This window comes from Caulobacter sp. FV2ps19 (genome assembly GCF_058681035.1).
Genome location: NZ_CM178729.1, coordinates 1 through 451,763 on the forward strand (window position 1 = coordinate 1; position 451,763 = coordinate 451,763).

General features: G+C 66.2%; 414 protein-coding genes, 5 tRNA genes and 8 pseudogenes. 181 read left to right on the forward strand and 246 right to left on the reverse strand.

Annotated features, from left to right (window positions below; all coding sequences use genetic code 11):
- Window position 1: 1 nt before the first annotated feature.
- The 4 genes and pseudogenes from ACW18B_RS00005 to rpsL form a co-directional block, all read right to left on the reverse strand.
- A pseudogene (locus tag ACW18B_RS00005) lies at window positions 2–556 on the reverse strand (GTP-binding protein); the annotation flags it as partial.
- 76 nt (window positions 557–632) lie between these two features.
- Window positions 633–2,711 carry an elongation factor G gene (gene fusA / locus ACW18B_RS00010; RefSeq protein ID WP_492048816.1) on the reverse strand — a complete coding sequence of 693 codons (2,079 nt, stop codon included), beginning with the start codon at window positions 2,709–2,711 and terminating at the stop codon, window positions 633–635.
- A 104-nt stretch (window positions 2,712–2,815) separates the two neighbouring features.
- Window positions 2,816–3,289 (reverse strand): 30S ribosomal protein S7, encoded by a 474-nt coding sequence (gene rpsG / locus ACW18B_RS00015; protein WP_035049862.1) that lies wholly within the window; start codon window positions 3,287–3,289, stop codon window positions 2,816–2,818.
- Window positions 3,290–3,301: 12 nt separating this feature from the next.
- Entirely contained in the window at window positions 3,302–3,673 is a 372-nt protein-coding gene (gene rpsL, locus ACW18B_RS00020) for a 30S ribosomal protein S12 (protein WP_007661566.1), read from the reverse strand.
- A 380-nt stretch (window positions 3,674–4,053) separates the two neighbouring features.
- On the opposite strand from rpsL, the gene ACW18B_RS00025 reads away from it, so the two are divergent.
- Window positions 4,054–4,770 carry a hypothetical protein gene (locus ACW18B_RS00025; RefSeq protein WP_492048817.1) on the forward strand — a complete coding sequence of 239 codons (717 nt, stop codon included), beginning with the start codon at window positions 4,054–4,056 and terminating at the stop codon, window positions 4,768–4,770.
- Window positions 4,771–4,880: 110 nt separating this feature from the next.
- Here ACW18B_RS00025 and ACW18B_RS00030 read toward each other — a convergent pair whose 3' ends face one another.
- The 13 genes from ACW18B_RS00030 to ACW18B_RS00090 all read right to left on the reverse strand — a co-directional run bounded on the left by ACW18B_RS00030 (window position 4,881) and on the right by ACW18B_RS00090 (window position 23,528).
- The gene (locus ACW18B_RS00030) at window positions 4,881–6,677 is read right to left on the reverse strand and encodes a methyl-accepting chemotaxis protein (RefSeq protein ID WP_492048818.1); all 1,797 of its coding nucleotides are present in this window, start codon (window positions 6,675–6,677) and stop codon (window positions 4,881–4,883) included.
- Window positions 6,678–6,761: 84 nt separating this feature from the next.
- Complete coding sequence (locus tag ACW18B_RS00035; protein WP_492048819.1) at window positions 6,762–7,577, reverse strand: class I SAM-dependent methyltransferase; 816 nt, start codon at window positions 7,575–7,577, stop codon at window positions 6,762–6,764.
- Between the two features lie 132 nt (window positions 7,578–7,709).
- The gene (rpoC, locus tag ACW18B_RS00040; protein WP_492048820.1) at window positions 7,710–11,900 is read right to left on the reverse strand and encodes a DNA-directed RNA polymerase subunit beta'; all 4,191 of its coding nucleotides are present in this window, start codon (window positions 11,898–11,900) and stop codon (window positions 7,710–7,712) included.
- 99 nt (window positions 11,901–11,999) lie between these two features.
- The gene (gene rpoB, locus ACW18B_RS00045; RefSeq protein ID WP_492048821.1) at window positions 12,000–16,082 is read right to left on the reverse strand and encodes a DNA-directed RNA polymerase subunit beta; all 4,083 of its coding nucleotides are present in this window, start codon (window positions 16,080–16,082) and stop codon (window positions 12,000–12,002) included.
- Between the two features lie 342 nt (window positions 16,083–16,424).
- Entirely contained in the window at window positions 16,425–17,471 is a 1,047-nt protein-coding gene (locus tag ACW18B_RS00050; RefSeq protein WP_492048822.1) for a WD40/YVTN/BNR-like repeat-containing protein, read from the reverse strand.
- A gap of 68 nt (window positions 17,472–17,539) precedes the next feature.
- The gene (locus ACW18B_RS00055) at window positions 17,540–18,220 is read right to left on the reverse strand and encodes a type 1 glutamine amidotransferase domain-containing protein (protein ID WP_492048823.1); all 681 of its coding nucleotides are present in this window, start codon (window positions 18,218–18,220) and stop codon (window positions 17,540–17,542) included.
- 130 nt (window positions 18,221–18,350) lie between these two features.
- Window positions 18,351–18,509, reverse strand: coding sequence for a hypothetical protein (locus tag ACW18B_RS00060; protein ID WP_492048824.1), 159 nt, complete (start codon window positions 18,507–18,509; stop codon window positions 18,351–18,353).
- A 42-nt stretch (window positions 18,510–18,551) separates the two neighbouring features.
- Window positions 18,552–19,715 (reverse strand): GYF domain-containing protein, encoded by a 1,164-nt coding sequence (locus tag ACW18B_RS00065; RefSeq protein ID WP_492048825.1) that lies wholly within the window; start codon window positions 19,713–19,715, stop codon window positions 18,552–18,554.
- Window positions 19,712–20,635, reverse strand: a complete 924-nt coding sequence (locus tag ACW18B_RS00070) for an RDD family protein (protein WP_492048826.1) — start codon at window positions 20,633–20,635, stop codon at window positions 19,712–19,714. Before ACW18B_RS00070 ends, ACW18B_RS00065 begins: the two co-directional genes overlap by 4 nt.
- A gap of 244 nt (window positions 20,636–20,879) precedes the next feature.
- On the reverse strand, window positions 20,880–21,263 hold the full coding sequence (gene rplL, locus ACW18B_RS00075; protein ID WP_492048827.1) for a 50S ribosomal protein L7/L12: 384 nt from the start codon (window positions 21,261–21,263) through the stop codon (window positions 20,880–20,882).
- Between the two features lie 45 nt (window positions 21,264–21,308).
- Entirely contained in the window at window positions 21,309–21,827 is a 519-nt protein-coding gene (rplJ, locus tag ACW18B_RS00080; RefSeq protein ID WP_492048828.1) for a 50S ribosomal protein L10, read from the reverse strand.
- Window positions 21,828–22,182: 355 nt separating this feature from the next.
- Entirely contained in the window at window positions 22,183–22,953 is a 771-nt protein-coding gene (locus ACW18B_RS00085) for an SDR family NAD(P)-dependent oxidoreductase (protein WP_492048829.1), read from the reverse strand.
- Window positions 22,954–23,114: 161 nt separating this feature from the next.
- Window positions 23,115–23,528, reverse strand: a complete 414-nt coding sequence (locus ACW18B_RS00090) for an SRPBCC family protein (protein WP_492048830.1) — start codon at window positions 23,526–23,528, stop codon at window positions 23,115–23,117.
- 133 nt (window positions 23,529–23,661) lie between these two features.
- Between ACW18B_RS00090 and ACW18B_RS00095 the strand changes: the two genes are divergently transcribed.
- A complete protein-coding gene (locus ACW18B_RS00095; protein WP_492048831.1) occupies window positions 23,662–24,264 on the forward strand; it encodes a bifunctional transcriptional activator/DNA repair enzyme AdaA in 603 nt (200 codons plus the stop codon).
- A 20-nt stretch (window positions 24,265–24,284) separates the two neighbouring features.
- On the opposite strand, the gene ACW18B_RS00100 is transcribed toward ACW18B_RS00095, so the two are convergent.
- The 6 genes from ACW18B_RS00100 to rplK form a co-directional block, all read right to left on the reverse strand.
- Window positions 24,285–24,500, reverse strand: a complete 216-nt coding sequence (locus tag ACW18B_RS00100) for a DUF4287 domain-containing protein (RefSeq protein WP_492048832.1) — start codon at window positions 24,498–24,500, stop codon at window positions 24,285–24,287.
- Window positions 24,501–24,568: 68 nt separating this feature from the next.
- Complete coding sequence (locus ACW18B_RS00105) at window positions 24,569–25,783, reverse strand: BaiN/RdsA family NAD(P)/FAD-dependent oxidoreductase (protein WP_492048833.1); 1,215 nt, start codon at window positions 25,781–25,783, stop codon at window positions 24,569–24,571.
- Complete coding sequence (locus ACW18B_RS00110) at window positions 25,780–26,175, reverse strand: type II toxin-antitoxin system VapC family toxin (protein ID WP_492051808.1); 396 nt, start codon at window positions 26,173–26,175, stop codon at window positions 25,780–25,782. Before ACW18B_RS00110 ends, ACW18B_RS00105 begins: the two co-directional genes overlap by 4 nt.
- Window positions 26,175–26,414: a type II toxin-antitoxin system VapB family antitoxin gene (locus tag ACW18B_RS00115; protein WP_492048834.1), complete on the reverse strand. Its 240-nt coding sequence runs from the start codon at window positions 26,412–26,414 to the stop codon at window positions 26,175–26,177. Before ACW18B_RS00115 ends, ACW18B_RS00110 begins: the two co-directional genes overlap by 1 nt.
- Before the next feature lie 138 nt (window positions 26,415–26,552).
- Window positions 26,553–27,239, reverse strand: coding sequence for a 50S ribosomal protein L1 (rplA, locus tag ACW18B_RS00120; RefSeq protein WP_492048835.1), 687 nt, complete (start codon window positions 27,237–27,239; stop codon window positions 26,553–26,555).
- Window positions 27,240–27,242: 3 nt separating this feature from the next.
- The gene (gene rplK, locus ACW18B_RS00125) at window positions 27,243–27,674 is read right to left on the reverse strand and encodes a 50S ribosomal protein L11 (protein WP_492048836.1); all 432 of its coding nucleotides are present in this window, start codon (window positions 27,672–27,674) and stop codon (window positions 27,243–27,245) included.
- Window positions 27,675–27,924: 250 nt separating this feature from the next.
- Here rplK and ACW18B_RS00130 point away from each other — a divergent pair, with 250 nt between their 5' ends.
- From ACW18B_RS00130 to ACW18B_RS00140, 3 genes are all read left to right on the forward strand, one after another.
- Window positions 27,925–28,278 carry a PRC-barrel domain-containing protein gene (locus ACW18B_RS00130; RefSeq protein WP_492048837.1) on the forward strand — a complete coding sequence of 118 codons (354 nt, stop codon included), beginning with the start codon at window positions 27,925–27,927 and terminating at the stop codon, window positions 28,276–28,278.
- 83 nt (window positions 28,279–28,361) lie between these two features.
- On the forward strand, window positions 28,362–28,547 hold the full coding sequence (locus ACW18B_RS00135; protein ID WP_492051810.1) for a hypothetical protein: 186 nt from the start codon (window positions 28,362–28,364) through the stop codon (window positions 28,545–28,547).
- A 423-nt stretch (window positions 28,548–28,970) separates the two neighbouring features.
- Window positions 28,971–30,047: an ISAs1 family transposase gene (locus ACW18B_RS00140; RefSeq protein ID WP_492047290.1), complete on the forward strand. Its 1,077-nt coding sequence runs from the start codon at window positions 28,971–28,973 to the stop codon at window positions 30,045–30,047.
- A gap of 126 nt (window positions 30,048–30,173) precedes the next feature.
- On the opposite strand, the gene nusG is transcribed toward ACW18B_RS00140, so the two are convergent.
- The 3 genes from nusG to ACW18B_RS00155 form a co-directional block, all read right to left on the reverse strand.
- Window positions 30,174–30,731 (reverse strand): transcription termination/antitermination protein NusG, encoded by a 558-nt coding sequence (nusG, locus tag ACW18B_RS00145; protein WP_492048838.1) that lies wholly within the window; start codon window positions 30,729–30,731, stop codon window positions 30,174–30,176.
- A 9-nt stretch (window positions 30,732–30,740) separates the two neighbouring features.
- The gene (gene secE / locus ACW18B_RS00150) at window positions 30,741–31,052 is read right to left on the reverse strand and encodes a preprotein translocase subunit SecE (RefSeq protein WP_492048839.1); all 312 of its coding nucleotides are present in this window, start codon (window positions 31,050–31,052) and stop codon (window positions 30,741–30,743) included.
- Window positions 31,053–31,117: 65 nt separating this feature from the next.
- Window positions 31,118–31,193: transfer RNA gene (locus ACW18B_RS00155), tRNA-Trp, on the reverse strand.
- A 294-nt stretch (window positions 31,194–31,487) separates the two neighbouring features.
- Here ACW18B_RS00155 and ACW18B_RS00160 point away from each other — a divergent pair.
- Window positions 31,488–31,685: a hypothetical protein gene (locus ACW18B_RS00160; RefSeq protein WP_492048840.1), complete on the forward strand. Its 198-nt coding sequence runs from the start codon at window positions 31,488–31,490 to the stop codon at window positions 31,683–31,685.
- A gap of 60 nt (window positions 31,686–31,745) precedes the next feature.
- Here ACW18B_RS00160 and ACW18B_RS00165 read toward each other — a convergent pair whose 3' ends face one another.
- Entirely contained in the window at window positions 31,746–32,144 is a 399-nt protein-coding gene (locus ACW18B_RS00165; RefSeq protein ID WP_492048841.1) for a hypothetical protein, read from the reverse strand.
- Between the two features lie 262 nt (window positions 32,145–32,406).
- Between ACW18B_RS00165 and ACW18B_RS00170 the strand changes: the two genes are divergently transcribed.
- From ACW18B_RS00170 to ACW18B_RS00195, 6 genes are all read left to right on the forward strand, one after another.
- The gene (locus ACW18B_RS00170) at window positions 32,407–33,231 is read left to right on the forward strand and encodes a ferredoxin--NADP reductase (protein WP_492048842.1); all 825 of its coding nucleotides are present in this window, start codon (window positions 32,407–32,409) and stop codon (window positions 33,229–33,231) included.
- 2 nt (window positions 33,232–33,233) lie between these two features.
- On the forward strand, window positions 33,234–34,451 hold the full coding sequence (locus ACW18B_RS00175) for a molybdopterin molybdotransferase MoeA (protein ID WP_492048843.1): 1,218 nt from the start codon (window positions 33,234–33,236) through the stop codon (window positions 34,449–34,451).
- Window positions 34,452–34,534: 83 nt separating this feature from the next.
- Window positions 34,535–36,415 (forward strand): polysaccharide biosynthesis protein, encoded by a 1,881-nt coding sequence (locus ACW18B_RS00180; protein ID WP_492048844.1) that lies wholly within the window; start codon window positions 34,535–34,537, stop codon window positions 36,413–36,415.
- A 970-nt stretch (window positions 36,416–37,385) separates the two neighbouring features.
- Window positions 37,386–39,029, forward strand: a complete 1,644-nt coding sequence (locus tag ACW18B_RS00185) for a phytoene desaturase family protein (protein WP_492048845.1) — start codon at window positions 37,386–37,388, stop codon at window positions 39,027–39,029.
- 130 nt (window positions 39,030–39,159) lie between these two features.
- Window positions 39,160–40,284: an aromatic ring-hydroxylating oxygenase subunit alpha gene (locus ACW18B_RS00190; protein ID WP_492048846.1), complete on the forward strand. Its 1,125-nt coding sequence runs from the start codon at window positions 39,160–39,162 to the stop codon at window positions 40,282–40,284.
- Window positions 40,285–40,410: 126 nt separating this feature from the next.
- Window positions 40,411–40,995, forward strand: a complete 585-nt coding sequence (locus ACW18B_RS00195) for a TetR/AcrR family transcriptional regulator (protein WP_492048847.1) — start codon at window positions 40,411–40,413, stop codon at window positions 40,993–40,995.
- On the opposite strand, the gene ACW18B_RS00200 is transcribed toward ACW18B_RS00195, so the two are convergent.
- The 18 genes from ACW18B_RS00200 to ACW18B_RS00285 all read right to left on the reverse strand — a co-directional run bounded on the left by ACW18B_RS00200 (window position 40,992) and on the right by ACW18B_RS00285 (window position 64,465).
- On the reverse strand, window positions 40,992–41,231 hold the full coding sequence (locus ACW18B_RS00200; protein WP_492048848.1) for a hypothetical protein: 240 nt from the start codon (window positions 41,229–41,231) through the stop codon (window positions 40,992–40,994). The genes ACW18B_RS00195 and ACW18B_RS00200 overlap by 4 nt on opposite strands.
- Before the next feature lie 120 nt (window positions 41,232–41,351).
- Window positions 41,352–42,644, reverse strand: a complete 1,293-nt coding sequence (locus ACW18B_RS00205; protein WP_492048849.1) for a Xaa-Pro dipeptidase — start codon at window positions 42,642–42,644, stop codon at window positions 41,352–41,354.
- Window positions 42,645–42,649: 5 nt separating this feature from the next.
- Complete coding sequence (locus tag ACW18B_RS00210; protein WP_492051812.1) at window positions 42,650–43,930, reverse strand: amino acid permease; 1,281 nt, start codon at window positions 43,928–43,930, stop codon at window positions 42,650–42,652.
- A 121-nt stretch (window positions 43,931–44,051) separates the two neighbouring features.
- Window positions 44,052–46,409 (reverse strand): TonB-dependent receptor, encoded by a 2,358-nt coding sequence (locus tag ACW18B_RS00215; RefSeq protein ID WP_492048850.1) that lies wholly within the window; start codon window positions 46,407–46,409, stop codon window positions 44,052–44,054.
- Between the two features lie 126 nt (window positions 46,410–46,535).
- Entirely contained in the window at window positions 46,536–48,557 is a 2,022-nt protein-coding gene (locus ACW18B_RS00220) for a tetratricopeptide repeat-containing sulfotransferase family protein (RefSeq protein WP_492048851.1), read from the reverse strand.
- A 46-nt stretch (window positions 48,558–48,603) separates the two neighbouring features.
- The gene (locus ACW18B_RS00225) at window positions 48,604–49,875 is read right to left on the reverse strand and encodes an NAD(P)/FAD-dependent oxidoreductase (protein WP_492048852.1); all 1,272 of its coding nucleotides are present in this window, start codon (window positions 49,873–49,875) and stop codon (window positions 48,604–48,606) included.
- A gap of 114 nt (window positions 49,876–49,989) precedes the next feature.
- Window positions 49,990–51,390 (reverse strand): glutamine synthetase family protein, encoded by a 1,401-nt coding sequence (locus tag ACW18B_RS00230; RefSeq protein WP_492048853.1) that lies wholly within the window; start codon window positions 51,388–51,390, stop codon window positions 49,990–49,992.
- A complete protein-coding gene (locus ACW18B_RS00235) occupies window positions 51,387–52,790 on the reverse strand; it encodes an aspartate aminotransferase family protein (protein WP_492048854.1) in 1,404 nt (467 codons plus the stop codon). The genes ACW18B_RS00230 and ACW18B_RS00235 overlap by 4 nt, the downstream gene beginning before the upstream one ends.
- 88 nt (window positions 52,791–52,878) lie before the next feature.
- Window positions 52,879–53,691, reverse strand: a complete 813-nt coding sequence (locus ACW18B_RS00240; protein ID WP_492048855.1) for a gamma-glutamyl-gamma-aminobutyrate hydrolase family protein — start codon at window positions 53,689–53,691, stop codon at window positions 52,879–52,881.
- 136 nt (window positions 53,692–53,827) lie between these two features.
- Complete coding sequence (locus tag ACW18B_RS00245) at window positions 53,828–54,898, reverse strand: ABC transporter ATP-binding protein (RefSeq protein ID WP_492051814.1); 1,071 nt, start codon at window positions 54,896–54,898, stop codon at window positions 53,828–53,830.
- A gap of 47 nt (window positions 54,899–54,945) precedes the next feature.
- A complete protein-coding gene (locus ACW18B_RS00250) occupies window positions 54,946–55,806 on the reverse strand; it encodes an ABC transporter permease (protein WP_492048856.1) in 861 nt (286 codons plus the stop codon).
- On the reverse strand, window positions 55,806–56,711 hold the full coding sequence (locus ACW18B_RS00255) for an ABC transporter permease (protein ID WP_492048857.1): 906 nt from the start codon (window positions 56,709–56,711) through the stop codon (window positions 55,806–55,808). The genes ACW18B_RS00250 and ACW18B_RS00255 overlap by 1 nt, the downstream gene beginning before the upstream one ends.
- Window positions 56,712–56,867: 156 nt before the next feature.
- Window positions 56,868–57,962: an ABC transporter substrate-binding protein gene (locus ACW18B_RS00260; protein ID WP_492048858.1), complete on the reverse strand. Its 1,095-nt coding sequence runs from the start codon at window positions 57,960–57,962 to the stop codon at window positions 56,868–56,870.
- Between the two features lie 80 nt (window positions 57,963–58,042).
- Window positions 58,043–59,416 carry a glutamine synthetase family protein gene (locus ACW18B_RS00265; protein WP_492051816.1) on the reverse strand — a complete coding sequence of 458 codons (1,374 nt, stop codon included), beginning with the start codon at window positions 59,414–59,416 and terminating at the stop codon, window positions 58,043–58,045.
- A gap of 8 nt (window positions 59,417–59,424) precedes the next feature.
- Window positions 59,425–60,792: an aspartate aminotransferase family protein gene (locus ACW18B_RS00270; RefSeq protein WP_492048859.1), complete on the reverse strand. Its 1,368-nt coding sequence runs from the start codon at window positions 60,790–60,792 to the stop codon at window positions 59,425–59,427.
- Window positions 60,789–62,225 (reverse strand): NAD-dependent succinate-semialdehyde dehydrogenase, encoded by a 1,437-nt coding sequence (locus tag ACW18B_RS00275; protein ID WP_492048860.1) that lies wholly within the window; start codon window positions 62,223–62,225, stop codon window positions 60,789–60,791. Before ACW18B_RS00275 ends, ACW18B_RS00270 begins: the two co-directional genes overlap by 4 nt.
- A gap of 4 nt (window positions 62,226–62,229) precedes the next feature.
- Window positions 62,230–63,720: an aldehyde dehydrogenase gene (locus tag ACW18B_RS00280; protein WP_492048861.1), complete on the reverse strand. Its 1,491-nt coding sequence runs from the start codon at window positions 63,718–63,720 to the stop codon at window positions 62,230–62,232.
- A 64-nt stretch (window positions 63,721–63,784) separates the two neighbouring features.
- The gene (locus ACW18B_RS00285) at window positions 63,785–64,465 is read right to left on the reverse strand and encodes a GntR family transcriptional regulator (RefSeq protein ID WP_492048862.1); all 681 of its coding nucleotides are present in this window, start codon (window positions 64,463–64,465) and stop codon (window positions 63,785–63,787) included.
- A 291-nt stretch (window positions 64,466–64,756) separates the two neighbouring features.
- Between ACW18B_RS00285 and rsgA the strand changes: the two genes are divergently transcribed.
- The 7 genes from rsgA (at window position 64,757) to ACW18B_RS00320 (ending at window position 70,404) form a co-directional block, all read left to right on the forward strand.
- The gene (rsgA, locus tag ACW18B_RS00290) at window positions 64,757–65,824 is read left to right on the forward strand and encodes a ribosome small subunit-dependent GTPase A (RefSeq protein WP_492048863.1); all 1,068 of its coding nucleotides are present in this window, start codon (window positions 64,757–64,759) and stop codon (window positions 65,822–65,824) included.
- Window positions 65,825–65,963: 139 nt separating this feature from the next.
- Window positions 65,964–67,340 carry a pectate lyase gene (locus ACW18B_RS00295; RefSeq protein ID WP_492048864.1) on the forward strand — a complete coding sequence of 459 codons (1,377 nt, stop codon included), beginning with the start codon at window positions 65,964–65,966 and terminating at the stop codon, window positions 67,338–67,340.
- A gap of 101 nt (window positions 67,341–67,441) precedes the next feature.
- Window positions 67,442–67,642 carry a hypothetical protein gene (locus tag ACW18B_RS00300; RefSeq protein ID WP_492048865.1) on the forward strand — a complete coding sequence of 67 codons (201 nt, stop codon included), beginning with the start codon at window positions 67,442–67,444 and terminating at the stop codon, window positions 67,640–67,642.
- A gap of 34 nt (window positions 67,643–67,676) precedes the next feature.
- Window positions 67,677–68,240: a hypothetical protein gene (locus ACW18B_RS00305; protein ID WP_492048866.1), complete on the forward strand. Its 564-nt coding sequence runs from the start codon at window positions 67,677–67,679 to the stop codon at window positions 68,238–68,240.
- Window positions 68,241–68,303: 63 nt separating this feature from the next.
- On the forward strand, window positions 68,304–69,425 hold the full coding sequence (gene aroC / locus ACW18B_RS00310; RefSeq protein ID WP_492048867.1) for a chorismate synthase: 1,122 nt from the start codon (window positions 68,304–68,306) through the stop codon (window positions 69,423–69,425).
- Window positions 69,426–69,593: 168 nt separating this feature from the next.
- The gene (locus ACW18B_RS00315) at window positions 69,594–70,088 is read left to right on the forward strand and encodes a response regulator (RefSeq protein WP_492051818.1); all 495 of its coding nucleotides are present in this window, start codon (window positions 69,594–69,596) and stop codon (window positions 70,086–70,088) included.
- 67 nt (window positions 70,089–70,155) lie between these two features.
- Window positions 70,156–70,404 (forward strand): hypothetical protein, encoded by a 249-nt coding sequence (locus ACW18B_RS00320; protein WP_492048868.1) that lies wholly within the window; start codon window positions 70,156–70,158, stop codon window positions 70,402–70,404.
- A gap of 8 nt (window positions 70,405–70,412) precedes the next feature.
- Here the strand turns inward: ACW18B_RS00320 and ACW18B_RS00325 are convergent, their stop codons facing one another.
- The 3 genes from ACW18B_RS00325 to queC all read right to left on the reverse strand — a co-directional run bounded on the left by ACW18B_RS00325 (window position 70,413) and on the right by queC (window position 72,198).
- Window positions 70,413–70,778 (reverse strand): 6-carboxytetrahydropterin synthase, encoded by a 366-nt coding sequence (locus ACW18B_RS00325; protein WP_492048869.1) that lies wholly within the window; start codon window positions 70,776–70,778, stop codon window positions 70,413–70,415.
- A gap of 74 nt (window positions 70,779–70,852) precedes the next feature.
- Window positions 70,853–71,485, reverse strand: coding sequence for a 7-carboxy-7-deazaguanine synthase (queE, locus tag ACW18B_RS00330; RefSeq protein ID WP_492048870.1), 633 nt, complete (start codon window positions 71,483–71,485; stop codon window positions 70,853–70,855).
- The gene (gene queC / locus ACW18B_RS00335; protein ID WP_492048871.1) at window positions 71,482–72,198 is read right to left on the reverse strand and encodes a 7-cyano-7-deazaguanine synthase QueC; all 717 of its coding nucleotides are present in this window, start codon (window positions 72,196–72,198) and stop codon (window positions 71,482–71,484) included. The genes queE and queC overlap by 4 nt, the downstream gene beginning before the upstream one ends.
- Window positions 72,199–72,724: 526 nt before the next feature.
- Between queC and ACW18B_RS00340 the strand changes: the two genes are divergently transcribed.
- The 3 genes from ACW18B_RS00340 (at window position 72,725) to ACW18B_RS00350 (ending at window position 78,002) form a co-directional block, all read left to right on the forward strand.
- Window positions 72,725–75,550 carry a TonB-dependent receptor gene (locus ACW18B_RS00340; RefSeq protein ID WP_492048872.1) on the forward strand — a complete coding sequence of 942 codons (2,826 nt, stop codon included), beginning with the start codon at window positions 72,725–72,727 and terminating at the stop codon, window positions 75,548–75,550.
- A gap of 179 nt (window positions 75,551–75,729) precedes the next feature.
- Window positions 75,730–77,250 carry a response regulator gene (locus ACW18B_RS00345; protein WP_492048873.1) on the forward strand — a complete coding sequence of 507 codons (1,521 nt, stop codon included), beginning with the start codon at window positions 75,730–75,732 and terminating at the stop codon, window positions 77,248–77,250.
- Window positions 77,251–77,564: 314 nt separating this feature from the next.
- On the forward strand, window positions 77,565–78,002 hold the full coding sequence (locus ACW18B_RS00350; protein ID WP_492048874.1) for a helix-turn-helix domain-containing protein: 438 nt from the start codon (window positions 77,565–77,567) through the stop codon (window positions 78,000–78,002).
- A 69-nt stretch (window positions 78,003–78,071) separates the two neighbouring features.
- Here the strand turns inward: ACW18B_RS00350 and ACW18B_RS00355 are convergent, their stop codons facing one another.
- The 6 genes from ACW18B_RS00355 to ACW18B_RS00380 form a co-directional block, all read right to left on the reverse strand.
- Window positions 78,072–78,425: a PilZ domain-containing protein gene (locus ACW18B_RS00355; protein ID WP_492048875.1), complete on the reverse strand. Its 354-nt coding sequence runs from the start codon at window positions 78,423–78,425 to the stop codon at window positions 78,072–78,074.
- A 452-nt stretch (window positions 78,426–78,877) separates the two neighbouring features.
- A tRNA-Met gene (locus ACW18B_RS00360) sits at window positions 78,878–78,954 on the reverse strand.
- Between the two features lie 43 nt (window positions 78,955–78,997).
- Window positions 78,998–80,047, reverse strand: coding sequence for a glycosyltransferase (locus ACW18B_RS00365; RefSeq protein WP_492048876.1), 1,050 nt, complete (start codon window positions 80,045–80,047; stop codon window positions 78,998–79,000).
- A gap of 57 nt (window positions 80,048–80,104) precedes the next feature.
- Window positions 80,105–80,752, reverse strand: a complete 648-nt coding sequence (locus ACW18B_RS00370; RefSeq protein ID WP_492048877.1) for a LysE family translocator — start codon at window positions 80,750–80,752, stop codon at window positions 80,105–80,107.
- 3 nt (window positions 80,753–80,755) lie between these two features.
- Window positions 80,756–81,877: an NAD(P)/FAD-dependent oxidoreductase gene (locus ACW18B_RS00375; RefSeq protein ID WP_492048878.1), complete on the reverse strand. Its 1,122-nt coding sequence runs from the start codon at window positions 81,875–81,877 to the stop codon at window positions 80,756–80,758.
- Window positions 81,874–82,170, reverse strand: coding sequence for a hypothetical protein (locus ACW18B_RS00380; protein ID WP_492048879.1), 297 nt, complete (start codon window positions 82,168–82,170; stop codon window positions 81,874–81,876). Before ACW18B_RS00380 ends, ACW18B_RS00375 begins: the two co-directional genes overlap by 4 nt.
- A gap of 127 nt (window positions 82,171–82,297) precedes the next feature.
- Here ACW18B_RS00380 and ACW18B_RS00385 point away from each other — a divergent pair, with 127 nt between their 5' ends.
- A complete protein-coding gene (locus ACW18B_RS00385) occupies window positions 82,298–83,482 on the forward strand; it encodes a DUF418 domain-containing protein (protein WP_492048880.1) in 1,185 nt (394 codons plus the stop codon).
- A 172-nt stretch (window positions 83,483–83,654) separates the two neighbouring features.
- Here ACW18B_RS00385 and ACW18B_RS00390 read toward each other — a convergent pair whose 3' ends face one another.
- A complete protein-coding gene (locus tag ACW18B_RS00390; protein WP_492048881.1) occupies window positions 83,655–87,095 on the reverse strand; it encodes an indolepyruvate ferredoxin oxidoreductase family protein in 3,441 nt (1,146 codons plus the stop codon).
- A gap of 141 nt (window positions 87,096–87,236) precedes the next feature.
- Between ACW18B_RS00390 and ACW18B_RS00395 the strand changes: the two genes are divergently transcribed.
- Window positions 87,237–87,734: an Lrp/AsnC family transcriptional regulator gene (locus ACW18B_RS00395; RefSeq protein ID WP_492048882.1), complete on the forward strand. Its 498-nt coding sequence runs from the start codon at window positions 87,237–87,239 to the stop codon at window positions 87,732–87,734.
- A gap of 37 nt (window positions 87,735–87,771) precedes the next feature.
- Here ACW18B_RS00395 and ACW18B_RS00400 read toward each other — a convergent pair whose 3' ends face one another.
- Window positions 87,772–88,206, reverse strand: coding sequence for a hypothetical protein (locus ACW18B_RS00400; protein ID WP_492048883.1), 435 nt, complete (start codon window positions 88,204–88,206; stop codon window positions 87,772–87,774).
- Window positions 88,207–88,387: 181 nt separating this feature from the next.
- On the opposite strand from ACW18B_RS00400, the gene ACW18B_RS00405 reads away from it, so the two are divergent.
- A complete protein-coding gene (locus ACW18B_RS00405; protein WP_492048884.1) occupies window positions 88,388–89,284 on the forward strand; it encodes a pirin family protein in 897 nt (298 codons plus the stop codon).
- Window positions 89,285–89,323: 39 nt separating this feature from the next.
- On the opposite strand, the gene ACW18B_RS00410 is transcribed toward ACW18B_RS00405, so the two are convergent.
- On the reverse strand, window positions 89,324–89,686 hold the full coding sequence (locus ACW18B_RS00410; protein ID WP_492048885.1) for an ElaB/YgaM/YqjD family protein: 363 nt from the start codon (window positions 89,684–89,686) through the stop codon (window positions 89,324–89,326).
- A 304-nt stretch (window positions 89,687–89,990) separates the two neighbouring features.
- Here ACW18B_RS00410 and ACW18B_RS00415 point away from each other — a divergent pair, with 304 nt between their 5' ends.
- Both ACW18B_RS00415 and ACW18B_RS00420 read left to right on the forward strand, forming a co-directional pair.
- Window positions 89,991–90,290, forward strand: a complete 300-nt coding sequence (locus ACW18B_RS00415) for a DUF3892 domain-containing protein (RefSeq protein WP_492048886.1) — start codon at window positions 89,991–89,993, stop codon at window positions 90,288–90,290.
- Between the two features lie 87 nt (window positions 90,291–90,377).
- Complete coding sequence (locus tag ACW18B_RS00420; RefSeq protein ID WP_492048887.1) at window positions 90,378–91,397, forward strand: adenosine deaminase; 1,020 nt, start codon at window positions 90,378–90,380, stop codon at window positions 91,395–91,397.
- On the opposite strand, the gene ACW18B_RS00425 is transcribed toward ACW18B_RS00420, so the two are convergent.
- The 4 genes from ACW18B_RS00425 to ACW18B_RS00440 form a co-directional block, all read right to left on the reverse strand.
- On the reverse strand, window positions 91,394–92,380 hold the full coding sequence (locus ACW18B_RS00425) for a DegT/DnrJ/EryC1/StrS family aminotransferase (protein WP_492048888.1): 987 nt from the start codon (window positions 92,378–92,380) through the stop codon (window positions 91,394–91,396). The two genes, ACW18B_RS00420 and ACW18B_RS00425, sit on opposite strands and share 4 nt — an antisense overlap.
- Window positions 92,381–92,495: 115 nt before the next feature.
- Window positions 92,496–94,052 (reverse strand): class I adenylate-forming enzyme family protein, encoded by a 1,557-nt coding sequence (locus ACW18B_RS00430; RefSeq protein WP_492048889.1) that lies wholly within the window; start codon window positions 94,050–94,052, stop codon window positions 92,496–92,498.
- Between the two features lie 150 nt (window positions 94,053–94,202).
- Entirely contained in the window at window positions 94,203–96,293 is a 2,091-nt protein-coding gene (locus ACW18B_RS00435; RefSeq protein ID WP_492048890.1) for a 3-hydroxyacyl-CoA dehydrogenase NAD-binding domain-containing protein, read from the reverse strand.
- Window positions 96,294–96,689: 396 nt separating this feature from the next.
- Entirely contained in the window at window positions 96,690–97,916 is a 1,227-nt protein-coding gene (locus ACW18B_RS00440) for a serine hydrolase domain-containing protein (RefSeq protein WP_492048891.1), read from the reverse strand.
- Window positions 97,917–98,041: 125 nt separating this feature from the next.
- On the opposite strand from ACW18B_RS00440, the gene ACW18B_RS00445 reads away from it, so the two are divergent.
- The 3 genes from ACW18B_RS00445 to ACW18B_RS00455 all read left to right on the forward strand — a co-directional run bounded on the left by ACW18B_RS00445 (window position 98,042) and on the right by ACW18B_RS00455 (window position 102,538).
- Window positions 98,042–99,976, forward strand: coding sequence for an ATP-binding protein (locus ACW18B_RS00445; RefSeq protein WP_492048892.1), 1,935 nt, complete (start codon window positions 98,042–98,044; stop codon window positions 99,974–99,976).
- A 123-nt stretch (window positions 99,977–100,099) separates the two neighbouring features.
- Window positions 100,100–101,329, forward strand: coding sequence for a TetR/AcrR family transcriptional regulator (locus tag ACW18B_RS00450; protein WP_492048893.1), 1,230 nt, complete (start codon window positions 100,100–100,102; stop codon window positions 101,327–101,329).
- 84 nt (window positions 101,330–101,413) lie between these two features.
- Window positions 101,414–102,538 (forward strand): hypothetical protein, encoded by a 1,125-nt coding sequence (locus ACW18B_RS00455; protein WP_492048894.1) that lies wholly within the window; start codon window positions 101,414–101,416, stop codon window positions 102,536–102,538.
- 839 nt (window positions 102,539–103,377) lie between these two features.
- On the opposite strand, the gene ACW18B_RS00460 is transcribed toward ACW18B_RS00455, so the two are convergent.
- The 4 genes from ACW18B_RS00460 to ACW18B_RS00475 all read right to left on the reverse strand — a co-directional run bounded on the left by ACW18B_RS00460 (window position 103,378) and on the right by ACW18B_RS00475 (window position 111,012).
- A complete protein-coding gene (locus ACW18B_RS00460; RefSeq protein WP_492048895.1) occupies window positions 103,378–104,871 on the reverse strand; it encodes a serine hydrolase domain-containing protein in 1,494 nt (497 codons plus the stop codon).
- A gap of 329 nt (window positions 104,872–105,200) precedes the next feature.
- Complete coding sequence (locus tag ACW18B_RS00465) at window positions 105,201–108,545, reverse strand: error-prone DNA polymerase (RefSeq protein ID WP_492048896.1); 3,345 nt, start codon at window positions 108,543–108,545, stop codon at window positions 105,201–105,203.
- A gap of 123 nt (window positions 108,546–108,668) precedes the next feature.
- Window positions 108,669–110,174, reverse strand: a complete 1,506-nt coding sequence (locus tag ACW18B_RS00470) for a DUF6504 family protein (protein WP_492048897.1) — start codon at window positions 110,172–110,174, stop codon at window positions 108,669–108,671.
- A gap of 55 nt (window positions 110,175–110,229) precedes the next feature.
- A complete protein-coding gene (locus ACW18B_RS00475) occupies window positions 110,230–111,012 on the reverse strand; it encodes an ImuA family protein (RefSeq protein WP_492048898.1) in 783 nt (260 codons plus the stop codon).
- Window positions 111,013–111,472: 460 nt separating this feature from the next.
- Between ACW18B_RS00475 and ACW18B_RS00480 the strand changes: the two genes are divergently transcribed.
- Complete coding sequence (locus ACW18B_RS00480; RefSeq protein ID WP_492048899.1) at window positions 111,473–112,750, forward strand: FkbM family methyltransferase; 1,278 nt, start codon at window positions 111,473–111,475, stop codon at window positions 112,748–112,750.
- Window positions 112,751–112,880: 130 nt separating this feature from the next.
- Here ACW18B_RS00480 and ACW18B_RS00485 read toward each other — a convergent pair whose 3' ends face one another.
- The 5 genes from ACW18B_RS00485 to ACW18B_RS00505 all read right to left on the reverse strand — a co-directional run bounded on the left by ACW18B_RS00485 (window position 112,881) and on the right by ACW18B_RS00505 (window position 117,184).
- Entirely contained in the window at window positions 112,881–113,252 is a 372-nt protein-coding gene (locus ACW18B_RS00485; protein ID WP_492048900.1) for a VanZ family protein, read from the reverse strand.
- Window positions 113,253–113,323: 71 nt separating this feature from the next.
- Complete coding sequence (gene serA, locus ACW18B_RS00490; protein WP_492048901.1) at window positions 113,324–114,901, reverse strand: phosphoglycerate dehydrogenase; 1,578 nt, start codon at window positions 114,899–114,901, stop codon at window positions 113,324–113,326.
- Between the two features lie 132 nt (window positions 114,902–115,033).
- Window positions 115,034–116,221, reverse strand: a complete 1,188-nt coding sequence (locus ACW18B_RS00495; protein WP_492048902.1) for a phosphoserine transaminase — start codon at window positions 116,219–116,221, stop codon at window positions 115,034–115,036.
- Window positions 116,222–116,356: 135 nt separating this feature from the next.
- Window positions 116,357–116,782, reverse strand: coding sequence for a hypothetical protein (locus ACW18B_RS00500; RefSeq protein WP_492048903.1), 426 nt, complete (start codon window positions 116,780–116,782; stop codon window positions 116,357–116,359).
- Between the two features lie 57 nt (window positions 116,783–116,839).
- Complete coding sequence (locus ACW18B_RS00505) at window positions 116,840–117,184, reverse strand: hypothetical protein (protein WP_492048904.1); 345 nt, start codon at window positions 117,182–117,184, stop codon at window positions 116,840–116,842.
- Between the two features lie 166 nt (window positions 117,185–117,350).
- Between ACW18B_RS00505 and ACW18B_RS00510 the strand changes: the two genes are divergently transcribed.
- Window positions 117,351–119,243, forward strand: coding sequence for an ATP-binding protein (locus ACW18B_RS00510; protein WP_492048905.1), 1,893 nt, complete (start codon window positions 117,351–117,353; stop codon window positions 119,241–119,243).
- A 125-nt stretch (window positions 119,244–119,368) separates the two neighbouring features.
- Window positions 119,369–119,716 carry a hypothetical protein gene (locus ACW18B_RS00515; protein ID WP_492048906.1) on the forward strand — a complete coding sequence of 116 codons (348 nt, stop codon included), beginning with the start codon at window positions 119,369–119,371 and terminating at the stop codon, window positions 119,714–119,716.
- A 10-nt stretch (window positions 119,717–119,726) separates the two neighbouring features.
- Here the strand turns inward: ACW18B_RS00515 and ACW18B_RS00520 are convergent, their stop codons facing one another.
- The 9 genes from ACW18B_RS00520 to ACW18B_RS00560 all read right to left on the reverse strand — a co-directional run bounded on the left by ACW18B_RS00520 (window position 119,727) and on the right by ACW18B_RS00560 (window position 127,245).
- A complete protein-coding gene (locus tag ACW18B_RS00520; RefSeq protein WP_492048907.1) occupies window positions 119,727–120,548 on the reverse strand; it encodes a PhzF family phenazine biosynthesis protein in 822 nt (273 codons plus the stop codon).
- An 84-nt stretch (window positions 120,549–120,632) separates the two neighbouring features.
- Complete coding sequence (locus ACW18B_RS00525) at window positions 120,633–121,226, reverse strand: nucleotidyltransferase family protein (RefSeq protein WP_492048908.1); 594 nt, start codon at window positions 121,224–121,226, stop codon at window positions 120,633–120,635.
- Window positions 121,223–122,044, reverse strand: a complete 822-nt coding sequence (gene thiD / locus ACW18B_RS00530; RefSeq protein ID WP_492048909.1) for a bifunctional hydroxymethylpyrimidine kinase/phosphomethylpyrimidine kinase — start codon at window positions 122,042–122,044, stop codon at window positions 121,223–121,225. Before thiD ends, ACW18B_RS00525 begins: the two co-directional genes overlap by 4 nt.
- A gap of 10 nt (window positions 122,045–122,054) precedes the next feature.
- Window positions 122,055–122,963 carry a class I SAM-dependent methyltransferase gene (locus ACW18B_RS00535; RefSeq protein ID WP_492048910.1) on the reverse strand — a complete coding sequence of 303 codons (909 nt, stop codon included), beginning with the start codon at window positions 122,961–122,963 and terminating at the stop codon, window positions 122,055–122,057.
- Window positions 122,964–123,102: 139 nt separating this feature from the next.
- Window positions 123,103–124,593 (reverse strand): sensor histidine kinase, encoded by a 1,491-nt coding sequence (locus ACW18B_RS00540; RefSeq protein WP_492048911.1) that lies wholly within the window; start codon window positions 124,591–124,593, stop codon window positions 123,103–123,105.
- A 9-nt stretch (window positions 124,594–124,602) separates the two neighbouring features.
- Complete coding sequence (locus ACW18B_RS00545; RefSeq protein ID WP_492048912.1) at window positions 124,603–125,340, reverse strand: TVP38/TMEM64 family protein; 738 nt, start codon at window positions 125,338–125,340, stop codon at window positions 124,603–124,605.
- On the reverse strand, window positions 125,337–126,395 hold the full coding sequence (locus ACW18B_RS00550; RefSeq protein ID WP_492048913.1) for a quinone-dependent dihydroorotate dehydrogenase: 1,059 nt from the start codon (window positions 126,393–126,395) through the stop codon (window positions 125,337–125,339). Before ACW18B_RS00550 ends, ACW18B_RS00545 begins: the two co-directional genes overlap by 4 nt.
- The gene (locus tag ACW18B_RS00555; RefSeq protein ID WP_492048914.1) at window positions 126,392–126,736 is read right to left on the reverse strand and encodes a DUF952 domain-containing protein; all 345 of its coding nucleotides are present in this window, start codon (window positions 126,734–126,736) and stop codon (window positions 126,392–126,394) included. Before ACW18B_RS00555 ends, ACW18B_RS00550 begins: the two co-directional genes overlap by 4 nt.
- Window positions 126,733–127,245, reverse strand: coding sequence for a SixA phosphatase family protein (locus ACW18B_RS00560; RefSeq protein ID WP_492048915.1), 513 nt, complete (start codon window positions 127,243–127,245; stop codon window positions 126,733–126,735). Before ACW18B_RS00560 ends, ACW18B_RS00555 begins: the two co-directional genes overlap by 4 nt.
- A 77-nt stretch (window positions 127,246–127,322) precedes the next feature.
- On the opposite strand from ACW18B_RS00560, the gene metX reads away from it, so the two are divergent.
- The 3 genes from metX (at window position 127,323) to ACW18B_RS00575 (ending at window position 130,085) form a co-directional block, all read left to right on the forward strand.
- Window positions 127,323–128,477, forward strand: coding sequence for a homoserine O-acetyltransferase MetX (gene metX, locus ACW18B_RS00565; RefSeq protein WP_492048916.1), 1,155 nt, complete (start codon window positions 127,323–127,325; stop codon window positions 128,475–128,477).
- Window positions 128,478–128,613: 136 nt separating this feature from the next.
- Window positions 128,614–129,291, forward strand: coding sequence for a methionine biosynthesis protein MetW (gene metW / locus ACW18B_RS00570; RefSeq protein ID WP_492048917.1), 678 nt, complete (start codon window positions 128,614–128,616; stop codon window positions 129,289–129,291).
- Window positions 129,288–130,085: an endonuclease/exonuclease/phosphatase family protein gene (locus tag ACW18B_RS00575; protein ID WP_492048918.1), complete on the forward strand. Its 798-nt coding sequence runs from the start codon at window positions 129,288–129,290 to the stop codon at window positions 130,083–130,085. The genes metW and ACW18B_RS00575 overlap by 4 nt, the downstream gene beginning before the upstream one ends.
- Here the strand turns inward: ACW18B_RS00575 and ACW18B_RS00580 are convergent.
- The 3 genes from ACW18B_RS00580 to ACW18B_RS00590 all read right to left on the reverse strand — a co-directional run bounded on the left by ACW18B_RS00580 (window position 130,021) and on the right by ACW18B_RS00590 (window position 133,013).
- Entirely contained in the window at window positions 130,021–131,532 is a 1,512-nt protein-coding gene (locus ACW18B_RS00580) for a phospholipase D-like domain-containing protein (RefSeq protein WP_492048919.1), read from the reverse strand. The genes ACW18B_RS00575 and ACW18B_RS00580 overlap by 65 nt on opposite strands.
- A 287-nt stretch (window positions 131,533–131,819) precedes the next feature.
- Entirely contained in the window at window positions 131,820–132,164 is a 345-nt protein-coding gene (locus ACW18B_RS00585) for a P-II family nitrogen regulator (protein ID WP_492048920.1), read from the reverse strand.
- 84 nt (window positions 132,165–132,248) lie between these two features.
- The gene (locus ACW18B_RS00590) at window positions 132,249–133,013 is read right to left on the reverse strand and encodes a class I SAM-dependent methyltransferase (RefSeq protein ID WP_492048921.1); all 765 of its coding nucleotides are present in this window, start codon (window positions 133,011–133,013) and stop codon (window positions 132,249–132,251) included.
- 82 nt (window positions 133,014–133,095) lie between these two features.
- Here ACW18B_RS00590 and gloB point away from each other — a divergent pair, with 82 nt between their 5' ends.
- From gloB to ACW18B_RS00605, 3 genes are all read left to right on the forward strand, one after another.
- The gene (gloB, locus tag ACW18B_RS00595; RefSeq protein ID WP_492048922.1) at window positions 133,096–133,842 is read left to right on the forward strand and encodes a hydroxyacylglutathione hydrolase; all 747 of its coding nucleotides are present in this window, start codon (window positions 133,096–133,098) and stop codon (window positions 133,840–133,842) included.
- A complete protein-coding gene (locus tag ACW18B_RS00600) occupies window positions 133,839–134,303 on the forward strand; it encodes a cupin domain-containing protein (RefSeq protein WP_492048923.1) in 465 nt (154 codons plus the stop codon). Before gloB ends, ACW18B_RS00600 begins: the two co-directional genes overlap by 4 nt.
- Before the next feature lie 133 nt (window positions 134,304–134,436).
- The gene (locus ACW18B_RS00605) at window positions 134,437–134,877 is read left to right on the forward strand and encodes a hypothetical protein (protein ID WP_492048924.1); all 441 of its coding nucleotides are present in this window, start codon (window positions 134,437–134,439) and stop codon (window positions 134,875–134,877) included.
- Between the two features lie 25 nt (window positions 134,878–134,902).
- Here ACW18B_RS00605 and ACW18B_RS00610 read toward each other — a convergent pair whose 3' ends face one another.
- The 3 genes from ACW18B_RS00610 to ACW18B_RS00620 form a co-directional block, all read right to left on the reverse strand.
- Window positions 134,903–135,631, reverse strand: a complete 729-nt coding sequence (locus ACW18B_RS00610) for a DUF4908 domain-containing protein (RefSeq protein ID WP_492048925.1) — start codon at window positions 135,629–135,631, stop codon at window positions 134,903–134,905.
- Between the two features lie 245 nt (window positions 135,632–135,876).
- Window positions 135,877–136,602, reverse strand: coding sequence for a beta-ketoacyl-ACP reductase (locus tag ACW18B_RS00615; RefSeq protein ID WP_492048926.1), 726 nt, complete (start codon window positions 136,600–136,602; stop codon window positions 135,877–135,879).
- 86 nt (window positions 136,603–136,688) lie between these two features.
- Entirely contained in the window at window positions 136,689–137,864 is a 1,176-nt protein-coding gene (locus ACW18B_RS00620; protein ID WP_492048927.1) for an acetyl-CoA C-acetyltransferase, read from the reverse strand.
- 220 nt (window positions 137,865–138,084) lie between these two features.
- Here ACW18B_RS00620 and phaR point away from each other — a divergent pair, with 220 nt between their 5' ends.
- Together phaR and ACW18B_RS00630 are read left to right on the forward strand one after the other, a co-directional pair.
- The gene (gene phaR, locus ACW18B_RS00625; protein WP_492048928.1) at window positions 138,085–138,768 is read left to right on the forward strand and encodes a polyhydroxyalkanoate synthesis repressor PhaR; all 684 of its coding nucleotides are present in this window, start codon (window positions 138,085–138,087) and stop codon (window positions 138,766–138,768) included.
- A gap of 131 nt (window positions 138,769–138,899) precedes the next feature.
- Window positions 138,900–139,169 carry a hypothetical protein gene (locus tag ACW18B_RS00630; protein ID WP_492048929.1) on the forward strand — a complete coding sequence of 90 codons (270 nt, stop codon included), beginning with the start codon at window positions 138,900–138,902 and terminating at the stop codon, window positions 139,167–139,169.
- Here ACW18B_RS00630 and ACW18B_RS00635 read toward each other — a convergent pair.
- Window positions 139,166–139,483: a DNA-binding protein gene (locus ACW18B_RS00635; RefSeq protein ID WP_492051820.1), complete on the reverse strand. Its 318-nt coding sequence runs from the start codon at window positions 139,481–139,483 to the stop codon at window positions 139,166–139,168. The two genes, ACW18B_RS00630 and ACW18B_RS00635, sit on opposite strands and share 4 nt — an antisense overlap.
- A 138-nt stretch (window positions 139,484–139,621) precedes the next feature.
- Window positions 139,622–140,896, reverse strand: coding sequence for an acetyl-CoA C-acyltransferase (locus ACW18B_RS00640; protein WP_492048930.1), 1,275 nt, complete (start codon window positions 140,894–140,896; stop codon window positions 139,622–139,624).
- A gap of 158 nt (window positions 140,897–141,054) precedes the next feature.
- On the opposite strand from ACW18B_RS00640, the gene ACW18B_RS00645 reads away from it, so the two are divergent.
- Complete coding sequence (locus ACW18B_RS00645) at window positions 141,055–141,195, forward strand: hypothetical protein (protein WP_492048931.1); 141 nt, start codon at window positions 141,055–141,057, stop codon at window positions 141,193–141,195.
- Window positions 141,196–141,225: 30 nt separating this feature from the next.
- On the opposite strand, the gene ACW18B_RS00650 is transcribed toward ACW18B_RS00645, so the two are convergent.
- Window positions 141,226–141,648: a hypothetical protein gene (locus ACW18B_RS00650; protein WP_492048932.1), complete on the reverse strand. Its 423-nt coding sequence runs from the start codon at window positions 141,646–141,648 to the stop codon at window positions 141,226–141,228.
- Window positions 141,649–141,756: 108 nt separating this feature from the next.
- Complete coding sequence (locus ACW18B_RS00655) at window positions 141,757–142,494, reverse strand: glycosyltransferase family 2 protein (protein ID WP_492048933.1); 738 nt, start codon at window positions 142,492–142,494, stop codon at window positions 141,757–141,759.
- 56 nt (window positions 142,495–142,550) lie between these two features.
- Between ACW18B_RS00655 and ACW18B_RS00660 the strand changes: the two genes are divergently transcribed.
- Genes ACW18B_RS00660 through ACW18B_RS00670 form a run of 3 tightly spaced genes read left to right on the forward strand, consistent with a single transcriptional unit; the run spans window position 142,551 to window position 145,512 of the window.
- Window positions 142,551–144,251 carry an ArnT family glycosyltransferase gene (locus tag ACW18B_RS00660; protein ID WP_492048934.1) on the forward strand — a complete coding sequence of 567 codons (1,701 nt, stop codon included), beginning with the start codon at window positions 142,551–142,553 and terminating at the stop codon, window positions 144,249–144,251.
- Window positions 144,248–145,147, forward strand: coding sequence for a hydroxymethylglutaryl-CoA lyase (locus tag ACW18B_RS00665; RefSeq protein ID WP_492048935.1), 900 nt, complete (start codon window positions 144,248–144,250; stop codon window positions 145,145–145,147). The genes ACW18B_RS00660 and ACW18B_RS00665 overlap by 4 nt, the downstream gene beginning before the upstream one ends.
- Window positions 145,144–145,512 (forward strand): hypothetical protein, encoded by a 369-nt coding sequence (locus tag ACW18B_RS00670; protein ID WP_492048936.1) that lies wholly within the window; start codon window positions 145,144–145,146, stop codon window positions 145,510–145,512. Before ACW18B_RS00665 ends, ACW18B_RS00670 begins: the two co-directional genes overlap by 4 nt.
- Window positions 145,513–145,542: 30 nt before the next feature.
- Here the strand turns inward: ACW18B_RS00670 and ACW18B_RS00675 are convergent, their stop codons facing one another.
- The 6 genes from ACW18B_RS00675 to cysS are packed head-to-tail and all read right to left on the reverse strand — an operon-like array spanning window position 145,543 to window position 151,087.
- Window positions 145,543–146,469: a glycosyltransferase family 2 protein gene (locus ACW18B_RS00675; RefSeq protein ID WP_492048937.1), complete on the reverse strand. Its 927-nt coding sequence runs from the start codon at window positions 146,467–146,469 to the stop codon at window positions 145,543–145,545.
- Complete coding sequence (thrS, locus tag ACW18B_RS00680; protein ID WP_492048938.1) at window positions 146,469–148,451, reverse strand: threonine--tRNA ligase; 1,983 nt, start codon at window positions 148,449–148,451, stop codon at window positions 146,469–146,471. Before thrS ends, ACW18B_RS00675 begins: the two co-directional genes overlap by 1 nt.
- Window positions 148,448–148,702: a membrane protein insertion efficiency factor YidD gene (yidD, locus tag ACW18B_RS00685; protein WP_492048939.1), complete on the reverse strand. Its 255-nt coding sequence runs from the start codon at window positions 148,700–148,702 to the stop codon at window positions 148,448–148,450. The genes thrS and yidD overlap by 4 nt, the downstream gene beginning before the upstream one ends.
- Before the next feature lie 52 nt (window positions 148,703–148,754).
- Window positions 148,755–149,216, reverse strand: a complete 462-nt coding sequence (locus tag ACW18B_RS00690) for an iron-sulfur cluster assembly scaffold protein (protein ID WP_492048940.1) — start codon at window positions 149,214–149,216, stop codon at window positions 148,755–148,757.
- The gene (locus ACW18B_RS00695; protein ID WP_492048941.1) at window positions 149,213–149,683 is read right to left on the reverse strand and encodes an SRPBCC family protein; all 471 of its coding nucleotides are present in this window, start codon (window positions 149,681–149,683) and stop codon (window positions 149,213–149,215) included. The genes ACW18B_RS00690 and ACW18B_RS00695 overlap by 4 nt, the downstream gene beginning before the upstream one ends.
- 12 nt (window positions 149,684–149,695) lie before the next feature.
- Window positions 149,696–151,087 (reverse strand): cysteine--tRNA ligase, encoded by a 1,392-nt coding sequence (cysS, locus tag ACW18B_RS00700; protein WP_492048942.1) that lies wholly within the window; start codon window positions 151,085–151,087, stop codon window positions 149,696–149,698.
- Between the two features lie 192 nt (window positions 151,088–151,279).
- Between cysS and folE the strand changes: the two genes are divergently transcribed.
- From folE to ACW18B_RS00715, 3 genes are all read left to right on the forward strand, one after another.
- Window positions 151,280–151,936 carry a GTP cyclohydrolase I FolE gene (gene folE / locus ACW18B_RS00705; protein ID WP_492048943.1) on the forward strand — a complete coding sequence of 219 codons (657 nt, stop codon included), beginning with the start codon at window positions 151,280–151,282 and terminating at the stop codon, window positions 151,934–151,936.
- Between the two features lie 65 nt (window positions 151,937–152,001).
- Entirely contained in the window at window positions 152,002–152,415 is a 414-nt protein-coding gene (hisI, locus tag ACW18B_RS00710) for a phosphoribosyl-AMP cyclohydrolase (RefSeq protein WP_492048944.1), read from the forward strand.
- A 1-nt stretch (window position 152,416) separates the two neighbouring features.
- Window positions 152,417–153,043: a LysE family translocator gene (locus ACW18B_RS00715; protein WP_492048945.1), complete on the forward strand. Its 627-nt coding sequence runs from the start codon at window positions 152,417–152,419 to the stop codon at window positions 153,041–153,043.
- On the opposite strand, the gene ACW18B_RS00720 is transcribed toward ACW18B_RS00715, so the two are convergent.
- Entirely contained in the window at window positions 153,040–154,758 is a 1,719-nt protein-coding gene (locus tag ACW18B_RS00720) for an alkaline phosphatase D family protein (RefSeq protein ID WP_492048946.1), read from the reverse strand. The two genes, ACW18B_RS00715 and ACW18B_RS00720, sit on opposite strands and share 4 nt — an antisense overlap.
- 76 nt (window positions 154,759–154,834) lie before the next feature.
- On the opposite strand from ACW18B_RS00720, the gene ACW18B_RS00725 reads away from it, so the two are divergent.
- Window positions 154,835–155,146, forward strand: coding sequence for a ferritin family protein (locus ACW18B_RS00725; RefSeq protein WP_492048947.1), 312 nt, complete (start codon window positions 154,835–154,837; stop codon window positions 155,144–155,146).
- 57 nt (window positions 155,147–155,203) lie between these two features.
- Here ACW18B_RS00725 and ACW18B_RS00730 read toward each other — a convergent pair whose 3' ends face one another.
- Window positions 155,204–157,555 (reverse strand): TonB-dependent receptor, encoded by a 2,352-nt coding sequence (locus ACW18B_RS00730; protein WP_492048948.1) that lies wholly within the window; start codon window positions 157,553–157,555, stop codon window positions 155,204–155,206.
- Window positions 157,556–157,662: 107 nt separating this feature from the next.
- On the opposite strand from ACW18B_RS00730, the gene ACW18B_RS00735 reads away from it, so the two are divergent.
- The 6 genes from ACW18B_RS00735 to ACW18B_RS00760 all read left to right on the forward strand — a co-directional run bounded on the left by ACW18B_RS00735 (window position 157,663) and on the right by ACW18B_RS00760 (window position 162,521).
- Window positions 157,663–158,673, forward strand: coding sequence for an RluA family pseudouridine synthase (locus ACW18B_RS00735; protein ID WP_492051821.1), 1,011 nt, complete (start codon window positions 157,663–157,665; stop codon window positions 158,671–158,673).
- 96 nt (window positions 158,674–158,769) lie between these two features.
- Window positions 158,770–159,471, forward strand: coding sequence for a hypothetical protein (locus tag ACW18B_RS00740; protein ID WP_492048949.1), 702 nt, complete (start codon window positions 158,770–158,772; stop codon window positions 159,469–159,471).
- Between the two features lie 111 nt (window positions 159,472–159,582).
- Window positions 159,583–160,428 (forward strand): MBL fold metallo-hydrolase, encoded by an 846-nt coding sequence (locus tag ACW18B_RS00745; protein ID WP_492048950.1) that lies wholly within the window; start codon window positions 159,583–159,585, stop codon window positions 160,426–160,428.
- Window positions 160,429–160,495: 67 nt separating this feature from the next.
- Complete coding sequence (locus ACW18B_RS00750) at window positions 160,496–160,915, forward strand: PaaI family thioesterase (protein ID WP_492048951.1); 420 nt, start codon at window positions 160,496–160,498, stop codon at window positions 160,913–160,915.
- Window positions 160,916–161,021: 106 nt separating this feature from the next.
- Window positions 161,022–161,111: transfer RNA gene (locus ACW18B_RS00755), tRNA-Ser, on the forward strand.
- Window positions 161,112–161,258: 147 nt separating this feature from the next.
- Entirely contained in the window at window positions 161,259–162,521 is a 1,263-nt protein-coding gene (locus ACW18B_RS00760; protein ID WP_492051823.1) for a tyrosine-type recombinase/integrase, read from the forward strand.
- Here the strand turns inward: ACW18B_RS00760 and ACW18B_RS00765 are convergent.
- From ACW18B_RS00765 to ACW18B_RS00775, 3 genes are all read right to left on the reverse strand, one after another.
- Entirely contained in the window at window positions 162,475–162,765 is a 291-nt protein-coding gene (locus tag ACW18B_RS00765; protein ID WP_492048952.1) for a helix-turn-helix domain-containing protein, read from the reverse strand. The two genes, ACW18B_RS00760 and ACW18B_RS00765, sit on opposite strands and share 47 nt — an antisense overlap.
- 130 nt (window positions 162,766–162,895) lie before the next feature.
- Window positions 162,896–163,486 (reverse strand): hypothetical protein, encoded by a 591-nt coding sequence (locus ACW18B_RS00770; protein ID WP_492048953.1) that lies wholly within the window; start codon window positions 163,484–163,486, stop codon window positions 162,896–162,898.
- 15 nt (window positions 163,487–163,501) lie between these two features.
- On the reverse strand, window positions 163,502–163,720 hold the full coding sequence (locus ACW18B_RS00775) for a helix-turn-helix domain-containing protein (RefSeq protein ID WP_492048954.1): 219 nt from the start codon (window positions 163,718–163,720) through the stop codon (window positions 163,502–163,504).
- A 128-nt stretch (window positions 163,721–163,848) separates the two neighbouring features.
- On the opposite strand from ACW18B_RS00775, the gene ACW18B_RS00780 reads away from it, so the two are divergent.
- Complete coding sequence (locus ACW18B_RS00780) at window positions 163,849–164,283, forward strand: hypothetical protein (protein ID WP_492048955.1); 435 nt, start codon at window positions 163,849–163,851, stop codon at window positions 164,281–164,283.
- 503 nt (window positions 164,284–164,786) lie between these two features.
- Here ACW18B_RS00780 and ACW18B_RS00785 read toward each other — a convergent pair.
- Genes ACW18B_RS00785 through ACW18B_RS00800 form a run of 4 tightly spaced genes read right to left on the reverse strand, consistent with a single transcriptional unit; the run spans window position 164,787 to window position 172,201 of the window.
- Window positions 164,787–166,847, reverse strand: a complete 2,061-nt coding sequence (locus tag ACW18B_RS00785; RefSeq protein ID WP_492048956.1) for an AIPR family protein — start codon at window positions 166,845–166,847, stop codon at window positions 164,787–164,789.
- Window positions 166,840–167,850, reverse strand: a complete 1,011-nt coding sequence (locus ACW18B_RS00790) for a PD-(D/E)XK motif protein (protein ID WP_492048957.1) — start codon at window positions 167,848–167,850, stop codon at window positions 166,840–166,842. Before ACW18B_RS00790 ends, ACW18B_RS00785 begins: the two co-directional genes overlap by 8 nt.
- Window positions 167,847–170,573 (reverse strand): Z1 domain-containing protein, encoded by a 2,727-nt coding sequence (locus tag ACW18B_RS00795; protein ID WP_492048958.1) that lies wholly within the window; start codon window positions 170,571–170,573, stop codon window positions 167,847–167,849. The genes ACW18B_RS00790 and ACW18B_RS00795 overlap by 4 nt, the downstream gene beginning before the upstream one ends.
- A complete protein-coding gene (locus ACW18B_RS00800) occupies window positions 170,570–172,201 on the reverse strand; it encodes an ATP-binding protein (protein WP_492048959.1) in 1,632 nt (543 codons plus the stop codon). The genes ACW18B_RS00795 and ACW18B_RS00800 overlap by 4 nt, the downstream gene beginning before the upstream one ends.
- A gap of 87 nt (window positions 172,202–172,288) precedes the next feature.
- Between ACW18B_RS00800 and ACW18B_RS00805 the strand changes: the two genes are divergently transcribed.
- The gene (locus ACW18B_RS00805) at window positions 172,289–173,605 is read left to right on the forward strand and encodes an McrB family protein (RefSeq protein ID WP_492048960.1); all 1,317 of its coding nucleotides are present in this window, start codon (window positions 172,289–172,291) and stop codon (window positions 173,603–173,605) included.
- Window positions 173,606–173,607: 2 nt separating this feature from the next.
- Window positions 173,608–174,912 (forward strand): McrC family protein, encoded by a 1,305-nt coding sequence (locus ACW18B_RS00810; RefSeq protein WP_492048961.1) that lies wholly within the window; start codon window positions 173,608–173,610, stop codon window positions 174,910–174,912.
- A gap of 2 nt (window positions 174,913–174,914) precedes the next feature.
- Here the strand turns inward: ACW18B_RS00810 and ACW18B_RS00815 are convergent, their stop codons facing one another.
- On the reverse strand, window positions 174,915–177,311 hold the full coding sequence (locus tag ACW18B_RS00815) for a DNA cytosine methyltransferase (RefSeq protein WP_492048962.1): 2,397 nt from the start codon (window positions 177,309–177,311) through the stop codon (window positions 174,915–174,917).
- Window positions 177,304–177,828, reverse strand: coding sequence for a very short patch repair endonuclease (locus ACW18B_RS00820; RefSeq protein ID WP_492048963.1), 525 nt, complete (start codon window positions 177,826–177,828; stop codon window positions 177,304–177,306). Before ACW18B_RS00820 ends, ACW18B_RS00815 begins: the two co-directional genes overlap by 8 nt.
- Before the next feature lie 154 nt (window positions 177,829–177,982).
- Here ACW18B_RS00820 and ACW18B_RS00825 point away from each other — a divergent pair, with 154 nt between their 5' ends.
- Together ACW18B_RS00825 and ACW18B_RS00830 are read left to right on the forward strand one after the other, a co-directional pair.
- On the forward strand, window positions 177,983–178,312 hold the full coding sequence (locus ACW18B_RS00825) for a helix-turn-helix domain-containing protein (RefSeq protein WP_492048964.1): 330 nt from the start codon (window positions 177,983–177,985) through the stop codon (window positions 178,310–178,312).
- A gap of 174 nt (window positions 178,313–178,486) precedes the next feature.
- The gene (locus ACW18B_RS00830) at window positions 178,487–179,350 is read left to right on the forward strand and encodes a hypothetical protein (protein ID WP_492048965.1); all 864 of its coding nucleotides are present in this window, start codon (window positions 178,487–178,489) and stop codon (window positions 179,348–179,350) included.
- 408 nt (window positions 179,351–179,758) lie between these two features.
- Here ACW18B_RS00830 and ACW18B_RS00835 read toward each other — a convergent pair whose 3' ends face one another.
- From ACW18B_RS00835 to ACW18B_RS00945, 23 genes are all read right to left on the reverse strand, one after another.
- On the reverse strand, window positions 179,759–180,793 hold the full coding sequence (locus ACW18B_RS00835; protein ID WP_492048966.1) for a toll/interleukin-1 receptor domain-containing protein: 1,035 nt from the start codon (window positions 180,791–180,793) through the stop codon (window positions 179,759–179,761).
- Window positions 180,794–181,961: 1,168 nt separating this feature from the next.
- Window positions 181,962–184,070, reverse strand: coding sequence for a hypothetical protein (locus ACW18B_RS00840; RefSeq protein ID WP_492048967.1), 2,109 nt, complete (start codon window positions 184,068–184,070; stop codon window positions 181,962–181,964).
- Between the two features lie 148 nt (window positions 184,071–184,218).
- Window positions 184,219–185,100, reverse strand: coding sequence for a PP2C family serine/threonine-protein phosphatase (locus ACW18B_RS00845; protein WP_492048968.1), 882 nt, complete (start codon window positions 185,098–185,100; stop codon window positions 184,219–184,221).
- Between the two features lie 3 nt (window positions 185,101–185,103).
- Window positions 185,104–185,757: a vWA domain-containing protein gene (locus ACW18B_RS00850; protein WP_492048969.1), complete on the reverse strand. Its 654-nt coding sequence runs from the start codon at window positions 185,755–185,757 to the stop codon at window positions 185,104–185,106.
- A gap of 1,205 nt (window positions 185,758–186,962) precedes the next feature.
- The gene (locus tag ACW18B_RS00855) at window positions 186,963–190,136 is read right to left on the reverse strand and encodes a toll/interleukin-1 receptor domain-containing protein (protein ID WP_492048970.1); all 3,174 of its coding nucleotides are present in this window, start codon (window positions 190,134–190,136) and stop codon (window positions 186,963–186,965) included.
- A gap of 245 nt (window positions 190,137–190,381) precedes the next feature.
- Window positions 190,382–191,536, reverse strand: a complete 1,155-nt coding sequence (locus tag ACW18B_RS00860; RefSeq protein WP_492048971.1) for a hypothetical protein — start codon at window positions 191,534–191,536, stop codon at window positions 190,382–190,384.
- A 281-nt stretch (window positions 191,537–191,817) separates the two neighbouring features.
- Complete coding sequence (locus ACW18B_RS00865; protein WP_492048972.1) at window positions 191,818–195,171, reverse strand: peptidoglycan-binding protein; 3,354 nt, start codon at window positions 195,169–195,171, stop codon at window positions 191,818–191,820.
- Window positions 195,168–196,370, reverse strand: a complete 1,203-nt coding sequence (locus tag ACW18B_RS00870; RefSeq protein WP_492048973.1) for an AAA family ATPase — start codon at window positions 196,368–196,370, stop codon at window positions 195,168–195,170. Before ACW18B_RS00870 ends, ACW18B_RS00865 begins: the two co-directional genes overlap by 4 nt.
- The gene (locus ACW18B_RS00875; RefSeq protein ID WP_492048974.1) at window positions 196,367–197,857 is read right to left on the reverse strand and encodes a hypothetical protein; all 1,491 of its coding nucleotides are present in this window, start codon (window positions 197,855–197,857) and stop codon (window positions 196,367–196,369) included. Before ACW18B_RS00875 ends, ACW18B_RS00870 begins: the two co-directional genes overlap by 4 nt.
- A gap of 120 nt (window positions 197,858–197,977) precedes the next feature.
- The gene (locus ACW18B_RS00880; RefSeq protein ID WP_492048975.1) at window positions 197,978–201,319 is read right to left on the reverse strand and encodes a CHAT domain-containing protein; all 3,342 of its coding nucleotides are present in this window, start codon (window positions 201,317–201,319) and stop codon (window positions 197,978–197,980) included.
- A 1,113-nt stretch (window positions 201,320–202,432) separates the two neighbouring features.
- The gene (locus ACW18B_RS00885; protein ID WP_492048976.1) at window positions 202,433–205,444 is read right to left on the reverse strand and encodes a TonB-dependent receptor; all 3,012 of its coding nucleotides are present in this window, start codon (window positions 205,442–205,444) and stop codon (window positions 202,433–202,435) included.
- Window positions 205,445–205,799: 355 nt separating this feature from the next.
- Entirely contained in the window at window positions 205,800–206,201 is a 402-nt protein-coding gene (locus ACW18B_RS00890) for a chemotaxis protein CheE (protein WP_492048977.1), read from the reverse strand.
- Between the two features lie 65 nt (window positions 206,202–206,266).
- Entirely contained in the window at window positions 206,267–206,869 is a 603-nt protein-coding gene (locus ACW18B_RS00895) for a response regulator (RefSeq protein WP_492048978.1), read from the reverse strand.
- Window positions 206,870–206,878: 9 nt separating this feature from the next.
- The gene (locus ACW18B_RS00900) at window positions 206,879–207,265 is read right to left on the reverse strand and encodes a DUF8776 family protein (protein WP_492048979.1); all 387 of its coding nucleotides are present in this window, start codon (window positions 207,263–207,265) and stop codon (window positions 206,879–206,881) included.
- 5 nt (window positions 207,266–207,270) lie between these two features.
- Window positions 207,271–207,834 (reverse strand): chemotaxis protein CheD, encoded by a 564-nt coding sequence (locus ACW18B_RS00905; protein ID WP_492048980.1) that lies wholly within the window; start codon window positions 207,832–207,834, stop codon window positions 207,271–207,273.
- Window positions 207,831–208,220: a response regulator gene (locus tag ACW18B_RS00910; RefSeq protein WP_010918325.1), complete on the reverse strand. Its 390-nt coding sequence runs from the start codon at window positions 208,218–208,220 to the stop codon at window positions 207,831–207,833. The genes ACW18B_RS00905 and ACW18B_RS00910 overlap by 4 nt, the downstream gene beginning before the upstream one ends.
- Before the next feature lie 4 nt (window positions 208,221–208,224).
- Complete coding sequence (locus ACW18B_RS00915; protein ID WP_492048981.1) at window positions 208,225–209,253, reverse strand: protein-glutamate methylesterase/protein-glutamine glutaminase; 1,029 nt, start codon at window positions 209,251–209,253, stop codon at window positions 208,225–208,227.
- Window positions 209,253–210,131, reverse strand: a complete 879-nt coding sequence (locus tag ACW18B_RS00920; protein WP_492048982.1) for a CheR family methyltransferase — start codon at window positions 210,129–210,131, stop codon at window positions 209,253–209,255. The genes ACW18B_RS00915 and ACW18B_RS00920 overlap by 1 nt, the downstream gene beginning before the upstream one ends.
- Complete coding sequence (locus ACW18B_RS00925) at window positions 210,131–210,598, reverse strand: chemotaxis protein CheW (protein ID WP_492048983.1); 468 nt, start codon at window positions 210,596–210,598, stop codon at window positions 210,131–210,133. The genes ACW18B_RS00920 and ACW18B_RS00925 overlap by 1 nt, the downstream gene beginning before the upstream one ends.
- Window positions 210,599–210,601: 3 nt before the next feature.
- Window positions 210,602–212,884, reverse strand: a complete 2,283-nt coding sequence (locus ACW18B_RS00930; protein WP_492048984.1) for a chemotaxis protein CheA — start codon at window positions 212,882–212,884, stop codon at window positions 210,602–210,604.
- Between the two features lie 44 nt (window positions 212,885–212,928).
- Entirely contained in the window at window positions 212,929–213,294 is a 366-nt protein-coding gene (locus ACW18B_RS00935) for a response regulator (RefSeq protein WP_012284373.1), read from the reverse strand.
- On the reverse strand, window positions 213,291–213,575 hold the full coding sequence (locus ACW18B_RS00940; RefSeq protein ID WP_492048985.1) for an STAS domain-containing protein: 285 nt from the start codon (window positions 213,573–213,575) through the stop codon (window positions 213,291–213,293). The genes ACW18B_RS00935 and ACW18B_RS00940 overlap by 4 nt, the downstream gene beginning before the upstream one ends.
- The gene (locus ACW18B_RS00945; protein WP_492048986.1) at window positions 213,575–215,587 is read right to left on the reverse strand and encodes a methyl-accepting chemotaxis protein; all 2,013 of its coding nucleotides are present in this window, start codon (window positions 215,585–215,587) and stop codon (window positions 213,575–213,577) included. The genes ACW18B_RS00940 and ACW18B_RS00945 overlap by 1 nt, the downstream gene beginning before the upstream one ends.
- A 295-nt stretch (window positions 215,588–215,882) precedes the next feature.
- On the opposite strand from ACW18B_RS00945, the gene ACW18B_RS00950 reads away from it, so the two are divergent.
- Window positions 215,883–216,194: an energy transducer TonB gene (locus tag ACW18B_RS00950; protein ID WP_492051825.1), complete on the forward strand. Its 312-nt coding sequence runs from the start codon at window positions 215,883–215,885 to the stop codon at window positions 216,192–216,194.
- Window positions 216,195–216,444: 250 nt separating this feature from the next.
- On the opposite strand, the gene ACW18B_RS00955 is transcribed toward ACW18B_RS00950, so the two are convergent.
- From ACW18B_RS00955 to ACW18B_RS00975, 5 genes are all read right to left on the reverse strand, one after another.
- Window positions 216,445–218,049: a methyl-accepting chemotaxis protein gene (locus tag ACW18B_RS00955; RefSeq protein WP_492048987.1), complete on the reverse strand. Its 1,605-nt coding sequence runs from the start codon at window positions 218,047–218,049 to the stop codon at window positions 216,445–216,447.
- Between the two features lie 134 nt (window positions 218,050–218,183).
- On the reverse strand, window positions 218,184–219,332 hold the full coding sequence (locus ACW18B_RS00960) for an acyl-CoA dehydrogenase family protein (RefSeq protein WP_492048988.1): 1,149 nt from the start codon (window positions 219,330–219,332) through the stop codon (window positions 218,184–218,186).
- A gap of 106 nt (window positions 219,333–219,438) precedes the next feature.
- A complete protein-coding gene (locus tag ACW18B_RS00965; RefSeq protein ID WP_492051827.1) occupies window positions 219,439–220,815 on the reverse strand; it encodes an amino acid permease in 1,377 nt (458 codons plus the stop codon).
- A 190-nt stretch (window positions 220,816–221,005) separates the two neighbouring features.
- Window positions 221,006–222,025, reverse strand: coding sequence for a putative sulfate exporter family transporter (locus tag ACW18B_RS00970; RefSeq protein WP_492048989.1), 1,020 nt, complete (start codon window positions 222,023–222,025; stop codon window positions 221,006–221,008).
- A complete protein-coding gene (locus tag ACW18B_RS00975; protein WP_492048990.1) occupies window positions 222,022–222,273 on the reverse strand; it encodes a DUF6356 family protein in 252 nt (83 codons plus the stop codon). Before ACW18B_RS00975 ends, ACW18B_RS00970 begins: the two co-directional genes overlap by 4 nt.
- A gap of 122 nt (window positions 222,274–222,395) precedes the next feature.
- Here ACW18B_RS00975 and ACW18B_RS00980 point away from each other — a divergent pair, with 122 nt between their 5' ends.
- Window positions 222,396–222,863: an Lrp/AsnC family transcriptional regulator gene (locus tag ACW18B_RS00980; protein WP_492048991.1), complete on the forward strand. Its 468-nt coding sequence runs from the start codon at window positions 222,396–222,398 to the stop codon at window positions 222,861–222,863.
- A 51-nt stretch (window positions 222,864–222,914) separates the two neighbouring features.
- Window positions 222,915–224,024, forward strand: coding sequence for a pyridoxal phosphate-dependent aminotransferase (locus ACW18B_RS00985; protein ID WP_492048992.1), 1,110 nt, complete (start codon window positions 222,915–222,917; stop codon window positions 224,022–224,024).
- Here the strand turns inward: ACW18B_RS00985 and ACW18B_RS00990 are convergent.
- Window positions 224,021–224,650 (reverse strand): TetR/AcrR family transcriptional regulator, encoded by a 630-nt coding sequence (locus tag ACW18B_RS00990; protein ID WP_492048993.1) that lies wholly within the window; start codon window positions 224,648–224,650, stop codon window positions 224,021–224,023. The genes ACW18B_RS00985 and ACW18B_RS00990 overlap by 4 nt on opposite strands.
- 292 nt (window positions 224,651–224,942) lie before the next feature.
- Between ACW18B_RS00990 and ACW18B_RS00995 the strand changes: the two genes are divergently transcribed.
- Together ACW18B_RS00995 and ACW18B_RS01000 are read left to right on the forward strand one after the other, a co-directional pair.
- A complete protein-coding gene (locus ACW18B_RS00995) occupies window positions 224,943–225,767 on the forward strand; it encodes a UDP-2,3-diacylglucosamine diphosphatase (protein WP_492048994.1) in 825 nt (274 codons plus the stop codon).
- Window positions 225,767–226,858: a glycosyltransferase family 4 protein gene (locus tag ACW18B_RS01000; protein ID WP_492048995.1), complete on the forward strand. Its 1,092-nt coding sequence runs from the start codon at window positions 225,767–225,769 to the stop codon at window positions 226,856–226,858. Before ACW18B_RS00995 ends, ACW18B_RS01000 begins: the two co-directional genes overlap by 1 nt.
- A 1,111-nt stretch (window positions 226,859–227,969) precedes the next feature.
- On the opposite strand, the pseudogene ACW18B_RS01005 reads toward ACW18B_RS01000, so the two are convergent.
- The 5 genes and pseudogenes from ACW18B_RS01005 to phnC all read right to left on the reverse strand — a co-directional run.
- Window positions 227,970–228,083: pseudogene (locus tag ACW18B_RS01005) on the reverse strand (hypothetical protein); the annotation flags it as partial.
- A gap of 62 nt (window positions 228,084–228,145) precedes the next feature.
- Window positions 228,146–229,453: a hemolysin family protein gene (locus ACW18B_RS01010; RefSeq protein ID WP_492048996.1), complete on the reverse strand. Its 1,308-nt coding sequence runs from the start codon at window positions 229,451–229,453 to the stop codon at window positions 228,146–228,148.
- Window positions 229,454–229,871: 418 nt separating this feature from the next.
- Window positions 229,872–230,690, reverse strand: coding sequence for a phosphonate ABC transporter, permease protein PhnE (gene phnE / locus ACW18B_RS01015; RefSeq protein ID WP_492048997.1), 819 nt, complete (start codon window positions 230,688–230,690; stop codon window positions 229,872–229,874).
- Between the two features lie 8 nt (window positions 230,691–230,698).
- Complete coding sequence (gene phnD, locus ACW18B_RS01020) at window positions 230,699–231,709, reverse strand: phosphate/phosphite/phosphonate ABC transporter substrate-binding protein (RefSeq protein WP_492048998.1); 1,011 nt, start codon at window positions 231,707–231,709, stop codon at window positions 230,699–230,701.
- Window positions 231,706–232,524, reverse strand: a complete 819-nt coding sequence (gene phnC / locus ACW18B_RS01025) for a phosphonate ABC transporter ATP-binding protein (RefSeq protein ID WP_492048999.1) — start codon at window positions 232,522–232,524, stop codon at window positions 231,706–231,708. The genes phnD and phnC overlap by 4 nt, the downstream gene beginning before the upstream one ends.
- Before the next feature lie 236 nt (window positions 232,525–232,760).
- On the opposite strand from phnC, the gene ACW18B_RS01030 reads away from it, so the two are divergent.
- Together ACW18B_RS01030 and ACW18B_RS01035 are read left to right on the forward strand one after the other, a co-directional pair.
- Window positions 232,761–234,023, forward strand: a complete 1,263-nt coding sequence (locus ACW18B_RS01030; protein WP_492049000.1) for a type III PLP-dependent enzyme — start codon at window positions 232,761–232,763, stop codon at window positions 234,021–234,023.
- A 282-nt stretch (window positions 234,024–234,305) separates the two neighbouring features.
- Entirely contained in the window at window positions 234,306–235,355 is a 1,050-nt protein-coding gene (locus tag ACW18B_RS01035) for a 1,9-bis(guanidino)-5-aza-nonane synthase (RefSeq protein ID WP_492049001.1), read from the forward strand.
- A gap of 113 nt (window positions 235,356–235,468) precedes the next feature.
- On the opposite strand, the gene ACW18B_RS01040 is transcribed toward ACW18B_RS01035, so the two are convergent.
- Entirely contained in the window at window positions 235,469–236,428 is a 960-nt protein-coding gene (locus ACW18B_RS01040; protein WP_492049002.1) for a calcium/sodium antiporter, read from the reverse strand.
- Between the two features lie 159 nt (window positions 236,429–236,587).
- Here ACW18B_RS01040 and ACW18B_RS01045 point away from each other — a divergent pair, with 159 nt between their 5' ends.
- From ACW18B_RS01045 to ACW18B_RS01055, 3 genes are all read left to right on the forward strand, one after another.
- Window positions 236,588–237,376 (forward strand): acid phosphatase, encoded by a 789-nt coding sequence (locus ACW18B_RS01045; protein ID WP_492049003.1) that lies wholly within the window; start codon window positions 236,588–236,590, stop codon window positions 237,374–237,376.
- Between the two features lie 37 nt (window positions 237,377–237,413).
- Entirely contained in the window at window positions 237,414–237,896 is a 483-nt protein-coding gene (locus ACW18B_RS01050; RefSeq protein ID WP_492049004.1) for a transcriptional repressor, read from the forward strand.
- Between the two features lie 267 nt (window positions 237,897–238,163).
- On the forward strand, window positions 238,164–239,111 hold the full coding sequence (locus ACW18B_RS01055) for a thioesterase family protein (protein WP_492049005.1): 948 nt from the start codon (window positions 238,164–238,166) through the stop codon (window positions 239,109–239,111).
- A gap of 118 nt (window positions 239,112–239,229) precedes the next feature.
- Here ACW18B_RS01055 and ACW18B_RS01060 read toward each other — a convergent pair whose 3' ends face one another.
- Complete coding sequence (locus tag ACW18B_RS01060; RefSeq protein ID WP_492049006.1) at window positions 239,230–240,135, reverse strand: alpha/beta fold hydrolase; 906 nt, start codon at window positions 240,133–240,135, stop codon at window positions 239,230–239,232.
- Between the two features lie 97 nt (window positions 240,136–240,232).
- Window positions 240,233–241,021, reverse strand: a complete 789-nt coding sequence (locus ACW18B_RS01065; RefSeq protein WP_492049007.1) for an SH3 domain-containing protein — start codon at window positions 241,019–241,021, stop codon at window positions 240,233–240,235.
- 79 nt (window positions 241,022–241,100) lie between these two features.
- Here ACW18B_RS01065 and ACW18B_RS01070 point away from each other — a divergent pair, with 79 nt between their 5' ends.
- Window positions 241,101–241,961 (forward strand): crotonase/enoyl-CoA hydratase family protein, encoded by an 861-nt coding sequence (locus ACW18B_RS01070; RefSeq protein WP_492049008.1) that lies wholly within the window; start codon window positions 241,101–241,103, stop codon window positions 241,959–241,961.
- On the opposite strand, the gene ACW18B_RS01075 is transcribed toward ACW18B_RS01070, so the two are convergent.
- The 4 genes from ACW18B_RS01075 to ACW18B_RS01090 form a co-directional block, all read right to left on the reverse strand.
- Window positions 241,945–243,180 carry a pentapeptide repeat-containing protein gene (locus ACW18B_RS01075; RefSeq protein ID WP_492049009.1) on the reverse strand — a complete coding sequence of 412 codons (1,236 nt, stop codon included), beginning with the start codon at window positions 243,178–243,180 and terminating at the stop codon, window positions 241,945–241,947. The two genes, ACW18B_RS01070 and ACW18B_RS01075, sit on opposite strands and share 17 nt — an antisense overlap.
- A gap of 139 nt (window positions 243,181–243,319) precedes the next feature.
- The gene (locus tag ACW18B_RS01080) at window positions 243,320–244,279 is read right to left on the reverse strand and encodes a magnesium transporter CorA family protein (RefSeq protein WP_492049010.1); all 960 of its coding nucleotides are present in this window, start codon (window positions 244,277–244,279) and stop codon (window positions 243,320–243,322) included.
- A 76-nt stretch (window positions 244,280–244,355) separates the two neighbouring features.
- On the reverse strand, window positions 244,356–245,084 hold the full coding sequence (locus ACW18B_RS01085) for a CHAP domain-containing protein (protein ID WP_492049011.1): 729 nt from the start codon (window positions 245,082–245,084) through the stop codon (window positions 244,356–244,358).
- 68 nt (window positions 245,085–245,152) lie between these two features.
- Complete coding sequence (locus tag ACW18B_RS01090; RefSeq protein ID WP_492049012.1) at window positions 245,153–246,247, reverse strand: acyltransferase family protein; 1,095 nt, start codon at window positions 246,245–246,247, stop codon at window positions 245,153–245,155.
- Window positions 246,248–246,364: 117 nt separating this feature from the next.
- On the opposite strand from ACW18B_RS01090, the gene ACW18B_RS01095 reads away from it, so the two are divergent.
- Window positions 246,365–247,159 carry a TerC family protein gene (locus ACW18B_RS01095; RefSeq protein ID WP_492049013.1) on the forward strand — a complete coding sequence of 265 codons (795 nt, stop codon included), beginning with the start codon at window positions 246,365–246,367 and terminating at the stop codon, window positions 247,157–247,159.
- Between the two features lie 21 nt (window positions 247,160–247,180).
- A complete protein-coding gene (locus tag ACW18B_RS01100; protein ID WP_492049014.1) occupies window positions 247,181–248,755 on the forward strand; it encodes an MDR family MFS transporter in 1,575 nt (524 codons plus the stop codon).
- Window positions 248,756–248,820: 65 nt separating this feature from the next.
- Here the strand turns inward: ACW18B_RS01100 and pstS are convergent, their stop codons facing one another.
- Entirely contained in the window at window positions 248,821–249,849 is a 1,029-nt protein-coding gene (gene pstS / locus ACW18B_RS01105) for a phosphate ABC transporter substrate-binding protein PstS (protein WP_492049015.1), read from the reverse strand.
- A gap of 161 nt (window positions 249,850–250,010) precedes the next feature.
- Complete coding sequence (locus ACW18B_RS01110; RefSeq protein WP_492049016.1) at window positions 250,011–252,173, reverse strand: primosomal protein N'; 2,163 nt, start codon at window positions 252,171–252,173, stop codon at window positions 250,011–250,013.
- 159 nt (window positions 252,174–252,332) lie between these two features.
- Between ACW18B_RS01110 and ACW18B_RS01115 the strand changes: the two genes are divergently transcribed.
- The 3 genes from ACW18B_RS01115 (at window position 252,333) to ACW18B_RS01125 (ending at window position 256,055) form a co-directional block, all read left to right on the forward strand.
- Entirely contained in the window at window positions 252,333–253,010 is a 678-nt protein-coding gene (locus tag ACW18B_RS01115; RefSeq protein WP_492049017.1) for a DUF484 family protein, read from the forward strand.
- Window positions 253,011–253,021: 11 nt separating this feature from the next.
- Window positions 253,022–253,939, forward strand: a complete 918-nt coding sequence (locus ACW18B_RS01120) for a tyrosine recombinase XerC (protein ID WP_492049018.1) — start codon at window positions 253,022–253,024, stop codon at window positions 253,937–253,939.
- A gap of 136 nt (window positions 253,940–254,075) precedes the next feature.
- Window positions 254,076–256,055 (forward strand): methyl-accepting chemotaxis protein, encoded by a 1,980-nt coding sequence (locus ACW18B_RS01125; protein ID WP_492049019.1) that lies wholly within the window; start codon window positions 254,076–254,078, stop codon window positions 256,053–256,055.
- 353 nt (window positions 256,056–256,408) lie between these two features.
- Here the strand turns inward: ACW18B_RS01125 and lpdA are convergent, their stop codons facing one another.
- Window positions 256,409–257,809 carry a dihydrolipoyl dehydrogenase gene (gene lpdA, locus ACW18B_RS01130; protein ID WP_492049020.1) on the reverse strand — a complete coding sequence of 467 codons (1,401 nt, stop codon included), beginning with the start codon at window positions 257,807–257,809 and terminating at the stop codon, window positions 256,409–256,411.
- Window positions 257,810–258,037: 228 nt separating this feature from the next.
- Here lpdA and ACW18B_RS01135 point away from each other — a divergent pair, with 228 nt between their 5' ends.
- Window positions 258,038–258,877, forward strand: a complete 840-nt coding sequence (locus ACW18B_RS01135) for an alpha/beta hydrolase (RefSeq protein WP_492049021.1) — start codon at window positions 258,038–258,040, stop codon at window positions 258,875–258,877.
- 323 nt (window positions 258,878–259,200) lie between these two features.
- Here ACW18B_RS01135 and ACW18B_RS01140 read toward each other — a convergent pair whose 3' ends face one another.
- The 9 genes from ACW18B_RS01140 to ACW18B_RS01180 all read right to left on the reverse strand — a co-directional run bounded on the left by ACW18B_RS01140 (window position 259,201) and on the right by ACW18B_RS01180 (window position 271,840).
- Window positions 259,201–259,377 carry an antitoxin gene (locus ACW18B_RS01140; RefSeq protein WP_492049022.1) on the reverse strand — a complete coding sequence of 59 codons (177 nt, stop codon included), beginning with the start codon at window positions 259,375–259,377 and terminating at the stop codon, window positions 259,201–259,203.
- Window positions 259,378–259,475: 98 nt separating this feature from the next.
- Window positions 259,476–260,702, reverse strand: coding sequence for a 2-oxoglutarate dehydrogenase complex dihydrolipoyllysine-residue succinyltransferase (odhB, locus tag ACW18B_RS01145; protein WP_492049023.1), 1,227 nt, complete (start codon window positions 260,700–260,702; stop codon window positions 259,476–259,478).
- 68 nt (window positions 260,703–260,770) lie between these two features.
- Window positions 260,771–263,734, reverse strand: coding sequence for a 2-oxoglutarate dehydrogenase E1 component (locus tag ACW18B_RS01150; protein WP_492049024.1), 2,964 nt, complete (start codon window positions 263,732–263,734; stop codon window positions 260,771–260,773).
- 269 nt (window positions 263,735–264,003) lie between these two features.
- Window positions 264,004–264,888 carry a succinate--CoA ligase subunit alpha gene (gene sucD / locus ACW18B_RS01155; protein ID WP_492049025.1) on the reverse strand — a complete coding sequence of 295 codons (885 nt, stop codon included), beginning with the start codon at window positions 264,886–264,888 and terminating at the stop codon, window positions 264,004–264,006.
- Window positions 264,889–266,088 (reverse strand): ADP-forming succinate--CoA ligase subunit beta, encoded by a 1,200-nt coding sequence (gene sucC / locus ACW18B_RS01160; protein WP_492049026.1) that lies wholly within the window; start codon window positions 266,086–266,088, stop codon window positions 264,889–264,891.
- Window positions 266,089–266,299: 211 nt separating this feature from the next.
- Complete coding sequence (locus tag ACW18B_RS01165) at window positions 266,300–266,992, reverse strand: hypothetical protein (protein ID WP_492049027.1); 693 nt, start codon at window positions 266,990–266,992, stop codon at window positions 266,300–266,302.
- Window positions 266,993–267,064: 72 nt separating this feature from the next.
- Window positions 267,065–268,369, reverse strand: a complete 1,305-nt coding sequence (locus ACW18B_RS01170; RefSeq protein WP_492049028.1) for a spinster family MFS transporter — start codon at window positions 268,367–268,369, stop codon at window positions 267,065–267,067.
- 82 nt (window positions 268,370–268,451) lie between these two features.
- Entirely contained in the window at window positions 268,452–270,701 is a 2,250-nt protein-coding gene (locus tag ACW18B_RS01175; protein ID WP_492049029.1) for a TonB-dependent receptor, read from the reverse strand.
- A gap of 428 nt (window positions 270,702–271,129) precedes the next feature.
- A complete protein-coding gene (locus ACW18B_RS01180; protein ID WP_492049030.1) occupies window positions 271,130–271,840 on the reverse strand; it encodes a TetR/AcrR family transcriptional regulator in 711 nt (236 codons plus the stop codon).
- Between the two features lie 168 nt (window positions 271,841–272,008).
- On the opposite strand from ACW18B_RS01180, the pseudogene ACW18B_RS01185 reads away from it, so the two are divergent.
- Window positions 272,009–272,140, forward strand: a pseudogene (locus tag ACW18B_RS01185) (hypothetical protein); the annotation flags it as partial.
- A gap of 864 nt (window positions 272,141–273,004) precedes the next feature.
- Here the strand turns inward: ACW18B_RS01185 and ACW18B_RS01190 are convergent.
- Entirely contained in the window at window positions 273,005–273,556 is a 552-nt protein-coding gene (locus ACW18B_RS01190; RefSeq protein ID WP_492049031.1) for a DUF2306 domain-containing protein, read from the reverse strand.
- A gap of 141 nt (window positions 273,557–273,697) precedes the next feature.
- Between ACW18B_RS01190 and ACW18B_RS01195 the strand changes: the two genes are divergently transcribed.
- Window positions 273,698–274,438 carry a LytTR family DNA-binding domain-containing protein gene (locus tag ACW18B_RS01195; protein WP_492051829.1) on the forward strand — a complete coding sequence of 247 codons (741 nt, stop codon included), beginning with the start codon at window positions 273,698–273,700 and terminating at the stop codon, window positions 274,436–274,438.
- On the opposite strand, the gene ACW18B_RS01200 is transcribed toward ACW18B_RS01195, so the two are convergent.
- Entirely contained in the window at window positions 274,439–274,984 is a 546-nt protein-coding gene (locus tag ACW18B_RS01200) for a GNAT family N-acetyltransferase (protein WP_492049032.1), read from the reverse strand.
- Window positions 274,985–274,996: 12 nt separating this feature from the next.
- On the reverse strand, window positions 274,997–275,671 hold the full coding sequence (gene mtgA, locus ACW18B_RS01205; protein ID WP_492049033.1) for a monofunctional biosynthetic peptidoglycan transglycosylase: 675 nt from the start codon (window positions 275,669–275,671) through the stop codon (window positions 274,997–274,999).
- Window positions 275,672–275,765: 94 nt separating this feature from the next.
- Between mtgA and ACW18B_RS01210 the strand changes: the two genes are divergently transcribed.
- Window positions 275,766–276,428: a nitroreductase gene (locus tag ACW18B_RS01210; protein ID WP_492049034.1), complete on the forward strand. Its 663-nt coding sequence runs from the start codon at window positions 275,766–275,768 to the stop codon at window positions 276,426–276,428.
- 83 nt (window positions 276,429–276,511) lie between these two features.
- Here ACW18B_RS01210 and ACW18B_RS01215 read toward each other — a convergent pair whose 3' ends face one another.
- On the reverse strand, window positions 276,512–277,537 hold the full coding sequence (locus ACW18B_RS01215; RefSeq protein WP_492049035.1) for a WD40 repeat domain-containing protein: 1,026 nt from the start codon (window positions 277,535–277,537) through the stop codon (window positions 276,512–276,514).
- A gap of 212 nt (window positions 277,538–277,749) precedes the next feature.
- On the opposite strand from ACW18B_RS01215, the gene ACW18B_RS01220 reads away from it, so the two are divergent.
- The 3 genes from ACW18B_RS01220 (at window position 277,750) to ACW18B_RS01230 (ending at window position 280,507) form a co-directional block, all read left to right on the forward strand.
- Window positions 277,750–278,199 carry a biopolymer transporter ExbD gene (locus ACW18B_RS01220; RefSeq protein WP_492049036.1) on the forward strand — a complete coding sequence of 150 codons (450 nt, stop codon included), beginning with the start codon at window positions 277,750–277,752 and terminating at the stop codon, window positions 278,197–278,199.
- Window positions 278,200–278,380: 181 nt separating this feature from the next.
- A complete protein-coding gene (locus tag ACW18B_RS01225; RefSeq protein WP_492049037.1) occupies window positions 278,381–279,502 on the forward strand; it encodes an endo-1,4-beta-xylanase in 1,122 nt (373 codons plus the stop codon).
- 117 nt (window positions 279,503–279,619) lie between these two features.
- Window positions 279,620–280,507, forward strand: a complete 888-nt coding sequence (locus tag ACW18B_RS01230) for an EF-hand domain-containing protein (RefSeq protein WP_492049038.1) — start codon at window positions 279,620–279,622, stop codon at window positions 280,505–280,507.
- A gap of 69 nt (window positions 280,508–280,576) precedes the next feature.
- On the opposite strand, the gene ACW18B_RS01235 is transcribed toward ACW18B_RS01230, so the two are convergent.
- Window positions 280,577–281,695, reverse strand: a complete 1,119-nt coding sequence (locus ACW18B_RS01235; protein WP_492049039.1) for a CobW family GTP-binding protein — start codon at window positions 281,693–281,695, stop codon at window positions 280,577–280,579.
- Window positions 281,696–281,750: 55 nt separating this feature from the next.
- On the reverse strand, window positions 281,751–282,380 hold the full coding sequence (locus ACW18B_RS01240) for a hypothetical protein (protein ID WP_492049040.1): 630 nt from the start codon (window positions 282,378–282,380) through the stop codon (window positions 281,751–281,753).
- A 212-nt stretch (window positions 282,381–282,592) separates the two neighbouring features.
- On the opposite strand from ACW18B_RS01240, the gene rplU reads away from it, so the two are divergent.
- The 3 genes from rplU to ACW18B_RS01255 all read left to right on the forward strand — a co-directional run bounded on the left by rplU (window position 282,593) and on the right by ACW18B_RS01255 (window position 284,175).
- Window positions 282,593–283,153: a 50S ribosomal protein L21 gene (gene rplU, locus ACW18B_RS01245; protein ID WP_492049041.1), complete on the forward strand. Its 561-nt coding sequence runs from the start codon at window positions 282,593–282,595 to the stop codon at window positions 283,151–283,153.
- Between the two features lie 31 nt (window positions 283,154–283,184).
- Window positions 283,185–283,454: a 50S ribosomal protein L27 gene (gene rpmA, locus ACW18B_RS01250; protein ID WP_492049042.1), complete on the forward strand. Its 270-nt coding sequence runs from the start codon at window positions 283,185–283,187 to the stop codon at window positions 283,452–283,454.
- A 187-nt stretch (window positions 283,455–283,641) separates the two neighbouring features.
- Complete coding sequence (locus ACW18B_RS01255; RefSeq protein ID WP_492049043.1) at window positions 283,642–284,175, forward strand: GNAT family N-acetyltransferase; 534 nt, start codon at window positions 283,642–283,644, stop codon at window positions 284,173–284,175.
- Between the two features lie 121 nt (window positions 284,176–284,296).
- Here the strand turns inward: ACW18B_RS01255 and ACW18B_RS01260 are convergent, their stop codons facing one another.
- Window positions 284,297–285,232 carry a hypothetical protein gene (locus ACW18B_RS01260; protein WP_492051831.1) on the reverse strand — a complete coding sequence of 312 codons (936 nt, stop codon included), beginning with the start codon at window positions 285,230–285,232 and terminating at the stop codon, window positions 284,297–284,299.
- Between the two features lie 199 nt (window positions 285,233–285,431).
- Here ACW18B_RS01260 and obgE point away from each other — a divergent pair, with 199 nt between their 5' ends.
- The 10 genes from obgE (at window position 285,432) to ACW18B_RS01310 (ending at window position 294,650) form a co-directional block, all read left to right on the forward strand.
- Complete coding sequence (gene obgE / locus ACW18B_RS01265) at window positions 285,432–286,496, forward strand: GTPase ObgE (protein ID WP_492049044.1); 1,065 nt, start codon at window positions 285,432–285,434, stop codon at window positions 286,494–286,496.
- A 32-nt stretch (window positions 286,497–286,528) separates the two neighbouring features.
- Entirely contained in the window at window positions 286,529–287,644 is a 1,116-nt protein-coding gene (proB, locus tag ACW18B_RS01270) for a glutamate 5-kinase (RefSeq protein WP_492051833.1), read from the forward strand.
- A gap of 50 nt (window positions 287,645–287,694) precedes the next feature.
- Window positions 287,695–289,224: a UbiD family decarboxylase gene (locus ACW18B_RS01275; RefSeq protein WP_492049045.1), complete on the forward strand. Its 1,530-nt coding sequence runs from the start codon at window positions 287,695–287,697 to the stop codon at window positions 289,222–289,224.
- Window positions 289,225–289,265: 41 nt separating this feature from the next.
- Window positions 289,266–289,532 carry an AbrB/MazE/SpoVT family DNA-binding domain-containing protein gene (locus tag ACW18B_RS01280; protein ID WP_492049046.1) on the forward strand — a complete coding sequence of 89 codons (267 nt, stop codon included), beginning with the start codon at window positions 289,266–289,268 and terminating at the stop codon, window positions 289,530–289,532.
- Entirely contained in the window at window positions 289,526–289,846 is a 321-nt protein-coding gene (locus ACW18B_RS01285; protein WP_492049047.1) for a type II toxin-antitoxin system PemK/MazF family toxin, read from the forward strand. The genes ACW18B_RS01280 and ACW18B_RS01285 overlap by 7 nt, the downstream gene beginning before the upstream one ends.
- A 46-nt stretch (window positions 289,847–289,892) precedes the next feature.
- The gene (locus ACW18B_RS01290) at window positions 289,893–291,725 is read left to right on the forward strand and encodes a M14 family metallopeptidase (RefSeq protein ID WP_492049048.1); all 1,833 of its coding nucleotides are present in this window, start codon (window positions 289,893–289,895) and stop codon (window positions 291,723–291,725) included.
- Window positions 291,726–291,811: 86 nt separating this feature from the next.
- Window positions 291,812–292,213 (forward strand): MAPEG family protein, encoded by a 402-nt coding sequence (locus ACW18B_RS01295; protein ID WP_492049049.1) that lies wholly within the window; start codon window positions 291,812–291,814, stop codon window positions 292,211–292,213.
- A gap of 75 nt (window positions 292,214–292,288) precedes the next feature.
- A complete protein-coding gene (locus ACW18B_RS01300) occupies window positions 292,289–293,620 on the forward strand; it encodes a TldD/PmbA family protein (protein WP_492049050.1) in 1,332 nt (443 codons plus the stop codon).
- On the forward strand, window positions 293,617–294,396 hold the full coding sequence (locus ACW18B_RS01305) for a 3'(2'),5'-bisphosphate nucleotidase CysQ (protein WP_492049051.1): 780 nt from the start codon (window positions 293,617–293,619) through the stop codon (window positions 294,394–294,396). The genes ACW18B_RS01300 and ACW18B_RS01305 overlap by 4 nt, the downstream gene beginning before the upstream one ends.
- Before the next feature lie 29 nt (window positions 294,397–294,425).
- Window positions 294,426–294,650 carry a DUF4170 domain-containing protein gene (locus ACW18B_RS01310; protein ID WP_492049052.1) on the forward strand — a complete coding sequence of 75 codons (225 nt, stop codon included), beginning with the start codon at window positions 294,426–294,428 and terminating at the stop codon, window positions 294,648–294,650.
- Window positions 294,651–294,783: 133 nt separating this feature from the next.
- Here the strand turns inward: ACW18B_RS01310 and ACW18B_RS01315 are convergent, their stop codons facing one another.
- Complete coding sequence (locus tag ACW18B_RS01315) at window positions 294,784–295,449, reverse strand: fused DSP-PTPase phosphatase/NAD kinase-like protein (RefSeq protein WP_492049053.1); 666 nt, start codon at window positions 295,447–295,449, stop codon at window positions 294,784–294,786.
- Window positions 295,450–295,579: 130 nt separating this feature from the next.
- Here ACW18B_RS01315 and ACW18B_RS01320 point away from each other — a divergent pair, with 130 nt between their 5' ends.
- The 5 genes from ACW18B_RS01320 (at window position 295,580) to lpxK (ending at window position 301,408) form a co-directional block, all read left to right on the forward strand.
- On the forward strand, window positions 295,580–297,358 hold the full coding sequence (locus tag ACW18B_RS01320; protein ID WP_492049054.1) for an ABC transporter ATP-binding protein: 1,779 nt from the start codon (window positions 295,580–295,582) through the stop codon (window positions 297,356–297,358).
- Window positions 297,355–298,080 carry a lysophospholipid acyltransferase family protein gene (locus ACW18B_RS01325; RefSeq protein ID WP_492049055.1) on the forward strand — a complete coding sequence of 242 codons (726 nt, stop codon included), beginning with the start codon at window positions 297,355–297,357 and terminating at the stop codon, window positions 298,078–298,080. The genes ACW18B_RS01320 and ACW18B_RS01325 overlap by 4 nt, the downstream gene beginning before the upstream one ends.
- Before the next feature lie 81 nt (window positions 298,081–298,161).
- Complete coding sequence (locus tag ACW18B_RS01330) at window positions 298,162–299,151, forward strand: cation diffusion facilitator family transporter (RefSeq protein WP_492049056.1); 990 nt, start codon at window positions 298,162–298,164, stop codon at window positions 299,149–299,151.
- A complete protein-coding gene (locus ACW18B_RS01335) occupies window positions 299,148–300,404 on the forward strand; it encodes a 3-deoxy-D-manno-octulosonic acid transferase (RefSeq protein WP_492049057.1) in 1,257 nt (418 codons plus the stop codon). The genes ACW18B_RS01330 and ACW18B_RS01335 overlap by 4 nt, the downstream gene beginning before the upstream one ends.
- A complete protein-coding gene (lpxK, locus tag ACW18B_RS01340; RefSeq protein ID WP_492049058.1) occupies window positions 300,401–301,408 on the forward strand; it encodes a tetraacyldisaccharide 4'-kinase in 1,008 nt (335 codons plus the stop codon). Before ACW18B_RS01335 ends, lpxK begins: the two co-directional genes overlap by 4 nt.
- Before the next feature lie 12 nt (window positions 301,409–301,420).
- On the opposite strand, the gene ACW18B_RS01345 is transcribed toward lpxK, so the two are convergent.
- From ACW18B_RS01345 to ACW18B_RS01355, 3 genes are all read right to left on the reverse strand, one after another.
- On the reverse strand, window positions 301,421–302,503 hold the full coding sequence (locus ACW18B_RS01345) for a phosphotransferase family protein (protein ID WP_492049059.1): 1,083 nt from the start codon (window positions 302,501–302,503) through the stop codon (window positions 301,421–301,423).
- A gap of 453 nt (window positions 302,504–302,956) precedes the next feature.
- Window positions 302,957–304,240 carry a phosphoribosylamine--glycine ligase gene (gene purD, locus ACW18B_RS01350; RefSeq protein ID WP_492049060.1) on the reverse strand — a complete coding sequence of 428 codons (1,284 nt, stop codon included), beginning with the start codon at window positions 304,238–304,240 and terminating at the stop codon, window positions 302,957–302,959.
- A 693-nt stretch (window positions 304,241–304,933) separates the two neighbouring features.
- The gene (locus tag ACW18B_RS01355) at window positions 304,934–305,275 is read right to left on the reverse strand and encodes an endonuclease domain-containing protein (RefSeq protein ID WP_492049061.1); all 342 of its coding nucleotides are present in this window, start codon (window positions 305,273–305,275) and stop codon (window positions 304,934–304,936) included.
- 433 nt (window positions 305,276–305,708) lie between these two features.
- Here ACW18B_RS01355 and ACW18B_RS01360 point away from each other — a divergent pair, with 433 nt between their 5' ends.
- Both ACW18B_RS01360 and ACW18B_RS01365 read left to right on the forward strand, forming a co-directional pair.
- Entirely contained in the window at window positions 305,709–306,488 is a 780-nt protein-coding gene (locus ACW18B_RS01360) for a hypothetical protein (protein ID WP_492049062.1), read from the forward strand.
- Window positions 306,485–306,973 carry a PIN-like domain-containing protein gene (locus tag ACW18B_RS01365; protein ID WP_492049063.1) on the forward strand — a complete coding sequence of 163 codons (489 nt, stop codon included), beginning with the start codon at window positions 306,485–306,487 and terminating at the stop codon, window positions 306,971–306,973. Before ACW18B_RS01360 ends, ACW18B_RS01365 begins: the two co-directional genes overlap by 4 nt.
- A gap of 74 nt (window positions 306,974–307,047) precedes the next feature.
- Here ACW18B_RS01365 and ACW18B_RS01370 read toward each other — a convergent pair whose 3' ends face one another.
- The 7 genes from ACW18B_RS01370 to ACW18B_RS01400 all read right to left on the reverse strand — a co-directional run bounded on the left by ACW18B_RS01370 (window position 307,048) and on the right by ACW18B_RS01400 (window position 315,651).
- The gene (locus ACW18B_RS01370) at window positions 307,048–308,832 is read right to left on the reverse strand and encodes a vWA domain-containing protein (protein WP_492049064.1); all 1,785 of its coding nucleotides are present in this window, start codon (window positions 308,830–308,832) and stop codon (window positions 307,048–307,050) included.
- A gap of 190 nt (window positions 308,833–309,022) precedes the next feature.
- Window positions 309,023–309,715: a phosphate regulon transcriptional regulator PhoB gene (gene phoB / locus ACW18B_RS01375; RefSeq protein ID WP_492049065.1), complete on the reverse strand. Its 693-nt coding sequence runs from the start codon at window positions 309,713–309,715 to the stop codon at window positions 309,023–309,025.
- Window positions 309,716–309,729: 14 nt separating this feature from the next.
- Complete coding sequence (phoU, locus tag ACW18B_RS01380; protein ID WP_492049066.1) at window positions 309,730–310,419, reverse strand: phosphate signaling complex protein PhoU; 690 nt, start codon at window positions 310,417–310,419, stop codon at window positions 309,730–309,732.
- Between the two features lie 20 nt (window positions 310,420–310,439).
- A complete protein-coding gene (pstB, locus tag ACW18B_RS01385) occupies window positions 310,440–311,282 on the reverse strand; it encodes a phosphate ABC transporter ATP-binding protein PstB (RefSeq protein WP_492049067.1) in 843 nt (280 codons plus the stop codon).
- A gap of 54 nt (window positions 311,283–311,336) precedes the next feature.
- Window positions 311,337–312,590, reverse strand: coding sequence for a phosphate ABC transporter permease PstA (gene pstA / locus ACW18B_RS01390; protein ID WP_492049068.1), 1,254 nt, complete (start codon window positions 312,588–312,590; stop codon window positions 311,337–311,339).
- A 67-nt stretch (window positions 312,591–312,657) separates the two neighbouring features.
- Window positions 312,658–314,100, reverse strand: a complete 1,443-nt coding sequence (gene pstC, locus ACW18B_RS01395) for a phosphate ABC transporter permease subunit PstC (RefSeq protein ID WP_492049069.1) — start codon at window positions 314,098–314,100, stop codon at window positions 312,658–312,660.
- Window positions 314,101–314,244: 144 nt separating this feature from the next.
- Window positions 314,245–315,651 (reverse strand): sensor histidine kinase, encoded by a 1,407-nt coding sequence (locus ACW18B_RS01400; RefSeq protein ID WP_492049070.1) that lies wholly within the window; start codon window positions 315,649–315,651, stop codon window positions 314,245–314,247.
- Window positions 315,652–315,828: 177 nt separating this feature from the next.
- On the opposite strand from ACW18B_RS01400, the gene ACW18B_RS01405 reads away from it, so the two are divergent.
- The 9 genes and pseudogenes from ACW18B_RS01405 to dapD all read left to right on the forward strand — a co-directional run bounded on the left by ACW18B_RS01405 (window position 315,829) and on the right by dapD (window position 325,277).
- A complete protein-coding gene (locus tag ACW18B_RS01405; RefSeq protein WP_492049071.1) occupies window positions 315,829–319,077 on the forward strand; it encodes an autotransporter outer membrane beta-barrel domain-containing protein in 3,249 nt (1,082 codons plus the stop codon).
- A gap of 262 nt (window positions 319,078–319,339) precedes the next feature.
- Window positions 319,340–320,800 (forward strand): OprO/OprP family phosphate-selective porin, encoded by a 1,461-nt coding sequence (locus ACW18B_RS01410; RefSeq protein ID WP_492049072.1) that lies wholly within the window; start codon window positions 319,340–319,342, stop codon window positions 320,798–320,800.
- Window positions 320,801–321,177: 377 nt separating this feature from the next.
- Window positions 321,178–321,831 (forward strand): annotated as a pseudogene (gene lovK, locus ACW18B_RS01415) (photosensory histidine protein kinase LovK); the annotation flags it as partial.
- Between the two features lie 19 nt (window positions 321,832–321,850).
- A complete protein-coding gene (locus ACW18B_RS01420) occupies window positions 321,851–322,315 on the forward strand; it encodes a response regulator (protein ID WP_492049073.1) in 465 nt (154 codons plus the stop codon).
- A 2-nt stretch (window positions 322,316–322,317) separates the two neighbouring features.
- On the forward strand, window positions 322,318–322,593 hold the full coding sequence (locus ACW18B_RS01425; RefSeq protein WP_492049074.1) for a SemiSWEET family sugar transporter: 276 nt from the start codon (window positions 322,318–322,320) through the stop codon (window positions 322,591–322,593).
- A 103-nt stretch (window positions 322,594–322,696) separates the two neighbouring features.
- On the forward strand, window positions 322,697–323,611 hold the full coding sequence (gene argB / locus ACW18B_RS01430; protein WP_492049075.1) for an acetylglutamate kinase: 915 nt from the start codon (window positions 322,697–322,699) through the stop codon (window positions 323,609–323,611).
- Window positions 323,608–323,747: pseudogene (locus ACW18B_RS01435) on the forward strand (hypothetical protein); the annotation flags it as partial. The gene argB and the pseudogene ACW18B_RS01435, both read left to right, overlap by 4 nt.
- 6 nt (window positions 323,748–323,753) lie before the next feature.
- Entirely contained in the window at window positions 323,754–324,413 is a 660-nt protein-coding gene (locus ACW18B_RS01440) for a pyrimidine 5'-nucleotidase (protein WP_492051834.1), read from the forward strand.
- A gap of 3 nt (window positions 324,414–324,416) precedes the next feature.
- Window positions 324,417–325,277, forward strand: a complete 861-nt coding sequence (gene dapD, locus ACW18B_RS01445; protein ID WP_492049076.1) for a 2,3,4,5-tetrahydropyridine-2,6-dicarboxylate N-succinyltransferase — start codon at window positions 324,417–324,419, stop codon at window positions 325,275–325,277.
- Between the two features lie 56 nt (window positions 325,278–325,333).
- Here the strand turns inward: dapD and ACW18B_RS01450 are convergent, their stop codons facing one another.
- Together ACW18B_RS01450 and ACW18B_RS01455 are read right to left on the reverse strand one after the other, a co-directional pair.
- Window positions 325,334–325,618 (reverse strand): GIY-YIG nuclease family protein, encoded by a 285-nt coding sequence (locus ACW18B_RS01450; protein WP_492051836.1) that lies wholly within the window; start codon window positions 325,616–325,618, stop codon window positions 325,334–325,336.
- A gap of 208 nt (window positions 325,619–325,826) precedes the next feature.
- Window positions 325,827–326,306: a cupin domain-containing protein gene (locus ACW18B_RS01455; RefSeq protein WP_492049077.1), complete on the reverse strand. Its 480-nt coding sequence runs from the start codon at window positions 326,304–326,306 to the stop codon at window positions 325,827–325,829.
- A 64-nt stretch (window positions 326,307–326,370) separates the two neighbouring features.
- Between ACW18B_RS01455 and dapE the strand changes: the two genes are divergently transcribed.
- Together dapE and ACW18B_RS01465 are read left to right on the forward strand one after the other, a co-directional pair.
- On the forward strand, window positions 326,371–327,534 hold the full coding sequence (gene dapE / locus ACW18B_RS01460) for a succinyl-diaminopimelate desuccinylase (protein ID WP_492049078.1): 1,164 nt from the start codon (window positions 326,371–326,373) through the stop codon (window positions 327,532–327,534).
- Window positions 327,535–327,554: 20 nt separating this feature from the next.
- Window positions 327,555–328,475 (forward strand): glutaminase, encoded by a 921-nt coding sequence (locus tag ACW18B_RS01465; RefSeq protein ID WP_492051838.1) that lies wholly within the window; start codon window positions 327,555–327,557, stop codon window positions 328,473–328,475.
- 117 nt (window positions 328,476–328,592) lie between these two features.
- Here the strand turns inward: ACW18B_RS01465 and truA are convergent, their stop codons facing one another.
- A complete protein-coding gene (gene truA / locus ACW18B_RS01470; protein WP_492049079.1) occupies window positions 328,593–329,336 on the reverse strand; it encodes a tRNA pseudouridine(38-40) synthase TruA in 744 nt (247 codons plus the stop codon).
- Window positions 329,336–330,274: a methionyl-tRNA formyltransferase gene (gene fmt / locus ACW18B_RS01475; RefSeq protein ID WP_492049080.1), complete on the reverse strand. Its 939-nt coding sequence runs from the start codon at window positions 330,272–330,274 to the stop codon at window positions 329,336–329,338. Before fmt ends, truA begins: the two co-directional genes overlap by 1 nt.
- Before the next feature lie 112 nt (window positions 330,275–330,386).
- Between fmt and ACW18B_RS01480 the strand changes: the two genes are divergently transcribed.
- Window positions 330,387–330,743, forward strand: coding sequence for a cell surface protein (locus ACW18B_RS01480; RefSeq protein ID WP_492049081.1), 357 nt, complete (start codon window positions 330,387–330,389; stop codon window positions 330,741–330,743).
- 226 nt (window positions 330,744–330,969) lie between these two features.
- On the opposite strand, the gene def is transcribed toward ACW18B_RS01480, so the two are convergent.
- The 4 genes from def to ACW18B_RS01500 form a co-directional block, all read right to left on the reverse strand.
- Window positions 330,970–331,491 carry a peptide deformylase gene (def, locus tag ACW18B_RS01485; protein WP_492049082.1) on the reverse strand — a complete coding sequence of 174 codons (522 nt, stop codon included), beginning with the start codon at window positions 331,489–331,491 and terminating at the stop codon, window positions 330,970–330,972.
- A gap of 8 nt (window positions 331,492–331,499) precedes the next feature.
- Window positions 331,500–332,810, reverse strand: coding sequence for a DNA recombination protein RmuC (locus tag ACW18B_RS01490; RefSeq protein ID WP_492049083.1), 1,311 nt, complete (start codon window positions 332,808–332,810; stop codon window positions 331,500–331,502).
- Window positions 332,811–332,970: 160 nt separating this feature from the next.
- The gene (locus ACW18B_RS01495; protein ID WP_492049084.1) at window positions 332,971–334,332 is read right to left on the reverse strand and encodes a glutamate--cysteine ligase; all 1,362 of its coding nucleotides are present in this window, start codon (window positions 334,330–334,332) and stop codon (window positions 332,971–332,973) included.
- A gap of 127 nt (window positions 334,333–334,459) precedes the next feature.
- Window positions 334,460–335,182: a 16S rRNA (uracil(1498)-N(3))-methyltransferase gene (locus ACW18B_RS01500; RefSeq protein WP_492049085.1), complete on the reverse strand. Its 723-nt coding sequence runs from the start codon at window positions 335,180–335,182 to the stop codon at window positions 334,460–334,462.
- Between the two features lie 46 nt (window positions 335,183–335,228).
- On the opposite strand from ACW18B_RS01500, the gene ppk2 reads away from it, so the two are divergent.
- On the forward strand, window positions 335,229–335,990 hold the full coding sequence (gene ppk2, locus ACW18B_RS01505) for a polyphosphate kinase 2 (protein WP_492049086.1): 762 nt from the start codon (window positions 335,229–335,231) through the stop codon (window positions 335,988–335,990).
- Between the two features lie 503 nt (window positions 335,991–336,493).
- Here the strand turns inward: ppk2 and ACW18B_RS01510 are convergent.
- Complete coding sequence (locus tag ACW18B_RS01510; protein ID WP_492049087.1) at window positions 336,494–336,877, reverse strand: iron chaperone; 384 nt, start codon at window positions 336,875–336,877, stop codon at window positions 336,494–336,496.
- A gap of 199 nt (window positions 336,878–337,076) precedes the next feature.
- On the opposite strand from ACW18B_RS01510, the gene ACW18B_RS01515 reads away from it, so the two are divergent.
- Window positions 337,077–338,780 (forward strand): DUF4153 domain-containing protein, encoded by a 1,704-nt coding sequence (locus ACW18B_RS01515; protein ID WP_492049088.1) that lies wholly within the window; start codon window positions 337,077–337,079, stop codon window positions 338,778–338,780.
- Window positions 338,781–338,915: 135 nt separating this feature from the next.
- Here the strand turns inward: ACW18B_RS01515 and ACW18B_RS01520 are convergent, their stop codons facing one another.
- Window positions 338,916–340,709 (reverse strand): ABC transporter ATP-binding protein, encoded by a 1,794-nt coding sequence (locus ACW18B_RS01520; protein WP_492049089.1) that lies wholly within the window; start codon window positions 340,707–340,709, stop codon window positions 338,916–338,918.
- 42 nt (window positions 340,710–340,751) lie between these two features.
- Entirely contained in the window at window positions 340,752–341,042 is a 291-nt protein-coding gene (locus ACW18B_RS01525; protein ID WP_492049090.1) for a DUF454 family protein, read from the reverse strand.
- A 258-nt stretch (window positions 341,043–341,300) separates the two neighbouring features.
- Here ACW18B_RS01525 and ACW18B_RS01530 point away from each other — a divergent pair, with 258 nt between their 5' ends.
- Both ACW18B_RS01530 and ACW18B_RS01535 read left to right on the forward strand, forming a co-directional pair.
- Entirely contained in the window at window positions 341,301–341,876 is a 576-nt protein-coding gene (locus ACW18B_RS01530; protein WP_492049091.1) for a TetR/AcrR family transcriptional regulator, read from the forward strand.
- Between the two features lie 31 nt (window positions 341,877–341,907).
- Window positions 341,908–342,198 (forward strand): YciI family protein, encoded by a 291-nt coding sequence (locus ACW18B_RS01535; RefSeq protein WP_492049092.1) that lies wholly within the window; start codon window positions 341,908–341,910, stop codon window positions 342,196–342,198.
- Window positions 342,199–342,348: 150 nt separating this feature from the next.
- Here ACW18B_RS01535 and ACW18B_RS01540 read toward each other — a convergent pair whose 3' ends face one another.
- Window positions 342,349–342,615, reverse strand: coding sequence for a YbaN family protein (locus ACW18B_RS01540; RefSeq protein ID WP_492049093.1), 267 nt, complete (start codon window positions 342,613–342,615; stop codon window positions 342,349–342,351).
- Window positions 342,616–342,698: 83 nt separating this feature from the next.
- A complete protein-coding gene (locus tag ACW18B_RS01545; RefSeq protein WP_492049094.1) occupies window positions 342,699–344,165 on the reverse strand; it encodes a catalase in 1,467 nt (488 codons plus the stop codon).
- Between the two features lie 212 nt (window positions 344,166–344,377).
- Between ACW18B_RS01545 and ubiA the strand changes: the two genes are divergently transcribed.
- Window positions 344,378–345,319, forward strand: coding sequence for a 4-hydroxybenzoate octaprenyltransferase (ubiA, locus tag ACW18B_RS01550; RefSeq protein ID WP_492049095.1), 942 nt, complete (start codon window positions 344,378–344,380; stop codon window positions 345,317–345,319).
- 61 nt (window positions 345,320–345,380) lie between these two features.
- Here the strand turns inward: ubiA and ACW18B_RS01555 are convergent, their stop codons facing one another.
- On the reverse strand, window positions 345,381–345,725 hold the full coding sequence (locus ACW18B_RS01555) for a lysozyme inhibitor LprI family protein (protein WP_492049096.1): 345 nt from the start codon (window positions 345,723–345,725) through the stop codon (window positions 345,381–345,383).
- A 69-nt stretch (window positions 345,726–345,794) separates the two neighbouring features.
- Here ACW18B_RS01555 and ACW18B_RS01560 point away from each other — a divergent pair, with 69 nt between their 5' ends.
- A complete protein-coding gene (locus tag ACW18B_RS01560; RefSeq protein WP_492049097.1) occupies window positions 345,795–346,748 on the forward strand; it encodes a fatty acid desaturase family protein in 954 nt (317 codons plus the stop codon).
- Between the two features lie 255 nt (window positions 346,749–347,003).
- On the opposite strand, the gene ACW18B_RS01565 is transcribed toward ACW18B_RS01560, so the two are convergent.
- Entirely contained in the window at window positions 347,004–347,459 is a 456-nt protein-coding gene (locus tag ACW18B_RS01565; protein WP_492049098.1) for a chemotaxis protein CheW, read from the reverse strand.
- Window positions 347,459–349,255 (reverse strand): methyl-accepting chemotaxis protein, encoded by a 1,797-nt coding sequence (locus ACW18B_RS01570; protein WP_492049099.1) that lies wholly within the window; start codon window positions 349,253–349,255, stop codon window positions 347,459–347,461. The genes ACW18B_RS01565 and ACW18B_RS01570 overlap by 1 nt, the downstream gene beginning before the upstream one ends.
- A 323-nt stretch (window positions 349,256–349,578) precedes the next feature.
- Here ACW18B_RS01570 and ACW18B_RS01575 point away from each other — a divergent pair, with 323 nt between their 5' ends.
- Both ACW18B_RS01575 and ACW18B_RS01580 read left to right on the forward strand, forming a co-directional pair.
- A complete protein-coding gene (locus ACW18B_RS01575) occupies window positions 349,579–350,238 on the forward strand; it encodes a class I SAM-dependent methyltransferase (RefSeq protein WP_492049100.1) in 660 nt (219 codons plus the stop codon).
- A 44-nt stretch (window positions 350,239–350,282) separates the two neighbouring features.
- Window positions 350,283–350,633, forward strand: a complete 351-nt coding sequence (locus ACW18B_RS01580) for a VOC family protein (protein WP_492049101.1) — start codon at window positions 350,283–350,285, stop codon at window positions 350,631–350,633.
- Between the two features lie 235 nt (window positions 350,634–350,868).
- Here the strand turns inward: ACW18B_RS01580 and ACW18B_RS01585 are convergent, their stop codons facing one another.
- Window positions 350,869–351,729 (reverse strand): SDR family oxidoreductase, encoded by an 861-nt coding sequence (locus tag ACW18B_RS01585; RefSeq protein WP_492049102.1) that lies wholly within the window; start codon window positions 351,727–351,729, stop codon window positions 350,869–350,871.
- A gap of 35 nt (window positions 351,730–351,764) precedes the next feature.
- On the opposite strand from ACW18B_RS01585, the gene ACW18B_RS01590 reads away from it, so the two are divergent.
- The 13 genes from ACW18B_RS01590 to ACW18B_RS01650 all read left to right on the forward strand — a co-directional run bounded on the left by ACW18B_RS01590 (window position 351,765) and on the right by ACW18B_RS01650 (window position 363,399).
- Window positions 351,765–352,127, forward strand: coding sequence for an MmcQ/YjbR family DNA-binding protein (locus tag ACW18B_RS01590; RefSeq protein ID WP_492049103.1), 363 nt, complete (start codon window positions 351,765–351,767; stop codon window positions 352,125–352,127).
- Window positions 352,124–352,768, forward strand: coding sequence for a Pr6Pr family membrane protein (locus ACW18B_RS01595; protein ID WP_492049104.1), 645 nt, complete (start codon window positions 352,124–352,126; stop codon window positions 352,766–352,768). Before ACW18B_RS01590 ends, ACW18B_RS01595 begins: the two co-directional genes overlap by 4 nt.
- A 22-nt stretch (window positions 352,769–352,790) precedes the next feature.
- Entirely contained in the window at window positions 352,791–353,630 is an 840-nt protein-coding gene (locus ACW18B_RS01600; RefSeq protein WP_492049105.1) for an aldo/keto reductase, read from the forward strand.
- Window positions 353,631–353,739: 109 nt separating this feature from the next.
- Window positions 353,740–355,014, forward strand: a complete 1,275-nt coding sequence (locus tag ACW18B_RS01605; RefSeq protein WP_492049106.1) for a glutamate-5-semialdehyde dehydrogenase — start codon at window positions 353,740–353,742, stop codon at window positions 355,012–355,014.
- Window positions 354,980–355,636 (forward strand): nicotinate-nucleotide adenylyltransferase, encoded by a 657-nt coding sequence (locus ACW18B_RS01610; RefSeq protein WP_492049107.1) that lies wholly within the window; start codon window positions 354,980–354,982, stop codon window positions 355,634–355,636. The genes ACW18B_RS01605 and ACW18B_RS01610 overlap by 35 nt, the downstream gene beginning before the upstream one ends.
- A gap of 85 nt (window positions 355,637–355,721) precedes the next feature.
- Window positions 355,722–356,153, forward strand: a complete 432-nt coding sequence (gene rsfS / locus ACW18B_RS01615; protein WP_492051839.1) for a ribosome silencing factor — start codon at window positions 355,722–355,724, stop codon at window positions 356,151–356,153.
- Window positions 356,154–356,296: 143 nt separating this feature from the next.
- Window positions 356,297–356,761, forward strand: coding sequence for a 23S rRNA (pseudouridine(1915)-N(3))-methyltransferase RlmH (gene rlmH / locus ACW18B_RS01620; RefSeq protein WP_492049108.1), 465 nt, complete (start codon window positions 356,297–356,299; stop codon window positions 356,759–356,761).
- Between the two features lie 36 nt (window positions 356,762–356,797).
- The gene (locus ACW18B_RS01625; protein WP_492051840.1) at window positions 356,798–357,826 is read left to right on the forward strand and encodes a murein hydrolase activator EnvC family protein; all 1,029 of its coding nucleotides are present in this window, start codon (window positions 356,798–356,800) and stop codon (window positions 357,824–357,826) included.
- 111 nt (window positions 357,827–357,937) lie between these two features.
- Complete coding sequence (locus tag ACW18B_RS01630) at window positions 357,938–359,323, forward strand: S41 family peptidase (protein ID WP_492049109.1); 1,386 nt, start codon at window positions 357,938–357,940, stop codon at window positions 359,321–359,323.
- A gap of 96 nt (window positions 359,324–359,419) precedes the next feature.
- Complete coding sequence (locus ACW18B_RS01635; RefSeq protein ID WP_492049110.1) at window positions 359,420–360,598, forward strand: divergent polysaccharide deacetylase family protein; 1,179 nt, start codon at window positions 359,420–359,422, stop codon at window positions 360,596–360,598.
- Window positions 360,595–361,092 (forward strand): RNA pyrophosphohydrolase, encoded by a 498-nt coding sequence (locus tag ACW18B_RS01640; RefSeq protein WP_492049111.1) that lies wholly within the window; start codon window positions 360,595–360,597, stop codon window positions 361,090–361,092. The genes ACW18B_RS01635 and ACW18B_RS01640 overlap by 4 nt, the downstream gene beginning before the upstream one ends.
- Before the next feature lie 27 nt (window positions 361,093–361,119).
- Window positions 361,120–362,604, forward strand: a complete 1,485-nt coding sequence (locus ACW18B_RS01645) for an alpha/beta hydrolase (RefSeq protein ID WP_492049112.1) — start codon at window positions 361,120–361,122, stop codon at window positions 362,602–362,604.
- A 45-nt stretch (window positions 362,605–362,649) separates the two neighbouring features.
- Entirely contained in the window at window positions 362,650–363,399 is a 750-nt protein-coding gene (locus ACW18B_RS01650; RefSeq protein ID WP_492049113.1) for an alpha/beta hydrolase, read from the forward strand.
- A gap of 4 nt (window positions 363,400–363,403) precedes the next feature.
- Here the strand turns inward: ACW18B_RS01650 and sugE are convergent, their stop codons facing one another.
- From sugE to ACW18B_RS01705, 11 genes are all read right to left on the reverse strand, one after another.
- Window positions 363,404–363,727 carry a quaternary ammonium compound efflux SMR transporter SugE gene (sugE, locus tag ACW18B_RS01655; protein ID WP_492049114.1) on the reverse strand — a complete coding sequence of 108 codons (324 nt, stop codon included), beginning with the start codon at window positions 363,725–363,727 and terminating at the stop codon, window positions 363,404–363,406.
- A 211-nt stretch (window positions 363,728–363,938) separates the two neighbouring features.
- Complete coding sequence (locus tag ACW18B_RS01660; RefSeq protein WP_492049115.1) at window positions 363,939–364,640, reverse strand: hypothetical protein; 702 nt, start codon at window positions 364,638–364,640, stop codon at window positions 363,939–363,941.
- 204 nt (window positions 364,641–364,844) lie between these two features.
- Window positions 364,845–365,105: an ATP synthase F1 subunit epsilon gene (locus ACW18B_RS01665; RefSeq protein ID WP_492049116.1), complete on the reverse strand. Its 261-nt coding sequence runs from the start codon at window positions 365,103–365,105 to the stop codon at window positions 364,845–364,847.
- On the reverse strand, window positions 365,105–365,347 hold the full coding sequence (locus ACW18B_RS01670; protein ID WP_492049117.1) for a hypothetical protein: 243 nt from the start codon (window positions 365,345–365,347) through the stop codon (window positions 365,105–365,107). The genes ACW18B_RS01665 and ACW18B_RS01670 overlap by 1 nt, the downstream gene beginning before the upstream one ends.
- Window positions 365,347–366,969 (reverse strand): F0F1 ATP synthase subunit beta, encoded by a 1,623-nt coding sequence (atpD, locus tag ACW18B_RS01675; RefSeq protein ID WP_492049118.1) that lies wholly within the window; start codon window positions 366,967–366,969, stop codon window positions 365,347–365,349. Before atpD ends, ACW18B_RS01670 begins: the two co-directional genes overlap by 1 nt.
- 82 nt (window positions 366,970–367,051) lie before the next feature.
- Window positions 367,052–367,924: a F0F1 ATP synthase subunit gamma gene (locus tag ACW18B_RS01680; RefSeq protein WP_492049119.1), complete on the reverse strand. Its 873-nt coding sequence runs from the start codon at window positions 367,922–367,924 to the stop codon at window positions 367,052–367,054.
- Between the two features lie 34 nt (window positions 367,925–367,958).
- Window positions 367,959–369,491 (reverse strand): F0F1 ATP synthase subunit alpha, encoded by a 1,533-nt coding sequence (gene atpA / locus ACW18B_RS01685; protein ID WP_492049120.1) that lies wholly within the window; start codon window positions 369,489–369,491, stop codon window positions 367,959–367,961.
- 49 nt (window positions 369,492–369,540) lie between these two features.
- The gene (locus ACW18B_RS01690; protein ID WP_492049121.1) at window positions 369,541–370,095 is read right to left on the reverse strand and encodes a F0F1 ATP synthase subunit delta; all 555 of its coding nucleotides are present in this window, start codon (window positions 370,093–370,095) and stop codon (window positions 369,541–369,543) included.
- Window positions 370,096–370,274: 179 nt separating this feature from the next.
- Window positions 370,275–370,514: a hypothetical protein gene (locus tag ACW18B_RS01695; RefSeq protein ID WP_492049122.1), complete on the reverse strand. Its 240-nt coding sequence runs from the start codon at window positions 370,512–370,514 to the stop codon at window positions 370,275–370,277.
- Window positions 370,515–370,644: 130 nt separating this feature from the next.
- Window positions 370,645–370,965 (reverse strand): DUF8200 family protein, encoded by a 321-nt coding sequence (locus ACW18B_RS01700; RefSeq protein WP_492049123.1) that lies wholly within the window; start codon window positions 370,963–370,965, stop codon window positions 370,645–370,647.
- 222 nt (window positions 370,966–371,187) lie between these two features.
- Complete coding sequence (locus ACW18B_RS01705) at window positions 371,188–371,613, reverse strand: hypothetical protein (protein WP_492049124.1); 426 nt, start codon at window positions 371,611–371,613, stop codon at window positions 371,188–371,190.
- Window positions 371,614–371,742: 129 nt separating this feature from the next.
- On the opposite strand from ACW18B_RS01705, the gene ACW18B_RS01710 reads away from it, so the two are divergent.
- The 8 genes from ACW18B_RS01710 to ACW18B_RS01745 all read left to right on the forward strand — a co-directional run bounded on the left by ACW18B_RS01710 (window position 371,743) and on the right by ACW18B_RS01745 (window position 378,366).
- Window positions 371,743–373,044 carry an acyl-CoA dehydrogenase family protein gene (locus tag ACW18B_RS01710; protein ID WP_492049125.1) on the forward strand — a complete coding sequence of 434 codons (1,302 nt, stop codon included), beginning with the start codon at window positions 371,743–371,745 and terminating at the stop codon, window positions 373,042–373,044.
- Between the two features lie 163 nt (window positions 373,045–373,207).
- Complete coding sequence (locus ACW18B_RS01715) at window positions 373,208–373,855, forward strand: LemA family protein (RefSeq protein WP_492049126.1); 648 nt, start codon at window positions 373,208–373,210, stop codon at window positions 373,853–373,855.
- Between the two features lie 148 nt (window positions 373,856–374,003).
- On the forward strand, window positions 374,004–374,792 hold the full coding sequence (locus ACW18B_RS01720) for a TPM domain-containing protein (RefSeq protein WP_492049127.1): 789 nt from the start codon (window positions 374,004–374,006) through the stop codon (window positions 374,790–374,792).
- Window positions 374,792–375,487 (forward strand): TPM domain-containing protein, encoded by a 696-nt coding sequence (locus ACW18B_RS01725; RefSeq protein WP_492049128.1) that lies wholly within the window; start codon window positions 374,792–374,794, stop codon window positions 375,485–375,487. The genes ACW18B_RS01720 and ACW18B_RS01725 overlap by 1 nt, the downstream gene beginning before the upstream one ends.
- Before the next feature lie 4 nt (window positions 375,488–375,491).
- Window positions 375,492–376,304, forward strand: a complete 813-nt coding sequence (locus ACW18B_RS01730) for a CPBP family intramembrane glutamic endopeptidase (protein WP_492049129.1) — start codon at window positions 375,492–375,494, stop codon at window positions 376,302–376,304.
- Between the two features lie 13 nt (window positions 376,305–376,317).
- Window positions 376,318–376,749: a DUF1330 domain-containing protein gene (locus tag ACW18B_RS01735; protein ID WP_492049130.1), complete on the forward strand. Its 432-nt coding sequence runs from the start codon at window positions 376,318–376,320 to the stop codon at window positions 376,747–376,749.
- A 104-nt stretch (window positions 376,750–376,853) separates the two neighbouring features.
- Window positions 376,854–378,041: an acetyl-CoA C-acyltransferase gene (locus tag ACW18B_RS01740; protein WP_492049131.1), complete on the forward strand. Its 1,188-nt coding sequence runs from the start codon at window positions 376,854–376,856 to the stop codon at window positions 378,039–378,041.
- A 190-nt stretch (window positions 378,042–378,231) separates the two neighbouring features.
- Window positions 378,232–378,366: a hypothetical protein gene (locus ACW18B_RS01745; RefSeq protein WP_492049132.1), complete on the forward strand. Its 135-nt coding sequence runs from the start codon at window positions 378,232–378,234 to the stop codon at window positions 378,364–378,366.
- A gap of 126 nt (window positions 378,367–378,492) precedes the next feature.
- Here the strand turns inward: ACW18B_RS01745 and ACW18B_RS01750 are convergent, their stop codons facing one another.
- Window positions 378,493–378,939: a COG3650 family protein gene (locus ACW18B_RS01750; RefSeq protein WP_492049133.1), complete on the reverse strand. Its 447-nt coding sequence runs from the start codon at window positions 378,937–378,939 to the stop codon at window positions 378,493–378,495.
- Window positions 378,940–378,986: 47 nt separating this feature from the next.
- On the opposite strand from ACW18B_RS01750, the gene ACW18B_RS01755 reads away from it, so the two are divergent.
- The 3 genes from ACW18B_RS01755 (at window position 378,987) to ACW18B_RS01765 (ending at window position 381,687) form a co-directional block, all read left to right on the forward strand.
- Window positions 378,987–380,111, forward strand: coding sequence for a DNA cytosine methyltransferase (locus ACW18B_RS01755; protein WP_492049134.1), 1,125 nt, complete (start codon window positions 378,987–378,989; stop codon window positions 380,109–380,111).
- 78 nt (window positions 380,112–380,189) lie between these two features.
- A complete protein-coding gene (gene cysK / locus ACW18B_RS01760) occupies window positions 380,190–381,176 on the forward strand; it encodes a cysteine synthase A (RefSeq protein ID WP_492049135.1) in 987 nt (328 codons plus the stop codon).
- A 55-nt stretch (window positions 381,177–381,231) separates the two neighbouring features.
- A complete protein-coding gene (locus tag ACW18B_RS01765) occupies window positions 381,232–381,687 on the forward strand; it encodes a very short patch repair endonuclease (protein ID WP_492049136.1) in 456 nt (151 codons plus the stop codon).
- Here ACW18B_RS01765 and ACW18B_RS01770 read toward each other — a convergent pair.
- The 3 genes from ACW18B_RS01770 to ACW18B_RS01780 all read right to left on the reverse strand — a co-directional run bounded on the left by ACW18B_RS01770 (window position 381,636) and on the right by ACW18B_RS01780 (window position 384,186).
- Window positions 381,636–383,372, reverse strand: coding sequence for an ATP-binding protein (locus tag ACW18B_RS01770; protein ID WP_492049137.1), 1,737 nt, complete (start codon window positions 383,370–383,372; stop codon window positions 381,636–381,638). The two genes, ACW18B_RS01765 and ACW18B_RS01770, sit on opposite strands and share 52 nt — an antisense overlap.
- A 218-nt stretch (window positions 383,373–383,590) precedes the next feature.
- Entirely contained in the window at window positions 383,591–383,869 is a 279-nt protein-coding gene (locus ACW18B_RS01775; RefSeq protein WP_492049138.1) for a DUF167 family protein, read from the reverse strand.
- 2 nt (window positions 383,870–383,871) lie between these two features.
- Window positions 383,872–384,186 carry a YggT family protein gene (locus tag ACW18B_RS01780; RefSeq protein WP_492049139.1) on the reverse strand — a complete coding sequence of 105 codons (315 nt, stop codon included), beginning with the start codon at window positions 384,184–384,186 and terminating at the stop codon, window positions 383,872–383,874.
- Between the two features lie 113 nt (window positions 384,187–384,299).
- Here ACW18B_RS01780 and ACW18B_RS01785 point away from each other — a divergent pair.
- Together ACW18B_RS01785 and ACW18B_RS01790 are read left to right on the forward strand one after the other, a co-directional pair.
- Window positions 384,300–384,375: transfer RNA gene (locus ACW18B_RS01785), tRNA-Ala, on the forward strand.
- 132 nt (window positions 384,376–384,507) lie between these two features.
- The gene (locus tag ACW18B_RS01790; RefSeq protein ID WP_492049140.1) at window positions 384,508–384,717 is read left to right on the forward strand and encodes a hypothetical protein; all 210 of its coding nucleotides are present in this window, start codon (window positions 384,508–384,510) and stop codon (window positions 384,715–384,717) included.
- A gap of 47 nt (window positions 384,718–384,764) precedes the next feature.
- On the opposite strand, the gene ACW18B_RS01795 is transcribed toward ACW18B_RS01790, so the two are convergent.
- From ACW18B_RS01795 to ACW18B_RS01815, 5 genes and pseudogenes are all read right to left on the reverse strand, one after another.
- Window positions 384,765–386,693 (reverse strand): methyl-accepting chemotaxis protein, encoded by a 1,929-nt coding sequence (locus tag ACW18B_RS01795; protein WP_492049141.1) that lies wholly within the window; start codon window positions 386,691–386,693, stop codon window positions 384,765–384,767.
- A 182-nt stretch (window positions 386,694–386,875) separates the two neighbouring features.
- A complete protein-coding gene (polA, locus tag ACW18B_RS01800; protein WP_492049142.1) occupies window positions 386,876–389,776 on the reverse strand; it encodes a DNA polymerase I in 2,901 nt (966 codons plus the stop codon).
- Between the two features lie 531 nt (window positions 389,777–390,307).
- Window positions 390,308–390,396, reverse strand: a pseudogene (locus tag ACW18B_RS01805) (hypothetical protein); the annotation flags it as partial.
- A 386-nt stretch (window positions 390,397–390,782) separates the two neighbouring features.
- Window positions 390,783–391,211: an acyl-CoA thioesterase gene (locus ACW18B_RS01810; RefSeq protein ID WP_492049143.1), complete on the reverse strand. Its 429-nt coding sequence runs from the start codon at window positions 391,209–391,211 to the stop codon at window positions 390,783–390,785.
- Window positions 391,212–391,220: 9 nt separating this feature from the next.
- Window positions 391,221–391,505 carry a zinc-finger domain-containing protein gene (locus tag ACW18B_RS01815; protein ID WP_492049144.1) on the reverse strand — a complete coding sequence of 95 codons (285 nt, stop codon included), beginning with the start codon at window positions 391,503–391,505 and terminating at the stop codon, window positions 391,221–391,223.
- 142 nt (window positions 391,506–391,647) lie between these two features.
- On the opposite strand from ACW18B_RS01815, the gene ACW18B_RS01820 reads away from it, so the two are divergent.
- The 3 genes from ACW18B_RS01820 (at window position 391,648) to ACW18B_RS01830 (ending at window position 394,147) form a co-directional block, all read left to right on the forward strand.
- Complete coding sequence (locus ACW18B_RS01820) at window positions 391,648–392,610, forward strand: ABC transporter ATP-binding protein (protein WP_492049145.1); 963 nt, start codon at window positions 391,648–391,650, stop codon at window positions 392,608–392,610.
- A gap of 64 nt (window positions 392,611–392,674) precedes the next feature.
- Window positions 392,675–394,012 carry an NCS2 family permease gene (locus tag ACW18B_RS01825; RefSeq protein WP_492049146.1) on the forward strand — a complete coding sequence of 446 codons (1,338 nt, stop codon included), beginning with the start codon at window positions 392,675–392,677 and terminating at the stop codon, window positions 394,010–394,012.
- A gap of 58 nt (window positions 394,013–394,070) precedes the next feature.
- A tRNA-Arg gene (locus ACW18B_RS01830) sits at window positions 394,071–394,147 on the forward strand.
- 41 nt (window positions 394,148–394,188) lie between these two features.
- On the opposite strand, the gene ACW18B_RS01835 is transcribed toward ACW18B_RS01830, so the two are convergent.
- Window positions 394,189–395,637, reverse strand: coding sequence for a DUF2254 domain-containing protein (locus tag ACW18B_RS01835; RefSeq protein ID WP_492049147.1), 1,449 nt, complete (start codon window positions 395,635–395,637; stop codon window positions 394,189–394,191).
- 450 nt (window positions 395,638–396,087) lie between these two features.
- Between ACW18B_RS01835 and nhaA the strand changes: the two genes are divergently transcribed.
- Window positions 396,088–397,317 (forward strand): Na+/H+ antiporter NhaA, encoded by a 1,230-nt coding sequence (gene nhaA / locus ACW18B_RS01840; RefSeq protein ID WP_492049148.1) that lies wholly within the window; start codon window positions 396,088–396,090, stop codon window positions 397,315–397,317.
- 102 nt (window positions 397,318–397,419) lie between these two features.
- Here the strand turns inward: nhaA and ACW18B_RS01845 are convergent, their stop codons facing one another.
- The 3 genes from ACW18B_RS01845 to recF all read right to left on the reverse strand — a co-directional run bounded on the left by ACW18B_RS01845 (window position 397,420) and on the right by recF (window position 402,357).
- A complete protein-coding gene (locus ACW18B_RS01845; RefSeq protein WP_492051841.1) occupies window positions 397,420–398,556 on the reverse strand; it encodes a cache domain-containing protein in 1,137 nt (378 codons plus the stop codon).
- 136 nt (window positions 398,557–398,692) lie between these two features.
- Window positions 398,693–401,113 carry a DNA topoisomerase (ATP-hydrolyzing) subunit B gene (gene gyrB / locus ACW18B_RS01850; protein ID WP_492051842.1) on the reverse strand — a complete coding sequence of 807 codons (2,421 nt, stop codon included), beginning with the start codon at window positions 401,111–401,113 and terminating at the stop codon, window positions 398,693–398,695.
- Between the two features lie 80 nt (window positions 401,114–401,193).
- Window positions 401,194–402,357 carry a DNA replication/repair protein RecF gene (gene recF, locus ACW18B_RS01855; RefSeq protein ID WP_492049149.1) on the reverse strand — a complete coding sequence of 388 codons (1,164 nt, stop codon included), beginning with the start codon at window positions 402,355–402,357 and terminating at the stop codon, window positions 401,194–401,196.
- Window positions 402,358–402,544: 187 nt separating this feature from the next.
- On the opposite strand from recF, the pseudogene ACW18B_RS01860 reads away from it, so the two are divergent.
- Window positions 402,545–402,644: pseudogene (locus ACW18B_RS01860) on the forward strand (hypothetical protein); the annotation flags it as partial.
- 704 nt (window positions 402,645–403,348) lie between these two features.
- On the opposite strand, the gene ACW18B_RS01865 reads toward ACW18B_RS01860, so the two are convergent.
- The 3 genes from ACW18B_RS01865 to dnaN all read right to left on the reverse strand — a co-directional run bounded on the left by ACW18B_RS01865 (window position 403,349) and on the right by dnaN (window position 405,270).
- Window positions 403,349–403,723, reverse strand: coding sequence for a VOC family protein (locus tag ACW18B_RS01865; RefSeq protein WP_492049150.1), 375 nt, complete (start codon window positions 403,721–403,723; stop codon window positions 403,349–403,351).
- Between the two features lie 70 nt (window positions 403,724–403,793).
- Complete coding sequence (locus ACW18B_RS01870; protein ID WP_492049151.1) at window positions 403,794–404,138, reverse strand: hypothetical protein; 345 nt, start codon at window positions 404,136–404,138, stop codon at window positions 403,794–403,796.
- 13 nt (window positions 404,139–404,151) lie between these two features.
- Entirely contained in the window at window positions 404,152–405,270 is a 1,119-nt protein-coding gene (gene dnaN / locus ACW18B_RS01875; protein ID WP_492049152.1) for a DNA polymerase III subunit beta, read from the reverse strand.
- Window positions 405,271–405,443: 173 nt separating this feature from the next.
- Here dnaN and ACW18B_RS01880 point away from each other — a divergent pair, with 173 nt between their 5' ends.
- Window positions 405,444–405,701: a DUF2061 domain-containing protein gene (locus tag ACW18B_RS01880; RefSeq protein ID WP_492049153.1), complete on the forward strand. Its 258-nt coding sequence runs from the start codon at window positions 405,444–405,446 to the stop codon at window positions 405,699–405,701.
- On the opposite strand, the gene grpE is transcribed toward ACW18B_RS01880, so the two are convergent.
- Window positions 405,641–406,267 carry a nucleotide exchange factor GrpE gene (gene grpE, locus ACW18B_RS01885; RefSeq protein ID WP_492049154.1) on the reverse strand — a complete coding sequence of 209 codons (627 nt, stop codon included), beginning with the start codon at window positions 406,265–406,267 and terminating at the stop codon, window positions 405,641–405,643. The genes ACW18B_RS01880 and grpE overlap by 61 nt on opposite strands.
- Window positions 406,268–406,276: 9 nt before the next feature.
- Window positions 406,277–407,353: a heat-inducible transcriptional repressor HrcA gene (gene hrcA, locus ACW18B_RS01890; protein ID WP_492049155.1), complete on the reverse strand. Its 1,077-nt coding sequence runs from the start codon at window positions 407,351–407,353 to the stop codon at window positions 406,277–406,279.
- A gap of 129 nt (window positions 407,354–407,482) precedes the next feature.
- Here hrcA and rph point away from each other — a divergent pair, with 129 nt between their 5' ends.
- The 3 genes from rph to ACW18B_RS01905 all read left to right on the forward strand — a co-directional run bounded on the left by rph (window position 407,483) and on the right by ACW18B_RS01905 (window position 409,767).
- Window positions 407,483–408,199: a ribonuclease PH gene (rph, locus tag ACW18B_RS01895; protein ID WP_492049156.1), complete on the forward strand. Its 717-nt coding sequence runs from the start codon at window positions 407,483–407,485 to the stop codon at window positions 408,197–408,199.
- 287 nt (window positions 408,200–408,486) lie between these two features.
- Window positions 408,487–409,476 (forward strand): S1C family serine protease, encoded by a 990-nt coding sequence (locus ACW18B_RS01900; RefSeq protein WP_492049157.1) that lies wholly within the window; start codon window positions 408,487–408,489, stop codon window positions 409,474–409,476.
- Between the two features lie 120 nt (window positions 409,477–409,596).
- A complete protein-coding gene (locus ACW18B_RS01905; protein ID WP_492049158.1) occupies window positions 409,597–409,767 on the forward strand; it encodes a hypothetical protein in 171 nt (56 codons plus the stop codon).
- A 23-nt stretch (window positions 409,768–409,790) separates the two neighbouring features.
- Here ACW18B_RS01905 and ACW18B_RS01910 read toward each other — a convergent pair whose 3' ends face one another.
- The 4 genes from ACW18B_RS01910 to ACW18B_RS01925 form a co-directional block, all read right to left on the reverse strand.
- A complete protein-coding gene (locus ACW18B_RS01910; RefSeq protein WP_492049159.1) occupies window positions 409,791–410,030 on the reverse strand; it encodes a helix-turn-helix domain-containing protein in 240 nt (79 codons plus the stop codon).
- 21 nt (window positions 410,031–410,051) lie between these two features.
- Window positions 410,052–410,585: a DUF2975 domain-containing protein gene (locus tag ACW18B_RS01915; protein ID WP_492049160.1), complete on the reverse strand. Its 534-nt coding sequence runs from the start codon at window positions 410,583–410,585 to the stop codon at window positions 410,052–410,054.
- Window positions 410,586–410,658: 73 nt separating this feature from the next.
- On the reverse strand, window positions 410,659–410,775 hold the full coding sequence (locus tag ACW18B_RS01920) for a hypothetical protein (protein WP_492049161.1): 117 nt from the start codon (window positions 410,773–410,775) through the stop codon (window positions 410,659–410,661).
- 141 nt (window positions 410,776–410,916) lie between these two features.
- On the reverse strand, window positions 410,917–411,510 hold the full coding sequence (locus tag ACW18B_RS01925; RefSeq protein ID WP_492049162.1) for a glutathione S-transferase N-terminal domain-containing protein: 594 nt from the start codon (window positions 411,508–411,510) through the stop codon (window positions 410,917–410,919).
- A 24-nt stretch (window positions 411,511–411,534) separates the two neighbouring features.
- On the opposite strand from ACW18B_RS01925, the gene rdgB reads away from it, so the two are divergent.
- The 5 genes from rdgB to ACW18B_RS01950 all read left to right on the forward strand — a co-directional run bounded on the left by rdgB (window position 411,535) and on the right by ACW18B_RS01950 (window position 415,606).
- Complete coding sequence (rdgB, locus tag ACW18B_RS01930) at window positions 411,535–412,137, forward strand: RdgB/HAM1 family non-canonical purine NTP pyrophosphatase (protein WP_492049163.1); 603 nt, start codon at window positions 411,535–411,537, stop codon at window positions 412,135–412,137.
- A 180-nt stretch (window positions 412,138–412,317) separates the two neighbouring features.
- Entirely contained in the window at window positions 412,318–413,475 is a 1,158-nt protein-coding gene (hemW, locus tag ACW18B_RS01935; protein ID WP_492049164.1) for a radical SAM family heme chaperone HemW, read from the forward strand.
- A 54-nt stretch (window positions 413,476–413,529) separates the two neighbouring features.
- Window positions 413,530–414,420 (forward strand): 16S rRNA (cytidine(1402)-2'-O)-methyltransferase, encoded by an 891-nt coding sequence (gene rsmI / locus ACW18B_RS01940; RefSeq protein WP_492049165.1) that lies wholly within the window; start codon window positions 413,530–413,532, stop codon window positions 414,418–414,420.
- Window positions 414,417–414,791 carry a YraN family protein gene (locus ACW18B_RS01945; RefSeq protein WP_492049166.1) on the forward strand — a complete coding sequence of 125 codons (375 nt, stop codon included), beginning with the start codon at window positions 414,417–414,419 and terminating at the stop codon, window positions 414,789–414,791. Before rsmI ends, ACW18B_RS01945 begins: the two co-directional genes overlap by 4 nt.
- Window positions 414,791–415,606 carry a SirB1 family protein gene (locus ACW18B_RS01950; RefSeq protein ID WP_492049167.1) on the forward strand — a complete coding sequence of 272 codons (816 nt, stop codon included), beginning with the start codon at window positions 414,791–414,793 and terminating at the stop codon, window positions 415,604–415,606. Before ACW18B_RS01945 ends, ACW18B_RS01950 begins: the two co-directional genes overlap by 1 nt.
- A gap of 21 nt (window positions 415,607–415,627) precedes the next feature.
- Here the strand turns inward: ACW18B_RS01950 and ACW18B_RS01955 are convergent, their stop codons facing one another.
- Window positions 415,628–416,788: an SGNH/GDSL hydrolase family protein gene (locus ACW18B_RS01955; protein WP_492049168.1), complete on the reverse strand. Its 1,161-nt coding sequence runs from the start codon at window positions 416,786–416,788 to the stop codon at window positions 415,628–415,630.
- A 226-nt stretch (window positions 416,789–417,014) separates the two neighbouring features.
- On the opposite strand from ACW18B_RS01955, the gene ACW18B_RS01960 reads away from it, so the two are divergent.
- From ACW18B_RS01960 to ACW18B_RS01995, 8 genes are all read left to right on the forward strand, one after another.
- Window positions 417,015–417,269: a type II toxin-antitoxin system Phd/YefM family antitoxin gene (locus ACW18B_RS01960; RefSeq protein WP_492049169.1), complete on the forward strand. Its 255-nt coding sequence runs from the start codon at window positions 417,015–417,017 to the stop codon at window positions 417,267–417,269.
- Window positions 417,269–417,706: a type II toxin-antitoxin system VapC family toxin gene (locus ACW18B_RS01965; protein WP_492049170.1), complete on the forward strand. Its 438-nt coding sequence runs from the start codon at window positions 417,269–417,271 to the stop codon at window positions 417,704–417,706. Before ACW18B_RS01960 ends, ACW18B_RS01965 begins: the two co-directional genes overlap by 1 nt.
- 37 nt (window positions 417,707–417,743) lie before the next feature.
- Window positions 417,744–418,034, forward strand: a complete 291-nt coding sequence (locus ACW18B_RS01970) for a DUF1330 domain-containing protein (RefSeq protein WP_492049171.1) — start codon at window positions 417,744–417,746, stop codon at window positions 418,032–418,034.
- A 126-nt stretch (window positions 418,035–418,160) separates the two neighbouring features.
- The gene (gene gshB, locus ACW18B_RS01975) at window positions 418,161–419,111 is read left to right on the forward strand and encodes a glutathione synthase (RefSeq protein WP_492049172.1); all 951 of its coding nucleotides are present in this window, start codon (window positions 418,161–418,163) and stop codon (window positions 419,109–419,111) included.
- Window positions 419,112–419,219: 108 nt separating this feature from the next.
- The gene (locus ACW18B_RS01980; protein WP_492049173.1) at window positions 419,220–420,773 is read left to right on the forward strand and encodes a YifB family Mg chelatase-like AAA ATPase; all 1,554 of its coding nucleotides are present in this window, start codon (window positions 419,220–419,222) and stop codon (window positions 420,771–420,773) included.
- A gap of 311 nt (window positions 420,774–421,084) precedes the next feature.
- The gene (locus tag ACW18B_RS01985) at window positions 421,085–421,408 is read left to right on the forward strand and encodes a hypothetical protein (protein WP_492049174.1); all 324 of its coding nucleotides are present in this window, start codon (window positions 421,085–421,087) and stop codon (window positions 421,406–421,408) included.
- A 1,096-nt stretch (window positions 421,409–422,504) separates the two neighbouring features.
- Complete coding sequence (locus tag ACW18B_RS01990) at window positions 422,505–424,079, forward strand: response regulator (RefSeq protein ID WP_492049175.1); 1,575 nt, start codon at window positions 422,505–422,507, stop codon at window positions 424,077–424,079.
- Between the two features lie 30 nt (window positions 424,080–424,109).
- Window positions 424,110–425,810: an AmpG family muropeptide MFS transporter gene (locus ACW18B_RS01995; protein WP_492049176.1), complete on the forward strand. Its 1,701-nt coding sequence runs from the start codon at window positions 424,110–424,112 to the stop codon at window positions 425,808–425,810.
- Window positions 425,811–425,842: 32 nt separating this feature from the next.
- On the opposite strand, the gene ACW18B_RS02000 is transcribed toward ACW18B_RS01995, so the two are convergent.
- From ACW18B_RS02000 to rlmN, 3 genes are all read right to left on the reverse strand, one after another.
- Window positions 425,843–426,673, reverse strand: a complete 831-nt coding sequence (locus ACW18B_RS02000; RefSeq protein ID WP_492049177.1) for a S1 family peptidase — start codon at window positions 426,671–426,673, stop codon at window positions 425,843–425,845.
- A gap of 25 nt (window positions 426,674–426,698) precedes the next feature.
- Entirely contained in the window at window positions 426,699–427,127 is a 429-nt protein-coding gene (locus tag ACW18B_RS02005) for a DUF350 domain-containing protein (protein ID WP_492049178.1), read from the reverse strand.
- Window positions 427,128–427,391: 264 nt separating this feature from the next.
- Window positions 427,392–428,591, reverse strand: coding sequence for a dual-specificity RNA methyltransferase RlmN (gene rlmN / locus ACW18B_RS02010; RefSeq protein ID WP_492049179.1), 1,200 nt, complete (start codon window positions 428,589–428,591; stop codon window positions 427,392–427,394).
- Between the two features lie 241 nt (window positions 428,592–428,832).
- Here rlmN and ACW18B_RS02015 point away from each other — a divergent pair, with 241 nt between their 5' ends.
- Both ACW18B_RS02015 and ACW18B_RS02020 read left to right on the forward strand, forming a co-directional pair.
- Window positions 428,833–430,083 (forward strand): UbiH/UbiF/VisC/COQ6 family ubiquinone biosynthesis hydroxylase, encoded by a 1,251-nt coding sequence (locus ACW18B_RS02015; RefSeq protein ID WP_492049180.1) that lies wholly within the window; start codon window positions 428,833–428,835, stop codon window positions 430,081–430,083.
- Window positions 430,084–430,117: 34 nt separating this feature from the next.
- Complete coding sequence (locus ACW18B_RS02020) at window positions 430,118–430,744, forward strand: glutathione S-transferase family protein (protein ID WP_492049181.1); 627 nt, start codon at window positions 430,118–430,120, stop codon at window positions 430,742–430,744.
- 72 nt (window positions 430,745–430,816) lie between these two features.
- Here ACW18B_RS02020 and ACW18B_RS02025 read toward each other — a convergent pair whose 3' ends face one another.
- The 4 genes from ACW18B_RS02025 to ACW18B_RS02040 all read right to left on the reverse strand — a co-directional run bounded on the left by ACW18B_RS02025 (window position 430,817) and on the right by ACW18B_RS02040 (window position 433,230).
- Window positions 430,817–431,023, reverse strand: coding sequence for a Trm112 family protein (locus ACW18B_RS02025; protein ID WP_492049182.1), 207 nt, complete (start codon window positions 431,021–431,023; stop codon window positions 430,817–430,819).
- Window positions 431,024–431,049: 26 nt separating this feature from the next.
- On the reverse strand, window positions 431,050–431,727 hold the full coding sequence (locus ACW18B_RS02030; RefSeq protein WP_492049183.1) for an LON peptidase substrate-binding domain-containing protein: 678 nt from the start codon (window positions 431,725–431,727) through the stop codon (window positions 431,050–431,052).
- 8 nt (window positions 431,728–431,735) lie between these two features.
- The gene (locus ACW18B_RS02035; protein WP_492049184.1) at window positions 431,736–432,644 is read right to left on the reverse strand and encodes a tetratricopeptide repeat protein; all 909 of its coding nucleotides are present in this window, start codon (window positions 432,642–432,644) and stop codon (window positions 431,736–431,738) included.
- Window positions 432,645–432,723: 79 nt separating this feature from the next.
- Entirely contained in the window at window positions 432,724–433,230 is a 507-nt protein-coding gene (locus tag ACW18B_RS02040) for a prolyl-tRNA synthetase associated domain-containing protein (protein ID WP_492049185.1), read from the reverse strand.
- 100 nt (window positions 433,231–433,330) lie between these two features.
- Here ACW18B_RS02040 and ACW18B_RS02045 point away from each other — a divergent pair, with 100 nt between their 5' ends.
- From ACW18B_RS02045 to ACW18B_RS02065, 5 genes and pseudogenes are all read left to right on the forward strand, one after another.
- Window positions 433,331–434,074 carry a DUF6065 family protein gene (locus ACW18B_RS02045; RefSeq protein WP_492049186.1) on the forward strand — a complete coding sequence of 248 codons (744 nt, stop codon included), beginning with the start codon at window positions 433,331–433,333 and terminating at the stop codon, window positions 434,072–434,074.
- A gap of 56 nt (window positions 434,075–434,130) precedes the next feature.
- Window positions 434,131–434,432 (forward strand): annotated as a pseudogene (locus ACW18B_RS02050) (IS630 family transposase); the annotation flags it as partial.
- Window positions 434,433–435,174: 742 nt separating this feature from the next.
- Complete coding sequence (locus ACW18B_RS02055; protein ID WP_492049187.1) at window positions 435,175–435,729, forward strand: hypothetical protein; 555 nt, start codon at window positions 435,175–435,177, stop codon at window positions 435,727–435,729.
- A gap of 1 nt (window position 435,730) precedes the next feature.
- Complete coding sequence (locus tag ACW18B_RS02060; RefSeq protein WP_492049188.1) at window positions 435,731–436,036, forward strand: winged helix-turn-helix domain-containing protein; 306 nt, start codon at window positions 435,731–435,733, stop codon at window positions 436,034–436,036.
- A gap of 74 nt (window positions 436,037–436,110) precedes the next feature.
- Entirely contained in the window at window positions 436,111–437,850 is a 1,740-nt protein-coding gene (locus ACW18B_RS02065) for a gamma-glutamyltransferase (protein ID WP_492049189.1), read from the forward strand.
- Here ACW18B_RS02065 and glmM read toward each other — a convergent pair.
- Window positions 437,847–439,196 (reverse strand): phosphoglucosamine mutase, encoded by a 1,350-nt coding sequence (gene glmM / locus ACW18B_RS02070; protein WP_492049190.1) that lies wholly within the window; start codon window positions 439,194–439,196, stop codon window positions 437,847–437,849. The genes ACW18B_RS02065 and glmM overlap by 4 nt on opposite strands.
- Window positions 439,197–439,357: 161 nt before the next feature.
- On the opposite strand from glmM, the gene glmS reads away from it, so the two are divergent.
- Entirely contained in the window at window positions 439,358–441,178 is a 1,821-nt protein-coding gene (gene glmS, locus ACW18B_RS02075) for a glutamine--fructose-6-phosphate transaminase (isomerizing) (protein ID WP_492049191.1), read from the forward strand.
- 127 nt (window positions 441,179–441,305) lie between these two features.
- Here glmS and ACW18B_RS02080 read toward each other — a convergent pair whose 3' ends face one another.
- The 3 genes from ACW18B_RS02080 to ACW18B_RS02090 are packed head-to-tail and all read right to left on the reverse strand — an operon-like array spanning window position 441,306 to window position 443,563.
- Window positions 441,306–442,487 (reverse strand): class I SAM-dependent methyltransferase, encoded by a 1,182-nt coding sequence (locus tag ACW18B_RS02080; protein ID WP_492049192.1) that lies wholly within the window; start codon window positions 442,485–442,487, stop codon window positions 441,306–441,308.
- A gap of 43 nt (window positions 442,488–442,530) precedes the next feature.
- Window positions 442,531–443,166: a lysoplasmalogenase gene (locus ACW18B_RS02085; RefSeq protein ID WP_492049193.1), complete on the reverse strand. Its 636-nt coding sequence runs from the start codon at window positions 443,164–443,166 to the stop codon at window positions 442,531–442,533.
- A complete protein-coding gene (locus ACW18B_RS02090) occupies window positions 443,159–443,563 on the reverse strand; it encodes a YkvA family protein (RefSeq protein ID WP_492049194.1) in 405 nt (134 codons plus the stop codon). The genes ACW18B_RS02085 and ACW18B_RS02090 overlap by 8 nt, the downstream gene beginning before the upstream one ends.
- Before the next feature lie 54 nt (window positions 443,564–443,617).
- On the opposite strand from ACW18B_RS02090, the gene ACW18B_RS02095 reads away from it, so the two are divergent.
- Window positions 443,618–444,400, forward strand: a complete 783-nt coding sequence (locus ACW18B_RS02095; RefSeq protein WP_492049195.1) for an SDR family NAD(P)-dependent oxidoreductase — start codon at window positions 443,618–443,620, stop codon at window positions 444,398–444,400.
- A 101-nt stretch (window positions 444,401–444,501) separates the two neighbouring features.
- Here the strand turns inward: ACW18B_RS02095 and ACW18B_RS02100 are convergent, their stop codons facing one another.
- The 4 genes from ACW18B_RS02100 to ACW18B_RS02115 form a co-directional block, all read right to left on the reverse strand.
- Window positions 444,502–445,578, reverse strand: a complete 1,077-nt coding sequence (locus ACW18B_RS02100; protein WP_492047290.1) for an ISAs1 family transposase — start codon at window positions 445,576–445,578, stop codon at window positions 444,502–444,504.
- Between the two features lie 143 nt (window positions 445,579–445,721).
- The gene (locus ACW18B_RS02105) at window positions 445,722–446,315 is read right to left on the reverse strand and encodes a CC0125/CC1285 family lipoprotein (protein ID WP_492049196.1); all 594 of its coding nucleotides are present in this window, start codon (window positions 446,313–446,315) and stop codon (window positions 445,722–445,724) included.
- Window positions 446,316–446,420: 105 nt separating this feature from the next.
- Window positions 446,421–447,050: a LysE family translocator gene (locus tag ACW18B_RS02110; protein WP_492049197.1), complete on the reverse strand. Its 630-nt coding sequence runs from the start codon at window positions 447,048–447,050 to the stop codon at window positions 446,421–446,423.
- A gap of 42 nt (window positions 447,051–447,092) precedes the next feature.
- Window positions 447,093–447,497, reverse strand: a complete 405-nt coding sequence (locus ACW18B_RS02115) for an MAPEG family protein (RefSeq protein WP_492049198.1) — start codon at window positions 447,495–447,497, stop codon at window positions 447,093–447,095.
- Between the two features lie 184 nt (window positions 447,498–447,681).
- Between ACW18B_RS02115 and ACW18B_RS02120 the strand changes: the two genes are divergently transcribed.
- Window positions 447,682–447,882 (forward strand): KTSC domain-containing protein, encoded by a 201-nt coding sequence (locus ACW18B_RS02120; protein WP_492049199.1) that lies wholly within the window; start codon window positions 447,682–447,684, stop codon window positions 447,880–447,882.
- Window positions 447,883–447,933: 51 nt separating this feature from the next.
- On the opposite strand, the gene ACW18B_RS02125 is transcribed toward ACW18B_RS02120, so the two are convergent.
- From ACW18B_RS02125 to ACW18B_RS02135, 3 genes are all read right to left on the reverse strand, one after another.
- On the reverse strand, window positions 447,934–449,157 hold the full coding sequence (locus tag ACW18B_RS02125) for an argininosuccinate synthase (protein WP_492049200.1): 1,224 nt from the start codon (window positions 449,155–449,157) through the stop codon (window positions 447,934–447,936).
- 86 nt (window positions 449,158–449,243) lie between these two features.
- Window positions 449,244–449,606 carry a hypothetical protein gene (locus ACW18B_RS02130; protein ID WP_492049201.1) on the reverse strand — a complete coding sequence of 121 codons (363 nt, stop codon included), beginning with the start codon at window positions 449,604–449,606 and terminating at the stop codon, window positions 449,244–449,246.
- A 4-nt stretch (window positions 449,607–449,610) separates the two neighbouring features.
- Window positions 449,611–451,569: a potassium transporter Kup gene (locus tag ACW18B_RS02135; protein ID WP_492049202.1), complete on the reverse strand. Its 1,959-nt coding sequence runs from the start codon at window positions 451,567–451,569 to the stop codon at window positions 449,611–449,613.
- Between the last annotated feature and the right edge of the window lie 194 nt (window positions 451,570–451,763).

Consider the following 451,763-nt stretch of genomic DNA (forward strand, 5'->3'; position numbering starts at 1 on the left):
TCTTGGGATCGCCGCCGTCGATGGCGACCTTGGCCGAGCCCTTGGTGATCGGAATGTCGTCGCCCGGGAAGTCATACGAGCTGAGCAGCTCGCGCACTTCCATCTCGACCAGTTCCAGCAGTTCTTCGTCGTCGACCAGGTCGACCTTGTTCATGTAGACGACCAGGGCGGGCACGCCGACCTGACGGGCCAGCAGGATGTGCTCGCGGGTCTGGGGCATCGGGCCGTCAGCGGCCGAAACCACCAGGATCGCGCCGTCCATCTGCGCCGCGCCGGTGATCATGTTCTTCACATAGTCGGCGTGGCCGGGGCAGTCGACGTGGGCGTAGTGACGGTTGGCCGTCTCATATTCCACGTGCGCGGTGTTGATCGTGATGCCGCGGGCCTTTTCTTCCGGCGCGGCGTCGATGTCGGCGTAGTTCATCGCCTTACCGCCGCTGGCCTTGGCCAGCGTGATGGTGATCGCGGCCGTCAGCGTCGTCTTGCCATGGTCAACGTGACCGATGGTGCCGATGTTGCAGTGCGGCTTAGTACGTTCGAACTTTTCCTTGGCCATTTTTCTCTACCTTAGGACCCCAATCCCCTCAAAAAGTGGGGGGGCCTTCAATTAATGGGAAATATCTGGGGTTTGCTTAGGCGTACTTCTTGATCACTTCGTCGGCGACGTGTTGCGGCACCGGCTCGTAGTGGTCGTATTGCATGGTGAACTGGGCGCGGCCCTGGCTCATGCCGCGCAGGGTGTTCACATAGCCGAACATATTGGCCAGCGGCACGAAGGCGTTCACGACGGTGGCGTTGCCGCGCATGTCTTGACCCTGGATCATGCCACGACGGCTGTTCAGGTCGCCGATGACCGAACCCAGATACTCTTCCGGGGTCACGACTTCGACGGCCATGATCGGCTCGAGCAGCTTGGGAGCGCCCTTTTCACGCAGCTCCTTGAAGGCGGCGCGCGACGCGATTTCGAACGCCAGCACGCTGGAGTCGACGTCGTGGTACTTGCCGTCCGTCAGGGTGGCCTTGAAGTCGATCAGCGGGAAGCCGGCCAGCAGGCCGTTGTCCTTGACCGAGTTCAGACCCTTTTCGACGCCCGGGATATATTCCTTGGGCACCGCGCCGCCGACGATGGAGTTTTCGAACACGAAGCCCGAACCCGGCTCGCCCGGTTCAAAGGTGATCATGACGCGGGCGAACTGGCCCGTACCGCCGGTCTGCTTCTTGTGGGTGTAGTCGATGTCGACCGTCTTCCCCAGGCTTTCGCGATAGGCCACCTGCGGCGCGCCGATATTGGCTTCGACCTTGTAGGTCCGCTTCAGGATGTCGATCTTGATGTCCAGGTGCAGCTCGCCCATGCCCTTCAGGATCGTCTGGCCGCTTTCGAAGTCGGTCGAGACGGTGAAGGACGGATCTTCGGCGGCCAGCTTCTGCAGGGCGACGCCCAGCTTCTCCTGGTCGGCCTTCGACTTGGGCTCGACGGCGATCTCGATGACCGGAGCCGGGAAGATCATGCGCTCCAGAATCACCGGCGACTTGGTCGGATCGCACAGGGTGTCACCGGTGCGGGTGTCCTTCAGGCCGGCCAGGGCGACGATGTCGCCGGCATAGGCTTCCTTGATGTCTTCGCGGTTGTTGGAGTGCATCAGCAGCATCCGGCCGACGCGTTCGCGCTTGTCGCGCGAGGCGTTCAGCAGGCCCATGCCGGTTTCCAGCTTGCCCGAATAGATCCGGCAGAAGGTCAGCGAACCGACGAAGGGGTCGTCCATGATCTTGAACGCCAGAACCGACAAGGGCTCTTCGTCCGAGGCGTGACGCACGATCTCTTCTTCGGTCTTGAAGTCGATGCCCTTGGTCGGCGGGATGTCCAGCGGCGACGGCAGGTAGTCGACGACGGCGTCCAGCAGGGTCTGCACGCCCTTGTTCTTGAAGGCCGAGCCGCAGAGGATCGGATAGAAGGCGCCGGTCAGCACGGCCTTGCGGATGCACTTCTTCAGCACGGCTTCCGAGGGCTCTTCGCCGCTCAGATAGGCTTCCATCGCCTCGTCGTCCATTTCGACGGCGGCTTCGACCAGATAGGCGTGGGCCTCGACGGCCTTGGCCATCAGGTCAGCCGGGATTTCTTCGTCGCGGAAGTTGGCGCCCAGGGCGTCATTGTCCCAGACGACGGCCTTCATGCGGACCAGGTCGACCAGGCCGCTGAGGGTGTTTTCCGAACCGATCGGGAACTGGATCGGCACGGCCTTGGCGCCCAGACGATCGCGGATCGACTCGACCGACTTGTCGAAGTCGGCGCCGATCTTGTCCATCTTGTTGACGAACACGATGCGCGGCACGTTGTACTTGTCGGCCTGGCGCCAGACGGTTTCGGTCTGGGGCTCAACGCCGGCGTTGCCGTCGAGAACAGCGACCGCGCCGTCGAGCACGCGCAGCGAACGCTCGACTTCAATCGTGAAGTCGACGTGGCCTGGGGTGTCGATGATGTTGAGGCGCTTGTCTTTCCAGAAAGCGGTCGTCGCGGCCGACGTGATGGTGATGCCGCGCTCTTGTTCCTGGTCCATCCAGTCCATGGTCGCGGCGCCGTCGTGGACTTCGCCGATCTTGTGCGACTTACCTGTGTAATACAGGATCCGCTCCGTCGTCGTCGTCTTTCCGGCGTCGATGTGCGCCATGATTCCGAAGTTACGGTAATCTTCGATTTTATGCTGGCGGGCCATGCTGGAGCTCTGCGTAACTGCCTGGAGGCAAGGTCATATTAAACGTGCGGCGCGGGCGGTTTATCGCAAACCGCCCGCGCCTGAAAGAGTGCTGGTAAGAAAGGTTACCAGCGGTAGTGCGAGAACGCCCGGTTGGCTTCAGCCATCTTGTGGGTGTCTTCGCGCTTCTTCACCGCGGTGCCGCGGTTGTTGGAAGCATCGAGCAGTTCACCGGCCAGCTTCTCGGTCATGGTGTTCTCACCACGCTTGCGCGCAGCGGTCACCAGCCAGCGGATGGCCAGGGCGCGACGACGGTCCGGACGGACTTCCACGGGCACCTGATAGGTGGCGCCGCCGACGCGACGCGACCGGACTTCGATCGCCGGGGCGACATTGTCCAGGGCGGAGTGGAAGGTTTCCAGGGGACCCTGGTCCTTGCGCTTCGACTCGATGATGTCGAAGGCGCCATAGATGATGTTTTCTGCGACGGCTTTTTTGCCCTCGTACATCACGTAGTTCATGAATTTCGTGACAACCAGGTCTCCGAACTTGGGGTCCGGCAGAACTTGGCGTTTCTCGGCGCGACGGCGGCGTGACATGCTTCTTTTTCCTTACTTCGGACGCTTGGCGCCGTAGAGCGAACGACGCTGCTTACGATCCTTGACACCTTGGGTGTCGAGGACGCCGCGCAGGATGTGGTAACGGACGCCGGGCAAATCCTTGACGCGGCCGCCGCGGATGAGCACCACCGAGTGCTCCTGCAGGTTGTGGCCTTCGCCCGGGATGTAGCACACGGCTTCAATGCCGGTGGTCAAACGGACCTTGGCGACCTTACGAAGCGCCGAGTTCGGCTTCTTCGGGGTCGTCGTGTAGACGCGCGTGCAAACGCCGCGACGTTGGGGGCAGCCCTTCAGGGCGGGCACCTTGTTCCGAACCGGCTTAGGTTGGCGCGGTTTACGGATGAGCTGGTTGACGGTAGGCATTCAGTCTCTGCTCTGATGGAAGCGTGTGCCTGTCGGCCGAAGCGCTTCGGGTCCTTGTTGTTTTTATTCCGGCTTGCAAGGCTCCGATTGGAGACCCGATAAACACGAAACTCGCCGGGACGCGGAAAGCGTTCCGGCGGGCTATCCGTCTAGAGGGACGGGCGTTCATCGGACAGGCGCAGGGCCCACCTCGAAAGAGCGCGGTATTTACTCGCGAAGTCGGCCCGCGTCAACGCCAGTGATTGCGTCGGTTAAGAGGACCTTAAAGGCCACGCTTTCGCCACTTCCGGTGGAGAGGGTGACGAACGGATAATCCTTTTGTCGAGTTCCTGGTGACCCTGTCAACGGCGCGCCTTCGCCCCTCGAGACGAACCGCCGTCGTGGCCGGATCGCTGGCCGTTCATGCGGTCGTGCTCGGCTTCCTCGCCCTGCCCCAGATCGAGACCTTTCCCGATCGCTCGAATGACGAGGACGCCCTCACGGTTACGCTGGAGCGGCCAAGACGCCCCCTGATCCGGGCCTCCGCCCCGCTGGCCGCACCCGCTGCGGCCACACCGTCGATGATCCAGCCTCGCGCACCGCGCCTGTCGGCGCCCGCGACGGTCGCGCCGCTACAGGTTGGCCGGTCCGGCGCCGTAGGAACCGGCTCCCATCCCGCGCCCCTGCCCGAAGGCCCCAAGGGCGACCTGCGCGCGGCCCTGAGAGGCAGCGCGATCGGCTGCGCCAACGCGGCAGCCGTGGGCCTGAACCGGCGAGAGACCGAGACGTGCGACGAGCGTCTGGGCGCCGCCGCGCGCAACGCGCCGGTCTACGCCAATGCGCCGCGAAGCGCCGCCACCGCCGCGGAGTTCAGACGACAGGCGCTCACTCAGGAGGCCGAGCGCACCTATAAGGAAAGCCCGATGGGCGTGGGCGTCGATCACCGCAGCCGCGATGGCCCGGGCAAGGCCAAGGACATCCCCTTCGTCGGCGGCCTGGAAATGGACGGTCTGGGCCGTCCGCGCGACGCGCGTGGCCAGGAGCTCTATCTTCTGGACAAGGCCAAGGAAATCGAGGCCAAGCGCGCCAAAGCCCGACGAGACTCAGAGCAGCGTTAATAGCGTTCCTAAAGCGTCGCGCGGAAAAGTGGACGCCGGTTTTCCGCGAAAGCGACGCGAAAGCAAAAATCTAGAGCGCAGCGTGCGATTGCTCTATCGCGCGCGCCGCTCTAGGCGATCCGTCGCTGAGCGGTCGAAGACGACTCGATCTGGAAACGACCGACCAGACCGGCCAGGCCGTCGGCCTGTGAGACCAGATCACGGCTGGCGTCGGCCGAGCGATTGACCATGGCCGCGTTCTGCTGCGTGCCCTGGTCCATCTGGTTGACGGCGGTGTTGACCTCCGACAGGCCAGCCGCCTGCTCCTGGGCGCTGGCGGCGATCTCCGAGACAATCCCGTCGATGGCCTCGACCTGGGCGGCGATCTTCTGCAACGCCTCGCCGGTGCGACCGACCAGGGCCACCCCGGCCTCGACCTGGCGCGTGGAGTCGCTGATGTGGGTCTTGATCTCCTTGGCGGCGTCGGCCGAGCGCTGGGCCAGGGCCCGCACCTCTTGCGCCACGACCGCGAAGCCGCGCCCCGCATCGCCGGCCCGGGCCGCTTCGACGCCGGCGTTCAGGGCCAGCAGATTGGTCTGGAAGGCGATCTCGTCGATAACGCCGATGATCTGGGCCACCTGGGCGGCCGAGGCCTCGACGCCGTTGATCGCGTCGATGGTGTCGCCCACGACCTTCCGCGAACGCGCGGCTTCGGCCTGGGCTTCCCGCACAGCCTCCCGGGCCCCGCGCGCGCCGTCGGCGGTGCGGCGGACGGTGGCGGTGATCTCGTCGAGGGCGGCGGCGGTTTCTTCCAGGCTGGCGGCCTGCTGCTCGGTGCGACGCGACAGATCACCCGCTTCGGCGGCGATGCCGCCCGCGCCGGCGTGAAGCCCCCCCACGGCGTCGATGACGGCGCCCATGGCGTCCTGCAGGCGGGTCACGGTCTGATTGAAGTCGGCGCGCAGCCCTTCGTAGTCGGCCGCAAACGGGGTGTTCAGGCGGACGGTCAGATCACCCTCGGACAGGCGACCAAGACCCTGGGCCAGGCTGGAGACCACCAGGGTCTGGGCGGCGGCCTGACGGGCGTCGCGATCCTGGGCGGCCTGCTGTTCGGATTGAGCGCGGCTATCGCGCGCCTGGGCCTGGGCCTGAATGGTCTGTTTTTCGCGCGCGTCGTCGCGGAAGGCGTGAACCGCATCGGCCATCAGGCCGATGTCGTCACGGCGCCCGGCAAAGGGCAGGTTGACGGTCAGGTCGCCGGTCATCAGCTTGCTCATCGCGTCGCGCAGGGTCGACAACGGCTTCAGCTGGCCACGCGTCATCAGGACCGAAGCGGTCGCGCCGGCCGCGCCCAGCAACAGACAGGCGGCGGCCAGGAAGCTCAGCTGCTTGTAAACCGGCTGGAAATAGTCGGCCTGGGGGATGCCGACGTACAGGATGCCGATCACCTGGCCGGCGGCGTCCTTGATCGGATCATAGGCGACGAAGAACGGGCGCCCCAGGATCTTGGCCTCGCCGCGATAGGGCTCGCCGCGTCCGAGGACAGCGTCATAGACCTTGCCCTTGGCCAGGGGCGTGCCGACCGCGCGACTGCCGTCCGGCTTGGTGACATTGGTGGTGATCCGGGTGTCGCCCCTGAACACCGTGGCGGTGCCGCCGACCAAGCCCTTGACCCGGTCAACGCCGTCAGGGTCGCCATTCAGCGCATGGTCGCCGACCAGAAGCGTATCGCCCTCGAGACGAAAAGCCTGGCCGCGCTGACCGATGACGTCCCACGCCACCCGCATGCTGGCTTCCTGCTGGGCCTTGGCCTGCTGCTTGGCGAAGCCGAGCGAGCCACTCGCGACGATCGCCAGAACCGCGACCGTCATGACCACAAAGGCGGCGGTGATGGTCAGGCTGACCTTGGTGGAGATGTCCGAGCGCATGGCGTCCCTGAGAATACGGAAGACAACCGTTTTCCCAGCAGGACTTGAAGCTATGCTTAATATCTGATGCCCTCGCGGAAACTGCTACCTTTTGTCGCAGGCCGCCTCGGACTTCGGCCTCATGACGAGCCAGGGTGTTGGTCGGGCCCGCCATTCCCAGGCCGCAAGCATCATCTCGAGATGGCTGCTATTGGCCAGTTGAGCGGGCAGGTCGGCGCGCTCGATCCCCTGATCGATCCGGACGATGTCGTGGGTCGACGAAAACCTGTCCATCAACCGTTCGGTGACGCCCGGACGCGCCAAGGGATGGGTTTCGACGATGAGGTTGAAGCCGGCCAGGGCCGGATAGAGATCAGGACGCAGAATGTCGTCCTCAAAGCCCTCTGTGTCGATGAAGACAAGGACGCGCGCGCCCCGGAAGGCCTCAAAATCCTCACCGCGAAATTCGCCGCCGACCAGAACGCGGTCGCCGACATCATTGGCCTTGGCCAGCAGGCCGCAGCGACGACGGGCAGTTTCGTCGATGTCATGAGCCCGGACGATCACATCGGGCATCAAGCGCGCCAGGCCCACGGCGTAGTAGCCCTCGGCGCACCCGATATCGATAACGGTGTCCAGACCCGCCTCGGCCAAATCCCGCAAATGGGGCGCCAGCTCCCGCTCGTAGATGCCGAGCAGACGGGGCAGGAAGGCGCCCTCGGCGGCATTGACCACATAGTCCATGCCTTCAAAGATACCGGACCGGACCTTGAGGCTTTCCTGCGCCAGCGTGTTGACCCACAGCTGGGTTAGCCATTTGACGCTCGCCATCAGGGTGCGATTCATCAGGTCGGTATCGGACAGGCCGCTATCCGCCGCCAGCCGCCGAACCCTCACCGCATAGTCCGCGTTCAGCCCCATAGACGCCTCCCCGATGGTCGCCCCCCGGGGCGTTCGCCACCGGGGAAACGAAGAAGGCCCGGGATCGCTCCCGGGCCTTCGACATTTCTTTCATCCGGGAACGGCGTCAACCGTCCCTGGCGTCGACAGCGCCTATTCGGCGTCCGCGAGGGCGATCGAAGCCGGCAGCGGCTCCATCGCCTCTTCGCGCTGCTGGGCCAGTTGCTCGTCGCGCTTGGCGGCGACGCGCTGCAGGCTGCGCAGATAGGAACCCGTACCGGCGGGGATCAGACGACCCACGATGACGTTTTCCTTCAGGCCTTCCAGGGTGTCGGTCTTGCCGTGCACCGAGGCTTCGGTCAGGACGCGGGTCGTTTCCTGGAACGACGCGGCCGAGATGAAGCTCTTGGTTTGCAGGCTCGCCTTGGTGATGCCGAGCAGCACGGGCTGGGTGGTGGCCGGACGGCCGCCACGCGCAACCGCGCGGTCCTGCTCGATATAGAACTCGGGCTTGTCGAGATGATCGCCCTTGATCAGGCCGGTATCGCCCGGATCGAGGATTTCAACCTTCTGCAGCATCTGACGAACGATCGTCTCGATGTGCTTGTCGTTGATCGGCACGCCCTGCAGTCGATAGACCTCCTGGATTTCGTCCACGAGGAAGTTGGCCAGGGCCTCGACGCCCAGGATGCGCAGGATGTCGTGCGGATCCGGGTTGCCGTCGATGATGTATTCGCCGCGCGCGATGAAATCGCCATCGTGCACCGCGATGTGCTTGCCCTTGGGGATCAGGAACTCGACCGCTTCAGCCTGATTACCGTCGGCGTCAACGTCCGGGGTGATCTTGATGCGGCGCTTGTTCTTGTAATCCTTGCCGAATTCGACACGGCCGTCCATTTCCGCGATGACCGCGCAGTCCTTGGGACGGCGGGCTTCGAAGAGTTCGGCGACGCGCGGCAGACCACCGGTGATGTCCCGGGTCTTGGCGCCTTCGGTGGGGATCCGCGCGATGACCTCGCCCGGCTTCACCGTATCGCCGTCGGCCACCGACAGAATGGCGCCGACCGACATCAGGTAGCGAGCTTCACCGCCGTTGGCGAGGCGAACATAGGAGCCGTCGTCGGCCAGAACGCCCATCGCAGGGCGCAGGTCGGCGGCGCGGGCCGATGTCCGCCAGTCGGCGATCACGCGTTGCGCGATGCCGGTGGCTTCGTCGGTTTCCTCGCGGACGGAGAAGCCGTCCACCAGGTCTTCGGCGCGGATCTTGCCGGCGACTTCGGTGATGATCGGGGTGGTGTAGGGGTCCCAATCGGCCAGGCGCTGACCGCGCTTGACCTTGTCGCCGTCCTTGATCTTCAGGCGCGCGCCGTACGGCGGCTTGTAGTTCTCGCGCTCCTTGCCGTCGACCAGGACGCTGACAGCCGTGTTGCGGCTCATGACGACCAGGAAGCCGTCGGCGCCGGTGACGGTGGCGCCGGTGACGCGGACCGTACCGTCGTTGCTGCTTTCGAAGAACGACTGCTCGGCCACCTGGGCGGTGCCGCCGATGTGGAAGGTCCGCATCGTCAGCTGGGTGCCGGGCTCACCGATGGATTGGGCGGCGATGACGCCGACCGCTTCACCGATGTTCACCGGCGTACCGCGCGCCAGGTCGCGGCCGTAGCAGGCGCCGCAGACGCCGATCTTGGCCTCGCAGGTCAGGACCGAACGCACCTTCACCGACTGCACCGCAGCGGCTTCGATGGCGTCAGCCATGTTCTCGGTCAGATAGGTGTCGGCGGGAACGACCAGTTCGCCGGTCGCCGGATCCTTGACGTCCTCGGCCGTGAAGCGGCCCAGAACGCGCGTGCCCAGCGAGACGAGGACGTCGCCGCCCTCGACCACGGCCCGCAGGGTGATGCCCCGGGTGGTGCCGCAGTCTTCCTCGACGATGATGCAGTCCTGCGCCACGTCGACCAGACGACGGGTCAGATAGCCGGAGTTGGCGGTCTTCAGCGCGGTGTCCGCCAGGCCCTTGCGGGCGCCGTGGGTCGAGTTGAAGTATTCCTGAACGGTCAGGCCTTCCTTGAAGTTCGAGACGATCGGGGTCTCGATGATCTCGCCCGAAGGCTTGGCCATCAGACCGCGCATGCCGCCCAGTTGCTTCATCTGGGCTTGCGAACCACGAGCGCCGGAGTGGGCCATCATGTAGATGGCGTTGATCTCTTTCTCGCGGCCGTTCTCGTCCAGATGCTTCATCTGAAGCTCGGCCATCATCTCGTCGGCGACGCGGTCGGTGGCCTTGGCCCAGGCGTCAACGACCTTGTTGTATTTCTCGCCCTTAGTGATCAGGCCGTCGGCGTACTGTTGCTCGTACTCTTCAGCCAGAGTGCGGGTTTCGGCGACGATCGCTTCCTTCCGCTTGGGGATGATGATGTCGTCCTTGCCGAAGGAGATGCCGGCCTTGGCCGCTTCCTTGAAGCCCAGACCCATGATCTGGTCGGCGAAGATCACCGTCGCCTTCTGACCGCAGTGGCGGTAGACGATGTCGATGAGGTTGCCGATTTCCTTCTTGGTCAGGGCCTTCTCGATCAGGCGGTGACCCACCTGCGGGTGACGCGGCAGCAGGGCGGCGATCTTCATCCGGCCCGGCGTGGTGTCGATCACGCGGCGACGCGCCACGCCATCGGCGTCCACTTCGGTAAAGCGCGACTTGATCTTGGCGTGCAGGCTGACGACGCCAGCGTCCATGGCGGCTTCGATCTCGCCCAGGTCGGCAAAGATCTTGCCTTCGCCCGGCTCACCTTCGCGAGCGACCGACAGGTAGTACAGACCCAGGACGATGTCCTGCGACGGCACGATAATCGGGCGACCGTTGGCGGGCGACAGGATGTTGTTGGTCGACATCATCAGGACGCGCGCTTCGAGTTGCGCCTCCAGCGACAGCGGCACGTGGACAGCCATCTGATCGCCGTCGAAGTCGGCGTTGAAGGCGGCGCAGACCAGCGGGTGCAGCTGGATGGCCTTGCCCTCGATCAGCTTGGGCTCGAACGCCTGGATGCCCAGACGGTGAAGCGTCGGCGCGCGGTTCAGCATCACCGGGTGCTCGCGGATCACCTCTTCGAGGATGTCCCACACCTGGGGCTGTTCGCGCTCGACCATGCGCTTGGACTGTTTGACGGTGCCCGACAGGCCCTTGGCGTCCAGGCGCGCATAGATGAACGGCTTGAACAGCTCCAGAGCCATCTTCTTGGGCAGGCCGCACTCGTGCAGCTTCAGGTCCGGACCCACGACGATGACCGAACGGCCCGAATAGTCGACGCGCTTGCCCAGCAGGTTCTGACGGAAGCGGCCTTGCTTGCCCTTCAGCATGTCGGCCAGCGACTTGAGGGGCCGCTTGTTGGCGCCGGTGATGACGCGACCGCGACGGCCGTTGTCGAACAGGGCGTCGACCGACTCCTGCAGCATCCGCTTTTCGTTGCGGATGATGATGTCGGGCGCGCGCAGCTCGATCAGGCGCTTCAGACGGTTGTTGCGGTTGATGACCCGGCGATAGAGGTCGTTCAGGTCGGAGGTCGCGAAGCGGCCGCCGTCCAGCGGCACCAGCGGGCGCAGTTCCGGCGGGATCACCGGCACGACCGTCAGGACCATCCACTCGGGGCGGTTGCCCGATTCCGAGAAGGCCTCGAGGATCTTCAGGCGCTTGCTGAACTTCTTCTGCTTGATGTCCGACACGGTGCCGGCCAGCTCTTCGCGCAGGCGTTCGGCTTCCTTGTCGAGGTCGATCGCCTTGAGCAGGTTCTGGATGGCTTCAGCGCCGATCTCGGCGGTGAAGCTGTCGTCGCCATACTCTTCCTGAGCGCGCATGTAGTCTTCTTCACTGAGCAGCTGGTGCTGCTTCAGCGGGGTCAGACCCGGCTCGGTGATGATGTAGTATTCGAAGTACAGGACGCGTTCGATGTCCTTCAGGGGCATGTCCAGCATCATGGCGATGCGCGAGGGCAGGCTCTTCAGGAACCAGATGTGGGCGACAGGCGAGGCCAGTTCGATGTGGCCCATGCGCTCGCGACGGACGCGGGCCAGGGTGACTTCAACACCGCACTTTTCGCAGATGATGCCCTTGTACTTCATGCGCTTGTACTTGCCGCACAGGCATTCGTAGTCCTTGGTCGGGCCAAAGATACGGGCGCAGAACAGGCCGTCACGCTCGGGCTTGAACGTGCGGTAGTTGATGGTCTCGGGCTTCTTGATCTCGCCGAACGACCACGAGCGGATCTTTTCCGGCGAGGCCAGCGAAATACGGATCTGGTCGAAGGTCGGAGCGGCCTGGACCGGATTGAAGATGTTCAGGACTTCCTGGTTCATCTTGGTTCCTTCTGCGGGAGCGTCCCGCGAAAATTCAAAGTGGAGATGGGCTGAGCGAAGGCCCCTCCCCCACCGCTAGGTGGAGGAGGGAGGTTCGGATCAGCTGTTCTCCAGCTCGACGTTCAGGCCGAGCGAGCGCATTTCCTTGACCAGCACGTTGAAGCTTTCGGGGATGCCGGCTTCGAACGTGTCGTCGCCGCGGACGATCGACTCGTAGACCTTGGTGCGGCCGGCCACGTCGTCGGACTTCACCGTCAGCATTTCCTGCAGGGTGTAGGCCGCGCCGTAGGCTTCCAGGGCCCACACTTCCATTTCCCCGAAGCGCTGACCGCCGAACTGGGCCTTACCCCCCAGCGGCTGTTGCGTGACGAGGGAGTACGGACCGATCGAACGGGCGTGGATCTTGTCGTCGACCAGGTGGTGCAGCTTCAGCATGTAGATGTAGCCGACCGTGACCGGACGCTTGAACTGGTCGCCCGTCTGACCGTCGAACAGGATCGACTGACCCGACGGATCGACGCCCGCCATGATCAGGTGGTCCTCGATGTCGCTGATCCGGGCGCCGTCGAACACCGGCGTGGCGATCGGAACGCCCTTGCCGAGGTTGCGCGCCAGTTCCAGCAGACCCTCTTCGGTGTCGGGCAGCTCTTCGTCCGGGCCGTAGATCTCGGTCAGGCGCGTAACCAGCGCTTCCTTCTGACCGCCGGCCTGCCAGTCTTCCATCAGAGCCGTGATCTGCTTGCCCAGATTGGCGCAGGCCCAGCCCAGGTGGGTTTCGAAGATCTGGCCGACGTTCATGCGCGACGGCACGCCCAGCGGGTTCAGAACGACGTCCACGTGCGTCCCGTCGGCGAGGAACGGCATGTCCTCGATCGGCAGGATGCGCGAGATGACGCCCTTGTTGCCGTGACGGCCGGCCATCTTGTCGCCGGGCTGAAGCTTGCGCTTCACGGCCACGAAGACCTTGACCATCTTCATCACGCCAGGCGGCAGTTCGTCGCCGCGCTGCAGCTTGTCGACCTTGTCCTCGAAGCGACGGTCCAGACGCTTGCGGTTCTCGTCGAACAGACGACGCAGGCTTTCCAGTTCGCCCATCGCCTTCTCGTCTTCGAGGGCGATCTGCCACCACAGACCCGGCTGGATCTCGTCGAGCTTTTCGGCCGAGATCTCGCCGCGCGACAGGCCCTTGGGACCCGACAGCGCCACATTGCCGATCAGCACGTCGCGCAGACGGCTGGAGATGTTGCGGTTCAGGATCGCGAACTCATCGTCGCGGTCCTTGCCCAGGCGGTCGATTTCCGAGCGTTCGATGGCCAGGGCGCGTTCGTCCTTGTCGACGCCGTGACGGTTGAACACCCGCACGTCGACGATCGTGCCGGCGACGCCCGGGGGCAGGCGCAGGCTGGTGTCGCGGACGTCCGAGGCCTTTTCACCGAAGATGGCGCGCAGGAGCTTTTCTTCCGGCGTCATCGGGCTTTCGCCCTTCGGCGTGACCTTGCCGACCAGGATGTCGCCCGGCTGGACTTCGGCGCCGATCGCCACGATGCCGGCTTCGTCGAGGTTGCGCAGGGCTTCCTCGCCGACGTTCGGGATGTCGCGGGTGATTTCTTCTGGGCCGAGCTTCGTATCGCGGGCCATGACTTCGAATTCCTCGATGTGGATCGAGGTGAAGACGTCGTCGCGGACGATGCGTTCGGAGATCAGGATGGAGTCTTCGAAGTTGTAGCCGTTCCAGGGCATGAACGCGACGAGCGCGTTGCGGCCCAGGGCCAGTTCGCCCAGCTCGGTCGAGGGACCGTCGGCGATGATGTCGCCGGCGCTGATCTTGTCGCCCACCTTCACCAGCGGGCGCTGGTTGATGCAGGTCGACTGGTTCGAACGCTGGAACTTGGAGAGACGGTAGATGTCGACGCCCGAACGGGCGGCGTCGGTCTCTTCGGTGGCGCGGACCACGATCCGCGTACCGTCGATCTGCTCGACGACGCCGGTGCGCTTGGCCACGACCACGGCGCCGGAGTCGCGAGCGACCACGGCTTCCATGCCGGTGCCGACCAGCGGCGCGTCGGACTGCACCAGCGGCACGGCCTGACGTTGCATGTTCGAGCCCATGAGAGCGCGGTTGGCGTCATCGTTTTCGAGGAAGGGGATCAGGGCCGCGGCCACCGACACGACTTGGCGCGGCGACACGTCCATCAGGTCGACCATCTCCTTTTGCAGGAGCGTGGGTTCGCCGTTGATCCGGCCGGGGACCAGGTCGTCGACGATCTCGCCGTTCAACACCTTGATGTTGGACTGGGCGATGACGTGCTTGGACTCTTCCATGGCCGACATGTAGACGACCTCGTCGAGCGGCTTGCCGTCGGCGACGCGACGGTAAGGGCTCTCGATGAAGCCGTACTTGTTGACGCGGGCGTGGGTGGCCAGCGAGTTGATCAGACCGATGTTCGGGCCTTCCGGCGTTTCAATCGGGCAGATGCGGCCGTAGTGGGTCGGGTGAACGTCGCGGACTTCGAAGCCGGCGCGTTCGCGGGTCAGACCGCCCGGGCCGAGGGCCGAGAGGCGACGCTTGTGGGTGATTTCCGACAGCGGATTGGTTTGGTCCATGAACTGCGACAGCTGCGAGGAGCCGAAGAATTCGCGGACCGAGGCGGCGGCCGGCTTGGCGTTGATCAGGTCGTGCGGCATCACGGTGTCGATGTCGACGGACGACATGCGTTCCTTGATGGCGCGTTCCATGCGCAGCAGGCCGACGCGGTACTGGTTTTCCAGCAGTTCGCCGACCGAACGCACCCGGCGGTTGCCGAGGTTGTCGATGTCGTCGATTTCGCCGCGACCATCGCGCAGGCCGACCAGCAGCTTCAGGACGGCCAGCACGTCTTCCTTGCGGAGCACGCGCATCTCGTCCGAAGCGTCCAGCTCCAGGCGCATGTTCATCTTCACCCGGCCCACGGCCGACAGGTCGTAGCGCTCGGCGTCGAAGAACAGCGACTTGAACATCGCTTCGGCGGCTTCGACGGTCGGCGGCTCGCCCGGACGCATGACGCGGTAGATGTCGAACAGGGCGTCTTCGCGGACGGCGTTCTTGTCCACCCGCAGGGTGTTGCGCATGTAGGCGCCGACCGTGACGTGGTCGATGTCCAGCACGTCGATGGTGCTGAAGCCTTGATCGGCCAGGGCCTGGATCGACTCGACGTCCAGCTCGTCGCCGGCTTCGGCGTAGATCTCGCCGTTCTCGTAGTTGACGGCGTCGCGGGCCAGATAACGGCCGGTCAGGGCCTCGGGGGCCAGCAGCAGGGTCTTGAGGCCGCCGTCAGCCAGCTTCTTGGCCTGACGGGCGGTGATCTTCGTGCCGGCCGGAGCCACTTCTTCGCCCGTGTCGGCGTCGATCAGGGCGAATTCCGGCTTCACGCCGCGCCAGCGCTCGGGCTTGTAGGGGGTGGCCCAGCCTTCGGCGCCGGCCGTGGTGCGCTTCTCGAAGGGCACCACGTCATAGAACGTCGTCAGGATTTCTTCGCCGTCCATGCCCAGGGCATAGAGGAAGGTGGTGGCGGGCAGCTTGCGGCGACGGTCGATGCGGACATAGACCACGTCCTTGGCGTCGAACTCGAAGTCCAGCCACGAGCCGCGATAGGGAATGACGCGGGCGGCGAACAGCAGCTTGCCCGAGGCGTGGGTCTTGCCCTTGTCGTGGTCGAAGAACACGCCGGGCGAACGGTGCATCTGCGAGACGATGACCCGCTCGGTGCCGTTGACGATGAAGGTGCCCTTGTCGGTCATGAGCGGGATATCGCCCATGTAGACGTCCTGCTCCTTGATGTCCTTGACGGACCGGGCGCCGGTTTCTTCTTCGGTTTCGAACACGATCAGGCGAAGCTTGACCTTCAGCGGCGCCGCGAAGGTCATGTCGCGCTGGATGCATTCCTCAACGTCGTACTTGGGCTCTTCGAATTCGTACGAGACGTATTCGAGCACCGCGCGCTCGTTGAAGTCCTTGATCGGGAACACCGACTTGAAGACGGCTTCGATGCCTTCTTCCTTGCGCACGCCCGGACGGACTTCGCGCTGCAGGAACTGCTCATAGGACGAGCGCTGAACCTCGATCAGGTTCGGCATTTGCACAGCTTCGGGGATGCGGCCGAAAGACTTCCGGATCCGCTTCTTGCCGGTAAAGGATTGCGCCATGTTTTTCCCTTGGGCGCGGATCGCCGCGCCAATTGTTTCGAAGGGCGCGCGCGGACAGAATCCACGCGTGCGTTCGTTTGATCCTGCGTCCACCCTCGCCGCACCCGCCTAGGCGGGAACGTCGGACGCTGGAATTCCCCTGACAGGCGACCGGGACCGGTAGACCTGTCGGGCGCCCCTTCGCGCGGGTCGGAGGGCGGCTGACCGCGCCTCGGGGCGTAAATACGGACGCGCGCGGACGCGCTCCGACGAATGTCTTCGTGAACGGGCGGATATAGGCCAATGGAACAGCGATGAAAAGGGGCAATCTTAAGAAACCGTGTTCTCCGGTTTCCGCCCCAGCTAGGCCCGCCAGAGCCCGATCGATCCTTTTGGTCCGGCCACGACCCCCGCCCGCGGTCCGCTGAGCCGGGCCACATTGAACGGTTGCCGGGTCAGGCGCTCGAAAGGACCGCCGCCTCGACGGACGACCGTGCCCGCCAGGCCGGTGGCCAGCACGGTCGCTCCCGTGGTGGCGATCCCCGACAGATAGCCGGCGGGCGCGTCGACCGCCTGGAACTCGGAGCCGCCCGGCGCCAGCCAGGCCAGGTTCACACCCCTGGCCATCGGCGCCTTGAAGTCGCCGCCGCAGACCCAAAGCTCTCCGCTCGGACCGAAGGTCAGGGCGAAGGCGCCGCGCGTGGGCCCGTCGGCGGGGATCGGGGTGTTGAGGATCTGGAACCGCTCGCCCCGCCCGTCCCGCGACAGATAGACCCGCGCCCGCCCGGCGCCGCCGGTGCAGAAGGCGATCTGTCCTTTCGGCCCCAGGGCCAGACAGCCATTGCTGGCCGCGAACGCCGCCTCGTCCCGGGCCGCCGCCGGAATGACGCCCTGCGGCGTCCGCGACCAGCTGGCGCCGCCATCCCGCGTCACCAGCAGGGTGAAGGCGCCGGCCGTCGGATCGCCCAGAATGAAGCCCGTGCGCTTGTCCGGCGCAAAGACCATGGCGTCCCAGAAGCCTTCCGGGTCCTCGTTGGTCATGACGACCGACCAGTCGCGACCGCCATTGCGCGTGCGCCACAGCTGAGACGCCCGTCCCGGCCCGGCGCTCATCGCCAGCACGTGGGTCAGGGAGAAGGCGTGCAGACCCCGGAAGTCCAGGGTCTCCGCCCCGCCCGGCCGCGCCACCATCAGCTTGCGACCCTTGCCGCCCTGATAGAGCACGCCCTTGGAGCCCGACGCCCAATAGCCGCCCTTGACGAGCGACAGGCCGCGAAGCTCGCTGTCGGCGCCGGGTTCCAGCATTTCGATATGGCCGGCGCCCAGATCCTGGCCCGCCAGGACCGGTGTGGCGAGGGCCGCGCCGGCGCCGGCCAGGACGTTCCGGCGGGTCAGGTCAGAAAGAATCATGCGTCGCTCCATCGCGACGTGATCCTAGGTCACGGCCGCGCCGTCACAAACAGCGCGGCCGGGCAGGTCTATTTCGCCAGAGCCGCCAGAAGCGCCTCGGCCGCGGGGCGCGAGGAGGCCGGGTTCTGACCGGTGATCAGCAGGCCGTCGGTCACGACGTGCGGACCCCAGTCCGCGCCCTTGGAATAGTCCCCGCCCAGGGCCTTGAGTTCGGCCTCGACCAGGAACGGCGCCACGTCGGTGAGGCCGACGGCCTCCTCCTCGGTGTCGGCGAAGCCGGTGACGCGCTTGCCCTTCACCAGGGCCTCGCCATCGGGGCCCTTCACATGGCGCAGCACGCCCGGCGCGTGGCAGACGGCGGCCACCGGCTTGCCGGCGCCGATCATCGTCTCGATCAGGGCGATGGACTTGGCGTCCTCGGCCAGATCCCACAGCGGACCGTGGCCGCCGGGATAGAAGACCGCGTCAAACTCCTCGGCCTTCACCTCGGCCAGCTTCACCGTGTGGGCCAGGGCGTTCTGGGCGTCAGGGTCGGCCTTGAAGCGGCGGGTGTCGTCGGTCTGGGCGTCGGCGTCGTCGCTCTTGGGATCCAGCGGCGGCTGCCCGCCGGCGGGCGAGGCCAGGACCAGCGTCGCGCCGGCGCCCTTCAGCGCATAGTAGGGCGCGGCGAATTCTTCCAGCCAGAAGCCGGTCTTGCGACCCGTGTCGCCAAGGCGGTCGTGCGAGGTCAGAACCATCAGAATGTGCATGGGGACTCGATGCTTTGCAGAGAGGGAGGGCCGGGAGAGTGTCAAACCCGGCTCCTAAAACCCCCAGGACCGCAGGACGTTGCACCGTTCAGCGTGGAGAAGTTCGGACGCTCGAAGCTCGGCAGGACGCTCAGGTCTTGCGCAGGACCTTGGCGGCCAGGGACACGGCCAGCCCGATCAGGCAGATGAAGAACGCGATCTTGGCCAGGGCCCCCGCCACGTTCACGACGAAGCCGAGAATGCCGAAAACGATCATCAGGACGAGCAGGATGGCGGCGAGCTTGAGCATGCCGAGATAACGCAGTCCGCGCAGGTCGGTTGCGTCCGGCCGTCACCGTGCGGACGACGGGTCCTCTTTGTTGAGATCCAGCGCCTCCAGCGAAAGCGCATAGGGCGCGAGCGCAGCGTCGGGCGCCTGGGCTCTGAGGCGGGCCTGAGCCTCGACCAGCGCCACCGGCGCCCCGTCCCCATCAACCAGACCGGTTAGGACGCCGAGCTCCACCAGGATCACGGCCGGCACACGGTAGATCGTCTTGGGACCAAGCCGGTCGGCCTCGCGAACATAGGCTGCAGGCGCGCCGCGCCGCAGCAGATAGGATCTGGCATCCTGCGCCGCCTTACGCTGGATATAGCGCGAGAAATCAGTGTTGAGCTCGACGCTGGCCGAAGAGGCGTGGAAATCCAGCGTCATGTCGTAGTCGGCCAGTCGCTGCCGGCCGCTCATCAGCACGATGATGCAGGCGCTGGCGCAGAAGGTCCGGGCCGTCACCGTCACGCCCGCCGCTTCCAGGCGACGCGCGGCCCGCAAGGCTTCGTCGGTCAGCCCGCCGGGACTGTTGATCTCTACCCGTTGCACGCGGTGATCCCGCAGACGCTGATCCACGGCCGTGGCGAAGCCGGGCCCGATCTGCCCCCGAATTCGCAGGACCTGGCCCCTTGGGTCGTAGGTGAAAGCGTAGTCCCGCATCGACTCCGTCACCAAGGCGATGCGGCCCACAGCGCTGGCCTGCAAGACCTGCAGACCAGCCAACCCGGCGCCCAGGAGCGCGAAGATGGCGACAAAGATGCGGATCAGGCCGCGCCCCTCGGCGCTGTCCCAACGCCGGCTCGCGCGCCACCAGGCGGTCAGCAGCAAGAAGGCCGCCAAGACCAGGCCGCCGGCCTCGCCGATCCACAAAGCTTCCACCCAGGCGGCCGGCGTAGCCTCCAAGGCGCCAAAGCCCAGAGTCGCAACGCTCAGGGTGAAGGCGGCGAGGAAGAGCAAGGTCGCCAGAAGCAGTCCCAGGGCCCGAAAGATCCGCGCCAGCACACCGTCGGCGCGCGGCCTGCCCGCCCCGCGCGGGAAGTGCGCATCGAGGGGTTCCCAGTCCGTCATCCCCTCGCGCCAGACGAAGCTGTCAGACGCCACCAGGCCCCGCGCGACGGCGTCCCGCAGCCCGTCTTCAGTGAAGGTGGCGATCCGGCCATCGCGGCCGGCGACTCGCCAGACGCTCACGATATCTTCGACAGCATGTAGATGCCGATCCTAGCGGCAATCAGCAGGACAACGGCGACGATCATCAGGAAAATCTGCAGCCCGTTCATCGGCCGGTGCAGCACCACCCTCTTGCGGGATGGATCCCAGGGCGATCGCCCCTCGTCTTTCAGCTTCGAGAACGAGCCGATCAGGGTGAAGAGTGAAATCAGCGGCGTCCCCATCCCCAAGCCCTGGAACCAAACCTGAATCTCACGCCCAAACGCCGCTCCGACGCCGATCGGACGTCCATTGGGACGCACGACCTTGATCCCGCATAGCCACTTGCCGATCGAGAGCCCCGTCAGGCCGATCATCAGCGCATTGCCGGGGATCACCACCACCAGCGTCAGCATGGTGTCCAGAATGCTGCCAATCGGCCCCTCGAAAAGCTTGAAGAACCGTTCGGCCTGGAAAGGCGCGACGAGGAAGAAAACGATGCTGAAAGCGGTCCAGGTCAGGCTCCCCGTCAAGGCGGTGTCGAGCAGCCGGGCGAAATAACGCCGCCAGGGATGGGGCTTGCGGTCGGTCCAGGCCCCCTTGGCCGGCAGCGGCGGAGGCTCGGCGCCGGGGGGCGCAAGCGGGCCAAGCTCATCGAGAAGCACGCGCGGCGGGACGCGCGGCGATACCGGAGGCGACTGCGGCGGCGCAACGGGCGGGGCGACCGGCGCCGGCGGCAGAGGCGGCGGTGGAGCCGGAGGCGGCGGCGGCGGTGGCGCGACGGATGGAGCGGTCGGTGCGGGATCGCGAAGCGGCGGGGGCGACGCCTTGACCGCGAATGGAACCAGCTCCGGCAGCCAGACGGACAACGGCGCCCAGCTCATGGACTCCACCGGGCGCACCGGCGTCTCTGCCGTGAGCATGCGCTCTCTGAGCAGCAGGGCGACCTCGTCGATGGACACGGGACCGCCTTCGCCAAAAGGCCCCGCATAACTCCAGTACCGTTTAGACATCAGCGCCCCCGTCCGCTACCTCTACGCGAACAAGGAACGGCGCCCCACCTGCCTTCTCTCCTGAAGCGAGCCAGTTCAGCTGTCGGGGGAACCGCACAACAAAAACGGCCCCGGCGGTTTCCCGCCAGGGCCGTTTCTTAAATCATCATCCCAGCCGGAGCCGGGAGAATCTCAGTCGCCGAAGCGACCAGGATTACTTGATTTGGATGGTCGCGCCGGCTTCCGTCAGCTTCTTGGCGATTTCTTCGGCCTGGGCCTTGGAAACGTTCTCGACGACGTTCTGCGGAGCGCCTTCGACCAGGTCCTTGGCTTCCTTCAGGCCGAGGTCCGGACGGACGCCGCGGACTTCCTTGATCACGTTGATCTTCTTGTCGCCACCGGCGGTCAGAACAACGGTGAACTCGGTTTGCTCTTCGGCGGCTTCAGCCGGAGCAGCGGCGGCGCCGCCGGCAGCGGCGACGGCGACGGGAGCAGCGGCCGAAACGCCCCACTTTTCTTCCAGCATCTTGGACAGATCAGCGGCTTCGAGGACCGACAGGGTGGAGAGTTCTTCAACCAGCTTTTCGAGCTTGGACATGTTCAGTTTCCTAAAACGAATGAGGGATGTACGCGGAGATGACCGTTAGGCGGCGTCTTTGGTCGCATAAGCGTTGAAGACGCGAGCAAGTTGGCCAGCCGGGGCCTGCAGGACGCCAGCGATCTTGGTCGCCGGAGCCTGGATGAGGCCGATAAGCTTGCCACGGATCTGATCCAGCGACGGCAGCGTGGCGAGCGCCCGCACCGCAGCTTCGTCCAGAACCGTCGTCTGACCCAGGATGCCGCCGACAAGCTTGAGCTTCTCGTTTTCCTTGGCGTACTGGGTGACGATCTTGGCGGCGGAGACCGGGTCCTTGCCGAAGGCGATGGCGACCGGGCCGGTGAACAGGGCGTCGCCCTTTTCGCCGATCGAGCCACCGAGGGCCTTCTGGACCAGGGTGTTCTTCACCACCTGGAACGTGGCGTCTTCCTTGCGGAGACGGGCACGCAGTTCAGTCATTTCCGCAACGGTCATGCCCATATAGTGGGTCACGACGACAGCGCCGGCGTCGGCGAATACGCTTTTCAGCGACTCGATCGACTCCTGCTTTTGAGCGCGGTCCATTGCGGTCTCCTACTCAATGACAGCGGCCGGACTATTCCGGCAGCCAAACATCACAAACGTGCGCGATCGCTCCCGCATGCGAGTGACGTCAGCCTGTTCCAAGGAAAGTCGGCCACGCGTCTCATCCGTAAAGGAAGAATGGCGTTGGCTTCTCTATCCCTGTCTCCCGACGGTGAGGAAGGGCTCTTCCTCGATTATGGCGTTGGTGACCCCACGCCCCGCTGTTCACAAACAGGTCTTCGCCGGGCGAGCCCGACGGAGAAGGAGCGGCGTATAGACGGTTTGGCGGGGGATTTCAACCGGGGGCGACAGGAACCACCCGACGCAGGCTTAAGCCCGCGCCGAGCAGGGTCTGTCAGGTCGCGCTGAGCGCGCCGTCTACGGTGTAGAAGCCGCCGTTGCAGTAGCTCGCATCATCCGAAGCCAGGAAGGCCACCAGGCCCGCAACCTCTTCGGGCGTGCCGTAGCGCTTGGCCGGAACCATGGCGCTGGTCTGGTCGTGGGCGGCCTTGGCGTCAGCCGACTGACCGCCGTTGATCGATTGCATCATGCGGCTCTCGATCGGGCCGGGATTGACGCAGTTGACCCGCACGCCCTTCGGCGCGGCTTCGACGGCCGCCACGCGCGTGACGCCGATCACCGCGTGCTTTGAGGTGTTGTAGCCGGCCATGCCCGGCGAGCCGATCAGCCCCGCGACGCTGGAGGTGTTGATGATGCTGCCGCCGCCCTGGGCGTACATCACCGGCAGGACGTATTTCAGACCCAGGAACACCCCGGCGACATTGACCGTCAGCACCTTCATGAAGGCGTCGAGGGGATAGGCCTCGATAGGCTGGACGGGGCCTTCGATGCCGGCGTTGTTGAAGAAGATGTCGATCCGGCCGCATTCGGCCTTGGCCTTGTCGACATAGGCCTTCACCGACGCCTCGTCGGTGACGTCGGCTTCGGCCGTGACCAGCTTGGCGTCCTTGGGCAGGGCAGCCTTCAGTTTGGACCACTCGGCGCCAGGGATATCGACCGCAAAGATCGTCGCGCCGCGCTCGGCCATCAGCTTAGCGGTCGCGGAGCCGATCGCGCCGGCCGCGCCGGTGATGACGGCGACCTTGCCGTCGAGAACTCGTGTCATGGGAACATCCTTACTAAAAGCGTTTCCCCCCACGGCGCCTTAAACCGCTAGCGCGCCGGCTTCGTTGCATGACGCGGTTCGCTAGGCCTGCAAAAATCAGGCGCGCGGCGACGCGAATTTTTCGCCGGCCCGGCCCAGCAGTCGGCGAAATATCCGCCAATTCACGCCGCCGGCCCCTCGAGATGCCGCTTCATGATCTCCAGCCCCACCCCCATCGCCGGCCCGTAGACCGCCGCCAACGCGTGCGGCAGGACGTCGGCGGTCCAAACCACGCGGGATTGGCCGGCGGCGGCGGCGAAGATCTGCATGACGCCGTTGTGGTGGGTCACGGTCTCGCCCTGGATCGTCCAGACCAGCCGGCGACGAACGTCATCGCGATCGACAATCACCTCCTTGGCCACCGCGCCGTTGGCGAAGGTGACCATCCGAACCACCGGGTCCGCGCTGGCGACCAGTTGGGTGTCGACGACAAAGCCCGGCGCCAGCCGCGTATGCAGCGCGCCGACATCGGCGACCGCCTCCCACACGGTGTCTGGCGTCGCGTCGATGAGGATTTCCTGGTGGATCGAGGCCATGGTGTTCTCCCTCTTTGGCCGCCAAGCCCTAGCAGCGGACCGGTCGGGCGACTGGCAGGAAACGGACCTGGTCAACCGCCCAGGGGGTGCGCCGGGCCGCCCGTGCGCTATTGTGCCGGGAACGGAGATCGCCATGGACGGATCGGACGCCCCGGCCCTGACGCTGGATTTCGCGTTCTGCGAGCGCGTGCGCCATAGCCGTGACGCGGCCTATGACGGCCTGATCTTTATCGGCGTCACCTCGACCCGGATCTATTGCCGGCCCGTCTGCCCGGTGCGCCAGCCTCTGACCAAGAACGTTCGCTACTATCCCAGCGCCTCGGCCGCCGAGGGCGCGGGTTTTCGCCCCTGCCTGCGCTGCCGCCCTGAGACCGCGCCGCTGTCGCCCGCCTGGATGGGCGTGCGCGCCACCGTTGGTCGAGCCCTGCGCCTGATCGAGGAGGGCGCCCTGGACCAGGCCGACGTCACGACCCTGGCCGAACGCCTGGGCATAGGACCGCGCCACCTGTCGCGCCTGTTCCGCGTTCACCTGGGGTCAACGCCGTCGAAAGTGGCCCGCACTGCCCGGGTCCAGCGCGCCAAGCGGCTGATCGACGGCACCGACCTGTCGATGACCGAGATCGCCGGCCAGGCCGGCTTTTCCAGCCTGCGCAGCTTCAATGCGACCTTTCGCGAGATCTATCATCGCGCGCCGACGGACATTCGGCGCGGCAAGGGCCCGAAAGTCCCTGTCTAGCTGTCCATCGGCGGCCTCGCCTACTTCAGGCCGTCCTGGGCCAGCGTATAGGCGACGATCGCATTGGCGTGCCCATGGCCCAGCCCGTGCTCACCCTTCAGCATCGCCACCAGGTCCATGTGTTTGGCGGGATAGCGGTCGCGGACCTGCTGCTGCCATTCCGCAATCGGTCGCCCGTACGTCTTCTCGATCGATGGGAAATAGGACGCCGGTCCTTTCACCTTCTCGTCAGCCATGTCGCCCCCTCGCACACCTCGGGGCAGGCTAGCCAATATGGCGAGGCGCGTGCAACGGTGCGACCGCCCTACCCCAACCGCGCCAGCACCTGCCGCGCCGCCGCCACCCCGGTGGCGAAACAGGCCTGCAGCAGATAGCCGCCGGTCGGCGCTTCCCAGTCCAGCATCTCGCCGGCCACAAACACGCCGGGGGCGGCCTTCAGCTCCAGGCCGTCCAGGGAGTCCAGGGTCAGACCGCCGGCTGATGAGATCGCCCGCTCCAGCGACTGGACGCCGGTCAGGGCGACCGGCGCGGTCTTGATGGCGTCGGCGAGGGCCAGCGGGTCGACTGGCAGGTCCAGGCCATGGGCTTCGCGCAGCAGGTTGACCTCGACCGGCGACAGATGCGCGGCCTTGCGCAGGAAGTTGGCCAGGGACTGACCGTTGCGGGCCTTTGCCAAACGCGCGGCCAGGACCTCCCGCGACAGGTCCGGCCGGAGGTCGATCTCGACCATCGCCCTGCCCGTCGCTGCAATCGCCTCGCGCGGCGCGGCCCCCAGGGCATAGACCGCCCCGCCTTCCAGGCCATAGCCGGCGATCATGGCGTCGCCGCGCGCGGAGACGTCGCCCAGCCTCAGGCCGACATTCTTCAGCGGTTGGCCGGCGAACCGCTCGCGAAACACCGGGCTCCAGGCGACGTCGAAACCACTGTTGGCGGCGACGAACGGCGCCACCCTCGCGCCGCGCGCTTCCAGCAGCGGCGTCCAGGCGCCGTCAGAGCCGAGCCGCGCCCAGCTGGCCCCGCCCAGGGCCAGGATCACCGCGCGGGCCCGCACGGCCTCGGGGCCATCCGGCGTATGGATCACCAGAGCGCCCTCCGCGTCCCAGCCCCGCCATGACGCCCGCGTCCGCAAGATCACGCCCTGGCCTTCCAGCCGCGCCAGCCAGGCCCGCAGCAGCGGCGAGGCCTTCAGAACGGTGGGGAACACCCGACCGCTGGAGCCGACGAAGGTCGCCTGCCCCAGGTCCTGCGCCCAGGCGATCAGGTCGGCGGGCGCAAAGGCCTCCAGCATCGGCCGCAGGGCCGCGTTGGCAGCGCCATAGCGCCCCGCGAACCGGTCGAAGTCTTCCGAATGGGTGAGGTTGAGCCCGCCGCGCCCGGCCATCAGGAACTTGCGCCCGAAGGTCGGCATCTTTTCGAACACCGTCACCGAGCGCCCGGCCGCGCTCAGCACCTGGGCGGCCATCAGCCCGGCCGGCCCGCCGCCGATCACGGCGACGTCGAGGATCGGCGCGTCGCTCACGCGGGCGCGATATCGGTCAGGGAAAAGTCGTCGCCCTTGAACAGCAACGGAACGCCGTTGGTCCGTGCGCAGGCATAGGCGAAGCAGTCGCCCATGTTCAACCTGGCGGGATGAACGCCCTTGCCGAAGCGGGCGTGGGCTTCGAGGGCCAGAGTCTGCTCGTCCGCAGCAATGGGAACCAGCACCGCGCCGAAGATCCATTGCAGATCGTGAAGTCTCTTGGCGGCTTCGCCCTGATCATGGCTGGTTGCACGCGTGACGGCTCGCACGGTCTCCCAACAGGCAATTGCAGATGTCAGGACAATGGGCGCGTCCGCCAACTTGGCCCTGAAAGCTTCGGCCTCGGGCTCTTCCAACAGCATGGCCGTCCAAGCCGAGGCGTCGATAAACATCATTCGTCGTTCAGGCTGTCGAAGAAGGCTTTATCGGCCTTCAACCCGGTGCGCGGCCAACTGGCGACCTCGGCGCAGATCGCCCGGGCCTTGGCAAGCTTCTCCTCCCGCGCCTTCTCGCGCGTGGCCAAAGCTTCGGCCGCCGCCAGCTTCACCGCTTCGGTGATACCGACATGCGCCTTTTCCGCCAGTTCACGCACCAGCGCATCGGTTTCGGGATCTCTTATGTGAAAGGCCATCGGAACCTCCGTCTAGCCGAAACATAACACTGGCTAGCCGGCCAAACAACGCGAGCGCCAAACGCAAAACGAGCGCTGGATTTCTCCAGCGCCCGTTCCGGCAGCCCATGGGGCCGATTAGTCAAAAGCTCGAAAGGCTTAGGCGACCGACGAAGCGTCGACCTTGAAGCCCGGGCCCATCGTCGAGGACAGGCCGATACGCTTCACATAGATGCCCTTGGCGCCCGAGGGCTTGGAGCGGTTGAGCGCTTCGATCATCGCCTTAACGTTGATCAGCAGGGCTTCGTCGGTGAACGAGACCTTGCCGATGCCGGCGTGGATGATACCGGCCTTTTCGACGCGGAATTCGACAGCGCCGCCCTTGGCGTCCTTCACGGCTTGACCGACGTTCGGGGTCACGGTGCCGACCTTCGGGTTCGGCATCAGGCCGCGCGGACCCAGCACCTTACCCAGACGACCCACCAGGGCCATCATGTCCGGCGTCGCGATGACGCGGTCGAAGTCCATGAAGCCGCCGACGATCTTTTCGTACAGATCTTCAGCGCCGACATGTTCAGCGCCGGCCGCGGTGGCTTCAGCCGCCTTGGCGTCCTTGGCGAAGACGGCGACGCGAACGTCGCGGCCGGTGCCCGACGGCAGGTTCACGACGCCGCGGACCTGTTGGTCGGCGTGGCGCGGATCGACGCCGAGGTTGACGCAGATCTCGATCGACTCGTCGAACTTGGCCTTGGCGTTGGCCTTGACCAGGGCGATGGCTTCAGCGGCGGTGTGAACGGCGTCACGATCGCCGGTCCAGGCCTGAATGCGCTTGGCTTGCTTAGCCATGACTTAGGCCTCCACGATCGACAGGCCCATGGCCTTGGCGGAGCCTTCGATGATCTTGGCCGCGGCCTCGATGTCGTTGGCGTTCAGGTCCTTCATCTTCTTTTCAGCGATCTCGCGCAGCTGGGTGCGGGTCACTTCGCCGACGGTCTCGCGACCGGTCAGCTTGGCGCCGGACTTCAGGCCGGTGATCTGCTTGAGATAGTGGGTCGCCGGGGGCGTCTTGGTGACGAAGGTGAACGACTTGTCTTGGTACACCGTGATCACGGTCGGCAGGGGGGTGCCCTTTTCGACGTTCTCGGTGCGCGCGTTGAACTCCTTACAGAAGCCCATGATGTTGACGCCGCGCTGGCCCAGTGCGGGGCCGATAGGCGGTGAAGGCGTGGCGGAGCCGGCCTTCACCTGGAGCTTGATATAGCCCAGGATCTTTTTAGCCATTGTATCCTCTCGTGAAGGCGGTGAGCCCTCGCTGGTGAGCCGTGGTGCGGGCTTGGCGGCCCTTCCACGGATTTGGACCCGTCATAACGACGAGCACGCCCCGGGACGGAGTCCTGGAGCGAGGCGGGGCGTGTAGCAGGCGGGGCGGGGGGAGTCCAGCGGGGCGGGCCGGCCGGGCCGGCGCAAATTCTTCGCCGGCCGCAGCGAACCGCCATCACCGTCGACCGTTCCCCTCCCAAGGAGACGCCCCATGCCCGAACGCGAAGTCGATATGACAGGCCCCGATGCGCCGATCGAGACGATCGGCGACCGAGAGCTGGTGGCCTCCGACCGTGTGGAGGGTACGGCCGTTTACGGGACCGATCACAAGAAGGTCGGCCACGTCCACAACTTCATGGTCAACAAGCGCACCGGCCAGGTGGCGCATGTCATCGTGTCGGACAACGGCTTTTTCGGCCTGGGCGGATCGCGATACATCCTGATCCCCTGGGGCGACCTGTCCTATCGCTCAGACCTGGGCGGCTACGTGTCCCACATCACTCGGGAAACCATGGACGAACGTGGCCGCATGTCGGCCGACGAGGCCGAGATGCAGATCTGGTGACGGGCGAGGCTTAGACGTCGCGGACGAGCCGGCGTTTGGCCAGGCTGCCGGAGCGGGCGGGCGGCTTCGCCGAGAAGCGGACGTTGCCAACGGCGGTATGGGGTGGATCGGACTCCCTCTCCCATAGGGAGAGGGTTGGGGTGAGGGGTTACGGAGTCAGACGGAGTGCCGGCACGCCCTCAAACCTCGTAACCCCTCACCCTCCCACCGCTTCGCGGCGGGTCCCTCCCTCTCCCTCTGGGAGAGGGATCATCGCGCGCGTCCGCTAAGGGTCGAAAGCACGCCTTGGCTTCCGTCCCGCAAGCCGACGCCCCAGCGTCGCGCCAAGCCTTACATCTCTTGGAGGCTGTAGCGTGCCGGTCTGGACAGGTTGGTCAAGGACGGCCCTGCGGGCCGCCGCTCTGCGGCGACGCGAGAGCGTCGTCCTTGAGCAACCTGTCCAGACCGGCGAGCGTCTCGCCGTGAGATGTAAGGAGGGCTCCCTTCGGCGGCGCGGAGGGAGGCGCTTACCCGGCCGACGCCGCCGGCCCCTCCTGACCTGCTTCGCAGGTCGTCCTCCCCCAGAGGGGGAAGATGGATCCGCGCCCTTCATCTTCCCCCTCCGGGCAGGGCTATCGCATATGGATTTGGAGTCGATTTTTTAGGTCGAAGCGGATTCTGAAGGGCGTCTTCTGTTGTGTGGAGACGGCGCGGTGGAGACGTTTTCGAGCTTTTTTTCGGAAGTTGAAGATCCTCGGGCGGGCAATGCCCGGCACGATCTGCTGGAGCTGATGTTCGTGTCGCTGGCGGCGCTGCTGTGCGGAGCCGAGGACTGCACCGACATGGCCTTGTTCGCGCGCGCCAAGCTTGATTGCCTGCGTCAGGTTCTGAAGCTGGAGCATGGTCCGCCCAGCCACGACACCTTCAGTCGGGTGTTCCGCCACCTTGAGCCCGAACCCTTCGAGGCGGCCTTCGCCAAGTTCACGGCCGCCTTCGCCGGGGCTCTGAAGGGCGTGGTGGCCATCGACGGCAAGGCGCTGCGCGGGGCCTATGAGCGCGGGCGCAAGGCCACGCCACTGCATCTGGTCAATGTCTGGGCCGTCGAAGCTCGACTGGTCATCGGCCAGCGCCTGGCGCCGGGCCGTAACGAGGTGCTGGGAGCCCAGCAGGCCCTGGCCCTGTTGGATCTTCAGGGCTGCATCGTCACCGCCGACGCCCTGCATTGCCGCAGGGACACCGCTCAGGCCATCCTCGACGCTGGCGCCGACTATGCCCTGGCGCTGAAGGCCAACCAGCCCAAGCTGCTGGCCCAGGCTCAAGTCCTGACCCAGGCCGCCGACGCCGCTTGCGGCGCCGTCGATGGGCCTGAACGCGCCCACGACCGGCTTGAGGGCCGCACCGCCATCGTCGTTGCGGCGACAGATATGGACTTTCCTGGCCTGGCCGCTGTCGCTCGCGTCGAGACCCGCCGAAAGCCAACTGATCAGCCTCAGGATACCATCGTACGCTGGTTCCTGCTCTCGACTCCACTGTCCCCCCAAAGGGTGCTGCAGGTCGCCCGAGCCCACTGGACCATCGAGAACCAACTCCACTGGGTCCTCGATGTCGCCCTCGATGAAGACGCCTCCCGAAGCCGAAAGGACCATGCCCCCCAGAACCTCGCCCTCCTGCGAAAACTCGCCCTCAACACCCTCAGGCAGCACCCCGACAAGGGCTCCATAAAGGGAAAGATCAAGCGCGCCGGCTGGGACGACACCTTCCTCTTCTCCCTACTCGGCCATATGCGATAGCCCTGCCCCTCCGGGGGAGGAGCGCGTAGCGCGGAGGGGGCGAGTCCGCTGACGCCGGACAGCAAAAACCCCACGCCGTTGCCGGCGCGGGGCTGTTGAAAGCTCAAACCGACGATGACGCCGAAATCAGCTGATCTTTTCGACCTGGGCGTATTCCAGTTCCACCGGGGTGGCGCGGCCGAAGATCGAAACGGTGACGCGCAGGCGGGCCCGCTCTTCGTCGACCTGCTCGACCGAGCCGTTGAAGCTGGCGAACGGACCGTCGGTGACGCGGACGTTCTCGCCGATCTCGAACATGACGACCGTCTTGGGGCGCTCGACGCCCTCTTCGATCGCGCCGACGATGCGCTGAACTTCCTTTTCCGACACCGGCATCGGCTTGGAGCCGCTGCCCAGGAAGCCGGTGACCTTCGGGGTGTTCTTGATCAGGTGGTAGGCTTCGTCCGAGAGGTTCATCTTCACCAGCACATAGCCGGGGAAGAACTTGCGCTCGGCGTTGATCTTGCGGCCGCGGCGAACCTCGACGACGTCCTCGGTCGGAACCAGGATTTCGGAGAAGCTGTCCTCGAGCCCCTGGCTCTTGGCTTGCTCGCGGATGCTCTCGGCCACCTTCTTCTCGAAATTCGAGTAGGCGTGGACGATGTACCACTTGTGGTTCGGGTTGGACGCGGTTTCGGTGTTCATCGTCTTTTCTTATCCCGCGGCGAACTTGAGGAGGGCGTTGGCGCCGAGGCCCAGCAGCCCGTCGACCAGCGAGAAGAACACGGCGGCCATGACCACCATCATGAAGACCATCACCGAGGTGATCCAGGTCTCCTTGCGGGTGGTCCAGGTGATCTTGCGCGCTTCAGCGCGGACTTCCCGGAAGAATTGCACGGGATTCGTGCGCTTCTTCGGCGCAGCCGCCGCCGCAGCGGGGGCGCCGCCGGCAGGCGCGAGCGCCGCCGCCGTCTTGGCGGCTCGGCTCTTGATCGCGGACGGGCTGGAACCCGGTTTCCTGGCCATGCTCTTGAGGCTCACGACTTTCCAAAACGATGGGCCCGGGAACCGGACCTATCGAAAACATATAATGGCAGGAGTGGGGGGACTCGAACCCACGACTTTCGGTTTTGGAGACCGACGCTCTACCAGCTGAGCTACACTCCTGCAGACCATGACCCTCGCGGGTCGCGGTCTCTGGACAAATGGCGGCGCGCCGGAGGCCTTCAAGGCCCGTCGGTGCGCTGGGTCCAATCGCCAGAGCCGCGCCATTTAGCAGGGTCGTCTCCGCCGGGCAAGCCGCCCAAAGGCCTCTTGACGGCGTTCCTGCGCGCGACCGCGGCGACAGAGGCGCCAAACGCCTTAAAGCCGGACCGTCCCTGGGCCCGGATCGCCCCATGAAATCAGAAAGAGATCGCCGCAAACGCGGATCAAACTGCAGCAGGCTCGCGTTGATGCGGTATGACCCAGTCCGCCACGGCCAATGACAATCGCGCCTCCGCGCCCGACCGCCCCTCGAATCATGCGGTCGAGAACGAGAATCTCCGATCACCGCCCCAGGACGGTGAGGCCCCTCGCCCCGCGACCGAGCCTCGCGGCGCCGAGGACAGCACAAAATCGTCCGAGACCGAGACCGATCCCGGCTCCGGCGAGGACTAGAACCGCCGGGCGGTCGCCGCTGCGCCGCCCGTATCGATCCCGCGCGGGCCTGACGTGACGTCAGCCCGCTTTCTTGTCGCCTTTCTCGGCCGAGGCCGAGGTCTCAGGCGCGGCGCACTGGATGCCCAGATAGGACCACCGCACGTCCGTCAGCTGGCGGCCGCATTCGGTGTTTTTCCCCATATCCTTGCCTTGCAGGGAAATGGCGACGCCCCTGGCCGGGTCCGGCGCCGGGCTGGCGCTGCTGATATCGTAATATCCGCCGCCCCGTCCCCGAACCACGAGGCAGGACGTCGTTTCAACCGGCCGAACGCAGCCGCTCGCCGTAACCGACTTGCCTTCAAGAACCACTTGCTGAGCCTGCGCGACTTTTGTGCTCGCGCCTTGATCGCTACAACCAGCCAAACCAAACGCTACCAGACTGGCCGCCGCGGCGGCTCCTGTGAACCATACCCGCATACGTTCCTCCCTGTCGTTGGCTCCGCGAACGAAGCAATCACGACAGTGCGCCCGGTTTTATGGGGCGGCAATCACAATTTTGACGTTATTTGAAAAATCAAAACCCCGTTTTGACGAGTTTGTGAAATATTTTCCCTAAACCCTGAGGGACGAGCAAAGTTGACATCGCCCCCGCTCTTCTCACATGACACGCAGGTCGCTTCAGGGCCGTAGCGACAGTCATAATCATCGCGCGTCAGCCGCGCCCAGGATCGAGACAGAGATGACGGCCACTGCGACCACCTCGCCCGCCAAAGAGTCCGCCCAGTACGTCGAGACCGTCCTGTGGGTGAAACACTGGACCGACCGGCTGTTCAGCTTCGCCATCACCCGTCCGGCCAGCTTCCGCTTCCGGTCGGGCGAGTTCGTGATGATCGGCCTGCCGCCGCGCGAAGAGCTGGGCGAAAAGAAACCGATCCTGCGCGCCTATTCGATCGCCTCGCCCAGCTTCGCCGAGGAACTGGAATTCTTCTCGATCAAGGTTCCCGACGGCCCCCTGACCTCGCGCCTGCAGCAGATCCAGGTCGGCGACCAGATCCTGCTGGGGAAGAAGCCGACCGGCACCCTGGTGCTGGACGCGGTGCGCCCGGGCAAGCGCCTGTTCCTGTTTGGCACCGGCACGGGCTTGGCCCCGTGGCTGTCGGTCGCCCGCGATCCCGACGCCTATAGTCGCTTCGAGAAGGTCATCGTCTGTCACGGCGTGCGCGAAGTGCAGGAGCTGGCCTATCGCGACCTGTTCACCGCCGAGATCTTCGACGATCCGCTGGTCGGCGATGAGGCGCGGACGCAACTGGTCTACTATCCCACCGTCACGCGCGAACCGTTCGAGCGCCAGGGCCGGTTCACCGACCTGATCCAGAGCGGGCAGCTGTTCCGCGACCTGGGGATCGAGGGCGACCGCTTCGATCCCGAGCATGACCGCGCCATGCTGTGCGGCTCGATGGCCATGATCAAGGACACCGCCGCCCTGCTGGAGGCCCACGGCCTCAAGGAAGGCTCGAACGCCGAGCCCGGCGACTTCGTCATCGAACGCGCTTTCGTCGGCTAGGCATGGCCCCGCCCGGCCTGAAAAACCTCTCCGTCGACGACGCCCGCGGGCGGATGCTGGCCGACGCCGTGTTGCTGGGCGTCGAGACCGTGACCCTGGAGGCGGCCCTGGGCCGGGTGCTGGCCCGGGACGTCACCGCGACCCGCGATCAGCCGCCCTTCGCCGCCTCGGCCATGGACGGCTGGGCCATCCGCCGCAGCGACCTGACGCCGGACGCCCGCTTCAGGATCGCCGGGGAGAGCGCCGCCGGGCGCGCCTATGCCGGCCAGGTCGGCGCGGGCGAGGCGGTCCGCATCTTCACCGGCGCGCCAGTCCCCGCCGGGGCCGATCTGGTGATCATCCAGGAAGAGGCCCGGCGCGACGGCGCGAGCGTGGGCTTCACCGCAGGCGAGACCCCGCGCGCTCATATCCGAGCGGCGGGCGGCGACTTCAAAGCCGGCGACCGCCTTCTGAGCGCGGGCGTTCGGCTCGATCCGTGGCGGCTGTCCCTGGCCGCCGCCGCAGGCTGCGCCACGCTGCAGGTCGCCCGCCGCCCCCGCGTTGTTCTGCTGGCCACCGGCGACGAGTTGGTCCAGCCCGGCGCGACGCCCGCCCCCGACCAGATCTTCGAGTCCGGCTCCATCGCCCTGGCGGCCCTGGTCGAGACCTGGGGCGGATCGGCGACCCGCCTGACCGCAGCGGCCGACAACGCCGAGGCTATCGCCGCAGCGGTAAGCGGGGTCGAGGCCGATCTGATCGTCACCATCGGCGGGGCCTCGGTTGGCGACCATGACCTGGTCAAGCCGGCCATGGCGCGCCTGGGCCTGTCGCTGCGGGTCGAAACCATCGCCGTCCGCCCCGGCAAGCCGACCTGGTTTGGCGTCCTGGCCGACGGGCGACGGGTTCTGGGCCTGCCCGGCAACCCGGCTTCGGCCCTGGTCTGCGCCGAGCTTTTCCTGCGTCCGCTTCTGGCGGCCCTGACCGGACGCGACCCCGCTCCTGTCCTGAACGCCGCCGCCCTCGCCCTCCCCCTGCCGGCCAATGGCTCCCGCGAACACTGGCTGCGCGCGGCCCTGACGACCGATCCCCAAGGGCGAATAGTCGCCACGGCATTCCCCGATCAGGATTCCTCGCTGGTCGGCGTGTTCTCCAGGGCCGATGCTTTAATCCGTCGGCCCGCGGATGCGGTCGCTGCTCTCGTCGGCGACATCGTCGAGGTTCTGCCTCTGGCGCGAGGGTGAACGAGGGGACGGCGACGAATTGTCATGCTAAGCCCGCTTAACTCCGGGTTTCGGCCGGGCGTTTTGAGGCAGAGGTTTTATCCATGGGTCGTGCCGGAAAGATCGCAGCGCACACGCTGCTAGCCTTCCTGGCCTTCCTGGCCGGGCGCGTTCTGGCCGGTGTCACCTCGATCGACATGCACGTTCTGCCCCAGGCGGCCCTGTTCGCCGCCTCGGCCCTGCTGGTTGAACTGGCCCTCCAGGTCGAGCGCGTGCCGTGGCGATTCGTGGCGGCCAGTGACATCTTGCGCCTCGCCCGCTCTGCGCTCGTCACCTGCCTGGTCTTCTCGGCGCTGCTCTGGCTGACCACGTCGCGATTCGAAGGCGCGCGCGCCCTGATCGGCGCCTTCGTGATCCAGGTCTTCCTTCTGGCCAGCCTGCGGGTGGTGCGCCGCAGCCTGCACGAGCGGGTGTTGTTCGAATCGGTGCTGGGCCTGCGCCCCGCCTCGACCCATCCGGCCCTGCCACGGCTGCTGATTGTCGGCGCCGCCGCCGAGGCCGAAGAATTCCTGCGCGCCCCGACCGGGCTGAATGAACGCTACGCCCCCGTCGGCGTGGTCTCGCCGCTGGACAAGGAAACCGGCGACGAACTGCGCGGGGTCTGCGTTCTGGGCTCGATCAACGCCTTTGACGCGGTGCTGGCCCAGCTGCGCGATGGCGGCCTGGCCCCCGCCGCCATCCTGTTCCTGGCCGACAGCCCGATGAGCGCCTTCGGGGCCGAGCGTCTGGGCCGCCTGAAGAGCGAAGGCATGCGCCTGCTGCGCCGTCATGGCGTGGTCGAGATGGGCCATACCGCCACCGCCCTGCGCGAAATCAGCCTCGAGGAACTGCTCAGCCGTCCGCCGGTGCGGCTGGATCCGGAACCGGTTCGCGCCCTGGTCTCCGGCCGTCGGGTTCTGGTCACCGGCGCCGGCGGCAGCATCGGCTCGGAACTCTGCCGACAGATCGCCGCCAGCGGCTGCGCGCAACTGACGATGCTGGACGTCTCGGAGGCCAACCTCTTCCACATCGACCGCGAGATCGGCGAGACCTGGCCCACCCTGCCGCGCCGCGAAGTGCTGTGCGACGTCCGTGACGCCTCGCGGCTGGATCGGGTGTTCGCCGCCGAACGTCCCGAGATCGTCTTCCACGCCGCCGCGCTCAAGCATGTGACCATGGTCGAGAACCATCCTTGCGAAGGCGCCCGCACCAATGTGCTGGGCACCCGCAACGTCGCCATGGCCGCCAGGGCCTTCGGCGCGGCGCACATGGCGCTGATCTCGACCGACAAGGCCGTGGCGCCGACCAGCGTGATGGGCGCGACCAAGCGCGTCGCCGAGGCCCTCGCGCGCCAGTATGGTTCCAGCCACGAGACCCGGGTCAGCATCGTGCGGTTCGGCAATGTGCTGGGCTCGGCCGGTTCGGTGGTGCCCCTGTTCCAGCACCAGATCGCCCGCGGTGGCCCGATCACCCTGACCGACGCCGAGGTCGAGCGGTTCTTCATGACCATTCCCGAGGCCGTGCAACTGGTGTTGCGCGCCGTCGCCCTGTCGACCACCTCGCCCGAGCCCCCGGCCGGGGTCCTGACCCTGGAAATGGGCGAGCCGGTCAAGATCATCGACTTGGCGCGCCGGATGATCGCGCTGCAGGGCCTGGCGCCCGACCGCGACATCGAGATCCGCATCACCGGCCTGCGTCCCGGCGAAAAGCTCACCGAGGTGCTGGTCGACGTCAACGAGACCGCCCGCCCCAAGGCCCCGGGCGTGATCGAGGCGGCGCCCATGACCCCCACGCCGATCATCGAGGCCGAACTGTTGTCCGCCCTGGAAGCCGCCGCCATCGCCGGCGATGAGTTTGGCGTTCGCACGCAGCTGTTCGCCATGGTCGAACGCATTCGCGGGACCGAACTGGCTGTGGCGGCCAAAAAGGCCCGCACGCGGGCCTGACACGGCGCCGTTAGCGGACGGTCTCATGGACGGTGTGGGATTAGGGACCAAACCCTTTTCCGTTCTCCCCGGCGAAGGCCGGAGAGAACGGAAAAAAGAGCCATAAGCTGATCTTGCCAGCGTCCGCTCACGCTCGAAAGCACGCCTTGGCTTCCCGCCCAAAAGCCGACGCCCCGCGTCGCGCCAAGCCTTACATCTCTTGGAGGCTGCAACCTGTCGAGACCGGCGATCGTCTCGCCGGGAGATTTCGGGATGGCTCCCTCCGGCGCGGAGGCGGGGCGTTGCGCCCGGTGCAATACCGCCGTCATCCCGCGCATAAAGCGCGGGATGACGGGCTTTGTTGAGCCGAGCACGGGGATAAACGCCCCTCCATCCCGGCAATGGCGAGGCACAGCTCCGCGATTTCAACACCTTACAACTTTCTCGCGCGAACTTATCCCCGGCGTTCAAACCGCCCGCATAATCAATCTCACCTGACAGCACGGGAAGGGCGCACGTACGGCGACCGTTGCGACTGGCAGGGGTGGTCGAGCGGGTCGCGCCCGTCGGCCGTCGTCGAAGGCCCGGCGGGGTCTGGCGGAGCGTGGACACCCCTCGAGGACCGTCCCGCGTCGAGGCCAGGCCCAGACCGCCGGGAACTCCCCTCGCCGACGACCGATGACGCGCAACAGGCATGGGCTGAAATCGCTCATGCGGTCCAGGGTGCGCCAACACCCTGCCCGTCGGGGGCCTAGCTACCGGAGCGGGTTAAAACCCCGCCAATCCCGGCGATGCTCCCGGATAACGGCTGCGCGGAGCGTTCGTCTTCGTCGAAACGGTATTTATCAAACTCACATCCGGGCGAGGCCCGGACGCTCCGCAGCCCTTCCCATCCCTTCAGCGGGTTTCCGCGTGAAGCAGCGAGGCCGCGCGCCCTTGCCTATTATACACTCGTATAGCAACCTCTCCCCTCAACTCGGGGAACCCTCACATGGCCGCTGCCCAAACCCGCGACGCCGTCATCATCGGCGGGGGCCATAACGGCCTCGTCTGCGCCTTCTACCTGGCCAAGGCCGGGCTGAAGGTCACGATCTGCGAGGCGCGAGGCGTGATCGGCGGGGCGGCGGTGACCGAGGCGTTTCATCCCGGGTTCCGCAATTCGGTGGCCAGCTACACGGTCAGCCTGCTGAGCCCCAGGGTCATCGCCGACATGGACCTGCACGGCCAGGGGCTGAAGATCGTGGAACGGCCGATCTCCAACTTCCTGCCGATCAGCGACACCCGGTATCTGAAGCTGGGCGGCGGGCTGGAGCGCACCCAGGAGGCCTTCCGCCAGTTCAGCCGGCGCGACGCCGAGGTGCTGCCGGCCTATTACGCCATGCTGGACGAAATCGGCGACGTGCTGCGCGACCTGGCCGCCGAGACGCCGCCAAACCTCGGCGACGGTCTCCACGGCCTGCTGCGCGGCGCGCGCCAGGGCACGCGGCTGGCCCTGCTGAGCAAAGAGCGCAAACGCGACCTCTTGGACCTGTTCACCAAGAGCGCCCGCGATTTCCTGGACGGCTGGTTCGAGAGCGACGCGGTCAAGGCCAGTTTCGGCTTCGACGCCGTGGTCGGCAATTTCGCCAGCCCCGACAGTCCGGGTTCGGCCTATGTGCTGCTGCACCACACCTTCGGCGAGGTGAACGGCAAGAAGGGCGCCTGGGGCCACGCCATCGGCGGCATGGGCGCGATCACCCAGGCCATGGCCCGGGCCTGCGAGGCGGCCGGGGTCGAGATCCTGCTCAACGCTCCGGTCGAGGCCGTGCATGTCGAGCCCGGCAAGGACGGCGCCCGGGCGGTGGGCGTGCAACTGGTCGACGGTCGCCAGATCATGGCCCCGATCGTCTCGTCCAACCTCAATCCATCCTTGCTGTACGGCAAGCTGATCGCCCCTTCGGCCCTGCCCCCGGCCTTCGCCAAGGCGATCAAGGGCTACAAGAACGGCTCGGGCACCTTCCGGATGAACGTGGCCCTGTCAGAGTTGCCCGACTTTACCTGCCTGCCCGGCAAGGCCGTCGCCGAGCACCACCAGTGCGGCATCGTGATCTCGCCGACCCTGGACTACATGGACGAGGCCTATCGCGACGCCAAGGCGTTCGGGATTTCCAAAAAGCCGATCGTCGAGATGCTGATCCCCTCGACCCTGGACTCCACCCTGGCCCCGCCCGGACAGCACGTGGCCAGCCTGTTCTGCCAGCAGTTCGCCTGGGACCTGCCCGACGGCCGCTCGTGGGACGACGAGCGCGAGGCGGCGGCCGACCTGATCATCGACACCGTCAATGACTGGGCGCCGAACTTCAAGGCCTCGGTCGTGGGCCGGATGATCCTGTCGCCCGTGGATCTCGAACGGAAGTTCGGCCTGGTCAACGGCGACATCATGCACGGCCACATGTCGCTGGATCAGCTGTGGGCGGCGCGGCCGATCCTAGGCCACGCCAGCCACCGCGGGCCGCTGAAGGGCCTCTATATGTGCGGCGCCGGCTGCCATCCGGGCGGCGGGGTCTCGGGCAATCCCGGCCGCAACGCCGCGCGCGAGATCCTGCGCGACAAGGACTTCGTCACGGCGCTGAAGCTGTCGGCGGTGGGGCGATGAGGGCCGTGCGACTGGCCCCCTCCGCGCCTGCGGCGCTCCTCCCCCGGAGGGGGAAGATGAAGGTCGGCGCGTTTCATCTTCCCCCTCCGGGGGAAGACGGCTGCGCAGCAGCCCGTAGGGGGCCCGTGCGATGACCGACCCGCAATCAGACTGGGGCCTGCCCGGCTGGATCTACGGCAATGACCGGTTCTTCAAGGAGGAGCAGGACAGGATCCTGCGGCCCTCGTGGCAGATCGTCTGCCATCTGAATGACATCCCCAAGGCCGGCGATTTCCACACCCTGGACTTCGTCGGCGAAAGCCTCGTGGTCATCCGCGCCCGGGACGGCGGCGTGCGGGCCTTCACCAATGTCTGCCGCCATCGGGGCGCGCGGCTGGTGGACGGGCCCAGCGGCCACTGCGCGCGGCTGATCTGCCCCTATCACGCCTGGACCTATGACCTGGACGGCCGACTGATCGGTGTGCCGTTCCGCGACGAATACCCCGCCCTGGACATGGACAGGCAGGGCCTGGCCAGGGTGGAGGTCGAGGTCTGGCGCGGCTTCGTCTTCACGCGCCTGGAGGGCGAAGGCCCGTCTGTCGCCGAGATGATGGCCCCCTACGACCACGAGGTCGCGCCCTATCGCTTCGAAGACCTGCAGCCCTTCGGCCGGGTCACCCTGCGGCCGCGCGCGGTGAACTGGAAGAACATCAGCGACAACTATTCGGACGGCCTGCACATCCCGATCGCCCATCCGGGACTGACCCGGCTGTTCGGCAAGGGCTATGGCGTCGAGGCCGAAACCTGGGTCGACAAGATGTGGGGGCAACTGATCGACGAGCCGTCGAACAACCCCTCTGAACGGCTCTATCAGGACCTGCTGCCTGACGTGCCGCACCTGCCGCCGGAGCGCAAACGGCTGTGGACCTATTTCAAGCTGTGGCCGAACTTCGCCTTCGACATCTATCCCGACCAGGTGGACTTCATGCAGTTCATCCCGGTCTCGGCCACCCAGACCCTGATCCGCGAGATCGCCTACGCCCTGCCCGACGATCGCCGGGAGATGAGGGCCGCGCGCTATCTCAACTGGCGCATCAATCGTCAGGTCAATACCGAGGACACCGAACTGGTCGCCCGGGTGCAGGCGGGCATGGCCTCGCGCAGCTTCTCGGCCGGGCCGCTGGCCAGCACGGAAGTTTCGCTCCGCAGCTTCGGCCGCAAGATGCGAGCGCTCATTCCAGAAGCGCGGCTGGACCGGCCGCCCACGGGATGGTGATGCGCGCTTTCCTCCCTTCCCCCTCGATGGGGGAAGGGTCGGGGATGGGGGTGACGCGGCGGTGGCGGCTGAACCGCCCTATCACCCCCACCCAACCCTCCCCCATCAAGGGGGAGGGCTAAGATCATGCGCGCCGCCTTCACCCGCGAGACCGCCGATGTCCGCCGTCAAGCCCTGGTGTCGGCCGCCGAGGCGGTCCTGGCCCGGGATGGCGTGGCCGGCGCTTCGGTGCGGAGCATCTGCGCCGAAGCCGGCGTGTCGCCAGGTCTGCTGCGTCACTATTTCGACGGCGTCGACGCCCTGATCGCGGCGGCCTATGAGGCGGTGGGCCAGAGGATCGAGGCGGCGTTGGAGGCGGCGGTCGCGGCGGCGGGTCGCGATCCCAAGACCCGGATCACCGCCTATCTGACCGCCAGTTTCGCGCCGCCGGTGCTGGACCCGCAACTGCTGGCGACCTGGATCGCCTTCTGGAGTCTGGTGAAGACCAGCCCGACGATCGGCGCGATCCACGCTGCGGGCTACGCCGCCTATCGGGCGCGACTGGAGGGTTTGCTGGTCGATTGCGGCGTGGCTCAGACCCGGCTGGCCGCCGTAGCCCTGACCGCCATGGTCGACGGTCTGTGGCTGGAACTGTGTCTGGACGCTACAGCTTTCACGCCCGCCGAAGCGGCCTCGATCGCCGAGACCGTCCTGGCGGGCTGGCTGAACTAAGCTGCCGTCTGATGGCTGACGATGCTGCGACCCCAGCTGGCGCGGCGGGCTTCGGGTTCCGAAACCTGAACCTTGGCCGTCTTGCCCTGGGTGCGCATGTGACGGGCCAGCATCTCGGCGACGGCCTGGGCCTCGGCCTGGCAGGACCAGGAGCCGATCAGGTCGGGCGCGTCGTTCCAGGTCACATGCCAGACGCCGGAAACGGGACGGACGTAATAGGTGTGCTCGGCAGCCATGTGGAACTCCTTGACCCAACCAGGGTATGCTTACCGGGCCGTTATGACAGGTGTCTCATCGCGGCGCCGCAAATTTTCGCTGCAATGCACAATGCATGTCCCGGGCCAGGGATCCGCCGCCTAGTCCTTCACCACCACGCCGCCCTTCATCACCTTGGCCACCGAGGAGAGTGTGGCGATGTCCGCCAGCGGGTCGCCGGCCACGGCGATCAGGTCGGCATAGCACCCCGCGGCCGCGCAGCCGACCTGGCCGGTCTTGCTCATCAGGGCCGCCGCCACCGTGGTCGCCGACTGGATCGCCTGCATCGGCGTCATGCCGTACTTGACCATATAGGGCATCTGCCGGGCGTTATCCCCGTGCGGAAAGACGCCGGCGTCGGTGCCGTAGGCGATCTTGACCCCGGCCTTCACCGCCTTGCGGAAACCCTCGCGCTGGGCGTCGGTGGTCTCGCGGTTCTTGCGCAACATGCCTTCGGGCCAGTGGTGCTCGGTTCCATAGGCGTCGATGAAGTCGCCGTTATAGACATCGGCGACCAGCCAGGCGCCCTTGGCCTTCATCAGGGCGATGCCCTCATCGTCGATCAGCGAGCCGTGCTCGATCGAGCGCACCCCGGCCCGCACCGCGACCTTGATCCCCTCGGCGCCGTGAGCATGGGCGGTGGCGTAGGTCCCGCGCTTGGCGGCTTCCTCGACAGCGGCGCGGATCTCGTCCTCGGAAAGCTCCAGCTGGCCCGGCTCGGTGCCCTCGGTCAGGACCGCGCCGGTGGCGATCAGCTTCAGGAAGTCTGCGCCATGCACCAGGATGTCATGCGCCTTGCGATGGGTGTCGGCGGCGTCCTCGACCACCCCGCGCCGCATCTCGGCCGGAATGCCGACATCGGCGGCGATGCCGGTGATCTCGCCGCCGCCGCCGGGCGCGGTGATATAGGCCCCGGCCACCGACATGCGCGGGCCGGGCACGAAGCCCTTGTCGATCGCGTCGCGCAGGGCGACGTCGCCGAACGCCCGCCACGTGCCGACGTCGCGCACGCTGGTGAAGCCGGCCATCAGGGTCACCCGCGCATGGGCCGCGCCGATATAGGCCTGCTGGGCGGCCGTGGTCAGCAGCGGCTGGGCGATATTGTCGGTCTGCTCCTCATCGACGAGGTGGGTGTGCATGTCGATCAGACCGGGCAGAACGGTCAGACCCGACCAGTCCAGCACCGGTCCGTCGGCGGGCGCCTGACTCCAGGGGCCCACCGCCACGACCCGCTCGCCTTCGATCCGGATCAGCTGATTGGTCAGCACCTTGCCGGCCCCGGTGTCGATCAGCTTGCCGGCATGGACATAGGTCGGCTTCCCCTGGGCCTGAGCCGCCAGCGGCGACAGGATGGCGAGGCCAGCGGCCGCGAACGTGGCAAGACGAGTGAACAAGGCTTCTACTCCGGGGCGTCCAGAACGGCGACGCGCTTCATCAACAGGTGGATGGGCAGGCCCGCCAGCAGCAGGATCACGCCCCACAGAGTGGCCTGGCCGCCGGCGCCATAGAGGGTCCAGCCCGCATAAACCGCCGCGATGATCGCCACCAACGTCAGGGCGACCGAGGCGTCCATGCGTCCGCGCATCTGCAGGCGCAGGGCGGCCAGGGCGCAGAACAGATAGGCAAACAGCGAGGCCGCCGTCGCCAGCAGGGCGATAAAGGTGAAAAGCTCGGCCATGGACTTGGCGTAGTTCAACATCACCAGGCCGGTGAGCAAGGCGCTGGACAGGATGTGGGCCCGCACCGGCGTACCGCGCCTGGACGTCTTGGCCAGGAAGGCTGGAAAGACGCCGCCCCTAGCCATGGCGTAGGGCAGTTCGCCCTGCAGCAGCACCCAGCCATTGAGGGCTCCGAAAGCGCTGATCGCCGCAAAGCCCGCGAGAACGAGGCGCGCATCGCCGCCGCCATGCAGGCCCACAAAGTCGGCGAACGGCGCGTTGGAGCCCTTGAGAACATCGGGCGGGGTCAGCAGCACCACCGCCGAGCAGACGACCAGATAGATCACCCCCGTGAACGCCGTGCCCACCAGGGTGGCGCGGGGAATGGTGCGCTCGGGATCATGGACCTTCTCGGCCGGCACGGTGGCCGATTCCAGGCCCAGCAGGGCCCAGAGGGTCAGGGTGGCGGCCGAGGTGATCCCGACCGGGCTCAAGTCTGAAAGATGCAGCGGCGTCACGGCGCCGCCACCGGTCCGGCCGAGGATCACGAAGGCCAGGACCATCACCACCAGAAGCGGGATGAGTTTGAGAACCGTGGTGACGACCTGCAATCGTCCGGCGGAGCGCGCACCGTAGCAGTTCAGGGCCGTCAGTCCCCAGACCAGGATCACGGTCATGGTGGCATGAAGGCCAGGGATCGTGGCGATCTGCGGAAAGAAGACGGAGAGATAGCTGACCGTGCCCGTGGCGATCGCGGCGTTGCCGACCCACAGAGAGATCCAGTAGCTCCACGCCACCATGAAGCCGGCCGTGGGCCCGAACGCCTCTTGGGTATAGGCATAGGGACCGCCCGCCTTGGGGAAGGTCCTGGCCAGCCGCGCAAAGACGAAGGCCAAACACAGGGCGCCGGTGATCGTGAGAACCCAGCCCACCACGGCATTCCAGCCATAGGGTGCCAGGGAGGCGGGCAGCATATAGACGCCCGACCCGATCATGTTGCCCACAACCAGGGCCACGCACATCCAGAAGCCCAGCGGACGCGCCGTTGCTGTTTTCACCTCGACATCCCCCAAGTCCGATTTCCCCAGCCAGTGGGAGGTCGAAACAGAAAGGGGCGGCTCCGGCGAGCCGCCCCACACCGTTCTAGAACTTGCGGCCGACCTTCAGGCCCACGGTCCGGGGCTGGTTGGGCGTAATGTAGACTTGGGATCCGCAGACGCTTTCGGCGCATTCGGCATAGCGGTTAAGACTGGCCCGCTTGTCGGTGAGGTTCTTGATATAGACCGACATCGACCAGTCATCCCGCGTCACCCCGCCCGACAGGTCCACCAGGGTGTAGCCGGACTGACGGCCGATGATGCTGCGCTCCTCAAGCCGCAGATCTGTCCAGTTGCCGGTCTGATACACAGCCGAGGCCTGCAGATAGGACTCATAGGGACCCAGATCGAATTCGTATCGCGCCGTCAGGTTGGCCTTGAATTTCGGCGTCACCGGCAGGACCGTGCCGTCCGGCGCCTGCGGCGTGGCGCAGGTGGTGATCGGATTGCCCGAAGCGTCCGTGACGCCGCAATAGTTGGCCGTCAGCTTGGCGTCGGTATAGGTCGCTCCGGCGTTGATCGTGAAGCCACGCGCCACCGCCAGGGTGACGTCGCTTTCCAGACCCTTGATGCGCGCCTGGTTGGCGTTCTTGATCTCGGTCAGGCCGTTGGCGCCCAGGATTGAGAACTGGAAGTTCTTCCAGTCCTCAAGGAAGGCCGCGCCGTTCCAGCGGATGCGGTTCTCCATCCAGCTGGTCTTCCAGCCGAACTCGTAGTTCTTCAGATAGTCGGCCTGATAGGGCGGCAGAGTGGATCGGCGATTGATGCCACCCGGCCGGAAGCCCTCGGAATAGGTGACATAGGCCAGCTTGGTGTCGTCGAACTTGTAGGTGACGGTGACCTTGGGCACGTGGCCCGTTTCCTTGACCCGCTTGTCGAGATTGGTGCACGGCGCGCCATTGACGCCGCCTGAGCGGAAGCAGGCGCGCTCGCCCGTGCCGCCATAGCCCGTGCCGTAGCCGTAGAAGCCCTCCAGCGAGTTGTCGGACTTGAAGAACCGCACCCCTGCCATGGCCGTCAGCTTGGGCGTGATGTCGAAGGTCGCCTCGCCGAACGCGGCATAGTCACGGTCGATCCGTTGCTGAGCCGTCAACCAAATGGTGTCGCTGTAGCCCGGCACCTCAATGTCGGCGCTGATGCCGTCGATCTTGTAGCGCTGGGTGATGCCGTGCTGCTGGCGCTGATAGAACAGGCCGCCGATAAAGCGCAGGCGCTTGTCATCCGGTGTCGCGATCCGGAACTCGTGGCTTTCCTTTTTGTAGGCGTCGTGACCGGTGATGTACTGCGACGGGTTGGCCAGACCGCCCGTGTCGTTGGTCCAGTAGAAGCCGTAGCCGACCTGATCGTAGAAGTACGAATAGTCGGAATAATCCTGCCGGGTGTCGACATCGCGCTTCAGGAACGAGCCGGCATAGGTGACGTCGAGATTGGCGATCTGCCCCTCGATGGTCAGGGCCGCTTGGGTCCACTTGTCATCCGAAGCTTCCGGATAGAAGTGGCTGACCTTCAGGTCGCCGATCTTGGGATCATAAGCGAAGATGCCGCTGGTCTTGGTGCGCTGACCCATGACCGAAGGCGTGATCACCCAGTTGTCGCCCAACTCGACCCGCAAGGCCGCGCGACCGCCGCGGGTGCTGGCGCCGTTGTAATTGTCGCTGGCGGTTCCGGCGTTGCTGATCGTCAGATCATCGCTGGGATCATCCGTACCGCGACCATAGGTGCGCGTGCCGACGACATTGTCGATATAGCCGGCGGTTTCCTCGTTCCAGCCGACCAGGCGCACCGCGACGGTGTCCGACAGCGGCAGATTGACGAAGGCTTCCTCGACATGACCCATGTCGTCGCCATCGATCTGATTGACCTCGACATCGACGCCGGCCGAGAAGCCCGCCGTGCTGGGCTTGTTGGTGATGATGCGCAGCGTGCCGGCCTGGGAACTGGCGCCGTACAGCGTGCCTTGCGGGCCCGCCAGGGCCTCGACCCGGGCGATGTCATAGACGTGGATGTCCAGCGCGCCCTGGATGGTGCTGATCGGTTGCTCGTCCAGATAGACGCCGACGCTGGGCAGCGAGCCGGAGTGATTGCCATCGCCGCCGCTGGCCACGCCGCGCATATAGACCTGACCAAAGCCCGGCCCCGCGGTCGTGAACGACACGCTGGGCAGGTATTTCACATAGTCGACGAAGCTGGAGATCTGGAGCTGTTCAAGCTTGGCCTCGCCCAGGGCCTGGATGCTGACCGGCACGTCTTGCAGGTTTTCAGAGCGCTTCTGGGCGGTGACCACCACCTCTTCCAGCGCGACCGCCTGCTGGGCCCGGGCCGCCACGTTGGTCAACATGGTCGAGGCCAGCAAGGCGGCGGAATAAACGCCCGCCCGTCTTAGAGTTTTTGTCGCCGACGCCATGATTGTTCCCCGCACGATTTAAGGGAACGATGTTCAGCCGGGGCAGACGCGGCGGCAAGTTTGAAACGCCTGTTCCGGATCAAATCCGCTGACTGTTGCAGAAATGGCAAGCTTTCATGACGGTGTTCAAATTCTGGGCGCAAGCGGGTAGCTGGCGAGACATTCGCCCAATGCCTGCTTGAGGGGACCCAGGTTCGATTCGAAATTTTGCCAATGCTCGACGGCGTCCTTGAAGATCGGCTGCCGCACCTGCTCTGAACTGGCCGTGCGAACCGCGCGGTCATTTTCGTGAAAGCTCAGACAAGCCGGCTCGAATGACAAACCGCAGTGGTCGAGCAGGGCGCGAATTTCCCGCTCGGGATCGGCGATCATCGCCTCATAGATCACCCGGTGAACCCGTCCTGGCAGCACCGTGTCGAAGTGATCCATCAGGGCGACATAGTCGGCATAATATCGCCCGATGTCGGTCAGGTCATAGCTGAAGGCCTGGCCCCGCGCGAAGTGCTGCTTGAACCCCGAAAAGCAGCAGCCCAGCGGATGGCGCCGAGCATCGATGATCCTGGCCTTGGGCAGGATCAGATGGATCAGGCCCGTATGGGCGAAGTTGTTGGGCATCTTGTCGATGAAGAACGGCCGGTCGGTCTTGCGCTGCACCCGGGTGCGCTCGAGATACTCCTCGCCCAGCTCGCATAGGGCCTCTGGTGACAGTTCGGCGAGGATTTCCGGATAGGTCGAGTCGGCGCGGCGGTTGGCCTTACCGCCCAGGCGTCGGGCCATGACGATCAGGTCGGGCAACTCCATGGTGCCCTCCACCTGACTGTGGCTGGCCAGGATCTGCTCGATCAGGGTCGAGCCCGAACGCGGCAGGCCGACCACGAAGATCGGATCCGGCGCCGGGCAGCCCTGCCCCGCCGTGGCGGCCAACAGGGCCTGCGTGAACACCGCCTTCGAACGCGCCACGTCGACGTGATTTTCCTCAGGATCATAATCCACCTGGGTCCGGCGGATCGCCGCGCCCCTGGCGTAATGATCGAAGGACTCGGCATAGAGCTTGGCGTCCTCCAGCGCCTTGCCCAGGGCGTAGTGCAGGTGCAGTCGGTCATCGTCCGACAGCTCGGGCTGCTCCAGTCCGGCGGCCATGGCGGCGCGGTCGGCGGCGTCGAACTTGACGGTCTTCAGATTGGCCAGGCTCCACCAGGCCTCGCCCAGGCCGGGGGCCAGTTCCAGACATTTGCGATAGGCGGCGATGCAATCGGCCTGGCGGCCCACGGTCTTGAGGGCGTGGCCATAGCTCATCCAGCCCTTGGGCTGATTGGGGTACTCGGCCAGCATCGGCTCATAGAGGCCGATGGCGGTCTCGTATTCGCCCAGCCGCGACAGGATCGCGGCGCGCAGATTGGCGTAACCCGGATGACGCGGATCGCGATCGGTCAGGCGCTCGATCTGGGCCAGGGCCTCGGCGGACTTGTTCTGGCGATACAGCATGGTCGCCAGATTGTGCCGGGCGGCGGCGAAGCCGGGAGCGATCTCCAGACAGCCGACCAACAGCCGCTCGGCGTCTTCATAGCGTCCCAGCCGCGCGCCCGTCTCGGCCAGCATACGCAGGGCGGCGATGTCGGCGGGGTGATCGGCGAGGTGATCACGCAGCAACTGCTCGGCCACGCCCAGCTGGTTGTCGATCAGGGCGGCGGCGGCGGCGATCAGGGCCGGGTCGCGGGTCGAGGCGCGCAGTTGCTGGGCCAGGGCCTTTTCCGCACCCGCCGTGTCGCCCAGCAGATCCAGTCCTTCCGCCAGGCCTCGCCAGGCCTCACCGGCCAGCGGGGCCAGCGTCACCGTCCGCTGGAAGGCGGCGACCGCCTCGACGGTGCGGCCCAGATCGGCCAGGATCAGACCCAGCTCCAGCTGGGCTTCGGCCAGACCGGGCAAGGCCTTGGCCAGCGGCGCGACGACGGCCAGCGCGCGCCCCGGATCGCCATCCAGACGGCAGGCGGCGGCCAGCACCACCGTCGTCTCGGCATGACGAGGGACGGCTTCGAGGATGGCCTCGGCTTGCTGACGCGCCAGAACCGGATCGCGGTCCAGCAGACGCCGGGCATGGTCGAGCGCCGTGGCGAGACCGCCTTGGGCCTGGGTGGTCTGGGAACTCATCGGGCGAGGAGATCGGCGCGCGCGGGGGAAGTCAATTCGAGACGCCTCAAAGCCGGTCCCGCAGCGCATACCAGCTCAAACCCGCCACCGTCAGCGGCCAGCGCAGCAGCCGACCGCCCGGAAACGGCGGCGTCGGCAGGCGCGACAAGAGCTCGACCCCCGCCGTCTGGCCCAGGGCCGCGTCGGCCAACAGCCTGCCGACATAGGGCGCCAGCATCACCCCCTGCCCCGAATAGCCGGCCGCCACCCGCACGCCCGGCGCGACCTCGCCGACAAACGGCACGCGGTTCATCGTGATACCCAGGGTCCCGCCCCAGGCGTGGCTGATCTTCACGCCGGCCAACTGTGGATAGACCTTCAGCATGTGCCGTCGCACGAAGCCGGCGATATCGGACGGAAAGCCCGGGCGGTAGTTCTCGCCGCCCCCGAACAGCAGCCGGCCGTCGGGCGTTTTGCGGAAGTAGTTCACGACAAAGCGGCTGTCGGACACCGCCGCGTCGGAGACGATGATCTGGCCGGCCAGATCGCCCAACGGCTCGGTGGTCAGGATGAAATTGTTGATCGGCATGACCCGCGCCTGGGCCCGGCCCGACATCCGGTCCAGACTGCCGTCGCCGCTGATGATCAGTTGATCGCAGAGCACGCGGCCGCGCGCGGTCTCGACGACGACCTTGCCGCCCGCGCGTCGCCAGGCTGTGGCGCGACTGTGCTGATGGACCACCGCGCCGCCGGCCATCGCCGCTCGGGCCAGACCCAGGGCCAGGTTCAGCGGATGCAGGTGTCCACCACCCTGGTCGACCAGACCGCCGTGATAGACGTCGGCCCCCAGATCCTGGGCCAGGTCTGCGGTCCCGATCAGCGACAGGCCTTCATAGCCATAGCGCCGGACCATGTGCTCGATATGGGCCGCATCCTCGGCCTCGCCGCCCGGGCGGTGGCGGGCGTGGATCATGCCGGGCTTCAGATCGCAGGCGATGGCGTGATCGGCGATCGTCGCATGCAGGTGCGCGCGGGCGTCCTCGGCCAAACGCCAGAGGGCCATGGCGTCGTCGTTGCCCACGGTCTTTTCCAGCCAGGTCTGCTCACGCCGCTGACCGGGGTGGATCTGGCCACCGTTGAGGCCAGAGGCGGCGGACCCGACGGTGTTGGCTTCCAGCACAATCACCGAGACGCCGCGCTGGGCCAACTCGAGCGCCGCGCCCAGACCGGTGTAGCCGGCCCCGATAACGCAGACATCTGCGCAGGCGTCGCCGGCCAGGGGCGGCAGGTCCGGAAAGGGTGTGGCGGTGTCGGCGTACCAAGAGTTCAGCCCGGCCATCACTGGCCCCCTCCGCGCTGACGCGCTCCTCCCCCGGAGGGGGAAGATGACATCATCCGCCCCCTCTGGGGGCGGACGGCTGCGCAGCAGCCCGGTGGGGGCAAGTGATCCCCCTCAAACATTCAGCAGCAGGAACTCCCGCTCCCACGGGCTGATGGTGCGCATGAAGGTCTCGTACTCGTTCCGCTTCACGCCGTCATAGGCCTGACAGAAGACCGGACCCAGGATGTCGACCAGCGGCTGGCAGGCCTCAAGCAGTGCGAGGGATTCCGTGAGACTGCGCGGCAGTTCGACGCCGCGGACGCTGGCGTCGGTGTCGTTGGGCGCGGTCGGCGTCAGCTTGTCGACCATACCCAGATAGCCCGCCGCCAATGTCGCGGCGATGGCGAGATAGGGATTGGCGTCAGAGGAAGGAATACGGTTTTCCAGCCGGCGATTGGCGGGGTTGGAGGGCGGCACGCGCAGGCCGCAGGTGCGGTTGTCATAGCCCCACTGGGTATTGACCGGAGCGCCCGAGCCCTTGGCGATCCGACGGTAGGAATTCACGTAGGGCGCGAGGATCGCCATGATCGCCGGCAGATAGACCTGTTGGCCGGCGATGAAGCCGTGGAACAGTTCCGTCTCCTCGCCGGTCTTGGGATCGGAGAAAAGATTGTTCCCGTCCTTGTCGACGATCGACTGGTGCACATGCATGGCGCTGCCGGGCTCGTTGGCCATCGGTTTGGCCATGAAGGTGGCGTAGATCTCGTGCTCCAGCGCCACCTCGCGGATGGTGCGCTTGAACATGAACACCTGATCGGCCAGTTCCAGCGGATGGCCGTGGCGCAGATTGATCTCCATCTGGGCCACGCCGCTCTCGTGGATCAGGGTGTCGATCTCCAGCCCCTGGCGTTCGGAATATTCGTACATGTCCTCAAACAGCGCATCGAACTCGTTGACCGCGCTGATCGAATAGCCCTGCCGTCCGGTCTCGGGGCGACCGGACCGACCGACGGGCGGCTTCAGCGCATAGTCGGGGTCGGGATTCTTCTCGACGAGATAGAACTCGATCTCCGGCGCGACGATCGGGTTCCAGCCCTTCTCTTCATACAACGCCAGAACCCGGCGCAGCACCTGCCGCGGGCTTTGCTCAACGGGGCGGCCGTCGGGATGGAAAGCGTCGTGGATCACCTGGGCGGTCGGATCCTGGGCCCAGGGCACCGCAGCCAGGGTGGCGAAGTCGGGGGTCAGGACGATGTCGGTGTCGGCCTGCACCGAATTGACCGTGCCCTCGAACTCCGGGAAGTCACCGGTGATGGTCTGGTAGAAGACCGCCAGGGGCAGGTTCATTGACGGCGTGCCCAGGAATTTGCGCACCGGCATGATCTTGCCGCGCGCCACCCCGGCCAGATCGGGCACGACGCACTCGATCTCCTCGATGTTCTGGCGGGCGAACCAGGCCTCGGCCTCCTCCAGCGAGAAGACGCCGCGGTTGACCCGCTGGTCGGGCTTGGCCTTCTTGTGCTTGGGCTTCATGACACGCTCTCGGGCTTCAGGGCCCGCAGCACGGGCTCGGCCTCGTCCAGCGCCTTGCGGATGATCGCCACCAGATCATCGATCTGGGCGTGGGTGATGATTAGCGGCGGGCAGCAGACAATGGTGTCGCGGATGCCACGCACCATCAGGCCGTTGGCGATGCAGCGATCGCGGACGATCGGCCCGGCCTCGCCCTCCTTGTCGAGAAAGCGATGGTTGGTCCCCTTTTCGCGGACGATCTCGACGGCGCCGATCAGGCCCAGGGAGCGGGTCTCGCCGACCAGCGGATGGTCGTTCAGCGTCGCCAGGGCCTTGGCCAGATAGGGGCCGGTGTCCTCGCGCGTGCGCTCGACCAGGCCTTCGCGCTCCATGATCTCGATGTTGTTCAGCGCCACGGCGCAGCAGGTCGGGTGGCCCGAATAGGTGAAGCCGTGGATGAAATCCCCGCCCTTCTCCTTCATCTCGGCGACGATGAAGTCGGCCACGCCCACGGCGCTGATCGGCAGGTAGCCGGACGACAGACCCTTGGCCATGGCGATCATGTCGGGCTTGACGCCATAGTGCTGGTGGCCGAACCACTGGCCCAGGCGCCCAAAGCCGCAGATCACCTCGTCGCAAACAAACAGGATGCCGTACTTGCGGCAGACCGCCTCGACGGCGGGCCAGTAGCCGTCGGGCGGAATGATCACCCCGCCGGCGCCCTGAACCGGCTCGCCGATGAAGGCCGCGACGTTTTCGGGGCCGACCTCGAGGATCCTGTCCTCGATTTCCTTGACCGCCCGATCACGGAAGGCGGCCGGATCCTCGCCGAAGCCCTCGCCGAATTGATAGGGCTGCATGACGTGCTCGACGCCCGGGATCGGCAGGTCGCCCTGGGCATGCATGTGCTTCATGCCGCCCAGCGAGACGCCGGCCACGGTGGAGCCGTGATAGGCGTTCCAGCGGCTGATGAAGATCTTGCGCTGCGGCTGTCCCTTGATCTTCCAGTAATGGCGGGCCAGGCGGAAGACCGTGTCATTGGCCTCGGACCCCGACGAGTTGAAGAACACGTGGGTCAGGTTACCGCCCATCTTCTCGGCGATCTTGGCGGCCAGCTGGATCGGCGGCGGCGAGGCCGTCTTGAAGAAGGTGTTGTAGTAGGGCAGCTCCAGCATCTGGTCATAAGCCGTCTGGGCCAGTTCCTGACGGCCATAGCCGACGTTCACGCACCACAGGCCCGCCATGCCGTCGAGGATCTGGTGGCCTTCGCCGTCGTGGATATAGACCCCGTCAGCCCGGGTGATGATGCGGCTGCCGCCCAGTTCCTGCTGCAGCTTGTAGTCGGTCTGGGCCGGCAGGTGGTGCGCCAGGTCCAGGCGCTTGAGCTCGGCGATGTCGTGGTTGCGGATCGGGACGGTCATTGGGCTTGGTTCCTGGACGATTTCGTTTCTTGCCCCCTTCCCCCTTTGATGGGGGAAGGGCTGGGGATGGGGGTGACAGACGTTCAGGTCATGGCGCGGCCGCGCTGAAGCCCGCCGACGCTGTCACCCCTCCCCCTCCCCCATCAAGGGGGAGGGACGAGATTTGCTCTCCGCGAAGCGCCTGTCCGAAAAGCTGGAAGAAGATCTGCGACTGCGGGTTCTGCTCGGGCCTCCACTCGGGGTGCCATTGCACGGCCAGCAGCGGCGCGCCATTGATCCTGGCCGAGACCGCCTCGACCACGCCATCGGGTGCGCGGGCCTCGACGGTCAGGCCCTCGCCCAGCCGATCGACACCCTGATAGTGGACCGAGTTGACGACGGCGCCGGCTGCGCCAAACGCCGTGGCCAGCACGCCGCCGGGCGTCAGATCGACCGGATGCAGGTGCTCGAACATGCCGTTGAAGTCGACATCATCCGGCGCATGATGGGCCAGCAGATCGGCGCTGGCCGCCATGTCGCGCCTCAGGCTGCCGCCGAACGCGACATTGATCTCCTGAAAGCCCCGACACACCCCGAACACCGGCCGGCCCAGATCCAGCATGGCCTTGATCAGGTCGCTGGTCGTGGTGTCGCGGGCTGGATCGAACGGGCCCGGCGCATCGCCGATCTCCTCGCCATAAAGAACCGGATCCAGGTTCGACGGACTTCCCGTCAGCATCAGCCCGTCGAGCCGCGCGGCGACTTCGGAGGCCTTCATCAGGTCGGGCATGGACGGCACCAGCAGAGCGGCGGCGTCGGCATAGCGCATCGTCGCGGCGACATAGCGGTTCATTACCGCCTGGGCCGCTTCGATCCCGACAGTGCGGGTGCAGCAGATGATGCCTGCGACGGGACGGGTCATGGCTGCCCCCTCCCCTGGCCCCCTCCTGACCGCTTCGCGGTCGTCCTCCCCCATAGGGGGAAGATGAGGTCGGCGCATTTCATCTTCCCCCTATGGGGGAGGAGGGCCGCAGGCCCGGAGGGGGCAAGTGCGAAGGTCACGACAACAGCACCGCCGGCGAACAGGCATGCCAGCACAGCCACACGACTTCGCCCAGCTTGAAGTCCTCCTGATCCCAGCGGGTCAGGTTGGAGCGATGGACCTTGACCCGGCGACCGCCGGCGATCTCGACCTCATAGACCGAAGAGCCGCCCAGATAGGCTTCGTGGCGGATCGTCCCGGCGACGGCGTTGGCGCCCTTGGGCGCATCGCCCAGATTGGGCGGCTCGTCCCCCTCGAGCTTCTTGTGCAGCTCGATCTTCTCGGGCCGGATCGCCGCCCAGACCGTGCCGCCGCGGGGACCGGTGACGCCATGGTCGAGGAAGATGTCGATGGGCAGGTCCGGCGACTTGATCACGGCATGGCTGGGCTCGTCGACCGCCAGCACGCCCTCGAACAGGTTCACGCTGCCGATGAAGTCGGCCACAAAGCGGCTGTTGGGGAATTCGTACAGGTCGCTGGGCGTCGCCACCTGTTTCAGCACGCCCCGGTTCATCACAGCGCAGCGACTGGCCAGGGCCAGCGCCTCGTCCTGATCGTGAGTGACCATGATGAAGGTGATGCCCACCTTCTCCTGCAGGGTGCACAGCTCGGTGCGCATCTGCTCTCGCAGCTTGGCGTCCAGGGCCGACAAGGGCTCGTCCAGCAGCAGCACGCGGGGCCGCTTGATCAGGGCCCGGGCCAGGGCGACGCGCTGGCGCTGACCGCCAGACAGCTGGTCAGGCTTGCGTTCGCCCAGACCGCCCAGTTGCACAAGTTCCAGCGCCTCCTCGACCCGGCGCTTGATCTCGGCGGCGGGCGTGCGGTCGACCTTCAGGCCATAGGCCACATTGTCGGCCACCGTCATGTGCGGGAACACCGCATAGGACTGGAACACCATGTTCACCGGCCGCTTGTTGGGCGGCACGTGCGAGATGTCCTGACCGTCGATCAGGATCCGCCCCTCGGTCGGGGTATCGAAGCCGGCCAGCATCCGCAGCAGGGTGGTCTTGCCGCAACCCGACGGCCCCAGCAGGGAAAAGAACTCGCCCTCCTCGACGCTGAGCGACACGTTGTCGACGGCCACCATCTTGCCGAAGCGCTTGGTGACCTTCTCGAAGGTGATGATGGGTTGGGTCACGACTTGTCTCCCCCATGGCCCGCCGTCGCGGCCGTATTGCCCTGCAGCTTCAGCGCCGCCGCCGTCAGGATCACCGTCAGCACGATCAGGATGGTCGAGGCCGCATTGACCTCGGGCGTCACCGAGAAGCGGACCATCGAATAGACCTTCACCGGGAAGGTCACGGTGTCGGGCCCGGCTGTGAAGAAGGTGATGACGAAGTCGTCCAGGCTGAGCGTGAAGGCCAGCAGGGCGCCGGCAACCAGGGACGGCGCCATGTGCGGCAGGATCACGTCCTTGATCGTCCGCCACTCCCCGGCGCCCAGATCGCGGGCCGCCTCCTCCATCTCGCGATTGAAGCTGGTCATGCGAGCCCGCACCACCACCGCCACGAACGGGAACGAGAACGAGACGTGCGAGATGATGATCGCGCCCAGGTTCAGCGGCCAGACCATGCCCTGCGGCCAGGGCATGACCCGGGCGAAGAACACCAGCATGGCCACGCCCATGCAGATCTCGGGCACCACGATCGGCAGGGCCAGGGCGCCGTCCAGGACCGTCTTTCCCGGAAAGCGGAACCGCCACAGGGCCAGGGCGACCATCGCCCCCAGGGCGACGCTGATCGCCGTCGAGACCGCCGCGATGGTCAGGGAGTTGCTGAAGGCCTCGATCAGGCCGGTGTTGTGGAAAGCCTTGTCGTAATATTTGAGCGTGAAGCCCTTCCAGACGATGTTGCGCCGGCTGTCATTGAAGCTGAAGGCCATCAGGGCGATCAGCGGCGCGTAGAGAAAGATGGCCACGGCCGCCAGCCAGGCCTGCATCTGCCAGCGGCGAAGATATTCCAGTGGACCGGGTGCGTTGCTGCGGAGCTTGGCCATCACTTGGGCTCCGGCGTCTTGCGCGACATCAGCGCCTGGACCGCGATGGCGATGAAGGTCAGGTACATCAACAGGAACGACAGCGCCGCGCCGAACGGCCAGTCATTGGCGCGCTTGAACTGTCGCTCGATGACATTGGCGATCATCTGGCTGTCGGGCCCGCCCAACAGGTCTGGCGTCAGATAGGCGCCCAGCGCCGGGATGAAGGTGATCAGCACGCCCGAGGCGATACCAGGCAGGGCCAGGGGCACGACCACCTTGAACAGGGTGCGCATATGGCCGGCGCCCAGATCCAGACTGGCCTCCAGCAGCGACTTGTCCAGGCGGTCCAGGGCCGAATAGAGCGGCAGCACCATGAACGGCAGGTGGACATAAACCAGGCCCAGCACGACGGCGAAATTGTTGTGCAGCAGTTCCAGCGGCTGGAAGTCGCCGATCGGCTGCAGGCCCAGCAAGGCCCCGACCACGCCGCCGCCCTTCCAGATCCATTCCAGACCCATATTGACGTAGCCCTCGGTCCGCAGGACCGCGATCAGGGCGTAGGTGCGGATCAGCAGATTGGTCCAGAACGGCAGCATGACCAGCAACAGAAGCCAGGTCTTGGCTTTCTCGGACGCGAAGGTGATCGCCAGGGCCACCGGAAAGCCGATCACCAGGCACAGCCCCGTGGTGATCGCCGCCACCCAGGCCGACTTGACGAAGATCTTCAGATACAGCGGCTCGATCGCCCGGGCGTAGTTCTTGAACGTTCCCGTGATGGCGATCTCGGTCAGACCGTCATTGTGGCCAAAGCTGTAGGCCCAGACGATGGCCAGCGGCACGAGGAAGAACAGCACCAGCCAGAACAGCGGCGGGCCGAGCGCGCCCGCGAACACCGCCTTGGCCTGTTTCCAGCTTTGCTCCATCGGTGGTCCTCTGAAGACTCCCTTCCCCCTTGATGGGGGAAGGGTTGGGGATGGGGGTGAAAACGGGTCCGGAAGTGGCGCGGTCGGCGTGTAATCCGCCGACGGTTCACCCCCATCCCCGCCCTTCCCCCATCAAGGGGGAAGGGAGAAGAAAGGCTAGGCCGCGCGAACGCGGGTGATGACTTCCTCGTACAGGCTGGCCTTCTCGGCGCCTTCGAAGGCGCCGTATTCGCACTTGGCCATGATCTCGACGGGCGGGAAGATCACCGGATTGTTCTTGTAGGAGTCCGGCATCAGGGCCTTGGCCGCCGCGTTGGGCGTCGGATAGAGGATGGTCTTGGAGATCTCGGCCCCGGCCTTGGCGTCCAGCAGATAGTTGATGAACTTGTGAGCGTTGCCGGGACGCGGCGCGCCCTTGGGGATGCACAGGGTGTCGGAGTTGATCAACGACCCCTCCTTGGGCACCACGAAACCGACATCGTCGTCCTCGGTCATCAGCTGGGCGATGTCGCCATTGTATTCGAGCACCAGATCCACCTCGCCCGAGGCCAGCATGTCCTGACCGTTGTCGTCGTGGAACGCCTTGATGAAGGGCTTCTGCTTGATCAGCATCGCCTCGATTTCCTGGATCAGCTCGAGCGGGATGTTGTTGACGCTGTGGCCCTTGTACTTGGCGGCCAGGCGGATCAGGTCGGCGCTTTCCGACAGCAGGGCGATCTTGCCTTTGTACTGGCTGCTGTCGAACAGGTATTTCCAGCTGTCGGGAACACCCTTCACCTTGCTCTTGCGATAGCCGATGCCCAGCACCAGCCAAGTATAGGGCATCGAGAACTTCCGACCGGGATCGTAGTCCGGGTTCATGAAAGACGGGTCGATATTGCTGATATTGGGGATCTTGCTGTGGTCCAGGACCTCCAGCATGCCCGCCTGCCCCATCCGGGTGACAAATTCGTTGGACGGCACGACCACGTCAAAGCCCGGATTGCCGGCCTTCAGCTTTGCGAACAGCTCATCATTGGTGGCGAACAGGCTCATGTTCACGTCAACGCCCGTGGCCGCTTTGAAGTCAGCCAGGGTGGTGTCGCCGATATAGGTGTCCCAGTTGTAGAAGTTGAGCTTGGCTTCCTCGACGCCCGACTGCGCCGGAGCCGACTTGGGACCGCAGGCGGTAAAGGTCAGGCCGATGGCGGCCGCGCCGGTGCCCGTCAGCAGTGATCGGCGATTCATGCCCCGTTGGGTGATGGTGCTCATGGTCTCGAAACTCCCCTGTCTGTTTCATTCCATGCCGACAACCGTCGACGACAAAACGCACGTTCCGCTCCACTTCGCCGTCAGGCGTTGCGAAGGTACCAATCGAAATCGAGGCTGGTGACGACCTCGAAGAACCTTGCCTGCTCGGTACGCTTGACCGACACGAACATGTCCACGAACCGGTCGCCCAGATAGTCGCGCAGCACCTTGGACTGGTCGAACAGATCAACCGCGGCGAACCAGTTGGCCGGCAAGCGCGACTTCTCCTTCGCCGCCGCGGCGTAGCCGTCGCCGACCACCGCCGGGCCCGGATCGATCTTGTGGGTCAGGCCGTGGTGGGCGCTGGCCAGCAGCACGGCCATGACCAGATAGGGATTGCCGTCGGCGCCGGCGACGCGATGCTCCACATGCCGGGTCGGCGCGGGGCCGGCCGGAATGCGCAAGGATACGGTGCGGTTGTTGACGCCCCAGGTCGCCGCGACCGGCGCATAGGAATTGGCCTTGAAACGGCGATAGCTGTTGGCGTTGGGGGCCAGGATCGCCATCCCCTCGCCCAGAAGCTGCTTCATGCCGCCGATGGCCTGCCGCAGCATAGCCGAGCCTTCCGGATCCTCGTCGGCGCAGAGGTTGTTTCCGTCCTTGTCATTGAAGCTGACATGGACGTGGAAACCGTTGCCGGCTTTGTCGGCCCACGGCTTGGCCATGAAGGTCGCCTCAGCTCCATGTCGCAAAGCGACGCCTTTGGCCATCCGCTTGTAGAGCAGGGCGTCGTCGCAGGCGCGCAGGGCGTCGGGCTTGTGCTTGAGAGTCAGCTCCACCTGGCTGGGCGCGAACTCCGAGATCGCCCCTTCCAGCGGCACGCCGATGACGTCAGCGGTCTCCCACAGCTCGGTCAGGAACGGGGCGATGGCTTCCAGTTCCGGCAGGCCATAGACCTCGATGCCGTGTGGCCGGCGGCCGGTCAGGGCCGACCTGGGCGGCTGCAGATCACCGTCGGCGGTGCGCTCCAGATCGACCAGATAATATTCCAGCTCGCAGGCCGCGACCGGCGTCAGGCCGTCGGCGGCGTAGCGGTCCAGCACCCGCTGCAGCACGTGGCGGGGATCCAGGTCATTAGGCGTCCCGTCCAGCTCGTACAGCGACAGCATCACCTGGGCGACATCGGGCCCCAGCCAGGGCGCCAGGGTAAGGGTTCCGGGAACCGGACGGGCGCGGCGATCAGCGTCGCCGTCTTCCCAGACCAGGCCCGTGTCTTCGCAATCGGCCCCCGTGGTGTCGACCACCAGGATCGAGCCGGGCAGGAAGCGGCCATAGTCATAGACCGCCTGCAGTTCATGGATCCGCAGCCGCTTGCCGCGCGGCACGCCAGTCATGCTGGTGAAGAACACCTCGACATATTTCACGCCCGGATGAGCGGCGAGGAAATCGCGGCATTCCTGGGGATCGGCGACCATGGGAGACGTCATGCGGCAAGGTCCTTGAGCGCCCCGGCGAACCCGTCGACCGCCGCGACCAAACGATCGATCGACGCGTCTTCCGTTACCGGCGACACCAGCATCATGTTGTGAAAGGGCGCGATCAGCGCGCCCCGATTGATCAGCCACAGATGAAGCGCCGCCACGAGGTCGTGGTCCAGCGCCTTGCGCATCAGGGCGGCGTTTTTCGGCGGCGGATCGGCGAACACCAGCTCGACCCGCGCCCCGACATGAGCGACCGACCACGGCAGGTTGCGCGCCGCGATCACGTCCCGAAGACCCTTCACCAGGCGCTCGGCGCCGGCCAGCATGCGATCATAGGCGGCCGGGGTCATGACCTCGGTCAGCATGGCGCGCATGGCCGCCATGGCCAGGGCGTTGCCCGACAGGGTGGTGCCGATCCCCGACTGGCCGGGTCCGGTTCGGGCCTGGGCCGCATCCATACGCTCGGAGAGTTCGGCCGTGACGCCCCACACCGCAGCTGGCACGCCGCCGGCTATGGCCTTGCCGATCACCAGCATGTCCGGCTCCAGCCCGTGCAGCCCGACATAGCCGCCAGGCCCGCTGGACAGGGTGTGGGTTTCGTCGAGGATCAACAGGGTTCCGGCGTCGCGGGTCAGGCGGCGCAGGGCCTCGTGGAAACCGGGATCGGGGAGGATCATGCCGCAATTGGTCATCACCGGCTCGGCCAGCACGGCGGCCACCTGGTCGGAGGCCAGCGCCGTTTCCAGGGCGGCCAGATCATTGAACGGCACGACGCAGGTGGTGGCGGTCAGGTCGTGAACCTGGCCCAGCAGACCCGGCTTCATCGTCCGGACGCCGTCCTTCAGCACCACAAAGGCGTCCTCGACCATGCCGTGGTAGCAGCCGTCGAACACCAGGATCACCGAGCGCCCCGTCACCGCCCGCGCCCAGCGGAGCGCGGCGCGGTTGGCGTCGCTGGCCGTGGTCGCTGCCTGCCACAACGGCAGACCGAAACGCTCGGCCAGCAGCCGTCCGACGATGATCGCATTGGCGGTCGGCAGCATGAAACCCGCGCCGCGCCGGATCTGGTCCGACACCGCCGAAGCCACCGCCGCGTCGCCATGGCCGAACATCGACGGCGTGTCGCCCAGGCAGAAGTCGTCATACAGCCTGCCGTCGACGTCGGTGATCTGGGCCCCGACGCCCTGGGCGGCGAAGATCGGACTGGGGCAAGCCCAGTCTCCCATCCAGTGCATCGGCACGCCGCCGCGCCAGACCTTGGCCGCCTGCCCCACCATCGCCACGCTGCGCGGATGCTCGGCCGTGAAGCGCGCGGCTTCGGCCTGCATCAGCGTCTCCAGCGAGCGTGACTGGACGGCGGCCTGGCTCATGTCACCCCGCCAAAACAGAGGTACTTGGTCTCCATATAGTCATCGAGCCCCTCGGACGCGCCTTCGCGACCCAAGCCCGATTCCTTGATCCCGCCGAACGGCGCGACCTCGGTGGAGATGATCCCCTCATTGATCCCGACCATGCCCGCCTCAGTGGCCTCGGCCACGCGCCAACAGCGGCCCACATCGCGGCTGTAGAAATAGGCGGCCAGGCCAAAGGGCGTTCCGTTAGCCAGGTCAATGGCCTCGGCCTCGGTCTCGAACTTCACGATCGGCGCGACCGGACCGAAAATCTCTTCCTGGAAAAGCCGCATGTCGGCTGTCGCACCGGTGAGAACGGTAGGCTGGTAGAATAGCCCACCCAGGTCGTGGCGTGCGCCGCCCACGGTGGCCCTGGCGCCCTGCCCGATCGCTTCACCGACCAGAGCCTCGACCTTTTCGATGGCCTTGTCATTGATCAGCGGACCGATGGTCACGCCCTCGCCGGTTCCGGGTCCAACCTTCATCGCGGCGACCTTTTGCGTCAGGCGCTCGACAAAGGCGTCATGGATGCCCGACTGCACGATCAGACGATTGGCGCACACGCAGGTCTGGCCGGTGTTGCGGTACTTGCTGGCGATCGCGCCCTCGACGGCGGCCTCCAAATCGGCGTCGTCGAAGACGATGAAAGGCGCGTTGCCGCCCAGTTCTAGCGACAGCTTCTTCACCGTGCCGGCGCACTGGCCATAGAGGATCTTGCCCACCGGGGTCGATCCCGTGAACGACAGCTTGCGCACCCGGCCGTCCTCGCACAGGGCCTTGCCGATGGCGGCGGCGTCCAGGCCGGTGACGATGTTGAGCACGCCGGCCGGCACACCGGCCTCGACCGCCAGCCGGGCGATGGCCAAGGCGCACAGCGGCGTCTCGGCCGCCGGCTTGACCACCACGGTGCAGCCCGCCGCCAGCGCCGGGCCGACCTTGCGGGTGATCATGGCGATCGGGAAGTTCCACGGCGCGATGGCGGCGCACACCCCGACCGGCTGCTTGATCGACATCAGCCGCTTTTTCGGATCGGGCGTCGGGATCGAATGACCGTGGCCGCGCTTGGCCTCCTCGGCGAACCAGTCGATGAAGCTGGCGCCATAAACGACCTCGCCGCGCGCCTCGGCCAGGGGCTTGCCCTGCTCGGCGGTCATCAGCCTGGCCAGGTCATCGGCGTGGGCCAGCATCAGGTCGCTCCACCGCCGCAGGATCGCTCCGCGATCCTTGGCCGTGCGCGCGGCCCAGGCTGGAAAGGCGCGATGGGCGGCCTCGATGGCGATACGGGTCTCGGCCGCGCCCAGGTCGGCGACCCTGACGATCAGCGCGCCGTCGGCGGGATTGGTGACCTCGAAGGTCGCCTCCGAGGTTATCCACAGGCCGTCAATCAGAGCTTTGGTCTCAAGCAAGTTCATCACATCACCTCAGCGTCACAGATACCGACTTCAGGTCGGCGTATTTGTGCAACGCATGAAGGCTGCGGTCACGGCCAAAGCCGGACTGCTTGAAGCCGCCAAAGGGCATGGTGATGTCGCAGGCGTCCCAGCCATTGACCCAAACGAGGCCCGCCTTCAGCCGGCGCGCCCCGCGCAGGGCCCGGTTGAGATCGGCGGTCCACAGACCTGCCGCCAGGCCGTAGACCGTGTCATTGGCCAGGGCGATCGCCTCGTCCTCGCTGGTGAAACTCATCACCCCCAGGACGGGCCCGAACACTTCCTCCCGGGCCAGGGTGCTGTCGGGCGCCACCTGATCGAAGATCGTCGGCTCGACATAGAAGCCGCCGCTGGCCTGACGCACCCTCTGGCCGCCCAGCACCCGCCGGGCGCCCTGGCTGTCGGCGGTGGCGATATAGTTCAGGGCGGTGTTCATCTGCCGCTCGCTGACCATGGCCCCGAACACCGTGGCCGGGTCCAGCGGATCGCCCGGAACCATGTCGCCGGCGATGGCGGCGACGCGGGCGATGAAGGCGTCCTTGATCGAAGCCTCGACCAGCAGGCGCGAGGCGGCGGTGCAGACCTCGCCCTGATTATAGAACACCCCCCAGGCGGCGGCCTGGGCGGCGGCTTCCAGGTCGGGGCAATCGGCGAAGACGATCTGGGGCGACTTGCCGCCCAGCTCCAGCGACACCCGCTTGAGATTGGAGCGGGCCGAATATTCCATCAGCTTACGCCCCACAGGTCCCGAGCCGGTGAAGGCGATCATGTCGACGTCCATCGACAGGGCCAGGGCCTCCCCGGCGATCGAGCCCAGCCCCGGAACGACGTTCAGCACCCCCGGCGGCAGGCCCGCCTCCAGCGCCAGTTCGCCCAGCTTCAGGGCGGTCAGCGGCGACTGTTCGGCGGGCTTTAGAACCACGCTGTTGCCCATGGCCAGGGCAGGGGCCACTTTCCACATCGCCATGTGCAGCGGGAAGTTCCAGGGCACGATCGCGCCGATCACCCCCAGCGGTTCATGGGTGGCGTAGCTGAGCCGATCGACGGGCGAGGCCCCGACCTCGCCATACACCTTGTCCAGCGCCTCGGCGTACCAACGGCAGGTATTGATCGCCAGCGGGATATCCACGGCCCGCGCGTCGCGGATCGGCTTGCCGACGTCCAGGCTTTCCAGCAGGGCCAGATCCTCGGCGTCGCGCTCCATCAGCTCGGCGAGACGGAACAGAATCTTCTTCTTGTCGCGCGGCCCCAGATCGCGCCAGCGGCCGTCCTCGAAGGCGGCACGGGCCGAGGCCACGGCGCGCTCGACATCGACCGCCTGACAGGCGGCCACCTGATTGATCACCTGGCCGTCACACGGCGAGACATTGTGGAACGTCGCGCCCGACGCCGCCTCGACCAGGGCGCCGTCGATCACGGCGCGACCGGGCAAGACCAGGCGCGAAAGGCTTTCAGTGATGCTGACGGCGAGGGTCACGGGAACGCCTTCTTGAAACTGTGATCACAGTTCTTGGAGCAAGCTCGGCTGTCAAGCCAAGCCGTCATGCGCTCCCCTCCACGGCGGCTCGCATCTTGTCCATGCCTTCGGACAGGTCAGCCGCGATAGCCCGGCGGGCGCCCTCGGCGTCGCGGGCCTTCAGGGCGACGATGGCCTCCGCGTGGCGATCGGCGGGCAGGCCGCCCGTGCCGACCCGGCCAAACACCACCCGCATGAACGGTCCGATCTGCAGCCACAGCCCCCCGGCCATCGACAACAGGACATCGGCGCCCGAGCGCTCATAGATCGCGAAGTGAAAGGCGTGGTTGGCGGTCATGTAGCCGTCGACGTCGCCGGCCGCGAGCGCGGCGTCCAGGCGGCTGTCGATGACCTGCAACCGCTTGATGATCGCCTCGTCGGCCAGGGACGCGGCCCGGGCCGCCAACTCGGGCTCGATCCAGAGGCGGGCCTGCGACAGCTGCTGCAGGCGGGCGGCGGTCAGGGAGGGGACAGAGAGCCGCTTGTTGCTCGGATTGATCGCCAGGGCGCGTTCGGCCACGAGGCGTCTGACCGCATCGCGCACCGGCATCGGGCTAACCCCCAGCTCGGCGGCCAGACTGCGCAAGCTCACCCCGACGCCCGGCGCGATGCGGCCGGTGATCAGGGCCTGACGGATGGCGTCGTACACCTGGTCATGGATGGCCGTGGAGTCGGCCAGAGGGCGGCGCGATTTCGCTTCAGCCATTCAGCCGCTCATCCCCGCGCAAGCGGGAAGCCCGGTTTATGCTCAGCAAAGGGTCTTGCATGGCACATCCTCCGCGCCGGATCTTCCGCTCAGCTTGAGTTGCGGCTTTCGCAAGGACGAGCGGTGTTGGGCTCGCAAGCTAGGCCCAGATTGCGATCACAATGCAAGGGCGGACGCCCCGGGCTCAAGGCCCTGAACTCCGCCGCCGCGCTCCGCAGCTTGTCGAAGCTATGGGTCGGCTTGCCGGCCGGTCGGTGCTAGGCTGACCGTCCGATTTGAAAGATTTTCCCCTTGATCGAACTCTATGGCTGGTCCGATCCGCTGCGACACGCTTTCGAGCCGCATGCGCGCGCTGGCCTCACCCCCGGGCGCATCGTCATCCAGCAACGCGCCGCCTATCAGGTGATCACCGATGAGGGCGAGCTGCGCGCCAAACCTTCCGGCCGCCTGATCCATGAGGCCCGGGAGGCGGGCCATCCGGCGGTCGGCGACTGGGTGGCGCTGTCGGTGAACGCCGCCCAGCGCACCGCCACCATCCAGGCCATCCTGCCACGCCGCACCGCCTTTGTGCGGCGGGCGGCCGACAGCGTGCAGACGCTGCAGGTCATCGCCGCCAATATCGACGTCGCCTTCATCGTCACCTCGATGAACGCCGAGTTCAATCCGCGCCGGATCGAGCGCTATCTCGCCGCCGCCTGGCAGAGCGGCGCGAGGCCGGTGGTGGTGCTGACCAAGTCCGACCTCGGCGTCGACGCCCAAACCTATGCCGACCAGATGGCCGCCCTGGCCGCGGACTGTCCCGTGCTGGTCATTTCCGCGCGGACCGGCCAGGGCCTGGACAGGCTCCTCGAGCATGTCGCCCCGGGCGAGACCTGTGTGCTGATCGGCTCATCGGGCGTGGGCAAGTCCACCTTGGTCAACGCCCTGCTGGGCGAGGACCGGATGGCCACCCAGGCGATCCGGTCAGGGGACGCCCGGGGTCGCCACACCACCAGCCATCGCCAGTTGGTTCTACTACCCGGCGGCGGCCTGATCCTCGACACGCCCGGCATCCGCGAAGTGGGCCTGATCGACGCTGAAGAGGGCCTGGACAAGGTCTTCGACGACATCGAGCGTTTGGCCGAGACCTGCCGGTTTCGCGACTGCGGGCACGCCAACGAGCCGGGCTGCGCCGTTCGGGGCGCGCTGGACGATGGGACCCTCGACGCAGACCGCTGGGCGTCGTTCCAGAAGCTGGGTCTCGAACTCGCCGCGGTGGAGGACAAGGCGGTGCGGGTGGCCAAGGACGCCGAACGCCGCCGTCAGGTCACGACCCAGAAAGCCTATCGAACGACCAAGAAAGATCTGCGGGGCGAGTGACGCCCGGCCGCAGCCGCATGTTGCGTGAGCGCAGCCCGATGGTGACACCGATGGACAAAACGCGCCCCGCCGTTCAATTTCTCAACCGGGCCTGAGGCCATGCGATCAAGACGTCGCCAGACCCGGGGGTGAAATCGCCATGCGCAGCCTTCGAGTCACCGTCGCCCTGGCTGGCTTGATCCTGACCACCGGCGCAGGCGCGCCAAGTCTGGCCGCGCACCCCAGCGCGCCGAAGGCCGTGGTGGCCTTCCCCGGCGCGGAGGGGGCGGGTCGTCTGTCGGTCGGCGGACGCGGCGGAGCGGTGATCCGGGTGACCAATCTGGACGATGACGGCCCCGGCAGCTTGCGCGCCGCCGTCGAGGCCAAGGGCCCGCGCACGGTCGTGTTCGACGTGGCCGGCACGATCGCGCTCAAGAGCGAACTGAAGATCGCCAATGGCCAGATCACCATCGCCGGACAGACGGCCCCGGGCGGCGGCGTCACCCTGCGCGATCACACCCTGGTGGTGGCCGCCGACGACGTGGTCATCCGCTTCATCCGCTCGCGCCTGGGCGCCGAGAGCCGGACCGAGGGCGACGCGATCTGGATCGCCAAGGGCCGCCGCATCATCCTGGATCATGTCTCGGCCAGTTGGTCGGTGGACGAGACCCTGTCGGCCTCGGCCCGGTTCGACAATCCCGACCAGGGCTTTTTTGACCTGACCGTACAGTGGTCGATCATCGCCGAGAGCCTGGCCCATTCGCTCCACGCCAAGGGCGATCACGGCTATGGCAGCCTGGTGCGCGGCGGCAAGGGCTCGAAGATCAGCTTCCACCACAATCTCTGGGCCAACCACATGGCCCGCATGCCGCGCCCCGGCAATTATGACGGGCCCGACAAGGACCCCGTCGGGGCGTTCATCGAGTTCCGCTCCAACGTCTTCTACAACTGGGGCAAGGGCCACGCCGGCTATGACGCCGACAAGGCCGCCCTCGCCGCCTATAATTTCGTCGACAACGCCTATGTCGCCGGACCCAATTCCGAAAGGATGGTGGCCTTCCAGGAGAGCAACAGCCTGGCGAGGGCCCATTTCGCCGGCAACAGCATGAACGGCGAGATCCCGGCCGATCCCTGGAGCCTGGTGACCTTCACGATCCCCGAGCCGGCGGGCTATCGCCAGGCCGCACCGATCGACATCGCGCCAATCGCCCCCGACCCGGCCCCCAGCGCCTATGCCCGCGTACTGGCCGACGCCGGGGCCAGCGTCAGCCGCGACGCCGTCGACCTGCGGGTGATCGAAGGCGTGAAAACCAGGACCGGCAAGGTGATCAACAACGAACAAGAAGTCGGCGGCTGGCCGGCCCTGGCTCCGGGCCAGGCCGCTTCCGATACCGACGGCGACGGCATGCCCGACGCCTGGGAGCGCGCGCACGGCCTCAACCCCGGAAAGGCCGACGGCGCGTCTCTGGCCAGGGACGGCTCGGGGTGGACGAATCTGGAGCTTTACCTTGCCGATGCGGCGAAGGTGCGGGGATAGAATGAGCCAAACCCGTCGATACGATCGGGAAGCCACCGCTTAAATCTTCCCTTTTCAAGTCCGCGCCGTTGGAACAACTTGGAGGGGCATGGAGGGGGGCGATGCAACGGTTTCTTCATCGACCGATAGCGGTGTTCATACTGCTTTTCGCGGTCGCGTGCGGTGGATCCTTCCTTCTGCCGCACACGGTCAGTTCGAAGCTTCTTTTCTTGGCGGCCCTGGTGCTGTTCGTTGCCTATGTCGGCCTCAGCCTGCTGCTCAGAAACAAGCCTCCCGGCAGCGAGGACGCCGCTCATGAATAGGCGCCGTGCCCTTTGGTCCGCACTCGCCGGTCTCATGATCGCGACGCCCTTCTCCGCTCAAGCCCAGCTATCGGACAAGGACGTCACGGCCTACCTGTCCCTGTCGGGCGTCTTCCTCAAGATTCTGGGCGCGTTCAACAGGGTCGGCGACCTGATCGATGCGACCCGCTTTCAGATCGCGCTTGAGGACTGCGGTCGCGACCTGGGCAAGGTGGGCGACGCCAAGCGCGCCGTGCGCCAGCTGCTATTCGCTTCACCCTGCCCGGCGCCCGAACTGTTCGTCGCGCGCGGCCGCGAGTTGAGAGACAGCCTGGATGCATTGAACCGGTCGACGACCAAGGTCCAAGAGCATGTGATCGATGCGGATCTCAAGAAGGACATCGACGCCGCAGCCCGCCAGTTCAAGGCGGTCGAGTGGACCAAAGGCTGGATGTTCGAATTAGCCGGCTACTGCGGCGACAAGCCCGAGGCCAAGGCGGCCGCGAAACGCAGCGTTTCAGCGTCGCTCGCGGCCGTGATTCAATGTCAGGACGATGCGACGGCTATGAAGAAGCAGCTAAAGGCTTATTTGGCCCAGATCGCGCCGCCTCCGAGGTAACATCGCGACACGCTCGGCTTGCCCCGCCTTTGCCCTGCCCGTGCTTTCCGCTAAACCCCGCCCATGTCGCACAACACCTTCGGTCACCTGTTCCGTGTCACCACCTGGGGCGAGAGCCACGGCCCGGCCTTGGGCTGCGTGGTCGACGGCTGCCCTCCCGGCATCGCTCTGACACCAGAGATGATCCAGGGCTTCCTCGACAAGCGCCGCCCCGGTCAGGGCAAGTTCGTCACCCAGCGCCAGGAACCGGACGCGGTGCGCATCCTGTCGGGCGTGTTCGAGGACGCGCGCACGGACGGCCTTCGCACGACCGGTACGCCGATCAGTCTGATGATCGAGAACACCGACCAGCGCTCCAAGGACTATGGCGACATCGCCCAGGCCTTCCGACCGGGCCATGCCGACTATCCCTATTTCGCCAAATATGGCGTGCGCGACTATCGCGGCGGCGGCCGCAGTTCGGCCCGGGAAACGGCGGCGCGCGTCGCCGCGGGGGCCATCGCCCGCCTGGTGATCCCCGGCGTGATCGTGCGGGCGGCCCTGGTGCAGATCGGCCCCTACAAGATCGACCGGGGCAACTGGGACTGGGCCCAGTGCGAACAGAACCCCTACTGGTCGCCGGATGCGGCGATCATCCCGGTCTGGGAAGAGCATCTGGAAAAGATCCGCAAGGCCGGCTCCTCCACCGGAGCCGTGGTCGAGGTCGAGGCCATCGGCGTGCCCGCTGGCTGGGGCGCCCCGCTGTATGGCAAGCTGGACGCCGAACTGGCCGCGGCCCTGATGTCGATCAACGCCGCCAAGGGCGTCGAGATCGGCGACGGCTTCGCCTCCGCCACCCTGACCGGCGAAGACAACGCCGACCAGATGCGCATGGGCGATGACGGCCCAATCTTTACCAGCAACCACGCCGGCGGCGTGCTGGGCGGCCTTTCGACCGGCCAGCCCGTCGTGGCGCGCGTGGCCTTCAAGCCGACCTCCTCGATCCTGATCCCGAGAGAGACCGTCAATGAGGCGGGCGACGAGATCGAGCTGCGCACTAAAGGCCGCCACGATCCGTGCGTCGGCATCCGCGGCGTACCCGTTGTCGAGGCCATGACCGCCTGTGTCCTGGCCGACGCCTTCCTGCGGCACCGGGCGCAGACCGGCGGCGGGGCCTATCACCCCGGCCAGGACGACCGCCTCTGAGGCCAACGGTCGGCGTCTCGCGCTCCTATGGTATGATCACTGAAAACATTCAGGTTTCCGGATTGACCATACGGAGTCCCGCATTGTAAGAATTCGCCAAGTGCGATGGTCGAAACCGATCAATCTCGCATAGGTTGCGCTCATGCGCGTCCACAAGAGCGAGAACGCGTGCGCTTCGATCTGCTGAAAGTCCTGCTCGTCGATGACAATCAGCACATGCGGTTGCTGCTGACGGAAATCCTGCGCGCCCTGGGGGTGCGGCATATTTTCGAGGCTCTGAACGGGATCGAAGCGCTGGACATGATGGGCCGCGTACCGATCGATATCGTCATCACCGATCTGAAAATGGGCGCGCTGGACGGCATTGAATTCGTCAACCAGCTCCGTCGCGCGCCCGACAGCCCCAACCCTTTTGTACCCGTGATCATGATCACCGGACATTCGACCTCGCGACGCGTGAAAGACGCGCGCGACGCGGGCGTGAACGAATTCCTGACCAAACCTGTGACCGCGCGAGGCTTGATCAATCGCCTGACTCTGCTGATCGAGCAGCCTCGCGCCTATGTCCGCTGCGACACCTATTTTGGTCCCGATCGGCGACGCCACGCCCGATCCGACCACAAGGGCCCCTGGCGACGGGCGGAAGACGCCATCGCCGTCTGACGACGCTCACCTCGTCTTAAGGCCTGTTAGTCATGATAGTGCGGTTATCTCTCAGCTGGAGCGCGCCATGACCGTCCAACGTCTGATCATCGCCGCCGTCATCGCCTTGACGAGCCTGAGCTTGCAGGGCTGCATGGCCGCCAGCGCCGTCGGCGCCGTAGCCGGCACGGCCATCGGCGTGACCGGAGCCGTCGTCGGCGGCGCGGCCAAGATCGGCGGCAAGGCCGTGGTCGCCACAGGCAAGGCCGTCATACCGGGCGAAAACCCCGCTGACGCTGACCAGCGCCGATACGAAGAATGGAAACGCTCCCACTAGTTCCGGCGCTAAAGGCTGAGCGCGCAGCTCTCGCCGATCGTCGGGCGCGAAATCACCACGCGCGACAGCCCCGGGAACGCCGGCGTCAGACGCTCGGCGAAATAGAGGCACAGACGCTCCAGGGTCGGACTTTCCAGGCCGGGTCGATCATTGAGCAGGCCATGATCCAGCTCGGCGGCCACGGCCTTGAGCGCGGTGTCCAGGCTTTCCAGGTCAGCGACCCAGCCGGCGTCCTGCATCGCGCCCTTCACGCTGGCTTCCACCTTGAACGAGTGGCCGTGCAGTTTGCGGTAGCGATGGTCGGCGGGACCTTGCTCGATATAGTGAGCCGCGTCGAACGTCGCGGCCTTCGTGATCTCGAAGACGGGCTTCATCGGTTACTTCTTTTTGACAAGGCCTGGGAGGCTCTAGCGCGTCGACCCTGTCACCAAGTCGAGCGCCTTATCCGTCAGGGCAGGCCGAGATATTTGTGTGTTTGGACGCTTAAACGCCATTGAGGGTGGGAAAGGCAATAGGCGACCGCCAATTGCGTGTTCCGATCACGGTCCGGGCCATCCATCGGCTGCAGGTAAAAGCGTTCGAAATCCAGGCTCTCGAAGCGTTCCGGCGGGGCCTTGTCCTGCGGATAGACCAGTTTCAACTCCTGGCCTCGCGTCTGCACGACCGGCGCATCGGCCTTGGGGCTGATGCAAACCCAGTCGATGCCGTCAGGCGCTTCGACGGTGCCGTTGCTCTCCACCGCGATCATGAAACCCCTGGCGTGCAGGGCCGCGATGGCGGGCGGATCCAGCTGCAACAGCGGCTCGCCGCCGGTGCAGACCACGAGCCGATCCTTCGCCCCGCCCGTCCACGCGGCCTCGACCGCTTCGGCCAGGGCCTCGGGCGTGGCGAACTTGCCGCCGCCCTCGCCGTCCGTGCCGACAAAGTCGGTGTCACAGAAGGTGCAGACGGCCTTGGCGCGGTCCTGTTCGCGACCGGTCCACAGGTTGCAGCCCGCGAAGCGGCAGAACACCGCCGCCTTGCCCGCCTGGCCGCCCTCGCCCTGGAGGGTCAGGAAGATTTCCTTGACGCTGTAGGTCACGGGGCCAGGACCTCGCGCCCCGCCGCGTCCCAGTCTTCATAGCCCTTCTGGCGCAGATCACAGGCCGGGCAGTCGCCGCAGCCGTGGCCCCAGGGATGCAGGTCGCCGCGCTCGCCGCGATAGCAGGTATGGCTCTCGACCACGATCAGATCGACCAGATCTTCGCCGCCCAGTGACTTGGCCAGGGCCCACGTCTGGGCCTTGGTCAGGGTCATCAGCGGGGTCTCGATGCGGAAGTCGCGATCCATGCCGAGATTGAGCGTGGTCTGCATGGCGTCCAGGGTATCGCGGCGGCAATCGGGATAGCCCGAAAAATCGGTCTCGCACATGCCGCCGACCAGGGCCGCGATCCCGCGCCGATCGGCCAGGGCCGCTGCATAGATCAGGAACACCAGGTTGCGGCCCGGAACGAAGGTCGAGGGTAACCCCCGATCGGTCATCTCGATCGCCCGATCAGCCGTCAGGGCGGACTCGGCTACGGCGCCGAAGCCTCTGAGATCCAGCACATGGTCCTCCCCTAGGCGATCTGCCCAGTGGGGAAAACGCGCGGCGATCTGATGGCGCACGTCCACGCGCGCCTCCATCTCGATGACATGGCGCTGGCCATAGTCGAAACCCACGGTCTCGACGCGGTCATAGCGTTCAAGGGCCCAGGCCAGACAGACGCTGCTGTCCTGGCCGCCAGAAAACAGCACCAGGGCGGCGTCAGTCATGAACGGATCTCCGGCCCGGCAGGCGCCGGGGTGCGTAAAGGTCAAGGGAAGACACCATGCCCCTCCTCTACACGAGGCGGGGGCGGCTCGAAACGGGCCAGGCGGCATAAGGCCGCAGGACGGCGCAGACCGGTCGTATCAAGACGCGCTGAGCAAGTTGGTGACCAATAATACCTGAACCATGAAGAGAAATAGTCTTTCAACCTCTTCCCACGGTTTAATATCAACTTTCCAAATCCGGATCGCCAAGTTCCGCAACGTAAAGGCCAAACCCATTTTTCTAAAATTGATAAAAACTTGCGACAAAAAGGAGAGCATGGCGTCAGCGAAAGTGAAAAGGCGTAACCTATCGCTGTTCACCTAGAGCGGCGCCAGTTGACAGCCAAACCCCGCAAGTATGCAATCCTCCAATGCTGCGAAGGGCCCGCCGTACACCCGCGCAGCGCTAAGAGTACGGCGCCGAGGAAACAAACGACGCTCGCAGGGTCCGCCATAAGGATCCGCGGTGTTCAGGGAGGGAATTCGAATGTCGCAATCTTCGCGTTTGCGGAGCCTGCTGGCTATGGGCGCTTCGGCGGCCGTGCTCGCAGCCGTCGCCACACCCGTTCTGGCTCAACAGGCCCAGAACCAGCAAAGCAACGTCATCGAGGAACTGGTCGTCACCGCCCAGAAGAAGGAAGAAGCCCTTCAGGACGTACCAATCGCGGTGTCCGCCTTCAGCCAGGACACCCTTGAAGCCCAGAAGATCGACGGGGGTCCAAATCTTCAGCAGGCCATCCCGAACGTCACCTTCGCCAAGAGCAACTTCACCAACAGCTTCAACTTCCAGATCCGCGGCATCGGCGCCAAGGCCGTCGGCGCGTCCGCTGACCAGGGGGTCGGCGTTCACATGAACAACGCCCCGCAACAGTCGGGCACCCTGTTCGAAGCCGAATTCTACGACGTGGAACGCGTCGAAGTGCTGCGCGGCCCGCAAGGCACGCTGTACGGCCGCAACGCCACCGGCGGCGTGGTCAACATCATCACCGCCAAGCCGACGGATACCTTCGAAGCGATGGTCCGCGCCGAAGTCGGCAACTACGGCAGCCAGAAAATCCGCGGGATGGTCAACCTGCCGATCTATGGCGACAAGCTGGCCGTCCGCCTCGCTGGCACAGTGGTGAAGCGCGACGGCTTCGTCACCAACACTTACAACGACCACAAGGTCGACGACCGGGATCTCTATTCGGGTCGCGTCCAGGTAATGTTCAACCCGACCGAGAAGCTGCGCACGAATTTCCTCTGGGAACGCTTCCACGAGGACGACTCCCGCGCCCGCACCGGCAAGCAACTTTGCACCAAGGACAATGGCCCAGCCACAGTCGGCGGCGTCCCGACCGGCGCCTCGCGCGTGTTCCTGACCCAGGGCTGTCTGCCGGCCTCGCTGTACTCGGCATCGGCCTATGGCACCGTCAATTCTTCGGGCACCCTGACCGGCCTGCTGGGTAATATCTTCGGCTTCACCTCAGGCGACGTGAATGCCGGCGGTACAACCTCGACTGATTTGCAAAAAATCGCGACCGCGCTTGATCCGATCTACCAGTCGAAATCAGACACCTACCAGTTCACCTTGAACTATGACTTGACAGATCAACTGTCCCTGACCGCCATGACGTCCTACGGCAAGGGTGACGTCTATACGAAACAGGATTACAACAGGAACGTATCTTCTGTTCCGTTTAACAACACTGCCTTTACGCCGGGCGGATATTTCAATGACCCGCAGATTGGCAACACCAACAAGTTCACGACCATCGATATCTCGTCGGGCCGCTCCGAGCAGTTCAGTCAGGAACTGCGCCTGCAGTCGAACTTCGATGGACCGCTGAACTTTAACGTCGGCGGTATCCACTTCACCTACCGGACGCTGACCGACTACTACGTGATCGGCAACTCGCTGACCCTGTCGTCCCTCGCCCTGAACTATTCCAAGACCGGCAATCCGAACTGCAATCCGGCGACCACCGCCAACTGCATCGGCATCGACACATCGGCCACGCCGACCGGCGACGGTCACAACTATTATGACAATCGCACGCCCTTCACCCTGGTGTCGGACGCCCTGTTCGGCGAACTATACTTCCAGGCCAATGATGATTTGAAATTTACCCTGGGCCTGCGGCAGACCCGCGACAAGAAGGCGGTCAAGAACTACTCAACCGTTTTGCTGGCCCCAGGCAGCGGCCTGACCCTGAACCCGACCAACCCCGACCAACGGGCGCGGTTCAGCGAAATGACCGGTCGTTTCGGCTTCGACTACAAGGCGCACCTGCCCTTCACCGACGACACCCTGCTCTACGCCTTCTACTCGAAGGGCTATAAGGGCGGCGGCATCAATCCTGGCGTCCCGGCCAACTCAGTAGGCATCAGCCAGACCTTCGAGCCTGAGTTCGTCAACGCTATTGAACTGGGCACCAAGAACACCCTGATGGGCGGCAGCCTGCTCTTCAACGCCACCGGTTTCTATTATGACTATCAGGGCTACCAGATCTCGAAGATCGTCAACCGCACCTCGGTCAACGAGAACGTCAACGCCTCAGTCTACGGCCTGGAAATCGAGTCGATCTGGTCACCGGTCTATAATCTGCGCCTGAACACCAACATCGGTTATCTCCACACCAAGATCGGTGACGGCGTCAGCTCAATCGACACCATGAACCGAACCCAGAGCAACCCGGCCTATACGGTCGTGAAGGTCGGCCCGAACGCTTCGTCCGTCGGCGCCAACTGCGTGCTCACCACCGCCGGCGTGGCCACGATCCTTGGCGCCGGGGCGGGGGCCACCCTGCCCTTCGCCTGCACCGGGGCTGCGGCCTATCAGGGCTTCCTCGCCACGCCGGCGGCCCTGGGCGGCGCGGGCCTTCCCGCGGCGACGGCAGCCTTCCTGGCCAACGCCACCGGCCTCTATAACTATGGCGCCGGCTATTCCATCGAAGGAACCTCAGCTGACCTGTCGGGCAATGAACTGCCCAACTCCCCGCATTGGACCGCCTCGGTGGGCGCCCAATATACCTGGGACTTTTCGGGCGGCTGGTCAGCGACCCTGCGCGGCGACTATTACCGCCAGACTGGTCAGTATGCCCGCGTCTATAACACCGACTACGACAAGCTGAAGTCGTGGGAGAACGCCAACATCACCCTGAAGGTCGAAAAGCCCGAATGGGGGCTGTCGGTCGACGCCTATGTGAAGAACCTGACGAACGATACGCCGATCGTCGACGCCTACACAACCGACGACTCGTCGGGCCTGTTCACGAACGTCATCACCCAAGAGCCGCGCCTTTACGGTGTGAGCGTCACCAAGACGTGGTAGCCGATCGTCCCTGACGGGACGGTCCTCTCCAGGGGGCGGCGGAAGTCATTCCGCCGCCCCTTTTTGTGATCGATCACGAACGACAGAAACTACGCCAACGAGAATCCGCCGTGACTTAACGACTCCGCAAGGCCGTAGCGGGCAATGTGCCCGTTCACAGACGCCAGCGAAGCGGCCGCATGGAAACGCTATCTCGTCTCATTGATCGCCGCCTACCGGTCGCCCCGGACACGTCCTGCAAGGACGTTCTGGCGATCTTCACGGCTGATCCCGGCGCGGCTTCGGTCGCCATTGTCAAAGACGGCGCCCCTGTCGGCCTGGCCTATCGCGACGTGCTGATCGGCATGATGGCGGTGGCCGGCGACAGTCTGAAGGACCGTGAGATCAGCACGGTGATGGACGCCGAGCCTCGGCTCGTGAACATTTCGGAAAACCTCAGCGCCTTCTTCAATACGCTCGCCGAGAGCGCGACTCCGCTCTTCCGCACATCCTTCATCGCCATAGACGACAACGGACACTTTGTCGGCGTGGGCGGCCTGGGATCCCTGCTCACCTCCTATCGGCGCCGCCAACACGAGGCCAGGGACGCCATGGCTCTGGTCGAGCGCATGGCCCAGGACATCACCCACCACCTGGATGGCGTGTTGGCGATCACCGAACGTCTGGAACATCAGCACCTGACGCCCGACGCCAGCGCCTTCGTCCGCGCGATCGGCGAGACCAGCCGCGACACCGGCGTGATGCTCAGCCGCGCCATTGATCTCCATCGCTCTTCCCTGGGCCACCTGCCGATGAATCCGGCGCCGGTGCGCCTGCGGGATCTGGCCGATGCTGTCGAAGCCCGCTGGTCGGCCCGCGCCGCCGAGGGGGGCTCCACCCTGCTCTTCTCCTACAACGGCGACCCGGAATGCGGCGTCGAGGTCGATAGCCTCCGCCTGCTGCAGGTGTTCGATGCGTTGATCGAAAGCGCCCTGGCCAGCGGGCGCGGCGTCATCGAGGCCTGCCTGCAGGCGCGCATGGACGCCGAGGGCGTACATCTGGAAGGCAGCGTTCGCGACAACGCGAGCAGTTCGGCCGACGACCGGCTCGAGCGCCTGTTCAGTCCTCTGGGCGCGGCGCGCATTGAAGATCGCACCGAAATGGCGTTGGGGGTGAGCATAGCCCTGGCGCACCGGATCATGCGCGACCTGAACGGCGCGGTGACGGCTGAAGCCAATCGCGGCGCCGGCCTGACCGTCCGCTTCGCCTTCAACGCGCCGTCCGCCATCGTCGGCGCCATCGCCCCCGAAGAGCCCACCGTCGACGCCCCGGCCGCCCATATTCTGATCGTGGACGACAACGCCACCAACCGCATGGTCGCCGAAGCGCTGTGCGACATGTTCGACTGCACCTCCGAGCAGGCCGTCGACGGCGTGGAGGCGGTGGAGATGGCGCGCAGCGGGCGCTTTGACCTGATCTTGATGGATATAAAGATGCCGCGCATGGACGGCGTCACCGCCAGCCGCGCCATCCGCGAGATGCCCGGTTCGCTGGCGACCACCCCGATCGTCGCCCTGACCGCCAATGCCGATCCTGCCGACGTTCAGACCTATCTGGCGGCCGGCATGCAGGACGTGGTCGAGAAGCCTATCAAACCCGAGCGCCTGGCTATGGTCATCAACGCCCTGCTCGGCGACGCCAAGGAAGAGGCCGCCGCCTGACGCGCGCCTGAAATCGGCCAGGTCGAGCGGTCCGTCCTGGCCCCGCGCGAGGGCCCCGAGAGGCTCCCCGCTGACGCGCTTTTCCAACGCCTGCGCCGTCAAGCCTGGCCTGACGAATCAAGGATCGTCGAGACGAGGCGTCGCATCGCCTCTCGACGTAAAACCGGCCCAAAACCCCGACAAATTGCCCATTTTCGCCGTTTCAGACCCATTTTGGGTACGAAACCGTTTCCACCGCGGCCTAATGCCGCGCCGGTCTTTCGCCCCCCTAAAGGTCGTGTCATTCTGAATAGACAACTGTTGGAGGCGAAAACATGAGCGAAGAAACCGAAGGCCGGCGGCCCAATCCGGTCGACCTGCATGTCGGCGGACGCGTTCGCATGCGCAGAAAACTACTGGGCGTCAGCCAGGAGCAACTGGCCGATTCCCTGGGGCTGACGTTTCAGCAGGTCCAGAAATATGAGCGCGGTGCCAACCGCGTCAGCGCCTCGAAACTGTATGAGATCGCCCGCACCTTGCAGGTGCCGGTGTCGTTCTTCTTCGATGGGCTAGCCGACCCGATGTCGGGCTCCGATCCTGATGAAGTGGGACTGCACGCCGAGCGCGTCGTTCAACAATTCCTGACCACGCCGGAAGGCATGGAACTGGCTGAAGTGTTCCCCCGCATCGGGCGCAGCCGCGTTCGCCGCCAGGTTCTCGACTTGGTTCGCGCCATGGCCGACGAAGCCGGTCGCACCGACGCCGCTGCCTGACACAGGGTTTTCTGACGCTGCCTTGAGGACCTCGACAGGACACTGTCGAGGTCTCTGGCGTTTTGGACCTCAGCTCGCCGAAGCCCGCCCCTGAGACGCCGTCCAGATATTCTTGGCGGTGCGGGCGGAGGCGTGGGTCAGGCCGCGTAGATCGTGGGTTTTGAGGATTTTGAAACCGACATCGCGATTCTTCTGCCAGGCCAGTTGAACATCGTGAGCCAAACCGGCCGCCAGATCGACAAGCTGCGCCTTGGCGGGCGGCCCCGCGCCGGCCAACATCTGCACCCGAGCGCCGCCTTCTGACACGTCCCGGATGACGCAATCCCACGCGAAGGCGCCGCACAGCACCTTTCCCGACCTGTTGGTCGCGAGACGAGGCGCGCCTCGTCTATCGCCCTCTCCGCCTGACGCGTACTTCGACATGATCTCATAAACGCATGGCGCGGTTAATCGGCAGTGCAGGGGGCGAATTTTACACGCCCCGGCGACCCATCGGCCCAATTAGCCATCTGAAACATATAAGTTTTGTCACGCACCCGACATAGGATGGCCTCCCGGCGCGCCTATGGCCCGCCCTTAGCCCCTGCCTCTTGTAGCCGGACATGGAAAACCGTGACGGCGCAGGACCACCGCCAACGGCGATCAGGCTTTGGGTCAGGCTAAAGCGCGTATTTTCTGTACCGACACAGAGACTGCGACGCCGCCGCGACATATTGACCAGGGGATTGTCCGACGATCCGACGCACCCCATTTTCGAGTCATCGGCAGGTCCCCACCGTCGATACCCGCTGGCCGAGGATGCTTTGCTTTCCTCGGCCGGCAACTCTCCGGCGGGCGCCGGATCAGCCAAAATGCAAAGGAAACGAAAACCGTCCTGGTGGTTGGAGGCGGGATCGAACCGCCGACCTGTGGGTTATGAATCCACCGCTCTAACCATCTGAGCTACCCAACCGCGCCAGGGCGGAGCGGCGTCATACGCTCTCGCGGCCAGGGCTTCAAGCCTTGGAAAGCATCAAGTCGACCATCGCTTCAAGTCGCCGCGCCAACTGGGCCGGGCCGTAGTCCGACAGCACCAGATTGCGGGCGGCCTCGCCCATCGCCTTGGCGGTGTCGCGGTCGCCGATCATTTCGGCCAGGGCTTCGGCCAGACGATCCGGATCATCATCGGGCGTCAGGCGGCCATTGACACCCGGCTTGATGATCTCGATCGGGCCGTCGATCTCCGAAGACACCACCGGCAGCCCCACCGCCATGGCCTCCAGCAGGGTCAGGGGAAAGCCCTCCTGATGCGACGGAAAGGCGAAGACGTCGCCGGTGGCCAGGAAGGCCGAGACGTCGCTGCGCCAGCCGACCAGCGTCACGCAGTCGGCCAGGTCCAGTTCAGCGATCAACGCTTCCAGATGCGCGCGTTCGGGGCCTTCGCCGGCGATCTCGCAGACCACATCGACTTCCCAGGCGCGCAGGCGCTGGATGGCGCGGATCAGGCCGTCAAAGCCCTTCTTGAGGTGCAGCCGGCCAGCGGCGACGATGCGGACGCGGGCCTCGCCCCGCGAGAACGGCGCGGCCCGGGCGGTCGTCGGCGGCACGGCGTTAGGGACGAAATGGACATGGTCCGCCGGCGCGCCGCGCTCGACGGCAAGGTCAGCCAGGTGCCGGCCGACACAAAGGTAGTGCGCGCCGGGCGTCACATCGAAGACCGGCTTGTGGACACAGACAGCCATCACCGTACCCGGCGCGGCGGCCCTATCGAACAACCGTGCGGGGCGCTGGCCATGGCTGAGGATCAGGCCCGGCCTGACCGTGCGGGTCAGGCGGCGGGCGGCGCTCACCGTCACCGGGTCCCAATCGGTGAAGGCGGGAATTTGGCGCAGCGGCGGCGTCCTCCCGGCCTGGTCGAGGGCCACCTTGCCGCCCTTGCGGACCACGCCGACACAGGTCCCGCCCCGCCGGGCGGCGATCGCTTCCAGGATCGGCTGATAGTCGAGAAACACCTGCTCGAGACCGCCCAGGCCCTTGCCCAGCATGGCGTGCAGGATGTTGGTCAAGGCGTGCTCCGGATCAGGCAGGATGGGCGCGGACCATCCAAGGCTGGGTCTTCAGTGTCAACGCGCGGCGCGAAGATCGCCGGCCAGCAAAAGGCGCAGACCCAAGGTGACCATCACCACACCGGTAAAGCGCTCCTGCCACGCCCTCCGTTCCGGCCGACGCGACAACCAACCGCCGACCGCGCCCGACGCAAGGGCCGTCGCCCCCAAAACGATCAGGCCAGACAGCTTTTGCAGACCGCCCAAGATCAACAGTTGCAACCAAACCGGGCCCCGCGCGGGGTCCACGAATTGCGGCAGGAACGCGAACATGAAGAGCAATGGCTTGGGGTTGGTCAGATTATTGATCGCGCCTTCGCGCACGGCCCGCCAGGCCGAGACAGGAGCGACCTCCCGCGCGGGAACCTGTCCGGCAAAGCTCCCCATGATCAGCTTCGCGCCCAACCAAACCAGATAGGCCGCCCCTGCGCAGCGCAGGACCATCAAGGCCAAGGGCGCGGCCGCCAGCAACGAAGCGACACCCAGGACCAGCAGCGAAACCTGCACGACGCCCGCCACCACGATCATGCCCAACACAGTCAGAAGGGCGACGCGGCGACCCTGGCCGACCCCACGCCCGACAACCAGCATCATGTCCGGCCCGGGGGTAATCTGCAGAACGAAGAGCCCCGCCCCGAAGGTCGCCAGGGTTGTCAGGCTGAACATCGGCTAACGTCTCCCCAGCAACCGCGTCGCGACCTCTTCGCCGATGGCCAGAGAACTGGTCAGGCCCGGACTCTCAATGCCGAACAGCGCCATCAAGCCGTCGAGACCGTGATCATCGGCCCCGCGCAGCTGAAAGTCCGGCTGCGGCTCGCCGGCGCCATGCAGCTTGGGCCGCACGCCGGCATAGTCGGCCGATAGCGCCCCCTCGGGCAGGGCGGGCCAGAACTTGCGGATATAGGCCGCGAACACCTCGGCCTTGGCCGGATCGACCGAATAATCCGGTTGCGGAACAAACTCGAGATCGGGCCCGAACACCGCCTGGCCGCCCAGATCATTGCGATAGTGAGTCCCCAGGGCGCCGTGGATTGGCGGCGGATAGATCAGGCGCTGGAACGGCGCCTTGCCGGTCAGCCGGAAATAGACGCCCTTGCCGAAATAGCCCTTGGGAATGCGATCGGCCGGATAGCCGTCGATCCGCCCCGCCACGGCCTGGGCCGACAGCCCCGGCGCAGTGACCAGCAGTCGGCAGGTCAGGGTGGTCGGCTCGGCCCCGCCGGCCCGAACCGACAAGCCGCCGCCAGGCAGCGCCGCCGCGCCTTCGAACGGCGTGGCGATCACCACCGCGCCGCCGGCCGCCTCGATCTCGCCCTGCAGGGCCAACATGTAGCCATGACTGTCGAACACGCCGCTTTCCGGCGACAGCAGGGCGGCGTGGGCGTTCAGGCCCGGCTCCAGCGCCATGGCCTGCTGGCCGGTCAGTCGCGCCATGCCCTCGACATCGTTTTCCTGGGCCTGGACCAGGATGTCATCGAGGCGCGAGACCTCGGCGTCGCTGGTGGCCACCACCAGCTTGCCGCACTTCTTGTAGGCGACGTTGTGCCGGTCGAGAAAGCCGTACAGCGCCCGCCGCCCCTGCACGCACAGCCGCGCCTTCAGCGATCCCGAAGGATAGTAGAGCCCGCCATGGATCACCTCGGAATTGCGCGACGATACGCCCTGGCCGATGTGACCCTGCTCTTCCAGCACCGCCACCACCAGGCCGCGCTGAGACAGGGCATAGCCGCAAGCCAGGCCGACCGCGCCGGCCCCGACCACGACGGCGTCGAAATCAAAGGCCTGGGTCACGCGTCGGCGGCCCGCGCCTTCAGGTCCGCCAACATTTCGGAAAGCGAGATATTGCCCGCGACCTTCTCGTCCGGCTCGAACTCTTCGGCGACCAGTTCGTCCAGCAGGGCTTCAAGCTCGTCGGAGCCTCCGACAATCTCGGCGGCGCGCCGATAGTTCAGCTCGGCCAGCTCCGCAGCGACGCCCTCTTCGAGCGACGCGAATTCGCCACGCTCCACCCGCGCCAGAAGATCGGCGGCGTCTTCGGCGGTCAGCTGCACCGTGACGGGACTGGGATTGATCGGCTTTTTCATGGCCGCAAGCCTAACACGAACCACTCGCCGCGCCAGTTCCGCCACGATTGACAATCTCCGCGCCGCCGACATGGTCAGTATCGCAGCGCCCGAAGAGCAGGGCGCGCTTTCCGGGGGGAACTCAACCATGGACCGCGTCACGCCCGTCGCGCCCGCGCGCAACGATCTGATCGACACCCTGCGGGCCTTCGCCCTGATCGGCGTGTTCATGGTGCACATGTTCGAGCAGTTCGAGATCTACTGGACCTCGCCGACCCAGAACCTGACCCATCAAATCATTGCCACCTTCGCAATGGGCAAGGCCTTCTCGCTGCTGGCCCTGTGTTTTGGTCTCAGCTTCTTCCTGCTGATGGACCGAGCCGCACGGCGCGGTGAGGACTTCTCGCGACGCTTCGTCTGGCGGATGGTGCTGCTGGCCCTGATCGGCGTAGCGCATGGCCTGATCTATCGCGGCGACATCCTAGTGGTCATGGCCCTGCTGGGCATCCCGCTGATCCCGTTCTATCGCGCGCCAACCAAGGTGCTGGCCGGCGCAGCGGCCCTGTTCCTGCTGCAGCCCTGGATGTGGGCGCAGGTCGCCATTGCCGCCTCGGGCGCGCCCTGGGCCAATACGCCGCCCCACCACTGGACCGATCCGGCCCTGGCGATCTACCAGACCGGCAGCCTCGCGGCGGTGCTGAAGATCAACCTCTATGAAAGCCAACTCACCAAATGGTGGTTCTTCATCGAGACCGGCCGCCTGAGCCAGGTGCTGGGCCTGTTCCTGATCGGCCTGATGCTGGGTCGGAACGGGTTCTTCGACGCGCCGCAACGCTTTGTCACCCAACGCCGCGTGGCCCTGGTCGTGTTGGCGGCAGCCGCCCTGGCGCTGCATCTGGCCAAGCCGCATTTGACCGCCCTGCTGCCCGCGCCCCCCGCGCCCGGCATGGCCCGGGTCGTCGTCGGCAATCTGCTGGGCGGCTGGTTCGACGTGACGGTGATGGGGACCTATGTGCTGCTGATCGTCGAGGCCTCTCAGGGCTTGGCCGGCAAGGCCCTGCGGCTGCTAGCCCCGATGGGCCGCATGACCCTGACCTTCTATGTCACCCAGTCGTTGATCTGGGTCCCGGTGTTCTACGGCTTTGGCCTGGGCGCCTGGAAGACCTTGCCGCAGTCGGCGGCGCTGTGGCTGGGCGTCGGCTATCTGGTCGTCCAGGCGGTGATCGCCCAGCTGTGGTTCCGGCGCTTCGTCTATGGCCCGCTGGAATGGGCTTGGCGCGCGGCGACCTATCGGACGTGGAGCGTGCCGTTCGTGAAGCGGGCGGACGGTTAGGCCGAGCTGTCCCACCGACCTGGGACGCCCCCTCCGTCACGTCGCCTATCGGCGCCGCGCCACCGTCCCCGCTTCGCAGGGTAGGAGAAGAGACAGCTGCACCCTCCTGCCCCGCGAAGCTGGGGAGGTGGCGCGATGCGAATACGCATCGCGACGGAGGGGGCATACGGCCTTAGCCGACCCACTGCCCCCACAGCCTGGCCTCTTCAGCCTTGGCCTTGACCACCGACGCGTCCTTGACGTGGCCGTAGCCGCGGATGGCCTGCGGGATCTCGGCGATCTTCACGGCAAGAGCCGCGTTCTCGGGCCGCAGGCCGGCCGACAGGCGGTCGAGCGTGACCTCGTAGTCCGCCATCAGGCCGCGCTCCATGCGGCGCTCCTCGGTCTGGCCGAAGATGTCGAAGGCGCCGCCGCGCAGGCCCTTCATCCTGGCCATCAGCGGGAAAGCGTAGTCGAGCATCCAGCCGCCGAAGGCGATCTTCTTCGGCTTGCCGTCAGGACCCTTGGCGCCGATGATCGGCGGGGCCAGCCAGACCTTGGCCTTGCCGCCTTTGAACGTGCCGGCCAGTTCGGCCGCGAACCGACCGTCGGTGTAGAGGCGGGCGACCTCGTACTCGTCCTTATAGGCCATCAGCTTGTACAGATTGATCGCCGCCGCCCGGGTCAGGGGTAGGTCGCCGGCCATGCCGCTGACGGTGATCTCGGCGGCGCGCACCTTGGCCACCTTGTCGGCGTAGCGCCGGGCGTAGGCGGCGTTCTGATAGGCGGTCAGCTCGGCCGTGCGTTTGGCGATCAGCTCGTCCAGCGGCAGGGTCTCGGGCGTGGCGACAGCCTCGAGCTTCGGACCGGCCGCCGACGGATCATGCGCGATCCGGCGGCCCAGTTCGAAGGCCTGCAGATTGGCCTCGGCCGCGACGCCGTTCAGCTTGATGGCGCGATAGAGGGCGCGGCTGGACACAGGGATGGCCCCGCGCTGCCAGGCGAAGCCGACCATGATCATGTTGGCGTAGATGGCGTCGCCAAATTCGCGCTCGGCCAGATATTGGGCCGGACAGGCGTCAAAGCTCTTGGTGGCGGCCTTCACCCGACGCGCCATGGCGCCGCTGTCGAACTTGACGTCGCGGCTGGTGACAAAGTCGGCGGTGGGGGCGAAATCGCTGTTGCCGAACGCGGCGGTGCGGTCCTTGGCGTACAGCGAAAGGCCCTCGGGCGAGGCGGCGACCAGCAGGTCGCAGGCGATCAGCACGTCGGTGCTGGCGGCCGGCACCCGGCCGCCGACCACGGTGTCCTCGGTCTCGCCGATCTTCACGTGACTGAACACCGAGCCGCCCTTCTGGGCCAGACCGGTCATGTCGACCACGCTGCCCGAGCGCCCGTCGATATGGGCGGCCATGGCCAGGATCGAGGCCACGGTGGTCACGCCGGTGCCGCCGACGCCGGTGAACAGGATCTTGCGCACGCCCACCAGCGGTTCGAACTGCGGCAGCGGCGTCGAGTCGGCCGTCAGGGCGGCGGGGGCCTTGGCCGATTGGGCGTTCTCCGCGCCTTCCAGCGTAATGAACGACGGGCAGAAGCCTTCGACGCAGCTGTAGTCCTGATTGCAGCTGGACTGGTTGATCTTGCGCTTGCGGCCAAATTCAGTGGCCAGCGGCTCGACCGAGACGCAGTTGGACTTCACCGAACAGTCGCCGCAGCCTTCGCAGACCAACGGATTGATGAACACCCGCTGGGTCGCCTTGGCCATGGTCCCGCGCTTGCGGCGGCGGCGCTTTTCGGTGGCGCAGGTCTGATCATAGAGCAGCACCGTGGTCCCAACCGTGTCGCGCAGCATCTTTTGCACGCTCATCAGCTCCGAGCGCGGAAACACCTCTACGCCGGGGGCCAGGTCCTTAACGTCGGCGTAGCGGTCCAGGTCGTCGACGACGATCACGGTTTTGGTCACGCCCTCGGACGCCAGTTGGCGGGTGATCTGGGCGGGGGTGAAGCCGCTTTCCGCGCGTTGGCCTCCCGTCATGGCGACGGCGTCGTTGAACAACAGCTTGTAGGTGATGTCGGCCTTGGCGGCGATCGCGGCGCGGATGGCCAGCGAACCGGAGTGGTTATAGGTGCCGTCGCCGAGGTTCTGGAAGACGTGCTTTTCGGTGGTGAACGGCGCCGCGCCGACCCAGGTTAGACCCTCGCCGCCCATGTGGGTGTTCAGGTCGGTGGCCGGATCGTTGAAGCCGGCCATGTAGTGGCAGCCGATGCCGGCCAGGGCCCGCGAGCCTTCCGGCAGCTTGGTCGAGGTGTTGTGCGGACAGCCCGAGCAGAAGAACGGCTTGCGGGCCTGGTCGGCGGCCAGGCTGACGGCGGCGACGCCGGCGGCCGAGACGCGGTCCAGATAGGCGCGGGCCCGCTCCATGTGCGGCCCGTCGGGCAGGCGGTCATAGATGGCCAGGGCGATTTCGGCGACCGACAGCGAGCCTAGTTCCGACAGCAGCGGGTGATGGTGCTCGTCGGTCTTGCCGATGATGCGCGGGCGGGCGTGGGCGGGAAGATCATACAGCGCGGCGCGCGCCTGGGGCTCGATCAGGCCGCGCTTGTGCTCGATGACCATCAGGGTCTCGAGACCGGCGGCGAAGGCGCGGACGCCCAAGGGCTCCAGCGGCCAGGGCATGCCGACCTTGTAGATCGAAACACCCAAATCGGCGGCTTCCTGCAAGGTCATGCCCATGGCCGTGAAGGCCTCCAGCACGTCCTTGTAGGCCTGGCCCTGGCAAACGATGCCCAGACGGGCCTTGCCGACCCGAACACCCGAAGCGCCCAGCACCACGCGGTCGATATGGTTGGCCCGGGCGAAGGCGAGCGCCGCAGGGATCTTGTGCAGGCGCAGCCGACGCTCCTTCTCCATCGGCTGATCCTTCAGCCGGATGCCCAGACCGCCGGGCGGCATCGGAAAGTCGGGGAGGATCACCTTGTGGCGGTCCAGCGACACGTCGATGGTCACGCCGGAGTCCATGGTGTCGGCCAGGGCGATCATGCCGGTCCACAGGCCAGTGAACCGCGACATGGCGATGCCCATCAGGCCGTAGTCGAGCACCTCCTGCACATCGGCCGGCGACAGCACCGGGATCTCGAAGTCCTGAAAGGCGAATTCCGATTGTGACGGCAGGGTCGAGGACTTGCAGGCGTGATCGTCGCCGGCCACCGCCAGCACGCCGCCGGTCGGGAAGCTGCCGGCGAAATTGGCGTGCTTGAAGACATCGCCGGTGCGGTCGACGCCGGGCGCCTTGCCGTACCACATGCCGAACACGCCATCATGAGTCGCGCCCGGGAACAGATTTGCCTGCTGGCTGCCCCATACGGCAGTCGCGGCCAGGTCCTCGTTGAGGCCTTCCTTGAACACGACGTCGTGGGCGGTCAGCAGCTTGCTCATCCGCGCCGCCTGTTGATCCAGGCCGCCCAGGGGCGACCCCCGATAACCCGAGAGGAAGCCCGCTGTATTCAACCCAGCCTTGTGATCGAGTCGCTTGCGATCCAGCAAAACCCGGATCAAGGCCTGCACGCCCGTGATGAAGGCGCGACCATCTTCGAGCACATATTTGTCGTCGAGAGTGACTTCTGAGTGCCTCATGGCAAAAAAATTCCTCCCGGGTCTTCTCGCCCGCTCAGCAATATCTTATAGAAGCGGGGAAATTGTTTGCCCAAGGCATGCCCCTCCCATGGCTGCTTTCGGCACGATCGCCGCGCCAAATGACCTCTGGGGGAGGAATTCTTGTCCGAACAACTCGACGCCGTGGATGCCAAGATCCTCGATCTCATCCAACACGACGCCGGACTGTCTGTCGCGGAGATCGCGGAGCGGGTCGGATTGTCGTCCAGCCCCTGCTGGCGGCGGATCAAAAGACTGGAAGACGCGGGCGTCATCCAGCGCCGCGTGACCATTCTTGACCGCGAAAAGCTGGGTCTCGGCTTCGAGGTCTATTGCACCGTCAAGCTGTCCCTGCCGACCAAGGAAAACCTCGAGACGTTCGAGCAAGCCGTGGGCAAGTGGGCCGAGGTCGTGCAGTGCGCCACAGTGACCGGCTCCGCCGACTACGAGATGCGCATCGTCACCCGCGACATGCGCGCCTTCGATGAATTCCTGCGCGACAAGATCCTGTCCCTGGGCCTGGTCTCCAATATCGAGAGCCGCATCGTCATTCGCGGCGTCAAGAACTCCACGGCCGTGCCGCTGGGGTTGGTTAGCCCGTATGTGAGCCCGCTGGGGTAACCGGAGAGCCCCGGCGCGTTGCCGGGGCGCCCATTTCTCAGATCGAGATCGCCCGCTCGAACGCCGCCGGATCGCGCAGCTTCAAGGAGAAGCGGCGCTCATCGAGGTTCTTGCGATAGGTGATCGCCAAGCCGCCGCCGAACAGGCCCTCGCGACGTTCGACACGAACGATGTCACGTCGCTGGAAGTCGTGGTCCAGTCCCCAGATCTGCGTGAGGAAGACGAGGTTGAACGGGAATACCCCGGTCACCCGCACGCGCTCGCCGTCCACGAAGACTAGGAGAGCGTTACGCGCCCCGCCGATTGCGCGGAACCCGCTGGCGTGACCGGACGCGCCGCGTTCAGCAAAGCGGGCCCCCTTCGGCGCGCGGAGAAAGACCGCCTCGCCCTTGCGCTTCAGCACGATGATCGAAGCGACGATCCAGGAGGCGAGCCAGACGATCACAAACACGGCGTAGGCGGGCGAGGCCATGAAATCGAATAAGCGTTCCACCAAGTCCTCGCCCCGTGCGCCACAATCACAGATTACATCCGACAGGCTTGCCCCTCGCGCAAGAGGCGTCGTCGCCTCGGTTGCCTCGTTGCGAAGGATTGTCCAAGACGCTCCCACAACGGCCGGCTAAGCTCCGCGCCAACCCTGGCCGGAGCCTCCCATGATCGACCTCGTTATCGAAGCCCGCCGTCACGACATCGGCAATTTCGAGGTCGGACGGGTCTTGCCGTTCCACGCCAAGCGGATGGTCGGCCCGTTCACCTTCCTGGATCATATGGGCCCCGCCGAGTTCGCACCGGGCTTTCCCAAGAGCGCCGACGTGCGCCCGCATCCGCATATCGGCCTGTCGACCCTGACCTATCTGTTCGAGGGCGAGATCACCCACCGCGACAGCGTCGGCTCCCTGGCGGTGATCAAGCCGGGCGAGGTCAACTGGATGACCGCCGGCAGCGGCATCACCCATTCCGAGCGCTTCGAGACCCTGCGTCGCCAGGGCGGCAAGATGGATGGCATGCAGGCCTGGATCGCCCTGCCGCAGGAATTTGAGGAGGTTGATCCCAGTTTCAGCCACCACGAAGGGCCCGCAGACCTGCCGTCCTATGAGAGCGGCGGCCTCAAGGCGCGGCTGATCGCAGGCGAGGCGTTTGGCGCCAAGACCAATGTGCCGGTGTTCTCGCCGCTATTCTATGTGCACTGGGAGATGGCCGCGGGAACCACCGCCGCCCTGCCCGCCGAATATTCCGAGCGCGCGGCCTATGTGGCCAGTGGGCGGGTCGAGGTCGACGGCCGCGAGGTGTCATCGCTGCAAATGGCCGTGTTCGCGCCCGGCGACACCATCGTCTTCAAGGCGCTCGAGCCGTCGACAGTCATGCTTCTCGGCGGCGAGCCCGTCGGCCCCCGCTTCATGGAGTGGAACTTCGTGTCGTCATCCAAGGACCGGCTGGAGCAGGCCAAGGCCGACTGGAAGGCCGGCCGCATGAAGCTGCCCGACCTCGACCACGACGAGTTCATACCTTTGCCGGAAGCCCCGCCGGCGCCGCCGGCGTCGCCTCTGTAAACAAGGCGGGCCGGCGGTCAGGACGGTCGCAATTGAAGTTTAGGCCTTGCGGCGCACGATCTTGCTGGGGCCGCGCAGGATCATGCCCAGCACAAGACCGATGCCGGCGGCGATCGCCAGGGCGGGGCCGGGCTTGTTCTGAACGAAGGTTTCGACCTCGCCATAGCCCTCGCGCACCTTTTCCCGGCTGCGATCGACGGCCACGTGCATGTTTTCCTTGGTGTGTTCAACGGCCTCCGTGGCCACGTCCTTGATGTGGCCATAGGCCACCTTGGCCGAGCCGGCCGCCTGCTTGAGCTTGCCCTTGGCCTGGGTCGAGGGATCGCCGGCCAGGGCGCCGACGGCGTCCTGCACCCGACCTGAAGCATTTTCGGCGACGCCGATGATCTGTTCGTTGTTCATGGGACGATCTCGCGTTTGAAGGGGGCGCTTGACGCCGTGCCGGGCCGGATCCCGATCACGCCAGCGCGTGACTAGAGAACCCCTTGGGACGCCAACTGTTCCGCGCCACGGACGCGCATTGGGGTCAGGCCGCTCTGCTCTTGCGGCCGCCCCCTGACTTTTTGCGACAAATAGGCTATAGTGCTCAAAGCGTCGGCCTCGGCGCCACGCACACACCAGAAAAGCTGATCGGCGCTCCACGCTCCGCGACCTGTCGCGGGGTCGCGAGCGGCTATTGGCCCACCCTGACGTCTAAGGAAAAACCATGGCAAAACGCGCTGAAATCACCTGGGCCACCCAGAACGGTCGCGTTAGCGCCTATGATCGCATCACCCATGTCGGCGGAACCATGGCTGAGCCCTGGAGCCTGTCGGTCAAGCAGGCAATCAAGCTGATCGACGCCGGGACATGGCGGTTCTTCGTCAAGCGCGGCGACGACGAAGTTTTGGTCGAGGCGCGCACCAGCCGCAGCGGCTGCCGCTATTTGAAGACCATCGAAGAGCGCGACGAGCCCCACCTGCTGCTCAGCCTCCCCGACTGCGACACCGTCGCCAGCGACGCCTGATCGCCACCTCGGACTCTCCTGGCGGCCCAGCCGCCAGGGTCTGTCGTGCGGCTTGACCTTAGGGCGCTCCCGCCCGATGACTCCGACATGACCGACACCGATCTCACAACCTTCGTTCGCGGCCTGCCCAAGGCCGAGTTGCACATGCACATCGAGGGCAGCCTCGAGCCTGAACTGATGTTCGCATTGGCGGCGCGCAACGGCGTCGCCCTGCCCTATGGCTCGGTTGAAGAGATCCGGGCGGCCTACGCCTTCTCCAACCTGCAGGACTTTCTCGACATCTACTATCAGGGCGCCGGCGTCCTGATCACCGAGGATGACTTCCGGGACCTGGCCCTGGCCTATTTCACACGCCTGGCGGCCGACGGCGGCACGCATGCCGAGATCTTTTTCGACCCCCAGACCCATACCGACCGCGGCGTCGCCTTCGACGTGGTGATGCGAGGCCTGCTGGCCGGCATGGACGAGGCGGAAAAGACGCTGGGCGTCACCTCCAAGCTGATCCTGTGCTTCCTGCGCCATCTCGACGAGGACGCCGCCTTCGCCACGCTTGAGCAGGCCAAGCCCTGGCTGTCGAAGATCGCCGGCGTCGGCCTGGACAGCTCTGAAGTCGGCCACCCGCCGGCCAAGTTCGCCCGGGTGTTCAAGGCCGCGCGCGATCTGGGCCTGAAGATCGTCGCCCATGCGGGCGAGGAAGGCCCGCCGGCCTATGTCTGGGAAGCGATCGACCTGGTGAAGGTGGACCGCATCGACCACGGCAACCGCGCGCTGGAAGACGACGCGCTCACGGCGCGACTGGTCAAGGACGGCGTGACCCTGACGGTCTGCCCGCTGTCGAACCTGAAACTGTGCGGCGTGAAGACCCTGGAAGAGCACCCGCTCAAGCGCATGCTGGACCTGGGCCTGAAGGCCACGGTCAATTCCGACGACCCGGCCTATTTCGGCGGCTATCTGCTGGAAAACTACATGGCCACGGCGACGGCGGTCGGCCTGAGCCGCGACGAGCTGGTGACCCTGGCCCGAAACAGCTTTGCGGGCTCGTTCCTCAGCGAGGCGGAAAAGGCGGCGCGGATCGCGGACGTCGAGGCCTACGCCGCGGCGAACTAAGCCGCCACGGCCTCACGGACGGCCGCGGCGATCTCGTCCAGGCCCTCGAGGCCCAGATCCGGATCGATCCGGATCATGATGACGGAGTTCGCAAGGCGGTCGGCGACCGGGGTCTCGTCGGCGTCCAGGCCGTGGTTGTGAAACGCCGCGCCGGAGGCTTCGACGCCGGCCTGCGCCAGCCGGGTCAGGACGCCGGGCGCCGTGTCCTCGGGCAGACTCAGGGCGCAGGTCTCCGACACCCAGCTCATGCCCCAGCCCGGCTGAAAGCCGATCGGGGCGTCCAGCAGCAGCACGCGCAGACGCTGGGCGGCCGTGACGAGGCGCGGACGTTTTTGCGGCCACAGGTCCAGACCCGCCTCGCCGTCGAACAGCGGGGCGTCGATCGCGTTGATCGGGGTGGCGTCCTCGCAGGCGACGAACACGCCCTGGCCGCTGGGCAGGCCGACAATGACCGGCACCGGGGCGCTCTGAATGACGTCGAAGGCCTCGACGGCCTCGACCAGGATCGGCAGGCCGGTCTCGTCACGGAAGGCGGCCCAGGCCCGCAGGTCCGGGGCGCGACCATGGGCGCCGGCCGGCATGATGGCTTCCAGCGGCCCCGGCGCCTCGGGCAGGCGCTCACGCAGGTGCGACGGATCGAACATCCAGCTGAAGGGGTCGACATCGACCAGCCAAGGCTTCAGCCCCACGGCCGCTATGCCGGCCAGGGTCTCGGCGCAGGCCAGGGCCGACACCACGCAATAGCCGCCCGAACGAACGCCCAGAGCCGTCAAGGCCACCGAAACCGCCTCGGCATGGCCCGACAGCACCCGCACGGCGACCGGTCGGCAAAAGCGCGACATCAGGCCGGCCTCCTCGCCAGGCCCGTGACCCGCCGCGCGCAGGGCTTCTGTCACGGCCTCGAAATCGACGGGCAAGGCAGGCGCGCGCGTCTTGGCGCTGGCAGGCTTCGGAACGGAACTGACGGCTGGCGAAGGACGCATGAGGCAGGCGCTTCCACGAGAAACCGGTTACGCCCAATGGCGTCACCTTATGGTTAAGCAACCGTAACGACAGATTCTGCACGCTTCACTGCGGCGCGCCGTCGCGGAAAATGGCTCAGGACTGCGCAGAAGACTGCCATGAGTCGCGCAGTTCACGCTTGAGAACCTTGCCGATGTGGCTGCGCGGCAAAGCCTGGACCAGGTGCAGTTCGGCCAGGCGCTGGGTCTTGCCGACCCGGCCATTGACGAAGGCGCGGATCTCCTCGGGACTGGCGACGGCGCCGGCCTTCAAGGCCACGAAGGCGACCGGGGTTTCGCCCCAGGCGTCGGAGGGAACGCCCACCACCGCCGCCTCGGCCACAGCCGCATGCTTGACGATCTCGGCCTCCAGATCGCTGGGATAGATGTTGAAACCGCCGCTGATGATCATGTCCTTCTTGCGATCCATCAGGGTCAGGAAGCCCTCGTCGTCGAAGCGACCCACATCGCCGGTGCGGATGAAGCGCTCGCCCTGCGGCGAGATCCAGGTCGCCTCGGCGGTCTTGCCGGGCTGACCGTGATAGCCGTTCATCATCCCGGCCGAGCGCCCGACGATCTCGCCGACCACGCCGGGACCGACCTCGACGCCGTCCTCGTCGATCAGGCGGATGTCGTGACCGGGGGCGGGCCGGCCCACCGTGTGCAGCTTGTCGGGGTTCTCGTGGCACATCAGGATGCAGGTGCCGCCACCCTCGGTCATGCCGAAATACTCGACCAGCCCGCCGGGCCAGCGCTTCAGCACATCGGCCTTCAGGTTGGCGGCGAACGGCGCGCTCGTGCAGAATTTGAGATGGGTGGTCGACAGGTCGTGGCTGTCAAAGTCGGGCCGCTCCATCAGACGGCGATACTGCACCGGCACGAGCATGGTGTGGGTCATGCGGTATGTCTGGGCCAGTTCCAGATACCGACCGGCGTCGAACTTCTTCATCAGCACCACCGTGCCGCCGCCGGCCAGGGTCGGGAAGAAGACGACCAGGGTGGTGTTGGAATAGAGCGGCGTCGACAGCAGGGTCACAGCGTCCGGCCCATAGCCAACCGCATCGCCCCGGAACACGTGCTTCCAGCGCATGCCATGCGACTGGACGATGCCCTTGGGCGTGCCGGTGGTGCCGCTGGAATAGATGATGTTGAACGGCGCCTCGGGCGCGATCTCGACCGGATCAGGCTTGGCGCCCTCGGGCGCCAGCCAGGCGTCGAAGGCCTCGCCGGCTGCCGAGCCGTCCAGCGCGACCAGCCGCGCCGCGACCGGCGCGGGCGTCTGGGCCTGGGCTACGCCCGCATCCAGGAAGAACAGTTTGGCGCCGCAGTCGGCGACCATGCCGGCGATAGCCTCAGGCGTCGAGGACGGGGCGATCGGGGCCACCGCCACCCCGGCCCGCAGACCGCCCAGGAACACCGCCGTATAGGGGATGGACGACAGCGCGCAGACCGCGACGGCCTGCCCAGGCTGGATCCCGTCCCGCTGCAGGGCGGCCGCGACGCGGTCGACCAGGGCGTCGAACTGGCCGTAGGTCACCGTCTCGCCGGTCTCCATGATGATGGCCGGGTGGTCGGGGTTCTCCTGCGTCCGCAGCCGCAGGATATCGCCCATCACGCCGTAGTCGTCGGTCATCATGGCGGCGATGGTGGTCATGGGCGGAGGCTCTTCTTCTCCCTTCCCCCTTCAATGGGGGAAGGGTGGGGGGGGGGTGACATCGGATCAGGATGAAGCGCGGCCCAGAAAGCCCAGCCGCCGCATCACCCCCAACCCTGTCCTTCCCCCATCAGGGGGGAAGGGTTCAAATCAGGCGTCCTTGAAGCCCTTGCCCTCGGCGACCAGCCGCTCCAGCAGGGCCGACGGCTTGAAGTCCTCGCCCAGCGTGGCGTGGAATTCCTTCATCTTGGCCAGAACCTTGTCGAGGCCGACCAGTTCACCCCAGAACATCGGACCGCCCGTATAGACCGGCCAGCCATAGCCGTTGATCCACACCGTATCGATGTCGGACGCCCGGATGGCCTTGCCCTCTTCGAGGATCTTGGCGCCCTCATTGACCATCGGATAAAGGCAGCGCTCCAGAATCTCCTGGTCGGTGATGTCGCGGCGCTGGATCTGGCGCTTTTCAGCGAAGTCGAGGATCACCTGCTCGACAATGGCCGAGGGCTTGGCCACGCGGTTCTCGTCGTAGTCATAAAAGCCCTTGCCGTTCTTCTGGCCGCGGCGGTCCATCTCGCACAGCACTTCGCGCACGGTCGAGGACGAGGTCTTGGCCGCATCCCAGCCGATATCGAGGCCGGCCAGATCGCTCATCGCGAAGGGGCCCATCGGCAGGCCGAAGTCGTAGAGCACCCGGTCGACATCCCAGGGCATGGCGCCTTCCAGGATCAGCTTCTGGGCCTCGCGCTGGCGCTGGGCCAGCATGCGGTTGCCGACGAAGCCGTGGCAGTTGCCGACCAGCACCGCGACCTTGCCGATCTTCTTGCCGATCTGCATCGAGGTGGCGATCACCGACTTGTCGGTCTTGGCTCCGCGCACGATCTCCAGCAACCGCATCACATTGGCCGGCGAGAAGAAGTGCAGGCCAATGACGCTTTCCGGCCGGCTGGTGCTGGCGGCGATGACGTCGATGTCGAGATACGAGGTGTTCGAAGCCAGGATCGCGCCGGGCTTGGCGATCTTGTCCAGCTTGCCGAAGACCTCCTTCTTGATCTCCATCAGCTCGAACACGGCCTCGATGATCAGGTCACAGTCGGCCAGGCCTTCCAGAGCCATGGAGGGCGTCAGCAGCGCCATGCGCTTCTCGACGTCGTCCTGGGTGATGCGGCCCTTCTTGGCGGTGTTCTCATAGTTCTTGCGGATGGTGGCGACACCGCGATCCAGGTTTTCCTGCTTCATCTCGATGATCGTCACCGGAATGCCGGCATTGAGGAAGTTCATCGAGATGCCGCCGCCCATGGTGCCGGCCCCGATCACGCCGACCTTCTTGACGGGGATGATCGGGGTGTCGTCCGGCACGTCGGGGATCTTGGCGGCCTGGCGTTCGGCGAAGAACACATAGCGCTGGGCGGCCGACTGGCTGCCGGTCATCAGCTCCATGAACAGCTTGCGCTCGGCCTTCAGCCCTTCCTCAAAGGGCAGGTTCACCGCCGCTTCGATGCACTGGATGTTGTTCTCCGGGGCCTTGAAGCCGCGGAACTTCTTGGCGTTGGCGGCGCGGAAAGCCGCGAAGATCTCGGGCTTGCCGCGCGCGGCCTCGACCTTGGCGTTCAGGTCGCGGACCTTGTTGAGCGGGCGCTTCTCGGCCAGCACGGTCTTGGCGAAGGCGATGGCCCCGGCGCGGAGATTACCCTCCTCCACCAACTCGTCGAACAGACCCATGGCCAGGGCGGCCTTGGCCGGCACGTGCTGGCCGCTGGTGACCATCTCCAGCGCCTTCTCGACGCCGACAATGCGCGGCAGGCGCTGGGTGCCGCCAGCGCCGGGCAAGAGGCCGATGTTCACTTCAGGCAGGCCGCCCTTGGCCGACGGCACGGCGACGCGATAGTGGGCGACCAGCGCAACTTCCAGCCCGCCGCCCAGCACCGTGCCGTGGATCGCGGCGATCACCGGCTTGGGCGAGTTCTCGATGGTGTTCTGCACGTCCTGCAGGGTCGGGCCGGTCATGGCCTTGCCGAACTCGGTGATGTCGGCGCCGGCGATGAAGGTCTTGCCCTCGCAGATCAGCACGATGGCCTTGACCGCCGGCTCGGCGATGGCGGCGTCAAAGGCTCCGGCCAGGCCCTCGCGCACGGCGGCCGACAGCGCATTGACCGGCGGCGAGTTCAGCGTGACGACGCCGATGTCGCCTTCGACAGTGAGATCGGTGACAGCATTGATCGCGGTCATGGCGGTTTCCATCCCTGCTCTTGTGTTTGAACGGTTGTTTGAGACGAAACCTGCACGCTCGTGCGCGGATGTCCAGAGGTCCGTAGCGGCGCCCGGTTTTCAGGCAGCCGGCGTTGACCTCGCCGACGACATACTACAAATTCTAAAATGTGATTTCGGCGGAGATTGTCCGGGACCAGGCCGATAACGCGTTGAACGCGATCAGAGCCTCGTCGCCAGAGAACGATCCGTGCCGGGGGGAGGGCGTACGCGTGAGAGCCGGGGCTTGGGACGCGACTTGCAGGCGTCCCGCCAAGTCCAGGCCGCGGATTTCGCGCGGGCGTGACGCATTGCGAGCAGTGCGTTGAACTGAGGTAAACCTCACTTCGGCGCGGGAGCACGGCTCCCGCGCCGCTTTCTTGCCCGCGTCTAGGCCGCGCTTTCGGTGAACGCCGAATAGACCAGGGTCCTCAGCTCGCGGCGGATCGGATAGGCGCTGGACGGCATCAGCTGGGTCATGAACACCACCGCCAGATCTTCGACCGGATCGATCCAGAAGGCGGTGGACGCCATGCCGCCCCAGAAATATTCGCCGTGTGAACCCGTGTTCTTGGTACGGGCCTGATCGACGGTCATGGCGAAGCCGAGACCGAAACCCAGCCCCTCGAAGACCGCCTCGCTGAACAGCGACTTGGACAGGTCGGTCAGTTCCTTGCCGCCGGGCAGATGGTTCATGGTCATCAGCTTCAGGGTCTTGGGGCTGAGCAGCCGCGCGCCATCCAGCTCGCCGCCGTTCAGCAACATCCGGCAAAAGCGCATATAGTCATCGGCCGTCGAGACCAGACCGCCGCCGCCCGACTTCATCGACGGATCAGACAGGTAACGGCTCTTGGTCGGGTCGTCTTGCAGGACCACCTTGCCCGAGGGCGTCAGGGCGTAGCAGGCGGTAAAGCGCGCCCTCTGGCTTTCCGGCACGAAAAAGCCGGTGTCCGCCATCTTCAGCGGATCAAAGATCCGGGCCTTCAGGAAGGCGTCGAACGGCTGGCCCGAGATCTTCTCCACCAGATAACCCAAGACGTCGGTGGCCACCGAATAGTTCCAGGACTCGCCCGGCGAGAACTCCAGGGGCACGGTTCCCAGGGCGTCGACGAAATCCTGCAGACCGCCGCCGCTGTTGATCCCGTCCAGCTCCAGCTTGCGATAGGCCGCGTCGACATTGGTGCGCTGCTGGAAGCCGTAGGTCAGGCCGGCGGTGTGGCGCAGCAGGTCGATCACCCGCATCGGCGCCGAGACCGGCCGGGTCAGAAAGGCCCCGCTGACGCCGCCATTGAACACGCCCAGATCGCGCCAGGCGGGGATGTAGCGGTGAACCGGATCGTCCAGCGACACCAAGCCTTCCTCGACCAGCATCATGAACGCGACGCTGGTGACCGGCTTGGTCATCGAATAGATGCGAAACAGGCTGTCGGCCTTCAACGGCGCGCCGCGCTCAAGGTCGGCCGAGCCCAGCACCGACTGATAGGCCAGCTGTCCGCGCCGCCAGACCTGGGTCAAAGCGCAAGGCAGCTTTCCGCTGGCGATATATTTGTCCTGGATAAAGGTCTCGATGCGCTTCAGGCGCTCGGACGACAACCCTACGGCTTCCGGCGTACTCAAGATCCGACGTCTCCCTGCATCCGCCCCTATTGGACGGTGTTGTTGTTGGCATTTCGTCGGGACGTTGTGATGCAACGCTCAGTTTACCCGTTTCATGCATGGTTATTGAAAACGAGGGGAAGCCGATGGGCAAGGACTTGCGTGACAAGGCCGCCCCCAGCACCGAGGACGCCGCGGCAGACTGGTTCTTCGAGAACAGCCTCGACATGTTCGTTGTGCTGGAAAATGACGCCATAGCGCGGGTCAATCCCGCCTGGACCGCCCTGACGGGATGGACGCCCGAAGAGAGCCTGGGTCGACCGATCCGAGACTTCTTTCATCTGCATGACGCCGAGGCCTTTGGAGAGCTCGACAAAGCGCTGCGCGCCGACGGGCGGGCCGACGGCGAGCACCGACTGGCCCGCAAGGGCGGCGGCTGGCTTTGGGTGCGCTCGCAGTCCAAGCAGCAGTGCGCCGGCGTGCTTCTGGTGGTCATGCGCGACATCAGCGCCGACCGCGCCAGCGCCGCCGCCCGACACCAGGCCGAGCGCGCCAACGAGATGCTGCGCACCACCGCCGGCGTCTATGTCTGGCGGTTCGATACGCGCAAGGGCGTCTACATCTTCGAGCAGGACGTCCCGACGCCCTCCTCGCCCCTGGGCGGGGCCCGGATGATGACCGTCGAGGAAATGACCCAGTCGATCCATCCCGATGATCGGGCCCGCGTCTGGGATAGCTTCTCCCTGACCCTGAAGACCGGCGACCATAGCGTCCAGGACTACCGCTATCGTGATCCTGAGACGCAGGCCTGGGCGGTGATGCGCGCCGCCTGGCGGGGCGTGCGAGGCAAAAGCCCCCAACTGTGGGACGTCATCGGCATAAGCCAGGACGTCACCGAATTGATCGACGCCCGCGACGCGGCGGTCGGCGCAGCCGAGGCCAAGAGCCGCTTCCTGGCCAATATGAGCCACGAGATTCGCACCCCCATGAACGGCGTCCTGGGCGTCCTGCATCTGCTGAAACAGGAAGCCTTGTCCGACGACAGTCGCCAGATGCTCGACGAGGCGCTGGGCTGCGGGGCGATGCTGGCGGAATTGCTCAACGACATCGTCGACTTCTCCAAGATCGAGGCCGGCAAACTGGAACTGGCTCCCGAAGCGACCGACCCGGCCGCCTTGTTGCGCGGCGTCGCCGATCTGTTGCGTCCACAGACCCGGCAGAAAGGCCTGTATCTTCGCGTCGAGACCCCTCCTGACCTGGGCTGGGTTTCGGTCGATCCGGTTCGCCTGCGTCAGGCGCTGTTCAACCTGCTGGGCAACGCCGCGAAGTTCACGCCTGAGGGCGGTATCGATGTTCGGTTGACGGCGCGGCCGTCTGACGCGGGTCTGCGCCTGCGCTTCGAGATTCAGGACACCGGCGTCGGCATAGATCCGGAAACCGGCGACACCCTGTTCGAGCGCTTCAGCCAAGCTGACAACTCGACCACCCGACGGTTTGGCGGCTCCGGTCTTGGCCTGGCGATCACCCGACGGCTCGCCCAACTGATGGGCGGCGAAATCGGCTTTTCCAGCGCGCTGGGCCAGGGCTCGACCTTCTGGCTGGAGATCGAGGTCGCGCCGGCCGCCGCCGTTCAGCCCCGCGAGGTCATCGATCATCCGCTGTTTTCCGGCCGCCGCTTCCTGCTCGTCGAGGACAACGCCACCAACCGCATGGTCGCCTCGCGCATGCTCGAGGCCCTGGGGGCCAGCGTCGAATGCGCCGAGAACGGCGCGCAGGGCGTCGAGGCCGCGCGACGCGGATTTGATCTGATCCTGATGGATATCCAGATGCCCGACATGGACGGCGTCGAGGCCACGCGTCAGATCCGCGCCCTGGGCGGCGCGGTCGGCGTCACGCCGATCCTGGCCATGACCGCCAACGCCCTGGCTCATCAGCAAGCGGCCTATCTGACCGCTGGAATGAACGGCGTGGTCGCCAAGCCGCTGTCGCCCTCCATGCTGGTGCAGGCGCTCATGACCGCTCTTGAAAACGCGCAAGACGCCCAGATCAGCGAGGATTTGCAAAAACTTGAACCGCGCTGAGGCTCGCGTTCTGATTTCATCGCAACAATCGGACACGCGGCCTTTTCGCCGGCTCGCGGGACGCCTAAATTGGACCCGGAAGTCCAGCGACCAGTATCGCCTGGGGCTTTGGGGACTTGCGTAATGGATGATGGTCGGATCGTGGGCGCCAGCACGGCGCGCTATGCCCGCAAGAAGGAAGCCATCCTGGCCGCCGCGACAACGATCCTGAATCGCCAGGGCGTGCGCGGCATGACCCTTGCCGACGTGGCGGCCAAGGTCGGCCTGATCACGACCAGCGTCACCTATTATTACCGCAAGAAGGACGACCTCGCGGCCGCCTGCTTCATGCGCGGCCTCGAACGCTTCGACGCCATGATCACCCAGGCGGCGGCCCAGCCTGATCCCGCGACGCGCCTGAAGACCTTCCTAGACCTCTATCTGGATCTGAACCGGCGGGTGCGCCTGGGCGAGGATACGCCTCTGACCAGCTTCACCGAGATCCGGGCCCTGAAGGAACCCCTGCGCTCTTCGGTCTCCAATGCATTCAACGACCTCTTCCGGCGGGTGCGGACCTTCTTCGAAAACGAAGACTTCGCGCATCTTGAAAAGCGCCAGCGCAACGCCCGCACCCACCTGCTGCTGGAACAGGTTTTCTGGGCGGGCACCTGGCTGCGGCGCTACGACCTCGACGACTATGACCGCGTGCGCGACAAGCTCTATGACATCCTGGTGGGGGGCTTGGCCGCGCCGGGTCAGGGCTGGACGCCCAGCGCCCTGCCCGACCCCACGCCGCGCTCGGCCGACGGCCTGGAATGGCGCGAGACCTTCCTGGTCGCCGCCACCCGCCTGATCAACCAGCGCGGCTATCGCGGGGCCTCGGTGGAAGACATCTCAGCGGCGCTGAACGTCACCAAGGGCTCGTTCTATCACCACCATGAAGACAAGGACGCCCTGGTGGCGGAGTGCTTCCAGCGCACCTTCGCGGTGACCCGCAAGTCGCAGGCCGACGCTCGCGCCCTCAAGGGCTCGTCCTGGAGCCAGCTCGTCTCGGCCACCGCCACCCTGGTGACCTACCAGCTGTCGGATCACGGCCCGCTGCTGCGCGCCTCGTCCATGGGCGCCCTGCCCCCCGAGATTCGCCACGACATGGCCGAAGGCTATGGCCGGGGCTCGGAGCGGTTCGCGGCGATGATCTCCGACGGCATAGCCGACGGATCGATCCGCCCCGTCGACCCGATGATCGCCGCCCACATGATCAATTCGATGCTGAACGCCGCCGCCGCCCTCGGCGTCTGGGCGCCCAGCGTGGAGCGTGACGAAGCGGCCGCCCTGTTCGCTCGCCCGCTGCTGATGGGCCTGTTCACGCCTTAACCAACCAAACGCTTGGTTTCAAAAGATTTCAAAGCGCGTCGCAGCTGTTACTTTAGGCGCAACTGAGTCGCTCCGAGCGCTGACATGACGATCATTGGATCCCAGCCCTACATCACCGGCTACGGCAATATCGGTGTATCGGCCAACAAGACCACGCCGACGACCGCGGCCGACACCTCGGCCCAGGCCAAGGCCGCCAACACGGCCACCGGCGCCGTCAATGTCACCCTGTCGGCCGAGGCCCAGGCCGCCCTGAAGGCCCAGACCGACACGCGCACCAGCGACGCCGTGGTCAGCCAGGCCCGCGCCGCGCTCGACAGTCTGCTGAAGGCCGCCAAGACCCCGACCGCCTTGAAAGACGGTCAGGCGACCATCGACCTGGGCGATCTGGATCGGCGCGAACTCTATGCCATCGCCAGCGGACGGGGCGGCAAGTTCCCGATCGAGGAGCAGGTGGTCGCCACCCTGGAGTCGAAGTCGCGCAACGCCGACGCCCTGGCCGGCCCGGCCGCCTCGGCCCGGATCACCGGCGACTATGCCGGCCTCTACCAGGCCGCGCTTGACCGGCTGGACGCCGCCGGGCCCGAGGAAAAGGCCACGGGACAGTGGACCCAGGATCGGGCCGCCCTGGTCGAAGGCCGCAAGCAGGCCATCGCCAATCCCGGCGTCGCGCCCAGCGGCATCGAGGGCGATACGGTCGCCGCCTACCTCAAGGAGGTTGGCGGCGTGGTGGCCAGTCCGCGCACGCGAGACTTCGGCAAGGTGGCCACCGACGTGCGCTCGGTGCTGGACAGGCAGTACGCGACCGCGACCGGCGACGGCGCGGCGACCGGCCCCGACAGCGGCGACATCGACTTTTCCCGGTTCGACACCCGCTCCCTGGCGGCGGTTTCGCTCAACCGCGACGGCCAGTTCTCGTCCCATGAAGTGCGTCAGGCGCTCAACGAGATCCGCGTTCGCGACCACCAGTCGGTGATGACCAGCTACCAGGACAGCGCCGGCGGCGGCGCCTCTGACTTCGGAAAGTCGATGATCACCCGCTATGCCGGGATGACGTCTGAAGAGCGCGAGGCCTCGGGCTGGACCCCGGCGCTCTACGACAAGATGATCGCACTGCAGGACACCCGCGAGAAACTCGCCTCGATGTTCAGCGCCGATGGCGGTCTGGCCACGACGGGGGCGATGACGCTGCTGGACTATCTGGGCTAACCTTTCACGGTTCCGGAATGGCGGACACGGGCTCGCAGCCTCGCCGATTTTCACCGGCCAGTGTGGGGAGGCGGCGGAGCGTCCGGGCCAGGCCCGGAGGAGTGTTTAGTGGAGTACCGTTTCGGCCGTGGCCGGAGCGCTCCGCGCGGTCGTTATCCCTCTGGCCGGGGCGCGCGGGTCTCGTTCAACCCTTCACCCCCATCCGGGCTTGTCCCTCCTCGCGACGGACCCAGCCCTGAAGCTGCAAGCCACGCCGATTCCGGAGGACCCGGAACTCACCTTCGGACGGGCGGAGGCTTGGCCTTCCTCCGATGGACAGGTTTACGTCCCCTGTCCTCTTGAACCCGTACAACCGCCCCCATCGCGCGTTTCGGTCGCCAGCTTCGCGCCCTCCCCTGCGACGGGGCGAGAAGAAGAATACGACCGTTCTGGAGGGTGATGCGTCGATTTTGCATCGTGACGCTGGATCGCGGGCTTAGAGCGTTGAAATCGTTGGGGCGGAAGGGCGCCGACGCCCGCCCGGGGACGGGGATAGGCGACTTCCGCGCAGACCTTCGAGAGGGGCGGAGAGCGGCGGGAGGAACATGTCGGAAAGCAGACGTTGCGTACGGCGGTACGGGGTGGATTTCGGTTCCAGGATTTCGGCGCCTAAAGCGGACGTCTGGCCTCAGACTGCAAAGGGGTTTCCATCGACGTCAGCATTGGGCGGGACGAACAGTCGCGAGGCTCCGACCGGAATCGCGCCTGACGAAAGCATGGTCGACGGGCGTACCGCGCCGCCGCAGCCATCTTCGAGGCTGGATTGTTGGTAGAAGTCCGCCTTGGTACGGGCGATCTTTCTATTGACCCCTTGCGCCAGTGTAGACGTTTGCCCCGCGAAACAGGCTGAACCCCGTGACAACGCCTTCATCGCCGCGTTCGAAGCGGATCGACATATCCTGTGCCGTCATGAAGAACGCCGTCTGCGACTCGGCGAACATCTCCATAGGTTTGGCGCCGAACAGATCGCTCTGGAAGTGCAGGCGATCGCCTGCGGCTATGATGTGGACCGGTTGGTCTAGCAGCAGATAATCGCCAGCATACTGGCTGTTCAGTGCCGCATCGCTAGGTACCGCGACCTTCTCGATGGCCTGGAATTCGGGCCACCCGTATTCCTCGGCGATACTGCCGAGGATTTCGGCGATCAAAGCCGCCCCGTTGTCACTATTGGTCATCACAACCACGCCTTGGCCTGATTGCGTGTAGCCGTAGAGTTGAGAACGAAACCCTATTGTGCCGCCGCTGTGACCGAAACTTGTGCGGGTGCCGAGATCTTCAACGTAGAATCCGAGACCGTACTGGCCCAATCCGCGTGTCAGCATCAAAGACGCCAGGCTGTGGGAGAGGATGCTTCCTGAGGCGCCAGCCTCCGCCTGCTGTACGGCGATTACGATGCGCGCGAGATCACTCGGTGTACTCCACAAACCTGCAGCGGCGGATTCCGGATAGACGCGCCACTGACCTGGGACGGCACGACCATCGCTTTCGTAAGCCGTTGCCGCAGAGGCGCGTGAGGCAGGGGGCAACATGGGGGCAAACGTACTTTGGCTCATCCCAAGTCGATCGAGAACTTCGGTTTGCATGTATCGTTCGAAAGGAGACCCGCTGGCTTCTGTCATCATCAGCTGGACGATTTCGTATCCGCCCCCTGAATACCGCCAGGTGCTGCCGGGGGCGAGGTCGACCCGGACGGGTTCGGAGTTCGCCGGCGCGACACCGTCCAGTGTCTGCTCCAGTGTCGGCGCTGCCTCATCCTGCGCATACCCGTTGTAGCCATGCACCGTCATGCCGGCGCTGTCGTTGAGCAGCATGCGCAGGGTGACCGCCTTGGTCTGCGTGAACTCGTTTTCCGGAATTTTCCATGAGACGAGTTGGCTATTGGCGTCTTCATCGAGGATGAGTTTGCCCTGTTCAGCCAAGCGCAAGGCTCCAATGGCAGCAACCGACTTGCTGATCGAACCTGCCTGGAACAAGGTGTTGACCGTCGCCGGGCGGTCGCCTGCGGCGTCGGCCATGCCATAGGCCCGTGCCCACTCGACCTGGCCGTTGTTGATTACCGCGATGCTGACGGCGGGGACCTGATGGAAGGCCATGCGATCCTTCAGCGTCATCTTCTGACCTTGCGCACCCCTTATGACGACAGGCGTGGTGAGCCCTCGCTCGACACGGTTGATCCTTTCATGGATGGCAAGCCGTTCGGCCTCGCTGGAAGGGGGCGGTGAAGTTGATTGAGCCTCTGCGCTCACACTCCAAAGCATCAGCGTCGTGCAAGGCAGCAACAAGTGTTTGAGCATCGAAGTCTCACAAAGACAGCCGGGCAGAATCGGTCTGCGAAGTTGCATAAGCATCGCCCGACGACAAGATTGAGGTCTAGGTTCAACAGCGGACGTTCGGAAAGTCCGCAACGGGGTCGTGAGCGGTCTCAAGCCTGACGCCGAATTGCGGACATTCAAGATGAGCGCTGCAAGCCGGCGCCAGCCGTCTGAAGAGCCGGCCTTCTGAACGTCACCCCTAGAGCGTGATAGCCGAAAGTGTACGCGGTTTCGGCGACTATCACGCTCTAAATGTTTGATTTAGAGCCCTTTTAGACGCCTCACATGATTCCATGTGAGGCTAAAAGGCTCTAGTGAAAATCCCGGCTCCTTTGCAGCCGCCCCGAAACCTTATGCCGCACACGCGGCGCGGGCGCGGCGGGATCCTCCTTCAGCCGGCCCAGTTCCGCCGACAGGTCGGTGAAGCGTTCGGCCACCACATGGATCACCCCTTCGGCCGCCTGCACCTTGCCGTGCACCACCAGGAACGAGGCGGTCATCACCGTGGCGCGATCGGCCTCGAAACAGTCCTTCCAGACCACGGCGTTGGCGACGCCGGTCTCGTCCTCGAGGGTGACGAACACCACGCCCTTGGCGGTGCCGGGCCGCTGGCGGATCAGCACGATCCCGGCCACCGACACCCGCTGGCCGTCCTTGATCCCCGCCAGTTGCGCGGCCGTGACCACGCCCATGCTGTCCAACATCGACCGGTAGAAGGCGCAGGGGTGGGCCTTCAGCGACAGGCTGGTGGTGCGATAGTCCTCGGCCACCGCCTGCGGCAGGGCCATGGCCGGCAGGTCCACCGCCGCCTCGAACAGTGGCAGGCCCACCAGCAGCGGGGCCTGGACGGGGGCCTTGGCCTCGCCCTTGACGCCCTTGACCGCCCACAGGGCCTCGCGCCGGCTCAGGCCCGATGAGGCAAAGGCGTCGGCCTCGGCCAGCAGCTCCAGGGCCCGTTGCGGCACGCCGTACTGGGCGAAGTCGGCCGGCGTCCGCGCGCCCTCGTCGCGCGCCATGGCCAGCAGCCTGGCCTCGGCTTCGCGCACGCCCTTGACCTGACGCAGGCCCAGGCGAACAGCCTTCCAGCGGGGACGGGTCTCGGGATTGAACAGCTTGTTCCCAGAAACGCTGTCATCCCGGACGAGCGCGGAGCGCGAAGATCCGGGACCGCCGGAAGCGCGGCGCTCTGGATCGGTCCCGGATCTTCGCTTCGCTTCGTCCGGGATGACATTAGAGGTTCGTGCGACGCCCGAGGCCGCCTCCAGCGTACAGTCCCAGTCGCTGCTCATCACATCCGGCGGCCGCACCTCGACGCCGTGCTCGCGGGCGTCGCGCACCAGCTGGGCCGGCTGATAAAAGCCCATCGGCTGGGAATTGATCAGCACCGCGCAGAACACGTCGGGCCAGGCCCATTTCATCCAGGCCGAGACATAAACCAGCTTGGCGAAGCTGGCCGCGTGGCTTTCGGGAAAGCCGTAATGGCCAAAGCCCTCGATCTGCTTGAAGCAGCGCTCGGCGAAGTCGCGCTGATAGCCGCGCCCCGCCATGCCCTCGACGAACTTGTCGCGATATTCGGCCGGCGTGCCCAGGTTCTTGAAGGTGGCCATGGCCTTGCGCAGGCCGTCGGCCTCGTCGGGCGTGAACTTGGCGGCCTCGATGGCGAGACTCATGGCCTGTTCCTGGAACAGCGGCACACCAAAGGTCTTGCCCAGTATACCCCTCAGCTCGTCGGCCGGGCCGTGCTCGGGCGACGGCGCGGGCCAGTCCACCGGGTCCTGGCCGTTTCGGCGGCGCAGATAGGGATGGACCATGTCGCCCTGGATCGGGCCGGGCCGGACGATCGCCACCTCGATCACCAGGTCATAGAATTCCGCCGGCCGCAGGCGGGGCAGCATCGACATCTGGGCCCGACTCTCGACCTGGAACACCCCGACCGAGTCGGCCTTGGACAGCATGTCATAGACGCCCTTCACCTCGCGGGGGACATCGGCCAGGTCGGTGATCTGCTGCCCATGCTCGGCGCGCAGCATGCCAAAACCGCGCTGGATGGCGGTCAGCATGCCCAGGGCCAGGATGTCGACCTTCATCAGGCCCAGGCTGTCGATATCGTCCTTGTCCCACTCGATGAAGGTGCGGTCCTTCATCACCGCATTGCCGATCGGCACGGTCTCGTCCAGCCGCCGCTTGGTCAGCACGAAGCCGCCGACGTGCTGCGACAGGTGGCGGGGGAAGCCCAGCAGCTCGGTCGCCAGGGTCACGGCGCGCGCGATCTCCGGCGCCTTGGGATCCAGCCCCACCTTGCGGACGTGCTCTTCCGGCAAGTCCGAACCCCAGCTGCCCCACACCGTGCTGGCCAGCAGGGAGGTGACGTCCTCGGTCAGGCCCAGGGCCTTGCCCACATCGCGGATGGCGCTGCGCGGCCGGTAGTGGATCACCGTGCCGCAGATGGCGGCATAGTCGCGGCCATAGCGGCGATAGACATATTGCATCACCTCCTCGCGCCGCTCGTGCTCGAAATCGACGTCGATATCCGGCGGCTCGCCGCGATTTTCCGAGATGAAGCGGGTGAACAGCAGGCGGTGCTCGGTGGGGTCGATCGAGGTGACGCCCAGGCAGAAACAGACCGAGGAATTGGCCGCCGATCCGCGCCCCTGACACAGGATGCCCATGGCCCGGGCTTCCTTGACGATGTCGTGCACGGTCAGGAAATAGTTGGGATAATTCATCTTGCCGATCAGCCGCAGCTCCTCGGTCAGTTGCGCCACCACCTTGTCCGGAACCCCGCCCGGATAACGCCAGGCCGCGCCGGCGAAGGTCAGGTCGGTCAGGTGCTGCATGGCGGTCTTGCCCGGCGGCACGGGCTCGTCGGGATATTCCTCCTTCAGCTGGCCCAGGTCGAAACCGATGCGCGAGACGATCTCCATCGTCCGCTCGACGGCCCGAGGCCAGCGCTCGAACAGGCGGGCCATCTCTTCGGGCGTCTTCAAGTGCCGCTCGGCATTGGCCTCCAGCCGGAAGCCCGCCTCGTGGATCGTACAGTGCTCGCGCACGCAGGTCATGACGTCCTGCAGGGGCCGCCGTTCGGGGCCGTGATAGAGCACGTCATTGGTGGCCACCATCGGCGCGCCGGCCTCTCGGGCCAGGTCGTCCAGCCGCGCCAGGCGCTGCAGGTCGCGGGCGGCGTAGCCTCGGCTGGCCGCTAGCCAGACCCGGCCGCGCAACTCGCCCGCCATATGGGTCAGATCGGTCGTGAAGGCCTCGTCCAACTGGGCGGGCGGTACGATCAGGGCCAGCTGGCCCTCGGCGTGACCCAGGAAATCCTCCCAGTGCAGTTCGCACTCGCCTTTCGGGCTGCGGCGCTGGCCCACGGTCAGCAGACGGGTCAGGCGCGCGAAGGCCTCTCGGTCGGACGGGTAGCACAGCAGGCTGGGCGTCCCGTCAGCGAAGTCCAGCCGGCAACCGGTCAGGGCGCGCACCTTCAGGGCCTTGGCCGCCGTCCAGGCCCGCACCACCCCCGCCAGGGTGTTGCGATCGACAATCCCCACGGCGGTCAGCCCCAGCCCCTGCGCGGTGGGCATCAGCTCGCGAGCGTGCGAGGCGCCGCGCAGGAACGAGAAGTTGCTGGTGGTTTGCAGCTCGGCATAGGCGGGGGTCATGGGGCAGCCCTTGCCCCCTCCGGGCCTGACGGCCCTCCTCCCCCGGAGGGGGAAGATGAGATCATCCGCCCCCTCCGGGGGCGGACGACCGCGCAAGCGGTCCGGTGGGGGCAAGTGATCCCGCTAACCAAACAGGCCATGAATCCACCACTTCGGCGGGTCGCCGCCGCCGAACAGGCCCTGCCGAAAGATCCAGAACCGGCCGCCGGCCTCGTCCTCCACCCGGTAATAGTCGCGGATCTTGCCCGGGCCGGTCTCGTCGAAATCCCCGCGCCACCACTCCTGGCCGATCCGCTCGGGCCCCTCGGCGCGGCGCACGCGATGGGAGCGGCCACGCCAGGTGAACTGCACCGGCGGGTCATCGGGCAGCTTGGCCAGGGCGGTGATCGGCTCGATACGCTTGAACAGTCGCACCGGCCGGGGCCGCTCGGGATCCCAGATCTGGCCGGACGGCGGAGCCAGGGGCGCGACCCGGATCACCGAACGCTCCGGCACATGGCTCTGATGCGGATCGGCCCGCCAGACGCGGTCCTCGCCCAGACGGTTGATCAGCCGGTCGACCAGCGGGGCCAGGGTCTCGTCCAGCCCGGAGCCCGCTTCAGCATCCAGCCGGGCCTGGACGGCGGTCAGGGGTTCGACATCGCCGGCGAACACCGTGACCACCTCGATCCCGAAGCCGGGATCGATCACATCCAGCTTGGGGACCAGCAGCCGCGTCAGCCGCGCGGCGTCGCGCCCTGGTCGCGCAAGGCCCGCCCGCACCGGCAGGGCCTTGCCGTCCAGGCGGTGAAAGACCACCTCGAACCGCCGCGCGCCCTGGCCCTCGACCTCCAGCCGCTGGCAAATCAGGGCGGTGACGTCGCCGACCACCCGCGCGAGGTCGTCGGGCGCGCTGATCGGTTCGGCGAAGGCCAGGCGGTCGAACCACGGACTGGCGGGGCGGCGGAAGATCAGGGCCTCGCCCGCCGCGCCCAGGGCCTGGTCCAGCCGTTGGGTCAGGTGCAGGCCAAAGCGCTTGGCGAGCTGGGCGCGCGGCAGGCGCAGGATCTGACCGATCCGGAACAGGCCCAGACGCGGCAGCTGGGCGGTGGCCGTCTCGTCCAGCCGCAGGGCCTCCACCGGCAGCTCGGCCAGCAGCGCCCGCTGGCCGTTGGGCGGCGCGATCTGACCCGGCTCGCCGAACCGGGCCAGCGCCCAGGCCGCGCCGGGCGTGTCGGCGATCGCGGCGCGGGCCGGAACGCCCCAGCGGGCCAGCCGCGCCAGCAGGTCGTCCAGCATCGCCGCCTCGCCGCCCCACAGGTGGTCGGTCCCGGTGATGTCGAGCAGCAGGCCGTCCTCGCCGTCGATCGCCACGGCCGGCGAAAACCGCACGCACCAGTCACTAAGGGCCTCCAGGGCGACATGATCCGCCCGCGGATCATGGTCGGCGGTGACCAGGTCCGGACACAGGGCCATGGCGTCGGCCGCCTTCTGGCCGGGCCGCAGGCCCCGGGCCAAGGCGGCGTCGTCGACGGCGGCCAGGCGGCGGGTTCCGGCTTCGGAGACCAGCAGAGCGAAGGGGGACGGGGCGGACTTGCCCCCTCCGGATGCTGCGCATCCTCCTCCCCCGGAGGGGGAAGACGAGATCATCTTCCCCCTCCGGGGGAGGAGCGCGTCAGCGCGGAGGGGGCCAGTGGCGCCGCCCTCACCCCGCCCGTCTGAACTCGGATTCCGCCGCCACCACGTCGTGATCGGCCAGTTGGGACACCAGACGGAAAGGATGCGGGCCATGGTCGGCCTCCGAAGACTCCAAAATCCAGCCGCCGGAACGTCCGCCCCGGCAGCGCTCAAGTTCGACCCGCCAGCGCGGCGGACCCAGGCCGGGAACGTCCGGCGGCGGCTGGCTGGGCGCGCCGGCGATGCGCCAGCGGCTGAAGGACGACGAGCCCGACACCGTCCGCGCTTGGCCAACTGGTCCGCCATAGGGCCGCCGGTGCAGCAGCACGCCGAAACTGCCGCGCTTCTCGCAGGCCAGCTGCAGCCGGCGTCCGGCCTTCAGCTCCGGGGCCTGGGCCTCGCCGATGGCGGCGGCGACCCCGACCGTGGCCAGGGCGTCCTCCAGCACCGACAGAACCTCGGCCTCGTCGCGCGCGCGGACCTGGATCAGCCGCCCGGTCGGCATGTCCAGACCCGCCAGGCCCGGGGCATGCAGGTCGTCGCGCCGCATCACCCACACCACCGCTCCGGTGGTCAGCAGCGGCCGGATCAGCCGGCCGATGAAGGCGGCGGGGGCAGCGGCGGTCTCGTCCTCCAGCCCGGCCCCCATCACCTCGTGCCAGGCTCCCGACGGCAGGCCGCTGGCCGGGAAACAGCCGTCGATGCGGCGATCACCAAAGGCCAGGACCGGAGTCAGAGTCCGAGTCCCTGCTTCCAGAGCAGCGATCTGGCCCTTCAAAGCCGCGAGACGCGCCTGGCGCGATCCGGGCATCCTTCCAATCCTTTTGTTCCACTTTTGTTCTGATCTTGTGGTGTCCCAGAGTCAAGCCGGGGCCGACAAGGCGGCGCAGTCCTGCAACGGGGCGAGGTCCGGACGTCGTCTGGACCACAGGCGAGGACGCAGGGTCCGGCGCCGGCGCCAGGGGCGGATTGCGATGGGGACGAAGCCTTTGAGCCAGCATCCAAATCCGCCGCCCGTAGGGTGCGACGATGAACTTATGACAGACTGAAGGTGTCGGCGATTCGGCAAGCCTTGTATGAAGCCCGTGATCATCTTCCAGCCCAGCCTAGCCGGGGGCCTGTTCTTGGCCCCGAAGACCGCAAAAGCCTGCGCCGCCGATGCTCGCAAGCGGTGCAGCGGCCAGGTGTCGTTGGCCCTCTGCGACAAGATCCAGGTCGCTTAACCGCCCCATCGCCATTCCATCCGAGATCCGGCCAAAACCGAGGAAGACATGAAACCCGACGTTCTAGAAGGCTTGCGATTCCAAGGCTATTCGCCCCGCACCATGCTGGATGTCGGGGCCCATATCGGCACCTTCACCCAGGGCTTCCTCCAGACCTTCCCCGACTGCGTCCCGACGCTGATCGAGCCCAATCCGTTCTGCCAGGACGCACTGGCCCAACTGCCGTTTGAGCGCCTGGCCGTGGCCGCCTCGTCCGAGGCCGGTCAGGCCGAGATGTTCCTGACCAAGGAATGGCTGCAGTCCACCGGCAGCTCGCTGTACCGCGAGGACACCGCCTTCTTCCGCGACGAAGTCGTCATCAAGCAGGTGGTTGACAAGGTGCGGCTCGATGACGTCTTCGCCGGCCGCCGCTTCGATTTCGTCAAGATCGACACCCAGGGCTCCGAACTCGACGTGCTGATGGGTGGCCAGACTGTGCTGCGCCAGGCCGACTACATCCTGATCGAGATCTCGCTGGTTGACTACAATGTCGGGGCCGCCCAGGCCGAGCAGGTCTTCGCCCAACTGGCGGCCATGGGGTTCCGCACCGCCGAAGTCACCGACTTCCATCGCCTGAAGGGCGTCCACAACGGCGGCCTGCTGCAGATGGACTTCCTGTTTGAACGCGCCGTCCGCCGCCCGACCCAGAACTATCGCTACGGCCCGCTGCACGGTCATGACCCGCTGATGGCCTTTCTGCGCGACCAGAAAGCCAGGTGCCCCGACTTCAGCGTCATCGACGTCGGGGCCGCCGCAAATCCGTGGTCGGGCGACGTGCTCGACGCCACGTTCGACATGGGTGACTGCGCCGTCGCGCCATTGCACTTCCGCGGCAATTTCAACGACAGTCGCAGCTGGGACGAGGTGCTGCGCCACGTCGCCAAGCACGGCCGGTTCTCCTACGCCATCTGCTCGCACACCCTTGAAGACCTGGCCTATCCCGCCATGGCCCTGGAGATGCTGCCGCGCATCGCCGAGGCCGGCTATGTCTGCGTACCGTCACGCTATCTGGAATCCCTGCGCCCGGAAGGTCCGTATCGCGGCTTCATCCATCACCGCTGGGTTCTGGACAATGTCGGCCACGACCTTGTCCTGGCCCCGAAGATCCCGCTGGTCGAGTATCTGCAGATGACGGCCGAGCCGAACTGGCCCAGCCAGCCTGACCGCTTCGAGTTCCAGATGCACTGGCGCGGCGCCATCGCCTTCCAGCCGATGAACGGCGACTATCTGGGCCCGAACCGCGACGCGGTGATCGGCATGTACGGTCAGTTCTTCAACCGTCCGTGACACCTAAAGCATCGTGCGGAAAAGTGGACGCCGGTTTTCCACAAAAACGATGCGAAAACAAAAACCTAGAGCAAGGCGCGTGATCCGGTTGGCGGGCTTGCCCCCACCCGGATCGCGCGCCTGACCCATATCAGGCGTCCGAAGGCGCCCTTCGGGTCCAGGCTCGCAGAATGATCGGTCCCAGCATCGCGCACACCCCGCAGGCGTCGGCCAGCAGATCGCCCCATGAGGCGTCTCGCCCCACAAAACCCTGAAGGATCTCGATCGAGGCGCCGAAGGCCACCAGGACCAGGCCGATGCGCCAGAAGCGGCTGGCCGGCAGGGCGGTGATCGCCAGGGCCGTCAGCACATAGAAGACGATGAAATGCTTGGCCTTGTCCCAGGGGATCAGGCCGAGGCCGCCGTCATCGGGCAGAAGGGCCCGCCAAAGAGCGAAGGCGGCCGCCAACACGAAGGTCATGAAGGCGAGGCGATTGATCTTGCGACGATGGAACAACGCCATGACGGCCTCGCGGTGAAGACCCTTCTCTCTTACGGGAGAAGGGTTTCAAGTTTCGGACGCCCAACCCAGCCTTAGAAGGTCAGGGCGCGGGCTTCCTTGACGTGCGGCAGGGCCTGGATCTTGGCCAGCAGCTCAGCGGTCGGGGCTTGGTCAACGCCGACCAGGGCGATGGCGTCTTCGTCAGCCGACAGACGACCCAGGTTGAAGGTGGCGATATTGACGCCCGCCTCGCCCAGCAGCATGCCCAGCGCGCCGATGAAGCCCGGCTTGTCGAGGTTGTTGATGTACAGCATCGCCGGGGCGAAGGCGGCGTCCAGCTCCATGCCCTTGACCTCGACCATGCGCGGGGCGCCGGCGATCACGGTGCCGGCGAAGGCGCGCTTGCCCTTTTCGGTGGTGATGGTGATGCGCATCAGGCTGTCATAGGTGGGGCTGACTTCCTGGCGGCTTTCCGAGACGGTGATGCCGCGTTCCTTGGCCACGGCCGGGGCCGAAACCATGTTGATCTCGGCCAGCATCGGCTTGAGGATCCCGGCCAGGGCGGCCGAGGTCATCGGCTTGACGTTCAGCTTGGAGACCTCGCCCTCGAAGGCGATGTCGATGGCCTTGATGCCGAAATCGACCATCTGGCCGGCCAGGGCGCCGATCTTCTCGGCCAGGGCCACGAAAGGCTTCAGCTTGGGAGCTTCCTCGGCCGTGATCGACGGGCTGTTCAGCGCGTTGGTGACGGCGCCGGTCAGCAGATAGTCGCTCATCTGCTCAGCGACCTGCAGGGCGACATTTTCCTGCGCTTCGTTGGTGCTGGCGCCCAGGTGCGGGGTGGCGACAACGCGGTCCGACCCGAACAGCGGGTTTTCCTTGGCCGGCTCGGTGACGAACACGTCAAAGCCGGCGCCGCCGACATGGCCGCTATCGAGCAGGGCGCGCAGGGCGACTTCATCGACCAGGCCGCCGCGGGCGCAGTTGACGATCAGCACGCCCTTCTTGGTCTTGGCCAGGGCCTCGGCCGACAGGATATTGCGGGTCTTGTCGGTCAGCGGCGTGTGCAGGGTGATGACGTCGGCGCGGGCCAGCAGGTCGTCCAGCTCGACCTTCTCGACGCCCATCTCGATGGCGCGCTCGGGGCTGAGGAAGGGGTCGTAAGCGACGACCTTCATCTTCAGGCCCAGGGCGCGGTCGGCGACGATGCCGCCGATATTGCCGGCCCCGATCAGGCCCAGGGTCTTGGCGTACAGCTCCACGCCCATGAAGCGGTTCTTCTCCCATTTTCCCGCTTGGGTGCTGGCGTCCGCCGCCGGCAGTTGGCGGGCCAGGGCGAACATCATCGCGATGGCGTGCTCGGCCGTGGTGATCGAGTTGCCGAACGGGGTGTTCATCACCACCACCCCCTTGGCGGTGGCGGCGGGGATGTCGACATTGTCGACGCCGATGCCGGCCCGGGCGATGACCTGCAGCTTGTGGGCGGCGGCGATCACGTCCTTGTCGAGCTTGGCGCCCGAGCGGATGGCGATGCCGTCATAGTCGCCGATCACGGCGATCAGTTCGTCCTTGGACAGACCGACCTTGATGTCGAAGTCGACGCCGCGGTTCTTGAAGATGTCGACGGCGGCGGGGCTGAGCTTGTCAGCGATGAGGACGCGAGGAGCCATGGTGGGTTCTCTGACTTTTGGCCCTTCCCGACGGCGGATGGGGGAAGGGTTGGGATGGGGGTGCTTGCTGAGAGGGCGGGGTTCACCCCCACCCTGCCCTCCCCCATCAAGGGGGAGGGTAGGAGCAGTGAGTTAGGCGGCGACCAGCTCGGCCGAGACCGTGGCGAACGCCCAGTCCAGCCACGGGGTCAGGGCCTCGAGATCCGAAGCCTCGACCGTGGCGCCGCACCAGATGCGCAGGCCGGCCGGGGCGTCGCGATAGCCGCCGATGTCGAGGGCGGCGCCCTCCTTCTCGAGCAGGCCGGCCAGCTTCTTGGCGAAGTCGGCCTGGGCGTCGTCCGGCAGAGCGGCGATCTTGGGATCGACGACCTTCAGGCACACCGAGGTGTTGGAGCGGATGTCCGGCGTCGCGGCCAGGAAATCGACCCACGGAGTCTTGGCCACCCAGTCGGCCAGAACAGCAAGGTTCTGGTCGGCGCGGGCCTGCATGCCGTGCAGACCGCCGATGGACGAGGCCCACTTGAGGGCGTCCAGCGCGTCTTCCACGCACAGCATCGACGGCGTGTTGATGGTCGCGCCCTCGAAGATATCGAGGGAAACCTTGTTGCCGCCGTCCTTGTTGGCCTTGGTCATGCGGAACAGCTTGGGCATCGGCCAGGCTGGCGTGTAGCTTTCCAGACGGGCCACAGCGCGCGGCGACAGGATCAGGATCCCGTGCGCGCCTTCGCCGCCCAGGGCCTTCTGCCAGGAGAAGGTCACGACATCCAGCTTAGTCCAGTCCAGGTCCTGGGCGAAGGCGGCGCTGGTGGCGTCGCAGATGGTGATGCCTTCACGGTCGGCCGAGATGAAGTCGGCGTTCGGAACGCGAACGCCCGAGGTGGTGCCGTTCCAGGTGAAGACCAGATCCTTGGCCGGATCGACCTTGGACGTGTCAGACAACTGGCCATAGGGCGCGTCGAGCACTTCGACGTTCGGCAGCATGAGTTGCTTGGTCACGTCGGTGACCCAGTCCTTGCCGAACGATTCGAAGGCCATCAGTTGCACCGGACGAGCGCCCAGCATCGACCACATCGCCATTTCGACGGCGCCGGTGTCCGAACCGGGGACGATGCCGATCAGGAAGTCGGCGGGGACTTCCAGCACGTCGCGCGTCTGGTCAATGGCGGCCTTCAGGCGCGCCTTGCCCAGCTTGGAACGGTGCGAGCGTCCGAGCACGGCATTTCTGAGATTTTCGGGGGTCCAGCCAGGGCGCTTGGCGCAGGGGCCGGAAGAGAACTCGGGGCGAGCCGGGCGTTGCGCCGGCTTGGCGAGGGTATTCATAGCGATGTCTCCCATCCTTACAGATGGACAGCGCCCCGTTGGGGGGGCGTGGCCCGCCGGCGAGAAACCCCGTTTCAGATCGAAAGGCAAGGAGAGTTTTGTCGCGGGTGCGGGAATTTTCGACTGCGGCGGCAATTATTTTGCGGCGCGCGTCCGCTTGCGCCAAGCAAGGACTGCGCCCGTGAGGATGCAGGCCAGAACCCCGAGCGTGTCGATATTGTTGATCAGCCCATAGGTGAAATCGCGGGGCCTTTCTCCAATAAGATAATAGGCGTGCAGGCTCGACTGGATGGCCTGAAAAAGCATCGCTCCACCCAACCAGGGGCTGGCGTGGCGAAGAGCCAGGATCAGAAACGCCAGTCCCATCGCGCCCTCGCCCCCCAGCAGCAACAGGGCCTGCACGGCCGGCGATGCAAACCAGTGAACCGCAAGCGCAAAGGCGCTGCCGGTCAGGAGAATTAGAACGCCCAAACGTTCGGGCCATCCCCCCTTCACCCAAACGAAAGTGACGACCGCAAGGATCAGTATCCAGACCAGGATCGGGGCAATCGAAGTATACATGCAAAAGGCCTCTAATCGAAATTAGAGGCCTCAAGCGTTAAACTATTGCAATGTTTTCTACCCGACGTTGCGGAGGCTGCGGTCCTGAACGGCCGATCCACGCGTGTCCGCCGGCTTGTCTTCGACGCCGATCATCTTGGTGCGCACACCGATGCGAAGCTTCACGTCATTGAGTTCGTTGTGCATTTCGACCATGGCCGAACGGGCCTGGCCCAGGGCGGCAAGGGCTTCGACCAGCTTGGCGCTGGCGCGATCACCGACCACGGCCGACACGCCGATATCCTTGCGAGCCTTCAGCATATCCGCCATCAGCTCGGCGGCTTCGACCATCGCCGCGTCCACGGCGTTTTCCGTCGCGAACAGCTTGGTCGCGACACGTTGTGCAACAAAGACCTTTTCCATGCCCGTACTCCGTTAAGAAACTATTAACGAAGGTAAATCACATCTTAACGAACAGGCAACCGGAAACACGTCCTAACGTTGTTTTAAGAGCTCCAAACCTCGCTTTGGAAGCGAAGCGTTAGGAAAACCCCTGTTAAATGAAGGCTAATGTTCATCGGGACGGCCCATGCCTGAACCGCTCCGTAGCCCAGACGTCCCGACTCACGCGCCTCTTCAGGCGCGGATCGCGGGCGTGGCGCTGATTACGACGGTCATCGCCCTGATCGCCGCCTGCGTCTGCTTTATGCTGCAGCAATGGAGCGTCGCACGGCAGGAAGCCCGCGCCAATCACGAGGTCCTCACCCAGATGGTTGCGGCCGGCGCCGCCGCGCCCCTAGCCGCAGGTGACATGACCGGCGTCCGCAGCGCTCTGGCCGCCCTCGATCAAGCCCCGCACGTGGCGGGCGTCAGGATCACGGATCTTCAAGGCCGAGTGGTCGCCCAGGTCGGGTCCGCGCCCCAGGCCAATGGCGTCGGAAAGTCGACCCAGACCCTGTCTCGAAAGATCCTGCTGGATGGTCGTCAGGTGGGCGCCCTGGCCCTGGTCGCCCGCGAGCCCCGCCTGGAGCAGATCCTGGCTCGCGACCTGGCCCTGACCGGTACGCTGTTCTTCGGTTCGGCAGGCCTGGCGATCCTGCTGGCCAATGGTCTGGCGCGCCGCATGACGCGTCCGATGCAGCGCCTGACCGAAGCGATGCAGAGGGTGGCGGCCGACGGTCACTTTCAGCCCGTCGAGCAAACGAGCGAGGACGACGTCTTTCAGAGCCTGACCGAGAGCTTCAACCAACTGGTGTCTCGGCTGGAACATAATGATCACGATCTGCGCCGCGCCATGGCCGCCCTGGTTCGGGCCCGTGACGAAGCCAATGCCGCCAACGTTCTGAAGTCCCACTTCCTGGCCAATATGAGCCACGAGATCCGCACGCCGCTAAACGGCGTCCTGGCCATGGCCGAGGTCATGGCGATGGATGAGCTCGCCCCTCCCCAGCGCGAGCGTCTCTCGGTGATCCGCGAGTCGGGCGGCCTGCTGCTGGCCGTATTGAACGACGTGCTTGATCTGTCGAAGATCGAGGCCGGTCGACTGGAACTGACGGACAAGGATTTCGACCTGTCGGCGCTCGCGACATCCTTGCGCGACAGCTTCGCCGATCAGGCGCAAAGCCAAGGGCTGGCCTTCGAGGTGGCGGTTGCTCCAGAGGCGCAGGGCGCGTGGCGCGGCGACTCCGATCGCCTGCGACAGATCCTTGGAAATCTGGTCTCCAACGCCCTGAAATTCACCCCGCAAGGCGCTATCGCCGTAAGATTCGCGTCCGCGGAAGACGGTTCGGGTCTCCGGATCGACGTGACGGACACCGGTATCGGCATCTCGGCCGAGATCCAGGCCCGACTGTTCGACAAGTTTGTCCAGGCTGACAGCTCGACGACGCGGCGGTTCGGCGGTTCGGGCCTGGGTCTGGCCATCTGCCGTGAGTTGGCGGCCCTGATGGGCGGCGCCATTTCCGTGCAAAGCCGCGAGGGTCAGGGGTCGACCTTTACAGTCGTGCTGGCCATGCCACGGGGCAAGGAAGACGCTCACGCCGCAGCCCTTCCGGAAACCATCGCGCCAGTGACCACGGCGCGTTCCCGCCCCAAGGTCCTCGCCGCCGACGACAACCCGACCAATCAGAAGGTCATAGCCGCCATCCTGGCCCCGCTGGGGGCCGAGGTGGAACTGGTCGCCGACGGCGCGGCCTGCATCGAGGCGTGGAAGCGTGGCGGTCATGACATCATCCTGATGGACATCCACATGCCGGGCATGGATGGCGTCGAAGCCGCCAGGACGATCCGCGATCTCGAGCGCGCCGAGGGCCGCACCCGCATCCCGATCGTGGCGGTCACCGCCAGCGCCCTGGCCCATCAGGTCGAGGGCTATCTGGCCGCCGGCATGGACGGCCACGTCGCCAAGCCGATCGAGGTCACCAAGCTCTATGCGGCGATCGAAACGGCCATGACCGCCGCACGACTCGCCGCTGCGGCCTGAGCCGCCGCCTCTTCCGAACCTGAACGCCAGACAACGCGCGGCTCAGAACCGCTTCAGGCGGGAGATGGTTTCCTGAGCTCAACGTCGTCCAGCGGGACGACGGACCGTTCAAGAGGAACCGACCGATGAAAAAATTCCTGCTTTCGATCACGGCGGTGTCGGCCCTGGCCGCCGCGACCGTCGTCCCCGCCGTGGCGTCCGCCGCGTCGGTCAATCAGCGTCAGGCCATGCTGGAGCGCCGCATCGAACAGGGTCAGCGCAGCGGCGCCCTGACCCGCAACGAGGCCCACCGCCTCCGCAGCCAACTGCGCGAAACCGCACGTCTGGAAGCGCGCTATCGCCACGGCGGGCTGAGCGGCTGGGAACGGGCGGACCTGGATCGCCGCTTCGACCGGATCAGCGCCCAGATCCGCATCGAGCGCCATGACCGCGACTATGGCGCGGGCTACGGCCACGGCCCCCGCCGCTGGTAGTCGCTGAAGCTCAGGCCGGCTCCAGTCGGAGCCGGCCCTCGATCACCGTAAAGCCGCGGCCGCGCAACAGAACGCGCGCGCCGCGGTCTTCGCACTCCAGATCCCCGCCCCGGCCGGGATAGGCCTGGTGGAAACTTATGACCTCACGCCCGAGGCGCTCCGCGAACAGTGGCGTCAGGATGCAGTGGGCCGAGCCCGTGGCCGGATCCTCGGGGATGCCGAAACCCGGCGCGAAAAACCGGCTGACCACCTGATAGGGCCGGTCCGGATCGGCCAGGGCGACGACCACCACCTGGCCTGGCCCGCCGGTCGCCTCGCCCTCAATCGCCAGCAGCGCCGCCAGAGCCGGCTTGAGCCCGCGCACCGTCGCCTCGTCCTTCAGCACCGCCACCAGATAGGCCCCTGCCCACATCTCGACCGGCTCGACGCCCAGGGCTGCGGCGAGGCCCTCGGGAACCGAGGTCGCGCGCGGCGGATCGGCCGGGAAATCCATCTCCAGACGCTCGCCGTCGCGCCGCACGGTCAGAGGGCCCGACAGGGTGTCGAAGGTCAGCAGCGGAACCTCGACGCCCAACTCGAAAAACAACGCATGGGCCGCCGCCAGGGTGGCGTGGCCGCACAGCGGCGCTTCCAAGGTCGGGGTGAACCAGCGCAGGCCAAAGCGCGCCGGGTCAGCGGTCCTTAGCAGAAAGGCGGTCTCGGCCTGGTTGTTCTCGGCCGCCAGGGCCTGCATCCAGGAGGCCGAGGGCCAAGCGTCAACAGGCTCGACCACGCAGGCGGGATTGCCCCTGAACGGGCCGGAAGCGAAGGCGTCGATGGTCCACTGGCGCATGGCGCGGGTCTCTGAAACGAATGACGCCGACCGTGATATTTCCGATTGATCCACAGATCAAAACTTACATTGTCATGGTGACAATTACCCTTGGTCGCCCTCCACCGTGATCTCCGGCCACCTCGCCTTGGCCGAGGCCGTGGTGCGCGCCCAGCCGCCCGCCCCCTTCACCCGCAAGGGGTTGGGACGCAGATGCAAGGCGAACAGATCCTCGAGTCCGAACGGCGCGAACACGCTGAGGTGGTCATCGGCCTCCATCCGCACGCCGACGCAGAAGGCTGTGGCGACGAAACGCTTCAGCGCCGCGGCGCTGGTCTCCAGCGGCGGATAGGGCTCGTCGGCCCCGAACTTGTCGGCAAACCACAGATGCACGCGGGCCTGGTTGCGCACCTCGACCAGATCGCGCAGCGGCGGCTGGAAGGCGGCGGCCACCCGCTGGATGACGACATCCTCGGCCTCGTAGGAGGTGTCGGACGCATCGTGATAGGCGACGTCGTAGTCCTTGATCCCGTAGTCCGGCGCCCGGCCGGTCAGGTGATTCCAGACCGGCTGATAGATCGCGCCGGAAAACACCATGCCATCGGGCAGGTCCAGATCGCGCACCTTGCGCAGCACCTCCATCGTCGTCGGCACGCCGTGTACGATGTCGATCAGGCGGGCTTCGAGCGCGCCCGTCATGAACGCAGGGTCCAGCCGTGGTCCAGCGGGCCGTGGCCGGCGCCAAAGCCCGGCGCGCGCAGCATCGCCTCATGGACATAGTTCCAGGCCCGGGCCACCGCCTGCTCCAGCGGCAGGCCCCGGGCCAGGCCCGTGGCGCAGGCGCTGGCCAGGGTGCAGCCGGTGCCGTGGGTATGGCGGGTGTCGATCCGCTCGCCCTCGAAGGTCGTCTCGCCGGCCGGCGTCATCAGCACGTCGACGACGCGCTCGCCGCCCACATGACCGCCCTTCATCAACACGGCCCCGGCGCCCAGGGCCAGCAGGGCCTCGCCGGCGCGGCGCAGGTCATCGGTGGTCTCCACCGTCAACCCCGTCAGGGCGGCGGCCTCGGGCGCGTTTGGGGTCAGCAGTGTCGCGCGCGGGATCATCAGGCTTTTCATCGCCCCGATCGCGGCGTCGGCCAGCAGACTGGCCCCGCCCTTGGCGACCATCACCGGATCGACCACCACGGGAACGCCGCCGTCCCGCGTCTTGGCCGCGTAGTCCAGAATCACGGCGACGGTCTCGACCACGCCGACATCGCCCAGCATGCCGGTCTTGATGGCGTCGGCGCCGATATCGTCGAGCACGGCGCGGGCCTGGGCGGCGATGATCTCCAGCGGGATCGGATGTACGCCGGTGACACCCAGGGTGTTCTGCACGGTCACCGCCGTAATGGCGGTGGCCGCATAGCCGCCCAGGGCGGTGATGGTCTTGATATCGGCCTGGATCCCCGCGCCGCCGCCGCTGTCCGATCCGGCGATGACCAGCACGCGGCCGTGAAAGGCGATGGGGGTCATGGCCATGCTCCTAGCCGGTGACCTTGCGGCGGACGCGCGAGATGAAGTCGCGCAACGGCGAACGGCGCTGGATGATCGCCGCGGCCTGCCAGAACCGCGAAGGATCATCGATGAAGGTCACGAGATCGCCGCCCCGCGCCGCCGCCGCCCGGGCCAGGAAGGCGGGGGTGACGGTGGTGTCGCCATAGACATCGACGTCGCGATAGGCCCCGCCGCCCGAGGGCAGATAGGCCACGCCGTCGCGGGCCAGATCCTCGCGCAGGCCGGGGATGCGCCCCTTGTGCGCCGCCAGGGCGGCCAGCCAGGCATTGTCCGAATTGGGGTCAGCGCTTTCCAGGAAATCGAGAAAGCGCGGCGGCTCGACCGTGAACACCAGCAGGCCGCCAGGCTTCAGCACCCGCATCAGCTCTGACAGCCAGGCCTTGAACAGGTGGGGCGGCAAATGGGTGAACACCGAATAGGCGGTGATCAGACGAAACTGGCCGTCGGCGAACGGCAGGGGCTGGCCGTTGGCGATGGTCTCGAACTGACCGGGCAGGTTCGCGCCGCGACAGAAGGCGACCATGTCGGGATCGATATCCACGCCGGCCATCTGGTCGGCCGGGAAATCACGCAGGAAGAACCGGCCGATCCGGCCCCAACCGGCGCCGAAGTCGAGATAGCCGCCGCCGGCGCTGTGGGCGTAGCGTCGACGCGCCATGCCCTCCTGGGCGAATTGATAGAAGCCGGCGGCCTCGTTCAGCGCGTCCTCATAGGCCGAGCCGACGAACTGGCGCTGGATGTCGGCGGATGGAAAGTCAGGAAACCGCAGCCCCTCCTGCTCGGGCTGGGTCACTGACCGTGTCAGGCGTGCAAACCAGGCCTCTGGCGCGTCAGCCTTGATGTCGTCATGCGCCAGGAGTCGCGAGGGGGGGGTCATGCTTATCGGTCTCCGTGGCGATCAGGGCGCTCAAACCGCAACCCTGCCGGGCCCTGTGCGGATAGGACCCGGAGCGGTGTCTGTCCAGCAATCGCGGCGAAGTTTGGACGGTCTTCGCGATGATCCTCGCCCTTCGCCCCTAGGCCTCGGCGCCGTCGCCCGGCGCAGCGGCCTCCGCCACCGGCTCGGGAACCCCCGCCAGGCTCAGATCGAACACCGAGCCGCCCGGCCCCGTCTCGACCAGCACCAGGTCGCCGCCGTGGCCCTGGGCCAGTTCGCGGGCGATGGCCAGGCCCAGCCCCGTGCCGCCGCGGCGCACCGAGCCGACGAAGGGCTGGAAGATATTGGCCTGGGCCCGGGCCGGGACGCCGGGGCCGTCGTCGGACAGCCGCAGGATCGACAGGCCGTCGCCGCGATGCAGTTCGACAAATACCCTGCCCTTGCCGCCGCGATCGGGCGCGCCTTCGATGGCCTCGCGGGCGTTGCGCAGCAGATTGGTCAGGATGCGGTGCAGTTGGTCGGGATCGGCCAGCACCTGGGCGCGCGGATCGATCACCGTCTCCAGGGCCACGCCGCGGGGGGTCAGGCCCGAATCCTCGGCGGCGCTATCGAGCGCGGCGCGCAGCGGGGTCGGACGGGCCACCGGCGGCGGCTCCTTGGACTTGCCATAGGTCATCACGTCGGTGGCCAGGGTGATGGCGCGATCCAAAGCCCTTTCGAGGCGGGGAAGGGCCTGGGCCACCTTGGGATCGCCCAGGGCGGCCAGACGGTCAGAGGCCATCTGGGCGCTGGTCAGCATGTTGCGCAGGTCGTGATTGATCTTGGCCACAGCCTCGCCCAGGGCCGCCAGCCGCGCCTTGGAGGCCAGGGCGGTCAGCAGGTCGGTCTGCATGCGGTCCAGCTCGAGTTCCGCCCGGCCGATCTCGTCGCGACGGGTGGAGACCACGATCCGCGCCGCGGGATCGGATGGGTCGGCGCGGAACTGTTCCATGGCGCGGGTGATCCGCTGCATGGGGCGCACCAGAAAGATGTTGAGGAACAGATAGACCAGCAGACCCGCCAGGCCGGCCACGAATACGGTCATCCCGGCCAGGCGCCAGAAATAGGCGACCAGTTGGGCCTTCAGCGGGGCGTCGGGCAGCACGACCTCGACGAACTCGGCCCGGCGAAAGCGTGGCTCGGCCATCACGCGGACCATGCTGCCCGGCGGACTGGTCAGGGTGAAGAACGGGGCGGCCAGCCACGAGCCCGGGTTCTGGCTGCGCAGGTCGACCAGATAGGGCGTCGCCATCGGCGCTTTGGGCGGCAGGACCAGACGCCGGGCGCCGTCGACCTGCACGGCGACGGTCACGGCCCCGGCTTGGTCGAACATCTGGGCCGCGACCTGGTCGCTGACCCGCAGTTCGGGATCGGATTCGGCGATGGTCGAGGCCAGTTCGCCGGCCCGCACGCGGTCCAGCAACCACTGCTTCTCATAGGCCGCCAGGGTGGGCGGCAGGATCATCAGGCCGGCCGCGGTGACGACGAAGGCGGTGAACAGCAGCAGGCGCGCCGACAGGCCGCGCGGCCACGGGAAGCGCCGTGGAGCTGGCGGGGGCGGGTTATCCGGCGGCGAGACCCTCTCGGTCATGATGCTGGGTTACTTCAGGTCGGGCGTGGGGGCAACGCGCCCACGTCGCCAATGGCGCCACAGCGGCGGCAGAAAGGCCAGCACGCCCATGCCGATGATCGGCAGGTAGATCCTCGGTGTCAGCAGGGTCCCCAGCGAAACCGCGCCGCCCTGGGCGAAGAGATGGCCCAGACCGGCGCCGATGCCGGCATAGACAAACGAGCTAGGCACCATGCCCAGGAAGGACGCCAGCAGGAAGGTGCGCACCGGCACGCCCACCAGCCCCGCCCCGACATTGACCAGCAGCAGGGGAAAGGCCGGGATCAGCCGCAGAGTCAGCAGATAGGAAAAGGCGTCCTGTCGAAACCCGGCTTCGATCGACAACAGCAGCCGGCTGGGCCAGCGGCGCAGGAAGTCGCCAAAGGCGGTGCGGCAGACCAGGAACACCACCGTGGAGCCGCCCGTCGCCCCCGTGACCGCCGCCGCCCCGCCGCCCAGCGGGCCAAACAGAAAGCCGCCGCTCAAGGACAGGATCAGAGCCCCGGGCAGGGAGACCGAGACGGTCGCCACATAGACGCTGACATAGATCAGCACGCTCAGCAGCGGGCGTTCCCGCGCAAAGGTCTGCAGGCTTTCGCCCCGGGCGCGCAGCTCCTCCAGCGACAGATGCTCGGCGACGCCGCTGGCCAGGGCCAGGATCAGCAGCACGACCAGAACCGCCAGGGGTCCGAAGCGCTGCAACAGCATCAGGGCGCGTCCACGGGTCATGCGGCGCCGATCGCATCCTCAACACGGGTAAAGCCGTCGGCGCGCAGCCGCGCGGCCAGGTCGCGCTTGATGCGCACCACCAGGCCCGGCCCGCCATAAACGAGGGCTGAATAGAGCTGCAACGCGCGTGCGCCCGCCCTGATCTTGGCGTAGGCGCCGGCACCGTCAGCGATCCCGCCGGCCCCGACCAGGGCCACACGACCGGCGGCGGCGGCATGGAAGCGGGCCAGCATGGCGGTGGACGGGGCCAACAGGGGCGCGCCCGACAGACCGCCGGTCTCGCCAGCCTGGGGCGACTTCAGGGCCTCGGGACGGGCGATCGTGGTGTTGCTGACGATGATTCCGTCCAGGCCATTGGCGACCACGGTCTCGACGATGGCCTCGACCTCGCCATCCTCCAGATCGGGCGCGACCTTCAGGAAGATCGGATAGTCGCTGGTCGAGCTGGCCTTCAGCATCGCCCGGGTTTCCGCCAGCCGGCCCAGCAGCTCTTCCAGAGCCGCCTTGGTCTGCAAGGCGCGCAGGCCCGGCGTATTGGGCGAGGAGATATTGGCGGTGAAGTAGTCGGGCAAGCCCCACAGCCGGGTCAGGCCGGTGACATAGTCCTCGATCCGGTCGGTCGCGTCCTTGTTGGCGCCGATATTGGCCCCGACGAAGCCGTGGCGACCGGCGCGCTTGGCCAAACGATCAGCGAAGGCTTCGAGCCCTGCATTGTTGAAGCCCATGCGGTTGATCACCGCCTGGTCCTGGGTCAGGCGGAACAGGCGCGGACGCGGATTGCCGGCCTGGGGCAGAGGCGTGACGGTGCCGGCCTCCACGAAGCCGAAGCCGGCGGCCAGCATGGCGTCGGGAACCTCGGCGTTCTTGTCGAAGCCGGCGGCCAGACCCACGCAACTGCTCAGATGCAGGCCGGCCAGGTTGATCGACAGCAGCGGATCGGCCGGCGCGCCGTCGCGGGGGCCAAGGCCCGCCTTCAGCCCCTGGATCGCCAGACCGTGAGCATCTTCAGGATCAAGGACATGCAGGGCGCGGGCGGCGACATCGTGAAAGCTCATGCGAGAAGAACGCCCAGTTGCGGCACGCCGTCGGCGTCGAGGTCCAGATCCCGGCAGGACACGACCTCGGTCGGCAGCAGGGGACGATAGAGATGCGGAAACAGCGCCCCGCCCCGCGAGGCTTCCCACTTCAACGCCTCGCCCAGGGTTTCAGCCTCAACGCCCAGCAAAACCAGGTCGGCCTGGCCGGCGAACCACTTGGCGGCGGTCTCCTGGGCCTGATCGGCGCCCGACAGATGGATGAAGCCGTCCGCCAGATCGACGGCCGAACCGTCGAATCGGCCAAGCGCCTGGGCGGCGTCCCACGCGGCGCGGGACAGGATCTTGTAGATCAGGGTCATTCTCCGCCGTTCCCGCCATGCTCGGCGGCGTAGAACAGATGCTCCAGCACCGGCGGACCGCCCGCGCCGAAGGCGAACACCGCCGCCGTCGCAGTGGGGAAGCGGTTGCGGATCTTGTTGAAGATCAGGGGCTCGGGACCGCCCTGGACGGTCAGGCGCAGGGCCAGTTCGTGCAGACCCGGATTGTGGGCGATCACCATGACGACGCCGGCGCCCTCGCCCTCATCCTCGATCGCCGTCATCACCTCCTCGGGCTCGGCGTGATAGAGATCGCGGCGAAATTCGACCCGAACCGTGGGAAAGGCGGCCGAAGCAGCCTCGAAGGTTTCGCGGGTGCGGCGGGCGCTGGACACCAGCACCAAGTCCGGCGCGGCGCCCTTGGCCGCCAGCAGCCGACCGATCAGGGTCGCGTCTTCGCGGCCCCGCGACGTCAAGCCGCGTTCGAAGTCGCCGCCGGTCGCGGCCTGCCGTTCGGCTTGGCCGTGGCGCATGAGGATCAGACGGTCCATGGCAACTCCATAGCCTTCAGAGCGCTGCGCCGAAAGCGCGCGGTTGACACCTTCTTCTGCAAGCGGTCCAAGGCGGCATGGCTGACTTAGATTTGGTCGCATCCACGACAGTCGACGGCGGTGTCTGGCGGTTTCCGGCCAGCCAGCCGCTGCATCTGGATTCCGGCGGGACCATCGACGGGCTGGAGGTCGCTTACCAGACCTATGGCCGGCTCAACGCCGACCGCTCCAACGCGGTCCTGATTTGCCACGCCCTGACCATGGACCAGTACGTGGCCTCGGCGCACCCCACGACCGGCAAGCCCGGCTGGTGGCCGCGGCTGGTGGGGCCCGGCAAGCCGCTGGATCCCGACCGGCATTTCATCATCTGCAGCAACGTGGTCGGCGGCTGCATGGGCTCGACGGGACCGGCCTCGGTCAATCCGGCCACCGGCAAGCCCTGGGCGCTGTCGTTCCCGATGATCACCATCGCCGACATGGTCCGGGCCCAGGCGATGCTGGTCAAGGCGCTTGGGGTCGAGACCCTGTTCGCCGTGGTCGGCGGCTCGATGGGCGGCATGCAGGTGCAGCAGTGGGCGGTGGACTATCCCGAGCGGCTGGCCAGCGCGGTGATCATCGCCTCGGCCGCCCGCCACTCAGCCCAGAACATCGCCTTCCACGAGGTGGGCCGTCAGGCGATCATGGCCGACCCCGACTGGCGCGGCGGGGCCTATGCCGACCATGGCGTGCGGCCCGAAAAGGGCCTGGCCGTGGCGCGGATGGCCGCCCACATCACCTATTTGTCCGAACCGGCCCTGCAGCGGAAGTTCGGCCGCGAGCTGCAGCGCGACGGCCTGTCCTGGGGCTTTGACGCCGACTTCCAGGTGGAGAGCTATCTGCGCCACCAGGGCGCCAGTTTCGTCGACCGGTTTGACGCCAACAGCTATCTCTACATCACCCGGGCCATGGACTATTTCGACATCGCCGCCAGCCATGGCGGGGTGCTGGCCAGCGCCTTCACCCGGGCCCGCCACATGCGGTTCTGCGTGCTGAGCTTCACCAGCGACTGGCTCTATCCCACCGCAGAGAACCGCCACATCGTGCGGGCCCTGACGGCTGCAGGCTGCCGTGTCGCCTTCGTCGAGATCGAAAGCGACAAGGGCCATGACGCCTTCCTGCTGGATGAGCCGGTGATGGACGCCGCCCTGGCCGGGTTTCTGGGATCGGTCGAGCGAGAGCGGGGGTTGGCGTGAGCCGTGCGACGAAGATCCTCTCCCCGATGGGGGAGGCGACCGAAGGTCGGTGGGGGAAGACCGCAATGAATCAGCCGTCCCTTCCCCCTCCGTCGGCTGCGCCGACACCTCCCCCTCCAGGGGGAGGACTTTCGGCATGACCATGACCACCCGCGAAGACTTCCGCGAAATCCTGCGCCTCGTGCGGCCCGGTTCGCGCGTGCTGGATATCGGCTGCGAGGAGGGCGCGCTGCTCGACCTGTTGGCGCATGAAAAGCAGATCGACGGTCGCGGGCTGGAGATCAGCGCCGGCGGCGTCGCCGCCTGTATGGCGCGCGGGCTTTCGGTGGTGCAGGGCGACGCCGACCAGGACCTCGACCACTTCCCGGACAAGACCTTCGACTATGCCATCCTGTCCCAAACCCTGCAGGCGACGCGCCGGCCGCGTCATGTGCTGGACGAGATGCTGCGCATCGCCGACCGGGCCATCGTCTCCTTCCCCAATTTTGGCCACTGGCGGGTGCGCTGGTCGCTTTTAAGCCGGGGCCGGATGCCGGAGACCAAGGCCTTGCCCTTGCCCTGGTGGGCGACGCCCAACATCCATCTGTGCACCCTGGCCGACTTCCTGGCCCTGACCGACGATCTGAACGTGCGGGTCGACGCCTGCGCCGCCTTCGCCGCCGGCGCCGCTGCGCGGTCGATCGATCCATCCCGCCCGATCGAGAACTGGCGGGCCGAGTCCTGTCTGTTCATGCTCAGTCGGGTCGAGCCGGGCCGACGGGAGGCCGACGGCGTGGAACCTCCAGCTGTCTCAGGCGATCTCTTCGACGGATGACGCTTCGACTGATGACCTACAACGTCCACCGCTGCGTGGGCACCGACCGCGCACTGGACGTCGAGCGGGTGGCCGACGTGATCGCCGCCGAGAATCCCGACGTCGTGGCGCTGCAGGAACTGGACGTCCTGCGCCGGCGCACCAAGACCGTGGATCAGGCCCACAGGCTGGCTGAACTGCTGAAGATGAAGTTCCACTTCCATCCGGCCATGGGGGTGGAAGACGAACTCTATGGCGACGCCATCCTCACCGCCCTGCCCGAGCGCCGGATCAAGGCCGCCGGCCTGCCGCTCTATCGCCGGATCCCGGGCCTTGAGCCGCGCGGCGCCCTGTGGATCGAGGTGATGGTCGGCGGCACGCCCGTCCAGATCATCAACACCCACCTGGGCCTCGTGCCCCAGGAGCAGAAGCGTCAGGCCGCCGCCCTGCTGGGTGAGCAATGGATGGCCTCGGAAGGCTGGACCGCCCCCGGCGTACTGATCGGGGATTTCAACGCCTCGCCCTATTCCGCCACCTACCGCATGCTTCGCACCGTCCTGCGCGACGCCCAGACGCCCAGCGGCACATGGCTGCGTCCGGCGACGGCGACCTTCCCGTCCAGCTTCCCGTTCATGCGCATCGACCATGTCTTCCTGACCAAGGGCCTGGAGACGGTGTCGGTGCGCTCGCCCTACGACGCTCGGGCCAGGGTCGCCTCAGACCACCTGCCGCTGGTCGTGGACTTGGAGATTACGGCTGCAAATGCTCTGGCAAGGCCGGCGGCGGCGACGCCAGACGGTCCAGATCCCGCTTGAGCCGAACGCGACGACCCCAGGGTCGCCATGCGTCCTCGGGTGAAAGGGCGTCGCCCAGGTTCCAGTCGGCGATGAATTGCTGAACCCCGGTCAGATGTTTGATCGGCACGGGTTTAAGCCGGCGTGGCGGGCCGCCCTTGACGTCCAGGGCGTTGATCGTCGCCGCCAGACTGCCTTCGCGGATCAGGGTGTCGAGCACATCGAGCGGATCGCGGGCCAGGAAGTGCGCGATCAGGCGAACCAGAAAGGCCGTGACAACCTCGCGCTGCTCGCTGGTCGTGGCCTCGAACGCCAGGTCGCATTCGGTGTCCAGGCCGATCGAGCGATTGTTCAGATTGGCTGAGCCGACCCGCAGCAGCCGATCATCGATGATGGCCACCTTGGAATGGACGATGATCGCCGCCCCCTTGGGCGTGTGGGCGCTGAAGGCCGAGAACCGCTTGTGGACGTCGATCGAGCGCAATCGGTTGATGGCCGAGGTACGGGCGCTGTCCATGGTGATCTGGTCAAAATAGCTGGGGCTATGCGCCGGTCCGACGGTGACCACCTCGGGTCCGTCGGGCTCAGCCAGCCGTTCGGCCAGGGCCTCGACGATGATCGGCGAGGTCAGATACTGGTTTTCAAGATAGATCAGTCGTTTGGCCGCGCGGATGCCCGCCAGGTGCAACTGCAAGCTTTCGGTGATCTCGGGGCGGCCCTTCCAGGCCGCGCTGGTCCGACTGATCGCCACCGGCATCTGACGCAGATCAGGCACAAGGTCATGCGGCCACGGGGCCTCGTCAGGCTTTTCCGGATGGACGACGGTCTCGCCGGTGGCGTTGCGCCAGCGCTCTGCGAACATGTCGCCCAGCGCGCTCGCCGCCTTCCCGTCGACCAGCATCGCCACCTCGTGCCGGGCGGGATAGTGCCGCCCGGTGGGCAGACGCCGGATCGGGTGGTTGTCGAGATGCTCGCAGGTGTCCCAGCGGTCCGCGCCGATGTCGCCGCCGCTGACCAGGGCGGTGACCCCGTCGATGATGATCACCTTCTGGTGGTGGCAGGCCGAGGCGGGCAGCGTGCCGTCAAGATGGTACTTCACCCGGGAGCCGGCGAAAAAGGCCGCCCCGCGCTGGGGCGCAAACAGCAGGGCGGCGGCGATGGGGGGCGGCATGTCCCAGGCCAGGATGCGCACGTCCAGGGCGGGATTCAGAGCCGCCTGCCGTCGCAGCAACAGGCCGACGCGATCGACCTGTTTTAGATCGCGGCTCTTCCTCACGCGATCCGGGTCCAGACGGGTCAAGGGGTCGAACACCCAGGCCAGAATCCAGATCGAGCGCCTGGCCGCCAGCAACAGCGGCTTGAGGGCGTCGAAGGTTTCATCATTGTCGATGAACACGGCAAGCCGGTCGGCGGTCTCGACGCGCCAGCAATTATAGTCCGGCCGGAAAACGGAAGACGGCTCGCCCATGGTACTCCTATCGCGTTCGGCTCCCACAACGCACGGAGGCTTTTAAGGCTCCGCTTGAACCTCGGCGCCCTGACAGTCGCGTTCGGATAAAGGATAGCCGACACAGCGGCGCGGAAACCCCGCCTGTTGGGTCGACCGCCGTGAGGCCCAACCCTCTGCCCCGTATCCCGGGCAAGACGGGATAGCCCATTGCGGGGGCGGTATGGAAGCGCGCGAATGAGTGCGCGAAATCTCGGTCAAAGCCTAACCGAAGGGGGGAAGGCGCTCGACTGTCTGGCGCCGACGCCCTATCCGGCGATCGCCGCCGCGTCGCGCTCGCCGGTGCGGATGCGCAGGGCTTGTTCCAGGTCCATGATGAACACCTTGCCGTCGCCGATCTTGCCCGTGTTGGCGGTGCGCTGCAGGGCTTCGACCACCGGCTCGACCACGTCGATGGGCACGGCGATCTCAAGCTTGACCTTCGGCAACAGCTTCACCTCGTACTCGGCGCCGCGATAGACCTCGGTCTTGCCTTTCTGCCGGCCATAGCCCCGCACCTCGGTGACCGTCAGCCCCGATGCGCCCGCCTCGGTGACCGCTTCGAGAACAGCGTCAAGACGGCTCGGCTTGATGATGGCGACGATCATTTTCATGGCGCGGCTCCCGCAGCGAAACAGTGACAACAGAGTCAAGCTAGGCTCGGAACGCGGTGCCTCCAAGAGCGATCCGTCACGAAGTCAGGTCGGCGCCTGCCGAACAGGCGCCGTACGCGCCGGGCTTGGCCCCACGGGACTCGGAGTCAGAACGCCAGGGGCAAAAACCCGCACCCGGGCGCGGTGCCCGCGCGGTTTGACCGCGAAGGTCTGCTTGACGGCTTCCATCAGGATCAAGCCGGCGAAGCGCGGCCAGAGCCGGGCGCCGACCTGTTCGAACCCTTCGGCCCAGCCGGCGGTCATGGCGACGGGCGGCGCATACAGCGCGCGGGTCCAGCCGGCGGGCTCCAGATCGGCGTCGCGGATCAGGCGCTCCAACTGGCTGCGGCTGAACGGACGGCCATGTCCAAACGGCGTGCTCTCGGCCCCGGCCCAGAAGCCATCGCGTGAGGCCACGGCGACGATGAGCCGCCCGGTCGGAGCCAGGACCCGGCCGATCTCGGCCAGAACAGCCGCCGGATCGTCGGCTTCCTCGAGGGCGTGGACGGCCAGAACCCGATCAAACATGGCGTTGGGCAAGGGCAGTGCGGTTTCCTCGACCAGACAGGCCAGGTTGCGCACGCCGTACGGCCAGACCTCGACCCCCTGGCTGGCGGGCATCGCGGCGACCACCCGGCGGGCGCTTTGGCGGGCCGAGTCCAGAAAGGGCGTCGCGTAGCCCAGACCCAGCACATCGAGTCCGCGGGTGTCGCCCCACGCCTCCTCGATCTTGCGCGCCAGCATCTGTCGCGCAGCGCGACCCAGCGGGGTAGCGTAGAAGGCTCTGAGATCGAGCACGTCGCGACGCATTGAGACTCCGGGGCGGCAAGATCATCTATGTAGGCGGTGGCGCGGTCCGCGTCACTGTCTCGCACGAACAGAAGGCCCGCTCATGTCGCTGACCGTCCACCAGTTTGCATGCCTGTCCGACAACTATGGCTTTCTCGTGCGCGACGATGCGACCGGAAAGACGGCGACCATCGATACGCCGGACGCCGACGCCATTCTCGCCGAACTGGGCCGGCTCGGCTGGGGCCTCGACCTGATCCTCAACACCCACTGGCACCCCGACCACGCGGGCGGCAACGCGGCGATCAAGGCCGCGACAGGCGCCACCATCGTCGGCCCCGCCGAGGTCACCCGCATCGCCCCGCTGGACCGCGAAGTCGGGGATGGCGAGATCGTCGAGCTTGGCGAGACCCGCTTCACCGTGATCGACACCGGCGGTCATACCCTGGGCCACATCGCCTATTCCGATGCAAAGGACGATATCGTCTTCGTGGGCGACACCCTGTTCGCGCTCGGTTGCGGGCGGTTGTTCGAAGGCACGGCTGAACAGATGTGGGACTCGCTGGGCCGACTGACGGCCCTGCCCGACCAGACCACCGTCTATTGCGCCCATGAATATACCGCCTCCAACGCGCGCTTCGCTTTGTCGGTCGACGACGATCCGGCGGTGAAGGCGCGCGCCGATCAGGTGTTCGCGGCCCGGGAACGCGGCGAACCGACCGTGCCGACCTCGATCGGCGTTGAGAAGGCGACCAACCCGTTCCTGCGCGCGCCGCTGCTGAGGCCGGGCCTTTCCCCCGCCCTGGCCTTTGGCGAAATCCGCGCCGCCAAGGACGGCTTTCAGGGATGAGGACCGATCGCGGCATTTCAGGCGATCTGGGCGCCAAGGAAATCATCCGGATGCTCGACCTGCGGCCCCATCCGGAGGGTGGCTGGTATCGCCGCACCTTCGAGGATGTCGCGCTGCACGGCGACCGCCCCGCCTCGACGGCGATCTATTATCTGTTGGAGGCCGAGCAGATGTCGGCCTGGCATCGGGTCGATGCGGTCGAGGTCTGGCACTATCACGCCGGCGCGCCGATCTCGCTGACCCTGTCGCCGCCCGACGGCAAGGGCGCGACAGCCCATGTGCTGGGGCCGGACCTTCGCGCCGGCTGCCGGCCGCAGGTGGTTGTGCCGACCCTGTGGTGGCAGACCGCCGTCAGCCTCGGCGCCTGGACCCTGGTCGGCTGCACGGTCGCGCCAGGGTTTCGCTTCGAGGGCTTCGAACTGGCGCCGCCCGCCTGGCGCCCGGACCTTCGCGAGGCCTGATCTGGTACCCGTTTCGAGCACAAACGCCCTGGGCCGAGACAATTTACCGCACCCAAGCGACAGCGCTTTTCAGGGCGGGCCGCTGCAAGGCGATGTAACTGGGTTCTCTCAAATTGGGGGCCTGGGATCAGTTATGTCGGACGAGTACCTTGACGCGCGCGCAGCCGCCCGCAGCGCCACGGACTATCTTTTGCGATGGGTCGAGATCGCAAACGAGGCCCACGGTGTGGATATCCTCTATTCCCTGGTCTTCACCACGCTTTGGGCCGGCAATGTCTCGCATCTGCGGGGCCGAACCTATGCGCAGGTTGAAGATATCCCGCCCGACGACGAGCGGCGCCCCATCACGATCCGTCAGGTCGCCGATTCCCTGGGCCTGCCTTACGAAACCGTCCGCCGTCGCGTCGTCGAGATGCTCAAGCGCGGCATGGCGGTCAAGGTCGGGCGCGAGGGATTCATCGTGCCCCTGGAGGCCCTGGCGCGCCCCGAAATCGTGAACGCGCTCAAGCGATCGCACACCAGCCTGCTGCGGATGCTCAAGGAATTGAAGGCCATCGGCATTGAAGCGAGCTGACGCCTCTGGATGATCCGCAGCAGGCCTAGCGGTTCACGACCTTGACGATACGCTTGGAAGACGGCCGCCCGGCCGCGCCCTGGCCGGGCGCGTAGGTGACGATCAGGTCGCCGTTCTTGAACGTCGCGCCAGGCTTGTCCCCCTTGGCCAGCAGCACCCGTCTCACCTTGGCCAGGATCGACCGATCGCCCTTGCGCGCCATGCGCTCGAACGCCTCGGCGGTGATCGTCGCGGACTCAGCGACCAACACCGAGGTTTCCGGCTCAGCGTCCTGAACCGTCTCGAACGGCACAAGCCGCTGAGCCGCGCGACTGGCCCGGCTGCTGGCCTGCCCCATGCGCTGGAACAGGGTATTGGGCGAAATGACCGCGGGCGGCTGGATCGACGGCGCCTTGCCCATCAGGGCTGCGGCGGCGCCGTTGGGATTCTCCTCGGTGAAGAGGGTCATGCCGCCCAGCTTGGTGGCGCGCAGAACCGGTTCGCCCATCTCGTTGCGATAGATGACGTCGCCGCGCGGCGCCGGCTGCGGCGAAAGAACCCAGACTTCGGCGCTGTTCTCGAACTTCATCAGCGTCAGCGGCGAGGCGCGGTCGAGCACGAAGGCGCTGCCGGTCTCGGACACATAGCGGGCGACGGGCGGCGGCGGCGGACGCCGCGAAGGGGAAAGGCTGCGATGACCCAGCAGCGCATCCCTCAGGGACTGCACCGCCTGTTGAGCCCCCGCCGGCGAAGCGATCGCCAGAATGGCGACCATCGCGAGGACGGTCCTTGCCCCCCGGCCGCCGTTCAAAACCATCGAACTCTTCATGGACCCGTAATGCCCGTCGACTAGGGCGAATCTTGGACAGTCGCGCATATCGACGACACCGCACAATCGCGCGTCGCCACCCCAAGGCCAAGCTTTCACGATGAAATACCGGGGGTCGTCAACCTTCACGATGACAGCCCGGGCGCTAGTCGCGACCGGGCTGTCCGTGGATTCGAAGCCGCAAAGCGACCTCAGGCGGCCATGTATTGTCCGCCGTTCAGCGTCAGGGTCGCGCCGGTGACAAAGCCCGCGCGCTCGCCGGCCAGGAACGAGACCATGTCGGCGATCTCCTCGCCCTTGCCCAGGCGGCCCACCGGGATGCCGGCGATGATGCCGGCCAGCACGTTTTCCGGCACGGCGGCGACCATCTCGGTGTCGATATAGCCGGGGCAGATCACATTGACGGTGACGCCCTTCTTGGCGTTCTCGAGGGCCAGGGCCTTGGTGAAGCCGATCAGCCCGGCCTTGGCGGCCGAATAGTTGGTCTGGCCCATCTGGCCCTTCTGACCATTGATCGAGCTGATATTGACGATCCGCCCCCAGCCGCGCTCGCGCATGCCCTCTATGACCGGGCGGGTCATGTTGAAGGCGCTATCCATGTTGACCCGGATGACTTCCGACCACTGCTCGTAGGTCATCTTGTGCAGCATGCCGTCGCGGGTGATGCCGGCGTTGTTGACCAGCACGTCGATCGGGCCGAGCTCGGCCTCGACCGCCTTCACGGCGGCGGCGCAATCATCGAACGAGCCGACATTGCCCTTCACAACCATCACGCCAAGGTCCTTGGCGCAGGCGGCGGCGGCCTCTTCATTGCCGGAATAGCCGGCCGCGACCTTCATGCCGTCGGCCACCAGTCGCTCGCAGATCGCGCGGCCAATCCCCCGGGTGCCGCCGGTCACGAATGCAACTCTCGTCATGTGTCTCTCCCGCAAGTGTTCTTATGGTTCGCTCGATCAGGCGCCGGAACAAGCCTCCGGCGCCTTGATCATCGTCAACAGCCTGTTCAGATCGCCTCGACGCACATGGCCACGCCCATGCCGCCGCCGATGCAGAGGGTGGCCAGACCCTTCTTGGCGCCCGAGCGCTTCATCTCGTGCAGCAGGGTCGTGAGGATCCGGGCGCCCGAGGCGCCGATCGGATGGCCGATGGCGATGGCCCCGCCATTGACATTGACCTTGCTGGTGTCGAGGCCGAGCTCGCGAACCACGCACAGGGACTGGGCGGCGAAGGCTTCGTTGGACTCGACCAGATCAAGATCGGCGACGGTCCAGCCGGCCTTCTCGAGGGCCTTCTTGCTGGCCGGGATCGGACCCGTGCCCATGATCTCGGGCTCGACGCCGGCATTGGCCCACGAGGCGATACGCGCCAGAGGCTTGAGGCCCCGCGCCTTGGCCTCATCCGCGCTCATCAGCACCAGGGCGGCGGCGCCGTCATTGAGACCCGAGGCATTGGCGGCGGTGACCGAGCCGTCCTTGGTGAAGGCCGGACGCAGACCCGAAATGGCGTCCAGAGTCACGCCGTGACGAATGAATTCGTCCTTGTCGACGATGGTGTCGCCCTTGCGACCCTTGATGGTGACCGGAACGATCTCGGCGTCGAACCTGCCGGCCTTCTGGGCGGCTTCGGCCTTGTTCTGGCTGGCGACGGCGAAGGTGTCCTGGTCGCCGCGGGTGATCTGCCAGCGTGACGCGATGTTCTCGGCGGTCTGACCCATGTGATAGCCGTGGAAAGCGTCCCACAGCCCGTCCTTGATCATGGTGTCGACGAACGACAGGTCGCCCATCTTCTGACCGTTACGCAGGTTCTGGGCGTGCGGCGCCTGGCTCATGCTTTCCTGGCCGCCGGCCACCACGATCCTGGCGTCGCCGGTCTGGATCTGCTGGGCCGCCAGGGCCACGGCGCGCAGGCCCGAGCCGCACAGCTGGTTGAGGCTCCAGGCCGGGCTCTCGACGGGGATGCCGGCGTTGATCGCGGCCTGGCGAGCGGGCCCCTGACCGGCGCCGGCCTGCAGAACCTGACCCAGGATCACTTCATCGACATCGGCGGCGGCGATGCCGGCGCGCTCGATGGCGGCCTGGATGGCGATCTTGCCCAGTTCCGAGGCGGGCAGGCTGGACAGCGCCCCGTTGAAGGAGCCAACCGGCGTGCGGGCGGCGGAAACGATGACGATGTCGCTCATGGCGAGGCTCCCATAACGATCTTGACGCGACGCCTTAGCAGTTGCGGCGCCTTTGCTTTTTTGCAGTGCAGCAGCACAATGCATAACCGCCCGCATTCGTCACGGGCACATTTTCATGGCTTGTTGCGTCTTCCAAGTGTTCTGACCACTGGCGCCATGCCTTTGCATTGGCGATAGTGCGATGCGAAAAGCGGGCGACACCGCTGTCCTAGGGAACGAAATGTCCGAGAACCCTGAAAAAGGCGAAACCGCCGCCGGAACCGAAAAAGCTGCCGGCCAGCGCGTTATCATCAAGAAATACGCCAACCGTCGCCTCTACAACACAGCGTCCAGCTCGTACGTCACCCTCGATCACCTGTCGGACATGGTGAAGGAGGGCGTCGACTTCGTCGTCTATGACGCCAAGTCCAATGACGACATCACCCGCTCGGTCCTCACCCAGATCATCTTCGAGGAAGAAAACCGCGGCGGCGGCCAGAACCTTCTGCCCATCCAGTTCCTGCGTCAGCTGATCGGCTTCTACGGCAATTCCATGCAGGCCTTCCTGCCCAGCTATCTGGAAATGTCGCTGGAGAGCTTCACCAAGCAGCAGGAACGCATGCGCACCCAGTTCGCAGGCGTCACGCCGGGCCTGACCGCCGCCAAGCTGCCGGTGGGCGTTGGCGTCTATGAAGAGCAGATCCGCCAGAACATGGCGCTGTTCGATCGGGCGATGAAGATGTTCTCGCCGTTCGCCTATGCCCGCCCCGAGGACGCTGCTGCAGCCTCTGCCGCCGCCGCAGCGCCAGATCCCGCGCCCCCCGCGCCTGCGCCGCAGCAGCCCAGTGAAGATTCCCTGGCCGATCTCAAGCGCCAGCTGGAGGCCATGCAGCAGCAGATCGAGAAACTGGCCACCAAGCCCTGAGAGTCAAACCTTAAGGCGCGGGAAACCAAGCCAAACCATCCGTTCTTAACGGTCACGGCCCTACGGTCTTCACCATGAATGGCCCTGTCGATCCCCTCCGGCGTTCCGGCCCCACGCGGCGCGCGCTCATCGTGCGCCCAAACACCTCCGACGACTCCGCCCATCAGGCCGAGCCCGAGGAAGTCGTCTTCGTGCGCGACGAGAACCCCGCTCCGCCACCCCGCAAGGGCGGCTTTGCGACCTTCGCCGCCCATCTGATGGGCCAGAGCGGTCAGAAGCGCGGTCTGCGCGGTGGGCAGGAAGTGCTCGCCTCGGCGCGATCGACCTATCTTGGGACGGAATTTTCCGGTGAATCGGACCGACGTCCCCAAGCGGGCCTGATCAAGAAGACCCAGATCTAGGGTTCATACCTCCCAAGACGCGCTTCAAGCGCCGCGACCCTGGCTTCGAGGGCCGCGATCTTCCGGTCTCGCGCATCGACCAAATCCGGCGGCGGCCGGACCCCCGCCCGCAAGGCCGCTTCGGCCGGCGTGACGCCCAAAAGCTCAGCAAAAGCCGTCAGTTCACTCCAGGACAGTTCGCGCTGATCCTTGAACGCCAGCGCCAGAGCCGCCGCGTCCATCCCGGCCACGGCCGCCAGGGCGCCGCGATCCAGACCCCGCTCGGCCAGCCGCGCCTCGTACCAGTCGCGATCGAAGAACAACGCCATCAGGATTTCATCCTTAGGCGCCCCGCTTGGCGCCGGTCTTGCTTAACCGTTGGTGAATTCATCGCCGACGAGGCCTGCCATGCTGACCGCCGCCATCCGCTTTCTCGACATCGCCGTGGTCACCCTGATCTTCACGGCCCTGACCTAGGCGTTCTCCAGCAGCATCATGGTGCCCTGCCCGCCGTCGGCGCAGATGCTGACGATGGCCTTCTCGCCCTTGGGCCTGGCCGCCAATTCCTTGACCGCCTGACTCAGGATGCGGACGCCTGTCGCGCCGAACGGGTGGCCGATGGCCAGACTGCCGCCTGTGGGATTCATCCGCTCGCGGGGGAATGACCCCAGATCCGCCTCGACCCCCGCCTTGGCCTTCACGAAGGCTGGCGTCGTCCAGGCCGCGATGTGCGACAGCACCTGGGCGGCGAAGGCCTCGTGGATCTCCCACAGGCCGATATCGTCATAGATCAGGCCGTTGCGGGCCAGCAGGCGCGGCACGCCATAGGCCGGCGCCATCAATAGCCCCTCGTGGCGCAGGTCGATGGCCGTGACCTCGAAATCGACCACCTTCACGCGCGGCGTGTCCTTGGGCAGCCGCGCCAATCCCGCCTTGGAGGCCACCCAGATCGCGGCCGCGCCATCGGTCAGCGGCGAGGAATTGCCGGCCGTCAGCGTGCCCTGGCCGCTGGTCTTGTCAAAGGCCGGTCCCAGCTTGGCCAGCTTTTCCAGCGTCGAGTCCTTGCGCGGGATGGTGTCGCGCGTCACGCCGCCGACCGGGATCACCAGATCATCGAAGAAGCCGCTGTCCCAGGCCTTCACAGCGGTCTGGTGGCTCTCGAAGGCGATCTGGTCCTGATCGCTCCGGGTCAGATTCCAGTCCTTGGCGGTGATCTCGGTGTGCTCGCCCATCGACAGGCCGGTGGTGCGGTTGACGACCTTGGGAATCCACAGCTTGAGGTCGCTGGGCTTGAGTTTGAACAGCTGGGCCAGCTTGGCGCCCGGCGTCCTGGCCTGCTGCAGACCCTTGAGCCAGCCGGAGAAGGCCACGCTCATGCCGACCTGGACGTTGCTCATGCTCTCGACCCCGCCGACCAGGGCCAGGTCGCGACCGCGGCCGTCGATCATGCCGGCCGCTTCGATAACCCCGATCATGCTGGTCGAGCAGGCCATCACGGTCGAAAAGGCCGGAATGGTCGGATCGGCGCCGGCGTCCAGCAGCACCTCGCGGGCCAGATTGCTGAAGGTCAGGTTGGGGATCACCGTCCCCCAGATCGCGAAGTCCGGCCGGGCCCTGGCCAGCATGGCCTTCGCCACGGGAACCGACAGGCCGATGGCGTCCAGTCTCGCCAGCGCGCCATCGATCTTGGCGAAGGGGGTCCGCACGCCGGCGGCGAGCCAGATGTCGGTCTTGGTGGCAACGGCCATGGATAATCCAATCGTGCGGAATGACAGCCATCAGCTGATGCAGGACTGGATATAGGGCGTCTTGTAGGTTTTTAACCTAATGCGCTATTCACCATGCCGGTCGAGCAACCCTTAAGAGCTGAACGCTATATCTCCCCGATACGTTGGGGAGGGCTTCCGTGCTTATTGTGTTGTCAGGTCTGGTCGTGGCGATCTTGATTGCGATGGTCGGCTGGACCTTCGCCGAACCCTACGTGGCCCATTGGCGCGGCATTCGCGCCGCCGAGAAGCGTCGGATCGCCGAGCGCCGCAAAGACTGACCTCCTCGACCCTGCCTCGCGTAATCGCCCCTAGTGGTCGCCGAAGTCCACATCGCGCCGCGCCGCGACGATGGTGACGATGAAGCCGGCCAGAACGTCCAGCAGGACCATCACCGTGATCAGGAAGAAGGTCGAGGTGGCGAAGGCCGGGGCCAGCAGGAACTCGATCAGACAGCCGATGAACAGCACCAGCGACAGCGAGTGATTGATGATCGCGATCCTGCGGCTGGTCGTCGACTTCAGGAGCTCGACGAACAGCACCACCAGTGAGGCGGCCAGCAACAGGTCGCTGAGGCTGACAGCCCAATCGACGCGGGAGGTCATGCGGATGGTGAAGAGGGTCTCGGTCATGCGCGCATGCGCTTCGGCCGACATGAACGCCCCCGCCAGGGTCAGGGCGATCAGATTATAGACCAGAACTGGCAGGGCCAGCAGCGGTACCGCGGCGAACATCGAAAGCCTCTCCCCCAGGACGCGCGACCGTCAGGGCCGCGCGAGCTACGGTTAACCGCATTTTTCGCAGGCGAGAAGGCGGTTCAACCCCAGGGCGCTAACTGAAGGCTAAGCTTCGTCCACGCCCTGCGGATTGCGGGCCCGGGTCTGCAGCCACATGACGCCCAGCAGGTCGCTCACCGACGCCTTGAGCCGCCCGAAATTGGTGTATTTCGACACCCCGCTCTCGCGGTGACGATGGTTCACCGGCTGGAACGCCACCTCATAGCCCTCGCGCAGCATCAGGGCCGGGATGTAGCGATGGATGTGATCGAAATACGGAAGCCGCAAGAAGGCTTCGCGCCGGAAGGCCTTGAGCCCGCAGCCGGTGTCATTGGCCGTGTCCTTGAGCAGACGCTTGCGCACCCCGTTGCCGAACTTCGACGCGAAGCGCTTGGCCGAGCTGTCCTGGCGCTTGACCCGCTCGCCACCGACCAGGGCCAGGGTGGAGGGACCGGCCGCCAGGGCCTGGGCCAGGCGCGGCGCATCGGCCGGATCGTTCTGGCCGTCGCCGTCCAGGGTGACCACGATTGGGGCGCGGGCGGCCAGAACGCCGCTACGCACGGCGCGGCTCTGGCCGGAGTTCTTGCGATGCGACAGCACCCGCAGCTGCGGAATCTCGGTCTTCAGCGCCACCAACAGGGCCCGGGTGTCGTCACGGCTGGCGTCGTCGATGAAGATGATCTCGTGGTTCTGCCCGGCGAAGGCGGCCGCGATCTCGCGCGCCAGGGCCGGCGCGGCGCCGCCCTCGTCAAACACGGGGACGACAATCGAATAGTCGGGTGTGGCGGCGGGAGCGGCGATCATCAGCCTCTAATACCTCAAAACTCCCCACGCGAAAGGATCGTGCTATTCCATGCGCCATGACGCTTGAATCTCGCCTGGATGCGTGGAGCCGCGGCTGGCGCGCTCCTTTGTTCGCCGCCCTTCTGGCGCTCGTGGCCGGCCTGCCGGGCCTGCTGGCCATGCCGCCGCTGGACCGTGACGAATCGCGCTTCGCCCAGGCCACGGCCCAGATGCTGGAAACCGACGACCTGGTGGTGATCAAGTTCCAGGATCAGCCGCGCTTCAAGAAACCTGTCGGCATTCACTGGCTGCAGGCGGCCAGCGTTTCCCTGCTCTCGGCCCCCGAGGATCGGGGGATCTGGGCCTATCGCATCCCGTCCCTGCTGGGGGCGATGCTGGCGGCCGCGGCCTGCGCCTGGGGCGCGGCGGCGCTGTTTGACCCGCGCACCGGTCTGCTGGCCGGATCCATCCTCGGCGCGACCTTCCTGCTGTCCAGCGAAGCCTTCATCGCCAAGACCGACGCGGCCCTGTGCGGAACCACCACCCTGGCCATGGCCGCCTTGGCCAGGATGTACGCCGACCACCTGGCGGGTCGAAAGCCCGGCAACCTGACCAAGCTGGCCTTCTGGATCGGCCTGGCCGTGGCGGCGCTGATCAAGGGTCCGGTCGGTCCGCTCGTCGTGCTGATGGCCGGCCTGGCCTTGTGGGCCTTGGATCGCAAGGCGGGTTGGGTCAAGGATCTGGGCTGGGGCTGGGGGATGATCCTGTTCGCCGGCGTGGTGCTGCCCTGGGCGATGATGATCACCGTGGCCACCGACGGCGGGTTCTGGAGCACGGCGGTGGGGGGCGACCTGGCCCCCAAGATGGCCGGCGGCCAGGAGGGCCATGCCGGTCCGTTCGGCTATCACGCCCTGCTCTCGCCCCTGCTGGTCTATCCCGCCACCCTGCTCTTGCCGGCCGGCCTGATCCTGGCCTGGACGGGTCGCAAGGAGGCCGGCGTGCGGTTCGCCGTCTGTTGGCTGATCCCCACCTGGCTGATGTTCGAGCTGCTGCCCACTAAGCTTGTGCACTATACCCTGCCGGCCATGGGCGGCCTGGCCATGCTGATGGCCGCCGCCGTGCGGGCGCCGCTGGGCAATCTGGTCCGGCGGATCGGCGCGGGCCTGACCGTGTTCATCTCCTTGCTTCTGGCCGCCGTCGCGGTGTTTTGCATGAAGCAGTTTGGCCAGGGGACCGATCTGATCTGGACCGTTCTGACCGTGCTGCTGCTGCTGATCGCCGGCGGACTGGGGGCGGTGTTGCTGCTGCGCCGGCAATCGGCGCGCGCCCTCGTGATCTCCGGAGCCCTGGGCGTCGCGGCCCATGCCTGCCTGGTAGGCGGGCTGTTGCCGCATCTGGAGCCGCTGTTCCTGTCCAAGGCCGTCGCCGACGCCCTGGACCGCACCAAGCTGTCGCCGCGCTCGGGCGCCCCCGGTCCCGTCGCGGTCAGCGGCTATTCCGAGCCCAGCCTGGTGTTCCTTCTGGGCACCGCCACCGAACTGACCGACGGCGAACGGGCCGCCCAGGCCATAGCCCGGGGCCGTCCAGCCGTGATCGAGGCGCGCGAGGACGCGGTGTTTCGCCGGGCCCTGGCCGCATCCGGCCTAACGCCGCATCCCGTGGCGGTGATCATCGGCCAGAACTATTCCGACGGTGATGACGAGCGCCTGACGATCTATCGCGGCGAGCGTCAGACCGTTGGGCCGGCCGCCCCGCCCACGATCGGAGACCGCCCATGAGCCGCTTCATCGAGATCGTCGAGGTCGGACCGCGCGACGGACTTCAAAACGAGAAGCTCGCCCTGTCGGTCGAGGAACGGCTGGACCTGATCCGCCAGCTGGAGGCCTGTGGGGCTCGGCGCATGGAGGTGGTGTCGTTCGTCAACCCCAACCGCGTGCCGCAAATGGCGGGGGCCGAGGAGATCATGGCCGCCCTGCCCTCGGACCTGAAGCACTCGCGGATCGGTCTGGTTCTGAACATGCGCGGCTGGGAGCGCTGCGTGGCGGCCCAGTGCGATGAGGCCAATGTGGTGGTCTGCGCCTCGGAGGGTTTTGCGGTCCGCAATCAGGGCTCGACCGTCAATCAGCAGGTCGACGCCCTGGCCGCCATGGTCGAGCGCCAGGCGGTCGAGGGCGGACCGCCCATCACCATGACCCTGTCGGTGGCCTTTGGCTGTCCGTTCGACGGCGAGGTCAGCGAGGACCAGATCGTCGCCATCGTTCGCGAGGCGGCCGCCCTGAACGTCGCCGAGATCGCCCTGGGCGACACCATCGGCGTCGCCGATCCCTGGACCGTCCGCAAGCGGATCGAGGCGGTGCGCGCCGCCGCGCCGGACACCCGTCTGCGCATGCACTTCCACGACACCCGCAACACCGGCCTGGCCAACGCCTTCGCCAGCGTCGAGGCCGGCGTCGATGTGCTGGACGCCTCGGTCGGCGGTCTGGGCGGTTGCCCCTTTGCGCCCAACGCCACCGGCAATATCGGCGCCGAAGATCTGGTCTATATGCTGGAGCGAGCCGGCTTCGAGACGGGATACGACCTTGACGCCCTGATCGAGACCGGGCGGGCGATCAGCGCGCGCCTGGGCAAGGCGCCGGCCTCGTCGCTGGCGCGGGCTGGAGGATTCCCCGCATGATCCGCCCTTCGCTTATCGCAAGCGCCGCCTTGCTGCTCGGCGCCTGTACGGCGGTCGATCCCGTCGAGGTCGCCGCGCGCTGCGATGTCACAGTCAAGTTCGGCAGCTATGGCATGGGGATCGACCACCCCCTGGCCGCCCGCATCGGCGCGGCGGTGGAGGCCGATCGTGACCTGGCGCGTGTCGAGCGCAGGCCATGGGGTCGCGAGGGAGAATATGACCTTTGCCTGCAGGCCAAGAGCGGCCGCGATATCAAGGCCATCTATGCCCGCTATCGCGCCATGCTGCCGGCCCGGGCGCTGAAGGCGCCAACCTCTATCACAGGTCCGGATGGTCTGATGGACGAGACGATCGCGCCGATGTAGCGCGCCAAACTGGACTATTGGCCTACTGGACTAGATCGGTCGGCCGGTGATCTTCCACAACAGTGGGCGACAGACCGACATCAGCATGATGGCCGGGGCCAGGAACACGGCCAGGGCGTAGCGTTGCAGGGTGTCGGCGCGCTTGATGAAGTAGCGCGACAGCCCCACGCCCTTGTGGAACTCGACCTTCACGGGGTGCTCCAGGCTGGTGTGCCCCAGATGCACGACCTGGGCCTTGGGCTGGAAAATCACCCGGCCGCCGGCCTGACGGGCCCGCCAGCACAGGTCGATGTCCTCGACATGCAGGAAATAACCCTCGTCGAAGCCGTCCAGAGCCTCGAAGTCGCAGCGGCGCAGGGCGAAACAGGCCCCCGAAATGGTCGGCATCTGTACGGGCGAGCGCGGGAGAGGCTCGCTTTCGCGATGGATCTCGAAGCCCGACAGCTTGGCGTAACGACGGGTCAGATGACCGAAGCTGAGCAGGGTGGTGATTGGCGTCACTTCGCCGCGACGGCCGCCCCGCTGCTCGGTGCCGTCAGTGTTCATCACCCGCGCGCCAACCACGGTCGGCGTCGGCTGGCCGCGGAACGCGGTCACCAGGGCTGCGATGCAACCCGCCTGCAGATTGGCGTCAGGGTTGATGAAGATGATGTATTCGCCCTTGGCCGTCGTCGCGCCCAGATTGGCGCCGCGGGCGAAACCGACATTGCCGTGGCCTTGCTGCAGCACGACGCGCGGTTCTGTCAGGCCCAGGGCGCGAAGCATCTCGGCGTCACGCGGCGACGAGCCGTTGTCGACGATGACGAATTCATCGACCAGCGGCTCGTCCAGAACGTGCCTGATGCTTTCGGTCAGGGCCCGCCCCGTCCGGTACACGACCATCACCACCGAAACGTTCGGGCGCGCCGGGCGGGCGCCGGCGGCAAGGGTCGTGAAGGACGGCAGGATGCTGTTCATCAGGCGAGCGCGGCCTCTGGCACGCCCGTGACCAAGCCGCGAGCGCGGGCGAGATCGGGCGGCGTCGCTTCGGCGGCGAGCACGCGCGCGGCGTCTTCGAGCGACAGGATGTTCTGCCCTTCGCCACCCAAACGGCGTAGGGCGACCTGCCCCGTCTCAGCTTCTTTACGCCCCACCACCGCGATCACCGGAACCTTTGCGAGGCTGTGCTCGCGAATCTTATAGTTGATCTTTTCATTACGCAGATCCACTTCCGCGCGTATCCCCAAGGATGTCAATCTTTTGACGACCTGACGGGCATAGTCGTCGGCATCAGACGTGATAGTAGCCACGACCACCTGCGTCGGCGCTAGCCACAGCGGCAGGTGACCCGCGAAGTTTTCCAGAAGAATCCCGATAAAGCGTTCGAACGACCCCAGTATCGCCCTGTGAAGCATCACCGGACGCTTTTTTGAACCGTCCTCCGAAACGTACTCGGCGTCCAGTCGTTCCGGCAAGACAAAGTCAAGCTGCAAGGTTCCGCACTGCCAGACGCGACCAATCGCGTCCTTCAGTGAGAATTCCAGCTTGGGGCCATAGAAGGCGCCTTCGCCCGGCTGGTCGACCAGACGCTCACCCGCGGCCTCAGCGGCCGTGGCCAAGGCGTGTTCGGCCTTGTCCCAGACTTCGTCGGAGCCGGCGCGCAATTCGGGGCGCGTCGAGAACTTCACGTCGTGGAGGTCCATGCCCAGATCGGTATAGACGCTGCGCAACAGCTCGATGAACTTGGCGCTTTCGTCCGTGACCTGTTCTTCACGGCAGAAGATGTGGGCGTCATCCTGGGTGAAAGCCCGCACCCGCATGATGCCATGCATGGCGCCTGACGGCTCATAGCGGTGGCAGGCGCCGAACTCGGCCATGCGCAGCGGCAGTTCGCGATACGATTTCTGACCGATATTGAAGATCTGGATATGGCCGGGGCAGTTCATGGGCTTAACGGCCATGACCTCGCCCTCGGCGGTTTCGCACATGAACATGGCGTGGCCGAACTTGTCGGCGTGGCCAGACCTTTCCCACAGGCTGCGATCGAGGATCTGCGGCGTCTTCACTTCCTGATAGCCGGCGGCGTCCAGACGGCGGCGCATATAGTCCTCAAGCGCCCGATAGAGCGTCCAGCCCTTCGGGTGCCAGAAGATCATGCCCTTGCCCTCTTCCTGGATGTGGAAGAGGTCCATCGTGCGGCCCAGCTTGCGGTGATCGCGCTTCTCGGCTTCCTCGACGCGCAGCAGATAGGCGGCCAGATCGGCGTCAGAGGCCCAGCTGGTGCCATAGATGCGTTGCAACTGAGCGTTGTTCTGATCGCCGCGCCAATAGGCCCCGGCCAGCTTGGTCAGTTTGAAGGCCTTGCCCACCGCCTTGGTCGACGGCAGGTGCGGCCCGCGGCACAGGTCCTTCCAGGTGCCGCCCTGATGATAGACCGTGATCGTGTCGCTGGCCGGCAGGTCGCGGATGATCTGGGCCTTGTAGCTTTCGCCCATGGCCTCGAAGTCGGCGATGGCGACGTCGCGATCAACCTCCTCGCGGCGGATCTTCTCGTCGCGATCGACGATCTGGCGCATCCGCTCTTCGATCTTGGGCAGATCATCCAGACTGAACGGCTCATCGCGGGCGAAGTCGTAGTAGAAACCGTCCTCGACGTTGGGGCCGATGGTCACCTGGGTGCCGGGGAACAGCTCCTGCACCGCCTGGGCCAGGACGTGGGCGGTGTCGTGGCGGATCACCTCCAACACCTCGGGGGCGTCGCGGGTGATGATCTCGAACTTGCAATCGCCGGTCAGCAGGTCCGGCGTCAGCGGGCGATCAAGGTCAAGCAGGACGCCGTCCAGCTTGATCAGCAGCGCCTTCTTCTCAAGCGACTTGGAAATGGCGGCCGCCACGTCGCGCCCGCTGGAACCGGCGGGGTATTGACGGGAGGAACCGTCAGGGAAAACCAGATCGATCATTCTTCACATATCCACTTGCGTGGCTTGTCGCGCGGCGGAGACGGGTCATACCCCGATCCTCCAAACGGATTGCATCGGCAAATCCGTCGCAACGCCAGCCAGGACCCCTTGGCGGGTCCGTGATCCTTAAGCGCCTGGGCCGCATACTCCGAACAACTCGGCAGAAAACGGCACTGACGCCCGATGAGGGGCGAGAGCGTCAACTTGTAGGCCCTAAGGCCAAGGTCGACGGTGCGTTCGTAGAGGGTCATGCCAGCGCGCGATTGCTTCGAAGGTGGTTATCGCACCCGCGAAAAGCCGTAATCAAGCCGCGCCGGCGCGGCTAGTTCGCGTTTCTGTCGCCGCTGTGGCCCGAGAGACAGCCTCCACCGCCGCTTCGAACGCCAAAAGCGTCGAGGCGTGACGGGCGGGGTAGGCCTTGACCGGCTCCAGCACGGCGAGCTCCGAAAACCGGCCCGCGGGAGGCGAACCGTTCGACTTGAGCATAGCGCTTAGGGAATCGCGCGCCAACTCGATCTCGGAAAGATCCGCGCCGATGATGTTGGCGCCGAGGATCGCGGCCGACGCCTGCCCGAGAGCGCAGGCCGCGACGTCCTGGGCGAAGTCGCTGACGCGGCCCTGATCCAGCACCACATCCACCGTGATCCGACTGCCACAGAGCTTGGCGGTTTTTTCAGACGAGGCGTCCGGCGCGGCCAGTCGCCCGGCGCGCGGCATGTTGGCCACCAGGGTCAGGATCTTGGCGCTGTAGAGCTCGTCGATCATGAGGCAGAGGTGGGGTTGGCCTGGCGCTGGGACCAGACCGCCTCGGCATAATCGCGCAATGCCTCGCCCATCTGCGTATAGGCAGCCCGCAGTTTGCGTCGATCGTCGCGGCTGATCCAGCGCACCAGCAGGCCCATGAACAGTTCGCCGTTCGAGAAGGTGGCGTTGGCTTCGCCCATCTTCTCGATCTCGATATAGCGGATGGCCGTGACGAAACCGCCCAGACGGCTGGATCGCCAGTGGAGCTGCTCATAGGGCACCCAGTCCTGGACGACCGGCTGGATCACGCGCACCGGCTCGTCCGGCAAGGCCTGATGCACCGTCAGCGGCGTACCGATCTTCATCTGCCCCTCGGCCTTGGGGTGGATGGGGTTCCAGCGGTCCCAGGTCGAGAAATCGGAAATGATTTCCCAGATCAGCTCGGCCGGGGCCTGGACGCCAATGCGATGTTCAACAGCTCTTTGCATGGGCGGGCTCCCTTAGTCCTTCATCCGCCAGGTCGCCCCCGCGGGGCCATCCATGACCACCACGCCTAAGGCGTCGAGTTCGGCGCGGATGGCGTCGGCGGCGGTCCAGTCCTTGGCCGTGCGGGCCTCGATGCGACGCAGCAGCAGGTCTTCGACCTGGGCTTTCAGGTCGTCGGAGGCGTCGCCCTCGAACCAGGCGTCCGGATCGGCCTGCAGGAAGCCCAGCAAGGCTCCGGCCTCCAGCAGACGGGCCTTGTTGGCGGCGATGGCCACCGTGTCGCCGGCCGTGACCGCGCGCTCGATGGCGCTGGAGACCTCGAAGAAGGCGGACAGAGCCAGCGGCGTGTTCAGATCATCCTCCAGCGCGGCGATCACCTCGGCCGGGGCCTCCATCGCCTGGTCCATCGGCACGTCCTTAGCGCGGCGCAGCGCGCCGTACAGACGGTCCAGGGCTTTCTTGCTCTGCTCCAGAAGTTCCGGCGTCCAGTCCAGCGGCTGGCGATAGTGGGCGCTGAGCAGCGCCCAGCGGATCGCCTCGCCGGGCATGGTCTTCAAGAGCTCATGCGGGATGACGACATTGCCCAGGCTCTTGGACATTTTCTCGCCGGCCATATCGAGGAAGCCGTTGTGCAGCCAGTAATTGGCCAGCACGGGCAGGTCATGGGCGCAGCGGCTCTGGGCCAGCTCGTTCTCATGGTGCGGGAAGGCGAGGTCGATGCCGCCGCCGTGGATGTCGATGGTCTTGCCCAGGGCCTTGTCGATCATGGCCGAGCATTCGATGTGCCAGCCGGGGCGGCCGGAACCGAAGGGGCTGTCCCAGACGGGTTCGTTTTCCTTGGACGGCTTCCACAGCACGAAGTCGGCGGGGTGGCGTTTGTAGGGCGCGACCTCGACCCGCGCGCCGGCGATCATGTCGTCCATGTTGCGACCTGACAACTCGCCGTAGTCGGAGAAGGCCTGGGTGTCGAACAACACATGCCCCTCGGCGGCATAGGCCTTGCCGTTATCGACCAGCTTTTCGATCATCGCGATGATCGGACCCATGTGCTCGGTGGCCTTGGGCTCGAGCGTGGGCGGCAGGGTCAGCAGGCCGGCGGCATCGGCATGATAGGCGGCCAGATAGCGCTCGGTGATGACGCTGATCGGTACGCCCTCCTCGAAGGCCTTCTTGTTGATCTTGTCGTCGACGTCGGTGACGTTGCGCGCATAGACCACCGCTTCATCGCCGTAGAGGTGGCGCAGCATCCGGAACAGCACGTCGAACACCACAACCGGCCGGAAGTTGCCGATATGGGCGTGATTATAGACCGTGGGCCCGCAGACATACATCGTCACCCGGCTCGGATCGGCGGGAACGAAGGCGCGCTTTTCGCGCGTCATGGTGTCGTGGAGCTTCAAGGTCATGAGAAAACTGGTCTGCCTGACGTAACGTTAGGGTGTTGCTTGGTATCGGATGGGCCCCATATAGCTAGTGGACAGACGGACGACACGTCATCTTTTCGATGGGGTCGGCCGTAGCTGTGAAACGGGTGGCACGCGTCATTCCGGAGCGAGAGGCGCTCCGGCGCAACTCAGCCCGTGGAAAGACCCTCCAACATGGACGCCCTGACCAGCGCGCGAACCCTGACCAGCCTCCCCCATTCTTCTCTTGGGGACAACGCCGCTCTTGATCTTGAACCCGCCCAGCGCCCCAGCCGAGACGAGGCCATGGCCGCCGTCCGGACCCTGCTGGCCTGGGCCGGCGACAATCCCGATCGCGAAGGCTTGCTCGACACACCCAAGCGCGTGGTCGACGCCTATGGCGAGTGGTTCGCCGGCTATGAGGGCGACCCGGCCAAGGAACTCTCGCGCACCTTCGAGGACGTCCAGGGCTATGACGACATGGTCATGCTGCGCGGCATCGACGTGCAGAGCCACTGCGAGCACCACATGGCGCCGTTCCTGGGCAAGGCCTGGGTGGCCTATATGCCGACCGGCAAGGTCGTGGGCCTGTCCAAGCTGGCGCGTCTGGTCGAGATCTTCGCCAAGCGTCTCCAGACCCAGGAGACCATGACGATGCAGGTCGCCGACGCCATCGAGGACCACCTGTCGGCCGCCGGCGTGGCCGTGCTGATCGACGCCGAGCACCAGTGCATGAGCACCCGCGGCGTCCACCACCATGACGTCTCGACCATCACCACCCAGTTCCGCGGCGTGTTCAAGACCGACAAGGTCCTGCAGCAGCGGTTCATGGATCTGGTGACGCGCAAGTAGCCTGAGTGCTTTCCCTCCGCCCCTTGGGCTAGCCCAAGGGGCGTGGACGGCGCCATATGGGACGCATGAGCACGCCCCTGTTTCCACACGCCCATGACAAGCACGCCCTCGAACGCGGCGACCAGCTGGCCCCGCGCTTCAACGCCGACGGCCTGGTGGTCGCGGTGGCTCAGCACGCCGACACCGGCGAGATCCTGATGCTGGCCTGGATGAACGCCGAAGCGCTGAAGCTGACCGTCGACACCGGCGTCGCCCACTATTTCAGCCGCTCGCGCAACGCACTCTGGAAGAAGGGCGAGACCAGCGGTCAGCTGCAGATCGTCACGGAACTGCGGGTCGACTGCGACCAGGACGCCGTGCTGATCAAGGTGCGGCCGCAGGGCGACGGCGGGGCCTGCCATGTCGGCTTCCGCTCCTGCTTCTATCGCGTGATGGAGGACGGCAAGCTGGTCGAGCGCCAAGACACGGTAGGCTGCTGAGATGACGGTCGTCCAGGCCCTCTTGGCCTTCAGCCTCGCCGCCGGTCTGCTGACCCTCACCCCGGGCCTCGACACCGCCCTAGTGCTGCGCACCGCCGCCACCGAGGGCCCGCGCCGCGCCTTTGCGGCGGCGGTCGGCATCGGGACGGGTTGCATGGTCTGGGGCGTGGCGGCCGCCGTCGGCGCCGGCGCTCTGCTGACCGCGTCCACCCTGGCCTATACCGCCCTGAAATGGGCCGGCGCCGCCTATCTGGTCTGGATGGGCCTGAAGATGATCGCCAAGCCTCGCGACCGCTTTGAGCCGGGCGCGGCAGCGCCCACGGGCGGTGGCGCGGTCGCGTCCCTACGACGGGGCCTGCTGACCAACCTGCTCAATCCCAAGGTCGGGGTGTTCTATATCTCGTTCCTGCCGCAGTTCGTGCCGACGGGAGTCCAGCCGGCCAGCTTCGGCGTGTTGCTGGCCGCGATCCACGTGGTCATGGGTCTGATGTGGGCCGGCCTGCTGATCGCCGCCACCACGCCCTTGGCCGGCCTGCTGCGCGAGGCCTCGGTGATCCGATGGCTGGACCGGATCACCGGCGGCGTCTTCATCGCCTTTGGCCTGCGCCTGGCGCTGGAGCGGCGCTAGCCTTCCGCCAGGGCCTCGACGCCCCCGCCCTGGGTGGGCGTGACCACGAAGCGCTTGAGCACCTTGGTCGTATAGGCCTTGTCGACAATGGTCGAGACCGCAACCATCTCGCCGGTGGCCCGGCCGTGCTCAAGCGTCAGCAGCACAAAGCCCTTGGCGGCGGGGTCGGCATAGACGACCTCCTTGTTGCGTTGGGCGAACGCCTCGCCCAGCGGCAGGCCCGGCAGGATGTCGCCATAGCCCGGCGAGGTGATCCCCGTCGCGCCGAACTCGGCGGCGACGCGATGGGCGCCCGAGGCGTCGAACAGTTCATTGGCCCAGAACGAGTGGCTGTCGCCCGACAACACGATCGGATGGGCGCCCGCGGCCTTGAACAGGTCGTACAGCCGCTCGCGATCGGCCGGATAGCCATCCCAGGAGTCGAGATTATAGGGCAGGCCGATTTCGGACAGCCCCACACCCTGCTTGACGCGGACGCTGATGGCGGCCGGCAGCTTGGCGAGGACCGCTTCGAATTTCTCCGGACCCATGACCTTCGCCAGGTTGGGACCGGCGACCCGCGCCATCACCACCTGGTTGCCCAGCACCTGCCAGGCGCTGGCCGACTTGACCGAAGCCGTCAGTCGATCACCCAGCCACTGGCTCTGCGCCTCGCCCAACAGGCGGCGGTCGGGCGCGTTCCACTTGGCCATAAACGCCGGAACATCGGGCTTGCCGTCGACCATCGGCAGGTCGTGGGCGTAGTCCAGCTGTTCGGAACGCGCCGTCAGTCGGGTCTCGGTCATCAGCAGGGTGGCGACATCACCGAACTGGAAGCCGCGCCAGCTGGATTCGGCCAGGGCGCCGGCCACGGGTTCGCGGATCGGCATCCACTCATAATAGGCCTTCAGCGCCGCAGCCTTGCGTGTCGCCCAGTCGCCTTCGCCGCCCTTGGCGAGATCGCCCTGCGTATGGTTTTCAGCCCCGCCCTGCCAGCTGTCATTGGCGGTTTCGTGATCGTCCCACACCACGATCCACGGCGCGCGCGCATGGGCGGCCTGCAGTTGGGTATCGGTCTTGTAGAGGGCGTGGCGGCGGCGATAGTCGTCCAGGGTGACGATCTCGTGCGCAGGATCGGGCTTGCGCTGGGCCGCAACCGGCGAGTTCATGCCGTAGTCGCCCGGCGCGCCGCCATATTCGTAGATGTAGTCACCCAGGTGCAGCACCGCATCGACGCGCGACAGCTTGGCGATGGCGTCATAGGCGTTGAAATAGCCGTTCGGATAGAGCGAGCATGAGGCCACCGCCAGGACCACGTCCTGGGTGGCGCCCACCGGCAGGGTGCGCAGGCGGCCTACGGGTGAGGTGACGCCATTGGCCTTGAACCGATACCAGTATTCCGTCCCCGGCTTCAGACGCTTGCTGCTCAGGTCATACTTGACCGTGAAGTCGCGCGCGCCCGTGGTCGACAGGCGTGGCTCGCTGTGCACGACCGTCTTGAAATCAGAATCCGCGGCCACGTCCAGCGCAAGAACGATCTCGCCCTGAACGTCGGCAGGCGGGGTGACCCGGGTCCAGAGGATGGCGCCCATTGCGGTAGGATCGCCGCTGGCCACGCCATGGTCGAAGGTCACCGCCCCGGCAAAAGCCTGGGTCCGCGCCGTTGCTCGAGTTCCAACGCCGGCCGCACCGCCAAGACCCAGGAACGCTAGCGCTTTACGACGATCGATCTTCATTGGAACTATCCCTTGGGGCCACGGCGCCGTTTCGGCTTCCGTGCGTTACCTCCAGACCACAACAGGAAGATGACGCATGTCGAGTGAAGGCCTTCACGTTCCCCGTGAAAAACTCAGCCGCAAGACCCTCAACCGCCACTATGCGATCACCTCGCTGATTGAGGAGTTCGAGGCTGTGGACTGGTATCGTCAGCGTGCCGACGACTGCGACGATGTCGAGCTGAAGAAGATCCTGCTGCACAATGCGCGCGAAGAGCTGGAGCACGCCGCCATGGTGCTGGAATGGCTGCGGCGCGACGATCCCGAGACCAACGAACAGTTGAAGGAATACCTGTTCAAGGACGGCTCGATCGCCGGCCATGAGGAAGAAGCGACGGGCGGCGAATAGAGCTTCCCCCGACAAGGTCATCGCGGAACGGCCCACGGCCGTTCCGCGACTTTGGCCCTAATGCTTGATCGAAACCGAGACGCCGACATAGCGCGGCTCGCCGCCGATGAAGGTCGGGATGCCGAAGGCGTCGCCCGTATTGCCGGCGTCCTTGATGTAGTCCTGCTCGAGCAGATTGCTGGCGAACAGTTCAAACTTCAGGGCCGAGTTGTCGGGCTGGTAGCCGACGCGCAGGTTCAGCAGGCCATAGGCGTCCTGCTTTTCGTCCTGAATCAGGTCGCCGGTCGTTTGCAGATCAGACCGGTCGTTGTTGTTGTCGAAAAACACTTCCGACTGCCAGGTGTAGGTCGGGGTGACGGTGAAGCGACCGACCGGCGAACCGAAGCTGACATTGGCGCCGAGCGACAGACTGTTGTCCGGCGACAGACGGAAACGGTTGCCCTCGAACAGGCCATTGCCGAACCGGGCGTGGTTGTAGGAATAGGTTCCAAAGACGCTGGCGTTGGCCGTCAGCTGCAGGGTCGATTGCCCCTCGAAGCCGGTGGCCGAAGCCTCGCCGGCATTGGTCGAGACGACCTGACCGCTGGCCGTGCGGATCGAGGTCTGGAAGTTCTTGTAGTCATAACGATAGACCGCGCCGTCCAGGGTCAGGCGGCGATCAAAGAACGCGCCCTTGGCGCCGGCCTCGAACGAGGTGACTTCCTCAGCCGGAATTTCGCTGAAGCGCACCGCGCCGCCCGGCGTCGCCGGCGTGCCGGCCGAGATCACCTTCGGGCGACGGCCCGTCGCCACCGAGGCGTAGAGGTTGGCGTTGGAGGTCACGGCATAGCGGCCGACGACGCGATAGGTCACGCCATTGTCGGTGAAGCTGCGATATTCCGGCAGGCCGTCCTTGGTCGGCTGGACAAACAGACCACGCGCCACCGTCGCCGTGCTGCCGCCGAGAACCGAACCGCCATTGAGCAGCTGCGCGGCATAGCCGCTTTCCTTGTCGTCGTAGGTGTAGCGCAGGCCGGCGGCCAGTTCGAGCTTGTCGGTCGCCTTCCAGGTCACATCGGCATAGGCGTCATACGACTTGGTCGTACCGTAGTTGGTGTAGCTTTCCAGATGCTGGCTCTTGTAGGCCGACAGGGCTGAAATCGAGTTGATGACGTTGAGACCCGCCACATTGGGCGCCTTGAACAGACCGCCCAGACCGCTCGCGCGGGCCGCATAGACTCTCTCATTGAACAGCAGCGGTACGCGCTGGCTGCCGTCTTCCCAGAAATAGCTCAGACCGCCAAAAGCCGTGATCTTGCCGCCGGCGTCATAGTTCAGGCGCAGGTCCTGGCTGGCGGACTTGCCTTCGGCGTCCTCGGCGAAGGTGAACAGCGGCAGCGAGAAGCCGTCGGCGTCAAAGACTTCCTCGCCGGCGAACCGGCGGAAGGCCGTGGTCGAGGCCAGGGAGAAGCTGTCATTGATCTTATAGCTGGCCAGGGCCGTGGCGCTAAACACGTCACGCTCCAGACCCAGCTTCTGATTGTTTTCGAAACCCGCGACGGTCGCCAGGGCGGCGCCGGAATTGCGGCCCAGATCGCCCAGAACCTTGCCGGTGTTGGTGTCGGTCGGCAGATAGGTCAGCGACTTGAACGAGGTGCCCGACGGCGCATCGTTCTGGTAGTTGATCAGCAGGTCGGTGTTGAGGCGATCGCTGGGACGCCAGTTGACGGCCAGGCGCACGGCGGCGGTGTCGGTGGAGTTGAAATCCTCGCCGCCCAGCAGGTTCTCGACATAGCCGTCGCGGTGCTTCACCCGCCCCGCCAGGCGCACCGAAACGGTGTCGCTGACCGGCGTATTGACCATGCCCTCGGCCAGCCAGTAGCCGAAATTGCCGGCCTCGATCTTGGCCGAGCTCGAGAATTCCGGGCGAGCCTTGGCCTGGATGATGTTGACCGCGCCGATCAGCGCGCCGCGACCATAGAGGGTCGATTGGGGACCCTTGGCGATCTCGACACGCTCCAGATCGAACAGCTCGATGTACGAACCGCGCGACTTGGAGATCGATACGCCGTCTTGATAGACCGAAACGCGCGGCTCGTTGGTGGCTTCGCCGGAATCCGAGGTGATGCCCCGCATCACGAAGCCCGGATTATTGGGCGACTGGTTCTGAACCTCAAAGCCCGGCACGAACAGCGACAGTTCCTCGAACTCCTGGATGCCCAGGGTGTCCAGCATCGCGCCCGAATAGGCGGTCAGGGCGACCGGAACATCCATCACCTTCTGCTCGCGCTTCTGGGCGGTGACGATCAATTGGTCGACCTGGACCCCGTCGGCGGGCGCGTCGGCCTCGACGGCCCAGGCGGCGGACGCCGCGCTGAGCGCCAGGACGCTGACCGCAGACATGAGCAAGGTGGTGTGGATCGAACGCATCGACTATCCCCTTCGACGACTACAGAACTGAAGCTGGGCCGTTAGGGTCGGGTCATGTCTGTCGCGCGACGACATTGTAACGGAGCTGTGAAACCCCCTTGGATGCGCTGGATGACGAGTCTGAAGATGTCGAAACTGGCGCCGAAGACACAGTGCCGGCCGATTTCCGCGCCGCGACCCTGACCCCTGACGACGCCGGACAGCGACTCGACAAGGTTCTGGTCGACAGGTTCGAGTCCCTGTCGCGCGCCCGCCTCCAGGCCCTGATCGCCCAAGGCCTGCTGACCCGGGATGGCACGGTGATCACCGACGCGTCGCAGAAGGCGCGGCCGGGCGTCTATCAGCTGCGCGTGCCCGCCCCGATCGCCGCTGAGCCGGCGCCCGAAAACATTCCACTGACCGTTCTGTTCGAGGACGCCCATCTGATCGTGGTCGACAAGCCGGCCGGCATGGCCGCGCATCCGGCCCCAGGCAACTATACCGGCACCCTGGTCCACGCCCTGCTGCACCACTGCCGGGGCAGCCTGTCGGGCGTCGGCGGCGTGGCCCGGCCCGGCATCGTCCACCGGCTGGACAAGGACACCTCCGGCGTGATGGTCGCGGCCAAGACCGACGCCGCCCATCAGGGCCTGTCGGCTCTATTCTCCACCCACGACATCGACCGGCTCTATGTCGCCCTGACACGCGGCGCCCCCCATCCGGCCCACGGCACGATCCAGACCCAGCTGGGCCGCTCGCCCCATGACCGCAAGAAGATGGCGATCCTGAAAAGCGGCGGGCGCGAGGCCATCACCCACTATCGTGTCGAGGCGGCCTTCGGCCCGGCTGACAAGCCCGTGGCGGCGCGGGTGGCCTGCCGTCTGGAAACCGGCCGCACACACCAGATCCGCGTTCATCTGGCCAGCAAGACGGCCCCCTGCCTGGGCGATCCGGTCTATGGCGGCGGCCCGCCTGCGGCCGGCGTGCGGGCGGTGATCGAAGCCATAGGCTTCCAGCGTCAGGCCCTGCATGCGTCCGTGCTGGGCTTTGTGCATCCGATCACCGGTGAGACCCTGAGCTTCGAAACCGCCCTGCCCGCCGACATGGCCGCGCTGGAAGCAGGCCTGAAAGCCCTGTGAACCCACCCGCTCTTGCGATCGCGCAACAATCGCGCCCTAATTCGGCTGACCTGACAGCCTAGGCTTGAAGGCCAAGCCGGTTCCTGGAGGGCCCTGATGACTCCGACGCGATCATTCCTTGTCCTGCTGACCGGTCTGGCCCTGGCAGGTCCCGCCCTGGCCCAGACCGATCCGACGACAACCGTCGCCAATCCTGACGCGGTCGTGTCGACTGCAGCGCATCGCCTCGACGCCAAGACCGCCGCCGAGGCCCAGGCCGCGCCGGTCGTCGCGACGCCAGCGCCACGCCCCCTCACCACCCAGGAGCAGATCGCCGCCTTCCTCGACACCTCGCCTGTCGTCGAACGGGGCGAGGGTTTCAGCGGCCTGGCGCCGTCCGACACGGACGCCAAGCGTAAAGTTCACGGATCGGCCGGCGTCACGGTCGGGACCGGCGGCTATCGCAGCGCCTATGTCTCCACCCTGGTCCCCATCGGCGAGACCTCGACCCTGGGCCTGGCCTATTCCCAGACCGATTTTGGCAAGAACAGCGCCTATCGTCCCTATGACGCCTATGGCTATGACCGTGGGCGGGGCTGGGACGGCGACACGATCCGCTACGGTCGACCCGGCTATGGCGGTCAGGGCGGCAAGCGACAAACTGTCGCAATCTCCCTGGCGGTGGGCGGGGACGCCCGTAATCCGCCCGAGGGCTGCGCACCCGCCTTCAGAGCCGATAATGGCCGTTATATCGAGCCTTTATGGGCAACTCAGATGCGCGGAAGCGACAATCCCTGCGCGGCCGACATCGGGCGCTAGGTCCCGTTACCGCCCGAGACCGTGAAATACCCTGTTCGCCAAACAGCGCCGTTCGCTGAAGTTTAACGGCTTGGCGTCATGGTGGATCATCGGGATCTCTCAGGCGTTCGCATGCAGCCGGAAATTATCGCTCACCATCACCCCGCCACAGGGACGGTGACATACCTCGTCGTCGATCCGGCCACGCTGCTCTGCGCGATCGTTGATCCTGTCCTGGATTTCGATCCTGTGACCCAGGCTGTCGACACGAGCTTCGTCGATGCGATCATCGCCGACATTCGCGCGCGCGACATGGGGCCGACCTGGATCCTGGAAACCGGCTTGCACACCACGCACCTGTCGGGGGCCGGGCACCTGAAATACGAAACCGGCGCCTCGGTCTGTATCGGGGCCGGCGTGATCGAGAGCCTCAAGCGCCTGGCTCCGGCCCTGGGCGAACACGGCGTCGATCTCGAAGGCTGGGACTTCGACAAACTGGCCCGGGACGGCGAGGTCATGCCGATGGGCGGGCTGAAGATCACCGCCCACGCCGTCACCGGCCGCCTGCCGGGCGCGGTGGCCTACCAGATCGGCGACACCCTGTTCACTGGTGACGCCGTCCTGGCCCCCGATCTGGGCGCCGGCCGATGCGATCTTCCCGGCGCCAACCCTGCGGGCCTCTACGCGGCTGCGCGCCGCTTCCTGTCCCTGCCCCACCACACCCGCCTGCTGGCGGGCTGGGAAGACGCCGCCGGGCGCGCCGCGACCACGGTAGGCCAGCAACGGGCCGACAACATCCAGCTCCATGACGGCGTCGATCTGGCCGCCTTCACCGCCCTGCGCCAGGCGGCCGACGCCACCCTGCCGCCCCCGCCCTATCTCTTGCAGGCCCTGCGCGTGGCCATCCGCTCGGGCAAGCTGCCGCCCGAAGACGAGCAGGGTCGACGTTTCCCGCCGACCGATATCCGTTCTCTTTAAAAATGCACTTGCGCTTGTCGCGCATTGACGGCCCTATGGTTCGCACGCGAAGCACAGGGAGGCCGCCATGGCCGAGGATTTCACCGCAGTCCTGACCGCGCGTCAGACCGGCCATCTTCCCGACCATCTGGGCCTGGAGTGGGTCGAGGCCCGCCCCGGCTATGTTCAGGGACGTTTCACGGTCGCGAAACATCACATGGCCCCCAACGGCTTTTTGCACGCCGCCAGCGTCATCGCCCTGGCCGACAGCGCCTGCGGCTATGGATGCATGGTCTCCCTGCCCGACGGCGCCGGCGGCTTCACCACCATAGAACTGAAGTCGAACTTCCTCGGCACGGTCCGCGACGGCGGCGTTCTGTGCGAAGCCAGGCTGGCCCATGGCGGGCGTCAGACCCAGGTCTGGGACGCGGTCGTGACCGCCGAGGCGACCGGCAAGACCCTCGCGCTTTTCCGCTGCACCCAGATGGTTTTGCGCCCCCAGGTCTGACCGCGACAGAAAGGCTCTTAGAGGGACTTGCGTTACCGCGACGACGCCGCTAGGTATCGCGCCCTCGACCTCGGGCGGCGTAAAAACCGCCCCGAAAACGGCGCCTGGAGAGGTGGCAGAGTGGTCGAATGTACCGCACTCGAAATGCGGCGTGCCTGGAAGGGCACCGTGGGTTCGAATCCCACCCTCTCCGCCACTACCCCATCCTAGCCGATCCAAAGACGTCCGAGGGCGTCCGGTAAATCCCCGCCGCATAAGGGGAAATCGCGAAATTGTGTTTCGACACGTCCGACGCGATCCACCACGCTTCACATCTCATTTGTGGGACGAAGTGTGGGACAAAATGGCCCGACTTTGGGAACGCCTGACGGCGCTGCAGGTCAAGAGGACGACTCGACCGGGAATGCACCCGGACGGCGGCGGCCTCTATTTGATGGTCCAGAAGGGCGGCGGTAGGTCGTGGGTCTATCGCTACATGCTCCAGGGGCGCGCCCGGGAGATGGGGCTAGGTCCGGCCCATACGATCAGCTTGTCGGAAGCACGGGCGATGGCGCGAGACGCCCGTCGCCTCAAGTTCGACGGCATCGACCCGATCGAGCAACGTCAACTGGCGCGCACACGCAGCACGTTGGAGGCCGCCAAGGGCTTTACGTTCAAGCAGGCGGCGACCGCGTACATCCGTGCGAACAAGGCCGGCTGGCGCAATGAAAAACACGCCCAGCAGTGGGAGAGCACGCTGACGACCTACGCTGATCCGTTCTTCGGAAGTCGCGGCGTCTCGGATATCGATACCGGCCTGGTGCTGGCCGTCCTGGAGCCGATCTGGTCCACCAAGCCGGAGACCGCCAGCCGCGTGCGAGGGCGCGTCGAGGCCGTGCTCGATTGGGCTACAGCAAGAGGACTGCGCGAAGGCGGCAACCCGGCGCGCTGGAAGGGTCACCTTGAAAAGCTGCTGCCGGCGAAGTCGCGCGTCCACAAGGTCGAGCACCATGCCGCCCTGCCCTACGCAGAGCTGAGCGCCTTCATGGCGGTGCTGAAGGACCAACCAGGTGCGGGCGCGCGAGCCCTTGAGTTCACCATCCTGACAGCGGCCCGGACAGGAGAGGTCATTGGAGCTGAGTGGAACGAGATTGACTTAGGCAGCCGCGTCTGGACCGTCCCGGCCGACCGAATGAAAGGACGTAAGGAACACCGCGTGCCCCTTACGGCGCCCTTGGTGGAAATCCTGGAAGGCCGGCAGGCCGACTATGCCGCCGTAATCCGACGCGTCCTCGAATCCAAACGGCAGCCCATTCCAGACGACATCCCGCCGGTCGGCCCGATCTTCTGGGGCACGCTGTTTGGCAAGAAGCTGAGCAACATGGCCATGCTGGCGGTGTTGAAGCGCATGAAGCGCGAAGACCTCACCGCCCACGGATTTCGCAGCACCTTCCGCGATTGGGCCGCCGAGACCACCGAGTATCGGAGCGAGATCGTCGAAATGGCGCTCGCGCACACGATCGGCAACAAGGTCGAAGCCGCCTATCGGCGCGGCGATCTCTTCGAGAAGCGTAGACTGCTTATGGATGATTGGGCCGTCGCGGCAGGCCGCGCACAACGGGCGTAGAAACCCGCTCGAGACGCAGAAGGTACGCCTCAAGCTCACTCCGCCTGATCAGGGTTCGTCCGCCGTCCTTGAGAATCTTGATGTCCCCGGCGCCGATCAATTCGTACAGGCGACTGCGGCTGATCGCGAGCGCGTAGGCCGCCTCAATGACCCGGTAGGCGAGCTTCTCAATGGGGATCCCGACGGCTGGCGCAATGCCGGTTCCTGTCCTTGCACCGCTGGCACCAACCATCATCGCCTCCATACACTAGGTCACCGCCCGGCCATGGAGGTTCCTCAAGTAGCGACAGCCTTCAACACGATAATGAGGTCGGGCGTACTCTGGCGAAGGAAGAGAAAGGATCGACGAATTCGCGCTCGCCGTACCAGGCCGTTCAGAGGCTTGGCGGCACATGGCCGCCGCCTGAATGCCACGTGTAAAGCTGCGGGTTAGCGGCGAGAAATGCTCTGCGCGCGGCCCTCGCCTGCACGATGTGAGGCGATGAATTTTCCCACGCCTTCACCGCCGCCACTAGCCGGCCACCACGTCCCAGCGCCGCGTCCGCCAATTTCACCACCACGAGGTTCGGCGTGGCCTCCGGCCGGATCGCCAGAAGCGCTTCAAGCGCCGCTGCCTCCTGGCCGGCGCCTAAGCGGTCGGCGATCACCGCCAGCCCAACGCCAGCCGATCGCCCGACACCGTGGCGGCAGTGGATGAGCAGTGAGCGATGAACGTGCTCTCTGCTGAAATCGAGCGCTTGATCGATCTGGCTAGCCGTCGCCACCTGAACACCCAAACTATCGTCATCGACATCCTCGAACCCCAGGACCAGATGGGGCGGCTTCGGCTGGCGGTGAAACCGGAGCTTGTCCGACGGTCGGCAAGCAGGATCCTCCAGGGTAAGGACGGCATCAAACTGTCGCTTGTGGCGCCACGCTTGCCTGAGGCTGACGACGGCGATGACCCCGGGACCTGGCGTTGGCATCACTGACCGACATCCTCATTCCAGCAACGAGGCCGGCGAAACCTTGAGCGCTCGGGCCAAGCGCTCGATGTTGTCGAGCGAGAGGTTTCGCTCCGCCCGCTCGATGGCGCCGATATAGGTCCGATGCAGACCGGCCTCGGCCGCCAGGCCTTCCTGACTGAAACTCAGCCCCAACCGAAGCCGCCGAACGTTGTCGGCGACGGTTCGACGCAAATCAGAAGGCGGCGCTTTCATGCGCCCATGATCGCGGACGTGATGACTGTGGATCGACAGACGATAAGTAGCATTGCGCTAGATGACTATAAGTAGCAATGTGATTGAGCGGCAGACCCACGTGCCGCGTTCTGTCGTGCGAGGAAGGCATGAGAGCCCAACGGGAAATCCCATTCAGGGCGGAGGATGAAGCCAGGGCCTGGCTTCAGAGACTGCTCGGTGATCGCGACCTATTGGAGCCGTTTCTGAAATGGCGGTCCACGCCGGCCAATGCCGAAGCATTTGACCGACTGGCCGCTGATCGTTTCGTGATCTGGGATACCGAGCGCCGTCTGGTCCTGGCACGGCTGGAGATCACGCCCTGCACTCTGGAGGACGAACGCAATCGCCTGCTCGATAAGCTGATCGGTCTGGAGAAACTTATCCTGCTGACGCGCGGCACGACCGTGCAAGCGGTCCGGGCCAAAGCAAGCCTCCTGCTCTACCTGCTCAGGGAGCAGAAAGACGAAGAGACGCCGGCGATGGAAGACATCCAGACCTTCGTGGAGAACACCGCCCGGGCGCTGGAAAGGAAGATAGCTTAGCGCCACCAAGCGGCAGGCGCGACAAGCCGCACTTCGGCTTAAGCGCTTGCCGAGCCTCTGCCGGGCGAGCTGAGGAGGGTCAAGGGCGGCGCAGCTGTCGCAAGCGACGCGCGCCGAAGGTGCGCGCCCTTGACGCTCGTCGGGTCGCCTGGCCCTCAGCCGCCGATCGCTGACCCATCGCGGATTTCACCCTAGATACGGCGATTGAAGGCGTGGGCCCCAGTTTCGCGTTGATTTCATTAGGAGAAGTAGAAGGGCGGGTGCCACAGGGAGATGCCAGGGACCAAAAATCCTCAACGCCATCAATCGCTTGCGATGACCAGGGCCTCGCCCTTTTATCTCGCCGTCGTATTTGGCCGTCGTATTCGGGGTGCCGAGTCTGGTCTGCTTACATGCAGGAATGATGTCTTCGTGGAAATTGGCAGAGCCCGCCCCAAGCCGGTACGATCTGCACAGCATGCGCCCGCCCGGTCGCGCGTGCGTAGCGAATGACTGTTTCGCATTTACGATGATTCCACAGCCTCGCCCCTGAACCCCAGGCCACGCGCCTCATCGAGTATCCGCACACCCTGGCTGGCCTGTTTGCGCGACGGCGCCTTTTCGGATTTTGCGAGCCTGCCCAGACTGAACGCCAGGCCACGCTGCCAGGGCAGCAGGCTTTGTGTGTCCTTGGCCCAGGCTGCAATCTGAAACCAAGTATCGGCCGGGATCGCGATGACGGCCTGCTCCACCTGCAGCTCCTCTTCGGTGCGGATTTCCTCGAGCGCAGGGCCCGTGCGCTCAAGATCGGCCCGTTCGCGAGTGATGAGCTCCCTTTCAAAAGCAGCCGGCAAGATGATCATGGTTGCGCGAAACTGCGTCCAGCACGCCTCCTTCTTGCACCACTCCTTGACGTCCTGACCATCGGGCGGAGCGGTTATGTGCCGATGCACAGCGACGCAGATGTTTTCGATCGCAGAGGCCAGAATGGGCGTGATCGTTTGGGTGGCCCAGATCGCCGCAAGGTCGACGCGCCTGGCCGTGTGATGCGACAGCCAGGCCAGGGTGTAGGTGACGATGTTGGCGCGATAGCCCCCGAATTTCTGGCGCGAGACGATCCGCTCAGTCTCCCGGAACAGGATCGCGCGGGCCACGACGCGCTGAAAATACGTTTCGTCGGGAACGAAGGCGCCGCGTTTGCCGACCGCATCCATGAAGTCGAGATAGCACTTCTGGGAGCCACGGCTTACGATGTGCGGAAACTGCGACCAGGTCTGTTCGAACTTGGCCAGATCGGTTTTTTCGAAGAACTGTCGACGCGGATGGATGACCTCGAGCGCCTTTCGCTCGGCAGGGGTGCGCGCGGTGCCCAGCAGGTCGTGATACTGGCCGCGGGCCCGCTCGAAAAACCAGCGCGTCTGCTTCTGCAGCCCTGGCAGGGGCGGCGCCCAACTCGTTCGCGATAGCTCCTCCATGCCCCTATGAAAGGGATGGTGGGCGGTGAAGTCCGCCATGTTGATCTTGTTCTGATTGTTGGCCGACTGGGAGATGCGCGGCGCAATATCGTCGACGGCGGCGCCATCGAGGATCTCGGTGATCTTCACAGGCACCCAGAGGTCCTTGAGGATCGCCTTATCCTTGGTCGCAGCCCGGAAAATCGAACCCGTCGTCTGGCCGCCGTTGACGATCTGAAAGTCGTCCGCCGCCAGCAGCCGGACCGATCCGCTTCCGACCTCTTCGGTGACCACACCCGACGCCGTAATCGACAGCCCGTTGTTGAAGGCCAGGAACATGTTGGGCTCGTCGAGAATGGTGCGCCGGATCCCCTGGTTCACCTTGCCCTTTAGCTGCAGGAAACTGCGCACATTGCGCTCAAGCAGCCGCGGTCCATGCTGGCGATAGAGATCGACCAACACCTCGCCGGGCAAAAGGCCAATTAGGCAGCGATAGCCTGCCCCTTCCGGCGCGGCGGTGACGAACGGCGGCGGCCCGTTGGCAAGCTTGCTGAAGTCGACCTTGACGGGTTCATGACCCGAGCCGGAGGAACCGGCGCGGTAGAACCGGCGAAGATCCCAGACATGATGCGACGTCTCGATGTCGCGGACCGGTTCGGCCTCAAGCCGTTCGACCCGCGCCAATCCGTCGGTCAGGACGAAGAGCCGGATATGGCTGAACTCGTCGCGGCTGCGCCAGATCGAGGAGCCCACCTCGAAGCGATCCAAAGCCTCCTCGGCGTCGGGCGGCCCCGACAACGACTGGGCCAGAAAGGTTCTCAGGCGCTTGAGCGCAGTGTCGATGTCCGTGCGTCCGACGTTTTCGGGCCGGCCGGAGAGCACAGGCAGTGTCACGAAAAGGTCCAGGCGGTCGCTGTCTTCGGAAATGAAGTAGCCGTTGCAGCGGATACCGCGGCCTTCGATGCTGCAGGCCATGGCGTCGTCGATTTCGCCAATCTCTCCCAGATGCTCCAGAAGAAGCTCAGTCAGGGCGGTAGGACGCATCGCACCATCATCGGCCGCCTCGGCGCGGGCGATGACGTCCTGCTGCAGATTGAGCGCGAATGTCGCCAGTTGCGCGAGCTCATCCATTGGCGCCTCCGACAGCCGCCGCGACCCGTTCGAATTCCGCCCCGAAGCGCGCGAGATCGTCGGCAATAATGGTGTAGGTCACGTCGCCGACGCCAGGTGGCAGGAGCGCCCCGGTCAGACGCGGAAAGTCCCCGGCGACGCGATAGAAATCCATGCGCTCGGTTAGGTACGCCGGCTCACGATAAGCCTCTTCGTGGCTGTCGAGATAGCCGGCGGCGAGCAGGCGCAGGTTGAATTCGCTGAGCGCAGCGTGCGCACCGCCAAGGCCCTCACGGACGGCCGAGACCTGAGCGGCCAGGGACAAGCCTGAAGCCGATTCCACGAGACCGACATGCGCCAGGAAAAGGTCGTCGAACGGTGTCTCGTCCAGTTGCCGCTCGCTGGTGATGCGAAGATGTGCGTGGCGTTTGCCAAGCGAGGTCTTTACTTCGACACCAACACCGCCGGTGGTGAAGTCCTGATAGGCCCGGCCCGGACCGTTCCACGCGGTGACGGCGGCCAGCGGCTCCAGCACGGCCAGGTGGAGCGCTTGCAAAACTATCAGCTCGCCGAACAGCCCGCGCTGCGCCGGAAGGCCAAGGCCCCTCTCGGGCAACTGTTCGAGCAGCCCTTGCCACATCGACAGTCGATCAAGGCACCGATCAAGTCCCGCCTTGGCGCCGGTTTCACGCGCGCCGGTCTCCATCAGATCGCTGGCAAGGATGGCGAACACCTCGCGCAAGGCGCCGTTCTCGAGCTGAATGGTGACGCTCTGATGTGGCCGCGCGCCCCGGAAGCTGTCGTTGCCGATCTTCAGGCCCTTGCAGACTGGCAGGCGGTCGCGCGAGATCCGCTGATCGCCCTCCATCTCGATCTGAATGCCGATGCGACCCGCTGGCCAGACCACGCATGCAAAGAGATCGATCGGAGCGTCGGGCAGGACGCGGCGGCGAATCAGACCGCTTGCCCGGGTTACCTCATCGCCCAGGTCACGCCAAAGCGCGGCGAGTTCTTCGGCCGTCATTCGAATTCCCGCTCGAGCTGTTTGACGCTGTTTTCCGCGTATTCGATCAACTGGCCGTCCTGGTCGAACGGGAAACTGATCGCAAAGCCCATGAGCGGTGTGTCGCCCTCGGCCTGACGGACGGGATAGATCAGCAACAGGCCTCTGGCGCGATTTCGGACCACGCGCAGGCTGGCACCGCTCGGCGTGTCGGGCTGCTCGTCCTTGGGATCCTTCTTTCGCGTCCAGGCTTCGACCGTAAGACGCAGCGCCTCGGCCTTCTGCGCAGCGTCCAGATCAAGCAACTCGTCGGCCGGGCTGACCAAACGGCCGATCGTGAACTTGGTGCTGTCGGGGTCGGAACTGGGCTTACGATCTGTTTGCTGGCCCGTGTAGCCGGCAATGCTGAAGGGCGTTGTGGTGCGGCCGTTGGCGACGAGAACGACCGTCCAGTGCTTAAGGCAACCGTGGGCGACCCGCTCATCGATGTAGTCACTGAGCGCGCCGGCGTTCGCCTTCCACGAGTCGGCCGAGGTGCGAATGGTCTTGAGCAAACCGACTACGTCCGCTCCCGGAACGCCGTCCCAGATGTAGCGGCCTGCGGCCAGCGGGGTCTTGGGCCGCGCCGCGATGAACTCTTCGAAGCGGTTCAGATTCCAGTCGGCCTGATCCACGTCGAAGGCGACCGTCTCCGAGATACTACCCGAGAACCCCGCCCGGACTTTCGTGCTGGCGCGCATCTTGTTCGCGGCGGTGATGAGCATGCCGTCGGGGTGGGTTTGCACACGGTGGCCGAAGGTGAGCGGATCCCTTCGCTGCGCGACCATGACCTCGAACTCCTCGCGCAGCTCGACTGAGGCCGTGGCGATGTGCCGGTACCATTTGACCAGCTCAGGATCCGTGTAGAGCCGGCACAGATCTGCGTAGCGCGGGCGATAGCCGAACCAGCGGCCCATCTGCATCAGCGTGTCGTACATGCGCGTGGTCCGAATGAAGTAGCTGACCGAGAGCCCTTCCAACGTCAGTCCGCGCGACAGCTTGTCTCCGCCCACGGCGATGACCGTCAGACCCTTGGGGTGATCATCATAGTCCAGCGCGTCTTTGGCCGATCCGTTGATCTTGCGCACTTCGATGGCCTTCACGGCTTCGAACAGCTGGGCACGGACCTGCGGCCAAGTGACGGGCGGCAAATCATGGTCAGGCAGCAGGGCCGCGATCTGCGCTTGCTTGTCCTCAAAATCGCGAACCCAGAGGTCTTCCAGGCAGGCCAATGCGTCGCCTCCGGCGCCCGTGAATTCCAGCTGGCGACGGATATCGACCACCTTCTCCTTGATCAGCCCGGCGACCTTTTCCTGGACCATGGTGAAACGGGTGACGTGCACCAGCATCGAGTTGTGAACCTCCACGTCGCCACGGGCCCGCCTGGCCGCACATGTGAGCATGAAAGCCAAAATCGCCTCATGCAGCGTTGGGGGCAGGCCCGTGACGGGATGCTCCTTCTTGTGCTTGGGCGGGAAGAGGGCCGCTGCGTCGCGCACGGGCCTGACGATCGGAAGAGCCCGGCCATCGTCATCGGGCTTTTTGAGGCCGAACACCTTCTCGGCACCGATGTAGTTAGAGGGCGCAGGAATATTGACGATGAAGCTGCGCGGAAAGAGATCTTCGCCCGCGTTTTTCGAAAAACCCTCGTGGTGCACGAAGACGTTGGCGAACGGCGTGGCCGTGTAGCCGACATAGGCGCTCTTCTCAAAGGTCGACAGCAGCAGGCGGATTAGGCGGTTGGTTTCGGTCGGATCATTATCCGGAATAGGGATACCGTCCTCGTCCCGGTACTCATTGGTGTTGAGCGACCCGAAATCGGCCTCATCGTCGATGAGAAGCAGCGGCACGTCCCTGATCAGCTTGCCGCCGGGCGTGCTTTCATCATCGTCGGCCCGGACAGACGTCACCCAGGCCAACAGGTTCTTGAGGACCGAGACATTCTTTTTGACGACGAGGATCACCGGATCCTTCCCACCCGGGATAATCTTGGTCCCCTCGGCGACACCCCTGCGGAAATCCCCGTTCTCGGCGCGGCTGGTCAGCGAATGGGCGACGAGGAATGGCGCGCCCGGAAGCGCACCGGCGCCGATGCGCTGGTTTCCTGGCTTGAAAACCATGTTCAAACGCGTGTCGAAACCGAGAAAGCCTTCATCCAGGCGGATCTGGGTCTGGCTGCGCAGACTGTTGTGAACGCCGGCAAGCACGATGATGAGGGGATAGCCCGCATCAACGGCCTTGCAGATCAGGCCGGTGTAGTTCGAGGTCTTCCCCGACTGCACATCGCCGACGACCAGCCCCCGCCGGTCCCATCGGCCCTTGGTCGTCGGATCGCGCAGGCGGTCGAGAATATCGTCGGTCAGCTTGTCGAGCTGCTCACGGACCTCGCGGGGGATCCGCTTTTTCTTATCGAGGAAGTTCTGGTAGCGGGTCCAGAACTCGAAGTGGCGGCCGTCGCGCTTGCTCTTCACCCAGGCTTCGAAATCCCGGTCGTCGATGACCGAGTAGCCGTCGACGTGAACGTTGTTGTTGGTCTCCAGCTCCTTGCGCAATCGCTCGAGATCCACGCCTGCAAACGTCGGCATCTCGCCGATCGTCCTTACCGTGCGGTCCAGAGCCTCGGCTGTGATCGGCTGCTCCAGCATCAGCATGCCGTTGGCCACCACGTACGCGCTGGCGAACATATCCTGTGAACTGATGCTCATGCGGTTTCCGTCTTATCGTTTGCGGCCGCCTGGGCGCGCTGTTCTAGAAAGGCCGCCAGCACGTCGGGGTGCTCGCAGAAGGGTTCCATCACGACGATCGCCCGGCTCGCCTCGGCCAGTGAGCGCCCTTCGAAGAGCAGGGCGCTCCAGACCGCTTCGAGCAGCGGGCCAAGCTCGGCCATGGCGTCCTCGAAAGGCTGGCCCATGCTGTCGGGCGCCTCGGCGTTCTGAATGACGATCAGCGGAGCCGGAACCGTTTGTTCGATTAGCGTCAGGAGCGCGCGGAGTGAGGCCTTGTCCTGGGAGGTCTCTAGGAGCCGCTTCACCAGAGGGTGCTCACGGCTGATCTTGTAAAAGGTCTTGCCGTGCTTCTGCAGGTGCTTCCAGAGAAAGACCGTCTCGTCGCTGACCTTGCGTTGCAGAACACGCCCACGATGACGATAGATCCGGGCCGCGCGACTGCGGGCGGCCCGGGCGATACGCAGCAGATCGTTGCGCAGAAACGCCGGCGGCCGGGCCAGCGACTTCTTGACGTCGATCTGCCAAGCGATGTCGGCGGTATTGGGCAGATCGACGCGAATGCGGGCGAGCTTGTAATGCTCCTCTTTCTGGATGCCGAGGTCCAGCCACTCGCCCGCCACCAGCAGCCGACGATTGCGGTAGACGTAGTAGCCCTGCTGTGCGTTCCAGCCCGCGGGCCCCGACGCCCTGGCGTGCTCCTCTGCAGTAAGCTTGCTGTGATGGGGCAGGATGAAGGGCTTGACCTCGATCTCGCCCGCCGCGCCCAGGCGCTCGGTTTCCATCGGCTCGGTTGTTTCGCAGTCTTCCAGAAACGGGTCCCACGGCTCGATCGCACGGCCGTTAAGGTGAATAGTGACCTTGCTGCGACCCTTCATGAACCGGTGAAAGACCATGGCCAGGTGGTCGCGCACGGCCTCGGCGCTGGCCCGGAAATAGCGCTGGGCCTGCTCGTCTTCGACCTCGCCGCGGAACTGATCGAGCCGATCCCAGAATACGATGGCGCCGCTGGCCTGGCCGTTGAGGAGACCATTGTCGGTAGCGTCGAGAACAGCGGCGCCCTTGAGCAGGCGCCATTCGCCCGATCCCGATTGGGCGATGTAATCAAGATCCCAGCATCGACAGGCCGCGGCGGCGCCGACTTCCTTGGTCAGAACAGTCAGGCGGCGGCATTGCGAGACCGACGCGGTCTTCAGGCCCAGGCCAAAACGGCCCAGATCGTCCGCAGAGCGGCGGGTGAGCGGGTTGGCGCTGCCGGGGCGCATCGCCTGAACCAGCGCCGCCTCATTCATCCCGCGCCCGTCATCGCGAACGGTGATGCGCGAGGCCTCGCCGGCCCAGGTCAGGTCGATCCAAACGTTTCTGGCCCGGGCGGAAATACTGTTGTCGACGATATCGGCTAGCGCCGTTGGCAGATCGTAGCCAAACGCCCGAAGAGATTCGAACAGCTCCACGGCGCCAGGATTGGCGATGTCGTATTCCGCCGATGCTGTCGGCTGGTTCTTGCCTGGCATTGTCGTCCCCCGCCTGAATGATGGGGGGGAACCCGGCTGGCTGCAATCACTCGCTTGCGCGGAAGCTGTAGAAATGGCGCGCCTACACCGCAACATGCATGGGCTCGCGGTGCGCAGCCTGGAGCACGTGACTCCCCGCGACAAACATCTCATGCTTTGCCCGGCAGTGAGTCGGGGACGAGTATGGCGGTTATGAAGGTGTTTGCCGGCCCGCCCGGCACGGGCAAGACCTACAGCGCCGCCCGTGAAGCCGTACGGATTCTACGCCCCCAAACCCCTCCGGAAGATGTGCAGCGGGTCCACCAGGAGCTGGTGGAACAGGGCCTGATCGTCTGGGTGACCTTCCACCCCAGCTACAGTTACGAGGATTTCGTCGAAGGCTTCCGGCCGACAGAAACGCCGGAAGGCAATGTCGTTTACTCCGTCGCGCCCGGGCCCTTCCTGCAGGCGTGCGCCACGGCGGATATGCCCGTGGGGCCCAGCCGCTTCCATGTCGGGCAACAGCTGGGCGTTTACACCGTCAGCCATGTCGAGCCCGGCGGCGTGGTTCTGACCTCGTCGGTCAAGCGCGACGACGCAGTGACCGGGGCCGGACGCCAGTTCGTGGACTTCTGGACGCTGCGGCTTTTCCGGGAGCTTGGCCTGACCGCCGCGGACATGCGCCTGGGCGGCACCAAGGCCGAGCAGCGCCGGGACATCACGCGCCAGACGATGCTGCCGACGACGTTCTTCACCAACAGCAGCCGCCACGCTGCGGTCTACGAATATCTGGAGAAGGACCCCCAGCCGACGCCGGTGGTGCTGGTCATCGACGAGATCAACCGCGCCGATCTCAGCCGGGTGTTTGGCGAGCTGATCACACTCTTGGAGTTCGACAAACGCCAGGGCGCGAGCGAAGAGCGCAGCGTTAAGCTGACCTATTCGGGCACGCCGCTGACGGTGCCCGCCCACCTGTCGATCGTCGGCACCATGAATACAGCCGACAAGTCGCTGTCGACGGTCGATCTGGCGCTACGCCGGCGTTTCGAGTTCGTGATGACGCCGCCCGATCCGTTTCTGACTCCAGCCGCTTACGGCGGCGTCGATGCTCGTGCGCTTTACACCACGATCAATCGCCGGCTCGCCGCGCTCAACGGCGCGGAGAATCTTGTGGGCCACGCCGACTACATGGAAAGCAAACTCGAGGAGTTGCGGCTACGCGAGGGCTACAACGACGACGTCGAGGGGCAGTTGAAGGCCCTGGCCCATACATTGCGGCAGAAAACGACCCCGTTTTTGGTCGATCTCTTCCGATCCGACTGGCTGCAGGTTCGATTTGTGGCCGGAGAAGACCTCTTCGAGACTGACGATCTCGCCGATCTGGCAAGCCAGCTGCAGGATCTGGGACACGGCGACGCCGTCGGCCTGGTGCGCGCCTCGACCTGGTGGGATCCGACCGGCGCGGACTGGGATGCCGGCCGATTCCGGGACCGCTGCCCTCCGGCGACGAAGCAGGGCTGACGGTGAAAACGGCGCGGCCGACGCTTGTCCGGGCGTTCGAATACAGCCGCGTGCCGCTGCCTGACGCCTGGAACACCGCAGCGGTTCGCGAGCGGCTGGATCAGGCCGCGCTTCGGGCCGGATTCCGGGCCTTCGAGATCCGCGGCCGCCAGCTGCACGCGCTCGGCGTAGTCGGCGTCGTCGATCTGGGAAATCTGATCGTCGAGATCCTGCCCAGGACCCATGAGGACGAGGCACCCGCAGAGGCCACCATTTTCCTGTCGGACCTCCTGCAGTTCGGCGGCGTAATGGACCGCCTTTGGGTCATCGATGCGCGCACAGCGCCGGGCGAGCGCCTTCTGCTGGAAATCGTCCTGGCCTGGGTTGTCCGCCAGACGCTGGCCAATGTCCGCGAGGGCCTGCCCCGACGATACGAAACCCGGGACGACGTATCGACGGCCGTTCGCGGCCGGATCGAGATGCGCCAGCTTGCGCGCCGCGGTCCTGGCCGCGAGTTCGAACTTCATGTCCGGCACGCGCCGCTCAGCGAAGACAACGTCCTGAGCCAGCTCGTGCGCTGGCTGCTGATCCAGGTCAGCGGCCGCACGCGCCTTGTCGCCACCCGTCGAATGGCCCAGCGGGTTCTGCAGGATCTGGCTCACGTCAGTGAAACAATACCCGATCGGCGCGACGTCCAACGGATCATCCTTCAGCAGACTGAGCTGCGCTGGCGGCCGCTGATCGAATTTGCCGACATGCTCCTGCGCCAGGTTTCACCCGATCCGACACGCGCCGGACGTCATGACGCCGTGGCCGTGCTTTTCCGGCTTCACGATCTCTTCGAGCGAGTGCTCAGGCGGGTCTTCCGCGATGGCCTGCCCGCGCACGGTGTTCAGCTGCAACGCCAGCCGCGGCGTTTGCTGACCGGCCCGGTGGAGAACCCGCAGGCGATCCTGCCGCTCCGGCCTGATCTGCTGTTTGGCTCGCCGGGGTCCGTTGCAGCGATTGGCGATGCCAAGTGGAAACGGATACTTGATGGTCCTTCCGGCGCGATATCGCTGTCTGAGGCGGACGCCTATCAGCTGACAACCTATCTGGCCGCCTATCAGGTGTCTGAGGGTTTTGTTTTCTGCCCGACCGCGTTCGCCAGCGCCGATCAGGTGCCGGTCAGGCAGGACTTCACGGTTGCGGGTCTCGACGCACGGCTCAGCATCACCGGCGTCCATCTGCCGGCTCTGATCGCCCACGACGTCCGGGGCGCCGCCGCGCGGACCGCACTTTGCGCCTACGTCGCCAACAGGCTCGTCGCCCAAGCCGAGGCGGCCTGACCTCAGACTCGGGCGCGGCGCTGCGGCTGTGATGGACGAAGGGCCGCGCGGCCTGCCAGCACCAGCGACACATTGGCCGCGATCCCGTGGCTGAGTAGCGGCGGCACCGCATTGCCGACCATCTTGAAGGCGTCTGTCAAAGCCGCGTCGCCGAACGAGAACCAGTCCGGGAAGGTCTGCACGCGGGCGGCTTCGCGCACCGAGATAGTCCGCGGGGCCGAGGGATGCACGTAGCCGTAGGTATCCTTGCCCATATGGCTAACCATGGTCTTGGACGGGCGCCCGGAATCCATCCGGGCGACCCAGTCGCCATGGTGGCCGTCGCGCTTGGCCAAATAGGTGTCAGTCAACAGGTGGTGCGGCTGATTGAGCTTGGCGCCGGCCTGTTCAAGCAGGAGCCGCAGGCTTAGCGAGCCATCCATGCGCCCGCGCAGCTGGCTCAGTTCGGCCTCATCTGGCAAGGCATGGCCAGCGGCGGCGGCGGTCTTGCGAAGATCGGCTAGGGCGCGATCCGGCAGCGCACTCAGCGCATCGAGCAGGCCGCGCATCGCCTTCACTGTCGGCGCTTCGTCAGCGCGGTAGTCTAGCCAGCGCTTGCCCGGACCCATCAGGGCAAAGAACGCCGCATCGTCGGCGCGGGCCGACCGCGCAATATGTGCGTCCACCTCAGCCGGAGGCGTGGCTCCGGGCGACGGACGCCGGATCCAGCCGGCGAAGCCGTCACTGGCAAAGCCGGTGTCACCCACACTCACGCGGCCCTGACCGCCTTCGCGTCCAATGTTATCGCCGCCGACGAAGTCGGGCTGCGGCAAACCTGCAAGCGCCTCGCCCAGGGTCACCTCGTTCATGCGCCGCAGACGAAGAACGTTTTCGGCCTGGCCGGTGGCCGCACCGGTGTCGCGCCGCACACCGCACATGAAGTAGCGCTGCCGAGTCTGAGGCACGCCGTGGCGGGAGGCGTCCAGAATGCGCGAGGCCACCTCATACGAGACCTCGCCGTCCGACATGTTGGCGATTGCCTCGGCCAGCACCTCAGTGGCCTGAAACTCAACGCCATCAGCCTTCACGGTCGACTGGAAGTGCTGGACGTTTTCGAACAGGAAAACATCGGGCCGAAGGGCCTCCAGAACCATCACGTACTGGCGGAACAGCAGATTGCGCGCATCCCCGGCTTCGGCGTCGCCCTGAACGTGGACCATTGCCTCGCGAAGACTGCGGATCTTGCCGCGGCCGATGCGGCTGAAGCCCTGGCAGGGCGGGCCGCCGACGAGCACGGAGACCGGACAGGTCGTTGCATAGAGCGCCCGAAGCTCGACGTTGAAAGTTGGATCTTCGAAGAGGCCCGCCCGGAGATCGACCCGGCGCGCGCGCCATTTCGCCCAAGCCGCCCGGACCGGACGCATGGCCTTCGATTCCAGCAACTGCATGAACGCCGTCACGCGACGCGCCGACGCCGTCAGCTGACCGCGACCGGAAGCGTCCCGGCGCGCTGACAGGCCGGCGACCGCGGCGTCCCACTCATGCTCCATCCCGCGCACTAGGATGGCGGAAACGGCTGAATCGGACGGCGCCGGCGCAGCTTCAGGATCGCCCCAGAGAACAGCCGGAAGGGTGGCCGGGCGCGTTCCCGTCCTCGGAAGACGCAGCTGATCATGGAAGCCGATGACTGAGGTCTGGCCTAAGGCGGAGCGATCTAGGTGCTCACAGGCCAGACGCCACTCCTCCGACGCGCGCACCAGATTGAGATCATGGACATAGGCCGCGTCGGCCAGGGCAATGGCGGCCCGGAATTTCGGGAAGGCCCGATTGGCCAGAGCGTCCAGCCGGCGCGCGATGCTGCGATCGCCTTCGACGACCGCCACATGGCCCAGGAAGAATGTCAGGAACTCCGCCTCGTTGGTGAACTCGGTCAGGTCCATCTGGCGACCGGGGCCGACTTCTCCATGGCCAAACGCAGCGGCGTTGTGATTTAGCACCGCGATGGGCGCGGCCTGATTGTCGACGGCAAGGATGGTGCGGAAGTGGCGCCCTTCGCCCAGAAGATCGAAGCCGAGGCTCAGGCCGCCGCAGCCCGAAAAAATGTCCACCACCAGATGCGGCCGCGCCGGCGCGGTTGGCAGGGCGACCTCGGCATCGACCTCGACCACCGTGTCCCGCGGGGCGAGCACGAACACGTTCTGCGGGGTGCCACGCCCCTCGAGCCAATGACGGTACTTCAACGCCGAATCGCTCCTGACGTGCTCGCCGGCCAGGTGCTTTTCAAGAGTCGTCACCCCGACGCCGATCGCCTCGGCGGCCGCGCGCATCGTCAGACCACGCGTTCCGATCTGCGTGGCCACGCGGGCCATGATGTCGTTCGCCTCGCGAGCTTCGACGTTTCGAATCGGTGTCTTAGTCATGACGGAGAGTATGCCCAAGGGGTACTGGATCGAAACTCGATTTGTGCCGAAAAACCTGACTGTTCGCCGGCCCGAGGAAGTCTGACAGACGCGCCTGGATGGCCGTCTCATCGCGGCATTCGCATTCCCAGAGGACCAGCACAGACCAGCCGGCCGCCTCCAGCGCTCGAAGGTTGCGATCATCGCGGGCGACATTGGCGTCGAGCTTTTCAGCCCACCATTCGCGGCGCGTGGCCGGCAGGACAGCGTTTCTGCAGCCCGGATCCGGATGCCGGTGCCAGAAACAGCCCCGGACCTCAATGATCTTCCGTTTGGCGGGAAATACGATATCGGGACGCCCGGGCAGATCGCGCACATGGAGACGATAGCGATAGCCGGCCGCATGCAGCATGCGACGAACGCGAAGCTCGGGCACCGTGTCCTTGCCGCGCACTGCCCCCATATTGCGACGACGCGCCGGAGACACGTCGTCGAATTCCGGTCTTGGCCGTTGCGGGATATCCACGCGGTCACCCATGCTGCGCTAACGTCCGGTCGTCATGTCGGCTGCACCAGGTGTGAGCCCGAAGCCTAAACATGACACAGAATATCATTCTTAGTCGAAGAGAAAAGCAGAATTTCATTCCCTCTACAGTCAGGCTCAGGACCCGTATCCGTGAGACGGAGGCGCGATGACCGAGCTGCAGACGAGATTTGGCGAGAGCCTACGTCGTTTCCGGACGCAGCGCGGTCTGACGCAGTCGCAGCTTGCCGAAGCTGTCGGTCGATCGACCGATCTCATTTCACGGATCGAGCGGGGCGACAGCGCACCGTCTTTCGACACGCTCGATGCGCTGTGCCTGGCCCTAAATGTTCCGGCCGCGGTGCTGTTCGGCGGAGACGTGACGGCGCCACCCGATCCGATCCTGGCCGAGATCGACCGACTGCTGGGTGAGCTCAACCCTTCTGAGCGTCGCTGGCTGCTCGACCTAATCAAGCTGGCGACCACAAAGCCGCGCTAGTCTCCGCTAGCTGTTCAATCGCTAAAGGGTGTGATGCGAAAATCCGGCATAATATCATCAGCCTCTGCGCCTCAAGAGGTGCCAGGACCGCTAATGGTGCTGTGGCGGGAGCGTCCCGAAGAGGTTCGAAAACTCAGCCTTCGGCAAATCGTGAATCTCGCTGGCGACGGCCGCATGCTCGATGGCTCCAGATGCTCCGCTGAATTTCGCGCTGTGCTCTCTGAAATGGAAGCGCCTGATTTGGAGAGGTTCGTCGCCGAATGCCTCGAACGCGATTCAGGCAAGACAAACCGAAAAGGTTTCGAAGACAGCGGCCTGGTACTACAAGATGTTGTGAATGAAATCGGTCGTCGACTTGATTTTGCCGTGACCAATGGCGTGTATCAGGGGCGGAGGGGTATCACCGGATACGATGGGATATGGCAAGATCGGTCCGGCATCGACCTAGTAGTCGAAGTAAAGACAACTGACACTTATACAATCGGGCTCGACGTCGTGGAGCGGTATCGCCAGGAACTTGCTGAAGCTGGTACGATTGCCGATCAAAGTTCAGTACTTTTCATCGTCGGTCGCGACGATACCGGAGCACTGGAAGCTCAGATCCGAGGCTCGCGGCATGCGTGGACGATGCGAATGATCGGCGCAGCGAGTCTCGTGCGACTGCTTCAAGTTAAGGTCAACGCCGAGTCGCCAATGGTCGCCGATCGCATCCGATCGATCTTGCGCCCAATCGAGTATACCCGGGTCGATCGGATCGTCGATCTGATGTTCGAAGTGAGAGCAGACACTGACGAGCCGATACCCGAGGCCGGCCCCGCCGAGACCCTAATGGTCGGCGCACCGGTCAATGTCGCCGCCAACAGTGTTCCAACGCGCTTGCCTTCCGGCTTGCCGACACCCGGCATTGAAAGCATCCGCCAGGACGCGGCCGAGGTGGTTTCACGTGGCCTCGGCGTCCGGCTCACACGCCGTCGACGGTCTCTATTTGAGGCTGGCGACGATACAGTTAGGGCGGTTGTTTCAGTCTCCAAACGCTAAGATCGCGACTACCAGTCCTACTGGTATGCTTTCTACGATACTCAACGCGACTATCTCATAGAGAGTGAGAAAGGGTTTCTAGTGCTGTGCGCCGTTGATACAGGGCGGATCTGGTCTATCCCGTTCCAGATCATCGCGCCGTTGCTCGACAGCATGAACTCCACAAATCGGCCTGATGGCCAGATCTACTGGCACATCCTGACGAAGCTGGTTGGAGACGATTGCATCCTTGTCGCCGGAGACAAGCACTTAAAGTTGGCCCCTTACGAAGCCGTTCGCGCTCCATGAGCGCCAGACAATGGCCTGAGAGTAATTCGGTGGCGAAGAGGACACTGACTAATCGCGCTCGTGATCGCATGTGCGCGGTGGCGCGGACGACCCTGCTTTGAGCGAGGGCTTGTATCGCTGCTACAGGTGGGTTTCCCAGAACTCTAGATCGTCCGGTTCGGTCGGGATCCCCTTGTCGATCTGCCTATCTAAGAAGGGCTCGGCAGCATCGCTCTTCAAGAATTCGCCTAGCGCCTTGAGCGCGCTTTGCACCGCCTTCAGCTTCGGCTTGTCCCATTGTACTTGATAGTCTTGGTCAGGCCCCCCGATGATGTTGACGTCGATAGCCCTATTGAATTCATACGCGTCGTTGTCCCAGTCGATCGACCTGGCCTTGCCGAAATAATCCAAGGCCATGTGCCGCTTCACGCTCAAGGCGACGCTGGGCATCGCCTTTCCCACTGCTGCAACGAGCTGTTCAAATTCCACTTCGAGGGCGTCGGCCCCGGCTAGCTGAGCGTTGAGCGCGGCGAGGTCCGACGCGTCCTTCAGCTTCTCGAGGGCGGAAATCTTCTCGGCGTCGCCTTTCCGGGCGGCCTCGAGTACGGAGATCTTGGCGTCCCGAGCCTCTAGGTCAGCCTTGAGGTCGTTATGGACCTGCGCGTCGACCTTCTTGGCCGGCTCCAGGCTCGCGACGACGTTGTCGATCGCCAGAATCCAAGCATTCTTCTTATCTTCGAAGACCGGAAGGGATCGATTCTCAAGGTCGCCGGCGAAGAGTTTGTCGACAATGAGCTTGAGTTCAGTGAGCCCTTTGGAGTCGGTGATCTTCCACCCTTGCGTTAGGCCCAAGGTCTTGGTGACGAAGTCGAACTGGATAGGCGGGACTAGGATCGGAAGCGTCCGGTGCGACTTCGCCCAGGCAGCGCCCAACTCCATCATGCAGAAAGCGCTCTCGACATACGAGGGTGTCAGAAGGCAGATCACCAGCTTGGGCTGCTGGATCTTGTCCTTGATGTACTCGTTGAAGTTCTCCGCCAGCGGGATGTTGTGGCCGACCATGCTGGAAACGAAGATGTCGGCCTGCTTGACGCCGATCGCCTCCTTCAGGAAGTTGGCCAGTATCTCCGCCAAGGCCTTGTCGGCGACGGCGTGACTGATGAAGATTCCGCTCATGAATTGGACCTAGGCTAGGGCAGGGTGTCTTTGTAAGCTGCCGCGCGGGCGGGCTGCAATGCTGGGGGAAGCGCTCGCGAGGGCGAATGCATATAGCCGGCCTTCGGCCGGCCGTCGCCATGGGAGGTGCCCACCCTTCTCAACGGTGGCCAAGTCCGCTTCTGGCAGCGTACTAGCGGCGGCTCCAACGCGTTCTTGGATACAATTTCGTAGATTGGCGCAGATGCGCCTGACACGGTTCGAACGCCGATACAGCGAGCGTCCGAAACCGCCAACGCATATCGCGGCTCCGAGCCCAGCGAGCTTGCTACGAGCCCGACCTAAAACCCGGCTTAAAACGGAGGCCTAAGCCGGGACGCCCCGGGAGGGGCTGCCAACTATAGGAATATCTTGGAGAAAATGGCGCGCTGATACGGATGCCGCTGAGAACTATGAATGGCCGCTAGCGATCTGAGGCGCTAGTGGGGCACCGTCAACGACGCCTTACTACGAGCCGATCTAGGTCGCTGGACGTTGCTGGTCCGCCAAAGCGTAGACAAAGGGCGTTTGCCCCACGACAACGACGCAATCATTGACCTCGCTATGGAGGATAACCGCGCGTACGCTGAGGCATTCGCGACGGTCTTGCGCGCCAACGAGGTGGAGTACAGCGTGGGATCCCGGTTGGACTGAGGGCGGTCGAGATCGACCTCAGGACAGGGCGTCCGCCAACTTCGACTATGGGTCGCTCCTTGCCATCGGCACCAGGTGAGCAGCGTACGTTCAGAGCCCCCTGGTGCTGGCCGTTCCTCGCGATTTCCGCATGCGGGTCGAAGGTCCACTGTCCCGTTGTCGGCGCGGGGCTGATTTCCACTCTGCCCCGCCCTTGGCGACGTCCGCTTTCGGCGCGTGCGGGAAACAATCGGCGCCTCAGGGAAGCTCCGGAAACTCCTGACATCGGTGCGCAGATACGGATGCTGCGGAGAACTATGAGTGGCCGCTGGCGATTTAGCGGCCCAAACGACGCCCGCAAAGGGTGGATGGCCGTAAGGTGAATTGGCCACGGATGGCCACTTGCGGGGGGCGCGCGAGGAACCGAATTTGCAGCTTAGAAGAAAGGCCTTCAGCGGACACCCGGTACATTCAGGCGGATAGCTGGCGCAGCCGTCGGCGTTGGGGTGCCTGATGGCTAGCGCGCCAAGGGCTCACTTGCACACATGGCCTGTAGCGAGCGGTAGGTCCGAAGCACGCTATCGATGTTTTCGGGAAGAACGCTGAAACTAAGGGAGGTCAATTCAGGACCTCGGCCTTGAGCGTCGGTGTAGGTTTGCGTGATGCACGCCGCGCCACTCCTACAGGACATAACCAGGTTGTTCTGCGGAACTTCCGGGGATGGATTGACCGCTGCAGGCGCCTCCAAACTCTGAGTTCCGGTGCGGACTAGATCAACCGCGCCGATACTGAATTTCTGCTCCACCATGAACCAGTCGCCTGGAGGAGAATACGGGTTGGTGCTAAAGGAAAGTCGGCATTTTCCCGCGTCGGATAGTATAGTCTGCGCTTGTGCCTGTACGGTCGCGCCATCCGCCAGGACAAGCGGCATAGTGGCATCGACTTGGCTTCGCTGGCTCAATTCGCCGAGTAGGGCAGCATAGGGTGCGTCAGGGTCGGCACGCACGCCGAGTACAGTCAACCCGAGATAGCGGCCCACCCCATCAAAGCTGTAAGAAAACTCGAGTGTCCCGAGAACCCCGCAAGCGTGGCAACCATCGAGAAGAACTTGGCCAAATCGGAATTCTTGGCCACCACCCGCTCGGGCCACTTCCGACTCGAACATAAAACTATTCCACAGCGTAGCCTTAGGATACCGATCCTTGAAGTTGGAATATTCACTGTTTCGACTAGCGGCCATCTCAATATCGTCCTTAGGTCTGAAGTCTTTCTGCCCTCCGTTTACAAACATAAAATCTGAAATTCCCGCCATTCCGAGGCCCGGATATAGCATCTCCACAGCCCTTACCCTTCCCCGCCCATGAATGGCGATCGGATATCCTATGTTCTTTGACTGAGGATAAATATTGAACGCGTCGGGATGGCTGGTGACGAAGTCGATGGTTTCGGCGGGCGCACCGAACCTTGTTAGAGAAGCCAACTGACAGTCTATATCTCGGCATTCTCTGATAGCCGTGTCCGCTTCCTGAGGGGCGGCCCAAACGATTCCCGCCGTCCATTGCTTCATCGGTATGGCGGAGTTCGTAGACGATTTTTCGCCTCCAAAGAGCCAAAGGATCAACAAGCCAGCCGCTGCGAGCGCGCAAATGATCAGCCATCCACTGTAGTGCGAAGCAGTTGGCGCTTGAGCCTGGAGCGCGGCATGACCGGCAGGAGCGCCAACTATTGTCGGAGAAATGGCCGGCGTACTGCCCGCCAACGTTGCGATGCCGGCTGCGGAGGCTCTCGGAATCGCCACGCTGCATTGTTCGCAGTTCGGCGTGAGGGCGTAATGGCTCGCCTCGCGCGAACAGGACCGCCCCTGTCGCATCAGCTCCGTTAGGAGCGCTCGCCATTCTACAGCTCCCAGCGGGTTGTAATTGGCGAAACACTCATGAAAGGCCTCAGCAAGCGGGCCTGGGAAGCCGCTATGGAGCGAAAGCGGCAGAGGCTTAAGCACTGAGGAGGGGGAGGTGCCGTAGGGATACAAATTTCTACAGGCGCGAATGCGCTCTGCGTTTTCGGAGGGAAAAGCCGCTGCCATTCCTGCTTGGGGGATGCCGTCGTATGGTAGTATGTTCCGGTTCAGGAGTCGGAAAACAAGTATTGAACAACCCCAGCGATCTTGAAAATCACCTTGGTCGTTTGCAGATTTGATATTTGGATTGCCGCTATCGTCAACAAATTGCGGCGCTAAATGATCTAACCAGGCGGCATCTGCATCATAAACTCCTCTATTACCGTCGCTGATCTGGAACCCGTCACAATCAACCAACGTCAAAAATCCGAGATCTTTATCGAGGCGGAAATTGTCAGGATTGAAGTCAATCAATCGATGCATTGCTCGGTGCATGTTGGCGACTAGAGAGACGATATTGATAGCCGCTAAGAGCAAATCCTTCCGGGCGATCTCGTCGGTCTCGGCCAGGTTACATGCTGCCGTGACGCTTCGCGTTGATTTGAAATCCACACGGGGCATCAAGAACCCAACGGCGCCCCCTGAGTTATGAACGGCTTCGATTGGCCAGGCGGCCTGAATCCGACCCGTGGCACGATCTGCAACGCCCGGAGGGACATTGGCGATCATGGCGCGCACCTTGAGCGCGGCCTGAGCAGTATCCGTCGCGTGGTAGACTTTCACGCAAAGCGAGGGGTGTTCAGGGTGGGAAAAAACCTCTCCAGACGCACCCCGACCGAGCGGCTTAGCCCCGGACAGGTCTATGACGTCGCCGCCGTCAGATCGCAGGAGCATTTCGGGTGCTCTGAATCCAGATGAGGGTCTTGTCATCTCCGTTCACCGCCGATGCGCGCTCACCACTTAAGTAGGCAGTCATCTCCTTCGGAAGGTCCTCGATTTTCACATCACGCGCAGCGGTGTCGAAGCTCTGAACGAACTCATCCTTTAGATCGGTTTCGTCATCAAGCAGTGCGAAGTCTGCTACGCCATCCGTCGCAATTAGGATCCTCTGCCCCGGAGGAGCCCTGCAAATTCGCAAATGATCGTCAAAACCGTTCGGCAAGAGAGGATAAACCTGTCCGACGTACTCGCCGTGTTCTGGGCCCAAAAAGCAGTGGCTGCGGACGGTCTCAGCACAGTCGAAAACCGCCGCTACCCCGTCGCCGAAATTGAAAACCACGACGAACTGCGGTCCGCACACCGCACCAAGGATTGTGGTGTACATTGGGCCCGGAGCGCCCCGCTCCTCTGCACGATCGAAAATAAGTGCGATGTCGAAAAGGGCGTCGCGGATCGCCTTTTCGACATCCATTTCACCTGTTTCGCGAGAGGGGCCGTCAAGGCTGCACTTCAGCTTCGCCGCCAGTTCCTCACACGCGTATCGAGCAGCGACATGTGAGTAACGTGCAGACCCTAGGCCATCCGCCGCGATTGCGACTATGAAGGCGCCTGCCGCCTTCAAAACAAAATGGTCCTGACGGAATGTTCCGTTTTCCAGATGAGTCGGGCCGACGACAGAAGCGGCGAGGGCTCTGTAGCCGGAGTGAGAAAGGGCACCGCTTGCTAGGTCGGGTGGACGATCTTTAAAAACAGCCTTGCCCAGGAGCGCCTTCGGCAGGCGCAGCTCCCGTGAGATGGGAGCCTTTGGTCGCCGTATCACGGCCTAGGTGGCCGTGATCTGATCGAATAGTGGCGTGACCGTGACTTCCTTTTTTGCGGATGCGGATTTTGCAGACGCCGAGATAAATTCAAAAAGCTTTTTGAAAGAGGAAGGATCACAACGATAGACATGACTTTCTCGTTCGAACCTTCCTAGCTTCTCCGTATTGGCGCCGGCGCCGACCGCTATGGGATAGACGAGCACCTCTCCGCTCTTGTGCGCCGCGCGCAATTCGTCAGCAGAACCCTCCCACCCGTTGTTTGGCTCCCCGTCGGTAAAGAGCCAAATCCACGGCACCTTCCGCGCAATGCCTGCGTCCTTAAGACGGCGCAGTTCGTCGCGCGCCTCTCGAAGAGCAAGCGCCGCGCCCTCCCCTAACGCTGTAGTGCCGCTGGCGAATAGCGTCGGTGCTGAGAAATGCTCGGCATCCGTCCATTCCGCTGACTTTGTCGCGGAACTGGAAACAGCAATCACCAAAACTCGCACCCGCTTCTTCGCGTGCTCGTCTTCCTTGAGAAGCGCCTCAAAATCCCTAAGCGCAGCGTTGAGTTCTGCGATCGGGGCGCCCTCCATGGAGGAAGATGCGTCTAGTACAAGCACGCAAGGAAGACGTTCTGCGCGGTTGGTGTACGTCGGCACATTATCGAATGCAGACATATCGCTCTCCATTACTCGACAGATTAGCGCTGCGATTTCGCATGCCAAGCGGGTAGTTCGATGACCGGGGCGGGCTCACACACTAATCGATAGAACAGAAAGATATACGCAATACGCGCCCACCCCATGATTGGGCCCAGCCCCGGCACGAACAATAATAGGAAGGTCACACCCCTTAGCGTAAAAAACAATAAAACTGAAAGAACAGGACTTAAGAGGATGAGTGCGAGCAGTTCAGTGCCTGTGCCCGCGACATTCGCGGCAATGCCGACAGTGGGAAACCACAGGAGCAACGCTCCAAATCTCGTCCAACTAAATGTCAGCCACTCGAAGGCGGCCGCGACGGGCCCCTTGCCGAATGATCCAGGCCTCCGCGCCGGCAGGTGGTGAGAAAATTTGGGCCGGCGAGACAACGCAGAGTCCCTTTCAGCTGGTACGGCTTCCCAAGCTTAAAAAGCAAACATACCCGTCTTGCGCGAATTGACAAGGGAAGCAGTCAAGAGCTGAGAGAGAGATCTATGCTCGAAAGCGCATAATGGAAATGTGCGATATTGCGCGCTTGGGTGAGTAGTCGCTGAGGCGAGGCTTCAGCTTCGAACGGAATTGCGAGAATATTGACCGTCGAGAGGGGACTTGGATCAGCGAGGCGCTCGACCTGCACGTGCGCAGACATGGCGATGCCGGCTACGGGCGTCGCCGGGCGGTGTGCGGGCGCGGCGACAGCCATCACTCATTGGTCCCAACTTCCAGCCCGCTCGGTGCCTACCCTTCTCACGATCAAAGCGTTTGATTTTCGGTGGCCCGCAAGCCCCGCTCCACCGGGCCGAGGGCGACTCCGAGGGTAAAATCGGCGGCCCAAGGGTAGCTCTGGGAGCCCTGGCGCAAAATGGCGTAGGTGCGCAGATACGGATGCTCTGGAGAACTATGGGGGTCACGTCACCTGCTGAGCATTTCGACTCAGCACCGCAAGCATCATTTTCGCTAGCCGCGCTGACCACCACGGTGCTGAACCGCTCGACGTGCGAGCCCCTACGCGGAGCCTTTGGAGATTTCCTTGGTCACGCGTCGAAGGCTAGGATGGCTCTGCGCGGACTGGGTGACGGCGGCGTCCTTCCCCGGATAGCGGGGAGTGCGAGGATTGGATCGCCCAAAACGCCCAAAAAAATCCTGGCAGGCATCGGGTGGCGCGGTCACATCGCTAACGGCTATCCGGTCACCAGGAATGGTACCGCCTCAGCGCGCCTTTCCTCGGAGAAGCAGGCCAGAAACGCGTCACGCTGCGTCGCCCCCCGCTCTGCCTTGCGCTGGCTCTGGAGGAGGTCGAGCCCTTTCTCGAAATGCTTCGCGGCTTGCTCACCGCTGCTAGCCATATACCTGAGCAGCAGTTGGGGGACGCTGTCGGTTTCGCCCATGCCCTTTGGTACGGCAAAGATCTCAAGCCCACCGCCATCGAACGATACTGCTAGGCAGTCTCCGCCGGATAACAATTCAAGCGTGTGGATGCGTCGACCCGCGAAGTCCCACTGGGCCAAAATCACTCCCGCCGATACGCTGACTACCGAGACAACGGAACGCGCGTCAAAGAAAGCGACGCATTGGCCTGTGTCATTGCCGGCCAAGCCGGCCAAATCCTCGTCAACGCAGCGAATGATCACTCGCGACTCTTCTCGCTCAAAGTCATCATCGTCCACAACCTCTCGGTGGTGGCGAAACATTAAGGCGCGACCTTCGAGGTATATAAATCCGCCATCCGACGCCGGCACAGCATCCGAATCGTAGAAGAGCGTCCAGCCATTGCGCATGTTCAGGACTAGGTGCGACGTCTTTGGCACGACCTCCGGCCAGCGGACGATTGGGCCGGGGTCCTCGTAATGGGTGTAGCCAACGCGCAGGCACCCACCGTTTTGCGGCACGGATATGGAACAGATCTCTGTCACAACATCCCGTCGATTGTCCCCTACTTGAGCGTGCCAGATCGATCGGAAGCTCACTCCGTCAAAGCACTCGAGCTTGCCGCTCTTCGAACCGAGGACAATGCGAGCGCCGTCCGTGGACGCCGCCATAACGACCGCCTCGGAGCCTGGTACGCGGAATAGGGCCTCATCCCCTGCGGCCGGCCATATCGTTGCCTGCCCCTCCGTGATGGTGCCAATTCGCCCATCAGCCAGTAGTATGACTTCAGACGCACCGGCCAGCGGTGCCAAGCGATCGAGCAATTGAGCGGTGAGGTCGGCGAGCACCCGCATGCGCCACCAGTCTCCTGCTAGATCGACCAGTAGCTCGACCGCCCCCTCTGGAGCGCCCACTAAAGCAAACCGGCGAACGCCTTCAAGTATTAGACGCGTGCTGGCGTCGGATATCCTCCTAAATTGAAGGGAATTGTTACGAACGAAGAGCACGCCGTTGAAATTCGGCACGATCGCCCAGCCGTTTTTCGCGAGCGGCCCAGTATAACTAAACACGGGGACAATTCGCTCAACCTGGGTGACTCGCAAGTCGCCCGTGCTGTGAAGTAGGGCTACCAACCCGCCATCCAAGAATTCGAGTTCGGTCACGTCGGATCGCAGCCGCCTCTCGGTTCTGTGGTCATAAGGATGGTCGAGATCAATGATCGTAAGGCGCCGATCGGTTCCGAGGACGCAGATTTCATTCCCCCGCCCAGACAAACTGACGTGGAGCGCCGCCAGGCCGCGTAGAGGTGTAGGGGTGAGCAAGCGACCGTCTGTCAGCGACCAGATCGAAACAGACGACGACATTGTCCTGACCACGAGGAAGCGCGAGTCTAAAGAGATTAGGCCGTAGGACAGCTTATCCTCGCCCAGATCGATCTCGTAGGCGATCCGCCAAGAACCGGCATCACGCGTATAGACTTGGAGATGGCTGCGATCTGTCCAGACCAGCCAATAATTTCCACACTGAGAGATATGGCATCGATAGATATTATCGACTCGATGAGCGACGACAATCTGATCTTCAGACCATACACCAACGAAGCCGGCCTCATGATAGATAAAGCTGATTATAGTGCGATCATGGCTTGTCCGAACACGCCAGACACTATCCGTGTCTCCTCGGTATTTCTTAGGCTTTTCGGGCCAAAATTCGAGCCGAACTTCACCCGTCGCCGCATCTGCGACGCAAATTCTATCGTAGGTCGTACTGAGCAGGATCCGATCCCCGCTTGGCGAGAAGCACATCTCATTTGGGAGCTCCGCATGGTAATCGCGCTCCCCATCGCCCCAGGCGAACTCCATGTTCCTCAGAAGGATGTTGACGCTAGCCTCGTCGCCCCCTGCGCCCACAATGCGCACAACCCTGCCCCCTGAGAAATAAGCGAGACGGCGCTGAGCGATAGCGAAAGGAAACAACGCATGTCCGGCCGCCAAAGTCTTCACTTCGTTTGCGCCGAGGTCCCACTCTACAAGTGCGCGCTCGGCCTTAAACGAACCGTTCCGCAGATCGCCCTCTACGATGAGGCTCTTCGACCCCGGCAGTGTTCGCATGGTCCACACGTTAGAGAACATCGTGTTAGAAAGGCCGTAATCGGAAGCTATGCAGCTAGCCGCGAGGTACCCAACCTCAAGTGGACGCACATCGAGAGGCACACATGGCGCCTCCTTGCTTCTGTTCATCGCGCTTGCCGTTGATGTCAGGCTTTCGATCGCCCGCTCGAACTGACCGCTGCGGTAAGCTTGCTGCATATTCTCCACGCACAGGTCCGTTAACGTCTGCGCGACTCGTCCGTCTTCGGCCTCGCGGCTCTTTGCCAAGTATACGCTGATCGACGCCGGGACGTTGGGGACATGCTCGGGCCTAAGGCGCGCCCACGTTTCCCCCCGAATGAGTGCATCTCCCGTGAGGTAGCCATCCCGCAGGCGCCATGCCTTAGCCGGAGTGCTGAGACCGCTAGCTTGTTTCTCGACAAGGCTCCCCAGTTCGGCCTGGGTCTCAAACCAATGAGCGTCCACAATCATCGATTGGGCGATCTGGGCGATCGAGGCATCAAGCGTCGTCGGATCGGAGATTGAGACCACGTGTAACCGCCGGAACCGCCCCGGCAAATGTTCATGCGGCGTCTCGTCGAGGATTATTGGGAAGAGGCGTAGCCCCACCCTCTCAGCTTCGCCCCATTCCCATTGGCAAGTCTCAGAAATCAGGGAATTCAATGACACAAGGGGAATACAGTAGTGGCAGTACTGCATCAGCCGAAGGAGCCGAGTCTGCCAGACCGCGCCGGGCTCGCTGTTCGCAATGTCGAAGATCGGATCTACGCCGCGCAACCGAAGAGCGTCGCATATACGATCGAGACCGATAGAGTCGGCGCGACTGTACGACAGGAAGCAGCGCAATCGCTTAGTCGTCTTCTCGGCGTCTTCCACAGCGGGGATGCCTCATCGTGAAGGGCCTGCTCCAAGGTGTCGCGGCAAAGACGCATCGGCCGACCCGCCACGCGACGCTGCCATCACGCCACAACCGCACGCCTAAGGCGAAAGCCATCGATTAGCTATGCATTGGCGCTGCAACGCATCAAGCCCCAGCCTCCCTCGCGAATGCAATAGACGAGCACTTTAGCGAACTAAAACTTGCGCCGACCAGGCACGAGCCAGCGGACAGGTAGACGCGTCTAAGGCATGAAGCGCGCGGTGAGGTGCGTGTCGGTGAAACGGCGCAGTTCCTGATACGAGTTGCGCTCCATCTCGCGCAATGCGACGACGCGCTCGGTGCTTCCGCCAGCGTCAAACCGGCGGCCGGCGTCTTGTGCGCACGCGAGATACCAATCGTAGCGTTCCGCATCCACGCGGGCGCGGAGCCCCTCGTCGAGAGCCCGGCTAGCGGCAACACCGGCCCCAGCAATTGCCCCCGCTGCCAAAAGCCCCTTCACCCAAACGCCCTCCACGGAAAGCCCTACGAGGAGACTCGCGGCTGCGACGAATGCGAACAGGACCACGACAACGGACAGGGAGTCTCCGGTCGCCCGCAGCACACTCGTGCGTATCCGGGGCGATGCAAGCGTCTGTAGCAACTTCAACTCAGTGTAGCTTTGCTGGATACCGATGCGCCGTGCCCGCAGGTAGGCCACGAGCTTGTCGAAGTCCGGTGTGATATCCTGCGGATCGAGGGCGGGCATTTCACGCCATGCCGGGTCTAGCCAATGGCCCTCCTCGACTAGATCTTCGCGCATCGCGTGGATGCGGAACGGAGCTTGTCTCATGTCGTGCTCGAAGGCCGCGAGCCTTGCCGCACGATCCGCCCTCCAGTCGTCGAGACAGGTGCCGCCTTTCAAGGCCTTCGCTGCAGCCGGCAGACTGCACACTACGTGTTGAAAGTAGAGCTGACGCAGTCTCTCGGTCCAGAATCTATGCCCCAGCCAGGCGTTTTTCGCCTTGGGATCACCCCAGTGTAAAAGCCCGGTGCCACCCCCAGTGACGGTTAGAAGGGCGGCCGCCGCAGCAGCCACCTGTTCGGCGGGCAGCCCAAAAAACTTATAGTCCGCGACGAGCTGGCATAGCGCGGCAACACAGACGCCGGAAGTCGCGAGAAGAATCGCTGATACCCCGATCCGACGACTCTGAACTCGGTGCTGACTTGCCAGTTGGTTGTGCCGTTTGAACTGGAGGCGCAACTCTGGCCAATCTAGCACCTCGAGCAGGGGTTTATCTCGCTGCCGCAGATAATCACGAGCAGCGTCCTCGAAGAGCAGATCGTCGTTTGGCCACGACCGCAACGGGTCGTCGAATGGGCCAAGGGGATCCGTAGACAGCGACTGCGATCGCGCCAAATCCAAGCTCCTTCGTATTCGCGGCAGGCATGGTTGCCACTGCCAAGCTAGCCAGTACCTGAGGCCTTCAGACCGCTGAGAGGCCGCCATGCCACGTACGTTGGACGCTGAGTTAAATGTCCAATCATCCCTGACGCCAGCATCGCCTCAATGTACGCTAGAGCCCAAAATCCGATGCGGTCCTCAAGCGCATCGTTGTTCGCTTGCCTCCCAAAACTCAACCGCAAGACTTCAAGTGATTGCAATCGACCGGCGCTACCGGTTCTCGCGCAAGAGGAGTTTCAGGGGGTCACGTCAAGGGGTGGCTCTGAGATATAAATAACGATGCGATTAGGCTCTCGAACTCCAGACGCAGCAATACGGTCTTCAGTCACAACCTTTGACTTGATCATATCGGAACGAACACCATATTTTTCAAGTATTGACACAACAGAATTCAACCGCCTTTCCGCATCGAAATCCTTTACGCCGGCTCGATACGATGTTAGAATAACGTATCGAGAATCGAATCCCTTTACATAATTCGCCACACCACGAATAGAAATCTCCGACTCAGACTCAACATCAGTGCTGTTGACAGCAAAATATACAATAAGCTGATTGGAAAACGGCCGCGCGGGAAGTATAGCGTTACTTTCCGTTGAAACTAGAGACGCCTTTGATTCTTCTGCAAGGCCGTCCAGCGCATCCAAAGTCGAGGCTGAGAAGACACCGTCATCAGGTAAATCATGATTGCGCTGCCAGGCCTTTAGCGCCTCGACTGTCGCAGCGCCGGCTATGCCATCTAGCTCGCGGATATTGTAGCCAAGGGCCTTCAATCGCGCCTGACCGCGGCGGACCTCCTCCGAAGAGACAGGGGCCTGAGATTCCGATCGCGAGGTTTGTAGGTCGGTGCTCCCGCCGGCCGTTCCCCATGCAGGCGGAAATACGTCGTCAAACGCATTTGGAGCCAACCAAAGTTCAAAGTGGTTCTCGCGAAGCGCCCCTTTGGAGGCCAACCCGGAAGCATTCTCCAAGCGAGCTTCGAAAACCAAGTACCGATTGATCTGAGCAAGGATAGGCCCTGCGCGGGCGCACTCGACCTTACTGAAACACCTCAAGGCGCTACGCGATACAGGACGTAGCTCGATACCTGGCACCACCGCCGTAACGCCGCCGCCCAGGTCCGCCTTCTCCAGGTTCCGCTCCACGATAAGCGCCAAGCTGCGTTGAGACTCTTCAGAGATCTGAAAATAGACTCGCGGCCTAAGGCCTGGAAAAGCCGCATCTGAAGCAGGTGCGTCCTGCGCAGCTTCCGCCTGAATGGTGGGCTTGGGTGGAGCCGGTGGATCGGCTGCAGGCTTGGCTTGAGGCTGCTGGACAGGCGCAGGCGGGGTGGGATCTTCCTGTGTCAGGGTTTGCGGCTGAAGCCACATCAACGCCAGGCCCAAGCCAACCGCAATCCATGGTGGCCAGCTTCTCAGGTATGGGCCTAAGAAACGGCCCAACACCACACCAGGGCTAGAGGATTCTGGTGTGTCGAGCGCCTCGGCTTGCCGGCCCGAAAGCGCATCGATCAGGATCTGATCGTGAAGGTCGGAGTCGCGGTGCGTCTTCAACCAAGGAACCAGAAGATCTCGGTCGTCTGGCGGGGGAGCCGACGGATCAAGCACCGCCGCGCCGTCGGCGAGTAGGAAGGCTTCTACAACACGAACCGTTGCAGCCAGATCTTCGGCGGAGAGCTGCCTGGCAAGCTGTTGACGCAGGGGGCCGGGAAAATAGCCAAGGCGCAGCCACGGCAGCCGAACCAGGCGGATGAGGAGATCATCGTCCAGAACCGACGATGAGGACGTAGGCGTCTCATCCTCGCGACGTTGCAGACTGGCGATCAACCGCCTGAATAGGGAGAAATAGCGCGCGAAGACGAAGGGCCGCGGCCTAGTCGGGGTCCTACGGGTCGGCTCAAACGTTTTGTGGAGCCTTCGCCCGCTTGTCGCCGCTACAGCCGCCGTCTCCGCAGGCGCCTTAAGCCGCGCCCGCCCGGCTAGGCGAACAATGCGCCTTAGAGCCGTAAGGAAGCTCCCCACGCCAGACCGCCTTCTTGAACGCGCGATCTGTGCCGGCAAGGCCTGACCAAGCGCCAAGGTGAGCGCTGGCTCCAGACGCGGATAGATGGCCAGCGCTTGAAACAGTCGCACACCATTGCCGCCAAGCCAGCGCCGCAGATCGTTCATCAAGCCTTCAAAAGCGGCGTCGGAAAGCTCTTCGTCAAAGAGCTCCGTCTGACGCCGGGCCAAATGAAAAGGAAGGTCCAGGCCTTGTTGAGTAAGGTCGGGTTCGCCCGCCTTAGCCGCACCCTCGGTTAGGAGCCAGTCAGCGTAGGTGCGCAGACCCGCGCTGGTCGCAGGCAAGACCGCTACGCCGGCGCGCCGAAGGGTGCGCTCATCGTCATCCCAATCGGCTTTACTGCGGGGATTGAAGAACGCGACCTTGCCCGTATCCAGCAGTCTCTGAAGCCAAGGCGCAAGGCGCGCGCCGCGAGAGAACAAGGGCGCCGGTTCGGCGATGATCAACCAACGCGTCTCAGGTTGAGCTGAGACCAGATCATCCAGCCGCACCTCCCCGCCCCAAAGGTTGTCAAGATCGCGCAGACGCGTGGGGTCTCGCCGAAAGCCAAAGCGCGAAAGGGCGACAAACTGGTTGCGAAAGCGCCTGTCAAAGACTTCGGCGACCAAAGGCAAATGATCGCGGGGCGATTGGCGCTCGACCAGTGCAATATAGCTTGGTGCCTGGGCTCTCCCGCCAAAACGGGGCGTGGGAAACCCACCATTGCGCAAGGTGGCGCGCAAGGTGCGGTGGACATGCAGGCGCTGCCCAGCAGCGGCGGCGTATCGGCCAAGGTCGAGCACCGCGCTGTGGGTTGCTAGGTCTGCAAAATGACCATCCAGCGCGGTGGGTAAAACCGCGTCGCGGGCTTCATCAGGCCGAGGGCGAAAACGCCAAGAGCGTCCGGCAAAGAGACCAAGGCTGGCGGCGAGCATGGCCAGGAGCGGAGTAAGCCCAATCAGCGCCCATGGCGTCAGCCGCGAATGAAACCACCAGCCGTTCGGCACTTCGTGCGTCTGTGGCGCCGTGGGCGGAACAGCCGGCTCGACGATCGACTGAATATAGTTGGTAATCGGGGCCGGCGGCGCGCCTCTCGGCCAGACGATGAACGCAACTAAGGCGATGAGTGTAAGCGCCAACCCTCCAAGAAAGGCCCGGCCTCTTGGCGTTCGCCACCAAGGCTTCGGGGGTGCCGTTGGCGCGACCGAAACCAGCGGCGACTCTTCCGGAGTCTCATCCTGGCCAGCTGGCGCTGCCGTTTCCTCATAGAGGCGCGACTCGAGATGGGCGAACCCGGCGAGAAACTGAGCCTGTTCTTCGGGACTGCCACAGATCAGCGGGGATAGATAACGCGCGTAGGCGCGTGTGGAAGGCTCAACGCCCTCTTCGTAAAGGCGCTCGCGCACCTGCGCCAAACGCAACTGTTGGCCTACAGATAGCTGCAGACGAGCAACGAACCCGTTGACGAACTCATCAACCCGGTTTTGCGCCGCCTCTTTGCTGACGGCGAGCCCGACCTGTCCCGGGAAAATTTGAATTAAGCGCCTCAAGCGGGTGCCTTCCTAGGCGCAACGCCAGCCCAAGCCAGAAGCGCCTTGTGGCCGTTCTTCTGATCGTCGTCGTACTTCAGAAGGGCGCGCAATGATTGCAGAACTCGAGCTTCGTTCCTGGCGTCCTTCAACCACGCCTTCAAAGAACCCTTCGCCCCGAGCGTATGGGCGGCGACGGCCCAGGCTAAAATTTCGGATGTGCCTGGATTGCGGCGTAAGGGCTGGCGTGGGCTACGCAGCGTGTCGATCGCGTCCTGCATCTCCCTGGCCACTGGGGCGATCTCAATATCTTTGCCCGATGCAACCGCCGCCCGCCCTTCCTCTGTCTGCCCAAACAGCGCCCAGTTGATGACCCTGGCCAGCGTTGGACCATCCAGCGGCGGGACATGAAGAAAGAGGCAGCGGCGCGTGAAGGGCTCAGGTAGCGGCTTTTCGGCATTGCTGGTGATGATGACCACGGGACGCACTTCAGATGCGCCCTTGCCAATGCGTTGCTCATCGGTCGGCGGGTCAACCTTCACCCGCAAGCGCAGCTCCGGGATCTTGAAGCTCATAGACTCGACTTCGGCCAGAAGGTCGTTGGGCGTATCGCGCGGCGCCTTGTCGAGCTCGTCAATCAGGACGATCCGCGATTGCGGCTCGGACGCAACCTTGTCGGTAAACCGCATCAGCTCAGCGACAGTGAGGGCGTTGCCAGCGTCGATCCACGCTTTGCCAAAAAGGTCGTTGTATCGCTCTGGATAGCGACGCAGCTCCGCATTGTTGAGCTCGACACCTTCGACCATGGTCTTGAGAACGGTGTCACCGCCGAGCGCGCGCAGGATGGCCTGGCCCAGAGCGTTGAAGCGAATGTACTCGATCAAGGGCTTGGGCTTGTTAGCCGCCGCATCGCGATAACGGCCGAGCTCGTCAAAGCTATACAAGAGGTCCTGGCCAACGCTCGTAGACTTGACGTCAAAGCGCAGCACGTCGCCGGCGCCAAGTTCCTTTGCGAGCCAAAAGGCCGCCTGAGTCTTACCCGCGCCGGGCCCCCCGGTGAGGAGAAGAGGCTGCCCCAGCGCCATTGCTAGCTCGAGAGCTTCCTTCAATCCGGGCGCGGGCTCGTAATACCGATCGCCGTCGTGGGCCCATCCCAACTTGGGCATGAACTGCAGCGTCTTGTCCTCGGCGACGAGGACCGGGAAAAAGTTGGTCTTCAAGCGAGTGAGTCCAGCCATAGCCTGATGTCCCTTAGTCTGATGGGGGCCGTTGGGTTGTTTGAGGCTGCGTGGCGCTCAGCCTTTTGCGCCAGGCGCCCTATGTCGTCGGCGCTAAGCTCGGTTGATGAGGCGACCCGCCGTAACCAATCCTCGATCTTCTCGCGATCCAGAGGTTCGAGAAGGAAATCGTAGACCGTATCGGCGGGCGACTTTCGGTCTCTGGCCGCCTTGGCCAGCACGGTGATCGCTTGCTGAAAGCTCTCGGGATCGGGTGCCATGGAGCCGGCCGGCGGCAAGATACAGATCACATGAACAAGAGCCTTGGGCGGCGAGAGGTCACCCACCAAAGGTTCTGAACCAATCTTGGCCAGGTGTTTGGCCCACTCGCGCAGGAGCTCGCCGTCTTCCTTGTTAACAATCTTCCCTGTCAGTTCTATTTTCGAATAGACACAGAAAGGCTCCTCTGCCAGCGCAGCTTGAATTGTGTTGAAACCACGCCCGTCGCCGCCGGCGAGCAGCTTTTGGCTCAACTGCGCCTTGAGGAAGTCGAGTCTTTGGTTCTGGCGCAGGCTACGGGAAGGCCAAGTCAACTCGGCCTTTGTCGCGCTCAGCGGCAGACATATGCCTTGCGGCGCAGCGGTTTCATCTACCCCGCCCGCCTGGAAAGACATCTGCAGACGGTAGTGGAGGTAGAGGGCCAAGTCTTCGTCGCGCCCCCCACAGAGCGCGATGCGCGGCGCGGGATTATAGGACGCAAGACTCAGGACCGGATCGTGGACGTTCGAGTGATCAAGGGCATAGAGCCGCGGGCTCAGCCGACCGCCCCAGCCCGCCTCACTTTCCTGGGCTTCGATCCTCGCCAGCGAGTGATCGCGCGACAAGGCTCTTGATGAACTCGCAACATGCGAAGCGCGCTTCACCGCGTCTTCGACGAAGTCCAGCTTGAGAAGCTCCTCACTCGCATGGAAGAGGCCGCGACCGCGCCCCTGGAGGCTGGTGACCATGCCAAGGACTTCCGGCCCTTCACTCCCAAAGATAGCCGCGCCGGAGCATCCCGCTTCAGGGATATTGTCCACGACGCTCGCCAGGAAGGTGCAGCGACCAGGCACCTTTCTAGTGCTGGCGCCCTCGAATGGCGTGCCTTCCCGCGCCACCGACGTGATCCCAAAACCGTCTAGCAGCTCGTGAGGTATGAACTTGCGGGCCTTGAGCACGCCATACTCGAGACCCTCTGGGAGATCGGCGTCGATCAGCAGAAGCGCGACGTCGTCAGGCAATGCCCGGTTGGCCAGGGTCTGCTTTTTTGCAGACCAGCCAACGACACGAGCAGGGTAGGCGATCCGCTCTTCGCCAACGAAGGGAAAACTCACCATGACGGTGACATTGTCGGCTGGCCAGACGTTGGACGCGGCGAACGCATCGCGGAGTGGCTTGAGATCCTTTCCAGGATAGAGCGCGCTCGCCACCACATGGGCGCAGGTCAGCACGTGACGGGGTCCGATGAGCGTGCCTGAGCCCTCCCGTCGCTCCACCTCGTCTATTGCGTCTTTGCCTGTGAGAACACAGACGTGGAAAGTCGCCCCGTCACTCAAGATGCGCCGCTCCGCCTAAGGCGCCGCACGCGCATAGGGATGGCCAAACACGGTGTAGGCTAGCCAGGTGAAATCCTTGGGCTCGACGTCCGCCGCAGCCTGCCGAGCATCGCGGACCGCCTCAGTGACGGTCAGGCCCGCCAGGAGCTGGGTGTAGAAGGTCTTGGCGAAGACCGATGCGGTGGTGTCGGAGATCGACCACAGCGCTGCGACCAAGAGGCCAGCCCCGCGCTCTACCAAGACATTGGCAAGGCCGGTGGAGCCTCCCAGGGACTGCCCGTCGCTGCCGGCCTGGCAAGCGTTGAGAAAGACGATAGGGCGCCTGCCGCCCAGCGCGAGGCGAGCGATGCGCAGGTCGCTGATCCCCAACGGCTCGCGAATAATCCTAGACCCGTTTTTCTCCCCTTCCAGGAGCAATGCGGAATTCCAAATCGTCGCGCCAACGGCTTCGCCGTGACCGGCGAAATGGAAGACATCGAAGTCAAAGCCATCGCTTGCCTCGCCTCGCAACAACGCCATGACTGGCTTGAAGTGCGGTGTAACGGCGGTGGCACCCAGAGTTTCCTCCAGCATCCGCGCTTCGCCCTGGAGGCTGGCCAGTTTCAGGCCGTTATCAGTGTAGTTGGGAATGCAGTAACGGGCCTTACCTTGTCGCAAGCGCAACGTGGCCGGCGCGATACCGATGTTGCTCATCCAGCGCGTCAGACCCAGCTCGGCGAGGAACTTGCCGCCAGCGGCGCGGCTGGGGCCATCGCTGCTGTCAAATGGCGACTGATCACCGCCGTCGGTCTCCGGCTCGCACAGAAAACAGACCTCCCAAGGAATGGTCGGCGCATAGGAAAAGACCTGGATCGATCCGATTTTTTCGCGGTGCTTCCAAAGGATGCGCTGCACGCTCCTGGGGAAAAGCTGCCGGTAGAGCTCGGCGCCACGATTGACAATTTGATCCGTGGCGGTGCCGAAATCCTGCCCTGTAACGCGCCAGGTATTGGCAAGTTTTGTGTAGAGATTGGAGACATACTCGTCGCGCTTGGCTTTCAGCTCGATGGTGTCTTCGATGTCGATGTCCAGCTCGACGCTGCGAACCAGAAAGCGCAGTCGCCACCCCGCATCGACCTGCTCCTCCCAAACGCGCAGGTCGATCATGGGCAGAAATTTCGATGTCGACGACACCGCGGCGGACGCCATGACGGAGGCGGCCTCAGCAAACTGAGGCTGGAGCACGAGGCGTTGTAGGACGTCGGCACCCTGAGCAATCTCAACCCAAAGCTCGCCCACCCCCGCCTCGAGGCCCTTCACCAAGAACGTCTGTTCTATGGGCTCACCGATGCTAGGCACATCGACGATCACTTCGGTTGTCTCCCCAAGCATGCAGTTGGCGCGCGCCCGGAGCGTCAAGCGTAACCGTTGATGGGGATCGGCCTTAACCTCGGCGCGGGCTTCAGCCTGCCCGACGATAACGGCGATCTCTTCTCGCGACAAAGTGACGGTTAGCGGCGTCCAGACCCCCGCCGCGGCCCATTGTGGCATCGACGCTACGGCATTGAAGGCGACCTTGGGCTTTTCCTGATCTTGGCTGCTGGGCGGCTCCGCGGCTCTCGTCGGCGCCTTATCTCCGTCGCTGATCGAGACGTCACGACGCGGCAACCGTTCGCCCTCGCCCTCGCCGTCGCCGTCGATGCTAAGATCTAGACGACTCTTGAACCGGCTTTCTTCCTCGCGTCCGGGCGCGATCTCCAAAGCCACATCGAGGTCGCGCACGTCGCGAGTGGAGCGCGTCTCTTCGCTCCCACCGATCAGCCATGCGTGTAGCTGCTGCGCGGTCTTCTCCAGGCTGAAATAGATGGTGTGGTAACAGTCTCCACCCTTGGGGAAGGCGTTCACCTCCTTAACCCAGGGCTTGTGAACGCCCACGTTGTCCATCGACTTGGTGTCGACCACGAGGTCGTTGTCGTCCCTCCAAAGATCGTCTGTGAACTTGTCCAGCAGAGCGCGGCTGAGCGCCGGGCCGATGCCCCGGCTAAAATCTAGGCCCGGCTCAAAGTTGGAGCTGATCGCATAGTAGGCCCGGGCAGTGGGGGCGGGCTGGGCTGCGTTCAGTTTCTTGACCGTGTCACCATCCGGATCCATCGAGGCAAGACCGGGGACGCGGCTGTCGATTACGGCGCGACGCGGCAGGATCTTTACGAACTCGCCGATGCTCTTGATGCCCAGCTCGATTAACGGGTTGAGCGCGCCGCCGCCGACCAAGGTCGTTGTGAACTTGGCGCCAGCCATGAGGGCGTTGGTGTAGATGTCTGCCAAGGCGGCCCAATTTTGGGGTGACGCCAAGTGAGTGCCAGCATTGGTGCAGCCGACAAAGACGGCGCTCCCCCATCGAAGGTCGGGCGCGACCTTCTCAGCGAGCGTCCGATAGACAAGCCCGCCGCGGCTATAGGCGATCGCATCGATCACGATATCGCCCGGCAGAGCCTTCAACTCTTGCGCTATTTGCTCGGCGTTTATCTCGACCGTGTCGGCCAGGGTTTTGTGGTCAAAGCCGATGACGGCGTCGTAGTGAGCCTTTGCCGCTTCTAGGAAGTCTCGCCCGCGCGGATGCGCAGTGAGCTGCCCAAAGCTGCCTTTCGTGTCAGAGAAAGTGCCGTGCACCAACAGCAGGATACGCCTGCGCGCGCCATTGTTGGCCAGGTCCGCAAGGGTTGCGACATTCTTGCCTTTGACTTCCCAATCCTTGGGATCCAGGCCGCCAACGATCACCAGACCGATCTTGCTTCCGCCCTCGATCTTTTTGATCAGCGCATCAATTGCCATGTCTGCGGCAAAGGTCAGAACGATCGCGCGCACAGGTTTGGTGAGTTTGTCGACTAGCCAGCTGCCGACGGCGCCAAGACCAGGCAGACCTCTAACGGGACGGCTCTCTTCGGCGGAATCGAGAATGAAGGTAAGTTCCCGACTGCCGCGGCGCTGAGGCCCCTCGTCTCCCGTCGTCGCGTTACCGGAGTAGACCCACGCATAGACGCCGTCTTCGCCTTGCATCAGGACGACAGCGTCCTCGCCCTCTTTGACGGTGACGCGCAGGCGAATTCTTTGGCCGATATCGCGCCGGAAGCGTTGTTCAGGCGGAGCCGACAAGCGGATGTCAGCGACGACCGTGGCGTCCGACTCCATCAAGCCTTTGAGCAGGACATCTTCGTCGGCGGGTACGCCATCACCGGGGCCGATTGCTCTCGTGCGCGCGACCAAAGCCTGATCAACGCCGGGCGCCGGATGGATTCTAACCTCGACATCATCGGGCGCCTCGACCGTCACCGGCCCAGCGTCGTCCTCACCGGTAGGCCCTCCGCGAACGGCGCGCATCTTCCCCTCCAACCTCAATAGCACACCAAGCAGCTCGGCGCGGCCGAACTGGATCAGCTCGAGCCGATCTCGCAAGCGAGCTGGCGTCGCTCGACGGCCAGGCTCAGCAGCTCAACACCGCCAGTCCCTCCGTCGCTATGCTTTAAATTGACGCCCGAAGAGCAGATCGAACACGATCCGCCCGCCACCCACGAGAGAGTTGAGAGGCTATACTAAGTTGGATTGCAATCAACATACCAATGTTCTCTTAGGGTGAGCAACGCCTCGAATTCGGTGCCGTCGCGGACCGGATGCAGCGAAGGCGAAGACAAGCCACGCAGAGAGCAAATAGCCCCACGGCGAGTTTGGAAGCGGTAAAGCTTGGGCGCCTATGGCCCTTTCAAAAGGAGGCCAAGCGTCAGGATCGCTGACCTCCGAAATTATGAGCGGATACGACCGGCGCTCTAGCCTATGAAGGAGCATTTCCCGCCCCCGTTGGGTGTCGGCGCGCCACGCCCTGTGCCGGCGCGCGACCCCAATAGCGGCGCTTTTGAGACAGCCGTCTGCGAACTGATCCGACAGCGATCCGTCGCAGGGCGTCCTGAGAGCGAACGCCCTCGTGTTTCTCTGACGCGCCGGTCGGCCGACCAGGGGCGATCTTCTACTATTCGCGCGATCGCCGCGGCGCCCAGAGGCAACGCCTCCTACTGCTTCTTTGCCGATCTTTCATCCGGAATAAGTCACGGCGAACGTTGCGGTTTCGCTTCGCCAAGCCGCGTTTTTTGCCGATGTTTCCGCCGATCTCGGTTAGAGGGTCGTGCCGGATTCGTTAGTGCTTTGCCGCTCAGCCTTTTCCGGAGACTTGCTCATTTTTTGAGGTTTGCGGATCGATTTGTGGGATAAAACCCTACCTTCATAACTTACCGCTTTGAAAATATGAAGGTTTGACAGGAATTGAGTATCCACCCTCTCCGCCACTACCCTTGATTTCCCAAGCCGCTGGGCGCGCCCCACAGCCGGTCGTTTCGCGGCTGCGATGGCGGGCGGTCGGTCGTCGCCCTGTCGCTCCCCCTTCCAATGAAAAAGGGCGCCGGCTTTCGCCGACGCCCTCGTTCTCCAGCCGAAGCCTGAGTCCTAGAACTTGTATTTCACGCCCAGATAGTACTGACGACCATAGTGCACGTACTCTTCCGAGATCATGCGGGTCGAGTCGTCCAGCTTGCTGTCTTCCTGGTCGGTCAGGTTGATGCCTTCCAGGGTGATCGTAAAGTTCTTGAAGTTGTAGCTGACCTGCGTGTCGATGTTCAGGGTCTTGTCCTTGATCCGCACATCGTTGTTGTTGGTCGCGGACGGGGCCACCTGGATCAGGTAAGGATCACGATACGACGCAGAGACCCGCCCCTTGAACGGACCGTTTTCGTAGTAAAGCGTGGCGTTGTAGGCCTCGGGCGAGAGGTTCACCAAGGGCTGGGTCAGCATCACGGCCGGAGCCGTCTGCACCCGCGGCGTGCCCGAGAAGGTCGCGTTCTTGATCACGTACTGAATGTCGCTCTCAACGTGCGTGTAGTTGACGATGCCGCCGAAGCTGTCGAACGGCGCCGGCAGGAACGTGAACGGACGCTGCAACGAGATCTCATAGCCCTTGAGCTTGCCGCCGGGCGTGTTGACCTGGGTCGTCACGGTGAACAGCGTATCGGGCGTATTGCCGTTCGACAGCAGGGTGTCGGGCAGTTCGGTCTCCGACCACGGCATGGCGACCGCCGAGGTCTGGATGTAGGACTTGATGTCCTTCTCGAAGAAGCCGACCGAGAACAGGGTTTCCTTGTCCGGATACCATTCGAAGCTGAGATCCAGATTGTTGGCCAGCATCGGGTTCAGGTTGGGATTGCCGCGGGTCAGGGTCTGGTTCGACTGGCTGATCGAGGTGTAGCCCGGGCTCAGGTTCGGCAGTTGCGGGCGGGTCATGACCTTGGCCGCCGCGAACCGGACGAAGACGTTCTCATAGGGCTGGGCCGAAACATTCAGCGACGGCAGGGTGTTGGTGTATTTGCGCGACACCGTTTGCGACGCGTCGATCGGCAGGCGCTCGGTATAGGTTCCGCCCAGGGTCGTCACGGTCTGGGTCGAATTGCCCGTGCTGTAGTGGCCGGTCGCCTCCTGATCGGTCTCGACATAGCGGACACCGATATTGCCGCGCACCGGGATGTTGAAGACGTCACGGTCGAAGTCCGCCTGGACGTAATAGGCCGTGTCCTTCTCGGTGATGCTGCGCATCGCGCCCAGCTGGTTCCGGGTGCTCAGGCGGAAATCGCCATTGGCGTTGACGCAGTTGCAGTCATAGCCGAGGGCGCTCTTGAGCTTGTCCAGATCCGGCGCCAACCACGAGGTCGGCGTGCCGGCCGGCAGGTCGAGACCGCGACCAAAGCCCGTGATCAAGCGCGAAACATCAGCGATGCCGACGCCGGCAGGCAGACCAAAGGCGGCTTCCGACGTGAAGGTCGTCGCGCTGTTGCCCGTCAGGACGCGCGCATTGAGACGCTGTTCCCACGAACTGAAGCCATATTCCTTATAGTCACCGCCCGCGCGCAGCTTCAGGCCGTCCATGGCCTCATAGTCGATGTCAGCGCGGAAGGTCTTGAAGGTGTTGACGGCCTTGGACGGACGCATGCGCAACAGTGAGGCATCGCCCTTGTCGGTCGTCGGACGATATTCGTAGCTGGCCGGGTCGGTGGGGTCGAAGCCGTAGTTGAAGCCCGGCAGCTTGTCGTTCGAATAGTCGTAGCTGTAGCCGTCGGTGTTATAGCGATCGAACGAGAAGGTGGTCTGGACCGGATTGTTCTGGATCGACCGCGACTGGCCGTAGGTCGCCAGGAAGTGGCCGCGATCACCCAGACGGGTGTCGTAGGTCAGGGCGAACTGGTTGAACTCGGTCTCCAGTTCATCGTGGCGATATTCAACCCGGGCGTCGACATCATCGAACGTGCCCTTGATCATGGTGCCCTTGCCGTCCCCCTCGAAACTGACGACGTCGGTCTGGGGCAGGCCCTGGCCGCTGCGGCTGAACGAGATGATTTCCAGATAGGTCTCGTCGCGGTTGTTGGTGAACTTGGCCAACAGGGCGTCAAGGGTCAGGGTCGAGTTGGCGGTCGGGCGCCATTGCAGCGAACCGGTCACGCCCAGACGCTTTTGGTCATAGTCCAGACGGCCATAGCGCGGAATGCGCGGGTGCCAGAGGTTGTTGGCGGTGCCAGCGGCGGCCGTGACGGTCGGCGAGGTGCCCCCCGTAACCGTGCCGATCTGCGTGCAGCTGAGCTTCGGGCCACTGACCGGATTGTAGGCCGATCCGGTGCACGGGAACGACGTCGCCGAGTTGGAAGCTACGCTGGGGTTTTCCCAACGACCAGTCGAGGAGCCTTCCTCGCGCTGGCTGCGGGTCGCGTAGGCGACCGACAGCAGGGCGCCGATCTCGCCAATCCCCGTGTCCCAGCGGTTGCTGACCTGGAAGGTGTAGCGTGGGTCGCTCTTGCGCGAGAGGTCGTTCCAGCCCGCCTTGGCGCCCATGCTCATGGCGAAACCGCTGTAGTCGAACGGGCGCGAGGCCTGCAGATCGATGATCGCGCCCAACGAGCCTTCCTCGTTCATGGCCGAGGTCGACTTGCGCACGGTCACGCTGTTGAACAGTTCCGAAGCGAAGATGCTGAAGTCGAACTGGCGGCCGCGGTTGGCGCCGCCCGAACCGTCCTTGCCGCCCGTGGTGGCCAGGGCTTCCAGGCCGTTCAGACGCACGACGGTGAAGTCTGGACCCAGACCGCGAACCGTGATGGTGCGCCCCTCGCCGCCGTCGCGGTCGATCGAGACGCCGGGAATGCGTTGTAGCGATTCCGCCAGGTTCAGGTCCGGAAAGTCGGCGATGTCGGTCGCTTTAATGACGTCGACCAGGTCGTTCTCGCGGCGCTTGAGATCCAGCGCATTGGCGAGACTGGCGCGGAAGCCGGTGACGACAACCTCCTCGACCGCCACGTCGTCGACTTGGGGCGGTGCGGTTTGCGCGGATGCGCCTCCAGCCATGGCGATGGCCAGCGCCAGCGCGCCCGTAGAGACACCGAACTTCAGGACGTCGAGACGCCCCCCAGAAATCTTAGACATGTATCCTCCTCCCGTTCGACGGACTGAAACGACTGTTGAGTCGTCTGGCCAAAAATGGCTCGCGTTTCTTCCCAAGCGGCCTTTTGCGGCCATCTGTTACTTTTGACACCGGTGTCAGGTATGGGCGGACGTATAGTTGCGCCACCTGACACCGGTGGCACAATCGCTAACAAACCGGATTGAGCGCCACAAGACGAGATTTCAAAATTTGCCTAAGAAGTCAGGCCCGTGACTTTTGCGACACATTGTGTCGAAGCTCTTGCAGATGGTACTGCCAAGAGAACAGGTTACAAATCAGGCAGATCGGGCGATCTTTGGCTGACGTCACTTGTATTTAAACCCGGCGACCTACGGGTCAGGCCTCGCCCACCTTGCGGTGACTGACCTTGTAGAGACCTTCCAGCATGGCCTGGCGGTCTGCTTCCGGAAGACTGGCCCCTGCTGTGCGCAACAGGCGCAGGGCGTGAAGGTGGACGTCGATCGCGTCCCAACGCCAAACGCCGCCCTCCGCGCAACTGTCGGCGGTGGCGGCCAACGAGATGGCCGCCTGGTCCACGCCGGAATCGGCGACGAAGATGCCGACATCGATGATTTTCAACGTCAGCGCATAGAGCACCTCAAAGCTCTCCGACTCACGATCGGCGCCTGGCCCGAACCGACGCTCGATCTCGGCAAGCGCCTCGTCCAGCCCGGCCAGCGAGGCCTCACGCAGGCCCTCGACGCCGAGCTCGGCGGCCGCGATCGCGTCCTTGGCCATCAGGCCCCCGCGTTCCTTGATCATCCTTGCCAGACGATTTGGCGGCCGGAATTTGCGAACAGTGGTCATAGCTGAACCTTCGCGACCTTCATCAGGCCGTTGATCTCGTCCTGAGACATATTCTCTTCCTGAGCCGCGCCAACTTCTGCTGGCAGATCATCTCTTCGACGCCCATCCATTCCGATGGGCGGCCCTTCGTGCTTGAAGCGACGATCGGGGCCAACATAGGTTTCGCATTCGATGAACGCGCGCTCCTCGCGCGCCACCCAGAAAATCCGCTCCAGCAGCACTTTGGGCGTGATTGGCTTAGCGACCGTGAAATTGGCGCCGGCGTCACGCGTTCGGAAGATGTCCGACGAGCGCGTATGCCCCGTGACCAGGATCACTGGAACATAGCGATTGGCCTCCGGCGCCTCGCGTCTCAGCCAGTTGATGAACTCGATGCCATCGATTTCCGGCATCTGTACATCGCTGATGATCAGGTCGAACGTCTTGGCCTTCACCTGCGTCTGCGCGTCCGCGACCGTCTCGGCTCGGAACAGCTGCTTGACGCCAAACCCCGCAACCACCTGAGAGAGAATATCAAGCGAGGCCCCGTTGTCATCGAGAACCAGCACCGTGGCCTTCTCGAGATTGATCCGGGACGATGGCTGGAGGGCGTCGTTCATTGACGACGACTAAAAGAAGTCTAGTTCGCCGGCCTCGACGTCCCAGGCTGTGTGATCTTCGGCGGCGCGCAGGCGCATCACCAAGTCCGCCAAGCCAAGACCTTCAAGGAGGGGCTCGATAGACATGCTCCATTCGCCGGAAGCATGCTGACCAATACGTTGCAAAACATCGGATAGGCCGTGCAGACGCTGAGTGAGCTCATCCAGCGCCTGGAGGCGGGAGAGGCTTTCCAAAGCCGCTCCGCCCTGCGCCAGATCGCCGGCGATATGTTCGCAGTCCCGGCAAACCGCAGCGGCCGACATCAACTCGGCCGCGAGACGGCGCGAGAGTTCGCCGAGCGGAAGCAAGGGCTCCGGCGTGGCGAGCAATGATGTCGGCTGCGGAAAGACGGTCATGTGAATCAGAACAGCTCCAGATCGCCGCCAGACGATGCCGGCATGGGGGCAGGCGTGGGACGACGGACATCTTGCGGCGCATTGTCGACCGCCACGAGACGTTGACGGACGCGTCCCGAGGCCGGCCAGAATTCGACCCGGCGAGCCGAAACACCGCCGGTGCTGGACGAGACGATCGGAATGCCTTCGTCGCGCAGGAAGCGTTCAGCGAAACTGGCGTTGCTGGCGCCGACGTCAGACAGACCCTCGAACAGCTTGCCGCCACCGAAGATCTTGGCTTCCATTCGCTCGCGCCGCGCACCGCGCTGCAGAAGGCCGTTGATCAGCAATTCCATCGCATAGGCGCCGTAGCGAACGGCGTCGCCGTCTTTGCGGCCATCGCCGGAGTCCGGAAGCAGGAAGTGGTTCATGCCCCCGACACCGGCTTGCGGATCGCGGATACAGGCGGCGATGCACGAGCCCAGGACCGTGGTCATCACCACGTTGGGATCAGACGACACATGGCTTTCACCCTGTGTGACATGCACCTTGACCGCGCGTTCTAGGTCCTCGTGGGGTTCCATGGTCATGTGAGCTGTCCAAAGACCTGTTCGATCTTCTCCTTCAAACCCTGAACAGTGAAGGGTTTGACGCAGTAGTTGTTGACCCCGAACTGCACAGCGCGCTGGACAAGTTCACGGTCGGCGCGCCCGGTCAGCATGACGAAGGCCGTCTGGCGGATCGGCGGATGCGAGCGCACCGCGCGAAGCAAAGCCAGGCCGTCCATCTTCGGCATGTTGAAGTCCGAGATCACCAGATTGGCCGGCTTGGCCAACAGGTTCTTGAGCGCTTCCTCGCCGTCGGGAGCCTCGCGGATGTCCTTGAAACCGATCTGCTGCAACGCATTGCGGATCAGAGCCCGCATGGTCAGCTGGTCATCGACGACGAGAACGGAAATGGTGCTTGCTTGTGGCATGGGTTCATCGCCTCGCGGAGGCCAGATCGAGGATGGACTGCCCCATGGAGGACAGGGAAACCTGTTTCTCCACGGCGCCGGTTTCAAAGGCCGCGCGGGGCATGCCGTAAACGACACAGCTCTGCTCGTCCTGTCCGAGGGTTTTAGCGCCGGCCTGGCGCATCGCCAGAAGGCCCTGAGCGCCGTCACGGCCCATGCCGGTCAGAATCACGCCGACCGCCTTGCCGCCGACCGCCTGAGCGACTGAATTGAACAGCACGTCCACCGAAGGGCGGTGACCGCTGACGGGATCACCCGCCACCAGACGACAGCGCAGTCCGCCGGAGCGCACCACCTCCAGGTGGGTCGCGCCGCCCGGGGCAATATAGATCTTGCCCGGCTCCAGCGCGGCGCCGTCGCTGGCTTCCTGCACCTTGGCGCCGCTGGCTCGGTCGAGCCGCGCCGCGAAGCTGGCCGTAAAGGTCGCCGGCATATGCTGCGTGATCACCGTCGGCGGACAGGTGTCGGGGAACATCGTCAAAATCGCCAGCAGCGCTTCGACGCCGCCGGTCGAGGATCCGATGGCCACAATGTCGCCCGACGGCATATAGCCGGCCTTGCGCGTCGTCGCCGGAGCATTGTCCGCCTGGGTCCGCACCGAGGCGCGGGCGGCGATCTTCACCTTGACCACGATCTCGGCCAGGGCGTCCTGGGTGCCCAGGGCGTCTCCGGGCTTGGCGACGCAATCCACCGCGCCCAGTTCGAGAGCGCGCAGCGTCATTTCCGCGCCGGCCTGGGTCAGGGTCGAAACCATGACCACGGGCATCGGCCGCAGGCGCATGATCTTCTCGAGAAACTCGATGCCGTTCATGTTCGGCATTTCGATGTCGAGGGTAACGACGTCGGGATTGAGGGTCTTGATCATGCCCCGGGCTTCGAAGGGATCGCCGGCGGCGCCGACAACCTCGATGTCCGGATCTCGATTGAGAGCAGCCGTGATCAGGCTGCGCATGGTGGCCGAGTCGTCAACGACGAGAACGCGAATCTTGGCCATCAGCGACCTCCCACTTTGCGATAGGCGGTTAGGCCAGCGCTTTCAAACGCCGTCACCGACGCCCCTACCCGTTCTGAGTGACCAACATAGAGTTTGCCGCCAGGCGCAACGAGCGGCGCGAAACGGTTCCACACGCGCTCTTGAGTGGGCTCGTCGAAATAGATCACGACGTTGCGGCAGAAGATGGCGTCAAACGGTCCCTTCATCGGCCAGCTGGGGCCATTGAGGTTCAGTTCGCGGAACGCCACCAGGCTGCGGGCGGATTCACAGACCCGGAAATTGCGCCGATCGACGGGATCACGCTCGAAATACTGATTGCGAGGGCCCGGGGGGATGCCTTCCAGCAGGCTCTCGTCATAGACAGCGGCCCGGCCGGTCGCGAGCACGTTGGTGTCGATGTCCGTGCCCAGGATCCGGATGTCCAGGTCGGCGGCGTTCGGCCATACCGACAGGACCGTGAAGGCCATCGAATAGGGTTCCTGGCCGGACGAACTGGCCGCCGACCATAGACGCAGGCGCCCGCCGGCGCGCACCTTGTCCGCGACCGGCTCCAGGATATTGGCGCGCAGATCGTCGAAATGATGCGGTTCGCGGAAGAAGCGCGTCACGTTCGTCGTCAGCGCCCGGAGCATTTCCTGCTGCTCGTCAACGCTGCTTTCGAGCGCGACAAAGGCGCAGTAGTCGTTGAAGGACTTCAGGCCCAGCGTGCGCAGGCGCTTGGCCAGACGCGAATAGACCAGGGTCGCCTTGCTCTCGGGCAGGCTGATCCCCGCCTGAGCGTAGAGCAGCGCCGCGATCCTCTTGAAGTCCTGATTGGTGAACGCGAACTCGCCATCGACGATGGCTTCGCTTCGATCCAGGGATGAGGTTGTGGTCATCAGGCTGCCAGAGCCTCGCGTTCGGGGAGGAGACGGTCGAGCGAGATTTCGCTGATCATACGGCCTTCGATGGAAATGATGCCGCGAACAAAGCTGCGAACGGCGTCGCAGGCCACGTCCGGGGTCGGTTGAACAAGATCATCGGTAATCGAAAGAATGTCAGACACAGCGTCGACCAACAGGCCGACCGTGCGGTCGCCTGCCTGGACGACGATGAAGACGCTGCGGACGGTCGGCTCGACCATCGGCATGCCGATGCGCGAAGCCAGGTCCATAATGGGCAATACCGCGCCGCGCAGATTGATCACGCCACGCATATAGCTCGGCGATTGGGGCAGCGAGGTCGCCGGGCTCCAGCCCCGGATCTCTCGCACAGCCATGATGTTGACGCAGTATTCCTGGTCGCCCACCCGGAAGGAGATTAACTCCCGGCGTTCCCCATGCGTCACGGCGATTTCGTCTGTCATGACTTACTCCGCGGCTATGAGGGTGGGTTCGGTGGGACGAGGCGTGTCCCGGCGGCGCAGATTGATCACAGCGTCGACGTCCAGGATCAGGGCCACGCGGCCATCGCCCAGGATCGTCGCAGCGGCGACGCCTTCGACCTGTTGGTAGTTCTGCTCGAGCGACTTGATCACAACCTGACGCTGGCCGTGGATGGCGTCGGCGACCAGCGCGGCGCGCGAACCGTCCTCGCCCTCGACCAGCAGCACCACACCATCGGTGGGCGGCGGCGAGTGGTCACGATAGCCGAGGGTCACCCCGACATCGATCAACGGCACGAAGCTGTCGCGGACCGCGAGCACCGAACCGACCGGACCCAGGGGCCGCACTTCCTCGGCCTTGGGACGCAGGCTTTCGACGATCGCCGCCAAAGGCACGACGAGGGTCTCACCGGCCACATCGACCACCATGCCGTCCAGAACGGCCAGGGTCAGGGGCAGACTAAGCGTGAAGGTCGAGCCGTGGCCAGGGCGCGACGTGATCGAAATCCGACCACCCAGGGCCTGCACCGAGCGCTTGACCACGTCCATGCCGACGCCGCGACCCGAAACATCCGAGATCTTTTCGGCGGTCGAGAAGCCCGGCAGGAAGATCAGGTTGTCGATCTCTTCGTCGGTCAGCTGCAGGTCCGGAGCGATCAGGCCCTTGTTGACCGCAATCGCGAACACCCGTTCGCGATTGATGCCCTTGCCGTCGTCCTGGACCTCGATGACGATCCGCCCGCTGCGGTGCAGGGCCGCCAGACGCACGACGCCTTCGGGATTCTTGCCCGCCGCCGTACGCTCCTCGGGGCTTTCGAGCCCGTGGTCGATGGCGTTGCGCAGCATGTGGGTGATGGGATCGGCCAGACGCTCGATGACCGTCTTGTCGACCTCGGTGTTTTCACCATCCATCACCAGACGGGCCTGCTTGCCCGTCATGTTGGCGACTTCGCGAACCAGACGCGGCATGCGCTGGAACACCGACTTCACCGGCTGGGCGCGGATGGCCATCACGCTGTCCTGGATCTGGCGCGTGAGCTGCTCCAGCTCGTCCAGGCCCATGGCCAGGCTGGACGACGGCGCGATGCCGTACTCGCCGACCCGTTGGGCCAGCATCGCCTGGTTGATCACCAGCTCGCCGACGAGGTCGATCAGGCTGTCGATACGCTCAGGGTCGACCCGGATCACCGACTGTCCCGGACCCGGAATATCAGCCTGGGCGGCCTTGGCCGGAGCGGCGGTCTTGGCCGGCGCGGCGGCGGCGGCGGCGGCCTTGGCCGGCGCGGGCGCGGGTGTCGGCTCGGCCTCTGCGACGGGCGCCGCCGCAACGGGCGGAGGTGCGATTTCAGCGACGGGCGGAGCGGCGACCTCGGGCTCAACCGGTTCGGCGGCGGGTTCGATGCTGCTCAGCAGATTGGCGAGGGCGGCCTCGACAGGCGCCTCTCCGCGGACGATCTCCAGATCGCAATCGCCATCAACAAATTCGAAGACCTCGCGGATGGCGTCCTCGCCATCTTCCGTCTCAACGCGGACGCTCCAGGTGACATAGGCGGCCTCAGCGTCGAGGAATTCCAGCTTCGGCAGGGCGCTGTCGTCCATGGTCGCGACGATCGGACCCAGAAGGTTCAGCTCGCGCAGCAGAAGACCGGTCTCGTTGGCCTTGCGGTAGAGGTCCGACTTCGGACGGATCGACACGGTCCAGACATCGTCCGGGATCAGCTCGGCATCGGCAGCCTGGGCATCGACCGTGATGGTCATCGGCTGGAAGTCAAAGCCGAGGTCGTCCTCATCCAGGTCATCGGAAACAGGCGCCGGCGCCGGCGCGGCTTCGCCGCTTTCGACAGACGCTGCGGGGGACGAGACCTCCGCCGCGCTGATCGGGGCGCCTTCGGTCCAGGCCTTCAGTTCAGCAGCCATGGCCGCCGAAGCGTCCATGTCGACATCACCCAGACCGCGGGCCGCACCGACGTGGTCGGCAAGAACGTCGGACGCGCGCAACATGACGGCGGCCAGTTCAATGGTTCCCGGAACCTCATTGGACCGCACCGCGTCCAGCAGGGTTTCAAAGACGTGGGCGAATCGAACCAGCGGCTCTAGCCCAAATGCGCCAGCGCCGCCCTTGATCGAATGCACGGCCCGGAAGACGGCATTGACGGTTTCAATGTCGCCGACGCCCTCCTGCATGGCCAGGAGCCCGCCTTCGAGGTCGGCGAGCAGTTCCTCGCATTCCTGAAAGAAGGTGACCTTAATGGCCTCTAGCTCGTCCATTCCCGTAGTTCCTTAGAATTCCAGACGTCGAGTTTCTTTGAGGATCAGGCCGCAACGCGGCGGATAGCCTCGACCAATTTCTCGGGATTGAACGGCTTCACGATCCAACCCGTCGCGCCGGCTTCGCGAGCCCGCTGCTTCTTGCTGGGATCGCTTTCCGTCGTCAGCACCAAGATCGGGATCGCCCGATAGTCGTCATCGACGCGGACCGCCTCGATGAAACCAAAGCCATCGAGCTTTGGCATGTTGATGTCGGTGATGATGACGTCGGGACGGTGAGCGGAGAGGACCTCCAGCCCATGTTCGCCGTCGACTGCCTCGACCACATTGAAACCGGCTCCCGACAGAGCCATGCGCAGCATGTCCCTCATCGTGCGGGAATCATCGACCGTGAGGACCGTACGCGTCACGATTTCGCTCCATGAATATCTGTCGAGAGCAGCGCCCCATCGGCGCCGAAAAGACGTGTGGTTTCTAGGAAGGCCTCCGAAGGCCCCGTGATGGAAAAGGGTTTGTCGTCATCGGCCCAGGCCTTGCGGGCCGCGAGCAGAACCTGAAGGCACAGACCGCCCAGACGGCGGACCTGTCCGGCCTCGACCTCGACAGCATCGCCCCGCCGTTCCATGAACGCCGCCTTCAGCGGCCCGGCGGCCTTGAGATCAAGGGTTTCTGGCAAGGATAGCGTGGCCATCAAAATTCTTCCCATGCATCGGATGACGGAGCTGCGGCGGTCGCCGCTCCGCCGCGGCTCGGCCTCGCGAACGCCCCGAGACGGGCCCGCTGTTCGGCGACCGGATTGCGAGCCGGCTCATGCTGAGCAGGATCTGCAGCGGTCGGACGGCTGTGATTGGCTTGGGCCTCACCCACTCGGAAGCGGGCCATCAGACGGGCCAGCTCGGTGGTTTCACCCTTCAGAGAGTGGGTCGCGGCGGTCGATTGCTCGACCATCGCGGCGTTCTGCTGCGTGACCTGATCCATCTGGTTCACGGCCGTATTGACTTCGTTCAGCCCCGTAGCCTGCTCCGCGGCGGACGCCGCGATCTCGGTCACCAAGGCGTCGATTTCGCCAACCTTGACCACGATGCGTTGCAGCGCTTCGCCGGTTTGGCCCACCAGGCTCACGCCCTGGCTGACCTGCTGGGTCGACGACGAAATCAGGGTCTTGATCTCCTTGGCGGCCTCAGCCGAGCGCTGGGCCAGCGCGCGAACTTCTTGAGCAACCACGGCGAAACCGCGTCCAGCATCGCCAGCTCGGGCAGCCTCGACCCCAGCGTTCAGGGCCAAAAGGTTGGTCTGGAAGGCGATCTCGTCGATCACGCCGATAATCTGGCTGATCTGCTTGGACGAGTTTTCGATTTCTCCCATGGCCGATACTGCCTGATGCACAACCTCACCAGAATGCGTCGCTTCGCCACGGGTGGTGGAGACAACATCCGAAGCCTGGCGGGCGCCGCCGGCGGTGCGGCGCACCGTAGCGGTCAATTCGTCCAGCGCGGCGGCGGTCTCTTCCAGACTGGCCGCTTGCTGCTCCGTACGGCGGGACAGATCGTCCGACGCGTGAGCAATCTCGTCAGCGCCGGTGCGCAGGCTGTCGGTGGAGGCGGCGATGACCTTCATCGTCTCCTGCAACGCGTTCATGGCGCCGTTGAAGTCGTCCTTCAGCTTGCCATACTCGCCCGGGAACTCGACGCTGACCCGGAAGGTCAGATCGCCCGAGGCCAGCTTTTCCAGGCCCTCGGCGAGACTGGCCACGACCAGAGCGCCTTCACGCGCGGCGGCGGCGGCGGCCTCCTCCTTGGAGCGACGCTCTTCGGCGGTCATGGCCGCGGTCTTTTCCTGTTCCGCTCGCATCTGCTCGAGGTGCAGTTGGTTGTCGCGGAAGATCTTCAAGGACCGGACGATCGCGCCGAGCTCGTCCAGGCGCGTCATCTTCTCAAGATCAATGCTGTTGTCGCCCTTCGACAGGCGCTCGGTCGCGCCGGCAATGTCGGCGATCGACTTGCGGACATTCATCACCGTGAGGAAGGCCAGAGCCCCGACGGCGCCCAGGGTGATCAGCGACATCATGATGGTGGCGCTCATGGCTGCGGTGGCCTCGGCCTTGCGCTTGTCCGCCGTCGCTATAGCGCGGGCTGCCGCGTCATCGACGACCTTCTGCAGCTGAGCGGCCATCTTGACGTACTGGTCTTCGAAGCTGCCGGCGAAACTCATCGCCATGCCCGTGTCGACATCGACCATCCCGCTGACCGTATCGACGGCGCTGCGGCATTCGGCCAAGGCCTTGACCAGAGACTCGATCTTGGGACGCTCGGAGGCGGGAAGCTTGGCCGAGAGGCTCTTCATATCCTTGCCCAGCGTGTCGAACTCGGCGAGCAGTTCAGTAAGGCGCGGCCCGGCCGACGGGGCCATGGGATCAGCCTTCGAAGCGAGGATCTGATAAAGTGTGCCGTGCGCGTTGGTGATGCGGCGAGACAGCGACTGGATTTCGCTGTTGATCCGCATGTCCTGTTCAACGACTTGCCGCAGCGCTGCAGACTGGCTGCGTTGCACGACGATGGCGCCGCCGGCCATCAAGGCCAGCATCAGCAGCGCGAAAGCCGGCGCGAAGCCGATCTTGATGATCAATGGTAGGTCGACAAGCCGAAAGCGCTTCATCTCAAGGTCCCCTCTAGGTAGCGCGCCGTGCCCACGGAACGCCATCAAGCCAGGGTGATCATCAGGGTATATTCCTAACAGACTCTGACTTTGGTTAAGAGAAACTGGATAGGAAGGCCCCGAAACGTCTTAATAGGGACGATTGGTCGCATCCCTAGTGTAGAAAGGCATGCTTTTACCTGCCGTCGACCTGGGCGCATTTCGAATTAAGTAAGGTTACCATAAAGTAAATTTCAATATTCCCGCCTGACTCAGAATATATTAACTGGAGTAGGTGAGATTATGCATGCGTCCGGTTGGCGCATCGTCCACAGGACGTGAATTTACTTTTTGGAGCAGCGGGATGAAATATCCGATCGCTATTGCCGCGGGAATCGCAGGCAGCTTTTTTGTCGCTCAGGCCGCTTCGGCCGCTGGTGGCTTTGAAGATCAAATGAGCCGTTGTCTGCAGCAGTTCGCCAATACGCGCGACGCCGCTCAGGTGATGCTGGAATGCACCGCCGACGCCGGCAAGCTTTCCGAGTGCAAGGTCGTCGACAACAGCGCGGCCGGCAAGGGTTTCGACAAGGCCGCCATGTGCATCGCTGAAAAGCTGCCCATGGGCGCCAAGACCGGCACCGTGAAGGTTCCGTTCCGCTTCCCGGGCGGCGCGTAAGCTCCTACGCCTCTTTTCGAGGGCCCAAACGCCCCCGCTGGTCAAGACCGAAGCGCTCCTCAAGGAACGCTTCGTGTCTGGCCGGCGGGGGCGTTTTGCGTTGGACCGCGACCTCATAGCTGCGTTCCGTCGCACAACAATTCCAGATCAGAGGTCTGAGGCCTTCGTCGCGCAAAGGTCGGTTCGCGCCTGAACGGACGATAGGCCAGGCTGCGTCGCCGCCAGACCAATCTGGCGGCGACGGCGGGCCTTAGAACTCTTCCCACGTCTCCTTGACCGCCACCGCGGCGCCCCCTCGCGCTACGGGGCGGGCTGTCGCGCCAGGACGGCTGGGCGGCGATGGCGCGGCGCGAGCCGGCGCCGGTGCGGGCGCCGACGCTCGAGCCGGCGCAGACGCGCCGGCCTTTGCAACGCGGAAGGCCGAGATCAGATTGACCAATTCCGCCGTCTGGTCTTTCAGCGAATGGGTCGCCGCCGTCGTCTGTTCGACCATGGCGGCGTTCTGCTGGGTGACCTGATCCATCTGGTTGACGGCCGTATTGACCTGATGAAGCCCTGTGGCCTGTTCCTGGGCCGAGGCCGAAATCTCGACGATGAGCTGGTCGATTTCCGCGACCTTGGCGACAATGCCACGCAGCGCGTCGCCGGTTTGCCCCACGAGATTGACGCCTGCGCCAACCTGTTGGGTCGAGGTGGAGATCAGGGTCTTGATCTGCTTGGCGGCGTCGGCCGAGCGCTGCGCCAGGGCACGGACTTCCTGGGCGACAACGGCGAAGCCGCGGCCCGCATCACCCGCCCGGGCGGCTTCAACGCCGGCGTTCAGGGCCAGCAGGTTGGTCTGGAACGCGATCTCGTCAATCACGCCGATGATGTTGCCGATCTCGCGTGAAGACGTCTCGATCTCGCCCATCGCCGCGACGGCCTGATCCACGACAGCGCCCGAGCGTTCAGCCTCCGTCTTCGCGCCCGCCACGACTTCAGAGGCCTGCTTGGCGCCCGCCGCCGAGCGACGGACGGTCGAGGTGATCTCGTCCAGGGCGGCGGCGGTCTGTTCCAGACTGGCCGCCTGCTGCTCGGTGCGACGCGAAAGGTCATCGGCGGCGATGCCGATCTCGTCTGTCCCCGCACGAATATTGCCCGTGACGCCGGTGATGCGGGACATGGCCTGTTCCAGCGTGCCGACCGCGGTATTGAAATCGTCTTTCAGCTTCCGGAATTCGGGCTTCACGTCGGCGTCCAGGCGACTGACCAGATCCCCCTTGGCCAGGTTGTCCAGCGCCTCGGCCAGGGCCTGGACGAGCTGGGTCTGACATTGCTCGGTTTCGACGCGGGCAGCTTCAAGACGCTGACGTTCGACCTCGATGGTTTCCAGATAGACGGAAATGGCGAAGTCCATGTCGAGCATGACCGCCTTCATCAGAGCACTGACCGCTTCGCCGGCCTGACCCGCGTCGCCCTTGGCCATGAACCCCTTGGGCCACAGCGACTCGACCGTGGCGCGCAGCAGTTTATCCATGACAATGGCGTAGCCGCCAATGTACCAGCGCGGCTCCAGACCGATGCGGGCGTGGACCTGACCAATGGTTCGGACAGCATTGGCGTAGGTGTCATCGAACTCGCCCTGGGCAATGACATCCCAGTGCGCCGCCTGGCGGCTGCTGGCGGCCTCCATGTGCCGTTCGTCCTTGAAGAACGAACGGGTTTCGGGGGTTTCCTTGACCTTGCCGTAGAAGGCGTCCAGGGCGGGGCCGATCTCCTTTTGGATCAGCGGCCGCAAATCACGCAAGGCGTTCCGCGCTCGATCATCCAGTCCCATGAACTCTACGCGATCGCTTTGTCCTTGATCCTGGTTCATTTTTGAAGGTCCTGTCCGCTCAAAATTTAGCGGATTAACCCTCTTCCGACGTGCTTAATGCAGCCTTAAATATTACCGCGTTATCCGCGACATCTCGCCACGCTCGCGAATAGGCCGCACCTCCCCGCCGATGGCTAGCCACCCTGTTTCAGGGTCTCGCGAGCGATGACGACCTGCTGGATCTGGCTGGTGCCCTCATAAATGCGGAAGATCCGCACGTCGCGATACAGACGCTCGATGCCGTAGTCGGCGACATAGCCGGCCCCGCCGAAGATCTGGACCGCCCGGTCCGCGACCCGTCCCACCATCTCCGAGGCGAACAGCTTGCTCGCGGCGGCCTCCAGCGTCACGCCCTGCCCCGCATCGCGCTTGCGGGCGGTTTCCATGACCAGCGCCCGGGCGGCCAGGGCCTCGGTCTTGCTGTCGGCCAGCATGGCCTGGATCATCTGGAAGTTGGCGATGGCCTGACCAAACTGCTTGCGCTCGCCGGCATAGGCCACGCAGTCCTTGATCAGGCGCTCGGCCACCCCCACGCAGACGGCGGCGATATGCAGCCGGCCGCGGTCCAGCACCTGCATTGCCACCTTGAAGCCCTCGCCCTCCTCGCCCAGCCGGTTCCAGGCCGGCACCCGGACATTGTCGAAGGTGACGTCGTGGATGTGGGCGCCCTGCTGGCCCATCTTCTTCTCGGGCTTGCCGACCGACAGGCCCGGCAAGCCGCTGGGAACCAGGAAGGCCGAAACCCCCGACCCGCCCTTGGAGTCGGGATTGGTCCGCGCCATCACCGTAAAGAGCGAGGCCTTGCCTGCATTGGTGATGTAGCGCTTGGCGCCGTTCAGCACGTAGTCATCGCCGTCGCGCGTCGCCCGGGTCTGCACGGCGCCGCTGTCGGAACCGGCTTCGGGCTCGGTGAGGGCGAAGCTGGTGATGATCTCGCCAGAAGCGATACCGGGCAGCCACTTGGCCTTCTGGGCGTCCGTGCCGAACATAACCAGTCCCTGGCTGCCAATGCCGACATTGGTGCCGAACACCGAACGGAAGGCCGGCGAGGCGCGGCCCAGCTCAACCGCGACCAGGCACTCCTCTTCCATGTTCAGGCCCAGGCCGCCGAACGCCTCGGGGATCGACAGACCAAACAGGCCCAGGCTTTTCATCTCCTCGACGACGTCAGCCGGGACCGCGTCATCTTCGGCCACCTTGGCCTCGATCGGCCGCAGGCGTTCGGCCACGAAGCGGGCCACCATGTCGATCAGTTGGTCGCGGGTTTCGAGATCCAGGGCCATGGCGTTCCTTCTAGCGTCAAACACTTGTTTTGACGCGGACTGTAGCCGCCAAGCTCAGGAATGGAAGGGCCGGCGCGTCACACGCCGGCCCTAAATCGCCTTGCCGCTACGTCCGCTCGGCCTGGGCCAGGACGCTGTTGCGCAGGCCAAACAGCAGATAGACCGCCGCACCGATCAGGTGGGCGTACAGGAAGTAGATCTGGGTCTTGGTCGGCAGGCTGTAGAACAGATAGAGGCAGCCCAAAATCGCGCCCGTGGCGACCACCGGCCAGATCGGCGTCGAGAACACGCGCAGCCGGCTTGGGTCCTTGATCCGCAGGATGATCACCGACAGGCCAACCGAGATGAACGCCGCCAGGGTGCCGGCATTGGCCAGCTCGGCGATGTCCTTCAGAGACAGCCAGCCCGAGATCAGGGCCGACAGGGCGCCGGTCAACAGGGTCATCAGCACCGGCGTTCCGGTCCTGGCATTGACCCTGGCCAGGGTCTTGGGCAGCAGGCCGTCGCGGGCCATCACGAAGAAGATCCGGCTCTGGCCGTACATGAAGGCCAGGATCACGGTCGGCAGGGCGACCACGGCGGCCAGGGCCACCAGTTGGGCGGTGCGCGGGTGCTTGAGGCTTTCCAGGATGAAGACCAGCGGCGCTTCGCTCTTGGAGAACACCTCGGTGCGCGTGGCCCCGATCGAGACCCCGGCCACCACCATGTAGATCGCCGTGCAGATCACCATCGAGCCGACGATGCCGATGGTCAGGTCGCGTTTGGGGTTCTTGGTTTCTTCGGCTGCGGTCGACACCGCGTCGAAGCCGTAGAAGGCAAAGAAGATCAGACTGGCCGCGGCCATCACGCCCACCTTGACGCCCTCGGCGTTCACCGTGGCGAAGCCATTGGGCATGAACGGCGTGAAGTGGCTGGCGTTGAACGACGGCAGGCAAAGCACCACGAAGATCAGCAGGGCGATGATCTTGACGGCCACCAGCGCCATGTTGACGGTCGCGCTCTCCTTGGTGCCCAGGGCCAGCAGGCCGGCGACGGCGAAGGAGATGATCACGGCGGGCAGATTGACGAGGCCGCCGGCATGGGGCCCCGCCAGCAGGATCTCCGGCGTGCCGATCATCCGGAACAGACCCGCCGCGTGGGCCGACCAGCCGACAGCGACGGCCGCGCAGACCAGGGTGTATTCAAGGATCAGGCTCCAGCCGACGAACCAGGCCACCGGCTCGCCCATGGCCACATAGCTGTAGGTATAGGCGCTGCCCGAGGCCGGGATCATGGTCGAGAGCTCGGCGTAGCACAGCGCTGCGCAGGCGCAGACCGCGCCGGCGATCAGGAACGACAGGATGACCCCCGGCCCCGCCAGTCCCGCGCCGATGCCGGTGAGGGTGTAGATGCCGGTGCCGACGATCGCCCCCACGCCCAGGGCGACCAGATGCGGCCAGCTCAGGGTCTTCTTCAACTGATGGCCGTCGTGGCCCGCCGCCATGGCGTCGATCGACTTGCGACGCGTCCAGAAACTCAAGGTCATCTCCTCCCGACTCTCGGAGCGCGACCATGGGCTGGGACCTCGCTCGCGCCAAGGGGGCTCACGCAGACAGCGAAGGAATTTGCCCCAGCTCGCGCGTTCCTGAGCGAACTCTGACCGCGACACCCTCCCCGTCGCGACGGAAATCGCCTTAGAAGAACCACCGCGTCAGGCCATAGGCCAACAGCGCCACCGCCAGGGTGGACAGCGCCAGGGTCGCCGCCAGCTTCGGCTTGACCTGCAGCAAGGCCGCCGGCCCCAGCTTGGCCGAAATCGCCCCGACTCCGGCCAGCAGCAGGAAGCTTGAGACGGTCGCCAGGGTCGTGACCAGGATTGGCGACAGGAGCCCGAACCCGCGCAGCGCCGCCAGCACAGCGAAGCCGAGCACGAAGGCTGGCGGGGCCTTCAGACCGGGCATGGCGCCCCCGCCAATCGGCGTTCGGTTCAGCAGCAGGCCGATCAGCACCACCGCCGGACCCAGCCAGACGATGCGCGCCAGCTTGGCCAGGGCCGCCGCCCCCGCCGCCTCGGACGAGACCGACGAACCAGCGCCCGCCACCTGGGCCACGTCGTGGATCGACAGGCCAAAGAACACGCCGGATTGATGGGCCGAAAAGCCCAGGGCGTGGGCGATCGGCGGATAGGCCAGCATGGCCAGGGTCGACAGCAGATTGACCCCGATGATCACCAGGGCCGTCGTGCGCTGGTTGGCCGGACTGGCGGGCGCCGCCTGCGAGGCCGCCAGGGCGGCCGAGGCGCCGCAGATGGAACAGGCCGCCGCCGCGATCAGGGCCTCGGCCAGAGGCAGGCCCAGGGCCATGCCGACGGCCGCGCCCACCGTCAGACCGCCCAGCACCACCGCGCCGCTGGCCAGAACGGCCGGTCCGCCCAGCAAGGCAAATTCGCTCCAGGTGATCTGGGCCCCCATCAGGGCCACGCCGAGGCGAAGGCCGGGCTTGGCCCAGACATCAAGGCCCGCGTTCAGCGTCGCGCCGAGACCTAGAGCGCCAAGGCCCATGCCCAGAACCACCGCCAGTAGAGGGGCCGGAGCGTGCAGCAGGTGCGCCAGGGGCCTGGCCAGCAGAGCGATCGCCAGACCCGCAGCCAGGCCTGGCCAGAGCTTGGCGAGGTCAAGCCGGACCGCGCCCAGACGCGCGACGGCGGCGTTCATCCTGCGACGGGCTCGACATCGACGGCGATCGCGGACGTCTCGGCCAGGGCGCAGCGCCGGCTGAGGCGCGCATGCAGACGGCGAACCGTGTCGCTGCCTGTACGCTCGAAGGCGAAGGGCAACAGGGCGTGAACCAGACAGGCCAGACCCGCGCCGATCAGGGTCAGGCCAAAGCCGAAGGCCACGCCCAGGTGCTGGCCATAGGTCTCGCCCACGGTTTGCGGATGGCGTGTGAATGACTTGAGCATGCTGTTCCCCGACTCACGTTCAGGCCTCCCAGCATGGCGGGACTTGGAAGAATGGCATTATTGAATGCCCTGCTATTTTGCCGATATGGAGAACCTCATTCTCGATATCGGCGAAATTGAAGATGATTGATCTCGACCACATCGACCGCAGACTTCTGGCGATCCTGCAGGAGGACGCCACGGTCCCGATCGCCGATCTGGCCGAGCGGGTTGGCCTGACCCAGACGCCCTGCTGGAAACGGGTGAAGCGATTGCAGGACGCCGGCGTGATCACCGCCCGGGTGGCCCTGCTGGACCGCGACGCGCTGGACCTGTCCCTGACCGTCTTCGTGGCGGTGAAGACCGGCCGCCATGACGAGGCCTGGCTCAACAGCTTCGCGGCCGGGGCCCGCGCCCTGCCCGAGGTGGTCGAATTCTACCGGATGAGCGGCGAGGTCGACTATCTGCTCAAGGTCGTGGTGCGCGACATCGCCGCCTATGACCGCTTCTACAAGCGCCTGATCGCCACCGCTCCGCTCACCGACGTCAGCTCCAGCTTCGCGATGGAGCAGATCAAGTTCACCACCGCCCTGCCGATCCAGACGTCTTGATCCTGTCACCAACGCCGCTCACCTTGCCGGCCCGATAGCGGAGAACGGATCATGGATACGACACGGCGCGGCTTGTTGATCGGCGGTGCGGCCCTTGCGCCGGGCCTGGCGCCGGCTCTGGCCCTCGCGGAGACCTCCGTCGATCCGACCCCGCCGCCGGCCATCCGCGCCCATCTGGGCGTCACCGAAAACCCCTTCGGTCCCAGCCCTGCCGCCCGCAAGGCCGCCGCCAAGGCGCTGGAGGAGACGCCCTATTACGCCTGGTCTCTGGAAGCGCCCCTGGTTGAGGTGATCGCCAGGCGCGATCAGGTCCGGCCCGAGCAGGTGGGCCTGTGCAACGGCTCGCTGGAAGCCCTGTCGCTGCTGTCGACCGCCTTCGCCAAACAGGGGCCGGTCGTTTCGGCCCAGCCCAGCTACGCCACGCCCCTGCTCTATGCCCAGCGCCAGGGCGCCGTTCTGGAGTGGGTTCCGGTCGGCGTCGACAGCCAGATCGACCTCGACACCCTGGCCGCCCGGGCCAGGGCCGTCGGGGCCGGGGCGGTCTATGTCTGCAATCCCAACAATCCGACCGGCCTGTTGCTGGACCCCGACGCCCTGCGCGCCTTCTGCCTCGAGATGTCGAAGACCTGCCCGGTGATCGTCGACGAGGCCTATATCGAGATCAGCCCCGATCCCGAGCGCCATTCGATGATGGATCTGGCCCGCGCCGGCCATGACGTGATCGTCGCCCGCACCTTCTCCAAGGTCTATGGCATGGCCGGGCTGCGGGTGGGTTTCATCGTCGGCCGACCCAACCGGGTGAAGCAACTGAAGAGCCTGATCCCGACCCACAAGGGCCGCCCCGGCCTGGCGGCGGCGACGGTCTGCTATGGCGACCCCGCCTATCTGGCCGGGGCCAAGGCCTACCTGGAGGGCTGCCGCGCCAGGATCTATGCGATCTGCAAGGCCAATGGACTGACCTATCTGCCCTCGTACGGGACCTATGTGTTCGTCGACAGCGGCAAGCCCAACCTGGCCTTTCAGAAGACCCTGGCCGCGATGGGGGTCGAGGTGCGGGTGTTCGACAGTCCCGCCCATCCGACCTGGATCCGGGTGGGCACGGCCTCGCCGGCGGAGCTGGACTATTTCGCCCAGGTGCTGCCGAAGGCGCTGAAGGCCTAATCCGGCCACAGGTCCTGGATGCCGCCCTTGCGGTTGAGCATGTGGGTGGCGCGCTTGATCACCGCCAGCAGGCGTTCCTTCCGCCCGTCCCTGTCATAGGTCAGGGTCGAGCGGGCCAGGCCTTCCAGCATGAAGCGGGCGAGGTCGCGGCTGGCCTGGAAGCGCGGACCGGCCCCGGCGTGCAGGATCTTCAGGAAGTGGTCGCCGGCCTGGGCGCGGTCGAACTCGGCCTGGGCCGGGGCCAGCAGGGCCTGGATGGCTGGGTCGGTGCGGCCGGCCGCCTCCAGTTCGGCGAAAGCCATGAACGGCACGCTCTGCAACAGGTCCCAATAGCTGTCGATGGCGTGCTCGGTGACGTCGCCGCCGGGCGGCAAGGCGTCGGCGGCCGCGCGGAACAGGGTCGAGCGCTCGGCCTGGACATGGGCCACGGCGGCCTCGACCAGGGCTTCGCGGGTCGGGAAGTGATACAGCATCGCGCCGCGGGTCAGGCCCGCCGCGTCGGCGATCACCGGATTGGTGGCGGCGTGGTAGCCGATCTGCGCGATCAGCCGCATGGCGCAATCGAGAATGCGCGCCCGGGTCTTCAAGGATTTCGGGGTGTCTTTGGCGAGGCGGGCGGCGTCCATGGCCCTGATCTAGTGCGAGCGATGCTGCATCGCAACAGTCCTGGTGGCCCTGAGCGATTCCGCCGCTCGGCCATGCCGAGACGGGCCGCGCCGCGCGCGCCGCCGGCCTGGCGGCGGATGAAATGCCCGTTTTTGCGGCAATGCGGGGAGAGGCCCTCTCGCCCGCGCAAAGCGCCGGGCCCGGGTTTCATGAAAGCGACACGCAATCAGCTTAATCGCGGGGGCCACTCGCCGTGGTCGCGACCAATCCGGGGGCGGATCGATCAGACGGCGAGAACAAGGGGTCCCAGCAATGAGCGCCGACGCCAATATCCGTCACTATCGCAGCATCTTCATCAGCGACCTGCATCTGGGCACGCGCGGCTGTCAGGCCGAACTGCTGCTGGATTTCATCCGCCATATCGAATGTGAGCGCCTGTATCTGGTTGGCGACATCATCGACGGCTGGAAGCTGCGCAGCGGCTGGCACTGGCCCCAGGCCCACAACGACGTCGTGCAGAAGATCCTGCGCCTGGCCCGCAAGGGCACCGAGGTGATCTACGTCCCGGGCAATCATGACGACCGCATTCGCGACTTCTGCGGCACGCATTTCGGCGGTGTCGTGGTGGCCCGCGACGTCATTCACGAGGCGGCCGACGGCAAGCGCTATCTGGTCGTGCATGGCGACGAATTCGACGGCGTGGTGCAGCACGCCAAGTGGCTCGCCTTCCTCGGGGATTGGTCCTATAGAACCATCCTGATGCTGAACACCTTGCTCAACCGCGCTCGGCGGCGCATGGGGTTCGGCTACTGGAGTTTGTCGGCCTATCTGAAGGTCAAGGTGAAGAACGCATTGCATTTCATCGAGAACTTCGAGGCTGCGGTGGCGGACGAAGCCCGCCGCCGGGGGGTCGACGGCGTGATCTGCGGACACATCCACAAGGCCGAAATGCGCGACATCGACGGAATCACCTATGTCAACGACGGCGACTGGGTGGAAAGCTGCACGGCGCTGGTCGAGCATGCCGACGGTCATCTCGAAATCCTCGAATGGGCCAAGCTGCGCTCGTGGTCGGTGATCGACCGCAAGACCGCCGCGGCCCGTGAAGAGCCCTTGCCGGAGCCTGCCGCCGCCTGATGCGGATCCTTCTCGCCACAGACGCCTGGGAACCTCAAGTGAACGGCGTGGTTCGCACCCTGACCCGGGTGGTCGAAGAACTGCGCGCCATGGGCCACGAGGTTGACGTCGTCAGCCCCGACCAGTTCCCCACCTTTCCGCTGCCGACCTATCCGGAGATCAAGCTGGCGATCGGCGCCTATGAGCCCGTTCAGGACCGCTTCAAGTCGTTCGAACCGGAAGCGATCCACATCGCCACCGAGGGTCCGATCGGCCTGGCCGCGCGCCGCATCTGCCTGGAGTGGAAGCTGCCGTTCACGACCAGCTATCACACCAAGTTCCCGGAATATGTCTCGGCCCGCCTGCCTTTGCCCCTGGCCGCCGGCTACACCTATATGCGCTGGTTCCACAAGCCGTCGGGCCGCCTGATGGTGGCCACGCCGACCATGCGCGACGAGCTGGCCAAGCACGGTTTCCGCAACCTCTCGCCCTGGTCGCGCGGCGTCGACACCGACATCTTCAAGCCCCGCCAACCGGGCGAACCCGACCTGTTCGAAGGCCTGCCCCGGCCGATCTTCCTCAATGTCGGCCGCGTGGCCGTCGAGAAGAACATCGAGGCCTTCGCCTGCCTGGACCTGCCCGGCACCAAGGTGGTGATCGGCGATGGTCCCCAGCGCGAAGAGCTGGCCGAGAAATATCCCGAGGTGAAATTCCTGGGCGCCAAGTTCGGCGACGAACTGGGCCGCTATTTCGGCTGCGCCGACGTGTTCTGCTTCCCGTCCCTGACCGACACCTTCGGCCTGGTGATCCTGGAGGCCATGGCCGCCGGCGTGCCCGTGGCCGCCTTCTCGGCTCCCGGCCCGATCGACATCATCCCCGGCTCCAACGCCGGGGCCCTGGCCCCCGGCCAGGTCGACGGCCTCAAGGAGGCCTGCCTGGCCTGTCTGGACCTGGACAGGACCGTGGTGCGCAAGTTCGCCGAGGGCTTCTCGTGGCGGTCCTGCGCCGAGGAATTCTACCGCAACCTGCAGCCCTATCCCGAGCCGGAAAAGACCCGCTTCTGGCGTCGGCTGCGTCGGCTGGCGCGGCTGCGCGGGCGGACGGCGGCTTAGCGGCCGACGCCGCAACGCCCCCTCTTCAATCGCCACCAGAACCCAACCAGGTTCGCCTTCCTGGGCCTCGTGGCCAGGACCCAGCATTCCGCCGGCTTTGAGCGAGATCGAGAAGCGCTGAGACAGCTGCCCCCTGGGTCCTCGCCACAAGGGCGAGGAAGGCGGGGTCTGTGGGTGAGTGAAAGGGGGACACGGCTTCGCAACCTCGCGCGGAAGCCGCCGAGTGGGTGGGAAGGGTCGCGGAGCGTCCGGGCCTCGCCCGGATGTGAGTGTTTTTAAGTACCGTTTCGACGAAGACGAACGCTCCGCGTGATCGTTATCCCTCTGGCCGGGGCGCGCGGGTCTTGTTCAACCCTTCACCCCCATCCGGGTTTGTCCTGCCTCGCGACGGACCCAGCCCTGGAGCTGCAGACCACATCGATTCCGGAGGACCCGGAGCGAACCTTCGGACGGGCGGGGGCTTTGGCCTTCCCCCGATAGGCGGATTTACGTCCCCCGCCTTCCTTTAAGCCTAGCCCGGTCCCGCTCACGCGACTCCGGTGGCCCCGCTCGATCACCCCTGACAGCCGTCTCTGGTCGCCGGCCGGACGCCCTTCCCGTGCTGTCAGGTGAGATTGATTATGCGGGCGGTTTCAGCGCCGGGGACAGGCGCGATCGCTTTATTTTTAATGCTATGATTATATTGATTTTTTCGCGGATTTGGACGGGGATAAACTTCGCCCAATCCCCATACTTGCCCCCTACGTGCTGCTGCGCAGCCGTCTTCCCCCGGAGGGGGAAGATGAAGGGCGAGGATCTCATCTTCCCCCTTCAGGGGGAGGACGACCTGCGAAGCAGGTCAGGAGGGGGCCAGCGGCGTCGGCCGGGGAAGCGCAACTCCGCGCCGAAGGGAGCCATCCTTAAATCTCACGGCGAGACGATCGCCGGTCTGACCAGGTTGCTCAAGGACGGCCCTGCGGGCCGCCGCATCGCGGCGACGCGAGAGCGTCGTCCTTGACCAACCTGGTCAGACCGGCACGCTGCAGCCTCCAGGAGATTTAAGGATGAGCGGGACGCGGGGCGTCCGCTTGTTGGCAATGAGCCAAAGATCGCTTTCGAGCCTAGTCGGTTGTCAACGCCGTGCGTCCTTCGAGGCCCGCTGCGCGGGCGCCTCAGGATGAGGCGTTTTTTGGCGACTGAATTCCTCATCCTGAGGTGAGAGGCGAAGCCGAGCCTCGAAGGACGCAAGGTGGTGGCGGACATCCCCCCATAGCCGACCCAGCCAAGGTCAGCTCGCAAGCAAGCCCCCTACTCCGCCTCGCCCTTGCGCCCCACGCTCGGCTTGAGGATCACCTTGTCGATCCGCGAGCCGTCCATGTCGACGATCTCGACGTCGAAACCGCCCAGTTCGACGATCTCGCCTTCGACGGGGATGCGGCCCAGGCGGTCAAGGATCAGGCCGGCCACGGTGTGGTAGCCGCTCTCGGCCTCGAAACTCTCGCCCAGGGTGTCGTTGAGATCCTGGATGTCCAGGCGGGCGTCGACCAGCCACGAGCCGTCCTCGCGGCGCAGCATGCGGGTCTCGCTCTCGTCATGGTCTTCGGGGAAGTCGCCGGCGATCATCTCCAGCAGGTCGATGGGGGTGATCACCCCCTGCACCGAGCCGAACTCGTCGACCACCAGGGCCATGTGCAGCGGGGTCTGCTTGAACAGCGCCATGGCCCGCAACAGCGACATGGTCTCGGGGATGGCGATGGGCTGCTGCACGTGGTCGGCCACATTGATCGGGCCGCCCGACAGGCAGGCGTCCAGCAGGTCCTTCTTCAGGACCACGCCGATCTCGCCGTCCAGATCATCCTCGGTGGCGACGACGATGCGCGAATAGGGGCAACCGCGGATCTCCTTGAGGACCTCCTCGGGGGTGTCGGCCAGCGAGATCCAGAACAGGTCGCGGCGCGGGGTCATGGCCACGCGCACCGGCCGATCGCCCAGCCGCAGAACCTCCTGGATCATCGAGCGCTCTTCAGGCTCGATCAGGCCGGCGTCGGCGCCCTCGGCCAGGACGCTTTCGACCTCCTCGGCGGTCATGTCGTTGGTGCGCTCGTCGCGCACCCCCATCAGCTTGAGAATGGCGGCGGTCGAGACGGTCAGCACGGTCACGAACGGGCGCAGCACGGTGGCGACGACGGCCAGGAACGGCGCCATGCGGCGGGCGATGGCGTCGGGGAACAGCAGGGCCAGGCGCTTGGGCACCAGCTCGCCCAGGATCACCGACACATAGGTCAGGCCGATGACCACCACGGTGGTGGCGATGGCTTCCGAATGGGCCCCGATCACCGGGAAGGGCTCCAGATAGAGGTCCAGGGCCCCGGCGATGGTGGCCTGGCCATAGGCGCCGGCCAGGATGCCGATCAGGGTGATGCCCACCTGCACGGCCGACAGGAAGCGCGTGGGGTGCTCGGCCATGGCCAGGGCCAGCTTGGCGCCCTTGTCGCCGCGATCGGCGAAGGTTTGCAGCCGGGCCCTGCGGGCGGAGACCACCGCCAGTTCGGACATGGAAAAGACCCCGTTCAACAGAACGAGGAGGAAGACGATGGCGAGTGCGAGGAGGATCATGGCCGGAGCGCGGTCCGCGAAAGTGTCATCGGTTTCGCGATCAGAACGCGCTCCCTTTTCCACCGGCCGTTTGCGAAGCAAACGGTTGGTGGGTCGATGACGCGGCGCCGGACGGCGACCACGGCCCCGGCTTTCTTGACGCGGCGAGGGCGAACCGTTGACGCACTATACAAAAGAAATCGCGCCAGCCCATAGGGGCTTGGCGTATCGAGGGCGGACTTAGGTCATTCAAGCTCAAGACTCTAAAACCCTTACCCGTTCTCCCCGGCGAAGGCCGGGGCCCAGATTCAGCCTGAGCGTTTGGGGATGATGCGCCCTCAAAAGCGCCAAACCGACCCAATCTCTGGGCTCGATCTGGATCCCGGCTTTCGCCGGGAAGACGGGAGAAGGCGAGTTCATCGCCAATTGCGTATGCTCCCTACAGCAAACGCGTGCGGATGATCTGCGACAGCAGGTCGATCAGCGACACCGCCACGACAATGACCAGCACGATGCAGCCGGTCTGGCCGTATTCGAAGCCATTGACCGATTCCAGCAGCACCTGGCCGATGCCGCCCGCTCCGATCAGGCCCAGCACGGTGGCCGCGCGACTGGAGGATTCGAAGCGATAGAGGGCGTAGCTGGTCCACAGCGGCGCGACCTGGGGGATGACGCCCCAGACGATCTCCTGCAGTTGCACGGCCCCGGTGGCCCGTACGCCCTCGACCGGACCCTTGTCGATCGACTCGACGGCCTCGGCGAACAGCTTGGCCAGGACGCCGCCGGTGTTGAACGCCAGGGCCATGACGCCCGCGAAGGGGCCAAGGCCCACGGCGGTGATGAAGATCAGCGCCACCACCAGGTCGGGCAGCGAGCGGATCAGGTCCATGGCCCGCCGCACCGGCTGCTGGATCCAGGCCGGGGTGATGTTGCGCGCGCCCAGCAGGCCCAGCGGAATGGCGGCGACGATGGCCAGGGCCGTGCCCCACAGCGCCATCTGGATGGTCTGCCACATCTTGCCGATATAGATCGGCCAATCCATCGACAGGAACAGCTTGGCGTCGGTGAACGGGCCGAAGAAGCCGGTGGCGAACTCGCGCATGCGGCCCGCCTCGGTGAACAGCTGCGGGAACTTGTCGATCTCGGCCGGGCGGAAACTGACGATCAACAGCCCGATCACCCCGCCCCACAGCAGGATGTCGAAGACCAGGGCCGAAGCGGACCGCCTGGGCGGGGCCGGGATCGTCTCGGGGCTCATCGCGAGTCTCAGTTGGCCGGCGCGGCGAGGCCGGCCTTGCCCGCGGCGACCAGACGCTCGGCCTTGATGCCCTCCAGCGTCTTCTGGGCGGCCGCGACCTTGGCCGCGTCGCCGCTCTCCTGGGCCAGGCCCAGTTGCTCCAGCGCTTCCATCTCGCGCACCACCAGAAGGTGGGTGTTGTCGGCGGGCTTGAAGCCGCCCATCGACAGCTTGGCCAGATTGGCGCGCTGCTGGGCCGCGACCGGGGTGTCGCCCTGGCCGTAGGTCAGGAAGAACTGGCGCACCTTCTCCTTGATCACCGGATCCAGCGCCTTGCGCCAGACGATCGGATCTTCCGGCAGGGTGGGCGATTCCCAGATCACCTTGACCTTGCCCGACTGGGCCGCGCCGCGATCGGCGTTCAGGCGCAGGGCCGTGGTGTTGTTGGTCGCCGCGTCCAGCTTGTGGTTGGCCACCGCGAACAGATTGGCGTCATGGCTGGCGCTGAGCACGGTCTTGAAGCAGTTTTCCGGCTTCTTGCCGGCCGGGATGAACACATAGGTCATCGGGGCCAGGGTGCCGGAGGTCGACTTCTTGTCGCCGATGCCGAAGTCCAGGGTCTTGTCGCATTTCAGCAGGCCCTCGAGGGTCAGCTTGCTGTCGGCCGGGACGATGATCACCGACTTGTAGCCGTCGACGCCCGACGGATCGAAGGTGCGGGCGAAGACCTCGCCGCCCGAGCGACGCACCGCCTCCATGCCCGACTGGTTGGAGAACCAGCCCACATCGGTCTGGTCGGCGCCCATGGCCACGATCAGCGACGAATAGTTGGACGAGAAGAACGGCTTCACCTTGTAGCCGGTCTGCTTTTCCATGTCGGCCAGGATGGGCTTCCAGTAGCTCTCCATGTTCTGGGCCGACTCGGTGGACAGGATCGAGAAGACGATGGTGTCCTTCACCGGCGGGGTGGCGGGCTTGGGCGCGCAGGCGGCCAGGACCACGGCGGCGGCGGCCACGGTGAAGAGGGTGCGGCGGATCATTGTGGCGCTCCTTCCCAAAAGACGTCTTCGAATTCCGGGCCATAGATATCGATGAGTTTTTCACGGTCCAGGCCGGAGGCCGGGCCGTCATAGACCTTCTTGCCGGCCTTCAGGGCCACGACCCGGTCGCAATAGCGCAGGGCGTAGTCGACCTGGTGCAGGGTGACCACCACGGTCAGGCCGTCGGATTTGTTGAGATCGCGCAGGATCTCCATGACCTTGCGGGCCGAGACCGGATCCAGCGACGCGACCGGCTCGTCGGCCAGGATGATCTTGGCCTTCTGGACCAAGGCGCGGGCGATGGCGCCGCGCTGCTGCTGGCCGCCTGACAGGGTATTGGCCCGCTGGGCGGCGTAGTCGGCGACGCCGACCCGGTGCAGGGCGGCCATGGCGGCGGTGCGGGTCTCGGCGGGCCAGAGGCCCAGCACGCCGCGCCAGAACGGGATGCGGCCCAGCGACCCCAGGGCGACATTGCTGAACAGGCTCAGCCGGCCGACCAGATTGAACTGCTGGGCGATGAAGCCGATGCGGATGCGCGCCTTGCGGACCTGGTCGCTGACCTTGCCCCTGGCCTGGACCGGACCGCCAAAGGCGGTGATCACGCCGCCATCACGGGCGTCCTTGCCCTTGGCGTCGCCGTCGATGGTCTGCAGGCCGTCGATCGAGCGCAGCAGGGTGGATTTGCCCGAGCCCGAGGGACCGATGAGCGCGATCATCTCGCCACGACCCACGTCGAGCGAAACAGCATCCAGCGCCTTGCGCGACCCGAAGGTCTTGGAGGCGGCGCGGATCGAGAGAACTGGGTCCGACGTCATGGTCGGGTCGAATCCTTAAAGCTGTTTCTGGCCAAGGGGAATGCGTTCACCGCTTTGACCAGCCTTCGCAATGAATTTGTGACAATGATGGATCAATTCCTCACGCCGCGACGTTCCAAAAGGGTCTTTACATAGACGGGCTATGGCCCTATTTCGCTCGGCTCCGGCGGACCCGAAGTCCTCATAAGCGCTGCTAACGCCGGCCTGGGTTTAACTTCTGCAGGGGTCTACGTGAATTGCACACGTACCATAATCCCCTGGACCTGGTCCGTGAGCGGTCACCGGAACGTCCCGTCGCACTCGTGCGACCCGACGCGGTGTCCGTAGCGGCGCGCTGGTTCCAGGCTGAATTCAAGGGCGACGTCTTTTACGCGGTGAAGGCCAATCCTTCGCCGTGGGTGATCCGTGAGCTGGTTGCGGCTGGCGTGCGGTCGTTCGACGTGGCGTCCCTCAACGAGATCGAGCTGGTCGGCGAACATGCGCCGGGCTCGCGCATGGCCTTCATGCACCCGGTGAAAAGCCGCGTGGCGATCTCGGCCGCCTATTTCGATCACGGCGTGCGGACCTTCTCGTTCGACACCCACGAAGAGCTGGCCAAGATCCTCGACGCGACCGGCAACGCCAAGGACCTGAACCTGATCGTCCGCATGGGCGTGCAGGCCGACGGCGCCGCCTACAGCCTGTCGGGCAAGTTCGGCGTCGAGCCGCATGCGGCCCCGGCCCTGCTGCTGGCCGCCCGCCGCGCCACCCAGGACCTGATGGGCGTCAGCTTCCACGTCGGCAGCCAGTGCATGCGCCCCACCGCCTATCAGGCGTCGATGGCCCAGGCCTCGCGCGCGCTGGTGCGCGCCGGCGTGCTGGCCGATGTCGTCGATGTCGGCGGCGGCTTCCCGTCGATCTATCCCGGCATGGCCCCGCCCGAACTGTCGGAATATCTGGCGGCCATCGATCGCGGCTTCTCCGAGATGATGGTCCACGAGGCCACCCAGCTGTGGTGCGAACCCGGCCGGGCCCTGGTGGCCGAGGCCTCGTCCCTGCTGGTCAAGGTCGAGCTGAAGAAGGGCGACGCCCTGTATCTGAACGACGGGTCCTATGGCTCGCTGTTCGATGCCGCGCACATGAAGTGGCCCTTCCCGGTCAAGCTTTTCCGCAAGAACGGCGAAGTGGTGGAAGAGGAGGGCCTGCGGCCGTTCCGCTTCTACGGCCCCACCTGCGACAGCGTCGACTACATGCCCGGCCCGTTCTATCTGCCCGAAAGCGTCGACGAGGGCGACTATATCGAGATCGGCATGCTGGGCGCCTATGGCGTGGCGATGTCGACCCGCTTCAACGGCTTTGGCGAATCCGAGACCGTCGAGGTCCAGGACGCGCCGATGGCCTCGATGTACGGCCTGGCCAAGCGCTCGATCCCGACCCACAAGCCGGAATCGGAAGAACGCAAGGTCGTGCGGTTCTCGCGTCCCAAGGGCGCGGCCGGCAAGAAGCGGCGGCGTCGGTAAATCAATCGCGGTGCGTCCTTCGAGGCTCGCCAAGGGGCGAGCACCTCAGGATGAGGACCCCTGTGCTGACTTCCTCATCCTGAGGCGCCTGCGCGGCAGGCCTCGAAGGACGCACGGCGTAAAATCGTCACTAAGCGCTAGCGAAAATCTGCGTTAAACCGCGCGCCGCATCCCACGCTCAAGCGTTGGGACATCAACCGTATTTTTGCCCCCGCCGGTCGCTCCGTCCCGGCGCAGGGTTCCTATCAACGACGGGCGTCCAAAGTCAGGGAAACCGAAGCGATGAACGCTCCCGTTCCGAATACCAAGGCCGAGCTGCTCCAGAACGTGGTCGAGCATGTCGACATCACCGCGTTTGACGCCCGCCCGATCATCGACGCGATGCGCAAGATGTCGTTCAGCAGTCGCGACACCGCCCGCGCCGCCGACATCTTCAACATGGCGCTGGAGGACAAGTCCTGCTCGCCGTGGCTGATCCTGGCCGGCTCCACCTCGGCCGGCGGCTGCATGCACGTCTATCGCGACATGGTGCAGAACGGCATGATCGACGCCGTGGTCGCCACCGGCGCCTCGATCGTCGACATGGATTTCTTCGAGGCCCTGGGCTTCAAGCACTATCAGGCCGCCGGCCCGGTCGACGACAACGTGCTGCGCGACAACTATATCGACCGCATCTACGACACCTATATCGACGAGGAAGAGCTCCAGAACTGCGATCACACGATCCTGGAGATCTGCAACCGTCTGGAGCCGCGCGCCTATTCCTCGCGCGAGTTCATCTGGGAAATGGGCAAGTGGCTGAGCGAAGGCAACGCCAAGAAGCCCGGCTCGCTGATCCAGACCGCCTATGAGCAGGGCGTGCCGATCTTCTGCCCGGCCTTTGTCGACAGCTCGGCCGGCTTTGGCCTGGTCAAGCACCAGAAGGAAAAGATCGCCGCCAAGCAGCCCTATCTGATGATCGACGCGGTCGCCGACTTCCGCGAATTGACCGACATCAAGATCGCGGCCGGCACCACGGGCCTGTTCATGGTCGGCGGCGGCGTGCCCAAGAACTTCGCCCAGGACACCGTGGTCTGCGCCGAGATCCTCGGCGTCGAGGCCGAGATGCACAAGTACGCCATCCAGATCACCGTGGCCGACGTCCGCGACGGGGCCTGCAGCTCCTCCACGCTGAAGGAGGCCGCCTCCTGGGGCAAGGTCAACACCACCCACGAGCAGATGGTGTTCGCCGAAGCCACCACCGTGGTGCCGCTGATCGCCTCGGACGCCTATCACCGCGAAGCCTGGAAGGGCCGCGAGCGTCCGCGCTGGAACAAGCTGTTCGGCAAGTAAGACGGCCAGGGCCTCCGGAGGATCTCCGGAGGCCTTTTTCGGGGCGGCGACCAGAGCATTTTCCGACGAAGTGGATACCGGTTCGTCGTCAGAAAATGCGTTAAAACAAAAGCCTAAAGCGCGCCGTGCACCAGCCAGCCGATATAGGCGACATAGCCCGTCATCAGGAACAGACCCTCGCCGCGGGTAATCCGCCCGCCGCGTCGGGCCAGCAGCACCAGCCCGATCGTCGCGGCGGCCATCACCCAGACATCCAGATGCAGGATCGACTCGGGCGCGCGCACGGGATGGACCACGGCCGTGATCCCCAGAATGGCCAGGATGTTATAGAGGTTGGAGCCGATCACATTGCCCAGGGCCACCTGGCTTTGTCCGCGCAGGGCCGCCACCACGCTGGTGACCAGTTCAGGCAGCGAGGTGCCCAGCGCCACCACCGTCAGGCCGACCACGGTGTCGGAGACCCCCAGATCGCGGGCCAGGATGATGGCGTTGTCGACCAGCAGGTCCGCGCCAAACACCGTCATGACGATCCCCACCGCCGCCATCGGCAGCGCCAGGGCGAGACGGGACGTCAGGTCCGAAGCCTCCTCGCCTTCGTCCTCGATCCGCTCGCCCTCGGGCGCCGAGCCCCCGCGTTCCATGAGCCAGACCGTCAGGATATAGGCCGCCAGCAGACCGAGGGCCGCCAGACCCATGGGCCGCGTCAGCCACCCGCTCAGCAAGGCGACGACACAGCCTGCGGTCACGGCCAGCAACACCGCCGCGTCGCGACGGAACGCCCGCCGGTCAACGACGATCGGCGCGACCAGGGCTGTCAGTCCCACCACCAGAAGGGCGTTGGAGATGTTGGACCCCACCACATTGCCGATGGCGATGCCGGGCGAGCCGGCCAGGGCGGCGTGCAGACTGGTGACCAGTTCCGGGGTCGAGGTGCCAAAGCCCACCAGGGTGAGGCCGATGACCAGCGGGCTGACGCCCAGTCGCCGCGCCGCGCCCGCCGCGCCGCGCACCAGGAACTCGCCCCCCAGGGCCAGAAGGCCCAAACCGACCGCCAGACTAAACCAAAGACCCATGCTCGCTCCTCCTGGTCGGATCAGCTTGCCGCCCCGGGAGCGGGATGCAAGCGCCTTCGGATTCCGGGCGAACATGGGTCGCCGGCAGAGCTTTAGGCGAGCCCTTGTCAGGGCCGGGGCGGCCATGCAGGGTCTTGCCGAACCCTTGGAAGCTTACCCATGCGTATCCCGCTCGCCCTCGTCGCCGGTCTCGCCACCCTGGTTGGCGGCGCCAGCCTGGCCCTGCCGCGCCAGGAGCCCCCGCCGCGTCCCGGTTACCTGGCCCCAGGAACCTATGATGCGCTCAAGGTCCTGCCGCCCGCGCCGTCGCCCGGCTCGCCCCAGGCCGAGGCGGACCGCAAGATCTTCCTGGCCACCCGTGCCCTGAAGGACACGCCCCGCTGGTCGCTGGCCCAGAACGACGTCGACGAGAAGGCGATCCTCACCGATTTCAGCTGCGCCCTGGGTTTCACCCCGTCCCTCACCAGGACGCCCAAGATGGTGGGCCTGCTGCTGCGCCTGCGGTTCGATATCGGCGCAGCCGTCAATGGCCCCAAGGACGTCTACAAGCGTCCCCGCCCCTATCTGGTCGATGAGGGCCCGATCTGTGTCGACAAGAGCGAAGGCCTGGCCAAGAGCCCGGACTATCCCTCCGGCCACGCCACCTGGGGCTACGCCGTCGGCCTGGCCCTGGCCCAGGCCGACCCGGAGCACGCCACGGCGATCCTGGCCCGCGCCCGGGCCTTCGGCGAAAGCCGGCTGGTCTGCGGCGTGCACAACGCCAGCTCGGTCTCAGCGGGCCAGCTGAACGCCTCGGCCCTGATGGCGACCGTCAGCGGCACGCCGCTGTTCCAGTCGGACCTGGCGGCCATCCGCAAGGAGATCGCCGCCGCCCGCAAGGCCGGCCCGGCTCCGGACAAGGCCCACTGCGACGCCGAGGCGGCCCTGGTGGCGCAACCGTTGCTCTGAGCTTGCAGGAACGGCTTCGCGCCTCTACCTCTTGGCCATGGCCCATGCCGCTTGCGATCACGATCACGACCACCACGGCGTCGCCGGTTCCGCGCTGGCGAACGAACTGGCCGCCGCCGAATTGCGCTGCGCCGCCGCCGAACAACGGCTGACCGCGCCCCGTCGGCGGGTGCTGGAGCTGCTGCTGCAGGCCGGCCAGCCGGTGAAGGCCTATGACCTGATCTCGACCTATGCCGTCGATGGACCCCAGGCCAAGCCGCCGACCATCTATCGGGCTCTGGACTTCCTGGAAAAGCAGGGCTTCGCCCATCGCATCGAGAGCCTCAACGCCTATGTCGCCTGCCGCAAGGAAGCCGACGGCCACGCCGCCGCCTTCCTGATCTGCGACTGCTGCGGCGTCACCCGCGAGATCGAGCCCAAGGCCAGCGCCGAGATCATTTCGGCCGGGGCCGCGGCCGGCTACGCCCTGACCGCCGTGACGATCGAAGCGCACGGGCTGTGCGCCAACTGCCGGGGCTAGAACCTCATCCGCCCCCTAAGGGGGCGGACGACCGCGCAGCGGTCAGGTGGGGGCCCGTGTCAGGATCACGCAACGACTGGCCCCCTCCGGGCCTTCGGCCCTCCTCCCCCTTAGGGGGAAGATGATCCGCGCAATTGCTTCGGCCCCGCAAACGCCGCTACGCTCGAACACCTGTTCAAGCCTCGGAACCTGACGCCATGACGACCGCAGCCCCTCTCCCCGGCGTCGAGATCTGGCGCGCCCCTCTTGCCTTAGGAATGCCGCGCCATGACGACCGCTGAGACCCTCCCCGGCGTCGAGATCTGGCGGGGAGGCGTCAACACCTGGGACTGCGACGAGATGGGGCACATGAATGTGCGCTTCTACGTCACCCGGGCCATGGAGGGGCTGGCGGGGCTGGCGGCCGAGCTGGGCCTGCCCCACGCTTTCACCGGCTACGCCAACGCCACCCTGCTGGTGAAGGAGCACCACATCCGCTTCCTGCGCGAGGCGCATGCCGGCGCGACCCTGCACATGCTGGGCGGGGTGATCGAGATCAGCGACACGGAAGCCAAGCTCCTCCAGCTCCTGGTGCATTCGGCCACCGGCGAGCTGGCCGCCACGGTCCAGACCACGGTGGTCCACGCCACGCCGCGCGAGGGCGAGGTGTTTCCGTGGCCCAAGGTCACCCTGGAACGCGCCAAGGCGCTGAGGGTCGAGGTTCCGGACAAGGCCCGGGCCCGCAGCATCGACCTGAGCCCCTTCACCCCGACCGCCAGCCTGGACCGCGCCAACGCCCTGGGCCTGCAGCGCATCGGCCTGGGCGCCCTGTCGCCGACCGAGTGCGACGTGTTTGGCCGCATGCGGGCCGAGCAGTTCATCGGTCGGGTGTCGGACGGCATCGGCAGCTTCATCGGCCCGTTCCGCGACGTGATCGTCGACAACGCCGAGCATCCGCCGACGCGGTTTGGCGGCGCGGTGCTGGAATATCGTCTCGTCTATCTGTTCTGGCCGCGCCCCGGCGACCGCGTGGAACTGCGCTCGGGTCTGATCGGTTCGGACCCGCGCACCATGCGGATGGTCCACTGGATGCTGGAGCCCACCACCGGCCAGCCCTGGGCGACATCCGAGGCCGTGGCGGTGACCTTCGACCTGGACGCCCGCAAGGTCGTCCCGATCACCCCGGCCGCCCAGGCGGCGCTGCAGGCCTTCGTGGTGGAGGGGCTTAAGCTTTAGGGCTCCACCTCCGTCTTTCCCGCGAAAGCGGGAACCCAAGCGGCCGAGCCAGCTTGAACGCGGCGCAAACGCTCCCACTCGGCTTAGATCCCCGCTTTCGCGGGGATAGACGGAAAAACTAGACCGCCGTCGCCATCGCGAAGATCGCGTCGCGCACCAGGTCCGGGCGCTCCATCGGCAGGAAGTGGCTGGTTCCCGCCACCGTCTCGATGCGCACATCGCGTCCGCGTCGGGCGAAGCTGTCGCCCGCCCGGCAGGTCGAGCCGCGTTCGGCCTTGAGGATCCGCACCGGCGAAGTCACGCGGCGGATCGCGCGCCAGGGGTCATGACCCTGGGCCGAATAGTTTGACGACTCCCAGGCCGGCGCGCAGGCCAGCTCCACCTTGCCGTCGTCGCGATCGAAGAAACCGCCATCGACATAGTCGGCCAGCATGGTCTCGGGCCAGGTCTTGAAGGCGCCGCGGCCGGTATAGGCGGCGACCACCGCCTCGCGATCGTCGAACACCGCCCGGCGGCGCGCGGCGGCCAAGGCGATCGGCATCCTTTTCCACAGCGCGCCCGAGGTCCAGGGCGCCAGGGCGTACAGCGCCGCCAGCCGCGGCATGATCACCGGGTCCAGCAGGACCAGGCCCCGAACCCTGTCCGGCGCCGAAGCGGCGGTCAGCAGGCTGACCGTGCCGCCCATCGAGTGGCCGGCGAGGATCACGGGGGGGCCGTTCAGAGCCTTGAGCAGGGCCACCAGGTCGTCGCGCAGGTCCAGCCAGGAGCGTCGGCCCTCGGGCTGGGCCGCCAGGCGGGTGGCGCCGTGGCCGCGCTGATCGATGGCCAGGATCCGCAGGCCCGCCGACAGCGGGGCCAGCAGGGTATTGTAGGTCTGGGCGTTGAAACCGTTGGCGTGGACGAAGACCATATCGATGGCCCGGTCCTGGGGTCCGAACTCCAGGGCCGCCATCTCACCGGCCCCGGCGGGACTGTCGATGGCGATCATCCGCCGTCGGGGTTGTCTGAAAACGGCCGCGTCCATCGGCGGGCTCCTGTTGCGACCGCAGGCAGGATAGGGCCGCAAGAGGAGCCCGTCCAATGCCGCCTCCGCTTTTCAGGGCGAAGGCGACGAATTGACGTCAGGCCTGGGTGAGCTGCCACTCGCCGCGGTTGTCGCGGCAAGCGCTGTAGCGCTCAGTCGCCGGCCGCTGGCCCGAGGTCGAAACCGAGGCGTCGATCATCCGGCACGACGCCGCCGCGGTCTGGATCGGACGCACCAGCGACGGCGCGACATAGCCGACCGCATAGCCGTTCTGGCCGACCAGCACCCAGCCGCCGGTCGGGGCCGAGCCCAGGGCGTCAAAGGTCTGGCCGGCGGTCAGCTTGCCCACCACCCGACCGCTGGTCGACGGCGCCGAGCGCATGTTCGCCGTGCTGCGGGCGGCGTACTGGCCGCCCAGGGCGTCATAGCTGGGCAGGCTTTGCACGCCCGAGGCGAAGCGCAGATTGCGGCTGTCGACCGGCGGGCCATAGGTGGAGGAGACCACGTCGATGCGACCCGAAGCGCCGGTGCGCCTGTTGTACCAGGTCTGGGGCGAACCGGTTTCGAGCGCCTTCCGGGTGGCCTGCTGGGCCAGGGCCGTGTCGGTCGACTGCATGCGGCAGCCGATATAGGAGCCCGCCGCTGCGCCGGCCGCCGCGCCGACCAGGGCCCCCAGCGTCTTCTCGTTCTTGGAGACCTTGCTGCCGAGGAACGCGCCCGCGGCCGCGCCGATCAGGGCGCCGCCTTCCTGCTTCTTGCCCGAGCCCTCGCACGAGAACAGGCTGCCCAGGCCCTTGGACTGGGCCAGGGCCGGAACGGGCGCCGCGGCGCCGGCGGCGATCAGGCCGACCAGGGCGAGGGCGGCGGGAATCTGGGTGGTTTTCATTTGGGTTTTCCCTAGAGGCAGTGTTGGCGCCGCGTCCCGTCCGCGTGATAGTCCCTGATCAACGATAAGGGAGGCCGGCATGAGCATCCACGAACAGGTGGACTATAGCTGTTTCAAGGTCGAGATCGAGGCTGGCGTCGCGCACATCCAGTTGAAGCGGCCCGACGCCATGAACACCATGACACGGGCGTTCTGGAATGAGCTTCCCGCGATTGTAAAACATATTGACGACAACGCCCTGGCGCGCTGCATCGTCATCACCTCGACCGGCAAGCACTTCTCGGCGGGCATGGAACTGTCGGTCTTCACCGACGGCGAGGGCGTCACCGAGGAGCGGACCGGCGACCGGCACGTGGCCGGCGAAAGCTTCCGCCGCCACGTCCATCACCTTCAGGACACCTTCTCGTGCCTGGACAAGGCCCGCATGCCGGTGATCGTCGCCATCCAGGGCGGCTGCATCGGCGGGGCGGTCGACTTCGTCAGCGCCTGCGACATCCGCTATGCGACGTCGGACGCCTTCTTCTGCATCCAGGAAATCAATATCGGCATGACCGCCGATGTCGGCACCTTCCCGCGCCTGTGCAAGCTGATCCCCGAGGGCTGGGTGCGCGAGCTGGCCTATACCGGCCGCCGCCTGCCCGCCGCCAAGGCCCTGGCGATCGGCCTGGTCAACGAGCTGTTCGACACGCCCGAGGCCCTGGTCGCCCACGCCATGGCCACCGCCCGCGAGATCGCCGAGAAGTCGCCCCTGGCCGTGGCCGGTAGCAAGGTCATGATCAACTACGCCCGCGACCACACCATCGCCGACGGCCTGGACTACATCGCCACCTGGCAGTCGGGCATGTTCTCGGGACCGCACATGGCCGAGGCGTTCAAGGCCAAGATGGAAAAGCGTCCGGCCGACTTCCCCGACCTGCTGCCGCTCAAGAAGCGGATGTAGGTCTCGTCGGCAGTTCCGCGCCGGTCAGATCGCAGCCCTCCAGGCAGGTCCGCGCGAGATCCGCCTCGAGGAACCGGGCGCGCGGGGCGCTGGCTCCGGTCAGATCGGCGCCGCGCAGCGCGGCCCGGCTGAGGTCGGTGCGGATGAAGCGGTCCGCGGCGATCTTCAGCGGCCCCAGCTTGGCGCCCGTCAGATCGGCGCGCGCCAGCTGAGCGCCCACCAGGCGCGCCCCGCGCAGGTCGGCGTTCTTGAGCTTCACGCCCCGCAGATCGGCGCCCGACAGATTGGCGCCCTGCAGTTGGACGCCCTCCATATCCATGCCGAAGAAGATGCCCTCCGGCGCGTAGAGACCGGTCAGTCGACGGCTCTTCAGCTGTTTGAGCGGCCTGAAATCGACGGCGGCGGCCTTGGCGGCCGCACCCTCCCGCCCATTGGAGCCGCAATAGGTCTCGTGCGCCTCAAGCACCTCGTGCAGCGGCAGATCATCGATATAGATCAGCGGCGCCGGCGCGCGCAGCACCTCGGTGAGGTCGGCGTCCTCCAGATTGGCGCTCGACAGATCGGTCCCCACCAGGATGGCCCGCCGCAGCGAAACCTTGGTCATATTGGCTTTGTGCAGATTGGCGCCCGACAGGTTGGCGCCGTCCATGCAGGCATTGGCCAGCTTGGCGCCCTGCAGGCAGGCCCCCGTCATGTCGGCGTCGGTAAAGTCGGCGGCGCGCGCAAAGGCGCCTGACATCTGCGCCCCGACCAGCTTGGCCCCGGTCAACACGGCGTGGTCCAGCTCGCCCGCGCGTTTGGAATGCTCGAGGATGCGCAGGCCCTTGGTATTGTCCCGCACGGCCGTAATGCCCTCGCGCAGGTCACAGCCCGACAGATCCGCGCCCGACAGATTGGCGCCGCGCAGACACACGCCGCGCATGTCGGCCCGGGTCAGGTCGGCGTCACGCAGGTCGGCGTCACGCAGATCGGCCCCGTACAGCGTCGCGCCGGCCAGCTTGACGCCCGCCAGGAGCGCGCCGCCCAGCAGCGCCCCGGTCAGGTCCGCGTCGGTCAGGTCAAGGCGCTCGAAATTGTAGTTGTTCAGATTGACGTAGGAAAAGTTGGCGCGGCGGGCCCGCGGCAAACCCTTCAGGAACCGGCCATGCGCCTGCACGATCTCCTTGATGACGGAGGCGTGCAGCAAGCGGATCAGACTGGGTCTGGCGGCGGCGGGCATGGGGGATGTGACGTCTCTGGCGAGGGTCGGACCGTGTCACGTCAGCTTTAAGGAAAGGTTCAGACCTGCGACAAAATGCCCCGACGTCAGGCGTTTTCGATTCGCCGGCATGCCGGTTCAGCGTCGATGGGGCGACCGCCTACAGCCAGCCCTTGCGCTTGAACCACCACAGCGGACCGATGGCGGCGGCCAGCATCATGCCCAGGGCCATCGGATAGCCCTCCATCCACCGCAGCTCCGGCATGTGGTGGAAGTTCATGCCATAGACCCCGGCGATCAGGGTCGGCGGCAGGAACACGGCCGAAAACACCGAGAAGATCTTGAAGATCGCGTTCTGCTCGATGTTGATCAGGCCAAGCGCCGCATCGAGCAGGAAGGTGATGTTGCCCGACAGGAAGCCGGAATGGTCGGTGATCGACTGCACGTCGCGCTGCAGCGATTTGAGGTGGTCGCGCAGTTCCTTGTCGCCGGTGAACTGCTCGGCCAGCACCGCGAAGCTGAGCAGGCGGGCCAGGCTGATCAGGCTGTCGCGGGCCTTGGCGTTGATGTTCTGGGCCCGGCCCAGATTGTTGAGGATGGCCTCGAACGCCACGCCGCGCGGGCGACTAAAGATGGCCCGCGACTGGGTTTCCACCTCGCTGGCCGTGCGCTCGATGATGTCGGCGGTGCGGTCGACGATGGCGTCCAGCAGCCCCAGAAAGGTCTGGGCGCCGCCGGGGCACAGGCTGGGCTGGCGCTCGGCCTGGGCGGCGAACACCCGGAAGGCCTTGGGCTCGACATAGCGGATCGTCACCAGGCGCTGGCCCACCAGCACGAAGGTCACCGGCGCCACGGTGGGCAGGTCGCCGTCGGCATTGACCAGCACCGTCGCGGTCATGAAGGTGCCGCCGTCTTCCTGATAGAGGCGAGACGACGCCTCGATCTCGGCCATTTCCTCGCGGGTGGGCAGCAGCAGGCCGATCGCCTGCTCGACGGCCACTTCCTCGGCGCGGGAGGGCTCGACCAGCTCGATCCAGACCGCATCGTCGGGCAGACGTCCGTCGGGGCCGACAAGGCCGGACTCAAAGCCCGGCGCGCCATGGCGCAGTACTCTCAGCATGGATCAGCGAGCCTCGTTCCCTGCCGGCAATGACGCAGCTTGCGCCCAGCGTCAACGTGGCGTCGGCCAGGCGGCCCTAGCGAGGGGCGGTCGGCTTGTCCTCTTCGGGCTGACCCGAAGTCTGGCCCGAAGTCTGACCCGAAGGCTGGCCCGACGCGGCCGCGATCAGGGCGGCGATGCGGTCGGTGGAGTCGGCGGCCTGGTTGATGATGTCCAGCGGCGAGGCGCGGACCGAGGCGGCGACCTGGTTGGCGGCCTGCTTGGCCAGCGAAACGGCGGCGTTCTGGGCCAGGGCGATCTTGCTGGTCGCGACGGCGATCCGGGTCGCCTGGGCGTTCTGATAGATGAAACCGTTGGTCGGATAGACGGTCGACCCCAGATCGCGGATCGGATCGTACCAGACCTTGACCTGGCTCCAGTCGCCGGCCGGCGAGACGTCGACGACCGTGACGTCCTGTTCGATCTGGCCGCGGTCGCCCTCGATGATCGACCAGTTGGCGTGAGTGACCTGGATGACCCGGTCGGTCAGCACCTGGCTGACGAAGGCGACATGGCCCAGGGTCATGCGGCCGGTGGGCTTGAATGAGAGAACCGAGCCGGTCTTCGGCACAGAGCCGGTGTCGTATTTGCCGGCGGCCTGGCTCCACCAGGTGCGGGCGTCGCCGAAGATCTGGATGCCCGACATCAGACGTGCGAACGGGACACACTGCCAGTACCCGTCAGCCACCGCGCCGGACACCGGCAACAGGCTGATCATGGCGGCGGCGGCCAGGGAACCCCAGAGGGTTCTCGTCCGTTTCGTCATGCTGTGGGTACTCCCCGTTTACTGCGCGTAGGGATAACCCTCTCACAGACGTGTGAAAAGAGTGTTTCTTAGGCGCTAACCGTGACAGGTCGCCGCGCTTCCCACGCCTTTGCCCAAGCTTTCAGGCGATTTCGGGCGGGCTTTTCAATCAGATGATAGGACAGCGCCGAGAGTGGAACCAGGGCGCCGACAATGGCCAGCCAGACGATCAGGGGCAACCGGTCACCCTCGATGTGCAAGAGCTTTGTGGCTGCATTAACCGAAGCGATCTTCCATGGAATACAGATCATGTAGGTCGAATAGCTGATCTCACCCAGATAGACGAAGACACTCTGTGCGCCGAAGGTCGAACCCCGGGCGGCCAGACAGGCAAGCCCCAGAATTATCCCGCCCAGGGCCGCCACGATGATTGAATCATAGGCGCCAAGCTGGACCGTCATCGTCACAAGGAGAGCGGCGGCGAGGGTGATCGGCGCGGCGAGCCGATCCGGGATCACGCCCGAACGCCACAGGGCGTGAAGCGCGCAGCCATAGGCGAAGCACGGCACGATACGCAGCGCGCCCCACTTGATGGTGGCGTCGGTCAGAGAGAATCCGGCCAGACGCTCGAAGGCGGGATAGAGACCCGCGATCAGGGCCAGGGCCAGGCCCACGGCGAGGAAGGGCCTGTTGCGCAGCGCCCAGGCCGCGAAGGCGAAGGCCGGGAACGTCAGATAGGCGAACCACTCGGCCGAGATCGACCAGGAGGCGTGGTTCCAGCCCGCGACCGGCGCGAAGCCCCAGGCGTGAACCAGCAGCAGATTGGCCGGCAGCGCTTCCCAGGAGACGATGTTGTGGTCAACCGCGACGCCGGCCAGGCCGGCGGCGGCGGCCATCAAGCCCACGCCCGCCAGGGTGGCCAGATGCAGCGGATAGACCCGCGCCAGCCGGTTCCACAGAAAGTCGCCATAGCGGAAACGGCCCTGGCCAAAGCCCTGCAGATACACGTGGCACAGGATGAAGCCCGACAGGGTGAAGAACGCCTCGACCCCCAGATAGCCCTTGGTCGCCAAGGCCGGCGTGAAGCCGATCGACAGGTTTGGCCAATAGTGGAACATCACCACCCAGAAGGCCGCGAAGAACCGAAGGGCCGTCAGGGGCTTGATATTGGCGGCATCTGGCATATTTCAGATCCAGTTTGGCGAAGCCTGGGGGCTTCCGTCGCGTTCCTTGCATGGACGAGATCCACTTGGGGAAGTGGGTCGAGACGCGTTTTCCGAACTCAACCTTAGAACCGGACCATGAACGAACTCCTTAGTCTCGCCATAGACCCCGCCGCCTGGCTCGCCCTCGTGACCCTGGTGGTCATGGAAGTGGTGCTGGGCATCGACAACCTGGTCTTCATTTCGATCCTGTCGAACAGGCTGCCGGCCGAGCACCGCCAGAGGGTGCGCCGGATCGGCATCTCGCTGGCCCTGATCATGCGCCTGGTCCTGCTGTCGACCATCGCCTTCATCGTCGGCCTGACCAAGCCGGTGTTCGACCTGGGCCTGGTCGGACCGCTGGGTTCGCATGGTGAACCCTCGTTCGACACCGCCTTCTCGTGGCGTGACCTGATCCTGCTGGCCGGCGGCCTGTTCCTGATCTGGAAGGCCACCAAGGAGATCCACCACACGGTCGATCCCAAGCCGCAAACCCACGACCTGCTCGACAAGAGCGGCGTGGTGATCTCAAACGTCGGCGCGGCGATCTTCCAGATCATCCTGCTGGACCTGGTGTTCTCGATCGACTCGATCCTGACCGCCGTGGGCATGACCGATCACCTGCCGATCATGATCGCGGCCGTGATCATCGCCGTCACCGTGATGCTGCTGGCCGCCGATCCGCTGGCCAACTTCATCAACGACAACCCCACCGTCGTGATGCTGGCCCTGGGTTTCCTGCTGATGATCGGCACTGTACTGATCGCCGAAGCGTTCGGCATGCACGTGCCCAAGGGCTACATCTATACGGCCATGGCCTTCTCGGGCGTGGTCGAGGGTCTCAACATGCTGTCGCGAAAATCGGCGGCCAGGAAAGGCGACGGCGGTCACTAAGGGCCCCGTCGGGGTCTTTTAATGAATGACACGCCCTTCAGCGACGCCGAGCGCCGCCTGACGCTCGGCGCGCTGATGATCGTCTTCCTGCTCAGCGCGCTGGACCAGACCATCGTCTCCACCGCCATGCCCCGGATCATCGCCGACCTGCAGGGTCTGACGCTGTATTCGTGGGTGACCACCGCCTATCTGCTGACCTCGACGGTGATGGTGCCGATCTGGGGCAAGCTGGGCGACATCTATGGTCGCAAACCGATCCTGGTGATCGGCATCTCGATCTTCCTGGCCGGATCCTTGCTGTCGGGCCTGTCGGGCGAGTTCGGCCCGATCCTGGGCGTCAGCGGCATGGTCCAGCTGATCGTCTTCCGCGCCCTGCAGGGCATCGGCGGCGGGGCCCTGTTCACCACCGCCTTCGCGATCATCGCCGACCTCTATCCGCCGCGCGAGCGGGGCAAGTTCGCGGGGATCTTCGGTTCGGTGTTCGGCCTGGCCAGCGTGCTGGGTCCGCTGATCGGCGGCTATTTCACGGATCATGGCACGCTGCAGATCGGCGCTCACACCGTCGCCGGCTGGCGCTGGGTGTTCTATGTCAACCTGCCGCTGTCCCTGCTTTCGCTGTTCATGGTGATCGTCAAGATGCCGGCCCTGCCGCACCAGCGCTCCGGCGCCATCGACGTGCTGGGCGCGGCGCTGCTGATCGCGGCCTTCGTACCGCTGCTGCTGGCGCTGAGCCTGGGCGGCCAAAACTTCGCCTGGCGCTCGCCCCAGAGTCTGGGGCTCTTCGCCATCGCCGCCATAGCCCTGGCCGGCTTCATCAGAGTCGAGAGCCGCGCCAGCAATCCGATCCTGCCGCTGCATCTTTTTCAGAACCAGACCTTCTCCACCGCCAACCTGGCCGGTTTCCTGATCGCGATGGCCTTCATGGGCGTGGTGATCTTCCTGCCGCTATATCTTCAGCTGGGCCTGGGCGTCAGCGCCACCGCCAGCGGCCTGGCCATGCTGCCCTTGATGGGCGGACTGATCGTGGGCAGCACCATCAGCGGCCAACTGGTCTCGAAGACCGGCCGCTACAAGCCGTTCATGCTGATCGGCGCCGGCCTGCTGCTGCTGGGGGTGGGTTTGCTGGCGGTGTTCCTGGGCCAGGTCAGCCTGACGATCCTGTACCTGATCCTGCTGGTCGTCGGACTGGGCCTTGGCCCCGGCCAGAGCCTGTTCAACATCGCCACCCAGAACGCCGTCGAGCCGCGCGATATCGGGGTGGCGACCAGCTCCAACCAGTTCTTCCGGCAGATCGGTTCGACGGTCGGCGCGGCCCTGGCCGGCGCCCTGCTGACGCATCGCCTGGCCAGCCAGGGCGGATCCATGGACCTGGGCGCGCTGCAGGGCATGGCCATCGAGGCCAGCCTCCACGGCGGCCAAAGCGCCGTGGACCCGGCCCTGCAGATCGCCCTGATCCACGCGGTGCAGGGGGTGATGGTGGCCGGCGTGCTGGTCGTGCTGGCCGGCCTGATCACCATCCTGTTCATCCCCGCCCTGCCCCTGCGGTCGAGCATGCCGTCGACAGCGCCGACGCTGATCAAGGAGGAAGTGGCCTAGGGCGTTTTCGAGCGACGTGGTTTCCGGTTCGCGTGAAGAAAATGCACTAGGTCAGAGGACGCCCGCTAGTGGCGGGCGGCCCAGCTCTTGCGGACCAGGGTCTTCACCGGTTCCGGCACGGCGGCATAGCCCAGGCGAGCGATCTCGGCGTCGCCGTGGTCATAGCCCCACGCGAAGAAGTCCATCACCCGTTTGCGACGGTCGGCCGGCGTGTCGTCGCGCACCAGGCCATAGCTGACCAGCACCAGGGGCCAGCTCTTGGCGCCCGGCTGGTCCAGGGTGGGGATGCCAAAGCCCTTCGAGGCCGCCCAGTTGGCGTTCGCCGCCATGGCCGCAAAGGCGTCCGGAGACGGCGATACGAAGACGCCGTCATGGTTCTTCAACGCCACCAGATCCAGATTGTTCTTCAGGGCGTAGGCGTATTCGACATAGCCGATCGTACCCATGGTGCCGCCCATGATCTCGCTGATCCCGCCATTGCCCTTGCCACCCAGGCCGGTGGGCCAGGCGACAATTTCCCCGGCGCCGGGCCCCGCCTTCCAGGTCGGGCTGACATCCGACAGATAGCTGGTCAGCAGCAGGGTCATGCTGGCCGGATCGGTGCGATGGGCGACCGTGATCGGCCAGTCGGGAAGGTCCAGGGTCGGATTGACCGCTCTGATCCTGGGATCGTTCCACTTGGTGATTTCGCCCAGGAAGATGCCGGCCAGCAACGGCCCATCCAGGCGCAGCGTGCCGGTCGCCAAGCCGGGGACATTGGTCACCAGCACCGTGCCGCTGATCACGAAGGGAAACTGGATCATGCCCTTGGCGTGCAGATCCGCGTCCGACAACGGCATGGCCGTCACGCCATAGTCGGCGGCCTTGGCCTCGATGCGGCTGATGCCAAAGGCGGAGTTGTGCCCCTCATAGACCATCGCCTCGCCGGTGGCCTTCTCGTAGCCCGCCATCCAGGCCTTGAACAACGGAGACTGGATCGAGCCCCCTGCGCCGCTGATCGCAGCGGCGGGCGTTTCGGGACTTTGAGCGGCGGCGACGCCAGACAGGCCAAGCGACAGGGCGATAGCCAGCGATCGCATCAGAATTTTCATCATGTTTTCTCCCAGGGTCGCCGTATCGGTTCACCCCAAAAAGCGAGGGGCGAGGCGTCCGAATAGAACGGCGTTCTTCATTCTCCCGGTGTTTTGATCCGAAAGGCCAAGCTCGCGATATGTGGCACGAAGCCGCACGAAAACCGGCCTAAGGCCTTGGTTAATTACAGGAAACTATAGGGATCGATATCGATCACCACGCGCACGGAGTTGGGAATCCTGGCCCGCGCCCGCCAGGCCGACATGAAGCCCTGAAGATCAAGCGTACGGTCCGCCCGCACCAGGAACCGCTTGCGTCGCCGGCCCCGCACCAGGGCCAGGGGCGCATCGGCGGGGCCGAACACCTCCACCCCTTCGGCATTGGGAATCACCGCCGCCAGGGCCTGGACATAGGCCTCCAGCGCCGCCGCGTCGGGCCCCGAGGCGATCACCGCCGCCAGTCGCCCGAACGGCGGCAACCCGGCCTCCTCGCGCATCCGCAGCTCGGCCTCGACGAAGGCGTCGCGGTCCTGGGCTTTCAGGGCCTGCAGCACCGCGTGATCGGGCGTGTAGGTCTGCAGCATGGCCCGGCCCGGCTTTTCGTGACGCCCCGCCCGGCCCGCCGCCTGGGCCAGCAGCTGGAAGGTCCGCTCGCCGGCCCGCAGGTCGCCGCCGCGCAGACTGAGGTCGGCGTCGACCACCCCCACCAGGGTCAGGTTGGGGAAGTTGTGACCCTTGGCGGCGGCCTGGGTGGCCACCAGGATGTCGATCTCGCCGGCCGCCATGGTCTCGACCAGGGCCCGCGCGCCGGCGGCGTCCGTCACCGTGTCGGACGAGAACACCGCGATGCGCGCCTGCGGGAACAGATAGCGCGCCTCTTCCTCCACCCGCTCCACCCCGGGACCGATCGAGACCAGACTGTCCTTGGCGCCGCAATGGGGGCAGACCTCGGGCTTCTTCATCGAGAAGCCGGTCAGGTGACAGACCAGACGGCCGGTGTAGCGGTGCTCGACCAGCCAGCTGTCGGTGTCGGGCGACTTCATCTTCTCGCCGCAGGCCCGGCACAGCACCAGGGGCGCATAGCCCCGGCGATTGAGGAACAGCATCGACTGCTCGCCGCGCGCCAGGGTCACGGTCATGGCCTGGATCAGCGGCTTGGACAGCCAGCGCCCGGGCTCGGGCGGCGTCTCGCGCATGTCGATCAGGCTGATGTCGGGCAGCTGGGCGGCGCCGTGGCGGGCCGACAGCCGCAGCCAGCGATAGCGACCGGCATGGGCGTTGAACAGGCTCTCCAGGGACGGCGTCGCCGAGGCCAGCACCACCAGCGCGCCCTCGATCTTGGCGCGGGCCACGGCCAGGTCGCGGGCCTGGTAGATGAAGCCCTCTTCCTGCTTGAACGAGCTGTCGTGCTCCTCGTCGACGACGATCAGCCGCAGTTTGCGGAACGGCAGGAACAGGGCCGAGCGGGCTCCGACCACGATCCGCGCCCGACCGCCGGCCACGCCTTCCCACACCCGCCGGCGCTTGGGCGGGGCGACGCCGGAATGCCATTCGGCCGGCGCCGCGCCGAACCTTTGCTCGAACCGCGCCATCACCGCCTGGGTCAGGGCGATCTCGGGCAGCAGGATCAGCACCTGACTGCCCGGATCCTCGGCCAGGGCGGCCGCCACGGCCTCCAGATAGACCTCGGTCTTGCCCGAGCCGGTGACCCCGTCCAGCAGCGCCGCCTGGAAGCCGCCCTGGCCCAGCATCTCGGCAAGGACGTCGGCGCAGGCCTGCTGACTGGCGTTCAGCGTCTGGGCGGGCAGGGACAGGTCGGGAACCGGGAAGCTGTTGTCAGCCTCGATGAACTCAACGGCCAGCGCGCCCTCATCGACCAGGCCCTTGACGACCCCGGCCGAGACGCCTGCCGCCGAGGCCAGGGCGGCGCCCGACATCGGTCCCGCCTGCGCCGCCGCCAGCACCTTCAGCCGGGCCGGCGTCATGCGTCCGGGCTGGGCGCCGGTCAGGACCAGCACCTTGTCGGGCTTGGCCGGGGGATGGCGCAGGCCGCGCAGGGCCATGGCCAGGGGCCAGCCCGGAACATCGACCGAATAGCGGGCCGCCCAATCGATGAAGGTCAGGACGCCCGGCGGCAGCGGCGGGTCGTCCAGCTTTTCCAGAACCGGCTTCAGCGGCCGGTTACCGCCGACGCCGTCGCGCAGGCCCGTCACCACGCCGCGAATCACGCGCGGCCCCAGGGGGACGGTCACCTGGTCGCCGACGGCCAGGTCCAGACCCTCGGGCTCGGCGTAGTCGAAGGCCTCCGGCAACGGCATGGGAAGGAGGACAGAGGCGATGCGCGGCATGGGATTTAGCTTCTGCCGCGAAAGCCGCTGCGGGTCGAGCCCCGGGGGTAAAGGGGCCCCCAGATGGCCCATCATCACGGGCCGCAAGCCGGTGTTAACCGATCTGGGTTTTGATGGCTCACCCGTGAGTGGATTTGCCGGGGGCGGAGAAGACCGACGATGAGCGACGCGACCCAAGCCCTGATCCAGCCCGTTGATCCCGAGCTCGTCCGCGCCTTTCTGCGCGACGAGCCGGACTTCCTGCGCGACGACATGCACCTGCTCGGCGAGCTGGGCCTGCGCGTCGACGGCGGCAACATCATCGATTTTGGTCCCGCCGCCCTGGCCCGCGCCTCCGCCGCCCATCGCCGCGAAGCCGTGGTTCGGCGCGAGATCGAGGACACCGCCCGCGCCAACTTCTCGGCCCAGGCCCAGACCCATGCCGCGGTCATTGACCTGCTGGACGCCCGCAACCATTCCGACCTGGCCCGCCGTGTCGACGACATGGCCACCCTGCGCTTTGGACTGACCACCGGCGTCATCGTGCTGGAAGGTCCGGGCCGGGTTCCGGCCGGCTGGCACGCCCTGATCGACGGCCAGATCGACATGCTGATGGGCGAGCACGCCGTGGCCCGCATGGGCTTCTACGCGCCCGCCCTGGGGCTGTTTGGCGACAAGCTGGACCATATCCGCAGCATGGCCATGGTCCGCATGGCCCTGTGGGAGCCCTCGCGCCAGGGCATCCTGGCCTTCGGCTCGTCCGACCCTGAAGCCTTTACCCCGGACATGGGCTCCGAACTGGTGGCCTTCCTGGCCCGGGTGGTCGAGCGCACCGCCGAGCGCTGGCCGGTTCTGTGACGCCTGAAGCGATGAGCGGCCGTCAGGCCCTCATAGCCTGGCACGACCATCTGGAGCTCGAACGCCGGGCCTCGCCGCGCACCGTGCGAGCCTATGGCGACAATGTCCTGGCCTATCTGAACTTCATGGAGCGCCATCGCGGCGAGAGCCTGACTCTGGCCGCGCTGGGCGCGATCACCGCCGCCGAACTGCGCGCCTATCTGGCCTTTCGCCGGCAGGGCGAGGACGGCCTGGCCCCGCGCTCGCTGTCGCAGAGCCTGTCGTCGATCCGCGCCTTCCACCGCTTCCTCGACCATCGCCTCGCCACGCCGAACGCCGCGATCGAACTGGTGCGCGGCCCGCGTCTGAAGGTCGGCCTGCCGCGCCCTGTGACCGAGGACCAGGCCCACGGCCTGATCAACGAGATCGGCGCCGATCCCGACCGCGAGGACTGGGAAGTGGCCCGCGACGAGGCCGTCCTGACCCTGCTGTGGGGTTGCGGCCTGCGGATTTCCGAGGGCCTGTCGCTTGTCCGTCGTGACGCGCCGCTGGGCGAGACCCTGCGCATCACCGGCAAGGGCGGCAAGACCCGCATCGTGCCGGTGCTGGACGCCGTGCGCGAGGCGATCGACGGCTATGTCGCCACCCTGCCCTTCGCCCTGTCCCCCGACGAGCCGCTGTTTCGCGCCAAGCGCGGCGGCGCCCTGTCGCCGCGCCACGTTCAGGCCTGCGTCCAGAGTCTGCGCGGCCGCCTGGGGTTGTCGGACCGGGTGACGCCGCACGCCCTGCGCCACGCCTTCGCCACCCACCTGCTGGGGGCCGGGGCGGACCTGCGCGCGATTCAGGACCTGCTGGGACACGCGTCCTTGTCGACGACCCAGCGCTATACCGAGGTCGACGCTGCGGGACTTATGGCCGCCTATACCAGCGCCCATCCCCATAGTGGGTAGGCAACTGAGGCATCTTGTCGCGACATCATCAACGCGGTCCGAGAATTAACCGCGTTTTTACTGCATCCGCGCCTTTGTAAACCTAACACCCGACGCCCGCTCTATTGATGCGGGTGCGCCGGAAATGGGGCTCGTAATGAAATTCGACGATCTGAAGATTTCGACCAAGGTGGCCTTGCCGGCCGTTATCCTTACGGTGGTGGCCCTGGCCATCGTCGGCCTGGGCGCCTGGCAGGCCGAACAAGCCGCAGCGGCCACCAAGGTCCTCGTCGAACAGCGCGCGCCGGCCGAGCTCGAAGCCTCGCGCTTCAATCGGCGGATCATGACGATCGGCTATGCGGCCTATCGCACGGTCGCCAACGCCGGATCCTCGCCCGAAGCGGCCGGTGCCAGCGCCGATCTGGATGCGGCCTACACGGAAAGCAAAGCGCGCCTCGCCGCCGTCAAGAAGGCCGACCCCAGCGCCGCCAAGACATTGGCTGACTTCAGCACCCGTCTGGAGAAGATCTATTCCAGCGCCCGCCAGGGCGCCGACCTGGCCCTGATGGACGCCGACGAAGCCGCGATCATGGTCATGGCCGTGATCGACCCGGACATCGCCAGCCTCAACAAGGATGTCAGCACGTTCACCAACTCCCATTCCGACGCCACCAAGGTCATGGTCGAGAAGGCTGACAAGCAGGCCGCCTCCGGTACGATCTTCAGCATTCTGTTCGGCCTGATCAGCGCCGGCGCCGCCCTGGCCTTCGCCATCTGGATCGGTCGCTCGAAGATCTCCGCCCCGCTCACCAACCTTTCCAAGACCATGGAAACCCTCGCCCAGGGTTCCGTGGAGGTCGAGGTCATCGGCGCCCTGCGCAAGGACGAGGTCGGCGCCATGGCCCGCTCGGTCCAGGTGTTCAAGGACAACGCTCTGGCCCTGCGCACCGCCGAGGCCAATCAGCAGCGCCTGAGCGCCGAGACCGAGTCCGAGCGCCGTCGCAACCAGGAAGCCGCCGAAGCCGCCGCCCGCGAGCAGGCCGCCGTGATGGAAAACCTGGCGACGGGCCTGACCCGTCTGGCCGAAGGCGACCTGACCTATCGCCTCGATCAGGACTTCCCGGAGGCCTACAAGCGCCTGCAGAGCGACTTCAACGGCTCGATCGCCCAGCTGGAAGAGGCGATGCGCACCATCGTCACCAGCGCCAGCAGCATCGGCTCCGGCGCCGACGAGATCGCCTCGGCCTCCGACGACCTGTCGCGCCGCAGCGAGCAGCAGGCCGCCAGCCTGGAAGAAACCGCCGCCGCCCTCGACGAGATCACCGCCACGGTGAAGCGCTCGTCGGCCGGCGCCGTCGAGGCCTCCAAGGTGGTGGGCTCGACCCGCGGCGACGCCGAACGCTCCAGCGTGGTGGTGCGCAGCGCCATCGACGCCATGAACCAGATCGAGAAGTCCTCGCAGTCGATCAGCCAGATCATCGGCGTGATTGACGAGATCGCCTTCCAGACCAACCTGCTGGCCCTGAACGCCGGCGTCGAAGCCGCCCGGGCCGGCGATGCGGGCCGCGGCTTCGCCGTCGTCGCCCAGGAAGTGCGGGCCCTGGCCCAGCGCTCGGCCGACGCCGCCAAGGAGATCAAGACCCTGATCTCGACCTCGACCCAGCAAGTGGGTCAGGGCGTGTCGATGGTCGGCCAGACCGGCGAGGCCCTGCAGGCCATCGTCGCCAAGGTCAGCGAGATCGACGCCCTGGTCAGCGAGATCGCCGCCGGCGGCGCCGAACAGGCGACCGGCCTCAACGAGGTCAACGCCGCCGTCAACCAGATGGACCAGACCGTTCAGCAGAACGCCGCCATGGTCGAGCAGTCGACCGCCGCCAGCCACTCGCTGAAGGGCGAGGCCGGCAATCTGATGCAGATGATCTCGCGCTTCCGGGTCGGCGGCGACAATGCGGCCGCCGCCCGCGCCCCGGCCCGCCGCGCGGCCACGCCCACCCAGGTTTCACGGCCCGCCCCGGCGCCCGCCAGCGCCGCCAGCCGTCCCGGCGCCAATCCGGTTCGCGCTGCCCAGGCCAAGGTCGCCGCCTTTGCGGGCGGTGGATCGGCCAAGCCGACCGGCGAGGACTGGGAAGAGTTCTGAGTTTCAGTAGGCGTAGCGTAAAGGCGCCCCCGTCCCCTCTGGGGCGCCCCTCCCTGAAAAACTCGAGCCCCGCCGGGAGACTGGCGGGGCTTTTTTCATGGGGTATGGACTCCATCCCACCACACGCCGTCATTCCCGCCCTTGTGGCGGGAACCCCTCGCGCCGCCGCAGGTGCGGGAGAGGCGAGGTGCGCGCGCACTTCGCTGGCGTCTCACATGTCGGCTGAAACAGGGGTTCCCGCCACAAGGGCGGGAATGACGGTGGGATTTACGAGGCGCACATCCCCAAAAAGAATAGCGGGGCTCCGCCTCCGGAACCCCGCCATCATCCGTCTGAGTGATCGGAAAAGCTGCCTAGGCCTGCATCGTCCAGCCTTCGACGGCCATGGCCGCCTGGCGCAGGGCTTCGGAGCGGGTCGGGTGCGGGTGGCAGGTGCGGGCCACGTCTTCCGACGCGCCGCCGAATTCCATCGCCACGCAGTATTCGCCGATCATGTCGCCGACATTGGGGCCCACCATGTGGACGCCCAGGATGCGGTCGGTCTTGGCGTCGGCCAGCACCTTCACCTGGCCTTCGCCCTCGTGATTGATCTTGGCGCGGCTGTTGGCGGTGAACGGGAACTTGCCGACCTTGTAGGCGACGCCCGCGGCCTTCAGCTCTTCCTCGGTCTTGCCCACCGTGGCCACTTCCGGGCTGGTATAGATGACGCCCGGGATCAGGTCATAGTTCACGTGACCCGCCTTGCCGGCGATCAGCTCCATGCAGGCCACGCCCTCGTCCTCGGCCTTGTGGGCCAGCATCGGACCCGAGGTCACGTCGCCGACCACCCACACGCCCGGGGCGCTGGTCTTGAAGTGGTCATTGGCGATCATGCCGCGCTTGTCGGGCGTGACGCCGACCGTGTCGAGGCCCAGGCCTTCCGTGAACGGACGACGGCCGATGGCCACCAGCACATAGTCGGCCGAGATCGTCTGGGCTTCGCCGCCGGCGACCGGTTCGAAGGTCAGGTCCACGCTCTTGGCCGAGGCCTTGGCGCCGGTGACCTTGGCCCCCAGCTGGAACTTGAAGCCCTGCTTGGTCAGGCTGCGCTGGAACACCTTGGCGGTCTCCTCGTCCATGCCCGGGACGATGCGGTCCAGATATTCGACCACGGTGACTTCGGCGCCCAGACGACGCCAGACCGAGCCCAGCTCCAGGCCGATGACACCGGCGCCGATGACGACCAGGCTCTTGGGCACTTCCGGCAGTGACAGGGCGCCGGTGGAGTCGACGATGCGCTTGTTGTCGACGGTGACGCCCGGCAGCGGGGTGGGCTCCGAGCCCGTGGCGATGACGATGTTCTTGGTCTCGAGGGTGGTTTCCGAACCGTCCTCGGCCTTGACGATGACCTTCCCGGCGCCGGCGATGCGGCCCCAGCCCTTGATGTAGTCGACCTTGTTCTTCTTCATCAGGAACTCGACGCCCTTGGTCAGGGCTTCGACGCTGTCGGCCTTCTGCTTCATCATCTGGGGCAGGTTCAGCTTCGGCTTGACCTCGATGCCCAGGGTGGCGAACTCAGCGCCGGTCGCGGCGGCGTACAGTTCCGAGGCGTGCAGCAGGGCCTTGGACGGCATGCAGCCGACGTTCAGGCAGGTGCCGCCCAGCTTGCCGCGACCTTCGATGATGGCGACCTTGAGGCCCAGCTGCCCGGCGCGGATCGCGCCATTATAGCCGCCGGGACCACCCCCGATGATGACGACGTCGTACTGAGCCATGGATCTTCGCCTTCAGGACGCGCCGGAAGCGGCGCCGGACTAATATGGGGCCTCGCCGGCCGCTTTGTCAGACCAATTGAGGCGTCCGTTCCTTAGAGCGCGAAAGGTTAAAACGAAACCCGCTTTCGACGCTCCGGGCCTTGAACATCCAGGAAATCCGGCGCCCAGGCCCCCTTCCGTCCGCGCGCGACGCACCCTAGCGTTCGGCGCTCGGCTCCGGAGCCCGTCATGTTCAGATTCGCCGCCCTCGCCCTGACCCTGCTCACCGCCGCGCCTGCGTTCGCCCAGACCGGCCCGTCAGACCAGAGCCGCCCCATCATCATCGGCCAGTCCCTCACGCTGGACTCGGCGATCCTGAACGACACCCGGCGGATCAATGTGCATCTCCCGGCCAGCTACGCCGCCCATCCGGACCGCCTCTACCCCGTGCTCTACCTTCTGGATGGCGGCGAGCAGGAAGACTTCCCGCACATCGTGGGCCTGGCCCAGCTGGGCGAGCTGTCCTGGACCTGGCGCGAGATGATCGTGGTCGGGATCGAGGGCAAGGACCGCAAGCATGACCTGACCCACCCCACCTCGGTGGCCAAGGAGCGCACTGACTTCCCGACCAGCGGCGGCTCGGCGGCCTATCGCCGGTTCCTGGGCGAGGAGCTCAAGCCCTGGATCGCGGCCCGCTATCGCACCAGCGGCGAAAGCGCCCTGATCGGCGAATCCCTGGCCGGGCTGTTCGTGGTGGAGACCTTCCTCAGGCAGCCGGCGCTGTTTGACGCCTATATCGCCGCCAGCCCCAGCCTGTGGTGGGACGATCAGAGCCTGGCGCGCGGCGCGGCCGCCGCCCTGGCGCGATGGCCGGCGGGAGAACGCAAGCTCTACCTGACCATCGGCGACGAGGGCTCCACCATGCAGGCAGGCGTCGACAGGCTGGTGACGGCGCTGAAGGTCGCACAGCCGAGCGGGCTGACCTGGACCTATGACCCGATGCCCCAGGAGCATCACAGCACGATCTATCACCCGGCCGCGCTGGAAGCGTTCCGGACGGTGTGGCCGGGGCCGCGCAAGGACCAATAGCGTCTCGCAGCGGCTTCGAAGGACTGGTCATCGCGCGACTGTTTGCGGGATGACGGAGATCGTGATGGGTAGCTGGGATCCGCCACTTCGAGGGTCGTCGGTGGGTGGTTTCAGGGCCGAGCTCTTTCCCCCGCTCTCCCCGGCGAAGGCCGGGGCCCAGATCGAACCCCGAGAGCTCACTACGCTTGGCTAGGCGGGAAGGCGCATCATCCCCAGAGGCTCAGGCTGAATCTGGGCCCCGGCCTTCGCCGGGGAGAGCGGATGAAAAACGGGCCCGGCGTGGACTTTCTCAGCGTCCGCCCTGGCTCGAAAGCGGACATATCTCACTCACCAATCGCAGGCGACGCCGTGGTTATCGGCTCAAGGATGACCGCGTCGCCCTCGCGGCGAATGGCGACCTCCAGCCCTTCGAAGCGGCAGCCTTCTGGAAGGCACAGGGCCTGACTTCTGCCGTGAATGAACAGCTTGGCGTAGACGGGCTCGGGAACCGGGTCGGTCATGGTGATGATCCGTGGCTGTCGGTCGAGCATACACCCGTCGCCACAACGAAAAAGGGGCCGCTTTCGCGGCCCCTTCAACGTTCGACGGTGCGTCGAGACTACAGTTCCAGCAGCATGCGCTGCGGATCTTCCAGGGCTTCCTTGACCTTCACGAGGAAGGTCACGGCGCCCTGGCCGTCGACCACGCGGTGGTCGTAGCTGAGGGCCAGGTACATCATCGGCCGGATCTCGATCTTGCCGTTGATGACCATGGCGCGTTCCTTGATCGCGTGCATGCCGAGGATCCCCGACTGCGGCGCGTTGAGGATCGGGGTCGACATCAGCGAGCCATAGATGCCGCCGTTGGTGATCGTGAAGGTGCCGCCCTGCATGTCGTCGATCGACAGCTGACCGTCGCGGGCCTTCTTGCCCAGGGCGCCGATGGCCTTTTCGATCTCGGCCAGGCCCAGGGTGTCGGCGTCACGAACGACCGGGACCACCAGGCCCTTTTCGGTGCCGACGGCGACGCCGATGTCATAGTGGTTCTTGTAGACGATGTCCGTACCGTCGATCTCGGCATTGACGTCCGGCACGGCCTTCAGGGCGGCCACGACCGCCTTGGTGAAGAACGACATGAAGCCCAGCTTCACGCCGTGCTTCTTCTCGAAGATGTCCTTGTACTGGCCGCGCAGGGCCATCACCGCGCTCATGTCGACCTCGTTGAAGGTCGTCAGCATGGCGGCGCTGTTCTGGGCTTCCTTCAGGCGACGGGCGATCGTCTGACGCAGGCGCGTCATCTTCACGCGCTCTTCGCGCTCATGGATCGGACGCGGGGCCGAAGGCGCGGCGGCCGGAGCCGGGGCGTTGGCGCGGGCTTCGAGGGCGGCCAGGGCGTCGCCCTTGGTCACCCGGCCGTCCTTGCCGGTGCCGGCGACGGTCGACAGGTCGAGATTGTTCTCGGCGGCGACGCGGGCCGGGGCCGGGCTGACCGGCGCGGCGGTGGCGGGCGCCGGCGCCGCAGCGGCGGCCGGAGCGGGCGCGGCGGCGGGCGCCGGAGCGGCCTTGGGGGCGGCGGCGGGCGCCGCCGCTGCCGGGGCGGCCGAGGCGCCGGCGCCGGCGGTCACCACGCCCAGGACGGTGCCAGGAACCACGGTCGCGCCCTCTTCGGCGCCGATCGCGGTCAGCACGCCGTCAGCGGGCGAGGCCACTTCGAGGCTGACCTTGTCGGTCTCGAGCTCGATGAGGATCTCGTCCTTCTTCACCGCCTCGCCAACCTTCTTGGTCCAGCGCGCCACCGTCGCTTCGGTGACGGATTCGCCGAGGGCGGGGGTCATGATGTCGGCCATGGGGGTTCCGATGTCTCTCGTTTTTGCCGGTCGGTGTCGTGTCGGACCCGGGTCCGATCAAGTAGGGATTAGGCGAAGGTCTCGTCGAGGAAGGCTTGCAACTCTCGCAGGTGGCGGCTCATCAGACCCGCCGCCGTCGAGGCGCTGGCCGGACGACCAATATAGCGCGCACGCTTGGCCTTGATGTCCAGCTTGTCCAGCGTCAGCTCCAACCAGGGATCAACGAACGTCCAGCCGCCCATGTTCCGAGGTTCTTCCTGAACCCAGACCACTTCGGCGTTCTTGAAGCGGGTCAGCACGCCCATCAGCGACTTCAGCGGCCACGGATAGAACTGCTCCAGACGCAGCAGATAGACATCGTTGCGGCCGCTCTTGGCGCGGACGTCGACGAGGTCAAAATAGACCTTGCCCGAGCAGATCACGACGCGCTTGATCTCGGCGTCGGGCTTCAGGGTGACGCCACCGACGTCGCAACCGGCTTCCGCGCCGTCGATCATCACGCGGTGGAAGCTGGAGCCCTCGGACAGGTCGGCCATGTTGGAGACGGCGCGCTTGTGGCGCAGCAGGCTCTTGGGGGTCATGACGATCAGAGGCTTGCGGAACTCGCGGTGCATCTGGCGGCGCAGGACGTGGAAATAGTTGGCCGGGGTGGTGCAGTTGACCACCTGCATGTTGTCTTCGGCGCACGACTGCAGGAAGCGCTCCAGACGGGCCGAGCTGTGCTCGGGGCCCTGGCCTTCGTAGCCGTGCGGCAGCAGCATGACGAGACCGCTCATCCGCAGCCACTTGCGCTCGCCCGAGCTGATGAACTGGTCGATGACCACCTGGGCGCCGTTCACGAAGTCGCCGAACTGGCCTTCCCACAGGGTCAGGGTGTTGGGATCGGCCAGCGAGAAGCCGTATTCGAAGCCCAGCACCGCCTCTTCGGACAGGGCCGAGTCGATGACTTCGTAGTGGGCCTGGCTGGGACCGATGTTGTTGAGCGGCGTGTAGTGCTCTTCGGTCGTCTGGTCGATGACGTCCGAATGGCGCTGGGTGAAGGTGCCGCGCACGCTGTCCTGGCCCGACAGGCGCACCGGGAAACCTTCGTCGAGCAGGGTGGCGAAGGCCAGGTGTTCGGCGGTGCCCCAGTCCAGGCCCTCGCCCTTCTCGATCGCTTCGCGGCGGTTCTCGATCACGCGCTTGACGGTCTTGTGGGCGTCGATCCGCTCGGGGATGGTCGTGATCTGGCGACCGATTTCCAGCAGGCGGGTGGCGGGGAAGGCGGTCGAGCCGCGACGCTCTTCGTCGGCGGGGCTGGCCAGGCCGGCCCACTTGCCGTCCAGCCAGTCGGCCTTGTTGGCCTTGTAGGTCTTGCCGGCGTCGAATTCCTTGTCGAGGAAGGTCTCGAACTCGGTCACCCAGCCGTCGACGTCACCCTGGGTGATCACGCCCTCGGCGATCAGGCGGCTCGCATAGAGCTCGCGGGTCGAGGAATGACCCTTGATCTTGGCGTACATCAAGGGCGAGGTCATCGTCGGGTCGTCACCTTCGTTGTGACCGAACCGGCGGTAGCAGAACATGTCGACCACGACGTCCTTGCCGAACATCTGGCGATATTCGGTGGCGACCTTGGCCGCGAAGACCACGGCTTCGGGATCGTCGCCGTTGACGTGGAAGATCGGGGCCTCGACCATCAGCGCCACATCCGAAGGATAGGGCGAGCTGCGCGAATAGCGCGGGCTGGTGGTGAAGCCGATCTGGTTGTTGACGATGAAGTGGATGGTGCCGCCCGTGCGATAGCCCTTCAGGCCCGACAGGGTGAAGCACTCGGCCACCACGCCCTGGCCGGCAAAGGCGGCGTCGCCGTGCAGCAGCAGCGGCAGCACGTGGCTGCGGCCGGCGTCGGGCTGTTCGCGCAGGGTGAAGGCCTGCTTGGCGCGGGCCTTGCCGATCACGACGGGATTGACGATTTCCAGGTGCGACGGGTTGGCCGTCAGCGACAGGTGGACCTTGTTGTCGTCGAACTCACGGTCCGACGAGGCGCCCATGTGATACTTGACGTCGCCCGAACCCTCGACGTCCGAGGGCAGGCTGGAGCCGCCCTGGAATTCGTGGAAGATCACGTGATAGGGCTTGCCCATCACGGCGGCCAGAACGTTGAGGCGGCCGCGGTGCGGCATGCCCAGGACGATGTCCTTCACGCCCAGGGCGCCGCCGCGCTTGATGATCTGCTCCATGGCCGGGACCATGGCCTCGCCGCCGTCGATGCCGAACCGCTTGGTGCCGGGGAAGCGCTTGTGCAGGAAGCGTTCGAAACCCTCGGTCTCGATCAGCTTCTTGAGGATGGCGACCTTGCCCTCTTTCGAGAACACGATTTCCTTGTCGCGGCCCTCGATGCGCTCCTGCAGCCAGGCCTTTTCGTGCGGCTCGGAGATGTGCATGTACTGCACGCCGACATTGCCGGCATAGGTGCGGCGCAGGATCGACAGGATCTCGCGGATCGTCGAGGTCTCCATGCCCAGCACGAAGTCCAGGAAGATCGAGCGATCATAGTCGGCTTCCGAAAAGCCGTAGGTGGCCGGATCGAGCTCGGGCGCCGAAGGCGGGGGCTCGAGACCCAGCGGGTCGAGATTGGCGGCCAGGTGACCGCGCATCCGGTAGGCCCGGATCATCATGATGGCGCGCAGGCTGTCCAGGGTGGCGGCGCGAACCGCTTCGGACGAGGAGTCCGGCGCCTTGCCCTGGATGGCCTTGGCCATCTTGGCTTCAACGGCCGGGGCCACGGTGGGCCACTGGCCGTCGAGGGCCGAAAGCCAGTCGGGACGGGCGGTCGGAACGGCGCGCGGGGTCCAGGCCGGATCCTTGGCGGCCCGCTGAACCTGGTCGGCCTGTTCCTTCAGGGTGGAGAAGAAGGCGTTCCACGAGGGCTCGACCGACCCGGGGTCGGACGCCCACTGGGCGTACAGGTCTTCCACAAACGCCGCATTGGCGCCGTAGAGAAATGAGGTCTCGGCCAAGACCTGATTGATGATGCCTGCGTCGTCCGCCATCGTGCTCGCCTTAGAGCCTGTCCTTTTCTCCGAAAAGGAAACACAGGCTCGCCTCTAACCATCAGAGCGTGGCAGTCGCGTGGACCAGGGTCCGCTTTCGGCCGTCACACTGTCGATCCATTACAGGACCGATAACCCAGGCCCGTAAATATAGTGTCTCAATCAGCGGGCGCCCGCGCGATCCGCGGGGCCCAGGTGATTTTTTTCGGATCGTCGACTGGCGGCCGCAAAAAAACCTGAGCCCCGCGAGGGCGGGAGTCCGGTAGATATCAGCCCTTGAGGACCTCAAGCAGGGTTTCGCCCAGCTTGGCCGGCGACGGCGAGACGCGGATGCCCGCGGCTTCCATCGCCGCGATCTTGTCTTCCGCGCCGCCCTTGCCGCCCGAAATGATCGCGCCGGCGTGGCCCATGTGACGGCCGGGAGGGGCCGTGCGACCGGCGATGAAGCCGACCATGGGCTTCTTGCGGCCGCGCTTGGCTTCGTCGGCCAGGAACTGGGCGGCTTCTTCTTCGGCCGAGCCGCCGATTTCGCCGATCATGACGATCGACTTGGTGGCTTCGTCGGCCAGGAAGAGTTCGAGGATGTCGATGAACTCGGTGCCCTTGACCGGGTCGCCGCCGATGCCGACGGCCGTGGTCTGACCCAGCCCGGCATTGGTGGTCTGGAACACGGCTTCATAGGTCAGGGTGCCCGAACGCGACACGACGCCGACCGAGCCTTCCGAGAAGATGCCGCCCGGCATGATGCCGATCTTGCACTGGTTGGGCGTCAGGACGCCCGGGCAGTTGGGGCCGATCAGGCGCGACTTGGAGCCTTGCAGCGCCTTCTTGACCTTGACCATGTCCAGCACCGGAATGCCTTCGGTGATGCAGATGATCAGGCCGATCTGGGCGTCGATGGCCTCCAGGATCGAGTCGGCCGCGAAGGGGGGCGGCACGTAGATCACCGAGGCGTCGGCGCCGGTGGCTTCCTTGGCTTCGCCGACGGTGTCGAACACCGGCAGGCCGATATGGGTTTGACCGCCCTTACCGGGGGTGACGCCGCCGACCATCTTGGTGCCGTAGGCGATGGCCTGTTCGGAGTGGAAGGTGCCCTGGGCGCCGGTGATGCCCTGGCAGATGACCTTGGTTTGTGAACCGATGAGGATCGACATTTAGCGGGCGCCCTTCACAGCGGCGACGATCTTTTCGGCGCCGTCCGACAGGTCGTTGGCGGCGATGACGTTCAGGCCGCTTTCCGAGATGATTTTCTTGCCGAGTTCGACGTTGGTGCCTTCCAGGCGCACCACCAGCGGAACCTGCAGGCCGACTTCCTTCACGGCGGCGATGACGCCTTCCGCGATGATGTCGCAGCGCATGATGCCGCCGAAGATGTTGACCAGGATGCCCTTCACGGCGGGGTCAGCGGTGATGATCTTGAAGGCCGCGGTGACCTTCTCCTTGTTGGCGCCGCCGCCGACATCCAGGAAGTTGGCCGGCTCGGCGCCGTACAGCTTGATGATGTCCATGGTGGCCATGGCCAGGCCGGCGCCGTTGACCATGCAGCCGATCTCGCCGTCGAGGGCGATATAGGCCAGGTCATACTTGGAGGCTTCGATTTCCTTGGGGTCTTCTTCGCTCTCGTCGCGCAGGGCCTTGATGTCCGGGTGACGGAACAGGCTGTTGCCGTCGAACGACAGCTTGGCGTCCAGAACCTTCAGGTGATCATCCGCCGTCACGATCAGCGGGTTGATCTCCAGCATGGCCATGTCCTTGGCCAGGAACGCCGTATAGAGCTGCGTCAGCAGCACGGCGGCTTCCTTGGCCAGGCCGCCGGTCAGGCCAAGGGCCTTGGCCAGCGCGCGCTGGTGGGTCGGCCACACGCCGGTGGCGGGGTCGATCGAGAACGAGTGGATCTTTTCCGGCGTGGCGTGGGCCACGTCTTCGATGTCCATGCCGCCTTCGGTGGAGGCGACCACCGAAACCATCGAGGTTTCGCGGTCGACCAGCAGCGACAGGTAGAATTCCTTGGCGATCGCCGCGCCTTCTTCGATGTAGAGGCGGTTGACCTGCTTGCCCTTGGGGCCGGTCTGGTGGGTCACCAGCACGCGGCCGAGCATTTCGGCGGCGTTGGTCTTGACCTCTTCGGCCGACTTGACGACGCGGACGCCGCCCTTGGCGTCGGGGCCGAGGCCCTCGAACTTGCCCTTGCCACGGCCACCGGCGTGGATCTGGCTTTTCACCACGAAGACCGGCGTGCCCAGCTTTTCAGCGGCGGCGAAGGCTTCTTCGGGGGTGAAGGCGGCAAAGCCGCGCGGAACAGGTGCGCCGAACTCGGCGAGTACGGCTTTGGCTTGGTGTTCGTGGATGTTCATGAGTGCCCAGTCTCGACGACGGCTTTTCTGAAATGTGGCCGGGTTATAGGAGCGTGATTTCTCAGGCGCAACAGCGCTTGGCCGATAAGGTGACGCCTTGCGTCGTTCTTTTGTCCGAAAGGACAGAGCCGCCCGTCTGCGCGGCGCCCCGGGCACGGCAATCCCTGAACCCAGGGAATTGTTACCGGTCACATATCCAATGGGGCGCCGGCTATCGGGACAGTTTCCCTTGATCCTTGAAGAAGATGAGGATCAGGGCGGCCACGGCGGCGCCGTTGCGGTCCGCCGAGGGCGCCGCCGGCAGATAGGCCGTGGGACCAAGACCGACCAGCTCCACCCCACCGACGTCCTCGCCATCGCGGCTGATCAGGTAGCCGAGCGGCGTTCCGCCGCCGATGGGCATGCCGCCGACCTGCTTGGTCTCGACACGGTAGGTGCGGCCGCCGAACCGCAGTTCGCCGGCGCGCTGGGGCTGCTGCAGCCGCGCCAGCAGCGTACCCTTGGACTGGGCGAGGGCGAAGGCCGCATCGCCGCCCGCCCCCGGGCCGTCCACCGTGCAGACATAGGACAGCTTGTCGCGATCGAAGGTGATCCAGCCCAGGCCCAGGCGGCTCTGGCCGCCGCCGCACAGGATGGTCAGCGGCCCCAGGCCGGGCGCGGTGATATGGATCTCAGCGCTGGCCTTGTTGCCCTCGAAGATCCCCGTGACCGAGCTGCTGGACGCCTTGACGGTCGACCAACCCTGATACTCGCCGAGCACGAAGCCGGGCTTGAACAGGCTCTCGCCCTTCTTGCCCTTCAGCTTGACCTTCTCGGTGCGCTCGGTGATCGGCGCCGCGGCCTGGACCGGAAGGGCCAGGGCCAAGCCCAAGGCGAGCGAAAGACCTATGGCGGCGAATTTCATGGCGAGTCCCCTACGACGATGTCGCGGTCGAGCTTGGCAGATATCGGCGTTACCTCAAACCCGCGCGGGCGCCTAGTCGACCCAGTCGGTCTTCAGCCGGCGCGAGGCGACGATCAGCAGGGCGGCGCTCAGGACATAGAAGCTCAGACCGAAATAGAGCGCGTGTCGCATCGACTCCGCGCCGTAGCGCGGGGCCAGCAGGTCGGAGACATAGCCGAAGAACCACAGGCCCACGGCCAGGCCCAGCAGGTTGTTGATCAGCAGGAACAGGGCCGAGGTCGTGGTCCGCATCGCGGCCGGGGCCAGATGCTGGACGGCGGCGACCACCGGGCCCAGCCAGGCCAGGTTCAGGCCTGTGGGGATCAGGAACAGCAGGAAGGCCAGAACCATGGACTGCACGTTCATGGCCAGCAGGAAGCACGGCAGGGCCACCAGGAAACAGATGGCCGGGGCCAGGGCGTAGGCGGCCTTGTTCTTGGCGCCGAACCTGTCGGCCAGCACACCGCCCAGCCAGATGCCCGCCACGCCGCCGAACAGCGACAGGGCGCTGTAGAACAGGGCCCGCTCGGTCAGGCTGAGGCCAAAGCTGCGCTGGAAGAAGGTCGGCAGCCAGAAGGCCACGCCATAGCCGCAGATCGACGAGCAGGCCGCGCCGAACGACAACAGCCAGAAGCTGGGCTTGGGCAGGATGGTGGCCAGCACCTTCCCGAAGGCGGGGGCTTTAGGCGCCACCAGCGGGGCCGCCTCGCCTGAGGCGAGGGTCTGGGGTTCGCGATCCATGCCGCCGCGGGCCGGGTCCTTGACCACCCACTTGAAGATCGGGGCCAGCAGCAGGCCGGCGGCGCCGACGATGATGAAGGCGTAGCGCCAGTTGACGTAGGCGGCGATCAGCCCGCCGAACAGCACGCCCAGGGCGGTGCCCAGCGGGATACCGAACGAATAGACCGCCAGGGCCCTCGCCCGCTGCGACTTGGGGAAATAGTCGCTGATCAGCGAATAGGCCGGGGCCACGCCGCCGGCCTCGCCGACGCCCACGCCCATCCGCGACAGGAACAGGCTCCAGAACCCGCCGGCGAAACCGCAGGCCACGGTGAAGCCGCTCCACAGGGTCAGGGCCACGGTCATGATCCAGGTGCGGCTGACCCGGTCGGCCAGCCAGGCGATCGGCACGCCCAGGGTGGTGTAGAGCGCGGCGAAGGCCACGCCGCCCATCAGCCCCAACTGGGTGTCGGTCAGATGCAGCTCGGCCTTGATCGACCCGGCCAGGATGCCGAGGATCTGCCGGTCGAGGAAATTGAAGGTGTAGGCGAGGATCAGCATCGCCAGCACGACATAGCGGTAGCGCGACCCTGGTTGCTCGATCTGGTCCTGGCCCATGGTCGCCCCCGTCACTGTTTACGCGTCAGACAAAGAAATGGCGGCGGCCTTTTGCAGAAAGCCGCCGCCAGTTTCACCTAGATCAGAAAGCGACTTCCAGGCTGGCCGACACCGTGCGCGGTGGGCCGTAGAAGCCGATGACCGAGTTATTATAGGTCGCGACGCCAAAATTATAGCCGCCGGTGCGATAACGTTCGTCGGTCAGGTTCTTGCCGGTCAGGGCCAGCTTGTAGTGGCCGGTCGGCGCCGTCCAGATCGCGGTCAGGTCGACCAGGGTGAAAGCCTTCTGATCCAGCAGGGGCAGGGGCTGTTCGAACTGCTGGTAGCTGTCGCGATAGCTGATCATCGGGGTGATCGACAGGTCGCCGCCGGCCAGTTGGCCCGTCCAGGTCAGGCTGACATTGCCCGTCCATTCCGGGGTGTTCTGGAAGCCGTACAGATCGGCCACGTTGATCACCTGACCGCCGGCCGGGATCACCGTCGACGGGTTCAGCGGGTTGGGCGCGCCGGCCGGGACGAAGCGGTTGAAGGTGTCGTACTCGGCATGGATGTAGCCCAGGGCGACACTGGCCGACAGGCTTTGGCTGATCTTGGTCTTGGCCTCGAACTCGACGCCGTACAGGGTGGAGGCGCCGGCGTTGTCGATCGAGCTGGCGATGCCGGTGGGCACCACCACCTGGGTCGAGACCTGCTGGTTCTTGTACTTCGACAGGAAGGCGGCCGAGGCGAACGAGACGCGGCGGTCGAACAGATAGCCCTTCAGGCCGGTCTCATAGGCGTCGACCGTTTCCGGGTCATAGCCGTCCACCGTCTGCGGGGTGAGCACGGCGTCGCCGCGCATGTCCCAGCCGCCCGACTTGAAGCCCTTGGAATAGGAGACATAGGTCGTCAGGTCGTCGTTCAGCTCATACGAGGCCGAAAGACGCGGGGTGAATTGCGAGAAGGTGGTCTGGGCGCTGTAATTGGTGCGGGTCGCGAAGATCGGACGCGAGGTCCCGCCCTGATAGGGCGTGGGCGTGGCGCCCAGATAGAACAGGCGGAAGGTGTTGCTGCGCTTGTGATCGCGCGTGGCGCGGGCGCCCAGCGAGACCTTGAAACGCTCGGTCAGGTTAGCGCTGAAGTCGAAGAAGGCCGCGAAGCTCTGGGTGCTGACCTTGCCGCCGTCGGCGATGGCCAGACCCAGATTGCCGGCAATGGTGTCGAACTCGCCCGAGGCCTGGCTGTTCATGTAGTACAGGCCAAACACGCCCTGGACGTTCTCGTCCGAATAGACCGCCTGCAGCTCCTGCGAGAACGAGCGGTCATCATAGGTGGCCGGCACGTCCAGGGTCGGCAGGGGCGTGCCGTCGAAGTCGATGACCGTGTCGGTGTGGCCCTTACGGCTGGCCGTGATCGACTTGAAGGTCAGGAACTCCGAAGCGTTCCACTGAGCGGTCAGCGACACGCCTTCGGTTTCCACCGAGTTGTCGTCGCCGAAACCGGCCTGGGTGTCGTACTCGTCCAGCACCTTGTAGCCGCCGACCAGGGCCGGCAGTTCACGGTGGCCGTGACGGGCGTTGGAATCGTCCTGCACCTTGTCATAGGCCAGGCGGAAGAACAGGGCGTCATTAGGCGCATATTCGGCGCTGAGCCGGATGGCCTGGACGTCCTTGTTATAGTGCTCGGCGCCGGTGGTCAGGTTCTTGCCGAAGCCGTCGCGCTTGTAGATCGCATAGGCGCCGCCCACCGACAGACCCGTGCCGCCGACCGGGGTCTGGCCCGAGACCAGCAGGTCGGTCTGGTTGTAGCTGCCATAGGTCCCGCGGATCTTGCCGTGGGCCTCGTCGCCCAGACGCTTGGTCACATATTTGATCGCGCCGCCGATGGTGTTGCGGCCATACAGCGTGCCTTGCGGGCCGCGCAGCACTTCGATGCGCTCCACGTCGAACACGTCCAGCACCGCGCCCTGCGGGCGGTAGATATAGACGTCGTCGACATACAGGCCGACGCCGGGCTCATAGCCCCACAGGGGGTCCTGCTGGCCGATGCCGCGGATGTAGGAGATCAGGGTCGAGTTCGAACCGCGGGCGGTCTGAACCGTGATGTTGGGGGTGGTCTGCTGCAGGACGGTGATGTCCGAACCGCCCTGGCGGGCCAGGGTCTCGCCGCTATAGGCCGAGACGGCCACGGGCACGTCCTTGAGGTTTTCCTCGCGACGGCGGGCGGTGACGACCACCTCGTCGACCGACAGACCCGTATTGGCGACCGGCGCCTGCTCCTGAGCCGAAACGACCGTCGCGGCCGCGCTCCATGCCGCGCCAGCCAGCAGCGCAGCCTTCCACATCGATGTCATGGGGTTTCCCCTCCCTTTGCGTTCCGCCCTGTCCGAACCGGGTCCTTGTGGCGGACACGTGCTCGGGGTTCGCGAATTCATCGAACCGCGAATAGGGTCACTGTCACTCAGGTCAAAGAAACGCGCCAGCCTTTTTTCATCATGTGATGAAATCGTACCGTGCTGTGTCTTTCAGGTCTTTGAGGCAGGCCCGCCCCCGCCGCAGTAACCCGTCAAATTGGAATCGCCTTCCTGGGCCTTGTGCCCAGGACCCATGCGGACGGCAGGCTCTGAATTCCTGAGACTCGTTGAAGCTGAACAGCCCAGAACGCAAACTTGGCTCAGCAGCTTCCCAACCCTGGGTCCTGGGCACAAGGCCCAGGAAGGCGGACCTTAAAGGATCGGGTTGGGTTCCGAACGCCTCTGCACAGTCCTGCGCCAGAGAGCCCTTAGGCCTTGCCGGCCCGCGCGATCACCGCCTCGAAGCCCGCCGCGCAATAGGCGAACAGCCGGGCCCGCACCGCCTCCAGATCGCTGGAATGGCACTCGCCCTCCGACAGCGAGTCGATGCGGCCGGTCTCCGACAGGGCCAGCATCATCGAGCCGGTCAGGAACTGGTAGCACCAGTAGAGGTCGCGATATTCCGCCTCCGGCCGAACCGACTTGAGGGTCTCGACCAGCCGGTGGACGACCGGATCGAAGAACCGGGTCATCGTCTCGCCGCCCCAGGCCGGGGTGTTGTTGACCTGGGCGACCAGCACGAAATAGCTCTTCCAGCCCAGCCCGCCGTCCTGGGAAATCCGCAACAGCGGATCGATGAAGGCCTCGATCACGCCCTCGACGGTCATCGCCCCGGCATGGGTCTGGACATACAGGTCCATCGAGGCTTCGCGCACCTGGTTGAGGATCTCGGCCCGGCGCAGGAACACGGCGTCGAACAGCTCGCGCTTGGCCCCGAAATAATAGTGGATCAGCGCCGTATCGACCCCGGCCTCGGTCGCCACCTGGCGGGTGGTGACGCCATAGAAGCCGTGGCGCGCGAACAGGCCCTCGGCGGCGTCGAGGATGGTTTCCTTCAGGTCCAGACCCTTGGCCTTGGACGGTCGACCCCGCCCGCCGCTTCGAGCCAGAGGGCGGGCCTGGGGCTTGGCTGCGGTCATCTGACTCTCTCGCCTGCCGTGTTTGCGCTGCCTTCGGATGAACGATCCGGGCGGGCGTGGCAAGGCGGATGAGGCGGGGGTGAGACGATAGCGGCGCCGGAAAGCCGACCTTTCGAACGGCCGAGAGGGGGTGGATCGGACTCCCTCTCCCATAGGGAGAGGGTTGGGGTGAGGGGTTACGGAGTCAGACGGAGTGCCGGCACGCCGTCAAACCTCGTAACCCCTCACCCTCCCACCGCTTCGCGGCGGGCCCCTCCCTCTCCCTCTGGGAGAGGGATCATCGCGCGCGTCCGACTTGGTCGAAAGCACGCCTTGGCTTCTCGCCCGAAAGCCGACGCCCTCGCGTCGCGCCAAGCCTTACATCTCTTGGAGGCTGCAACCTGTCGAGACCGGCGATCGTCTCGCCGTGAGATTTCGGGATGGCTCCCTCCGGCGCGGAGGCGGGGCGTTGCGCCCGGTGCAATACCGCCGTCATCCCGCGCTTTATGCGCGGGACCCATCTGTCCGCCGCAAGGGCGGCGCGGGGCGACACGCTGACGGGATAGCTGAACCCTGGGTCCCGCGCATAAAGCGCGGGATGACGGGCCTTGTTGAGCCGAGCACGGGGATAAACGCCCCTCTATCCCCGGCAATGGCGAGGCACAGCTCCGCGATTTCAACACCTTACAACTTTCTCGCGCGAACTTATCCTCGGCGTTCAAACCGCCTGCATACTCAATCTCACCTGACAGCACGGGAAGGGCGCACGTACGGCGACCGTTGCGACTGGCAGGGGTGGTCGAGCGGGTCGCGCCCGTCGGCCGTCGTCGAAGGCCCGGCGGGGTCTGGCTGAGCGTGGACACCCCTCGAGGACCGTCCCGCGTCGAGGCCAGGCCCAGACCGCCGGGAGCACCCTTCGCCGACGCCCGATGACGCGCAACAGGCATGGGCTGAAATCGCTCATGCGGTCCAGGGTGCGCCAACACCCTGCCCGTCGGGGGCCTAGCTACCGGAGCGGGTTAAAACCCCGCCAACCCGGCGATGCTCCCGAATAACGGCTACGCGGAGCGTCTGTCTTCGTCGAAACGGTATTCACTACCCAATCCTCCGGGCGAGGCCCGGACGCTCCGCAGCCCTTCCCATCCCTTCAGCGGGTTTCCGCGTGAGGCCGATGACACTTGCCCCTCACCCGAAAAACACCTGCCACATCAGCCGGCCGGGCAGGAAGGTGAACAGGCCGGCGATCACCAGACCGCCCACGAACATGCCGGTCATGGTCCGGCGATGCTGGCGAACATTGCGCCGCCGGATGGCGAAGATCCCCATCGGCAGGGCGATCAGGGTCCAGCCGCTGATCAGATGGATGAAGCTGAAATGACCCGGATGGATGACCTTGATGAACAGCGAGCTGACCGCCGTCAGCGCCATGGCCAGCACCCAGGTCCAGCCCAGGCGCTTGTGCAGGCCCGTGCCCTTGACCCCCGCCAAAAGCACCGAGCCGATCACGAAGGCGACCACCGCCCCGGCCACATGCAGCTGGATGACCAGAGGCGCGGCGGCCAGCAGGCCCAGGTTGGGCCAGTGCGGCTGATAGCCGGCCTGCGCCAGAAACCGCAGCGGCGCGGCCAGCACGCCGGGATTGGCGGCCAGGATCGCCATGGTGATCACGCCCAGGCCCAGAACCCGGAAACGTCCGCCCATCACGGCGCGGCGCATTGACATGTTTTGGTCGGCCATCTTCATCTCCCATCGCGACGGCGCTGTGTGGTCCGTCGACACGTCATCCCTGGAGCCCTCCGCCTCGTGTCTCAATCGCCGTTGCGTCAGTCGCCGCCCTCGTTTCGTGAACGGCTGGCCCACGCCGTTCACGCTTCGCGAATGACCGTGCTCAGCCCCGAAACCCTGCGCGGCTTCGCGGTGTCGGCCGCGGCCGGCGTGTTCCTGGCGCTGTCGGGCGCGTTCGGCATGGGCGCGGCGTCCCTGCCCGTGCGCCTGGCCTACTGGGTCGGACTTTGCCTGGCCGGGGCGGTGGTCGGCGCGGGGGTCAGCCTGCTGGTCGACCGCGACGGACGCGCCGACGAGCGGCCGTGGCTCTACGGAACCCTGGTATGCCTGGGCATCACCCTGCCCTTCACCACCGTCGTCTGGATCGTCAGCGAACTGATGTTTCAGGACCGGCCGCGCCTGGCCGCCCTGCCCTACTATCTGCCGCCGGTGTTCATCGTCACGGCGGCGATGACCGCCCTTAACTTCCTGGTGCAACGCCAGCCGCCCGAAACCCACGCCGCGCCGGCCGGAGCGCCCGCGCCACGCTTCCTGGAGCGCCTGCCGCCGCGTCTGCGCGGGGCGCAGATCCACGCTGTCGAGGCGCAGGACCACTATCTGCGCCTCCACACCTCCAAGGGCGAGGACCTGATCCTGATGCGGCTGTCGGACGCCGTCGCCGAGCTCGAAGGCATAGAGGGCGCCCAGACCCACCGCTCCTGGTGGGTGGCCCGCGACGCCGTCGAGACCGCCCGCCGGGGCGATGGCCGGGCCGTCCTGTCGCTACGCGGCGGCCTCGAGGCCCCCGTCAGCCGCGCCTATGCCAGGGCCCTGAGGGAGGCGGGATGGTTCTGACTAGAGCGGCCTAGCCCGCCACTCGGCCGCCGTCTGCCCCCAGACGTCGATGACGTGATCCTGGAACGGGGCCGGAAGCTGGCCGCGGCCACGATTGTAGGAGCCCAGTTTCTCGGCGACCTTCTGGGACGGGGTGTTTTCCGGATCGATGCAGTGGATCACCTCGTCCCAGCCGAGATGGTCGAAGGCCCAGTCGATCGTCGCGGTCGCCGCCTCGACGGCATAGCCCTTGCCCCAGGCGGCGCGGCTCAGGCCCCAGCCGACCTCGGTCCCCGGCCAGTCTTCCGGCTGCCAGGGTCCGATCCGACCCAGCCAGCGGCCGCTGTCCTTCTCGAGGACCGTGAACATGCCAAAGCCCTTGAGGACCCAGGACCCGGCCATCGAGGCCATGCCGCGCCAGGCGGCGGCGCGGACCTGCTGGCCCCCGATGAAGCGCGCCGCCTCGGCGTCGCCCATCAGTTCGGCCCAGCCGTCGAGGTCCTCGGTGGCGGTGGGGCGCAGGATCAGGCGCTGGGTTTCAAGCACGGGGCCTGGAGCAACGGGCATGGCGTCCTTCCTCTAGATGACGCAGGCGGCCAGGCCTTCGCGCCGGACCGTTCCGGAGGCCGCGCCGATCTTGCGCGACCGCTTGGCGACATACTTGCCCGGCTTGACCACCTTCCACTTCAGGGGACTGGGCAGGATGGCGGCCAGTCGGGCGGCCTGGGCTTGCGACAGCTTGTCGGCGCCGACGCCGAAATAGCGTTGCGCGGCGGCCTCGGCGCCATAGATGCCGGGGCCGTATTCGATGGAGTTCAGATAGACCTCCATGATCCGCTTCTTGCCCCAGAAGGTCTCGATCAGAACCGTGAACCAGGCTTCCAGACCCTTGCGGACATAGGAACGCCCCGGCCACAGGAAGATGTTCTTGGCGGTCTGCTGGCTGATGGTCGAGCCGCCCCGGATCTTCCTGCCCTTCTCGTTATTGGCGTAGGCCTTCTGCAGGGCGTTGAAATCAAAGCCGTGATGGTCGCAGAACTTGGCGTCCTCGGCGGCGATCAGGGCGCGCGGCAGGGTCGGCGAGACCTTGTCGATCGACATCCAGCGATGGTCCAGACCCTTGCCTTCCGTGGCGCGGATGACCATCAGCGGCGTCACCGGCGGCGGCACGAAACGGAACATGATCACCGCCAGCACCGGCCCGGCGACCAGCACGATGAACAGGGCCAGGAAGATATTGCGTAACAGCTTCACCGATCGCCTCTTGTCTTGACGCTGCGGCCGGATGCTAGCGACACCTTGCGTCCCTGTCTCGGGGGCATGATGACCTAAGGCCTTGGAGCTGCGTATGGAAGTCCTCGACGCCGTCAACCGCCGCCTGTCGGTGCGCGCCTATCGGCCCGATCCCGTGGACGGCGCCGTGGTGCGCGACCTGCTGGAGGCCGCGGCCCGCGCCCCGTCGGGCGGCAATCTGCAGCCCTGGCGGGTCCAGGCCCTGACCGGGGCGCCGCTGGCCGCGCTGAAAGCGACCATGGCCACGCGGCTCGGCGCGCCCGACACGCCGGAATATGACGTCTATCCGGCCAATCTGTGGGACCCGCTGCGCAGCCGCCGCTTCCAGGTCGGCGAGGACCTCTATGCCGCCCTGGGCATCCCCCGCGAGGACAAGCCCGCCCGCCTGATGCAGTTCGCCCGCAACGGCGACGGCTTCGGGGCGCCGGTGCTGCTGTTCTTCTCGATCGACCGCCGCTGCGGGCCGCCGCAATGGAGCGACCTGGGCATGTTCATGCAGACCTTGATGCTGCTGGCCGTCGAACGCGGCCTGGACACCTGCGCCCAGGAGTTCTGGGCTCATTACCACCAGATCGTGGCGGATCATGTCGGCCTGCCCGAGGGCCACATGCTGTTTTCAGGCATGGCCCTGGGCTATCGCGACGACACCGCGCCGGTGAACGCCTGGCGCTCGCGGCGCGAACCGTTCGAGGCGTGGGGCGAGCTGCAGGGGTTCTGAGGGGCGGAGCGCCAAGGCTACTGGCCCCCCCCTCCGGGGGAGGAGCGCCGAAGGCGCGGAGGGGGCGAGTGATCCGTTAAAGACTAGATCGTGCGCGGTCCGCTCAGATCCGGGATGTCCAGCACGCCGGCCTCGCCGTCCTCGTCGCCCCAGGCCAGGCGCTGGCCGTCGGGCGAGACCGACAGGGCGCTGATCGCCGCGCCCTTTTCGGCCTTCAGGGTCTCGATGCGGCCGGTGCGCATGTGCGCCGCCCAGATCTTGCCGTCGTCCTGGCCGGCCAGCGAGACCGGCAGGTTTTCGACGCCCGCCACCCGCACCACCATCGAATCGCGGGAGAAGCCGATCTCGGCCGCTTCCTTGCCCATCGGACCGCTGGCCCCGGCGAACGGCCAGACCACCGCGCCATTGGCGCCGGCGGTGACCAGCAAATTGCCCTTGTCGAAGAAGGCCACGCTCTTGATCTTGGCCGGATAGCCGCCCATCCGCATGTCCTTGCCGTCCGACAGTCGCCAGCCGTGCAGCTGGTTTTCCTGCATCGACGAGACCAGGAACTTGCCGTCAGGACTGAAGGCGACGGCGATATGGCTGCCCGCCCATTTCAGAACCTGCGGCTTCTGCTCGGCGATCCTGGCCCACCACAGCTGCGCCCCGCCATAGGCCGCCGTGGCCAGGCGGCGCCCCTTGGGATCGAAGGCCAGGCCCGAGACGGTCTTCTCGTGGGCGAAAACCCGGCTGAAGGCCGAATCGGCGACGTCGATCACATGGGCCTCGCGGCCGGCGGTGAAGGCGATCAGGCCCGAAGCGGGGCTGGCGGCGACGTGCTCGATCCACTTGCCCTTCACCTCGGCCAGGACCGTGGCGACCACCTCGCCCTTGTCGATTCGGCTCCAGACCACGCGGCCGTCGTCGCCGCCGGTGACCAGACCGTGACCTGAAGGGTGCAGGACGGCGGCCAGCACGGCGCCCCCCATCGGACCGCCGTGGGCCTCGATCGTGACATAGCCGTCCTCGGTCTCGAGCCGCACCGTGCCGTCGCCCAGGGCGAAGGCCGCGCGGCCGGCGCTGTCGAACAGGGCGGCGGTGACAAAGGCGTCGAAAGAGAAAATCATGCCCGCGCCATACCCCGACAGGGCTCTGGCGCCTAGTCGCAGGGCGCCGGCGCCCCACGCCGCGCGAACGACGTTCTGGCAGATAGACTCAAAAAGGGGCTTGCCATTGCGCCGCGTCGTCGGGCTTTACTTCCAAGCCCGTCTGAGCCAGACGTGGCGACCTTACAATTGCGGGACCGCGGCTGACGCGGCCCTTGGGAGACAGTCAGGCTATGGCGGCTAAACTCTCTGGCGGTGGCGGTGGTCGCTACTCTCTTGGCCAGAACTCCGAAATCAACGTCACGCCCTTCGTGGACATCCTTCTGGTTCTGCTGATCATCTTCATGGTCGCCGTGCCGATGGCGACCGTGGCGATCAAGGTTGACCTTCCGCCCGCGACGATTCCGCCGCCGGACGCGCCCAAGCCGAAGGAGCCGGTGTTCATCTCGATCCAGAAATCGGGCGCCCTGTTCATCGCTGAACAGCAAACCAGCCTCGACGGTCTCGAAGCGGATCTGGACGCCAAGTTCACCGCGACCGGTCAAGCCGGCCCGAAGGACGATCAGCGCGTCATGATCCGCGCCGACGCCGACGTGACCTATGCCGACTTCATGGGCGTCCTCAACCAGCTGCAAACCGCCGGCTGGTTCAAGGTGGGCCTGATCAACGAGGACATCCACTAGGATCCTCGTCGGCGAACCGACACGTCAAAAGCCCCGGAAGCGACGCTTCCGGGGCTTTTTCGTGCTTGCGCCGCTCACAACCACCAAGCGCGGCATGGCGCTTGAAGCCTTGTCTCCAGAAGGCCTTGAGGGTCCCGTTTCCGAACAGGAGCGACCTCAGGCCAAGACCCGGGAGCGCCGAATGCCTGACGACCGCAATCTGGCCCTTGGCGCCGGCCGCCTGACCCGGCGATCGGTCCTGACCTCCACCCTGGCCCTGACCGCCTGTGGCCAGGGCGCGCCTCAGGCCTCGGCCGATCCGGCCAATGCCGCAGCGCGCCAGGGACCGGTTCCGTTGCTGCGCGACCTGGCGCCTTTTCCGATCGGCACGGAGATCATCACCGATGACTTCGGTCCCGGCTTCGACGAACGCGCCAGCACGCAATTCTCGCAGATCACCACCGGCTACGAGCTGAAGATGGAATATATCCTTCAGCCGGACGGACGCCTGCGCTTCGAAGGCGGCGACCGCATCGCGGCGTTCTGCGCGGCCAATCAGCAGGCTCTGCACGCCCACACCCTGATCTGGTACATCGACAATCCGGCCGCCTTCCAGAAGCTGGAAGGCAATCCTCGCGCGTTCGAGGCCGCCTATGTGCGCTATATCCAGGCTGTCGCCGGTCGCTATGCCGGGCGGGCCCGCGCCTGGGACGTGGTCAACGAGCCGATCAATGACGATGGCGAGACCCTGCGGGAATCGATCTGGACCCGCAATCTGGGCCTTGAAGGCCACTTCATCCGCGCCCACGAAGCCGCCCGGGAGGCCGATCCGCACGCCCTGCTGTTCGTCAACGACTACGGCCTGGAGAGCAATCCGAAGAAGCGGGCCAAGTTTCTCAACTTCGTCGAGTCGATGCTGAAGCGCGGCGTGCCCATCGATGGCGTCGGCACGCAAAATCATGTGAACTTCGAGCTGCCGCCCGGCCAGATCACCGCCGCCCTGCGCGATGTGGCCAGTCTGGGCCTGCCGGTCCACCTGTCGGAGTTCGACTGTTCCCTGCAAAGCGACAAGCCCAGCCTCGTGTCACGGCCTGAGCGGCTGAAGGCCCAGAACCGCCTCTATCGCGAGGCGATGGAGGCGTTCGTCGCCCTGCCCGAAAAGCAGCAATACGCCTTCACGGTCTGGGGCGTGCGCGACAAGGATTCGTGGTTGCGCACCGCCACCTGGGTCAAGGACCACACCGACGCGCCGCTGCTGTTCGACGATCAGGCGCGGCCCAAGGACACCTTCTGGGCGATCGTCGACGTGCTTCAGGGCCGCTGAGGGCCAGACCCAGTCGACCTGGACGTCAATCGCACCCCCGCCGATCCAGGGTTCATCAAGGTCGTGGCACGCAGGTTGCACGGTCAAGTTGAAAACAGTGACCTGAGGGTGTTCCAGATGACGTCGATCGCCAGCAACGGCCTGACCCAACAGCTCTATCAACGCCTGTTCGACCATCTGGACGTCGATAAAAGCGACGCCATTTCAATGGACGAGCTGAAGGCTACGGGAGGCGACGGCCAAGACTACGCCGCGATGTTCAAGACGCTCGACGGCGACAGCGACGGAAAAATCGGGCGGGCAGAAATGACCGGGTCGTCGGTCGCCTTCTCGAGCGACACGCTCTCGGCGCTGGTCCAGACTCAGACGGCAGCCACCACGCAAAACATGCATGCCGACAGCAAGGTCTCGCAGACCCTTCTGGCCGGAGGGCGCTCGGAGCAAGAGACCCAGGACATCGCCGACCTTTTCGCTCGCGCGGATGTCAACGGCGACGGAAAGCTCTCGGACACCGAATGGAAGGCCGAAGGAGCCTTGCGCCGCGCCTCAAACCTGGATTCCGGGACGATATCAGGCCCGGTCTTCATGGTCGTCGATGCTGACGGAGATGGGTTGACCGGCGCCGACGAGGTCCGTGCCGGACGGATGGTGGCCCTACCTCTCGTGCCAGCCTTCTTCGATGAACTCCCCCAAGAGGTTCAAAACAGCTGGCAGGAAGCGAGCGCCAATTCCCCCGACAAGACCTGGACGCCCCCGCCCGTCTACTCCGACGCGGAAAAGCAGAAGATCCGCGACCAGGCCAAGGCCGATCTGGCCGAGCGCACATCCGGCGGTGAGGGGACCTACAAGTTCCTTGATCGCGAAATCGCCGCCTATCGCTCCGCTGCGCAGGCGGACTTCAGCAGCCTGACCCTCTCAGACGCCCTGAGCTCGCGGCTGATGGCCCAGATCCTGGCGGGCCTGGAGTCGAAGACCGACGATCTGGCGACTCAGATTTCAGCCTGAGGCCTGCGGCGGGTCGAGATCAAGTGACACCCGATCTCAACCGCGCCAGGCGCGGCGCCCCAGATCGACCTAGGCCGCGCAGGCCTCGAAGCCGGCTTTCAGTTCTGCCTCGTCCAGGTCGCGGCCGATGAACACCATGCGGCTGTAGCGGTTGTCCTTGTCGGTCCAGGGCCGCTGGAAATCGCCTTCCAGGATCATGTGAACAGCCTGGAAGACCAGACGCCGCTCCTCGCCCTTGACGTCGATGATGCCCTTGGCGCGCAGGATGTCGGGGCCACGGCGGGCCAGCAGGTCATTGAGCCAGACGGTGATCTTCTGACCGTCGACCGGGCGGTCCAGGGTCAGGGAGATCCCCTTGACGCCGTCATCATGGATGGCGCTGGCGTGGCCGTGGTCATGGCCGTGGTGATCGTGGCCGCAGTGCTCGTCGTGCACGTGGCCGTGGTCATGCGCGTGGTCATGCCCATGATCATGATGGTCATGGCCGCAGTGCTCATCATGCACATGCCCGGCCTCGCCATGGGCCGGATTGAGGAAGTCCGGCTCCAGATCGGTAATCCGCTCCAGGTCGAAGCTGTGGCGACCCAGGATGGCGTCCAGAGGCACGTTCGAGCGCTGGGCGCGATGGATCGGAGCCAAGGGATTGATGCGGCGAATGCGGGCCTCGACGTGGCGCAGGTCGTCTTCCGAAACCAGGTCGGTCTTGTTGAGCACGATCTGGTCGGCGAAGGCGATCTGCTCGACGGCTTCCTTGCTGTCGGAAAGGCGCAGCAGGATGTGCTTGGCGTCGACCACGGCGGTGACCGAATCCAGCTGGGTGCGGGCCTTGACGTCCTCGTCGACGAAGAAGGTCTGGGCCACCGGGCCCGGATCGGCCAGGCCCGTGGTCTCGACGATGATGGCGTCGAAGCCACCCTTGCGCTTCATCAGGCCCGACAACACCCGGATCAGGTCGCCGCGCACCGTGCAGCAGACGCAGCCATTGTTCATCTCGAAGACTTCTTCGTCGGCCCCGACCACCAGATCGTTGTCGATGCCGACCTCGCCGAACTCGTTGACGATCACGGCGTAACGCTTGCCATGCTTCTCGGTGAGGATGCGATTGAGCAGGGTTGTCTTGCCGGCGCCGAGATAGCCGGTCAGCACGGTGACGGGGATCTTGCCAGTGGGAGCGGGGGTCTGGGTCATGGGCGCTATTTAGGGGCTGTAGCGGCCCGGCGAAAGCCTCGCCGCGTGTCGGGCTTCAGGTCTTGAAGAAGGCGACGGCCAGCCCGACCAGAATCAGGGCCACACCCAGGATGGTTTCTTCGTAGCGTTCGACCCATTGCAGGTCCAATCGCCGGAAACCGGCCAGGCTGAGGCCCGTAAAAAGAAGCATGCCCGCCGAGGTCGCCGCCATCAGCACCAGGCTCAGCAGCAGGAACGCCCGCCAGCCATGCTCCATACCGGCCAGATAATAGGGCAGGAACGCCTCGCAGGGCGACAGGGTCAGCAAGGTCACCAGGGCGATGACGGCCGCCCGGTCGGATCCATAGGTCCGCCGCCCCGCAGCCGGCAGGGCGTGGGTGTGACGGCTCCGCAGCACATAGAAGAGTCCCGCCGCGCCCATCAGTCCGCCGATGACCCAGTGAAACACACCGCCCAGCCGGGGTTCCAGCGCCAAGCCGGCGACGACCAGGGCCAGGCCCAGCAGCATGGTCAGGCCCACATGGCCAAGGCCCGCCATCAGGGTCACGCCCAGGGTTCGGCCCGTCGACCATTTCTGCGCGCGGCCCACCAGCACGAACGGAAGCCAATGCGTGGGCAGGGCCGCATGCAGGAAGGCGACGGCGAAACCGGTCGCGGCGATGGAGGCGAAGAAGGTCGAGTTCACGCCGAGGCCTATATACTGTTATATTGTAACGTTCCAGCCGAAAACCGTTTCCGGCCAGGCTGAGGTTTCCCCTCAGGCGTTTCATGGCCGGGAATCTGTTCGAGACCGTTGACTCAAGGTCGGTCGGCTGTATAAGTCCGCCCCCTCGCCCGCCGGGTTTCCTTGCGGGCGTTCCCTATTTTGCGAACGCACGTTTCTTAAGGCGCTAACCTATGTACGCGGTGATCAAAACCGGCGGCAAGCAGTACCGGGTCCAAGCCGGCGACCTGCTGGTTGTCGAAAAGCTCGACGGTGAACCCGGCGCGACTGTCGCTTTTGGCGAAGTCCTGATGCTTGGTGAAGGCGAGGCCGTGACGGTCGGCGCCCCCATGGTGGACGGCGCTGTCGTCAACGCCACCCTGATCGAAACCCGCAAGGGTGAGAAGGTGAAGATCTTCAAGAAGATCCGCCGTCAGGGCTATCGCCGCACCCGCGGTCACCGCCAGACCGAAACGGTCCTGCGCGTGACGTCGGTGGCCGGCGCCGGCAAGGAAACCAAGTGGGACGGCGTGGTCGATCTGACCCCGAAGCTCATCCTCAACGCCCGCGCTCGCGGCCTCGGCGACGCCGCAGTCTCGAACGTCGCGTCGATCCCGACCGCCAAGGCTGCTGAGCCGACCGTGAAGGCCGCCAAGGCCCCCAAGGCCGCCGCCGCTGAAGCGACCACCGAAGCCGCCCCCAAGAAAAAGGCAGCGCCTAAGAAGGCCGCCGCCAAGGAAGACGGCGAAGCCTAAGCGGCTGCGCCTCTAGGATCAGGAGAGCAAGATGGCTCACAAGAAATCAGGCGGCTCGTCCAGCAACGGTCGCGACTCCGACGGCCGCCGCCTTGGCGTGAAGAAGTTCGGCGGCGAGAAGGTCCTCGCCGGCAACATCATCATCCGTCAACGCGGCACGAAGTTCTGGCCCGGCGCAGGCGTCGGCATCGGCAAGGACCACACCCTCTTCGCCCTGGTCGAAGGCGCGGTGAAGTTCGTGACCAAGAAGCAAAATCGCACCTACGTGACGGTAGCGCCCAAGGCGCAAGCCGCCGAGTAGTACGACTCGACTTTTTCGGGTCGTGCTTCTCAGCCGAGAAGACGATCCGGACAGACGAACCGAAGCGGGGAGTCCGGAACGCCGGACTCCCCGCTTTTGTTTTGTCCAACGCCGCCCTGCAACAGGATCGCCATGGCGGCGTCACGGTCCACGCGCAAAGAGGGACCGAGAAACCGGGAGGCGTGCGATGTGCGTCATCGACAGTAGTCCCATCATTGAAACGCGGCGGATCGTTCTGCGCGCGCCGGCCATGGCCGATGTCCCCACCCTCGCGACACTGGGCGGCGATCGCGACATCTCGCGCATGACCACCCGCATGCCGTGGCCCTATGGCCTGTCAGATGCTGAGGATTTCGTGGGGCGTTGCCAGGCTCAGGACCGCCGGCGCGACAACACCTTCGCCATCGAGCTTGAGGATCAGGGCGTCATCGGCGTGCTGGGCCTGTTCACCCCGCCCGCCGGCCCTCTCGAGATCGGCTACTGGATCGGCAAGCCGTTCTGGGGCCGGGGCCTGGCCACCGAGGCGGTCAGAGGCGCGCTGGACTGGGCGCACCGCGACTGGCGGCGCAAACTGGTGGTCGCCGGGCATTTCGCCGACAACCCCGCCTCGGGCCAGGTGCTGATCAAGGCCGGCTTTCTCTATACCGGTGTCGTCGAGATGAAGCCGTCCGTCGCGCGCGGCGAACCGACGGCGACGCGGATGATGATCTGGCTGGCCTGAGGGCGGACCCTAGAGCGTGATAGCCGAAAGTGTACGCGGTTTCGGCGGCTATCACGCTCTAAATGTTTGATTTAGAGCCCTTTTAGACGCCTCACATGATTCCATGTGAGGCTAAAAGGCTCTAGGCCGCGCGGTGGGTGGCGATGACCTTCTGCGCGCCTTCACGGAAACGCTTTTCGGCGGTCACGATGCGCTCGCACAGGGCGTCCAGGTCCGACAGCAGCGAATAGGTGGCGTAGATGGGGATCTCCATCATCGCCACCTGGGCCCGCGGCATGAACTCGCAATACTTCTTCCACGACGCGTGAGAGTCGCGCGCGTTCATGGCCCTCTGGCCCAAGGGGTTCCACAGATTCAGGTCGACCAGTTCGTCCCGGCACTGCTTCATCACCGGCAGGGCGATGTAGAGGAACAGGAAGGTCGGGGTCGCGGCGCGACCGAATTGCGGCTGCACCTGCATGTGCCAGATGCGGTAGGCCTCAAAGAAGCCGGCCTTGCGCTTGGGATCGGGCGGCAGCCAGGAGGCGTCCTGATTGATCAGGTCGCTCGCGCCGGCCGCGCGTTTGACCAGTTCGTCGGCCGAGCGGCCGTCGGCCATGGTCTTGGACAGCGCCGTAATGGGAATGTTGAGCTTCTTGGCGACGTCGCTGTAGGCCACCTGCTGGCCCGCCATCGGCGTCCACTGGCCAAACGAGGCCGCCTTGGGATCCTGGGCCCGCTTCATCGCGGCCGATTGGTGCAGCAGCAGCTGCTCCTCGCGCTTCTTCTCGGCCTGGATGCGGTCGAATTCAGCTTCGTGGATCGCCTCTTCTTCCGGCGTCATCCAGCGCGCCCGACCCGGGCCATAGGTGCGTTCATTGCGATTGATCAGGACCAGGCCATGTTCGGGGCTGGGCTTTTGACCAATATCGGTGAGGAAGGCGCGGAAATCGCGCCACGTGCCGGTAACGCCCGTACCGCGGCTCATCAGGATATTGCGATGAACCGAGGCTTCGCTGGCGTATTTACGACACAGGGTCTGGAGCGTCAGATCCTTAAGATCTTGCGCCAGTTCCATCCCGCTGTCTTGTGCCGTGGTCAAAGCCAGCCTCCCCTTCCGTCGCGATAAAAACGACGGTTTCGCTGCAAGCTACTTTGTCGCACAGCAGGTTTTAACATTTCGTCACGCCTTGAACCTCGTTCATTGAAAGCGCAGGAGAATCAGCCGCACGCCATTTCGGCTCGACGTGGCAAGCGCCTTACGACAAAAGACCTCCATGAAATTTTTGGACCAGTGCAAGATCTTCGTCCGCTCCGGCAACGGCGGCGGCGGCGCGGTCTCGTTCCGACGCGAGAAGTACATTGAATACGGCGGCCCTGACGGGGGCGACGGCGGCCGTGGCGGCGACATCTGGATTGAGGCCGTTGACGGCCTCAACACCCTGATCGACTACCGCTATCAACAGCACTTCAAGGCCGAGACCGGGATCCACGGCATGGGCCGCGGCCGCCATGGCGCGGCCGGCGGCGACATCACCCTGAAAGTCCCCGTCGGCACCCAGGTGCTGGAAGAGGACAAGGAAACCCTGATCGCCGACCTCGATACGGCGGGCATGATCGTGCGCCTGTGCAAGGGCGGCAACGGCGGCTGGGGCAACCTGCACTTCAAGGGCCCGGTCAACCAGGCGCCCAAATACGCCAATCCTGGCCAGGAAGGCGAAGAGCGCTGGCTATGGCTGCGCCTGAAACTGATCGCCGACGTCGGCCTGGTGGGTCTGCCCAATGCCGGCAAGTCCACCTTCCTGGCCGCCGCCACGGCCGCCAAGCCCAAGATCGCCGACTATCCGTTCACCACCCTGACGCCCAATCTGGGCGTGGTCGACCTGTCGACCAGCGAGCGGTTCGTGCTGGCCGACATTCCCGGCCTGATCGAGGGCGCGTCGGAAGGCGCGGGTCTTGGCACCCGCTTCCTGGGCCATGTCGAGCGCTCGGCGGTGCTGATCCATCTGGTCGACGCCACCCAGGACGACATCGCCGGGGCCTGGACCACGATCCGCGGCGAGCTCGAGGCCTACGGCGACGATCTGGGCGACAAGTCCGAGATCCTGGCCCTCAACAAGGTCGACGCTCTGGATCCCGACACGATCGCGCAAAAGGTCGCTGAACTGGAGGCCGTCGCCGGCGTCAGGCCGCGCCTCGTCTCGGGCGTCTCGGGTCAGGGGGTCAAGGAGATGTTGCGCGCCGCCTATCGCCAGGTGCGCATCCGCCGGGGCGACGAGATCGAGGAGATCGACGAGGAAGAGGATCACGTCCCGGAGACCCCCGGGGGCTGGACTCCGTGACCCAGGCTTCGGCCGGGCAAGGCCCCGGCGGCATCCTGCTCAGCGCCAGGCGGATCGTCTTCAAGGTCGGTTCGGCCCTGCTGGTCGACGCCAACACCGGCGCGGCCAACAAGACCTGGCTGAAGGCCTTCTGCGATGACGCCGCCGCTCTGCGGGCCAGGGGCCAGCAGGTGGTGGTGGTCTCGTCCGGCGCCGTGGCGCTGGGCCGCCGTCGCCTGGGCCTGACCGGCCGCAAGTCCCTCACCCTGCCCGAGAAACAGGCCGCCGCGGCGGCCGGCCAATCGCTGCTGATGCGGGCCTGGGAAGAGGCGTTCGAACCGCACGAGGTCGGGGTCGCCCAGATCCTGATGACCCGCGACGACACCGAAACCCGCCGTCGCTGGCTGAACGCCCGCGCCACGGTCGAGACCCTGCTGGGCCTGGGCGTCGTGCCGGTGGTCAATGAGAACGACACCGTCGTCACCGAGGAAATCCGCTACGGCGACAATGACCGGCTGGCCGCCCGCGTGGCCCAGCTGGCCGGCGCCGACCTGCTGGTGCTGCTGTCGGACATCGACGGCCTCTACACGGCAGATCCGCGTCAGGACCCCAAAGCCGAGCATCTGGCGGTGATCTCGGAGATCACCCCGCGCATCGAGGCCATGGCCGGGGGCGCCAACGCCGCCTCGGGGGTCGGGACCGGCGGCATGGCCACCAAGATCGCCGCCGCCCGCATCGCCCGCGCCGCCGGCTGCGCCACCCTGATCAGCCTGGGCTCGCGGCCCCATCCGCTGAAAGCCCTGGAAGAGGGCGCCAAGGCGACCCTCATCGAAACCGGGGCCAGCCCCGCCGCCGCCTACAAGGCCTGGATCGCCGGCAGCCTGGCGCCGCAGGGCTGGGTGTCGATCGACGCCGGCGCCGCCGCGGCCCTGGCCAAGGGCAAGAGCCTGCTGGCCGCCGGGGTCCGCGCCGTGGAGGGGCCGTTCGAGAAGGGCGACGCCGTACGCGTGCGCGACGAAACCGGCCGCGAGGTGGCCCGGGGCCTGATCCGCTATGACAGCGCCGACGCTCACCGCATCGCGGGTCTGCGTTCGGACGCCATCGAGGCCGAACTGGGCTACATCGGGGGCCCGGTGATCCATGCCGACGATCTGGCCGTTTCGGACTGATCCGCCGCACCCTATCGACGTAGCTAGACCGAAACGATCCGGAGACTCTGATGGCCTATCGGTCCTTGCGCGAATTCATCGACGTCCTTGAGGCCCAAGGCGAGCTGGTCCGCGTCTCCGAGCCTGTCTCCACCGTGCTGGAAATGACCGAGATCCAGACCCGTCTGCTGGCCACGGGCGGCCCGGCGGTGCTGTTCGAAAACGTCATCCTGCCCGATGGCTCACGCTCGTCCATGCCGGCCCTGGCCAACCTGTTTGGCACCGTCAAGCGGGTGGCCATGGGCGTCACCCTGGGCGGCGAGCCGCGCACCACCGCCGGCGAACTGCGCGAGGTGGGCGAGCTTCTGGCTTTCCTGCGTCAGCCCGCGCCGCCCAAGGGTCTGAAAGACGCCCTGGACATGCTGCCCCTGGCCAAGACCGTGATGGCCATGCGCCCCGGCACGGTGAAGAAGGCCCCCGTGCAGGAGGTGGTGCTGACCGGCGAACAAATCGATCTCAGCAAACTGCCCGTCCAGACCTGCTGGCCCGGCGAGCCCGCCCCGCTGATCACCTGGCCGCTGGTGGTCACCAAGGGGCCCGGCAAGGACCGCGAGGACGATTTCAACCTGGGCATCTATCGCATGCAGGTGATCGGCAAGGACCGCTGCATCATGCGCTGGCTGGCCCATCGCGGCGGGGCCCAGCACTATGCCCGCCACAAGCAGGCCGGCAAGCGCGAGCCCCTGCCCGCCTGCGCCGTGCTGGGCGCCGATCCCGGCACCATCCTGGCGGCGGTGACGCCGGTGCCCGACACGCTCAGCGAATACCAGTTCGCCGGTCTGCTGCGCGGGGCCAAGGTCGACCTCGTGGCCGCCAAGACCGTGCCCTTGATGGTCCCGGCCCATGCCGAGATCGTGCTGGAGGGCCACGTCCTGCTCGACGACTATGCCGACGAGGGGCCCTATGGCGACCACACCGGCTATTATAACAGCGTCGAGAAGTTCCCGATCTTCCAGGTGACCGCGATCACCATGCGGCGGGCCCCTATCTATCTGACCACCTTCACCGGCCGGCCGCCGGATGAGCCCTCGGTGCTGGGCGAGGCGCTCAACGAGGTGTTCATCCCGCTGCTACGCCAGCAGTTTCCCGAGATCGTCGACTTCTGGCTGCCGCCCGAGGGCTGCAGCTATCGCATCGCCGTGGTCTCGATGAAGAAGGCCTATCCGGGCCACGCCAAGCGCGTGATGCTGGGCGTCTGGAGCTATCTGCGCCAGTTCATGTACACCAAGTGGGTGATCGTCGTGGACCACGACATCAACGCCCGCGACTGGAAGGACGTGATGTGGGCGATCTCCACCAAGATGGACCCGGCGCGGGACATCACGGTGATCGAGCACACGCCGATCGACTATCTCGACTTCGCCAGCCCCGAGAGCGGCCTGGGCTCCAAGATCGGCCTGGACGCCACCGACAAGCTGCCGCCCGAAACCCATCGCGAATGGGGCCAGGAGATCCGCATGGACCAGGGCGTGATCGACAAGGTCAGCGCCATGTGGGGCCGGCTGGGCCTGCCGGGAGACGGCAAGCCGATCTGGAAGTAAGGGCCTGACGATGTTATTACTCCGTTAGAACGGAGTCCGTCATGTCCTCGGCCATTCGCAAAATCGGCAATTCGGCGGGCGTCATCCTGCCCAAGCCGGTGCTCGAGACGCTCGGCGCCAAGCTGGGCGACCGCATCGACTTCGTGTCGGAAGACGGCCGCGTGTTTCTTTCCCCTGTCACGAGGGATCCGCGAGAAGGCTGGGAAGAAGACTCAAAGCGCCTGGGCGCCCTTGGCCTGACCGAGGAAGACCGCGAGTGGCTGGAGGCGCCCCTCAGCAGCCAGGCCGATAAGGACTGGGAATGGTGAAGCGCGGCGAGGTCTGGCTGACCCGCCTGGATCCCACCGAGGGCAGCGAGATCCGCAAGACCCGCCCGTGCGTAGTCGTCTCGCCAGACCGCTTGAGCCACCACGACATCTTCATCGTCGCGCCGATGAGTTCAGGCGACGCGAAAGCGCGCTTTCGTGTCGAAGTCGTCTTTCAGGAAAAGGTGGGGCGGGTCTTGCCCGATCAGATCAGATCCGTGGCGCGAAGTCGTCTCATCAAACGGCTGGGCCGACTGGACGACACAACGCTGGATCAGGTCCTGAGCGTGCTGCGCCTGATGTTCGAGCCGGAATGACGCCGCCCCCTTGCAGGCGGACGCCATTCGCGCGACGACCCTAGTCATGCGGAGCCTTCTTTTTCTCGCGGCCCTCGCCGCCCTGTCGCCGAGTCTCGCCATGTCCCAGACCCCTCCGACCGCCAAAGCCCCCTGGGACCAGCCTTTCCTGCCGCCTGCGCCGCAATGGCAGGGCGCCAGCCAGGCGCTGTTGCGCGACACGTCCGATTCGTGGGTGACGGCGTTCGAGGCCGATCCGGAGCATGATTTCAGCCCCGACTATGTCGACACCCGCCAGTGGTTCGACAAGCTGGACGCGGCCTCGCCTCTGATCCGCATCGAGCCGTTCGGCGTTTCGCCGGAAGGCCGCGAGATCTATGCGGTGATCGCCTCCAAGGATGGCGCCAAGCTGGATCCCAAGAAGCCGCTGCTGCTGGTTCAGGCGGGCATCCATCCCGGCGAGATCGACGGCAAGGACGCCGGCATGATGCTGCTGCGCGACATGGCGTTCAACGGCAAGGACGACCTGCTCGACAAGGTCAATCTGCTGCTGATCCCGATCCTGTCGGTCGATGGTCATGAGCGGGCCGGCGCCTACAGCCGCCCCAACCAACGCGGACCGCGCATCCAGGGCTGGCGCAATACGGCGACCAACCAGAACCTCAACCGCGATTTCCTGAAGCTGGACCAGCCGGAGATGCAGGCCCTCAAGCGCCTGCAGGCCAAGTATCACGCCGATCTCTATGTCGACGTCCACGTCACCGACGGCATGGATTACCAGTACGACGTCACCTACGGCTATAATGGCGAGGACGGCGTCTGGTCGCGCTCGCCGGCCATCGCCCGGTGGCTGGACAACACCTTCAAGCCGGCCATGAACCACAGCCTGGAGGCCGAGGGCCACATCCCCGGAGAGCTGGTGTTCGGCATCGACGAGCAGAACCCCAAGGCCGGCCTGAGCGACGGCGGCCTGGGCGAGCGCTATTCCAACGGCTGGGGCTCGGCGGCCCACGTGCCGACCATCCTGATCGAGAACCATAGCCTCAAACCCCACGCCCAGCGGGTGCTCGGCACCTATGTGTTCATCGAGACGGCCCTGAAGCTGCTGGCGGAAAAGGGTGGCGATCTTCGCCAGGCCATCGACGCCGACCGCGCCCTGCGGCCCGCCGAAATCCCGGCCAACTTCGTCGCCGACGACAAGCCGACCACGACCCGGGCCTTCAAGGGCATCCTGTATGAGACCTATGACAGCCCCGCCTCGGGTCGGGCGGAGATCCGCTGGCTGGGCCAGCCCGACCCCAAGCCCTGGGCCCTGCCCTTCTATGGTTCGCACCCCAGCCTGATCCTCAAGCGCCCCGCCGCCTATTGGATCCCCCGCTACCGGTCCGACCTGATCGAACGCCTGCAGCTGCATGGCCTGTGGATGGAGACCCTGAGGGCGCCCAAGACCGTGTCGGTCGAGATGTTGCGCCTGGACGATCCCAAGATCGCCACGCGCGCCAATGAGGGCCATGTGCAGATCAGCGTCAGTCAGGTGAGCCCCGAAACCCGCGACTGGACCTTCCCGGCGGGCTCGGTGCGCGTGCCCACCGACCAGCCGCTGGGCGACCTGGCCGTGCTGCTGCTGGAGCCGCAATCCAGCGAGAGCTTTTTCGCCTGGGGCCTGATCCCCGAGGTGCTCAGTCGCGTCGAGTATATCGAGGGCTACGCCATCGCGCCGCTGGCCGAAAAGATGATGGCGGCCGATCCGAAACTGAAGGCCGAGTTCCAGGCCAAGCTGGCCGCCGACCCCAAGTTCGCCGCCGATCCCGAAGCGCGCCTGAGCTGGTTCTATCGCCGCACGCCCTTCTATGACGACCATCACCTGCTCTATCCGATCGCCCGGGAGACGGGGACGTAAACCAGAGCGCTTGCATGCGCGCGCCAGAGCGGGCTTCTATGCCGGCTCTCGCGCGCGGGGCGTGGTCAAGACTGTAAGGTTCTCCAATGGATACGATCACTTCGGGTCACGCCGCCGCCCTCTGGGCAGGGTTGCATGTCTTCCTGATGCTGACCCTGTCACTGCTGGTCGTGCGCCTGCGGCAGAAGCACAAGGTGGCCCTGGGCGACGAGGGCATCCCCGAACTGGCCCGCGCCATCCGCGCCTTCGGCAACGCCAGCGAATATGTCCCCACCGCCCTGATCGCCATCGCCGTCCTGGCCGTGGTCGAGGCCCCGCCCCTGGCCATCCACGTGGCCGGCTTCATCCTGTTCGTCGGCCGCGCGCTGCACGCCGTGGGTCTGTCCAACAGCGGCGGAACCTCGATTCCCCGCGCCCTGGGCATGGTGGCGACCTGGCTGGCCTATATCTTCGTCGGGGTGGCCCTGCTGTTCTACGCCATCGCCTGATGATCTGGTGCGGCGTCGGGGCGCAAGCCGCGCGCCGCGCTTGCCCGCCCCCGTCGGCGTCGTCCATAAGACCCCATGGATGATAATCTGCTTAGCGACATGGTCTCGGCCGCGCTCAAGGCCGGGGCCGACACGGCCGAGGCCGTCTTCGCCCAACGCCAGTCCCTCTCCGTCAGCGTTCGCCTGGGCGAGCTGGAAGAGGTCGAACGCGAGGAGGCCCGCGATCTGGGCCTGCGCGTCTTTGTCGGCCAGCGCAGCGCCACGGTGTCGGGCTCCGACATCTCCAGTGAGGCGCGGACCAAGCTGATCGAGCGCGCCGTGGCCATGGCCCGGCTGGCGCCCGAGGATCCCTATGCCAGCCTCGCGCCCCGCGATCGCCTGGCCAAGGGCCCCTTCCCAGAACTTGACCTCATCGACCCCTATGAGCCCACCGCCGAGGCCCTGGAGACCCAGGCCCGCATGGCCGAGGACGCCGCGCGAGCGGTCGAGGGCGTCACCAATTCCGACGGCGGCTCGGCCAGCTGGAGCTCGGCCTCCTGGCGGCTGATGACCAGCGACGGCTTTTCCGGCGCCCATGCCGCCACCGGCCATGCCCTGTCGGTCTCGACCATCGCCGGCGAGGGCGCGGGCATGGAACGCGGCGGCGAGGGTCGTTCGGCGCGCCACTTCGCCGACCTGCCCGGCGCCGGCGACATCGGCCGGGAGGCCGGTCGCCAGGCCGTCGCCCGTCTCAACGCCCGCAAGATCGCCTCGACCACCGCCCCGGTGATCTTCGAGAACCGTCTGGCCATGTCGCTGATCGGTCCGCTGCTGGGCGCGATCTCGGGGCCATCGATCGCCCGGGGCAGCTCGTTCCTGAAGGACAAGCTGAACCAGCCGGTGTTCGCCCGGGGCGTCAGCCTGATCGAAGATCCGCACCGGGTTCGCGGCCTTGGCTCCTCGCCGTTCGATGATGAGGGGGTGGACACTGTCCACCGCGCCCTGATCGATGACGGGGTCCTGACCACCTGGCTGCTCAACACCAGTTCGGCCAAACAGCTGGGCCTTGCGACCACCGGTCACGCCTCGCGCGGCCTGGCGGGCCCCTCGGGCGTCTCGACCAGCAACCTGACCCTGTCGACCGGAACCCGCGACCTGGACGGCCTGATGGCCGACGCCAAGACCGGCCTGCTGGTCACGTCGATGTTCGGCCCTTCGCTGAACGGCAATACCGGCGACTGGTCGGTGGGCTGTTCGGGCCTGTGGTTCGAGAACGGCGAGGTCACCGGCCCGGTCACCGAGATCACCGTGGCCGGTAATCTGATCGACATCTACGCCCGGCTGATCCCCGGTTCGGACCTGGAAATGCGCGGCGCCAATAACGCCCCGTCCATCCTGGTCGACGGCCTGGCGATCGCCGGCAAATGACCGATCTGGACCTGATCCTCGATGCGGCGCGGGAGGCGGGCGAGCTGGCCCTGGCCGCCCGGGCGAGCGGTCTGAAGATCTGGTCCAAGGACGGCGGCTCGCCCGTCACCGACGCCGATCTGGCCGTGGATGCGCTGCTGAAGGATCGTCTTCTGGCCGCCCGGACCGACTATGGGTGGCTGTCGGAGGAAACGGTCGATGACCCGGCCCGCCTGACAACACGGCGCCAGTTCGTGGTCGATCCGATCGACGGCACCGTGGCCTTCATGAAGAATAAGCCCTGGTTCGCGGTCTCGATCGCCGTGGTCGAGAACGGCCGCCCGATCGCCGGCGTCGTCCATGCCCCCGCCCTGAACGAGACCTACGCCGCCATCGCCGGCGGCGGCGCCACCCTGAACGGTATGGCGATCTCGCCCAGCGACACTGAAGACCTCGAGGACGCCGCCATGCTGGGCGACGCCAAGATGTTCGTGCACCCGGCCTGGACCACGCCCTGGCCGCCCATGCGGGTCGAAAGCCGCAACTCGATCGCCTACCGCGTCTGTCTGGTGGCCGCCGGGGCTTTCGACGCCGCCGTGGCCCTTTCGCCCAAGAGCGAATGGGATCTGGCCGCCGCAGACCTGATCCGCGCCGAGGCCGGCGCCTGCCTGACCGACCACAAAGGTCAAGCTTTCAGCTATAATCGCCCTATTCCGCTGGTTCCGAGCCTGGTTTGCGCGAATGCGACACTTCAGCCGTTGATCCTGGGTCGGGTCGGGCATATCGAGCTTCCCTAACGATAATCCTCGCAGGAACGTGCTCTCCCATGCCCGACAAGCAGCTGCTTCACCTCGTCATCGGCGGTGAATTGAAAGATGTCTCCGACATCGAGTTCCGCGACCTGTCCCAGGTCGAGTTCGTCGGCGCCTATTCCAGCTATGCGGAAGCGCACAAGGCCTGGAAGGCCAAGGCCCAGGCCACGGTCGACAACGCCCATGCGCGCTACTTCATCATCCACGCCCACAAGCTGATGGATCCGAGCCTGGGCTGATCCGAAGCTCCTCCCCCGCTGGGGGAGGTGGCCCGAAGGGCCGGAGGGGGCCAACTGGGCATGCGCCGCGAAGACCCCCTCAGTCGCTCCGCGACAGCTCCCCCAAAGGGGGAGCAGCCGAGGTCGCGCCGACCTACTCCCGCCGCAGGATCCGGTCGGTCAGCAGCTTGCCCAGCATCCCGGCCCGGAAGGTCTTTTTCATCTCGACCGGGTCATAGTCGTCGCTCTCGACCCAGTCGGTGAAGCTCAGCCCCTTGGGCTCGCCGCGCTCAAGATACTGCTCAAAGACATAGTCCAGCACGCCGGTATTGCCGGCCTTGATGTGCAGATAGCGCGGCGACAGCTCCTTCATCGCCTCGCGGATCGGCAGGCCCAGGCGGTAGTGGGCGTAGAGCACGCTCATGATGCCGGCCCGGTCCGCGCCGGACTTGCAGTGGATCAGAGCCGGGTATTCCAGGGTGTCGAATAGCGCCTTGGCGCCCCGAACCCGCTCGCGGATCGGGACCTCACGCGAGGTGATGGTGAAGTCGACCAGGTTCAGGCCCAGTCGCTGGCAGGCGTCCTTCTCCAGCGCATAGAAGCTGCCGTCGAAACCGCCGCGCAAATTGACGATGGTCTTGACGCCGCGCTTCTTCCACCAGGCCAGCTGGAACGGCCAGGGCTGGTTGGCGCGCACCAGCTCGGGGCTGACCCAATGGGCGTTGGAGAAGCCGACCCGCAGATAGGCGTGGTCGTTCCACAGATAGTGCAGATAGGTCTTGAAGCGTCCCCACGGCGTGGTCAGGTCGAACTTGGCCAAGTGGCGTCCCCTCAATGTCCGCGCCTAGGTAGGATAGACCGCCCGATTTTGCAAAACGCGCGGTCGTTTCCACCCGAACTGATGCGCCGGTGTCCTTGACAGCTTGGCCTCGACGTCCGACCCCTCGCCCATGACCGACACCGCCGCGCCGCAAGCCAGCACCCGCGACCTGAGCTTACGGATCTGGCGCGACTATCTGCGCCCCCGCTGGAAGGGCCTGACCGTGTCCTTGGTCAGCGCCGCGATCGTGGCTGGCCTCAGCGCGCAACTGGTGCGGATGATCCAGTCGGCCATCGACCAGTTGATCACCCATCCGCGCCCGGGAGCCCTGATCGCTATTCCGGCGGCCATCTCCGCCATCGCCATCCTGCGCGGTCTGTTCCAGGTGCTGCAGGCCACCCTGATCAACCGGATCGGCAACGGCGTGGTCGGCGACGTCCAGGTGCAGCTGTTCGGCAAGCTGGTGCGCTCCGACCTGGCCCGCCTGCGCGGCGCCCATTCGGGGTCGTACGTCTCCTCGGTGCTGTATGACGCCGGCCTGATCCGTGAGGCGGCGACCAGCGGGGTGGTCAACTACACCCGCGAGTTCCTGACCGTTGTCGGGGCCCTGGCGGTGATGTTCAGCCTCGACCCGATCCTGGCCGCCGGCGTGCTGATCATCGCCCCCGTCGCCAGCCTGATCATGCGGCGGTTCTCCCGCAAGACCACCAAGGCCGCCAAGGGGGCCATGGGCGAGACCTCCAACCTCTCGACCGCGATCATGGAAAGCCTGGACGGGGTCAAGATCGTCAAGATGGAGAACCGCGAGGCCTATGAGGAAGGCCGCGTGGCCGCCGTGGTCGATCGCCGCCAGCAACATCTGATCAAGGGCTCCAACGCCCGCGCCATGGCCGCGCCGGCCACCGAAACCTTCACGACCCTGATCACGGCGGTCGTGTTCTTCTACGCCGGCTGGCGCGCCACGACCGGCGGCATCACCGCGGGGGCCTTCATCGCCTTCCTCAGCGCCCTGCTGATGGCCGCCCAGTCCCTGCGCCAGGTCGCCAACCTGCAGACGGTGTTCAGCGAAGGCCTGACCGCCGCCCGTCGCCTGTTCGCGGCGCTGGATGTCGCGCCGACCATCGTCGATCCCGCCGACGCCAGGGCGCTGCCCGCCGGCGACAGCGCCATCGCCCTGGAGAATGTAAGCTTCTCCTATGGCGGCGACATTCCCGCCCTGACCGAGGTCTCGATTAGCGCCAGGCGCGGCGAGACCGTGGCCCTGGTCGGACCCTCGGGCGGCGGCAAAAGCTCGATCCTGAACCTGATCCCGCGCTTCTATGACGTGACCGGCGGAGCGGTGACGATCGACGGCCACGACGTGCGCTCGGTGACCATCGCCTCCCTGCGCGACCGCATCGCCCTGGTCACCCAGGAGCCGTTCCTGTTCGACGACAGCATCCGCGCCAACATCGCCTATGCCCGCCCCGACGCCACCCAGGCCCAGATCGAGGCGGCGGCGCAGCAGGCGGCGGCGCATGAGTTCATCTCTGCCCTGCCCAATGGCTACGAGACCGGCGTCGGCGAGGCCGGGGCGCGGCTGTCGGGCGGCCAGCGCCAGCGCATCGCCATCGCCCGCGCCTTCCTGAAGGACGCCCCGATCCTGCTGCTGGACGAGGCGACCAGCGCGCTCGACACCGAAAGCGAGGCCCAGGTCCAGGCGGCGCTGGAGCGGCTGATGGCCGGCCGCACCACGATCCTGATCGCCCACCGCCTGTCGACCGTGAAGGGCGCCGACCGCATCTATGTCATCGACAGGGGCCAGGTGATCGAGACCGGGACCCATGCCGAACTGGTCCGCGCCAGGGGGCTCTATGCCCGCCTCGCCAAGGCCCAGGATCTGGATGCGGCGCCAGAGGGCGCCGCGTGAGGCCGCTGCGCTCGCCCCTGGTGATGACCCTGCTGGTCAATCTGATGTCGGGCTACTTGGCCCTGACCTATCGCACCCTGCGCTGGACCCGCGAGGGCCAGGACATCGCCCAGGGCGTCTGGGCCGAGAGCCTGGCCGCCAGGTCCGGCGCGATCCTGGCGCTTTGGCATTCCCGCGTTCCGGTCGGCCCGACGACCTGGCCGCAGGGCCCCGACAAGCCCGAGATCCGGGTGCTGGTCAGCCAGTCGCGCGACGGCGAGTTCATCGCCCGGGTGATCGCCAAGCTGGGCCTGCCGTCGATCCGCGGCTCGTCCCTGAAAAAATCCGACACCGCCAAGAACAAGGGCGGCGAGCAGGCCTTTCGCGACATGGTCAAGTGGGTGAAGGACGGCGGGGCCATGGCCATCACGCCCGACGGGCCGCGCGGTCCGGTCGAGGTGCTGCAGAAGGGCGCCGTGGCCCTGGCCCGGGTCAGCGGGGCGCCGGTGCTGTTCGTCGGCGTCGCGATGAAGCCCTGCCTGCGCCTGGGCACCTGGGACCGCACCATCATCCCCCTGCCCTTCGCCCGCGCCGCCATGGTCTGGGACGGCCCGGCCCGCGCCGGCCGCGACGATGACCCCGATGCGCTGGTCGAAACCTGGGGCGCCCGGCTGTCGGCCGTGTCGCGCCGGGCGGAAGCGTTGGTAGGGGAGATGGACGGGGCTCCCCCTCCGTCTTCTTGAATCCGCTCTCCCCGGCGAAGGCCGGGAAGATCAGATGATGGGAAACATTGATCCGGCCCGCCCATGGTGAGATGTAGGGCCATGCCGCACGATCACACTGGACACGCCCACGATCACCATGATCACGACCATGGGCATGACCATGATCATGCTCATGGCCACAGCCATGCGCACGGCCATCACCATCACGCCCCCAAGGACTTCGGCCGCGCCTTCGCGATCGGCACGGCGCTCAATCTCGGCTTCGTCATCGTCGAGGCCGGCGCGGGCCTGTTCACCCATTCGCTGAGCCTGCTGGCCGACGCCGGCCACAACCTGTCGGACGTTCTGGGTCTGGTCCTGGCCTGGGGCGCCGCGACCCTGGCCAAGCGGGCGCCCAGCGGCCGCCACACCTATGGCCTGCGCAAGGGCACGGTGCTGGCGTCGCTGACCAACGCCGCCCTGCTGCTGGCGGCGACCGGCGCCATCGCCTGGGAAGCCGTCCGCCGCTTCGCCGCCCCGACCCCGGTCGAGAGCGGCCCGGTGATGATCGTCGCGGCCATCGGCATCGTCATCAACACCGCCACGGCCCTGATGTTCATGCGCGGCTCCAAGGACGATCTCAACGCCCGCGGCGCCTTCCTGCACATGGCCGCCGACGCCGCCGTCTCGGCCGGGGTGGTGGTCGCCGCCCTGCTGATGATGCTGACCGGCTGGTTGTGGATCGACTCGGTCACCAGCCTGCTGATCGTGGCCGTCATCGTGCTGGGCACCTGGAGCCTGCTGCGCGACTCGCTGGACATGGCCCTGGACGCCGCGCCGCGCGGCATGGATCCGGACAAGGTGCGCGCCTGGCTGGCCGCCCGCCCTGGCGTCGTCGAGGTCCACGACCTGCACATCTGGGCGATGAGCACGACGGAAACGGCGATGACCGCCCACGTGGTCCGACCGGCGGGCGAGGATCACGACCAGTTCCTGCACGACGTCTGCTCGGAACTGGCCAGCAAGTTCAAGATCGGTCACGCCACGGTGCAGGTCGAGCACAGCGCCAGCGCTCATGCCTGTCGCCTGGCCCCCGCGGACGTGGTGTGAGCCTTCCGCTGTCGCTGGCGCTCTACCGCCTCGGCACGGCGGCCCTGGAGCCCTTCACGCCCCTTCTCCTCAAGCGCCGCGCCGCCCGGGGCAAGGAAGACCCCGCTCGCCTGAACGAACGTCTGGCCCGCCCTATTGTCCCACGTCCCGACGGACGCCTGGTGTGGATGCACGGCGCCAGCGTCGGCGAGAGCCTGTCGATCCTGCCCCTGGTCGAACGCCTGCGGACCGAACGGCCGGACGTCGCCCTCCTGGTCACCTCCGGCACCGTGACCTCGGCGACGCTGTTGGCCACGCGACTGCCCCCCGGGGTCATCCATCAGTATGCGCCGGTCGACACGCCCGGCGGCGCGGCCCGTTTCATCGCCCACTGGCGACCGGACCTGGCGGTTTTCGTCGAAAGCGAGCTGTGGCCCAACCTGCTGCTGGCCGCCAAGGCCGCCGGAACGCGCCTGGCCTTGGTCTCGGCCAAGCTGTCGGACAAAAGCCATGATCGCTGGCGGGCCAAGCCGTTCGCGGCCGGCCTGCTGTTCTCGGGCTTCGACCTGATCCTGGCCCAGGACGGCCGGGCGGCGGAACGCTTCACCAGCCTGGGCGGGACCGTCGCCGGCGAAGCCGACCTGAAGTTCGGGTCCGCGCCCCTGCCGGTCGACTTGGTCGAGCTGGCGCGGCTGAAGGCCCTGCTCGCCGATCGTCCTCTGCTGCTGGCGGCCAGCACCCATCCGGGCGAGGATGAGATCGTGCTGGACGCCTTGGCCGCCTTGCCGGTCCGCCCCCGCCTGATCCTTGTCCCGCGCCATGTCGAACGCGGCCCGGCCATTGCCGAGGCGGCGCGGGCCCGGGGTCTGTCCGCCGCCCTGCGCAGCGCCGAGCCTGACGCCGCCGCCGTGGACGTCCTGATCGCCGACACCCTGGGCGAGCTGGGCCTGTGGTTCCGGCTGGCCGACCTGGCCCTGATCGCCGGCAGCCTGGTTCCCGGGATCGGCGGCCACAATCCGCTGGAGCCGGCCCGGCTGGACTGTCCGATCGTCTCGGGCCCGCATGTCGAGAACTGGCTGACCGCCTATGCCGACCTCTCGGCGGTGGAGGGCGTGACCCTGGCCGACGCCGGCGTCCTGGCCGAGCGCCTGACCGCCGCCTTGGCCGATCCGGCCCCCGGCCGCGCCCAGGCCGAGCGCGCCGGAGCCCTGGTCGCCGCCCGCGACGCCGAGGCCCGCGCCGGCCTCTCCCGCATCATCGAGCTGGTCCCATGAAACTGTCGACGCCCCGCTGGTGGTATGTGAGACGCGGCGGTCCGTCGCCGATCACCCGCGCCCTGCTGACCCCGCTGTCATGGATCTGGGCCGCATCGACGGCGCGCCGGCTGCGCAAGGGAACGCCCGCCGAGGTGCTGGCGCCGGTGATCTGCGTGGGCAACATCACCGTCGGCGGGACCGGCAAGACCCCGATCGTCCGTGAACTGCTGCTGACCCTGACCCAGAAGGGGATCATCGCCCACGGTCTGGCCCGGGGCTATGGCGGCAAGCTGAAGGGCGCCGTCCGGGTCGACGGCGCGCGGCACACCGCCGCCGAGGTCGGCGACGAGCCGCTGATGCTGGCCCAGGACTTTCCGATGTGGGTGTCTCGCGACCGGGTGCTGGGGGCCAAGCGCGCCTCGGCCGCCGGGGCCGGCGCGATCATCATGGACGACGGCCACCAGAATCCGGACCTGAAGAAGGCGCTGTCCCTGGTCGTGGTCGACGGCGAGACCCGCAACGATGAATGGCCGTTCGGCGACGGCCGGGTGTTTCCCGCCGGGCCGATGCGCGAACCGCTGAAGGTCGGCCTAGCCCGGGCCGACGCCGTGATCCTGCTGCTGCCCGCCGACCTGCCGGCCGCCGACCCCGAACTGCTGGCGATGTTCGGCGACACGCCGGTGCTGATCGCCCGACTGGAACCGGTGGGCAAGCCGCCCAAGGGACCGCTGGTCGGCTTCGCCGGGATCGGCAAGCCCTGGAAGGTCGAGCGGGCCCTGCAGGCGGCCGGCGCCGATCTGCGCGACTTCGCCCCCTTCCCCGACCATGGCGTCTATGACGAGGACACGCTGAAGATGCTGGCCGACCGCGCCGCCGTGTTCGAGGCCAGCCTGGTCACCACCGAAAAGGACTGGGTGCGGCTGTCGCCGACCTGGCGGGCCAGGATCACCCCCTGGCCGGTGCGGGCGAGGTTCGAGAACGAGGCGGCGCTGAACGCCGTGCTGGCCAGGGCCGGGCTTTAGACCCGGCCGCCTTCAGGCCCCCGCCTTTTGCGCGAAGGCCCAGGCCCCTCGGGCCAGTACCGGCACGCGGGCCTCCATCAGCTCCGCATGGGCGCTGGCGGCGGTGCCGTCACGGACGCGGCCGACAATGCCCTGGCAGATGCCCGCCAGTCGGAAGAGGTTGTAGCTGAAGTACCAGTCCAGATTGGGCAAGCCGTCGCGGCCCGTGGCCTTGCAGTAGCGGGCCACCGCCTCTTCGATGGTCGGCACGCCATAGGCGGTCAGGTCGTCGATGTCCGACAGCCCGCCGCGCTGGTCCGACGGCATCACCCAGTTCATCAGGAAATAGCTGAAATCGGCCAGGGGATTGCCCAGGGTCGACAGCTCCCAGTCCAGCACCGCCACCACGCGCGGCTCGGTGGCGTGCAGGATCATGTTGTCGAGGCGATAGTCGCCATGGACGATGGTGGTGCGGTCATCCTCCGGGGCCGAGGTCGGCAGCCAGGCCATCAACCGGTCCATGTCCTGGAGCGTCTTCGTCTCGCTGGCCTTGTACTGCTTGGTCCAGCGGTCGATCTGGCGCGAGAAATAGTTGCCCGGCTTGCCATAGTCGGCCAGGCCCACGGCGGCGTAGTCGACATTGTGCAAGGCGGCCAGGGTGTCGATCTGCGCCTCATAGATCGCCCGGCGCTCGGCGGGTTGATAGTCGGGCAGGGTGCCGTCCCACAGGATGCGGCCTTCGACATTGTCCATCACGTAGAAGATCGTGCCGATGACGTCCTCGTCCAGGCACAGGGCATAGGCCTTGGCGACGGGGAAGTGGGCCTTGTTCAGGCCCGAGATCACCTTGAACTCGCGGTCCACGGCGTGGGCCGAGGGCAGCAGCTTGCCCGGCGGCTTGCGGCGCAGGACGTATTTCTTGCCGGGCGTGACCAGCTGATAGGTCGGGTTGGACTGGCCGCCCTTGAACTGGCGCACCTCCAGCGGGCCCTGATAGCCCTCGACATGGGCCGCCAGCCACGCGGCCAGCTTGCCCTCGTCGATGGCGTGACGGGGATCGACCGGCTTGGTGCCCGAGTTCAGGTCCTGAGCGGTCTGTTCGGCGACGTCGGCCATGCGGTTTCTCCCCAACACTTGTTTGAACGGGAGTTTAGAGGGTGGGGCGGCGGGCGCAACATCAAACGCCCCCTTCCCCCTTTGATGGGGGAAGGGCCGGGGATGGGGGTGACAGAGGTTCAGGATATGGCGCGGCCGGCGTGAAATCGTCCGGCGGGGTCACCCCCATCCCTGCCCTTCCCCCATCAAGGGGCAGGGCTATCGCATATGGATCTGGCGCTAAAAGACCCAGCCTTCCTGGGCCTTGTGCCCAGGACCCATGGCGCCGCGGATGCGGACTGGGGTCGGTGTTACGGGCCGTTCAGCCGCGAATAGCGCCCAAATCAAAGCCTGCCTCAAACATGGGTCCTGGGCACAAGGCCCAGGAAGGCAAGATTTTTGAGTTTGTTAAAGGCTTGTGTCCGTCAGCAACCCATATGCGATAGCCCTGCATCAAGGGGGAAGGGTTCTTGATCAAGCCTGCCCCAGCCCCCGCCACCCAATATCGGTGCGATAGAACCCGCCCTCCAGCGACACCGTCCCCAGGGCCGCATAGGCGACGTCGCGGGCCTCGTGCAGGGTGGCGCCCAGGGCGCAGACATTGAGCACCCGGCCGCCGGAGGCCACGAGGCGCCCCTCGAACTCACGGGTCGTGCCGGCGTGGAAGATCACTGCCTCGGGCCCGAAATCGGCGTCGGCCCCCTCGATCCGGCCGCCGGTCTTGGGCGCGTCGGGATAGCCTTCGGCGGCCAGCACCACGCAGATCGCCGCCGCGTCGCGCCAGACCGGCGCGGCCGCCTCGGCCAGCCGGCCCTGGGCGGCGGCCAGCAGGATCGGCACCAGGTCGCTCTGCAGGCGCAGCATCAGGGTCTGGCATTCGGGATCGCCGAAGCGGGCGTTATATTCCACCAGCTTGGGGCCGGCGGGCGTCAGCATCAGGCCGGCATAGAGCACGCCGACATAGGGATTGCCCTCGGCGGCCATGCCCTCGATGGTGGGGACCACCAGCTCGCGCCAGGCCTGGTCGATCAGGTCTTGAGTCAGGACCGGCGGCGGCGAATAGGTGCCCATGCCACCGGTATTGGGCCCCTTGTCGCCGTCATAGGCGCGCTTGTGATCCTGGGCCGCGCCGAAAAACAGCGCCGTCCTGCCGTCGCAGATCGCGAACAGCGAGGCTTCCTCGCCCGACATGAACTCCTCGATCACCACCCGCGCCCCGGCCGAGCCGAACCGGCCGCCCAGCATGTCGAGCACGGCGGCGTCGGCCTCGGCCCGATCGGCGGCGATCACCACGCCCTTGCCGGCCGCCAGGCCGTCGGCCTTGATCACGAACGGGGCCTCCAGCGTGTCGAGGAACACGCCGGCCGAGGCCGCATCGGTGAACACGCCATAGGCCGCCGTCGGCAGGTCGTGGCGGGCGCAGAAGTCCTTGGTGAAGGCCTTGGAGGTCTCCAGCTGGGCCGCCCGCTGGCTGCCGCCGAAACAGGGGATGTTCAGTTCGGCCAGGCGGTCGGCCAGCCCGACCTCCAGCGCCGATTCCGGACCGACCACCACGAGGTCGGCGGCGATCTCCTGGGCCAGGGCGACCAGACCCTCGACATCGGTGACCTTGACCGCGCGCAGCTCGGCGACGGCGGCGATGCCCGGATTGCCCGGGGCGGCCACGAGCCGTCCGCACAGCGGCGATTGGGCGATCTTCCAGGCCAGGGCGTGCTCGCGCCCACCCGACCCGACGAGGAGAATGGTCATCTTTTCCATGGGGCCGGGGTGTGGCGCGGGCGGGGTCCGGGGTCAAGGCGCCCAGGACACGGGTTTGCAGCCTCGCCGGTTTTCACCGGCAAGTGGGGAGGCGGCGGAGCGTCCGGGCCAGGCCCGGATGAGGATAGAAGGAGTACCGTTTCGGCCGTGGCCGGAGCGCTCCGCGCGGTCGTTGTTCAGGAGCATCGCCGGGCTGGCGGGGTGTTAATCCGCTCCGGTAGCTAGGCCCCCGGCGGGCGGAAGGGATAGCGACCCTTCCGGACCGCGCGGGCGATTTCAGCCCGCGCCTGGCGCGCCTTGCCGGGCGTCGCCGAGGGGTGCTCCCGGCGGTCCGGGCCTGGCCTCAACACGGGACGGTCCTCGTGGGGGGTCCACGCTCAGCCAGACCCCGCCGGGCCTTCGACGACGGCCGACGGGCGCTTCCCGCTCGACCGCCCCCACCCCCCGTCAGGTCGCCAGCTGGACGGCCTCCCCAGGGGTGGGGCGAGAAGAAGTATGCGGCCGTTCTGGAGGGTGATGCGTCGATTTTCCATCGTGACGCTGGCTCGGGCGGTTAGGGCGTTGAATTTGTTGGGGGCGAGGGGTGTGAACGCCCGTGCGAGGACGGGAATTGGGGGCGCGGCCGCCTTCCTCGAAACCCTCTCTCATAGAGAGAGGGAGGGGCCCGCCGCGAAGCGGTGGGAGGGTGAGAGGTTACACCCTCGCCGAACGAAGCACCGCCAGGATGTCGTCGGATACGCCACCGGGGTCGGTCAGCACCCGCGCGTTGGGAAACCTCAACACAACATACCCAAACAGCTCCAGCGCCTGGGTGCGACGCTCATCATAGTCCTCGCGCCCTTCATGAGCGGCGCCGTCCAGCTCCACGATCACCTTGGCCGCTTCGCAGACGAAGTCCGCGAAATAGCGGTCGATCGCGACCTGCCGCAGAAATCTGAACCCGCCCAGCCGGCGGTTGCGAACGAGGGTCCACAGCGCCTTCTCGGCCAGGGTCTGGTCACGGCGTAGACGACGGGCGCTGGCGGTCTTGTCCATGACGGGAGCATGGCCTGCGACGGCTGAGGCGCTCAACGACAGGAATCAGGATTTTCCGGTTGGCGGTGAAACCTCTCACCCTCCCACCGCTGCGCGGCGGGCCCCTCCCTCTCTCTCAGAGAGAGGGTTTTTTGATGCGCGCCTGCCCCGCCTCCGCGCCGGAGGGCGCCATCCTGACATCTCACGTCGAGACGAGGGACGCCTTCTCCCTTCCCCCATCAAAGGGGGAAGGGTTGTGTCTCGGCGTTCCAGGTCGTGGAACACCCTCCGCGCCGGAGGGAGCCATCCTTACATCTCACGGCGAGACGATCGCCGGTCTGGACAGGTCACTCAAGGACGGCCCTGCGGGCCGCCGCGTCGCGGCGACGCGAGAGCGTCGTCCTTGACTGACCTGTCCAGACCGGCACGCTGCAGCCTCCAAGAGATGTAAGGCTTGGCGCGACGCGGGGGCGTCGGGGTCTCGCCCCTAGGTGAAATTAAGCTGTTCCGCGTTGCAGATGGTGATTTGCAAAACTTTATGGATCACCATCATATGCGGGGAGAGGAAGCCGTGCAGACACCATCAAATTGGATCGAACTTGGGCGACGAGGCGCGTTCACCACAACGCAAGTTGCGGTGTTGCTCGGCGTTGAGCCCTCGACGGTTGCTTCCTGGCTAACTGGAAATCCGCCCCTCATTGCATCCGATTTGCCATCGGTGGCTGGGCGGATTGCACTATCTTTCGATGGCTTGGTCGAAGCTCGGGCGATCAACTACTTGCTCGCTGAGGGGATATCCCGCCGCCGGCTTGCAATGGCGATGAAAGCCATGCGTCAAAGGTGGGAGGACCCGCACCCTCTCGCGCGTGAGCGACGGCTAACGACCGATGGATCGGCCGTTTTGGAGCTTCAAGGTGAGAAGATAATCGATCTACTCACCGATGCTTATTTACACCCAGAAACCCTACGCCCAGCCCTTGCTGGCCGCGTGATTTTCAAGAGTGGACGCGCGGCATGGCTGGAACCCTATCCAGATGAAATGCCGTTGATCCGGATCGACCCGGCCAGGGCATTTGGTAGACCTGTCGTAGTCGAGATGTCCAAGACTGTTCCAACAGAGACGCTCGCTGCATCTGCTGAAGTGGATGGCCTGACTGAGGCTGCAGATTGGTTTGGTGTCAGTGAGGGAGCGGTCACCCAGGCCGTAGCGTTTGAGCAACGTATCGCTGCTTGACCCTCATTCGCTTTGACGAGTGCATCAACCCGCGCATCGTCGGTGCGATAAAGGCAATTGGATTTCAGCGAGACATCCAGCTGGAAACGCCACAAGAACTCGCGCAGCGAGGGTTGCCGGACGTCAACTGGATTGAAGACTTTAGTGGGCGCGGCGGGCGTCTAGTCGTCTCGGGCGACGGTAACATGAGGCGAGTTCAGCTTGAGCGCGCGGCGCTAGAGGCGTCCGGTGTGATCGCAGTTTTCCCTCATATGAAATGGTACGGCAATCTCGGGCGATGGGGCCAAGCTGCGTTTTTCATGGCTTGGTTTCCAGCAATTGTGCGCCTCGCTCAGCATGGCGAAGCGGGCGCTCATTTCCGGATTCCACCATCACTTTCGGGTGAGTTTGAGAGCCTGGAACGGCTCAAATCGCTTGCGGAGATCGAGCATGAACGGGGTGTAAAAGCGGCACAGAGAGCTGCCGTGAAGAACGAAGACATCTAGGCGCACTGGGACTACTCGGTCAGCAGAGCCAAGGGCGTTGTTGTGATCTAGCGCCCAACCCCGCCTATCCCCCCTCACCGCCCCTTCACATCCCGCGCCGCCTTGGTCAGCTGCACAAACTCCGCCCGCAAACCCTCCGGGTCCTCCCCCCGTGCCCCCTGGGCCAGGGCCGTGACGTCGTCCCAGCCGAACCCGTCGCCCACCCACGGGTCGCCGCGCAGTTTCTGGCCATAGGCGGCGACGGCGATGGCGAAGCGGGTGGCTTCGGGGGCGGCGGCCAGGCTGGCGAGCGTGTCGCGCGCGCCGATCGGGCGCTCGATCAGTTTCGACGTCGTTCCGCCCGGGGTCTTGTAGCGCACCTTCAGGAAGGCCAGCTCGCCGGTGGACTTGGCGCCGCGACGCGGGGCCGGGCCATAGCGCAGCGGGTCCGAGGACGGCCGCGCCCCGACCGGGGTGATCTCGTAGAGGGCGGTGACGGCGGCGCCCGACCCGACCTCGCCGGCGTCGACCTGGTCGTTGTTGAAGTCCTCGCGGTTCAGCAGCCGGGTCTCGTAGCCAATCAGCCGATACTCGGCGACCTGGGCGGGATTGAACTCGACCTGGATCTTCACGTCGTCGGCGATCGGGAACAGGCTGGCCTGGAAGTCGTCGCGGAACAGCTTTCGCGCTTCGCTGAGGGTGTCGACATAGGCCGCCACGCCGTTGCCGTTCTGGGCCAGGGTCTGCATCATCGTGTCGTTATAGTTGCCGCGTCCGAAGCCATAGACCGACAGATAGACGCCGCTCTTGCGCTGGTCAGCGACCACGTCCTTCAGCCGGCCGGGATCGCTGAGACCGACATTGAAGTCGCCGTCGGTGACCAGGATCACCCGGTTGACGGCGGCCTTGTCGAAGTTCTGGCGGGCCAGGTCATAGGCCAGGGTCAGGCCGGCCCCGCCCGCCGTCGAGCCGCCCGACTGCAGGGCGTCCAGGGCGCAGCGCATCTTCAGCTTGGAGCGGCCGTCGGTGGGGGCCAGCACCGCCCCGGCCGAGCCGGCATAGGCCACCATGGCCACGCGGTCCTGCGGGCGCAGCTGGTCGATCAGCACGTTCAGCGCCTTGCGGGCCAGGGGCAGGCGGTCCTCGCCCGACATCGAGCCGGAGGTGTCGATCAGAAAGACCAGGTTCAGCGGCGGGGCGTCGGCGCGCGGCTGGGCGTAGCCCTGCAGGCCGATATGCAGGATCTGGCGCTGCGACGACCAGGGCGACGGGGTCACCGTCACGGTCGAACGGAAAGGGGTGTCGCGGCTTGTGGGGCGGGCATAGCCATAGTCGAAATAGTTGATCAGTTCCTCGACCCGCACGGCGTCGCGCGGCGGGGCGGCGCCGTCATTGAGGAAGCGGCGGACATTGGCGTAGGCGGCGGTGTCGACATCGATCGAAAAGGTCGAGACCGGCTCCTCGGCCGTGCGCTTGACCGGATTGGCGACCGCGCCGGGATAGCGCTCGGTGTCGCGGACCATGCCCGGCTCGGTCGGGATCCGCCTGGCCACGGGCGGGATGCCCAGCGGCGGGGGCGACGCTGAATAGGCCATCACCGCTGGCGAAGACGGCGGCGGCGGCGGCGGCGCGGGGGGTGGCGGACCCGGATAGGCCATGGCCGGTAGCGGGAGCGCCTTGCTGGAGCGCAACGTGATTCCACGTCGGTCGCGCTCGGGCGGGGGCGGGGCGAACCCCAGGGCGGCGCAGGCCTGGGCCGAAGGCGTTCCGTCGCCGCGCGGCGCGGCGGGGGCCAGGGCCAGACCCGGCGTCGCCGCCGAGCCGGCGATCAACAGCGACAGGGCGCCGGCGCCCAGCCGACGAAGCGTAACCATCGTCATTACCGTCTCCTCCCAGAGCAGGATCGATAATTACGGATGTAAGAATGTCTAAATCAGGGCGGCGCAGTTCTCACCGATTATCCCCGCGAAAGCGGGGACCCAAGCGGCCTTGGGGTTCAAGAGCAGCGCAGAATGATCCGGGCTCGGCTTGGGTCCCCGCTTTCGCGGGGATAGTCGGTGTTTTGGGGGCTTACGCCGCCTCGACATCCAGCGAATAGCCCGCCGAGCGCACCGTGCGGATCGGATCGCCGTCGGCCGAGCCGTTGAGCGCCTTGCGCAGGCGGCCGATGTGCACGTCCACCGTGCGGGCCTCGACATAGACGTCCGAGCCCCACACCGCGTCCAGCAGCTGTTCGCGGCTGAACACCCGGCCCGGGTGCTGCATCAGATAGTCGAGCAGGCGAAACTCGGTGGGGCCCAGGTGGACTTCCTTGCCCTGGCGCTTCACCCGGTGGGCGACGCGGTCGATGATGATGTCGCCGACCGTGATGCGGTCGTCGGCCAGGCCCGGACGGATGCGACGCAGCACGGCGCGGACGCGGGCGGTCAGTTCCACCATCGAGAACGGCTTGACCACATAGTCGTCGGCCCCGGTGTCGAGCCCCCGAATCCGGTCGCTCTCTTCGCCGCGGGCGGTGAGCATGATGATCGGCACGTTGCGGGTCTCGGAGCGGCCGCGCAGGCGGCGGCAGACCTCGATGCCCGACACCTTGGGCAGCATCCAGTCCAGGATCACCAGGTCCGGCGCGCGTTCGCTGGCCATGGTCAGGGCTTCCTCGCCATCGCCGGCGACGCCGACATGGTAGCCTTCCTTGTCCAGGTTGTAGTGCAGCAGGGTGGCGAGGGCGTCCTCATCCTCGACCACAAGAACGTACGGCGTCATGGCGGCGTGGCCCCTTAGCGCGGCGTTTCGAGCTTCGGACGCTTGGAGATGATCTCCTCGCCCGTAATCTCGAAGTGAATGATCTCGGCGATGTTGGTGGCGTGGTCGCCGATGCGTTCCAGGTTCTTGGCGACGAACAGCAGGTGGGCGCAGGCGTTGATCGTGCGCGGATCGCCCATCATGTAGGTCAGCAGTTCGCGGAAGATGGCGTTGTAGTGCTCGTCGACCTCTTCATCGCGGCCCCAGACGCCCTTGGCGCGCTCGAGATCCGATTCCGAATAGGCGTCCAGCACGTCCTTGAGCCGGCCCTGGACCAGCTTGCCCATCCGCTCGATCGAGCGGGTCAGGGCGATCATCGGCTCGGCGTCAGTGAGGATCAGCGCCCGCTTGCCGATGTTCTTGGCCATGTCGCCGCAGCGTTCCAGGCTCATCGAGATCTTCAGGGCGGCGACGGCGTGGCGCAGATCGACCGCCATCGGCTGGCGCAGGGCGATCAGGCGGAAGGCCTTGCGTTCGATCTCGCCCTGCAGGGTGTCGAGGCGCTCGTCGCGGGCCACGACCTGCTGGGCCAGGGGCGCGTCGCGGCGGGCGATGCACTCGACGGCGTCGGCGATCTGGGCCTCGGCCAGGCCGCCCATGCGGGTGACCTCGGCCGCGAGGTGGTTGAGCTCTTCGCCGTAGGATTTGACGGTATGTTCGGTCATGGCGTGGGTGATCCTGCCGGTTAGCCGAAGCGGCCGGTGATGTAGTCCTGGGTGCGGCTGTCGCGAGGATTGGTGAACATGTCCTCGGTGGAGCCGCTCTCGACCAGCTTGCCCAGATGGAAGAAGGCGGTCTTCTGCGACACCCGCGCGGCCTGGGCCATCGAGTGGGTGACGATGACGATGCAGAACTGGCTGCGCAGCTCGTCGATCAGTTCCTCGATGCGGGCGGTGGCGATGGGGTCCAGGGCCGAGCAGGGCTCGTCCATCAGGATCACCTCGGGGCCGACGGCGATGGCGCGGGCGATGACCAGACGCTGCTGCTGACCGCCCGACAGGCCGGTGCCGGGCTGGTGCAGGCGATCGGCGACCTCGTTCCACAGGCCGGCCTTCTTGAGGCTGCTCTCGACAATGGCTTCCAGCTCGGCCTTGCCGGTGGCCAGGCCATGGATGCGCGGGCCGTAGGCGACGTTCTCGAAGATGGTCTTGGGGAACGGGTTGGGTTTCTGGAACACCATGCCGACGCGCGAGCGCAGCACCACAGGGTCGACGCTCTTGAGATTGACGTCCTGGCCGTCGATCTCGATCACGCCCGACACCTTGGCCGTCGGGATGGTGTCGTTCATGCGGTTGATGCAGCGCAGGAAGGTCGACTTGCCGCAGCCCGACGGGCCGATGAAGGCGGTGACCGACTTGGCCGGGATGTCGATATTGACGTCGAACAGGGCCTGCTTGTCGCCATAGAAGACGTTGACGTCCTTGGCCTGGATCTTGATCTCGCTGGACGAGGCCGGCGGATAGATCTTGGGCGCGGCGGTCTTGATCATCGGCGCGGAGACCGAGTCATCGGGGCTGGCGGGGGGCATGGCGTGTCCCTGGACGAGGGGAAGGGCGGAAGGGTTCAGGATCATGATCTTGCTCTACCAGCGACGCTCGAAGCGGCGGCGCAGGATCACCGCGGCGGCGTTCATGACGATCATGAAGACCAGCAGCACGATGATCGCGCCGGCGGTGCGTTCGTGGAAGGCGCGCTCCGAAGCGTTCTCCCAGATGAACACCTGCACGGGCAGGACGGTGGCGGCGCCGGTGAAGCCGTCAGGCACGCCGGGCACGAACGAGACCATGCCGATCATCAGCAGCGGCGCGGTCTCGCCCAGGGCGTGGGCCAGCGACAGGATGGCGCCGGTCATCACGCCGGGCATGGCCAGCGGCAGCACGTGGTGGAAGACGGTCTGGGTCTTGGACGCGCCGACGCCCAGGGCGGCTTCGCGGATCGAGGGCGGCACGGCCTTCAGGGCCGAGCGGGTGGCGATGATCACCGTGGGCAGGGCCATCAGGGCCAGCACCAGGCCGCCGACCAGGGGCGAGGAGCGCGGCACGTGCAGCCAGTTGATGAACAGGGCCAGGCCCAGCAGGCCATAGACGATCGACGGCACGGCGGCGAGGTTGTTGATGTTGACCTCGATGACGTCGGTCCAGCGGTTCTTCGGGGCGAACTCTTCCAGATAGACCGCCGCCATCACCCCCACCGGCACGGCGATCATGGCGGTGATCAGCAGCATCATGGCCGAGCCGACCACGGCGCCCAGCACCCCGGCCTGTTCCGGCTCGGTGGAGTCCGAATTGGTGAAGAAGGCGAAGTTGAAGCCCGACTTGACCGAGCCGTTCTTCTTCATCTGGTCCAGCCAGTCGAGCTGCTGGTTGTCGAGCTTGCGGTCTTCCTCGGCCGTCGAGCGCTTGATCTCGCCCTTGAAATAGAGGTCGGCGTCGGCCTTGAACGGGCCCGAAAGCGTGATGGTCTTGCCGACCAGCGACTTGTCGGCCTTCAGCTGGTTGAGAATCTGGAAGCCGAAATCGCGCGAGATCAGGTCCATGACCTTGCCCGAGGTCGTGCCCAGATCATCGTCCTGGACGCCCAGCTTCTTCATCGTCGCCTCGGCGACGATATAGTCATAGTTGACGCCCTCCAGATCGCTCACGTCGATCAGTTCCGGGTTCAGATAGACCGGAATGTTCAGGGTGTGGGTCTGGAACGTGGTGTAGCCCTGGCCGACGATGCGGCCGACCAGCACCACCAGGAAGATCATGGCCACGGTGATGGCCATCAGGCCCTGGGCCTTGAACCACATCTCCGAGCGGTGACGCTTCTTCAGGCGGGCTTGCATGGCGGTCATGGGGGCGATCTTAGGGTCGGTCTGGGGGGCGGCGGAACCAGCGGGACCCAAGGGGGAATGGGTGACGTCAGTCATACTGTTCCCGATACTTCTGGACGATGCGCAGGGCGATGATGTTGAGGCCCAGGGTCACGACGAACAGCGTCAGGCCCAGGCCGAAGGCCGACAGGGTCTTGGCGCTGTCGAACTCCTGGTCGCCGGTCAGCAGGGTGACGATCTGCACGGTGACGGTGGTCACGGTGTCGAGCGGATTGGCGGTCAGCTTGGCCTGCAGGCCGGCGGCCATGGTGACGATCATGGTCTCGCCGACGGCGCGCGACACGGCCAGCAGCATGGCGGCCATGATGCCCGGCAGGGCGGCGGGCAGAACCACCTTCTTGATGGTCTCGGACTTGGTGGCGCCCATGGCGTAGCTGCCGTCGCGCAGCGACTGCGGCACCGAATTGATGATGTCGTCCGACAGCGACGACACGAACGGGATCAGCATGATGCCCATCACCACCCCGGCCACCAGGGCCATCTGGTTCTGGACCTGCATCAGATAGTCGGCGACGCCGGGGAACGGGCCGCCGGCCATGGCGGCGCCGATGCTGTTGAAGAAGGCGCGGAAGATCGGCCCCACGGTCAGGGCGGCGAAGAAGCCGTAGACCACGGTGGGCACGCCGGCCAGGATCTCCAGCAGCGGCTTGATCGTCGCGCGCACCGGGCGGCTGGCGTATTCGGACAGATAGATCGCCGAATAGAGACCGACGGGCGCGGCCACGGCCATGGCGATCAGCATGATCAGGAAGGTGCCGGCGAACAGCGGCACCGCGCCGAAGGCGCCCTCGGCGGCGACCTGATCGGACCGCATGGCGATCTGCGGGTTCCACTCGGTGCCCAGCAGGAACGAGATCGGCGACACGGTCTGGAAGAAGCGCCAGCTTTCCCAGATCAGCGACAACAGGATGCCGACGGTGGTCAGGACGGCGGCGATCGAACAGATCAGCAGCAGGCCGCCGACCCAACCCTCCACCCGGTTGCGGGCGCGGAAGTCGGGCGAAAGACGCGGGAAGGCCAGCAGGAAGCCGGCCAGGGCGACCACGCCGGCCAGGCCCAGAACGCTGTAGCGGATCAGGGCGTCAACGCGCCGGGCCTCGGCGATCTTGACGTCCAGGGCGGCTTTCAGTTCGCCCTCATAGGCGATCTCGCTGGGCGCGACACCCGAGGCGATGGCCTGGGCGTCGCTGAAGAACACGGCCTGACGATCGACGTCCAGGGCGCGGACGACGGCGGGGCGCTGGGCCTGCAGCATGGCCTCTTCGACGCGATCGCCGAACATGGCGCCCAGCAGCAGCAACAGGGCGGCCGGAACGCCGGCCCACAGAGCGGCATAGGTCCCATAATAGTCAGGCAGGGAGTGCAGGACGCGCGCGACGCCGCCGCCGGCTTTGACGGCGCGCCGTCGGCCAAGCACGAAGGCGGTGCTGGAAAACAGCGCCAGAAACAGGAGCGAGAGCCAGATCAGCATGCGTGAGGCGGGGTCTTGCGCGAGGGGTTTCAAAGACGGCGCCCAACGCACCGCCTCGCCCGGAATGAGCTATGCCCGCCCGGCGCTGGCCTTATGCGACGTTTCCATGACAGTTTAATGACAGCGAACCGGCCAGGCCCGCGCCTAGGCCTCCGCCGTCACAACCTGGAGTCGGTCCGCCGCGGCCTTGGCCATCGGCAGGTAGATCCCGAACGTCGCGCCCTCACCCTGAACGCTCTCGACCGTCAGGCCGCCGCGATGGCGGTTCATGATGTGCTTGACGATGGCCAGACCCAGGCCGGTGCCGGACCGATCGCCGCTCTTCTGGCCCTCGACGCGATAGAACCGCTCGGTCAGACGCGGCAGGTGCTCGCGCGCCAGGCCAGGGCCACGATCGGTGACCCGCAAGGTCGCGTAGCGTTCGCCGACGGCGTGGTCGGGGGTCAGCAGCGACATTCGCGCCGCCGCCGGATCGCGCGGCTCGGCGGCGGAGTCTGCGGTCAGGCCCGGAAAGATCTCGATCCGCACCACGCCGTCCTGCGGGGTATATTTGATGGCGTTGTCGATCAAGTTCTGCACCACCTGGATGATCTGGTCGCGGTCGCCTTCGACCACGGCGGCGCCGCGCGGCGGCAGGACAGGATCAAAGCTGATCGCCTTTTCCTTGCCCTGGGGCGTGAGGGCGTCGATCACATCGATCGCGGCCATCGCCAGGTCCACCCGACCCAGCGGCGCGATATGCTCGTTCAATTCGATGCGCGACAGGCTCATCAGGTCATCGATCAGGCGCGACATCCGCTCGGCCTGGGCCTGCATGATGCCCAGGAACTTCTCCCGGATGACCGGATCTTCCTTGGCGTGGCCGCGCAGGGTCTCGATAAAGCCCGACAACGAGGCCAGGGGCGTGCGCAGCTCATGGCTGGCATTGGCCAGGAAGTCGGCGCGCGTGCGCTCGCTGCGGCGGGCGTCGGTCTCGTCGCGCAGCACCAGCATCGCCAGGCGCGAGCCTTCCGGCCCGTCGCTCAGCGGCCGGGCATAGGCGATCCATGAGCGCCCCTGGCTGCCGCCGGTCTCATATTCCACCGCCCGCTCGATATCGCCGAACAGGGCCTCGTCCACCGCCTCCAGAACCTGCGGGTTGCGCATGGCCGTCACCAGCAGCGTGCCCTCGCGCTGGATCCGGAAGAGCTCGCGGGCGGCCGCATTGGCGAACACGAAGCGGCGACCGGTCAGATCGTCGGCCTCGTCGGCGGCGATCACCATCAGCGGATCGGGGAGACGCTCCAGGATGGTGGCGAAGGGCGGGGTCTTCTGTTGCGCTTCTGGAACCAGGGCCGCTGCGGGAAGCGCTTCGATCTGCGCCCGGCGCACGCGGGCGTTCAGATAAAGACCGCCCAGGCCCGTGGCGATCGCCGCCAGCACGGCCGGGCCGGGCTGGGCGGCGCCCGCCGCAGCCAGCACAAGGATCGCCGCCGGCCCGACCAGGACCGGCAACGCGGCGCGGCGCGCCAGGCGGGCCGCGTTCTCAAGGGACTGGTTCGCCGGCGACATGGACACGCGCCTCGATTCTCGCCGTGACAGGGATTCGTTGAACCAGATATGGCGCCCTGGCATGCCATGCGATAGACGGTTGACGTCTGAATGCGTGTTGATGGCGTTGCTCACCGCAATTTCGCCGCAACGAGACGCAAATTAGGCTCTGGGTTTCTTTCCGAGGTATCGAACGTAATGCAGCGCAAGGTCCTGGTCGCGACAGTCGCAGCCGCTCCTCTCCTCGCCTTGGCGTTCGCCGCGTCGGCAGAAACCACGGTCACCACCGCCCGAACGACGGCGATCGCGACGTCGAGCGCCGCCAGCGGCGCGGCCGACGACGTCAAGGTGACGGCGGACGGCTCGATCAAGCCCACCACAGCGGGGGCCTTGATCACCCTGGACAGCAACAACAAGGTCACCAACCTGGGGACCCTGGCCACGGTCGGGGTCAATGACTCGACCGGCATTCTGATCCTGGGCGGCAAGACCGGCTCGGTCACCAATTCCAACGCCATCACGCTGAACGAAGACTACACGGCCACCGACACCGATTCGGACGGCGATATCGACGGCCCCTTCGCCCAGGGTTCGAATCGCTTCGGCGTTCGCCTGACCGGTCCCGGCGCCTTTACCGGCGACATCACCCACGACTCGGCGGGCACGATCTCGATCGAGGGCAACAACTCCGCCGGGATCTCGCTCGAAAGCCAGTTGATCGGCAACCTGACCACCAGCGGGGCGATCACCGTTCTGGGTGACAACACCAGCGGCGTGCGGGTCGCCGCCCCGGTGACCGGCAAGATCACCTTGGGCGGAACGATCAGCACCCAGGGCGCCAACGCCGTCGGTGCGGCCATCGATTCCAACGTCACCGGCCCGCTCGTCCTGCAGGGTTCGATTTCCACAACGGGCTATCGCTATACCTCGCGCCCCGCAAACACGGCGCTCGACAAGCTCGACGCCGATGACCTGCTGCAGGGCGGTCCCGGCGTCCGGGTTGGCGGCGACGTCACGGGCGGCCTGCTGCTGCAGGGCTCCAACACCTCGATCGCGGTCGGCGCGGATGGCAACACCGTCGCGACCGCCATCACCTCGTCGACGAGCGGCACGTCGAGCATCACCACCTATGGCGGCGCGCCCGCCCTGCTGATCGGCTCCAGCACCCAGAACGTGACCCTGGGCGCCGTGGGCGCCGCCGACAACGCCTATGGCCTGGTCGCCAAGGGCGCGATCAGCGCTTCGGGCGTCTATGACAAGGTCAACGCGACCGCCATCCAGATCGGCACAGGCTCGGGCGGCTTCGCCACCACGCTCTCGGGCGGCGTCCGCAATGATGGTCAGGTGACGGCGACCGCCATCGAAGCTGACGCCACCGGCCTGAAGCTGAACGCTGGGGCGACGACGGCGGAAATCCTCAATCGCGGCTCCATCGGCGCCAGCTCCAGCTCGTATGCGGGCTCCGGCGTCACGGCCAGCGCCCACGCTGTCGTGATCGGGACCGGCGCCGCCGCCACCAGCCTGAACAACAAGAGCACCATCGCCGCCGTGCGCACGGGCGAAAAGGGCGACGCCGTCGCCGTGCTCGATCAGGCCGGAACGCTCAAGACCATCACCAACACCGGCTCCATCCGCGCCTCCGTCGGCGCCCCCGGCGTGACGCGCGACGGGACGAGCTCGACCGTCACCGCCACGGGCTCGGCGATCGCCCTGGACCTGCGCGCCAACGCCTCGGGCGTCACGGTCACCCAGTCGGGTCCGACGTCCTACACCTCGACCAGCACCTATCCCTCGACGGACACCGTCACCACCACGACGGGCACAGCCGTCGCCACGACCACGCCGTCGATGATCGGCGATGTGCTGTTCGGCGCCGGCGACGACAGCCTCAACCTGCAGAGCGGCAGCCTGGTCGGCGCGATGGCCTTTGGGGCCGGCGCGGACAAGCTGACGATCGACGGCGGCGCCATCGCCCTGGGCAACCTCACCGACAGCGACGGCCGGCTGGCCATCAAGGTCGGCACGGGCAGCCTGGGCATCGCCAACGCCGCGACGATCAATGTCACCAGCGTCGATCTCGGCGCGGCCAGCAAGATCCTGTTCACGGCGGATCCGACCGCTGGAACCAACACCAAGCTGGTCGTGTCGGGCGCGGCCAATATCGCCTCCGGGGCCCAGCTCGGCATTCGCCTGACCGGCCTGGTCAGCCAGCCGACGTCCTATACCGTGATCTCGGCCGGCAGCGTCAACGCCGGCGCCTTGGGCCAGGGCCTGCTGGCGGAATCGCCCTATCTGTACGTCGCCTCCAGCCGCGCCGACGCCAACAACGTCTATGTCGATCTGCGCCGCCGGACGGCCGCAGAGATCGGCATGAACCAGTCGGAAACCTCGGCCTATGACGCGGTGTTCGCCGCCCTGGGCCAGGACAGCAACATCGCCTCGACCATTCTGGCCCAGAACGGCAAGGACGGCTTCCTGGGCCTGTATGATCAGCTGTTGCCTGACCAGGGCGAGGGTCTGTTCGCCTCGCTTCAGGCCGCCAATCAGATGATCTCGGCCGCCACCGCCGTGAAGCCCGATCCGGGCAACCGCTATGGCCCCGACAGCCTGTGGATCCAGGAAATCAACTCCCTGGTCCGCCGCGACAAGGGCCCGACCTCCGGCTCCGACAACCAGGCCTTCGGCTTCGTGGCCGGCTATGAGGCGATGGGCGATGCGGGCGGGGCCCTGGGGCTGACCCTGGCCTATGTCAATGTTGAAGAGCATGACACGGTCGCCAAGGTCGGCGAGCAGACCACCGCCTCCTTCGTTCAGGGCGGGGCCTACTGGCGCCGGTCCGTCGGCGGCTGGCGCATGAACGCGGGCGGCGGCGGCGGCTATGGCTGGTTCACCGGCGACCGTCGCTTCATTGCGCCGGACACCAATAGCGACGGCGTGGCGGACCTGATCCTGAAGAACAACGCCGACTGGACCGGCGTGACCCTGAACGCCTTCGCCGGCGCCGCCTATGAGCACAAGATCGGCCGCTACTTCGTTCGCCCTGAAAGCCGCATCGACTATGTCTGGCTGCGCGAGGGGCAACGCAAGGAATCGGGCGGCGGGAAAGGCTTTGACCTCACCGTCGAGGAACGCACCTCCAGCAATCTCAGCGGCGAGTTCGGCATCGCCTTCGGCGCTGACTATGGCAAGGACGTCTGGTGGCGGCCGGAAGTTCGGGTCGGCTATCGCCAGACCCTGGCCGGCCAGGTGGGCGACACGACGGCGCACTTCACCGGCGGCAACCCCTTCACCCTGGCCGCGCTCGACGACAAGCAGGGCGCCGCGACCCTGGGCTTCGCGCTGAAGGCAGGCACGCCGATGTCCTATCTGGCCATCGAAGGCGGCGTCGAGGCCGCCAAGAAGCAGAAGCGCTACAATCTGCGCCTCTCCGGCCGAGCGATGTTCTAGGGATCGGAATGGCGGGCGCCTGGGCGTCCGCCACGCACCTTTTCGACCCCCTCATGATCCGCCAACGGATCGAGCTGACAGCCTGATAGTCGGCCATATCCTTGGATTCGAAAAGCTTTCGCACCGTCGGCTGCGACGTTCGGTCACGCCTTTGAAAATCAGAAATCTGAATTTCCTAGGCTCAATTTAACCACTAGGCTCAATCGTCTCTCCCCATCAACAACACACCGACGCCCCTTTTAGCGCCGGGAGGGGAAGACCCATGAAAACGACACAAACCGTCTTTCGAACGGCCCTAATCGCCGGCGTCTCGTTCATGGCCATGACCAGCGCCGCCTACGCCCAGACGCCCGCCGACGCAGAAGCCCGTATCGCCGCGCTCGAAGCCCAGCTCAGCGCCCTGTCGAGCCAGATCGCCGATCTGAAGGCCTCCACCGCCACCAGCATCAAGGAAGTCCGCGCCGCCCAGACCCCCAGCCCGAGCGCCGCCGTCGTCACCATCGCCGGCGGCAAGCCGGTCATAGCCTCAAGCGACGGCGCCTTCAGCATGGCCTTCCATGGCGTGATGCAGCTGGACGCCGCGCAGTATTATCAGGACAAGGGCCTGCCCGCCGGGATCGGCGCCGCCCGCGACCTGAACAACGGAACCAACTTCCGCCGTGTCCGCATGGGCGTGGACGGCAAGCTCTACAAGGCCTTCAGCTACAGGGTCCTGCTCGACTTCGGCGGCGCGGGCACGGATGGCGCCGGTCTCCTGCAAGAGGCCTTTTTGCAGTACGACTACAAGCCCGTCAGCCTGAAGGTCGGGGTGTTCGCGCCAAACCTTGGTCTGGAAGACGCCGGCTCGGTCTTGGGCGCAATGTTCCCGGAACGGGCCTCCCCCGCCGAAGCGGCGCGCACCCTGGCCGGCGCCGACAAGCGCATCGCCCTACAGGCCCAGGTCAAGGGTGACCGCTGGCTGCTGACGGGCGCGGTCACCGGCGCCAAGGCCGGCGACTCCCAGACCTATGACGAGCAGCTGGGCTATGTGGGCCGCGCCGCCGCCACGCCCTTCAAGGGCAAGGACTGGCTGATCCATACCGGCGTCAACGCCAGCCTCGTGGCCACGCCCGCCCAGACCGCCGCCCTCACCGGCGCCTATCCGATCACCGTCCAGGACCGCCCCGAGCTGCGCGTGGATGGCCAGCGACTGGTCACCAGCGGCGCGATCGACGCCTCGGGCGCCACCCACCTGGGCCTCGAACTGGCCGCGCAGCGCAAGAACATGCTGATCCAGGCCGAATATTTCGACATCAAGGTCAACCGTCGCGACGCCGCCGCCGGGATCTCCGATCCGAAGTTCACCGGCTGGTATGTCGAAGGCGGCTGGGTTCTGACGGGCGAGACCCGCAAGTACAACACCACGACCTTCGCCTTCGACGCCCCGAGCATCGCAAAACCCTTTGATCCGAAAAAGGGCCAATGGGGCGCCTGGGAACTGGCGGCCCGCTATTCGGTTCTGGACCTGAACCATCACGAAAACGCCGCCCTGGCGGCCGATCGCGTGCGCGGCGGCGAGCAGACAATCTCGACGATTGGCATCAACTGGTTCCCCAACGGGGTGACCAAGTTCTCGCTGGACTATCTGGATGTCAGCATCGACCGGATGGACGCGGCCGGCACCGTTGCGGGCCTCAGCCAGGACTACCAGGCTGTCAATCTGAGGAGCCAGTTCGCGTTCTAACGCGTCGCCAACCGGCCCTTCCGGCATGCCAAGAAGGACCGTCCCTCATGAGCGCCGTCTCTAGAGTCTCCCTCCCGCCGCCGTGTCCTGACGGGCGCCGCGGCGGGGTGTTCGACAGGATCTCACAGCTGAAAAAGGACGCCGGCGCGCCCGTGTCGCCGCCGTCGGCTCCTGCGGTGTGACACCGGGGCCGATTCACGCTGCGGGATTTTTGCGTCATGCTGCCCAGACGGCAGACCAGGCCGCGGACCAGGAACTGCGTGCGCCCTCGACACGTTGAGCGCGATAGGGAGGCAGGACATGTCGGATCAGGCGGACGCATGACAGACCTTTCACACCCTCCCGCGCCGGATAGCGATCTGACCACCCGGCAAGATCTCGAGCAGCTGGTCGCCGACCGCACGCGGGAACTGACCCTGGCCCTGGAGCAGAAGACCGCCCTGCTTCACGAGGTCGATCATCGGGTCAAAAACAACCTTCAGCTCATCTCGTCCCTGCTGCTGCTGCAAAACCGCCGCGTCGCCGACCCGGCGGTGAAGGCGGCGCTGCGCGGCATGCTGGACCGCGTCAACGCCGTCGCCACGGTTCACCGCCGTCTGTTTCAGAGCGACGATGTCGAGCACTTCGATGTCTCGGCCTTCGTCAAGGATCTGGTGGCTGACCTGGTCGGCTCGGGGGGGCGCAACGACATCGCCTTCAGCCTCGATCTGGAACGCGTCGACGTCGCCGCCTCGAAGGCCGCGCCCCTCGCCCTGGTCGTCAACGAGGTTCTCTCCAACACCCTCCGCCACGCCTTCCCGGAAGGCCGCCCGGGCCGGGTCTGCGTCGGCATCACGCGAAGCGAAACCGATTTTCGGATCGAAATCGCCGATGACGGCGTTGGTACAGCGACCTCGGCAAGCGCCAACGGGTTTGGATTGACGATCATTCAGCTGCTCTGCCAGCAATTGAAAGCCAAGTTCGAGACCCTGGACGCCTCGCCGGGAACGCGCGTTGTGATCACCTTGCCCATGAACGCCGCGCACACCTAGACCCGGGCGAGGATGTGCCATGAACGAGCCCCCGCTCGGCGTTTTGATCGTTGAAGACGAAGTTCTGCTCGCCACGGAACTGGAGTTCCTGCTGCAGGAGACCGGATGCTGCGCCTTGGGACACGCCATGAGCGCGGACGAGGCCGTGCAGATGGCGCACGACCTTCACCCTGACCTGGCCCTGGTGGATGTTCATCTGTCCGACGGCCCGACCGGCGTTGAGGTCGCGCGACAGATCAACAAGGATTGCGGCGGCGTGGCGCTCTTCATGACCGCCAACGTCAAGCGTCTGCCCGACGACTTCGCCGGCGCCTGCGGCGTGATCGGCAAGCCCTATTCCAGCAACGGCGTGCGTGGCGCCCTGCACTATCTGACCGCCTGCCTGCGGGACGGCCACGCGCCCGGTCCGCCGCCGGCGGGCCTGACCCTGTCGCCCGCCTATATCGCCCTGTGGGGCCTCGACACCCTGGCAAAGGCCGGCTGACCATGGTCGCATCGCCCCTGGCGGTCGCGGTCGGCGTCGCGGCGGCCCTGCTGTCGATCACCAGCTTCGCGCCGCAGATGATCAAGATCTGGCGCGAGCGCGACGCCTCGTCGGTCTCGCTGCGCATGTATGTGGTCACCGTGACCGGCTTTTCATGCTGGACGCTGTATGGCGTGCTGATCCACGCCTGGCCGGTGATCGCCTCCAACCTGGCCTGTCTGACCATGTCGGCCGGGGTGCTGGCGATGAAATGGCGCTTCAGCCGCCACAGCGCCTGACCCGGCGCCGGACTTGATCCCTCTGCCTTAGTGACAGGGCGGGGTGACAGGGGGGGCGGGGTCCGCTATCGAGACCCGCCCTTTTCCGCATAGGATTTTCGCCTTGACCGACGCCGCCGAGGAAGCGGGCTGGGCCACCGCCAAGACCCTGGCCGAGGCCCTGCCCTATATCCAGATCTATGACCGCGAGACGGTGGTGATCAAATACGGCGGTCACGCCATGGGCCAGGAAGAGGTGGCCAAGGTGTTCGCCGCCGACGCGGTGCTGCTGAAGCTGCTGGGCGTCCATCCGGTGGTGGTGCATGGCGGCGGTCCGCAGATCAGCCGCATGCTCGAGCGGGCCGGGGTCAAGTCGACCTTCATCGACGGCCTGCGCGTCACCGATGAAGCCACCATGGAAGTGGCCGAGATGGTGCTGTCGGGCGCCATCAACAAGGAAATCGCCAACTGGATCACCCTGGCCGGGGCCGAGGCCGACGTGCGCGGCGTGGGCCTGTCGGGCAAGGACGCCCGGATGATCACCGCTGAAAAGGTCACCCGCACCAAGCGCGATCCCGACAGCAATATCGAACAGGTCGTCGACCTGGGCTTCGTGGGCGAGCCGACCAAGGTGGATCCGCACATCATCCAGGCCCTGCTGTCGTCGGAAACCGACTACATCCCGGTGATCGCCCCGATCGGCGTCTCCGAGGCCGGCCAGACCTTCAACATCAACGCCGACACCGTGGCCGGCGCCCTGGCGGGCGCGTTGAAGGCCAAGCGGATGCTGATGCTGACCGACATCGCCGGGGTGCTGGACGCCGACGGCAAGCTGATCCGTCAGATGACCATCGAGGAGGCGCGCGGCCTGATCGCCAGCGGCGTCGCCAGCGGCGGCATGATCCCCAAGCTGGAAAACGCCATCCACGCCGTGGAAGCCGGCGTCGAGGCCGTGGTCATCCTGGATGGCCGCCGTCCGCACGCCATGCTGGTGGAACTGTTCAGCGAGCATGGCGCCGGTACGCTGATCTCGAAATGAGGCGGATCGCACTCATCCTCCCCCGTGAAACGGGGGAGGGGGACCGCGAAGCGGTGGAGGGAGCCTTCCACGCCCCTCGCCCCCTCCGTCACGGCGCTTCGCGCCGCGCCACCTCCCCCGCTGCGCAGGGGAGGACGACCTGATGAGCGCCGACCTGACCCACGTCGACACCTGGCTGTTCGATCTCGACAACACCCTGTACCCCGCTGAAAGCGAGTACATGGCCCTGATCGAGGGCCGGATGACCGATTTCGTCGAGCGCGAGACCGGGCTTCCGCGCGACGAGGCGCGGGCGCTGCAGAAGAAATACTATCACGAGCACGGCACCACCCTGGCCGGGCTGATGGCCCACCACGGCATGGCCCCCAAGGCGTTCCTCGACGAGGTGCATGACGTGTCGATGGACCGTCTGGTCCCCGATCCGGCCCTTCGCGACGCCATCCACCGCCTGCCCGGCCGCCGGCTGATCTTCACCAACGGCTCGCTGGGCCATGCCGAGCGGGTGCTGGGCCATCTGGGCCTGGACCATCTGTTCGAGGACGTGTTCGCCATCGAGACGGCCGACTATGTGCCCAAGCCGGCCCTGGCGACCTTCGAGAAGATCAGCGCGCTGCACAGCGTTTCAGCGCCGGTCACGGCCTTCTTCGAGGACAGCGAGAAGAACCTGGCCCCGGCCGCGACCCTGGGCATGACCACCGTTCTGGTCGGGGCCCACGCGGCCGCCTCGACCGCCGACTTCGTCCACTACCGCACGCAAGACCTGGCCGGGTTTCTCAACCTGGCCCGCCTTAAGGACCTGTAAGCCATGACCACCATCAGCCCCCCCGCCATTTCTTTGGCTGACCTGCAAACCGAGATCGAAGCCGCCTGGGAGGCCCGCGACGCGGTCTCGACCGCCACCACCGGCCCGGTCCGCACAGCGGTGGACGAGGCCCTGCTGCTGCTCGACGGCGGCAAGGCCCGGGTTTCGGAAAAAGTGGGCGGCGAGTGGGTCACCCATCAGTGGCTGAAGAAGGCCGTGCTGCTGTCCTTCCGCCTCAACCCCAACACCGTGATGCGGGCCGGAACCCTGGGCGGCGCCGTGGGTCCGTGGTGGGACAAGGTGGCCAACAAGTTCGACGGCTGGGACGCGCCCAATTTCGAAGCCGCCGGCTTCCGCGCCGTGCCCGGCGCCATCGTCCGTCGCGGGGCCTATGTCGGCAAGAACGTCATCCTGATGCCGTCGTTCGTCAATATCGGCGGCTATGTCGATGAAGGCACCATGGTCGACACCTGGGTCACGGTGGGCTCCTGCGCCCAGATCGGCAAGAACGTCCACCTGTCAGGCGGCGTCGGCATCGGCGGCGTGCTGGAGCCCCTGCAGGCCAACCCGACCATCATCGAGGACCACTGCTTCATCGGCGCCCGGTCCGAAGTCGTCGAGGGCGTGATCGTCGGCGAGGGCAGCGTGCTGTCGATGGGCGTGTTCCTCAGCGCCTCGACCAAGATCGTCGACCGCAAGACCGGCCAGGTCCACATCGGCAAGGTGCCGCCCTACAGCGTCGTCGTCCCCGGCAGCCTGCCCGATCCCAAGGGCGGCCCCAGCCTCTACTGCGCCGTGATCGTCAAGACAGTGGACGCCCAGACGCGGTCAAAGACCAGCATCAACGATCTGCTGCGGGACTAGCAAGAACTCCGATTATCCCCGCTTTCGCGGGGATAGTCGGAGTTAGGGTGAGGCAGTCAGCAGTTCAGGGTTTCGGACAGATCCGCCCAGGTCGGATTGCCGGCCTCGATCAGCTGGATCTTCCAGGCCCGGTTCCATTTTTTGATCTGCCGTTCACGGATGACGGCGCCCTCGCGGGTTTCGCCCAGCTCGTACCAGACCAGCCGATCGACACCGTACTTGGCCGTGAAGCCTTTGCGGGTCTTCTGCTGGTGCTCCCAGATCCGGCGCGCGAGGTCGTCGGTATGGCCGCAATAGAGCGTGCCGTAGGGTCGGCTGGCGAGTAGATAGACGCAGAACATCCTGTGCATGAGGGGCTCCGATATCGCCTGTGAGCGATGGGAACATATCATGAACTTATGTCCAACAACAACACCGACTATCCCCGCGAAAGCGGGGACCCAAGCTGACTCACAGGTTGGGTCGCAGCCGATCGAGAGAGCACGGCAGTCTCAGCTTGGGTCCCCGCTTTCGCGGGGATAGTCGGTGAGGTGGGGCGGATTGAAACCCCTACCGCTTCCGCCCGCCCTCCGCCTCGTACGGCGTGCCATCCCGATGCCGGTAGCCTTCCTCGCCCTCGCGCAGGATCAGGTCGATATCGGGATAGTCACAGCCGTCGGTCTGCGGCGCGCGCGTGCCGATCTCCAGCAGCACCGCCACCGTGTCGGAACGGTTCTGGATGTGGTGGCCGTTGGCGACGCCGGCCTTGAAGCCCGCGCAATCGCCGGCCCGCAGGATCGTCTCGCCCTCCTCCTCGACCAGCACCACCTCGCCCTCGACCACCCAGGTGAACTCGTCCTCGGCGGTGTGCCAGTGGCGCTGGCTGGTCCACTGGCCGGGCGGCAGGCGCATCAGATTGACGCCGAACTGGGTGAGCCCCGCCGCGTCGCCCAGCTTCCAGCGCTGGCGCCCCTGGCACGGCGCGTCGTAGGGCGGCGGATAGGCCGTGCCGAAACGGGTGGGCGCGGCGGCGATGTCGATCTTGGGCATGGGGATCCGTGGAAGAGACTTGCGTGGTTTGCGTCACGCCGGAGGGAAGCCTAAAGGCAGGATCATGACCAGCCCCGCGCCCGCATCTGTCAGCATCGATCCCGTCGACCTGGCCCAGGCCCTGATCCGCCGCCCCTCGGTGACGCCAGCCGACGCCGGCGCGATGGACCTGGTGCAGCGGCAGCTGGAAGGTCTGGGCTTTACCTGCCGCCGCATGACCTTCGGCGAGATCGAAAACCTCTACGCCCGGCGCGGGACCGCCCGCCCCAACCTGTGCTTCGCCGGCCATACCGACGTGGTGCCGGTCGGCGACGACGCCGCCTGGACCGCCGGACCGTTCGAAGCCGAGATCCAGGACGGCGTGCTCTATGGCCGCGGCGCGGTCGACATGAAGAGCGCCATCGCCGCCTTCATCGCCGCCGTCTCGCGGATGCCGCAAACGGCCGGTTCGATCAGCTTCCTGATCACCGGCGACGAAGAGGGCGTGGCCGAGGACGGCACCGTCAAGGTGGTCGAGGCCCTGGCCGCTGAAGGCGAGATCATCGATCACTGCATCGTCGGCGAGCCCACCAGCGCCAGCGTCCTGGGCGACATGGTCAAGATCGGCCGGCGCGGCAGCATCAACGCCTGGATCACGGTCGAGGGCCAGCAGGGCCACGTGGCCTATCCGCACCGGGCCGCCAATCCGATCCCGATGCTGGTCTCGATCCTGTCGCGCCTGCAAAGCCGGGTGCTGGACGAGGGCTACGAGGGCTTCCAGCCCTCGAACCTGGAAGTCACCACCATCGATGTGGGCAACACCGCCACCAATGTGATCCCGGCCACCGCCCGGGCCCGGGTCAATATCCGCTTCAACCCGGCTCACCAGGGCAAGGACCTGCAGGCCTGGATCGAGGGCGAATGCGCCGCGGCGGCCGAAAGCTTCCAGACCCGCGCCGTGGCGATGTGCAAGATCAGCGGCGAGGCCTTCCTGACCCAGCCGGGCCCCTTCACCGACGTGATCGCCGCCGCCGCCCAGGAGGCCACCGGCCGGGTTCCCGAGCTCTCGACCACCGGCGGCACCAGCGACGCGCGCTTCATCCGCAGCCTGTGTCCGGTGGTCGAGTTCGGCCTGGTCGGCTCGACCATGCACCAGGTCGACGAGCGGGTTCCTGTGCAGGAGATCCGCGACCTGGCCAGGGCCTATGAGGCCCTGATCCGCCGCTATTTCGAAACCTTCAGAGCCTAGGGGTTTCGCGCATGGCGGCCATGGACGATTTCTCGATCGACCAGGTGCTGGCCGAGGTCGCCGTTCTGGTGAAACCCCACTTCGGCAAGGGCCGGCCGGCGGATTACATTCCCGAGTTGGCCAACGTGCCGGGCTCAAAATTCGGCATGGCCGTGTGCACGGTCACCGGCGGCGAGCACGTGATCGGCGACGCCGACGAGGGCTTTTCGGTCCAGAGCATCACCAAGGTCCTGGCCCTGGGCCTGGCCCTGAACCGCTTTGGCGACGAGGTCTGGACCCGGGTCGGCAAGGAGCCGTCGGGCACGCCGTTCAACCATCTCTCGCAGCTGGAATCCGAAGGCGGCGTGCCCCGCAACCCGTTCATCAACGCCGGGGCCCTGGCGATCACCGACCTGCTGCTGGACACCATCAAGGACCCCGCCGGCCTGGTGCGCGGCTTCGCGGGGTTCCTGGCCGATGAGCAGGTCGAAATCGACGAGGCGGTCGCCGCGTCGGAGCTGGCCACCGCCCACCAGAACCGCGCCATCGCCAATCTGATGCGCGGCAAGGAGACCCTCACCCACGCCCCGGAGGCCGTGGTCGCCGCCTATTGCCGCCAGTGCGCCCTGACCATGAGCTGCCGGCAGCTGGCCCGCGCCCTGCTGCCCCTGGCGGCAGGCGGCTTCTCGCCGGTGATCCAGGAGACCATCTTCCCCGACCGTCTGACCCGTCGCCTGAACGCCCTGCTGCTGACCTGCGGCATCTATGACAGCGTCGGCAGCTTCGCCTACCGCGTCGGCCTGCCGGCCAAGAGCGGCGTCGGCGGGGGCATCGTGGCGGTCGTGCCGGGCAAGGCGGTGATCTGCGTGTGGTCGCCCGAGCTGGACCGCTTCGGCACCTCGGTGGTCGGCACGGCGGCCCTGGAAGCGTTCGCCCAGCTGACCAGCTGCTCGGTGCTGTAGGCCGCGGCTGACTTGCCCCCTCCGCGCCTCCGGCGCTCCTCCCCCGTAGGGGGAAGATGAATTCATCCGCCCCCTACGGGGGCGGACGGTCGCGAAGCGACCCGGTGGGGGCAAGTGTCAGTCCCCGTACCCCACGCCGACCAGATAGAGCCCATCGGCCGGGGCCACTGGCCCGCAGGCCGTGCGGTCCTTGGCCTCCAGCGCCTCGCGCACGTCATCCACGCTCCAGCGCCCGATCCCGACCTCGACCAGGGTGCCGGTCATCGAGCGCACCTGGCGATGCAGGAAGCTGCGGGCTTCGAAGTCCAGCAGCACCTCTTCGCCCACCCGCCGCACGCGGGCGACATCCAGGGTCTTGAGCGGCGACTTGGCCTGGCAGTGCATGTCGCGGAAGGTGGTGAAGTCGTGCAGGCCCACCAGCACCTGGGCGGCGGCGTTCATCGCCTCGGCGTCGAGCGGCTTCTTGACGTGCCAGACCTTGCCCTGGTCCAGGGCCGGCGGGCCGCGGCGGTTGAGGATGCGATAGAGATAGCGCCGCTCATTGGCCGAGAACCGGGCGTGCCAGTCGCCGTCGGCGATCTCGCAATCCAGGATGCTGACGGCCTCGCGCACCAGATGGGCGTTGAGGGCGTTCATCACCGTCTGGGCCGGCCAGTCGCGCTCCAGATCCACATGCACGACCTGTCCGGTGGCGTGGACGCCGGTGTCGGTGCGCCCGGCCGCCGCGATGCGCAGCTCCTGACCGCAAAAGGCCTTCACCGCCGCCTCGATCGCGCCCTGCACTGAGGGCAGGGTCGCCTGGGCCTGAAAGCCGCAATAGGGCCGGCCGTCATATTCGACCAGGAGGCGGTAGCGGGGCATCAGGCCAGGACTGTCCCGGTCTTGAGGGGGAAGCCCCGAATGAAGTCACCGGCGTCCTGCACGCCCTTGCCCTCGCGCTGGGCCTTCAGCAGGCGGATCGCGCGCCCCTCACCATTTGGGCCGCAGGCGATCAGCAGCGCATCGTCCAGCACCGTCCCGGGCGCGCCGGTTTCGTCCTCGACGCGCGACAGCAAGGCCTTGACCCGCACCGGGCCCTTGTCGGACGGGGCTTCGAACCAGGCCCCGGGGAACGGCGACAGGCCGCGGATATGGCAGTCGATCTCGGCGGCGGTGCGGCTCCAGTCGATACGGGCCTCGGCCGACTTGATCTTCTTGGCGTAGGTCACGCCGTCTTCGCTCTGCGGCGTCTCGCGGGCCCCGCCGCGCTCGATGGCGCCCAGGGCCACCGGCAGCATGCGGGCCCCGACCTGCGCCAGCTTGTCGTGCAGGGAGCCGGCGGTCTCCAGCCGGTCGATGCGCACCTGTTCGGACATCAGGATCGGCCCCTCGTCCAGGCCCTCGCTCATCCGCATCACCTGGACGCCGGTGACCGCGTCTCCGGCCATGATCGCCCGCTGGATCGGGGCGGCGCCGCGCCAGCGCGGCAGCAGCGAGGCGTGCAGGTTGAAGCAGCCTTCGCGGGGGGCTTCGAGCACGGCCTTCACCAGGATCTGGCCGAAGGCGACCACGACGGCCGCGTCCAGATCCAGGGCCTGGAAAGCCTCGATCTCTTCGGGCGTCTTCATCGACACCGGCGTGCGGACCGGCAGGCCCAGCCCCTCGGCGAAAGCGTGGACCGGCGAGGGCTTCAGATCCTGGCCGCGACCGCGCGGGGCGGGCGGCTGGGAATAGACACAGGCGATCTCGTGGCCGGCGGCGACCAGTTCGGCCAGACAGGCGACGGCGAAATCAGGGGTTCCGAGAAAGGCGATGCGCATCAGCGCGGTTTAGCGGGCCAAGCGCGCCAAGGGAAGGCGAGCGGAAAACGGACTCGGAACCTTGGCCTTGGGCGACCGTTGTTTGGCCGACATATCGTCTAGGAGCATCACCATGCGTTCCACCCTGATTTTCGCCGTCTGCGCCGCCGCCCTCTCGCTGGCGGCCTGTTCGGATCAACACGCCACCGAGATCAAGGAGGGCGCCAAGGCCGCCGCCTCGGAGGTCAAGGACGCCGCCCACAACATCGCCACCGATCCCGACGTTCGCCAGGCCGGCACGGCGATCAAGGAGAGCACCAAGGAAGCGGGGACCGAGCTGAAGGACGCCGCCGGCGAGGCGGGCGACAAGATGCAGGCCGCTGGCGAGAAGGCGGGCGACGCGGCCAAGGAGGCGGGCTCGGACATCAAGGCCGGCGCCAAGAAGGCCGGCAAGGAGACCAAGGAAGAGATTCACGACGCGACGCGGTAGAGCGCCCGCTCACCCTTGGCAATAATATTGCCCTCCTCGCCCTTGTGGCGAGGACCCATGGCTCAAGCGTGGCTGTGAGAGATCGCCAACGCGCCGCCGTGGCCGCAACGCACCGATGATCTCAATGCGCAACCGGCCCCTTGGGTCCCAGGCACGAGGCCTGGGAAGGCAGGATTTCGATAGATTAAGCGCGTGTCCCAGCCTTCGCGGCTATGAGCGGATGGTGTCAGGCCGCCCGCCGCGCCTTCTTGACCTTCAGGATGGCGCGGTCGCGGCGCAGGCGCGACAGATGGTCGATGAAGAGGACGCCTTCCAGGTGGTCCATCTCGTGCTGGATGCAGACGGCGTAGAGGCCCTCGGCCTCCTCGACCACGGTCTCGCCCTGATAGTTCTGATAGCGCAGCGTCACCTTCGAGGGGCGCTCGACCTCGTCATAATAGTCGGGGACCGACAGGCAGCCCTCTTCGTAGCCTTGCAGCTCTTCCGAGCTCGACAGGATCTCGGGATTGACGAAATATTGCGGCGTGGGCTCCTCGCCGTCGCGGGCCAGGTCCATGACGATGACGCGGATCGGCTCGCCCACCTGCACGGCGGCCAGACCGATGCCGGGGGCGTCGTACATGGTCTCCAGCATGTCATCCATCAGATGGCGCAGGTCGTCGGTCACCGCCTCGACGGGGGTGGAGATCTTCTTCAACACGGCCAGATCGGCGGCGTTATCGACGGTGAGGATGCGACGGATAGACATGATAGGTGTCAGGTAAGGTTCTCATTCCCGAGCGTCAAGGTGGGGGATTGTTCCATCCCGGCTTGGGGGGCCAGCTTGGTCAGCGACCGAACGCCCGATTCCACCGGGACCAGCTCGGCGATTTCCTTGCCTTCGTGGTCGACCGACAGATCTTCAAAGCGGCGCGCCTGGGTCAGGACCTGGCTCTCCAGCGAGCCGACGAACTGGTTGTACTTGCCCACGGCGCTTTCCAGCGCCTTGCCGACGGCGCCGGCATGGGCCCCCATCACCGCCACCCGCTTGTAGAGCTCGCGTCCCACCGCGACGATGGCGGCGGCGTTCTTGGCCTGATCCTCGACCCGCCAGCCGTAGGCGACGGCCTTGCACAGGGCGAACAGGGTGGTGGGGGTGACCAGCAGCACCCGCTTGTCCATCGCCTCGGTCATCAGGTCGGGCAGGCGCTCCAGGGCGGCGGCCAGGAAACTGTCGCCAGGCACGAACATCGCCACGAAATCGGGCGACCCCTCCGACGCGAACTGGTCCCAGTATGATTTCGCCGACAGGCTGGTCATGTGGGCCCGCACGCTCTGGGCGTGACGCAGCAGGGCGGCTTCGCGCGGCAGCTCCTCGGTCATTTCCTGGGCTTCCAGGAAGGCGTTCAGCGAGCACTTGGCGTCGATGACGAACACCGCCCCGCCGGGCATGCGCACCTTGACGTCGGGCCGGCGGCGACCCTCGTCGGTGTCGACGCTGAACTGCTCCTCGAAATCGAAGCGCTTGTTGAGGCCGGCGGCCTCAAGGACGTTGCGCAGGGTCTGCTCGCCCCAGCGCCCCTGAACGCCAGCCCCGCGCCGCAGGGCGGCCGACAGCTTGCGGGCCTCGAACTGGGTGGCGGTGGAGGCCTCCATCAGGGCGGCGATCTGGGCCTTCAGCCCGCCGGTTTCCTCGGCGCGGGCCTTTTCGACGGCGGTGACCTGGGCCTCGAACTTGGCCAGGGTCTCGGCCACGGGCTTGAGCTGGGCCTCCAGCCGCTGCTGCGAGAGCAGTTCGCGGCTCTTGAAGTTTTCTTCGGTGCGCTTGATCAGCGCCTCGGCCACGGTGTTGGCGGTCATGTTGGCCTGCTGGGCGGCCTGGGCGCGGATCAGCTCGCCCTGGGTCGCGGCCTGGTCTTCCAGCAGGCGCGCCCGCTCGTCGGCCTGGGCGAGACGCTCGTTGAGCTGCCAGGCCTTGGCGTCGGCGGCGGTGGCGCGCTTGCCGGCGGCCAGGGCCCACAGGACGGCGGCGACGGCGATGGCCGCGAACACGGCGGCGAGGATCAGGAACGGATCTGCAAAGTTCATGGTCCGTTCTTAGCCGGAGTCGGGGATGTGGGGAAGCGACTTGCCCCCTACGGATCGCTCCGCGATCGTCTTCCCCCGGAGGGGGAAGATGAAAAGCGCGGACTCATCTTCCCCCTCCGGGGGAGGAGCGCGTCAGCGCGGAGGGGGCAAGTGCGGCCGCTCAGTAGGCGCAGTCGGTGAACACCCGGCTGACATCGCCCTTCCAGTCGCCGTGATAGAGCTCCAGCAGCCGGTCGGCGCGCGTGCGGCCGGTGGCGGCGATCTCTTCCAGTTCGCCCAGATAGATGGTCTCGTCCAGGAAGCCGCCATTGATGTGGGCGCGGCCCTTCAGGCCCGCCTTGGCGATGGCCACGAAGTCCTTGGCCACGTCCTGGACGTAGCGACCGCCGACAATGGCCTTGAGGCCTTCCTTGGGCACGTCGCGGCGCAGCTTGGCGCGGTCTTCGGGGGTCCAGTCCTTGCAGAGGTCCCAGGCGGCGGCCAGGGCGGCGTCATCGTAGAAGACGCCGGTCCACAGGGCCGGCAGGGCGCACAGGCTGCTCCACGGGCCGGCGTCGGCGCCGCGCATTTCCAGATAGGTCTTCAGCCGCACTTCGGGAAACAGGGTGGTGGTGTGGTCGGCCCAGTCCTTGAGCGAGGCGTACTCGCCCGGCAGTTCAGGGATCTTGCCGTCGATGAAATCGCGGAAACTGCGGCCGGCCAGGTCGATATAACGATCGCCGCGCTTGGCGAAATACATCGGCACGTCCAGGGCGTAGCGGGCGTAGCGCTCGAAATCGAAACCGTCCTCGAACACGAAGTCCAGCAGGCCGGTGCGGTCGGCGTCGGTGTCGGTCCAGACATTGGCGCGGCTGGAGAGGAAGCCGTTGGGCTTGCCTTCCGTAAACGGAGAATTGGCGAACAGCGCCGTGGCGATCGGCTGCAGGGCCAGGCTCATGCGGAACTTGGCGACCATGTCGGCTTCGCTGGAGAAGTCGAGATTGGCCTGCACCGTGCAGGTGCGCAGCATCATGTCCAGGCCCAGACCGCCGACCTTGGGCATGTAGTTGCGCATGATGACATAGCGCCCCTTGGGCATCACCGGCACCTGCTCGCGCGTCCAGATCGGCGAGAAGCCCAGGCCCATGAAGCCCAGGCCCAGTTCGTCGGCGACGGTCTTGACCTCGTCCAGATGCTGGCCGGTCTCGGCGCAGATGTCGTGCATGGTCAGCAGCGGCGCGCCGCTGAGTTCGAACTGGCCGCCGGGCTCCAGGCTGACATTGGCGCCGTTGCGCTCCAGCCCGATGATCGTCGGGCCTTCCATCACCGGCTTCCAGCCAAAGCGCTGCAGGCCGACCAGAAGGGCATGGACGCCGTTGTCGCCCTCATAGGGCACGGGCGCGTGGCTGTTCAGATAGAAGCCGAACTTCTCGTGCTCGGCGCCGACGCGGAACTGATCCCTGGGCTTGGACCCCGAGGCGAAATAGGCGGTCAGGTCGTCGAGCGTCAGCGGACGCTCCTGCAGGCTAGCGGTGTCGGCCATGAGCCGTCTCTCCCCAAGGTCACAAACGCATTGAGTAGGGAGAGGCCCAATTCCCCCCGACCGGCCGCGAGCTGTCGTCAGCGCAATTGGGCGTTTTCTTTGCGAACCTCAAGAGGGTCCCCACGCTTTAGGTTTCCCGCCAGTCGCCCGCCGCCGCCTGCCACAGGGTCAAGGCGGCGATGGCGGCGGTGTCGGCGCGCAGGATGCGCGGTCCCAACGACACCGGAATGACAAAGGGCAAGGACCGCAAACGCTCGCGTTCTTCGGGGGCGAAGCCGCCCTCGGGGCCGATCAGGATCGCGGCCGGGCCGTGGCTGCCGGCCAGGGCCTCGATCGCCGGCCGGGCATCGCCGGCCTCATCGCAAAATACCAGTTTTCGGGCCGGGTCCCAGCCATCGAGGATGTCGCCGAGCTTTTCGGGATCCTCCACCGACGGCACGTCCATCCGGCCGGTCTGCTCGGCGGCCTCCATGGCGATGGCGTCCAGGCGACCCAGCTTGACGAAATCGACGTTCGTTCGTCGGGTCACTGCTAGCCGCACCCGGCGCACGCCAAGCTCGGCGGCCTTTTCGACGATGGTCTCGACCCGGCCGCGCTTGACCAGGGCGATGACCAGATCAAGGTCGGGGCCCAGGGCCATCGGTCGGGCCAGGTCATCGACCTTCAGCAGCGACCCGCGCTTGCCGGTCTCGGTCAGGGTGGCGGTCCACTCGCCGTCGCGGCCGTTGAACAGCAGCACCTGGGCGCCGATGGCCTGACGCATCACCGCGGTCAGATAGCGCGATTGCTCGAGGGTGAGGACGACGCCGTAGCCGGCGGCCAGGTCCTGGGGAACGAAAAGACGGATCATGGCGCTCTTCTAGCGCAACTGTGCTTTCCAAGGGTAGGCTGGCCGCATGAGCAAGTCAGACGATTACGACACCGAGCTGGTCCAGTTGCAGCTGGCCCTGATCGCCATGCAGAAAAAGGCCCTCAAGGAGGGCTGGAAGATCCTGACCGTGTTCGAGGGCCGCGACGCCGCCGGCAAGGACGGGACGATCGCCCGGATCACCGAACATCTGAGTCGTCGCGAGACTATCGTGGTGGCCCTGCCCAAGCCCTCGGACCGCGAACGCAGCGAGTGGTATTTCCAGCGCTATGTGGAATGGCTGCCGGCCTGTGGCGAGGCGGTGCTGTTCAACCGCTCCTGGTACAACCGGGCCGGGGTGGAAAAGGTGATGGGCTTCTCCAGTCCCGACGAGCAGGAGCAGTTTCTCAACGACGTGCCGGCCTTCGAGAAGATGCTGGTCGACAGCGGCGTGCGCTACGCCAAGTTCTGGCTCGACATCAGCCGCGAAACCCAGGCCGAGCGTCTTGACGCCCGGACCAGCAATCCGCTGAAGGCCTTCAAGATCAGTCCGCTCGACAAGGTGGCCCAGGACAAATGGGACGAGTACAGCCTGGCCCGCGACGAGATGCTGACCCGCACCCACACCGACGCCGCGCCGTGGATCTGCGTGCGCGCCGACCACAAGAAGGCGGCCCGCCTCAATGTCATCCGCTGGCTGCTGCACGCGGCCGGCGACAAGAAGCTGCTGAAGGGCATCGCCAAGCCCGATCCCGAGGTGATCTTCCCGTTCGACGTCGGCGCCCTGACCGACGGCCGGCTGGCGCGGTAGGTCCTAGAATCCCTCTCTCATAGAGAGAGGGAGGGGCCCGCCGCCGCAGGCGGTGGGAGGGTGAGAGGTTTCACCGTGTCCGGGAAACCCGATTTATGTTGAGCTGCAGAAAGGAGTGGGTGGCCGTCCCCCGCCGAGTTCAATTATTGGAGGCGTCTTCCGGAGCCGCAGCATTGTTCGCGGCGCGACGTCGCAGGATTCGGAAAAGACCTACCAGACCCCAGAACACCGGAATCAGAAGCCATGGCCAAGCCCATGTTGGCAGGCGGTCTGCTACGGTGAAGGTCCCTACCGTCATCAGCACGCATGTCGCGACGAACGCACGCCAGAAGTCGCTTCGATTTATCCAGACTGGCAACCACATGTCTCTAGGCTAGCGCCTCGGACCAGGGTCCGCAAAAAGGCTCAAAGGCCGTCTGCGTCCGGTTCGGAGAGATTGTAACCTCTCACCCTCCCACCGCTTCGCGGCGGGCCCCTCCCTCTCTCAAAGAGAGAGGGATCGTCTAGCGCCGCCGCTTCCGCGCCGCGCGTTCGGCGGCGATCTCGAGGTTCTGGGCCACACGATACTCGACGATCTCGCGAACCAGCGCCTCGGGCAGCGGATTGTCCGGCTGAAAGCGGATCGTGCCCTTGCTGGTGTCATAGGCCTTCAGCCGGTCGGCGAAGGGCGCGATGACATTGTGCGGATAGAAGGCGCAGTGGCGCTTGGCGGCCCCGAAATGCACCAGCAGGCCGTTGAGCCGGAAGCTGGGCAGGCCATAGCTGATACAGTCCTCCGCGCCCGGCGCGGCGGCCAGGATCTGGCGGCGCAGACGCTCCAGCGCGGCGCGCTGGTCGGGCGGGAGGTCAGCCAGATAGGCGTCGATCGAGGCGGCGGCGGGCTTCACGGCGGGTCCTCCCGAGGTCTGATCGAGGACGCCCCGCGACCGCAAGATCCGACAACCGGCCCCGATCTTTCCCTGCAGAAGCTTCCCGGTCGCCGCCGTGGCGTCAAGCCGCGCGTCGCCCCGAAAGGGCGAGACCCGGCTTCACAACGTCGCTTGGGCGTGATCCTGTCTCCGCCTCAAGGTTGCGGAAGATCCAGCGATGAACGACGCGGCGAACGCCAGCCCCCGCACCGCCATGCTGATCCGGCTCGGCGTCGGGCTGGTCCAGGGTCTGATCCTGTACGGCCTCAGCCACGCTGAAGACGCCAAGGCCTGGCCCGCGACCCAGCCGCTGGTCTTCGCGCCCTTGGTGATGGCCACCCTGTTCGCGCCGTTCGTGATCCTGGCCGGGCTGGGCGCCCTGAAGCGGACCAGCCTGATCGTCTGGAGCCTGGTCGCCGCCGCTCTGGCCGCCGGTCTGGCCCTCTACGGCGCGTGGCGCGGCCTTGGCCACGACGGCATGCCCGACGCGCCGGTGTTCCTGGCCGTGGCCGTCGGCCTGTTCATCGCCCATCACCTGATCCAGCCCGCCGAGGCCGAAGGGACATGGATCGCGCCCTATCGCGACTATTTCGACATCACCTGGATGCACGGGGTGCAGCTGGTGCTGGCGGCGGGCTTCACCGGGGCGTTCTGGATCCTGCTGTTCCTGGGCTCAGCCCTGTTCAAGCTGATCGGCATCGAGGCCTTCGCCACCCTGATCGGCAAGTCGGCCTTCGCCATTCCGGCCACCACGCTGATGTTCGCCGCCGCCGTGCAGCTGACCGACGGGCGCTCCAGCCTGGTGCGGGGCGTGCGCACCGTGGCCCTGACCCTGCTGGCCTGGCTGCTGCCGCTGATGACCCTGATCGCGGCCGGCTTCCTGGCCAGCCTGCCGTTCACCGGGCTGGAGCCCCTGTGGAAGACCCGCGCCGCCACCGCCCTGCTGCTGACCGCCGCCGCCCATCTGATCGTGCTGATCAACGCCGCCTATCAGGACGGCGACGAGCCGCCGCAAGTGGTTCTGGCCTGGGCCGCGCGGCTGGCCAGCCTGCTGCTGATCCCGATCAGCCTGCTGGCCGCCTATGGCCTGGCCCTGCGCATCGGTCAGTACGGCCTGACGCCCGAACGGGTGTTCGCCGCCGCCTTCGTGCTGATCGCGGCCGGCTACGCCGTGGGCTACACGCTCGCCGCCGTGCGGCCGGGCGCCTGGATGAAGGGGCTGGAGAAGACCAATGTGGCTCAGGCCTTCGTGGCCCTCGCCCTGATCCTGGCCCTGTTCACCCCGATCGCCGACCCGGCGCGGCTGTCGGTGCAGGATCAGGTGGCGCGGCTGGAGCGGGGCGCGGTGAAGGCCGAGGCCTTCGACTTCCAGTTCCTGCGGTTCAGCAGCGGGCGCTATGGCAAGGCGGCGCTGGAGCGGCTGAGGACCAGCCAGCAGCCGGGCGTGGCCGCCAAGGCGCGCGAGGCCGCCCAGCTGGCCGCCGAGACGATCGCCGCCGCCAAGGGGCCGGACTTCGACCAGATGAAGATCTATCCCGTCGGCGCGACCCTGCCCGCCAGCTTCCGCGCCCAGGACTGGAGCCATACCCAGCCCAGCTCGACCTGCGTCTTCTCCGGCATGGCCTGTTCGGCCCTGATCCTCGATACCGATGGCGACGGCGTCGCCGAGGTGCTTTTGACCAGCGGCGGGATGTTCGACGTCATGAAATGGGTCGATGGCCGCTGGCGCAAGGTGGCCGAAGCCACGCAGGGGTGCCAGTCGGCCGGGCTCGAAGCCGCGCTCAAGACCGGCCCGGTTGGCATGTCCGAGCCGGTTCAGCGGCGGGATCTTCTGGTGGGAGACCAGCGCCTGGCTCTGACCCCTGTCGGGCCGGGGTGCTGATCCTGGGGACCGCGGCACTTGCCCCCTCCGCGCCTGCGGCGCTCCTCCCCCGGAGGGGGAAGATGAAACGCGCCGACCTCATCTTCCCCCTCCGGGGGAAGACGATCGCGAAGCGATCCGTAGGGGGCCAGTAGCCTACCCCACCCCCTCGCTGACCGCATTCAGCCGCGCATAGACCCCGCCTTTCGCCTTCAGCTCGGCATGGCGGCCTTCCTCGACCACCCGGCCTTTCTGGAACACCAGGATCCGGTCGGCGCCGCGCACGGTCGACAGTCGGTGGGCGATGACGATGGTGGTGCGGCCGGCCATCAGGGCCTCGGCGGCGATCTGGACCTCGGCCTCGGTCTCGACGTCCAGCGACGAGGTCGCCTCGTCCAGCACCAGGATCGGGGCGTCGGTCAGGAAGGCGCGGGCGATGGCCACGCGCTGGCGCTCGCCGCCCGACAGCTTGACGCCGCGCTCGCCGACCAGGGTGTCATAGCCCTTGGGCAGCTTGAGGATGAAGTCGTGGGCGTGGGCCTTCATCGCCGCCGCCTCGATCTCCTCGCGGGTGGCGTCGGGCTTGCCGTAGGCGATGTTCTCCAGAAGCGTGCGGTGGAACAGGGCCGGATCCTGCGGCACCACCGCGATGGCGCGGCGCAGCGAGCCTTGCGTCACCGCCGAGACGTCCTGGCCGTCGATGACGATGCGGCCGCCCTGCAGGTCGTGCAGGCGCTGGATCAGCTTGACGAAGGTCGACTTGCCCGAGCCGGTCGCCCCCACCAGCGCCACCCGCTCGCCGGGCGCGATGCGCAGCGAGAACCGGTCATAGAGCGGCGACCCGGCCGCCTTGTAGCGGAAGGTCACGTCCTCGAAGGCGATGGCCCCGGGGCCGGCCTTGAAGGTCGGCGCGCCAGGCGCGTCGGCGATCTGCGGGGCCAGACGATCCCAGGCGGCGACGTCCTCGGTGTCGTCCAGGCCCTTCTGCAGCATGCGGATGTTCTCACCCAGATTGCGCAGATAGCCGCTCATCAGCATGAAGGCTGTGATGGCGAAAGCCACGTCGCCGGGCGTGGCCGTGCCCTGCGACCAGCCCCAGACCATCGACCCCGTCAGGCCGGCCTGCAGCAGCACCAGCAACAGGTTCTGGCCCAGCCACACATCGGTGAACCGGCTCCAGGTGACCATCACCGCGTCGCGCCACTGGGCGGTGACCTCGGCGATCCGGGCCGTCTCGCGCGCCTCGGCCCCGAAGCTCTTGACGGTGGGGTTGGAGGTCACGGCGTCGGCCAGGGCCCCGCCGATCCTGGAGTCCAGCGCGTTGGAGCGCAGGTTGCTGGGCCGCACATAGCGCTCGGTGACCACCAGATTGGCGCCCAGATAGGCGACCACCACCACCAGCGAGACGACGCCGGCCAGGGGCTGGCGCAGCAGCATCATCACCGACAGGCCCACCAGCACCACGATCCCCGGCCCCAGCCAGATGGTCGCCGCGTCGGTGACGCTGTCATAGCCCCACATGGCCCGGGTCAGCTTGCGCACCGTGGCCCCGGCGAAGCTGTCGGCGTGCCAGTCCGACGAGAAGGCCTGCACCTTGGCGAAGCCCTCGTTGGTCATCTCTTCCATGTTGCGGGCGGCCAGCGGGATCCAGAACCGGTGCGAGATGTTGCGCACCACCGCGAAGGCCAGATAGACGCCGACGAACAGGCCCAGCGCCGACCAGGCGGCCGGATCGCCGCGCGGCTTGTCGACCACCGCGTCGACCAGACGGCCCGAGGCGTAGGGCAGGGCCAGGTCGAAGCCGATCGCCACCAGGGTCAGGCCGACGCCCAGCGAGAACAGCACCGGCCGCCGCTTCCAGAACCGCGCGATGAAGCCCAGCACCTGCCCGTTGGACAGCGCCCGCTTGCGGCCGCCGGTTTCATCCTCGTCGTCGATAAAGTCGCTCATGATGGGCGCTAGATAGGGGTTTTGCCGCGTGGAGGCGACCCGTTAGCGCGTTTTGCCGCCGCCAAACGGCCGCCAGCGCAGAAAACCCCGGATCGCGGGGCCTACCACCGGCGTGCGCAACAGGGGCCGAACGGCGTGAGGCCGGGTCTTGAGGAAACAGACCACCGCCCCGATCCAGAACACCGTCGTCGGCAGGCCCGGCACTACAACCCCCACCGCGCCGGTAGCCACCAGGGCGCCGCCCAGACCGTCCAGCGCCCAGCGCTCGGCGCGGGTCAGGGGGCGGCGGCGACGGCGGCGAGGTTGGCGATCAGGAAGGAGTGGAGCCGTCATCGCTGAAACCTATCGCCCAAATATAGCGCCGTCATTCCCGCCCTTGTGGCGGGAACCGCTTTATCCGCCGCAGGTGCGGAAGATGGGCGGGCTAGCCCGCCACGGCGCTTCAGTTGAAACCTGAACCAGGGGTTCCCGCAGGAAGGCGCACGCTCATATCGGGCAAGACGGCGTCGATCTGCCAAGGCAGCGCTAGGACAAACGACCTAGACTCCCTAGGTCATTTGTCCTAAAACGTGATCAAGCTAGGAGATCAAGGTGTCAGCGGCTGATACGAGAGCGCAAATTGTCGAAGCGGCGGATCGCTTGTTCTATGAGCGCGGCTTTGAGGCCACCTCGTTCGGCGACATCGCATCGGCCACCGGTCTGTCGAGGGGCAACTTCTATTATCATTTCCGAACCAAGGACGAGATCCTCGACGCGGTGATCGCGCTCCGCCTGGTCACCACGTCGGCCATGCTCGCCGCCTGGGAACGCGCAAGCCCTCGCCCCGCCGATCGCATTCGAAGCTTCCTTGAGATCCTGATTGTCAACCGGACCAAGATCATGGGCCACGGTTGCCCCGTGGGAACGCTTTGCGCCGAGCTTTCAAAGCTCGACCACCCAGCGGCGATGGCGAGCACAGGTCTCTTCACGCTCTTCCGTGATTGGCTGAAACTTCAGTTTGTCGCGCTCGGCCGAGCCGACGCGGCGGACGCGCTCGCTCTGCACGCCCTTATGCGCAGCCAAGGCGTCGCCATGCTGGCCACGGCTTTCAAAGACGAGGCCTTCATTCGCCGTGAGGTGGCCGACCTGAAGGCCTGGCTTGGCGCTCAGACGCCCAAGTCCTCTTGAACGCCCCCCCCCCTCGCTTTTAGGAACGCCAATGTTCGTGATCACCCTGCGCTTCGCCGACAAGAGCCGCGCGCCGTCCTTGATGGATGACCACAACGCCTGGATCCGGAAGGGCTTCGAAGACGGCGTGTTTCTGCTGGTCGGAAGCCTTCAGCCTGCCGCAGGCGGCGTGGTCGTCGCCCATGGCGCGACGCGGGCTGAAATCGAGTCGAGGGTCCAGAGCGATCCCTTCGTCGCGGCAGGCGTCGTGACGGCTGAAATCGCCGAGATCGCGCCCGCCAGAACGGACGAACGCCTGGCCTTCCTTCGGCCCGCCGCCTGATCCACAGGTTTGCGCCGCCGGCGCGTCGCGCCCGACAGTACGCGTACTGTCGGGCGATTTCGCGTCAATTGCGCCCGTTTTTCTGCCTTCAGACACCCACGGACGAGAGGCTCGTGCCCCCCCCTGAGATGACGGCGGGAAGGGGATAGATCAGGCCGCGCAAACCCCGCCGACGCGGCGGGGGGCCGGGTGGTTCAGCCGGCGGCGGATGCGCGGGCCAAACTTCGTGGCCGACATCAAACGCAGGACCATCCGACTATCCCCGCCGCGCGCGAAGACGCGAGCCGCCGCCGTCCACAGCGCGGTGGTGACCAGATGCGGCGCCACGACGCCGAGGGCCGCGCCGAGGATCAGCAGCATCCAGCCCAGCGCCCGGAAGGCGAGGGAGACGGGATCGGCGGGGAGATGGTCAGACATCGGAAACTCCGGCTCAAAAAGGTCGGGAAGGACGACGGGCTGGGGGGCGCCGTCCTTCCCGCGCCGCCGAACAGTCGGGCGGACTATTCGGCGGCGGTGGCGACAGGGGCGTCGAAGACGATCCCCAGGCGTTGGGCGACGCCGGCGGCATAGGCCGGATCGGCGCGATGGAAATGGACCAACTGACGCGTCTGGATCTCGACCGGCACGCCGTGCATGGCCGCGGCGATATTGTCGAACAGCTGGCGCTGCTGATCGGGCTTCATCAGCCGGAACAGGTCGCCCGGCTGGGTGTAGTCGTCGCTGATGTCGCGATGGCTGAACCGATCGGCGTCGCCCGACAGCGGCAGGGCCGGTTCAGCGAAGCGCTTGTCCTCGACCGGACCGCCAAAGCTGTTGGGCTCGTACCAGGCTTCGGTGCGCGGCGGGCTGTCGAAGCGCATCGCGCCGTCGGCGTGCTGGGTGTGAACCGGGCAGCGCGGACGATTGACCGGCAAGGACTCGTAGTGGGTCCCCACGCGATAGCGGTGCGCGTCGGCATAGGCGAAGATCCGCGCCTGCAGCACCTTGTCCGGCGAGAAGCCGATACCGGGCACGATATTGGACGGGCTGAACGACGACTGCTCGATCTCGGCGAAATAGTTGTCGGCGTTGCGGTTCAGCTCGACGATCCCGACCTCGATCAGCGGATACTCCGCATGCGGCCAGACCTTGGTCAGGTCGAAGGGGTTCCAGCGGAAGGTTTCGGCCTGGGCCTCACTCATCACCTGGATGCAGAACTTCCAGCGCGGGAAGTCGCCGCCTTCGATGGCCTCGAACAGGTCGCGCTGGGCGCTCTCGCGGTCATTGGCGATGACCGCATTGCCCTCGGCATTGGTCCAGGTCTTGATGCCCTGCATCGACTTGAAGTGGAACTTCACCCACACGCGTTCATTGGCGTCGTTGATGAACGAATAGGTGTGGCTGCCGAAGCCGTGCATGAACCGGAAGCCCTGCGGCAGACCCCGGTCGGAGAACAGGGTCGTCACCTGGTGCAGGCTTTCGGGGCTCAGCGACCAGTAGTCCCACATCGCCGTGTTGGACCTCAGATTGGTCACCGGGTGACGCTTCTGGGTGCGGATGAAGTCGGGGAACTTCAGCGGGTCGCGGACGAAGAACACGGGGGTGTTGTTGCCCACCATGTCCCAGTTGCCTTCCTCGGTGTAGGCCTTGATCGAGAAGCCGCGCACGTCGCGCTCGGCGTCGGCGGCGCCGCGCTCGCCGGCCACGGTGGAGAACCGCATCAGGATCTCGGTGGTCTTGCCCACTTCGGACAGGAAGGCGGCCTTGGTGTATTTCGTGACGTCCTGGGTCACCGTCAGCGTGCCATAGGCGCCCGAGCCCTTGGCGTGGACCACCCGTTCGGGAATGCGCTCACGGTTCTGGTGGGCCAGCTTTTCCAGCAGCTGGTGATCCTGCATCAGCAGGGGTCCGCGCGGACCGGCGCTGATCGAGTTCTGGTTGTCGGCGATCGGGGCGCCGCCCGTCGTGGTCAGGGTGTTGCGGGTCATGTCTCTTGGCTCCGTCGCTGGTGTGACGTCACCTTGCGCCCGCCGCGACAATAGATCCAATTGATCGTTCTTCTCGTCAGCATCGGCTCAATCTATGGTGACATCGCCTCCATGCTGCGCGGTCACACCCGGCCGGTCGTGAACGAACCCGCCTCGCCTTGTCGAATTCCCGCCTGTTTCCCTGATCGCCGGCGCGCGCTAAGCCTTGGCCCATGACCGCCCCGATCCCCGCCATCCTGCCCGACGCCGCCGCGACCAACTGGGTCGACCGTCATGCGCCCCCCGCCCTGCGCCCCTGGCTGAAGCTGGGGCGCTTTGATCGGCCGACCGGGATCTGGCTGCTGATGTTGCCCGGCTGGCAGGGCGTCGCCCTGGCCGGAGCCGAAAAGGGCCAGTGGCCCAACCCGTTCCTGCTGATCGCCATCTTCGTCGGCGCGGCCCTGATGCGGGCGGCCGGCTGCGCCTTCAACGACATCGTCGACCGCGACTTCGACGCCCAGGTCAGCCGTACGGCGATGCGGCCGATCCCGGCCGGGCTGATCACGGTGAAACAGGCCTGGGCCTTCGTGATCGGCTGCTGCGCGGTGAGCTTCCTGATCCTGGTCTGCCTGGGCTGGCTGGCGATCGGGCTGGGGGTGCTGTCGCTGGGTCTGGTGGCGGCCTATCCGTTCATGAAGCGCATCACCTGGTGGCCGCAGGCCTGGCTGGGCCTGACCTTCAACTGGGGCGTCCTGCTGGGCTACGCCGCCGCCACCCATCAGCTGAGCTGGAGCGCCGCCCTGCTCTACGCCTCGGGGATTTTCTGGACCCTGGGCTATGACACCATCTACGCCATCCAGGACCTCGAGGACGACGCCCTGGCCGGGATCAAGTCCTCCACCCGCCGCCTGGGCGACAGGGTGCAGATCGGCGTCGCCGGCTTCTATGCGGCGTCTTTCGTGCTGGCGGTCGCGGCGGCCTGGGTCGGCGATCTCGGCGCCCTGTTCCTGCCGCTGGCGGCGCTGTTCGCCGTCCACCTGTCGCGCCAGGCCGCCGCCGTACGGATCGACGACGGCATGGGCGCGCTGAAGCTGTTCAAGTCCAACACCGTCGCCGGGCTGGTGCTGTTCCTGGCCCTGGTGGCGGGGCTGTGGAAGCCGGAGACGCGATTTTAGGGTCTCCCCCCTCACCGTCTTCCCCGCCTTCGCGGGGAAAACGGATATTGAGGGAGTCAGATCAGAACGGCCCCCGCGTATAGATCCGCTCCATGCTCTTCTCGAGGTCCGCCAGCCGCTGGTCATAGGCGCGGTTCAGACAGGCCTTGTTGCGCCCGCAGGTCTTGCGGTCGCGCAGCCAGTCGCGTTGCTGGTCGATCAGCGCGCCGCGGCCGCCCATGGCCAGGGTGTGGCGGTTGATGCCGTACAGCACGTCCATCCGCACATCCTTGTCGTTGAGGGCGCGATCGGCGCAGATCGCCTTTTCGTCGGGCGCGCGGGCCTTGGCGCAGTCGAAGCTGGCGGCGCCGGCCGAACCGGCGATGCAGGCCAGGCCGAGGGCCAGAACGGGGATCAGGGGGCGCATAGAGGTCTCCAGGGATTGTGACGTAGGGTCATCCTGTCAGCCCTAAGCTGAATGTGCGATGATTGGTCCATGGCCGTCGCATCGCGCGTCAAACCCCTGGATCTTTTTACGCCCGACGAATGGGCCAGGATTTCAGCGCGCTCGTCCTGGCGCGGAATCTGGATGGTCGCCCACGCCTGGGCGGTGATCCTGGCGGCCGGCGCCCTGTTCGTGCTGTTCCCCAACCCGCTGACCTATGTCCTGGCCGTGATGCTGATCGGCGCGCGGCAGCTGGGTCTGGCGATCCTGATGCACGAGGCGGCCCATGGCGGCCTGCACCCCGATCTGAAGATCAATGATTGGCTGGGCGAGTGGCTGTGCGCGGCCCCGGTGGGCGCGTCGCTGGCCAGCTATCGCCCCTATCATCTGAGCCATCACAAATACGCCCAACAGGCCCAGGACCCGGACCTGATTCTCTCGGCGCCCTTCCCGACCACCCGCGCCTCCCTGCGTCGCAAGATGATCCGCGACCTGACCGGCCAGACCTTCTTCAAGCAGCGCTTCGGGTCCCTGCTGGCCAAGCTGAAAGGCTCCAAGGCCGTCGGCCAGCCCAAGGGCGCGATCTTCACCGGCGAGATCGCCCGCCAGGCGCCGTTCCTGTTGTGGAATCTCGGCCTGCTGGTCGCCCTGTCGATGGTGGGCCTGTGGTGGGCCTGGTTCGCCCTCTGGATCGTGCCGATGGCGACCTGGTTCCCGCTGGTCACCCGCCTGCGCAACATCGCCGAGCACGCCCTGGTCGCCAAGGACGAGCCCGACCCGTTCCGCCACGCCCGCACCACGCAGGCCAACTGGATCGAGCGCGCCCTGATCGCGCCCTACCACGTCAATTTCCACGCCGAGCATCACCTGTTCATGCACACCCCGTGCTGGAACCTGCCGCGGGCGCACAGGCTGCTGGCGCAGAAGGGGCTGACAGAGGACATGCTGACGGCGCCGGGGTATCTGAGCGTGCTGAAAGAAGCGTCGGGCAAGGTCCCGGCCTAAATTCAATCCGTCATTTCCGCCACAAGGGCATGTGTAGTCCGAAACCGACAATGGCTGGCGGTAGAGATTTGAAGGTCGCTTGTCGGCAGGACGCCGAGGAGGGACCTACGCCCCCGTAGCGAACATTCATTGGCTCTGCCATGATCAGAATATGGCTTCGTCAACATTGAGCATCAGGCCGTTTTCCGACGCTGCCGTAGCCGCAATGTCCACTATCCATCCATTTGAGGCCGTGGATGGACTGGACCGGTCGTTTCAGGCGGCGAGCGCCGCGCCGCCTGGCATCAGGGCGCTCACGACGAGGCGGCTGAGCAAGCGCCCTTCCAGCGGAATGATGGCGTCAACGAAGAGCTCGCCGGTCGTATCCATGGCCGGCGGGGGCTGCAGAAGTCCGGCGTCGACCATGAAGGTCTCCTGCACGGCGTCGACAAGCAGACCGACCATTCGCTCCTCAAACTGCACCACCACGATGACGTGGCGTGAAGACGGTTCGGTGTGGCCCAAACCCAGACGGTTGCGCAGGTCGAGGACCGGCATCACCGCGCCGCGCAGATTGATGACGCCCCGGATGTACTCAGGCGTCTGAGGCATGGCCGTGGCAGGGGTCCAGCCACGGATTTCCCGCACGACGCTGATGTCGATACAGAATTCCTGGCCGCCGATCTCAAAGGAAATCAGCTCCAACTGACCAGGGGCGGCAAGCTCAGCCATCAGAACTCTTCCCAGTTTTCGGTCTTCACGGCGGCATTGGCGGCGCCGCCGGGGCGGCCTCCGGCAAAGGCTTTGATCTTTTGTTGCGCGGCATGAACGGGCGTGGGGGAGGGCTGCGAAGCGCGTCGGGGTGAGGATGCGGCCTCAACCGCCCCGAACTGGAACTTGTTGATCAGCTCGGCCAGCGTCCGTGTTTCTTCGCGCAAGGAATGGGCCGCAGCGGTGGCTTCCTCGACCATGGCGGCATTCTGTTGGGTGACCTGGTCCATCTGGTTGACCGCGGCATTGACCTCATTGAGGCCCGTCGCCTGCTCCTGGGATGAGGTCGCGATCTCGGAGATCAAGCTGTCGATCTGGGCGACCTTGTCGACGATCATGGTCAGGGCCTGACCGGTGTCGCCGACCAGTTTGACGCCGCGTCCGACCTGGGCGGTGCTGCTGGCGATCAGGGTCTTGATCTCCTTGGCGGCTTCGGCGCTGCGTTGGGCCAAAGCCCGCACTTCCTGGGCGACGACCGCGAAGCCGCGACCGGCTTCGCCAGCCCTGGCCGCCTCGACGCCGGCGTTCAGGGCCAGGAGGTTGGTCTGGAAGGCGATCTCGTCAATCACGCCGATGATATTGGTGATCTGGCTTGAGCTCTGCTCGATCTCACCCATGGCCGAGATCGCCTCGCGCATCACCGCGCCGGACTGTGCGACGTCCGTTCGGGTGCCGGACGCGGCGGACGAGGCTTGCTTGGCGTTCTCAGCGGCGCGCTTGACGGTCGCCGTGATCTCATCGAGCGCCGCGGCCGTTTCCTCCAGGCTCGCGGCCTGCTGCTCGGTGCGCTTGGAGAGATCATCCGATGAACTCCGGATCTCGTCGGTGCCGGCGCGAATAGTCTCGGCGGTGCGCCCCACCTGCTTCATCGTTCCCTGAAGCGTGTCCAGGGCGCGGTTGAAGTCGAGACGCAGCTTGTCCAGTTCGGGGATAAAGGCCCGGTCGATCCGCTGTTCCAGGTCGCCCTGCGCCAAAGCTGTCAAGGCTTCGCCGATTTCGTTGACCGCCTCGACACGCTTGGTGACGTCGGTGGCGAACTTGACGATCTTCACCACCTTGCCCTTGTCGTCGATGATCGGGTTGTAGGACCCCTGGATGGTCACAACCCCGCCGCCCTTGGCCATGCGGGTAAATTCAGCGGCCTGATATTCGCCGCGGACCAGACGCGCCCAGAAGTCCGCGTACTCCTGGCTTTCGCGATAGGCCGCCTCGGTGAACATGCTGTGTTTGCGACCGACCACCTCGGCCAGGGTGTAGCCCATCGTTTTGAGGAAGTTTTCGTTGGCGTTGACGATCGTGCCGTCCACCGTGAATTCGATCATCGCTTGCGAGCGGCTGATCGCGGCGATCTGGGCCGTATAGTCCACATTCAGCAAACGCTCCTTGGCGTTCGCCCATTCGACCACGAAGCCCGTGGTCTTGCCGCCTTCGCGCAACGGCGTGACCAGGAGGTCGAACGCCAGGCTGCCCACGCGGATCGTCGCGTCATGGGGCTTGGTCAGGGTCGCCAGCATGTTGCGCTGGTGGGCAGGGTTCTTGTGAAACACGTCGATGTTGGCGCCGATCAGCTTGGCGACGCTGAAGTTTGGCAATTCGGCGCGAATGTTCGCCTCGTTCTCCTGCAAGAGCGCCCGCACGGCGGGGTTCATGTAGGTGATATTGAGCTTGGCGTCGGCGACCATGATGTTGGCGCGCAGCGCCTCCAGAACCTGACCCCGGTCAGCGGGTTTTCCGGTCCTGATGAGAGCTTTCAGCATCGAATCGATCCACCGACAGTCTAGGCGTTCGCAAACGCGAACTAGGGTCATCGACACAGTTATCGACGCCCAAATTTCTGCAGAACGATGGTTAATGATGACTTGCGGCGACGTGGCGGATCTGTGGCGAGGACGATTTGACGCAGGTCCGGCAGCAAGACAGACGAGATGGCTGATGGCCGTGACCCAGCCGTGGACGCGTCCGTTTTTAGCGCTCGCGACCAGGCGCGCCAGTCTCGGTCTGCTCCCCCATTTTGGGCTGGAATGACGGAAAATGGGTGGGCCTGTTGGCTTCAGGGCCGCGCCGGTGCTCTAAGCGCGCCATGATCGACCAGACGCTGGAAGGCCGCCGCGCCTTCATTCTTGAAAACACCCGCGTCCAGGCGCCGCCGCATGCGCCGGAGCTGTCGCTACATCTGGCCGACGAGATCACCCCGATCTGGAAACTGACCGAGGAAGCCCTCGAAGAGCTGGGCCTGGCCCCGCCGTTCTGGGCCTTCGCCTGGGCCGGCGGACAGGCCCTGGCGCGCTACATTCTCGACCATCCCGACATTGTCGCCGGCAAGACCGTGGTCGATTTCGCCACCGGCTCGGGCATCGTGGCCATCGCGGCGATGAAGGCCGGAGCGCACAGCGTGCTGGCCAATGACATCGACAGCTTCTGCCAGGCGGCGGTGAGTCTGAACGCCGGGGTCAATGGCGTGGCCATCGCCTTCACCGACGCCAACCTGCTGGACGCCCCGCCCCCGGCCTGCGACGTGCTGCTGGCCGGCGACATCTGCTACGAAAAGCCGATGGCCGAAGCGGTGATGGACTGGCTGCGGCAGGCCCGCGCGGCCGGCGCCACGGTGCTGATCGGCGATCCGGGCCGCACCTATTTCCGCAAGGATGACCTGATCCAGCTGGCCGAGTACCAGGTCGAGACCACCCGCGAGCTGGAAGATTTCGCCGTCAAACGCACCTGCGTCTGGACTCTGCCATAGCCGTCAGACTAGAACATTAGCGGAACATTTTAGGGGACCACACCATGCGCGAAGACGGCAAGATCGACTATATCGAGTGGCCCGCGACCGACCTGCCGGCCACCAAGGGCTTCTATCAGCAGGCCTTCGGCTGGGCCTTCACCGACTATGGCCCCGACTATGCGGCCTTTGAAGGCCAGGGCGCCGACGGGGGGTTCACCACGCCGCAGGACGGCGCGACCGACAAGCCGCTGGTGGTGCTGTACGCCCACGACATCGAGGCCATGGAAGCCAAGGTCACGGCGGCCGGCGGCGTGATCACCCAGCCGATCTTCGACTTCCCGGGCGGCCGCCGCTTCCACTTCACCGACCCCTCGGGCAACGAGCTGGCGGTGTGGAGCGAAGGGCGCGGCTGAGCGGTCAGAGCTCTCCCTCAAACCTTAAAAGCAGATCGCCTTCCTGGGCCTTGTGCCCAGGACCCATGCCAAAGGCGGATCGTGGCTTGGGCGTGATCTGCGGCTGAAAACCCCGGAACGCGAAACGGGCTCAGCGGGTCCTCAAGCCTGGATCCTGGGCACAAGGCCCAGGAAGGCGGGAGCTTTTGGATCCGCTTTAAAACGCTTCGCCGACGGGGGCGCCCAGAAGGAGCCCCTAAAACCGCGGATGGAAATCGCGCGGCGCCCAGCCGAAATCGCGCTGGGCGTCGCCGCTGTCGAAGGTGAGATCCTGCTCCATCCGCGCGCCCATGGCCGCGGTGGCGCCGGGCAGCCATGGCGCGGCGGCCTTCAGCATCACAGCAAACAGGGCCGGCGGCAGGGAGAACACCACGGGTCGGCGGCGCAGGCCTTCGAACACCCGCGTGGCCATGGCGCGATAGGTCAGGGTCTCGCCGCCGACCAGGTCATAGGCCCGGTTTTCGGCGGCGCGCGCAGCGGCGGCCGCCAGGGCGCCGATGGCCAGATCCTCCGCGTGAACCGGCTGGCGCAGGCCCTGGCCGTCGCCCGACAGCGGCAGCAGGCCAAACCGGCGGATCAGTCCCGCCAGCCGGCTGACATTGCCGTCGCGGCCCTCGTCATAGATCAGGGTCGGCCGCAGGATGGTCCAACTCACGCCCTGATCGAGGCAGAACCCCTCCACATCGGCCTCGGCCTCGGCCAGGCGAGCGGCCACGGCCCGCTCTTCGGCCACCGCCGAGTCGCGCTTGGTGAAGCGGCTGGTCGAGGAGAAGGCCACCAGCCGCGTCATGCCGTTGGCCTTCAGGGCCGGCAAGGCGGCGGGCAGGAGCCAGATGGGCGACAGCGAAAACACCGTCGCCACGGGCGGCAGGGCTTCGGCGAGGTTCGGGTCGGACAGGTCCGCGTCCAGCCAGCAGGCCTCCACCGTCGGCGGACGGCGGCTGATCGCCACGGGATCGACGCCGGCCGCCCGCAGGCGATTCAGCAGATGACCGCCGATCAGGCTGGTCGCGCCCAGCACCAGGACCGGCGTCTTCAGGGGGTTCTCGGCGCTCATGTTACCCATATAGTCAGGGTTGGGGGGAGCCGGCCATGGGCATGACATTCGACGCGGTGCGCGTCTTCGCGTTCAGCCTGCCCGGCGTGGCGGACGGCGCCAGCTACGGCTATCCAAGCCTGAAGGCGCACGGCAAGTTCCTGACCCGGTTGCTGGACGACGGCGACAGCCTGGTCTGCCCCGGCGTGGGCTTCGACGAGCGCGAGATGCTGATGGCGGCCCAGCCCGAGGCCTTTTATCTGACCGACCACTATCGCAACTATCCCTATGTCCTGATCCGCCTGTCGCACGCCCATCCGGGCACGGTCGAGCGCCTGCTGCTGCGCCAGTGGCGCGCCACGGCGCCCAAGAGGATCCTGAAGGCCTGGGACGCCCAACACCCGACGGAGACCGCATGACAGCCTGGCGCATCCTGATCGCCGCCCTCGCGGCCCTGGGCGTGGTTCTGAAATACGGCCTGATGATCCACGACCAGAGCTGGGCGACCTTCGCGTCCACCACGATCGAGTTCTTCAGCTATTTCACCATGGTCAGCAACATCCTGGCCGCCGTGGTCCTGACCGCGCCGCTGGTCGCCCCGACCGCGCGCCTCGCGGTGTGGGCGGAGACCTCGACGACGCGGATCGCCGTGGCGGTCTATCTTGCCGTGACGGCGGTGATCTATCACGCCCTGCTGGCCGGGCTGTGGGATCCCAAGGGCCTGGACCTGGCCTGCACGACGATCCTGCACACCCTGACCCCGGCGGCCTTCCTGATCGACTGGCTATTGCGCGGCGGCCAGGGCGAGGCGCGCTGGAACGCGGCCTTCAAGGCCCTGCCGACGCCGTTCCTCTATGGCGTCTGGACCCTGCTCCACGGCGCCCTGACCGGCTTCTATCCCTATGGCTTCCTCAACGTCGCCAGGCACGGCTATGCCAGCGCCCTGACCACCATGATCGTGATGTTTCTCGGATTCTTCGGGCTCGCCCTGGCGTTCACCGCGTTACACAGGGCGCGCGCCAGACTGCTGATCGGGCGCGCCGCTTCCCTGCCCGCCTGACCGCCTGTCTCCGGAGACCTCCATGTCCAAGCTTGTTCCCGCCGTCCGCTCGGGCGATGTCCTGATCCCCGCCCTCGGCTTTGGCACCTGGCAACTGGACAACGGCAGCGCCCAGCCTCTGGTCGAACAGGCGCTGGAGATCGGCTACCGCCATATCGACACCGCCCAGGCCTATCGTAACGAGCGTGACGTCGGGGCCGGCATCGCCGCCAGCGGGATCAAGCGCGACGACATCTTCGTCACCACCAAGGTGTGGGTCGACCAGTTTGCCGACGGCGACCTGCAGCGCTCGGCCGAAAAGAGCCTGGAGCGGCTGGGTCTGGACCATGTCGACCTGCTGCTGCTGCACTGGCCCAAGCCCGACGTGCCCCTGGCCGAAACAATGGCGGCGCTCAATGACGTCAGGGATCGCGGCCTGACCCGCGCCATCGGCGTCTCGAACTTTCCGTCGGCGGTGCTGGCGCAGGCCCGGAGCCTCTCGAAGGCCCCGATCGCCACCGACCAGGTCGAATACCACCCCTATCTGTCGCAAAAGACCCTAATCGCGGCCGCCGACGCGGCCGGAACCTCGATCACCGCCTGGTCGCCCCTGGCCCAGGGCAAGGTCGCGCAGGACCCGGTGCTGATCGCCATCGGCCAGGCCCACGGCAAGACGCCGGGCCAGGTCACCCTGCGCTGGCTGATCCAGCAGGGCGTCATCGCCATCCCGCGCACCAAGACCCCGGCCCGCGTGGTCGAGAATTTCGACGTGCTCGATTTCGACCTGACGCCCGAGGAGATGGCCGAGATCTTCGCCCTGGCGCGGCCGGATGGACGGATCGGGGATTGGATCGACAAGGCCTATAGCTGGGACGTGGACTGAGGCCGCCTCAAGGGAACCTGCGTCCGCCATCAGACAATCAAGGTTCCCCCCGCCGGGGAATGCGCCTAGGTAAGGCTCAACCTGAGCATATCCGGATCGGATCGGACTTATGGACGACGCGGGCGTCAGCTTGCAGGCGACGATGATGGCGATGGGCGAGGCGGCCCGTGCGGGCGCGCGCGCCCTGCGCCTCGCCTCGGCCGACCAGCGCACCGCCGCCCTTCACGCCATGGCCGCCGCAATCCGCGAAGACGCCGCCAAGATCCTCGCCGCCAACGCCAGGGACCTCGATCAGGCCAGGGCCAATGGCCTCTCGGGTCCGATGCTGGACCGGCTGATGCTGGACGCGGCCCGCCTCGAGGGCGTCGCCGCCGGCGTCGAGACCGTGGCCGCCATTCCAGACCCCCTGGGCGTGGCCACCTCGCGCTGGACCCGGCCCAACGGCCTGGACATTTCCCGCGTCCGCACGCCGATCGGCGTGATCGCCATGATCTATGAGAGCCGCCCCAACGTCACCGCCGACGCGGCGGCGCTGTGCGTGCGCTCGGGCAATGCGGTGATCCTGCGCGGCGGGTCGGAATGCCTGGCCTCCAGCCTGGCCCTGCACGCCGCCATCGTCCGGGGCCTGAAGGCCGCCAAACTGCCCGCCAGCGCCGTCCAGGCGGTGACCACCCCCGATCGCACCGCCGTGGGCCTGATCCTAAGCGGCCTGAACCGCACGATCGACCTGATCATCCCGCGCGGCGGCAAGAGCCTGGTGGCCCGCGTCCAGGCCGAGGCCCGCGCCCCGGTGCTGGGCCATCTGGAAGGCCTCAACCACGTCTTCGTGCACGCCGGCGCTGACGCCCAAAAGGCCATCGCCATCGCCGTCAACGCCAAGATGCGGCGGGTGTCGGTCTGCGGCTCGGCCGAGACCCTGCTGGTCGACCGGGCGATCGCCGACACGCTGCTGCCGCGGCTGGCCGACGCCCTGATCAGGGCCGGCTGCGAACTGCGCGGCGACGCGGCGGCCCTGGCCATCGAGCCCACCATGAAAAAGGCCAAGGACGCCGACTGGACCACCGAATATCTGGCCCCGATCCTGTCGGTGGCCCTTGTCGACGGCGTGGCCGGGGCGGCCGACCACATCGCCCGCTACGGCTCGGGCCACACCGACGCCATCGTCACGGAAGACGCCGTCGCCGCCGAGGCCTTCGCGGCCGAGGTCGACAGCGCCATCGTCCTGATCAACGCCTCCACCCAGTTCGCCGACGGCGGAGAATTCGGCTTCGGGGCCGAGATCGGCATCGCCACAGACAAGCTACACGCCCGCGGTCCGGTCGGGGCCGAGCAATTGACGACATTCAAATATGTGGTTCGCGGGACCGGCCAGACTCGTCCCTGAGGCCGGCCGGCCCAACGCGCAGCGTCTTGGCTTCCATCTGGAGCCGGGCATGCGCGTCGGGCTGTTCGGCGGCTCATTCAATCCCGCGCACGAGGGTCATGCCCACGTGGCCGAGACCGCCTTGCATCGCCTCAACCTCGACAAGGTGATCTGGCTGGTCTCGCCTCAGAACCCGCTGAAATCGGCCCACGAGACCCGCCCCCTGGCCGAGCGCATGGCCGGGGCCCGTCGGCACGCCCATGGCGGCGCGATGATCGTCTCCGACGCCGAGACCCGGCTGGGCTCGCAATACACCATCGACACCCTGCGGGTGCTGCGGGCCCGCTATCCGGGGGTCAAGTTTGTCTGGATCATGGGGGCCGACAGCCTGGCCACCTTCCACCGCTGGCGCGGCTGGACCCAGATCATGCGCGAGGTTCCGGTGGCGGTGATCTCGCGACCTTGGGCCGCGTTGAAGTCGCGGACCTCGCCCGCCGCGCGGCGTTTTTCGCACGCTCGCAAGCCCGCCAGCGCCGCCGCCACCCTGCCCGATCTGACCGCCCCGGCCTGGGTCTATCTGACCGGCCCGCTGAACTTCGCCTCGTCCACGGCGATGCGCGAACGCCTCACCAAGGCGCCTTGATCGGGTTCGTGCACGCAACCCCTCACCTTTTCGACTCATCCATGTTATGAAGGGGACCCGCGCGACCCCATAAGGAGTACTTCCGCTGCGTAGCGACCCCGCGCAAAGTGCGCACGAGGATACGGTTTCCACCGAATCCCCGACCCAGACTTCAGGCCTCAGCCTGGATCAAAGCATCAGGGCTCTCGAGACCCTGATCCTGTCCCGCCTCGACGACGACAAGGCGCAGGACATCGTTCACATCGACCTGACGGACAAAAGCTCGGTGGCTGACAGCCTCATCGTGGCGTCCGGCCGTTCGCACCGTCACGTCGGCGCTCTGGCGGATCACATCATCCGCGCGCTCAAGGAGCAGGGCTTCGGCAAGGCGCGGGTCGAAGGCCTGCCGCACTGCGACTGGGTCCTGATCGACGCCGGCGACGTGGTGGTTCACCTGTTCCGCCCCGAAGTGCGCAGCTTCTACAATATCGAGAAGATCTGGGCGATCGACGCCCCGCACCGCATCGCCTCCAACTGATCCGCCGGCCTCCCTCGCCCTTGTGGCGAGGGCCCATGGCTGGATCATGCTCTGAGTGCGAGCTTTGATCTTCTGAGCCGCCATCGGCATGACTCCTCGCCACAAGGGCGAGGACGGCAAATTAAGGTGGCGCGTCCTCCCCCATGAAACTGACCATCCTCACCGTCGGGAAGCTCGGCCGCATGGTCGAGGCGCAGATGGCGCTGGACTATATGTCCCGCGCCACCGCGTCGGGCCGCGCCCTGGCCCTGGGTCCGGCCGAGATCCTCGAGGTCGAGGCCCGCAAGCCGGGCAAGGCCGCCGAGGCCGAGATGCTGCGTCCCCACCTTGAGGGCGCCCATGTCATCGCCTGCGACGAACACGGCAAGGTGCGCCCCTCACGCGCCTTCGCCGAGCACATCGGCCGCCTGCGCGACGATGGGACGCGCAAGGTCGTCTTTCTGATCGGCGGCGCCGATGGCCTGGACCCCGCGATCCTGGCCGGGGCCCATGAAACCCTGGCCTTCGGCCCCCAGACCTGGCCGCACGCCCTGGCCCGGGCCATGCTGGCCGAGCAGATCTATCGCGCCGTCACCATCCTGGCGGGCTCGCCCTATCACCGTGATTAGGGTTAGACAGCAGAGGTGCTTCGCCGTCCCTCGCCCGTGCTCCTGTCTGCGATCGTCCTGGCCCTGACCCTGTCGGCGGCGGGCGTCGGCCTGGCGCGTCAGGACAGGCAGCGCCTGCGCGATCGCCAGACCGCCATCGACACCCGCCGCGAGATCGACGACCTGCGCGGCGAACTGTCGCGCCTGGACCATGCCCGGGTCTCGGCCGGCGACGATGTCGATTTCAAGCGGGCCCGGCTGGAGGCCCTGAACGCGCGCGAGGCCTCGGTGCTGGCCGACCTGGGTCGCGACCGCCACCGCCTGGCGCGGCTGCTGTCGGCCCTGCAGCTGTTCCGGCGCAATCCGCCGCCCGCCCTGCTGGTGAGTCCGGACGACGCCCGCGACGCGGTGCGGGCCGCCATCCTGATCCGCGCCATGACCCCGGACCTGCAGCGCCGGGCTGACGCCTATGCCCGCCAGGCCCTGGCGGTGCGAGCCCTGCGCCGCGAGGCGGCGGCGGCGGCGGCCGAGCTGTTCACCGCCGAGAGCGTGGTGGCCGACCGCAAGGGCGAGATCGAACGGCTGATCATCGAGAAGACCCGGCTGGAACGCGCCTACGCCCAGGAGGCGCTGATCGAGGCCAGCGAACTGCGCACCCTGGGGGCCCTGACCGACAGCCTGACGCCCCGCGCCCCCACCGGCCCCCTGGCGCTCGCCTCGCCCGCGCCCGGCCCTGTCACCAGCCGCTTCGGCGACGGCCTGCCGGCCGGCGGCCGCTCGTCGGGCCTGTCGATCCGCACGGAAAAGGGGCGGACCGTGACCAGTCCCGCAGCGGGAACCGTTGAATATGCCGGCGCGCTGAATGGCTGGGGTGTTGTCTTGATCCTGCGGGCCCAGGGCGCCTATTTGATCGTCTTGGCCGGTCTGGATCAGGTTTCGGTCGGACCCGGACAATCGGTCGCGGCCGGCGCCCCGATCGGAAAGATGGCCGAACGTGTATCCTCCGGCCCTGAACTCTATCTGGAGGTCCGCGAAGACGGTGTTTCGGTCGACCCGGAGCGCTGGTTGAAGCAGGGGTCGCCGTAGACGGCTTTTTCAGCAATGATGGCCGCAAATAAGACGCGCTCGACGGGGATGGTCGAGAGCAAGTGATCACAAGCGCGACGCACCGCGTCGCCAGGGAGCCTTCCAGGCCTAATGCGCAAGTACCTGCTCATCGGAGTTTCGGCCTTTGTCCTCGGCGCGGGGACGATGGCCTATCTTAGCCCCATCGCCGAGGCGAACATCCCGCCCAAGACCAAGACCTACAAGCTGCTGGAACTGTTCGGCGACGTGCTGGGCACGGTCGAGGACCAGTATGTGGCCGAGGTCGACGACAAGAAACTGATCGAGGCGGCCCTCGACGGCATGCTCACCAGCCTTGACCCGCATTCGGGCTATCTGTCGCCCGACAGCTTCGAAGACATGCAGGACACCACCCGCGGCGAATATGGCGGGCTGGGCATAGAGGTCACCAGCGAAGACGGCGTGGTCAAGGTGATCTCGCCCATGGATGGCACGCCGGCCGCGCGGGCGGGCATTCAGGCGGGCGACTACATCACGGCGGTCAACAGCCAGAGCGTGCTGGGCCTGACGGTCACCGAAGCGGTCAAGCAGATGCGCGGCGCAGCCGGAGAGCCGGTGACCCTGACCATCGCCCGCGAAAAGACCGACCCCTTCGACGTCAAGCTGATCCGCGAGGTCATCAAGCCCAAGGCCGCCATCGCCCGCATGGAAGGCGACTATGGCTATGTCCGCCTGCCAGGCTTCAACGAAAAGGCCACCGACGCCCTGGTCTCTTCCATCAATGAGCTGAAGGCCAAGAACCCCAAGATGAAGGGCCTGGTCTTTGACCTGCGCAACAATCCGGGCGGCTTGCTGGACCAGGCGGTCGGCGTGGCCGACGTGTTCCTGGACGGCGGCGAGGTGGTCAGCCAGCGCGGCCGCGATCCGCGCAACATCCAGCGCTACAACGCCCGTCCGGGCGATCTTCTGCACGGCCTGCCGGTGGTGGTGCTGATCAATCAGGGCTCGGCCTCGGCGGCTGAAATCGTCGCCGGCGCCCTGCAGGATCGTCACCGCGCCGAGCTGGTGGGCCTGACCAGCTTCGGCAAGGGCTCGGTGCAGACCGTGATCCCGCTGCGTGGTGGGGCGGATGGGGCCTTGAAGCTGACCACGGCCCGCTATTTCACGCCCTCCGGCCGCTCGATCCAGAAGACCGGCATCGCCCCGGACCTCGAGGTCGCCCAGACCCGCGACCAGGCCCAGGACATCGCCAACCGCGTCTGGTTCAGCGAAGCCAGCTTCAAGAACGCCCTCAACGCCGACGATGGCAAGACCCGCCAGGGGGCCCACACCCCGGCCGAAGCCCCGCCCGCGACCTTCGATGACAAGAAAGATGACTTCCAGCTGCAACGCGCCCTGGCGGTGCTGAAGGCCGGCTCGGTCTCCGCTACGCCGAAAATGCCCAAGCCCGCCGCCAAGGTCGCCGAGATCACGGCCCGCGCCGCCGCCATGGGCAAGCCGGTGGTCGAGAAGAAATAGGCCTGTCGAACGGCCCTCGCATTTCCGCGCGAGGGCCAATTCGTCACAGGGCCTTGTTAACCATAAATTTGAAGCTTGCCGGCTAGGGTTGCTCCGATGGCCGCCATGTTCTCCCGCAAGCCCGCCTATGCCGCCTCCGCACCGGTCTCGGACGCGAGCGGAGACCTGCGCGCCCGGCTGATGGCGGCGGTGTCCAACCCCTATATCGCCGCCAGTGGCGCGGCCTTCCTGTTCATGATCACCCTGGCCGGCCTGGTGCTGGTCACCGGCGATCCAAAGGCCGGCGCCCCGATCATCCGGGTCGAGCTGACCAAGATCGGCGCCACCCGCAACGCCCCCGAGGGCTGGAAAGAGGCCCTGACCGACGAGAGCGAACACGAAGCGGCCTTCAAGCCCGAGACCTTCGATCTGTCGACCAAGCCCATCGTCTACCACCCGACCGAAGCTTCGATCTCGTTCCCCGGCGAGGAGAGCCCGCCCCCCGTCGCCCCGGCCGGCGGCGGCCTGCCCCAGGCGCCGCTCGCGGGCCTCTATGGCCCGGGTCCCGGTGGCGCGCCGCTGCCGATCATCGGCGTCGACGGCCGCACCCCCGCCCAGGCCTATGCCCGTCCGTTCACGGCCAGTGGCCGGCCCAAGGTCTCGGTCGTCATCGGCGGCCTGGGCCTCAACCCGCAGACCACCCGGGCGGCCATCGAGACCCTGCCGCCGGAAATCACCCTGTCGTTCGCGCCCTATGCCGAGGGGCTGCAGGGCTGGATCGACCTGGCCCGCGCCAACGGTCACGAGGTGTTGCTGGAAACCCCGATGGAGCCGGCCGACTATCCGGCCAATGATCCGGGCCCCTATACGCTGATCGCCGCCAACCGCCCCGAAGACACCGTGCGCAAGCTGGAATGGCTGATGTCGCGCGCCACCGGCTATTTCGGCCTCAGCAACTATCTGGGCGCCCGGTTCGTCGAGTCGGACGCGGCGATGAACACCTTCAACTCGGCCCTCAAGGCCCGCGGCCTGGCCTTTGTCGACGACGGCCTGGCGGCGCGACGCGGCGGCGCGATCCCGCGCGCTTCGGCCGACCGGATCATCGACGACGAGCTGTCGGCCTCGGCCATCGACATCCAGTTGCGCGCGCTTGAAACCGGCGCCGTCGCCCGGGGCCAGTCCATGGGTTCGGGCTTCGCCTATCCGGTCACCATCAACCAGGTGCGCGTCTGGGCCAACGGCCTGTCGGCGCGCGGCCTGCAACTGGCGCCGGCCTCGGCCCTGGCGCGTCGATGAGCTCGGCGCCCCCCGAAGACGCCCTGCCGCGCCATCGTCCCAATGTCGGCGTCGTGCTGTTTCACCCGGACGGCCGCGTCTGGCTGGGTCGCCGCAACCAGCAGCCGCCGCCCTATAATTGGCAGTTTCCGCAAGGCGGGGTCGACGATGGCGAGGACCTGCTGGACGCCGCCCGCCGCGAACTGGCCGAGGAAACCGGCGTCACCTCGACCGAGCTTCTGGGCCGCACCGAAGGCTGGATCGCCTATGACTTCCCGCCAGAACTCGTCGGCTCGAAGCGGGCACGGGGCTGGCTGGGCCAGAAACAGGTCTGGTTTGCCTTTCGCTTCACCGGGCAAGAGCCCGAAATCGACCTGAACGCCCATGGTGATGTCGAGTTTGACGCCTGGAAATGGGGAAGGCTCGACGAAACACCCGAACTGATCGTACCCTTCAAGCGTGGCGTCTACGACACCGTGGTCGCAGCCTTCAACAAGTTCGCGGCGGGCGACTGATCGCCCCCGACTGGGAGAACGTTCGTCATGGCCAAGACCATCTTGATGATCCACGGCTATGGTTGCGCGGGTGATAGTTGGGATACGGCGGCGGCGCGGCTGCGGGCCGAGGGCTACACGGTCGAGACCCCCACGCTCCGCGCCGACCAGCGCAAGGTCTCGGCCCCCGGCGCGGGCCTGGCCGATCTGAGCCTGGCCGACTATGTCGCCGACATGAGCGCCCTGGCCGCCAGCCTGGCCCAGCGCGATGGCGCGGCGCCGGTGGTGTTTGGTCACTCGATGGGCGGACTGATCGCCCAGAAGCTGGCCGAGGCCGGCCTGGTCTCGGGCGCGGTGCTGTTCGCCCCCGCCTCTCCGGCCGATGCGCGCGGCAAGCCCAAGCTGTCGCCCGTCTTCGCCTTCCTCAACGCCGTTCTGATGTCCAAGCCCGAGACCAAGACGGTCAAGCAGTGGAAGACCGGCTTCAAGTGGGGGGTGATGAACGCTGTCCCCGCCGCCCGACATGACAAGCTCTACGCCCGCATGGTCTACGACTCCGGTCGTGTCCTGGCCGATCTGGCCTGGCCCGACAAGGATCCCAACAAGACCGCGATGGTCGATGTCGACAAGATCAAGGTTCCGCTGCTGGTGGTGGCCGGGGCCCTGGACCGCACGACGCCGGTCGATGATCTGCGCCTGGTGGGCCAGAAATATTCGGCCGTCGGCGGCGACTATGTCGAATATCCCAACAACGCCCACTGGCTGGTCGACGAGCCGGGCACGGACGTGATCCTGGGCGACATCATCGGCTGGCTAAACAACAAGACCCTGACCGCGGCTCCGGCCAAGCCTGCGCCCGCCAAGGCCGCGGCTCCGGCGCCGGCCGCAAAGCCGGCGGCGCCGAAGCCCGCTGCGCCCAAGCCCGCATCGACCAAGGCTGCGACGCCCAAGACCCCGGCGGCCAAAACCCCGGCGGCCAAAACCGTCGCCCCCAAGGGCGTAGCTCCCAAGACTGTGGCTCCAAAGGTCTCAGCCCCTAAGGCCGCGCCCGCCAAGGCCCCCAAGCCGGCGCCCGTCGCCAAGGTCGCCGCACCTGCGTCCGTCAAGCCCCCCGTCACGGCAAAGGCCGCGCCGAAGACGCCGACGAAAGCCGCCGCGCCGGTCGTCGCGCCCAAGACCGTCGCCCCAAAGACCGTCGCCCCGAAGGTCGCACCGAAGGCGAAGCCCGCAGTGGCCAAGGCTCCAGTCAAGGCCGCGCCCGCCGCCAAGGCCGTCGCCAAGCCCGCGCCCAAGGCTCCCGTGAAGGCCAAGGCCCCGGCCGCAAAGGCGCCCGCGCCCAAGACGGTTGCCCCGGCGCCGGCCAAGACTGCAGCGGCTCCCAAGACCGCGCCAAAAGCGACCGCAAAGCCTGCGGCCAAGCCCGCCGCCGCAAAGCCCGCCGCCGCAAAGCCGGCCAAGGCTCCGGCCGCCGCCAAGGCGACTGCGACAAAGGCGCCCGCCAAAACTTCGCCTAAGCCCAAGAAGAGCGTGTAGGCTCAGGCCGCCGGCCTTTTCGCCGACAGCGTTCGAAAGGCGTTCATGCCCGCACCGGTCATCATGGTCCATGGCGCTTTCTGCGCGGGTTGGACGTTCGACAGCTTCCGTCAGCCTTTCGAGGCCGCCGGCCACGCCGTGATGACCCCGGACCTTCTGGGTCGCGAGCGCCAGGGCGCCGTCTCGGGCCGATCCATGACCGACTACGCCAAGCAGATCGCCGCCCTGTGCGCGGACTGCGACGAGCCGCCGGTCCTGATCGGCCACTCGATGGGCGGCCTGGTCGCCCAGATGGCCGCCGCCCGCGCCAAGGTCTCTCGGCTGATCCTGCTGGCCCCGTCGCCGCCCTGGGGCGTTTCGGGCGCGAGCCTGGAGGAGGCGGTCTCGGCCGTCAGCCTCTACGCCCTGGGTCCCTATTGGCTGCAGGCCGTCGATCCCGACTACAGCGTCGTCGAACGCTACAGCCTCGACCGACTGGACCGGGCCGAGCGCAAGGCGATCTACGCCCGCATGATCCCCGAAAGCGGCCGCGCCCTGTGGGAGACCCTCAACTGGTGGCTGGACCCGTTCATGACCACCAGCGCCACGCCCTCGGGCGCGCCGACCCTGGCCATCGCCGGCGGCAAGGACGTCATCCACCCCACCGCCACGGTCCGCCAGACCGCCGCGCGGCTGAACGGGACCGTCGAGGTCTTCCCGGAAATGAGCCACTGGCTGCCGGGCGAACCGGGCTGGGAGGCCGTGGCCGAACGCTGCCTGGCCTTCATCGCCGCCGAGGACCGCGCGGCCGCCTAAGCGCCTAGGGGGTGGGCGTGAACAGCTTCAGCCCCAGAATGCCGGCCACGATCAAACCCAGGCAGACCAGCCGCGCCGCCGTGGCCGGTTCCTTGAACAGCCAGATCCCGACGATGGCCGTGCCGACGGCGCCGATCCCGGTCCACACCGCATAGGCCGTGCCCAGGGGCAGGGTCTTCACGGCCCAGCCCAGCAGGCCCATGCTCAGCACCAAGCTGACCGCCGTCAAGGCGATCGGGATGGGCCGGGTAAAGCCCTCGGTGAACTTCAGGCCCACGGCCCAGCCGATCTCAAACAGACCCGCGATAAACAGGATGATCCAGGCCATGACCTGCGCCTCCGGGCGCTTGACGGGGTCGTCCCCGGAAACGGCAAAAGGCGCGGGGTCGTCCCCGCGCCTTCCGTTGATAGAACCAGCCCCGGCAAGGGGCAAGGCGGCCTTGGAGCACTTTCCGTCCTGACTGCGTCAGGCCGGAGCTCAAGGTCTTTTCAACGCATTTTCTTCACGCGAACCGGATCCCACTTCGCTCGAAAATGCTCTAGCGGCTGGTGGTGCTGTACAGGATCTGGGCCTGCTCATAGTTCTTGCCGACCGAGGTTTCGTCCAGCTTCTTCAAGCGCACATAGACCAGACCGGCATGGCCGTTGGCCCAGGCGTCGTCCCACGAGACGGTGAAGCGGCGATAGTCGCTGGCCACCGTCTGGTCGTTGCGGATCAGGCGCAGTTGCGGGCTGTTTTCCCAGGTCGCCCAGTCATGCAGGGCGGTGGCCAGGGCCTGGGCCTGCGCGTCGCCCTGGGCATATTGCAGGGTCAGGGTGCAGACGTTCTTGTTCGAACCGGGATTGTCCAGGACGATCGAATAGGGCTTGCCCAGGTCGAGGGTCCACATCTTCTTCTTCAGCTTCAGGCCGGCGGCCTTGGCCAGGGCGTCAAAGTCGCCGCCGACCACGGCCGGCTTGCAGATCCTGTCCAGAACGCTCAGCGCCTGCAGGGCGGTGGGATCGGTCGAGGGCGGCGGGCGGACCGGCTCGACATAGGTCTCGGCCGGCGCGGCGGCTTCCGCCGGGGCTGCGGCCGGCGCGGTCTGATCAACGGGCGCAGCCGGATCAGCGGGGGCCGGCATCGGCATTTGGGCCGCTTCCGCGGGCGCGGGCGCGGGAGCCGGAGCGGTCTGCTCCTGGGCGATGGCGGTCGTGGAGACCGCGCCGATGGCGATCAGGCTGGCGAGCGCAAGGCGCATGGTCGAGATATCCCCAATAGCAAGAGGTCGGCATTAAAACCGACAGGCAGTCCCTCGCAACCCTTATGGCGACAGATTACGACAGAGATTGGGTCACAAATGTAATTTACTGCGGCCAGACGTCGCGGCGCTTCTCTCCAGACGCGAAAACGCCTCCGCCCTGGGCAGGACGGAGGCGTTATTTTCGAATCAACGAAGGCGGATCTAGACCGCTTCGACCGCGTGCTCGGCCAGGATGGTCAGACCGCCCTCGCCGACATCAGCAAAACCGCCCTGGATGTCGAACAGCTTGGTGGTCGCGCCGTCCTTCACGGTGACGCGGCCCTCGCGCAGGGTGGTCATGAACGGCGCGTGGCCGGCCAGGACGCCAAAGTCGCCTTCCGCGCCGGGGACATCAACCTGATCGACCTCGGCCGAGAACAGTTCGCGTTCCGGCGCGACGAGTGAAAAATGCAGCTTGGTCATTAGTCCACGATCTCCACATCGCCCAGAGCGGCGGCGACGTCTTCGTCGGTCTGGATTTCCGTACCGCAGAACGGGCAGAAGCGGATGGTGGCCAGCACGACGCCGGTCTCGCCCTCTTCTTCCCGTTCGCCCAGATTGATCAGAATCAGGCCGCTGTCATGCTCGACGAGCGAGGCGGACGGATCCGACGAGACCGCGTCCTCAAGCTCTTCGCAGCAGAAGTTCGACAGCTCGTCGGTCATCAGGCGTCCGCCGCCAGCTTTTCAGCCTTGGCCACGACTTCCTCGATCGCGCCGACCATGTAGAAGGCGGCTTCGGGCAGGTGGTCGTATTCGCCGGCGACGATGCCCTTGAACGAGCGGATGGTGTCCTTCAGGTCCACGAACGCGCCGGGCGTGTTGGTGAACTGTTCGGCCACGTGGAACGGCTGGCTCAGGAAGCGCGAGATCTTGCGGGCGCGCGAGACGACCAGCTTGTCCTCTTCCGACAGCTCGTCCATGCCCAGGATGGCGATGATGTCCTTCAGCGACTTGTACTGCTGAAGCACTTCCTGGACCGAACGGGCCACGTTGTAGTGCTCTTCGCCGATGACCAGCGGGTCCATGATCCGCGAAGTGGAGTCCAGCGGATCCACGGCGGGGAAGATGGCCTGGGCGGCGATGTCGCGCGACAGAACGGTGGTGGCGTCCAAGTGGGCGAACGAGGCGGCGGGCGCCGGGTCGGTCAGGTCGTCGGCGGGCACGTAGATGGCCTGGACCGAGGTGATCGAACCCTTGTTGGTCGAGGTGATGCGCTCCTGCAGGTTGCCCATCTCGGTGGCCAGGGTGGGCTGATAGCCCACGGCCGAGGGGATGCGGCCCAGCAGAGCCGACACTTCAGCGCCGGCTTGGGTGAAGCGGAAGATGTTGTCGACGAACAGCAGCACGTCCTTGCCTTCTTCATCGCGGAAATATTCAGCGATGGAGAGGCCGGTCAGGGCGACGCGGGCGCGGGCGCCGGGAGGCTCGTTCATCTGGCCATAGACCAGGGCGCAGCGGCTGCCTTCGGTCGAGCCGTTGATCTTCGGGTCGACGTTGACGTTCGACTCGATCATCTCGTGATAGAGGTCGTTGCCTTCGCGGGTGCGTTCGCCCACGCCGGCCAGAACCGAATAACCGCCATAAGCCTTGGCGATGTTGTTGATCAGTTCCTGCATGGTCACGGTCTTGCCGACGCCCGCGCCGCCGAACAGGCCGATCTTGCCGCCCTTGGTGTAGGGGCACATCAGGTCGATGACCTTGATGCCGGTGACCAGAACTTCAGCGGTGTTGGTTTGCTCGGCGAAGGACGGCGCTTCGCGGTGGATCGAGCGCATCATGTCCGACTGGATCGGGCCCTGCTCGTCGATCGGCTCGCCGATGACGTTCATGATCCGGCCCAGGGTGCCGGGGCCGACCGGAACGCGGATCGAGTCGCCGGTGTCGCGCACGGCCTGGCCGCGGACCAGACCTTCGGTGGCGTCCATGGCGATGGCGCGCACGGTGTTCTGACCCAGGTGCTGGGCGACTTCGAACACCAGGCGCTGGCCGGTGGCGATGTTGATCGTTTCCAGGGCGTTGAGGATCGCCGGCAGTTCGCCGGTGAACTCGACGTCGACGACGGCGCCGATGATCTGCACCAGCTTGCCGGTGGCGGCGCCGATCGTGGCGGGCGCAACCTTGGTCGCGGCCGGCTTCTTGGCGGCCGGAGCCTTCGGGGCGGCCGGAGCCTTGGCGGCGGTCGCGGCCTTGGGAGCGGCTGCGGCGGTCGTCTTCGGGGCGGCGGGCTTCTTCACAGCTGCCGGCTTTTCAGCGGCGGCGGGAGCCTTAGCGGGGGTCTTGGCCATGGCGTTGCGGTCTTTCGTGCGTCTCTGCGTGCGTTTGGGGCGTGCGTTTTTAGGCGTGCGTTTTGGGACGTTAGGCTTGTGATCAGAGCGCTTCGGCGCCGGAGATGATCTCGATCAGCTCCTTGGTGATCTGGGCCTGGCGGGAACGGTTATATTCGAGGGTGTAGCGCTTGATCATGTCGCCGGCGTTGCGCGTGGCGTTGTCCATCGCCGTCATCTGGCTGGCGTAGAAGCCGGCCATGTTGTCGAGCAGGGCCGACAGGATCTGGACCGTCAGGTTGCGCGGCAGCAGGGTCTCGAGAATTTCCTCTTCCGAGGGTTCATACTCATAGACCGCGCCGGTGGAGGGCGCCGCCGAGCCTTCGACAACGGCCGGGATCAGCTGCAGCGCCGTCGGGGTCTGGATGACCACCGACTTGAAGCGGCTGTAGAACAGCGTGACCACGTCGATGTCGCCGGCCCCATAGAGGCTGGTGACCAGATCGGCGATCGGCTGGGCCACCGACAGGGTGAAGTGGCGATAGGCCGACAGGTCGAAATTCTCGACGATGCGGTCGGCGTACAGCCGGCGCAGCTGAGCGGTCGACTTCTTGCCGACGCAGACGATCTTCACGTCCTTGCCTTCGCGGATCAGCATGTCGATCCGCTCGCGGGCGGCGCGGACGATCGACGAGGTGAACCCGCCGGCCAGACCGCGATCGGCCGCCGCGACGATGATCAGGTGACGATCCTCGCGGCCCGTACCGGTCAGCAGGGCCGGAGCCCCGGCGCCGGACACGCCGGACGCCAGGTTGGCGATCACCGAAGCCAGCCGCCGAGCATAGGGGCGAGCGGCCTCAGCCGCGTCCTGGCTCCGGCGCAGCTTCGCCGCCGCCACCATCTGCATCGCTTTCGTGATCTTTTGCGTCGCTTTGACGCTCGAGATCCGATTGCGCATTTCCTTCAAACTGGCCATTCGGCGCTACTCTCTCCGAGCGTTCCGACGGGGCTTAGGCGAAGGTCGACGAGAAGCTGTCGAGCACGCTTTTCAGCGTATTCTCCAGATCCTTGTCGAGCGCCTTCTTGGTGCGGATGCCGTCCAGCAGATCCTTGTGGCGGCTGTGCAGAAGGGCCAGGAAATCGGCCTCGAAGCGGCGCACCGCCGAGGTCGGGATCTTGTCCAGATAGCCGCGCGTGCCGGCATAGATCACGCAGACCTGCTCTTCGACGGCTTGCGGCGCATATTGCGGCTGCTTGAGCAGCTCGGTCAGGCGCTCGCCGCGGGCCAGCATCTTTTGCGTGGAGGCGTCGAGGTCCGAACCGAACTTCGCAAAGGCGGCCATTTCGCGATACTGGGCCAGTTCGCCCTTAATCGCGCCGGCGACTTGCTTCATCGCCTTGATCTGGGCCGACGAACCGACGCGCGACACCGAGATGCCGACGTTCACGGCGGGGCGGATGCCCTGATAGAACAGGTCGGTTTCCAGGAAGATCTGGCCGTCGGTGATCGAGATCACGTTGGTCGGGATATAGGCCGAAACGTCATTGGCCTGGGTTTCGATGATCGGCAGCGCCGTCAGCGAGCCCGAACCGTTGTCTTCGTTCAGCTTGGCGGCGCGTTCCAGCAGGCGGGAGTGCAGATAGAACACGTCGCCCGGATAGGCTTCGCGGCCCGGCGGGCGGCGCAGCAGCAGGGACATCTGACGATAGGCGACGGCCTGCTTGGAAAGGTCGTCATAGATGATCAGGCCGTGCAGGCCGTTGTCGCGGAACCACTCGCCCATGGCGCAGCCCGAGAACGGGGCCAGGTACTGCAGCGGGGCCGGCTCGGAGGCCGAGGCGACGACGACGATGGTGTATTCCAGGGCGCCGTGCTCTTCGAGCGTCTTGACGATCTGGGCGACGGTCGAACGCTTCTGGCCGATGGCGACATAGACGCAATAGAGCTTGGCGCTCTCGTCCTTGCCGGCGTTGGCGGCCTTCTGGTTCAGGATGGTGTCGATGGCGACGGCGGTCTTGCCGGTCTGACGGTCACCGATGATCAGCTCGCGCTGGCCGCGGCCGACCGGGATCAGGGTGTCGATGGCCTTCAGGCCGGTCTGCACGGGCTCGTGCACCGACTTGCGGGGGATGATGCCCGGAGCCTTGACGTCAACGCGGCGACGCTCGGTGGAAACGATCGGGCCCTTGCCGTCAATCGGCTCGCCCAGCGGGTTGACGACGCGGCCCAGCAGGCCACGGCCGACCGGTACGTCGACGATCTCGCCGAGGCGACGGACTTCGTCGCCTTCCTTGATGGCCTGGTCCTGACCGAAGATCACGCAACCGACATTGTCGCGCTCCAGGTTCAGGGCCATGCCCTTCACGCCGGCTTTCGGAAACTCGACCATTTCGCCGGCCTGGACATTGTCCAGACCATAGATGCGAGCGATGCCGTCACCGACGGACAGCACTTGGCCGACGTCGGACACGGCGGCGTCTTCGCCGAAATTCGCGATCTGCGACTTGAGGATGGCCGAAATCTCGGCGGCGCGGATGTCCATGGCTGTCTTGGGCTCTCTGCGATTTTTATCGTTTGGCGCGCTTATACGCTTAGGCGCGCTTCAGGGCGAATTTCAGGGAATCGAGCTTGCTGCGGAGCGAAGCATCGAACAGGCGGGATCCGACACGCACCTTGACGCCGCCCAGGATGGACGGGTCGATGCGGGTCGAGAGTTCAGGGGTCTTACCCAGGGCCGAGGCCAGGGCGGTTTGCATGCCCTTCATCTGGGCGGGCGTCAGGGCGGCGGCCGAGATCACCTCGGCCGAGACGACGCCGCGATGGCGGGCCGACAGTTCACTGAAGGCGGTGATCGCGCCCAGCAGATCGTCGGCGCGACCATTGGCGGCCACCAGGCCGAGGAACTTGACAGTCAGGGGCTGGAAGCCGGCCTTCTTGGCGACCGCAGCCAGACCCTTGGCCTTGTCCTCGGCGCTGAAAGCGGGCGAGGTCAGCAGGCGGCGCAGATCGGCGCTGTCAGCGGCCATCGCCTTCAAGCTTTTCAGGTCAGCCTCGACCTTGGTGAGGTTGCCGCCTTCGATCGTCAGTTCGAACAGGGACTGCGCATAGCGCTGACCCGCATCCGTCGCCTTGGTTTCGTCCGCCACTTGGTATCCGCCCGGTGCGTTGCAATGGCCGCGAACAAGGAGATTAACCCATGTCCCGGCTTAAAGGCTTGAGCGCGCTTGAAAAAAGCGCATGGAGAGCCGGTGCTGATGCGCCGCCCCGTCCCAAGCCGCGCGCCTGATAACACGGGCTTTTCGCAGTCGCAACCAAACCGGCGCGATCAGGCCTCGACACGGCGAAACACCGCCGAGGCGGCGGCGGCGAGGGTTCCGTTACGGCGCCGCGCTTCACCCTGCGCGAAGACCAGACTGCGCGTCGACCGTTCGACCCAGGCGCGCAGGGCCAGCCCCTCGTCATCGCCGTCCGGGCCGTAGTCGATGGTCAGGGAAGAGGGCCGGGTGTCGCTCCCGGCGATATCGCGCAGGGCGGTTTCCATCTGGGCGGAGAGAGTCGAGGTCATGGGCTCCCAGTACCGAAGATCGGCGAAAAGAAAAAGGGCGGCGGGACCGGCCCGCCGCCCATCAGGACAAGTTCAAGGAAACAGCCAGACGAAGCGCGAACGCCCCAAAGCGTCTGGTTACAGAGAGGCGTTACTTGTCGGCCTTGGCCGACATGTTGCAGCGGTCCAGATCGCCGGCGTCCAGCGACTTGGTTTCGCCGCCGAAGGCCGAGACGCGGCCGACTTCCTTGGCCAGGGCCTTGCACGACATGGCGGTGACGGTGCGCGACGGAGCCGAGGCGGCGACGCATTCCGCGCCGTCGCAGACGAACACGGCGCCGCCTGCAACGATCTTGGTCTTGGCGGCGACGGGGGATTCCAGGGCGGCGGCGACGCGGCCATCAGCCAGGGCTGCGCCGGCGAACATGGAAACGGACAGAGCGGCGACAGCCGCAAGGGTACGGAGCTTCATAGGAGCCCTCCAACGGTTCAGGGGAGTCGTGACAGGATCGGTGATCGGTGAAACGCGGTACGGGGAGGCTGGCCTCGGAGATTAGAAGCCTCGGCATCCCCACCGAGGCCACAAGGCCAAACTAAGCACTGCTTAGATATCAGCGTTCAAAATATGCGCAAGCAGAATTTGGTCGCGTCGGGTTTTTTTTGGAAACGGCGAGCTCGTCGCGGGTGAGGCGCGCTACAGACCCAGGATGGAGTCGATGCGGCTCTCGGCCTTCTGATGGATCTGCCGATCCTCGACCATGCCCTGAACCCGCGAATAGCGTCCGTTCTTGCCGGCCTTGCGCCGCAGGTCATCACCGGTAAGCACCGGGCCGGACTTCCGCGGATCGGAGAACTGGCCCATCACCGCCGCCAGAACAGCGCCGATCAGGGCGGCGGCGACCGGCGCGCTCGCGCTGAGCAGATCGTCGCCGAACAGCGCCTGCAGCCGGCCGATCAGCAATTCGCGATTGGGCTGACCATGCAGCAGCTTGACCAGCAGCAGAACCCCGCCTTCCACCGATCCCACCACCAGCACGGCGACAAGCACGCCCAAGACCCTCGGCCGGACGAACAGTCCAAGCGCGGCGCCCAGGATCGCGGCGGCAATCATCATGGTCATGCAACGGATCTTACAGGCGCTTGGTCAAGGCCCGGTTAAGATCGATCTTCCCCAACGGCACGATTGGTCGCGGCCAAGCGACGCGCATAGTGCCGGCAAGAACGAGAAAACGTGCAGGGAGGCTCGGCCATGGACTTCACCCTACCGGCGGAACTGACGGCCTATCTGGCCGTGCTCGACCAGTTCATTGCCGACGAGATCGCGCCCTTGCAGGCTCGCGACGACAATGAACGCTTCTTCGACCACCGCCGCGAATGGGCCCGCACCGACTGGGACGGCGGCGGCCTGCCCCGCCACGAGTGGGAAGCGCTGCTGGGCAAGGCCCGCAAGCTGGCCGACGCCGCCGGCCACTACCGCTTCGCCCTGCCCAAGGCGTTCGGCGGCCAGGACGGCTCCAACCTGTGGATGGCGGTGATCCGCGAGCACCTGGCCAGCAAGGGCCTGGGCCTGTTCAACGACCTGCAGAACGAGCACTCGATCGTCGGCAACAATCCCTTCGTGCTGATGATCCGCGACTTCGGCCGCCCCGATCAGCAGCACCTGATCACCGACATGCTCGACAAGGGTGCCTTCCGGCCGACCTTTGGTCTTACGGAACCCGACCACGGATCGGACGCCACCTTCATGGAGACTCGCGCCGTGCGCGAGACCCACAAGGGCGAGGCCGGCTGGCGGATCAACGGCGAGAAGATGTGGACCACCGGCATGCACGCCGCCACCCACTGCTGCCTGTTCGCCCGCACCAGCGGCGCGGACGGCGAGGCCAGGGGGATCACCGCCTTCCTGGTCCCGGCCCATGCCCCCGGCGTGAAGATCGAGGAATATCTCTGGACCTTCAACATGCCGACCGATCACCCCCGGGTCAGCTTCACGCAGGTCTGGGTTCCGGACTCGGCGATGTTTGGCCCCGAGGGCGGCGGCCTGGCCCTGGCCCAGCACTTCGTGCACGAAAACCGCATCCGCCAGGCGGCCTCCAGCCTTGGGGCGGCGGTGTTCTGCATCGAGGAAAGCGTCAAATACGCCCGGATCCGCAAACCGTTCGGCAAGCCCCTGGCCGAGAACCAGGCCATCCAGTTCCCGCTGGTGGAACTGGCCAGCACAGCGGAGATGCTGCGGCTGCTGATCCGCAAGACCGCCTGGGAGATGGACCAGATGACCAAGCCCGAGGTGGAAAAGCGCCTCTCCGACAAGGTCTCGATGTGTAACTACCAGGCCAACCGCCTGGTCTGCGAGGCCGCCGACCGGGCCATGCAGGTGCATGGCGGCATCGGCTATTCGCGCCACAAGCCGTTCGAGCACATCTATCGCCACCACCGCCGCTACCGGATCACCGAGGGCAGCGAAGAGATCCAGATCCGCAAGGTGGCCGCCTGGCTGTTCGGCTACCTGGGCCCGCGCCGAAAGGCTTTCGCCGAGATGGATAAGGTTTAATCCGGTTTTTCCTGACGAACGGGGGCCGGCGCCCTATCTAAAGGATGTGTGCGAGGCTGATGGCCAAGCGAGGTCGCGTCCGCGCGTTCGGGTTGTCGAAGGCGAGCCTGATTTTCCCTGTCGGACGCAGCGTCCGGCCCGGACAGGCTCATTGGAGGGCTGAATGAACCGTTTCGTCAAAAACGCCGCGCGCCTGGCGCTGGTCGTGTCCCTCGCGGCGGGCCTCGCCGGCTGCGGCGTCAACACCATTCCCACCCAGGACGAGGCGACCAAGACCGCCTGGGCCGAGGTGCAGAACCAGTATCAGCGCCGCGCCGACCTGGTGCCCAACCTCGTCGCCACGGTGAAGGGCTATGCGGCCCAGGAAAAAGACACCCTGACCGCCGTCACCCAGGCCCGCGCCAGCGCCACCCAGATGAAGGTCGACGCCTCGACCATCACTGATCCGGCCCAGTTCCAGAAATTCGCCGCCGCCCAGGACCAGCTTTCGGGCGTGCTGGGCCGACTGATGGTCATTCAGGAGCGCTATCCGGACCTGAAGTCGAACCAGAACTTCCTGGCCCTGCAGAGCCAGCTGGAAGGCACGGAAAACCGCATCACCATCGCGCGTCGCGACTACAACCTGACCGCCCAGAAGTACAACACCACCCTGCGGACCTTCCCCAGCATCTTGTGGGCCAAGACGGTCTATAGCGGCCAGAAGCCGGCCCAGCTGTTCCAGGCCACGGCCTCGGCCCAATCGGCCCCGACCGTCAGCTTCGACTCCGCTCCGCCCGCTTCCGCGCCCGCGCCGGCTCCGGCGGCCAACTGAGGTGAACGGCCTCCGATCTCTCCTCCCCCGCATCGCGGGGGAGGGGGACCGCGAAGCGGTGGAGGGGGCGTCCGCACGCTCCGTCCAGACCGCCGCGCCCCCTCCGTCACGGCGCGTTCCGCGCCGCGCCACCTCCCCCGTTGCACGGGTGAGGAGATGGGCGACCGCTGCTCTGGCGCTCCTGGCGCTGTCGGCCGCCCCGGCCTTCGCCGAGCCAAAGTTCCCGGCCCTGTCGGGACGGGTGGTCGACGAAGCCAATATCCTCTCGCCCCAGGTCGAGGCCGATCTGACGACCAAGCTGAAGGGCCTGGAAGACACCACCGGCCGTCAGCTGGTGGTGGCCACGGTCCCCACGCTGCAAGGCTATGAGATCGAGGACTACGGCTATCAGTTGGGCCGCGCCTGGGGGATCGGCGAGAAGGACAAGAACACCGGCGTCATTCTTCTGGTCGCCCCCAATGACCGCAAGGTCCGCATCGAGGTCGGCTACGGCCTCGAGCCGATCCTGACAGACGCCCTGTCCAGCCTGATCATCCAGACCGCCGTTCTGCCCAAGTTCAGGGCCGGCGACATGGAAGGCGGCGTCGTGGCGGGGGCCGACGAGATCCTCGCCCAGCTGTCCCTGCCCGAAGACCAGGCCAAGGCCAATGTCGCCCAGGCGGCCGAGCCCAAGGCCGCCCGTCGCGGCGGCGGCGGCGTCGCGGGCATCATCATATTCTTCTTTGTCATCTTCCTGGTCAGCCGACTTCTGTCCGGAGGGCGTGGCGGTCGCGGCGGTCGCGGCGGCGGCCTAGGCTCGGCCCTGCCCTGGATCATCCTGGGCGCGCTGAGCAACAGCGGCGGTCGCCACAATGACTGGGGCGGCGGCGGTGGCGGCGGTTGGGGCGGCGGCGGCGGCGGCTCGTTCGGCGGCGGCGGAAGTTCAGGGAGCTGGTGATGCCGAAAATATCCCCCGAGGACCACGCCCGCATCGCTGCGGCTGTAGCGGCGGCTGAAAAGACCACCGCCGGCGAGATCTTCTGCGTGCTGGCGCCCGAGGTGTCGGACTATCGCGAAACCCCGCTGATCTGGGCGGCGACGGCGGCCCTGATCCTGCCGGCCGCAGCCTTGTTCGCCGGCCTGCGCCCCGACATGCTGACCCAGCTGTTCGGCGGCTGGACCGTCGGACACGACGTCACTGACGCGGCGATCTTCTCGGCCCTGTCGATCTATATCGCCGTGCAGGCGGCGGTGTTCATCCTGGCGGCCCTGATCGTCTCGATCCCGGCCGTGCGCCGCGCCCTGACGCCCGGCGCGCTGAAGACGGCCCGGGTCAAGCGCGCGGCCATGGACCAGTTCCTCAGCCACGGCCTGCACCAGACCCGCGACCGGACAGGCGTGCTGATCTTCGCCGCCCTGGCCGAGCATCGCGTCGAGGTCATCGCCGACGAGGGCATCTACAAGGCCGCGCCGCATGCGGTCTGGGATGATGTGGTCGCTGACCTGGTGGCCGGGATGAAACGCGGCAGGATCGCCGACGGCTTCGTCGCCGCCGTCACCCGCACGGGACAGATCCTGGCCAGCCATGTGCCGGTCAAGGCCGACGACACCAACGAACTGTCCGACGGCCTGACCATCCTGCCGAAGAAATGAGGCCATGACAGAAAGAGCCAACGGTCGGGAACTTCGTCACGTCTGGCTCTTTCTGGGTTTGGTCTTCCTGATCAGCTGGGGCGTCGGCGGCCTCTATCTGCTTTTTCCCAAGCCGCTCACCGCCGCCTTTGGTCCCTTTGCCTATGGTTCGCCGGCCTATCTGCTGGCGGCCTGCTCGCCGAGCCTCGTCGCCCTGGCCCTGACTCTGGCGTTCGAAGGGACGGCGGGCCTGACCCGACTTGGCCGCCATCTGATCCAGGTGACGCCGCTCTGGGCGCTGGCGCTCGCGTTCCTGGCCCTGCCGGCGATCGCCTTGGGTCTCAGCCTGCTGGCGCCGCCGTTCAGCACCTGGCCCGTGCGCCCCGCCGACGTGCTGGTGGTCACCCCGCTGCTGTTGTTCACCACCGCCCAGATCATCACCAATGCCGGGCCGCTGGGCGAGGAGCTCGGCTGGCGCGGCTATGCCCTACCCCGCCTGTTGGAGCGGTGGCCGCCCCTAGTCGCGGGGGGCGCGCTAGGCGTCATCTGGACGATCTGGCACATCCCGGCCTTCCTGTTCTCGGGCATCGTCAACACGCCGCTGTCCGACCTGGGCTGGTACGCCTTGGGCACGATCGGCCTATCGCTGCTAATGACCTGGCTGTTCACGCAGACGCGGGGCAGCGTGCTGATCGCCGGGATCGTTCCGCATTTCGTGATCAATGGCCTGGGGGCGGTCGAGGCCTGGCGCACACGGCCTGCCGAAGCCATAGCCCTGGCCCTGCTGGCTCTGGCGCTTTTCGTCCTTTGGCCGCCAAATGGGCGCAAGCCACACTAGGGAGACCGCCCCCATGTCCAGCATCGACCCCACCCGCGAGCAGTTCGACGCCTTCAAGGCCCTGCCGCGTGATGCGCCGATCCAGATGCTGAACCTGGTGCGGCTCAAAGCCATTGCCGACTATCCAGTCGACCATCCCGAGCACGGCAAGGGCCGCTCGGGGCTGGACGCCTATCGCGCCTATGGCCGCGAGACCGCCGCCCTGTTCGCCCGGCTGGGCGGCCGCCAGATCTGGGCGGGCAAGCCGGAGGTCGTGGTGACCGGACCGACCGACGAGCGCTGGGACATCGCCTTCATCGCGGAATATCCCAATGCCGGCGCCTTCCTGGCCATGGTCACCGATCCGGACTACCGCGAATGGGTCAAGCACCGGCAAGCGGCGGTCGAGGACTCGCGGCTGATCCGGCTGTCGCCGATGACGCCGGGCGAGGGGTTCGGGGAGTAGGCGCCCGACTCTCCGCCTTACGTGCGCGTGACCTTTCGCCGGAGGAAATCCGAGTCTAAGGTCGCCGCCAATTCAAACTAACGTTTAACGGGGAGAAGCGCCCAATGCGCGAAGCGGTCATCGTCTCTTACGCCCGCACCGGTCTGGCCAAGTCCAACCGCGGTGGTTTCAACAATACCCATGGCGCGGCCATGGCCGGTCACGCCATCCAGCACGCCGTGTCGCGCGCCGGTCTTGACGGCGGCGAAGTGGAAGACGTGGCCCTGGGCTGCGGCGGTCCCGAAGGCGCCACCGGCATGAACGTGGCGCGCAACGCGGCCATGTGGGCCGGCCTGCCGGTCACCGTCTCGGGCCAGACCATCAACCGCTTCTGCTCGTCGGGCCTGCAGGCTATCGCCACGGCGGCCAACTATGTCCGCAATGACGGCGCCAATGTCGCCATCGGCGGCGGCGTCGAGTCGATCTCCCTGGTGCAGGGCGGCGGTCACATGAACCGCTTCCACATCACCGAAGACAAGCTGATGAAGACCCATCCGGCCCTGTGGATGGCGATGATCGACACCGCCGACATCGTGGCCAAGCGCTATAATGTCAGCCGCGAATATCAGGACGAATACGCCCTGCGCAGCCAGCAGCGCATCGCCGCCGCCCAGGCCGCCGGCCTGTTCAAGGACGAGATCGTGCCGATGGCCACCAAGATGAAGGTGGTCAACAAGGAAACCAAGGAAGAGAGCTTCGTCGACTACGTGGTCGACAAGGACGAGTGCAATCGTCCCGAAACCACGCTGGAAGGCCTCAACAGCCTCAAGCCGGTGATGGGCGAGGGCAAGTTCGTCACCGCCGGTAACGCCAGCCAGCTGTCGGACGGCGCCGCCGCCGTGGTGGTGATGGAAGCCGCCGAGGCCGCCCGTCGCGGCCTGACGCCGCTGGGCGCCTTCCGCGGCTTCGCCGTCGCCGGCTGCGAGCCCGACGAAATGGGCATCGGTCCGGTCTATGCCGTGCCGCGCCTGCTGGAACGCCACGGCCTGAAGGTCGACGACATCGACCTGTGGGAACTGAACGAAGCCTTCGCCAGCCAGTGCCTCTACAGCCGCGACAAGCTGGGCATCGATCCGGAAAAGTACAACGTCAACGGCGGCTCGATCGCCATCGGCCACCCCTTCGGCATGACCGGCGCCCGCTGCGCCGGCCACCTGCTGATGGAAGGCAAGCGTCGCGGCGCCAAGCTGGGCGTGGTGACGATGTGCATCGGCGGCGGGATGGGCGCCGCCGGCCTGTTCGAAATCTTCTGATTTCGATCTGATACGCACGTTTCGACCAAGTTGGGCCGGGAACCTTCAAGCAGGGTCCCGGCCTTTTTTGCATTCTGGCGCCGTTCCCCGCCCATTCTGCCGGGTGGGCTTGAACATCGTGTTTTGGCAACCATCTGTGTTGCTGAAGCGAAACCGCGATTTTCGCGCGACGCCAGACCAGAGATCCGCCATGGCCATCAAGGCCTCCTTCGCCCTCGCCCTCCTGATCGCCGTCACGATCGGCCTGTTGCTGCCCACCCCCGGCGGCAGCAAGCGGCATCCCGAACAGTCCACGATTGAGACGATCCAACTGCGGCGCGGCTAAGGCCCAGGCGTCCTAGAGCCCTTTCCGACCTGATGGCTTCATCAGGGTCGGGCGAAAAATGCTCCAAATCAAAAGTTTAGAGCATTTTTCGATCCGATAACCGTTTCACACTTATCGGAAAATGCTCTAGGGCTTGGGCTGAGCCTGAAGTTGATCGGTATGATCGGCGCAGCCGCGCAGCGTCTCGCCATCCACCCAGATCTCGGCCGAGAACCGGTAGACCCGGTCAGACATGCCGTCCGTGCAGACGCCCGGCGTCAGCCGCATGACCAGGCGGCCTAGTTTGGGCTCCGCGCCGCTGGAATCCCAGACGCCCTGCTCGCCGTCCAGCCGCACGCCCGGATTGCCGTTGCGGACCTCGGCCTGGTCGGGCCGAATCAGCGACACGCCGTCGGCGCGGACCTTGACGCTCCAGAACGGCTCGGTTCCCAGGGCGTCGAAGTCGCCGGAATAGTCGACGCCGTTGACCCTGGGCGCGTCGGCCGGCGGCGCGGCGTCCTCGGACGCGCCCAGAGACTCGCCGCAGCCGACCAGGGTCAGGGCCAGGGCGCAGACGGCAACGATGCGAAACATGGCGGCGGCTATCCCCTCTTGCCCGACTGAGGCTAGACTCTCGCATCATGACTCGCAAAGCCTCCGCCACCTTTCTGGAATTCTTCGCCGGCGGCGGCATGGCTCGCATCGGCCTGGGCGAGGCCTGGACCTGCGCCTTCGCCAATGACTTCGACCCGGTCAAGGCCGCGACCTATCGGGCCAATTTCGCCGATGCCGACCAGCATTTCCACGAGGGCGACGTCTGGGCGATCGAGCCCCGGAACCTGCCTACCGCCGACCTGGCCTGGGCCTCCAGCCCCTGCCAGGACTTCAGCCTCGCGGGGGCGAGGGCTGGGCTGAGCGGCGGCCGCTCCTCGGCCTTCTTCGGCTTCTGGAAACTGGTTCAGGCCCTGGGCGCCGAGGGCCGCGCCCCCGAGACGCTGGTCGTCGAGAATGTCGTCGGACTGTTGACCTCGCATGAGGGGCGCGACTTTACCGCCCTGTGTCAGGCCCTGGCCGACGAAGGCTATCGCTTCGGCGCCCTGGAGATCGACGCAGCCCGGTTCACCCCGCAGTCGCGGCCGCGGATCTTCGTGATCGCCACCCGCGCCCCGACCGAGGCCCTGGCCGGCCCCAGCCCGTTCCAGACCCGCGCCGTGAAGGCGGCCCACGCCCGACTGCCCGAGACGCTGCAGGCCGCCTGGATCTGGTGGGGTCTGGAGACGCCCCCAGCCCGCAACACCGATCTGGCCGCGATCCTCGAGCCGGATCTCGCCGCGCGCTGGAACACGCCGGAGCAGACCCGCAACCTGCTGGCCCTGATGGCCCCCGCCCACCGCGGCGCCGTCGAGTCCCGCCTGGCCGGCGGCGAACGCGCGGTCGGCTCGGTCTTCAAACGCATGCGGGGCGGCGAGCAGCGGGCCGAGGTGCGTTTCGACGGTCTGGCCGGATGCCTGCGCACCCCGCGCGGCGGCTCGTCGCGTCAGACCCTGCTGGTCATCGACCAGGGCCAGGTGCGCTCGCGCCTGATCAGCCCCCGGGAAGGCGCGCGCCTGATGGGTCTGCCAGACCGCTACGCCCTGCCGGGCAGCCAGACCGCCGGCCTGCACGTGATCGGCGACGGCGTCGCGCCCCCGGTGGTGCGCTGGCTGGCAGAGCGGCTGCTGGAACCGCTGATTGATAGCAAAACTGCAAACCTCGCCGCCGAATGACCCGCTGACAGGCCAAACCCCCGGCCGTAAGGTGGCTCAAAGGCCTGCGGGCCCACCCAGCTGCAGCGAGATCTTCCCATGGCCGACGCCACCTCCTCCTACGACGCGGCCCGTTACAAGCGTTCCGGGCGCGGCAAGATCTATGACTCCATCCTCGACACCATCGGCGACACGCCGCTGGTTCGCCTGCCGCGGCTGTCGGCCCAGATCAAGCCCAAGGGCGAGGTCGTCGCCAAGCTGGAGTTCTTCAACCCCCTGGCCTCGGTGAAGGACCGCATCGGCGTCGCGATGATCGAGTCGCTGGAAGCCCAGGGCCTGATCAAGCCCGGCGACACCCTGGTCGAGCCCACCAGCGGCAATACCGGCATCGCCCTGGCCTTCGTGGCCGCCGCCAAGGGCTACAAGCTGATCCTGGTCATGCCCGAAAGCATGTCGATCGAGCGGCGCAAGATGCTGCTGCTGCTGGGCGCCAAGCTGGAGCTGACCCCGGCCGAGAAGGGCATGCGCGGCGCCGTCGCCCGGGCTCAGGAAATCATCGAGGCCACCCCCGGCGCGGTGATGCCCCAGCAGTTCGAGAACAGCGCCAACCCGCTGATCCACCGCGTCTCAACCGCCGAGGAGATCTGGAACGACACCGCCGGCGCCGTCGACGCTGTGGTCTCGGGCGTCGGCACGGGCGGCACCATCAGCGGCGTCGGCCAGGCGCTGAAGGCCCGCAAGCCCGGCCTAAAGATGGTCGCTGTCGAGCCCGAAGCCTCGGCCGTGCTGTCGGGCGGCGCGCCGGGTCCGCACAAGATCCAGGGCATCGGAGCCGGCTTCGTGCCCGGCATCCTGGATCGCGGCGTGATCGACGACATCGTCCAGGTCAGCAATGACGACGCCTTCGCCATGGCCCGCCGCGCGGCCTCGGTCGAGGGCATTCCGGTCGGCATCAGTTCCGGCGCCGCCCTGACCGCCGCCTTCGACCTGGCCCTGCGCGACGACTATGCCGGCAAGCTGATCGTGGCGATCATCCCCAGCTTCGCCGAACGCTACCTGTCCACGGCCTTGTTCGACGGGCTGTAGCCCCCTTGCGCGACGGGCGGGGGCGAACCCGCCGCCGCCCGTCGGAAACCCGGCCATGACCGACGTCTATGACAAGGCCAAGCGCTCGGCGGTGATGGCCCGGGTCAGGGGCCAGGACACCGGCCCCGAGCGGCTGCTGCGCAAGACCCTCACCGCCCTGGGCGCCCGCTATCGGCTGCAGCGCAAGGACCTGCCCGGCAAGCCCGACCTGGTGATGCCCGGCCGCAAGCTGGCCTTCTTCGTCCATGGCTGTTTCTGGCACGGCCATGACTGCGCGCGGGGATCACGGGTGCCCAAGGCCAATCGCGACTACTGGCTGGCCAAGGTGGCCCGCAACGCGGCGCGCGACGTCCGCACAACAGAGGCCCTGGCGGCGGCCGGCTGGCGGGTCGAGACGATCTGGGAATGCGAGATGAAGGACGCTGACGCCCTGAAGGCGCGGCTGGCGGCGGTGCTGGATCAGGCCGCCGCGCGAACCCCGTCCACCAGCACGTCGACCAGGGCCTTGTAGAGCTCGATCGGGTCGATCGGCTTGGCGACATGGCCGGTCATGCCCACGGCCCGGCAGGCTTCCCAGTCCTTGGACGTGGCCGAAGCCGTCACCGCGATCACCGGCGTAGCATGGTTGGGCCCAGTCCCCGCGCGCAGGGCCCGCGTGGCCTCGCGGCCGTCCATGCCGGGCATGTAGACGTCCATCAACACCGCGTCGAAGGCCTCCGCGCCCAGCAGCTCCAGGGCCTGTTCGCCGCTCTCGGCCAGGGTGGTCTCCACGCCGAACGGCTGCAGGACCAGCTCGATGGCCCGGCGATTGACCACATGATCATCGACCACCAGAACCCGCGCGCCGGCGATCGACGGGCCCATCAGGGTGTCTTGCGGCGCGTGGGCGAGTTCGAGCCGCACCGACAGGGTGAAGACCGCGCCCTGGCCCTCGACACTGCCTGCGACCAGGTCGCCGCCCATCAGGCGGGCCAACTCGCGACTGATCACCAGGCCCAGACCCGAACCGCCATGCTGACGGACGACGCTGGTGTGCAACTGCTCAAAGGGGGTGAACAGGCGCGGCATCAGACCCTCGGAAATGCCCGGTCCCGTATCGACGACGGTGATGGTCAGCTGGCGCTGATCCTCCTCGCCGCTCACCTGCAACCGAACCGTGATCGTTCCCTGATCGGTGAACTTGATGGCGTTGGAGAGCAGGTTGTTGAGCACCTGCCGCAGGCGCAGGGCGTCGCCCGCCACCCACCGCGGCAGGCGCGCGGCGCCCTCGAGTCGCAGACGCAGGCCTTTCCTGACGAGTTCGGGCCGCCAGAAGCGCACGGCGTCCGACACGGTCTGGCGCAGATTGAAGGGCGCCGTCTCGACCGCCATGCGGCCGGCCTCCAGACGCGAAAAGTCAAGCAGGTCGTTGAGCAGCGCCTTCATCAGGCCGCCCGCGTCGCTGATCAACTGGGCATGGACCTTGGAACTGGCCTCGGGGCTCTCACTGTGCAGGCGCGCCGCGCCCGCCAGGATGGCGCTGATCGGGGTGCGCAGTTCATGACTGATCATCGCCACGAAGGCGGACTTGGCGGCGACGGCTTCCTCGGCCTCATGACGGCGGCGCTCGGCTTCTTGCTTGGCGTCGGCCTCGGCCTTCAGCGCCGCCCCCAGGGTCCGGCTGGCCACGGCGACCGAGGCGCTCAGCAGCAGCGCCCCGAACCAGAGCGCATAGGCCAGGGGGGCGTCGGGATTGGCCCAGCGGGCGATCAGGGGAATGACCAGCAAATAGACGAGATAGGGCGCGGCCGACGCCAGGGTGGCGCCTCTCAGCCCGGCATTGACCACGATGACATTCAGCAGCGCGCCGGCCAGCAGCATGCCGCCCAGGGTCGGCGCGAATCGCTGATGTGAAGCGAACAAAGGCAGGGCCAGAGCGCCGAAGATGGCGGAGCTGACAAAGGGCGCCATGGCCAGGGCCCGCCGACGCCAGGTCGCAGCGGAGGCCGGAGCGCTAACCGTCGGGGTCTGGCTCAGCCACAGTTCCAGCGCCTGCACCAGGATGTACAGGGCGGCCCAGATCCAGACCCACGCCATGCCGACAAACACGTGAAGGATCAGCGCGATGATCAGGGCGGCGATGATCCGCAGGCGCGAATTGGCGCGCCGCGAAATCGCGGCCGGCATCCTGTCAACCTGGGCCTGAATGCCATCCATCAGCGTGTGGGCCTCCCGACTGACCCTGGTCTTGTGGTTCTTGGGTAAAAGCTGCCCGCGAAGGCCTAAGATGACGTGAAGCGTCACCCGCCCTTCGACGATCAGATTGCTGACTTTTCCTTGGACAACCCGTAATTTTTATGGCGAACGCCGCCCTAACAGGCTTCCCCAAGGGTAAATTATACCCAATCGGCAGTCATCGCGTCACTTTGTCGCACTCAGGGCCTTGGGCCGAAGGCGCGCTCCAGATCCGCGTCGTCGACGCCGTCGATTTCCAGCCGCTTGACGCGCGCCGTCGCCCCCGCCGCCAGCCGGACGGCGGACTTGGGCGTTCGCAGACTTTTGGCGATGAAGGCGATCAAGGCTGCGTTGGCCTCGCCCTCGACCGGCGGGCAGGCCACGCGCACCTTCAGATAGGGCCGCCCGTCGGCGTCCTGAGCCCAGCCGTCCGCCCCGTCACGCCCGCCGCGCGGGGTCAGGCGAACGGCCAGCAGCATGGCTAGGCCAACAGGCTCAGCAGAGAGCCGTGCAGAGCGGGCAGAATGTAGTTCTGGATGCCCGTGATGATCAGCAGGACGATGATCGCACTGATGTCCACGCCGCCCATCGGCGGGATCATCCGCTGGAACGGCCGCAGCACGGGACCGGTCACGCGGTCGAGGAAGGTGCTGATCTGATAGACGGCGTGATTGCGCAGATTGATCACGTCGAAGGCCACCAGCCAGCTCATGACAGCCGAAATGATGATGGCCCACCACAGCAGGCTGAGCAGCGAACCGGCGATGAAGAAGATGAAATTGAGAATGGCGGCCATGGGTTTCCTGTCCGAGTTCTTCGCTTCTTGCCGCGCCTTGCCCGCCCATGCAAGCAAAGCTGAACTCGAGCGCTTGACGCGGACCGCGCCCCGCCTTATTCCCGCGCTTCCTTGGGGCCGTAGCTCAGATGGTAGAGCGCCTCGTTCGCAATGAGGAGGTCAGGGGTTCGATTCCCCTCGGCTCCACCAAGGACCTTCCTTCCGCAAGAATTCCCGGCGAAGTCGTCGCACTATGTCGGCTACCGGACAGCGCCCTGTCACGGCGACGCTAGGCTGCGAGCCAGTGTCTTCCCGATCCGCGATCCGGAAGCGGGAGCTCGCATGACCTACTTCTGCTATATTTATTCTTACGGCTCAGACGTGCCTCACATGGAGGCCCTGGCCAGTCAGACCCTGAGCGAGGCGGAAGCCTGCTGCCGCCGCATGCTGCGTGATCACTCCGCCGCCCGGTGGGCCGAACTGTTCGACGACGACAGACCCGTGGCGATCATTGCCCGCGACGACATCGGCGGCGCGGGCGCCCAGGCCTAGCGGCCGTCAATCACGCGGCCGAGCACGCGCCCCGAGGAGCGCGCGGCTCAGAACTCTTCCCAGGTTTCCTTCACCGCCACGGCGGCGCCGCCGCGGCTCGACTGGACAGCGGTGACGGGACGAGCGCGAGGCTGGGCCGGGGCCGGGGCCGTCGACCCGGGACGCGGGGCCGCCTGGCTGGCGCCTTCGGCGACCTTGAACCGAGCGACCAGGCCCGCCAGTTCGCCGGCCTCGCCCTTCAGGGCGTGGGTGGCGGCCGTGGCCTGCTCGACCATAGCGGCGTTTTGTTGAACCACCTGGTCCATCTGGTTGACCGCGATATTGACCTCGTGCAGTCCCGTGGACTGTTCATTGGCCGAGGCGGCGATCTCGGTGACCAGGGCGTTGATCGAGGCGACCTGCTCGACAATGCGTTGCAGGGCCTCGCCGGTCTGGCCCACCAGGCTGACGCCCGCGCCGACCTGCTGGGTCGAGGTGGAGATCAGCGTCTTGATTTCCTTGGCGGCGTCGGCCGAGCGCTGGGCCAGGGCCCGTACTTCCTGGGCGACGACGGCGAAGCCGCGGCCCGCATCGCCGGCCCGAGCCGCTTCGACCCCGGCGTTCAGGGCCAGCAGATTGGTCTGGAAGGCGATCTCGTCGATCACGCCGATGATCTGGCTGACCTGTTGCGAGGAGCCCTCGATCGCCGTCATGGCGGTGACGGCCTGGCTGACAATCTCGCCCGAACGCTGAGCGTCGCCGCGCGCCGTGGCCACAACCTCGGACGCCTCCTTGGCGCCCGACGCCGTACGGCGGACGGTGGCGGTGATCTCGTCCAGAGCGGCGGCGGTTTCTTCGAGGCTGGCGGCCTGTTGCTCGGTGCGGCGGGCCAGATCGTCGGAGGCCCGGGCGATTTCATCGGCGCCGGAGCTGACGCCGTTGGTGGTGACGGCGATGCTCTTCATCGCATCCTGCAGACGAGCGGCGGCGGCGTTAAAGTCGGTCTTCAGTTGCTGGGCCTTGGGCACGAAATCCGCAGTGATGCGGTGGGTCAAGTCGCCATTGGCCAGACGGTCCAGGGCCATGCCCAGGGCGCCGAACGCGGCGGCGTCGGCCTCGACTTCGGCGGCCTTGTCGGCCTCGCGCTCAGCCCGTTCACGTTCGGAGAGCGAGCGCTGGCTCGCCGACTCGCCTTCCAGGCGCTCCTTGGCGATGGCGGCTTCCTTGAAGTGGGTGACGGCGCCGGCCATCTGGCCGATCTCGTCCTTGCGACCCGCGGCCGGCACCTCAATCGTATTGTCGCCCGAGGCCAGGCGGCGCATGGCGGCCGTCATGGCGGCCACAGGGCCGGCGATGCCGCCGCTCAGCAGCAAACCGCCGCCCAGGGCGATACCCACCGTGATCAGGATGCCGATCGCCAGGGTCAGGGTCGAGACGGTCGACGCCTTGTGCTGCGCGGCGGCCTCGACGGCGAGAACCGCTTCAAAATGTTTGACGATGGCCTCGATGGCGTCTTCGACCGGTCCAACCGCTTTGTCGGCGACGCCGTCGTTGCGCACCAGATCGACGGCCTGCGCCCGGGTCAGCGGATCGGCGCCGAGCGTCTCGCCCGGCTCGATGGCGACCGCCCGGAAATTGGCGTAGGCGGCCTCGACTGTAGCGATCCGGGCCAGATCCTCGGTATTGCCGTTGGCGAGTTCGCGCAGCTTTTTCAGCGCGGCGAGGAACTTGGGTTTGTGAGCCTGTTCCAGGCGCTCGACATAGTAGGGGTCGGCCGACAGCAGGAAGCCGCGCAGCGAGTTCTCCTGCCGTGTCAGCCTGAAGGCGGCGGTGTCGGCGGCGCGTAGCGAACTGTAGGCCCGCTCCGTACGCTGCACCGATCGCTCATAGTTCATTTTATTGGCAAACAGCGCTCCGCCCATGAGCATGATCGCGGCAAGCATAACGGCGAAAACAGCCATCAGCTTATGGGGGATTTTCAGATCACCAAACGACACAACCAGCCTCCTAGGCATCTCGCGGCGCCGTAAAGATCCTATAGAGCACAGGCATTTAGGCCTGCGCTATGGAACCGTCGCCGTCCCTAAGTCTGGGCGACTGAAGCTTTCCACGCGGTTAACCTTGCCGTGACGAAGTGTCGCAGCCAATTGTCGCAGGCAAAGGGCTGCTCGTTTTCCGATCAGTGGGCCTCGTCCCAGTTGAGCGCCGCGCGGGCTTCCACGGTTAACGGCACGGCGATGGCGACGGCGGGTTCGGCGGCGTTTTCCATCACCTGACGGGCCACCGCGCAGGTGGCCTCGGCCTCGTCGGCCGGCGCCTCGAAGACCAGTTCATCGTGCACCTGCAGCAGCATCCGGGCCGACAGCCCCGCTGTCTTCAGGGCGTCGGGCATCCGCACCATGGCCCGGCGCATGACATCGGCCGCCGCGCCCTGGATCGGGGCGTTGATCGCCGCCCGTTCGGAGAACTGCCGCATGGCCGCCGACTTGGCGTTGACCTCGGGGATGTTGATCCTGCGCCCGAAGATCGTGGTCACATAGCCGTGCTCGCGCACGAAGGCCTTGGTGGCGTCCATATAGGCCTGGATGCCGGGGAAGCGCTCGAAATAGGTCTTGATATAGGCCCCCGCCTCGCCCTGGCCGATCCCCAGCTGGTTGGCCAGGCCAAAGGCGCTGATGCCATAGACGATGCCGAAATTGATCGCCTTGGCCCGGCGGCGCACGTCGCTGGGCATGCCCTCGATCGGCACGCCGAACATCTCGGACGCCGTCATGGCGTGGATGTCCAGACCCTGCTGGAAGGCCGCCTTCAACTGCGGGATGTCGCCGATATGGGCCAGAAGTCGCAGCTCGATCTGGCTGTAGTCGGCGCTGATCAGCACATTGCCCGGCCCGGCCACGAAGGCCTTGCGGATCTTGCGGCCTTCTTCGGTGCGGATCGGGATGTTCTGCAGGTTGGGATCGGACGAGGACAGCCGCCCCGTCGTGGTCGCCGCCAGGGCGTAGGAGGTGTGGACCCGGCCCGTCGAGGGCGCGATCGCCGCGATCAGGTTGTCGGTATAGGTGCCCTTCAGCTTGGACAGCTGACGCCAGTCCAGCAGCACCCGGGGCAGCTCATGCTCCAGGGCCAGGGCTTCGAGCACGTCGCTGTCGGTGGACCACTGGCCGGTGGCGGTCTTCTTGCCGCCCTTCAGGGCCATCTCGCCAAACAGCACGTCGCCCACCTGTTTGGGGCTGCCCAGGTTGAAGGGGTGGCCGACCAGTTGCTGCGCCTTGGCCTCGAAATCAGCCATCCGCAGCGAGAACTCGTTGGAGAGGCGGCGCAGGGTCTCGGGATCGACGCGGATCCCCGCGTTCTCCATCGCCGCCAGCACGGGCGGCAGCGGCCGTTCCAGGGTTTCATAGACGGTCAGAAGGCCCCTGGCGGCCAACTGGGGTTTGAGGAGGGTGTAGAGCCGCAGGGTGACGTCGGCGTCCTCGGCGGCATAGGCTGTAGCCTCGACCAGACCCACATGCTTGAAGCTGATCTGGCCCTTGCCTGATCCGGCCACCTGCTTGAACGGAATCGGCTTGTGGCCCAGCCACAGCTCCGACAGCTCGTCCATGCCGTGGCCGTGAAGACCGGCTTCCAGCACATAGCTGATCAGCATGGTGTCATCGATCGGACCCACCTGGACGCCATAGCGCGACAGCACGGCGATATCGTACTTGCCGTTCTGGGCCACCTTGAGCACGGCCGGGTCTTCCAGCATCGGCTTGAGCAACGCGATGGCTTCGGCCAGCGGGATCTGCTCCAGGCTGGCGGCGGTCTCGAAGGCCAGACCCTCGGCCTTCTCTTCGTGGGCCAGCGGGATGTAGCAGGCCTCGCCCGGCGCGATGGCCAGCGACACGCCCACCAGGCCGGCGGTGGCCGAGCCCAGGGCGTCGGTCTCGGTGTCGAAGGCGACGACCCCCTTGGCGGTCGCCTTGGCCACCCAGGTCTTGAGGGTCTCGAGATCGCGCACGCAGGCATAGGCGGCGGTGTCGATGGCGGCCGGCTCGGCCACAGGAGACGCGGCGGCGCGGGCCGCGGCGCCCATATAGGACACCGAGGCCACCGGCGCGCCGGGCGCGGCCCCTGGAGGCCGGTCAAGCGTGCGCGGCGAGGCGGCGGCGTTGCCGTCACCCACCCGACGGGCCAGGGAGCGAAACTCCATCAGCTCCAGGAAGTCGGCCAGAACCGCCTTGTCGGGCTCGCGCACGGTCAGGTCGGCGATCGGCTCGGGCAGGGGCGTGTCGCAGTCCAGCTGCACCAGCTGGCGCGACAGGCGGATCTGGTCGGCGAAATCGATCAGGGTCTCGCGGCGCTTGGGCTGCTTGATCTCGCCGGCCCGGGCCAGCAGCGTATCCAGATCGCCGTATTCGTTGATCAGCTGCGCGGCGGTCTTGACGCCGATGCCGGGAGCGCCGGGCACATTGTCGACGCTGTCGCCGCACAGGGCCTGCACGTCGACCACCCGCTCGGGATAGACGCCGAACTTCTCGAACACCTGCTCGCGATCGATGCGCAGACCCTTCATCGGGTCGAACATCGACACCCCGTCGCCGACCAGCTGCATCAGGTCCTTGTCGGAGCTGACGATCACCGCCTCGCCGCCCAGGTCGCGGGCCTTGCAGGCATAGGCGGCGATCAGGTCGTCGGCCTCATAGCCGGCCAGTTCGATGGCGGGCACGCCAAACGCCAGGGTGGCCTCGCGCACCAGGGCGAACTGCGGGATCAGGTCCTCGGGCGGCGGCGGGCGGTGGGCCTTGTACTTGTCGTAGAGTTTGTTGCGGAAGGTCTTTTCCGAGTGGTCCCAGATCACCGCCAGATGGGTGGGGGCGTCGCCCTGCATGTCGCGCAGCAGCTTCCACAGCATGTTGCAGAAGCCCTGCACGGCGCCCACCGGCAGGCCGTCGCTCTTGCGGGTCAGGGGCGGCAGGGCGTGATAGGCGCGGAAGAGGTAAGCCGAGCCGTCGACCAGGAACAGGCGGATGGCCGGCCCGTCCTGGGTGAGGGTCGAGACGGGGGCGGAATCGGCGGGCGCGGCGGTGTCGGTCATGGCCGGAACATAGGCTGGCGACCGGGCGGCGGGAAGGCTTGGCGGGGTGGTTAGGGTCGAAAGCACCCCTCGCCTGATGACCCCCAAGCGGACGCCCGGCGTCCCGCTCATCCTTAAATCTCTTGGAGGCTGCAGCGTGCCGGTCTGCCCAGGTTGGTCAAGGACCGGTCTTCGACCGGCCGCTCCGCGGCGGCCCGCAGGGCCGTCCTTGAGCAACCTGGGCAGACCGGCGATCGTCTCGCCGTGAGATTTAAGGATGGCTCCCTTCGGCGCGAAGGTGGGCGGGGCGCCACTCCAATAAATCACCGTCATCCCGGGGCTTGTCCCCGGGACCCATGGTTCAGCTTCCACGTGAGCGCCGGGGTCTGCTCCGCCCCTGCGGCGGACAAATGGGTCCCGGGAACAAGCCCCGGGATGACGGGATCTTAGAGGGGAACGGGGATGGACGGCGCTCAATCCTCGTTCTTGCCAGAACAAACTCCAGCCTAATCAACCGCCTGCAAAAATCTTGATCGCGCCAATCAGACGCGCTCAAACCTCCCGTATTCTGTACCCACCTCGTCGCGAGGAAAGGGCGCAAGGCCAGCGACCATCGCGGCGGCGGGGGGTGATCGAACGGGCAGCTCAATCGATGGCGGGTGAAAGCCGCCAACCTCGGTGGTCTCTGGCGGCGGTCGGCCCTGGAACACAGAAACGAGGTGACCCCCGAGGGTCGAGCGAGCAACAGGCGGGCTGAAAGGCTCGCGGTCCGGACGGGAGTCGCTCTCCGGTCCGCCCGTCGGAGGCGTGGATGGCGAGGCGATAACACCGCCGAGCCGGACGCGCTTTCGGATAACGACCACGCGGAGCGCTCGGCTTCGTCGAAACGGTATTTGCTACTCACTCATCCGGACGTGGTCCGGACGCTCCGCGACCCTTTCCACAACTCGGCGGTTCCCGCGCGAGGTTGCTGATACTTGCCCCTATGGGCCCCTCCTCGCCGAGGAGGGGCAAGCGCGCCAATCCCCTAAGGCAGAGGCCGAGACTTGCGATGCTCATCAATGGCCACGAAGGTGAACACGCCCTCGGTGACCTTGTGGGCCTGTTCCCCGTCGCGGCGACGGCGCCAGGCCTCGACCTGGACCTTCAGCGAGGTGCGGCCGGTATGAACCACCCGGGCGAACAGGCTGACCTCGTCGCCGACGAACACCGGGCTGATGAAGGTCATGCCGTCGATGGCGATGGTGGCGCAGCGGCCGGCGGCGCGGTGGAAGGCGATCGACGCCGCCGCCAGGTCCATCTGCGACAGCAGCCAGCCGCCGAAGATGTCGCCTTCGGGATTGGTGTCGGTGGGCATGGCGATGGCGCGCAGCACCGGCGCCTCGTGCGGCCATTGCGCCGCCGCCCAGGCCTCGGCCAGGGATTCGGCGCGGCGCGAGGGGGAGACTTCGGTCACCAGCGCGCCCTAGTGGCCGCCGGCGCCTTCATAGACGCCCGGCGCGAGCCGCTCGTCCTCGTCGTGACCCGCCGCGGTGGTCGCCACGAAGCGACGGTCGCAATAGGGGCAGTCGACAAAGCCGGCCGCGCCCAGTTCCAGCCAGACGCGCGGATGGCCCAGGGCCCCGCCGACGCCGTCGCAGGCCACGCGATGCGAGCGGATCATGATGGTCTCCGGCGCCGGACCGGCGATCACGGCGGGATCCATCGCGGTCGCTGCGGTGGCGGGGACGGTCTTGGCCTTGCGCGCCATGTTCAAAAACCCTTGAAGTCTAGACGCGGCCTTGGCGTGGCGGCGCTGCAGGCATACCTATGCGACCTGTCGCGCCGCCGTCAATTCAAGCCACGCGCCTTCCCTGTCGTATTGTCCCGTTCGGGACCTGTCTGGACGTTCCATGGACCTGCCCGCCTACGCCATCGAAGCCGAAGACCTGTTCAAGACCTACGCCGCCACCAAGACCTCGCCGGAAAAGCGCGCGCTCAACGGCATCGACCTGAAAGTGCCGCGCGGCTCGATCTTTGGCCTGCTGGGGCCCAATGGCGCGGGCAAGTCGACCTTCATCAACATCCTGGCCGGCCTGACTCGCAAGACCAGCGGCACGGTGCGGATCTGGGGCCGCGACATCGACCAGAGGCCGCGCGACGCCCGCGCCGCCATCGGCGTGGTGCCGCAGGAACTGGCCACCGACGTGTTTTTCACCCCGCGCGAATCGCTGGACGTCCAGGCCGGCATGTACGGCGTGCCCAAGGCCGAGCGCCGCACCGACGAACTGCTCAGCGCGCTGGGCCTGGCCGACAAGGCCAACGCCTATGTCCGCCAGCTGTCGGGCGGCATGAAGCGCCGCCTGATGGTGGCCAAGGCCATGGTCCACCAGCCGCCGGTGCTGATCCTCGACGAGCCGACCGCCGGCGTCGACGTGGAGTTGCGCCGCCAGCTGTGGAGCTATGTGAAGGGCCTCAACGATCTGGGCGTCACCATCGTCCTGACCACGCACTATCTGGAAGAGGCCCAGGAGCTGTGCGACCAGATCGCCATCGTCAATCGCGGCGAGGTGGTGGCCTGCGAGCCGACGGCGACACTGCTCAAGCGCATGGACAGCCGCAATGTGGTGGTCACGCCCGAGCAGCCGGTAAGCGTGGCGCCCACCCTGGCCGGCTTCGACACCAAGATCCGGGCCGGCGGGGCTTTCGCGGTCTCGTATCGCACCGGCCAGTCCAGCGTCGAGCAGGTGCTGGCGGCGGTGCGGGCCAGCGGCATGCTGATCAAGGATATCGCCACCGAAGACCCGGATCTGGAAGACGTCTTCCTGTCCCTGACCTATGGCGACCCGAACGCGGCCAATCCGACCCAGGACTAGCGCAGAAGGCTTGCGTTCCGGGGGCCAATGAACAAACTCCACCGTCAGAGTCGGGGGTGAGTTGATGAGTTTCCTGGAACGCCAGTTCGGGCTGAAGGCCCAGGGCACGAGTCTGCGCACCGAGGCGCTGGCCGGCTTCACCACCTTCCTGACCATGGCCTATATCGTCATCGTCAATCCGGCGATCCTCGGCGAGGCCGGCATGCCCGTCGCCGCCGTGGCGGCGGCGACCTGCCTGGCGGCCGGCATCGGCTGCATCCTGATGGGGCTGATCGCCAACTACCCCATCGCCCTGGCCCCCGGCATGGGGCTCAACGCCTATTTCACCTACACCGTCGTGATCGGCATGGGCGTGCCCTGGCAGACCGCCCTGGGCTGCGTGTTCCTGTCGGGCGTCGCTTTCCTGATCCTGACCGTGGCCGGCATTCGCCAGCTGATCGTCGCGGCCATTCCGCGGCCGCTGTTCTCGGCCGTCGCCGCGGGCGTTGGTTTGTTCATCGCCTTCATCGGCCTGAAGGAAGCGGGCATCATCGTCGCCAATCCGGCCACCACCGTGGCCCTGGGCGACCTGACAACGCCGACCGCCGCCCTGGCCCTGGCGGGTCTGGCCATCATCGGCGCGCTGATGGTCTGGCGGGTGAAGGGGGCGATCCTGATCGGCATCATCGCCGTCGCCGTCATTGGCTGGTTCATGGGCCTGAGCAAGATCGCGCCGGGCGGCTACAGCCTGGCCGAACTGTCGGCGACCGCCTTCAAGCTCGACATCCCGGCGGCCCTCAATCTGGGCGGCGGACATGGGGGAATGGCCATGGCCATGACCCTGGCCGAGATCGTCTTCGTCTTCCTGTTCGTCGACCTGTTCGACAATGTCGGCACCCTGGTGGCGGTGACCAAGAAGGCCGGCCTGGTCGCGCCTGACGGCTCAATCCCGCGCCTCAACCGCATCCTGATGGCCGATTCCGTGGCCACCATCGCCGGCTCGATGGCCGGCACCAGCACGGTGGTCAGCTATATCGAAAGCGCCTCGGGCGTTCAGGCCGGCGGCCGCACCGGCCTGACGGCGGTGATCGTCGGCCTGCTGTTTTTGCTGACCCTGTTCTTCGCCCCGCTGGTTCAGGCCATCCCGACAGCGGCCACGGCTCCGGCCCTGATCCTGGTCGGCGCGATGATGATCGGCGCACTCAAGGAGGTCGACTGGGAGGACCCCGGCGTAGCCATCCCGGCCTTCCTCACCGTGATCACCATCCCGCTGACCTTCTCGATCGCCAATGGCCTGGCGTTCGGCATCACCAGCTATGCGGCGCTGAAACTGGCGCGCGGCCAGGCCCGGATCAGCGACTGGCTGCTCTATGTGCTGGCGGCCCTGTTCATCGCCCGCTTCATTTACTTGGGAGGCGCGTAAGAGGCCGTTTGCGCCCGCCTCGCCTTTCGGCTAAGACGCCGTTCCCCGCAAGGCGGAAGCACCCGTAGCTCAGCTGGATAGAGCGTTGCCCTCCGAAGGCAAAGGTCACACGTTCGAATCGTGTCGGGTGCGCCAATCTCCCCCATGACAGTTTGATCCTGGAACGGCGCCAGTACTCAGGCTGTCCCGCCCAGCCAGGCGCTGCTGTCGCGCAAACGCCGCTTGTAATCGGGGGTCGCCAGCGCGCGGAGCAGCTCGCCGGCGCGTTCGACAACCCGGGCCTGATTGAAACCCGCCAGATCGCGCCGCGCCAAGGCCGCCAGCTTCTCGGCATGATCGCCGAGCAGCTTGAGCCGCGCCGGATCGTCACAACTCAACGAGATTTCACCCAGGGCGCGCAGATAGCCGAGCGCGGCGACCATGTCGGTGGCGCAATATTGAGCCAGGGCGCCGAGCCCCCGATCCATGAAGCTTTCAAAGGTCACCGGATGGGTGATCACCCGGAGGGCGCCGTCCTCATCGACCCGCAGATGCGACGGCAGCTGACGCCCCGCCAAGTCCGAAAGGGCCGCGCCCAACCAGTCCAGACAGGTCACCGCCGTGAACGGATCGTTGACGCCCGGCGAGAGCGCACGGGCGGCGATTTCAACCAGCTCGTCGACCAGGAACCGCAGGTCCTGCAGCGCGGTGCGTCTGGAGCCCACGGCGAAGGCCGCGCAGATCGCGGCGGCCGCATCGTCATCGCAGCGCTCGGGCGGCCAGGCTTCGACCAGGGTGCGACCGACATGGACAAAGTCCCCAGGCTGATACTGCAGACGCAGCACCAGGTCATGGTCTCGCGCCACGGCCATGACGGCGTCTTCATCGATGAGCTGCAGGTAGCCGGTGTCCTTGGCCGCGACCAGCGCCCGACGCGCGCCATCAGCCTGGCTGGCGTTGAGCTGGAAGGTGGCCGGCACGTGCGCGGCGTCATGCTGGCCAGCGTCGTCGGGCCGCGGCGCACCGATAAACAGGGGAAACCGGTTGTCGATCTCCGCCAGCAACTTGTCGCCGATGTCCTCGATGACGCTGTTGATGTGAAGCTTGCTGGGAACATGATGGATGAAGAAAATCAGCACGGCGATCGAACATAGCGCCAGGGCCACACCCACCAGCAGGGCGAGGTTGGGCACAAAGCCCGGGCCCCCTCCCCCCTCGCCGGCGGAGTGGACCGTTCTGAGCACCAGCAGGCAGTAGACAAAGGTGGCGATGAAGGTGCCCAGGGTGACCTGGTTGCCGCGGTCGCTCATGAAATTGCTGAGGAGGCGAGGACCATACTGCCCGGACGCATAGACCACGGCGGCGATGGTCACCGAGAAAACGGTGCCGGCGACGGTGATCATCGAGCCGCTGATCGCCGACAGCACTTGCCGGGCCCCGTCAGGCCGCGCCGCATAGAGCCACGGCAGGCCGTCCATCCAGCCCGATCCCTCGTAGCTGTCGAGCATCGTCATGCAGCCCGCGAGAATGATCGCGCCAAGCGCCATCACCGACGGCAGGAACCAGTAGCTGCCCCGCAGCGCGTCCGCATATCTGAGAATGGCCGCCCTCACGCTGGCCATCCCCATCGCGTTCGCGACGCGCACCTTGCGATTCGTCTTGCCTCCGGGCCACCGGCGCCCTTCGGAAGAGGCGATGCGAAGCCCACCTGTAGAGGTGGGGTTTTGATCAAGGTGGTCATGGGGCATCCGCCGGAAAAGACGCCGCCAGATCGATGTCCTGGAGGCCGACTCGGAAACCAACGTGCGGGCGAGCAATATGCTCCAGCTCTGCTTGATCAAGATTTGCAGTCGCGGCGGCGCAAGGCGACGCCCGAGCGACCAAGGAAGGTCCGAAATGAGGCCCGATGGCCGAAATCGTCGCGCCGATCGCCCTGCGGGGTGGCCCGAAAACGCTGCGATGGTTAGGGTGTCCGCGACGGAGATTGCGAGGGCTGGCCAGATCGGTCTCGGCGCTCATCTCGCAAGGGGTCGAAGATCCCTGCGGCCCCTCTCCTCACCTGACTGGAAATCACCCAAGACCTCGAAAGAGCCGCCTTGAACATTAAGTCTACGCCCCGCGCGATAAGCTCCGCTCTCCGTGAATTCCTGCAGCAGGAAGCCGCCGGCGGCTACGTGCTGATGGCCGCCGCGGCCCTGGCGCTCGTCATCGCCAATTCACCGTGGGCGAGCGCCTATCACCACGTGCTGCACATTGAGCTGGGCGGCGTGATCGCGGGGCTGGAGTTGCGTGAAAGCCTGGTCCACTGGATCAATGACGGCCTGATGGCGGGGTTCTTTCTGCTGGTCGGCCTGGAGATCAAGCGGGAGGTGCTGGACGGGCAGTTGTCCAAGCCCTCACGCCTGGTCCTGCCCGGAGTCGCGGCGCTGGGCGGGGTTGTCGTTCCCGCCCTGATCTACTGCGCGGTCGTCTTGTCCGCGCCCGAGCATCTTCGCGGATGGGCGATCCCGGCGGCCACCGATATTGCTTTCGCGCTCGGCGTTCTGTCGCTGCTGGGCTCGCGGGCCCCCGCCTCGCTGAAGATCTTCCTGACCGCGATCGCCATTCTGGATGATCTGGTCGCGATCCTGATCATCGCCCTTTTCTATACCGACCAGCTCAACGTCCTGGCCCTGGCCCTGGCGGGCGGCGTCACCGTCGTGCTGATCGCCCTCAACCGCCTGCGGGTGACGTGGCTGTGGCTCTATCTGTTGCTGGGCCTGGTGCTCTGGCTGTGCGTCCTGAAGTCGGGCGTTCACGCGACCCTGGCGGGCGTCGTTCTGGCCATGACCATCCCGCTGCGCCCCTCGCGCGGAACCCCGGACGACCCCCATTCGCCGCTTCACCGGCTGGAGCATGCCCTGCACAAGCCGGTCGCCTTCGGGATCGTGCCGCTGTTTGGCCTGGCCAATGCCGGCGTCGGTTTTGCGGGCGTGACCCTGGCCACCGTGCTGTCACCGGCGCCGCTCGGCGTGGCCCTGGGCCTGTTCCTGGGCAAGCAGGCGGGGGTCTTCCTGGCCGCCATGGCGGTGGTCAAGCTGGGGTGGGCCGACATGCCGCGCGACGCCAGCGTCCGCCAGCTCTACGGCGTGGCCCTGCTGTGCGGGATCGGTTTCACGATGAGCCTGTTCATCGGCAACCTCGCCTTCACGGACCCGCTCCTGCTCGACAAGATCAAGATCGGCGTGCTTGGCGGCTCGGTGGCGTCGGCCCTGGCCGGCTACATGCTGCTCAGAACAGCGCCCCTGACCGCGAAGCCGTCAAACGACGAAGCCACGGCGTCCTAAGGCAAGGCGCGTGAAATCGGACTCACGCGCCTTGCTCCAGGTTTTTGTTTTCGCATCGTTTTTGCGGAAAGCCGGCGTCAGGTAGAGGCTTGGCGGGGGCCCTCAGGCCGCCGCCCACCTGACGACCGGCTCGGGCACGGCGAGGGTCTCCTTGGTCTGGGTCAGGCAGCCGTACCAGCCCAGGCCCTTATAGGTCTCGTATCCCGGGGTGAGGGCATAGCCCACGGTCATGTCGCCTTCGGCATAACTGCCCATCGCGCCCTCGGCGGTATTGAGCGGGAAGACTTCCGTCAGGACGCCGCGGCCGTCTGACGCGGCCAGGACGCGGCCCCGGCGATCCAGCAGCATCACCCGCGAGCGGGCCTTTTCTTCCGAGGTCAGCCGCACGCCGTCGACCACGGCCTGGGCCTGCGGCCGCCAATCGAAGTGAACGCCCATGACGCCCAGAATACGCCCGTTGCTCTTGCCGCCCTCGCGGATGGCGGTGGCGTAGGTCGCGACCGGCGCATCGTTGAGCGCCTTCAGGCGCTCGATGTCGCAGGCGATGAAATCGTCTCCGGTTGTGGTCTTCATCGCGTCCTGGAACCAGGACATGTCGACGGCCGAGACGTTGCGGGCGCCGGGATAGCGATCGGGCCGCCCATTGGCGATCACGCGGCCCTGGGTGTCGCAGATCCACAGGTCGAGATACACGGTGTAGGCGTCGAGAATGACCCCCATCCGCTCGCTGGCGTAGCGGGCGGTCTGCGGGGAGAGCTCGTCAACGCACGCCACGATGGCGGAATCGGTGGCCCACCAGCGGACGTCACAGGTCCGCTCGTAGAGGTTTCGGTCGATGATCTCGATGGCGTTCAGGGCCAGGTCAGCCAGACGCTGGCCGCGCATGTGGCCCAGGATCGCTCCGCCGATGGCGGTGAGCTCGTCAAGGTCGGCGCGCACCTGGCTCTCGAGCGCGGCGGCGACGACATCGATCTCGGTGGAGATCTTCTTGAATTCCTCGGCGACGATGGCGAAGCCCTTGCCGGCCTCGCCGGCGCGGGCCGCCACGATCAGGGCGTTGATCGACAGCATCTTGGCTGCCCGATTGACCCTGGCGATCTCTCCGATCTTCTCGCCCGCGACGGTGCTGAGTCGTTCGGAAAGGTCCAGAATACGCTCTGGACGAAGACTGGCGTCTTGTTCCAACTTAACGGGTCCCCACGCGAATTCGTACCGAATCACGTGAGAATTGCGCAAGATGACGCCGCCGTCACTCGCGCAAGGCGACATTCGGCCGCAGGATCAACTCTTTCGGCCAATAAGCGAACGCAACTTCAGATATCGCCGATATTTTAAGCTGAGCTCGCTCAAAATATCGGCAAAAATACCTCTGGATCTAAACGTCGACCTCGGCGTCTAGGGCGTTGGCCTGGATGAACTCGCGACGCGGCTCGACCAGATCGCCCATCAGGCGGCTGAACATGTCGTCGGCGTCGTCGGCGTGCTGCACCTTGACCTGCAGCAGGGTCCGCGCCTCGACGTCGAGGGTGGTCTCCCACAGCTGGTCGGGGTTCATCTCGCCCAGGCCCTTGTAGCGCTGGATCGACAGGCCCTTGCGCCCGGCGTCCATCACGGCGGCGACCAGATCCATCGGCCCACGAACCGTGGTCGACTTGTCCTTGCGGCGGAACACCGCCCGGCCCGAGAAGATCTCGGCCAGGGCCCCGGCCCGCTCGGCCAGACGACGGGCGTCGGCGGCGTGCAGCAGGCCATCGTCGAGGATCACGTTCTCGGTGACGCCGCGACGCACGCGCTTGAACACATAGGCGGTGTCGCCGCGCTCGCCGGTCCAGGGCCCGTCGCCCTCTTCGGCATAGAGGTCCAGACGCGCGGCGGCGGCGGTGATGTCTGGGTTCTCACCCAGCAGGCCGGCCAGGGCCGTCTGCTCAATGGCGAAGGACGGCGCGCGGGCGGCCAGGCGGTCGATATTGCCCTTGGCCTGACGGCACAGCTGGATCAGGGCCAGCAGGTCCTGGCCGGTGCGGCGCTCGCCCGAGGGCAGGTCCAGCTCGGCTCCGTCGACGCCTTCGTCGATCAGGAAGGCGTCCATCTCGCTGTCGTCCTTCAGATAGCGCGAGGACTTGCCCTTGGCGGCCTTATAGAGCGGCGGCTGGGCGATATAGATGTAGCCGCGTTCGATCAGCTCCGGCATCTGCCGGTAGAAGAAGGTCAGCAGCAGGGTGCGGATGTGGGCGCCGTCGACGTCGGCGTCGGTCATCAGCACGATCTTGTGGTAGCGCACCTTGTCGGCGTTGAAGTCCTCGCGGCCGATGCCGGCCCCCAGGGCGGTGATCAGGGTGCCGATCTGGTCGGACGACAGCATCTTGTCGAACCGGGCCCGTTCCACATTGAGGATCTTGCCGCGCAGGGGCAGCACCGCCTGGTTGTCGCGGTTGCGGGCCTGCTTGGCCGAGCCGCCGGCCGAGTCGCCCTCGACGATGAAGATTTCGGACTTGGCCGGATCGCGTTCGGCGCAGTCGGCCAGCTTGCCGGGCAGGCTGGTAATGTCGAGCGCGCTCTTGCGGCGGGTCAGTTCGCGGGCCTTGCGGGCGGCCTCGCGGGCGGCGGCGGCTTCGGCGATCTTGGAGACGATGGCCTTGGCTTCGGTCGGGTGTTCCTCGAACCAGCTGGCCAGGCCTTCCTGCACCAGGTTCTCGACGGCCGGGCGCACCTCGGACGAGACCAGCTTGTCCTTGGTCTGCGAGCTGAACTTGGGGTCGGGCACCTTGACCGACAGCACGCAGGTCAGGCCCTCGCGGGCGTCCTCGCCCCCGACGCTGACCTTTTCCTTCTTCGTGATGCCCGAGCTCTCGGCGTAGTTGGTGATGATCCGGGTCAGGGCGCCGCGGAAGGCCGACAAGTGCGTGCCGCCATCCCGCTGCGGGATGTTGTTGGTGAAGCACAGCATGTGCTCGTGATAGCTGTCGTTCCACCACAGGGCCAAGTCGATCTCGACCTTGTCCTTGCGGCCGCGAATGACGATCGGGGTCTTCAGCAGCGGGGTCTTGGCCTTGTCGAGGTGGCGCACGAAGGCCTCGATGCCGCCCTCATAGTGCAGCTTTTCTTCCCACGGCTCGGCGTCGCGCAGGTCGCGGAAATAGATCGTCACGCCGGAGTTCAGGAACGCCAGCTCGCGCAGGCGATGCTCCAGCGTCTTGCGGTCGAAATCGATGAAGGCGAAGGTTTCCTTGGACGGGAAGAAGGTCACTTCGGTGCCCGTCAGGGTGGTCCCGGCCTTGGGGCCGTCGGTCCGCACCGGCGAATCGCCGGTCTGGGCCAGCGAGGTCACCGCGTCGCCGCGCTCGAAGCGCATCTGATAGCTGTGGCCGTTGCGGTGAATCTTCAGCTCCAGCCAGTCGCTGAGCGCATTGACCACCGAGACGCCCACGCCGTGCAGGCCGCCGGAGACCTTGTAGCTGTTCTGGTCGAACTTACCCCCGGCGTGCAGCTGGGTCATGATGACCTCGGCCGCCGAGACGCCTTCGCCCTCGTGGATGTCCACCGGGATGCCGCGCCCGTCGTCGGTGACCGTCACCGAGCCGTCGGCGTTGAGGATCACCTCCACCTTGGTGGCGTGGCCGGCCAGGGCCTCGTCGATGGCGTTGTCGACCACCTCATAGACCATGTGGTGCAGGCCCGAGCCATCATCGGTGTCGCCGATATACATGCCGGGGCGCTTGCGCACCGCGTCCAGGCCCTTGAGCACCTTGATCGAGTCGGCGTCATAGTCGCCGCCCATCACTTCGGGGGCCGCCATCTGCGAGCCGTCGGCGGTGGTCAGGCGGTCGCCCGAATTGTCCCCAAGGGAGTCAGCGCCGGGGCCTTTGGTCTCTTCGGTCATACGTCTTCCAAAGCGGTCAGGCCGGCGTCGCACACGCGAACGCCAAGAGCCCGACCTTTGAGGTGGTCGAACAGCGACTCGTCCGTGCCGGTGAGGAAGGCCTGGAGTTTGAGCGCCGTGATTTCGTCGGCCAGGGCGGCTCGCCTCTTGAGGTCGAGATGCGCGGCGACTTCGTCGAGCAATACTATAGGATTCGGTGCGGATTCCGCACGCGAAAGTCGCGCCCCCTGGGCCAAAACCAGGTTCAGAATCAGCGCTTTCTGCTCGCCGGTCGAACATTCTGCGGCCGGACGGTCCTTCTCGACGTGCAGGATGTCCAGATCGCCCCGGTGCGGCCCGGTCAAAGCCCGCCCGGCGGCGGCGTCCCGGCCCCGCGCGGCGGCCAGGGCCTGGGCCAGACGCAGCTCGATCTCGGCCAGTTCGACACCGTCCAGGGCCAGCTTTTCCCACTCGCCGGTCAGGGACAGTCGGGCCTGGGGGAAGGGCCGGTCGCCGCGGCCGTCGATCTCGGCCTGCAGGGCGGTCAGGGTGCGGGCCCGGGCCTGGGCCATCAGGGCGCCGGCGCCGGCCAGACGCGCCTCCAGGGCCGTCAGCCACACCGGATCGGCCGGCGCGCCGTGCTCGGCGGCGTCGGTCAGCAGCCGCATCCGCTCGCGCTGGGCCTTGTCATAGGCGCCGGCATGGCTGGCGTGGGCCGGCTCGCCGGCGAACACCAGCCGGTCGAAAAACCGCCGCCGTTCGGAGGCGGCCTCGAGAAACAGGCGGTCCTGGGCCGGGGTCAGCCAGATGGGGCGGACATGGTCGGTCAGTCGGCCCGGCGGCACGGTCTCGCCCTCGATCCGCACGATCCGCCGCGTGGCCCCGCCGACCTCGACGCCGACGCCCAGCTGGACCGGATCGTCGTCGCCGGACTCGGCCCGCGCCGCCACCGCCCAGGCCCGGCCGACGGCCTCGCCGGGCAGCCGCCGCCCGACCTCGGCCAGGCTCGAGCCGCGCAGGCCCTTGCCCGGCGACAGCAGCGAGATGGCTTCCAGCAGGTTGGTCTTGCCGGCCCCATTGGCCCCAAACAGATAGACGCTGGCGCCGCCTGTCTCCAGGCGCGCATGGGCGTAGGACCGAAAGTCCGTCAGGGTCAGGGTGGTGATCGCGGCCGACGCCATGGGGGTCTCTTAAGGCACGGCGGAGGCGGCGTCACTGGCCCCCTACGGGCCGCTTTGCGACCGTCTTCCCCCGGAGGGGGAAGATGAAACGCGCCGACCTCATCTTCCCCCTCCGGGGGAAGACGGTCGCGACAGCGGTCCGTAGGGGGCAAGTGTCCGCAACCTCACGCGGAAACCCGCTGAAGGGATGGAAAGGGCTGCGGAGCGTCCGGACGACGTCCGGAGAAGATTGATAAATACCGTTTCGACGAAGCCGTGCGCTCCGCGTAGCCGTTATCCGCAAGCGCGTCCGGCCCGGCGATATTAGCGCCTGACCCTCCGCGCCTGCGACGGGCAGGCCAGAGAGCGACTCTCGCCTGGACCGCGGACCTTTCAGCCCGCCTGCTGCCCGCCCGACCCTCGCGGTCCTGCCGTTTTTGTGTTCCAGAGCCGGCCGCTACCAAAGATCACGAGGTTGACGGTTCAGAGCACGATGCGCTCTTCCCGCCATCGATTGAGCTTCCCGCTCGACCACACCCCGCCGCCGCTTTGGTCGCTGGCCTAGCGCCCTTCCCAACGACGAGGTGGGTCTAGAATACGGCAGGTCTGAACGCCGGGGATTGGCGCGATCGATTATTTTGTAGAGCGTTGAAAAGGTTGTATTTTGTCTCGGAAACGACGGGGATTGAGCGCGGCTTATCCCCCTTCTCCGCCGTCATTCCCGCCCTTGTGGCGGGAACCCCTCTATCGGCCGCAGGGGCGGGAGGGGCGAAGGGCGCGCGCCCTTCGCTGGCGTCTCACGCGTCAGCTGAACCAGAGGTTCCCGCCACAAGGGCGGGAATGACGATTGAAAGGTTGGGCCTGACCTCAGAGCTCCCATTCCGCCAAGGGCTTCAGGACGCGGACTGCCTCCGCTGCGGCGGATAGCGGACATTGCAACCGGCGGACTGGGGTGAAGTCGGAGCTAAATCCCTCCCCCTTCAGGGAGAGGACCTCTCGCGCCCCCGCCGGCTCAGCCGAACTTGTAGCCGCACAGCTTGTTGCCATCCAGATCGCGGAAATAGGCGAAATAGACGCCCGGCATCCGCTCGCCCGGCGCGCCTTCGTCGGTGGCGCCCAGTTCCAGGGCCTTGGCGTGGAAGGCGTCGACCTCTTCGCGGGTCTCGAAGTCAAAGCCGCCCATCATGCCGTTGCCGACGCAGGCCGGATTGCCGTCATAGGGGCCCAGCACGCCAAACAGGCCCGTGCCCTTGCCGCGATAGAGCCGGCCGCCCGAGGCGTGCTCGTGCACCGGCGCCATGCCGATCGTCGCCAGCAGGGCGTCGTAAAAGGCCTTGGCCTTGTCCAGATGGTTCGACCCGACGGTCAGGTAGCTGATCTTGGCCATGCGCGTTTCTCCCGTTTTTTTATGAAACGGACGGTATCACGCGGCGCGGGCCGGGCAAGCGCCCAGACCGCTAATCGAAATAGCCCCGCGCGATCTCGATATTGGCCTTCTGCCAGACGCCGGCGGCGCCGATGACCACGCGCATCATGTTGGCCTTGAAGGTTTCGCGGGCCTCGTCGCGATCGACCAGCTGACGAACGGGCCAGTCGAACCGGGCGTCCGGCGCGATCGCCCGATAGACGGCGTAGTTCATGATCACGAGGTCGATGCGATCCTCGACCGCGCCGAACATCGCCTCCACCCGCTGGGAGCGGTCGAACCAGGTCTGGCAACCCTGAAAGTCCGTCGCCTCCCACAGGGTGAGCATGTTGTCGAACAGCGCGGCGAACAGGTCCTCGCGCAACCCCTGGGTCACGGCCTGGCGCGGATCAGACCCGCAGCGGCATCAGCACATATTTGACGCCCGGATCGGTGGGGTCGACCACCAGGGTCGGGCTGGCCGGGTCGGCGAAGCGGAACTCGGCGATCGGGCCGCCGATCTGGCCGCAGACGTCCAGCAGGTAGCGGGCGTTGAAGCCGATCTCGAAGGCTTCGCCGTCATAGTCGACCTCGACCTCTTCGACGGCCTGACCGGCTTCCATGTTGCGGACGGTCAGGGTGATGCGGCCCGGCTCGATGGCCAGCTTCACCGAGCGGCTCTTCTCGGCCGAGATGGTGGCCACCCGGTCGACGGCCTTGGCGAACAGGTCGTTGTCCAGGGTCAGGATCTTGGCGTTGTCGCGCGGGATAACCCGCAGATAGTCGGGGAAGGCGCCGTCGATGACCTTGGAGGTCAGGGCCGCGGCGCCGAATTCGAAGCGCACCTTCTGGGCCGAAACCTGCAGGTCGACATGCTCGCCGGCCGATTCCATCAGGCGGCGCGCCTCCTGGATGGTCTTGCGCGGCACGATGATGCCCGGCAGGCCGGCGGCGCCCTCGGGGGCGGCCATCTCGGCCAGGGCCAGACGGTGACCGTCGGTGGCCACGGCCCGCAGCTTGACCTCGCCGCCGTCATTGACGGTGTGGAGATACAGGCCGTTCAGATAATAGCGGGTCTCTTCGGTGGAGATCGCGAACCGGGTCTTGTCGATCAGCCGGATCAGCTCGGTGGTGTCGACGGCGATGCGGGCGGACAGGCCGTCATTGCTCATCACCGGGAAGTCGCCGGCCGGCAGCACCGGCAGGTTGAAGCGCGAGCGGCCGGCCTGGATCACCAGGCGCGGATCATCGCCGCTGAAGCTGAGCGACACGTCCGAACCGTCCGGCAGCTTGCGGACGATTTCATACAGGGTGTGGGCCGGGGCGGTGATCTGGCCGGGCTGTTCGATCTGGGCCGGGCCCTCGTCGATGATCTCCATGTCCAGGTCGGTGGCCGAGAAGCTCAGCGTGTCGCGATCGGCCGACAGCAGGATGTTCGACAAAATCGGGATGGTGTTGCGGCGCTCAACGACGCTCTGCACATGCCCCAGCGCCTTCAGCAGCGCCGCCCGTTCGATCGTAAGCTTCATAATCAGGTCCAGGTTCCAGAGCCGCCGCCGCTAGAGAATCCCCGCGCGGCTCCGTCGTGATTGGACCGCCGACATTACCGTAATCGTGCGCTTGGGGAAGAGGGCCGAACCCCTTGCGGACACGGAAACTGCGCCTATATTTTGAGAATCATTCTCAACAAGGAGCGCGCGACATGCGCCTCGCCCTCAAAACCCTGACCTATGCCGCGATGCACCTGACCGTGGCGGTGTCCGTCGCCTACGCTTTGACACGCGACTGGCGCGTGGCCCTGGCGGTGGGGATCGTCGAACCGCTGGTCCAGACGGTGTTCTTCAACCTGCACGAACGCGCCTGGTCACGCGCCGATAGGGCGCGTGACCAGAAGACCCGTCAGGACTTGATGTCGACCGAACCGCCCGAGCCGTCGGCGTCCGCGCTGGCGCCCGCATAGGGGTTGGCCCCGCCCGAGGAGGCCTCGGCCGAACCCGGCGCGGTGGAGCCCTTGGCCGCCACGGCGACCATGGCCGGACGAACCAGACGGCCCATCAGCTCATAGCCCGCCTGCAGGACCTGCAGCACGCCGCCGGCCGCGACCTCGGTCGAGGGCTGTTCCATCACCGCCTGGTGCAGGTGGGGATCGAACTTCTCGGCCTTGGCCGGCTCGATCTTCTTGAGACCGTTGCGTTCGAAGGCGGCCATCAGCTCCTTCTCGGTCATTTCGACGCCGATGATGTAGTTGGTCACCGCCGGATCCTGCGAGTTGCGCGGGCTCATGGCCGTGGCGCGCGACAGGTTGTCGGCCGCGCCCAGCAGGTCGCGGGCGAACTTCTGGATCGCATAGGCCCGGGCGTCGTTCATCTCGCGCTCGGCCCGGCGCTTGGTGTTCTCGGCTTCGGCGGCGTAGCGCAGGGCCTGATCCTTCAGGGTCGCCACTTCCAGTTTCAACGCCTCGATTTCCTGGGCGGCGTCTTCGCCGTCCAGAACGATTTCCTCAACCGGCGTCTGCTCGTCGCTCATCTCTAGTCCTTATCCGTCCATCATCCGGCCCAGCACGCGGGCGGTATAGTCCACCAGCGGGATGACCCGGGCATAGTTTAAGCGGGTGGGGCCGATCACGCCGATCGCCCCCAAAACCTTGCGTTGGCCCGTCATATAGGGCGCCGCGATCACGGAGGAACCCGAAAGCGAAAAGAGTCGTGTTTCGGCCCCGATGAAAATGCGCACCCCCTGGGCTTCACGCACGTCGTCGAGCAGGCCGATCAGCTGGCCCTTCTGTTCCAGATCGTCGAACAGCATGCGCACGCGTTCCAGATCCTCGCGGGCCCCGGGCTCGCCCAGCAGGTTGGCCTGGCCGCGCACGATCAGCGCCCGGGCGTCGCCTTCGCCGCCGCCCCAGGCCGCCAGACCGTCCTCGACCAAACGCGCCGTGGTCTCGTCCAGTTGCCGGCGGGCGGTTTCCAGCTCGGCCCGGATCTCGTCCTTGGCCTCGATCAGCGTGCGGCCGCGCAGGCGGGCGTTGAGGAAGTTGGAGGCCTCCTGGAAGGCCGACGGCGTCATGCCCGGCGCGCGCTTCATCAGCCGGTTCTCGACCGCGCCGTCCTCGAACACCATCACCGCCAGGGCCTGGTCGCCGCCCAGGGCCACGAACTCGACATGCTTGACGCCGCCCTCGCGCACCGGGGTGACGACGATGCTGGCCCCGCCGGCCAGGCCCGACAGGATCGAGCCGGCCTCGGCCAGGGCCTCCTCGAACGACCGGCCGCGCGAAAACAGCCGCGCCTCGATGGCCTGGCGCTCCTCGGCCCCGACGTCGCCGACCTCCAGAAAGCCGTCGACGAACATCCGCAGGCCCGCATGGGTGGGCATGCGTCCGGCGCTGGAATGGGGGGCGTCCAGCAGGCCCAGCTGGGCCAGGTCCTGCATGGTGTTGCGGATCGAGGCCGGCGACAGGGCCATGCCCCCGCGCGACAGGGTGCGAGATCCCACCGGCTCGCCGGTCTCCAGATACGACTCGACGACCCGCTTGAAGATGTCGCGCGCCCGGGCGTCGAGGTCAGCCAGACCCGGCGTTCGGACAAAGGACCCCGGGAACAATGGCGTCATGGCGTCGTGTGGATGACCCGCTGGCTGCACAAATGCGTCGGGCGCTCTTTCAAGTTCCCGTCACAGATAGGATAAGCGGCCCGTTCTAGCATTCAAAGCCCCTAAACCCTTGAGACTCCGGAGTTAGCCATGCGTCCTTCGAAACGCGCCCCCGATCAGCTGCGCGCCGTGACGCTGGAGACCGGCGTCAACCGCTATGCCGAGGGCTCCTGCCTGATCGGCTTTGGCCACACCAAGGTGCTGGTCACCGCCTCGGTCGAGGAAAGCATCCCCGGCTGGATGCGCGGCAAGGGCCAGGGCTGGGTGACCGCCGAATACGGCATGCTGCCCCGCGCCACCCACACCCGCGGCCGCCGCGAGGCCGCCGCCGGCAAGCAGACCGGCCGCACCCAGGAAATCCAGCGCCTGATCGGCCGCTCCCTGCGGGCCGTGGTCGATCTGAAGGCCCTGGGCGAGCGCCAGATCAGCCTGGACTGCGACGTTATCCAGGCCGACGGCGGCACCCGCACCGCCGCCATCACCGGCGCCTGGGTCGCCCTGCGCATCGCCACCCAGTACCTGCTGGACGAAGGCGTGCTGAAGACCGACCCGATCATCGGCCAGGTCGCCGCCGTCTCGTGCGGCGTGTTCGCCAACACCCCGGTGCTCGACCTCGACTACGAAGAAGACTCCAACGCCGAGGCCGACAGCAATTTCGTGCTGACCAGCGACGGCGACATCGTCGAGATCCAGGCCACCGGCGAGAAGCGCGGCTTCACCCGCGCCGAGTTCGAAAGCCTGTACGGCCTGGCCGACAAGGGCATCGGCGAGCTGTTCGCGTTCCAGAAGGCGGCGATCGGCAAGTAGGGTTTCTCGCTCTCCTCGCATCATATTGAACGGCCTTCCTAGGCCTTGTGCCTGGGACCCATGGTGTCCGGAACCTCTGACTTCGAGAGCGTTCCGGGCCCATTGGCCGCGCGCGCCCCGGAACCAGAATCTGCCTCCAGCCAGGGGTCCTAGGCACAAGGCCTAGGAAGGCGGAGTTTTTGGATTTGAAGCAGGCGCCAAACCGCGAAACACCCCCGCGTCACCGCCGCCCCCTTGCCCCCGCGCTCGTCGGGCCCCAGATTCGAAGCTTGGCGAAGGAGACTGGAATGACCGCACCGTTCCCCCCGCCCTTCAGGGGCCATGAAGTCGAGGCGCGGCTGCGGCCGACCGCCGACGCCTACGGGTTTGATCTGGATCGCGCCCTGGCGTCCGTCGTCGCGCTCGAGGCGCGCGTGCCGTCCGACGCCTATACCGCCCAGATCCTGGGCACCGAGCGCCTCGGCAATGGCGTGGTGATCAGCCCCACGGGCCTGGTCCTGACCATGGCCTATCTGATCACCGAGGCCCGCGAGGTGGTGCTGACCCTCAATGACGGTCGCCGTGTCGGGGCCCACGTCCTGGGCTTCGACCCGCGCAGCGGCCTGGGCCTGGTTCAGGCCCTGGAGCCGCTGGACCTGCCGGTGATGCGCATCGGCACGGCCCAGGGGCTGGGCGCCGGCGATGCGGTTCTGGTCGCCGGAGCCGGCGGCCGCACCCACGCCGCCGCCGGCCAGATCGCCGCCCGCATGCCGTTCTCGGGCTATTGGGAATATCAGCTCGACGACGCCATCATGACCGAGCCGGCCCACCCGCACTGGAGCGGCGCGGCCCTGATCGGGCCCAAGGGCGACCTGGTCGGTCTGGGCTATCTGAGCCTGGAAGCCCGCGGCCCCGACGGCGCGCCCAAGCCGATCAACATGTGCGTGCCCGCCGAACTGCTGCCGCCGATCCTGGATGATCTGGCGCGCGGCCAGCAACCGCATCCGCCCCGTCCATGGCTGGGCGTCTTCGCCCAGGAGATCAACGACCACGTCGTGATCGTCGGCGTCTCGCCCAAGGGCCCCGCCGCCCGCGCCGAGCTCAAGCCCGGCGACATCATCCTGGCCGTCGACGGCCAGGGCGTGGCCGAACTGTCTGAATTCTATACCGCCCTGTGGTCACAGGGGCCGGCCGGCGCGACCATCCCCCTGCGCGTGCTGCGTGAAGGCGACACCTTCGAGGTCGAGGTGCGCTCGATGGATCGCGGGACCCTTCTGAAGAAGCCGCGCTACAATTAGGACGACAGGCCGGGGTCGGAGGCCTTAAACGGCCAAGTCCCGCCGGGTCACGCGATCGTCACGGACGACCGCACAATCTTCACGGGAGACCGGCCGGGGGCCGGCAAAAGGGGGAAATCGATGAAACCGCCGATCAAACGCCTGTCGGACCTGAAGCCGTCCGCCGCCCCGACCGGGGCCTATGCCCGGCCCTCGCCCAGCGTGGCGCGGCGCAAAACCGCCAAGGTCCTGACCGAGGCCGAGAAAGCCGCCTTCCTGGCGTCGCGTCCGGATCTCGCGCCCAAGGCCTGAGCAAGGTCAGGGCGCCGGCCCTCTCAGTCTTCTTCGTCGCCCAGATCGCTGTCGGGCGGGCCTGACTCGAAGGTCAGCAGGTCGCCCGGCTGGCAGGCCAGTTCACGGCACAGGGCGTCGAGGGTGGAAAAGCGCACGGCGCGGGCCTTGCCGGTCTTGAGGATCGACAGGTTGGCGATGGTGACGCCCACCCGGTCGGACAGTTCGGTCAGCGACATGCGGCGATCCAGCAGCACACGGTCAAGATTCACGCGAACGGGCATGGGCTGATAACTCTCCGCCGATCAGATGGTAAGCTCGGCCTCGCGCCGAAGGCGGGCGCCCTCGCGGAAGACCTCGGCCAGAACAAAGACCACCAGCACCGAAAACCAGGCGGTCAGGGTGAAACTGTCGTCGATGACCTTGGCCTTGGGGGCCAGCAGGCGCGCCATGCCCGAAAAGACATAACGGCCGACCTCGAGACCGGCCAGGATCAGGCCCACCACCCGCAGGCGCAGGACGTTGTCGGGATGAAAGGGGTCGCCGGCGGTCAGGGTGGCGAAGATCCGGCGCAGGCGCTCGACGATGACCATCCAGCCGCCCAGCAGCACGGCCCAGGCGGCCAGGGCGGCGGCGAACAGCGGACCGTCCTTGCTGACGGCCTCGACCGCGTCGCTGATCGGCAACATCTCGGCCAGCAGGTCGGGATTGAAGCTGAACAGCAGCGCGACCAGGGCGAACACCGATAGCAGGCTGAAGAAGATCCACAGGCCGACATAGACGACGTCGAGAATGATCTTCAGAAAGCTCGAAACCGAGCCGGGCCCCAAGGCGCGCATGGCTGCTTTTCCCCTCGCCCTCCCCAGGGCCGCCTCAAGCTTGCCCCGCAGCCAGGCGGGGCGTGAAAAGCCCCTAGAACGTCCGGACCACAAAGGTGATCGCCGACACCGGAACGCCCACGATCAGGGCGAGGGTGATCGCGGTCATCAAGACCTTGTCGGCGATGCGGAACAGGCTGGCGGCGTGCATTTTCGGGTTGATCCATTGAGGTGGCTGGACGCTCGCCGGGGAGGGCGACGTCCACGCTCAACAGATAGGCCTCGATTTGGGTTCCAACAATGCTGAATATCGATAAACGATATTAAAATCTATTAATGTTGAGCGATGGCATCAGGCCAGTTGCACGGAAGTCACAACCAGGGAATCGCGCCGCGCCACGGCCTCGAACCAGGCCGCCAGAGCGGGCCGGCCCGCGCGCCAGTCCACCACCTGACGGGCGTCGAAATAGGCCAGCTGGGCGGCGGCGGAAATCTCGGCGATCGTGAACCGATCGGCGATGAAGCCTTCGGCTTCCAGAACGTCCAGGCCGGCGGCAATGGCGCGAAGCTGGCGGTCCAGCAGGTCGGGGCGCTGGTCGTCGGCCGGCCGCATCCGCTCGCGCACCACCGCCACGGCGGCCGAGCCCATGCCGTCGGTCAGGGCCTGCAGCGTCAGGGCCCGGCGACGCGCCTGGCCCGAGGCCGGGATCAGGCCCGCCCCGCCCAGGGCGTCCAGATGGTCGCAGATCACCGCGGAATCAAACAGGATCTCGCCGTCATCGAGGATCAGGGTCGGCACCTGGCTCAGCGGGTTCAGCGCCCGCAAGCTCTCATCGGTGAACGGACTGGCGGTCTCCAGGGTGATGGCGCCGGTCAGGCCGTTTTCGTGGGCGACGATGCGAACCTTGCGCGCAAACGGCGACAAGGCGGAGTAAAGGAGCCGCATTGGTGATTTCCCGAGGAGGCCGCGATGGCGTTGAGACTGGAGCCTGGACTTAAGCTTGTCGTGGCTACGCACAATCCTGGCAAGGTCCCTGAGATCGCCGCCCTGCTCGACGGCCGGTTCGAGCTGGTCGCCGCCGGGACCCTGGGCCTGCCTGAACCCGACGAGACCGAGACCACCTTTGTCGGCAACGCCCTGCTGAAAGCCCGCCACGCCGCCGACCTGTCGGGGATGATCGCCCTGGCCGACGATTCGGGCCTGTCGGTCGCGGCGCTGGACGGCGCGCCGGGTGTCTATTCGGCCCGCTGGGCTGGACCGGGCAAGGATTTCGCCTTGGCCATGGCCAAGGTCGAAGAGAGGCTTGAGGAAACCGGCTCGGACAACCGCGCCGCCTGGTTCACCTCGGCCCTGGCCGTGGCCTGGCCGAACGGTCCGGCCGTGGTGGTGCAGGGCGAGGTTCACGGGACCCTGACCTTCCCGCCGCGCGGAACCCGCGGCTTCGGCTATGACCCGATCTTCGTCCCCGACGGCCATGACCTGACCTTCGGCGAGATGGAGCCGGCCGCCAAGGACGCCATGAGCCACCGCGCCCGGGCGTTCGACAAGCTGAAGGCGGCGCTGTTTGAGTGATTCAAATCCCGCCTTCCTCGCCCTTGTGGCGAGGACCCAGGGTCGCCGCCAGGCTCCCGGCGATCCAGCGCGCGCGGCGAGGATGGGCGCGCGGGGGAAAACGCGGCGCGCGCGGACATATGGGTCCTGGGCACAAGGCCCAGGAAGGCGGGATTTTATAGAACGGCTGTGGGGCTTGGCATGACCCCGCCCCCGCTCGGCGTCTATGTCCACTGGCCCTATTGCGCGCGCATCTGTCCCTATTGCGACTTCAACGTCGTGCGCGACCGGGGCAGAACCGCCGAGCAGGCCGATCTGGCCGACGCCATCGTCGCCGACCTGGTCGCCCAGCGCGCCCTGACCGGACCGCGCGCCCTGCTGTCGATCTTTTTCGGCGGCGGCACCCCGTCGCTGATGGATCCGGCCCAGGTCGCCCGCGTGATCGAGACCGCCAGAAGCTTGTGGACGGCGGCCGACGATCTGGAGATCAGCCTGGAGGCCAATCCCACCGACGCCGAGACCGGCCGCTTCGAGCCGCTGGCGGCGGCGGGCGTGCAGCGCCTGTCGCTGGGCGTGCAGTCGCTGCACGACGAGGCCCTGGCCCTGCTGGGCCGCAACCACGATGCGGGCTCGGCCCGGCGGGCGATCCGCGTGGCGGCCAAGACCTTTCCGCGCCTGTCGATCGACCTGATCTATGCCCGCCCGGGCCAGACCGCCGACGCCTGGCGCGCCGAACTCAACGAAGCCCTGGCGATGGGCCCCGAACATGTCTCGCCCTACCAGCTGACCATCGAGGCCGGCACCGCCTTTGACCGGGCGGTGGGGCGCGGCAAGCTGGTCGTGCCCGATGAGGACCTGGCTCACGAGCTGTTCGAGACCACGCAGCAGGTTCTGGAGGCCGCCGGTTTCGACGCCTATGAGGTCTCCAACCACGCCCGGGGCCCGGCGGCGCGCTCGCGGCACAATCTCGTTTACTGGCGCGGCCACGACTATGTCGGCGTCGGGCCCGGCGCCCATGGCCGCCTGAGCCTGCCCCCATCCCGGTCTGAAGAGCGGATCGCGACCACCGCCCATCGCAGGATCGCCGACTATGTCGCCGCCGTGCGCGACACCGGCGTCGGCTTTGAGCGCGAGGCGCTGTCGGCGGCCGAGGCGGCCGAGGAGCGGGTGCTGCTGGGCTTGCGGATCGACGAGGGCGTGGCCTTTCCGGAGGTGTCTATTCTGGGCCTGACGCCCAACGCCGCCAAGGTGCGTCGCCATGTCGAGCTGGGCCTGCTGGTCGATGACCCTTTACGGCTGCGCGCCACCCGCGCAGGACGGCTGGTGCTGGACCGGCTGACAGGAACACTCGCAACCTGATAGGCTGTGCGTCGAAACAGTAATGCGTCCCCCGGCGCGGCCAGGATTATCCGTGTGAGCCGTACGATCATCGCCCCGCCGACGCTGTCGGACGCTCCGCTGGCGCCGGGCCTCTATCTGGTGGCGACGCCGATCGGCAATCTGCGCGACATCACCCTGCGGGCCCTGGACGTGCTGAACGCCTGCGACGTGCTGCTGGCCGAGGATACCCGGGTGTCGGGCAAGCTGTTGGCCGCCTACCAGATTTCCAAGCGTCTGGAGCGCTATGACGAACACGTCGCCGACCGGGTGACGCCCAGGATCCTGGAGCGGCTGGCGGCCGGCGAGCGCGTGGCCATGGTGTCCGACGCCGGCACGCCGATGGTCTCAGACCCCGGCTTTCGCCTGGCCCGCGAGGCCATCGCCGCCGGCCATCAGGTCTTCCCCATCCCCGGCGCCTCGGCGGCCCTGGCGGCCCTGACCCTGGGCGGCCTGCCCACCGACCGCTTCCTGTTCGCCGGCTTTCCGCCGCCCAAGAGCGCCGCCCGCAGGACCTTCTTCGAAGAGCTGGCCCCGGTGCGCGCCACCCTGATCTTCTATGAAGGCGCCTCGCGCGTCGCCGACAGCCTGGCCGACATGGCCGCCGTGTTTGGTCCCCGAGACGCCGCCGTGGCCCGCGAACTGACCAAGCTTTATGAGACCTGCACGCGCGGGACCCTGGACGTGCTGGCCGCCGATCCGCGCTTCGACAGCCCCAAGGGCGAGATCGTCATCCTGGTGGGTCCGGGCACGGAGCGCCCCGTCCAGGCCGGCGACGCCGAGAGCGCCCTGCGCGAGGCCATGGCCCGCCTGCCGCTGGGCGAGGCCGCCTCCGAGGTCGCCAAGGCCCTGGGCCTGCCGCGCCGCGATCTCTATCGTCAGGCCCTGGCCCTCAAGGAGTCCGCCGCTCAGGACAGCGAGGGGTGACCGCCGTCCGCCAGGTCCGCGGCGCCAAGGCGCGGCTGACTGGCCGACGCGCCGAGGTGCTGGCCGCCGCCTGGCTGATGTTGAAGGGCTATCGCATTCTGGGCTTTCGCCTTCCCACTCCGTTGGGCGAGATCGACCTGCTGGCCCAGCGCGGCGACATCCTGGCCGTGGTCGAGGTCAAGCAACGCGCCAAACTCGACGACGCCCTGGACGCGGTGACCGCCGAGCAGCGGGCCCGCCTGCGCCGCGCCGCCGCCCATATTGTCGCCCATCGCGGCGGCCTGCGGAACGCAACGGTGCGCCTGGACCTTATAGCCTTGGCCCCAGGCCGCCGACCGCGCCATCTGCGCGACGCCTGGACGGAGGCGTGATGACCCGCGACGAGGCCGAGGCGATCCTCACCCGGCTCGGCCAGGGGCCTGATGAGGGCTTCTCGCTGTTCGAGGCGGCGATCGCCTGCGCCGTCCATGACGACCCTGACCGCGACCCCGAACCGGCCATCGCCCTGGGGCGCCAGGCGGCCGAACGCCTGATCGACCGCATCCGCACCGAATCGCCCGAAGAGGCCGTGGCCGAGGCCCTGGCCGGCGACCTTCACCTGACCGGCGACGTGATCACCTATGACCACCCCGACAATGCCGACATCATCGCCATCGCGCAGCGGCGCAAGGGCCTGCCGGTGGCCCTGGGGGTCTTCTATCTGCACGCCGCCCGTCAGGCCGGCCTGGCCCTGCACGGGGTCGACTTTCCCGGCCACTTCCTGCTGCGCATCGAGACCGAGGAAGGGCCTCTGGCGCTCGATCCGTTCAGCGAAGGGCGCGTCGTCCTGCCATCGGAACTGTCGCGGCGAGCCCTGCGCACCGGCCTGACGCCCGACGTCGCCGACAAGCTGGACCGGCTGATGGCGCCGATCCCGGACCGCGCCGTGCTGATCCGCCTGCAGAACAACATCTTCGCCCGCGCCCAGCAGGCCCGCGACTGGCCCCGCGCCGAACGCTCGGCCCTGCGGCGGGCCCTGCTCAATCCGTCCGACCACCGCCCCTGGATCGACGTCGCCGCCGCCCGCGAAGGCCAGGGCGCCCTGGCCGGGGCTTTGCAGGCCCTGACACGGGCCCAAATCCTCGACGGCGGCGCCGCGATCGCGGCCCGCGCGGCGCGGGAGCGGGTGCGGTTGAGGCTGAACTGAGGTCCCCCGGGGGGGGCTGGGTCAGCGGCCGTACCAAAGCTCCGGCCGGACTTCTATGTAGTCGATCATGTATTGGGCCAGGGCCTGATTGTCCTTCAGGCTGCCGTGATGGCCGCAACCGGTTCTTTCCAGAGGCCCTCGGTAGAACGACGGAAACATGATCCTGATCCCTTCATGCTGGGCCGCAGCGACGATGTCCGATTTCATCCGCGCAGCGGCTGGACGGTATTCGGGTGAACTGTCTGCATCCTCAGGCCAGGCGACTAAAATCGTTGCCTCAGGCGATCGACGGTGAAGCTCGACGGCGAGTTGGACAAAGGCATCTGTCCACTCCCGCATCAAGTTTTCCAGGGTCTTCCAACGCTCACCAGGTTCGACATCGCCGGCGGCAAAGTCCGCGAACGGCTGGATCTCGATGATCTGCGGCCGCCATTTCGAATCTTCGTAAGGCGCGGCTGGATCCGAGAAAATGAACGGGTACAGCTCGGTAAGCGTACGCTCGGCCCGCGCGTCCTTGACGTTGCGGATCAGGCCGCGCCCCGAGCTGGCGTTGACCTGATAGTCGGCGCCGAAATGCTTTGCGACCAGCACGGTATAGGCCTGCTGAGTATCGGTGGTCGCGTGAAGCTCCTCGAACGTGCAGTCTGGCTTGGGCGAGCGATTGCCGAAGCCGGTCATGCCGGACGGGCCGATGAACTCGATCTGCCGGGCCTTGGCGACGGGCTGCGGAACAGTCTTTCCGGCGGCGTAGAACCCCAAAAACGTCCCGCGCACCTTGAAGCTCTCTGAAACCTTCTCCAGCCGGGCGCGATGAGGTCCCGGCCCCAAGTCGCTTACAACGACCTCCGCCTTTCCAGGCCGGACGAGCGAAATTGGCGCCTCGTCATCGATCGTCAACCGGTACTCGTGCCAGCCGTCATCGAACTTGAGCACGAGGCGATCACTGGCCCAGGCGGTCTCGAAATAGACGCCCGGCCATTCATGCACATAGGCGCTCGCCCCAGCGGGTAGAGGCGCGGGTAGCGGCGTGATCTGGACGCGACCGACCACGCGGACGGGCAGGGCCCGCATCCCGGCGGTGACGTTCCGGTTCATCGGGTCGACGATGACTGTCGCGGCAAGTGTCCTTGTCGCGGCGACCAAGAGCAGCAGCCAACATAGACTTGCCAACACTCGTTTCATCGCGCACCCTTTTGGCAACCTAGACGAGCATATGGCGGGGGCACGCGCAAGGCTTTCTAGAGGCGACTGTGTGCTTTTAAGCCGCCAGCGGCGCGATGCTTGCGGATCGAGGTTGGGCGCGATTGCGGGTGAACCGAGGCGGGGAGCGGCCGGAGCCATGGCGCGCCGCGCCTTGATCCAAACGCCACTTTGTAGTAACGTTTCTACAACTTTCCGGATGGACTCCATGCCGATCACGACCCTGTCGAGCCGAGCGTTCAACCAGGACGCCAGCGGCGCCAAGAAGGCTGCGAACAACGGCCCGGTGTTCATCACCGACCGGGGTCAGCCGCGTCACGTCCTGCTCAGCATCGAGGACTACAGGCGACTGACCGGCGCCCAGCGCGGCATCGTCGATGCGCTCGGCATGACCGGCGATGAGGTCGTGGTGTTCGAGGCGCCGCGCGCCAATATCGTCGGCCGGCCCGTTGATCTCGGCTGATGTTCGTCCTCGACACCAACGTCATCTCCGAACTGCGCAAATCCCGCCATGGCGGAGCCGACGCGCGGGTGGTGGGCTGGGCCGATCAGGTGGACGCCTCGACGCTGTACATCTCGGCGATCACCGTCCTGGAGCTCGAGACGGGCGTGTTGCTGATGGAGCGCCGAGACACCAAGCAGGGCGCGGCGCTTCGAGCCTGGCTCGATGAGCAGGTGTTGGTCGAATTCAAGGACCGCGTTCTGTCAATCGACGCCGCCGTGGCGCGGCGCTGCGCGGGCCTGCACGTTCCGGATCCGAGAGCCGATCGCGACGCCCTAATTGCGGCGACGGCGCTCGTGCATGGCATGACCGTGGCCACCCGCAACACGGCGGACTTCGTCGCGACCGGCGTAGCGCTTCTCAACCCCTGGACCGCCGCCGAAATCGGCAGCGGATGACGACATCCGCCATGCTGCCCCCAGCCCGGAAGAGACGATGAAAGCCTATCTGGTGCTCGACTTCGCCATTCGCGACCTCCCCGGCTTCCTGCCCTATGTGTCGCAAATCCCCGCCTTCATCGAAAAGCATGGCGGCAAATATATCGTCCAAGGCAGCGAGCCCACCGTCATGGAAGGGGACTGGGCGCCCGAGCGGATGGTCATTCTCGAATTTCCCTCCCGCCAGGCCGCCACGGCCTTTCTGGAAGACCCCGACGCCCAGACCCTGTTCGCCCTGAGACACAGGACGACCGACAGCAAACTGGTCCTGGTCGACGGCTGCGCCTGAGGCTGAACGGGCGAGCCCGATCGCCTGCCGCGCCAAAGCCCCTCGCATTCCCGCCCCCGCCGCCCTAACTAGTCTCTCGCGGCGCGGGACGTCTTCCGCCGCCGCCAAGCTGACCCGGAGTCGTCCATGTCGTTGAGAGTCGCCGTCCAGATGGATCCCGTCCAGGGGATCAATATCGACACCGACACCACCTTCCAGATGATGATGGAAGCCCAGACCCGGGGCCACAAACTGTGGGTCTATACGCCCGACAGGCTGTCGATGGAGGACGGCCGGGTGTTCGCCCGCGCCCAGTCCCTGGTGCTGACGGCCACGAAGGGCGCGCACGCGACCCTGGGCGAGGTCCAGCTGCTCGACATGAAGGATGACGTCGACGTGGTGCTGATGCGTCAGGATCCGCCGTTCGACATGGCCTATATCACCGCCACCCACTTCCTGGAAAAGGTCCACCCCCACACCCTGGTGGTCAACAATCCGGCCGAGGTGCGCAATGCGCCCGAGAAGCTGTTCGTCACCGATTTTCCCGGCGTGCAGCCGCCGACCCTGATTACGTCAGACCACGAGGCGATCTACGACTTCCGCGCCCGGCATGGCGACATCGTGCTCAAGCCGCTGTACGGCGGCGGCGGTTCGGGCGTGGCGCGGCTGCTGGCCGATGACCCCAATCTGGACGCCCTCTTGGAACTGCACGCCATGATCGGCCGCGAGCAGGTGATCGCTCAGAAATTCGTGCCGGCCGTCAGCAAGGGCGACAAGCGCGTGCTGCTGGTCGACGGCGAGCCGGTGGGCGCGATCAACCGCGTGCCGGCCAAGGGCCAGGTGCGCTCCAATCTCCGCGTCGGCGGCCGGGCCGAGGCCGTGGAGCTGACCGCCCGCGATCTGGAGCTGTGCAAGATCATCGCCCCGGAACTGAAGCGGCGCGGCCTGCTGTTCGTCGGCATCGACGTGATCGGCGAGTACCTGACCGAGATCAATGTCACCTCGCCCACCGGCGCCCAGCAACTGAAGACATTCGGCGGCGCCGACGCTTCGGCCGTGCTGTGGGATCGTATCGAAGCGATCCGCGCCGGACACTGACCGGTCCGCTAGACCGCTGAATTCCTGAAACGTTCGTTTTTCGTTCTTGCTACGCCCTTCGCCTCATGGTTCGTGTGTGGATAAGTCCAACCGATCCATGAGGCGGGTATGGCCGCGAAGGTCGTCACCGTGGCGTTCGAGGGCGTCGAGGCGCGGCGCGTCGATGTCGAGGTGCAGCTGACCACCGGCCAGCAGGTGTTCGTCATTGTCGGCCTGGCCGACAAGGCGGTGGCCGAGAGCCGCGAGCGGGTGCGCGGGGCCTTCGCCGGCCTGGGTTTGTCCCTGCCCGGCAAGCGCATCGTCGCCAACCTGGCCCCGGCCGACATGCCCAAGGAGGGCACGCACTTCGATTTGCCCATCGCCCTGGCGGTGATGGCGGCGATCGGGGTGATCCCGCTGGACGCCCTGGACGGCTGGGCGGCGATGGGCGAGCTGTCCCTGGACGGCCGCATCGTCCCCGCCGCCGGAGCCCTGCCCGCCGCCATGGCCGCCGGGGCCCTGGACCTGGGCCTGATCTGTCCCGAGGCCAGCGGGCCCGAGGCGGCCTGGGCCGGCGGCACGCGGATCCTGGCCCCGCGCTCGCTGGTGGCGCTGATCAACCACTTCCGGGGCAGTCAGGTGCTCAGCGCCCCCGCCCCCGGCCCGGTGATCGAGGGCGAACGGTCCAGGGACCTGCGCGACGTCAAGGGCCAGGAGCACGCCAAGCGGGCCCTGGAGATCGCCGCCGCCGGCGGTCACAACCTGATTTTCGTCGGCCCTCCGGGATCCGGCAAGTCGATGCTGGCCCAGCGCCTGCCGGGACTTCTCCCACCCCTCACCGCGACCGAGCTTTTGCAGACCTCGATGGTCCATTCGGTGGCCGGACTGATCGCGCGGGGCGCGCTGACCAGAGCCCGGCCTTTTCGCGCCCCGCACCACTCGGCCAGCATGGCCGCCCTGACCGGCGGCGGTCACAAGGCCAAGCCGGGCGAGGTGTCGCTGGCCCACAACGGCGTGCTCTTTTTGGATGAACTCCCCGAATTCGGCGTCCAGGCTCTGGATTCCCTGCGCGCGCCGCTGGAAACCGGCGAGGTGATGGTGGCCCGGGCCAACGCCCATGTGCGCTATCCGGCCAAGGTGCAACTGGTCGCCGCCATGAACCCCTGCCGCTGCGGTCACGGCGGCGCCGGACGCGGCTATTGCGGCAAGGCCCCGCGCTGCCAGCGCGACTATCAGGGCCGGGTCTCGGGCCCGCTGATGGACCGCATCGACCTGTCGGTCGACATGCCCGCCGTCACCGCCGCCGACCTGGCCCTGCCCCCGCCCGCCGAGGGCTCCATCGAGGTCGCCGCCCGGGTGGCCCAGGCCCGCCAGCGGCAGATCGACCGCGCCGAGGCCCTGGACAGCCTCGAGACTTTGAACGGCCGGGCCGAGGGCGCCTTCCTGGAAAAGATCGCCGGCCTCGACGAGGCGGGCCGGTCCCTGCTGGCCCGCGCCGCCGAGGCCGGCCAGATCAGCGCCCGGGGCTGGACCCGCGTGCTGCGCCTGGCCCGCACCATCGCCGATCTGGAACGCGCCGACAGCGTCCGCCGCCTCCACGTCGCCGAAGCCCTGGCCCACCGCCGCTCGGCCGCGCCGGGCGAGGCGCAGGGGGTCGCCGCGTTTGGCGGAGCGGCGTTTTGAGGACGCGATGATCTCGGCGCCATAGAGGCGCGGGCGGCGATCAAGGCTCTTCGGTCACCCTTGGCGCTCGGCTTTGCACTCTGCTGCGGCCAAGGCGACCCCGCGCGCCTCGACCTGAGGCCCCGTGAGCAGACCTTCCGACCTTCTGTTCGGGGGTGGATTGCTGCCATCCGCTCTTTCGTGCATGTCCGCTACGGGCGGAGAGAGTTCAACGTACAATGGGAAAATGGACAGCAGGCTTGGCGACGCGAGCAAGCGCCTATCGCGCATCCAAATGGGGAGGCGCTGCCTGTTTGATACAGGCCGTACGGATGACTATTGGCACCATCTCTACTCTAATCGTTGAACCAAAAGGCATTGCCCGCGCCGCCGCATATTTCGTTGGCGCCAGTTTGATTCCGATTGTGTTGGCAGTGGCCGGCACCCGACTATTGCGCGGCGAAGGGTTGATTTGGGGAAGTGCAGCCGCAGCTACGGTAGCATTTGATCTGATGTTTTATTTTCCAGAGCTGAACTCAGTTCAGTCTATCACGGCCGTCAGCGTAAGAATGGTGCTCCTATTGATGATGCTAAATGGCGTGCGCGGCGCGCTGGCCATACGAAACGTGGACTACTACAACGCCTCAGCCGAGTAACGTTCTGTGTCTGCTCAGGGTCGGGGGCGGAAATGACGCCCGCCCCTGAAACCGGACCTTGGCGCCGCGCTGGACAGCGGACGCGACGAAGGTCTGTTCGGGGTGGGAAGCGGGCGCCACACTGCGTCCTTCGAGGCTCGGCTACGCCTCGCACCTCAGGATGAGGAATTCAGTCGCCAAAAAACGCCTCATCCTGAGGCGCCCGCGCAGCGGGCCTCGAAGGACGCACGGCGTTGACAGCCGCCCAGGGTCGAAAGCACGCCTTGGCTTCCTTCCCGAAAGCCGACGCTCCAGCGTCGCGCCAAGCCTTACATCTCTTGGAGGCTGCAGCGTGCCGGTCTGGACAGGTTGGTCAGGGACCGGCTTCGCCGGCCCGAGGGCATGCCTTGAGCAACCTGTCCAGACCGGCGATCGTCTCGCCGTGAGATGTAAGGATGGCTCCCTCCGGTGCGGAGGCGGGGCCGGGCGCCCATTCCAATACCGCCGTCATCCCGCGCTTTCTTGAGCCGAGCACGGGGATAAACGCCCCTCTATCCCCGGTAATGGCGAGGCGCAGCTCCGCGATTTCAACGCCTTACAACTTTCTCGCGCGAACTTATCCCCCGCGTTCAAACCGCCTGCATAATCAATCTCACCTGACAGCACGGGAAGGGCGCACGTACGGCGACCGTTGCGGCTGGCGGGGGTGGTCGAGCGGGGAGCGCTCATCGGGGGTCTTGAGTGACCGCCTTGGCGACAGATCTGGACGGGTTCCCTGAAACATCGGGACGAAAACCCAGGCGGCCAAGGTTCGAAGAGCGCAACAGGCATGGGCTGAAATCGCCCATGCGGTCTGGACGGGGTCGCTAACCCCTCCACCCGTCGGGGGCCTAGCTACCGGAGCGGGTTAAAACCCCGCCAATCCCGGCGATGCTCCCGAATAACGGCTGCGCGGAGCGTTCGTCTTCGTCGAAACGGTAATTTTCAAACTCACATCCGGGCGAGGCCCGGACGCTCCGCAGCCCTTCCCATCCCTTCAGCGGGTTTCCGCGTGAGGTCGCGGACACTTGTCCCCTTTTGACCGGCCGTTAAGCCGCAACCGCTAGGCTCCCCGCCCATGAGCACCGCCCCCCGCGCATCCGCCGGCGTCACGCCCGAGCAACTGGCCACCCTGAGCCATGAATTCCGCACGCCGCTCAATGGCGTGCTGGGCATGGCGCGGCTGCTGGAGGGCACGCGGCTGACGGCCGAGCAACGCTCCTATGTCACTGCCTTGCGCGAAAGCGGCGACCACCTGCTGTCGCTGGTCAATGACGTGCTGGACTTCGCCAGGCTGGGGGCCACGGCGATCGACCTGACCCCGGCCCCGGTGGATATCGAGGGCCTGCTGCGTCAGGTGGCCGAACTGATGAGCCCCCGGGCCCATGAGAAGGGCGTCGAGATCGCCTGGGCCGTGTCGCCGGGCCTGCCGACCGTCCTGGCCGACGAGGGCCGCCTGCGGCAGGTGCTGCTGAACTATGCCGGCAACGCCATCAAGTTCACCGAAATCGGCGGCGTGCTGCTGACCGCCGGCGTGACCCCCGAAGGCCGGGTGCGCTTCTCGGTGGCCGACACCGGGCCCGGCGTCGCGCCAGAGGCCCGCGCCAAGATCTTCGAGGCCTTCGTCCAGACCGACGCCAGCCACCGCACCCAACTGGGCGGAGCGGGGCTGGGCCTGGCCATCGTCACCCGCCTGGCCCGCGCCATGGACGGCGAGGCCGGGGTCGGCGGCGAGGTCGGCCAGGGCGCCGACTTCTGGTTCGAGGCCCCGTTCGAAGCCGTCCCCGGGCCGGCCCGCGACCTGCCCCTGGCCGGCCGCGTCGTGGCCGTGGCCTCGCCCAACCGCATCGTCCGCGTCGCCACCGCCCGCCAGATCGAGGCGGCCGGCGGTCGGGCCATCGTCGCCGTCGACATGGCCACGGCCCTCGCCGCCGCCCCGGCCGACGCCGTGCTGCTGATCGACGCCGCCCTGTCCGGACCGCGCGGCGCCCTGAAACCTCCGGCGGATCGCCGCGCCGTGGTGCTGCTGACTCCTGAGCAGCGCGATCGTATCGACCGGCTGAAGGCGGCCGGGTTCAGCGGCTATCTGATCAAGCCCCTGCGCGCCGCCTCGATCGTCGCCCAGGTGCTGCAGGCCGGCGATCGGCTTCCAGAGGGCCAGAGCCCCGCCACCCCCGCCGCCGAGCGCCATGCCGAGGACGACCGCATCGCCGTGGCCGCCGCGCCGGGCGTGCGGGTTCTGCTGGCCGAGGACAATCCGATCAACGCCCTGCTGGCCCGCACCCTGCTGGAGCGCGAAGGCTGCAAGGTCGATCGCGTGGCCGGCGGCGACCAGGCCGTCGCGGCCCTGTCCAGCAACAGCTATGACCTGATCCTGATGGACCTGCGCATGCCGGGCCTGAACGGCGCCGACGCCACCCGGGCCCTGCGCGCCCAGGGGATCACCGCCCCGATCGTGGCCCTGACCGCCGACGCCTTCGACGAGGACCGCCGCGCCTGCCTGGCGGCCGGCATGGACGACTTCCTGGTCAAGCCCCTGACCCACGCCGCCCTGCGCGACGTCCTGACCCGCTGGACCAGCGGCGCAACCCGCCCCCAGGGCCGCCCCGCCGGCTGGACGAAACCCGCGACGCGCGCCAAGGTCGCCGGCTGATACGGGGCCTTCCCCGTCTGGGGACGCCGCATGACTGACCAGCCCGCCAAAGCGCCGCAGAAGAAGACCCTTCTGCAGACCCTGGCCTTCTTCGGCGAGCGCCGCAGCCTGGTGATGCTGGGCCTGGGGTTCGCCTCGGGCCTGCCCTTCATGCTGATCTTCGACACCCTGTCGCTGTGGCTGCGCGATGCAGGCCTGTCCCTGGCGGTGATCGGCTTTTTCAGCCTGGCCACCCTGTCCTTCTCGTTCAAGTTCCTGTGGGCGCCGCTGATCGACCGCACCAAGGTGCCGGTGCTGCATCGGCTTCTGGGCCACAGGCGAGCCTGGATCCTGGTCTTCCAGACCGCCATGATCCTGGGCCTCTGGACCATTTCGACCCTCAATCCGGCCTCCCAACTCGCAGCCCTCGCCGCCGCCGCCGTCGCCGTGGGCTTCGCGACGGCGTCGCATGACGTCGTGATCGACGCCTGGCGGATCGAAATCGCCGACAAGGAAGAACAGGGCCCAATGGTGGTGGCCTATCAGTGGGGCTACCGGGTTGCGATGATCGCGGCCGGGGCCGGTCCGCTGCTGCTGGCCGAGCGGTTCGGCTGGAACTTCTCCTACGCCGTCATGGGCTTTGTGGTCGGCGTCGGCGTCCTGGCCACCCTGTGCGCCCCGCGTGAGGTCGAGCACATTGTCCGGCCAATCCCGACGGACGGCGTCAATCAGCCCCGCAGCCTTGAGATCCTGGAATGGATCCTGCGTCTGGGCATCCTGGTCATCGGCGCCCTGGCCCTGGGCTCGGGCCTGTCGGGCGATGCGTCCCTGCTCTCGAAGCTGGTCGGCGGCGAGGCCCTGGCCGAGGCCTGGAAGGCCAAGCCCAACAGCGTCTGGCTGCAATTGCTGGGCGTGCTGGCAGGCCTGGCGATCGTGGTGGTGGCGGCCTGGCCGATCCCCAGAGTGCGCACCAAGCCCGGCGTCTACATGTCGGCGGCGTTCGGCGAACCCCTGATCGATTTCACCAAGCGGTTCAAGGGCGTGGCCGGCCTGATCCTGGCGGCCATCTGCGTCTACCGGGTGTCGGACTTCGTGCTCAACATCATGAACCCGTTCTATCGCGACATGGGCTTCACGCTCACCGAGATCGCCGAGATCCGCAAGGTGTTCGGCATCATCGCCTCGATGATCGGGGTGTTCATGGGCGGGGTGATCGTGGCGCGGCTGGGTCTGATGAAGGCCCTGGTGATCGGCGCCTTCGCCCAGCCGATCAGCAACCTGTTCTTCGCCTGGCTGGCCATGAGCGGCCACAATGTGCCGGTGCTGTTCTGGGCGATCTGTATCGACAACCTGGCCGGGGGCGTCGCCGGCACGGCCCTGATCGCCTACATGTCCAGCCTGACCACGGCGGGCTTCACGGCCACGCAATATGCGCTGTTCTCGTCGCTGTACGCCCTGCCCGGCAAGCTGATCGCCTCGCAGTCGGGACGCATCGTCGAGGCCTCGGCGATCGCCGCCGAGAAGGGCGGGCCGATCGGCGCCCTGAAGGGCCTGTTCACCCGCCTGCCGCCGGAAAGCTTCACCGCCGCCGGCGCCAAGCTGGGGGTCAGCGCCCCGGCCATGGCGGCGGGCTATACGGCCTTCTTCCTCTACACCGCCGTGATCGGCGTGGTGGCGATCGTGCTGTCGTTCATGGTGGCGGCGAAGCAGGGGGATATCGACCGGAAGGCGGCGGAAGCCGTGGCGGGCTGAAAGTCCTCCCCTGAAGGGGGAGGATGTTGCGATCAAACCCCCAGGCACACCACCTGGGCCACGCGCAGGTCGCGGCGCAGGCCGTCGGCGACGCGGCCATAGTTCTCGGTGGTGATCGCCTCGCCCATGGCGCTGTCGGCGCCCGAGCGGCGACGCGGGCCCAGCAGGGTTTTCAAGGTCTCGGGAGCCGTGGTGTAGATGCGACCGCGCCGCGGACTCTCGGCCACGGTGACGCCGATCACCCGACCCGCGCTGTCCAGGGCCGGCGCGCCCGACAGCCCCGCCAGGGTGCCCTTCAGCGTGTCGGTTCGCCCCACCTCGGCCCAGACCAGCACCGGTTCGGTGCGCGCGCCGCGACCATGGACGACCAGGTTCTCGCGGCCCAGAAGGCGCGAGGCGGCCTCGCCGGGATGGCCCTGGGGGAAACCGGGGTGATAGGCGCGGGCCCCGCGACGCAGGGGTTCGCTGAGACCCAGCGGCACGGCCGGCGCGCCGCCCTCGGTGGTCAGGATGGCGGCGTCGGCGCGGGGGTCGATGGTGATCCTGGCCGCGACGCCGCGACCGTCGGCGACGACGATGGCGGCCGACTTGCAGCCGTCCACCACATGGCGGGCGGTCAGCCAGACGCCGTCATCGCCCACCGAAAAGGCGGTGCCCGAGCCGGGCTCGGGCGTGGAGGGCACCTGGACGACGATGGACGGATCAAACGGCGAGGCCGGCCCCAGCGGCAGGCCTTCCTCGCCGGGGATCGGCGGCGGCGGGGCCGGGGCGTCCGAGCGCTCCTGGCGGCCGACCGCAACGATCAGCAGGGCGCTGACGGCGGCGCCATAGACCAGCCAGTCGGGAAGCTTGGGGAAATTCACGCGCCCGGGCCCTCGTCCTGGCCGATCAGCCCGCCACGGCGGCGGCGAGGATCAGGGCGGTGGCGATCTTGGCGCCCACCAGCAGGGCGGCGGCGGCCACCTCGCCCTCATGGATGCGCTCGGGCAGGCCCTGCAGCACCATGTCGGTGATGCGGAAGACCAGGAGCTGCACGGCGATGGTGGCCGCGCCCCAGATGACGATCTCGATCACCGAGGTCGAGGCCATCAGCGACACCGCCAGCGGAATGGCCAGCCCCACCATCACCCCGCCCAGCGACAGGGCGGCGGCCGAATTGCCCTCGCGGATCAGCTTGATCTCGCGGTGCGGGGTCAGCATGGCGTAGAGCGCCGTGCCGACGATCAGCATGAACAGGGTCACCCCGGCATGCAGCAGGGTGACGGGGAAGCCCGTGGCGAAGGCCTGGACTTCGGGCGACTGAAGCTGGGACGGCATGAACGCGAGACATCCTTGGAACGGAGGTCCGATCACTAACACGGGTTTGTAGGGCTTGCGTAGTGGGGGCTTGGCGGCCAGCGCCATGCGTCCTTCGAGGCTCGCCTTCGGCTCGCACCTCAGGATGAGGACGGTTTTGAATCCCTCATCCTGAGGCGCCCGCGTAGCGGGCCTCGAAGGACGCACGGTTCGAACCGCCTACCGTCTTCGCCGCGCCACATGGCGGGCCTAAGCCCAACGGACCAAACAGGACGAGCCGCCTCCTCACGCCGCCTCGTCGTCCTCGTCATCCAGCACCCCAGCCATCGCCGCCATCGACAGCTGGCGCAGGGCGCTGGCGCGGACCTTTTCGCTCTCGCTCTTCAGCTGGCCGCAGGCGGCGAGGATGTCGCGGCCGCGTGGCGTGCGGATCGGCGAGGAATAGCCGGCCTTGTTGAGGATCGCGCCGAAGGCCTCGATCGTCGCCCAGTCGGAGCACTGATAGTCGCTGCCCGGCCAGGGATTGAACGGGATCAGATTGACCTTGGCCGGGATGCCCTTGATCAGCTTGACCAGGGCGCGGGCCTCGTCAGGGCTGTCATTGATCCCCTTGAGCATGACGTATTCGAACGTCACCCGGCGCGCATTGCTGACGCCCGGATAGGCGCGGACGCCCGCCATCAGCTGGTCCAGCGGATATTTCTTGTTCAGCGGCACCAGCACGTCGCGCAGGGCGTCGTGGGTGGCGTGCAGGCTGATGGCCAGCATCGCCTGGGTCTTCTCGCCCAGGGCCTGGAGCTGCGGCACGACGCCCGAGGTCGAGACGGTGATGCGGCGACGCGAGATGGCGATGCCTTCATTGTCGCTGATGATCTCGATGGCGTCGGCCACCGAGCCCATATTGTAGAGCGGCTCGCCCATGCCCATGAACACGATGTTGCTGAGCAGGCGGTCGTCCTTGTCGGACGGCCATTCGGCCAGGTCGTCCTTGGCCACCTGAACCTGGGCCACGATCTCGGCGGCGGTCAGGTTGCGCACCAGGGCCTGGGTGCCGGTGTGGCAGAAGCTGCAGTTCAGCGTGCAACCCACCTGGCTGGAGACGCACAGGGCCCCCGCGCGTCCAACGGACGGGATATAGACCGCCTCGACCTCGATGCCGGGGGCCATGCGGATCAGCCACTTGCGGGTGCCGTCCTTGGAGACCTGACGCTCGACGATTTCCGGGCGGGCGATCGTGAACACCTCGGCCAAACGGGCGCGGGTTTCCTTGGCCACGTCCGTCATCATGGCGAAATCGGTGACGCCGCGATGGTGGATCCAGCGGAACACCTGGGTGGCCCGCATCTTGGCCTTGCCGTGCTCGGCGACGCCCGACTCGGTCAGGGCGGCGATCATCTGCGGCCGGGTCAGGCCCGACAGGTTGATCAGCGGCTTGGGAGCAGGCGCTGCGCCGGAGACGCGCGACAGATCAAGGGTGACGCTCAAGGGGCGGTCCGGGGTCGGGAGGATTTGCTGGGTCAAGGGCGGCATATAGCACTTGGCGGGGGTTTTTCCAAAAACGCTCATGGACTCGCCCCCTCCGCGCCTTCGGCGCTCCTCCCCCGGAGGGGGAAGATGATCCCGTCTTCCCCCTCCGGGGGAGGACGGCTGCGCAGCAGCCAGGAGGGGGCAAGTGGTCGCCACACTTCCACTAGACACCCTCACCCCACAGGCCCATATCCGACCCATGCGCTCGCACGACGCCGATGTGATCATCGCCGGAGCCGGCATGGCCGGGTCCACCCTGGCGCTTGCCCTGGCCTCGGGCGGCCTGAGGCCGCTGCTGCTGGATCCCCAGCCCTTCGACGCCCAGCTGGCCCCGACCTTTGACGGGCGCTCCTCGGCCATCGCCTATTCCAGCTTTCGCCAGTGGCGCACGATCGGCGCGGGCGAGGCGCTGGAGCCCCACGCCCAGCGCATCGAGCAGATCCTGGTCACCGACGGCCGCACGCCCGGCGCCGCCGCGCGCGGCGCTTCGCCGGCCTTTTTGCGTTTCGACTCCAGCGAGATCGCCGACCGCTCGGACGGCGAGCCCCTGGGCTATCTGATCGAGAACCGCCAGATCCGAGCCGCCCTCTCCCAGGCGGTGACCGACAAGGCCCTTCCGGTGATCGCGCCGATGGCCGCCAGAGGCCTCGAGGTCGACGCCGGCGGCGCGCGAATGACCCTGGCCGACGGCCGGGTGCTGACAGCGCCCCTGGCGGTCAGCGCCGAAGGCCGCGGCTCGGTCCTGCGCAAGGCGGCCGGGATCGGCGATATCGGCTGGGGCTATGGCCAGAGCGGCGTCGTGGCCACCGTCAAGATGCAGCGACCGCACGAGGGCGTGGCCCACGAATATTTCCTGCCCAGCGGCCCGTTCGCCATCCTGCCCCTGACCGGCAACCGCGCCAGCCTGGTCTGGACCGAAAGCACCGTCCGCGCCGAGGCCCTGCGCGGCGCGCGGCCCGAGGCCTTCCACGCCCACCTGATGCGGCGGTTCGGCGAGTTCCTGGGCGATGTCGAGATCGTCGGGCCGATCTTCGTCTATCCGCTGTCGCTGTCCCTGGCCGAGCGCATGGTCGCCCCGCGCCTGGCCCTGATCGGCGACGCGGCCCACGGCGTGCACCCGATCGCCGGACAGGGCCTGAATCTGGGCCTGAAGGACGCGGCGGCCCTGGCCGAAGTGCTGGTCGAGGCGATGCGCGGCGGCGAGGACATCGGCAGCGACGTCGTGCTGGAACGCTATGCCCGCTGGCGGCGGTTCGACACCGTGACCAACGCCCTGGCCTTTGACGGCTTCGTGCGCTTGTTCTCCAACGACAATCCCATCCTGCGCGCGGTGCGGGGGATCGGCCTGGCGGCGGTCAACCGCATCGCCCCGGCCCGGCGGTTCTTCATGCACGAGGCCGGCGGCGCGGTCGGCGACCTGCCCCGGCTGCTGCGCGGTCAGGCGATCTGAAGGCTGGGCAGCCTCACAGGGAAGAGACCGGCGCATGATCACCGTTTGGGGCGGACAGACTTCGCGATCGATCCGTGTCGTCTGGGTGCTCGAGGAGATGGGCCTTCCCTACCGTGTGCGGCAGGTGGACATGCTGGCCGCCGAGCAGGACCCTCAGTTCCTGGCGGTCAATCCCGCCGACTACATCCCGGCGATCCAGGACGGCGACGTCGCCATGGTCGAGTCGATCGCGATCATGGAGTACCTGATGGCCCGCTACGGGCCGACGCCGCTGGCGCCCGCGCCGCACGATCCGACCTTTCCCGCCTATCAGCAGTTTCTGCACCTGGGCGAAGCCGGCCTGGCGACCCTGATGATGCCCGTCATTGTCAGCCGCTTCATCGCGCCCGAGGCCGAGCGGGAGAACTGGGGCGCGACCTGGTGTCTGAAGGCGTTCCAGAAGCGGCTCAAGCTGGTCAGCCGACAGCTTGCGCGTTCGCCTTACCTCGCCGGCGAGGCTTTCACAGCCGCCGACATCTCGGTGACCTACGCTCTGACCCTGGGTCAGCGGACCTGCGGCGTCATCCTCGGCGACGCCGAACAGGCCTACCTCGCCCGCACCACCGGCCGCGACGCCTACAAGCGCGCCCTGGAGCGTTCGCACGAAGGGGTGGCCCCCTAATCCCCGCCTGCCTCCGCAGGAGACCGACGGCTGGGGTCAGGCCTCAAACGACACGTCGGCTTCTGCGCCGCCCTATTCGCCGTCGTCCAGCGCGCGGGCCTCTTCCGGCAGCATGATCGGCACGCCGTCGCGGATCGGATAGGCCAGCTTGGCCGCGCGGCTGACCAGCTCGCCGCGGGCGCGGTTATAGTCGAGCGGCGCGCGGGTGACCGGACAGACCAGCACCTCCAGAAGACGCGGATCAATGTCGACGGGCGGCGGCGTGGGTGTGGCGGTCATGGCAGCTTCTGTAACGTCGGCGGGCTCTACTGGATAGAGGGCGGCTCGTCATCGTCGCCGACCGCGGCGTCGATCTCGAGCAGGGCCACCAGGGTTTCGCGCCGGTCGGCCATGGTGGGGGCCTCCAGCAGGGCCTGCTTTTCCATCGGCTCGAACGGCAGGGCCATGGACAGGCTGTTGATCAGGGCGTCCGAGGGGGCGGTTTCGGCGCTGGTCCAGTCGATGGCCAGGCCCCGGTGGTCAAGATAACGGCGCAGGGCGGCCAGAAGGGTGGCGGCGGCGTTCGGCGAGGGATCCGGCTCGGACTCCTCATGCAGATCGGCCTCGAAGGCGGAAAAATCGGCGCGAACCTGACGATAGGGCGACATCACTGAAAGCTCAGCCCCGACCCGGAACCGGCACACTCCGGTCAGGGTGACCAGATAGCGGCCGTCGCCGGTCTCGGCGAAGCTGGTCACCCGGCCCGCGCAGCCGATCGGGGCCAGGGTCGGGTGATGCGCATCCTGGTCATGGGCGTCCTGGCCCCGGGTCTGGATCATGCCGATGATCCGCTCGCCCGACATGGCGTCGTCGAACATGTTGAGATAGCGCGGCTCGAAGATGTTCAGCGGCAGCTGGCCGCCCGGAAGCAGCAGCACCCCGTCCAGCGGGAACACCGGAATCACCAGCGGCAGGTCGCTCAGCTTTCGAAAGACAGCCGACATGGAGACTCCTAGCTGAAAAGAAGGGTCGATAGTCGTTTGCGGCCGGTCTTGGCGACGTCCGACATGGCGCCGGCCGCCTCGAACACGGTCAGCAGCTGCTTGCGCGCCGCGTCGTCGTTCCAGGTTCGGTCGCGCTCAATGATCGCCAGCAGATGATCGGCGGCCGCCTGAAACTGACCCGCCCCGGCCAGGGCCTTGGCCAGGTCGAACCGGGCCTCATGATCCTCGGGATCGGCGGCCAGGCGCTGCTCGAAGGGCGCGGTCTCGGACGGGGCGTCGGCGGCCAGGGCCAGGGCGGCGCGCACGCTTTCGAGGTCGGGATCTTTGGCGTTGGCCGGGGCCATGTCCGCCACTTCGGCCGCATGCTCCAGGTCGCCGCTGTCGAGATAGCAGCGGGCCATGCCGCCGATGGCCTTCAGGTTGGTCGGGTCCATCTGCAGGGCCTGGGCATACGCCTGGGCCGCGCCGCCGATGTCGCCCAGGTCCCGCGAGTCCTGGGCCAGGGCCAGCAGGGCGTCGAGGTCGCTTTGGGCCGGCGGGCCGGAGATGCGGGCGATGAAGGCCTTGATCTCGCTCTCGGGCACCGCGCCCTGGAAGCCGTCGACCGGCTGACCGTTGACGAAGGCATAGACGGTGGGGATCGACTGCACGCGCAGCTGGCCCGAATAGCCGGGGTTCTTGTCGACATCGATCTTGACCAGCTTGACCGCGCCGCCAGCGGCCGTGACCGCCTTTTCCAGCGCCGGGGTCAGCGTACGGCAGGGGCCGCACCAGGTGGCCCAGAAGTCGACGATCACCGGCTGGGTCTTGGAGGCCTCGATCACGTCAGCCATGAAGCTGGCGTCCGTGCCGTCCTTGATGTGTTCGCTTTTGCCGCCAGCGGTCACGGGAGCGGGTTTTGCGCCGATCAGGTTCATCGAAAGTCTCTCATACGGGTCTTAACGCGGTGACTGGCAAGATGGTCCCTGGAGGCGACAACCGCAATCGCGGGTTCGCCTAAGAAGCGACCGTCATCGTCGCAAAATCGACGATCATCGGTGTGATCCCCAGGGCGGCGAGGAAGGCCCGCAAGCCCTGCTGGCTCACCGCCGTGGTGGCGGTGTTGCTCAAGGGATGGAAATTGACCGGATCGGCCCTGGCCAGGGCCGCGTCGAGCACGAACCGCACGCGATGCTCGACATCGTTGATCAGGCCGAACGCCGTCACCGAGCCCGGCGTCACGCCCAGGGTCTCGACCATCATCGCCTCGGGCCCGAACGACAGCCGGGCCGAGCCGATCACCGTATGCAGACGCTTGAGATCAATCACCGTCTCGCCCAGGGCCGAGATCAGCCACAACTGACCCTTGGCGTCCTTCAGGAACAGGTTCTTGGTGTGGCCGCCGGGCATGGCCGCCTTGATCTCCAGCCCCTCCTCCACCCGGAACACCGGCGGATGGTCAAGAGTGGAATGGGCGACGCCGTGGGCGTCGAGAAAGGCGAACAGGTCGGCGCGGGTCTTCATGGTCGCTTCCTAGCCGAGGCTTGGCGTTCGGGAAACTGGACGGCGTCGCCCCGCGAGCGGTAAGCAGGAGACAGGGATCAAGGAAAGAGACGAGTACGGCATGGAACTGGAGTGCTACCCCACCGAGAACCGTCCGCCCGAGATCGTGCCGGGCCGCCCGCAGCGGGCGTGGATGGATCACTTCGCCGACCGCCATCCGTATCGCTGCCTGCCCCTGTCGATGGCCAACACCTCGGGCTGGGAGATCCTGTGCCCGGTCGGCTTCTCGATGACCTGGGACGGCGGCGCGCACCAGGACTGCATCAAGTTCCAGCCCGACCATCCCTATCCGGGCTTCGGCGACTTCGTGAAGTCGCACTTCTCGCGCGGCACCGTCACCTTCCACACCGGCTATCTGTTCCGCACCCCGCCCGGCTGGTCGACCTGGACCATGGGTCCGCCCAACCACATCAAGGACGGCATCCAGCCCCTGAGCGGCCTGGTCGAGACCGACTGGCTGCCCTTCCCCTTCACGATGAACTGGCTGTTCACCCGCCCCGGCACGGTGCGCTTCGAAAAGGGCGAGCCATTCTGTTTCATCATGCTGGTGCAGGACAAGGCAATGGACAATGTCCAGCCGGTGATCCGCTCGATGAACTCCAACACCGACCTGCGCCGCCAGTACGACGTCTGGGCCGAGAAGCGCACCGAGTTCAACAGCCTGATCTTCAAGCGCGACCCGGAGGCCACCAAGGAGGCCTGGCAGCGCTTCTACTTCAAGGGCGAATATCCCGAGGAAGTCGCCGCCGAAGCCCCGTCGCACCACGTCAACAAGCGCCGGCTGAAGGCCCCGAAACTGGGGTGAAGCGCGTCCTGTTCGTCTGCGGCAAGAACCGGCTGCGCAGCGCCACGGCCGAGCAGGTCTTCGCCGCCTTCGATGTGCTGGAAGGCAAGGCCGTCGGCCGCCGAATGTGGCGCCATCGACATCAGGAGTTCATCTGCGGCCAGCTGGCTCAATGCCGTCGAAGGCTTCTTCGCCATCCTCACCAAACGCCGCCTCAAACGCGCCGCCTTCAAGGGCGTCGTCGATCTCCAGGCCGCCATCAACCGCTTCGTTGTTGATCACAACCAGCAACCAAAGCCATTCGTCTGGACCGCCGCCCCAGACAAAAATCATCGCCGCCGCAGCTCGCGAGCACCAAGTGTTGGATTCAATCCACTAGAGCGACAGGACGCTTAGCCCGTCACACTTCCATTGCGCCGTCGGACCGACCAATTTGTAGGCCGTTCAGTTGGAGATTCCCGCCGCCTTAACGACTCTAGGTTGTCTAATCTTGATGGGCGTGATTACCTCTGGTTGGGGCGCTTCTGTCCCCTTTGGAGGCAACATGAATATTATCGGGAAACTGGGTGTCATGGCAGCCATCGTACTAAGTTCGGCTACCGGAGTAGCCGCGCCTTCAGCTGCCATCGCCGCCCCACCCTGGTACGCGGACACCGTCTATTACTACGGGAGCATGAGCGTAGGCTCCACCCGCTACTATTGTGACGGCAGAATTCGCAATCAAGGGGATGTCATCAACTACGACAACTCCGTTTACACAGTCTATTATGAGTGCCCCTGAAATCGCTGGCGCTCGCTGTTTCGAGGCCCGCCATTCGAGAGGATGGCGGGCTTTTCGCTGGGCCCCTAGTGGATCGACTCCAACGTTTCCCCCCGCGCTTGACGGCGGCGAGAATGGCGTCGGGTTTGGCGGTCCAGACAAGATCATCGCCGCCGCTACGCGTGGGCGCCAAACGTTGGGATCAATCCACTAGTCGCGATCCTGCAGGCCCGCGTCACGAGATTCCTGCCGCCTCATAAGTCGCCAGAGAACTCTGCTTGACAGAGTAAAGCACGCCCCTTAACTCTGAGATTCAGAGCGCTCTGAGCGCTTTCGTCGAGATCAAGCGGAGGGCCCCCTCATGGGCATGACACGCAACGAGGCGGCGGCGGCGCTGTCGGACATTGAACGGACCACCGAGCGCGGCCAGGTGCTGCGCGGCTACCGCGTGGCCGGCCCCATCCTGATGATGTGGGGCGTGATCTGGGCGGTCGGCTATGTCGCCATGGGCTTCCTGCCACAGGAACGCTGGGGCCTCATCTGGATCGCGCTGGACGTTGTGGGGATCGTGGGCAGCCTGATCCTCAGCCGCGGCGCCGGACGCGGCGGTGCGGCGGCGATGAACGGGCGGATGCTGGTCGCCATGGCGGCGATCCTGATCTTCTTCTTCTCGACCTTCGCCCTGTTCCAGGCCTCGACCGTTGAGCCCTACCTGGCTTTTCCGGGCCTTGTGACCGGACTGATCTATGTCGGCATGGGGCTGTGGAAGATGCCGCGCTACCTCTGGATTGGCGCGACCCTGATGATCGCCACCATGGTCGGCTTCCTGTTCTTCCAGCCGTGGCTGACCTTCTGGATGGCCGGCTTCGGTGGCGGCGGTCTGTTCCTGGCCGGTCTGTGGCTGAAAGACGCCTAGGATGGCCGCCCAGTCCGAAGATCTGATCCATCAACCCCTGCGGCTGAAGATCATGGCCGCCCTGCACGGCGAGCGCGACGCCGGGCCTTTGGAGTTCGCGCGCCTCAAGACGATCACCCAGGCCACCGACGGCAATCTGGGCAGCCACCTGGCGACCCTGGAAAAGGCGGGCTTCGTCGAGATCCTCAAGGATTTCGTCGGCAAGCGCCCCCGCACCCGGGTCGCCCTGTCCCAGGCCGGCAAACGCGCCTTCCTGCGCCATGTCGCCTATCTGCGCGAAGTGATCGAGGGCGTGGACGGCGGCTAGGCCCTCACCCTCCGCGCCTCGTCCCGCCCCCCCTTGCGCCCGACCGTCCACCCCGAACCGATCCGGAGACCGTCATGATGTTCAAGCGCTTCCTCGCCCCGATCGTCGTCGCCCTCGCGGCCACGGCCCTGCAAGGCCCCGCCTGGGCCGCCGACACCGACAAGCCCCAGACCTTCTGGGGAACCGAAACGGCCGAGGCCGCGGCGTTGCAAACGGCTTATGCCGCCAAACGCGGCGCCATGGGCGCGGCCTCGCGCGCCATGGTGGCGGCCTGTCACGATCGGTCGGTCGAGATCGGGCTCAACGTCCTGCGCCGCGGCGGATCGGCGGCGGACGCCTTCATCGCCGTGACCTTCGCCGACTATGTGCAAAGCCCTGGGGCCAGCAGCCTGGGCGGACCGATAGGCGCGTTGATCCATGATGCGCGGTCGGGCGAGACCCTCAGCCTCACCGCGCCGCTCAAGACCGTCGCCAGCCTCGACGGGCAGTGGACCACCGGCTCCAACGCGGTCGGCAAGCAGGTGCTGGTTCCTGGCGCGGTGGTCGGGCTGGAGGCGATGCATCGGCGCTTCGGCCGACTGCCCTGGGCCGACCTTGTAAGGCCCGCCGCCCGGCTGGCTCGCGACGGCTTCCCGGTCTCTCCCCTGTTCGCCGGGGTCACCACGGCGTTCGCGACGACGTTGCAAAATTCCGACTACGGCCGGCAAGCCTATCTGCACGCTGATGGGTCGCCCTATGCGGCGAGCGAGATCCTGCGACTGCCTGCGCTGGCCGACACCCTGGAGGCTATCGCGGTCGAGGGCGCGGCCTATGTCCAGACCGGCGCCTGGGCTCAGGCGGCCGTGGCGGCGGTGCGGGCCAAGGGCGGCGACATGACCACCGCCGATCTCGCCGACTATCGCCCCGAATGGAGCGCGCCGCTGCGGATCACCTATCGCGGCCGCGCCGTCTACGGCCTGGGCGGTCATGACAGCGGCGGCGCGCGCCTGCTGCTGGCCCTCAAGGCCTTGGAACAGGCGGACATCAAGGCCATGGGACATCCGTCGGAGTCCCTCGACAGCCTGGAAGCCATGGTGCGGATCAGCCGGGCGGTCAGCGCCGAGCCGGCCCTGAGCAGCCACGCCTTCTACGAAGACCCGAAGGGGCCCTCGACCTTGCTGGCCGGCCCGCGCGGCGCCCAGATCTGGGCCGAGACGTCGGCCAAGCGCCAACGCCCGGCGCTGCCGGCCCCTGGATCGCACAGCTATGCGATCGCCGTGGTGGATCAGCAAGGCGACGCCGTGACCGGCACCCACACGATCGAGTCCCTGCCGTTTGGAACCAACGGGATCTTTGTCGGCGGCGTGCCGCTCAACAATACCGGCCTGTTGCATCCCTACAGTCCGGACTCGGCCTATGCGACGCCGCCTGGCCACTATCTGGTCGAGCCGCTGTCGGCCGTTCTGGCCTTCGACCACGGCCGTCTGGTCCTGGCCGGCGGGGCGTTTTCGGCCGGCCTCTGGCCCGGCGACTTCCAGATGGTCTCCAGCCTGCTGGATTTCGACTGGACGCCGGAACGGGTCGCCCTGACGCCGCGCTTTGGCGGCTATGGGATCGATCTGACCAAATTGACGGCCGATCTTTCGGTCAATGTCATCGACAAGCGGGTCAAGGTCGAGGTCGTCGAAGCGATGAAGCAACGCGGCGTCGCCCTGTCCCAGGCCGGCTATGTCGACACGGGCATGCTGGTGATGATCAAGCGCGATCCGCGCACGCGGACGATGACCGGCTTCACGCCGGAAGCGCTGCCCGAGGGCCGCGCGGCCGGCTACTAAGCCGCCTTCACCGCCGAGACGATCGACTTGACCACCTTCTTGACCAGGGCCGGATCGTCGCCCTCGGCCATAATGCGGATCAGGGGTTCGGTGCCGGAGGGCCGCACGACGATGCGGCCGGCGCCGTTCAGCTGGGCCTGGCCGTCGGCGATAGCCTGCTTGACGGTCGCGGCTTCCAGAGGCTTGCCGGCTCCGGTGAAGCGGACGTTTTCGAGGAGCTGCGGCACGGGCTCGAACTGGCGGCCCAGGGCGCTCATCGGCTGGCCGGACTCGATCATCACGGCCAGAACCTGCAGGGCGGCGATCAGGCCGTCGCCGGTGGTCGAGAAGTCCGACAGGATCACATGGCCGGATTGCTCGCCGCCCAGGTTGAAGCCGCCCTCGCGCATGCGGGCCATCACGTGGCGGTCGCCGACGGCGGTGCGCTCCAGGGTCAGGCCCTGGCCCTGCAGGAAGCGCTCAAGGCCCAGATTGGACATCACCGTGGCCACCACGCCGCCGGATTTCAGGGTGCCGGCCTTGGCGTAGGCGGCGGCGATGATCGCCATGATCTGGTCGCCGTCGACCACGTTGCCCTTCTCGTCGCAGATCACCAGCCGGTCGGCGTCGCCGTCCAGGGCGATGCCGATATCGGCGCGGTACTCGCGCACCAGCTTGGCCATGGTCTCGGGATGGGTCGAGCCGCACTCGGCGTTGATATTGGTCCCGTTGGGCGCGACGCCGATCGGGAACACCTCGGCGCCCAGTTCGTACAGCGCCTCGGGCGCCACCTTGTAGGCCGCCCCATGGGCGCAATCGATGACGATGCGCAGGCCCGACAGGTTCATGTTGCGCGGGAAGGTCGCCTTGACGATCTCGATATAGCGGGCCTGGGCGTCGTCGACGCGCTTGACCCGCCCCAGGCCGCGCGGCGGGGCCAGGCCCTCCTGCAGGCCCTCGTCCATCAGGGCCTCGATCTTCAGCTCCTGATCGTCGGAGAGCTTGTAGCCGTCGGGGCCGAACAGCTTGATGCCGTTGTCGGCGAAGTCGTTGTGGCTGGCGCTGATCATCACGCCCAGATCGGCGCGCATCGAGCGGGTCATCATCGCCACGGCCGGGGTGGGCAGAGGCCCAAACAACCGGACGTCCATGCCGACGCTGGCGAAGCCGGCGACCAGGGCCGGCTCGATCATGTAGCCTGACAGGCGGGTGTCCTTGCCGATCACCACCAGATGACGGCGGTCGTCCTGAGATCGGAACAGCTTGCCGGCCGCCAGGCCCACCCGCAGGGCGACCTCAGCGGTCATCGGATGCTGGTTGGCCTGGCCGCGGATGCCGTCGGTGCCGAAATAGGCGCGCTTGCTCATGATGGTCTTCTGGTCTCGATTTGGCCGTGTTCGGAGCACGAAACGATCCGAAATGCAGATTTATGAGGGCAGGGCGTGAGCGAATGCTAAAGCCCAACCTCGAAATTCCGCGTCGGTAGCATTTAGTCTCCACCGACGCGTTCTACAAAGGATCATGGCTCATGTGCGGCATCATCGGCATCGTCGGAACCCAGCCTGTTGCGCAGCGCCTCGTCGAGAGCCTCAAGCGGCTTGAATATCGCGGCTACGATTCTGCCGGTATCGCCGCCCAGGTGAACGGCGTGCTGGAACGGCGCCGGGCGCCGGGCAAGCTGCGCGAACTGGAAAACGTGCTGGAGCGCGAACCGCTGGTCGCCCAGACCGGCATCGGCCACACCCGTTGGGCCACCCACGGCGCCCCGACCCTGCGAAACGCTCACCCGCACATCGTCGGGCGAGTGGCTGTGGTCCACAACGGGATCATCGAGAACTTCGCCGAGCTGAAGGCCGAGCTGATCGCCGCCGGCCGCGAGTTCCAGAGCGACACCGACACCGAGGTCGTGGCCCACCTGCTGGACGCCGAACTGGCCACCGGCCTGGCGCCGCTGCAAGCCTTCGAGGCCACGCTCAAGCGCCTGCGCGGCGCGTTCGCCCTGTGCATCCTGGTGGGCGGCGAGGATGAAACCATCTTGGCGGCCCGCAATGGCCCGCCCCTGGCCGTGGGCTATGGCGACGGCGAGATGTTCGTCGGCTCAGACGGCCTGGCCCTGGGCCCGTTCACCAACCGCGTCGCCTATCTGCAAGACGGTGACTATGTGCTGATCAATCACGACGAGGCCCAGATCTTCGACCAGTCCGGCGCGCCCGCCGACCGGCCGATCAAGATCGTCCCCGCCTCGGCCGTGCTGATGGAAAAGGGCAATTACCGGCACTTCATGGAGAAGGAAATCCATGACCAGCCCGAGGGCTGCCAGCGCACCATCGCCGCCTATGTCGATCCGATCGGCTCGACGGCGGCCGTGCCCGGCGGCATTGACTGGGCCGGGCTGGAGCGGATCCAGATCGTCGCCTGCGGCACCTCCTATATCGCCGGCATGATCGGCCGCTACCTGATCGAGCAGCTGGCCGACCTGCCGGTGGATGTCGAGATCGCCTCGGAGTTCCGTTACCGCCAGCCGGCCATTCGCGCGGGCGCCCTGGCGATCGCCATGTCGCAATCGGGCGAGACCGCCGACACCCTGGCGGCCCTGCGCTATTGCCAGGCCGCCGGCATGAAGAGCGCCGTGGTCGTCAACGCCACCGAATCGACCATGGCCCGCGAGGTCGACGTGGTCTGGCCGATCCATTGCGGACCCGAGATCGGGGTGGCCTCGACCAAGGCCTTCACCGCCCAGGTCAGCGTGATGATGGCCCTGGCCATCGCCGCCGCCAAGGCGCGCGGCAAGATCGACGACGCCGAGGAGCAGCGCCTGGTCAAGGTGCTGCTGGGCGCGCCGCGGCTGATCGCCGAGGCCATCGGTCTGGAAGAGGCTATCAAGGACATCGCCGTCGAGGTCGCCAAGGCCCGCGACGTGCTCTATCTGGGCCGCGGCCCGATGTCGGCCCTGGCCCTTGAAGGCGCCCTGAAGCTCAAGGAGATCAGCTATATCCACGCCGAGGGCTATGCCGCCGGCGAGCTGAAACACGGCCCGATCGCCCTGGTCGACGACCAGACACCGATCGTGATCCTCGCCCCCTATGACAGCTGGTTCGAGAAATCGGCTTCAAACATGAGCGAGGTGATGGCGCGCGGCGGACAGGTGATCTTCATCACCGACACCGAAGGCGCCAAGCACGCCCCGGCCGGCGCCAAGGTGGTGATCACCGCCCCGGCCTGCGATCCCCTGGTTTCGGCCCTGGTGATGTCGGCCCCGATCCAGCTGCTGGCCTATCATGTGGCCGTGCTGAAGGGCGCGGATGTGGATCAGCCGCGCAATCTGGCCAAGTCGGTGACGGTGGAATAGCGGCGGCTTCAAGTCCTCTCCCTGTGGGAGAGGGGGCGCCCGAAGGGCGACGGAGAGGGGATGCCATAAACACCTCGCGACTTCCCCCTCCGGCGCTTCGCGCCGCCTCGCCCTTCAGGAGGAGGACTTACTCGCCCGCCATATAATCCCGCGTCAGCGGCGCCCCGTCGCGCCGCCTGGCCAGCTGGATCTGGAACACCATGTGCCCGCCGTGGCGAAAGCCCATCTCGGCGCCGGCCAGATAGAACTCCCACATCCGCCGGAACCGGGCGTCGAACAGGGCCGGGATCTCCGGATCGGCCAGGAACCGCAGCCGCCAGTGCTTGAGCGTCTCGGCATAGTGCAGGCGCAGGATCTCGATATCGGTGATCCACAGGCCAGCATCCTCGATCGCCTTGACGATCTCCGACAGGCCCGGAATGTAGCCGCCCGGGAAGATATATTTGTTGGTGAAGGCGTTGGTCGCGCCGGGACCCGACGCCCGACCGATCGAGTGGATCACCGCCACGCCATCGTCGGCCAGCAGGCGTTTGATCGTCTGGAAATAGGTGGCGAACTGCGGCGCGCCGACATGCTCCAGCATGCCCACCGAGACGATGCGGTCGAAGGTCTCGTCCAGGTCGCGATAGTCGGTCAGGCGGAATTCGACCTGCTCCTCCAGCCCCGCCGCCGCGACCCGCTCGCGGGCCAGGGCCAGTTGCTCGGTCGACAGGGTCACGCCCGTCATCCGGGCCCCGTGATCCTTGGCCAGGGTCATCGACAGCCCGCCCCAGCCCGAGCCGATATCCAGGGTCTTCATGCCCGGCCGGATCAGCAGCTTCTTGCCGATGTGAGCCTTCTTGGCGGCCTGGGCCTCTTCCAGGCTCATCTCGGGCCGCTCGAAATAGGCGCAGCTGTACTGCAGGTCAGCGTCCAGGAACCGGCGGTAGAGATCGTTGGAAATGTCGTAGTGGCGCGCCACGTTGCGGCGCGAGGCGACGCGGTCATTCAACTGCTGCAGCCGCCGCTTGATCGCCTTGCGGGTGCGGGTCGCCCACGAGCCGCGGCCCTTGAGCCCCCGGGATCCGCCTTTGCCCACAAGCTCCAGAAGGTCCCACATCGCCCCCCGCTCGAGCACGAGGTCGCCGTCCATATAGGCCTCACCCAGACCCAGACCTGGATTGGCGACCAGCTTGCGCAGGCCCTTGGCGTTGGTCCGGATCACCACCGGCGGCCCCGTCCCGTCTCCCGCCTTCACCGTTCGACCACCCGGCAGATGCACGGTGAGGTCGCCGACCTTGATCATCTTGCGCAGGAGGGCTTCGATCATGCCGTCAGATTAAAAGCATGTGCGTGGGGAAGAAAAGCCGCGATCACGCCCCCAGCATGCCCCAGCAGATCCCGACCTGTCCGCCCCAGTACAGGAACCACACCGCCCGGGCCGTCAGGCGCGGCGAGCCAAGGAGCTTGGCGCCCTTGAACAGATCAAAGGACAGGATGGCGTCGGACGCCATGAAGGCCAGGGCCCCGACCGTCGCCGGCCAGAAGCGGGGTGGCAGCAACAGGCCGGCGATCACCATGCAGACGATGGCCACGACATAGGCGACCACGGGCAGCCGCATGGCCCCCAGCGACGACCACAAAGCGCGGAGCATCAGACCCGCCACCGCGCCGATCACCGTCGCCTCGACCCAGAAAGCCGTGTCCGGTGACGCGCCATAGGTTCCAAAGAGCGGCGTGTAGATGACATGGCCCATCAGGAAGGCCGCCAGACCCAGGGGAAGCCAGCGCTTGGGATCGCCGGCCATGAACGCGTCGCCCAGGGCGCAGACCGCCAGGGCGATGGCCAGCAGCACCCCGCCGCCCTGCAGATAGGCGATGACCGCCAGGGATCCGACGGCGCAGACCTTGATCAGGGTGCGAAGGGCGGAGGGCGGTCTTTGGCTGAAGATCAGGCCGTAGACCAGGGCGCTGGCGCCCGAAAGGGCCCAGAGCCAGGGGTCAGTCATCGCGCGACAGCTTGGCCAGGAACGCCCTGGCCGCATCCTTGTGACGGGGCTTGAGGTTCTTGCCGACGATGGCGATGACGGCGGCGATCACCGCCGCATCGTCGGTCAGGCCCAGGGCCGGCAGCATGTCGGGGATCACGTCCGTGGGCAGGACAAAATAGGCCAGGGCCGCCATCATCATGCCCTTGGCGGCCACCGGGGTGGTCGGATCCCGTGCGCACCACCAGACCGACAGCGCGTCGGCGGCGAAGGGGATGCGGGCCGCGACCTTGCGGATCTTGGGCAAGAACCCGCGCGCCACGCGCTCCTCATTGACCCGCACCGTCGCCGGAACCAGGGCCTTGGCCGGATCGAGGATCTGATTGACGTCGGGGGACGGTTTGGCGTCGGCGCTCATCGGTTTACACCCTCTTCAACAAGGATCTTAAACGCAAACCCCGAGGAAACGTCCATGAAACTCGACAACACTGTCGCCGCCGTCGTCACCGGAGGCGCTTCCGGCCTCGGCGAAGCTACCGCGCGGGCTCTCGCCGCCCAGGGCGTCAAGGTCGCCATCTTCGATATGAACGAAGCGACCGGCGAAGCCGTCGCCAAGGACATCGGCGGCGTGTTCTGCAAGGTGAACGTCACCTCCGACGCCGATGTCGACGCCGGCTTCGAAAAGGCCCGCGCCGCCCACGGCCAGGAGCGCATCCTGGTCAATTGCGCCGGCACCGGCAATGCGGCGAAGACCGCCGGCCGCGACAAGGCCACCGGCGAGACCAAGCACTTCCCGCTCGACGCCTTCGACCGGATCATCCAGATCAATCTGGTCGGCACGTTCCGCTGCATCGCCAAGTCGGCCAAGGGCATGCTGGACCTGACGCCTCTGGAAGACGGTCTGCGCGGCGCGATCGTCAACACCGCCAGCGTCGCGGCCGAGGACGGCCAGATGGGCCAGGCGGCCTATTCGGCGTCCAAGGGCGGCGTGGTCGGCATGACCCTGCCGATCGCCCGCGACCTGATGAGCGAAGGCATCCGCGTCAACTGCATCCTGCCGGGCATCTTCAACACGCCGCTGATGAATGGCGCGCCCGAAGCCGTGAAGGCCGGTCTGGCCGCCTCGGTGCCGTTCCCCAAACGCCTGGGCAATCCCGAGGAATATGCCCACCTGGCCCTGACCATGATCACCAACGACTATTTCAACGGCGAGGACGTCCGCCTGGACGGCGGCATCCGCATGGCGCCGCGCTGACAACGAAGGTGGGGGCGAGATGACTCGCCCCCACCGGACCGCTACGCGGTCGTCCGCCCCCGTAGGGGGCGGATGATCTCATCTTCCCCCTCCGGGCAGGGCTATCGCATATGGCCGAGTAGGGAGAAGAGGAAGGTGTCGTCCCAGCCGGCGCGCTTGATCTTTCCCTTTATGGAGCCCTTGTCGGGGTGCTGCCTGAGGGTGTTGAGAGCGAGTTTTCGCAGGAGGGCGAGGTTCTGGGGGGCATGGTCCTTTCGGCTTCGGGAGGCGTCTTCATCGAGGGCGACATCGAGGACCCAGTGGAGTTGGTTCTCGATGGTCCAGTGGGCTCGGGCGACCTGCAGCACCCTTTGGGGGGACAGTGGAGTCGAGAGCAGGAACCAGCGTACGATGGTATCCTGAGGCTGATCAGTTGGCTTTCGGCGGGTCTCGACGCGAGCGACAGCGGCCAGGCCAGGAAAGTCCATATCTGTCGCCGCAACGACGATGGCGGTGCGGCCCTCAAGCCGGTCGTGGGCGCGTTCAGGCCCATCGACGGCGCCGCAAGCGGCGTCGGCGGCCTGGGTCAGGACTTGAGCCTGGGCCAGCAGCTTGGGCTGGTTGGCCTTCAGCGCCAGGGCATAGTCGGCGCCAGCGTCGAGGATGGCCTGAGCGGTGTCCCTGCGGCAATGCAGGGCGTCGGCGGTGACGATGCAGCCCTGAAGATCCAACAGGGCCAGGGCCTGCTGGGCTCCCAGCACCTCGTTACGGCCCGGCGCCAGGCGCTGGCCGATGACCAGTCGAGCTTCGACGGCCCAGACATTGACCAGATGCAGTGGCGTGGCCTTGCGCCCGCGCTCATAGGCCCCGCGCAGCGCCTTGCCGTCGATGGCCACCACGCCCTTCAGAGCCCCGGCGAAGGCGGCCGTGAACTTGGCGAAGGCCGCCTCGAAGGGTTCGGGCTCAAGGTGGCGGAACACCCGACTGAAGGTGTCGTGGCTGGGCGGACCATGCTCCAGCTTCAGAACCTGACGCAGGCAATCAAGCTTGGCGCGCGCGAACAAGGCCATGTCGGTGCAGTCCTCGGCTCCGCACAGCAGCGCCGCCAGCGACACGAACATCAGCTCCAGCAGATCGTGCCGGGCATTGCCCGCCCGAGGATCTTCAACTTCCGAAAAAAAGCTCGAAAACGTCTCCACCGCGCCGTCTCCACACAACAGAAGACGCCCTTCAGAATCCGCTTCGACCTAAAAAATCGACTCCAAATCCATATGCGATAGCCCTGCCCTATGGGGGAGGAGCGCCGCAGGCGCGGAGGGGGCAAGTGATCGCCCCATCCACCCTACTTCTTGGGCGTCGGCAGAACGATGCTGGACGATAGGTTCTTCATGATCTCGCGGGCGTCGAAGGCGCGCGGGTCGCCCTCGGGCTTGGCGCCCTTGTGCAGGACGATCTCGGCGCCGGCTTCGAACTTCTCGATGGTGCGCACCTGGCTGCGATCATAAAAGAAGGGGTCCCCCCAGAAGGGGTCCCAGCTGCGCCAGCCATAGCTGGGGCCGAAATAGCGCCAGGACGGGCGCCAGTAGCCATAGGGATAGCCGTAGCCAAAGCCCGGACGGGCCATGGGGTCGGGATCGATCACGGTGCGCGCCGTGCGATCGGTGCGACGATCGGCGGTCTCAAACCAGTCATAGCCCTGCTGCACGGTCACTTCGGCCGCGCGATACAGCAGATAACGTTCGACGGTCTCGCGCGAGGTCAGGCTGTTGCCGGCAAAGCTGACGCGATAGCGGTCGGCCTCAAGACGGATCTCGGAAAAACCGCCCGTGACCGCGCCGGACGTGGTCTTGGGTTGGTAGGGGGTCGCCGTCGCGCAGGCCGAGAGCCCGGCCGCGAGGACCAGAGCCGCGACGAGGGCGGTTTTCTTGAGGGACATCTCTGACGCTCCTTGGGGCATGTCGTTTGCCTAGATCTTAACTCTGGAGATGCTTTGTGGTTTCGCCAAGGCGTTTGATGTCAGCCGTGCAATTGCAGTGGGCCTTCAACCCCGCGAAACGATCATGATCGCGGCGCAGATCAGAAGACCGCCGACCATTAAGGCGAAGGTCCGGCGAAAGGTCGGTTCGTTCATCCGCATCGACAGCGCCGCCCCGCCCAGGCCGTAGGAACTCATGCTGATCAGATCCATGCCGATCATCGCGCAGGCGAACATGATCAGTTGCGGAACCAGCGGCCGTTGCACGTCCAGAAAAGGCGGCAGGACAGCGGTGAAGAACAACAGGGCCTTGGGATTGGCGATCTGCACGGCGAAGCCGTCCATGAAGGCCGACCTGCCGCCCCTCACCGTGGCGACGGCGTGGCTTTCGGCGTTCTTCCAGCCGGCCCAGAGCGACTTGAGGCCCAGCCAGACCAGATAGGCGGCGCCTGCCAGGGCCAGGACATGGAAGGCCCGCGGAAAGGCGATGATCAGGGCGCCCAGGCCCAGGGCCGAGCCGGCGAACCAGATCAGGCTGGCGCAGTTCATGCCGATCACGCCCGCGATCGCCGCGCGCTTGCCCTTTTCCACGCCGGTGGCGATGGCGAACAGGTTGGCGGGCCCTGGCGTGATGGCCATGACGGACATGGTCGCCAGAAAGGCGCTGTAACGGGCGGGGTCGACGGGCAGGGCCATGGTGACGCTATAGGCCCTGCTCCGCCCGCCCAAAAGTCGAGACTAGGCGCCGATGACCACCAGCATCCAGATCGCCCGTCCCAGGGCGCCAAACAGCAGGACCGCCGTCGCCAGCGCCTGAATGATGAAGCCCAGTTCGCGCTTGTCGGCCGAGGCGGCATAGCCCAGGGCGTAGAGGATGCGCCCGACGATCCAGATCACGCCGACGATCGTGGCGACCATGTCGTTCCAGTAGATCGCGAACAGCCACAGCGACGGCAGGAAGATCGGCAGCCATTCCAGCGTATTGGCCTGGACGCGGATATGACGCTCCAACTCGGGATCGCCGGTCATGGCCGGGGCGTCAATGCCGCTCTTCCTGCGCGCGCCGGCGACCCGAACGCCCATCCAGACATAGACCAACAGAGCGACCAGCGTGACGATCGCGACCCACGAATGCGGCTGCATAGGTGTTTTCTCCCCTTTTTTCGGCGTCACCCTTTGCGCTACCGCAAAGGCGGCGCGCCCTTGAGCCGCTAAACCATCACCAATTGCGCCGCGAAGCCAGCACCCACAAACCCTTGCGGGAACCGGATGGGGTCCAGGCTCGCTTTAGCAATGACCTGACCCCTTCGCGCGGAGGCTTACAGCCATGCGAGTGCAGTCCACAGCGATCGCCCAGATCGACTACACCCTCGAACACGGCAAGCTGTTCGTCACGTTTCATGACGGCGATGAATACGTCTATGTCGGCGTTCCTGAACGGGTGAGCGTGGCTTTCGCCCGTTCGGCGCTGCAGGGCCGGTTCTTCCAGCGCGTGATCCGGGACCGTTATCCGTACAATCGGATCTGAGACCAAAGATGCTCCCCCTCCGGGGGAGCATCTTTCGCTTCGCCCTCGGCTCTAGCGCTTGTCGCGCTTAGCCAGAACCCGCAGACGCAGGGCGTTGAGCTTGATGAAGCCGCCGGCGTCGCGGTGATCGTAAGCGACCTTGCCTTCCTCGAACGTCACCAGGTCCTGGTCGTACAGGCTGTAGGGGCTGGTGCGGCCGATGATCGAGACATTGCCCTTGTAGAGCTTGACGCGAACCTGGCCGGTGACCTTGGCCTGGCTGTAGTCGATGGCCGCCTGCAGCATCTCGCGCTCGGGGGCGAACCAGAAGCCGTTGTAAACGAGGGATGCATATTTCGGCATCAGCTCGTCCTTCAGGTGCATCGCGCCGCGATCCAGGGTGATCGACTCGATGCCGCGGTGGGCGGCCAGCAGGATCGTGCCGCCCGGGGTCTCATAGACGCCGCGCGACTTCATGCCGACGAAGCGGTTTTCCACCAGGTCCAGACGCCCCACGCCATTGTCGTGGCCCAGCTGGTTGAGCTTGGTCAGAAGAGTGGCCGGCGACATCGCTACGCCGTCGATGGCGACAGGGTCGCCCTTCTCGAAGTCCATCGTGAAGATGTGCGGCGTGTCGGGGGCGTCTTCCGGCGCGATCGTGCGCATGTGGACGAACTCGGGCGCCTCGACGGCCGGATCTTCCAGCACCTTGCCCTCGGACGAGGAGTGCAGAAGGTTGGCGTCGACGCTGAACGGCGCTTCGCCGCGCTTGTCTTTGGCGATCTGGATCTGGTGCTTCTCGGCGAAGTCCAGCAGGGCCTCGCGGGACTTGAAGTCCCATTCGCGCCACGGGGCGATCACGTGGATGTCGGGCTCGAGCGCATAATAGCCCAGCTCGAAACGCACCTGGTCATTGCCCTTACCGGTGGCCCCGTGGCTGACCGCGTCTGCCCCGACCTTGCGGGCGATCTCGATCTGCTTCTTGGCGATCAGCGGGCGGGCGATCGAGGTGCCCAGCAGGTACTGGCCCTCATAGACCGTGTTGGCGCGGAACATCGGGAACACGTAGTCGCGGACGAACTCCTCGCGCACGTCCTCGATGAAGATGTTCTCGGGCTTGACGCCGGCGGCCAGGGCCTTGGCCCGCGCCGGTTCGATTTCCTCGCCCTGGCCCAGATCGGCGGTGAAGGTCACGACCTCCGCGCCATACTCGGTCTGCAGCCACTTTAGAATGATCGAGGTGTCGAGGCCGCCCGAATAGGCGAGAACGACCTTCTTCACGGGCTTGGCGGCCATGGGCGGGGATCCTTCCGGAGAAACACAAAGTCGCGCGCGTTCAAGGGCGCCGGGGGCTTCGGGTCAAGACCTAAAGGGCGCGAGGCCTAAAGGCTGCCCTCATCCCGAAGGGTCTTGAGAGCGAACCGCAGGTGCAGCAGGTAGGCCAGGGCCAGCATCGCCGCCAGGATGGCGCGGGCGCACAGCACCATCACCGCCTCCAGTCCCTGAACCCTGAAGGTAACGCCCGACAGGGTGAAGGCGAAGATCACCGCCATGGCGATCACCGGGATCAGCAGCAGACCAAAGGCCTTAGGCGCCCGCCAGACGGCGGTGTCTGCAGGGCCCCACTGGATCGGCACGGCTACGCCCGCCGGGATCCGCCGCCACGCGGCCAGGGCCGTCGAGGCGATGATCGCCAGGGCGGCGATGGACAGGCCATCGCCGACGATGCGCAAAGCAGTGTCCATCGCCCTAGACCGTGACCTGCGCGCCCAGCTCGACCACGCGGCCGGGGGGGATCTTGAAGAAGTCGGTCGGGTTGGCGGCGTTCTTCATCAGGAAGATGAACACCTTGTCCTGCCACAGCGGCATGCCGCTGTTAGCCGACGGCACGATCGAACGACGGCCCAGGAAGAAGCTGGTGGCCATGATGTCGAACTTCAGCCCCTGCTTGCGGCACACCGCCAGGGCCTTGGGCAGGTTGGGGCTTTCCATGAAGCCATAGGTGATCACGACCTTCTTGAAGTCGTCATTGACCTTCTCGATCTTGACCCGGTCGTCCTCATTGACCCGCGGCGTTTCGGCTGTGCGGACGGTCAGGATAACGTTGCGCTCGTGCAGAACCTTGTTGTGCTTGAGGTTGTGCATCAGGGCCACCGGCGTCATGTCGGGATCGGAGGTCAGGAAGATCGCCGTGCCGGACGCCCGGTGCGGGGCCCGAGCCCGCAGGATCTCCATCAGGTCGACCAGGGGTACGCTGTCGCGACGGGTCTTGTCGGTCAGGATCTGGGCGCCGCGCGTCCAGGTCCACATCACCAGCACCAACACCGCGCCGAAGGCCAGAGGCAGCCAGGCGCCGTCGGGGATCTTCAGCATGTTGGAGGCGATGAATACGAGGTCCAGCAGGGCCAGCGGCACCAGCAGCAGGGCGGTCTGCCACAGGGTCCACTTCCAAACGCGGCGGATGACCACATAGGCCAGCAGGGTGTCGACGAACATCGCGCCGGTCACAGCGATGCCGTAGGCCGAAGCCAGCTTGTGCGAGCTCTGGAACATCAGCAGCAGGATCAAAACCCCGACCAGCAGGAAGGTGTTGACCGCCGGCACGAAGATCTGACCGGCCTGGGTTTCGGACGTGCGCTTGATGTCAATGCGCGGCAGCAGGCCCAGTTGCACGGCCTGCTGGGTCATCGAGAACGCCCCGGTGATGACGGCCTGCGAGGCGATCACCGTGGCCATGGTGGCCATGATCAGCACCGGCCAATAGGCGAAGGTCGGGACCATTTCCCAGAACGGATTGTGGCGAGCGGCGGGATGGTCGAGCACCATGGAGCCCTGGCCCAGATAGTTCAGGGCCAGGCAGGGGAAGACCAGCCACAGCCAGGCGGCGCGGATGGGCGCTTTGCCGAAATGGCCCATGTCGGCATAGAGCGCCTCGGCGCCGGTCACCACCAGGAAGACGCTGCCCAGGATCACGAAGCCCAGGAAGCCGTTTTCCAGCAGGAAACGCAGGCCGTACCAGGGATTGATCGCCCTCATGATCGATAGATCATCGGCCAGATGCCAGGCGCCCAGGGCGCCCAGGATCAGGAACCACACCGCCGTGATAGGCCCAAACAGCGCCGCCATGCGGTGCGTGCCCTTGGCTTGAACCATGAACAGCGCGATCAGGATGCCCGCCGAAATGGGCAGGATGTAAGGCGTCAGGGCGCGACCGACATGCGGCGCATCCTTCAGGCCCTCGACCGCCGACAGCACAGAGATGGCGGGGGTGATGATGCCGTCGCCATAGAACAGCGCCGCGCCGACCACGCCCAGGAAGAACACCGCCACCGACCGCTTGCGGCCGGCCTTGCCCAGAGCTTTCTGGGCCAGGGCCATCAGGGCCAGAGTGCCGCCCTCGCCCTTGTTGTCGGCGCGCATGAAGAAGATGACGTACTTGATCGTCACGAACAGGGTCAGCGTCCATAGCACCAGCGACACCACGCCCAGCACGGCGTGCTCGACGCCGGCGGTGCTGTGCGAATGGGCCAGGGCTTCACGCATCGCGTAGAGCGGACTTGTGCCGATGTCGCCGAACACCACGCCGACCGCGCCAAGCGCGAGCGCCATGAAGCTGTGACCCTTGGGATCATGGCCGGTCTGGTGCGGAATGTCGGAAGAAGCGGGGTCGCAATCCGGAGTCGGCGCGCTGGAGGCTTCGGAAGCCATTCAATGTCTCCAGGCCTCCCCTCTCGCAAAATGCGCGAGGCGGGCCCATATCGATCAAGCGCGGCGCGATACACCCAATCTGGTCCGGGTTCAATCGCGCTGCAATGCGGCGCTAGGGCCTTCCTTGACGAACGACAAGGAGAAAAGACCCTGAGCCCTGATATTATGAAGCCTGTTGGAGCCACCGAACCGGT

Excerpts from the sequence above, each read along its gene's own strand:
- fusA (WP_492048816.1), bottom strand. The coding sequence starts at position 2,711 with ATGGCCCGCCAGCATAAAATCGAAGATTACCGTAACTTCGGAATCATG.
- rpsG (WP_035049862.1), bottom strand. The coding sequence starts at position 3,289 with ATGTCACGCCGCCGTCGCGCCGAGAAACGCCAAGTTCTGCCGGACCCC.
- rpsL (WP_007661566.1), bottom strand. The coding sequence starts at position 3,673 with ATGCCTACCGTCAACCAGCTCATCCGTAAACCGCGCCAACCTAAGCCG.
- ACW18B_RS00030 (WP_492048818.1), bottom strand. The coding sequence starts at position 6,677 with ATGCGCTCGGACATCTCCACCAAGGTCAGCCTGACCATCACCGCCGCC.
- ACW18B_RS00035 (WP_492048819.1), bottom strand. The coding sequence starts at position 7,577 with ATGGGGCTGAACGCGGACTATGCGGTGAGGGTTCGGCGGCTGGCGGCG.
- rpoC (WP_492048820.1), bottom strand. The coding sequence starts at position 11,900 with ATGAACCAGGAAGTCCTGAACATCTTCAATCCGGTCCAGGCCGCTCCG.
- rpoB (WP_492048821.1), bottom strand. The coding sequence starts at position 16,082 with ATGGCGCAATCCTTTACCGGCAAGAAGCGGATCCGGAAGTCTTTCGGC.
- ACW18B_RS00050 (WP_492048822.1), bottom strand. The coding sequence starts at position 17,471 with ATGATTCTTTCTGACCTGACCCGCCGGAACGTCCTGGCCGGCGCCGGC.
- ACW18B_RS00055 (WP_492048823.1), bottom strand. The coding sequence starts at position 18,220 with ATGCACATTCTGATGGTTCTGACCTCGCACGACCGCCTTGGCGACACG.
- ACW18B_RS00060 (WP_492048824.1), bottom strand. The coding sequence starts at position 18,509 with ATGCTCAAGCTCGCCGCCATCCTGCTCGTCCTGATGATCGTTTTCGGC.
- rplL (WP_492048827.1), bottom strand. The coding sequence starts at position 21,263 with ATGTCCAAGCTCGAAAAGCTGGTTGAAGAACTCTCCACCCTGTCGGTC.
- rplJ (WP_492048828.1), bottom strand. The coding sequence starts at position 21,827 with ATGGACCGCGCTCAAAAGCAGGAGTCGATCGAGTCGCTGAAAAGCGTA.
- ACW18B_RS00085 (WP_492048829.1), bottom strand. The coding sequence starts at position 22,953 with ATGACACGAGTTCTCGACGGCAAGGTCGCCGTCATCACCGGCGCGGCC.
- ACW18B_RS00090 (WP_492048830.1), bottom strand. The coding sequence starts at position 23,528 with ATGGCCTCGATCCACCAGGAAATCCTCATCGACGCGACGCCAGACACC.
- ACW18B_RS00095 (WP_492048831.1), top strand. The coding sequence starts at position 23,662 with ATGGACGGATCGGACGCCCCGGCCCTGACGCTGGATTTCGCGTTCTGC.
- ACW18B_RS00100 (WP_492048832.1), bottom strand. The coding sequence starts at position 24,500 with ATGGCTGACGAGAAGGTGAAAGGACCGGCGTCCTATTTCCCATCGATC.
- ACW18B_RS00110 (WP_492051808.1), bottom strand. The coding sequence starts at position 26,175 with ATGTTTATCGACGCCTCGGCTTGGACGGCCATGCTGTTGGAAGAGCCC.
- ACW18B_RS00115 (WP_492048834.1), bottom strand. The coding sequence starts at position 26,414 with ATGGCCTTTCACATAAGAGATCCCGAAACCGATGCGCTGGTGCGTGAA.
- rplA (WP_492048835.1), bottom strand. The coding sequence starts at position 27,239 with ATGGCTAAGCAAGCCAAGCGCATTCAGGCCTGGACCGGCGATCGTGAC.
- rplK (WP_492048836.1), bottom strand. The coding sequence starts at position 27,674 with ATGGCTAAAAAGATCCTGGGCTATATCAAGCTCCAGGTGAAGGCCGGC.
- ACW18B_RS00130 (WP_492048837.1), top strand. The coding sequence starts at position 27,925 with ATGCCCGAACGCGAAGTCGATATGACAGGCCCCGATGCGCCGATCGAG.
- nusG (WP_492048838.1), bottom strand. The coding sequence starts at position 30,731 with ATGAACACCGAAACCGCGTCCAACCCGAACCACAAGTGGTACATCGTC.
- secE (WP_492048839.1), bottom strand. The coding sequence starts at position 31,052 with ATGGCCAGGAAACCGGGTTCCAGCCCGTCCGCGATCAAGAGCCGAGCC.
- ACW18B_RS00160 (WP_492048840.1), top strand. The coding sequence starts at position 31,488 with ATGACCCAGTCCGCCACGGCCAATGACAATCGCGCCTCCGCGCCCGAC.
- ACW18B_RS00165 (WP_492048841.1), bottom strand. The coding sequence starts at position 32,144 with ATGCGGGTATGGTTCACAGGAGCCGCCGCGGCGGCCAGTCTGGTAGCG.
- ACW18B_RS00170 (WP_492048842.1), top strand. The coding sequence starts at position 32,407 with ATGACGGCCACTGCGACCACCTCGCCCGCCAAAGAGTCCGCCCAGTAC.
- ACW18B_RS00175 (WP_492048843.1), top strand. The coding sequence starts at position 33,234 with ATGGCCCCGCCCGGCCTGAAAAACCTCTCCGTCGACGACGCCCGCGGG.
- ACW18B_RS00180 (WP_492048844.1), top strand. The coding sequence starts at position 34,535 with ATGGGTCGTGCCGGAAAGATCGCAGCGCACACGCTGCTAGCCTTCCTG.
- ACW18B_RS00185 (WP_492048845.1), top strand. The coding sequence starts at position 37,386 with ATGGCCGCTGCCCAAACCCGCGACGCCGTCATCATCGGCGGGGGCCAT.
- ACW18B_RS00190 (WP_492048846.1), top strand. The coding sequence starts at position 39,160 with ATGACCGACCCGCAATCAGACTGGGGCCTGCCCGGCTGGATCTACGGC.
- ACW18B_RS00195 (WP_492048847.1), top strand. The coding sequence starts at position 40,411 with ATGCGCGCCGCCTTCACCCGCGAGACCGCCGATGTCCGCCGTCAAGCC.
- ACW18B_RS00200 (WP_492048848.1), bottom strand. The coding sequence starts at position 41,231 with ATGGCTGCCGAGCACACCTATTACGTCCGTCCCGTTTCCGGCGTCTGG.
- ACW18B_RS00210 (WP_492051812.1), bottom strand. The coding sequence starts at position 43,930 with ATGTGCGTGGCCCTGGTTGTGGGCAACATGATCGGGTCGGGCGTCTAT.
- ACW18B_RS00215 (WP_492048850.1), bottom strand. The coding sequence starts at position 46,409 with ATGGCGTCGGCGACAAAAACTCTAAGACGGGCGGGCGTTTATTCCGCC.
- ACW18B_RS00220 (WP_492048851.1), bottom strand. The coding sequence starts at position 48,557 with ATGAGTTCCCAGACCACCCAGGCCCAAGGCGGTCTCGCCACGGCGCTC.
- ACW18B_RS00225 (WP_492048852.1), bottom strand. The coding sequence starts at position 49,875 with ATGGCCGGGCTGAACTCTTGGTACGCCGACACCGCCACACCCTTTCCG.
- ACW18B_RS00230 (WP_492048853.1), bottom strand. The coding sequence starts at position 51,390 with ATGAAGCCCAAGCACAAGAAGGCCAAGCCCGACCAGCGGGTCAACCGC.
- ACW18B_RS00235 (WP_492048854.1), bottom strand. The coding sequence starts at position 52,790 with ATGACCGTCCCGATCCGCAACCACGACATCGCCGAGCTCAAGCGCCTG.
- ACW18B_RS00240 (WP_492048855.1), bottom strand. The coding sequence starts at position 53,691 with ATGACCCGTCCCGTCGCAGGCATCATCTGCTGCACCCGCACTGTCGGG.
- ACW18B_RS00245 (WP_492051814.1), bottom strand. The coding sequence starts at position 54,898 with ATGGTGGCCGTCGACAACGTGTCGCTCAGCGTCGAGGAGGGCGAGTTC.
- ACW18B_RS00250 (WP_492048856.1), bottom strand. The coding sequence starts at position 55,806 with ATGGCCAAGCTCCGCAGCAACGCACCCGGTCCACTGGAATATCTTCGC.
- ACW18B_RS00255 (WP_492048857.1), bottom strand. The coding sequence starts at position 56,711 with ATGGAGCAAAGCTGGAAACAGGCCAAGGCGGTGTTCGCGGGCGCGCTC.
- ACW18B_RS00260 (WP_492048858.1), bottom strand. The coding sequence starts at position 57,962 with ATGAGCACCATCACCCAACGGGGCATGAATCGCCGATCACTGCTGACG.
- ACW18B_RS00265 (WP_492051816.1), bottom strand. The coding sequence starts at position 59,416 with ATGGTCGCCGATCCCCAGGAATGCCGCGATTTCCTCGCCGCTCATCCG.
- ACW18B_RS00270 (WP_492048859.1), bottom strand. The coding sequence starts at position 60,792 with ATGAGCCAGGCCGCCGTCCAGTCACGCTCGCTGGAGACGCTGATGCAG.
- ACW18B_RS00275 (WP_492048860.1), bottom strand. The coding sequence starts at position 62,225 with ATGAACTTGCTTGAGACCAAAGCTCTGATTGACGGCCTGTGGATAACC.
- ACW18B_RS00285 (WP_492048862.1), bottom strand. The coding sequence starts at position 64,465 with ATGGCTGAAGCGAAATCGCGCCGCCCTCTGGCCGACTCCACGGCCATC.
- ACW18B_RS00295 (WP_492048864.1), top strand. The coding sequence starts at position 65,964 with ATGCGCAGCCTTCGAGTCACCGTCGCCCTGGCTGGCTTGATCCTGACC.
- ACW18B_RS00300 (WP_492048865.1), top strand. The coding sequence starts at position 67,442 with ATGCAACGGTTTCTTCATCGACCGATAGCGGTGTTCATACTGCTTTTC.
- ACW18B_RS00305 (WP_492048866.1), top strand. The coding sequence starts at position 67,677 with ATGATCGCGACGCCCTTCTCCGCTCAAGCCCAGCTATCGGACAAGGAC.
- aroC (WP_492048867.1), top strand. The coding sequence starts at position 68,304 with ATGTCGCACAACACCTTCGGTCACCTGTTCCGTGTCACCACCTGGGGC.
- ACW18B_RS00320 (WP_492048868.1), top strand. The coding sequence starts at position 70,156 with ATGACCGTCCAACGTCTGATCATCGCCGCCGTCATCGCCTTGACGAGC.
- ACW18B_RS00325 (WP_492048869.1), bottom strand. The coding sequence starts at position 70,778 with ATGAAGCCCGTCTTCGAGATCACGAAGGCCGCGACGTTCGACGCGGCT.
- queC (WP_492048871.1), bottom strand. The coding sequence starts at position 72,198 with ATGACTGACGCCGCCCTGGTGCTGTTTTCTGGCGGCCAGGACAGCAGC.
- ACW18B_RS00340 (WP_492048872.1), top strand. The coding sequence starts at position 72,725 with ATGTCGCAATCTTCGCGTTTGCGGAGCCTGCTGGCTATGGGCGCTTCG.
- ACW18B_RS00345 (WP_492048873.1), top strand. The coding sequence starts at position 75,730 with ATGGAAACGCTATCTCGTCTCATTGATCGCCGCCTACCGGTCGCCCCG.
- ACW18B_RS00350 (WP_492048874.1), top strand. The coding sequence starts at position 77,565 with ATGAGCGAAGAAACCGAAGGCCGGCGGCCCAATCCGGTCGACCTGCAT.
- ACW18B_RS00355 (WP_492048875.1), bottom strand. The coding sequence starts at position 78,425 with ATGTCGAAGTACGCGTCAGGCGGAGAGGGCGATAGACGAGGCGCGCCT.
- ACW18B_RS00370 (WP_492048877.1), bottom strand. The coding sequence starts at position 80,752 with ATGTTCAGCCTGACAACCCTGGCGACCTTCGGGGCGGGGCTCTTCGTT.
- ACW18B_RS00380 (WP_492048879.1), bottom strand. The coding sequence starts at position 82,170 with ATGAAAAAGCCGATCAATCCCAGTCCCGTCACGGTGCAGCTGACCGCC.
- ACW18B_RS00385 (WP_492048880.1), top strand. The coding sequence starts at position 82,298 with ATGGACCGCGTCACGCCCGTCGCGCCCGCGCGCAACGATCTGATCGAC.
- ACW18B_RS00390 (WP_492048881.1), bottom strand. The coding sequence starts at position 87,095 with ATGAGGCACTCAGAAGTCACTCTCGACGACAAATATGTGCTCGAAGAT.
- ACW18B_RS00400 (WP_492048883.1), bottom strand. The coding sequence starts at position 88,206 with ATGGCCTCGCCCGCCTACGCCGTGTTTGTGATCGTCTGGCTCGCCTCC.
- ACW18B_RS00405 (WP_492048884.1), top strand. The coding sequence starts at position 88,388 with ATGATCGACCTCGTTATCGAAGCCCGCCGTCACGACATCGGCAATTTC.
- ACW18B_RS00410 (WP_492048885.1), bottom strand. The coding sequence starts at position 89,686 with ATGAACAACGAACAGATCATCGGCGTCGCCGAAAATGCTTCAGGTCGG.
- ACW18B_RS00415 (WP_492048886.1), top strand. The coding sequence starts at position 89,991 with ATGGCAAAACGCGCTGAAATCACCTGGGCCACCCAGAACGGTCGCGTT.
- ACW18B_RS00420 (WP_492048887.1), top strand. The coding sequence starts at position 90,378 with ATGACCGACACCGATCTCACAACCTTCGTTCGCGGCCTGCCCAAGGCC.
- ACW18B_RS00425 (WP_492048888.1), bottom strand. The coding sequence starts at position 92,380 with ATGCGTCCTTCGCCAGCCGTCAGTTCCGTTCCGAAGCCTGCCAGCGCC.
- ACW18B_RS00430 (WP_492048889.1), bottom strand. The coding sequence starts at position 94,052 with ATGACCACCATCGCCGCCATGATGACCGACGACTACGGCGTGATGGGC.
- ACW18B_RS00435 (WP_492048890.1), bottom strand. The coding sequence starts at position 96,293 with ATGGAAACCGCCATGACCGCGATCAATGCTGTCACCGATCTCACTGTC.
- ACW18B_RS00445 (WP_492048892.1), top strand. The coding sequence starts at position 98,042 with ATGGGCAAGGACTTGCGTGACAAGGCCGCCCCCAGCACCGAGGACGCC.
- ACW18B_RS00450 (WP_492048893.1), top strand. The coding sequence starts at position 100,100 with ATGGATGATGGTCGGATCGTGGGCGCCAGCACGGCGCGCTATGCCCGC.
- ACW18B_RS00455 (WP_492048894.1), top strand. The coding sequence starts at position 101,414 with ATGACGATCATTGGATCCCAGCCCTACATCACCGGCTACGGCAATATC.
- ACW18B_RS00460 (WP_492048895.1), bottom strand. The coding sequence starts at position 104,871 with ATGCTCAAACACTTGTTGCTGCCTTGCACGACGCTGATGCTTTGGAGT.
- ACW18B_RS00465 (WP_492048896.1), bottom strand. The coding sequence starts at position 108,545 with ATGACCCCCGCCTATGCCGAGCTGCAAACCACCAGCAACTTCTCGTTC.
- ACW18B_RS00470 (WP_492048897.1), bottom strand. The coding sequence starts at position 110,174 with ATGATCTCGTCTTCCCCCTCCGGGGGAGGAGGATGCGCAGCATCCGGA.
- ACW18B_RS00475 (WP_492048898.1), bottom strand. The coding sequence starts at position 111,012 with ATGCCCGGATCGCGCCAGGCGCGTCTCGCGGCTTTGAAGGGCCAGATC.
- ACW18B_RS00480 (WP_492048899.1), top strand. The coding sequence starts at position 111,473 with ATGAAACCCGACGTTCTAGAAGGCTTGCGATTCCAAGGCTATTCGCCC.
- ACW18B_RS00485 (WP_492048900.1), bottom strand. The coding sequence starts at position 113,252 with ATGGCGTTGTTCCATCGTCGCAAGATCAATCGCCTCGCCTTCATGACC.
- serA (WP_492048901.1), bottom strand. The coding sequence starts at position 114,901 with ATGGCTCCTCGCGTCCTCATCGCTGACAAGCTCAGCCCCGCCGCCGTC.
- ACW18B_RS00495 (WP_492048902.1), bottom strand. The coding sequence starts at position 116,221 with ATGAATACCCTCGCCAAGCCGGCGCAACGCCCGGCTCGCCCCGAGTTC.
- ACW18B_RS00500 (WP_492048903.1), bottom strand. The coding sequence starts at position 116,782 with ATGTATACTTCGATTGCCCCGATCCTGGTCTGGATACTGATCCTTGCG.
- ACW18B_RS00505 (WP_492048904.1), bottom strand. The coding sequence starts at position 117,184 with ATGGAAAAGGTCTTTGTTGCACAACGTGTCGCGACCAAGCTGTTCGCG.
- ACW18B_RS00510 (WP_492048905.1), top strand. The coding sequence starts at position 117,351 with ATGCCTGAACCGCTCCGTAGCCCAGACGTCCCGACTCACGCGCCTCTT.
- ACW18B_RS00515 (WP_492048906.1), top strand. The coding sequence starts at position 119,369 with ATGAAAAAATTCCTGCTTTCGATCACGGCGGTGTCGGCCCTGGCCGCC.
- ACW18B_RS00520 (WP_492048907.1), bottom strand. The coding sequence starts at position 120,548 with ATGCGCCAGTGGACCATCGACGCCTTCGCTTCCGGCCCGTTCAGGGGC.
- ACW18B_RS00525 (WP_492048908.1), bottom strand. The coding sequence starts at position 121,226 with ATGACGGGCGCGCTCGAAGCCCGCCTGATCGACATCGTACACGGCGTG.
- thiD (WP_492048909.1), bottom strand. The coding sequence starts at position 122,044 with ATGACCCCCATCGCCTTTCACGGCCGCGTGCTGGTCATCGCCGGATCG.
- ACW18B_RS00535 (WP_492048910.1), bottom strand. The coding sequence starts at position 122,963 with ATGACCCCCCCCTCGCGACTCCTGGCGCATGACGACATCAAGGCTGAC.
- ACW18B_RS00540 (WP_492048911.1), bottom strand. The coding sequence starts at position 124,593 with ATGACCGAGAGGGTCTCGCCGCCGGATAACCCGCCCCCGCCAGCTCCA.
- ACW18B_RS00545 (WP_492048912.1), bottom strand. The coding sequence starts at position 125,340 with ATGACCCGTGGACGCGCCCTGATGCTGTTGCAGCGCTTCGGACCCCTG.
- ACW18B_RS00550 (WP_492048913.1), bottom strand. The coding sequence starts at position 126,395 with ATGAGCTTTCACGATGTCGCCGCCCGCGCCCTGCATGTCCTTGATCCT.
- ACW18B_RS00555 (WP_492048914.1), bottom strand. The coding sequence starts at position 126,736 with ATGACCCTGATCTACAAGATCCTGTCCCGCGCCGCGTGGGACGCCGCC.
- ACW18B_RS00560 (WP_492048915.1), bottom strand. The coding sequence starts at position 127,245 with ATGGACCGTCTGATCCTCATGCGCCACGGCCAAGCCGAACGGCAGGCC.
- metX (WP_492048916.1), top strand. The coding sequence starts at position 127,323 with ATGGCTGACTTAGATTTGGTCGCATCCACGACAGTCGACGGCGGTGTC.
- metW (WP_492048917.1), top strand. The coding sequence starts at position 128,614 with ATGACCATGACCACCCGCGAAGACTTCCGCGAAATCCTGCGCCTCGTG.
- ACW18B_RS00575 (WP_492048918.1), top strand. The coding sequence starts at position 129,288 with ATGACGCTTCGACTGATGACCTACAACGTCCACCGCTGCGTGGGCACC.
- ACW18B_RS00580 (WP_492048919.1), bottom strand. The coding sequence starts at position 131,532 with ATGGGCGAGCCGTCTTCCGTTTTCCGGCCGGACTATAATTGCTGGCGC.
- ACW18B_RS00585 (WP_492048920.1), bottom strand. The coding sequence starts at position 132,164 with ATGAAAATGATCGTCGCCATCATCAAGCCGAGCCGTCTTGACGCTGTT.
- ACW18B_RS00590 (WP_492048921.1), bottom strand. The coding sequence starts at position 133,013 with ATGCGTCGCGACGTGCTCGATCTCAGAGCCTTCTACGCTACCCCGCTG.
- gloB (WP_492048922.1), top strand. The coding sequence starts at position 133,096 with ATGTCGCTGACCGTCCACCAGTTTGCATGCCTGTCCGACAACTATGGC.
- ACW18B_RS00600 (WP_492048923.1), top strand. The coding sequence starts at position 133,839 with ATGAGGACCGATCGCGGCATTTCAGGCGATCTGGGCGCCAAGGAAATC.
- ACW18B_RS00605 (WP_492048924.1), top strand. The coding sequence starts at position 134,437 with ATGTCGGACGAGTACCTTGACGCGCGCGCAGCCGCCCGCAGCGCCACG.
- ACW18B_RS00610 (WP_492048925.1), bottom strand. The coding sequence starts at position 135,631 with ATGGTCGCCATTCTGGCGATCGCTTCGCCGGCGGGGGCTCAACAGGCG.
- ACW18B_RS00615 (WP_492048926.1), bottom strand. The coding sequence starts at position 136,602 with ATGACGAGAGTTGCATTCGTGACCGGCGGCACCCGGGGGATTGGCCGC.
- ACW18B_RS00620 (WP_492048927.1), bottom strand. The coding sequence starts at position 137,864 with ATGAGCGACATCGTCATCGTTTCCGCCGCCCGCACGCCGGTTGGCTCC.
- phaR (WP_492048928.1), top strand. The coding sequence starts at position 138,085 with ATGTCCGAGAACCCTGAAAAAGGCGAAACCGCCGCCGGAACCGAAAAA.
- ACW18B_RS00640 (WP_492048930.1), bottom strand. The coding sequence starts at position 140,896 with ATGGCCGTTGCCACCAAGACCGACATCTGGCTCGCCGCCGGCGTGCGG.
- ACW18B_RS00650 (WP_492048932.1), bottom strand. The coding sequence starts at position 141,648 with ATGTTCGCCGCGGTACCGCTGCTGGCCCTGCCAGTTCTGGTCTATAAT.
- ACW18B_RS00655 (WP_492048933.1), bottom strand. The coding sequence starts at position 142,494 with ATGATCGCCGCTCCCGCCGCCACACCCGACTATTCGATTGTCGTCCCC.
- ACW18B_RS00660 (WP_492048934.1), top strand. The coding sequence starts at position 142,551 with ATGACGCTTGAATCTCGCCTGGATGCGTGGAGCCGCGGCTGGCGCGCT.
- ACW18B_RS00665 (WP_492048935.1), top strand. The coding sequence starts at position 144,248 with ATGAGCCGCTTCATCGAGATCGTCGAGGTCGGACCGCGCGACGGACTT.
- ACW18B_RS00670 (WP_492048936.1), top strand. The coding sequence starts at position 145,144 with ATGATCCGCCCTTCGCTTATCGCAAGCGCCGCCTTGCTGCTCGGCGCC.
- ACW18B_RS00675 (WP_492048937.1), bottom strand. The coding sequence starts at position 146,469 with ATGAACAGCATCCTGCCGTCCTTCACGACCCTTGCCGCCGGCGCCCGC.
- thrS (WP_492048938.1), bottom strand. The coding sequence starts at position 148,451 with ATGATCGATCTGGTTTTCCCTGACGGTTCCTCCCGTCAATACCCCGCC.
- yidD (WP_492048939.1), bottom strand. The coding sequence starts at position 148,702 with ATGACCCTCTACGAACGCACCGTCGACCTTGGCCTTAGGGCCTACAAG.
- ACW18B_RS00690 (WP_492048940.1), bottom strand. The coding sequence starts at position 149,216 with ATGATCGACGAGCTCTACAGCGCCAAGATCCTGACCCTGGTGGCCAAC.
- ACW18B_RS00695 (WP_492048941.1), bottom strand. The coding sequence starts at position 149,683 with ATGCAAAGAGCTGTTGAACATCGCATTGGCGTCCAGGCCCCGGCCGAG.
- cysS (WP_492048942.1), bottom strand. The coding sequence starts at position 151,087 with ATGACCTTGAAGCTCCACGACACCATGACGCGCGAAAAGCGCGCCTTC.
- folE (WP_492048943.1), top strand. The coding sequence starts at position 151,280 with ATGGACGCCCTGACCAGCGCGCGAACCCTGACCAGCCTCCCCCATTCT.
- hisI (WP_492048944.1), top strand. The coding sequence starts at position 152,002 with ATGAGCACGCCCCTGTTTCCACACGCCCATGACAAGCACGCCCTCGAA.
- ACW18B_RS00715 (WP_492048945.1), top strand. The coding sequence starts at position 152,417 with ATGACGGTCGTCCAGGCCCTCTTGGCCTTCAGCCTCGCCGCCGGTCTG.
- ACW18B_RS00720 (WP_492048946.1), bottom strand. The coding sequence starts at position 154,758 with ATGAAGATCGATCGTCGTAAAGCGCTAGCGTTCCTGGGTCTTGGCGGT.
- ACW18B_RS00725 (WP_492048947.1), top strand. The coding sequence starts at position 154,835 with ATGTCGAGTGAAGGCCTTCACGTTCCCCGTGAAAAACTCAGCCGCAAG.
- ACW18B_RS00730 (WP_492048948.1), bottom strand. The coding sequence starts at position 157,555 with ATGCGTTCGATCCACACCACCTTGCTCATGTCTGCGGTCAGCGTCCTG.
- ACW18B_RS00740 (WP_492048949.1), top strand. The coding sequence starts at position 158,770 with ATGACTCCGACGCGATCATTCCTTGTCCTGCTGACCGGTCTGGCCCTG.
- ACW18B_RS00745 (WP_492048950.1), top strand. The coding sequence starts at position 159,583 with ATGCAGCCGGAAATTATCGCTCACCATCACCCCGCCACAGGGACGGTG.
- ACW18B_RS00750 (WP_492048951.1), top strand. The coding sequence starts at position 160,496 with ATGGCCGAGGATTTCACCGCAGTCCTGACCGCGCGTCAGACCGGCCAT.
- ACW18B_RS00760 (WP_492051823.1), top strand. The coding sequence starts at position 161,259 with ATGGCCCGACTTTGGGAACGCCTGACGGCGCTGCAGGTCAAGAGGACG.
- ACW18B_RS00765 (WP_492048952.1), bottom strand. The coding sequence starts at position 162,765 with ATGGAGGCGATGATGGTTGGTGCCAGCGGTGCAAGGACAGGAACCGGC.
- ACW18B_RS00770 (WP_492048953.1), bottom strand. The coding sequence starts at position 163,486 with ATGCCAACGCCAGGTCCCGGGGTCATCGCCGTCGTCAGCCTCAGGCAA.
- ACW18B_RS00775 (WP_492048954.1), bottom strand. The coding sequence starts at position 163,720 with ATGAAAGCGCCGCCTTCTGATTTGCGTCGAACCGTCGCCGACAACGTT.
- ACW18B_RS00780 (WP_492048955.1), top strand. The coding sequence starts at position 163,849 with ATGAGAGCCCAACGGGAAATCCCATTCAGGGCGGAGGATGAAGCCAGG.
- ACW18B_RS00785 (WP_492048956.1), bottom strand. The coding sequence starts at position 166,847 with ATGGATGAGCTCGCGCAACTGGCGACATTCGCGCTCAATCTGCAGCAG.
- ACW18B_RS00790 (WP_492048957.1), bottom strand. The coding sequence starts at position 167,850 with ATGACGGCCGAAGAACTCGCCGCGCTTTGGCGTGACCTGGGCGATGAG.
- ACW18B_RS00795 (WP_492048958.1), bottom strand. The coding sequence starts at position 170,573 with ATGAGCATCAGTTCACAGGATATGTTCGCCAGCGCGTACGTGGTGGCC.
- ACW18B_RS00800 (WP_492048959.1), bottom strand. The coding sequence starts at position 172,201 with ATGTTGCGGTGTAGGCGCGCCATTTCTACAGCTTCCGCGCAAGCGAGT.
- ACW18B_RS00805 (WP_492048960.1), top strand. The coding sequence starts at position 172,289 with ATGGCGGTTATGAAGGTGTTTGCCGGCCCGCCCGGCACGGGCAAGACC.
- ACW18B_RS00815 (WP_492048962.1), bottom strand. The coding sequence starts at position 177,311 with ATGACTAAGACACCGATTCGAAACGTCGAAGCTCGCGAGGCGAACGAC.
- ACW18B_RS00820 (WP_492048963.1), bottom strand. The coding sequence starts at position 177,828 with ATGGGTGACCGCGTGGATATCCCGCAACGGCCAAGACCGGAATTCGAC.
- ACW18B_RS00825 (WP_492048964.1), top strand. The coding sequence starts at position 177,983 with ATGACCGAGCTGCAGACGAGATTTGGCGAGAGCCTACGTCGTTTCCGG.
- ACW18B_RS00830 (WP_492048965.1), top strand. The coding sequence starts at position 178,487 with ATGCTCGATGGCTCCAGATGCTCCGCTGAATTTCGCGCTGTGCTCTCT.
- ACW18B_RS00835 (WP_492048966.1), bottom strand. The coding sequence starts at position 180,793 with ATGAGCGGAATCTTCATCAGTCACGCCGTCGCCGACAAGGCCTTGGCG.
- ACW18B_RS00840 (WP_492048967.1), bottom strand. The coding sequence starts at position 184,070 with ATGATCGCCAATGTCCCTCCGGGCGTTGCAGATCGTGCCACGGGTCGG.
- ACW18B_RS00850 (WP_492048969.1), bottom strand. The coding sequence starts at position 185,757 with ATGTCTGCATTCGATAATGTGCCGACGTACACCAACCGCGCAGAACGT.
- ACW18B_RS00880 (WP_492048975.1), bottom strand. The coding sequence starts at position 201,319 with ATGCGCGCCGTTCGCGGAGGGCCTACCGGTGAGGACGACGCTGGGCCG.
- ACW18B_RS00885 (WP_492048976.1), bottom strand. The coding sequence starts at position 205,444 with ATGTCTAAGATTTCTGGGGGGCGTCTCGACGTCCTGAAGTTCGGTGTC.
- ACW18B_RS00890 (WP_492048977.1), bottom strand. The coding sequence starts at position 206,201 with ATGGCCAAGGACGCGATCGCGGCCGCCGAGCTCGGCGTCGAGGGCCTG.
- ACW18B_RS00895 (WP_492048978.1), bottom strand. The coding sequence starts at position 206,869 with ATGAACGACGCCCTCCAGCCATCGTCCCGGATCAATCTCGAGAAGGCC.
- ACW18B_RS00900 (WP_492048979.1), bottom strand. The coding sequence starts at position 207,265 with ATGACCGTCTTTCCGCAGCCGACATCATTGCTCGCCACGCCGGAGCCC.
- ACW18B_RS00905 (WP_492048980.1), bottom strand. The coding sequence starts at position 207,834 with ATGACCATGGAACCCCACGAGGACCTAGAACGCGCGGTCAAGGTGCAT.
- ACW18B_RS00910 (WP_010918325.1), bottom strand. The coding sequence starts at position 208,220 with ATGCCACAAGCAAGCACCATTTCCGTTCTCGTCGTCGATGACCAGCTG.
- ACW18B_RS00915 (WP_492048981.1), bottom strand. The coding sequence starts at position 209,253 with ATGGCCAAGATTCGCGTTCTCGTCGTTGACGACTCGGCCACCATGCGC.
- ACW18B_RS00920 (WP_492048982.1), bottom strand. The coding sequence starts at position 210,131 with ATGACCACAACCTCATCCCTGGATCGAAGCGAAGCCATCGTCGATGGC.
- ACW18B_RS00925 (WP_492048983.1), bottom strand. The coding sequence starts at position 210,598 with ATGACAGACGAAATCGCCGTGACGCATGGGGAACGCCGGGAGTTAATC.
- ACW18B_RS00930 (WP_492048984.1), bottom strand. The coding sequence starts at position 212,884 with ATGGACGAGCTAGAGGCCATTAAGGTCACCTTCTTTCAGGAATGCGAG.
- ACW18B_RS00940 (WP_492048985.1), bottom strand. The coding sequence starts at position 213,575 with ATGGCCACGCTATCCTTGCCAGAAACCCTTGATCTCAAGGCCGCCGGG.
- ACW18B_RS00950 (WP_492051825.1), top strand. The coding sequence starts at position 215,883 with ATGAAATATCCGATCGCTATTGCCGCGGGAATCGCAGGCAGCTTTTTT.
- ACW18B_RS00955 (WP_492048987.1), bottom strand. The coding sequence starts at position 218,049 with ATGAACCAGGATCAAGGACAAAGCGATCGCGTAGAGTTCATGGGACTG.
- ACW18B_RS00960 (WP_492048988.1), bottom strand. The coding sequence starts at position 219,332 with ATGGCCCTGGATCTCGAAACCCGCGACCAACTGATCGACATGGTGGCC.
- ACW18B_RS00965 (WP_492051827.1), bottom strand. The coding sequence starts at position 220,815 with ATGGCGGCGGGCCACGACGGCCATCAGTTGAAGAAGACCCTGAGCTGG.
- ACW18B_RS00970 (WP_492048989.1), bottom strand. The coding sequence starts at position 222,025 with ATGAACGCCGCCGTCGCGCGTCTGGGCGCGGTCCGGCTTGACCTCGCC.
- ACW18B_RS00975 (WP_492048990.1), bottom strand. The coding sequence starts at position 222,273 with ATGCTCAAGTCATTCACACGCCATCCGCAAACCGTGGGCGAGACCTAT.
- ACW18B_RS00980 (WP_492048991.1), top strand. The coding sequence starts at position 222,396 with ATGATTGATCTCGACCACATCGACCGCAGACTTCTGGCGATCCTGCAG.
- ACW18B_RS00985 (WP_492048992.1), top strand. The coding sequence starts at position 222,915 with ATGGATACGACACGGCGCGGCTTGTTGATCGGCGGTGCGGCCCTTGCG.
- ACW18B_RS00990 (WP_492048993.1), bottom strand. The coding sequence starts at position 224,650 with ATGGACGCCGCCCGCCTCGCCAAAGACACCCCGAAATCCTTGAAGACC.
- ACW18B_RS00995 (WP_492048994.1), top strand. The coding sequence starts at position 224,943 with ATGAGCGCCGACGCCAATATCCGTCACTATCGCAGCATCTTCATCAGC.
- ACW18B_RS01000 (WP_492048995.1), top strand. The coding sequence starts at position 225,767 with ATGCGGATCCTTCTCGCCACAGACGCCTGGGAACCTCAAGTGAACGGC.
- ACW18B_RS01010 (WP_492048996.1), bottom strand. The coding sequence starts at position 229,453 with ATGATCCTCCTCGCACTCGCCATCGTCTTCCTCCTCGTTCTGTTGAAC.
- phnE (WP_492048997.1), bottom strand. The coding sequence starts at position 230,690 with ATGAGCCCCGAGACGATCCCGGCCCCGCCCAGGCGGTCCGCTTCGGCC.
- phnD (WP_492048998.1), bottom strand. The coding sequence starts at position 231,709 with ATGATCCGCCGCACCCTCTTCACCGTGGCCGCCGCCGCCGTGGTCCTG.
- phnC (WP_492048999.1), bottom strand. The coding sequence starts at position 232,524 with ATGACGTCGGACCCAGTTCTCTCGATCCGCGCCGCCTCCAAGACCTTC.
- ACW18B_RS01035 (WP_492049001.1), top strand. The coding sequence starts at position 234,306 with ATGAACGCTCCCGTTCCGAATACCAAGGCCGAGCTGCTCCAGAACGTG.
- ACW18B_RS01040 (WP_492049002.1), bottom strand. The coding sequence starts at position 236,428 with ATGGGTCTTTGGTTTAGTCTGGCGGTCGGTTTGGGCCTTCTGGCCCTG.
- ACW18B_RS01045 (WP_492049003.1), top strand. The coding sequence starts at position 236,588 with ATGCGTATCCCGCTCGCCCTCGTCGCCGGTCTCGCCACCCTGGTTGGC.
- ACW18B_RS01050 (WP_492049004.1), top strand. The coding sequence starts at position 237,414 with ATGGCCCATGCCGCTTGCGATCACGATCACGACCACCACGGCGTCGCC.
- ACW18B_RS01055 (WP_492049005.1), top strand. The coding sequence starts at position 238,164 with ATGACGACCGCTGAGACCCTCCCCGGCGTCGAGATCTGGCGGGGAGGC.
- ACW18B_RS01060 (WP_492049006.1), bottom strand. The coding sequence starts at position 240,135 with ATGGACGCGGCCGTTTTCAGACAACCCCGACGGCGGATGATCGCCATC.
- ACW18B_RS01065 (WP_492049007.1), bottom strand. The coding sequence starts at position 241,021 with ATGAAAACCACCCAGATTCCCGCCGCCCTCGCCCTGGTCGGCCTGATC.
- ACW18B_RS01070 (WP_492049008.1), top strand. The coding sequence starts at position 241,101 with ATGAGCATCCACGAACAGGTGGACTATAGCTGTTTCAAGGTCGAGATC.
- ACW18B_RS01075 (WP_492049009.1), bottom strand. The coding sequence starts at position 243,180 with ATGCCCGCCGCCGCCAGACCCAGTCTGATCCGCTTGCTGCACGCCTCC.
- ACW18B_RS01080 (WP_492049010.1), bottom strand. The coding sequence starts at position 244,279 with ATGCTGAGAGTACTGCGCCATGGCGCGCCGGGCTTTGAGTCCGGCCTT.
- ACW18B_RS01085 (WP_492049011.1), bottom strand. The coding sequence starts at position 245,084 with ATGACGAAACGGACGAGAACCCTCTGGGGTTCCCTGGCCGCCGCCGCC.
- ACW18B_RS01090 (WP_492049012.1), bottom strand. The coding sequence starts at position 246,247 with ATGCCAGATGCCGCCAATATCAAGCCCCTGACGGCCCTTCGGTTCTTC.
- ACW18B_RS01095 (WP_492049013.1), top strand. The coding sequence starts at position 246,365 with ATGAACGAACTCCTTAGTCTCGCCATAGACCCCGCCGCCTGGCTCGCC.
- ACW18B_RS01100 (WP_492049014.1), top strand. The coding sequence starts at position 247,181 with ATGAATGACACGCCCTTCAGCGACGCCGAGCGCCGCCTGACGCTCGGC.
- pstS (WP_492049015.1), bottom strand. The coding sequence starts at position 249,849 with ATGATGAAAATTCTGATGCGATCGCTGGCTATCGCCCTGTCGCTTGGC.
- ACW18B_RS01110 (WP_492049016.1), bottom strand. The coding sequence starts at position 252,173 with ATGCCGCGCATCGCCTCTGTCCTCCTTCCCATGCCGTTGCCGGAGGCC.
- ACW18B_RS01115 (WP_492049017.1), top strand. The coding sequence starts at position 252,333 with ATGAGCGACGCGACCCAAGCCCTGATCCAGCCCGTTGATCCCGAGCTC.
- ACW18B_RS01120 (WP_492049018.1), top strand. The coding sequence starts at position 253,022 with ATGAGCGGCCGTCAGGCCCTCATAGCCTGGCACGACCATCTGGAGCTC.
- ACW18B_RS01125 (WP_492049019.1), top strand. The coding sequence starts at position 254,076 with ATGAAATTCGACGATCTGAAGATTTCGACCAAGGTGGCCTTGCCGGCC.
- lpdA (WP_492049020.1), bottom strand. The coding sequence starts at position 257,809 with ATGGCTCAGTACGACGTCGTCATCATCGGGGGTGGTCCCGGCGGCTAT.
- ACW18B_RS01135 (WP_492049021.1), top strand. The coding sequence starts at position 258,038 with ATGTTCAGATTCGCCGCCCTCGCCCTGACCCTGCTCACCGCCGCGCCT.
- ACW18B_RS01140 (WP_492049022.1), bottom strand. The coding sequence starts at position 259,377 with ATGACCGACCCGGTTCCCGAGCCCGTCTACGCCAAGCTGTTCATTCAC.
- odhB (WP_492049023.1), bottom strand. The coding sequence starts at position 260,702 with ATGGCCGACATCATGACCCCCGCCCTCGGCGAATCCGTCACCGAAGCG.
- ACW18B_RS01150 (WP_492049024.1), bottom strand. The coding sequence starts at position 263,734 with ATGGCGGACGACGCAGGCATCATCAATCAGGTCTTGGCCGAGACCTCA.
- sucD (WP_492049025.1), bottom strand. The coding sequence starts at position 264,888 with ATGTCGATCCTCATCGGTTCACAAACCAAGGTCATCTGCCAGGGCATC.
- sucC (WP_492049026.1), bottom strand. The coding sequence starts at position 266,088 with ATGAACATCCACGAACACCAAGCCAAAGCCGTACTCGCCGAGTTCGGC.
- ACW18B_RS01165 (WP_492049027.1), bottom strand. The coding sequence starts at position 266,992 with ATGAAATTCGCCGCCATAGGTCTTTCGCTCGCCTTGGGCTTGGCCCTG.
- ACW18B_RS01170 (WP_492049028.1), bottom strand. The coding sequence starts at position 268,369 with ATGGGCCAGGACCAGATCGAGCAACCAGGGTCGCGCTACCGCTATGTC.
- ACW18B_RS01175 (WP_492049029.1), bottom strand. The coding sequence starts at position 270,701 with ATGACATCGATGTGGAAGGCTGCGCTGCTGGCTGGCGCGGCATGGAGC.
- ACW18B_RS01180 (WP_492049030.1), bottom strand. The coding sequence starts at position 271,840 with ATGACCGCAGCCAAGCCCCAGGCCCGCCCTCTGGCTCGAAGCGGCGGG.
- ACW18B_RS01190 (WP_492049031.1), bottom strand. The coding sequence starts at position 273,556 with ATGGCCGACCAAAACATGTCAATGCGCCGCGCCGTGATGGGCGGACGT.
- ACW18B_RS01195 (WP_492051829.1), top strand. The coding sequence starts at position 273,698 with ATGACCGTGCTCAGCCCCGAAACCCTGCGCGGCTTCGCGGTGTCGGCC.
- ACW18B_RS01200 (WP_492049032.1), bottom strand. The coding sequence starts at position 274,984 with ATGCCCGTTGCTCCAGGCCCCGTGCTTGAAACCCAGCGCCTGATCCTG.
- ACW18B_RS01210 (WP_492049034.1), top strand. The coding sequence starts at position 275,766 with ATGGAAGTCCTCGACGCCGTCAACCGCCGCCTGTCGGTGCGCGCCTAT.
- ACW18B_RS01215 (WP_492049035.1), bottom strand. The coding sequence starts at position 277,537 with ATGATTTTCTCTTTCGACGCCTTTGTCACCGCCGCCCTGTTCGACAGC.
- ACW18B_RS01220 (WP_492049036.1), top strand. The coding sequence starts at position 277,750 with ATGGCGGCTAAACTCTCTGGCGGTGGCGGTGGTCGCTACTCTCTTGGC.
- ACW18B_RS01225 (WP_492049037.1), top strand. The coding sequence starts at position 278,381 with ATGCCTGACGACCGCAATCTGGCCCTTGGCGCCGGCCGCCTGACCCGG.
- ACW18B_RS01230 (WP_492049038.1), top strand. The coding sequence starts at position 279,620 with ATGACGTCGATCGCCAGCAACGGCCTGACCCAACAGCTCTATCAACGC.
- ACW18B_RS01235 (WP_492049039.1), bottom strand. The coding sequence starts at position 281,695 with ATGACCCAGACCCCCGCTCCCACTGGCAAGATCCCCGTCACCGTGCTG.
- rplU (WP_492049041.1), top strand. The coding sequence starts at position 282,593 with ATGTACGCGGTGATCAAAACCGGCGGCAAGCAGTACCGGGTCCAAGCC.
- rpmA (WP_492049042.1), top strand. The coding sequence starts at position 283,185 with ATGGCTCACAAGAAATCAGGCGGCTCGTCCAGCAACGGTCGCGACTCC.
- ACW18B_RS01255 (WP_492049043.1), top strand. The coding sequence starts at position 283,642 with ATGTGCGTCATCGACAGTAGTCCCATCATTGAAACGCGGCGGATCGTT.
- ACW18B_RS01260 (WP_492051831.1), bottom strand. The coding sequence starts at position 285,232 with ATGGAACTGGCGCAAGATCTTAAGGATCTGACGCTCCAGACCCTGTGT.
- obgE (WP_492049044.1), top strand. The coding sequence starts at position 285,432 with ATGAAATTTTTGGACCAGTGCAAGATCTTCGTCCGCTCCGGCAACGGC.
- ACW18B_RS01275 (WP_492049045.1), top strand. The coding sequence starts at position 287,695 with ATGGCCTATCGGTCCTTGCGCGAATTCATCGACGTCCTTGAGGCCCAA.
- ACW18B_RS01280 (WP_492049046.1), top strand. The coding sequence starts at position 289,266 with ATGTCCTCGGCCATTCGCAAAATCGGCAATTCGGCGGGCGTCATCCTG.
- ACW18B_RS01285 (WP_492049047.1), top strand. The coding sequence starts at position 289,526 with ATGGTGAAGCGCGGCGAGGTCTGGCTGACCCGCCTGGATCCCACCGAG.
- ACW18B_RS01290 (WP_492049048.1), top strand. The coding sequence starts at position 289,893 with ATGCGGAGCCTTCTTTTTCTCGCGGCCCTCGCCGCCCTGTCGCCGAGT.
- ACW18B_RS01295 (WP_492049049.1), top strand. The coding sequence starts at position 291,812 with ATGGATACGATCACTTCGGGTCACGCCGCCGCCCTCTGGGCAGGGTTG.
- ACW18B_RS01300 (WP_492049050.1), top strand. The coding sequence starts at position 292,289 with ATGGATGATAATCTGCTTAGCGACATGGTCTCGGCCGCGCTCAAGGCC.
- ACW18B_RS01305 (WP_492049051.1), top strand. The coding sequence starts at position 293,617 with ATGACCGATCTGGACCTGATCCTCGATGCGGCGCGGGAGGCGGGCGAG.
- ACW18B_RS01310 (WP_492049052.1), top strand. The coding sequence starts at position 294,426 with ATGCCCGACAAGCAGCTGCTTCACCTCGTCATCGGCGGTGAATTGAAA.
- ACW18B_RS01320 (WP_492049054.1), top strand. The coding sequence starts at position 295,580 with ATGACCGACACCGCCGCGCCGCAAGCCAGCACCCGCGACCTGAGCTTA.
- ACW18B_RS01330 (WP_492049056.1), top strand. The coding sequence starts at position 298,162 with ATGCCGCACGATCACACTGGACACGCCCACGATCACCATGATCACGAC.
- lpxK (WP_492049058.1), top strand. The coding sequence starts at position 300,401 with ATGAAACTGTCGACGCCCCGCTGGTGGTATGTGAGACGCGGCGGTCCG.
- ACW18B_RS01345 (WP_492049059.1), bottom strand. The coding sequence starts at position 302,503 with ATGGCCGACGTCGCCGAACAGACCGCTCAGGACCTGAACTCGGGCACC.
- purD (WP_492049060.1), bottom strand. The coding sequence starts at position 304,240 with ATGGAAAAGATGACCATTCTCCTCGTCGGGTCGGGTGGGCGCGAGCAC.
- ACW18B_RS01355 (WP_492049061.1), bottom strand. The coding sequence starts at position 305,275 with ATGGACAAGACCGCCAGCGCCCGTCGTCTACGCCGTGACCAGACCCTG.
- ACW18B_RS01370 (WP_492049064.1), bottom strand. The coding sequence starts at position 308,832 with ATGACGATGGTTACGCTTCGTCGGCTGGGCGCCGGCGCCCTGTCGCTG.
- phoB (WP_492049065.1), bottom strand. The coding sequence starts at position 309,715 with ATGACGCCGTACGTTCTTGTGGTCGAGGATGAGGACGCCCTCGCCACC.
- phoU (WP_492049066.1), bottom strand. The coding sequence starts at position 310,419 with ATGACCGAACATACCGTCAAATCCTACGGCGAAGAGCTCAACCACCTC.
- pstB (WP_492049067.1), bottom strand. The coding sequence starts at position 311,282 with ATGCCCCCCGCCAGCCCCGATGACTCGGTCTCCGCGCCGATGATCAAG.
- pstA (WP_492049068.1), bottom strand. The coding sequence starts at position 312,590 with ATGACCGCCATGCAAGCCCGCCTGAAGAAGCGTCACCGCTCGGAGATG.
- pstC (WP_492049069.1), bottom strand. The coding sequence starts at position 314,100 with ATGCTGATCTGGCTCTCGCTCCTGTTTCTGGCGCTGTTTTCCAGCACC.
- ACW18B_RS01400 (WP_492049070.1), bottom strand. The coding sequence starts at position 315,651 with ATGTCGCCGGCGAACCAGTCCCTTGAGAACGCGGCCCGCCTGGCGCGC.
- ACW18B_RS01405 (WP_492049071.1), top strand. The coding sequence starts at position 315,829 with ATGCAGCGCAAGGTCCTGGTCGCGACAGTCGCAGCCGCTCCTCTCCTC.
- ACW18B_RS01410 (WP_492049072.1), top strand. The coding sequence starts at position 319,340 with ATGAAAACGACACAAACCGTCTTTCGAACGGCCCTAATCGCCGGCGTC.
- ACW18B_RS01420 (WP_492049073.1), top strand. The coding sequence starts at position 321,851 with ATGAACGAGCCCCCGCTCGGCGTTTTGATCGTTGAAGACGAAGTTCTG.
- ACW18B_RS01425 (WP_492049074.1), top strand. The coding sequence starts at position 322,318 with ATGGTCGCATCGCCCCTGGCGGTCGCGGTCGGCGTCGCGGCGGCCCTG.
- ACW18B_RS01440 (WP_492051834.1), top strand. The coding sequence starts at position 323,754 with ATGAGCGCCGACCTGACCCACGTCGACACCTGGCTGTTCGATCTCGAC.
- dapD (WP_492049076.1), top strand. The coding sequence starts at position 324,417 with ATGACCACCATCAGCCCCCCCGCCATTTCTTTGGCTGACCTGCAAACC.
- ACW18B_RS01450 (WP_492051836.1), bottom strand. The coding sequence starts at position 325,618 with ATGTTCTGCGTCTATCTACTCGCCAGCCGACCCTACGGCACGCTCTAT.
- ACW18B_RS01455 (WP_492049077.1), bottom strand. The coding sequence starts at position 326,306 with ATGCCCAAGATCGACATCGCCGCCGCGCCCACCCGTTTCGGCACGGCC.
- dapE (WP_492049078.1), top strand. The coding sequence starts at position 326,371 with ATGACCAGCCCCGCGCCCGCATCTGTCAGCATCGATCCCGTCGACCTG.
- ACW18B_RS01465 (WP_492051838.1), top strand. The coding sequence starts at position 327,555 with ATGGACGATTTCTCGATCGACCAGGTGCTGGCCGAGGTCGCCGTTCTG.
- truA (WP_492049079.1), bottom strand. The coding sequence starts at position 329,336 with ATGCCCCGCTACCGCCTCCTGGTCGAATATGACGGCCGGCCCTATTGC.
- fmt (WP_492049080.1), bottom strand. The coding sequence starts at position 330,274 with ATGCGCATCGCCTTTCTCGGAACCCCTGATTTCGCCGTCGCCTGTCTG.
- ACW18B_RS01480 (WP_492049081.1), top strand. The coding sequence starts at position 330,387 with ATGCGTTCCACCCTGATTTTCGCCGTCTGCGCCGCCGCCCTCTCGCTG.
- def (WP_492049082.1), bottom strand. The coding sequence starts at position 331,491 with ATGTCTATCCGTCGCATCCTCACCGTCGATAACGCCGCCGATCTGGCC.
- ACW18B_RS01490 (WP_492049083.1), bottom strand. The coding sequence starts at position 332,810 with ATGAACTTTGCAGATCCGTTCCTGATCCTCGCCGCCGTGTTCGCGGCC.
- ACW18B_RS01495 (WP_492049084.1), bottom strand. The coding sequence starts at position 334,332 with ATGGCCGACACCGCTAGCCTGCAGGAGCGTCCGCTGACGCTCGACGAC.
- ACW18B_RS01500 (WP_492049085.1), bottom strand. The coding sequence starts at position 335,182 with ATGATCCGTCTTTTCGTTCCCCAGGACCTGGCCGCCGGCTACGGCGTC.
- ppk2 (WP_492049086.1), top strand. The coding sequence starts at position 335,229 with ATGAGCAAGTCAGACGATTACGACACCGAGCTGGTCCAGTTGCAGCTG.
- ACW18B_RS01515 (WP_492049088.1), top strand. The coding sequence starts at position 337,077 with ATGAACGACGCGGCGAACGCCAGCCCCCGCACCGCCATGCTGATCCGG.
- ACW18B_RS01520 (WP_492049089.1), bottom strand. The coding sequence starts at position 340,709 with ATGAGCGACTTTATCGACGACGAGGATGAAACCGGCGGCCGCAAGCGG.
- ACW18B_RS01525 (WP_492049090.1), bottom strand. The coding sequence starts at position 341,042 with ATGACGGCTCCACTCCTTCCTGATCGCCAACCTCGCCGCCGTCGCCGC.
- ACW18B_RS01535 (WP_492049092.1), top strand. The coding sequence starts at position 341,908 with ATGTTCGTGATCACCCTGCGCTTCGCCGACAAGAGCCGCGCGCCGTCC.
- ACW18B_RS01540 (WP_492049093.1), bottom strand. The coding sequence starts at position 342,615 with ATGTCTGACCATCTCCCCGCCGATCCCGTCTCCCTCGCCTTCCGGGCG.
- ACW18B_RS01545 (WP_492049094.1), bottom strand. The coding sequence starts at position 344,165 with ATGACCCGCAACACCCTGACCACGACGGGCGGCGCCCCGATCGCCGAC.
- ubiA (WP_492049095.1), top strand. The coding sequence starts at position 344,378 with ATGACCGCCCCGATCCCCGCCATCCTGCCCGACGCCGCCGCGACCAAC.
- ACW18B_RS01555 (WP_492049096.1), bottom strand. The coding sequence starts at position 345,725 with ATGCGCCCCCTGATCCCCGTTCTGGCCCTCGGCCTGGCCTGCATCGCC.
- ACW18B_RS01560 (WP_492049097.1), top strand. The coding sequence starts at position 345,795 with ATGGCCGTCGCATCGCGCGTCAAACCCCTGGATCTTTTTACGCCCGAC.
- ACW18B_RS01565 (WP_492049098.1), bottom strand. The coding sequence starts at position 347,459 with ATGGCTGAGCTTGCCGCCCCTGGTCAGTTGGAGCTGATTTCCTTTGAG.
- ACW18B_RS01570 (WP_492049099.1), bottom strand. The coding sequence starts at position 349,255 with ATGCTGAAAGCTCTCATCAGGACCGGAAAACCCGCTGACCGGGGTCAG.
- ACW18B_RS01575 (WP_492049100.1), top strand. The coding sequence starts at position 349,579 with ATGATCGACCAGACGCTGGAAGGCCGCCGCGCCTTCATTCTTGAAAAC.
- ACW18B_RS01580 (WP_492049101.1), top strand. The coding sequence starts at position 350,283 with ATGCGCGAAGACGGCAAGATCGACTATATCGAGTGGCCCGCGACCGAC.
- ACW18B_RS01585 (WP_492049102.1), bottom strand. The coding sequence starts at position 351,729 with ATGAGCGCCGAGAACCCCCTGAAGACGCCGGTCCTGGTGCTGGGCGCG.
- ACW18B_RS01590 (WP_492049103.1), top strand. The coding sequence starts at position 351,765 with ATGGGCATGACATTCGACGCGGTGCGCGTCTTCGCGTTCAGCCTGCCC.
- ACW18B_RS01595 (WP_492049104.1), top strand. The coding sequence starts at position 352,124 with ATGACAGCCTGGCGCATCCTGATCGCCGCCCTCGCGGCCCTGGGCGTG.
- ACW18B_RS01600 (WP_492049105.1), top strand. The coding sequence starts at position 352,791 with ATGTCCAAGCTTGTTCCCGCCGTCCGCTCGGGCGATGTCCTGATCCCC.
- ACW18B_RS01605 (WP_492049106.1), top strand. The coding sequence starts at position 353,740 with ATGGACGACGCGGGCGTCAGCTTGCAGGCGACGATGATGGCGATGGGC.
- ACW18B_RS01610 (WP_492049107.1), top strand. The coding sequence starts at position 354,980 with ATGTGGTTCGCGGGACCGGCCAGACTCGTCCCTGAGGCCGGCCGGCCC.
- rlmH (WP_492049108.1), top strand. The coding sequence starts at position 356,297 with ATGAAACTGACCATCCTCACCGTCGGGAAGCTCGGCCGCATGGTCGAG.
- ACW18B_RS01630 (WP_492049109.1), top strand. The coding sequence starts at position 357,938 with ATGCGCAAGTACCTGCTCATCGGAGTTTCGGCCTTTGTCCTCGGCGCG.
- ACW18B_RS01635 (WP_492049110.1), top strand. The coding sequence starts at position 359,420 with ATGGCCGCCATGTTCTCCCGCAAGCCCGCCTATGCCGCCTCCGCACCG.
- ACW18B_RS01640 (WP_492049111.1), top strand. The coding sequence starts at position 360,595 with ATGAGCTCGGCGCCCCCCGAAGACGCCCTGCCGCGCCATCGTCCCAAT.
- ACW18B_RS01645 (WP_492049112.1), top strand. The coding sequence starts at position 361,120 with ATGGCCAAGACCATCTTGATGATCCACGGCTATGGTTGCGCGGGTGAT.
- ACW18B_RS01650 (WP_492049113.1), top strand. The coding sequence starts at position 362,650 with ATGCCCGCACCGGTCATCATGGTCCATGGCGCTTTCTGCGCGGGTTGG.
- sugE (WP_492049114.1), bottom strand. The coding sequence starts at position 363,727 with ATGGCCTGGATCATCCTGTTTATCGCGGGTCTGTTTGAGATCGGCTGG.
- ACW18B_RS01660 (WP_492049115.1), bottom strand. The coding sequence starts at position 364,640 with ATGCGCCTTGCGCTCGCCAGCCTGATCGCCATCGGCGCGGTCTCCACG.
- ACW18B_RS01665 (WP_492049116.1), bottom strand. The coding sequence starts at position 365,105 with ATGACCAAGCTGCATTTTTCACTCGTCGCGCCGGAACGCGAACTGTTC.
- ACW18B_RS01670 (WP_492049117.1), bottom strand. The coding sequence starts at position 365,347 with ATGACCGACGAGCTGTCGAACTTCTGCTGCGAAGAGCTTGAGGACGCG.
- atpD (WP_492049118.1), bottom strand. The coding sequence starts at position 366,969 with ATGGCCAAGACCCCCGCTAAGGCTCCCGCCGCCGCTGAAAAGCCGGCA.
- ACW18B_RS01680 (WP_492049119.1), bottom strand. The coding sequence starts at position 367,924 with ATGGCCAGTTTGAAGGAAATGCGCAATCGGATCTCGAGCGTCAAAGCG.
- atpA (WP_492049120.1), bottom strand. The coding sequence starts at position 369,491 with ATGGACATCCGCGCCGCCGAGATTTCGGCCATCCTCAAGTCGCAGATC.
- ACW18B_RS01695 (WP_492049122.1), bottom strand. The coding sequence starts at position 370,514 with ATGACCTCGACTCTCTCCGCCCAGATGGAAACCGCCCTGCGCGATATC.
- ACW18B_RS01700 (WP_492049123.1), bottom strand. The coding sequence starts at position 370,965 with ATGAAGCTCCGTACCCTTGCGGCTGTCGCCGCTCTGTCCGTTTCCATG.
- ACW18B_RS01705 (WP_492049124.1), bottom strand. The coding sequence starts at position 371,613 with ATGACCATGATGATTGCCGCCGCGATCCTGGGCGCCGCGCTTGGACTG.
- ACW18B_RS01710 (WP_492049125.1), top strand. The coding sequence starts at position 371,743 with ATGGACTTCACCCTACCGGCGGAACTGACGGCCTATCTGGCCGTGCTC.
- ACW18B_RS01715 (WP_492049126.1), top strand. The coding sequence starts at position 373,208 with ATGAACCGTTTCGTCAAAAACGCCGCGCGCCTGGCGCTGGTCGTGTCC.
- ACW18B_RS01725 (WP_492049128.1), top strand. The coding sequence starts at position 374,792 with ATGCCGAAAATATCCCCCGAGGACCACGCCCGCATCGCTGCGGCTGTA.
- ACW18B_RS01730 (WP_492049129.1), top strand. The coding sequence starts at position 375,492 with ATGACAGAAAGAGCCAACGGTCGGGAACTTCGTCACGTCTGGCTCTTT.
- ACW18B_RS01735 (WP_492049130.1), top strand. The coding sequence starts at position 376,318 with ATGTCCAGCATCGACCCCACCCGCGAGCAGTTCGACGCCTTCAAGGCC.
- ACW18B_RS01740 (WP_492049131.1), top strand. The coding sequence starts at position 376,854 with ATGCGCGAAGCGGTCATCGTCTCTTACGCCCGCACCGGTCTGGCCAAG.
- ACW18B_RS01745 (WP_492049132.1), top strand. The coding sequence starts at position 378,232 with ATGGCCATCAAGGCCTCCTTCGCCCTCGCCCTCCTGATCGCCGTCACG.
- ACW18B_RS01750 (WP_492049133.1), bottom strand. The coding sequence starts at position 378,939 with ATGTTTCGCATCGTTGCCGTCTGCGCCCTGGCCCTGACCCTGGTCGGC.
- ACW18B_RS01755 (WP_492049134.1), top strand. The coding sequence starts at position 378,987 with ATGACTCGCAAAGCCTCCGCCACCTTTCTGGAATTCTTCGCCGGCGGC.
- cysK (WP_492049135.1), top strand. The coding sequence starts at position 380,190 with ATGGCCGACGCCACCTCCTCCTACGACGCGGCCCGTTACAAGCGTTCC.
- ACW18B_RS01765 (WP_492049136.1), top strand. The coding sequence starts at position 381,232 with ATGACCGACGTCTATGACAAGGCCAAGCGCTCGGCGGTGATGGCCCGG.
- ACW18B_RS01770 (WP_492049137.1), bottom strand. The coding sequence starts at position 383,372 with ATGGATGGCATTCAGGCCCAGGTTGACAGGATGCCGGCCGCGATTTCG.
- ACW18B_RS01775 (WP_492049138.1), bottom strand. The coding sequence starts at position 383,869 with ATGCTGCTGGCCGTTCGCCTGACCCCGCGCGGCGGGCGTGACGGGGCG.
- ACW18B_RS01780 (WP_492049139.1), bottom strand. The coding sequence starts at position 384,186 with ATGGCCGCCATTCTCAATTTCATCTTCTTCATCGCCGGTTCGCTGCTC.
- ACW18B_RS01790 (WP_492049140.1), top strand. The coding sequence starts at position 384,508 with ATGACCTACTTCTGCTATATTTATTCTTACGGCTCAGACGTGCCTCAC.
- polA (WP_492049142.1), bottom strand. The coding sequence starts at position 389,776 with ATGACCGACACCGCCGCGCCCGCCGATTCCGCCCCCGTCTCGACCCTC.
- ACW18B_RS01815 (WP_492049144.1), bottom strand. The coding sequence starts at position 391,505 with ATGGCGCGCAAGGCCAAGACCGTCCCCGCCACCGCAGCGACCGCGATG.
- ACW18B_RS01820 (WP_492049145.1), top strand. The coding sequence starts at position 391,648 with ATGGACCTGCCCGCCTACGCCATCGAAGCCGAAGACCTGTTCAAGACC.
- ACW18B_RS01825 (WP_492049146.1), top strand. The coding sequence starts at position 392,675 with ATGAGTTTCCTGGAACGCCAGTTCGGGCTGAAGGCCCAGGGCACGAGT.
- gyrB (WP_492051842.1), bottom strand. The coding sequence starts at position 401,113 with ATGGCGGCCCCCGAAGTGATGGGCGGCGACTATGACGCCGACTCGATC.
- recF (WP_492049149.1), bottom strand. The coding sequence starts at position 402,357 with ATGGCGTCGGCCGCGATCACCACCCTGACCCTGACGGACTTTCGGTCC.
- ACW18B_RS01865 (WP_492049150.1), bottom strand. The coding sequence starts at position 403,723 with ATGGCCAAGATCAGCTACCTGACCGTCGGGTCGAACCATCTGGACAAG.
- dnaN (WP_492049152.1), bottom strand. The coding sequence starts at position 405,270 with ATGAAGCTTACGATCGAACGGGCGGCGCTGCTGAAGGCGCTGGGGCAT.
- ACW18B_RS01880 (WP_492049153.1), top strand. The coding sequence starts at position 405,444 with ATGCGCCTCGCCCTCAAAACCCTGACCTATGCCGCGATGCACCTGACC.
- grpE (WP_492049154.1), bottom strand. The coding sequence starts at position 406,267 with ATGAGCGACGAGCAGACGCCGGTTGAGGAAATCGTTCTGGACGGCGAA.
- hrcA (WP_492049155.1), bottom strand. The coding sequence starts at position 407,353 with ATGACGCCATTGTTCCCGGGGTCCTTTGTCCGAACGCCGGGTCTGGCT.
- rph (WP_492049156.1), top strand. The coding sequence starts at position 407,483 with ATGCGTCCTTCGAAACGCGCCCCCGATCAGCTGCGCGCCGTGACGCTG.
- ACW18B_RS01900 (WP_492049157.1), top strand. The coding sequence starts at position 408,487 with ATGACCGCACCGTTCCCCCCGCCCTTCAGGGGCCATGAAGTCGAGGCG.
- ACW18B_RS01905 (WP_492049158.1), top strand. The coding sequence starts at position 409,597 with ATGAAACCGCCGATCAAACGCCTGTCGGACCTGAAGCCGTCCGCCGCC.
- ACW18B_RS01910 (WP_492049159.1), bottom strand. The coding sequence starts at position 410,030 with ATGCCCGTTCGCGTGAATCTTGACCGTGTGCTGCTGGATCGCCGCATG.
- ACW18B_RS01915 (WP_492049160.1), bottom strand. The coding sequence starts at position 410,585 with ATGCGCGCCTTGGGGCCCGGCTCGGTTTCGAGCTTTCTGAAGATCATT.
- ACW18B_RS01920 (WP_492049161.1), bottom strand. The coding sequence starts at position 410,775 with ATGCACGCCGCCAGCCTGTTCCGCATCGCCGACAAGGTCTTGATGACC.
- ACW18B_RS01925 (WP_492049162.1), bottom strand. The coding sequence starts at position 411,510 with ATGCGGCTCCTTTACTCCGCCTTGTCGCCGTTTGCGCGCAAGGTTCGC.
- rdgB (WP_492049163.1), top strand. The coding sequence starts at position 411,535 with ATGGCGTTGAGACTGGAGCCTGGACTTAAGCTTGTCGTGGCTACGCAC.
- hemW (WP_492049164.1), top strand. The coding sequence starts at position 412,318 with ATGACCCCGCCCCCGCTCGGCGTCTATGTCCACTGGCCCTATTGCGCG.
- ACW18B_RS01950 (WP_492049167.1), top strand. The coding sequence starts at position 414,791 with ATGACCCGCGACGAGGCCGAGGCGATCCTCACCCGGCTCGGCCAGGGG.
- ACW18B_RS01955 (WP_492049168.1), bottom strand. The coding sequence starts at position 416,788 with ATGAAACGAGTGTTGGCAAGTCTATGTTGGCTGCTGCTCTTGGTCGCC.
- ACW18B_RS01960 (WP_492049169.1), top strand. The coding sequence starts at position 417,015 with ATGCCGATCACGACCCTGTCGAGCCGAGCGTTCAACCAGGACGCCAGC.
- ACW18B_RS01965 (WP_492049170.1), top strand. The coding sequence starts at position 417,269 with ATGTTCGTCCTCGACACCAACGTCATCTCCGAACTGCGCAAATCCCGC.
- ACW18B_RS01970 (WP_492049171.1), top strand. The coding sequence starts at position 417,744 with ATGAAAGCCTATCTGGTGCTCGACTTCGCCATTCGCGACCTCCCCGGC.
- gshB (WP_492049172.1), top strand. The coding sequence starts at position 418,161 with ATGTCGTTGAGAGTCGCCGTCCAGATGGATCCCGTCCAGGGGATCAAT.
- ACW18B_RS01980 (WP_492049173.1), top strand. The coding sequence starts at position 419,220 with ATGGCCGCGAAGGTCGTCACCGTGGCGTTCGAGGGCGTCGAGGCGCGG.
- ACW18B_RS01985 (WP_492049174.1), top strand. The coding sequence starts at position 421,085 with ATGACTATTGGCACCATCTCTACTCTAATCGTTGAACCAAAAGGCATT.
- ACW18B_RS01990 (WP_492049175.1), top strand. The coding sequence starts at position 422,505 with ATGAGCACCGCCCCCCGCGCATCCGCCGGCGTCACGCCCGAGCAACTG.
- ACW18B_RS01995 (WP_492049176.1), top strand. The coding sequence starts at position 424,110 with ATGACTGACCAGCCCGCCAAAGCGCCGCAGAAGAAGACCCTTCTGCAG.
- ACW18B_RS02005 (WP_492049178.1), bottom strand. The coding sequence starts at position 427,127 with ATGCCGTCCCAGCTTCAGTCGCCCGAAGTCCAGGCCTTCGCCACGGGC.
- ACW18B_RS02015 (WP_492049180.1), top strand. The coding sequence starts at position 428,833 with ATGCGCTCGCACGACGCCGATGTGATCATCGCCGGAGCCGGCATGGCC.
- ACW18B_RS02020 (WP_492049181.1), top strand. The coding sequence starts at position 430,118 with ATGATCACCGTTTGGGGCGGACAGACTTCGCGATCGATCCGTGTCGTC.
- ACW18B_RS02025 (WP_492049182.1), bottom strand. The coding sequence starts at position 431,023 with ATGACCGCCACACCCACGCCGCCGCCCGTCGACATTGATCCGCGTCTT.
- ACW18B_RS02030 (WP_492049183.1), bottom strand. The coding sequence starts at position 431,727 with ATGTCGGCTGTCTTTCGAAAGCTGAGCGACCTGCCGCTGGTGATTCCG.
- ACW18B_RS02035 (WP_492049184.1), bottom strand. The coding sequence starts at position 432,644 with ATGAACCTGATCGGCGCAAAACCCGCTCCCGTGACCGCTGGCGGCAAA.
- ACW18B_RS02040 (WP_492049185.1), bottom strand. The coding sequence starts at position 433,230 with ATGAAGACCCGCGCCGACCTGTTCGCCTTTCTCGACGCCCACGGCGTC.
- ACW18B_RS02045 (WP_492049186.1), top strand. The coding sequence starts at position 433,331 with ATGGAACTGGAGTGCTACCCCACCGAGAACCGTCCGCCCGAGATCGTG.
- ACW18B_RS02055 (WP_492049187.1), top strand. The coding sequence starts at position 435,175 with ATGGGCATGACACGCAACGAGGCGGCGGCGGCGCTGTCGGACATTGAA.
- ACW18B_RS02060 (WP_492049188.1), top strand. The coding sequence starts at position 435,731 with ATGGCCGCCCAGTCCGAAGATCTGATCCATCAACCCCTGCGGCTGAAG.
- ACW18B_RS02065 (WP_492049189.1), top strand. The coding sequence starts at position 436,111 with ATGATGTTCAAGCGCTTCCTCGCCCCGATCGTCGTCGCCCTCGCGGCC.
- glmM (WP_492049190.1), bottom strand. The coding sequence starts at position 439,196 with ATGAGCAAGCGCGCCTATTTCGGCACCGACGGCATCCGCGGCCAGGCC.
- glmS (WP_492049191.1), top strand. The coding sequence starts at position 439,358 with ATGTGCGGCATCATCGGCATCGTCGGAACCCAGCCTGTTGCGCAGCGC.
- ACW18B_RS02080 (WP_492049192.1), bottom strand. The coding sequence starts at position 442,487 with ATGATCGAAGCCCTCCTGCGCAAGATGATCAAGGTCGGCGACCTCACC.
- ACW18B_RS02085 (WP_492049193.1), bottom strand. The coding sequence starts at position 443,166 with ATGACTGACCCCTGGCTCTGGGCCCTTTCGGGCGCCAGCGCCCTGGTC.
- ACW18B_RS02090 (WP_492049194.1), bottom strand. The coding sequence starts at position 443,563 with ATGAGCGCCGACGCCAAACCGTCCCCCGACGTCAATCAGATCCTCGAT.
- ACW18B_RS02095 (WP_492049195.1), top strand. The coding sequence starts at position 443,618 with ATGAAACTCGACAACACTGTCGCCGCCGTCGTCACCGGAGGCGCTTCC.
- ACW18B_RS02105 (WP_492049196.1), bottom strand. The coding sequence starts at position 446,315 with ATGTCCCTCAAGAAAACCGCCCTCGTCGCGGCTCTGGTCCTCGCGGCC.
- ACW18B_RS02110 (WP_492049197.1), bottom strand. The coding sequence starts at position 447,050 with ATGGCCCTGCCCGTCGACCCCGCCCGTTACAGCGCCTTTCTGGCGACC.
- ACW18B_RS02115 (WP_492049198.1), bottom strand. The coding sequence starts at position 447,497 with ATGCAGCCGCATTCGTGGGTCGCGATCGTCACGCTGGTCGCTCTGTTG.
- ACW18B_RS02120 (WP_492049199.1), top strand. The coding sequence starts at position 447,682 with ATGCGAGTGCAGTCCACAGCGATCGCCCAGATCGACTACACCCTCGAA.
- ACW18B_RS02125 (WP_492049200.1), bottom strand. The coding sequence starts at position 449,157 with ATGGCCGCCAAGCCCGTGAAGAAGGTCGTTCTCGCCTATTCGGGCGGC.
- ACW18B_RS02130 (WP_492049201.1), bottom strand. The coding sequence starts at position 449,606 with ATGGACACTGCTTTGCGCATCGTCGGCGATGGCCTGTCCATCGCCGCC.
- ACW18B_RS02135 (WP_492049202.1), bottom strand. The coding sequence starts at position 451,569 with ATGGCTTCCGAAGCCTCCAGCGCGCCGACTCCGGATTGCGACCCCGCT.